The 450,830-nt window shown below is 69.9% G+C and carries 413 protein-coding genes, 19 tRNA genes, 3 rRNA genes, 1 other RNA gene, 10 pseudogenes and 2 riboswitches (2 of these 448 cut by a window edge); of the genes and pseudogenes, 227 read left to right on the top strand and 219 right to left on the bottom strand.

Annotated elements, in window-relative coordinates; genetic code table 11:
• A protein-coding gene (paaN, locus tag MDN94_RS08100) for a phenylacetic acid degradation protein PaaN (RefSeq protein WP_482725210.1) crosses the window boundary here: on the top strand, positions 1 to 1,372 show its 3' portion. The gene continues 305 nt to the left of window position 1, outside the view; 1,372 of the gene's 1,677 nt are visible here — the last part of the coding sequence; its start codon lies beyond the left edge, outside the window; the stop codon is at positions 1,370 to 1,372.
• A gap of 136 nt (positions 1,373 to 1,508) precedes the next feature.
• On the opposite strand, the gene MDN94_RS08095 is transcribed toward paaN, so the two are convergent.
• Genes MDN94_RS08095 through MDN94_RS08085 form a run of 3 tightly spaced genes read right to left on the bottom strand, consistent with a single transcriptional unit; the run spans position 1,509 to position 4,284 of the window.
• The gene (locus tag MDN94_RS08095) at positions 1,509 to 2,168 is read right to left on the bottom strand and encodes a TrmH family RNA methyltransferase (RefSeq protein WP_482725209.1); all 660 of its coding nucleotides are present in this window, start codon (positions 2,166 to 2,168) and stop codon (positions 1,509 to 1,511) included.
• On the bottom strand, positions 2,165 to 3,343 hold the full coding sequence (locus MDN94_RS08090) for an HTTM domain-containing protein (protein ID WP_482725208.1): 1,179 nt from the start codon (positions 3,341 to 3,343) through the stop codon (positions 2,165 to 2,167). The genes MDN94_RS08095 and MDN94_RS08090 overlap by 4 nt, the downstream gene beginning before the upstream one ends.
• Positions 3,340 to 4,284, bottom strand: coding sequence for a DUF5819 family protein (locus MDN94_RS08085; RefSeq protein WP_482725207.1), 945 nt, complete (start codon positions 4,282 to 4,284; stop codon positions 3,340 to 3,342). The genes MDN94_RS08090 and MDN94_RS08085 overlap by 4 nt, the downstream gene beginning before the upstream one ends.
• 367 nt (positions 4,285 to 4,651) lie before the next feature.
• Between MDN94_RS08085 and MDN94_RS08080 the strand changes: the two genes are divergently transcribed.
• Positions 4,652 to 5,794, top strand: coding sequence for an acyl-CoA dehydrogenase family protein (locus tag MDN94_RS08080; RefSeq protein ID WP_482725206.1), 1,143 nt, complete (start codon positions 4,652 to 4,654; stop codon positions 5,792 to 5,794).
• A gap of 46 nt (positions 5,795 to 5,840) precedes the next feature.
• Here the strand turns inward: MDN94_RS08080 and MDN94_RS08075 are convergent, their stop codons facing one another.
• The 4 genes from MDN94_RS08075 to MDN94_RS08060 all read right to left on the bottom strand — a co-directional run bounded on the left by MDN94_RS08075 (position 5,841) and on the right by MDN94_RS08060 (position 9,019).
• Complete coding sequence (locus tag MDN94_RS08075; RefSeq protein WP_482725205.1) at positions 5,841 to 6,185, bottom strand: rhodanese-like domain-containing protein; 345 nt, start codon at positions 6,183 to 6,185, stop codon at positions 5,841 to 5,843.
• A gap of 88 nt (positions 6,186 to 6,273) precedes the next feature.
• The gene (locus MDN94_RS08070; RefSeq protein ID WP_482725204.1) at positions 6,274 to 7,131 is read right to left on the bottom strand and encodes a hypothetical protein; all 858 of its coding nucleotides are present in this window, start codon (positions 7,129 to 7,131) and stop codon (positions 6,274 to 6,276) included.
• Between the two features lie 33 nt (positions 7,132 to 7,164).
• Positions 7,165 to 8,664, bottom strand: a complete 1,500-nt coding sequence (locus tag MDN94_RS08065; protein ID WP_482725203.1) for a DUF2252 domain-containing protein — start codon at positions 8,662 to 8,664, stop codon at positions 7,165 to 7,167.
• Between the two features lie 271 nt (positions 8,665 to 8,935).
• A tRNA-Leu gene (locus tag MDN94_RS08060) sits at positions 8,936 to 9,019 on the bottom strand.
• 337 nt (positions 9,020 to 9,356) lie between these two features.
• Here MDN94_RS08060 and MDN94_RS08055 point away from each other — a divergent pair.
• The 6 genes from MDN94_RS08055 to pknB all read left to right on the top strand — a co-directional run bounded on the left by MDN94_RS08055 (position 9,357) and on the right by pknB (position 17,467).
• A complete protein-coding gene (locus MDN94_RS08055) occupies positions 9,357 to 10,205 on the top strand; it encodes an FhaA domain-containing protein (RefSeq protein ID WP_482725202.1) in 849 nt (282 codons plus the stop codon).
• A gap of 10 nt (positions 10,206 to 10,215) precedes the next feature.
• On the top strand, positions 10,216 to 10,728 hold the full coding sequence (locus MDN94_RS08050; RefSeq protein WP_005314841.1) for an FHA domain-containing protein FhaB/FipA: 513 nt from the start codon (positions 10,216 to 10,218) through the stop codon (positions 10,726 to 10,728).
• 141 nt (positions 10,729 to 10,869) lie between these two features.
• Positions 10,870 to 12,363, top strand: coding sequence for a Stp1/IreP family PP2C-type Ser/Thr phosphatase (locus tag MDN94_RS08045; protein ID WP_482725201.1), 1,494 nt, complete (start codon positions 10,870 to 10,872; stop codon positions 12,361 to 12,363).
• A gap of 25 nt (positions 12,364 to 12,388) precedes the next feature.
• The gene (locus tag MDN94_RS08040) at positions 12,389 to 13,816 is read left to right on the top strand and encodes an FtsW/RodA/SpoVE family cell cycle protein (protein ID WP_159689727.1); all 1,428 of its coding nucleotides are present in this window, start codon (positions 12,389 to 12,391) and stop codon (positions 13,814 to 13,816) included.
• Positions 13,813 to 15,273 (top strand): peptidoglycan D,D-transpeptidase FtsI family protein, encoded by a 1,461-nt coding sequence (locus tag MDN94_RS08035; RefSeq protein ID WP_482725200.1) that lies wholly within the window; start codon positions 13,813 to 13,815, stop codon positions 15,271 to 15,273. Before MDN94_RS08040 ends, MDN94_RS08035 begins: the two co-directional genes overlap by 4 nt.
• Before the next feature lie 169 nt (positions 15,274 to 15,442).
• The gene (gene pknB / locus MDN94_RS08030) at positions 15,443 to 17,467 is read left to right on the top strand and encodes a Stk1 family PASTA domain-containing Ser/Thr kinase (RefSeq protein WP_482725199.1); all 2,025 of its coding nucleotides are present in this window, start codon (positions 15,443 to 15,445) and stop codon (positions 17,465 to 17,467) included.
• A gap of 82 nt (positions 17,468 to 17,549) precedes the next feature.
• Here the strand turns inward: pknB and MDN94_RS08025 are convergent, their stop codons facing one another.
• Genes MDN94_RS08025 through MDN94_RS08000 form a run of 6 tightly spaced genes read right to left on the bottom strand, consistent with a single transcriptional unit; the run spans position 17,550 to position 21,905 of the window.
• Positions 17,550 to 18,227: a class E sortase gene (locus MDN94_RS08025; RefSeq protein ID WP_482725198.1), complete on the bottom strand. Its 678-nt coding sequence runs from the start codon at positions 18,225 to 18,227 to the stop codon at positions 17,550 to 17,552.
• Between the two features lie 27 nt (positions 18,228 to 18,254).
• The gene (locus MDN94_RS08020) at positions 18,255 to 19,544 is read right to left on the bottom strand and encodes a class E sortase (RefSeq protein WP_482725197.1); all 1,290 of its coding nucleotides are present in this window, start codon (positions 19,542 to 19,544) and stop codon (positions 18,255 to 18,257) included.
• Positions 19,541 to 20,179 carry an aminodeoxychorismate/anthranilate synthase component II gene (locus MDN94_RS08015; RefSeq protein ID WP_441263364.1) on the bottom strand — a complete coding sequence of 213 codons (639 nt, stop codon included), beginning with the start codon at positions 20,177 to 20,179 and terminating at the stop codon, positions 19,541 to 19,543. The genes MDN94_RS08020 and MDN94_RS08015 overlap by 4 nt, the downstream gene beginning before the upstream one ends.
• Complete coding sequence (locus MDN94_RS08010) at positions 20,176 to 20,349, bottom strand: hypothetical protein (protein ID WP_159689746.1); 174 nt, start codon at positions 20,347 to 20,349, stop codon at positions 20,176 to 20,178. Before MDN94_RS08010 ends, MDN94_RS08015 begins: the two co-directional genes overlap by 4 nt.
• A 56-nt stretch (positions 20,350 to 20,405) precedes the next feature.
• On the bottom strand, positions 20,406 to 21,104 hold the full coding sequence (locus MDN94_RS08005; RefSeq protein ID WP_482727032.1) for a class E sortase: 699 nt from the start codon (positions 21,102 to 21,104) through the stop codon (positions 20,406 to 20,408).
• Positions 21,105 to 21,137: 33 nt separating this feature from the next.
• Positions 21,138 to 21,905: a DUF881 domain-containing protein gene (locus MDN94_RS08000; RefSeq protein WP_482725196.1), complete on the bottom strand. Its 768-nt coding sequence runs from the start codon at positions 21,903 to 21,905 to the stop codon at positions 21,138 to 21,140.
• Positions 21,906 to 22,045: 140 nt separating this feature from the next.
• On the opposite strand from MDN94_RS08000, the gene crgA reads away from it, so the two are divergent.
• Positions 22,046 to 22,303 (top strand): cell division protein CrgA, encoded by a 258-nt coding sequence (gene crgA / locus MDN94_RS07995; RefSeq protein ID WP_441263362.1) that lies wholly within the window; start codon positions 22,046 to 22,048, stop codon positions 22,301 to 22,303.
• Between the two features lie 272 nt (positions 22,304 to 22,575).
• Here crgA and MDN94_RS07990 read toward each other — a convergent pair whose 3' ends face one another.
• Positions 22,576 to 23,475 carry a rhomboid family intramembrane serine protease gene (locus MDN94_RS07990; protein WP_482725195.1) on the bottom strand — a complete coding sequence of 300 codons (900 nt, stop codon included), beginning with the start codon at positions 23,473 to 23,475 and terminating at the stop codon, positions 22,576 to 22,578.
• 102 nt (positions 23,476 to 23,577) lie between these two features.
• Positions 23,578 to 24,105, bottom strand: coding sequence for a peptidylprolyl isomerase (locus MDN94_RS07985; RefSeq protein ID WP_482725194.1), 528 nt, complete (start codon positions 24,103 to 24,105; stop codon positions 23,578 to 23,580).
• Positions 24,106 to 24,380: 275 nt separating this feature from the next.
• On the opposite strand from MDN94_RS07985, the gene MDN94_RS07980 reads away from it, so the two are divergent.
• A complete protein-coding gene (locus MDN94_RS07980; protein ID WP_482725193.1) occupies positions 24,381 to 25,058 on the top strand; it encodes a DUF5324 family protein in 678 nt (225 codons plus the stop codon).
• Positions 25,059 to 25,110: 52 nt separating this feature from the next.
• Here MDN94_RS07980 and MDN94_RS07975 read toward each other — a convergent pair whose 3' ends face one another.
• On the bottom strand, positions 25,111 to 25,905 hold the full coding sequence (locus MDN94_RS07975; RefSeq protein ID WP_482725192.1) for a DUF6344 domain-containing protein: 795 nt from the start codon (positions 25,903 to 25,905) through the stop codon (positions 25,111 to 25,113).
• A 729-nt stretch (positions 25,906 to 26,634) separates the two neighbouring features.
• Between MDN94_RS07975 and MDN94_RS07970 the strand changes: the two genes are divergently transcribed.
• From MDN94_RS07970 to MDN94_RS07950, 5 genes are read left to right on the top strand one after another with little or no spacing between them, the layout of a single operon-like run.
• Positions 26,635 to 27,450: an ABC transporter ATP-binding protein gene (locus MDN94_RS07970; RefSeq protein ID WP_482727031.1), complete on the top strand. Its 816-nt coding sequence runs from the start codon at positions 26,635 to 26,637 to the stop codon at positions 27,448 to 27,450.
• Complete coding sequence (locus MDN94_RS07965) at positions 27,447 to 28,295, top strand: ABC transporter permease (protein WP_482725191.1); 849 nt, start codon at positions 27,447 to 27,449, stop codon at positions 28,293 to 28,295. Before MDN94_RS07970 ends, MDN94_RS07965 begins: the two co-directional genes overlap by 4 nt.
• A 12-nt stretch (positions 28,296 to 28,307) precedes the next feature.
• Positions 28,308 to 29,288: an LLM class flavin-dependent oxidoreductase gene (locus tag MDN94_RS07960; RefSeq protein ID WP_482725190.1), complete on the top strand. Its 981-nt coding sequence runs from the start codon at positions 28,308 to 28,310 to the stop codon at positions 29,286 to 29,288.
• Positions 29,281 to 29,913 (top strand): flavoprotein, encoded by a 633-nt coding sequence (locus tag MDN94_RS07955; protein WP_482725189.1) that lies wholly within the window; start codon positions 29,281 to 29,283, stop codon positions 29,911 to 29,913. The genes MDN94_RS07960 and MDN94_RS07955 overlap by 8 nt, the downstream gene beginning before the upstream one ends.
• Positions 29,910 to 30,857 carry a hypothetical protein gene (locus tag MDN94_RS07950; RefSeq protein ID WP_482725188.1) on the top strand — a complete coding sequence of 316 codons (948 nt, stop codon included), beginning with the start codon at positions 29,910 to 29,912 and terminating at the stop codon, positions 30,855 to 30,857. The genes MDN94_RS07955 and MDN94_RS07950 overlap by 4 nt, the downstream gene beginning before the upstream one ends.
• A gap of 127 nt (positions 30,858 to 30,984) precedes the next feature.
• On the opposite strand, the gene MDN94_RS07945 is transcribed toward MDN94_RS07950, so the two are convergent.
• The 3 genes from MDN94_RS07945 to MDN94_RS07935 form a co-directional block, all read right to left on the bottom strand.
• Positions 30,985 to 31,368, bottom strand: coding sequence for a transposase (locus tag MDN94_RS07945; protein ID WP_482725187.1), 384 nt, complete (start codon positions 31,366 to 31,368; stop codon positions 30,985 to 30,987).
• 492 nt (positions 31,369 to 31,860) lie between these two features.
• Complete coding sequence (locus MDN94_RS07940; RefSeq protein WP_482725186.1) at positions 31,861 to 33,273, bottom strand: M16 family metallopeptidase; 1,413 nt, start codon at positions 33,271 to 33,273, stop codon at positions 31,861 to 31,863.
• Positions 33,274 to 33,276: 3 nt separating this feature from the next.
• Positions 33,277 to 34,590 (bottom strand): M16 family metallopeptidase, encoded by a 1,314-nt coding sequence (locus MDN94_RS07935; RefSeq protein ID WP_482725185.1) that lies wholly within the window; start codon positions 34,588 to 34,590, stop codon positions 33,277 to 33,279.
• Positions 34,591 to 34,782: 192 nt separating this feature from the next.
• Between MDN94_RS07935 and lxmK the strand changes: the two genes are divergently transcribed.
• The 5 genes from lxmK to MDN94_RS07910 all read left to right on the top strand — a co-directional run bounded on the left by lxmK (position 34,783) and on the right by MDN94_RS07910 (position 38,020).
• A complete protein-coding gene (gene lxmK / locus MDN94_RS07930) occupies positions 34,783 to 35,916 on the top strand; it encodes a class V lanthionine synthetase subunit LxmK (RefSeq protein WP_482725184.1) in 1,134 nt (377 codons plus the stop codon).
• Positions 35,913 to 36,893, top strand: coding sequence for a T3SS effector HopA1 family protein (locus MDN94_RS07925; RefSeq protein WP_482725183.1), 981 nt, complete (start codon positions 35,913 to 35,915; stop codon positions 36,891 to 36,893). The genes lxmK and MDN94_RS07925 overlap by 4 nt, the downstream gene beginning before the upstream one ends.
• A gap of 18 nt (positions 36,894 to 36,911) precedes the next feature.
• Positions 36,912 to 37,247, top strand: a complete 336-nt coding sequence (locus MDN94_RS07920; RefSeq protein ID WP_482725182.1) for a transposase — start codon at positions 36,912 to 36,914, stop codon at positions 37,245 to 37,247.
• A gap of 279 nt (positions 37,248 to 37,526) precedes the next feature.
• Positions 37,527 to 37,718 carry an LxmA leader domain family RiPP gene (locus MDN94_RS07915; RefSeq protein ID WP_189473172.1) on the top strand — a complete coding sequence of 64 codons (192 nt, stop codon included), beginning with the start codon at positions 37,527 to 37,529 and terminating at the stop codon, positions 37,716 to 37,718.
• A gap of 101 nt (positions 37,719 to 37,819) precedes the next feature.
• Positions 37,820 to 38,020, top strand: a complete 201-nt coding sequence (locus tag MDN94_RS07910; RefSeq protein WP_189473171.1) for an LxmA leader domain family RiPP — start codon at positions 37,820 to 37,822, stop codon at positions 38,018 to 38,020.
• A gap of 74 nt (positions 38,021 to 38,094) precedes the next feature.
• Here the strand turns inward: MDN94_RS07910 and MDN94_RS07905 are convergent, their stop codons facing one another.
• The 3 genes from MDN94_RS07905 to MDN94_RS07895 form a co-directional block, all read right to left on the bottom strand.
• Positions 38,095 to 38,448 carry a transcriptional regulator gene (locus tag MDN94_RS07905; protein ID WP_482725181.1) on the bottom strand — a complete coding sequence of 118 codons (354 nt, stop codon included), beginning with the start codon at positions 38,446 to 38,448 and terminating at the stop codon, positions 38,095 to 38,097.
• Positions 38,445 to 38,909: a hypothetical protein gene (locus tag MDN94_RS07900; protein ID WP_482725180.1), complete on the bottom strand. Its 465-nt coding sequence runs from the start codon at positions 38,907 to 38,909 to the stop codon at positions 38,445 to 38,447. Before MDN94_RS07900 ends, MDN94_RS07905 begins: the two co-directional genes overlap by 4 nt.
• A 164-nt stretch (positions 38,910 to 39,073) precedes the next feature.
• Positions 39,074 to 39,394 carry a hypothetical protein gene (locus tag MDN94_RS07895; RefSeq protein ID WP_482725179.1) on the bottom strand — a complete coding sequence of 107 codons (321 nt, stop codon included), beginning with the start codon at positions 39,392 to 39,394 and terminating at the stop codon, positions 39,074 to 39,076.
• Positions 39,395 to 39,594: 200 nt separating this feature from the next.
• Between MDN94_RS07895 and MDN94_RS07890 the strand changes: the two genes are divergently transcribed.
• Positions 39,595 to 41,466, top strand: coding sequence for an ABC transporter ATP-binding protein (locus tag MDN94_RS07890; RefSeq protein WP_482725178.1), 1,872 nt, complete (start codon positions 39,595 to 39,597; stop codon positions 41,464 to 41,466).
• 146 nt (positions 41,467 to 41,612) lie between these two features.
• On the opposite strand, the gene MDN94_RS07885 is transcribed toward MDN94_RS07890, so the two are convergent.
• A tRNA-Ala gene (locus MDN94_RS07885) sits at positions 41,613 to 41,685 on the bottom strand.
• Between the two features lie 189 nt (positions 41,686 to 41,874).
• On the opposite strand from MDN94_RS07885, the gene MDN94_RS07880 reads away from it, so the two are divergent.
• Positions 41,875 to 42,423 (top strand): helix-turn-helix domain-containing protein, encoded by a 549-nt coding sequence (locus MDN94_RS07880; protein ID WP_482725177.1) that lies wholly within the window; start codon positions 41,875 to 41,877, stop codon positions 42,421 to 42,423.
• Positions 42,424 to 42,472: 49 nt separating this feature from the next.
• Positions 42,473 to 43,813 (top strand): serine/threonine-protein kinase, encoded by a 1,341-nt coding sequence (locus MDN94_RS07875; protein WP_482725176.1) that lies wholly within the window; start codon positions 42,473 to 42,475, stop codon positions 43,811 to 43,813.
• 148 nt (positions 43,814 to 43,961) lie between these two features.
• Here MDN94_RS07875 and MDN94_RS07870 read toward each other — a convergent pair whose 3' ends face one another.
• Positions 43,962 to 45,368: a hypothetical protein gene (locus MDN94_RS07870; RefSeq protein ID WP_482725175.1), complete on the bottom strand. Its 1,407-nt coding sequence runs from the start codon at positions 45,366 to 45,368 to the stop codon at positions 43,962 to 43,964.
• A 444-nt stretch (positions 45,369 to 45,812) separates the two neighbouring features.
• Complete coding sequence (locus MDN94_RS07865; protein ID WP_003958712.1) at positions 45,813 to 45,947, bottom strand: DLW-39 family protein; 135 nt, start codon at positions 45,945 to 45,947, stop codon at positions 45,813 to 45,815.
• A gap of 370 nt (positions 45,948 to 46,317) precedes the next feature.
• Between MDN94_RS07865 and MDN94_RS07860 the strand changes: the two genes are divergently transcribed.
• On the top strand, positions 46,318 to 46,812 hold the full coding sequence (locus MDN94_RS07860; protein ID WP_482725174.1) for a DUF1877 family protein: 495 nt from the start codon (positions 46,318 to 46,320) through the stop codon (positions 46,810 to 46,812).
• An 864-nt stretch (positions 46,813 to 47,676) separates the two neighbouring features.
• Here MDN94_RS07860 and MDN94_RS07855 read toward each other — a convergent pair.
• The 9 genes from MDN94_RS07855 to dnaA all read right to left on the bottom strand — a co-directional run bounded on the left by MDN94_RS07855 (position 47,677) and on the right by dnaA (position 59,960).
• Positions 47,677 to 47,753, bottom strand: a tRNA-Ile gene (locus MDN94_RS07855).
• An 82-nt stretch (positions 47,754 to 47,835) separates the two neighbouring features.
• Positions 47,836 to 48,417, bottom strand: a complete 582-nt coding sequence (locus MDN94_RS07850; protein ID WP_441263340.1) for a DUF3566 domain-containing protein — start codon at positions 48,415 to 48,417, stop codon at positions 47,836 to 47,838.
• 87 nt (positions 48,418 to 48,504) lie between these two features.
• A complete protein-coding gene (gene gyrA, locus MDN94_RS07845; RefSeq protein WP_482725173.1) occupies positions 48,505 to 51,129 on the bottom strand; it encodes a DNA gyrase subunit A in 2,625 nt (874 codons plus the stop codon).
• 41 nt (positions 51,130 to 51,170) lie between these two features.
• A complete protein-coding gene (gyrB, locus tag MDN94_RS07840) occupies positions 51,171 to 53,240 on the bottom strand; it encodes a DNA topoisomerase (ATP-hydrolyzing) subunit B (RefSeq protein ID WP_482725172.1) in 2,070 nt (689 codons plus the stop codon).
• A 310-nt stretch (positions 53,241 to 53,550) separates the two neighbouring features.
• Positions 53,551 to 54,111, bottom strand: a complete 561-nt coding sequence (locus MDN94_RS07835; RefSeq protein ID WP_482725171.1) for a DciA family protein — start codon at positions 54,109 to 54,111, stop codon at positions 53,551 to 53,553.
• The gene (gene recF, locus MDN94_RS07830) at positions 54,108 to 55,235 is read right to left on the bottom strand and encodes a DNA replication/repair protein RecF (RefSeq protein WP_482725170.1); all 1,128 of its coding nucleotides are present in this window, start codon (positions 55,233 to 55,235) and stop codon (positions 54,108 to 54,110) included. Before recF ends, MDN94_RS07835 begins: the two co-directional genes overlap by 4 nt.
• 57 nt (positions 55,236 to 55,292) lie before the next feature.
• Positions 55,293 to 56,171: a phosphogluconate dehydrogenase (NAD(+)-dependent, decarboxylating) gene (gene gnd / locus MDN94_RS07825; protein ID WP_159689825.1), complete on the bottom strand. Its 879-nt coding sequence runs from the start codon at positions 56,169 to 56,171 to the stop codon at positions 55,293 to 55,295.
• A gap of 101 nt (positions 56,172 to 56,272) precedes the next feature.
• A complete protein-coding gene (gene dnaN, locus MDN94_RS07820) occupies positions 56,273 to 57,403 on the bottom strand; it encodes a DNA polymerase III subunit beta (RefSeq protein ID WP_005314958.1) in 1,131 nt (376 codons plus the stop codon).
• A gap of 814 nt (positions 57,404 to 58,217) precedes the next feature.
• Positions 58,218 to 59,960 carry a chromosomal replication initiator protein DnaA gene (gene dnaA, locus MDN94_RS07815; RefSeq protein ID WP_482725169.1) on the bottom strand — a complete coding sequence of 581 codons (1,743 nt, stop codon included), beginning with the start codon at positions 59,958 to 59,960 and terminating at the stop codon, positions 58,218 to 58,220.
• 360 nt (positions 59,961 to 60,320) lie between these two features.
• On the opposite strand from dnaA, the gene rpmH reads away from it, so the two are divergent.
• The 9 genes from rpmH to MDN94_RS07770 all read left to right on the top strand — a co-directional run bounded on the left by rpmH (position 60,321) and on the right by MDN94_RS07770 (position 67,202).
• Positions 60,321 to 60,458 carry a 50S ribosomal protein L34 gene (gene rpmH / locus MDN94_RS07810; RefSeq protein WP_014047156.1) on the top strand — a complete coding sequence of 46 codons (138 nt, stop codon included), beginning with the start codon at positions 60,321 to 60,323 and terminating at the stop codon, positions 60,456 to 60,458.
• Between the two features lie 18 nt (positions 60,459 to 60,476).
• Complete coding sequence (gene rnpA, locus MDN94_RS07805; RefSeq protein WP_005314963.1) at positions 60,477 to 60,848, top strand: ribonuclease P protein component; 372 nt, start codon at positions 60,477 to 60,479, stop codon at positions 60,846 to 60,848.
• Positions 60,845 to 61,207 (top strand): membrane protein insertion efficiency factor YidD, encoded by a 363-nt coding sequence (gene yidD, locus MDN94_RS07800; protein ID WP_441263334.1) that lies wholly within the window; start codon positions 60,845 to 60,847, stop codon positions 61,205 to 61,207. Before rnpA ends, yidD begins: the two co-directional genes overlap by 4 nt.
• 3 nt (positions 61,208 to 61,210) lie before the next feature.
• Positions 61,211 to 62,509, top strand: a complete 1,299-nt coding sequence (gene yidC, locus MDN94_RS07795) for a membrane protein insertase YidC (protein ID WP_482725168.1) — start codon at positions 61,211 to 61,213, stop codon at positions 62,507 to 62,509.
• Positions 62,510 to 62,521: 12 nt separating this feature from the next.
• Positions 62,522 to 63,034, top strand: a complete 513-nt coding sequence (locus tag MDN94_RS07790; protein WP_453455766.1) for a Jag family protein — start codon at positions 62,522 to 62,524, stop codon at positions 63,032 to 63,034.
• Positions 63,035 to 63,146: 112 nt separating this feature from the next.
• Positions 63,147 to 63,863, top strand: coding sequence for a 16S rRNA (guanine(527)-N(7))-methyltransferase RsmG (gene rsmG, locus MDN94_RS07785; RefSeq protein ID WP_482725167.1), 717 nt, complete (start codon positions 63,147 to 63,149; stop codon positions 63,861 to 63,863).
• 233 nt (positions 63,864 to 64,096) lie between these two features.
• Positions 64,097 to 65,170 (top strand): ParA family protein, encoded by a 1,074-nt coding sequence (locus MDN94_RS07780; protein WP_482725166.1) that lies wholly within the window; start codon positions 64,097 to 64,099, stop codon positions 65,168 to 65,170.
• On the top strand, positions 65,167 to 66,267 hold the full coding sequence (locus MDN94_RS07775; RefSeq protein ID WP_482725165.1) for a ParB/RepB/Spo0J family partition protein: 1,101 nt from the start codon (positions 65,167 to 65,169) through the stop codon (positions 66,265 to 66,267). The genes MDN94_RS07780 and MDN94_RS07775 overlap by 4 nt, the downstream gene beginning before the upstream one ends.
• Before the next feature lie 317 nt (positions 66,268 to 66,584).
• Positions 66,585 to 67,202 carry a GNAT family N-acetyltransferase gene (locus MDN94_RS07770; protein WP_189473151.1) on the top strand — a complete coding sequence of 206 codons (618 nt, stop codon included), beginning with the start codon at positions 66,585 to 66,587 and terminating at the stop codon, positions 67,200 to 67,202.
• A 75-nt stretch (positions 67,203 to 67,277) separates the two neighbouring features.
• Here the strand turns inward: MDN94_RS07770 and trxA are convergent, their stop codons facing one another.
• From trxA to MDN94_RS07735, 7 genes are all read right to left on the bottom strand, one after another.
• Positions 67,278 to 67,610, bottom strand: a complete 333-nt coding sequence (gene trxA, locus MDN94_RS07765) for a thioredoxin (RefSeq protein WP_100108089.1) — start codon at positions 67,608 to 67,610, stop codon at positions 67,278 to 67,280.
• 58 nt (positions 67,611 to 67,668) lie between these two features.
• On the bottom strand, positions 67,669 to 68,643 hold the full coding sequence (gene trxB, locus MDN94_RS07760; protein WP_159689842.1) for a thioredoxin-disulfide reductase: 975 nt from the start codon (positions 68,641 to 68,643) through the stop codon (positions 67,669 to 67,671).
• 124 nt (positions 68,644 to 68,767) lie between these two features.
• A complete protein-coding gene (locus MDN94_RS07755) occupies positions 68,768 to 69,673 on the bottom strand; it encodes an anti-sigma factor (RefSeq protein WP_482725164.1) in 906 nt (301 codons plus the stop codon).
• A complete protein-coding gene (sigM, locus tag MDN94_RS07750; RefSeq protein ID WP_441263328.1) occupies positions 69,670 to 70,374 on the bottom strand; it encodes an RNA polymerase sigma factor SigM in 705 nt (234 codons plus the stop codon). The genes MDN94_RS07755 and sigM overlap by 4 nt, the downstream gene beginning before the upstream one ends.
• Positions 70,375 to 70,401: 27 nt before the next feature.
• Positions 70,402 to 72,156: a protein kinase family protein gene (locus MDN94_RS07745; protein WP_482725163.1), complete on the bottom strand. Its 1,755-nt coding sequence runs from the start codon at positions 72,154 to 72,156 to the stop codon at positions 70,402 to 70,404.
• A 150-nt stretch (positions 72,157 to 72,306) separates the two neighbouring features.
• Positions 72,307 to 74,451: a murein biosynthesis integral membrane protein MurJ gene (murJ, locus tag MDN94_RS07740; RefSeq protein ID WP_482725162.1), complete on the bottom strand. Its 2,145-nt coding sequence runs from the start codon at positions 74,449 to 74,451 to the stop codon at positions 72,307 to 72,309.
• Between the two features lie 45 nt (positions 74,452 to 74,496).
• Entirely contained in the window at positions 74,497 to 76,824 is a 2,328-nt protein-coding gene (locus MDN94_RS07735) for a DUF6049 family protein (protein ID WP_482725161.1), read from the bottom strand.
• A 179-nt stretch (positions 76,825 to 77,003) separates the two neighbouring features.
• Between MDN94_RS07735 and MDN94_RS07730 the strand changes: the two genes are divergently transcribed.
• Positions 77,004 to 78,470 (top strand): CCA tRNA nucleotidyltransferase, encoded by a 1,467-nt coding sequence (locus MDN94_RS07730; RefSeq protein WP_482725160.1) that lies wholly within the window; start codon positions 77,004 to 77,006, stop codon positions 78,468 to 78,470.
• 92 nt (positions 78,471 to 78,562) lie between these two features.
• On the opposite strand, the gene MDN94_RS07725 is transcribed toward MDN94_RS07730, so the two are convergent.
• The 5 genes from MDN94_RS07725 to MDN94_RS07705 form a co-directional block, all read right to left on the bottom strand.
• Complete coding sequence (locus MDN94_RS07725; protein WP_482725159.1) at positions 78,563 to 79,069, bottom strand: LppU/SCO3897 family protein; 507 nt, start codon at positions 79,067 to 79,069, stop codon at positions 78,563 to 78,565.
• Positions 79,070 to 79,116: 47 nt separating this feature from the next.
• Positions 79,117 to 80,385: an MFS transporter gene (locus tag MDN94_RS07720; RefSeq protein WP_482725158.1), complete on the bottom strand. Its 1,269-nt coding sequence runs from the start codon at positions 80,383 to 80,385 to the stop codon at positions 79,117 to 79,119.
• Between the two features lie 76 nt (positions 80,386 to 80,461).
• On the bottom strand, positions 80,462 to 81,544 hold the full coding sequence (locus tag MDN94_RS07715) for an inositol-3-phosphate synthase (RefSeq protein WP_482725157.1): 1,083 nt from the start codon (positions 81,542 to 81,544) through the stop codon (positions 80,462 to 80,464).
• A 60-nt stretch (positions 81,545 to 81,604) separates the two neighbouring features.
• Positions 81,605 to 82,318 (bottom strand): PadR family transcriptional regulator, encoded by a 714-nt coding sequence (locus tag MDN94_RS07710; RefSeq protein ID WP_482725156.1) that lies wholly within the window; start codon positions 82,316 to 82,318, stop codon positions 81,605 to 81,607.
• A 491-nt stretch (positions 82,319 to 82,809) separates the two neighbouring features.
• Positions 82,810 to 82,992, bottom strand: a complete 183-nt coding sequence (locus MDN94_RS07705) for a hypothetical protein (protein ID WP_482727117.1) — start codon at positions 82,990 to 82,992, stop codon at positions 82,810 to 82,812.
• Between MDN94_RS07705 and MDN94_RS07700 the strand changes: the two genes are divergently transcribed.
• Both MDN94_RS07700 and MDN94_RS07695 read left to right on the top strand, forming a co-directional pair.
• Positions 82,972 to 85,365: a transglycosylase domain-containing protein gene (locus MDN94_RS07700; protein ID WP_482727030.1), complete on the top strand. Its 2,394-nt coding sequence runs from the start codon at positions 82,972 to 82,974 to the stop codon at positions 85,363 to 85,365. The two genes, MDN94_RS07705 and MDN94_RS07700, sit on opposite strands and share 21 nt — an antisense overlap.
• A 122-nt stretch (positions 85,366 to 85,487) precedes the next feature.
• Complete coding sequence (locus MDN94_RS07695; protein WP_482725155.1) at positions 85,488 to 87,026, top strand: glycosyltransferase family 87 protein; 1,539 nt, start codon at positions 85,488 to 85,490, stop codon at positions 87,024 to 87,026.
• Between the two features lie 56 nt (positions 87,027 to 87,082).
• Here MDN94_RS07695 and MDN94_RS07690 read toward each other — a convergent pair whose 3' ends face one another.
• From MDN94_RS07690 to MDN94_RS07680, 3 genes are all read right to left on the bottom strand, one after another.
• Positions 87,083 to 88,114, bottom strand: a complete 1,032-nt coding sequence (locus MDN94_RS07690) for an alanine racemase (RefSeq protein WP_482725154.1) — start codon at positions 88,112 to 88,114, stop codon at positions 87,083 to 87,085.
• 76 nt (positions 88,115 to 88,190) lie between these two features.
• The gene (locus MDN94_RS07685; protein WP_005315017.1) at positions 88,191 to 89,309 is read right to left on the bottom strand and encodes a lipid II:glycine glycyltransferase FemX; all 1,119 of its coding nucleotides are present in this window, start codon (positions 89,307 to 89,309) and stop codon (positions 88,191 to 88,193) included.
• 160 nt (positions 89,310 to 89,469) lie between these two features.
• Entirely contained in the window at positions 89,470 to 89,784 is a 315-nt protein-coding gene (locus MDN94_RS07680; RefSeq protein ID WP_482725153.1) for a hypothetical protein, read from the bottom strand.
• A 270-nt stretch (positions 89,785 to 90,054) separates the two neighbouring features.
• Between MDN94_RS07680 and rpsF the strand changes: the two genes are divergently transcribed.
• From rpsF to rplI, 4 genes are all read left to right on the top strand, one after another.
• The gene (gene rpsF, locus MDN94_RS07675) at positions 90,055 to 90,345 is read left to right on the top strand and encodes a 30S ribosomal protein S6 (protein WP_004950685.1); all 291 of its coding nucleotides are present in this window, start codon (positions 90,055 to 90,057) and stop codon (positions 90,343 to 90,345) included.
• 74 nt (positions 90,346 to 90,419) lie between these two features.
• Entirely contained in the window at positions 90,420 to 91,013 is a 594-nt protein-coding gene (locus MDN94_RS07670) for a single-stranded DNA-binding protein (protein WP_482725152.1), read from the top strand.
• Positions 91,014 to 91,055: 42 nt separating this feature from the next.
• Complete coding sequence (rpsR, locus tag MDN94_RS07665; protein ID WP_005315025.1) at positions 91,056 to 91,292, top strand: 30S ribosomal protein S18; 237 nt, start codon at positions 91,056 to 91,058, stop codon at positions 91,290 to 91,292.
• A gap of 18 nt (positions 91,293 to 91,310) precedes the next feature.
• The gene (gene rplI / locus MDN94_RS07660) at positions 91,311 to 91,757 is read left to right on the top strand and encodes a 50S ribosomal protein L9 (protein ID WP_005315027.1); all 447 of its coding nucleotides are present in this window, start codon (positions 91,311 to 91,313) and stop codon (positions 91,755 to 91,757) included.
• Positions 91,758 to 91,871: 114 nt separating this feature from the next.
• Here the strand turns inward: rplI and MDN94_RS07655 are convergent, their stop codons facing one another.
• Positions 91,872 to 93,209 carry an MATE family efflux transporter gene (locus MDN94_RS07655; RefSeq protein WP_482725151.1) on the bottom strand — a complete coding sequence of 446 codons (1,338 nt, stop codon included), beginning with the start codon at positions 93,207 to 93,209 and terminating at the stop codon, positions 91,872 to 91,874.
• Positions 93,210 to 93,666: 457 nt separating this feature from the next.
• Here MDN94_RS07655 and dnaB point away from each other — a divergent pair, with 457 nt between their 5' ends.
• A complete protein-coding gene (gene dnaB, locus MDN94_RS07650; protein WP_482727029.1) occupies positions 93,667 to 95,127 on the top strand; it encodes a replicative DNA helicase in 1,461 nt (486 codons plus the stop codon).
• A 61-nt stretch (positions 95,128 to 95,188) separates the two neighbouring features.
• Positions 95,189 to 95,674: a hypothetical protein gene (locus MDN94_RS07645; RefSeq protein WP_482725150.1), complete on the top strand. Its 486-nt coding sequence runs from the start codon at positions 95,189 to 95,191 to the stop codon at positions 95,672 to 95,674.
• Positions 95,675 to 95,695: 21 nt separating this feature from the next.
• On the opposite strand, the gene MDN94_RS07640 is transcribed toward MDN94_RS07645, so the two are convergent.
• Entirely contained in the window at positions 95,696 to 96,112 is a 417-nt protein-coding gene (locus MDN94_RS07640) for a VOC family protein (protein WP_453461156.1), read from the bottom strand.
• Between the two features lie 9 nt (positions 96,113 to 96,121).
• Complete coding sequence (locus MDN94_RS07635; protein ID WP_482727028.1) at positions 96,122 to 96,496, bottom strand: helix-turn-helix transcriptional regulator; 375 nt, start codon at positions 96,494 to 96,496, stop codon at positions 96,122 to 96,124.
• 229 nt (positions 96,497 to 96,725) lie between these two features.
• Here MDN94_RS07635 and MDN94_RS07630 point away from each other — a divergent pair, with 229 nt between their 5' ends.
• The 3 genes from MDN94_RS07630 (at position 96,726) to MDN94_RS07620 (ending at position 101,242) form a co-directional block, all read left to right on the top strand.
• Entirely contained in the window at positions 96,726 to 97,136 is a 411-nt protein-coding gene (locus tag MDN94_RS07630) for a VOC family protein (RefSeq protein ID WP_482725149.1), read from the top strand.
• Positions 97,137 to 97,341: 205 nt separating this feature from the next.
• The gene (locus MDN94_RS07625) at positions 97,342 to 99,732 is read left to right on the top strand and encodes an ATP-binding cassette domain-containing protein (RefSeq protein WP_482725148.1); all 2,391 of its coding nucleotides are present in this window, start codon (positions 97,342 to 97,344) and stop codon (positions 99,730 to 99,732) included.
• Positions 99,733 to 99,859: 127 nt separating this feature from the next.
• On the top strand, positions 99,860 to 101,242 hold the full coding sequence (locus tag MDN94_RS07620) for a serine hydrolase domain-containing protein (protein ID WP_482725147.1): 1,383 nt from the start codon (positions 99,860 to 99,862) through the stop codon (positions 101,240 to 101,242).
• Positions 101,243 to 101,366: 124 nt separating this feature from the next.
• Here MDN94_RS07620 and MDN94_RS07615 read toward each other — a convergent pair whose 3' ends face one another.
• The 3 genes from MDN94_RS07615 to MDN94_RS07605 form a co-directional block, all read right to left on the bottom strand.
• Complete coding sequence (locus tag MDN94_RS07615; protein WP_482725146.1) at positions 101,367 to 101,834, bottom strand: MarR family winged helix-turn-helix transcriptional regulator; 468 nt, start codon at positions 101,832 to 101,834, stop codon at positions 101,367 to 101,369.
• A gap of 118 nt (positions 101,835 to 101,952) precedes the next feature.
• Positions 101,953 to 102,804 carry a GNAT family N-acetyltransferase gene (locus MDN94_RS07610; protein WP_482725145.1) on the bottom strand — a complete coding sequence of 284 codons (852 nt, stop codon included), beginning with the start codon at positions 102,802 to 102,804 and terminating at the stop codon, positions 101,953 to 101,955.
• Positions 102,805 to 102,808: 4 nt separating this feature from the next.
• A complete protein-coding gene (locus tag MDN94_RS07605) occupies positions 102,809 to 103,354 on the bottom strand; it encodes a DUF2269 domain-containing protein (RefSeq protein ID WP_482725144.1) in 546 nt (181 codons plus the stop codon).
• A 77-nt stretch (positions 103,355 to 103,431) separates the two neighbouring features.
• Between MDN94_RS07605 and MDN94_RS07600 the strand changes: the two genes are divergently transcribed.
• Positions 103,432 to 104,073, top strand: coding sequence for an HAD family hydrolase (locus MDN94_RS07600; RefSeq protein WP_482725143.1), 642 nt, complete (start codon positions 103,432 to 103,434; stop codon positions 104,071 to 104,073).
• A gap of 14 nt (positions 104,074 to 104,087) precedes the next feature.
• On the opposite strand, the gene MDN94_RS07595 is transcribed toward MDN94_RS07600, so the two are convergent.
• From MDN94_RS07595 to MDN94_RS07575, 5 genes are all read right to left on the bottom strand, one after another.
• Entirely contained in the window at positions 104,088 to 104,567 is a 480-nt protein-coding gene (locus tag MDN94_RS07595; protein ID WP_453461181.1) for an NUDIX domain-containing protein, read from the bottom strand.
• 61 nt (positions 104,568 to 104,628) lie between these two features.
• Complete coding sequence (locus MDN94_RS07590) at positions 104,629 to 105,519, bottom strand: LysR family transcriptional regulator (RefSeq protein ID WP_482725142.1); 891 nt, start codon at positions 105,517 to 105,519, stop codon at positions 104,629 to 104,631.
• A gap of 191 nt (positions 105,520 to 105,710) precedes the next feature.
• Positions 105,711 to 106,877, bottom strand: coding sequence for a cystathionine gamma-lyase (locus MDN94_RS07585; RefSeq protein WP_482725141.1), 1,167 nt, complete (start codon positions 106,875 to 106,877; stop codon positions 105,711 to 105,713).
• Positions 106,874 to 107,371: a low molecular weight protein-tyrosine-phosphatase gene (locus MDN94_RS07580; RefSeq protein ID WP_482725140.1), complete on the bottom strand. Its 498-nt coding sequence runs from the start codon at positions 107,369 to 107,371 to the stop codon at positions 106,874 to 106,876. The genes MDN94_RS07585 and MDN94_RS07580 overlap by 4 nt, the downstream gene beginning before the upstream one ends.
• 7 nt (positions 107,372 to 107,378) lie before the next feature.
• Positions 107,379 to 107,756 carry a phage holin family protein gene (locus MDN94_RS07575; RefSeq protein WP_453454499.1) on the bottom strand — a complete coding sequence of 126 codons (378 nt, stop codon included), beginning with the start codon at positions 107,754 to 107,756 and terminating at the stop codon, positions 107,379 to 107,381.
• 51 nt (positions 107,757 to 107,807) lie between these two features.
• On the opposite strand from MDN94_RS07575, the gene MDN94_RS07570 reads away from it, so the two are divergent.
• From MDN94_RS07570 to MDN94_RS07555, 4 genes are all read left to right on the top strand, one after another.
• Positions 107,808 to 108,125: a cupin domain-containing protein gene (locus tag MDN94_RS07570; protein WP_005315079.1), complete on the top strand. Its 318-nt coding sequence runs from the start codon at positions 107,808 to 107,810 to the stop codon at positions 108,123 to 108,125.
• Positions 108,126 to 108,253: 128 nt separating this feature from the next.
• Positions 108,254 to 108,466 (top strand): DUF5326 family protein, encoded by a 213-nt coding sequence (locus MDN94_RS07565; RefSeq protein ID WP_441263702.1) that lies wholly within the window; start codon positions 108,254 to 108,256, stop codon positions 108,464 to 108,466.
• Positions 108,467 to 108,755: 289 nt separating this feature from the next.
• Positions 108,756 to 109,478 carry an IclR family transcriptional regulator gene (locus MDN94_RS07560; protein WP_482725139.1) on the top strand — a complete coding sequence of 241 codons (723 nt, stop codon included), beginning with the start codon at positions 108,756 to 108,758 and terminating at the stop codon, positions 109,476 to 109,478.
• A gap of 134 nt (positions 109,479 to 109,612) precedes the next feature.
• Positions 109,613 to 110,047, top strand: a complete 435-nt coding sequence (locus MDN94_RS07555; RefSeq protein WP_482725138.1) for an SsgA family sporulation/cell division regulator — start codon at positions 109,613 to 109,615, stop codon at positions 110,045 to 110,047.
• Between the two features lie 28 nt (positions 110,048 to 110,075).
• Here MDN94_RS07555 and MDN94_RS07550 read toward each other — a convergent pair whose 3' ends face one another.
• Positions 110,076 to 111,413: a YibE/F family protein gene (locus MDN94_RS07550; RefSeq protein ID WP_482725137.1), complete on the bottom strand. Its 1,338-nt coding sequence runs from the start codon at positions 111,411 to 111,413 to the stop codon at positions 110,076 to 110,078.
• Positions 111,414 to 111,610: 197 nt separating this feature from the next.
• On the opposite strand from MDN94_RS07550, the gene thiC reads away from it, so the two are divergent.
• Positions 111,611 to 113,386, top strand: a complete 1,776-nt coding sequence (thiC, locus tag MDN94_RS07545) for a phosphomethylpyrimidine synthase ThiC (protein WP_482725136.1) — start codon at positions 111,611 to 111,613, stop codon at positions 113,384 to 113,386.
• Between the two features lie 113 nt (positions 113,387 to 113,499).
• Here the strand turns inward: thiC and MDN94_RS07540 are convergent, their stop codons facing one another.
• From MDN94_RS07540 to MDN94_RS07530, 3 genes are all read right to left on the bottom strand, one after another.
• Positions 113,500 to 114,327, bottom strand: a complete 828-nt coding sequence (locus tag MDN94_RS07540; RefSeq protein WP_482725135.1) for a hypothetical protein — start codon at positions 114,325 to 114,327, stop codon at positions 113,500 to 113,502.
• Between the two features lie 145 nt (positions 114,328 to 114,472).
• The gene (locus MDN94_RS07535) at positions 114,473 to 115,570 is read right to left on the bottom strand and encodes a metallophosphoesterase (protein ID WP_482727027.1); all 1,098 of its coding nucleotides are present in this window, start codon (positions 115,568 to 115,570) and stop codon (positions 114,473 to 114,475) included.
• Positions 115,571 to 115,751: 181 nt separating this feature from the next.
• On the bottom strand, positions 115,752 to 116,864 hold the full coding sequence (locus MDN94_RS07530) for a LacI family DNA-binding transcriptional regulator (protein WP_482725134.1): 1,113 nt from the start codon (positions 116,862 to 116,864) through the stop codon (positions 115,752 to 115,754).
• Between the two features lie 402 nt (positions 116,865 to 117,266).
• On the opposite strand from MDN94_RS07530, the gene hisC reads away from it, so the two are divergent.
• The 5 genes from hisC to MDN94_RS07505 all read left to right on the top strand — a co-directional run bounded on the left by hisC (position 117,267) and on the right by MDN94_RS07505 (position 126,187).
• Positions 117,267 to 118,346, top strand: a complete 1,080-nt coding sequence (hisC, locus tag MDN94_RS07525; protein WP_482725133.1) for a histidinol-phosphate transaminase — start codon at positions 117,267 to 117,269, stop codon at positions 118,344 to 118,346.
• 251 nt (positions 118,347 to 118,597) lie between these two features.
• Positions 118,598 to 120,106, top strand: a complete 1,509-nt coding sequence (locus tag MDN94_RS07520) for a cytochrome ubiquinol oxidase subunit I (protein ID WP_482725132.1) — start codon at positions 118,598 to 118,600, stop codon at positions 120,104 to 120,106.
• Between the two features lie 23 nt (positions 120,107 to 120,129).
• Positions 120,130 to 121,131 carry a cytochrome d ubiquinol oxidase subunit II gene (gene cydB / locus MDN94_RS07515; RefSeq protein WP_482725131.1) on the top strand — a complete coding sequence of 334 codons (1,002 nt, stop codon included), beginning with the start codon at positions 120,130 to 120,132 and terminating at the stop codon, positions 121,129 to 121,131.
• Positions 121,132 to 121,137: 6 nt separating this feature from the next.
• Positions 121,138 to 124,740 (top strand): thiol reductant ABC exporter subunit CydD, encoded by a 3,603-nt coding sequence (cydD, locus tag MDN94_RS07510; RefSeq protein WP_482725130.1) that lies wholly within the window; start codon positions 121,138 to 121,140, stop codon positions 124,738 to 124,740.
• A gap of 400 nt (positions 124,741 to 125,140) precedes the next feature.
• Positions 125,141 to 126,187, top strand: coding sequence for a peptidoglycan DD-metalloendopeptidase family protein (locus MDN94_RS07505; protein ID WP_482725129.1), 1,047 nt, complete (start codon positions 125,141 to 125,143; stop codon positions 126,185 to 126,187).
• Positions 126,188 to 126,251: 64 nt separating this feature from the next.
• Here MDN94_RS07505 and MDN94_RS07500 read toward each other — a convergent pair whose 3' ends face one another.
• Complete coding sequence (locus tag MDN94_RS07500) at positions 126,252 to 127,118, bottom strand: Cof-type HAD-IIB family hydrolase (RefSeq protein WP_482725128.1); 867 nt, start codon at positions 127,116 to 127,118, stop codon at positions 126,252 to 126,254.
• A 95-nt stretch (positions 127,119 to 127,213) separates the two neighbouring features.
• On the opposite strand from MDN94_RS07500, the gene MDN94_RS07495 reads away from it, so the two are divergent.
• Positions 127,214 to 128,113, top strand: a complete 900-nt coding sequence (locus tag MDN94_RS07495; protein WP_482725127.1) for an LLM class flavin-dependent oxidoreductase — start codon at positions 127,214 to 127,216, stop codon at positions 128,111 to 128,113.
• 21 nt (positions 128,114 to 128,134) lie between these two features.
• Here MDN94_RS07495 and MDN94_RS07490 read toward each other — a convergent pair whose 3' ends face one another.
• The 3 genes from MDN94_RS07490 to MDN94_RS07480 form a co-directional block, all read right to left on the bottom strand.
• Positions 128,135 to 128,725: an RNA 2'-phosphotransferase gene (locus MDN94_RS07490; RefSeq protein ID WP_482725126.1), complete on the bottom strand. Its 591-nt coding sequence runs from the start codon at positions 128,723 to 128,725 to the stop codon at positions 128,135 to 128,137.
• Positions 128,726 to 128,853: 128 nt separating this feature from the next.
• Positions 128,854 to 129,792 carry a MerR family transcriptional regulator gene (locus MDN94_RS07485; RefSeq protein ID WP_482725125.1) on the bottom strand — a complete coding sequence of 313 codons (939 nt, stop codon included), beginning with the start codon at positions 129,790 to 129,792 and terminating at the stop codon, positions 128,854 to 128,856.
• 33 nt (positions 129,793 to 129,825) lie between these two features.
• A complete protein-coding gene (locus tag MDN94_RS07480) occupies positions 129,826 to 131,610 on the bottom strand; it encodes an SDR family oxidoreductase (protein ID WP_482725124.1) in 1,785 nt (594 codons plus the stop codon).
• Positions 131,611 to 131,971: 361 nt separating this feature from the next.
• Between MDN94_RS07480 and MDN94_RS07475 the strand changes: the two genes are divergently transcribed.
• The 5 genes from MDN94_RS07475 (at position 131,972) to MDN94_RS07455 (ending at position 136,496) form a co-directional block, all read left to right on the top strand.
• Positions 131,972 to 132,931: an ABC transporter ATP-binding protein gene (locus MDN94_RS07475; RefSeq protein WP_441263700.1), complete on the top strand. Its 960-nt coding sequence runs from the start codon at positions 131,972 to 131,974 to the stop codon at positions 132,929 to 132,931.
• Positions 132,931 to 133,839: an ABC transporter permease gene (locus MDN94_RS07470; protein WP_482725123.1), complete on the top strand. Its 909-nt coding sequence runs from the start codon at positions 132,931 to 132,933 to the stop codon at positions 133,837 to 133,839. Before MDN94_RS07475 ends, MDN94_RS07470 begins: the two co-directional genes overlap by 1 nt.
• 49 nt (positions 133,840 to 133,888) lie before the next feature.
• On the top strand, positions 133,889 to 134,800 hold the full coding sequence (locus tag MDN94_RS07465) for an ABC transporter ATP-binding protein (protein WP_482725122.1): 912 nt from the start codon (positions 133,889 to 133,891) through the stop codon (positions 134,798 to 134,800).
• A gap of 17 nt (positions 134,801 to 134,817) precedes the next feature.
• A complete protein-coding gene (locus MDN94_RS07460) occupies positions 134,818 to 135,537 on the top strand; it encodes an ABC transporter permease (RefSeq protein ID WP_482725121.1) in 720 nt (239 codons plus the stop codon).
• 269 nt (positions 135,538 to 135,806) lie between these two features.
• Positions 135,807 to 136,496: a hypothetical protein gene (locus MDN94_RS07455; RefSeq protein ID WP_482725120.1), complete on the top strand. Its 690-nt coding sequence runs from the start codon at positions 135,807 to 135,809 to the stop codon at positions 136,494 to 136,496.
• Positions 136,497 to 136,751: 255 nt separating this feature from the next.
• Here the strand turns inward: MDN94_RS07455 and MDN94_RS07450 are convergent, their stop codons facing one another.
• The 9 genes from MDN94_RS07450 to MDN94_RS07410 all read right to left on the bottom strand — a co-directional run bounded on the left by MDN94_RS07450 (position 136,752) and on the right by MDN94_RS07410 (position 146,383).
• Positions 136,752 to 137,564: an HAD family hydrolase gene (locus MDN94_RS07450; protein WP_482725119.1), complete on the bottom strand. Its 813-nt coding sequence runs from the start codon at positions 137,562 to 137,564 to the stop codon at positions 136,752 to 136,754.
• Positions 137,561 to 138,838 carry a serine--tRNA ligase gene (serS, locus tag MDN94_RS07445; protein ID WP_189474278.1) on the bottom strand — a complete coding sequence of 426 codons (1,278 nt, stop codon included), beginning with the start codon at positions 138,836 to 138,838 and terminating at the stop codon, positions 137,561 to 137,563. The genes MDN94_RS07450 and serS overlap by 4 nt, the downstream gene beginning before the upstream one ends.
• A gap of 568 nt (positions 138,839 to 139,406) precedes the next feature.
• A complete protein-coding gene (gene pheA, locus MDN94_RS07440; protein ID WP_441263275.1) occupies positions 139,407 to 140,342 on the bottom strand; it encodes a prephenate dehydratase in 936 nt (311 codons plus the stop codon).
• Positions 140,343 to 140,374: 32 nt separating this feature from the next.
• Positions 140,375 to 141,640: an iron uptake transporter deferrochelatase/peroxidase subunit gene (gene efeB, locus MDN94_RS07435; protein WP_482725118.1), complete on the bottom strand. Its 1,266-nt coding sequence runs from the start codon at positions 141,638 to 141,640 to the stop codon at positions 140,375 to 140,377.
• 6 nt (positions 141,641 to 141,646) lie between these two features.
• Complete coding sequence (locus tag MDN94_RS07430) at positions 141,647 to 143,557, bottom strand: copper resistance CopC/CopD family protein (protein WP_482727026.1); 1,911 nt, start codon at positions 143,555 to 143,557, stop codon at positions 141,647 to 141,649.
• 22 nt (positions 143,558 to 143,579) lie between these two features.
• On the bottom strand, positions 143,580 to 144,071 hold the full coding sequence (locus MDN94_RS07425) for a copper chaperone PCu(A)C (protein ID WP_482725117.1): 492 nt from the start codon (positions 144,069 to 144,071) through the stop codon (positions 143,580 to 143,582).
• Positions 144,026 to 144,724, bottom strand: coding sequence for an SCO family protein (locus MDN94_RS07420; RefSeq protein ID WP_482725116.1), 699 nt, complete (start codon positions 144,722 to 144,724; stop codon positions 144,026 to 144,028). Before MDN94_RS07420 ends, MDN94_RS07425 begins: the two co-directional genes overlap by 46 nt.
• 36 nt (positions 144,725 to 144,760) lie before the next feature.
• Entirely contained in the window at positions 144,761 to 145,507 is a 747-nt protein-coding gene (locus MDN94_RS07415; RefSeq protein WP_482725115.1) for a YcnI family copper-binding membrane protein, read from the bottom strand.
• 93 nt (positions 145,508 to 145,600) lie between these two features.
• Positions 145,601 to 146,383 (bottom strand): hypothetical protein, encoded by a 783-nt coding sequence (locus MDN94_RS07410; protein ID WP_482725114.1) that lies wholly within the window; start codon positions 146,381 to 146,383, stop codon positions 145,601 to 145,603.
• Positions 146,384 to 146,575: 192 nt separating this feature from the next.
• On the opposite strand from MDN94_RS07410, the gene MDN94_RS07405 reads away from it, so the two are divergent.
• Positions 146,576 to 147,037 carry an ATP-binding protein gene (locus MDN94_RS07405; protein ID WP_482725113.1) on the top strand — a complete coding sequence of 154 codons (462 nt, stop codon included), beginning with the start codon at positions 146,576 to 146,578 and terminating at the stop codon, positions 147,035 to 147,037.
• A 33-nt stretch (positions 147,038 to 147,070) separates the two neighbouring features.
• Here the strand turns inward: MDN94_RS07405 and MDN94_RS07400 are convergent, their stop codons facing one another.
• Positions 147,071 to 148,558 carry an aminopeptidase P family protein gene (locus tag MDN94_RS07400; protein ID WP_482725112.1) on the bottom strand — a complete coding sequence of 496 codons (1,488 nt, stop codon included), beginning with the start codon at positions 148,556 to 148,558 and terminating at the stop codon, positions 147,071 to 147,073.
• 120 nt (positions 148,559 to 148,678) lie between these two features.
• Positions 148,679 to 150,145, bottom strand: a complete 1,467-nt coding sequence (locus MDN94_RS07395) for a PP2C family protein-serine/threonine phosphatase (protein WP_482725111.1) — start codon at positions 150,143 to 150,145, stop codon at positions 148,679 to 148,681.
• Positions 150,146 to 150,715: 570 nt separating this feature from the next.
• Here MDN94_RS07395 and MDN94_RS07390 point away from each other — a divergent pair.
• Positions 150,716 to 151,480, top strand: a complete 765-nt coding sequence (locus MDN94_RS07390) for a bifunctional DNA primase/polymerase (RefSeq protein WP_482725110.1) — start codon at positions 150,716 to 150,718, stop codon at positions 151,478 to 151,480.
• 230 nt (positions 151,481 to 151,710) lie between these two features.
• Complete coding sequence (locus tag MDN94_RS07385) at positions 151,711 to 152,355, top strand: hypothetical protein (protein ID WP_482725109.1); 645 nt, start codon at positions 151,711 to 151,713, stop codon at positions 152,353 to 152,355.
• A 194-nt stretch (positions 152,356 to 152,549) separates the two neighbouring features.
• Here MDN94_RS07385 and MDN94_RS07380 read toward each other — a convergent pair whose 3' ends face one another.
• From MDN94_RS07380 to MDN94_RS07370, 3 genes are all read right to left on the bottom strand, one after another.
• Positions 152,550 to 153,542 (bottom strand): DUF5926 family protein, encoded by a 993-nt coding sequence (locus MDN94_RS07380; RefSeq protein ID WP_482725108.1) that lies wholly within the window; start codon positions 153,540 to 153,542, stop codon positions 152,550 to 152,552.
• A gap of 262 nt (positions 153,543 to 153,804) precedes the next feature.
• Complete coding sequence (locus MDN94_RS07375; RefSeq protein ID WP_482727025.1) at positions 153,805 to 154,362, bottom strand: ATP-binding protein; 558 nt, start codon at positions 154,360 to 154,362, stop codon at positions 153,805 to 153,807.
• A 130-nt stretch (positions 154,363 to 154,492) separates the two neighbouring features.
• Positions 154,493 to 155,293 (bottom strand): glycerophosphodiester phosphodiesterase, encoded by an 801-nt coding sequence (locus MDN94_RS07370; protein WP_482725107.1) that lies wholly within the window; start codon positions 155,291 to 155,293, stop codon positions 154,493 to 154,495.
• A 344-nt stretch (positions 155,294 to 155,637) separates the two neighbouring features.
• Here MDN94_RS07370 and MDN94_RS07365 point away from each other — a divergent pair, with 344 nt between their 5' ends.
• Together MDN94_RS07365 and MDN94_RS07360 are read left to right on the top strand one after the other, a co-directional pair.
• Positions 155,638 to 157,191, top strand: coding sequence for a S1C family serine protease (locus tag MDN94_RS07365; protein WP_482725106.1), 1,554 nt, complete (start codon positions 155,638 to 155,640; stop codon positions 157,189 to 157,191).
• A 100-nt stretch (positions 157,192 to 157,291) separates the two neighbouring features.
• Positions 157,292 to 157,386, top strand: a tRNA-Ser gene (locus tag MDN94_RS07360).
• A 165-nt stretch (positions 157,387 to 157,551) separates the two neighbouring features.
• Here the strand turns inward: MDN94_RS07360 and MDN94_RS07355 are convergent.
• Positions 157,552 to 157,884 (bottom strand): hypothetical protein, encoded by a 333-nt coding sequence (locus tag MDN94_RS07355; RefSeq protein WP_482725105.1) that lies wholly within the window; start codon positions 157,882 to 157,884, stop codon positions 157,552 to 157,554.
• A 639-nt stretch (positions 157,885 to 158,523) separates the two neighbouring features.
• On the opposite strand from MDN94_RS07355, the gene MDN94_RS07350 reads away from it, so the two are divergent.
• The 5 genes from MDN94_RS07350 to amaP are packed head-to-tail and all read left to right on the top strand — an operon-like array spanning position 158,524 to position 160,954.
• Positions 158,524 to 158,955 carry an Asp23/Gls24 family envelope stress response protein gene (locus tag MDN94_RS07350; RefSeq protein ID WP_482725104.1) on the top strand — a complete coding sequence of 144 codons (432 nt, stop codon included), beginning with the start codon at positions 158,524 to 158,526 and terminating at the stop codon, positions 158,953 to 158,955.
• Between the two features lie 38 nt (positions 158,956 to 158,993).
• On the top strand, positions 158,994 to 159,221 hold the full coding sequence (locus tag MDN94_RS07345; RefSeq protein WP_037669755.1) for a hypothetical protein: 228 nt from the start codon (positions 158,994 to 158,996) through the stop codon (positions 159,219 to 159,221).
• Positions 159,218 to 159,664, top strand: a complete 447-nt coding sequence (locus MDN94_RS07340) for an Asp23/Gls24 family envelope stress response protein (RefSeq protein ID WP_482725103.1) — start codon at positions 159,218 to 159,220, stop codon at positions 159,662 to 159,664. Before MDN94_RS07345 ends, MDN94_RS07340 begins: the two co-directional genes overlap by 4 nt.
• Positions 159,661 to 160,350: a DUF6286 domain-containing protein gene (locus MDN94_RS07335; RefSeq protein ID WP_482725102.1), complete on the top strand. Its 690-nt coding sequence runs from the start codon at positions 159,661 to 159,663 to the stop codon at positions 160,348 to 160,350. The genes MDN94_RS07340 and MDN94_RS07335 overlap by 4 nt, the downstream gene beginning before the upstream one ends.
• Positions 160,351 to 160,360: 10 nt before the next feature.
• Positions 160,361 to 160,954: an alkaline shock response membrane anchor protein AmaP gene (amaP, locus tag MDN94_RS07330; RefSeq protein WP_482725101.1), complete on the top strand. Its 594-nt coding sequence runs from the start codon at positions 160,361 to 160,363 to the stop codon at positions 160,952 to 160,954.
• Between the two features lie 91 nt (positions 160,955 to 161,045).
• Here the strand turns inward: amaP and MDN94_RS07325 are convergent, their stop codons facing one another.
• From MDN94_RS07325 to MDN94_RS07315, 3 genes and pseudogenes are all read right to left on the bottom strand, one after another.
• On the bottom strand, positions 161,046 to 162,152 hold the full coding sequence (locus MDN94_RS07325; RefSeq protein ID WP_482725100.1) for a site-specific integrase: 1,107 nt from the start codon (positions 162,150 to 162,152) through the stop codon (positions 161,046 to 161,048).
• A complete protein-coding gene (locus tag MDN94_RS07320; RefSeq protein WP_482725099.1) occupies positions 162,146 to 162,352 on the bottom strand; it encodes a helix-turn-helix transcriptional regulator in 207 nt (68 codons plus the stop codon). The genes MDN94_RS07325 and MDN94_RS07320 overlap by 7 nt, the downstream gene beginning before the upstream one ends.
• A pseudogene (locus tag MDN94_RS07315) lies at positions 162,349 to 162,664 on the bottom strand (replication initiator); the annotation flags it as partial. The pseudogene MDN94_RS07315 and the gene MDN94_RS07320, both read right to left, overlap by 4 nt.
• Between MDN94_RS07315 and MDN94_RS07310 the strand changes: the two are divergent.
• Positions 162,600 to 163,406: pseudogene (locus tag MDN94_RS07310) on the top strand (NsdA family TPR-like regulatory protein); the annotation flags it as partial. The pseudogenes MDN94_RS07315 and MDN94_RS07310 sit on opposite strands and share 65 nt — an antisense overlap.
• On the opposite strand, the gene MDN94_RS07305 reads toward MDN94_RS07310, so the two are convergent.
• Together MDN94_RS07305 and MDN94_RS07300 are read right to left on the bottom strand one after the other, a co-directional pair.
• The gene (locus MDN94_RS07305; RefSeq protein WP_482725098.1) at positions 163,384 to 163,917 is read right to left on the bottom strand and encodes an NUDIX hydrolase; all 534 of its coding nucleotides are present in this window, start codon (positions 163,915 to 163,917) and stop codon (positions 163,384 to 163,386) included. The pseudogene MDN94_RS07310 and the gene MDN94_RS07305 overlap by 23 nt on opposite strands.
• 394 nt (positions 163,918 to 164,311) lie before the next feature.
• The gene (locus tag MDN94_RS07300) at positions 164,312 to 164,815 is read right to left on the bottom strand and encodes a DUF5994 family protein (protein WP_482727024.1); all 504 of its coding nucleotides are present in this window, start codon (positions 164,813 to 164,815) and stop codon (positions 164,312 to 164,314) included.
• Between the two features lie 291 nt (positions 164,816 to 165,106).
• On the opposite strand from MDN94_RS07300, the gene MDN94_RS07295 reads away from it, so the two are divergent.
• The 4 genes from MDN94_RS07295 to MDN94_RS07280 all read left to right on the top strand — a co-directional run bounded on the left by MDN94_RS07295 (position 165,107) and on the right by MDN94_RS07280 (position 168,112).
• On the top strand, positions 165,107 to 165,673 hold the full coding sequence (locus tag MDN94_RS07295) for a DUF5994 family protein (RefSeq protein WP_482725097.1): 567 nt from the start codon (positions 165,107 to 165,109) through the stop codon (positions 165,671 to 165,673).
• A 4-nt stretch (positions 165,674 to 165,677) separates the two neighbouring features.
• A complete protein-coding gene (locus MDN94_RS07290) occupies positions 165,678 to 165,983 on the top strand; it encodes a hypothetical protein (RefSeq protein ID WP_482725096.1) in 306 nt (101 codons plus the stop codon).
• 11 nt (positions 165,984 to 165,994) lie between these two features.
• Positions 165,995 to 166,258 (top strand): hypothetical protein, encoded by a 264-nt coding sequence (locus MDN94_RS07285; RefSeq protein ID WP_482725095.1) that lies wholly within the window; start codon positions 165,995 to 165,997, stop codon positions 166,256 to 166,258.
• A gap of 612 nt (positions 166,259 to 166,870) precedes the next feature.
• The gene (locus MDN94_RS07280) at positions 166,871 to 168,112 is read left to right on the top strand and encodes a PP2C family protein-serine/threonine phosphatase (protein ID WP_482725094.1); all 1,242 of its coding nucleotides are present in this window, start codon (positions 166,871 to 166,873) and stop codon (positions 168,110 to 168,112) included.
• 342 nt (positions 168,113 to 168,454) lie between these two features.
• On the opposite strand, the pseudogene MDN94_RS07275 reads toward MDN94_RS07280, so the two are convergent.
• Positions 168,455 to 168,742 (bottom strand): annotated as a pseudogene (locus tag MDN94_RS07275) (phosphomethylpyrimidine synthase ThiC); the annotation flags it as partial.
• A gap of 194 nt (positions 168,743 to 168,936) precedes the next feature.
• Between MDN94_RS07275 and MDN94_RS07270 the strand changes: the two are divergent.
• Positions 168,937 to 169,021: transfer RNA gene (locus tag MDN94_RS07270), tRNA-Ser, on the top strand.
• A gap of 160 nt (positions 169,022 to 169,181) precedes the next feature.
• On the opposite strand, the gene MDN94_RS07265 is transcribed toward MDN94_RS07270, so the two are convergent.
• On the bottom strand, positions 169,182 to 170,051 hold the full coding sequence (locus MDN94_RS07265) for a bifunctional DNA primase/polymerase (RefSeq protein ID WP_482725093.1): 870 nt from the start codon (positions 170,049 to 170,051) through the stop codon (positions 169,182 to 169,184).
• Between the two features lie 306 nt (positions 170,052 to 170,357).
• Here MDN94_RS07265 and MDN94_RS07260 point away from each other — a divergent pair, with 306 nt between their 5' ends.
• From MDN94_RS07260 to MDN94_RS07240, 5 genes and pseudogenes are all read left to right on the top strand, one after another.
• Positions 170,358 to 170,663: a hypothetical protein gene (locus tag MDN94_RS07260; protein ID WP_482725092.1), complete on the top strand. Its 306-nt coding sequence runs from the start codon at positions 170,358 to 170,360 to the stop codon at positions 170,661 to 170,663.
• Positions 170,664 to 170,995: 332 nt separating this feature from the next.
• A pseudogene (locus tag MDN94_RS07255) lies at positions 170,996 to 171,883 on the top strand (bifunctional MaoC family dehydratase N-terminal/OB-fold nucleic acid binding domain-containing protein); the annotation flags it as partial.
• Positions 171,884 to 172,509: 626 nt separating this feature from the next.
• Complete coding sequence (locus MDN94_RS07250) at positions 172,510 to 173,679, top strand: lipid-transfer protein (protein WP_482725091.1); 1,170 nt, start codon at positions 172,510 to 172,512, stop codon at positions 173,677 to 173,679.
• Positions 173,680 to 173,802: 123 nt separating this feature from the next.
• Positions 173,803 to 174,357: a SigE family RNA polymerase sigma factor gene (locus MDN94_RS07245; protein WP_482725090.1), complete on the top strand. Its 555-nt coding sequence runs from the start codon at positions 173,803 to 173,805 to the stop codon at positions 174,355 to 174,357.
• A gap of 259 nt (positions 174,358 to 174,616) precedes the next feature.
• Entirely contained in the window at positions 174,617 to 176,263 is a 1,647-nt protein-coding gene (locus MDN94_RS07240; RefSeq protein ID WP_482725089.1) for a long-chain fatty acid--CoA ligase, read from the top strand.
• Between the two features lie 216 nt (positions 176,264 to 176,479).
• Here MDN94_RS07240 and MDN94_RS07235 read toward each other — a convergent pair whose 3' ends face one another.
• Together MDN94_RS07235 and MDN94_RS07230 are read right to left on the bottom strand one after the other, a co-directional pair.
• Positions 176,480 to 180,547: a PAS domain-containing protein gene (locus tag MDN94_RS07235; RefSeq protein ID WP_482725088.1), complete on the bottom strand. Its 4,068-nt coding sequence runs from the start codon at positions 180,545 to 180,547 to the stop codon at positions 176,480 to 176,482.
• A gap of 169 nt (positions 180,548 to 180,716) precedes the next feature.
• Positions 180,717 to 181,181 (bottom strand): SSI family serine proteinase inhibitor, encoded by a 465-nt coding sequence (locus tag MDN94_RS07230; RefSeq protein WP_482725087.1) that lies wholly within the window; start codon positions 181,179 to 181,181, stop codon positions 180,717 to 180,719.
• Positions 181,182 to 181,383: 202 nt separating this feature from the next.
• On the opposite strand from MDN94_RS07230, the gene MDN94_RS07225 reads away from it, so the two are divergent.
• The 5 genes from MDN94_RS07225 (at position 181,384) to MDN94_RS07205 (ending at position 185,115) form a co-directional block, all read left to right on the top strand.
• Positions 181,384 to 181,477, top strand: a tRNA-Ser gene (locus MDN94_RS07225).
• Positions 181,478 to 181,736: 259 nt separating this feature from the next.
• Positions 181,737 to 181,809, top strand: a tRNA-Arg gene (locus MDN94_RS07220).
• A gap of 441 nt (positions 181,810 to 182,250) precedes the next feature.
• Positions 182,251 to 182,907, top strand: coding sequence for a hypothetical protein (locus MDN94_RS07215; protein WP_482725086.1), 657 nt, complete (start codon positions 182,251 to 182,253; stop codon positions 182,905 to 182,907).
• A 306-nt stretch (positions 182,908 to 183,213) separates the two neighbouring features.
• Entirely contained in the window at positions 183,214 to 184,080 is an 867-nt protein-coding gene (locus tag MDN94_RS07210; RefSeq protein WP_482725085.1) for a DUF2797 domain-containing protein, read from the top strand.
• A gap of 144 nt (positions 184,081 to 184,224) precedes the next feature.
• A complete protein-coding gene (locus MDN94_RS07205; protein WP_482725084.1) occupies positions 184,225 to 185,115 on the top strand; it encodes an amidohydrolase family protein in 891 nt (296 codons plus the stop codon).
• 74 nt (positions 185,116 to 185,189) lie between these two features.
• Here MDN94_RS07205 and MDN94_RS07200 read toward each other — a convergent pair whose 3' ends face one another.
• Positions 185,190 to 186,941, bottom strand: coding sequence for a S8 family peptidase (locus MDN94_RS07200; RefSeq protein WP_482727023.1), 1,752 nt, complete (start codon positions 186,939 to 186,941; stop codon positions 185,190 to 185,192).
• A 479-nt stretch (positions 186,942 to 187,420) separates the two neighbouring features.
• Complete coding sequence (locus tag MDN94_RS07195) at positions 187,421 to 190,246, bottom strand: helix-turn-helix transcriptional regulator (RefSeq protein ID WP_482725083.1); 2,826 nt, start codon at positions 190,244 to 190,246, stop codon at positions 187,421 to 187,423.
• A gap of 134 nt (positions 190,247 to 190,380) precedes the next feature.
• Here MDN94_RS07195 and MDN94_RS07190 point away from each other — a divergent pair, with 134 nt between their 5' ends.
• The 6 genes from MDN94_RS07190 (at position 190,381) to MDN94_RS07165 (ending at position 198,662) form a co-directional block, all read left to right on the top strand.
• Complete coding sequence (locus MDN94_RS07190) at positions 190,381 to 191,118, top strand: response regulator transcription factor (protein WP_482725082.1); 738 nt, start codon at positions 190,381 to 190,383, stop codon at positions 191,116 to 191,118.
• Complete coding sequence (locus tag MDN94_RS07185; RefSeq protein WP_482725081.1) at positions 191,111 to 192,760, top strand: sensor histidine kinase; 1,650 nt, start codon at positions 191,111 to 191,113, stop codon at positions 192,758 to 192,760. Before MDN94_RS07190 ends, MDN94_RS07185 begins: the two co-directional genes overlap by 8 nt.
• 40 nt (positions 192,761 to 192,800) lie before the next feature.
• A complete protein-coding gene (locus MDN94_RS07180) occupies positions 192,801 to 194,081 on the top strand; it encodes a glycosyltransferase (protein WP_482725080.1) in 1,281 nt (426 codons plus the stop codon).
• On the top strand, positions 194,078 to 196,168 hold the full coding sequence (locus tag MDN94_RS07175) for a glycosyltransferase family 39 protein (protein WP_482725079.1): 2,091 nt from the start codon (positions 194,078 to 194,080) through the stop codon (positions 196,166 to 196,168). Before MDN94_RS07180 ends, MDN94_RS07175 begins: the two co-directional genes overlap by 4 nt.
• A 71-nt stretch (positions 196,169 to 196,239) precedes the next feature.
• Positions 196,240 to 197,751 carry an MFS transporter gene (locus tag MDN94_RS07170; RefSeq protein ID WP_482725078.1) on the top strand — a complete coding sequence of 504 codons (1,512 nt, stop codon included), beginning with the start codon at positions 196,240 to 196,242 and terminating at the stop codon, positions 197,749 to 197,751.
• A gap of 137 nt (positions 197,752 to 197,888) precedes the next feature.
• A complete protein-coding gene (locus tag MDN94_RS07165) occupies positions 197,889 to 198,662 on the top strand; it encodes a TetR/AcrR family transcriptional regulator (protein WP_482725077.1) in 774 nt (257 codons plus the stop codon).
• Positions 198,663 to 198,708: 46 nt separating this feature from the next.
• Here MDN94_RS07165 and MDN94_RS07160 read toward each other — a convergent pair.
• From MDN94_RS07160 to MDN94_RS07150, 3 genes and pseudogenes are all read right to left on the bottom strand, one after another.
• A pseudogene (locus tag MDN94_RS07160) lies at positions 198,709 to 198,835 on the bottom strand (YceI family protein); the annotation flags it as partial.
• Positions 198,836 to 199,009: 174 nt separating this feature from the next.
• Positions 199,010 to 201,399, bottom strand: a pseudogene (locus tag MDN94_RS07155) (MFS transporter).
• Positions 201,400 to 201,494: 95 nt separating this feature from the next.
• Entirely contained in the window at positions 201,495 to 201,950 is a 456-nt protein-coding gene (locus MDN94_RS07150; RefSeq protein ID WP_482725076.1) for a MarR family winged helix-turn-helix transcriptional regulator, read from the bottom strand.
• Positions 201,951 to 202,151: 201 nt separating this feature from the next.
• Here MDN94_RS07150 and MDN94_RS07145 point away from each other — a divergent pair, with 201 nt between their 5' ends.
• Complete coding sequence (locus MDN94_RS07145; protein WP_482725075.1) at positions 202,152 to 202,373, top strand: hypothetical protein; 222 nt, start codon at positions 202,152 to 202,154, stop codon at positions 202,371 to 202,373.
• A 78-nt stretch (positions 202,374 to 202,451) separates the two neighbouring features.
• Here MDN94_RS07145 and MDN94_RS07140 read toward each other — a convergent pair whose 3' ends face one another.
• The 9 genes from MDN94_RS07140 to MDN94_RS07100 form a co-directional block, all read right to left on the bottom strand.
• Positions 202,452 to 203,216: a hypothetical protein gene (locus tag MDN94_RS07140; protein ID WP_482725074.1), complete on the bottom strand. Its 765-nt coding sequence runs from the start codon at positions 203,214 to 203,216 to the stop codon at positions 202,452 to 202,454.
• 87 nt (positions 203,217 to 203,303) lie between these two features.
• Positions 203,304 to 204,161: an RNA polymerase sigma factor SigF gene (locus MDN94_RS07135; protein ID WP_453465359.1), complete on the bottom strand. Its 858-nt coding sequence runs from the start codon at positions 204,159 to 204,161 to the stop codon at positions 203,304 to 203,306.
• Between the two features lie 234 nt (positions 204,162 to 204,395).
• On the bottom strand, positions 204,396 to 205,238 hold the full coding sequence (locus tag MDN94_RS07130; RefSeq protein WP_037776580.1) for an RNA polymerase sigma factor SigF: 843 nt from the start codon (positions 205,236 to 205,238) through the stop codon (positions 204,396 to 204,398).
• Between the two features lie 176 nt (positions 205,239 to 205,414).
• Positions 205,415 to 205,708 carry a Dabb family protein gene (locus tag MDN94_RS07125; RefSeq protein WP_159690095.1) on the bottom strand — a complete coding sequence of 98 codons (294 nt, stop codon included), beginning with the start codon at positions 205,706 to 205,708 and terminating at the stop codon, positions 205,415 to 205,417.
• A 78-nt stretch (positions 205,709 to 205,786) separates the two neighbouring features.
• The gene (locus tag MDN94_RS07120) at positions 205,787 to 205,951 is read right to left on the bottom strand and encodes a hypothetical protein (RefSeq protein WP_182327695.1); all 165 of its coding nucleotides are present in this window, start codon (positions 205,949 to 205,951) and stop codon (positions 205,787 to 205,789) included.
• Between the two features lie 387 nt (positions 205,952 to 206,338).
• Positions 206,339 to 206,423: transfer RNA gene (locus MDN94_RS07115), tRNA-Ser, on the bottom strand.
• Positions 206,424 to 206,515: 92 nt separating this feature from the next.
• Entirely contained in the window at positions 206,516 to 207,046 is a 531-nt protein-coding gene (tadA, locus tag MDN94_RS07110) for a tRNA adenosine(34) deaminase TadA (protein ID WP_482725073.1), read from the bottom strand.
• Positions 207,046 to 207,582: a tRNA adenosine deaminase-associated protein gene (locus MDN94_RS07105; RefSeq protein ID WP_453465354.1), complete on the bottom strand. Its 537-nt coding sequence runs from the start codon at positions 207,580 to 207,582 to the stop codon at positions 207,046 to 207,048. Before MDN94_RS07105 ends, tadA begins: the two co-directional genes overlap by 1 nt.
• A 152-nt stretch (positions 207,583 to 207,734) precedes the next feature.
• Positions 207,735 to 207,917, bottom strand: coding sequence for a hypothetical protein (locus MDN94_RS07100; protein WP_482725072.1), 183 nt, complete (start codon positions 207,915 to 207,917; stop codon positions 207,735 to 207,737).
• A gap of 142 nt (positions 207,918 to 208,059) precedes the next feature.
• On the opposite strand from MDN94_RS07100, the gene upp reads away from it, so the two are divergent.
• Positions 208,060 to 208,695 (top strand): uracil phosphoribosyltransferase, encoded by a 636-nt coding sequence (upp, locus tag MDN94_RS07095; protein WP_441263227.1) that lies wholly within the window; start codon positions 208,060 to 208,062, stop codon positions 208,693 to 208,695.
• A gap of 72 nt (positions 208,696 to 208,767) precedes the next feature.
• Here the strand turns inward: upp and MDN94_RS07090 are convergent, their stop codons facing one another.
• From MDN94_RS07090 to MDN94_RS07060, 7 genes are all read right to left on the bottom strand, one after another.
• Entirely contained in the window at positions 208,768 to 209,406 is a 639-nt protein-coding gene (locus MDN94_RS07090; RefSeq protein WP_482725071.1) for a LytR C-terminal domain-containing protein, read from the bottom strand.
• A gap of 161 nt (positions 209,407 to 209,567) precedes the next feature.
• On the bottom strand, positions 209,568 to 209,864 hold the full coding sequence (locus MDN94_RS07085) for a type II toxin-antitoxin system VapB family antitoxin (protein ID WP_003955420.1): 297 nt from the start codon (positions 209,862 to 209,864) through the stop codon (positions 209,568 to 209,570).
• Between the two features lie 395 nt (positions 209,865 to 210,259).
• Positions 210,260 to 211,795, bottom strand: coding sequence for a M28 family metallopeptidase (locus MDN94_RS07080; protein ID WP_482727022.1), 1,536 nt, complete (start codon positions 211,793 to 211,795; stop codon positions 210,260 to 210,262).
• A gap of 164 nt (positions 211,796 to 211,959) precedes the next feature.
• Positions 211,960 to 212,628, bottom strand: a complete 669-nt coding sequence (locus tag MDN94_RS07075) for an HhH-GPD-type base excision DNA repair protein (RefSeq protein ID WP_482725070.1) — start codon at positions 212,626 to 212,628, stop codon at positions 211,960 to 211,962.
• Between the two features lie 93 nt (positions 212,629 to 212,721).
• Positions 212,722 to 213,957 carry an RNA polymerase sigma factor gene (locus MDN94_RS07070; RefSeq protein ID WP_482725069.1) on the bottom strand — a complete coding sequence of 412 codons (1,236 nt, stop codon included), beginning with the start codon at positions 213,955 to 213,957 and terminating at the stop codon, positions 212,722 to 212,724.
• A complete protein-coding gene (locus MDN94_RS07065; protein ID WP_482725068.1) occupies positions 213,947 to 214,363 on the bottom strand; it encodes a YciI family protein in 417 nt (138 codons plus the stop codon). Before MDN94_RS07065 ends, MDN94_RS07070 begins: the two co-directional genes overlap by 11 nt.
• Before the next feature lie 213 nt (positions 214,364 to 214,576).
• Positions 214,577 to 216,280: a lysyl oxidase family protein gene (locus MDN94_RS07060; RefSeq protein ID WP_482725067.1), complete on the bottom strand. Its 1,704-nt coding sequence runs from the start codon at positions 216,278 to 216,280 to the stop codon at positions 214,577 to 214,579.
• Between the two features lie 621 nt (positions 216,281 to 216,901).
• Between MDN94_RS07060 and MDN94_RS07055 the strand changes: the two genes are divergently transcribed.
• The gene (locus MDN94_RS07055) at positions 216,902 to 217,126 is read left to right on the top strand and encodes a hypothetical protein (protein ID WP_482725066.1); all 225 of its coding nucleotides are present in this window, start codon (positions 216,902 to 216,904) and stop codon (positions 217,124 to 217,126) included.
• Positions 217,127 to 217,496: 370 nt separating this feature from the next.
• Here the strand turns inward: MDN94_RS07055 and MDN94_RS07050 are convergent, their stop codons facing one another.
• The 3 genes from MDN94_RS07050 to MDN94_RS07040 all read right to left on the bottom strand — a co-directional run bounded on the left by MDN94_RS07050 (position 217,497) and on the right by MDN94_RS07040 (position 220,891).
• On the bottom strand, positions 217,497 to 218,597 hold the full coding sequence (locus MDN94_RS07050; RefSeq protein WP_482725065.1) for an HTTM domain-containing protein: 1,101 nt from the start codon (positions 218,595 to 218,597) through the stop codon (positions 217,497 to 217,499).
• Between the two features lie 71 nt (positions 218,598 to 218,668).
• A complete protein-coding gene (locus MDN94_RS07045) occupies positions 218,669 to 219,427 on the bottom strand; it encodes a DUF5819 family protein (protein WP_482725064.1) in 759 nt (252 codons plus the stop codon).
• A gap of 153 nt (positions 219,428 to 219,580) precedes the next feature.
• Positions 219,581 to 220,891 (bottom strand): ice-binding family protein, encoded by a 1,311-nt coding sequence (locus MDN94_RS07040; protein ID WP_482725063.1) that lies wholly within the window; start codon positions 220,889 to 220,891, stop codon positions 219,581 to 219,583.
• Positions 220,892 to 221,301: 410 nt separating this feature from the next.
• Here MDN94_RS07040 and MDN94_RS07035 point away from each other — a divergent pair, with 410 nt between their 5' ends.
• The 15 genes from MDN94_RS07035 to MDN94_RS06965 all read left to right on the top strand — a co-directional run bounded on the left by MDN94_RS07035 (position 221,302) and on the right by MDN94_RS06965 (position 232,959).
• Complete coding sequence (locus tag MDN94_RS07035) at positions 221,302 to 222,135, top strand: ribonuclease BN (protein WP_482725062.1); 834 nt, start codon at positions 221,302 to 221,304, stop codon at positions 222,133 to 222,135.
• 572 nt (positions 222,136 to 222,707) lie between these two features.
• On the top strand, positions 222,708 to 222,887 hold the full coding sequence (locus tag MDN94_RS07030; RefSeq protein WP_482725061.1) for a hypothetical protein: 180 nt from the start codon (positions 222,708 to 222,710) through the stop codon (positions 222,885 to 222,887).
• Positions 222,888 to 223,420: 533 nt separating this feature from the next.
• Positions 223,421 to 224,272 carry a helix-turn-helix domain-containing protein gene (locus tag MDN94_RS07025; RefSeq protein WP_482727021.1) on the top strand — a complete coding sequence of 284 codons (852 nt, stop codon included), beginning with the start codon at positions 223,421 to 223,423 and terminating at the stop codon, positions 224,270 to 224,272.
• A 96-nt stretch (positions 224,273 to 224,368) separates the two neighbouring features.
• On the top strand, positions 224,369 to 224,758 hold the full coding sequence (locus tag MDN94_RS07020) for an ATP-binding protein (RefSeq protein WP_482725060.1): 390 nt from the start codon (positions 224,369 to 224,371) through the stop codon (positions 224,756 to 224,758).
• A 175-nt stretch (positions 224,759 to 224,933) separates the two neighbouring features.
• Entirely contained in the window at positions 224,934 to 225,785 is an 852-nt protein-coding gene (locus tag MDN94_RS07015; RefSeq protein ID WP_482725059.1) for a sigma factor-like helix-turn-helix DNA-binding protein, read from the top strand.
• Positions 225,782 to 226,603 carry an integrase gene (locus tag MDN94_RS07010; RefSeq protein ID WP_482725058.1) on the top strand — a complete coding sequence of 274 codons (822 nt, stop codon included), beginning with the start codon at positions 225,782 to 225,784 and terminating at the stop codon, positions 226,601 to 226,603. Before MDN94_RS07015 ends, MDN94_RS07010 begins: the two co-directional genes overlap by 4 nt.
• Before the next feature lie 182 nt (positions 226,604 to 226,785).
• Entirely contained in the window at positions 226,786 to 227,133 is a 348-nt protein-coding gene (locus MDN94_RS07005) for an SCO3933 family regulatory protein (RefSeq protein WP_279329951.1), read from the top strand.
• A gap of 5 nt (positions 227,134 to 227,138) precedes the next feature.
• Positions 227,139 to 228,506, top strand: coding sequence for an FtsK/SpoIIIE domain-containing protein (locus MDN94_RS07000; protein ID WP_482725057.1), 1,368 nt, complete (start codon positions 227,139 to 227,141; stop codon positions 228,504 to 228,506).
• 87 nt (positions 228,507 to 228,593) lie between these two features.
• On the top strand, positions 228,594 to 229,304 hold the full coding sequence (locus MDN94_RS06995) for a DUF2637 domain-containing protein (protein WP_482725056.1): 711 nt from the start codon (positions 228,594 to 228,596) through the stop codon (positions 229,302 to 229,304).
• Positions 229,305 to 229,317: 13 nt separating this feature from the next.
• Positions 229,318 to 229,497, top strand: a complete 180-nt coding sequence (locus MDN94_RS06990; protein ID WP_482725055.1) for a mobile element transfer protein — start codon at positions 229,318 to 229,320, stop codon at positions 229,495 to 229,497.
• A gap of 17 nt (positions 229,498 to 229,514) precedes the next feature.
• The gene (locus tag MDN94_RS06985; RefSeq protein ID WP_482725054.1) at positions 229,515 to 229,670 is read left to right on the top strand and encodes a hypothetical protein; all 156 of its coding nucleotides are present in this window, start codon (positions 229,515 to 229,517) and stop codon (positions 229,668 to 229,670) included.
• Positions 229,671 to 229,690: 20 nt separating this feature from the next.
• Positions 229,691 to 229,987, top strand: a complete 297-nt coding sequence (locus MDN94_RS06980) for a SpdD-like protein (RefSeq protein ID WP_482727020.1) — start codon at positions 229,691 to 229,693, stop codon at positions 229,985 to 229,987.
• 106 nt (positions 229,988 to 230,093) lie between these two features.
• Positions 230,094 to 231,476 carry a replication initiator gene (locus MDN94_RS06975; RefSeq protein ID WP_482725053.1) on the top strand — a complete coding sequence of 461 codons (1,383 nt, stop codon included), beginning with the start codon at positions 230,094 to 230,096 and terminating at the stop codon, positions 231,474 to 231,476.
• Positions 231,473 to 231,709: an excisionase family DNA-binding protein gene (locus MDN94_RS06970; protein ID WP_482725052.1), complete on the top strand. Its 237-nt coding sequence runs from the start codon at positions 231,473 to 231,475 to the stop codon at positions 231,707 to 231,709. Before MDN94_RS06975 ends, MDN94_RS06970 begins: the two co-directional genes overlap by 4 nt.
• A gap of 11 nt (positions 231,710 to 231,720) precedes the next feature.
• Positions 231,721 to 232,959: a tyrosine-type recombinase/integrase gene (locus MDN94_RS06965; RefSeq protein ID WP_482725051.1), complete on the top strand. Its 1,239-nt coding sequence runs from the start codon at positions 231,721 to 231,723 to the stop codon at positions 232,957 to 232,959.
• 79 nt (positions 232,960 to 233,038) lie between these two features.
• On the opposite strand, the gene MDN94_RS06960 is transcribed toward MDN94_RS06965, so the two are convergent.
• Positions 233,039 to 233,126: transfer RNA gene (locus MDN94_RS06960), tRNA-Ser, on the bottom strand.
• Positions 233,127 to 233,223: 97 nt separating this feature from the next.
• Between MDN94_RS06960 and ffs the strand changes: the two genes are divergently transcribed.
• The 6 genes from ffs (at position 233,224) to MDN94_RS06930 (ending at position 241,692) form a co-directional block, all read left to right on the top strand.
• An RNA gene (gene ffs, locus MDN94_RS06955) (signal recognition particle sRNA small type) lies at positions 233,224 to 233,322 on the top strand.
• Positions 233,323 to 233,376: 54 nt separating this feature from the next.
• Positions 233,377 to 235,602 carry a DNA polymerase III subunit gamma and tau gene (locus tag MDN94_RS06950; RefSeq protein WP_482725050.1) on the top strand — a complete coding sequence of 742 codons (2,226 nt, stop codon included), beginning with the start codon at positions 233,377 to 233,379 and terminating at the stop codon, positions 235,600 to 235,602.
• A 61-nt stretch (positions 235,603 to 235,663) separates the two neighbouring features.
• Entirely contained in the window at positions 235,664 to 236,926 is a 1,263-nt protein-coding gene (purD, locus tag MDN94_RS06945) for a phosphoribosylamine--glycine ligase (protein ID WP_482725049.1), read from the top strand.
• A gap of 371 nt (positions 236,927 to 237,297) precedes the next feature.
• A complete protein-coding gene (locus MDN94_RS06940) occupies positions 237,298 to 238,956 on the top strand; it encodes a M48 family metalloprotease (protein ID WP_482725048.1) in 1,659 nt (552 codons plus the stop codon).
• Between the two features lie 238 nt (positions 238,957 to 239,194).
• A complete protein-coding gene (locus MDN94_RS06935) occupies positions 239,195 to 240,655 on the top strand; it encodes a N,N-dimethylformamidase beta subunit family domain-containing protein (RefSeq protein WP_482725047.1) in 1,461 nt (486 codons plus the stop codon).
• Between the two features lie 137 nt (positions 240,656 to 240,792).
• The gene (locus MDN94_RS06930; RefSeq protein WP_482725046.1) at positions 240,793 to 241,692 is read left to right on the top strand and encodes a phosphoribosylaminoimidazolesuccinocarboxamide synthase; all 900 of its coding nucleotides are present in this window, start codon (positions 240,793 to 240,795) and stop codon (positions 241,690 to 241,692) included.
• Positions 241,693 to 241,749: 57 nt separating this feature from the next.
• Here MDN94_RS06930 and MDN94_RS06925 read toward each other — a convergent pair.
• The 4 genes from MDN94_RS06925 to MDN94_RS06910 form a co-directional block, all read right to left on the bottom strand.
• Positions 241,750 to 241,822 (bottom strand) — tRNA-Gly (locus MDN94_RS06925).
• Between the two features lie 620 nt (positions 241,823 to 242,442).
• A tRNA-Gly gene (locus tag MDN94_RS06920) sits at positions 242,443 to 242,515 on the bottom strand.
• Positions 242,516 to 242,595: 80 nt separating this feature from the next.
• Positions 242,596 to 242,667, bottom strand: a tRNA-Gly gene (locus MDN94_RS06915).
• Between the two features lie 109 nt (positions 242,668 to 242,776).
• Positions 242,777 to 243,115, bottom strand: coding sequence for a histone-like nucleoid-structuring protein Lsr2 (locus MDN94_RS06910; protein WP_482725045.1), 339 nt, complete (start codon positions 243,113 to 243,115; stop codon positions 242,777 to 242,779).
• A gap of 290 nt (positions 243,116 to 243,405) precedes the next feature.
• Between MDN94_RS06910 and purS the strand changes: the two genes are divergently transcribed.
• From purS to purM, 8 genes and pseudogenes are all read left to right on the top strand, one after another.
• Positions 243,406 to 243,651 (top strand): phosphoribosylformylglycinamidine synthase subunit PurS, encoded by a 246-nt coding sequence (purS, locus tag MDN94_RS06905; protein WP_005315325.1) that lies wholly within the window; start codon positions 243,406 to 243,408, stop codon positions 243,649 to 243,651.
• A complete protein-coding gene (purQ, locus tag MDN94_RS06900; RefSeq protein WP_482725044.1) occupies positions 243,648 to 244,328 on the top strand; it encodes a phosphoribosylformylglycinamidine synthase subunit PurQ in 681 nt (226 codons plus the stop codon). Before purS ends, purQ begins: the two co-directional genes overlap by 4 nt.
• Positions 244,325 to 246,574, top strand: a complete 2,250-nt coding sequence (gene purL / locus MDN94_RS06895) for a phosphoribosylformylglycinamidine synthase subunit PurL (protein WP_482725043.1) — start codon at positions 244,325 to 244,327, stop codon at positions 246,572 to 246,574. Before purQ ends, purL begins: the two co-directional genes overlap by 4 nt.
• A 111-nt stretch (positions 246,575 to 246,685) precedes the next feature.
• Positions 246,686 to 247,441 (top strand): annotated as a pseudogene (locus MDN94_RS06890) (M23 family metallopeptidase).
• Between the two features lie 9 nt (positions 247,442 to 247,450).
• On the top strand, positions 247,451 to 248,242 hold the full coding sequence (locus tag MDN94_RS06885) for a maleylpyruvate isomerase family mycothiol-dependent enzyme (RefSeq protein ID WP_482725042.1): 792 nt from the start codon (positions 247,451 to 247,453) through the stop codon (positions 248,240 to 248,242).
• 97 nt (positions 248,243 to 248,339) lie between these two features.
• Positions 248,340 to 249,182 (top strand): META domain-containing protein, encoded by an 843-nt coding sequence (locus MDN94_RS06880; protein ID WP_482725041.1) that lies wholly within the window; start codon positions 248,340 to 248,342, stop codon positions 249,180 to 249,182.
• Positions 249,183 to 249,488: 306 nt separating this feature from the next.
• Positions 249,489 to 251,006 carry an amidophosphoribosyltransferase gene (gene purF / locus MDN94_RS06875; protein WP_482725040.1) on the top strand — a complete coding sequence of 506 codons (1,518 nt, stop codon included), beginning with the start codon at positions 249,489 to 249,491 and terminating at the stop codon, positions 251,004 to 251,006.
• 33 nt (positions 251,007 to 251,039) lie between these two features.
• Entirely contained in the window at positions 251,040 to 252,140 is a 1,101-nt protein-coding gene (gene purM / locus MDN94_RS06870) for a phosphoribosylformylglycinamidine cyclo-ligase (RefSeq protein WP_482725039.1), read from the top strand.
• Positions 252,141 to 252,226: 86 nt separating this feature from the next.
• Here purM and MDN94_RS06865 read toward each other — a convergent pair whose 3' ends face one another.
• Together MDN94_RS06865 and MDN94_RS06860 are read right to left on the bottom strand one after the other, a co-directional pair.
• Positions 252,227 to 252,481 (bottom strand): DUF3073 domain-containing protein, encoded by a 255-nt coding sequence (locus MDN94_RS06865; RefSeq protein ID WP_159690167.1) that lies wholly within the window; start codon positions 252,479 to 252,481, stop codon positions 252,227 to 252,229.
• A 279-nt stretch (positions 252,482 to 252,760) separates the two neighbouring features.
• Positions 252,761 to 253,852: a Leu/Phe/Val dehydrogenase gene (locus tag MDN94_RS06860; RefSeq protein WP_482725038.1), complete on the bottom strand. Its 1,092-nt coding sequence runs from the start codon at positions 253,850 to 253,852 to the stop codon at positions 252,761 to 252,763.
• A 184-nt stretch (positions 253,853 to 254,036) separates the two neighbouring features.
• Between MDN94_RS06860 and MDN94_RS06855 the strand changes: the two genes are divergently transcribed.
• Together MDN94_RS06855 and bldC are read left to right on the top strand one after the other, a co-directional pair.
• The gene (locus MDN94_RS06855) at positions 254,037 to 254,876 is read left to right on the top strand and encodes a DUF8083 family protein (protein ID WP_482725037.1); all 840 of its coding nucleotides are present in this window, start codon (positions 254,037 to 254,039) and stop codon (positions 254,874 to 254,876) included.
• Between the two features lie 481 nt (positions 254,877 to 255,357).
• Positions 255,358 to 255,564 carry a developmental transcriptional regulator BldC gene (gene bldC, locus MDN94_RS06850; protein ID WP_003949541.1) on the top strand — a complete coding sequence of 69 codons (207 nt, stop codon included), beginning with the start codon at positions 255,358 to 255,360 and terminating at the stop codon, positions 255,562 to 255,564.
• A 344-nt stretch (positions 255,565 to 255,908) separates the two neighbouring features.
• On the opposite strand, the gene MDN94_RS06845 is transcribed toward bldC, so the two are convergent.
• The 3 genes from MDN94_RS06845 to hrpA form a co-directional block, all read right to left on the bottom strand.
• Entirely contained in the window at positions 255,909 to 256,175 is a 267-nt protein-coding gene (locus tag MDN94_RS06845) for a DUF6274 family protein (protein ID WP_482725036.1), read from the bottom strand.
• Positions 256,176 to 256,342: 167 nt separating this feature from the next.
• Positions 256,343 to 256,417 (bottom strand) — tRNA-Asp (locus MDN94_RS06840).
• 94 nt (positions 256,418 to 256,511) lie between these two features.
• Positions 256,512 to 260,474 (bottom strand): ATP-dependent RNA helicase HrpA, encoded by a 3,963-nt coding sequence (hrpA, locus tag MDN94_RS06835; protein ID WP_482725035.1) that lies wholly within the window; start codon positions 260,472 to 260,474, stop codon positions 256,512 to 256,514.
• Positions 260,475 to 260,586: 112 nt separating this feature from the next.
• Between hrpA and MDN94_RS06830 the strand changes: the two genes are divergently transcribed.
• The 3 genes and pseudogenes from MDN94_RS06830 to MDN94_RS06820 form a co-directional block, all read left to right on the top strand.
• On the top strand, positions 260,587 to 261,030 hold the full coding sequence (locus MDN94_RS06830; RefSeq protein ID WP_482725034.1) for a hypothetical protein: 444 nt from the start codon (positions 260,587 to 260,589) through the stop codon (positions 261,028 to 261,030).
• 56 nt (positions 261,031 to 261,086) lie between these two features.
• Complete coding sequence (locus MDN94_RS06825) at positions 261,087 to 261,818, top strand: DsbA family protein (RefSeq protein ID WP_482725033.1); 732 nt, start codon at positions 261,087 to 261,089, stop codon at positions 261,816 to 261,818.
• A pseudogene (locus tag MDN94_RS06820) lies at positions 261,815 to 262,582 on the top strand (cytochrome c biogenesis CcdA family protein); the annotation flags it as partial. The gene MDN94_RS06825 and the pseudogene MDN94_RS06820, both read left to right, overlap by 4 nt.
• A gap of 128 nt (positions 262,583 to 262,710) precedes the next feature.
• Here the strand turns inward: MDN94_RS06820 and MDN94_RS06815 are convergent.
• The 4 genes from MDN94_RS06815 to MDN94_RS06800 all read right to left on the bottom strand — a co-directional run bounded on the left by MDN94_RS06815 (position 262,711) and on the right by MDN94_RS06800 (position 264,690).
• A tRNA-Phe gene (locus MDN94_RS06815) sits at positions 262,711 to 262,784 on the bottom strand.
• A 22-nt stretch (positions 262,785 to 262,806) separates the two neighbouring features.
• Positions 262,807 to 262,881, bottom strand: a tRNA-Asp gene (locus MDN94_RS06810).
• A 39-nt stretch (positions 262,882 to 262,920) separates the two neighbouring features.
• Positions 262,921 to 262,993, bottom strand: a tRNA-Glu gene (locus MDN94_RS06805).
• Positions 262,994 to 263,073: 80 nt separating this feature from the next.
• The gene (locus MDN94_RS06800; RefSeq protein ID WP_482725032.1) at positions 263,074 to 264,690 is read right to left on the bottom strand and encodes a metallophosphoesterase family protein; all 1,617 of its coding nucleotides are present in this window, start codon (positions 264,688 to 264,690) and stop codon (positions 263,074 to 263,076) included.
• Positions 264,691 to 264,764: 74 nt separating this feature from the next.
• Between MDN94_RS06800 and MDN94_RS06795 the strand changes: the two genes are divergently transcribed.
• The 7 genes from MDN94_RS06795 to MDN94_RS06765 all read left to right on the top strand — a co-directional run bounded on the left by MDN94_RS06795 (position 264,765) and on the right by MDN94_RS06765 (position 269,640).
• Entirely contained in the window at positions 264,765 to 265,115 is a 351-nt protein-coding gene (locus tag MDN94_RS06795) for a metallopeptidase family protein (protein WP_482725031.1), read from the top strand.
• On the top strand, positions 265,112 to 265,609 hold the full coding sequence (locus MDN94_RS06790) for a fluoride efflux transporter FluC (RefSeq protein ID WP_482725030.1): 498 nt from the start codon (positions 265,112 to 265,114) through the stop codon (positions 265,607 to 265,609). Before MDN94_RS06795 ends, MDN94_RS06790 begins: the two co-directional genes overlap by 4 nt.
• Positions 265,606 to 265,968, top strand: coding sequence for a fluoride efflux transporter CrcB (gene crcB, locus MDN94_RS06785; RefSeq protein WP_482725029.1), 363 nt, complete (start codon positions 265,606 to 265,608; stop codon positions 265,966 to 265,968). The genes MDN94_RS06790 and crcB overlap by 4 nt, the downstream gene beginning before the upstream one ends.
• Before the next feature lie 104 nt (positions 265,969 to 266,072).
• Positions 266,073 to 266,669, top strand: a complete 597-nt coding sequence (locus tag MDN94_RS06780; protein ID WP_482725028.1) for a hypothetical protein — start codon at positions 266,073 to 266,075, stop codon at positions 266,667 to 266,669.
• 216 nt (positions 266,670 to 266,885) lie between these two features.
• Complete coding sequence (locus MDN94_RS06775) at positions 266,886 to 269,009, top strand: DEAD/DEAH box helicase (RefSeq protein WP_482725027.1); 2,124 nt, start codon at positions 266,886 to 266,888, stop codon at positions 269,007 to 269,009.
• A 243-nt stretch (positions 269,010 to 269,252) separates the two neighbouring features.
• Positions 269,253 to 269,328: transfer RNA gene (locus MDN94_RS06770), tRNA-Lys, on the top strand.
• Positions 269,329 to 269,466: 138 nt separating this feature from the next.
• Positions 269,467 to 269,640, top strand: coding sequence for a hypothetical protein (locus tag MDN94_RS06765; RefSeq protein ID WP_441263196.1), 174 nt, complete (start codon positions 269,467 to 269,469; stop codon positions 269,638 to 269,640).
• On the opposite strand, the gene MDN94_RS06760 is transcribed toward MDN94_RS06765, so the two are convergent.
• The gene (locus MDN94_RS06760; protein WP_482725026.1) at positions 269,625 to 270,338 is read right to left on the bottom strand and encodes a class I SAM-dependent DNA methyltransferase; all 714 of its coding nucleotides are present in this window, start codon (positions 270,336 to 270,338) and stop codon (positions 269,625 to 269,627) included. The two genes, MDN94_RS06765 and MDN94_RS06760, sit on opposite strands and share 16 nt — an antisense overlap.
• 224 nt (positions 270,339 to 270,562) lie before the next feature.
• On the opposite strand from MDN94_RS06760, the gene MDN94_RS06755 reads away from it, so the two are divergent.
• The 6 genes from MDN94_RS06755 to MDN94_RS06730 all read left to right on the top strand — a co-directional run bounded on the left by MDN94_RS06755 (position 270,563) and on the right by MDN94_RS06730 (position 276,336).
• Complete coding sequence (locus MDN94_RS06755; protein ID WP_441263194.1) at positions 270,563 to 271,006, top strand: RrF2 family transcriptional regulator; 444 nt, start codon at positions 270,563 to 270,565, stop codon at positions 271,004 to 271,006.
• A gap of 81 nt (positions 271,007 to 271,087) precedes the next feature.
• Complete coding sequence (locus MDN94_RS06750) at positions 271,088 to 272,278, top strand: globin domain-containing protein (RefSeq protein WP_482725025.1); 1,191 nt, start codon at positions 271,088 to 271,090, stop codon at positions 272,276 to 272,278.
• 86 nt (positions 272,279 to 272,364) lie between these two features.
• Positions 272,365 to 272,438: transfer RNA gene (locus MDN94_RS06745), tRNA-Met, on the top strand.
• A gap of 256 nt (positions 272,439 to 272,694) precedes the next feature.
• Positions 272,695 to 273,798, top strand: a complete 1,104-nt coding sequence (locus MDN94_RS06740; RefSeq protein WP_482725024.1) for a PP2C family protein-serine/threonine phosphatase — start codon at positions 272,695 to 272,697, stop codon at positions 273,796 to 273,798.
• 253 nt (positions 273,799 to 274,051) lie between these two features.
• Positions 274,052 to 274,208, top strand: a riboswitch (cyclic di-AMP (ydaO/yuaA leader).
• 11 nt (positions 274,209 to 274,219) lie between these two features.
• Positions 274,220 to 275,263, top strand: coding sequence for a M23 family metallopeptidase (locus MDN94_RS06735; RefSeq protein ID WP_482725023.1), 1,044 nt, complete (start codon positions 274,220 to 274,222; stop codon positions 275,261 to 275,263).
• Positions 275,264 to 275,391: 128 nt separating this feature from the next.
• Complete coding sequence (locus tag MDN94_RS06730; RefSeq protein WP_482725022.1) at positions 275,392 to 276,336, top strand: aldo/keto reductase; 945 nt, start codon at positions 275,392 to 275,394, stop codon at positions 276,334 to 276,336.
• Between the two features lie 18 nt (positions 276,337 to 276,354).
• On the opposite strand, the gene MDN94_RS06725 is transcribed toward MDN94_RS06730, so the two are convergent.
• The 4 genes from MDN94_RS06725 to MDN94_RS06710 form a co-directional block, all read right to left on the bottom strand.
• Positions 276,355 to 277,728, bottom strand: a complete 1,374-nt coding sequence (locus tag MDN94_RS06725) for a PrsW family intramembrane metalloprotease (protein ID WP_482725021.1) — start codon at positions 277,726 to 277,728, stop codon at positions 276,355 to 276,357.
• 71 nt (positions 277,729 to 277,799) lie between these two features.
• Positions 277,800 to 278,597, bottom strand: a complete 798-nt coding sequence (gene trmB, locus MDN94_RS06720) for a tRNA (guanosine(46)-N7)-methyltransferase TrmB (RefSeq protein WP_482725020.1) — start codon at positions 278,595 to 278,597, stop codon at positions 277,800 to 277,802.
• 144 nt (positions 278,598 to 278,741) lie between these two features.
• Complete coding sequence (gene lhgO / locus MDN94_RS06715) at positions 278,742 to 279,971, bottom strand: L-2-hydroxyglutarate oxidase (protein ID WP_482725019.1); 1,230 nt, start codon at positions 279,969 to 279,971, stop codon at positions 278,742 to 278,744.
• A gap of 129 nt (positions 279,972 to 280,100) precedes the next feature.
• On the bottom strand, positions 280,101 to 281,594 hold the full coding sequence (locus MDN94_RS06710; RefSeq protein ID WP_482725018.1) for an NsdA family TPR-like regulatory protein: 1,494 nt from the start codon (positions 281,592 to 281,594) through the stop codon (positions 280,101 to 280,103).
• A 691-nt stretch (positions 281,595 to 282,285) separates the two neighbouring features.
• Between MDN94_RS06710 and MDN94_RS06705 the strand changes: the two genes are divergently transcribed.
• Positions 282,286 to 284,436, top strand: a complete 2,151-nt coding sequence (locus MDN94_RS06705) for an asparagine synthase-related protein (RefSeq protein WP_482725017.1) — start codon at positions 282,286 to 282,288, stop codon at positions 284,434 to 284,436.
• A 257-nt stretch (positions 284,437 to 284,693) separates the two neighbouring features.
• On the opposite strand, the gene MDN94_RS06700 is transcribed toward MDN94_RS06705, so the two are convergent.
• Both MDN94_RS06700 and MDN94_RS06695 read right to left on the bottom strand, forming a co-directional pair.
• Positions 284,694 to 286,691 (bottom strand): sigma-70 family RNA polymerase sigma factor, encoded by a 1,998-nt coding sequence (locus MDN94_RS06700; RefSeq protein WP_482725016.1) that lies wholly within the window; start codon positions 286,689 to 286,691, stop codon positions 284,694 to 284,696.
• Positions 286,692 to 286,883: 192 nt separating this feature from the next.
• Complete coding sequence (locus MDN94_RS06695) at positions 286,884 to 287,660, bottom strand: TetR/AcrR family transcriptional regulator (RefSeq protein ID WP_482725015.1); 777 nt, start codon at positions 287,658 to 287,660, stop codon at positions 286,884 to 286,886.
• A gap of 324 nt (positions 287,661 to 287,984) precedes the next feature.
• Here MDN94_RS06695 and MDN94_RS06690 point away from each other — a divergent pair, with 324 nt between their 5' ends.
• Together MDN94_RS06690 and MDN94_RS06685 are read left to right on the top strand one after the other, a co-directional pair.
• A complete protein-coding gene (locus MDN94_RS06690; RefSeq protein ID WP_482725014.1) occupies positions 287,985 to 289,460 on the top strand; it encodes an NAD(P)/FAD-dependent oxidoreductase in 1,476 nt (491 codons plus the stop codon).
• A 127-nt stretch (positions 289,461 to 289,587) separates the two neighbouring features.
• A complete protein-coding gene (locus MDN94_RS06685; protein WP_482725013.1) occupies positions 289,588 to 291,267 on the top strand; it encodes an ATP-binding SpoIIE family protein phosphatase in 1,680 nt (559 codons plus the stop codon).
• A 19-nt stretch (positions 291,268 to 291,286) separates the two neighbouring features.
• On the opposite strand, the gene MDN94_RS06680 is transcribed toward MDN94_RS06685, so the two are convergent.
• Positions 291,287 to 292,585, bottom strand: coding sequence for an MFS transporter (locus tag MDN94_RS06680; protein ID WP_482725012.1), 1,299 nt, complete (start codon positions 292,583 to 292,585; stop codon positions 291,287 to 291,289).
• Positions 292,586 to 292,721: 136 nt separating this feature from the next.
• Between MDN94_RS06680 and MDN94_RS06675 the strand changes: the two genes are divergently transcribed.
• The 4 genes from MDN94_RS06675 to rrf all read left to right on the top strand — a co-directional run bounded on the left by MDN94_RS06675 (position 292,722) and on the right by rrf (position 299,041).
• On the top strand, positions 292,722 to 293,291 hold the full coding sequence (locus MDN94_RS06675) for a MarR family winged helix-turn-helix transcriptional regulator (protein ID WP_482725011.1): 570 nt from the start codon (positions 292,722 to 292,724) through the stop codon (positions 293,289 to 293,291).
• A gap of 624 nt (positions 293,292 to 293,915) precedes the next feature.
• Positions 293,916 to 295,443, top strand: a 16S ribosomal RNA gene (locus tag MDN94_RS06670).
• Between the two features lie 281 nt (positions 295,444 to 295,724).
• Positions 295,725 to 298,849: ribosomal RNA gene (locus MDN94_RS06665) — 23S ribosomal RNA — on the top strand.
• A gap of 75 nt (positions 298,850 to 298,924) precedes the next feature.
• Positions 298,925 to 299,041 (top strand): 5S ribosomal RNA (gene rrf, locus MDN94_RS06660).
• Together the 16S, 23S and 5S rRNA genes form the textbook arrangement of a ribosomal RNA operon.
• A gap of 88 nt (positions 299,042 to 299,129) precedes the next feature.
• Here rrf and MDN94_RS06655 read toward each other — a convergent pair.
• Genes MDN94_RS06655 through MDN94_RS06640 form a run of 4 tightly spaced genes read right to left on the bottom strand, consistent with a single transcriptional unit; the run spans position 299,130 to position 302,816 of the window.
• Entirely contained in the window at positions 299,130 to 299,804 is a 675-nt protein-coding gene (locus MDN94_RS06655; protein ID WP_482725010.1) for a response regulator, read from the bottom strand.
• Complete coding sequence (locus MDN94_RS06650) at positions 299,801 to 301,078, bottom strand: sensor histidine kinase (RefSeq protein WP_482725009.1); 1,278 nt, start codon at positions 301,076 to 301,078, stop codon at positions 299,801 to 299,803. Before MDN94_RS06650 ends, MDN94_RS06655 begins: the two co-directional genes overlap by 4 nt.
• A 32-nt stretch (positions 301,079 to 301,110) precedes the next feature.
• On the bottom strand, positions 301,111 to 301,881 hold the full coding sequence (locus MDN94_RS06645) for an ABC transporter permease (protein WP_482725008.1): 771 nt from the start codon (positions 301,879 to 301,881) through the stop codon (positions 301,111 to 301,113).
• Positions 301,878 to 302,816, bottom strand: a complete 939-nt coding sequence (locus MDN94_RS06640) for an ABC transporter ATP-binding protein (protein ID WP_482725007.1) — start codon at positions 302,814 to 302,816, stop codon at positions 301,878 to 301,880. Before MDN94_RS06640 ends, MDN94_RS06645 begins: the two co-directional genes overlap by 4 nt.
• A gap of 132 nt (positions 302,817 to 302,948) precedes the next feature.
• Between MDN94_RS06640 and MDN94_RS06635 the strand changes: the two genes are divergently transcribed.
• On the top strand, positions 302,949 to 303,488 hold the full coding sequence (locus MDN94_RS06635) for a GNAT family N-acetyltransferase (protein ID WP_482725006.1): 540 nt from the start codon (positions 302,949 to 302,951) through the stop codon (positions 303,486 to 303,488).
• An 11-nt stretch (positions 303,489 to 303,499) separates the two neighbouring features.
• Here MDN94_RS06635 and MDN94_RS06630 read toward each other — a convergent pair whose 3' ends face one another.
• The 7 genes from MDN94_RS06630 to MDN94_RS06600 form a co-directional block, all read right to left on the bottom strand.
• Positions 303,500 to 304,984 carry a type IV secretory system conjugative DNA transfer family protein gene (locus MDN94_RS06630; RefSeq protein WP_482725005.1) on the bottom strand — a complete coding sequence of 495 codons (1,485 nt, stop codon included), beginning with the start codon at positions 304,982 to 304,984 and terminating at the stop codon, positions 303,500 to 303,502.
• 1 nt (position 304,985) lies between these two features.
• Positions 304,986 to 306,398: an ATP-binding protein gene (locus tag MDN94_RS06625; protein WP_482725004.1), complete on the bottom strand. Its 1,413-nt coding sequence runs from the start codon at positions 306,396 to 306,398 to the stop codon at positions 304,986 to 304,988.
• An 18-nt stretch (positions 306,399 to 306,416) separates the two neighbouring features.
• Entirely contained in the window at positions 306,417 to 307,973 is a 1,557-nt protein-coding gene (locus tag MDN94_RS06620) for an SCO6880 family protein (protein ID WP_189468459.1), read from the bottom strand.
• Positions 307,970 to 309,256, bottom strand: a complete 1,287-nt coding sequence (locus tag MDN94_RS06615; RefSeq protein ID WP_482725003.1) for a hypothetical protein — start codon at positions 309,254 to 309,256, stop codon at positions 307,970 to 307,972. The genes MDN94_RS06620 and MDN94_RS06615 overlap by 4 nt, the downstream gene beginning before the upstream one ends.
• Positions 309,246 to 310,103, bottom strand: coding sequence for a DUF8175 domain-containg protein (locus MDN94_RS06610; protein WP_482725002.1), 858 nt, complete (start codon positions 310,101 to 310,103; stop codon positions 309,246 to 309,248). The genes MDN94_RS06615 and MDN94_RS06610 overlap by 11 nt, the downstream gene beginning before the upstream one ends.
• A 129-nt stretch (positions 310,104 to 310,232) precedes the next feature.
• Positions 310,233 to 310,541: a hypothetical protein gene (locus MDN94_RS06605; protein ID WP_005315450.1), complete on the bottom strand. Its 309-nt coding sequence runs from the start codon at positions 310,539 to 310,541 to the stop codon at positions 310,233 to 310,235.
• Positions 310,542 to 310,884: 343 nt separating this feature from the next.
• On the bottom strand, positions 310,885 to 311,052 hold the full coding sequence (locus MDN94_RS06600; RefSeq protein ID WP_441266836.1) for a hypothetical protein: 168 nt from the start codon (positions 311,050 to 311,052) through the stop codon (positions 310,885 to 310,887).
• 222 nt (positions 311,053 to 311,274) lie between these two features.
• On the opposite strand from MDN94_RS06600, the pseudogene MDN94_RS06595 reads away from it, so the two are divergent.
• Positions 311,275 to 311,517, top strand: a pseudogene (locus MDN94_RS06595) (SAM-dependent methyltransferase); the annotation flags it as partial.
• Positions 311,518 to 311,603: 86 nt separating this feature from the next.
• Here MDN94_RS06595 and MDN94_RS06590 read toward each other — a convergent pair.
• Both MDN94_RS06590 and MDN94_RS06585 read right to left on the bottom strand, forming a co-directional pair.
• Positions 311,604 to 311,945: a DUF397 domain-containing protein gene (locus tag MDN94_RS06590; protein WP_482725001.1), complete on the bottom strand. Its 342-nt coding sequence runs from the start codon at positions 311,943 to 311,945 to the stop codon at positions 311,604 to 311,606.
• 11 nt (positions 311,946 to 311,956) lie between these two features.
• On the bottom strand, positions 311,957 to 312,808 hold the full coding sequence (locus MDN94_RS06585; protein ID WP_482725000.1) for a helix-turn-helix domain-containing protein: 852 nt from the start codon (positions 312,806 to 312,808) through the stop codon (positions 311,957 to 311,959).
• Positions 312,809 to 313,014: 206 nt separating this feature from the next.
• Here MDN94_RS06585 and MDN94_RS06580 point away from each other — a divergent pair, with 206 nt between their 5' ends.
• The 6 genes from MDN94_RS06580 (at position 313,015) to MDN94_RS06555 (ending at position 318,022) form a co-directional block, all read left to right on the top strand.
• Complete coding sequence (locus MDN94_RS06580) at positions 313,015 to 313,425, top strand: ATP-binding protein (RefSeq protein ID WP_482724999.1); 411 nt, start codon at positions 313,015 to 313,017, stop codon at positions 313,423 to 313,425.
• Positions 313,422 to 314,021, top strand: coding sequence for a Uma2 family endonuclease (locus tag MDN94_RS06575; RefSeq protein ID WP_482724998.1), 600 nt, complete (start codon positions 313,422 to 313,424; stop codon positions 314,019 to 314,021). Before MDN94_RS06580 ends, MDN94_RS06575 begins: the two co-directional genes overlap by 4 nt.
• 138 nt (positions 314,022 to 314,159) lie before the next feature.
• The gene (locus MDN94_RS06570; protein ID WP_482724997.1) at positions 314,160 to 315,179 is read left to right on the top strand and encodes a C40 family peptidase; all 1,020 of its coding nucleotides are present in this window, start codon (positions 314,160 to 314,162) and stop codon (positions 315,177 to 315,179) included.
• A 249-nt stretch (positions 315,180 to 315,428) separates the two neighbouring features.
• Positions 315,429 to 316,145 (top strand): phosphatase PAP2 family protein, encoded by a 717-nt coding sequence (locus tag MDN94_RS06565; protein ID WP_482724996.1) that lies wholly within the window; start codon positions 315,429 to 315,431, stop codon positions 316,143 to 316,145.
• Between the two features lie 119 nt (positions 316,146 to 316,264).
• Positions 316,265 to 317,158 carry an RNA polymerase sigma-70 factor gene (locus MDN94_RS06560; RefSeq protein ID WP_482727019.1) on the top strand — a complete coding sequence of 298 codons (894 nt, stop codon included), beginning with the start codon at positions 316,265 to 316,267 and terminating at the stop codon, positions 317,156 to 317,158.
• A 117-nt stretch (positions 317,159 to 317,275) separates the two neighbouring features.
• Positions 317,276 to 318,022, top strand: coding sequence for an SDR family oxidoreductase (locus MDN94_RS06555; protein ID WP_482724995.1), 747 nt, complete (start codon positions 317,276 to 317,278; stop codon positions 318,020 to 318,022).
• Positions 318,023 to 318,132: 110 nt separating this feature from the next.
• Here MDN94_RS06555 and MDN94_RS06550 read toward each other — a convergent pair whose 3' ends face one another.
• A complete protein-coding gene (locus tag MDN94_RS06550; protein WP_482724994.1) occupies positions 318,133 to 319,689 on the bottom strand; it encodes an FAD-binding oxidoreductase in 1,557 nt (518 codons plus the stop codon).
• Between the two features lie 61 nt (positions 319,690 to 319,750).
• Complete coding sequence (locus tag MDN94_RS06545) at positions 319,751 to 319,924, bottom strand: hypothetical protein (RefSeq protein ID WP_482724993.1); 174 nt, start codon at positions 319,922 to 319,924, stop codon at positions 319,751 to 319,753.
• Between the two features lie 162 nt (positions 319,925 to 320,086).
• Here MDN94_RS06545 and MDN94_RS06540 point away from each other — a divergent pair, with 162 nt between their 5' ends.
• Both MDN94_RS06540 and MDN94_RS06535 read left to right on the top strand, forming a co-directional pair.
• A complete protein-coding gene (locus tag MDN94_RS06540; protein ID WP_482724992.1) occupies positions 320,087 to 320,926 on the top strand; it encodes an SCO4651 family lipoprotein in 840 nt (279 codons plus the stop codon).
• 149 nt (positions 320,927 to 321,075) lie between these two features.
• Positions 321,076 to 321,246: a hypothetical protein gene (locus MDN94_RS06535; RefSeq protein ID WP_482727116.1), complete on the top strand. Its 171-nt coding sequence runs from the start codon at positions 321,076 to 321,078 to the stop codon at positions 321,244 to 321,246.
• Between the two features lie 102 nt (positions 321,247 to 321,348).
• On the opposite strand, the gene MDN94_RS06530 is transcribed toward MDN94_RS06535, so the two are convergent.
• The gene (locus tag MDN94_RS06530) at positions 321,349 to 321,693 is read right to left on the bottom strand and encodes a metal-sensitive transcriptional regulator (RefSeq protein ID WP_005315479.1); all 345 of its coding nucleotides are present in this window, start codon (positions 321,691 to 321,693) and stop codon (positions 321,349 to 321,351) included.
• A gap of 194 nt (positions 321,694 to 321,887) precedes the next feature.
• On the opposite strand from MDN94_RS06530, the gene MDN94_RS06525 reads away from it, so the two are divergent.
• Positions 321,888 to 322,508, top strand: a complete 621-nt coding sequence (locus MDN94_RS06525; RefSeq protein WP_344357841.1) for a DUF47 domain-containing protein — start codon at positions 321,888 to 321,890, stop codon at positions 322,506 to 322,508.
• A gap of 5 nt (positions 322,509 to 322,513) precedes the next feature.
• Positions 322,514 to 323,512: an inorganic phosphate transporter gene (locus MDN94_RS06520; RefSeq protein WP_482724991.1), complete on the top strand. Its 999-nt coding sequence runs from the start codon at positions 322,514 to 322,516 to the stop codon at positions 323,510 to 323,512.
• Between the two features lie 783 nt (positions 323,513 to 324,295).
• On the opposite strand, the gene pstB is transcribed toward MDN94_RS06520, so the two are convergent.
• The 11 genes from pstB to mshD all read right to left on the bottom strand — a co-directional run bounded on the left by pstB (position 324,296) and on the right by mshD (position 335,990).
• Entirely contained in the window at positions 324,296 to 325,072 is a 777-nt protein-coding gene (gene pstB / locus MDN94_RS06515; RefSeq protein ID WP_453467356.1) for a phosphate ABC transporter ATP-binding protein PstB, read from the bottom strand.
• Between the two features lie 7 nt (positions 325,073 to 325,079).
• Positions 325,080 to 326,153, bottom strand: coding sequence for a phosphate ABC transporter permease PstA (gene pstA, locus MDN94_RS06510; RefSeq protein ID WP_482724990.1), 1,074 nt, complete (start codon positions 326,151 to 326,153; stop codon positions 325,080 to 325,082).
• Entirely contained in the window at positions 326,150 to 327,145 is a 996-nt protein-coding gene (gene pstC / locus MDN94_RS06505) for a phosphate ABC transporter permease subunit PstC (RefSeq protein ID WP_482724989.1), read from the bottom strand. Before pstC ends, pstA begins: the two co-directional genes overlap by 4 nt.
• Positions 327,146 to 327,239: 94 nt before the next feature.
• Positions 327,240 to 328,376 (bottom strand): phosphate ABC transporter substrate-binding protein PstS, encoded by a 1,137-nt coding sequence (gene pstS, locus MDN94_RS06500; protein ID WP_482724988.1) that lies wholly within the window; start codon positions 328,374 to 328,376, stop codon positions 327,240 to 327,242.
• 220 nt (positions 328,377 to 328,596) lie between these two features.
• Complete coding sequence (locus tag MDN94_RS06495; RefSeq protein WP_482724987.1) at positions 328,597 to 329,016, bottom strand: NUDIX hydrolase; 420 nt, start codon at positions 329,014 to 329,016, stop codon at positions 328,597 to 328,599.
• Positions 329,013 to 330,293 carry a CHAD domain-containing protein gene (locus MDN94_RS06490; RefSeq protein WP_482724986.1) on the bottom strand — a complete coding sequence of 427 codons (1,281 nt, stop codon included), beginning with the start codon at positions 330,291 to 330,293 and terminating at the stop codon, positions 329,013 to 329,015. The genes MDN94_RS06495 and MDN94_RS06490 overlap by 4 nt, the downstream gene beginning before the upstream one ends.
• On the bottom strand, positions 330,280 to 332,511 hold the full coding sequence (locus MDN94_RS06485; protein WP_482724985.1) for an RNA degradosome polyphosphate kinase: 2,232 nt from the start codon (positions 332,509 to 332,511) through the stop codon (positions 330,280 to 330,282). The genes MDN94_RS06490 and MDN94_RS06485 overlap by 14 nt, the downstream gene beginning before the upstream one ends.
• Before the next feature lie 212 nt (positions 332,512 to 332,723).
• On the bottom strand, positions 332,724 to 333,665 hold the full coding sequence (locus tag MDN94_RS06480; protein ID WP_482724984.1) for an ABC transporter permease: 942 nt from the start codon (positions 333,663 to 333,665) through the stop codon (positions 332,724 to 332,726).
• Positions 333,662 to 334,549, bottom strand: a complete 888-nt coding sequence (locus MDN94_RS06475; protein WP_482724983.1) for an ABC transporter ATP-binding protein — start codon at positions 334,547 to 334,549, stop codon at positions 333,662 to 333,664. Before MDN94_RS06475 ends, MDN94_RS06480 begins: the two co-directional genes overlap by 4 nt.
• On the bottom strand, positions 334,546 to 334,944 hold the full coding sequence (locus MDN94_RS06470; RefSeq protein WP_482724982.1) for a GntR family transcriptional regulator: 399 nt from the start codon (positions 334,942 to 334,944) through the stop codon (positions 334,546 to 334,548). Before MDN94_RS06470 ends, MDN94_RS06475 begins: the two co-directional genes overlap by 4 nt.
• Before the next feature lie 122 nt (positions 334,945 to 335,066).
• Entirely contained in the window at positions 335,067 to 335,990 is a 924-nt protein-coding gene (mshD, locus tag MDN94_RS06465; protein ID WP_482724981.1) for a mycothiol synthase, read from the bottom strand.
• 231 nt (positions 335,991 to 336,221) lie between these two features.
• Between mshD and MDN94_RS06460 the strand changes: the two genes are divergently transcribed.
• Entirely contained in the window at positions 336,222 to 338,042 is a 1,821-nt protein-coding gene (locus MDN94_RS06460) for a bifunctional metallophosphatase/5'-nucleotidase (protein WP_482724980.1), read from the top strand.
• 109 nt (positions 338,043 to 338,151) lie between these two features.
• Positions 338,152 to 339,024 (top strand): phosphatidylinositol-specific phospholipase C, encoded by an 873-nt coding sequence (locus MDN94_RS06455; protein ID WP_482724979.1) that lies wholly within the window; start codon positions 338,152 to 338,154, stop codon positions 339,022 to 339,024.
• 4 nt (positions 339,025 to 339,028) lie between these two features.
• Here MDN94_RS06455 and MDN94_RS06450 read toward each other — a convergent pair whose 3' ends face one another.
• The 6 genes from MDN94_RS06450 to MDN94_RS06425 all read right to left on the bottom strand — a co-directional run bounded on the left by MDN94_RS06450 (position 339,029) and on the right by MDN94_RS06425 (position 345,027).
• Entirely contained in the window at positions 339,029 to 339,490 is a 462-nt protein-coding gene (locus MDN94_RS06450) for a hypothetical protein (RefSeq protein WP_482724978.1), read from the bottom strand.
• Positions 339,491 to 339,802: 312 nt separating this feature from the next.
• On the bottom strand, positions 339,803 to 341,203 hold the full coding sequence (locus MDN94_RS06445; protein ID WP_482724977.1) for a HAMP domain-containing sensor histidine kinase: 1,401 nt from the start codon (positions 341,201 to 341,203) through the stop codon (positions 339,803 to 339,805).
• The gene (locus tag MDN94_RS06440) at positions 341,200 to 341,913 is read right to left on the bottom strand and encodes a response regulator transcription factor (RefSeq protein WP_441266814.1); all 714 of its coding nucleotides are present in this window, start codon (positions 341,911 to 341,913) and stop codon (positions 341,200 to 341,202) included. The genes MDN94_RS06445 and MDN94_RS06440 overlap by 4 nt, the downstream gene beginning before the upstream one ends.
• Positions 341,914 to 341,933: 20 nt before the next feature.
• Positions 341,934 to 343,004, bottom strand: a complete 1,071-nt coding sequence (locus MDN94_RS06435) for a S1C family serine protease (RefSeq protein WP_482724976.1) — start codon at positions 343,002 to 343,004, stop codon at positions 341,934 to 341,936.
• Positions 343,005 to 343,195: 191 nt separating this feature from the next.
• On the bottom strand, positions 343,196 to 344,224 hold the full coding sequence (locus MDN94_RS06430) for a LacI family DNA-binding transcriptional regulator (RefSeq protein WP_482724975.1): 1,029 nt from the start codon (positions 344,222 to 344,224) through the stop codon (positions 343,196 to 343,198).
• A gap of 23 nt (positions 344,225 to 344,247) precedes the next feature.
• Entirely contained in the window at positions 344,248 to 345,027 is a 780-nt protein-coding gene (locus MDN94_RS06425) for a winged helix-turn-helix transcriptional regulator (RefSeq protein ID WP_005315520.1), read from the bottom strand.
• Between the two features lie 239 nt (positions 345,028 to 345,266).
• Here MDN94_RS06425 and MDN94_RS06420 point away from each other — a divergent pair, with 239 nt between their 5' ends.
• From MDN94_RS06420 to MDN94_RS06385, 8 genes are all read left to right on the top strand, one after another.
• On the top strand, positions 345,267 to 346,094 hold the full coding sequence (locus tag MDN94_RS06420) for an alpha/beta hydrolase (protein ID WP_482724974.1): 828 nt from the start codon (positions 345,267 to 345,269) through the stop codon (positions 346,092 to 346,094).
• 45 nt (positions 346,095 to 346,139) lie between these two features.
• Positions 346,140 to 346,394 carry a MoaD/ThiS family protein gene (locus tag MDN94_RS06415; RefSeq protein WP_482724973.1) on the top strand — a complete coding sequence of 85 codons (255 nt, stop codon included), beginning with the start codon at positions 346,140 to 346,142 and terminating at the stop codon, positions 346,392 to 346,394.
• A gap of 10 nt (positions 346,395 to 346,404) precedes the next feature.
• A complete protein-coding gene (locus MDN94_RS06410) occupies positions 346,405 to 347,688 on the top strand; it encodes a hypothetical protein (protein ID WP_482724972.1) in 1,284 nt (427 codons plus the stop codon).
• 129 nt (positions 347,689 to 347,817) lie between these two features.
• Positions 347,818 to 348,510: an LmeA family phospholipid-binding protein gene (locus tag MDN94_RS06405; protein WP_482724971.1), complete on the top strand. Its 693-nt coding sequence runs from the start codon at positions 347,818 to 347,820 to the stop codon at positions 348,508 to 348,510.
• Positions 348,511 to 348,813: 303 nt separating this feature from the next.
• Positions 348,814 to 348,897: a putative leader peptide gene (locus MDN94_RS06400; protein WP_355648638.1), complete on the top strand. Its 84-nt coding sequence runs from the start codon at positions 348,814 to 348,816 to the stop codon at positions 348,895 to 348,897.
• Positions 348,898 to 349,031: 134 nt separating this feature from the next.
• Positions 349,032 to 349,871, top strand: coding sequence for a sulfurtransferase (locus MDN94_RS06395; RefSeq protein WP_441266807.1), 840 nt, complete (start codon positions 349,032 to 349,034; stop codon positions 349,869 to 349,871).
• Between the two features lie 28 nt (positions 349,872 to 349,899).
• A complete protein-coding gene (locus MDN94_RS06390) occupies positions 349,900 to 350,187 on the top strand; it encodes a DUF1416 domain-containing protein (protein ID WP_005315529.1) in 288 nt (95 codons plus the stop codon).
• Positions 350,188 to 350,273: 86 nt separating this feature from the next.
• The gene (locus MDN94_RS06385; RefSeq protein WP_482724970.1) at positions 350,274 to 350,537 is read left to right on the top strand and encodes a DUF3099 domain-containing protein; all 264 of its coding nucleotides are present in this window, start codon (positions 350,274 to 350,276) and stop codon (positions 350,535 to 350,537) included.
• Positions 350,538 to 350,564: 27 nt separating this feature from the next.
• Here the strand turns inward: MDN94_RS06385 and MDN94_RS06380 are convergent, their stop codons facing one another.
• Entirely contained in the window at positions 350,565 to 350,927 is a 363-nt protein-coding gene (locus MDN94_RS06380) for a DsrE family protein (RefSeq protein ID WP_189468536.1), read from the bottom strand.
• A 291-nt stretch (positions 350,928 to 351,218) separates the two neighbouring features.
• Here MDN94_RS06380 and MDN94_RS06375 point away from each other — a divergent pair, with 291 nt between their 5' ends.
• From MDN94_RS06375 to ygfZ, 3 genes are all read left to right on the top strand, one after another.
• Positions 351,219 to 351,791 (top strand): heme-binding beta-barrel domain-containing protein, encoded by a 573-nt coding sequence (locus MDN94_RS06375; protein WP_441266801.1) that lies wholly within the window; start codon positions 351,219 to 351,221, stop codon positions 351,789 to 351,791.
• Positions 351,792 to 351,881: 90 nt separating this feature from the next.
• Positions 351,882 to 352,319, top strand: a complete 438-nt coding sequence (locus MDN94_RS06370) for a Fur family transcriptional regulator (RefSeq protein WP_441266800.1) — start codon at positions 351,882 to 351,884, stop codon at positions 352,317 to 352,319.
• 9 nt (positions 352,320 to 352,328) lie between these two features.
• Positions 352,329 to 353,300 carry a CAF17-like 4Fe-4S cluster assembly/insertion protein YgfZ gene (gene ygfZ / locus MDN94_RS06365; protein ID WP_482724969.1) on the top strand — a complete coding sequence of 324 codons (972 nt, stop codon included), beginning with the start codon at positions 352,329 to 352,331 and terminating at the stop codon, positions 353,298 to 353,300.
• 40 nt (positions 353,301 to 353,340) lie between these two features.
• Here the strand turns inward: ygfZ and dtd are convergent, their stop codons facing one another.
• The gene (gene dtd, locus MDN94_RS06360; protein WP_482724968.1) at positions 353,341 to 353,778 is read right to left on the bottom strand and encodes a D-aminoacyl-tRNA deacylase; all 438 of its coding nucleotides are present in this window, start codon (positions 353,776 to 353,778) and stop codon (positions 353,341 to 353,343) included.
• Between the two features lie 168 nt (positions 353,779 to 353,946).
• On the opposite strand from dtd, the gene MDN94_RS06355 reads away from it, so the two are divergent.
• The 3 genes from MDN94_RS06355 to MDN94_RS06345 are packed head-to-tail and all read left to right on the top strand — an operon-like array spanning position 353,947 to position 356,895.
• Positions 353,947 to 354,570 (top strand): RsiG family protein, encoded by a 624-nt coding sequence (locus MDN94_RS06355; protein ID WP_482724967.1) that lies wholly within the window; start codon positions 353,947 to 353,949, stop codon positions 354,568 to 354,570.
• A gap of 45 nt (positions 354,571 to 354,615) precedes the next feature.
• The gene (locus MDN94_RS06350) at positions 354,616 to 355,590 is read left to right on the top strand and encodes an asparaginase (protein WP_482724966.1); all 975 of its coding nucleotides are present in this window, start codon (positions 354,616 to 354,618) and stop codon (positions 355,588 to 355,590) included.
• A gap of 60 nt (positions 355,591 to 355,650) precedes the next feature.
• Positions 355,651 to 356,895 carry a GNAT family N-acetyltransferase gene (locus tag MDN94_RS06345; protein WP_482724965.1) on the top strand — a complete coding sequence of 415 codons (1,245 nt, stop codon included), beginning with the start codon at positions 355,651 to 355,653 and terminating at the stop codon, positions 356,893 to 356,895.
• A 182-nt stretch (positions 356,896 to 357,077) separates the two neighbouring features.
• Here MDN94_RS06345 and MDN94_RS06340 read toward each other — a convergent pair whose 3' ends face one another.
• Positions 357,078 to 357,245: a hypothetical protein gene (locus tag MDN94_RS06340; RefSeq protein WP_307707172.1), complete on the bottom strand. Its 168-nt coding sequence runs from the start codon at positions 357,243 to 357,245 to the stop codon at positions 357,078 to 357,080.
• A 225-nt stretch (positions 357,246 to 357,470) separates the two neighbouring features.
• On the opposite strand from MDN94_RS06340, the gene MDN94_RS06335 reads away from it, so the two are divergent.
• The 3 genes from MDN94_RS06335 (at position 357,471) to MDN94_RS06325 (ending at position 360,322) form a co-directional block, all read left to right on the top strand.
• Entirely contained in the window at positions 357,471 to 358,397 is a 927-nt protein-coding gene (locus tag MDN94_RS06335; protein ID WP_482724964.1) for a GntR family transcriptional regulator, read from the top strand.
• A gap of 2 nt (positions 358,398 to 358,399) precedes the next feature.
• On the top strand, positions 358,400 to 359,122 hold the full coding sequence (locus tag MDN94_RS06330; protein ID WP_482724963.1) for an HAD family hydrolase: 723 nt from the start codon (positions 358,400 to 358,402) through the stop codon (positions 359,120 to 359,122).
• A gap of 123 nt (positions 359,123 to 359,245) precedes the next feature.
• Entirely contained in the window at positions 359,246 to 360,322 is a 1,077-nt protein-coding gene (locus tag MDN94_RS06325; RefSeq protein ID WP_482724962.1) for a phosphotransferase, read from the top strand.
• Here MDN94_RS06325 and MDN94_RS06320 read toward each other — a convergent pair.
• Entirely contained in the window at positions 360,303 to 361,076 is a 774-nt protein-coding gene (locus tag MDN94_RS06320; RefSeq protein ID WP_482724961.1) for an ABC transporter permease, read from the bottom strand. The genes MDN94_RS06325 and MDN94_RS06320 overlap by 20 nt on opposite strands.
• Complete coding sequence (locus MDN94_RS06315) at positions 361,069 to 362,067, bottom strand: ATP-binding cassette domain-containing protein (protein WP_482724960.1); 999 nt, start codon at positions 362,065 to 362,067, stop codon at positions 361,069 to 361,071. Before MDN94_RS06315 ends, MDN94_RS06320 begins: the two co-directional genes overlap by 8 nt.
• Before the next feature lie 123 nt (positions 362,068 to 362,190).
• On the opposite strand from MDN94_RS06315, the gene MDN94_RS06310 reads away from it, so the two are divergent.
• The 3 genes from MDN94_RS06310 (at position 362,191) to MDN94_RS06300 (ending at position 364,630) form a co-directional block, all read left to right on the top strand.
• A complete protein-coding gene (locus MDN94_RS06310) occupies positions 362,191 to 363,006 on the top strand; it encodes a TetR/AcrR family transcriptional regulator (protein ID WP_482727018.1) in 816 nt (271 codons plus the stop codon).
• Positions 363,003 to 363,632, top strand: a complete 630-nt coding sequence (locus MDN94_RS06305; RefSeq protein ID WP_482724959.1) for a TetR/AcrR family transcriptional regulator — start codon at positions 363,003 to 363,005, stop codon at positions 363,630 to 363,632. Before MDN94_RS06310 ends, MDN94_RS06305 begins: the two co-directional genes overlap by 4 nt.
• Before the next feature lie 95 nt (positions 363,633 to 363,727).
• Positions 363,728 to 364,630 (top strand): aldo/keto reductase, encoded by a 903-nt coding sequence (locus MDN94_RS06300; RefSeq protein ID WP_482724958.1) that lies wholly within the window; start codon positions 363,728 to 363,730, stop codon positions 364,628 to 364,630.
• On the opposite strand, the gene MDN94_RS06295 is transcribed toward MDN94_RS06300, so the two are convergent.
• Entirely contained in the window at positions 364,621 to 365,604 is a 984-nt protein-coding gene (locus MDN94_RS06295; protein ID WP_482724957.1) for a phosphotransferase family protein, read from the bottom strand. The genes MDN94_RS06300 and MDN94_RS06295 overlap by 10 nt on opposite strands.
• A gap of 160 nt (positions 365,605 to 365,764) precedes the next feature.
• A complete protein-coding gene (locus tag MDN94_RS06290) occupies positions 365,765 to 366,673 on the bottom strand; it encodes an aminoglycoside phosphotransferase family protein (protein WP_482724956.1) in 909 nt (302 codons plus the stop codon).
• Between the two features lie 174 nt (positions 366,674 to 366,847).
• Between MDN94_RS06290 and MDN94_RS06285 the strand changes: the two genes are divergently transcribed.
• From MDN94_RS06285 to MDN94_RS06275, 3 genes are all read left to right on the top strand, one after another.
• On the top strand, positions 366,848 to 367,285 hold the full coding sequence (locus MDN94_RS06285; RefSeq protein WP_441266785.1) for a helix-turn-helix domain-containing protein: 438 nt from the start codon (positions 366,848 to 366,850) through the stop codon (positions 367,283 to 367,285).
• A 25-nt stretch (positions 367,286 to 367,310) separates the two neighbouring features.
• On the top strand, positions 367,311 to 367,904 hold the full coding sequence (locus tag MDN94_RS06280; RefSeq protein WP_482724955.1) for a hypothetical protein: 594 nt from the start codon (positions 367,311 to 367,313) through the stop codon (positions 367,902 to 367,904).
• A gap of 118 nt (positions 367,905 to 368,022) precedes the next feature.
• Positions 368,023 to 368,361, top strand: coding sequence for a DUF2516 family protein (locus MDN94_RS06275; RefSeq protein ID WP_441266783.1), 339 nt, complete (start codon positions 368,023 to 368,025; stop codon positions 368,359 to 368,361).
• A gap of 343 nt (positions 368,362 to 368,704) precedes the next feature.
• Here the strand turns inward: MDN94_RS06275 and MDN94_RS06270 are convergent, their stop codons facing one another.
• The 3 genes from MDN94_RS06270 to MDN94_RS06260 form a co-directional block, all read right to left on the bottom strand.
• Positions 368,705 to 369,946, bottom strand: coding sequence for a PP2C family protein-serine/threonine phosphatase (locus MDN94_RS06270; protein ID WP_482724954.1), 1,242 nt, complete (start codon positions 369,944 to 369,946; stop codon positions 368,705 to 368,707).
• A gap of 265 nt (positions 369,947 to 370,211) precedes the next feature.
• Complete coding sequence (locus tag MDN94_RS06265) at positions 370,212 to 371,309, bottom strand: C40 family peptidase (protein ID WP_482724953.1); 1,098 nt, start codon at positions 371,307 to 371,309, stop codon at positions 370,212 to 370,214.
• A 263-nt stretch (positions 371,310 to 371,572) separates the two neighbouring features.
• The gene (locus MDN94_RS06260; RefSeq protein WP_482724952.1) at positions 371,573 to 372,358 is read right to left on the bottom strand and encodes a class I SAM-dependent methyltransferase; all 786 of its coding nucleotides are present in this window, start codon (positions 372,356 to 372,358) and stop codon (positions 371,573 to 371,575) included.
• 203 nt (positions 372,359 to 372,561) lie between these two features.
• On the opposite strand from MDN94_RS06260, the gene mshA reads away from it, so the two are divergent.
• The 3 genes from mshA (at position 372,562) to MDN94_RS06245 (ending at position 376,295) form a co-directional block, all read left to right on the top strand.
• A complete protein-coding gene (gene mshA, locus MDN94_RS06255; protein ID WP_453455617.1) occupies positions 372,562 to 373,902 on the top strand; it encodes a D-inositol-3-phosphate glycosyltransferase in 1,341 nt (446 codons plus the stop codon).
• A 101-nt stretch (positions 373,903 to 374,003) separates the two neighbouring features.
• Positions 374,004 to 374,504: a type III secretion system chaperone family protein gene (locus MDN94_RS06250; RefSeq protein WP_482724951.1), complete on the top strand. Its 501-nt coding sequence runs from the start codon at positions 374,004 to 374,006 to the stop codon at positions 374,502 to 374,504.
• A gap of 99 nt (positions 374,505 to 374,603) precedes the next feature.
• The gene (locus MDN94_RS06245) at positions 374,604 to 376,295 is read left to right on the top strand and encodes a glycosyl hydrolase family 28-related protein (RefSeq protein WP_482724950.1); all 1,692 of its coding nucleotides are present in this window, start codon (positions 374,604 to 374,606) and stop codon (positions 376,293 to 376,295) included.
• Positions 376,296 to 376,431: 136 nt separating this feature from the next.
• Here MDN94_RS06245 and MDN94_RS06240 read toward each other — a convergent pair whose 3' ends face one another.
• Positions 376,432 to 377,760: an MDR family MFS transporter gene (locus tag MDN94_RS06240; protein ID WP_482724949.1), complete on the bottom strand. Its 1,329-nt coding sequence runs from the start codon at positions 377,758 to 377,760 to the stop codon at positions 376,432 to 376,434.
• 155 nt (positions 377,761 to 377,915) lie between these two features.
• Between MDN94_RS06240 and MDN94_RS06235 the strand changes: the two genes are divergently transcribed.
• Both MDN94_RS06235 and MDN94_RS06230 read left to right on the top strand, forming a co-directional pair.
• Positions 377,916 to 378,677, top strand: a complete 762-nt coding sequence (locus MDN94_RS06235) for a phosphoglyceromutase (protein WP_441266775.1) — start codon at positions 377,916 to 377,918, stop codon at positions 378,675 to 378,677.
• Positions 378,678 to 378,760: 83 nt separating this feature from the next.
• Complete coding sequence (locus MDN94_RS06230) at positions 378,761 to 379,330, top strand: lipoprotein (RefSeq protein ID WP_482724948.1); 570 nt, start codon at positions 378,761 to 378,763, stop codon at positions 379,328 to 379,330.
• A gap of 65 nt (positions 379,331 to 379,395) precedes the next feature.
• Here MDN94_RS06230 and MDN94_RS06225 read toward each other — a convergent pair whose 3' ends face one another.
• Positions 379,396 to 379,545, bottom strand: a complete 150-nt coding sequence (locus tag MDN94_RS06225) for a hypothetical protein (protein WP_482724947.1) — start codon at positions 379,543 to 379,545, stop codon at positions 379,396 to 379,398.
• 113 nt (positions 379,546 to 379,658) lie between these two features.
• Positions 379,659 to 380,336 carry a phosphate signaling complex protein PhoU gene (gene phoU / locus MDN94_RS06220; protein WP_005315637.1) on the bottom strand — a complete coding sequence of 226 codons (678 nt, stop codon included), beginning with the start codon at positions 380,334 to 380,336 and terminating at the stop codon, positions 379,659 to 379,661.
• A 196-nt stretch (positions 380,337 to 380,532) separates the two neighbouring features.
• On the opposite strand from phoU, the gene phoR reads away from it, so the two are divergent.
• The gene (gene phoR, locus MDN94_RS06215) at positions 380,533 to 381,789 is read left to right on the top strand and encodes a two-component system sensor histidine kinase PhoR (RefSeq protein WP_159690443.1); all 1,257 of its coding nucleotides are present in this window, start codon (positions 380,533 to 380,535) and stop codon (positions 381,787 to 381,789) included.
• A gap of 5 nt (positions 381,790 to 381,794) precedes the next feature.
• Positions 381,795 to 382,466: a two-component system response regulator PhoP gene (phoP, locus tag MDN94_RS06210; protein ID WP_467104829.1), complete on the top strand. Its 672-nt coding sequence runs from the start codon at positions 381,795 to 381,797 to the stop codon at positions 382,464 to 382,466.
• A 90-nt stretch (positions 382,467 to 382,556) separates the two neighbouring features.
• Here the strand turns inward: phoP and MDN94_RS06205 are convergent, their stop codons facing one another.
• Entirely contained in the window at positions 382,557 to 383,243 is a 687-nt protein-coding gene (locus MDN94_RS06205; protein WP_482724946.1) for a DUF461 domain-containing protein, read from the bottom strand.
• Positions 383,244 to 383,855: 612 nt separating this feature from the next.
• On the opposite strand from MDN94_RS06205, the gene MDN94_RS06200 reads away from it, so the two are divergent.
• The 6 genes from MDN94_RS06200 (at position 383,856) to MDN94_RS06175 (ending at position 390,110) form a co-directional block, all read left to right on the top strand.
• Positions 383,856 to 384,338, top strand: coding sequence for a CarD family transcriptional regulator (locus MDN94_RS06200; RefSeq protein ID WP_003953493.1), 483 nt, complete (start codon positions 383,856 to 383,858; stop codon positions 384,336 to 384,338).
• Between the two features lie 287 nt (positions 384,339 to 384,625).
• Positions 384,626 to 385,363: a 2-C-methyl-D-erythritol 4-phosphate cytidylyltransferase gene (ispD, locus tag MDN94_RS06195; protein WP_482724945.1), complete on the top strand. Its 738-nt coding sequence runs from the start codon at positions 384,626 to 384,628 to the stop codon at positions 385,361 to 385,363.
• Positions 385,353 to 385,856 (top strand): 2-C-methyl-D-erythritol 2,4-cyclodiphosphate synthase, encoded by a 504-nt coding sequence (gene ispF / locus MDN94_RS06190; protein ID WP_453455679.1) that lies wholly within the window; start codon positions 385,353 to 385,355, stop codon positions 385,854 to 385,856. The genes ispD and ispF overlap by 11 nt, the downstream gene beginning before the upstream one ends.
• A gap of 94 nt (positions 385,857 to 385,950) precedes the next feature.
• Positions 385,951 to 387,348: a cysteine--tRNA ligase gene (cysS, locus tag MDN94_RS06185; RefSeq protein ID WP_482724944.1), complete on the top strand. Its 1,398-nt coding sequence runs from the start codon at positions 385,951 to 385,953 to the stop codon at positions 387,346 to 387,348.
• Positions 387,349 to 387,426: 78 nt separating this feature from the next.
• The gene (rlmB, locus tag MDN94_RS06180; protein WP_482724943.1) at positions 387,427 to 388,380 is read left to right on the top strand and encodes a 23S rRNA (guanosine(2251)-2'-O)-methyltransferase RlmB; all 954 of its coding nucleotides are present in this window, start codon (positions 387,427 to 387,429) and stop codon (positions 388,378 to 388,380) included.
• A gap of 179 nt (positions 388,381 to 388,559) precedes the next feature.
• The gene (locus MDN94_RS06175) at positions 388,560 to 390,110 is read left to right on the top strand and encodes a DoxX family protein (RefSeq protein WP_482724942.1); all 1,551 of its coding nucleotides are present in this window, start codon (positions 388,560 to 388,562) and stop codon (positions 390,108 to 390,110) included.
• Between the two features lie 115 nt (positions 390,111 to 390,225).
• Here the strand turns inward: MDN94_RS06175 and MDN94_RS06170 are convergent, their stop codons facing one another.
• From MDN94_RS06170 to MDN94_RS06160, 3 genes are all read right to left on the bottom strand, one after another.
• A complete protein-coding gene (locus MDN94_RS06170; protein WP_441266764.1) occupies positions 390,226 to 390,948 on the bottom strand; it encodes a nucleotidyltransferase family protein in 723 nt (240 codons plus the stop codon).
• 201 nt (positions 390,949 to 391,149) lie between these two features.
• On the bottom strand, positions 391,150 to 391,572 hold the full coding sequence (locus MDN94_RS06165; protein WP_482724941.1) for a hypothetical protein: 423 nt from the start codon (positions 391,570 to 391,572) through the stop codon (positions 391,150 to 391,152).
• Between the two features lie 228 nt (positions 391,573 to 391,800).
• The gene (locus MDN94_RS06160) at positions 391,801 to 392,928 is read right to left on the bottom strand and encodes an ABC transporter ATP-binding protein (RefSeq protein ID WP_482724940.1); all 1,128 of its coding nucleotides are present in this window, start codon (positions 392,926 to 392,928) and stop codon (positions 391,801 to 391,803) included.
• A gap of 175 nt (positions 392,929 to 393,103) precedes the next feature.
• On the opposite strand from MDN94_RS06160, the gene MDN94_RS06155 reads away from it, so the two are divergent.
• A tRNA-Thr gene (locus tag MDN94_RS06155) sits at positions 393,104 to 393,180 on the top strand.
• A 52-nt stretch (positions 393,181 to 393,232) separates the two neighbouring features.
• Here the strand turns inward: MDN94_RS06155 and MDN94_RS06150 are convergent.
• Entirely contained in the window at positions 393,233 to 394,624 is a 1,392-nt protein-coding gene (locus MDN94_RS06150) for an NAD(P)/FAD-dependent oxidoreductase (RefSeq protein WP_482724939.1), read from the bottom strand.
• Between the two features lie 168 nt (positions 394,625 to 394,792).
• On the opposite strand from MDN94_RS06150, the gene MDN94_RS06145 reads away from it, so the two are divergent.
• Positions 394,793 to 395,263 (top strand): GNAT family N-acetyltransferase, encoded by a 471-nt coding sequence (locus MDN94_RS06145; RefSeq protein ID WP_159690476.1) that lies wholly within the window; start codon positions 394,793 to 394,795, stop codon positions 395,261 to 395,263.
• Positions 395,264 to 395,344: 81 nt separating this feature from the next.
• Here MDN94_RS06145 and MDN94_RS06140 read toward each other — a convergent pair whose 3' ends face one another.
• Both MDN94_RS06140 and MDN94_RS06135 read right to left on the bottom strand, forming a co-directional pair.
• Positions 395,345 to 396,340 (bottom strand): zinc-binding dehydrogenase, encoded by a 996-nt coding sequence (locus tag MDN94_RS06140; RefSeq protein WP_482724938.1) that lies wholly within the window; start codon positions 396,338 to 396,340, stop codon positions 395,345 to 395,347.
• Positions 396,341 to 396,386: 46 nt separating this feature from the next.
• Positions 396,387 to 397,577 carry an FAD-dependent oxidoreductase gene (locus MDN94_RS06135; protein ID WP_482724937.1) on the bottom strand — a complete coding sequence of 397 codons (1,191 nt, stop codon included), beginning with the start codon at positions 397,575 to 397,577 and terminating at the stop codon, positions 396,387 to 396,389.
• A 120-nt stretch (positions 397,578 to 397,697) separates the two neighbouring features.
• On the opposite strand from MDN94_RS06135, the gene MDN94_RS06130 reads away from it, so the two are divergent.
• Positions 397,698 to 398,366, top strand: coding sequence for a pentapeptide repeat-containing protein (locus MDN94_RS06130; protein WP_482724936.1), 669 nt, complete (start codon positions 397,698 to 397,700; stop codon positions 398,364 to 398,366).
• Between the two features lie 23 nt (positions 398,367 to 398,389).
• Here the strand turns inward: MDN94_RS06130 and MDN94_RS06125 are convergent, their stop codons facing one another.
• The 4 genes from MDN94_RS06125 to MDN94_RS06110 form a co-directional block, all read right to left on the bottom strand.
• Complete coding sequence (locus MDN94_RS06125) at positions 398,390 to 398,890, bottom strand: hypothetical protein (protein ID WP_441266757.1); 501 nt, start codon at positions 398,888 to 398,890, stop codon at positions 398,390 to 398,392.
• A gap of 13 nt (positions 398,891 to 398,903) precedes the next feature.
• On the bottom strand, positions 398,904 to 399,422 hold the full coding sequence (locus MDN94_RS06120) for a hypothetical protein (RefSeq protein WP_482724935.1): 519 nt from the start codon (positions 399,420 to 399,422) through the stop codon (positions 398,904 to 398,906).
• Positions 399,423 to 399,736: 314 nt separating this feature from the next.
• A complete protein-coding gene (locus MDN94_RS06115; RefSeq protein WP_482724934.1) occupies positions 399,737 to 400,360 on the bottom strand; it encodes a response regulator in 624 nt (207 codons plus the stop codon).
• Complete coding sequence (locus MDN94_RS06110) at positions 400,357 to 401,490, bottom strand: sensor histidine kinase (RefSeq protein WP_482727017.1); 1,134 nt, start codon at positions 401,488 to 401,490, stop codon at positions 400,357 to 400,359. The genes MDN94_RS06115 and MDN94_RS06110 overlap by 4 nt, the downstream gene beginning before the upstream one ends.
• A gap of 369 nt (positions 401,491 to 401,859) precedes the next feature.
• Here MDN94_RS06110 and MDN94_RS06105 point away from each other — a divergent pair, with 369 nt between their 5' ends.
• Both MDN94_RS06105 and MDN94_RS06100 read left to right on the top strand, forming a co-directional pair.
• On the top strand, positions 401,860 to 402,399 hold the full coding sequence (locus MDN94_RS06105; RefSeq protein ID WP_482724933.1) for a GlcG/HbpS family heme-binding protein: 540 nt from the start codon (positions 401,860 to 401,862) through the stop codon (positions 402,397 to 402,399).
• A gap of 66 nt (positions 402,400 to 402,465) precedes the next feature.
• Positions 402,466 to 403,875, top strand: coding sequence for a M1 family metallopeptidase (locus MDN94_RS06100; RefSeq protein WP_482724932.1), 1,410 nt, complete (start codon positions 402,466 to 402,468; stop codon positions 403,873 to 403,875).
• A 115-nt stretch (positions 403,876 to 403,990) separates the two neighbouring features.
• On the opposite strand, the gene MDN94_RS06095 is transcribed toward MDN94_RS06100, so the two are convergent.
• The gene (locus MDN94_RS06095; protein WP_441266752.1) at positions 403,991 to 404,566 is read right to left on the bottom strand and encodes a TerD family protein; all 576 of its coding nucleotides are present in this window, start codon (positions 404,564 to 404,566) and stop codon (positions 403,991 to 403,993) included.
• Between the two features lie 198 nt (positions 404,567 to 404,764).
• On the opposite strand from MDN94_RS06095, the gene arfB reads away from it, so the two are divergent.
• Positions 404,765 to 405,199: an alternative ribosome rescue aminoacyl-tRNA hydrolase ArfB gene (arfB, locus tag MDN94_RS06090; RefSeq protein WP_307707111.1), complete on the top strand. Its 435-nt coding sequence runs from the start codon at positions 404,765 to 404,767 to the stop codon at positions 405,197 to 405,199.
• A 43-nt stretch (positions 405,200 to 405,242) separates the two neighbouring features.
• Here arfB and MDN94_RS06085 read toward each other — a convergent pair whose 3' ends face one another.
• Complete coding sequence (locus MDN94_RS06085) at positions 405,243 to 405,743, bottom strand: flavin reductase family protein (protein WP_482724931.1); 501 nt, start codon at positions 405,741 to 405,743, stop codon at positions 405,243 to 405,245.
• Between the two features lie 383 nt (positions 405,744 to 406,126).
• Here MDN94_RS06085 and cdgB point away from each other — a divergent pair, with 383 nt between their 5' ends.
• Together cdgB and MDN94_RS06075 are read left to right on the top strand one after the other, a co-directional pair.
• Positions 406,127 to 407,764, top strand: a complete 1,638-nt coding sequence (cdgB, locus tag MDN94_RS06080; protein WP_441266750.1) for a diguanylate cyclase CdgB — start codon at positions 406,127 to 406,129, stop codon at positions 407,762 to 407,764.
• 163 nt (positions 407,765 to 407,927) lie between these two features.
• Entirely contained in the window at positions 407,928 to 408,887 is a 960-nt protein-coding gene (locus MDN94_RS06075; protein ID WP_482724930.1) for a carbohydrate-binding protein, read from the top strand.
• Positions 408,888 to 408,981: 94 nt separating this feature from the next.
• Here the strand turns inward: MDN94_RS06075 and MDN94_RS06070 are convergent, their stop codons facing one another.
• The 3 genes from MDN94_RS06070 to MDN94_RS06060 all read right to left on the bottom strand — a co-directional run bounded on the left by MDN94_RS06070 (position 408,982) and on the right by MDN94_RS06060 (position 412,169).
• Positions 408,982 to 409,917: a 1-phosphofructokinase family hexose kinase gene (locus MDN94_RS06070; protein ID WP_482724929.1), complete on the bottom strand. Its 936-nt coding sequence runs from the start codon at positions 409,915 to 409,917 to the stop codon at positions 408,982 to 408,984.
• Positions 409,918 to 410,034: 117 nt separating this feature from the next.
• On the bottom strand, positions 410,035 to 411,237 hold the full coding sequence (nagA, locus tag MDN94_RS06065) for an N-acetylglucosamine-6-phosphate deacetylase (RefSeq protein ID WP_482724928.1): 1,203 nt from the start codon (positions 411,235 to 411,237) through the stop codon (positions 410,035 to 410,037).
• A complete protein-coding gene (locus tag MDN94_RS06060) occupies positions 411,237 to 412,169 on the bottom strand; it encodes an ROK family protein (protein WP_482724927.1) in 933 nt (310 codons plus the stop codon). The genes nagA and MDN94_RS06060 overlap by 1 nt, the downstream gene beginning before the upstream one ends.
• Before the next feature lie 285 nt (positions 412,170 to 412,454).
• On the opposite strand from MDN94_RS06060, the gene MDN94_RS06055 reads away from it, so the two are divergent.
• The 3 genes from MDN94_RS06055 (at position 412,455) to otsB (ending at position 414,938) form a co-directional block, all read left to right on the top strand.
• Complete coding sequence (locus MDN94_RS06055; RefSeq protein ID WP_482724926.1) at positions 412,455 to 413,729, top strand: extracellular solute-binding protein; 1,275 nt, start codon at positions 412,455 to 412,457, stop codon at positions 413,727 to 413,729.
• A 65-nt stretch (positions 413,730 to 413,794) separates the two neighbouring features.
• On the top strand, positions 413,795 to 414,073 hold the full coding sequence (locus MDN94_RS06050; protein ID WP_482724925.1) for a DUF3263 domain-containing protein: 279 nt from the start codon (positions 413,795 to 413,797) through the stop codon (positions 414,071 to 414,073).
• Positions 414,074 to 414,083: 10 nt separating this feature from the next.
• The gene (gene otsB / locus MDN94_RS06045) at positions 414,084 to 414,938 is read left to right on the top strand and encodes a trehalose-phosphatase (protein WP_482724924.1); all 855 of its coding nucleotides are present in this window, start codon (positions 414,084 to 414,086) and stop codon (positions 414,936 to 414,938) included.
• A gap of 23 nt (positions 414,939 to 414,961) precedes the next feature.
• Here the strand turns inward: otsB and MDN94_RS06040 are convergent, their stop codons facing one another.
• Genes MDN94_RS06040 through MDN94_RS06030 form a run of 3 tightly spaced genes read right to left on the bottom strand, consistent with a single transcriptional unit; the run spans position 414,962 to position 417,924 of the window.
• The gene (locus MDN94_RS06040; RefSeq protein WP_482724923.1) at positions 414,962 to 416,419 is read right to left on the bottom strand and encodes an alpha,alpha-trehalose-phosphate synthase (UDP-forming); all 1,458 of its coding nucleotides are present in this window, start codon (positions 416,417 to 416,419) and stop codon (positions 414,962 to 414,964) included.
• Positions 416,420 to 416,476: 57 nt separating this feature from the next.
• The gene (locus MDN94_RS06035) at positions 416,477 to 416,917 is read right to left on the bottom strand and encodes a hypothetical protein (RefSeq protein ID WP_482724922.1); all 441 of its coding nucleotides are present in this window, start codon (positions 416,915 to 416,917) and stop codon (positions 416,477 to 416,479) included.
• A gap of 38 nt (positions 416,918 to 416,955) precedes the next feature.
• Positions 416,956 to 417,924, bottom strand: a complete 969-nt coding sequence (locus tag MDN94_RS06030) for a glucosyl-3-phosphoglycerate synthase (protein ID WP_482724921.1) — start codon at positions 417,922 to 417,924, stop codon at positions 416,956 to 416,958.
• 173 nt (positions 417,925 to 418,097) lie between these two features.
• Positions 418,098 to 418,225, top strand: a riboswitch (SAM riboswitch).
• A gap of 17 nt (positions 418,226 to 418,242) precedes the next feature.
• Here MDN94_RS06030 and thrC point away from each other — a divergent pair.
• The 5 genes from thrC to MDN94_RS06005 all read left to right on the top strand — a co-directional run bounded on the left by thrC (position 418,243) and on the right by MDN94_RS06005 (position 424,258).
• On the top strand, positions 418,243 to 419,550 hold the full coding sequence (thrC, locus tag MDN94_RS06025) for a threonine synthase (RefSeq protein WP_482724920.1): 1,308 nt from the start codon (positions 418,243 to 418,245) through the stop codon (positions 419,548 to 419,550).
• A 49-nt stretch (positions 419,551 to 419,599) separates the two neighbouring features.
• A complete protein-coding gene (locus MDN94_RS06020; protein ID WP_283299638.1) occupies positions 419,600 to 419,875 on the top strand; it encodes a MoaD/ThiS family protein in 276 nt (91 codons plus the stop codon).
• Positions 419,876 to 420,310: 435 nt separating this feature from the next.
• On the top strand, positions 420,311 to 420,514 hold the full coding sequence (locus MDN94_RS06015; protein ID WP_005315736.1) for a cold-shock protein: 204 nt from the start codon (positions 420,311 to 420,313) through the stop codon (positions 420,512 to 420,514).
• A gap of 387 nt (positions 420,515 to 420,901) precedes the next feature.
• The gene (gene groL, locus MDN94_RS06010) at positions 420,902 to 422,524 is read left to right on the top strand and encodes a chaperonin GroEL (RefSeq protein ID WP_005315739.1); all 1,623 of its coding nucleotides are present in this window, start codon (positions 420,902 to 420,904) and stop codon (positions 422,522 to 422,524) included.
• A 222-nt stretch (positions 422,525 to 422,746) separates the two neighbouring features.
• Positions 422,747 to 424,258, top strand: a complete 1,512-nt coding sequence (locus MDN94_RS06005) for an alpha/beta hydrolase (protein ID WP_482724919.1) — start codon at positions 422,747 to 422,749, stop codon at positions 424,256 to 424,258.
• On the opposite strand, the gene MDN94_RS06000 is transcribed toward MDN94_RS06005, so the two are convergent.
• From MDN94_RS06000 to MDN94_RS05985, 4 genes and pseudogenes are all read right to left on the bottom strand, one after another.
• On the bottom strand, positions 424,243 to 425,472 hold the full coding sequence (locus MDN94_RS06000) for an MFS transporter (protein WP_482724918.1): 1,230 nt from the start codon (positions 425,470 to 425,472) through the stop codon (positions 424,243 to 424,245). The two genes, MDN94_RS06005 and MDN94_RS06000, sit on opposite strands and share 16 nt — an antisense overlap.
• A gap of 124 nt (positions 425,473 to 425,596) precedes the next feature.
• Positions 425,597 to 426,088 carry a Uma2 family endonuclease gene (locus MDN94_RS05995; protein ID WP_482724917.1) on the bottom strand — a complete coding sequence of 164 codons (492 nt, stop codon included), beginning with the start codon at positions 426,086 to 426,088 and terminating at the stop codon, positions 425,597 to 425,599.
• Between the two features lie 147 nt (positions 426,089 to 426,235).
• Positions 426,236 to 427,052, bottom strand: a pseudogene (locus tag MDN94_RS05990) (hypothetical protein).
• Positions 427,053 to 427,277: 225 nt separating this feature from the next.
• Entirely contained in the window at positions 427,278 to 427,433 is a 156-nt protein-coding gene (locus MDN94_RS05985) for a DUF397 domain-containing protein (protein ID WP_482727016.1), read from the bottom strand.
• Positions 427,434 to 427,876: 443 nt separating this feature from the next.
• Between MDN94_RS05985 and MDN94_RS05980 the strand changes: the two genes are divergently transcribed.
• The gene (locus MDN94_RS05980) at positions 427,877 to 429,547 is read left to right on the top strand and encodes a SulP family inorganic anion transporter (protein WP_482727015.1); all 1,671 of its coding nucleotides are present in this window, start codon (positions 427,877 to 427,879) and stop codon (positions 429,545 to 429,547) included.
• Positions 429,544 to 430,392, top strand: coding sequence for a hypothetical protein (locus MDN94_RS05975; RefSeq protein WP_482724916.1), 849 nt, complete (start codon positions 429,544 to 429,546; stop codon positions 430,390 to 430,392). Before MDN94_RS05980 ends, MDN94_RS05975 begins: the two co-directional genes overlap by 4 nt.
• Positions 430,393 to 430,396: 4 nt before the next feature.
• On the opposite strand, the gene MDN94_RS05970 is transcribed toward MDN94_RS05975, so the two are convergent.
• Genes MDN94_RS05970 through MDN94_RS05960 form a run of 3 tightly spaced genes read right to left on the bottom strand, consistent with a single transcriptional unit; the run spans position 430,397 to position 431,258 of the window.
• Positions 430,397 to 430,705 carry a hypothetical protein gene (locus MDN94_RS05970; protein WP_482724915.1) on the bottom strand — a complete coding sequence of 103 codons (309 nt, stop codon included), beginning with the start codon at positions 430,703 to 430,705 and terminating at the stop codon, positions 430,397 to 430,399.
• Positions 430,706 to 430,752: 47 nt separating this feature from the next.
• Positions 430,753 to 430,905 (bottom strand): DUF6126 family protein, encoded by a 153-nt coding sequence (locus tag MDN94_RS05965; protein WP_482724914.1) that lies wholly within the window; start codon positions 430,903 to 430,905, stop codon positions 430,753 to 430,755.
• The gene (locus MDN94_RS05960; protein WP_482724913.1) at positions 430,902 to 431,258 is read right to left on the bottom strand and encodes an ArsR/SmtB family transcription factor; all 357 of its coding nucleotides are present in this window, start codon (positions 431,256 to 431,258) and stop codon (positions 430,902 to 430,904) included. The genes MDN94_RS05965 and MDN94_RS05960 overlap by 4 nt, the downstream gene beginning before the upstream one ends.
• A gap of 304 nt (positions 431,259 to 431,562) precedes the next feature.
• Here MDN94_RS05960 and MDN94_RS05955 point away from each other — a divergent pair, with 304 nt between their 5' ends.
• Together MDN94_RS05955 and MDN94_RS05950 are read left to right on the top strand one after the other, a co-directional pair.
• Positions 431,563 to 432,486, top strand: a complete 924-nt coding sequence (locus MDN94_RS05955; RefSeq protein ID WP_482724912.1) for a hypothetical protein — start codon at positions 431,563 to 431,565, stop codon at positions 432,484 to 432,486.
• Positions 432,487 to 432,612: 126 nt separating this feature from the next.
• Positions 432,613 to 434,967 carry a hypothetical protein gene (locus MDN94_RS05950; protein ID WP_482724911.1) on the top strand — a complete coding sequence of 785 codons (2,355 nt, stop codon included), beginning with the start codon at positions 432,613 to 432,615 and terminating at the stop codon, positions 434,965 to 434,967.
• 5 nt (positions 434,968 to 434,972) lie between these two features.
• Here the strand turns inward: MDN94_RS05950 and MDN94_RS05945 are convergent, their stop codons facing one another.
• Entirely contained in the window at positions 434,973 to 436,358 is a 1,386-nt protein-coding gene (locus MDN94_RS05945; RefSeq protein ID WP_482724910.1) for an MFS transporter, read from the bottom strand.
• The gene (locus MDN94_RS05940) at positions 436,355 to 437,029 is read right to left on the bottom strand and encodes a helix-turn-helix domain-containing protein (protein ID WP_482724909.1); all 675 of its coding nucleotides are present in this window, start codon (positions 437,027 to 437,029) and stop codon (positions 436,355 to 436,357) included. Before MDN94_RS05940 ends, MDN94_RS05945 begins: the two co-directional genes overlap by 4 nt.
• Positions 437,030 to 437,265: 236 nt before the next feature.
• On the opposite strand from MDN94_RS05940, the gene MDN94_RS05935 reads away from it, so the two are divergent.
• Together MDN94_RS05935 and MDN94_RS05930 are read left to right on the top strand one after the other, a co-directional pair.
• The gene (locus tag MDN94_RS05935; RefSeq protein WP_482724908.1) at positions 437,266 to 438,717 is read left to right on the top strand and encodes an ABC transporter permease; all 1,452 of its coding nucleotides are present in this window, start codon (positions 437,266 to 437,268) and stop codon (positions 438,715 to 438,717) included.
• Positions 438,718 to 438,764: 47 nt separating this feature from the next.
• On the top strand, positions 438,765 to 439,457 hold the full coding sequence (locus MDN94_RS05930) for an ABC transporter ATP-binding protein (protein WP_482724907.1): 693 nt from the start codon (positions 438,765 to 438,767) through the stop codon (positions 439,455 to 439,457).
• Between the two features lie 382 nt (positions 439,458 to 439,839).
• Here the strand turns inward: MDN94_RS05930 and murQ are convergent, their stop codons facing one another.
• Both murQ and MDN94_RS05920 read right to left on the bottom strand, forming a co-directional pair.
• Positions 439,840 to 440,772 (bottom strand): N-acetylmuramic acid 6-phosphate etherase, encoded by a 933-nt coding sequence (murQ, locus tag MDN94_RS05925; RefSeq protein ID WP_482724906.1) that lies wholly within the window; start codon positions 440,770 to 440,772, stop codon positions 439,840 to 439,842.
• Positions 440,773 to 440,811: 39 nt separating this feature from the next.
• Entirely contained in the window at positions 440,812 to 441,726 is a 915-nt protein-coding gene (locus MDN94_RS05920; RefSeq protein WP_482724905.1) for a MurR/RpiR family transcriptional regulator, read from the bottom strand.
• Between the two features lie 56 nt (positions 441,727 to 441,782).
• Between MDN94_RS05920 and MDN94_RS05915 the strand changes: the two genes are divergently transcribed.
• The gene (locus MDN94_RS05915; protein ID WP_482724904.1) at positions 441,783 to 442,139 is read left to right on the top strand and encodes a hypothetical protein; all 357 of its coding nucleotides are present in this window, start codon (positions 441,783 to 441,785) and stop codon (positions 442,137 to 442,139) included.
• The gene (locus MDN94_RS05910) at positions 442,136 to 442,402 is read left to right on the top strand and encodes a DUF4031 domain-containing protein (protein WP_482724903.1); all 267 of its coding nucleotides are present in this window, start codon (positions 442,136 to 442,138) and stop codon (positions 442,400 to 442,402) included. The genes MDN94_RS05915 and MDN94_RS05910 overlap by 4 nt, the downstream gene beginning before the upstream one ends.
• Before the next feature lie 126 nt (positions 442,403 to 442,528).
• On the opposite strand, the gene MDN94_RS05905 is transcribed toward MDN94_RS05910, so the two are convergent.
• From MDN94_RS05905 to MDN94_RS05895, 3 genes are all read right to left on the bottom strand, one after another.
• Entirely contained in the window at positions 442,529 to 443,731 is a 1,203-nt protein-coding gene (locus MDN94_RS05905; protein WP_482727014.1) for a Cmx/CmrA family chloramphenicol efflux MFS transporter, read from the bottom strand.
• Between the two features lie 89 nt (positions 443,732 to 443,820).
• On the bottom strand, positions 443,821 to 444,471 hold the full coding sequence (locus tag MDN94_RS05900; RefSeq protein WP_482724902.1) for an HD domain-containing protein: 651 nt from the start codon (positions 444,469 to 444,471) through the stop codon (positions 443,821 to 443,823).
• Between the two features lie 66 nt (positions 444,472 to 444,537).
• Positions 444,538 to 446,796 (bottom strand): heavy metal translocating P-type ATPase, encoded by a 2,259-nt coding sequence (locus MDN94_RS05895; RefSeq protein ID WP_482724901.1) that lies wholly within the window; start codon positions 446,794 to 446,796, stop codon positions 444,538 to 444,540.
• A 183-nt stretch (positions 446,797 to 446,979) separates the two neighbouring features.
• Between MDN94_RS05895 and MDN94_RS05890 the strand changes: the two genes are divergently transcribed.
• A complete protein-coding gene (locus MDN94_RS05890; protein WP_482724900.1) occupies positions 446,980 to 447,678 on the top strand; it encodes a copper homeostasis protein CutC in 699 nt (232 codons plus the stop codon).
• Positions 447,679 to 447,899: 221 nt separating this feature from the next.
• Here the strand turns inward: MDN94_RS05890 and MDN94_RS05885 are convergent, their stop codons facing one another.
• Positions 447,900 to 449,972, bottom strand: a complete 2,073-nt coding sequence (locus tag MDN94_RS05885) for a HelD family protein (RefSeq protein WP_482724899.1) — start codon at positions 449,970 to 449,972, stop codon at positions 447,900 to 447,902.
• Positions 449,973 to 450,268: 296 nt separating this feature from the next.
• Here MDN94_RS05885 and MDN94_RS05880 point away from each other — a divergent pair, with 296 nt between their 5' ends.
• Positions 450,269 to 450,451 (top strand): hypothetical protein, encoded by a 183-nt coding sequence (locus MDN94_RS05880; protein WP_482724898.1) that lies wholly within the window; start codon positions 450,269 to 450,271, stop codon positions 450,449 to 450,451.
• Positions 450,452 to 450,719: 268 nt separating this feature from the next.
• On the opposite strand, the gene MDN94_RS05875 is transcribed toward MDN94_RS05880, so the two are convergent.
• Positions 450,720 to 450,830: the final stretch of a DNA repair helicase XPB gene (locus MDN94_RS05875; protein WP_482724897.1), read on the bottom strand. The gene runs 1,545 nt beyond the window's last position; the window shows 111 of its 1,656 coding nt (coding positions 1,546–1,656); its start codon lies off the right edge, out of view; its stop codon occupies positions 450,720 to 450,722.

Here is a 450,830-nt window from a genome sequence, read left to right as displayed (position 1 = left end):
CGGCCCCGAGAAGCGAGCCCTCGTCTGCCTGGAGATCCTCTCCCGGATCAGCGCCCGCACCCATGAGTTCGCGCACGCGGTGATGCACACCAGCGGACAGGCCTTCATGATGGCGTTCCAGGCCGGCGGCCCGCACGCCCAGGACCGCGGCCTCGAGGCCGTGGCCTACGCGTACGCGGAGCAGACCCGCACCCCCGCCGCCGCGGACTGGTCCAAGCCCCAGGGCAAGCGCGACCCGTTGCAGCTTCGGAAGACGTTCACGACCGCCGGACGCGGCATCGCGCTGGTGATCGGCTGCAACACCTTCCCGACGTGGAACGGCTACCCGGGCCTCTTCGCCTCCCTGGCCACGGGCAACCCGGTCTTGGTGAAGCCTCATCCCCGTGCCGTGCTCCCGCTGGCCCTCACCGTGAAGGTGGCCCGCGAGGTGCTCGCGGAGGCCGGCTTCGACCCGAACCTGGTCTGCCTCGCCGTCGATCGTCCGGACGAGGGCATCGCGAAGACCCTCGCGACGCGCCCCGAAATCAAGATCATCGACTACACGGGCTCCACCGCCTTCGGCGACTGGCTGGAGGCCAACGCCCGTCAGGCGCAGGTCTACACGGAGAAGGCCGGCGTCAACACTATCGTCATCGACTCCACCGACGACTACAAGGGAATGCTGTCCAACCTGGCCTTCTCGCTGTCGCTGTACAGCGGCCAGATGTGCACCACCCCGCAGAACGTCCTGATCCCGAGGGACGGCATCGCCACCGAGTCGGGCCCCAAGAGCTACGAAGAGGTCGCCTCCGACCTGGCGGCCGCCGTGGGCGGTCTGCTCGGCGACGACGCCCGGGCGAACGCGCTGCTGGGCGCCCTGGTCAACCCCGATGTGAAGGCGCGGCTCGAGGCGGCGGCCGACCTGGGCGAGGTGGCTCTCGAGTCGCGCGAGGTTCCCAACCCCGACTTCCCGGGCGCGACGGTACGGACCCCGGTGATCGTCAAGCTCGACGGCGCCCGTAAGTACTGGGAGTCCGCGGACAACGAGCCCGCGTATCTCTCCGAGTGCTTCGGCCCGGTCTCCTTCGTGGTGGCCGTGGACTCCACGGCCGACGCCCTGGACCTTCTGCGCCGCACGGTCCGCGAGAAGGGTGCGATGACGGTCGGGGCGTACACGACGTCCGCGGAGACGGAGCGCGCGATCGAGGACGTCTGTTTGGAGGAGTCGGCGCAGCTCTCGTTGAACCTGACCGGCGGGGTGTACGTCAACCAGACCGCCGCTTTCTCCGACTTCCACGGCTCCGGCGGCAACCCCGCCGCGAACGCGGCCCTGTGCGACGCCGCGTTCGTCGCCAACCGCTTCCGTGTGGTGGAGGTCCGCCGCCAGGCCTGACACGCGGGGGACTGCGGGGCACGCGCCTCCGCAGTCCCCCAGGGCGGGGCAGTGCTCCACCACACAGGCCGGTCCGGCGGACAGGTCGCCCTGACGCCCTGAGTCCTCGCTCCGGGTTCTCAGACGGAAGCCGCGCTCATTCTCGCGGAGCCGGCACGTCGGCGTACCGCTGCACCCAGGCATGCATCGCGATGGCCGCCGCCGCGCCCGCGTTGATGGACCGCGTCGAGCCGAACTGCGCGATCGAGCACACCACGGACGCGTGCTTGCGGGCCTCCTCGGTGAGTCCGGGGCCCTCCTGACCGAAGAGAAGCACGCACCGGCGCGGCAGCTCCGTCCGCTCGATCGGCACGGCCCCCGGCAGATTGTCGATCCCGATGATCGGCAGGTCCTCGGCGGTCGCCCACTCGGTCAGCGAGGCCGTGTCCGGATGATGCCGCACATGCTGGTACCGGTCGGTGACCATCGCGCCGCGCCTGTTCCAGCGCCGGCGTCCGACGATGTGGATCTCCCTGGCCAGGAACGCGTTGGCAGTGCGCACCACTGAGCCGATGTTGAAGTCGTGGCCCCAGTTCTCCACGGCCACATGGAACCCGTGCCTGCGGGTGTCCAGGTCGGCGACGATCGCCTCGCGTGTCCAGTAGCGATACCGGTCCACGACGTTGCGCCGGTCGCCCGCGGCCAGCAGCTCGGGGTCGTAGCGCTCGTCCTGCGGCCAGGGCAGCGGGTGGGGGCCGACGCCGATCTCGGGGGCGTAGCCCTCGTCGTACTGCAGCGGTTCTTCGGTGGTGCTCACCCGACGAGCGTACGGGGCTGTTCCTCGCTTCTGCGCCGCAGCTGGGACGGAATGGCGCTGCCGGCCAGCAGCCGGTCCCGTCTGCGCACCACCACGGCACCCAGGCCGACCAGGAAGCCGGTCGGCAGGAAAACGGCATCAGCCGCGATCATCGCCAGTGAGAAGAACGGCAGCCCGAGCAGTACGGCGATGCCGGCGTGCTCGAGCATCATGATCACCAACAGCACGTTCTTGACGCGCCGGTTGAACAGGGTGAAGGGGAAGGCCACCTGCACGATGACGGTGCCGTAGGTGAGCAACATGACCACCACCCCGCCGGACGCGAGGAGCCCGGAGAGCGCCGGCCAGGGAGCGAAGTAGTCCAGCTTGAGCGGGTAGTACAGGGCGGTGCCGTCCTGCCAGCGTGAACCCTGGATCTTGTACCAGCCGGCGGTCGCGTAGATCACGCAGACCTCGGCCATGATCACGGCGAGTGCGGCGTTGTGCACGAGGTTGGCCAGGACGTCCAGCAAAGTGCGGGGCTCGCTGTCCGGCGCGTAGCGGTTCAGGGCCCACCACAGGCCCTGTGCCGTCCACACGCCCCACCACAGAACCATGATCCATGATTCCCCGCCGGCTCTGCCCACGATCGTTTCCACGAAGAGCATGGCGCCCAGCACGGACCACAGGACCGGGCCCGTACGGTCCCTCGCGGAAGGGCGTGCCGCACGCCGCGCGTCCAGGGACCAGACCTGCGCGCAGCGCGTCATCACCAGGTAGACGGCCATGAGGTGAACGACGTTGTCGCCGCCGTCGCCCACGAAGATCGACCGGTTCTGCAGGGACAGCACACCGATCATGAACAGAACGGACACGGCGCGGGTACGCCAGCCGAGCACCATGAGCAGGCTGGACAGCACACCGACGCCGTAGACGAGTTCGAACCACAGGGCGCTGTCGGACCACAGGAGCGCGCTGAACGCGTCGTTGTCCGCGATCAGCTCCTTGCCCATTTCCCAGCTCCACGGACCGTCGGGTCCGTAGAGGTCGTGCCGGTGAGGGAACTCGGTCAGCAGGAACAGCAGCCACGTCGCACCGAACCCGATCCGGACGACGGCGCTCTGGTACGGGCCGAGTGCCGTAGCGGTGACGCGCTGAACGGCGCGGGCGAGCCTGCGCTCCTGGGCCTGCTTCACCGCGCCGCCTCCGTCCCGCCGGTGGCGCGCTCCTTGTTCTCGGCGCCTCCGGGCAGATCCGCCGGGGTGACCGTCCACCACGGGAGCTCCCGGTGGACGGGCCGGGTGTCGATCTTCTCGTCGCTCCACCGAGGGGCTTCGATCAATATCGTCGAGGCGCGGAGCTGGATGCGTTCGACGCGACCCCCGAGGTCGTGCGGCTCGAGGCGCAGCATGACGATGCGGCGGATGTAGCTCTCCGAGAGCCGGCCGCGGAGGCCGTTGGGACTGTCACCGGTGTCGTGGGAGCCCACGTAGAAGTCCCAGGCCCGGCGGAGCTGGTTCTGGTGGACGTGGCTGGGAAGCGGGTTGCCGCGGATCTCCGCACCGTCCTCCGCTGACAGATCGATCCAGTCGCTGGTGCGGCGACTGCCGTCGTCGGCCGTGTACTGGGCACGCACCTGAACGGCGATGTTCTGCTGAAGCGGGTTTGGGGCGAAGAGTTTCCAGTTCTGCTCGAACTCGGGATAGACCCAGAAGTCCACCAGTTCGCCGTGCTGCTTCGTCACGGTGTTGGACGGGGCCACGTGGAGGAAGACCATCGCCAGGTGGGTGCAGGCCACCGCCGCGATCAGCGCGAGCGAGAGGGCTGCCGCCACCTGGTACGGGAGGGACAGCCCGACCATTCCTCGGCCGGAGCCGACCGGCCCGGACGGAGCCGGGTCGGCACCGGAGGAGTCGGCAGGATCCTGCGGACCGGGAGGGTCCACGGGGCCTGCGGGAGGGGGAACATGCACGTGGCCTGCGGTGATGTAGGGAGGAGGCTGGAGCCGGGCTATCGGCCAGCTCTCGTGGCGATCGTCCGGACGGCCGCCTTCCGGCTGTCGGGCGAGGGGAAGCGGAGGCGATTCGGCACCCGGAAAACCGGTGCCTTTGCCTTCCTCGTCCTGGTAGGAGTCCATCCCCGCCCCGATCCCCGCCGGTCACCTCGGTCATCCACAGGGGTGACACCCTACGGGCCATCGCCCGACCATTGAAGCCGATGAATCGAACGACCGGTCGGTCGGGGGTTCGGGCCGGGTCGGCCACGGCCTCCGTCTGTACAACGCCACCAAGACACTGGGCACCGGCCGCAGCGACACCAAGGAAATCTTCGACGTCGACCCCGGTTCCGCGCCGACTCGCGCCGCGATGACCACGCCCGCCACGCCCCCCTCGACCGACAGGGTCCTCAGGGTCCTCCCGGGCCCCGCGCCCATTCCCTTCCCGCCCGGCCTGACCTATCTTGACGATCCGTCAGATACGGCGGGTCGTTGGAAGGAGCGGGCAGTGGACTTCACCTTCACCGAGGAACACCTGGCGGCGGCGGAGGCGGCGAAGGCCGTGTTCTCGGCAGTGGCGCCGGACGCGGTACCGAGCCCCGCGATGACCGCCGGTGCGGTCGCCGAGGACTTCGACCGTGGGCTGTGGGCACAGCTTGCCGATTCCGGTCTGCTGGGGCTGATGCTGTCGCCGGAGCACGACGGCGCCGGTCTCGACCCCATCGCGCTCTGCCTGGTACTGCGCGAGTCGGCCAAGGTACTGGCACGCGTGCCGCTGCTGGAGACGAGCGCCGTCGCCATGGCCGTGGAGCGCCACGGCAGTGCCGAGCTCTGCGAAGAGGTTCTGCCCCGCGTCGGAAGCGGCGGCCTGGTACTCACGGCCGGAGCCAGCGGCCGCACCGGCCACGATGCCGCCGAACTCGCCGTCACCGCACACCGTGAGGCCGGGCCGGCGGGCGGCTGGATCCTCGACGGGGCGCAGACCACGGTGCCCTGGGCACAGTGCGCGGACCTTGTCGCCGTCCCCGCCCACACGAGCGGCGGCAGTACGGTTCTCGCCCTCGTCCCGCGAATCCACGACGGCCTCACCCTGGCCGAGCAGATCTCCACCAACGGCGAGCGCCTGGCGGAGGTCCGCCTCGACGGGGTGCGGATCGACGAACACCGTCTGATCGACGACAAGCAGGCATGGGAGTTTCTCCGCGGCCTTCTCGCCACGGGCACCTGCGCCCTGGCGCTCGGTCTCGGGGAGCACGTGCTTGCCATGACCGGTGAATACACCGGCAGGCGCGAGCAGTTCGGCTTCCCTGTGGCCACTTTCCAGGCCGTGGCCGTTCAGGCCGCCGACCGGTACATCGACCTGCGCGCCATGGAGGCCACCCTCTGGCAGGCCGCCTGGCGGATCGGCACCGACTCCGGCGGAGCGCTGCCACCCGCGGGGGACATCGCGGTGGCCAAGATCTGGGCGTCGGAAGGGGTGAGGCGCGTGGTGCAGACCGCTCAGCATCTGCACGGCGGGTTCGGCGCCGACGTCGACTATCCGCTCCACCGATACCACGCCTGGGCAAAGCAGCTCGAGCTCTCACTCGGTCCCGCCGCCGCCCATGAGGAGGCTCTGGGCGACCTTCTTGCCGCCCACCTGCTCGACTAGGCTGCCCCGGCGCCGACGGACCGCGTGTCCGCCGGGCCGCGGGCGGTCAGAGCACGAAGGCGGGGCTGCCGTTCTCGGTGACCATGGGGCGTCCCGCCCCGTCCCAGGCGAGCATGCCCCCGTCGATGTTCACCGCGTCGAGGCCCTGCTGCACCAGATACTGAGTGACCTGCGCGGAGCGACCACCGACCCGGCACATCACAAAGGCACGGCGCCCGTCGGCCAGCGCTTCCGTCACCTGTCCGAACCGGGCCACGAAGTCGCTCATCGGCACGTGCAGCGCGCCTTCGACATGCCCGGCAGCCCACTCATCGGCCTCCCTGACGTCCAGCACCAGGGCGTCGTCCGGTACCGCCGCGGCTTCCACGGAGGGCAACGGGGCGAAGTTCATGGGTGATGCCTTCTCTCTTATGTGTGGTGCCGGCCCCGTACCGCAGCGGTCCGGTGCGGGATCCCGACTGCCGAGGGCTCCGGAAAACCTACTGCACGAGCGCGGCCAGCTCGGCCTCACGCTCGGCCACCTGCGCCAGAAGCTGCTCGGCGATCTCCTCCAGCAGCCGGTCCGGATCGTCGGGCGCCATCCGCAGCATCGCGCCGATCGCGCTCTCCTCCAGCTCACGGGCGACCACGGTCAGCAGCTCCTTGCGCTGCGCCAGCCACTCGAGCCGGGCGTAGAGCTCCTCGCGCTCACTGGGCCGCGGGGCGGTCGGCGCGGGGCCCGCGGCCCATTCCTCCGCCAGCTCCCTCAGCTTCGCCGCGTCCCCGAGACCGTAGGCGGCGTTCACGCGCGCGATGAACTCGTCGCGCCGCGCCCGCTCCGTCTCGTCCTGCGCCAGGTCCGGGTGCGCCTTGCGGGCCAGCTCGCGGTAGAGCTTGCGTGCCTCCTCGCTCGGCCGGACCCGCTTCGGCGCCTGCACGGGCTGATCGGTGAGCATCGCCGCGGCCTCGGGGGAGAGGCCGTCGGAGTCCATCCAGCCGTGGAACAGCTCGTCGACGCCGGGCATCGGAAGCACCAGGGCGCGTGCCTCCTGCGCCTTCCTCAGATCCTCCGGATCGCCGCTGCGCGCCGCCCGGGCTTCCGCGATCTGCGCGTCGAGCTCGTCCAGCCGCGCGTACATCGGTCCGAGCTTCTGGTGATGCAGCCGCGAGAAGTTCTCCACTTCCACCCGGAACGTCTCCACCGCGATCTCGAACTCGATCAGCGCGTGCTCCGCCGCCCCCACTGCCTTCGCCAGCCGCGCCTCGGGCCGGTCCTGCTCGGCAGTCTGTGCGGCATCCTGCACGGACTGGTCGTCGTCGTTGTGGGTCGTCGGTCCCCCGGCGGCATCCTGAGTCACCGCTCCAGCCTACGGGCGTGGCCGACCGCGTTGTCACACACCCAGCTCAGCGGCTGTCCGGCCACTCTTGATGGCCGTCAGCAGGTCCGCGTGGTCCGCTTCCGTACGGTCCGCGTACGTCACGGCGAACGCGGCGACCGCCTCGTCGAGCTCCTCGCTCTTGCCGCAGTAACCGGCAAGCAGCCGCGGATCCGCACTGTGGGCGTGGGCACGGGCGAGCAGCGCCCCCGTCATCCGGCCGTAGTCGTCGAGCTGGTCGGGGGTGAGAGCCGCGGGGTCGACACTGCCCTTGCGGTTCCTGAACTGCCGCACCTGGAAGGGGCGACCCTCCACCGTCGTCCAGCCCAGCAAGCTGTCACTGACGACCTGCATCCGCTTCTGTCCCTGCACCACCCGGCGTCCCTCGTGCTCCGGGTCCGGCGCCGGGAGGCCGACGGACGCCAGGTGCGGGAGGAGCGCGGAGGCACGGGCCTCCTTCACCTGGAGCACCAGCGGATCGCCGCGGTGGTCGAGGAGGAGCACCACATACGAGCGCGTCCCTACGCTCCCGGTCCCCACGACACGGAAGGCCACGTCGTGGATCGCGTAGCGAGCGAGCAGCGGACGACGGTCTTCCGCGACGGTGGTCAGATACTCCCCGAGCGAGCCCGCGACCGCTGCCGCCTCCTCGTCCGACACGCGGCGCAGGACCGGCGGAGCGTCCACGAAGCGCCGCCCACCGGCCTCGTCGCCCTCTCCTACGACCTCGGTCGACCTGGCCGCGAAGCGCGCACTCGTGTTGTTGCGGGCCTTTGCCGCGACCCGCTCCAGCGTGCCCAGAAGATCCCGCGCGTCCGTGTGCGAGACGAGTTCCTCGTCGGCGATGGCGTTCCACGCGTCCATGGCCGGCAGCTTGGCCAGCAACCGCATGGTTCGGCGATAGGCACCCACGGCGTCGAAGGCCGCCGCGCGGCAGGAGTCCTCGCTTCCGCCCGCGACCCGCCCGGCCAGCACCAGGGACACCGCCAGTCGCTTGAGGTCCCACTCCCACGGGCCGACGACGGTCTCGTCGAAGTCGTTGAGGTCCATCACGAGCCTGCCGCGGGCGTCTGCGTAGAGGCCGAAGTTCGCGGCGTGCGCATCACCACATATCTGTGCGCCGATACCCGTGACGGGAGTTCCCACCAGATCGTGGGCCATCAGGCCCGCCGCGCCCCGCAGGAAGGCGAACGGGGTGGCCGCCATCCGTCCCACCCGTATCGGAGTGAGCTCCGGCACACGTCCGCGGCTCGACTCCTCCACCGCCTGCAAGGCGTCGGGACGCCCCGACGGAGACCGAAGCCCGTCGTGCGAGGACCGTGGCACTTTCTTACGAAGCGCCTTGCCGGCGTCCTTCGGAGATGTCACGTCGGCCGACGCCTTGCGCGGCGCGAAGCCCGGCACCACGGGGATACGCGGACGCGCCACCCCGCCGGAGCCGCCGGTGGCTCGGCCACGACTCTCCCCACCGGACCCGGTCCGCCCCTCCGACACCGTCGCCATGGTTTCGCTCATGCCCGCGGCCTCCCCCGGCGACGTGCGCCATCAACATCAAGTGCCCTGACGGTACCGCCGGGTCCCGACGGCCGTCTGCCCCTGTGGAAAACCCCCGTACAGGCCGAGCCATCAGGGAGAGTCGACATCCGAATCAGTTGCCGGGCCGCGGACGTTCCACGTGAAACATCAATGGAGCCCGGCGTATCGACGCACGCGTCACAGCCCGCACCGAGGCATGAGAAAAGGGCCCCCACCGGTACTTTCGTCCGGTGGAGACCCTTCTCCGCTGTGCGCGAGGGGGGAGTTGAACCCCCACGCCCTTTCGGGCACTGGAACCTGAATCCAGCGCGTCTGCCTATTCCGCCACCCGCGCATTGGGTGTTGTGCTCGAGTGCCTCACCTGTTCGGTGCGACCCCCTGGCGACATGCAGAAGATTAGCACGCTGCACAGGGTGGATTCACATCCGTTTGTTTGGGTGGCCCAGGGAACGAACAGGGAACGAAGCGAGCGGTCGGGGAACGAACGGCGGCGCCCCCCACTCCTCCTGTATGCATCCCGGGTGCGGGACACTGTCAGGAGGCCGCCTCTACGATCCGGTGTGAGAGGTGACACTCATCGACGGGGTAGACAAGGGGAACCAGCCGATTTCCCGACGCGTGGATACGATCAGTAAGCAGTACGAGGACGACAGCAACGGAGGAGGTGCCCCATGGGAGTCCTGAAGCGTTTCGAGCAGCGACTCGAAGGTCTGGTCAACGGCACCTTCGCCAAGGTGTTCAAGTCCGAGGTCCAGCCTGTCGAGATCGCGGGCGCCCTCCAGCGGGAGTGCGACAACAACGCGACGATCTGGAACCGCGAGCGGACCGTCGTCCCCAACGACTTCATCGTCGAGCTCAGCGCGCCCGACTTCGAGCGCCTGAGCCCGTACTCGGGCCAGCTCGGCGACGAGCTCTCCGGCCTGGTCCGTGACTACGCCAAGCAGCAGCGCTACACCTTCATGGGCCCGATCAAGGTCCACCTGGAGAAGGCGGACGACCTCGACACGGGTCTGTACCGGGTACGCAGCCGCACTTTGGCTTCGAGTACGTCACAGGCGCCCGGAGGACGGCCCGCCGGAGGCCCCCAGGCAGTGGCCGGCCCCGCCGGCGGCTACGGTTACCCTCCGGCCAGTGCTCCTCCGATGCCGGCCGCACCACCTCCCGGCATGTCCGCGGGTCCGCGTCCCGGCCCCGCTGCGGGCCAGCGCGCAGCCGGCCCGGGCGCCATGCCGAACACACAAGTACGACGCTGGATCGAGATCAATGGCACACGCCATCAGATCTCCCGCCCGACGCTGGTGCTGGGTCGCAGCACCGACGCCGATGTGCGGATCGACGACCCCGGCGTATCGCGCCGGCACTGTGAGATCCGGACCGGAACGCCCTCGACGATCCAGGATCTCGGGTCCACCAACGGCATCGTGGTGGACGGGCAGCACACCACCCGCGCTACGCTCCGCGACGGCTCGCGGATCGTCGTGGGCAGCACCACCATCGTTTACCGGCAAGCCGAAGGGTGAAGCGGGGGCAATGTCAGAGCTGACCCTGACGGTCATGCGGCTAGGTTTCCTGGCCGTTCTGTGGCTGTTCGTCATCGTGGCCGTCCAGGTCATTCGCAGCGATCTGTTCGGTACGCGGGTGACGCAGCGCGGTTCGCGCCGCGGCGCCGACGCGCGTCCGCAGCAGCCGCGCCAGAACGCGGCGCCGCCGCAGCAGCGCCAACAGGCCGGCGGCCGCCAGCGGCGCGGAGCGCCGACGAAGCTGGTCGTGTCCGAAGGCACACTCACCGGCACCACCGTCGCCCTCCAGGGCCAGACCATCACCCTGGGCCGGGCGCACGACTCCACGATCGTGCTGGACGACGACTACGCGTCCAGCAGGCATGCCAGGATCTACCCGGACCGTGACGGCCAGTGGATCGTCGAGGATCTCGGGTCCACCAACGGCACATATCTCGACCGGACCCGACTCACCACCCCGACACCGATTCCGCTGGGCGCGCCGATCCGCATCGGCAAGACCGTCATCGAGCTGCGGAAGTAGTACGACAATGAGCGAGCGGAGCGAGCGAGCCGCAGCGGTCCCCACCGGCGACCGGCACGGGCTCCCGACCGGAGGGTGGGCAGTGTGGCTCGAGACCGGCTGGCGCGACAGTCGACCGGCGAGCCGACGGGTGAGGTGCGCATGAGTCTTTCTCTGCGTTTCGCCGCCGGATCGCACAAAGGCATGATCCGCGAGGGCAACGAGGACTCCGGTTACGCCGGCCCCCGTCTGCTGGCCATCGCCGACGGCATGGGTGGCCAGGCGGCCGGCGAGGTCGCCTCCTCCGAGGTCATCTCCACGCTCGTCACCCTCGACGACGACGTGCCCGGCTCCGACATCCTCACCTCGCTGGGCACCGCCGTTCAGCGTGCCAACGACCAGCTCCGGATGATGGTCGAGGAGGACCCGCAGCTCGAGGGCATGGGCACCACGCTCACCGCCCTGCTGTGGACCGGCCAGCGTCTCGGCCTCGTCCACGTCGGCGACTCCCGCGCGTACCTTCTGCGCGACGGCGTGCTCACTCAGATCACACAGGACCACACCTGGGTGCAGCGGCTCGTGGACGAGGGCCGGATCACCGAAGAGGAAGCCACCACCCACCCGCAGCGCTCTCTGCTGATGCGGGCGCTCGGCAGCGGCGACCACGTGGAGCCCGATCTCTCCATCCGCGAGGTCCGCGCCGGTGACCGCTATCTGATCTGCTCCGACGGGCTGTCCGGCGTCGTCTCCCACCAGACCATGGAGGAGACGCTCGCCAGCTACCAGGGCCCGCAGGAGACGGTCCAAGACCTGATTCAGCTCGCTCTGCGCGGCGGCGGTCCCGACAACATCACCTGCATCGTCGCCGACGTCCTCGACACCGACTCGGGCGACACCCTGGCCGGGCAGCTGAGCGACACCCCCGTCGTCGTCGGCGCGGTCGCCGAGAACCAGCACCAGCTGAACGACGGCGGCGCCATGCAGACGCCGGCCGGCCGTGCCGCCGGCCTGGGACGTCCCTCGGCACCGGAGGCCCCGGGCGGGAGTTTCGGCCCGCCCGGATCGGGCGACGGCGGCTACGGCGGCATGCCCCCGGAGGGCAGCTTCGGCGCCTACACGGACGACGACTTCGTCAAGCGCGGCGGACGCAAGTGGCTGAAGCGCTCGCTGTACACCGTTCTCGCCCTGGCGGTCGTCGGCGGCGGTCTGTACGGCGGCTACCGCTGGACCCAGACCCAGTACTACGTCGGCACCAAGGGCGAGCACGTGGCCCTGTACCGCGGTATCAGCCAGGATCTCGCCTGGCTGTCGCTCTCGGAGGTCGAGAAGGACCATCCCGAGATCGAACTCAAGTACCTACCGCCCTACCAGCGCAAGCAGGTCGAAGCGACGATCACCGAGGACAGCCTCGTCACGGCCCGCGCGAAGATCGACGAGCTCGCCAAGCAGGCAGGCGCCTGCAAGAAGAACGAGGAGCGCCGCGAGGCGGCCGATCGCGCGAGCACCCCGCCTCCGGGCGAGGGCGAGGCCGGCGGCACCGCCGGGACGCCCACCACCCAGGGCGCACAGACCAAGCCGACCGCAGCCTCTCCCTCCCCGGGTCCCACCCTCTCGGAGGAGGAGCAGAAGCTGGCCTCGAACTGCGGCAAGCAGTAATCGTCCGTAGGGGGCCTTCTCCACCATGAGCGTTGTCACCAACACGACCACGATCGGCGCGATCGACGCACCGAGCCGGCGGAACACCGAGCTGATGCTGCTCGGTTTCGCCGTGGCCATCCCGGTGTTCGCCTACATCAACGTCGGCCTCGCCCTCGACGGCGAGCTGCCGGCGGGCGTCCTCGGTTACGGCCTCGGCCTCGGCCTGCTCGCGGGCGTGGCCCACCTCGTGGTGCGCCGGTTCGCCAGGTACGCCGATCCGCTGATGCTGCCGCTGGCGACACTGCTGAACGGTCTCGGCCTGGTCCTCATCTGGCGGCTGGACCAGTCTCCCCGGCTGCTCGCGCGCAGCGACTTCGCCCCACAGGCGACGAACCAGCTGATGTACTCGGCACTCGGCATCGCGCTGTTCGTCGGCGTGCTGCTGGTCATGAAGGACCACCGCGTCCTGCAGCGCTTCACGTACATCTCGATGGCGGTCTCCATCGTCCTGCTGCTGCTGCCGCTCGTCCCGGGGCTCGGCGCGGACGTCTTCGGTGCCAAGATCTGGATCCGGGTGGGCGGCTTCTCCATCCAGCCCGGTGAGTTCGCGAAGATCGTGATCGCGGTGTTCTTCTCCGGCTACCTGATGGTGAAGCGTGACGCGCTCGCCCTCGCCAGCCGCCGGTTCATGGGGCTCTACCTTCCTCGCGGTCGTGACCTCGGCCCGATCCTCACCATCTGGGCGATGAGCCTGCTGATCCTGGTCTTCGAGAACGACCTCGGCACCTCGCTGCTGTTCTTCGGCATGTTCGTGATCATGCTGTACGTCGCCACCGAGCGGACCAGCTGGATCGTCATGGGTCTGCTGATGTCCGCGGGCGGAGCCGTCGTCGTCTCCTCGTTCGCCAGCCATGTCCAGTCCCGTGTGGCGGCGTGGCTCGACCCGTTCGGATGCCTGGAGACGGCTCCCGAAGGCTCGAACATGCTGAACGCCTGCGACCAGATGACCCAGGTGCTGATGTCGTTCGGCGCCGGCGGAACGCTGGGTACCGGCTGGGGACAGGGCAACTCCGACCTGATCGCATTCGCCGCCAACTCCGACTTCATCTTCGCCACCGTCGGTGAAGAGCTCGGCCTGGCGGGCGTGATGGCGTTCCTGCTGCTGTACGGACTCATCATCGAGCGCGGTGTCCGCACCGCCCTCGCCGCGCGCGACCCGTTCGGAAAGCTCTTCGCGATCGGCCTTTCCGGCGCGTTCGCACTCCAGGTCTTCGTGGTCGCGGGTGGTGTGATGGGCCTCATCCCGCTGACCGGTATGACGATGCCGTTCCTCGCGGCCGGTGGTTCGTCCGTCATCGCCAACTGGGCGCTGATCGGCATCCTGATCCGTATCAGCGACACCGCGCGGCGCCCCGCGCCTTCCCCCGCCCCGTCCCCTGACGCCGAGATGACCCAGGTGGTCCGACCGTGAACAAGCCTCTGCGCCGGATCGCGATCTTCTGCGGAATCCTGGTCCTCGCCCTGATGATCCGGGACAACTGGCTCCAGTACGTCCGGGCCGACGAGCTCAACGCGAACAAGTACAACAAGCGCGTCGAGATCGAGCGCTACGCGCACGAACGCGGCAACATCATCGTCGACGGCAAGTCGATCACCGGCTCCGTCGAGACGGACGACAACTACTACAAGTACAAGCGGACCTACACCAACGGGCCCATGTGGGCTCCCGTGACCGGTTACGCCTCACAGGTCTTCGGCGCCAACCAGCTCGAGAAGCTCGAGGACGGCATCCTCAGCGGCAATTCGGACCAGCTCTTCTTCGACCGCACGATGGCGATGTTCACCGGCGACAAGAAGAAGGGCGGCAACGCCGTCACCACCCTCAGCGGGAAGGCTCAGGAAGCGGCCTACAAGGGACTCGGCGACAAGAAGGGGGCCGTCGCGGCGATCGACCCGAAGACCGGCAAGATCCTCGCCCTCGCCTCCACCCCGTCGTACGACCCCTCCTCCTTCGCCGGCCGTCTGGAGAAGGACGGGAAGGCGTGGACGGCGCTGACCAACGATCCTGACAAGCCGATGCTCAACCGCGCGCTGCGCGAGACGTACCCTCCGGGCTCCACGTTCAAGGTGCTCACGGCCGCCGCCGCACTCGAACACGGTGCGGTCAAGGACATCAACGCGCCCACGGACACCCCCGAGCCGTACATCCTCCCCGGCACCCGCACCCCCATGGTCAACCACGCCAGCGGCTGCGAGAACGCCACTTTGAACAGGGCCATGGAGGTCTCCTGCAACTCCGTCTTCGCCAAGCTGGGCGATGACGTGAGCCGCGACAAGATGGTCGAGATGGCGGAGAAGTTCGGCTTCAACAACACGGAGATCGACACCCCGATCCGTGCCGCCGCCTCCGTCTACGACAAGAAGATGAGCCGGGACGGCAACGCGCAGTCCTCCATCGGCCAGTTCAACACCGCCGCCACCCCGCTCCAGATGGCGATGGTCACCGCGGCGATCGCCAACGACGGCAGGCTGATGAAGCCGTACATGGTCGACAAGCTGGTCTCCCCCGACCTGGACGTCATCCAGCAGAACGACCCTGAGGAGATGAGCCGGCCGATCTCCGCGGAGAACGCCCAGCTGCTCCAGCAGATGATGGAGAACGTCGTCGAGAACGGCACCGGCGGCAACGCGGCCATCGACGGCGTGAAGGTCGGCGGAAAGACCGGTACGGCGCAGCACGGTGAGAACAACAGCAAGAACCCGTACGCCTGGTTCATCTCGTACGCCAAGACGGACAACGGCTCGCCGGTCGCCGTCGCGGTGGTCGTCGAGGACAGCAACGCCCGCCGTGACGACATCTCGGGCGGCGGCCTCGCCGCCCCGATCGCCAAGGCCGTGATGCAGGCGGTGCTGGGCGACAGGCAGTGACGAGGATCACTCCCGACCTCCATACCTGCACATTGCGATACCGGTCGGGTATCAGCTGCCGATTGCGGGCGGATCAAGTAGGGCGTGCCCGGTAGCCTTTGCGCGAAACAGCACACCGGAGGACCACACACGGGTGCGGTCGGGACTGACGGAGAGGGCTGGAACAGTTATGGAAGAGCCGCGTCGCCTCGGCGGCCGGTATGAACTGGGCTCGGTGCTCGGCCGTGGTGGCATGGCCGAGGTCTACCTCGCTCACGACACCCGGCTCGGCCGCACTGTCGCCGTGAAGACGCTGCGGGCCGACCTCGCCCGCGACCCGTCCTTCCAGGCCCGGTTCCGCCGTGAGGCCCAGTCTGCCGCCTCGCTCAACCACCCCGCGATCGTCGCTGTCTACGACACCGGCGAGGACATGGTGTACGACGGCGCCGCCGGCGGGTCCGGGGTCTCGATCCCGTACATCGTCATGGAGTACGTCGACGGCTCCACGCTGCGTGAGCTGCTTCACTCCGGCCGCAAGCTGCTGCCGGAACGCACGCTCGAGATGACCGTGGGTATCCTCCAGGCGCTGGAGTACTCGCACCGCGCCGGGATCGTCCACCGCGACATCAAGCCCGCGAACGTCATGCTGACGCGCACCGGGCAGGTCAAGGTCATGGACTTCGGCATCGCCCGGGCCATGGGCGACTCCGGTATGACCATGACGCAGACGGCCGCCGTCATCGGCACCGCCCAGTACCTCTCCCCGGAGCAGGCCAAGGGCGAGCAGGTCGACGCCCGCTCGGACCTCTACTCCACCGGCTGCCTGCTCTACGAGCTCCTCACCGTGCGTCCCCCCTTCGTGGGTGACTCCCCGGTGGCCGTGGCCTATCAGCACGTTCGGGAGGAGCCGCAGCCGCCGAGCAACTTCGACCCCGAGATCACGCCCGAGATGGACGCGATCGTGTTGAAGGCGCTCGTCAAGGACCCGGACTACCGCTACCAGTCCGCGGACGAGATGCGCGCGGACATCGAGGCGTGCCTCGACGGCCAGCCGGTCGCGGCCACGGCCGCGATGGGTGCGGTCGGCTACGGCGGCGGTTACGGGGACGACCAGCAGACCACGGCCCTGCGTCAGGCGGACCCGGCCGGCCAGACGTCGATGCTGCCGCCCATGAACCCGGACGACGGCGGCTTCGGCGCCTACGACGACCGTCCGGACCGCCGGCGCCAGAAGAAGTCCAACACCTCGACGATCCTGCTGGTGCTCGCGGGCATCCTGGTGCTGGTCGGCGCGGTGCTGATCGGCAAGTCCATCTTCGGCAGCACGGGTGGCGGCGGCGAGGTGGACGTGCCGCGGCTGGTGGGTCTTTCGATGGCCGACGCCCAAAGAGCGGCCGAGAACTCCAAGGTGGAGGTCTCGCAGGCCGGCACCGCACGGTGCGAGCAGCCGAAGGGCAGCATCTGCTCCCAGGACCCTGCGCCCCCCGGGAAGATGAACGAGGGCGAGACGATCCAGGTGGTCGTCTCCGAGGGCGCCCCCAAGGTCAAGGTCCCGGACGTCGTGGACAAGGACGTCGAGTCCGCGACCGAGATCCTCGAGGCCGAGAAGTTCAAGGTCGAGACCAAGGAGGTCGAGTCCGCGGACGAGGACCCCGGCACGGTCCTCGAGCAGACTCCCGAAGGCCGCTCCATGGCCGAGACCGGCGCGACGGTGACGCTGACCGTCGCCAAGCAGGCCAAGCGGGACCTGCCCAACGTCGTCGACCAGCAGTTCGAACCGGCGAAGAACCAGCTCGAGTTGCTCGGGTTCGAGGTCGTGAGGGTCGACGTCGACTCGGACAAGCCGGCCAACCAGGTCGTCGCCCAGGACCCGCAGCCCGGCAAGGTCGCCAAGGGCAGCAAGGTCACGCTCCAGGTCTCCAAGGGCCCGCAGCAGACGCAGGTTCCGGTCCCTGAGTTCCGGACGAGGACGGTGGCCGAGGCGAAGCAGATCCTCGCCCAGGCCGGATTCACCAACGTCCAGATCGCGCCCGGCAACCCGGGGGACGACAACGCGATCGTCACCGGCTCCAACCCGCCCCCGGGCACTCCCGCCGACCCGGCCACCACCACGATCGTCCTCGCGACGATCGGCGGTGACGGCGGCAACGGCGGCAACGGTAACGGCGGCAACGACGGCGGCGGCTTCTTCGGCGGCATCGGCGGCGAGGACTGATCCCCTCCTCCGCGAACGGCAAGCAGTGAGCCCCGGCACCTTCGAGGTGCCGGGGCTCACCCGTGTCCGGGGCGGTGGACAGTCAGCGCAGCTCCGCCGGCGGTGTGCGCTTCCCGTCCACCTTCTCCGTACGCTCCAGTTCGCCCCACACGATGTACCGGTAGTCCGAGGTGTAGATCGGCGTGCACGTCGTCAGCGTGATGTACCTGCCCGGCTTGGTCTTCCCGGACTCCTTCGGGACCGGCTGCAGCACTTCCACGTTGTACTTCGACGTCTGCGGCAGCGTCTTGTACACCTTGTAGACGTACCAGGTGTCCTTGGTCTCGAAGACGACCGGATCACCGTTCTTGATCTTGTGGATGTTGTGGAACTTGGCTCCGTGCCCGTCCCTGTGCGCGGCCAGTGTGAAGTTGCCCTTGTCGTCCCAAGGGAGGGCCGACTTGATCGGCTCGGTGTAGTAGCCGGCGATGCCGTTGTTGAGTTCCTTGGTGTTCGTGCCTTTCTTCACCAGGACCTCGTCGTCGCCCATCGCGGGTACGTGGAGGAAGCCGATGCCGTCCTTGGTGTCCAGCGCGCCGGGGCCGCTGTTCGCCCAGTCGTCCCGGATCCGGTCGCCCTGCCTGGACGACTCACGGTCGGCCAGAAGGTTGGTCCACCACAGCGAGTAGACGACGAAGAGCCCCAGCACCACACCCGCGGTGATCAGCAGCTCGCCGAAGACGCTGATGGTGCCGGCGATCCGGCCTCGTGCACGTGCCACTGCACCTGTTCCCTGTCTTGAGGTGTCTCAGCCGACGAGCGCGTCGGGTTTGCCCTTGCTGCGCGGCCGTTCCTCGACCATCTTGCCCCACACGATCATTCGGTATGTACTCGTGAATTCGGGGGTGCAGGTCGTCAATGTGATGTAGCGGCCGGGCTCCTTGAATCCGGACTGCTCCGGTACAGGGCTGATCACGCTCACGTTCGACGGCGAGGTCTGCGGAAGGATGCTCGCCATCTCGTACGTGTAGTACGTGTCCTGCGTCTCGACGACGATCGGATCTCCGCGCTCGAGGCGGTTGATGTACCGGAACGGTTCGCCGTGGGTGTTGCGGTGGCCCGCGACGGCGAAGTTGCCCTGCTTGTCCTCGGGCATCGCCGTCTTGAGCTTTCCCTCGCCGTAGTGGCCGACCATGCCCCGGTCGAGCACGCTCTGCTTGTCGATGCCCTCCGCGATCGGCACGACGACGTCCAGCTTGGGGATGTACATGATGGCGAATCCCTGACCCGGCTCGAACGCGTCGGGCTTGCGGCCGTTCGCCCAGTCGTCCTGGATCTTGTTCGCCGCCTTGTCGGCCTGTTGTCCGGCGAGCACGTTCGTCCACCACAGCTGGTAGGTGACGAACAGCAGCATCAACACGCCGAAGGTGATGAACAGTTCACCGATGGCACGGCTGGCGATGACCGCCGGACTGTCCTTCGCGGCACGCGCCGCGCGCCGGGCCTCGACACGGGACAGCGGCTTTCCCGGCTCCCCGGCCGCCGGTGCCGCGGCCGGCGCGGCGGTGGCCCGTCTGCGACCGCGGTTCCTGGCGGCGCGGCGCCGCTCGGCCCGCCCCGGACCCGGTGGTGTCTCCGCCGCGCGGCGGGTGTCGGACGTGCGCAGGGCCACCGTCTCGTCGTCGGGCACAGGAATCGGGTCCGACACGGGAGTTCGCCGTTGCTCCTGGCCCGGCGCCGGCCCCTGTGCCGGCAAGGAGACCGTGACAGGGTCCGCCGCGTCCCCGGCCGCGTACCAGTCGTGCAGGGGCTCCTGCGTGGCGCTCAGGGGCTGCTGGAGCGCCGACCACTCCTGCGGCTCCGGCTCCTGCCGCTGCGGCCCGGCCGGTGCCGCCATGTCGGAGGCGCCGAAGTCCTGCGCCGCGTTGTCCGCTGTCGGTGGGATGTTCGCCGCACGGAACCACGGCGAGCCCTGCCGGTCGGGAGGGACGGGATCCGTCAACGGGTCGTACGCGGGACCGCTCTGCCCCTCGGGGCCGTACCCGTACCGGCCCTCGTACTCGTATTCGTGCTCGTGCCCGGGGCGCACGGCGCTCACGCCAGAGCCTTGCCCACCACCGGTGCGAGTCCCGCCGAACGCCCGACCGCCCCGGCGTCGCCGCACTGCTCCAGCCAGTTGGCGAGCATCCGATGGCCGTGCTCGGTGAGAACCGACTCCGGGTGGAACTGCACGCCCTCGACCGGCAGTTCACGGTGGCGCAGCCCCATGATGATGCCGTCCGCCGTACGGGCCGTCACTTCGAGTTCGGCCGGGAACCGCGCCGGCTCCGCGGCCAGCGAGTGATAGCGGGTCGCGATGAAGGGCGACGGCAGGCCCGTGAAGACGCCCGTGCCCTCGTGCGTGACCGGCGAGGTCTTGCCGTGCAGCAGCTCCGGGGCACGGTCCACCACCCCGCCGTACGCGACGGCCATCGACTGCATGCCAAGGCACACGCCGAACACGGGCACACCCGTGGCCGCGCAGTGCCGCACCATGTCGATGCACACGCCGGCCTCTTCGGGAGCGCCGGGACCGGGTGACAGCAGCACCCCGTCGAAGCCGTCCTGCGCGTGCTCGAGGGCGACCTCGTCGTTGCGCACGACCTCGCACTCCGCGCCGAGCTGGTACAGGTACTGGACGAGGTTGAAGACGAAGCTGTCGTAGTTGTCGACGACGAGAATGCGCGCGCTCACCGGGCTGCTCCCTCTCCGTCGACCGTCACGTCGCCGAACGGGAGCAACGGTTCGGCCCACGGGAAGACGTACTGGAACAGCACGTAGACGACCGCCAGGACGAGCACGAGCGAGAGAGCCGCCCGCACCCACGCGTTGCCCGGCAGATGCCGCCAGATCCAGCCGTACATGCCGTCCCTTTCCGTTCGGTACGGCACCAGACTAAAGGGCCGGGGAGGCGTGTGGGTCAGCTGCGCAAAGCCGGTGGTTTGCCTTCGGTCACAGGGTGGGTCGCATCGAGGTCCGCCCAGACGACGAGACGGTGGCTGCTGCCCCACTCCGGCTCGCACGTGGTGAGTGTCAGATAGCGCCCCGGCTCGTCGAAGGGGGCCGCTTCCCGCCTCAATGGACGGGGCACCGGTTCGATCACGCCGATGTCCCCGGGAACGGTCCTGTGGGGCCGGTTCGCGATGCGGTAGGTGAACCAGGTCGTACCGTCGGTGAGCACCACCTCGTCACCGGGACGAAGCTGCGGAAAATCCTTGAACGGGTCTCCGTGCGTTCGGCGGTGGCCCGCGACCGCGAAGTTGCCCGTGGCTCCGAGCGTGCCCGTGGAGGCGTAGTGCCCGAGCCCCTTCTTGAGCACTCCCGGCCCCGTGCCCTCAAGGACCGGCCGGTCCCAGTTCTTGCCGAACCGGGGGATGTACATGACCGCGAAGGACTCACCCGGCTCGTACGCCGCGGTCGTGGGGCGGGGTGCTGGTGCGCCACCGGGCTCGGGCGCCTTCGCCGCCCAGTGGGCCCGCAGTCTGCCGATCTCGCCGGCCGTGGCCCTGTCGGCCTCGAGCCCGGTCCAGAACAGCAGATGGACGACGAACAGCACGATCAAGGCGCCGATGGTGATGCACAGCTCACTGAAGGTCCTCACGAGCGCACGCACCGATATCGACACCGGCTCCCCCAAGCGCCGAAGGAAGGCCTACCCGACGGGTTTCGCGTAGTGCAGATCCACTGTGCCGGAGTAGCCGGGGAGAGTCACGGCCTCGTTCTCGTCGACCTTCCAGCCGAGGCCGTAGGCCTCCACGTACAGCTGGTAGTTCTTGATCGCGGGAGAGTCGGCGAGCGCCTTCTTGAGAAGGTCCTGGTCGCCGACGGCGGTGATCTTGTAGGGCGGTGAGTAGACCCGGCCCTGGAGGATCAGCGTGTTGCCCACGCAGCGCACGGCGCTGGTGGAGATGAGCCGCTGGTCCATGACGCGGATGCCCTTGGCGCCGCCTTGCCAAAGGGCGTTGACGACGGCCTGGAGGTCCTGCTGGTGGATGACCAGATCGTTGGCCTGCGGCTCGGGGTAGCCGGGCGCGGCACGGGCGTCCGGCGGTGCGTCGTCGAGGGTGACGGTCAGGGCGCTGCCCTTGAGGGGCTCGGTACCCGCCGATTTCTCCAGCGCCGCCAGCTTCGCGTCCTCGGCCTCCGTGGAGCCGTCGTCGCGCTTCGCGAGGGCGTCCACGTCGCCGCGCACGGCCGAGGTGGACTCCTCGAGGTCGCCGTTCTTCTCGCTGCGCTGCTTGATCAGGTCGGAGAGCCTCAGCAGGGAATCGTCCGTGCGCAGGTCCGTACCCTTGGCGGTGTTGAAGCTGGTCACGAAGATCAGTCCCGCGAGGGCGAAAACGGCAGCCGTCAGCAGCCGGACCGGTCGCCACTGCGAGCGGCGAACGGGGCCTTGCGGAGAGTCGGCGGAATTGCTCAACGTACCCTTATCTCCTTCGACGCCGCGGAAGCACTACGCTAACGGACGCCCGGGGGCGGCAGTGGCCCCCCTGGCTCCGGCCCCGGCGCCAGCCACAGTTCCCTGCGCGGTAACGCAGCGCATCGACAGGAGAGTCCCTCGTGCCGAAGTCACGTATCCGCAAGAAGGCCGACTTCACGCCGCCTCCGGCCGCGAAGCAGGCGGCGACGATAAAGCTCACCAACCGCAGCTGGGTCGCGCCGGTGATGCTCGCCCTGTTCCTGATCGGGCTCGCCTGGATCGTCCTGTTCTACGTGACCGAGGGCAGCCTGCCGATCAAGAGCTTCGGCAACTGGAACATCGTTGCCGGCTTCGGGTTCATCGCTGCGGGGTTCGGCGTCTCGACCCAGTGGAAGTAGCTGTCCCGCAGCCGGGCGCACGGACCGCGTCCCCAGTTGTCCACACCGTTTTCCACAGGCCGGGGAAAAGGTCAGAAGATCTGTGGATAACTCTCGGCCCGTTGACGCCGATGTGACTGCGCCCGCCAGGCCGGTGAAGCGATCAGCCCCTTGCTCCTCCTGGAAAAAACCAGGTCAGGGACAAGGGGCACGCTAGTTCCACACACGATGCACAAGATCCGCCACACGCTGTGGACAACTCTGGGGAAAGCTCCGCTCCCGTTGCTGTCAGGTCATGTGATGGCGGCGGTCCTGGCCACGACCGCGACGGCACTGAGGAGCACGACCGCCGCGCAGACAGCGAACTGTACGGCGCTGCGGCGCTTTCCCTGCGGTGCGTGCACCAGGCCGTACGCGATCACGACTCCGGCGATCAGGCCGCCGATGTGCGCCTGCCAGGCGATGCCCGCCCAGAAGAACGTGATGACCAGGTTGATCGCGATGAGCACCATGATCGGACGCAGGTCCTGCCGCAGCCTGCGCATCAGCACCACGGTGGCGCCGAGCAGGCCGTAGATCGCGCCGGAGGCGCCCAGCGACCCCTGCGCCGGCATCTCGATCAGATACGTGAAGGCGCTGCCGGCCAGGCCCGAGATCAGATAGAGCGCGAGGTAGCGCACCCGCCCGAGCGCCTCCTCCAGCGGACCGCCCAGCCACCACAGCAGCAGCATGTTGAAGAAGATGTGCCAGGTTTCCTCGTGCAGGAACATCGCCGTGGCCAGGCGGTACCACTCACCGTCCGCGACGCCCACGACCTCCCCGAGGCTCCGGTCGTACCAGTAGCCGATCATCGTGAACCGGTTGACGAACTGGTCCTCGAGCCCGAGCGCCAGACCGAACATGGCGATGTTGAGGGCGAGGATGATCTTCGTGATCAGCCGTGGGTCGGCGGCAATCGCACCACCGGCGATGGTCCGCGGCCGGGTCGCGTTCGGGTGGTGCCCGGTACCGGAACCGGTGCGGACGCACTCCGGGCAGTGGAAGCCGACGGATGCGTCGACCATGCAGTCCGTGCAGATGGGCCGCTCGCAGCGGGTGCACGTGATGCCCGTCTCGCGGCCGGGGTGGCGGTAGCAGTTGCGCAGGCCGTGGACGTCCCCCGGCTCCTGCGGACCGCCTGGCGCCTGGTCCATGGGATCACCTCACCAATCTGGGGCTCACGACGTCGCCCCGCCCATCCTTACGGATGGACGGGGCGCAAAGGTTCCCCTGCGGAAAAGCGCCTGCGGCGGGCGTCAGCGCGTCTCGACGACGACGGACTCGATCACGACGTCGTTGACGGGCCGGTCGGTGCGCGGGTTCGTCTGAGTGTTCACGATCGCGTCGACGACCTTCTTGCCGGCATCGGTGCTGACCTCACCGAAAATGGTGTGCTTGCGCGTCAGCCAGGCGGTCGGGGCGACGGTGATGAAGAACTGGGAACCGTTGGTCCCCGGGCCGGCGTTGGCCATGGCCAGCAGGTACGGCTTGTCGAAGGCCAGGTCCGGGTGGAACTCGTCCGCGAACTCGTAGCCCGGACCGCCGGTGCCGTTGCCCAGCGGGTCGCCGCCCTGGATCATGAAGCCGCTGATCACGCGGTGGAAGACCGTGCCGTCGTACAACCTGTCCGTCGACTTCTTGCCGGTCGCCGGATTGATCCACTCCCTCTTGCCCTGCGCGAGCTCGACGAAGTTCTTGACCGTCTTGGGCGCGTGGTTCGGCAGAAGCCGGATCTCGATGTCGCCTTGGTTGGTCTTCAGGGTGGCGTAAAGCTGCTCGGCCACGATCTGCCTTCCGTAAGTCTTCTCTGACGTCTCCCGATCCTTGCACGGAAGAGCCACTCACGGAGAAAGGCCGCCGGGTCGTCGCCCGAGCGGCACGCTTTGGGTGGAACCGTGGCATCGTCGTCCACAAGCTCCCGGCATGACCCGGATGCCCGCCCCGCATGCCGGGGCGGCGTTCAACGGGCATGATTTTCAATCGGGTGGAAAGGCGGGACTGTACCCCAACTGGGGACAACCCCGGTCACCCTCAGAACGCCACCGAGGAGGAGGATCCCGTGACCCGCATGGACAGCGTGCGCGCCGCGACCGGTACGGCGAAGGACAGCGTGCTGCACGCCGCGGACGTGGTGGCGCCTTACGCCGGCACGGCCAAGGACCAGGCCGCGCACTATGCGCACGAGGCCCGCGTACGGCTCGCGCCGAAGGTTTCGCAGGCCGCTACCGCGGCCCGAGTTCAGTACGGCAGTCGTGTCGCGCCACACGTACCGCCGAAAGTCGATGTGGCCGCGCGCCGCGCCGCGGTACAGGCCAGGAGGGCCGCTCGTCAGGCGGCCGACTACACCGTCCCGCGTGTCGAGCACGTGATTGCCGTGGCTCAGCCCGTTCGTGAGGAGGCTACGGCCCGTTCGGCTGCCGCTCTGGCCGCGCTGCGCGGTCAGGTGACGGCCAAGGAGATTCAGAAGCTGGTGAGGAAGCACAAGCGGCGGTCGAAGGCCGGTCGTCTCGCCAAGGGTCTCGTGGCCCTCGGTGTACTCGCCGGCGGAGCTTTCGCCGCATGGAAGTGGTGGGACAAGCAGGCCAATCCCGACTGGCTGGTGGAACCGCCCGCTGCGACGGAGGTCTCCGACCGCGCCCCGCTGACGTCGGTCGACGGCAGCACCCAGGCCGGGCTGGACCCTGACGTCCAGGTGAAGCAGGACGAGGCCGAGACGGGCGACGAGGACCGCCGCTGACGGCTTGTCCGTCTTGCGTAGGGCGCCGGGAGTGGAGAACGCTCCCGGCGCCTCATGCTGCGAGGAGAGCGGGGCCGTCACCCTGGTCACCGCGCGCGGCAGCGAAGTCGGCCGTGAGGACGACCGCGGAGCCTTCGGGGGCGTCCGCAGGATGCACGGCGGGGACGGCCGAGAGAGCTCGCCGGGACGCGGTGGCGGACACGGCGGAGGCGGCGGACGCACCGGTCGGAGCGGCGACAAAGGCGCCGACCGGAGCTGCGGCCGAAGAACCGTCGGAGACGCCGGCCGGGGAGTCCGCGGACGGGGCGGCCGAGGGAGCGGTCCGGCTGTCGGCCTGAGCGTCGGCGCCGGTCGAAGTGCTCATCGAGGGGACTTCCCCGACGCGGGCGGCGGACCCTGTCGCGGCAGCGGGGGCGGAGGCTGCGCGGGACGGCGCCGCGGGGACAGGGGCGGATGCCGAGGAGTCGCCGGTCGATGCGGCGGCGCGGAACGGGCCTGCGTAGGGCGCCGGCGGATACGCGCCGTTCGTGTCGGGCCGCCCTGACAGATGCCGCACAGCGGGAGACGATCCATGCGCCTCGGCGCTGATGCGCTGCTTCATCGTGGGCGGCAGCGACCGGTCGCGCACCGTCGGCGCCGGCCATGTGACCTGTCGCCTGGTCTGAGCCGGCACCGTGGCGCGCAGCGCCTTCGGACGGGCGGCGTCGGCCGGCTCCTCGGGGGACTGCGCCGCCGGCTGTGCCGTGGCGGCGGTCGCGGCGGCGGTGGTGAACCCCACCGAGGCAAGCAGAGCAAAGAACGCGGTGAGGAACGCGTTCCACAGATTCCTGACCTTGAAGGTGGCCATGACCCCTCGCTTTCGGGTTGAGCGCTTTACATACCTTCCTCATGATGTGTACGCATTCCGAGAAGTGGGGGAGCGACGCCGCCACTGCGCAGTTCTTCTGATGAACAACACTCGGATGGCCCAGCCCGCCGGGCCGGCGCCCCGACTTGCGAGCCCGCCGCGACCCGTCCAAGGCTTCGCCGTTCTCCCCGCAGAACGGCGAAAGTACAGGTCAGCGTAGGGAAACGGTTCCCGCCGGACTGCTTTCGCGAGCGACGTCCGGTCGGTTCACCGACTCGACGGGACCCCGAAACCCCTCCTTGGCACAACGCTGAAGGGCAGTGGAGGCGTAGGCGGCCGATTCGACAGACGCACCGCCCGCCGCTAGTGACTGCGAGAGGCCACAGCCAACGGTCGTGATCGGGTACGACATCGTGCCCGGCGACGGCCGGCTCATCGGCCGGCCGGTGCCGGCCGGCGTCGACCCGATCCCCGGCGCGTCACCAAGAAAGCAACCACCTCGGTTAGTTGGGCGCCCAGCTACCCGAAGACGTGTTTGACCAGGTCAGAAGCCATGAATCGCGTGGTGGCGAACGCATCCGGAACCTGGGCCAACCTCCTCCGCGAGCGTGTGCGGAGATCATCTGCTGATTAGGGTCCAGCGATATGGTCATCCCCGCAGCAGCGCCGCCGGTAGCGGTGCCGTCCTCCGACCCAGGCCCTCCCGCGATCAGCATCCGCAATCTGCGGATGCGTTACGGGGCACGCGACGTGCTCCACGGCGTGGACCTCGATGTGCGACGCGGCGAGGTGCTCGCGTTGCTGGGCCCGAACGGAGCGGGCAAGAGCACCACCATCGAGATCCTCGAAGGATTCCGCCGTCGCTCCGGCGGCGACGTCAGCGTGCTGGGGACCGACCCCGAGGACGCCGGAGACGCGTGGCGGGCCCGGGTGGGCATCGTCATGCAGTCCTGGCGCGACCACGCCCGGTGGCGGGTCCAGGAGCTGGTCGAACACTTTGCACGGTATTACCCCGACCCCCGCGACCCACAGGAACTGCTGGACGCCGTCGGGCTGAGTGAGCAGGCCGGACAGGAGTGCCAGCAACTGTCGGGCGGTCAGCGGAGGCGCCTGGATGTCGCATTGGGCATCATCGGTGGGCCCGAGTTGCTCTTCCTCGACGAACCGACCACCGGATTCGACCCGGAGGCGCGGCGCGACTTCCACACGCTGGTCGAACGTCTCAGCACGGTGGAAGGCATGACCGTCCTGCTCACCACCCACGATCTCGCCGAGGCGGAACGACTGGCAGACCGGATCGCGGTGCTCGTCGGGGGCCGTCTCATCGCCTTGGGGTCCCCTGCCCGGCTGGCAGCCGAGATCCAGGCCGATGCGGAGGTCCGCTGGTCGGAGGCCGATGAGCGGCGCCATCAGCGCACCAAAGACCCTTCCCGTCTGGTGTGGGAGCTCCACACCCGGCTCGGTGGTCCCATCCCCGACCTGGAGGTGCGCCGGCCCACGCTGGAAGACACCTACCTGGGCATGCTCCGTCAGGAGGAGGCGTGATCAGCCGACAGGCCCTCGTGGTGGGGCTGCACCGGGGAAGAATCGAACTGCGGCAGACCATGCGTACTCCGCGCGAGTATCTCGGGCACCTGGGCAATCCGGCCATGTTCCTCTTCGCCGCGTCCTTGCAGACGGGAAACATTTCGGGCAGCTCGGTGGCCTCCTCCCGGATGGTGATCGCCGGGGGCGTCGCGTCGCTGCTCCTCCTGGTCGCCATGGTCTGGCTCCCGCAGCAGTTGGCCACGGAGCGCGAGGACGGAACGCTGCTGCGTCTGCGCGGCACGCCGGGCGGCATGTTCGCCTACCTCGTGGCCAAGACCCTGATGGTCATCACGATCGCCGTTCTCAGCACCGTGCTCCTCCTTGTCGGCGGCGCGGGCCTCACCGATTCCGGGTTCCCCCAGAGTCCGGGCCAATGGTGCACCCTGCTCTGGGTCATCACCTTGGGCCTCGTCGCCCTCGCCCTGACCGGCGCTGCGATCGGCGCCGTTCTGCCCAATCCGCGCCAGGCGCTGGCCTGGGTCATGATCCCCATGTTCGGGCTGCTCTTCGTCTCGGGAATCTTCTTCCCCGTCACGAGCATGCCCCAGTGGCTGCAGATCGTCGGCCAGGTCTTCCCGCTCAAATGGATCGCACAGGGCATTCGTTCGGCGCTGCTCCCCGACAGTGCGCTCGTCGCCGAGACCGCGCAGAGCTGGCAGCACTGGGAGACCTTCGGTGTTCTCGGCGCCTGGACCCTGCTCGGTCTCCTGCTCGCTCCGCGGCTCCTGCTCAACTCCGCACGCCGGGAGTCCGGGAGCCGGCTGATGGCTCGTCGTGAAGTCGTCGGCCAACGCTCCTACTGAGGGATGGACCCCATGGCCTCCAAGCACAAGACCAGCATCATGTACCCGATCCAGCCCACGACCACGGGGCAGATCCTTCCTGTCGCTCGGCTGCTGCAACGCCGCGGCTCGGGAAGACTGTGGCTCGGGCAGTCCCTGCGCCTGGACACGCACCAGCTCTTCGCGACTCTGGCGGGCATGGGCCTACGCATCCCCATGGGCAGCGGAGTGACCCTCGCGCCCCTGCGGCATCCTTACGACGCCGCCGTGCAGGCGCGCTCCGTCGCCGCGCTCACCGGAGCCCCGTACGTGGCCGGTATCGGCCCGGCCGCACCGGAGTTCCAGGAGTCCCTGCTGCCGGCCCGCTACGCCAAGCCGCTCACCGCGATGCGCGAGTACATGACCTCCATGCGGGAACTGCTCGACGGGAAGGTGGTGCGCCATGAGAGCGAGTACCACTCCATCGATGCGCAGCTCATCCCCTTGGACGCCCCGCCGGTCGAACTCGGCCTCGGCGTACTGCGCCCGAGGATGGCCCGGATGGCGGGCGCGGTCGCCGACGTGGCTGTCACCTGGATGACGCCCGCCGACTATGTCGCCGACACGCTCGTGCCCTCGCTGGCCGAGGGCGCGGCGGAGGCGGGCCGCAAGGCACCGCGTGTGGCGACCGTGGTCCATGTTGCGGTCGCCCGGCCCGGCCGTGACATCCGCCTGGCGGCCCGCCGCGGTGCGGGCGCGCATCTCAGCGCCGCCCACTACACCGACATGCTGCGCCGGGCGGGAGTGCAGGCGTACGCCGATGACCCCGACGCGGGGGCGGACGCCCTCGTGGAGGCGGGGGTGTTCGTGTCCGGTACACCCGACGAGATCGCGGCTGAACTCCACCGCTACCGGCTCAAGGGCGTGGATGAGGTCGTGCTGAATCCGGCCGGTGTGATCCATACGGAAGGGCTGGGCGCCACCATGACCGACCTTCAGGAGATCCTCGCGGCCGAGGACCGGCTCCATGGCTGAGGCGACAAAGATGGCCGCAGGGCCGGCCCCGGCCTTCGGCGCCCGCAAGGTGCTCTTCGTGGGAACCGGCGCCATCGGGGTGATGTTCATGCCGATGTGGGTCAACTGGCTGCGGACTGCTTATCCCGATGTCGAGTTGCGGACGATGGTCACCAGGTCCGCCGAACGTTTCGTCACGCGGTCAGCGTTGACGGCATTCGCCGGCGACGAGGTGCTGCGGGACGCGTGGCCGGAGTCGCCCGAAGTCGGCGCGCGTCACGTCGAACTCGCGCAGTGGCCGGACGCGATCGTGGTTCACCCGGCGACGTTCCACTTCGTCAGCCGCCTGGCGCTCGGTGTCGCGGACACGCCCCTCATGCTCGCCCTGCAGTGCACCCGGGCGCCCATCGCCGTCGCCCCCGCGCTGCCGCCCGGCGGAGTGGAATCGTTCGCCTACCAGCAGCACGTAGCGGCGCTGGAGCGGCGTCCCAATGTGGCCCTGGTGGCCCCGCAACCGGGCTTCAGCGTGACGACCGGGCAGATGGACGCCTCCGTCGCCACACCGCTGCCCGAGGTGATATCCACCCTCGAACACCTCAGGGCGCGGCTGGTGGCCGGCGCCGCCGAGCGTGGGGTCCGGTCATGACGGGCACCACCGCGCCTCCTGTGGAGGAATTCACCACGGGCTTCCTCCGGACGGCCATCCACGAGGGCGATCACGGCTATGTGTGGATCCGCCGCTCGGGCGCCGACCGCCCGTCACCCCTGACTCCTCCCGGTCGGCCGGTCCGCGACGCGATCCGCGCTCTGCGACTCCCGGACCTGCGCCTGGCGCTCCCGGAAGTGGTCGCGGACGCCCTGCACTACCGGGTGCCGGGGCCCGTCGCGGTGGCGAAGCTCTGTGTCGGCAGCGATCCCCGCCTCACGCCCCAGCTCGTCACCTCGGCCCTGTCCGGCACCGGAGCGGCCCTGCGCCTTCTCCACTGCGCGGTTCCCGGTTCCCGGGCCACGTCCGGGCCGGCGGGTCCGGCCCGGCTGGCTGCCTGGATGCTCCAAGGCAGGGGACCACGGGCCGCGACGGCCTTCCACACCGTGGTCCGCCGACAGCTCGGCTCCGGCCGGTGGAGCCAGGTGCAGGACTGGTGCGCGTCACTGGCCACCGATCTCACCGACGGCGTCTTCCTGCACGGGGCCCCGAGCCTGGGATCGGTCATCGCGGGGAGCCGGCCGGGAGAGGGCTGCCTGCTCATCGGTGAGGATGTCGCCCGCGGCCCGGCGGACTTCGACTTCGGCTGGCTGCTGGGAGAGTTCGCGGAGTGGCGGATGACCCTCTTGCGCCGAACACCAGGCCTGGTCATGGACCCGCGCGACTACCACGCCGCTCTCACCGGGCTCTGCCGGGCGTACGGTGCGCCGGACGACCCGGCGACGGTGGGGCGCGCCGCGGTGCTGCGGATCTTCACTCACGCGCACGACTTCGCCGCGTACATGGGATGGCATCCCGAACTCATCGAGTACGCCTCGGCGATCGCCGAACTGATCGACGAGGACGGTGCCCAGGCCCTGCCTGGACCGCTGTCGATTCTCTGATGACCTGGAACTGCCGGTGCCCCCGGCGGCGACTGCCGCCGGGGGCACCGCGGTTCATCCGCGGATCAGTTCATCCGTGGCCCAGCGCGGCCTCAGTCCCGCTGGGCCCTCTGCAAGGGAACGTGCTTCATCTTCCAGCGCGTGTAGGTCCGCCGAGGGATTCCCAAGATCTCGCAGAACCTCGAGACATTGATCCTGGCGTCCTGTCTGATTGCCTCGAGGTCTGAAAAGGGACCGTGCGGTACTCGCCCGACTTCCTCCGCACCCTTAGTTGCACATACGCCTCGCCCAGGGCTGTTTTCAGTTCCGTGATTTCGGAAAGGAGATCACGCTCGCGCTGGGCATTGCGTGAATTCCCTCCCTCGAGGCCGGTACGTCCGCCATCGAGGAACTGCCGCTTCCAGTTCCCCACGGACTGTTCAGATACACCGGCTCGACGCGCGGCTTCTGCGATTGTGTGATCGCCCGACAACACCCCGAGGACGATCTTCAGTTTTTCAGCAGCTGGCATTACCGGAGGGCGTGACATCGCCTCTCGTCTCCATTTCATAACCCGCGAGAGCTTGCTGCCGGCAAGCCTCCCCGCGGTGGATCCGACGGGGTGCCCAGGTGGACGGGAGGTCAGTCCGTTCACATACGCACCCCGCGCGACCTGCAGTGACTGTGAGTCCAGGTCCAGACCTGACGGCCTGAAGACCCGCTCAAACGGTCCTGGGGCCGTTCACGAACATGGGCGGGCGCTGGAACGCCCATGACGGATGACGTCCGTATGGAACGGCGGCAGTGTGTGAATATTGAACATCTCGGATGGTGTCACTGTTTCCCCGTTGGAAAGACTTGGTCAGATCTCTCAAGTGAACACATTTGGTCGCGCACGGAATGCCCGCCAACACCAAGATCATATAACTGGCGCATTCCGCGGGGCAACAAAATTGCGCCTTACTTGAGATTTCCCAATACGAACTTTCCGGACGCTTCTGCCCCGATGCGGCGTGCCGAAGGATCAGCCGGCGGCGGACGCGGAGACATCGACTCCGCCCACGGCGTGCAGCCCGTCCGCCAGCTCGACCGCATCGCCGACCACGACCCCACTGAACGCACCAGGATCAAAGAACTCCCTTACGCTGTGGGCCACTTGAACACGAGTGACGCTCCGCAGCAGCTCCGGAAACGTGGTGACCCGATCCGGTTCGTGCCCCAGACTCACAGCCGTCACCACACTGGTGGCGAACCCCGCCTGGGACGACAGCGCGAGCATCGCCATACCGATGGTGTACTCGCGGGCAGCGCCGATCTCCGCCTCCGAAGGCGGATCGTCGACCAGGCGCTCCATCTCTGCACGGATTTCTCCGTAGGCCTGGGCCGTGGCCTCCGTGGCGGTGTCCGCCTCGATACTCACAACCAATTTGTCCAGATGATCCTGGAAGCCGACATCCGCGCGATATGCCAGTCCCTTGCGCTCACGGATATTCTTGACCAGCCGTGAGGAGAAGTAGCCGCCGAATACCAGACTGGCAAGGCTCAGGGCCGGAAAACGGTCGTCGGTCCGCGCCACCACCGGGCGGACGAGCCTGATCTGCGACTGAACCGCGCCGGCCCGGGGCACGAGCGCGACACGCCCACCGCGCACCGGCGGGAGCGCCGGCGGTGCCGTGCCCACCCCGATGCCGCCCCAGTTCCGCGTCGCAGTGGCCACCAGGTCGACAGCTCGCTCCGGATCCAGGTCTCCCACCAGCACCAGGACGGTTCCCCTGGGACGCACCAGGGCCTTGTGCAACTCCCGTACGGACTCGCCTGTGACCGCTTCCACGGGCGCCGGGAAGGGAACCTCCTGAAGTCCGGGGACCTCTCCGTAGCAGTGCGCGAACAGAGCCTCCTGCGCGATCACCTGCGGCTGCGCCCGGATCATGGAAATCTGCCGCACCATCCGGTGCCGTATCTGGCGGATCTCCTCCTCTTCCGGGGACCCGTGCGTGAGCGCGTCGGCCAGGACGTCCACCAACGTGTCCAGCGCGTGCCCGGGCGCGGACCCGGAGATGTGCAGCCACCGGGACGAACGGTCAGCGGCCAGGGTGACGCCGTGACGGGACATCGCGGCCTCCATGCCCTCCCGTGAAGGTCGCCCTTCACGGAACAGGGTGGCGGCCAGGACCTCGGCCGTGGCCGCGTGCTCGAACGTGGCGCCGGCGAAGGGCACCGACATCCGCATCTCGACCATCGGGATGGACGGCCTCCGGGCGGCGATCACCCGCAGCCCATTGGGCAGAACGACGTCTGTCATCGGTGGCAGGGCCTGGCGTCCGCCGACATCGAGGGCCGGCAGCGCCCGGGGCCCGGTGGCGGTGCGGCCGATCTCCTCAGCGCTGCGACGGACAGGCTCTCCCAGGGGAGCGCGGACCAAAGGCGTGTCGATCATGGATCAGCTTCCTGACAGGCTCGGACGAGGTACCGGTGACGGAGCGGGACGAAGACTGAGCACGGCACGTGAGTACGGCCGCAGGGACTTGGCCGCCAGGGCGATGTCTTCCGCTGTCACGGCGGCGAGGCGGCCGGGCAGCTCGTCCACGAGCTCGGCTTTACCGAAGAGCACCTCCTGCGCCCCGAGGGCGCGCGTCCGCGCCAGCAGCATGTCGTGCTTGCGGTGCATGCCCACGCTGCTCAAAGCCGTGGCCCGGACCAGTTCCTCCTCAAGAGGGCCCCGTGCCGCCAAGTCCTCGAGCTCGCTGTCCAGCACATCCAGCAGCCGGTCGGTCGAGGTCTCCTGCGGATGCGTCGCGACGCACAGGAAGGTCTCGGGATCCCGGGCGTCCAGAGCGCCGAACAGGCCGCAGCCGGTGCTCACATCGGTGACCAGCGGGGAGGCACCGTGGATCAACCGCCGCTTGAGCCTGGACGACTCGCCCGAACCGGTGAGAACGACGCAGAGCACCATGTGCGCCAGATAGGCGTCAAGGTCGGCGAGGGGGTCCGGCATGCGATAGCCGACCGCGGTGGCCGGCATCGGCGCGTGGGGGTCGAAGTGCTCTTTCCTGAGCTCCTGATCCGGCGCCGCCTCGCTCAGGTCCACGGCCGGGGGAAGCTGTCGCGACGGAACATCCTGGAAGTGCCGGAAAGCCAGATCGACCGCTCGACCGGGGTCGATGTCGCCCGCGATCGTCAATACCGCGTTTCCCGGCGCGTAGTGGGCATCGAAGAACGCGGCGCACTCGTCCACCGTTGCCCGCCCGAGGTCGGTGAAATCACCGTATCCGTTGTGCGCATTGGGATAGGTCTGGAACAACAAACCCGGCAGAACGGTCCACGGGAAGCCGCCATAGGGCTTGTTCAGCACATTGAGCCGGATCTCCTCCTTGACCACGTTCACCTGTGTCCGCAGGTTTTCCGCCGTCAGCTTCGGCGCGCGCATCCGATCGGCTTCCAGGAACAGAACTCGCTCCAGCGCAGCTGACGGAACCACTTGATAGAAGTCCGTGTAGTCCTGATGTGTCGATCCGTTGGCGGTTCCACCGGCTGCCTGCACATGGCCGAAATGTTCCATCCGGTCCACGCTCTCGCTGCCCTGGAACATCAAATGCTCGAATAGGTGAGCGAATCCGGTCCGCTGCTGGGGTTCGGATCGAAAGCCGACGTCGTAGTGAACACTGACGCCGACGGCCGGAACACCTGATATCGGATAGAGAACTACCCGAAGACCATTGGGCAGCGTGAAGCGCTGCAGGATCGGAGTGGGCATACCCGTACCTTATGGGACCCGGACGCCCGCAAGAAGACCACACAAAACCCGTTACTTTGGACCCACAGAGCCGCGCCGTACCGGTACTGACACCCATCGCCCCCGAAACGGCAGTCCCTCCCCAACACAACAACGGGGAATAGTGAGCCATCCGTTGTCGGGCTGCCGGGGCAATCCATACGCTCCGTGATCGTGATTACAGATCAAGTATCGAAGCCGCCGTTGACCCAGGCCCGCTTCGACCCGGTCCAGTTGGAAAAGGCGCCCGAAGTCGAGCAGTTCCTCGGCCGGCTGGGTCTGGGCAGTTTCGACGCGGACACCGTCGTGGCCCACATCGGTCGCAACGACAACTGGGCCGGTACGACGAGTACCGGCGCCAAGGTCTTCGTCAAGCGCGTCGGCGGCGAACCCAACGACGTACTGCGGCGGTTCCACCGCATCATGGCCTTCGAGAAGATCGCGTCACGCTTCAACGGAACAGACCTCCAGGGCCCCGAACTGCTCGGATCCGACGAGGAACACCGCCTGGTCGCCTTCACCCGGATCGAGGATGCGCGTTCGGGGTCGGAACTGTCCGCCGATGACGCGTTCGACGACGACCTGTGCTGCCGGGCCGGCCGCATCCTGGGAATCCTGCACACGCTGCCGCTCGAGCCCGGAACGCTGGACTGCACGCCCCACCAGACACCGTCGATGGACGACTTCGACGCCCTGTCGCTGCCGGTCTTCATCCACTCGGCCTTCGCCGAAGTCGAGTCCTGGGCTCTCCTCCAGCCGGACCGGGAGTTGATCGCCTCCCTGCACGAGCTGCGTCGCCGCGAAGCGGACGCGCCCCTGGTGCCCGCACACTGCGACATCCGGCTCGACCAGTACCTTGTCGCGGGTGACGACCTCTACCTGACCGACTGGGAGGAATTCCGCTTCGGCGACGCCGCCCGCGACGTCGGCGGATTCGTCGGCGAATGGCTGTACCGGGCCATCCAGGGCATCCCCAAGTCCATCAGCGAGGATCCCGGACACAGCTTCGGCCGCGACGCGTCACACGAGGACATCCTCGCCCACGGGGCCCGCGAGATCGACCGTCTTCGCCCGCGGATCAAAGCGTTCTGGGACGGCTACCGCGAGGCGCGGCCCACAGCCGAGGACGGCTTCACCACCCGGGTCGCGGCTTTCGCCGGATGGCACATGATCGACCGCATGCTCGCCGGCGCCAAGTTCGGAACCCGGCTGACAGCCGGTGACCGCGCGGCTGCGGGCATCGGACGCACCGTACTGCTGGCACCGCACAACTTCACCTCCGTACTCGGTCTGGAAGGCACCTCATGACGACCGCCGTTGGGCTCATTGCTCCCGAGATCTCGGAGGCACTGGAAGAGATCGAGGTCGCCGAAGGGGGCCTGACCGCCGTCGTCGGGCACGAAGAACTGGACGCCAAGACCCCCGGCGACCTCGCCAAGAAACTCGGCGGCCTCTTCTACCAGAATCTGCACGCCGGGATGAAGGACCAGGGCGACAGCACCCGGCAACGGAGCCTTCGCGACGACGACTTCGACCAGCGGCTGTTCGCCGCGATGCCCCATCGGACCACGCGGGTCCAGGCGACCGTGCTCAGCGACGTCCCTGAGGCGGACAGCGTGATCGTCCGGCTCGACGGCCTGCGGGTACGCATACCCCGCGACCGCCTCGGTGACCGTCTGCCGGGCCCGGATTCCGATCTCGTCACCCTCCGGATCCCGGCGCCGCGCCCCGCCCTTTCGACCGGCTTCTTCCTGACCGACGCCTCCCGGGGACGTGTCACGGGATCCCAGATGCTGCGCCTCTACATCCACCTGACCGACGCGGAGTCGGCCCCGAACGTCTGGGGGACGGTGCTGTCACAGATGGAGGAGTTGGAGCTCCGCTACCGGGCCAAGGTCACCTCGTCCCTGAAGCACTTCCCACGCCGCGACGCCCTGGTGGTCTATCTCGGGCCGGATGCCTGGCATGCGGCGGGCGACATCGCCGCGTCCGTCCAAGGCCTGTCCGGTCTTGGCACCACCACCTCCCCCTTCGTCCGACGGTTGGCCGACGGTGTCGGTACCGCCTGGGAGCCGGACGACCCACGACCGGGCAAGGGGGCGCTGAGCTTCGGCGAGCACCGTTGCCAGGTACTCGCCGAGGCCCTGGTCGGACACGCGGTGCGGGCCGACGGCGTCTCGCGCGAGGCCGTCGTCGCCGAGGCGTTCCTCAACGCCGGGACGGACCCGCTGATGCCGGCCAGGAATCTGGACTCTCCGGTGCTGCCGGGAATCGGCCTGGCATGACCATCGGTCCGTGAACGGATGGAAGAGAGCACGTACGACCCGTCCCGGGCGATCTCGGTCGACGACAGGATGAACATCGTCCTGGGCGTCATCTCGGGCCGGGAATCGGTTGCCGAGGCAGCCGGACGGCACATGAACATCTCGGAGCGGTCCGTCGAGGACTGGCGTGAAGCGTTCATGGAAGGCGGCCTGCGCGGACTTCAGGGAGCCGGCGCACACCGTCCGCCCCCGCGTGAGATCCGGCTCGTGGCTGAGGTGACAGAGCTCAAGTCGGCCCTGGGAGAGGTCTGCCTCGAACTGCATGTGTGGCAGGCGATACGAAAATACTGGCGCCGGGTCCCTGATACGGGATGATCGACCTCCGAGCACCACTGGCAAGCAGCCCTCACCTTTCTCGGTGAGGGCTGCTCTGCTTTCTCACCCGATTGTATTTGCCTATACCGGGTTCCCAGCTTTGGCGTATCCGATCAGTGAGCCAATTCCTGTGGCCTGAGGGAAGAGATTGCAGGTCGCGAGGGGGGTCGCCCCCAATCGCCGATAACTTTTGCGTAGCGCTCAGGGCGATACCTGCGATCGAATAGAGACAGAGCAGGAAAGACCACCGCTCTGAAGATCACTCGACGAAGGATCAGCATGAACACCGCAGAGCAGCTTCTCGCCGGCTACACCGCCTACACCAACGCCGAGGACTTCGGCGCGAGCGCGGACAACCAGTCCCCGGCCGCGACGCCCACCATCACCACCGTTTCTTCCCCCGAGTGCATCTACTTCTCTCTCGGCGCCTCTGCGGGCAGCATCGCCAGCACCAAGGCCTGGGGCTGCTGATCAGCAACCGCTGATCGATCGGTGGACGTCCGCCTGAAAAGGCGGAAACAGGGGGCGGGAAATATTCGCCCTTACACATAGCATTCAGCAAAGGATTCTCAATGAACACCGCAGAGCAGCTCCTCACCGGCTACACCGCCTACACCAACGCCGAGGAGTTCGGCGCCGGCGTCTCGGCCGATGCCCCGGCCATCACCCCGACGGTCCTCAGCTTCATCGGTGGCTCCAGCGGCGGCTGCGGCGCGGCTGTCAGCGCCATCAGCGGTGCCGGCGTCTCCGCCACGGCGAACTGGGGCTGCTGAACCAGTTGCGTCCGTAGGTCGCAAACCACCGCTGGGCGCCTGCACCCCGGGCACCCAGCGGTGTTTTCCGTTCCCTAGCTCTTCTCCTGCTGTCCTTCGCCCGGGGCCGGTCCGTCGGCCCCTGCCCTGCGGGATGCTTCCGCGAGGGTCTCGAGCGCGGCGAGATGCGCGGAGAGCGCCTCCCTGCCGTTCAAGGTGAGTGCCACCCATGTCCGCGGCCGCTTACCGATGTAACCCTTCCGCACCGTCACGTACCCGGCTTTTTCCAGCGCCGCGACCGTCTTGCTCATCACCGAGTCCGTGACCCCGCAGTAATCCCGTACCGCCCCGAACTCGGCCTCCGCGCAGCCGGAGAGAAACGCGGCCACGATGAGCCGAGTGGGATGGTGGATCTCCTTGTCCAGGCCGGGAAGGTCCGCTCGGTTCACGACGACTCCAGAGCGCGTGCGCGCCGGCGGCCGGCCCCCACCCAGGACGCCGCGCCGGCGGCCACACCGAATCCGATGAACCAGCCGGCCGTGCCGTAGGGAATCGCCGCCAGGAGGCCGACGGCGAACGGAACGGCGGGCGAGCCCCAGGAGCGCCATGAGGCCCCCCGCTGCCGGTCGAACCAAGGAGCGACACCGGAGCTTCGCATCGTGATCCAGGTCACCGCGAGGAAGCCGGCCAGGCAGAGCGTGGCGGCCGCGAGGAACCAGTCCTGCCACTGCGACCACATACGGGCCGCACCGAAACCGCTGAATCCTGCGGCGAGCAGCAGACCGTGCGTGGCGGGGTACCAGCCAGGCACCGGTCGGGGACGCCGAGCCGCGGTCTCGGCGGCACGCGCACTCCGCAGTGCAGCTGCGGCGGACTCGGCGCTCGGCTGCATCGCTCCTGAGGTGTTCATTGATTCTCCGGCTTCCCGTGACGGTGAGGGGCTTGCTGATTCCAGACTGGCATGGACTTTCCAAACTGGCAAGTACTTTCCATGGGCGGTCCGGGACGCATGAGAGCCCCTCGGGGACGAGTTCCGTCCCCGAGGGGCTCTCTGAGGCGACTACCAGCAGGCACTCACATGCCCTGAGCCAGCTTCGCTTCCCGTGCCAACTCGGTCGCCGCCGTCAGGCTCAGGCCCGGGAGCTCCTGCCGCAGGGCCCGTATGGCGGACACCTCGTGATCGACGGGGTCGATGCCTTCACGCTCAAGAATCTTCCGGGCCCAGCGCAGCCGCGGTTCACCGCTCCGCCCCGCCAGGTCGTCCAGGATCCGCGCGGCACGCCGCAGTCCGGGGACCTCGTCACTCGGAGCGTCGGACAGCGCCTGGCGCACCGCATCACGGGCGTCACCGAGGTCGCTGAGCGCAATCAGGTGCACTTCCCTTTTGTTGAACATACCCGGTCCTTCTCTCTCGCCGGCCTGCTGGAACAGCCATCCTGAAAAACGCCGGACGGATGACGTCCCCGTCACGCTACAGGCAGCTTCCGGAGCCGATCACTCCAGCCGGAACAATCCGCCGCCGACGCCAACTTTGAGACACCCGGGCCTGAGCCAATTGTTGTACGTCGGGCCGCCTTTCCACAGATCGGCGCCGGATGCCCAAGAATTGTCGTTACTTTTTCGCGCGCGCGTGTGATGGACTCGCGAAGAAATCCGTGAATCCCAGAAATTCGCACACAAGGTGGAGTACACGAATGCCAGTCGCCCGTAACGAATCCGCCCCGGGCTTGCGGTTGCGGGCTGTCCTCGCCGGCGGAGACCGCTTGCAACTTGGGATCGCGGCCCTGTTGGCACTGATTTCGACCGCCGCGACGTTGGCCGTGCCACTGATGGTCAGAGACCTGGTGGAAGCCCTTTCAGACAGCGGTGGACTGTTGTGGCCGGTTGTTCTGATGACCGCGCTCGCGGTCGTCGGCGCGCTCTCCGCGACCATGTCCGGCTATCTGCTCGCCCGCACAGGCGAAAAGATGATCCTTGGACTGCGTTCACGGGTCATGGAACACACCGTGCGGCTTCCGCTCCGCGAAGTCCGCACACAGGGACCGGGCAACCTCGTCGCGCGGGTCACCTCCGACGCGATGATGCTGCGATCCGTGATCGATGTCGGAGCGATACAGCTTCCGCTGTCGACCATCACAGTCGTGGCCACCTTGGTCGTCATGAGTCTGCTCGACTGGGTGCTGGTGCTGATCACCATAGGGTCCTTCGCGCTGGCCGGGGCTGTCATCGGCCTGGTGATCATCCGCGTGCGACGCAGCATCGTCGCCCAGCAAACAGCCCTTGGCGAACTGGCTCAACGCTTCACCGCCACACTCGCCGCGCTGCCGACCATCAAGGCCTACCGCGCCGAGGACCGCGCGACCCGCTCCCTGACCCAGGACGCGTCCGACCTGACGGAATCGACGCTGTTCAGCGCCCGGCTGCAATCACTCATCGGCCCCGTGATGGGACTCGGGCAGCAGATCGCCCTGGTCAGCATCATCCTCGGTGGCGGCGCCCGGATGGCCTCCGGCGACCTGTCCATGCCGGACTTCACGGCGTTCCTTCTCTACCTGCTCCAACTCGTCGCTCCGGTTGCGGTCGTGGCTTCCAGCATCAGCCAGCTGCAGGCGGGACTCGCCGCACGCACACGCTTCGACGAACTGCTGTCACTTCCCCAGGAGGCCGAGGACACGGCCACCCCCTGCCCGCTCCCGGTCAAGGGCGCACCCGGCGTCGAATTCCGCGACGTCGCCTTCGCCTACGACGACGAACCCGTCCTGGGAAACCTGACCTTCTCCGCACCCCGGCGCGGGCTCACCGCGCTCGTCGGACACTCAGGCGCGGGCAAGTCCACGGTTCTGGCGCTGATCGAACGATTCGTGCACCCCGACGCGGGCACGATCCGGGTCCTCGGACACGACGTGCACGACTGGCCGCTGTACGACCTCAGGCGGCGCGTGGCCTATGTCGACCAGAGTTTCACCCTGCTCGAGGGGACCGTGCGCGAAAACCTTCTGCTGGGAAGCGACGCCGATCCCGGCAACGACGTACTCCTCGAAGTGCTCCACTCGGTGGCGCTGCGCGACGAGGTGCTGCGACTCCCCGATGGGCTCGACACCGTCCTTGGCCGCGCCACCGACCTTTCGGGCGGGCAACGCCAGCGCCTTGCCCTGGCCCGCGTGCTGCTCACAGACGCTGACGTGGTCCTGCTGGACGAACCCACGTCACAGCTCGACAGCATCAATGAGCAGCGCCTGCGCGACCTGGTCACGCGGCTCGCCCTGGACCGCTCAGTGGTCGTCGTGGCGCACCGTCTGTCCACAGTCCAGCATGCCGATCATGTACTGGTCATGGAGTCCGGCCACGCCCTGGATGCCGGTACACACCAGGAGCTGCTTCTCCGCTGCCCGGAGTACCAGGCGCTTGTCCGCAATCAGCAGTGGTCGGCGGACGAGAGCGATGTCCCGCAGGACGTGCCCGTCTAGACGGTCTCCCCAAGGGAGACCAGGAGCGCGCAAACCCCTTGGGGACCGACGGCTCCCCGTACCGCGTGGACATGGACACGCCCACCGATGCCATCGAAATTGCCCCCTGCCCCGCGTCTCCGCGGGGCAGGGGGCAATTCTCGGTGTGGAGCCTAGGGGAGTCGAACCCCTGACATCTGCCATGCAAAGACAGCGCTCTACCAACTGAGCTAAGGCCCCGGAACGACGGAAGGACCGTGGACAACCGTGCCCCGGCAACCGCCGTGCACAAGAGTACCGGGTCATCCCCGTGATCCTGCAAAAATATCGGGGTTCCTGCCGGGACTCCCCGTCGCCGACCACGCTCCGTAAGATGCAGCACAAGGTTCGCAGCAGCGAAGCCGCTTGGGGAAGCGATGGGGAGACGCAATGGACGCAGCGCAGCAGGAAACAACCGCAAGAGCCAGGGAACTGCAGCGCAGCTGGTACGGGGAGCCCCTCGGGGCTCTCTTTCGTCGCCTGATCGATGACCTGGGGCTCAACCAGGCGCGACTCGCCGGCGTCCTCGGGCTCTCGGCTCCGATGCTGTCGCAGCTGATGAGCGGCCAGCGGGCGAAGATCGGAAACCCCGCAGTCGTCCAACGCGTCCAGGCGCTCCAGGAGTTGGCGGGTCAGGTGGCCGACGGCAGTGTGAGTGCCGTGGAGGCGACCGCGCGGATGGACGAGATCAGGAAGTCGCAAGGCGGCTCGGTCCTCACGAGCACCAACCCGTCGACCAGCGGCTCGGGGGCGCCGACGGTCCGTCGTGTGGTGCGCGAGATCCAGTCACTGCTGCGCTCCGTGGCAGCTGCGGGGGACATCATCGATGCGGCGGACTCCCTCGCCCCGACCCACCCGGAGCTGGCAGAGTTCCTCCGGGTGTACGGCGCCGGGCGCACCGCCGACGCGGTCTCGCACTTCGAATCGCACCAGAGCTGAACGAGGCGGACAGTCGCCTTCATGAGGGACGGGGAGCGGGCGCAGCACAATGGGTGAGGTCTTCGCTGGTCGGTACGAACTGATCGATCCGATCGGGCGCGGTGGTGTCGGCGCCGTCTGGCGCGCCTGGGACCACCGTCGTCGTCGCTATGTGGCGGCGAAGGTTCTCCAGCAGAGCGATGCGCACACGCTGCTCCGCTTCGTGCGGGAGCAGGCGATGCGCATCGACCATCCCCATGTGCTCGCCCCCGCCAGTTGGGCCGCGGACGACGACAAGGTGCTGTTCACCATGGACCTGGTGAGCGGCGGTTCGCTTGCCCATGTCATCGGTGACTACGGTGCGCTGCCGCCGCGGTTCGTCTGCACCCTGCTCGACCAGTTGCTGTCCGGTCTTGCCGCGGTCCACGCGGAGGGTGTCGTGCACCGCGACATCAAGCCGGCCAACATCCTGATGGAGGCGACAGGAAAGGGACGGCCTCATCTGCGGGTCTCCGACTTCGGGATCTCGATGCGCAAGGGCGAGCCCCGGCTGACCGAGACCAACTATGTGGTGGGCACGCCGGGTTACTTCGCACCGGAGCAGATGCTCGGCGCGGAGCCGGACTTCACGGCCGACCTGTTCGCGGTGGGCCTGGTCGGCCTCTATCTGTTGCAGGGCCGCAAACCGGACTCCCAGGCCTTGGTGGAGCACTACGCCGCCCACGGCACTCCGAGCGCTCCCCAGGGAATTCCCGAGCCGCTCTGGCAGGTGCTGGCAGGGTTGCTCCAGCCGGATCCGCAGGCGCGGTTCCGTACCGCTACGGGAGCGCGCAAGGCCCTCACGGCAGCCGCGGACCTGCTTCCCGAGCCCCCGCCGGGCGAGGAGCCCGTCGAGATCTTCGACCAACTCGGGCCACTGCCCGCGGGTTTCGGCTCGAACGGGCCCCAGACACTGCAGCAGGCCGCCGACCGGAGCACGGCTGTGCAGCCGACTCCTCCCCCTTCGGAGACGGGCAGTTTCCATCTCGCGCCGCCACCACAGCAGCAGCCCTCCCCGCTGCCGCACACCGGTGGGCCGCACCCGCCGCCTGCCTTTCCCGCCGGGACCCAGCCCACACCCGGTCCCATGCCCGTCCCGCCGCCGGTCCCGCGTCCGGCCGGTGCCACGTCGGACACCCCCGCGCATGTCCAGACTGCCGATGCTGTCACCGCGCATGCCGCCTCCCCCCATCAGCCGCCGCCGACGCCGTACGGCGGGCCCTCTAGCCGTACTTACACCGCTCACGGCCCGCAGGTTCCACCCGCACGCACTGGAAAGCGGCCGGGACCGCCCCCGAAGGTCGCGGTCCCGGTGCTGCTGGTCGCTGTGCTGTGCTTCGCGGTGGGGATCTGGGCACTGACCCAGGTCTGAGTCCCGCCGGTGGAACGTACCCGACGCCCGCCGGGCAGGAGCCGTACTCCCCGGCCGGCGGTCGTCGGGAAGGGACCGGCCGTGGCCGCAGTCGCCCTGCGGCGGTAGGGCCGTGCCGCCCCGCCGACGCCGGCAGGGGCCCAGTGCCCTACTGCCCCGGCGGGGGCCCGTACTGCCCGTACCCGTAGCCCTGGGCGGGGCCGTTCCCCACCCCCTGAGCGGCTTGCGGGCCGCCCTGGCCCGGAACGGAGAAGGGGGTGGGCGCCGCTTCCTCGGGCATCCGGCGCCGTGCCAGCAGCGTCCAGGCGCCGAGCCCGAGCACCAGCACGGTCCCCGCTCCGATCCCCGCGATCGCGACGATCACCATCGTGTCGCTCTTGGCCGCTTCCTGCGCGCTCGCACCGCTCTCCGCGGCCGCACGGTCCTCTTCCGTGACCCGGAAGTCCCCGGCCGGCCCGTCGTACGCGGGTGCCTCAGCGGCGTCCCCCTTGACGTTCACGCGCAGGGTCAGCGGGACGGCGTTGCCGTCGTACGCCTCCTCGATCTCCGGGTTCAGCGTGACAGCGAGGTAGTACCAGCCGGCGAACCGCATAGCGCTGGTGGCGGTGTCCGAGGCGTAGCGGTTCTCGTAGGCCACGGGAGGCAGCGGATCCAGCGAGATCGACTTCTGCTTGCCGTCGTAGTACATGCTCGACTCGTCGTCGACGAAGCCCCTCGCCGGGTTGTGCAGGGCGAGCACCAGGGCGTTGCTGACGCTCTTCGTCGCGTCGCCGCTCGGGCTGTTGGCCAGGTCGGCGCCGACGAAGATCTGCTGGCCCCAGTCGACAGGCACCCGGTAGAAGAGCGTCTCCCCGGGCTTGATGCTGTCCTGCCATTCACCTTGCTCGAGGCTCGTGGAGTCATGGAAGCTCGTGCCCCCGTGACGCTTCTGCGGCCCGCCGGCCGGCGCCGCGGGCGAGGCGGAGGGCCAGACCTCGGGAGGCGCGGTGGGGCCGGCGGACTTCAGCGCCGGTTCGGAGGCGAAGCGGAGTTCCACGTCCCACGGTTCTGACGAGGACGCGTCGTCCGAGTCCCGCTCCAGCAGCACGTAGTACGCGCCTGCCTGCTGACAACTGCTGTTGTCCTTCTCGATCCGGCGGCTCGCGTAGTCGGCCACCGGCCGGGCGAAGGCCGCCGACCCGAACCGTGCCTCGCCGTCGCTGCACTCGGTGCCCGAGCCGTCCTCGATGGACACCTTGAGCTGGTCCGCATAGGTGACCTTGGTGCCCGGCCCGGGAACCGCGACCGCCGACACATAGGCATTGGACCGGGCGTCCAGGTTGAGGCGGTAGTAGCGCCTCTCACCCGGCTTGATCGAGTCCTTGTACGCCGAACCGGCCGTAAGCTCCGGGCCGTTGATGTTGAGGGGGGTGCCCTTCACCGGCTTGGCCTCAACGTCGAAGACGTAGGGGCTCGGCCGGCCCGCCGCCCCTGCCTGTCCCGGCAACGCCGCCACCGCACACAACGCCGCCGCCCCGGCCAGCGCCACCCGGGCCCTGCCGCGCTGCCTCTTCACGCGCTTCTCCTTGTGGTCGATGAGTCCGCCGAGAGCCGCACCTGCCCGTGGCCGCCGTGCTCTTCGCCGCACCAGGAACGACGCCCCGGCCGGGGCCTGGACGCACCGCGCCCGGCACCACGCGACCGTGGCCCGGACCATCCTGCCCCGGACTCCGCTCCGCTGTCTTCGCGCACGGGCGAATCATCCCCCGTTGTCCGCCACCGGGTCGGGCCGGCGCCCCCGTCCAGCCTCTGATCCACGGCGCTGGGGGCGTGTCCACGCGGTCGGCAAAGATCAGATTCGCTATCGCAAGCAACTGATTCGCGGAAGCGAAAGCCCCAGGACCCGGTCACGATCGATGACGTTCAGTGATCCACCCCGGGGGCAACGGCCCTCGGGGCGGACAGCACAGAGCCCCGGCCGCTACGGCGACCGGGGCTCATGTCCAAGAAACGCTGCGTCTCACACACCCGAACCTGCGGGCACGGAGTCAGTCGCCTCCGTCCACAGATCCTGCTCGGCGCGATCCGCCTGGATCTGGCGGTACACGAGGAGCCCGCCGATGGCGGCCAGTGCGACCAGGAGAAGCTTCTTCACCGCGCGACCTCGTCTTTCCTTGACGTATGAGGACTTCTGGCGCCCGACTATACACACCGACCGATACCGATCGGTGACCTACGCCCGCTGGCACCCTCGGCACATCAACGCACGCCGTACACAAAGCGACAGGCACGGCGGAGAATCTCCGGCCGGGCCTGTCGTCACTGTGGGGCTGACAGGATTTGGACCTGTGGCCTCATCCTCATCAGGTCGATCACAGGGGGTCGGCAACGTTGGCCGACCGGCCGGTCTCCTTGGCTGACTGTCCGCTGCCAAACGGCATTGGTCGGCGCTGTCAGCACCTGTTGGCCGTTGCGGTCATCTGACCGACTCGGTGTTGTCGGTTGCCTCGGCCAGAATGCGCGGCATGAGCATCGAGATGCAGTTGCGCGCCATGCCGGAGTCCGAGATCCGAGAGGACTGGGCCTGGCTGGAGGAGTTCATGAGGGACGCCGGGGACTTCGACCGCTTCCAGGCCGAACGCCGGGACGGCATCGCCGAAGTCGTGGAGTACCACTTCCCCGCCCTGCATGAGGTCTACAGGGCGGCGTGCACCCCACAGGGCTCTCATGACCGGGAGCTCGCGGTCTTCGGGGGCAGCCCCGTGTACCACGCCACTCACAACCAGCCGCCGTTTCTGATACTCCGCCCCGTCCAGGTGCGCGAGGTGGCCGCCTTCCTGGCGGCGGTCTCCTTCGACGATCTTTGGGAGGCGGCCCGGCCGCAGGTGTTGCCTCCCTTCTCCGCCTTCGACGAGGCCGAGGTCAAGGGCTGGTTCCTCACCCACCACACCGACCTGCGGGCCTTCTACGACCGGACCGTCCCCACGGGGCACGCTGTCGTCAAGGCCTTCTGGTACTGAGCCGCACTCTTCCCCGCGGATCGCGGCTACCGCGGCCCACCACTTACCAAGCTCCCATCCCGCACGCCACCAGCCGGCCGGCACTCGCGAACGGCGCCCCCACCCTCCTGAAGCCTGAGCGCCCCCGGAGGCATGTCCTTGAGCTGCTGGTGACTTCCTCACTCCTGCCCGCGGCACGCAGCGCGCCGCCGGGCGCGGGGTCGAGTGATCGCGGCCCCTGCCACCAACTCGGCCGGGAGATACGACGTCGCGACCAGCACCGACCTGCCTTCCAGTACGAAGCGTCGACTGCGGACACAGACCCGGCGCCGTCCTCAAGGTCGAGCACTCGTGCCACCAGATCGGGGGCCTCCTGGTCGGACACCTCCACCTGGTGGTCCACGACCGGGTCCCGCCCGACCAGGGCCGCCGACCGGATCGAGCGGCCCTCTCCCAGTTCTCGCGCAAGTCGCTGGATCCCGCGTCGGCGCAGCGACTGGAAGTCTCGGACGAAAGTCCTTGCCCTGCGCTGGCAGGACATCGACTTCGACCGCCAGCAGTTCACCCCGGTGATCGAGCCGCGCGACTTCTCCCGCACCTTCGACGCGTTGATCAAGGAGCCGGTCTGCGCCGGATCACGGTCCGGCCGGCCCGGCACACCTGCGGAACGCTGCTCGCCTTCCTCAAGGTGCGTCCCAAGGTGGCTCAGGCGATCCTGCGGCACAGCCGGATCAGCATGACCATGGACGGCCACCCACGTTGTGGACGACGATGGGCGGGAGGCGGCCGCCATGCTCGCCGACCTTCTGAAAGATCCGCTCCTCGGCTGATGCCGGCCGTAGATGTCAAAGAACCCCAGTCGGATTCGACTGGGGTTCTTTGCACTGGTGGGGCTAACAGGATTTGAACCTGTGGCCTCATCCTTATCAGGGATGCGCTCTAACCAACTGAGCTATAGCCCCTCCGCGCTGCGCGCTGACCTCTGAAGATTAGCGCACACGCGGTGCAGCGCCAAAATCGGAATCCGAGGACCCCTGCGCGGCGCTACTCGTCCTCGGCGAGCGTGAGCTCGACACCGCCCACAAAACCGGCGGAGAGGTTGTAGATGAAGGCTCCGAGCGTCGCCAGCGCTGTGGCGAGCACCACATCGATCACCGCGATCACCGAGGTGAAGATGAGCACCCGAGGCAGCGACAGGAACGACTGGAGGTCGAAGCCGTTGCTCTCGTTCGAGCCGGTCGCCTCGCTGATCGTCCCGCCGACGGTCGAGAAGACGCCCATCGCGTCCATGACCATCCACAGCACCGCGGCCGCGACCACGGTGCACACGCCGAGCGCGATGGAGAGCAGGAAGCTGACCTTCATCACCGACCACGGGTCGGCCTTCGCCACCCGCAGGCGTGCCTTGCGCGTACGCGGCGTCGTACGGGCCCCTGTGCGCGGTCTGCGCACCGCGGCACCCGAAGCCGCACCCGCACCCTGGGCCGGCCGCTGCTGGCCGCCCTGGGTCCCGCCGGGCGAGGGATACGCCTGCGGCGGGTGGTACGGCTGGCCCGCCTGCTGCGGGGCAGGCTGCTCGCCGGAAAACATCTGGTACGGGGGCTGCTGCCCTCGGTTGTCCGTCACTGTGGCCCCCTGGGAGTCCGCGGCAGGGCCACGGGCACCGTTCGCTCCGGATGCTGCCGGTCCGGCGCCCGTGGCTCCACTCACGCTTTACTCCTCGTGCTCCCCGGCCGAGGACTGTGTGCCCTCGGCTGCCGCCTCGGCCGTCGCCTCGACGGCGGCCTCGTCGGTCCCTTCGGCCTCGACGGCCGCCTCGACCTCTTCGGCCTCACGACCGGCCTCGGCGTTGCGAGCGATGCCGACGACGGCATCGCGCTTGCCCAGGTTGATCAGTTGGACGCCCATGGTGTCACGGCCCGTCTCCCTGACTTCATTGACTCGCGTTCGAATCACACCGCCACCGAGCGTGATGGCGAGGATCTCGTCGGACTCCTCGACCACCAGCGCGCCCACGAGAGATCCGCGGTCCTCCACGATCTTGGCGGCCTTGATACCGAGGCCGCCGCGCCCCTGGACGCGGTACTCGTCGACGGCGGTCCGCTTCGCGTACCCGCCATCCGTGGCTGTGAACACGAACGTACCGGGCCGGACGACATTCATCGAGAGCAGTTCGTCGCCCTCGCGGAAACTCATTCCCTTGACGCCGGAGGTCGCGCGGCCCATCGGGCGCAGCGCCTCGTCGGTCGCGGTGAACCGGATCGACTGCGCCTTCTTACTGATGAGCAGCAGATCGTCCTCCGCCGACACCAGCTCCGCGCCGATCAGTTCGTCGTCCTCACCGCTCTCCGTCTCCCGGAGGTTGATCGCGATGACACCACCGGAACGGGGTGAGTCGTAGTCCTTCAGAGACGTCTTCTTCACCAGACCGGCCTTGGTGGCGAGCACCAGGTACGGAGCGGCGTCGTAGTCTCGGATCGCCAGGATCTCGGCGATCTGCTCGTCCGGCTGGAAGGCCAGCAGGTTGGCGACGTGCTGGCCGCGCGCGTCACGGCCGGCGTCCGGCAGCTCGTACGCCTTGGCCCGGTACACCCGGCCCTTGTTGGTGAAGAACAGCAGCCAGTGGTGCGTCGTGGAGACGAAGAAGTGGTCGACGATGTCGTCTTCCTTGAGCTTCGTCCCGCGCACGCCCTTGCCACCGCGCTTCTGGGAGCGGTAGTCGTCGGTCTTGGTGCGCTTCACATAGCCGCCACGCGTGATCGTGACGACGATGTCCTCCTCGGCGATCAGGTCCTCGATGGACATGTCACCGTCGAAGGGCACCAGCTTGGAGCGCCGGTCGTCGCCGAACTTCTCCACGAGCGCGGCGAGTTCGTCGCTGACGATGCCGCGCTGCCTCTCCGGCGAGGCGAGGATCGCGTTGTACTCGTTGATCTTCGCCTGCAGTTCGTCGTGCTCCTGCACGATCTTCTGGCGCTCCAGGGCGGCCAGTCGGCGCAGCTGCATCTCGAGGATGGCGTTGGCCTGGATCTCGTCGATCTCGAGCAGGCCCATCAGGCCCTCTCGCGCGACGTCGACCGTGTCGCTGCGCCGGATCAGCGCGATGACCTCGTCGATCGCGTCCAGTGCCTTGAGCAGACCGCGCAGGATGTGGGCGCGCTCCTCCGCCTTGCGCAGCCGGAACTTGGTGCGCCGGACGATGACCTCGATCTGGTGCGTCACCCAGTGGCGGATGAACGCGTCCAGCGACAGGGTGCGCGGCACGCCGTCGACGAGCGCCAGCATGTTGGCGCCGAAGTTCGTCTGCAGGTCGGTGTGCTTGTACAGGTTGTTCAGGACGACCTTGGCGACGGCGTCGCGCTTCAGCACGATGACCAGGCGCTGGCCGGTGCGCGAGGACGTCTCGTCACGGACGTCGGCGATGCCGCCGATCTTGCCGTCCTTGACCAGGTCGGCAATCTTCTGAGCGAGGTTGTCCGGGTTGGTCTGGTACGGCAGTTCCGTGACCACCAGGCACTGGCGGTTCTGGATCTCCTCGACCTCGACGACCGCGCGCATCGTGATGGAGCCACGACCGGTGCGGTACGCCTCCTCGATGCCCTTGCGGCCCACGACCAGGGCACCGGTCGGGAAGTCCGGCCCCTTGATCCGCTCGATCAGCGCCTCGAGCAGCTCCTCATGAGTGGCCTCGGGGTGCTCCAGCGCCCACTGCGCGCCCGACGCGACCTCGCGGAGGTTGTGCGGCGGGATGTTGGTGGCCATACCGACGGCGATACCGGCACTGCCGTTGATCAGCAGGTTCGGGAACCGCGCCGGCAGGACCGTCGGCTCCTGGTTACGGCCGTCGTAGTTGTCCTGGAAGTCGACGGTCTCCTCGTCGATGTCCCGGAGCATCTCCATGGACAGCGGCATCATCTTGCACTCGGTGTACCGCATGGCGGCAGCCGGGTCGTTTCCGGGAGAGCCGAAGTTTCCGTTGGAGTCCACCAGCGGCAAACGCATCGACCACGGCTGGGCCAGGCGGACCAGGGCGTCGTAGATCGAGGAGTCGCCGTGCGGGTGGTAGGTGCCCATGACGTCGCCGACGACGCGGGCGCACTTGTAGAAGCCCTTCTCGGGCCGGTAGCCACCGTCGTACATCGCGTACAGCACACGGCGGTGGACGGGCTTGAGCCCGTCCCGCACGTCCGGCAGCGCACGCGAGACGATGACGGACATCGCGTAGTCGAGATACGAGCGCTGCATCTCGGTCTCGAGCCCCACGGGCTCCACGCGCATGCCCACGCCCGGGATAATGGGCTCCTCTTCGGGCGTCACTGTCGTGTTCTCGTCGGCCATTGCTGGTCTTCAGTCCTTTCGTGCGGTCAGCTGAGACCGACTCAGATGTCGAGGAAGCGGACGTCCTTGGCGTTGCGCTGGATGAACGAGCGCCGCGCCTCCACGTCCTCACCCATGAGCACCGAGAACAGGTCGTCGGCCTGGGCCGCGTCGTCCAGCGTGACCTGGCCGAGCACTCGGTGGTCCTGGTCCATGGTGGTGATGCGCAGTTCCTCGGCGTTCATCTCGCCGAGACCCTTGAAGCGCTGGATGGAGTCTTCCTTGATCCGCTTGCCGCTCCGCTTGCCCAGCTCGACCAGGGCGTCGCGCTCGCGGTCGGAGTAGGCGTACTCGAAGTCGTCCCGGCCCCACTTGATCTTGTACAGCGGCGGGCGCGAGAGGAAGACGTGGCCCGCTTCGACGAGCGGCCGCATGAAGCGGAACAGGAACGTCAGGAGCAGGGTGTTGATGTGCTGGCCGTCGACGTCGGCGTCCGCCATCAGAATGATCTTGTGATAGCGGAGCTTCTCGATGTCGAAGTCCTCGTGGACACCGGTGCCGAAGGCCGAGATCAGCGCCTGCACCTCGGTGTTCTGGAGGATCTTGTCGATCCGCGCCTTCTCGACGTTCAGGATCTTGCCTCGGATGGGCAGGATGGCCTGGTACATCGGGTTACGGCCGGACTTGGCCGAGCCGCCGGCGGAGTCACCCTCGACGATGAAGATCTCGCACTTCGTCGGGTCGTTGGACTGGCAGTCGCTCAGCTTGCCCGGCAGCGACGCCGACTCCAGCAGACCCTTGCGGCGCGTCAGGTCACGCGCCTTACGGGCCGCGACGCGGGCCGTCTGCGCCTGGATGCCCTTGCGGATGATGTCCGCGGCCTCGTTCGGATTGCGGTCGAACCAGTCGGTCAGGGTCTCGTGGACGACCTTCTGCACGAAGGTCTTTGCCTCCGTGTTGCCCAGCTTGGTCTTCGTCTGACCCTCGAACTGCGGCTCGCCCAGCTTGACCGAGATGATCGCGGTCAGACCCTCGCGGATGTCCTCGCCGGAGAGGTTGTCGTCCTTCTCGCGCAGCAGCTTCTTCTCGCGTGCGTACCGGTTGACCAGGCCCGTGAGTGCGGAGCGGAAGCCCTCTTCATGGGTGCCGCCCTCGTGCGTGTGGATCGTGTTCGCGAAGGAGTAGACCCCCTCCGTGTACTGCGAGTTCCACTGCATCGCGATCTCGACGGAGAGCAGCCGCTCCCTGTCCTCGGCCTCGATGTCGATGACCGTGGGGTGGATGAGCTCGCCCTTGCGGGAGTTCAGGTACTTCACGAAGTCGACGATGCCGCCCTCGTAGTGGTACTTGACCGTGCGGGCCGGCTGCTCGAGGTCCTCCGGCTCCTGACCCGTCTCCGCGCCCGCGGTGGCCTTGGCCGACTCACGCTCGTCGGTCAGCGTCAGGGTCAGGCCCTTGTTGAGGAAGGCCATCTCCTGGAAACGGCGCGAGAGCGTCTCGAAGGAGTACTCCGTCGTCTCGAAGATGTCGCCGTCGGCCCAGAACGTGACCGAGGTGCCGGTCTCGGTGGTGGCCTCGTGCCGCTCCAGCGGCGCGGTGGGGACGCCCGACTTGTACTCCTGCGTCCAGCGGTAGCCGTCCGTCCAGATCTCGACGGCGAGCTTGTAGGACAGCGCGTTCACCACGGAGACACCGACACCGTGCAGACCGCCGGAGACGGCGTAGCCGCCGCCGCCGAACTTGCCGCCCGCGTGCAGCACTGTGAGCACGACCTCGACGGCCGGCTTCTTCTCGACGGGGTGGATGCCCACCGGGATGCCACGGCCGTTGTCGATGACGCGTACGCCGCCGTCGGCGAGGATCGTGACGTCGATGGTGTCGGCGTGGCCGGCCATCGCCTCGTCGACGGAGTTGTCGACGACCTCTTGGACGAGGTGGTGGAGTCCACGCTCACCGGTCGAGCCGATGTACATGCCGGGGCGCTTGCGGACCGCGTCCAGACCCTCGAGGACGGTGATCGCGCTGGCGTCGTACGAGGCTGTGACCTCGCCGTTCCCACCGGCAGGGGTGGACGGAGTGTTCTCGTTGGGGTTGCCGGAATCGGCCACGAAGCGCCCTTTCTGGCACAGCACGAGCCGTTCACCGGCAAGGCGGGAGCGGCTGCGTCGTTCGGCATCTAATCGACGTGTCCCGCGACAGAAGCGGGACTGTCGACCAGTCTACCGGTATCGCTGACACTAATGGCGGTTTGCCGGTAGCTGAGTCCGCCTGTGGCGCCCTGAACCATCACGGTCCGACTCCCCATATCCGGGAAGGGGCTCCAAGAGGCTCACGCGGGCTTTGAGCGCTTCGGGCTGTCAACCTCTCGCTACCGTGAGGGACACCTCATCCGTGCCACCCGGTTCCTTGTACCGCAAGGGCCTCCGCGGTGACGGCCTGACATCAGCCGTAGGTGTCCCCGGGGCCCGTGCTGCCCGGGGCCCGCAAGGGTCCGAACCGGCGCGCGGGGCCTCCCGGACCGAGCACCTTGATCGCGCGGACGGTCCCGTGCCCGAGGTCCTCGTTGAGCCGGGCCACCAGGCGCGGAGCCAGCAGCCGCAGCTGGGTGGCCCACGCCGTCGAGTCGCACTGAACGGTCAGCAGGCGCTCGTCCGGCGCCTCGTCGTACCGCAGCGGGACACAGTGATTGGCCAGATCGTCGCCCACGATCTGCGGCCAGCGGCCCATCACCCCGCCCACGGCGGCCGGCGTCTCCCAGCCCCGCTCGGTGATCAGCCGGTTGATCGCCGCACCCAGCGGCAGCGGATCACGCCCGTCGGCCCGGGCGCCGGACCGCAGCCCACCGCCCCGTCTGGCCTGCTTCTTCTGCTGCGCCGCCGCGCCACGGGCCTTGGCCTGCTCCTTCGCGGCCCGCAACGCCACGCGTGCCAGATCCACACCGGAGGACTCTCCGGCGCCCGAAGCCCCTGCCTCTGCCGGCCTTTCCCCGCTCTCGCCGGTCATACGCGCTGCACCGTCCCGCCCGAGACCTCGTAGCGGGCACCCGCCAGCACTGCGGGTACGTCGTCGTCCACGGCCGCGGTCACCAGCACCTGCTCGCCGGGGACCACCAGCTCGGCCAGCCGCTCCCTGCGCCGGGCGTCGAGCTCAGCGAAGACGTCGTCGAGGACCAGCACGGGTTCGTTGCCCTCGGCCCGCAGCAGGTCGTACGAAGCCAGCCGCAGCGCCAGCGCGTACGACCAGGACTCTCCGTGGCTCGCGTACCCCTTGGCGGGCATTTGCCCCAATTTCAGGACCAGTTCGTCACGGTGAGGACCGACCAGGGTCACGCCCCGCTCGATCTCCTGCTTGCGCACCTCGGCCAGTGCCGCCGTCAGCTGCTCGTACAGCGCTTCGCGGCCGTGCGCCTCGTCCATGGGGCCGGCCGAGGACCGGTACTCGAGCGCGACGGGACCGCCTCCTGGCGCGAGCGCCTCGTACGCCTTGTCCGCAAGCGGCTGCAGGGCGGCGATCAGGTCGAGCCGCTGAGCGCTCACCTCGGCGCCCGCGCGAGCCAGGTGCTGGTCCCAGACGTCGAGGGTGGACAGGTCCATGCCACGGCCGCCGTGTCGCCGCGCCATGGCCGCCGACTTCAGCAGGGTGTTGCGCTGCTTCAGCACACGCTCGTAGTCGGAGCGCACAGCCGCCATCCGCGGAGAGCGTGCCGTGACCAGCTCGTCGAGGAACCGCCGGCGCTCGCCGGGATCGCCCTTCACCAGCGACAGGTCCTCCGGGGCGAAGAGCACCGTCCGTACTATCCCCAGCACGTCACGAGGCCTGACCTGCGACGACCTGTTGATCCGGGCCCGGTTCGCCCGGCCGGGATTGAGTTCGAGCTCGACGAGCTGCGAGCGCTCCCCCTGGGTCACGGCGGCCCGGATGACGGCCCGCTCGGCCCCCATCCGTACCAGCGGCGCATCCGAGGAGACGCGGTGGCTGGCCAGCGTGGCGAGATAGCCGACGGCCTCGACGAGATTCGTCTTGCCCTGCCCGTTCGCCCCCACGAAAGCGGTGACGCCCGGATCGAGAGGGACCTCGACCCGGGCGTACGAGCGGAAGTCGGCCAGCGACAGATGCGTGACGTGCATGGTGTGCGCCGACCTTCCCCCGGCATGGCTGTGCACCACTGGTGCACAGCCTGTGGACTACTTCTTGCTCTCCACCGCGTGGCCGCCGAACTGGTTGCGCAGCGCGGCGATCATCTTCATCTGCGGCGAGTCGTCCTGACGGGACGCGAAACGGGCGAACAGCGACGCGGTGATCGCAGGCAGCGGAACGGCGTTGTCGATGGCGGCTTCCACCGTCCACCGGCCCTCGCCGGAATCCTGTGCATAACCGCGCAGTTGCTCGAGGTGCTCGTCCTCGTCCAACGCGTTGACCGCGAGGTCGAGCAGCCAGGAACGGATGACCGTGCCCTCCTGCCAGGAACGGAAGACCTCGCGCACATCGGTGACCGAGTCGACCTTCTCCAGGAGCTCCCAGCCCTCGGCGTAGGCCTGCATCATCGCGTACTCGATGCCGTTGTGGACCATCTTGGCGAAGTGGCCCGCGCCGACCCTGCCCGCGTGGACCGAACCGAACTCGCCCTCCGGCTTGAGGGCGTCGAAGATCGGCTGCACCTTCGCGACGTTCTCGGCGTCTCCGCCGTACATCAGCGCATAGCCGTTCTCCAGGCCCCACACACCGCCGGACACACCGCAGTCGACGAAGCCGATGCCCTTCAGGCCCAGCTCGACGGCGTGCTTCTCGTCGTCGGTCCAGCGGGAGTTGCCGCCGTCGACGACCACATCACCCGGGGAGAGCAGCTCGGCCAGCTCGTCGATCGTGGACTGCGTGGCGGCGCCTGCCGGGACCATGACCCAGACGACCCGCGGGCCCTTGAGCTTGCCCACAAGCTCCTCGAGGCTGTGGACATCAGCGACGTCAGGGTTGCGGTCGTACCCGATGACGGTGTGGCCGGCGCGGCGAATGCGCTCGCGCATGTTGCCGCCCATCTTGCCGAGACCGACGAGACCGAGCTCCATCAGATGATTCCTCAATCGTTGTGTGCAGTACCTACCCGTGTCCGAGCCTACGCCCGGACACGGGTGCACACCTGTGGGGTCAAGCGCTCAAAAGCCGCTGATCAGCCGCTCAGCCGCACGGGCATGATCAGGTACTTGTAGGCCTCGTCCGCCTCGGCGTCCACGGCCGGCCGGCCGCTCAGCAGCGCCGGCTTGGTGGAGGTGGTGAACGAGAGCTGGGCGACGGGCGAGTCGATCGCGCTCAGGCCGTCCAGCAGGAAGGTCGGGTTGAAGGCGATCGAGATGTCGTCGCCCTCGAGCTGCGCGTCGACCCGCTCCACAGCCTGTGCGTCGTCGCTGGAGCCCGCCTCCAGGATCAGCACGCCCTGCTCGAAGCTGAGCCGCACCGGGGTGTTGCGCTCGGCCACCAGGGCCACGCGCTTGACGGCCTCGACGAACGGCGCGGTCTCGATGACGGCCACCGAGTTGAACTCGGTCGGGAAGAGCGTCCGGTACTTCGGCAGGTCGCCCTCGAGCAGGCGCGTCGTGGTCCGGCGCCCCGCTCCCTCGAAACCGATCAGACCCTCACCGGCGCCGGAGCCCGACAGCGCCAGGGTGACGGTGTCACCGCTGGTGAGCGCCTTGGCGGTGTCCAGCAGTGTCTTGGCGGGCACCAGGGCGACCGCGGAGGCGTCCGGGTTCTCGGGCTTCCAGAGGAACTCGCGGACGGCGAAGCGGTAGCGGTCGGTCGACGCCAGCGTGACGGTGTCGCCCTCGATCTCGATGCGCACACCGGTCAGGACGGGCAGGGTGTCGTCGCGACCGGCGGCGATGGCGACCTGGGCAGCGGCCGAGGCGAAGACCTCACCGGGCACGGTGCCGGTCGCGGTCGGCATCTGCGGCAGTGCCGGGTACTCCTCCACAGGCAGGGTGTGGAGTGTGAATCGGGACGAGCCGCAGACCACGGTTGCTCGTACACCGTCTGTGGAAATCTCCACCGGACGGTTGGGGAGGGCGCGGCAGATGTCGGCGAGAAGACGGCCGGAGACCAGGACGGTGCCGTCCTCGTCCACCTCGGCCTCGACCGACACACGGGCCGAGACCTCGTAGTCGAAGCTCGAGAAGCTGACGGCCCCGTCCTCCGCCTTCAGGAGAAGGCCCGCAAGAACGGGCGCCGGCGGCCGGGCCGGGAGGCTACGGGCCACCCACGCCACCGCCTCCGCGAGTACATCGCGCTCCACCCGGATCTTCACCGGAACCGCCTCCTGCTGTTGCTGGCTCGCCCTGCTGGCCTTCTCGTCGGCTTGATGCCGGGGACCAGTCTGACGCACGACGCCGACAGTCGGTGCGGGTCGGGGTCAAGTCGTGGCAAGAGCTGCCCGGCGGTCCGGGCTCGAGTTGTGCACAGGGCCTTCTTCGAAGCGAATTCCCCGGTAACTCTAGGTGGGAGTAGTAGTAGGGGCTGTGGAAACGGTGGATAACGTCGTTTGCCCAGGTCAAGCCCGCTTTTTTGTCCACTGCGCCTGTGGGCGGTGACCGTGGACAACCGGGCGCTTCTGTGGACACGCGAAAGTTCTGCACACCCGATGCACAGGCCCCAGGGACTTCTCCCCAGTCCCGTCCCCAGCTTTACCCCGGTTCCCCACAGGCCAACCGACCTCGTTGGTGTGACGGCTTTCACTCAACGCGGTGAGCGGGTGTGTTTCGTTGCCGAACAGTGGACAGGGGTGTGGAGAAGCTGTGGGCAACGGGCCGTTGCCTGTGGGGCGGCGGTGGACAACGACGATCACAGCCTGTGGATGTTTTCCGTGTCCACAGTCTGTGGAACTTGGTTTGCCACAAATCCCCAAGGTGCTGACCTGGGTGGACGGCCCGGTGATCGGTATGCCTGTGGACCGGTCGTGGACAACTTCCTGGTCCCCAGGCTGTGGACGGAAGAATCCCGGCTCCACTGTGGAGAACGGCTCGACGCCGGCTCGAAATCGAACAGAGCGGTGGGGGTGAAACGGCTGAGGGCGCCCCGGGAACCGTCCCGGAGCGCCCTCAGGAGCCGTCGTGGCCGGCTTGTCAGCCGTTCTTGATGCGGTTGGTGAGCTCGGTCACCTGGTTGTAGATGGACCGCCGCTCCGCCATGAGGGCCCGGATCTTCCGGTCCGCGTGCATCACCGTCGTATGGTCCCGGCCACCGAACTGTGCGCCGATCTTCGGAAGCGACAGATCCGTCAGCTCCCTGCACAGGTACATGGCGATCTGCCTCGCCGTCACGAGCACCCGGCTGCGGGAGGAACCGCAGAGGTCCTCGACCGTGAGCCCGAAGTAGTCCGCGGTGGCCGCCATGATGGCGCTCGCGGTGATCTCGGGAGCCGCGTCCTCTCCGCCGGGGATCAGATCCTTCAGCACGATCTCGGTCAGCCCCAGGTCCACCGGCTGCCGGTTGAGGGACGCGAACGCCGTCACGCGGATCAGCGCGCCCTCGAGCTCACGGATGTTGCGTGAGATGCGGGAGGCGATGAACTCCAATACCTCCGGAGGGGCGTTCAGCTGCTCCTGGACGGCTTTCTTCCGGAGGATCGCGATGCGCGTCTCGAGCTCCGGGGGCTGCACGTCCGTGGTCAGGCCCCACTCGAACCGGTTGCGCAGCCGGTCCTCCAGCGTCATCAGCTGCTTGGGCGGCCGGTCGGAGGACAGCACGATCTGCTTGTTGGCGTTGTGGAGGGTATTGAAGGTGTGGAAGAACTCCTCCTGTGTCGACTCCTTGCTCGCGAGGAACTGGATGTCGTCGACGAGGAGGATGTCCACGTCCCGGTAGCGCTTGCGGAAGGTGTCGCCCTTGCCGTCCCGGATCGAGTTGATGAACTCGTTGGTGAACTCCTCCGAACTCACGTACCGGACGCGGGTGCCCGGGTAGAGGCTGCGCGCGTAGTGCCCGATCGCGTGCAGCAGGTGCGTCTTGCCGAGTCCCGACTCCCCATAGATGAAGAGGGGGTTGTACGCCTTGGCCGGAGCCTCGGCGACAGCGACGGCCGCGGCGTGTGCGAATCGGTTGGAGGCGCCGATGACGAAGGTGTCGAACAGGTACTTGGGATTGAGGCGGGCTTGCGGCTCGCCGGGACCAGGAGCCGGTGCCGGCTGTGCGCCGAGCGGTCCGGGAGCTCCCGAAGGGCCGCGGTGCGGAGCCTGCGGCTCCTGCATCGAGTGCCGCTCCGGACGTGAGTCGTACTGCCGACGCTCCGGCGGCTGCGGCGACCGGTAGTCGTGGTCGGGCTGCCGCTGCGGCGGGGAGGCGTAGGGGTCGCGTTCCTGGAACCCCCCGAGCCGCGGCTGCTGCCACGACAGGTCCTCCTGGGTACGCGGCCAGGAGCCCGGCTCGGGCCGCTGCTGGTACTCGGGGTAGGCGGGTCTGGCCGTCGGGAGACCGTCGTCGGAGGAGCGGTGGCCGTAGGTGTCGTACGGATCTCCGGGCCGGGGCTCGTCGTGCTGCGGACCTTGGTACCGGGGCTGCTGCTGCGGAGGGCCTTGGGGCATCGGCCCCTCGCCGACCGAATCGTCGACGGTGATCGCGATCCGGATGGGGCGGCCGCACTCACGGCTCAGCGTCTCGCTGATGAGGGGAGCGAGTCGGCCTTCGAGTACGCGCTTGCCCCATTCATTGGGGACGGCGAGCAGTGCGGTGTCGGCGACCAGGGCGAGCGGCTGGCAGCGCTCGATCCACTGTTTGTCCTTCGGCTCGACGCCCTGCTGGCCCTCATCGAGGAGCTGCTCGAGCACTCGTGGCCACACTGCGGCAAGATCGGCAGGTACGTCAGCCACAAGGCACGCTCTCTCACAGGTCCCACGAATGTGTGGTTCTCGGGACGGGATGGGAAGACAGGCAGGAAACGAATCCAAGTTCAGCCACGGTAGTCAGGGCGACCCGCGTGGTTCAAGTTGTTGTCCACAGCCTGTGCACAGTGGACCACGCCATAGGGTCGGTTTGACCGGATGGCGTAGCCGCGCGTACCGTGACCAGGTCGAGTTGTCGATGGCTGCTGCCGCCTGCCTCCGATGGGCAAAGATCACGATCTGTGATTGTGAAGCGGTGCACACGGGCGTAATCGCGAGCTTCTCGTGGGCGCACGGTGACAGCCAGGCGATGTCCCGCCGTCTACGAATCATTTCTGGAGCCCCCGAGTGAGCAAGCGCACCTTCCAGCCGAACAACCGTCGTCGCGCGAAGACCCACGGTTTCCGCCTGCGCATGCGTACCCGTGCCGGCCGCGCCATCCTGGCGAACCGCCGTGGCAAGGGTCGCGCCAACCTGTCCGCCTGATCGCGTACAGGTCATGACGTGCTGCCTACCGAGAATCGGCTGAGGCGGCGCGAGGACTTCGCGACTGCGGTACGGCGGGGACGCAGGGCAGGCCGCCCGCTTCTCGTCGTCCACCTTCGCAGCGGCACAACGGACCCGCACGCGCCTGGGGAGAGCGCCTCCCCGACGTGTGCGGGTTTCGTCGTGAGCAAGGCTGTGGGCGGTGCTGTGGTCCGCAACAAGGTCAAGCGGAGACTGCGCCATCTCATACGCGATCGGCTCTCCGAGCTGCCCCCCGGTAGCCTGGTGGTCGTACGGGCGCTGCCCGGCGCGGGTGACGCCGAACATGCACAGCTGGCCCGAGACCTGGACGCCGCTCTTCAGCGGCTGCTGGGAGGGGGCGCGCGATGAAGTACCCGCTGCTGGCTCTGATCAAGATCTATCAGTGGACGATCAGCCCGCTGCTGGGGCCCGTCTGCAGGTACTACCCGTCGTGTTCCCACTACGGATACACGGCCATCGACCGGCACGGCGCGGTCAAGGGCACGGTACTGACCGCCTGGCGCATCCTGCGGTGCAATCCGTGGTCGCCGGGCGGGGTGGACCACGTGCCTCAGCGCAAGCGCCCGCGGTGGCACGAAATGCTGCGTGATGCCTTGCGCGGCGACAGCAAGGGCGGGGACGCCGCCGTTGATCTGCCTGCCCCGGGATCGGCCTCCGCATCCCAGGGCCCGGCCGCAGAGACCTCGCCCAATGCTCAAGGAGCCTGATTAGTGGACACGATTGCCAGTCTCTTCAGTTTTATCACCACGCCTGTCTCGTGGATCATCGTCCAGTTCCACAGTCTCTACGGGGCGATCTTCGGCCCTGACACGGGATGGGCCTGGGGACTGTCCATCGTGTCGCTCGTGATCCTGATCCGGATCTGTCTGATCCCGCTCTTCGTGAAGCAGATCAAGTCGACCCGGAACATGCAGGCGCTCCAGCCGAAGATGAAGGCGATCCAGGAGCGCTACAAGAACGACCGACAGCGTCAGTCCGAAGAGATGATGAAGCTGTACAAGGAGACGGGCACCAACCCGCTCTCCTCGTGCCTTCCCATCCTGGCCCAGTCGCCGTTCTTCTTCGCGCTGTACCACGTGCTCAGCAAGATCGCCTCGGGTGACGAGATCGGGGTGCTCAACAAGGACCTCGTGAACAGCGCGCGTGAGGCGCACATTTTCGGTGCTCCCATCGCTGCGAAGTTCATGGACGACCCGGCGAAGGTCGAGGCGCTCAACGCCTCCCTGACCGACGTCCGCATCGTCACCGCCATCATGATCATCCTGATGTCGGCGTCGCAGTTCTACACCCAGCGTCAGCTGATGCAGAAGAACGTCGACCTCACGGTCAAGACGCCGTACATGCAGCAGCAGAAGATGCTGATGTACATCTTCCCGCTGATTTTCGCCGTCATGGGCATCAACTTCCCCGTCGGTGTCCTCGTCTACTGGCTGACCACCAACGTGTGGACCATGGGCCAGCAGATGTACGTGATCAACCAGAACCCCACCCCGGGCAGCAAGGCCCAGGACCACTATCTGCAGCGGCTTCTCAAGAGCGTCACCGCCCACGGCGAGGTCCGCTCGCGGCGCAAGCGCAGTGTCGTCCAGGCGATCGTGGCCAAGGGGACGGACCGCAACGACAACGAGCGCCGGTTCATCTCCGGTCTCGCCAAGGCCGGCCTGGCCGCGCAGGCGGACGGCACGGTGACCAAGAGCGAGGCGGCCGTGGCCGAGGCCGAGGGCGGCCCCGCACAGAGGCGTCAGCAGCCCAAGCGCCAGAGCAAGTCCAAACGCCAGACCACGACGGCCCAGCCGGGTGCCGCCAAGGGTTCCGACGCCGCCGGCGCCACTGCCAAGACCTCCCTGGAAAAGGACAAGCCGGCGGAGGGCCGCTCCAGAGCCGGTTCCTCCCAGGGCGACGCCAAGCAGGGCGCCGGCGGCGGCAAGGCCACCGGTTCCGCACGCCAGCCCAAGTCCGGACAGCGCAAGGGCCCGCAGCGGCCCAAGCACCCGTCGTCCAAGAAGTAAGAAGGAGCATCCGTGACGGAAGGCACCATCTCCGCCGCCGCCGAGGGTGGCGACACCCTGACCCGCCTCGAGCAGGAAGGGGAGATCGCGGCCGACTACCTCGAGGGCCTGCTCGACATCGCAGACCTCGACGGTGACATCGACATGGATGTCGAGGCGGACCGTGCTGCGGTTTCGATCATCAGCGACACTGCCAGCCGCGACCTCCAGAAGCTCGTCGGCAAGGACGGTGAGGTTCTGGAGGCCCTTCAGGAGCTGACGCGTCTGGCCGTGCACCGGGAGACGGGCGACCGCAGCCGACTGATGCTCGACATCGCCGGCTTCCGGGCGAACAAGCGCACCGAGCTGGCCGAGCTGGGCGCGAAGGCCGCCGCAGAGGTCAAGAGCAGCGGTGAGCCGGTGAAGCTCGACCCGATGACGCCGTTCGAGCGCAAGGTCGTCCATGACGCCGTCGCGGCGGCGGGGCTGCGCAGCGAGTCCGAGGGCGAGGAGCCTCAGCGCTTCGTCGTCGTGCTCCCTGCCTGACCGCTTTGTTCTGTCGGCCCCGTCTGTTCGCAGGCGGGGCCGATCTTTGTCAGCCTGTTAATCAGCCACCACAGTCCGCATTGCGGCAGTGCGGTACGGAAGGACGGTCCCCGTGACGGAGGCAGCACAGCTTCCCCAGGCGCCCGAGGCGGCACGGAAGGTGTTCAAAGAGCACTTTCCCGAAGCCGTGCGGTACGCGGAGCTGCTCGCGGACGCCGGGGTAAAGCGCGGTCTGATCGGGCCGCGTGAAGTGCCGCGGCTGTGGGAACGGCATCTGCTGAACTGTGCCGTCCTCTCGGAAGTGGTGCCGGAGGGCGTGACGGTGTGTGACGTCGGCTCCGGTGCGGGACTTCCCGGGATCCCGCTGGCGCTGGTGCGACCGGATCTGAAGATCACTCTTCTGGAACCGTTGCTCCGCAGGACGAACTTCCTGCAGGAAGTCGTGGAGCTGCTCGGTCTGGACCACGTGACCGTGGTGCGTGGACGGGCCGAGGAGGTCCTCGGGAAGGTTCCTCCGGTGCACGTGGTCACGGCGCGGGCAGTGGCCCCGCTGGACCGGCTCGCCGGTTGGGGCGTCCCTCTGCTGCGGCCCTACGGCGAGATGCTGGCTCTCAAGGGCGACACTGCCGAGGAAGAGATCCAGGGCGCGCGTGCGGCTCTCAGCAAGCTGGGTGTCGTGGGGACCTCGGTCCTTCATGTCGGTGAAGGCCTCGTCGATCCGCTGTCCACAGTTGTGCGGGTGGAGGTCGGGGAGAGTCCGGGTGGTGTGAGGTTCGCCGCAAAGCGGGCGAAAGCTGCCCGCACCAGTCGTACGCGCCGTCGTCGCTGAGCCATACACGTTGCCATACGTACTGATTTCGGAGTGTCGCCCCGGTCTGGTCATGTGGCTTGGGCATCGTGTTTCACGTGAAACGTCGCTCACTGCTGCAGGGAATCATCAGCCGCGGCCGTGCGGCCGCCCCGACCAAGGGTCGTAGGCCCCTCTTGAGGGCTACAGAGTTGTCCACAGAGGTGGATTCCTCCACAGATCCACGGGGCTCGCTGGTTCGCGACCCCGAAAGCATGGCAGGCTCTGCTCATTGCGAGCCTGATGTCGAGGAGAGTGAATCCTTGCGGTCCGACGCCAACATCGCGGGACCGATGACCGATCCGGTCCCCGGTCCCCGTACCGAGTCCGCGGGGGACGATGTTTCACGTGAAACACCGCCCCCCATGGATGACACCCCCATCGGCCGTGCTGCTCAGCTGGCCGTGGAGGCGCTGGGGCGTGCCGGTGAGGGTCTGCCCCGACCTGAGCAGACACGCATCATGGTCGTTGCCAACCAGAAGGGCGGCGTAGGCAAGACGACCACCACGGTCAATCTCGCTGCTTCGCTCGCCTTGCACGGCGCGCGCGTTCTGGTGATCGACCTGGATCCGCAGGGAAACGCCTCGACGGCTCTGGGGATCGATCATCATGCGGAAGTTCCCTCGATCTATGACGTCCTGGTGGAGAGCAGGCCGCTCGCCGAAGTGGTCCAGCCTGTCCCGGACGTCGAAGGACTCTTCTGCGCCCCCGCCACCATCGATCTCGCCGGTGCGGAGATCGAGCTGGTGTCGCTGGTGGCGCGGGAGAGCAGGCTGCAGCGGGCGATCCAGGCCTATGAGCAACCGCTGGACTACATCCTCATCGACTGTCCGCCCTCGCTGGGCCTGCTGACGGTCAACGCGCTGGTCGCCGGCGCAGAGGTGCTGATCCCCATCCAGTGCGAGTACTACGCGCTGGAGGGGCTGGGCCAGTTGTTGCGCAACGTGGACCTGGTGCGCGGCCATCTCAACCCGGCCCTGCATGTCTCGACCATCCTGCTCACGATGTACGACGGCAGGACCCGGCTTGCCTCGCAGGTCGCGGACGAGGTGCGCAGTCACTTCGGCGAAGAGGTACTGCGTACGAGCATCCCGCGTTCGGTGCGTATTTCGGAGGCCCCGAGCTATGGGCAGACAGTGCTGACCTACGATCCAGGGTCCAGCGGTTCCCTGTCGTATCTCGAAGCCGCGCGTGAGATCGCGCTGCGTGGGGTCGGCGTGCAGTACGACCCGCACCATGCCCAGGTGGGCCAGAACAGCCAGCAGAATTTGTCGGAGGGGATCCAGTGAGCGAGCGACGTAGAGGATTGGGGCGTGGGCTCGGTGCGCTGATTCCTGCCGCTCCGCAGGAGAAGCAGCCGACTGCGTCGGGACCGGAGTCGTCTCAGGGGTCGTCCCCAGTGCTGACTGCGGAACGAGGGGTGGCGGCGGCAAAGGTCGCCACGTTGCCCGCAGCGGTGGTCACACCGCAGGCGGGTGCTCCCGCCCACGAGGGGGAGGCCGCAGGCACTTCGGCGAGTGCTCCGGCTGGTGCGCACTTCGCCGAGGTGCCGCTCGGTGCGATCACGCCCAACCCGCGTCAGCCGCGGGAAGTCTTCGATGAGGACGCCCTCGCAGAGCTGGTCACGTCAATCAAGGAAGTGGGGCTCCTTCAGCCCGTTGTCGTGCGGCAGTTGGGCCCGGACCGCTATGAGCTCATCATGGGTGAGCGTCGCTGGCGGGCCTGCAGGGAAGCCGGTCTCGAACGGATCCCGGCGATCGTCCGGGACACCGATGACGAGAAGCTGCTGCTGGATGCCCTTCTGGAGAACCTGCACCGGGCCCAGTTGAATCCGCTGGAAGAGGCGGCGGCCTACGACCAGCTGTTGAAGGACTTCAACTGCACCCACGATCAGCTCGCGGACCGCATCGGGCGTTCTCGCCCGCAGGTGTCCAACACGCTTCGCCTGCTCCGGCTTTCCCCGCCCGTCCAGCGCCGGGTCGCGGCTGGAGTGCTTTCTGCCGGGCACGCCCGAGCTCTGCTCTCCGTGGACGACTCTGAGGAGCAGGACCGGCTGGCGCACCGGATCGTCGCCGAGGGTCTGTCGGTCAGGGCCGTCGAAGAGATCGTGACGCTGCTGAACTCGAACCCCAAGACCGCGCCCAAGCCGAAGGGTCCCCGTGCCGGCACGCGGCTGTCCCCGGCGCTCACGGACCTTGCCTCTCGGCTCTCGGACCGCTTCGAGACGCGAGTGAAGGTCGACCTCGGTCAGAAGAAGGGGAAGATCGTTGTCGAGTTCGCCTCGATGGACGACCTTGAGCGAATCCTCGGGACACTGGCCCCCGGTGAAGGACGCGTGCTGGAGAAGGGACTCGGCGAGGGACCTGCCGAGGACAACGAGGCCTGAGCCTTCAGCTCGGAAGTGTCGAAGCTGTCTGAAGGGGCGGGTGGGGTTCCGGAGCACGGAACACCACCCGCCCCTTCGGCTTGGCGCGGTATCCGTGCCGGGGTCGGGTGGATACGATGCGTTCTGGTATGACGCATCCTCCTTGAGCCACTTCGGAAAGAGGGCAAGGCCATGCGATCGGTGAGCTGCGGCCAACTGGTGACGGCAGGCCTGGGCCTCGGGGCGGTGAGCGGCTTTGTCAGCAGCTTCCTCCTCGAGCGGAGCAGGCTGGCAGATGCTCGCAGCGCGGCACACGAGGGAAGTGAGGAACAGCCTCCATGGGTCGTCGGCTCGTACCGCTCACGCTGGACAACCTTTCGGACCTTCCCAAGCGTTGCCGTGCGTGCGTCTTCTGGGAACTTGACCCGGTCAGCGGTGAAGCCGCAGTAAAGGCCGGTACCCCTGAGCTCGAGAAAGAGGCCTGGATCTCGGCCGTACTCCTCGAGTGGGGGTCCTGTGGTCGCGTGGTCTACGTGGACGAGGTTCCGGTGGGCTTTGTTGTCTATGCCCCGCCTGCCTACGTACCGCGCTCCACTGCCTTCCCGACGAGTCCTGTGGCGGCTGACGCGGTCCAGTTGATGACCGCGTGGGTCATGCCCGGCTATCAGGGGCAGGGTCTCGGGCGGGTCATTGTCCAGACGGTCGCCAAGGACCTGCTCCGCCGGGGCTTCCGTGCGATCGAGGCATTCGGCAATGCCCGGTGGCAGGAGCCGGCCTGTGTCCTGCCGGCCGACCATCTCCTCGCAGTCGGCTTCAAGACGGTCCGACCACACCCCACATATCCCCGCCTGCGATTGGAGCTGCGCACGACACTCTCCTGGAAGGAAGATGTTGAGCTGGCTCTGGACCGTCTGCTGGGAGCCGTACAGAAAGAGCCGGCGCTGCGGCCTCTCTGACTGCGCACGCGAAAACGGGCCCACCCCGAGAGGGATGGGCCCATTCGTGTTTCACGTGAAACAGCGGAGGCGTTTCTACTCTCCGATGAAGCTCTCAAGGTCGCGGACGATCGCGGCCTTCGGCTTGGCGCCGACGATGGTCTTGGCAACCTCGCCGTTCTGGTAGACGTTCAGCGTCGGGATCGACATGACGCCGTACTTGGCTGCGGTGGCCGGGTTCTCGTCGATGTTGAGCTTCACGACCTGGATCTTGTCGCCGTGCTCGGCCGCGATGGCTTCGAGGGACGGCGCGATCTGGCGGCAAGGACCGCACCACGCGGCCCAGAAGTCCACGAGCACAGGCTTGTCGCTCTTGAGGACGTCCTCCTCGAAGGAGTCATCAGTCACGTTCTTCAGGGCGCCGGCCACGGCGGCCTCCTTACTTCTCTGCGAGGTGTGGGGTGGAGTTGGGTGGTCCAAAGGTGGGTCAGACCACGGGGGTCTTCTCCGGCTCGGCCGCCTTCTCGCTGTCCGAAAGAGCGGCGAGGAAGCGCTCGGCGTCCAGGGCGGCGGCGCAGCCGGTCCCGGCGGCCGTGATGGCCTGACGGTAGGTGTGGTCGACCACGTCACCGGCGGCGAACACTCCGGTGACATTGGTGCGGGTCGACGGGGCGTCGACCTTCAGGTAGCCCTCGCCGTCCAGCTCGAGCTGTCCCTTGAACAGCTCGGTCCGGGGGTCGTGCCCCACCGCGATGAACAGACCCGTCACCGCGAGCGGGGACTTCTCGCCCGTCTTGGTGTTGTTCAGGGTCAGACCCGAGAGCTTCTGGTCACCGTGGATCTCGGCCACCTCGCTGTCCCAGGCGAAAGAGATCTTCGGGTCGGCGAAGGCCCGCTCCTGCATGGCCTTGGAGGCCCGCAGGGTGTCACGTCGGTGGATGATCGTGACCGACTTGGCGAAGCGGGAGAGGAAGGTGGCTTCCTCCATCGCTGTGTCGCCACCGCCGACGACAGCGATGTCCTGGTCCTTGAAGAAGAAGCCGTCACAGGTCGCGCACCAGGAGACACCACGGCCGGAGAGCACGTCCTCGTTGGGAAGGCCGAGCTTGCGGTGCTGGGAGCCGGTGGTGACGATCACGGCCTTCGCGCGGTGAACGGTGCCGGCCGTGTCGGTCACGGTCTTGATGTCGCCGGTGAGGTCGACGGACACGATGTCGTCGGGCACGAGCTCGGCCCCGAAGCGCTCGGCCTGGGCACGCATGTTGTCCATGAGGTCGGGCCCCATGATGCCGTCGCGGAAGCCCGGGAAGTTCTCCACCTCGGTCGTGTTCATCAGCGCACCGCCGGCGGTGACAGCTCCCTCGAACACCAGCGGCTGAAGCGATGCCCGCGCGGTGTAGAGCGCGGCTGTATAGCCCGCGGGCCCGGAGCCGATGATGATCACGTTACGGACGTCGCTCACGGGTTTGTTCCTCGTCTCTGCAGACTGCCTACTGCCTACGGGGCGGCTTCATGGACTCTCACCCCACCCAACGGATCCTACGGGGCGTGCATTCCCTTGAAGCCGGAGCGGCACAGACGATGTCTCAAGGGCGGGGATAGGACTCCGTGAGGAGCAGCTCTCCGGGCGAGTTCGCCGCGCCATCCACGCATGCCGCATCGACGACGTACGCCTGGACCTGAGTGCTGTCCTTGGCGTGTGTCATCAGGACGAGGTAGGCGTTGACACCTTCGTATGTGCCCCGCTCAGCGGCGATGGGGCCGTCTGTACGGCCGGTCCCCTGCTGAATGCAGGCAGGCACCGCGGCGTCCGGAGCGTCCTTGGGCGACATCGTGTTGGGATCGCTCTGGAGGGAGGGCGCCTTCTCGATCCTGGGCTCTGCCTCATGTGTCGGTGCGGCCGCCAGCAGGGACTGGACCCGACTCCCGAGGGTGCTGCCGGAGAACTCCGCGTTGCCCCGCGCCGCGGAGCTCACGCTCGTCTCCTTCTTGGCAGCGGAGGCGTCGTTGGCGGTATTCGTCTGGGCCGACTGGAGAAACATCACCCCGACACCTACTGCGGCGGCGCCGAACACGGCGCCCAGGACGGCAGCGCGTCGACTACGTGCCCGGCCGTTCCGCCCCGGACCGGTCGCCGCGCGGGAGTGCCCTGCCGGCCGGGCGGATGTCGAAGAATTTTCTGCTGCGGGCGAGCGCAGCACTGTTTCACGTGAAACGTGCTCGCGATCTTCAGGTGCCGTGGCTTGGAGCAGAGCCTCTGCGGCCAGCGCCGCATCGATTCGGCCGGCGATATCGGCGGGCATGCGGGGAGGACCCGGCAGGGTGCCCAGCAGGCCACGGATCTCTTCCAAAGACGTCTGCACGTCGGCGCACAGCGGACAGTCGTCGAGGTGGAGGCGCACCTCTGCCGTGCGTGCGGGCGGGAGAAGTCCCTCGGTGAGGTCGGAGATTTCCGAGACGTGCGGGTGCCCAGTCGTGTCGGTCGATGTCACGCGCGCCCACCTCCGCCCTTCACTGCCGCAGGGTCACTCGGCCCTGTCTCTCTTGGTCCCGACGCCGGTGGGACGGATGTCCCCGGCGTCCGGTTCCTTCCCATGGTGAGGTCGGTGTTATCCCCGGCCTGACCACGCAGATGCGTGAGCATGGGCAGGAGACGTGCGCGGCCCCGGGCACAACGGCTCTTCACCGTTCCTGTGGGGACATCCAGGAGACGGGCGGCTTCGGCGACCGGATACCCCTGCATGTCCACGAGCACCAGCGCCGCACGCTGATCGACCGGGAGTTTCGCCAGGGCGGCCAGGAGCTCCCGGTGGAGGTCGTGACGCTCGGCGGGAGCCTCTGCCGACTCGTGGGGCTCCAGGAGCTGCTCCAGACGCTCCGTGTCGTCCACGGGCGAGGTCTTACGGGAGGCGGCCTTCCGCGCCCGGTCGAGGCAGGCGTTGACCGTGATGCGGTGCAGCCATGTCGTGACGGCCGACTGACCGCGGAAGGTGTGTGCCGCGCGGAAGGCCGAAACGAGTGCGTCCTGCACCGCGTCGGCGGCCTCCTCACGGTCTCCCAATGTGCGCAGCGCCACGGCCCACAGCCTGTCGCGATGGCGACGCACGAGCTCGCCGAAGGCGTCGGGGTCCCCGTCGACGTGGCGTGCCAGCAGATCCTGGTCGCTTACGTCTCCGAGTGTCGCGTCGTCCAACGGTGAGCCCCCTCCCATGCCTCCGTGTCAGCCGGTGAAGGCGACGTCCGTGATGCCCTGCTTGTAGCCGGGATCGCTGTACTCGTCCTGCGGTGAGTACGGCATCGCCGTCATCCAGATCAGCACGTACCGGCTCTTCACCGGCTCCTTGGCGGTCACCTTCAGAGTGGAATCGCTGGTACGACCGGTTGCGATCTGCTTCATCGAGCCGACCGGACCGGACGGATTCAGCGAATCAACGGCATAGACGCTGATGGTGGTGTGGTCTCCGCCGTAGCGCAACGCTATGGACGCGCCGGCGACGTCTTTGTCGGAACCGAGGTCGTAGACGATGCCGACGCCCTGCTTCACGGACGGCACCAGGTCCGGTCCGTCGAAGTAGCTCCGGCTCCGCCAATAGGTGGTGCTGTCCGAGTCATGAGTGGCCCCGACGTTGTTCGGGTTCTGCGGCGACCCGTCCGGTGCGTACTCCTGGGCGCCCTGGATGGCGAGAGGCACGGGCGCGTCGGGCTTGTCGCCGCCCTGGTTCGTGGTCTCGGTCTCCGAGGTCTTCGGCTCCTCGGAGCCGTTGCGGTTGTCCAGCAGCTTGTCGGCGACCTGCCAGCTACCGAGTCCGAGAGCGGCAATGAGGAGTGCCGATACGGCCCACTTGAGGGCCTTGCCCGTCCGGGTCTGCAGGGGCGGCGGCGGTGTCGGCGTCGGCTGGGTGGTGCCGACTCCCGGCATGGCAGCGGGCCGGGCGTAGCTGCCCTGCTGATAGGTGGTCCGCTGGTACTCGGGCGGTGCCGTGAAGGCCGGCTCCGGCGGGCGGATGCGCGGCATTGCAGCGACGGCCTTGGCCAGTTCGTCCGGTGTCGTGCACGGCGGTTCCTGGCGGGACGCGGTGGCGCCGTCGTTGACCAGAGCCCGCATGGCCAGCTCGGACAGACCGCGGTGGACGCCGGCCCGCACCTGGTCGGGAGCGACCAGGCCGACTCCCTTGGGGAGGCCGGTGAGGCCGTACGCGTCGTTCTCGTAGGGCCAGCGCTGCGTCAGCGCCGCGTACAGGAGGGCACCGATGGCCTCGGTGTCGGTGCGCTGGGGGCCGTCGACGGAGATACCGCGCAGGGCGGCGTTCACCGCCAGCCCGCGGATCCGGTACTGCCCCGTCGAAGTGCGCAGGACAGCCCCGGGAGTGAGCCTCAGGTGAGCGAGTCCCTCCCGGTGGGCCGCGGCCATCGCCTGGGAGACCTGGTCGACGAGCTGGTACGCGTCGTGCGGCTCGAACGGGCCGGCGGCCAAGAGGGCCGTCAGCTCGACGGCGTCGGGCAGCCATTCGTGCACGACGTAGACGAGGTCGTTCTCCTCGACCGCGTCGAGGACCTGGACGAACCGCGGGTCGCCGAGGAGGGCCGAGGACCTGGCGGCCGCCAGCACCGAGCGTGCTCGGGGGTGGTCGGCCGGCAGGATGTGCACGCCGACCGCGCGCCGGAGCTTCTCGTCGACGGCGCGCCAACTGCTGAAACCGTCCAGACGGGTGACGCACTCCTCGAGCCGATAGCGTCTGGCGAGCTTGTGGCCGCTGTGCAGTTCCGGCGTCGAGTAGGACGGTTCGCCGCCCTGCCGTTCGTCGTCCCTGTCGAGCACGGCCTTTTCCGCCGCGCCTTGAGAGCCCGCTGCCGGAGACTCTGCCGTCTGGGTGTCTGCCGCCCCGTCGGTCGTGGCCTTGCCCGCCTTCGCGGTCAGCGGTTCGTCCCCGCCGTTGTCGGCCACGTCGACGGCAGCCGTGCTACGTTCCGCCACCGTCGTTCCTGCCTCCCCATCCGTTGCGCCATGTCCAACAGCCATGCCAATTGTGCCCACAGTCCGACGCTATGCACGACACACGGCGTCCGACGATGGTTGTGCGGGACCGGCCCGCAGCCCGACCGTCGGGGTACTTGTGACGACCGTCTAGCGGCCGAGCCGGCCACGGACCATGCCGACCATGGCGTTGAGTTCCTCGATCCGCATCCGCTTCGCAGCCACGAAGAAGACACCCAGCAGTGCGATGCCGCCGGCCACGAGCGCGACCATGGAGCCCCCGGCGCCGCTGCCGAGTCCCTTCAGGATGCCGTAGGCCACGGCGCCGCCGACCACCGCCGCGGGAACGGACGCCATGGACAGCCGGGCATAGGTGCGCATGACGTGAGCGCCGTCCAGGTCGCCGCCGAGACGGTTCTTGAGCCTCCGCCAGGCGACGCCGACACCGACGGCGTAGGCGAGGCCATAGGAGGCGGCCATGCCGACCACGGCCCACTGGGCGGGCAGCAGCACGTAACAGAGGGCAGAGGCACCGGCGTTGACGACGGCGACGATGACGGTGTTGTAGAAGGGCGTCCGGGTGTCCTCGTAGGCGTAGAAGCCACGCAGCACCACGTACTGCACGGAGTACGGGATGAGGCCGAGTCCGAAGGCCATGAGGATGAAGCCCATGCCCCGGGCCGCCTCGGTACCGGTGGAGGCGAAGAGCAGCGTCGACATGGGCAGGCCGAGCGCGAGGAACGCGAACGATACGGGAACGATGGCGACGGCCGAGTTGCGGAGACCTTGGGAGATGTCGTCGCGTACGGCACCGGGATCGTTGTCGTGGGCCGCACGGGAGATGCGCGGCAGCAGGGCGGCCATGACGGAGACGGTGATGATGGCCTGCGGCATGCCCCAGATCAGCTGGGCGTTGGTGTAGGCGATGAAGCCCGCGCCCTGCTTTCCGGACGCCTCACCCGCAGCCGTGGCGAGCTGGGTGACGACCAGAACGCCGGCCTGGTTCGCCAGGACGAACAGGACGGTCCACTTGGCCAGCTTTACGGTCTTGCCGAGCCCGTGCCCCTTCCAGTCGAACCGGGGACGGAAGCGGAATCCTGTCTCCCGCAGGTACGGGATCATCGCCAGAGCCTGGACGACGAGACCGAGAAGCGTCCCGATGCCCAGCAGCCGGACCCCCTCAGCGGGAATCGTCTGCACACCCATCTGGGATTCGGCGGAGGTGCCGTACACCCAGATGAACAGCCCGAAGGTGGTGATCATGACGATGTTGTTCAGGACCGGGGTCCACATCATCGCCCCGAACCTGCCGCGGGCGTTGAGGATCTGCCCCATGACCACATGGACGCCCATGAAGAAGATCGTGGGCAAGCAGTAACGGGCGAACGTGACCGCGACGCTGTTGGCCGCCTGATCGCTCGCGATCGTGTCCGACATCAGCCGGATCAGCAGCGGTGCCGCGAAGATGGCGAGCGCGACGATCGCGCCGAGCGCCACCATCACCAGCGTGAGCAGACGGTTGGCGTAGGCCTCGCCGCCGTCATCGTCGTTCTTCATCGCACGGACCAGCTGCGGAACGAAGACGGAGTTGAGCCCGCCGCCGACCGTGAGGATGTAGATCATCGTCGGCAGCGTGTAGGCGACGGTGAACGTGTCGCCGAGGAGCGCGGCGCCGAGAGCTGCGGTGATCACGAGACTGCGTACGAAGCCCGTGAGGCGGGAGACCAGGGTTCCGGCCGCCATCACGGCACTCGACCTCAGAAGTCCCGCAGCCCGGCCCGTGGGCTTCTTCGGGGCAGGCGGCGCCGGCACCGGTTCGGAGGCGGGCGGCGGCACCGAGGACTGCTGGTCCTTGTAGAGGTGAGCGAAAGCGTCAGGCTCCGGCTTCTCCTCGCCGGCCCGCGTGACCAGGTCGTCGACCCCGGTGAACTGTGTGGTCCGCGCGTCGTCGCCGTATGGGAGGTGCCGGGAAGGGCCCTCGGGCTCCGGTGGCGGTGCCTGCGCCCAGATGCGGGGGTCCGGGGCGTACTGGGGCGTCGCCGGCTGCTGGTAGAGCGGCTGCGGCTCCTGGTAGGTGCCCGGGGGCGGCGGCGGGTGCGCGGAGCGGTCGTAGAACGCCTCGTTCACCGGGTCCTGGGCGGAGAGGTCCTGAGCCTGGAAGGGATCCGGGGCGTAGGCGTCCTGGACATAGGGGTCCTGCGTATACGGGTCCGACGAGGGCTGCTGGGGCGGGAAGGAGCCTGCAGGGTCACCGCCCGCGCCCTGACCACGGTCACCGTCGTACGGCGCGTTCATGACTACCCCACCTCATCGTCCCCGGCCGACCGGCCACGACATCGCTCAACGGTCCACTTTCTCACCAGCGCCGGACGGGTTGCCGCTTTCCGGTCCGGTGTCAGGGGCGAGGTCACTCGGCTGCCCTGGATCCGAGCCGCTGCCGCCACCCTCCGTGTCCGGAGCATCCGACGTCACGGGGTCTCCGGCCTCGGCGGTTTCCGCGGCGGCAGCGCGCTTGCGCTGGGTGTACATCCTGATGCCTGCGAGGACGAGCAGGAGAACACCGCCTGCGAGGACGAGCATGACGGTCGGAGTGATCTCGGAGACCCTCACCGTGAACGACATCTCGGGGCCGTACGGTGTGCCGTCCTTCGTGAAGAGCTGGGCGGTCATCTGGACCTGACCGTTGGCATTGGCGGCGGCCGGGAACTTCACCGACTGGCTGTGGCCTCCCTCGACCTTGATCGGCTGCTCCGCCATGCCCTCGTCCCCATCGAAGTGGAGACGGTTCGGGTTGTTGGACTTCAGCCGCAGCACAAGGTCGTCGATGCCCTGGACCAGCTGGTTCTGCACCGTGACCGGGATGGTCGCACTGCGACCGGAGAGGGTCACATCCGACTTCTCGATCAGCCGGACCTCTTCGGTGAGGTTCCGCAGATACGACTGGACCTCGTCGCGGTAGCGCTGAGCAGCTTCAGGCTTGCCCCGCCACGCCGTCGACAGCTCACGGTCGATCGCCCTGCCGAAGGGGGCTTCGACCCGGTCGGCGAAGGTGAGGACGACCTTGAACTTGTCCAGTGTGCTCTGCGTCTCGCTGATGTCCTCGAATGCCTCGACCGGCAGCTCCTGCCGGCGCAGCGCGGCGGGGTACTGGGAGGCACCGGGCACCTTGGTGTTCGCCTCGGCGTCCGGTTCGGCGGAAGCAGCCGCCACCAGGTCCAGCGGCTGTGTCCAGCGCTTGGGCTCGAGAGCACGCAGTGCGCGGGCCATGGACTGGGCCTGGGCCACTGTGGGCACGCGCTGCGGAGCGACCACGATGCTCCGCTGTTTCTCGGGGTCCTGTAGGGCGAGGGCCAGCGACTGTGCGAGGAATTTCTGTACCGCGAGCGTGGAGTCGCCGGCGTCCGTCATGTCGCCCTGGAAGGCGGTCGACAGGCGGGTGTCGGCGACCACGGCCGTGGTGCCGCCACCGATGGGACGGGCCGCCGTGGGGGTGTACGACAGATTGTCCTGGAGGCTGTCGCTCCGTGCGATCACCTTGTGTGCGCCGGCCGAGGTGGCCACGTCCACGATCGACGAGTCGATCGCACCGTCCACCGGCCAGGCGAAATCGACGGACGGCTTCACATGGAGGATTGTCTCCACTGTGATCTCCGCAACTTGTGTGGCCGGCTGCAGATGGCTGAGCGAACCGGAGACCGACTTGCCGGTGTGCGCCAGCGAGGCGAGATCCGGGTCCGCGAACGGGAGAGCAACGACCTTCTTGCCCTGCACTGCGGCTTCGACAGAACTCAGCCATCGCTTGGCGACGGCCTGGTTCCTGCCGGCCACCGTGGAGTCCCCGCTCTTGACCCGGTAGCTACGTGTCATGGCGTCGACGGTGGCCAGAAGGTCCGGGTCGATGACCCAGGTGACCGGCAGCTCCTTGCCGAGTGACACCAGCTGGTCGAGCCGCCCGCCGGGAGCGAGCTCGGCAGCCAGCGCCTCGTCCTCGAAGACGGGGGTCTGCTGTTCGTCCGAGCCGGTTTCCGACGTGAGGTGGGTCGAGGAGATCAGCGGCCAGAGATAGGTGAGTCGTGTCTTCTTCTCCATGGCCCTTGGCTGCCAGGGAAGGAAGGTCCGCTCGATGCCGAGGACGCGCTCGAAGGACTGGCTCGAGGTCTGACCCGTCAGGGACACACCGAGCTCGTATACGCCGCCGTTGTCGTCGAGATCGAGCTTGTCGGCGGGCACCGAGAGCTTGAAGTCGTAACTGATACCCGAGGCGAGCTTCGGAAGGTCGACGCTGTACTTGTCGTCGACCGTCGGGCCGTCCACACCGTAGGTGTAGCCGGTCCTCTCAGCGGCCCGGTCGATGCTTGTTCTGCCGGCCAGCTTGGGGCCCACCCGGAGATCGACATGTGCGCCTGTAATCGTCCGCGGGCCCTCGTTGACCACGGTCCCCGAGACCGTGATCGTGTCGTCCTTGCCGGGCGCTTCGGGCGTCACCGTGTCCAGCGACACATCCACGGTGCGGGATCCCGTGGGTTCCGCGGCCTGAGCCGCGGGTGCGGCCTGGCCGCACAGCAGTCCGGTCAGGAGTGGCACGCCGGTGATCAGAAAGGCTGTGCGACGCAGCCACCGGCGCGCAGGAGAACTACGCATCCCCTGGAAGTCTGCCGCCTCGGCCACGCGCTCGCCCGTCCCTCGTCGTCTGCTGTCCTTGGTGGTTCTCTGCTCTTGCGTCCACGCATGGTAACGAGGCCCGCTGTGTTCAAGTGCCGCGGAGTGCCCCACAAGATCGGAACGGACCGGCGAGGCACCGGAAACGGGGACGACCCGGTCGGCCCGGGCACGTACCCTTTTCTGTTGTGCCGAACGCCAATGAAGACAACCCCACTGCCCTGAGCCAGGCGCAACACCGCGCGGTAAGCGAACTGCTGCGGGTGTCACCCGTCGCCGACGACCTGGCGCGCCGTTTCCAGGATGCCGGATTCAGTCTTGCCCTGGTCGGCGGGTCGGTCCGCGACGCGTTGCTCGGTCGGCTCGGCAATGACCTCGACTTTACGACGGACGCCCGTCCCGAGGATGTGCTGAAGATCGTCCGGCCATGGGCGGATTCGGTGTGGGACGTCGGTATCGCCTTCGGCACGGTCGGTGCTCAGAAGGCCGGACGCGTCGGCGACGCGGTTCAGCCCTTCCAGATCGAGGTGACGACGTACCGCTCGGAGGCATACGACCGGACGTCACGTAAGCCGGAGGTTTCCTACGGCGACTCCATCGAGGAGGACCTGGTCCGGCGTGATTTCACGGTCAATGCGATGGCCGTGGCGCTGCCGGCCAAGGAATTCATCGATCCCCACGGTGGCCTCAAGGACCTTGCCGCGAAGTTCCTGCGCACGCCCGGTACACCCGAGGAGTCCTTCTCCGACGACCCGCTGCGGATGATGAGGGCCGCCCGATTCGCCGCGCAGCTCGACTTCGAGGTGGCGCCGGACGTCGTCGCTGCCATGAAGGCGATGTCGGAGCGTGTCGAGATCGTTTCCGCCGAACGGGTGCGTGACGAGTTCAACAAGCTGCTCCTTTCCGGACAGCCCCGCAAGGGACTGTCGCTCCTCGTCGATACCGGCCTTGCCGCCCACGTGCTGCCCGAGCTGCCGGCGCTCCGTCTGGAGAGTGACGAGCACCATCGGCACAAGGACGTTTACGAGCACTCGCTCACCGTGCTGGACCAGGCCATCGCCCTCGAGGAGGACGGGCCCGATCTGGTGCTCCGGCTGGCCGCGCTGCTGCACGACATCGGGAAGCCGAGGACTCGCCGCTTCGAGCAGGACGGCCGGGTCTCCTTCCATCACCACGAGGTGGTGGGCGCGAAGATGACCAAGAAGCGCATGATGGCGCTGAAGTACTCGAACGAGATGGTCAAGGACGTCTCGCGGCTCGTGGAACTGCACCTGCGTTTCCACGGCTATGGAACCGGTGAGTGGACCGACTCCGCGGTGCGACGGTATGTGCGCGACGCCGGACCGCTTCTGGACCGCCTTCACAAGCTGACCCGCTCCGACTGCACCACGCGGAACAAGCGGAAGGCAGCAGCCCTCTCACGGGCCTACGACGGCCTCGAGGACCGTATTGCCCAGCTTCAGGAGCAGGAGGAGCTGGATGCCATCAGGCCTGACCTGAACGGTAACGAGATTCAGGAGATCCTGGGTATCGGCCCTGGCCCGGTGATCGGCAAGGCGTACGCGTTTCTCCTCGAGTTGCGGCTGGAGAACGGACCGATGGAGCGCGACGCTGCCGTTTCGGCACTCAAGGGGTGGTGGGCCAAGCAAGGCTGAGCGTGAAACGGCGCGATGTTTCACGTGAAACATCGCGCCGTCGACACGAGCCGAGCGGGCTTGTTTCACGTGAAACAAGCCCGCGGGAGCGGCTACTTCTTGATCTCGTTCAGGCAGAGCACGAACGACTTGCCAGAGCTGCGCCGTCCACTGGTCTGCTCGTAGTAGCCGATGTCGGCCTTGCCTTCGCAGATCGTCTGGTCCGTCGTGTCGCTGTGCACGGAGACCACCTTGTAGGCCGCCTCGGTGCCGCCGCAGTCGACGACCTCCAGATCCGGGTTGATGTCGTTACCGCTGTTCTTGAGGCAGTCGCCCGCCTTCGCTGTGTCGGCATCGTCGCGGCCCATGAACCAGAACACCGCGAAAGCGATGACGGCCAGAACGCCCACGACTATCTGGAACTTCTTCTTGAGGCTGAGGCCACCGCGAGAGGGAGCAGGGGGTGGCGTCGGCGCTGTTCCCCACTGCTGCGGCTGAGTCTGTCCGTAACCCGGCTGGGGCTGCTGCATGTGCGGCTGCTGCGGGTAGCCGTATCCCGGCTGCGGCTGCTGGGGCGGCTGTCCGTAGGGGCCCTGCCCCTGCTGCGGCGGATAGGTCATGCGGGATTCCCCCTGAGGAAGTGCTCTCTGTGTTTGACGCGGGCACGCTATAGCACTCGGCCGGCACGGCCCCAACGCACCAGGCCTGCGGCCGCCGTTGCATAGATCCCCGCCACCATCAGGACCAGCGGAACCGACCGGCCGTCAGGGGGAAGTATCAACGCGGCGACGCCCGCCGCGCCGACGAAGGCGACGTTGAACAGCACGTCGTACAGCGAGAAGACCCGGCCGCGGAAGGCGTCTTCCACGGAGGTCTGCACCACCGTGTCCGTCGCGATCTTCGCCCCCTGCGTCACGAGCCCGAGCAGGAAGGCTGCGACAAGCATCGGGCCGGGCCTGAACGGCAGTGCCAGAGAAGGCACGAGGACTGCGGCGGCCGCCGCGCAGGCGGTCATCCATCCGTACCGGCCGAGCTTCCCGATCCCCCAAGGGGTCAGCACGGCCGCCGCGAAAAAGCCGGCGCCCGAAGCGGCCAGGGCCAGGCCCAGCAGCGCGAGTCCGTCCGACTCGTCGGTGGACCAGTAGTAGCGGCAGAGCATGAGCACCATCACAGTGAGCGCTCCGTAGCAGAAACGGAGCAGTGTCATAGCGGTGAGCGCGTAGGTCGCCGCAGGGCGCCGGCTCAGGTACCGAAGCCCTTCGAGCAGTCCCCGCGCCGTGGAGGCGATGGCGGCACCCAGGCGGGGCTGAACCACGTCGGGGTCCGGGCCGAGCAGGTCCCTCGCCATCCGCAGGGAAGCCAGGGCAGAGCCGAGGTAGAGCGCCGCTCCGAAAAGGACGACAGCGGCGTCCGATTCCGAGGCGACCAGTCGCACGACGAAGGCGAGACCACCGCCGGCTGTCGCGGCAAGCGTTCCCGCGGTGGGCGAGAGGGAGTTGGCCATGACGAGGTGCTCGGAATCCACGACGCGTGGGAGTGCCGCGGAGAGCCCGGCCAGAACGAAGCGGTTGACGGCCGTGACCGACAGGGCCGAGGCGTAGAAGAGCCATTCGGGGACGGAAGCGAGGATCAGCAGTGCGGTGCAGCAGGCGAGGAGTGCACGCAGCAGGTTCCCGTACAGGAACACCTGGCGGCGTTGCCACCGGTCGAGCAGCACTCCGGCAAAGGGGCCGACCAGGGAGTAGGGGAGGAGCAGGACGGCCATGGCGGACGCGATCGCTGCCGGAGAGGTCTGCTGTTCCGGGGAGAAGACCACATATGTGGCAAGAGCGACCTGGTACACGCCGTCGGCCGCCTGAGAGAGCAGGCGCACGGTCAGCAGCCGGCGGAAGTCGGCGAGGCGCAGGAGTACGCGCAGATCACGTACGACGGGCATGCGAGTAAGGGTCACACACGCGGAGGGTCCCCGGGTGTACGACCCGGGGACCCTCCGCGACAGCAGGTGGAAGCGCTTAGCGCTCGACCTCGCCCTGGATGAACTTCTCGACGTTCTCGCGGGCCTCGTCGTCGAAGTACTGCACCGGCGGGGACTTCATGAAGTACGAGGACGCGGAGAGGATCGGACCGCCGATGCCGCGGTCCTTGGCGATCTTCGCGGCACGCACGGCGTCGATGATGACACCGGCCGAGTTCGGGGAGTCCCAGACCTCGAGCTTGTACTCGAGGTTCAGCGGGACGTCACCGAAGGCACGGCCCTCGAGGCGCACGTAGGCCCACTTGCGGTCGTCCAGCCAGGCCACGTAGTCCGACGGCCCGATGTGGACGTTCTTCTCGCCCATGTCACGGTCGGGGATCTGCGAGGTGACGGCCTGCGTCTTCGAGATCTTCTTGGACTCCAGGCGCTCACGCTCGAGCATGTTCTTGAAGTCCATGTTGCCGCCGACGTTCAGCTGCATCGTGCGGTCCAGGATGACGCCCCGGTCCTCGAAGAGCTTGGCCATCACGCGGTGCGTGATGGTGGCGCCGACCTGCGACTTGATGTCGTCGCCGACGATCGGAACACCGGCCTCGGTGAACTTGTCCGCCCACTCCTTGGTGCCGGCGATGAAGACCGGGAGAGCGTTGACGAACGCGACCTTGGCGTCGATGGCGCACTGCGCGTAGTACTTCGCAGCGTCCTCGGAACCGACCGGCAGGTAGCAGACCAGGACGTCGACCTGCTTGTCCTTGAGGGTCTGGACGATGTCGACCGGCGCCTCGGCGGACTCCTCGATGGTCTCGCGGTAGTACTTGCCGAGACCGTCGAGCGTGTGGCCACGCTGGACGGTGATGCCGGTGTTCGGCACGTCGCAGATCTTGATGGTGTTGTTCTCGCTGGCGCCGATGGCGTCCGAGAGGTCGAGGCCGACCTTCTTGGCGTCCACGTCGAAGGCGGCCACGAACTCGATGTCACGGACGTGGTACTCGCCGAACTGGACGTGCATCAGACCCGGCACCTTGCCGGCCGGGTCGGCGTCCTTGTAGTACTCGACGCCCTGCACCAGCGAGGCGGCGCAGTTGCCCACGCCGACGATGGCTACGCGAACCGAACCCATTGGCGGTTGCTCCCTGTGTGTTATCGGTGTTCCGGATGAAACCCTGCGGTGCGCGGGGTTTCACTTGGCGGGGTCGTCGGACGGATCCGGCGGGGTGGAGTCATCGGGAGGCGCCCCTCCGGAAGACTCGGCACCCCTGTGCCGGGGCAGGCCGCCCGTCGCTCCAGGTGTGTTGTCCTGCTGCGCGGTGCTCTCGGGAGAGGATCTCTGATCCCGCCCTGCCCGCTCGCTCTCGATGAGCTCGTTCAGCCAGCGCACTTCACGCTCCACGGACTCCATGCCGTGCCGCTGCAGCTCGAGGGTGTAGTCGTCGAGACGCTCGCGAGTGCGGGCCAAGGAGGCACGCATCTTCTCCAGACGCTCTTCGAGCCGGCTGCGGCGGCCTTCCAGCACCCGCATCCGCACTTCGCGCTCCGTCTGCCCGAAGAAGGCAAAACGTGCCGCGAAGTGCTCGTCCTCCCAGCTGTCCGGGCCGGTGTGGGAGAGCAGCTCCTCGAAGTGCTCCTTACCTTCCGCCGTCAACCGGTAGACGATCTTTGCGCGCCGTCCGGCGAGCGAGGCTGCGAGGGCGTCCTCCGGAGCGTTTCCCGGTTCCTCGATCAACCAGCCGTTGGCGACCAGCGTCTTGAGGCAGGGGTAGAGGGTTCCGTAACTGAAGGCGCGGAAGATTCCCAGTGACGTGTTGAGCCGCTTGCGCAGCTCGTAACCGTGCATCGGGGCTTCGCGGAGCAGACCGAGGACGGCGAACTCGAGGATGCCGGAGCGCTTGCTCACAGTCGCCTCCTTCGCCGGTCCCGGTCCTGTATGTCGTGCTGATGTATCGACTCGATACATCAGCACGATAGAACGGCTCGACTGTCCCGACAAGGGCGGCCATGGTGAGCGGCGTCACATCGTCAATTCATAGGGAGAGAGTTGCCTGAAATGGGGTGAACTTCAGGCCTAGGTGGGTTTTGGCCGTGCGTAGTCTGTGCGGATGCAGACCACCGGGAACCATGTGACGCCTCCATGCGTCATCGCCGTGGATGCACAGCGGATGAGCCCTGCCCAGAGCTCGTCCGTATCCATTTCGGGGGGACCGGAACTCAACTGCCGCTTCCAGGCGTCTCGCCTGCCCGAGGAGTAGTCGTTCGATGAGCGAGCACCGTCGCAAACCGCCGCAGCCACAGGGTGGCGGGCGCGCCGCGGCCAGACGCGCCGCCCAGCAGTCTTCAGGCCGCCGGGGCGTCCCACCCCGGGGCGCCACGTCGGCCTCACCTGCCGCTTCACATGGTGAGGAACGGCCCTACAGCAGTCGCGCCGAGGCGCGCCGCGCCGCGCAGCGCGGTGGCGGCCACGGAGGTCGCGGTGGCCGTCGCGGCGGAGGCGGCGGTGACGGCGGATACGACGGTGCCGGCCGCCGTGGTGGACGGCCGGGGAAGAAACGGCTGATCGATTACCCGCGTCACGACAAGTACGGGTGGCGGCGCTGGGTGCCCTCCTGGAAGCTCGTGACCGGGCTGTTCCTCGGGTTCCTCGCCAGTGTGATGACGGCGGGCACCATCGCCTACGCCATGGTGGGCGTGCCCGAGCAGGCTTTGATCGCCGGGGCGCAGAACAACGTCTACTACTGGGACGACGGCACCCAGATGGTGGCGACCGGTGGTGAGGTCAACCGGCAAATCATCCCCATCTCGAAGATCCCCATCGAGATGCAGAACGCCGTCATCTCCGCGGAGAACAAGACCTTCCGCGAGGACTCGGGCATCGACCCGATGGGCATCGGCCGGGCCGTCTTCAACATGGCGCGGGGCGAGCAGACGCAGGGTGGTTCGACGATCACCCAGCAGTATGTGAAGAACGCGCGGCTGGACAACCAGGACCAGACCCTCAGCCGTAAGTTCCAAGAGCTTTTCATCTCCATGAAGATCGATTCGGAGATGGAGAAGGAAGACATCATGGAGGGGTACCTCAACACCTCCTACTACGGTCGGGGCGCGTACGGCATCCAAGCTGCGGCCCGCACGTACTTCAACAAGGACGCCGAGAAGCTCGACGTGAGCCAGTGCGCGTTCCTGGCGTCGCTCCTCAAGGGCGCGACCTACTACGACCCGGCCGGCGCCATGGCGATCGATCCAGCGGCGACGGAGGAAGCCAACACCAAGCGGATGACGATCCGCTGGAGCTGGATCCTCGACGAGATGGTCAAGGACAAGTACCTCGACGCGGCGGAGCGCCAGAAGTACACGGACCTTCCGGCATCGGAGTCGCCCCGTAAGAACGCCCAGCTCGGCGGCCAGATCGGTTATCTGGTGGACCTGGCCAAGGCCAACTTCCTCAACAACTACGACGAGGAAGTCGACCTGTCCAAGGGCGGTTACGAGATCTACACGACCTTCAACAAGAAGCGGGTCGCCGCCCTCGAGAAGGCGGTCAAGAACGTCCGTGACAAGAACATCGACCCGAAGAAGCGCCCGAAGACGGACACGCACGTCCAGTTCGGCGGCGCCTCGGTCGAGCCCGGCACGGGCAAGATCGTCGCGATCTACGGCGGTGAGGACGCCACCAAGCACTTCACCAACAACGCCGATGCCACCGGCGCCCAGGTCGGATCGACGTTCAAGCCCTTCGTTCTTGCCGCCGCCATGCGCGACGGCGTCCGCAACCCCGAGCTCCAGGAGGAGCAGGGACCCGACGATCGCCGGATCGTCGACCCCGACAAGAGCCGTTACAGCGGCAAGAACAAGCTGAAGATCAAGAACTTCGACGGTTCCATCTGGCGCAACGAGGAAGGAAAGGAGTGGAATCAGACCAACGACGGTCAGAAGAGCTACGGCAACATCAGCCTGCGTGAGGCGATGATCCACTCCGCCAACTCCCCCTACGTGCAGCTCGGCATGGACATCGGCATCCCGCAGGTGAGGGACGCCGCCGTCGACGCCGGTCTGCTGGAGTCCAGCCTGAGCAAGTCGAACGTTCCTTCCTTCTCGCTCGGCATCTCCGAACCCAGTGCCATCCGTATGGCGGGTGCCTACGGGACCTTCGCCGCCGAGGGTGAGCAGCGTGACCCTTACTCGGTGACGGAGGTCAAGCGCGAGGGCCTGACCATCTACAAGCACGAGGACAAGGCCGAGAAGGCCTTCGACGAGGACATCGCCAACAACGTGACCGACGTTCTCAGGGACGTCGTCGAGCATCCAGAGGGCACCGGCAACAACGCCCAGGTCGCGGGACGGCAGGTCGCCGGCAAGACCGGTACGACGGACGGCAACAAGTCGGCCTGGTTCGTGGGCTACACGCCCCAACTGTCGACGGCCATCGACATGTACCGCCTGGACGACAACGAGAAGAACAAGAAGCGCGAGTTCCTCGAGATGTACGACACCGGTGGTCAGAAGAAGATCCACGGTTCGTCGTTCCCGTCCGAGATCTTCCAGAACTACATGACGGAAGCACTCAAGGGCACCAAGGTCCTCAAGTTCCCGAAGCCGGAGCCGATCGACGGTGAGGCGGTCTGGGGCGGCGGCGCGGTCAGCCCGTCCCCGACGCCCAGCAGCAGCCCGTCCTCGTCCCCGTCCCCGTCTCCGTCCACGTCCCCCAGCCCGTCCCCGTCGAGCAGCCCCGGTCCCTCGAAGTCCTGCAACCCGTGGGAGGACTGGACCTGCGGCGTCGACGGCGGCAGCGGAAATGGCGGCGGTGACGGTGGCGGCGGCAACGGCGGCGTGACGTCGAGCCCGTCGACGTCGACCGGCACCGACGGCGGCGCCGACAGCGGTGGAGGCAACGGGAACGGTGGCGGCAACGGCGGCGCCCTCTTCGGAGGCACCGACGGCGAAGGCTGACGCTCACCGGCGCCGGCGCCGTGACGGGGCCGCCGCACCGGGAAAGGCCCGGCATTCGTGCCGAGCCCCCCGGGGCGGCGGCCCTCGTCGTATCCCCCTCCCTGTACGGCAGGATGTGAACCATGCCCAGCGCAGAAGAGACGAGCGTGTACGAGGAAAAGCCCGACCTACGCCCCGAGGCTCCCGACGTACGTCCCACACGGCGGGACCGGATCGCCGCGGCAGGCAGCGAGGTGATCGGCGGCCCGGCCGGGCGCTGGGCGTCGCGCAGCGGGAGCGGCCCGCTCACACCCGTGCGAGTGGTGGCGCTGGTCACCATCGGCATGTTCGCGCTGGGCATGGTGCAGAAGCTGCCCTGTTACAACTGGGCATGGTTCAGGGGCACCAGCTCGCAGTACACCCACGCGTGCTACTCGGACATCCCGCATCTCTTCGTGGGCCGCGGCTTCTCCGAGGGCCTGATCCCGTACTTCGACCGGCTGCCCGGCGACATGGAGTACCTCGAGTACCCCGTGCTGACGGGCCTCTTCATGCAGGTCGCCTCCTGGATCGGCCGCCTCGGCGGTGGCTCCGGCCAGGCGCCGCAGCAGATGTACTGGATGATCAACGCGGGGCTGCTGATGATCTGCGCAGCTATCATCGCGGTCTGCGTCGCCCGCACGCACCGCCGGCGCCCCTGGGACGCGCTGCTCGTCGCTCTCGCCCCTGCCTTCGCGCTGACCGCCACCATCAACTGGGACCTGTTCGCGGTGGCTCTCACCGCCGCGGCGATGCTGATGTGGTCACGCGGCAGGGTTGTCGCTTTCGGCGTCCTGATCGGACTCGCGACCGCCGCCAAGCTGTATCCGGTGCTGCTGCTCGGCCCTCTGCTCGTCCTGTGCTGGCGGGCGGGCAAGTGGCGGGAATTCATCACGGCGACGCTCGGCGCGGCGGCAGCCTGGCTCCTGGTCAATCTGCCCGTGATGCTGTTCGCGCCTGAGGGCTGGAAGAAGTTCTACACGTTCAGCCAGGAGCGCCAGGTCGACTTCGGATCGTTCTGGCTGATCATCACGCAGCGCACCGGTGAGTCCATCGACGTGGAGAACGTCAACACCTACGCCACCCTGCTGATGATCCTGGCCTGCGCGGGCATCGGCCTGCTCACCCTGCGGGCCCCGAGCCGCCCCCGTTTCGCCCAGGTCGCCTTCCTGGTCGTGGCCGCGTTCATCCTCACCAACAAGGTCTACTCGCCGCAGTACGTGCTGTGGCTGATCCCGCTCGCCGCCCTCGCCCGTCCCCGCTGGCGCGACTTCCTCATCTGGCAGGCGTGCGAGGTCATGTACTACCTGGGCATCTGGATGTACCTCGCCTACACGACCAGCCCCAAGCACCAAGGGCTACCGCAGGAGGGCTACCAGTTGGCCATTGCGCTGCATCTGCTCGGGACGCTGTACCTGTGCGCCGTGATCGTGCGTGACATCCTCATGCCGGAACGGGACGGGGTTCGTCAGGACGGCTCCGACGATCCCGGCGGGGGTGTGCTCGACGGTGCTCCGGACGCGTTCGTGCTGGGGCCGGCGACGCATCCGCCGCGGCACGCCGCTCACGCTGAGGAAGGTCCGCGCGTGGAATGGGGCGTTCAGGCCGGGAGCGGCCCGAAGACCGGGCCGCATCCTTCCTGAGCCTTCTGCGGGCCGGGGGGCAGGGCGGCGTGTCCGTCCCCCGGGCAGGGGCTTTGTCAGCGGTCCACCAGCCGGTCGAACTGGGTCGTCGTGTGCCTGAGGTGCGCCACCAGCTCGTCACCGACCTTCGGCTCCTGCGCGTCGGCGGGCACGAACAGGATCGAGACCTGCATGTGGGGCGGCTCGGCGAACCAGCGCTGCTTGCCCGCCCACACGAACGGCGACAGGTTGCGGTTGACCGTCGCCAGTCCCGCCCGTGCCACACCCTTCGCACGCGGCATCACACCGTGCAGCGCCTTGGGCGCCTCCAGGCCGACACCGTGCGAGGTGCCGCCCGCCACCACGACGAGCCAGCCGTCCGAGGCGGCCTTCTGCTGGCGGTAGCCGAAACGATCCCCCTTGGCCACGCGGGTCACGTCGAGCACGGCACCTCGGTACTCGGTGGCCTCGTGGTCTCCGAGCCACAGCCGCGTCCCGATCCGCGCGCGAAAGCGGGTCTGCGGGAACTGCTGCTGCAGCCGGGCCTGCTCCTGGGCGCGCAGATGACTCACGAACATCGTGTGCAGCGGCAGCCTGGCCGCACGCAGCCGGTCCATCCAGCCGATGACTTCCTCGACCGCGTCGGAACCGTCGGTCCGGTCCAGCGGCAGGTGCAGGGCGAAGCCCTCCAGCCGTACGTCCTCGATGGCGGCGTGCAGCTGGCCGAGGTCCTGCTCGGAGATGCCGTGGCGCTTCATCGAGCTCATGCACTCGATGACGACCCGGGCTCCCACCAGCGCGTGTACGCCGTCGACCGAGGAGACGGAGCGGACCACCCTGTCAGGCAGCGGCACCGGTTCCTCACCGCGCCGGAAGGGCGTGAGCACCAGCAGATCGCCGCTGAACCAGTCCTTGATCCGTGCGGCCTCGTACGTCGTGCCCACGGCGAGCATGTCGGCGCCGAAGCGTGACGCCTCCTCCGACAGCCGCTCGTGGCCGAAGCCGTAGCCGTTGCCCTTGCAGACAGGGACGAGACCGGGGAACTGGTCGATCACCGACTTCTGGTGCGCCCGCCAGCGAGCGGTGTCGACGTAGAGGGAGAGCGCCATGGCCGGCCCGGAACCTTTCTGGTGGCTGCGGTGTATCAGAGGTATGTACGAGACTACGGAGTCGGCCGCGGCGTCGTCAGCGACGCGACATGTAGATGTCCAGCGCCTTGTGGAGGAGCTTGTTCAGCGGGAAGTCCCACTCACCGACGTACTCGACGGCCTCGCCGCCGGTCCCGACCTTGAACTGGATCAGGCCGAAGAGGTGGTCCGTCTCGTCGAGCGAGTCGCTGATGCCCCGCAGGTCGTAGACCGTCGCGCCCATGGCGTACGCGTCGCGGAGCATCCGCCACTGCATCGCGTTCGAGGGCCGGACCTCGCGCCCGATGTTGTCCGAGGCGCCGTACGAGTACCAGACATGACCACCGACGACCAGCATCGTCGCCGCGGACAGGTTGACCCCGTTGTGCCGCGCGAAGTACAGGCGCATGCGGTTGGGGTCCTCGTTGTTCAGCACCGTCCACATGCGCTGGAAGTAGGAGAGGGGGCGCGGCCGGAAACGGTCCCGCTCAGCAGTGATCTCGTACAGCCGCTGCCATTCGGCGAGGTCCTCGTAGCGGCCCTGCACGACCTCCACGCCGGCCTTCTCGGCCTTCTTGATGTTGCGCCGCCACAGCTGGTTGAAGCCCTTGAGGACATCGTCCAGCGAGCGGTTGGCCAGCGGCACCTGATAGACGTACCGGGGCTGGACGTCGCCGAAGCCGGCGCCTCCGTCCTCGCCCTGCTGCCAGCCCATCTTCCGCAGCCTGTCGGCCACTTCGAACGCGCGCGGCTCGATGTGCGTCGCTTCCACGTCGCGCAGCCGCTTCACGTCCGGGTCCTGGATACCGGCCTTGATCGCCGGGGCGTCCCAGCGGCGGATCACGACCGGCGGCCCCATCTTCACCGAGAACGCGCCCTGGTTCTTCAGGTGCGCCAGCATCGGCTGGAGCCAGTCGTCCAGGTTGGGGGCGTACCAGTTGATCACCGGGCCCTCGGGGAGGTACGCCAGGTATCGCTTGATCTTGGGGAGCTGGCGGTAGAGCACCAGGCCCGCGCCGACGAGCTCACCGTTCTTGTCGAACCAACCAAGGTTCTCCGAGCGCCACTCCGTCTTCACGTCCGCCCACGCCGGGACCTGGCAGTGACTCGCCGAGGGCAGGGTCTGGATGTATGCCAGATGCTGCTCACGGCTGATGGTCCTCAGGGTCAGGCTCATGCGGGGCGCTCCTCGGCAGGTGTGTCCCCATGGGTCAGGGGCTCCGGCTCTCGCGCCGAAGCCTACTGGTCCGTGGCTGGGGCCCGAATGGCTGTGCGCGGGAGCGGGCCGCCGGCCGGCCCGCTCCCATCCCCGCCCCTGGGTTCGACGCCCCCCGGCCTCAGCCGAGGACGCCACCGAAAAGTCCGCCGTGGGCCATCCCGAGGAAGAACCCCACCGCGGATGCGCCCAGCCCGATGATCAGCAGGAACCGCTCACGGGTCGTCGCGGAGATGAACTGTCCGTACGCGCCCGTCCCGATTCCGATGAGCCCGGCCCATGAGCTGAGCAGATGCAGATTGTGGAACATCGCCGAGATGAACGCGAGAGCGCCCAGTACCAGCGTCACCGCCATCAGGGTGTCTTGAAGGGGATGAGGCTTGCCGTCCGTGGCGAGCAGCGAGACAGAGGAGTGACGTCGCATTGCCTGTGCCATGAGGCACCTCCTGGCTTTGCCGGAAGGCGGCGCATCGTAGCGCCGCGTCCACCCGATGTGTACAGATTGAGGCCATGGGCCACCGGATTTCAACCGGAAGCCGGAGTGCGGGTACTCTGTACGGTCTGCACCGGTGTCTGCCCAGGCCACGACGCGATCGCCACTCGACGAGGGGGATTGTCAGTGGCGGCCGATACCGTTGCTCACGCATCACGACCCTCCTGCCACGGAACGACCGTGGCCGCTGAGTCCAAAGGAGGTGGGTTCCACATGCGTCACTACGAGGTGATGGTCATCCTCGACCCCGATCTCGAGGAGCGCGCTGTCTCCCCGCTGATCGAGAACTTCCTCTCCGTCGTCCGTGAGGGCAACGGAAAGGTCGAGAAGGTCGACACCTGGGGCCGTCGTCGTCTCGCTTACGAGATCAAGAAGAAGCCCGAGGGCATCTACTCGGTCATCGACCTGCAGGCCGAGCCTGCGGTCGTCAAGGAGCTCGACCGCCAGATGAACCTGAACGAGTCGGTCCTCCGGACCAAGGTCCTCCGCCCCGAGACCCACTGAGCATCTAGCTCAGAGGTCATCGGGTTTCGAGTAGCAGCAAGCAGCCAGCAGCAATCCCGCCGAGAGGTTCACCCATGGCAGGCGAGACCGTCATCACGGTCGTCGGCAATCTCGTCGACGACCCCGAGCTGCGCTTCACCCCGTCCGGTGCGGCGGTCGCGAAGTTCCGTGTCGCGTCCACTCCCCGCACCTTCGACCGCCAGACCAATGAGTGGAAGGACGGCGAGAGCCTCTTCCTCACCTGCTCGGTCTGGCGTCAGGCGGCGGAGAACGTCGCCGAGTCGCTCCAGCGCGGCATGCGTGTCGTCGTGCAGGGCCGGCTCAAGCAGCGGTCCTACGAGGACCGCGAGGGCGTCAAGCGCACGGTCTATGAGCTGGACGTCGAGGAAGTCGGCCCCAGCCTGAAGAACGCCACGGCCAAGGTCACCAAGACCACCGGTCGCGGCGGCCAGGGCGGCTACGGCGGCGGTGCCGGCGGCCAGCAGGGCGGCGGCTGGGGCGGCGGCCCCGGCGGTGGCCAGCAGCAGGGCGGCGGTGCTCCCGCCGACGATCCCTGGGCCACCAGCGCGCCGTCCGGCGGCGGCCAGCAGGGCGGGGGCGGCTGGGGCGGAAGCTCCGGCGGCTCCGGGGGCTCTGGCGGCGGCTACTCGGACGAGCCGCCCTTCTAGGGCAGCTCGTACCCCACTTCTTGATCACACAGGAGATACACCATGGCGAAGCCGCCTGTGCGCAAGCCTAAGAAGAAGGTCTGCGCTTTCTGCAAGGACAAGACCGCGTACGTGGACTACAAGGACACGAACATGCTGCGGAAGTTCATTTCCGACCGCGGCAAGATCCGTGCCCGCCGCGTGACCGGCAACTGCACGCAGCACCAGCGTGACGTCGCCACGGCCGTCAAGAACAGCCGTGAGATGGCGCTGCTGCCCTACACGTCCACCGCGCGATAAGGGAAGGGTGACCGAAACATGAAGATCATCCTCACCCACGAGGTTTCTGGCCTCGGTGCCGCCGGCGACGTCGTCGACGTCAAGGACGGATACGCTCGCAACTACCTGGTCCCGCGCGGTTTCGCGATCCGCTGGACCAAGGGTGGCGAGAAGGACGTGGCGCAGATCCGCCGCGCCCGCAAGATCCACGAGATCGCGACCATCGAGCAGGCCAACTCCATCAAGGGTCAGCTCGAGGCCGTCAAGGTGCGCCTCGCTGTTCGCTCCGGCGACGCCGGCCGCCTCTTCGGCTCCGTCACCCCGGCCGACATCGCCTCGGCGATCAAGGCCGCCGGTGGTCCGGAGGTCGACAAGCGTCGAGTCGAGCTCGGTTCGCCGATCAAGACCCTGGGCTCGCACCAGGTGTCTGTGCGTCTGCACCCCGAGGTTGCCGCGCAGCTCGGCGTCGAGGTCGTCGCCGCCTAAGCGCTGACGCTCGCCAGAGCAAGAGAAAGGGCCGCACCCCGTCGGGTGCGGCCCTTTCGCCGTCTGTGTGGTGGCGGGTTCTTCATGGTGGCGCCGTTTCACGTGAAACGGCGTTCAGCGCGCAGCCCCCGTCACGATCCACCGGCCGGAACGTGCCCTCCACCACAGGGTCATCAATCGGACGGACATCATCAAGGTCATCGCCCACCACAGAGTGGTCAGTCCACCCCCGAGAGCGGGCACCAGCAGGGCGACCGGGGCGAACACCGCCAGCGTGAGCAGCATGGCCGCTGCCAGGTAGGGGCCGTCACCGGCGCCCATCAGGACACCGTCCAGCACGAACACCACACCGGCGATCGGCTGGGACACCGCGACGACCAGCAGCGCGGGGAGCAGCGTGTCACGGACAGCCTGATCACCAGTGAACAGGGGGACGAAGAGGGGCCGGGCGGCCACGATCAGGATCCCGAGCACCACGCCCGAGACCACTCCCCACTGCACCATCCGCCGGCAGGCCTGTTTGGCCCCCTCTGCGTCACCAGCTCCCAGATAGCGCCCGATGATGGCCTGTCCGGCAATAGCGATCGCGTCCAGCGCGAAGGCCGTCAGGCTCCAGAGGGACAGCACGATCTGGTGCGCGGCGATGTCCGTGTCACCCAGCCTGGCCGCCACGGCAGTGGCGATCACGAGGACCGCTCGCAGGGAGAGCGTACGCACGAGCAGCGGTACCCCCGCCTGGGCGCTCGCCAGGATCCCCGCCGCGTCGGGCCGGAGCGAGGAACCGTGCTTACGTGCTCCTCGGACGACGACGACCAGGTATGCGGCCGCCATTCCGCACTGTGCGATCACGGTGCCCCAGGCCGATCCGGCGATACCGAAGCCGGCTCCGTAGACCAGTCCGGCGTTGAGCCCCGCGTTGGCGGCGAAGCCGCCGACCGCGACATAAAGAGGGGTGCGGGTGTCCTGAAGACCTCGGAGCACTCCGGTGGCCGCGAGGACGATCAGCATGGCGGGGATGCCGAGACTGGAGATGCGCAGATATGTGATCGCGTGAGGCGCGGCGGTATCGGAAGCTCCGAAAACCTCCACCAGCCATGGGGCCGCGGGAAGGGTGACCGCGATCACGGCGACGCCGAGAGCCAGTGCCAGCCAGATGCCGTCCATTCCCTGCCGGATTGCCGACTGCAGGTCACCCGCTCCGACGCGGCGGGCAACGGCGGCCGTGGTCGCATAGGCCAGAAAGACGAAGACACTCACTGCCGTCATCAACAGGGCAGCCGCGACGCCGAGGCCCGCCAGCTGCGGGGTACCGAGATGGCCGACGATGGCGCTGTCGACCATGACGAACAGCGGCTCGGCGACAAGGGCGCCGAAGGCGGGAACGGCGAGAGCGATGATCTCCCGATCGTGCCGCCGCAGACGTTCCTTCGGCCCTGCCGTCAGCTGTGTCATGGGCGCCAATCTAATCTTCCACAGGTAAGTGATGCAAGCGACTAGCAGTCCTTACCTCGGAGGGTGTTGCTCCTCGGTTCGTGCGCCGTTTGTTCTGATCTTGATCCGGCGAGAGAAGTTTTTCTCCCCCACAGGCGGTGGATGCGATAACCCCAGGTGAGAGGCGCTATGAGGGGGAGGACGTGAACTTTTCCACAGTGCTGTCCCCCGGTCCGTGCACAGGTTGCGGAGGGTTCTCCACAGCATCTGATCCTTCGTCCACAGTGCCTGTGGATAACCAGATTGGCTGAGGCTCCCGCCGGGCCTACCGTGGACCGTCGCCCGACGTGCGGAAGCCCCTGCTTCAAACGGAGTCCGGCGACTCGATCTGTCAGTGCCGTGGCATAGAAAAGACTGCCATGGCGTAGGTCCGTGGAGCGGACGGGAGGAGGTGGCCCGGGTGAGCATTTCCGAGCCCTTGGACGACCCGTGGGCGGCCGACAGTCCGGGGGACCGACTCCCCGTCTCCCGTCAGCGACGCCACGAAGGGCGCGGTCGTGAGGACCAGCACGACCGCGGCAGGGAGAGCGGTGGCTGGGACGGGGGCTCCCCCGGATTCGAGCGCGTCCCGCCGCAGGACCTGGACGCCGAGCAGTCGGTTCTCGGCGGCATGCTGCTGTCCAAGGACGCGATCGCCGACGTCGTCGAGATCATCAAGGGCCACGACTTCTATCGGCCGGCCCACGAGACGGTCTACCAGGCCATCCTCGATCTGTACGCCAGGGGCGAGCCGGCCGACCCCATCACCGTGGCGGCCGAGCTGGTCAAGCGGGGCGAGATCACCCGGGTCGGCGGTGCCCCGTACCTCCACACGCTGGTCCAGTCGGTTCCGACGGCGGCCAACGCCTCGTACTACGCGGAAATCGTCCACGAGCGGGCCGTGCTGCGCAGGCTGGTCGAAGCCGGCACCAAGATCACACAGATGGGTTACGCCGCCGACGGTGACGTCGACGAGATCGTGAACTCCGCCCAGGCCGAGATCTATGCCGTCACCGAGCAGCGCACGAGCGAGGACTACCTTCCGCTCGGCGACATCATGGAGGGCGCGCTCGACGAGATCGAGGCGATCGGTTCGCGCAGCGGCGAGATGACCGGTGTGCCGACGGGCTTCACCGACTTCGACTCCCTGACCAACGGCCTGCACCCCGGCCAGATGATCGTGATTGCCGCGCGTCCCGCGATGGGTAAGTCGACCCTGGCGCTCGACTTCGCGCGAGCCGCCTCGATCAAGAACAACCTTCCGAGCGTGATCTTCTCGCTCGAAATGGGCCGCAACGAGATCGCGATGCGACTGCTGTCCGCGGAGGCCAGAGTGGCCCTGCACCACATGCGGTCGGGCACGATGACGGACGAGGACTGGACGCGGCTGGCCCGGAGGATGCCGGACGTGTCGCAGGCGCCGCTCTACATCGATGACTCACCGAACCTCTCGATGATGGAGATCCGCGCGAAGTGCCGTCGGTTGAAGCAGCGGAACGACCTCAAACTCGTCGTCATCGACTACCTGCAGCTGATGCAGTCGGGCGGCTCGAAGCGGGCGGAGAGCCGCCAGCAGGAAGTCTCCGACATGTCCCGTAACCTCAAGCTCCTCGCGAAGGAGCTCGAGGTTCCCGTGATCGCGCTCTCGCAGCTGAACCGTGGCCCCGAGCAGCGCACGGACAAGAAGCCGATGGTGTCCGACCTCCGTGAATCCGGCTCGATCGAGCAGGACGCGGACATGGTCATCCTTCTGCACCGTGAGGACGCCTACGAGAAGGAGTCCCCCCGTGCGGGCGAGGCCGACCTGATCGTGGCCAAGCACCGTAACGGCCCCACTGCGACTATCACCGTGGCCTTCCAGGGCCACTACTCGCGCTTCGTGGACATGGCGCAGACCTGATCGGCTGACGGGCAGCGGAGAATGCGGCGGTTGGTGCCGGCGCGCTGAAGCGTCCCGGCACATGACGGCCGACGGCGACGACAAGCGCGAGGCGGACGAAAAGGCCGTCGGCCGTGTGCGGCTCGTGGAGGACCTGGTCGCTCAGGTGCCCGGCTTCGAGGACGCGTACGAGTGCCACGTCTTCAACGAGCACGGGGTGCTCTCCCACATGTTCTTCTGGGACGTCGTGCAGGACACCGTGCGCTCGTACCTGGGGGAAGGGGACCCGGACCGCCCCGACTGGCGTCAGGTCCTCGCCTTCCTGGAGGAGGAGACGCGGCGCTGCACGCCCGGGGCGATCGAGGTCATCGTGACGTCGTTCCTCCACGACCTTCCCTACCCGGGGGAACCCGGATACGGGATCGAGGCGCATCTCGGGCCGGCCATGAGGAAGCGGTACCTGCAACTACGTCCCTGGTACGGGGCGGAGGCCGCGGGCGCACCGGGGAGGCCGGATGCCCGGCAGGGGGCGCCGGCGGTCGACTTCAGGGAAGTCGGAGGGCCGTGAAGCCGACCGGCCGTCAGGGGCTCACTTCCCCAGGGGCTGGGTGAAGCGCAACAGGTTGCCGGCAGGGTCGCGGAATCCGCAGTCGCGAACGCCGTAGGGCTGGTCCATCGGCTCCTGCAACACCTCGCCTCCCGCGGCGCTGATGCGCTCGAAGGTGGCGTCGCAGTCGTCCGTCGCGAAGATGACGCCGCGCAGCAGGCCCTTGGCCATCAACTCCGCCATGGCCTCCTTGTCGGCCGGTGAGGCGTTCGGATCGGCGACGGGCGGCTCCAGGACGATGTTCACATCCGGTTGAGAGGGCGCGCCGACGGTCACCCAGCGCATCCCCTCGAACCCCACGTCGTTGCGTACCTCAAGGCCGAGCACGTCGCGGTAGAAGGCGATCGCCTTGTCGTGGTCGTCGACGGCGATGAAGCATTGGGAAAGCCTGATGTCCATGCCGTCACGCTACGGCCGGGCGGTGGGGTTCGCTTCTCCGTTCCTGACCGGCCGAGTGTGGATCTTGGCCATGCATGCCGGGATGGCGGCGCCCTGTTCGTGGTTGCGGGCCCGGTAGGCGCTCGGGCTCTCGCCGACCAGCTCGGTGAAGCGCGAGCTGAACGACCCGAGCGACGAACAGCCGACCGCGAAGCAGACCTCGGTCACCGTGAGGTCGCCGCGGCGCAGCAGCGCCTTGGCGCGCTCGATGCGGCGTGTCATCAGGTAGCTGTACGGGGTCTCGCCGTAAGCGGCGCGGAAGCTGCGGGAGAAATGCCCCGGCGACATCAGGGCGTCACGTGCGAGCGCGGGGACGTCGAGCGGCTCGGCGTAGTCGCGGTCCATCCGGTCGCGGGCCCGCCGCAGGCGTACGAGGTCGTCGAGATCCTGCCGTCTCACCTGAGTATTTTCCCACAGCACGGCGGACGGTGATGGGGGAACGGGGACGATGCGCGGAGCCGGATCAGGAGGAACAGCGGGGCCGGAGCCGGCGAACAGGTGCTGCCGGAGCGGCGACCGGATCGATCAGGAATCGAGAAGCGCGGGCCATGGCCCCGTCACTAGCGTCATCGCCATGGACATCAGCATTCACTGGGCCTTCCTCCCGCACAATGACCCGGACGCCTCCCTGGCGTTCTACCGCGACACCCTCGGTTTCGAGGTCCGCAACGACGTCGGGTACGGCGACATGCGCTGGATCACGGTCGGCCCTGCCGACCAGCCGGGGACGTCCATCGTCCTGGAGCCTCCGGCCGCCGACCCGAACACCACCGACGACGAGCGCCGCGCCATCGCCCGGATGATGGACAAGGGCAGCTACGCCCGCATCACCCTGGCCTCCGCCGACCTCGACGGCACCTGCGAGAAGGTGCGGGCCGGTGGTGCCGAGGTTGTTCAGGAGCCGACCGAGCAGCCGTACGGCATCCGCGACTGCGCCTTCCGCGACCCCGCCGGCAACCTGATCCGTATCAACGAGCTCCGCTGAGCCGACCGGCGATCGCAGTCATGGCCTTGCACGGACGGGGCCGTGCGAGAGGCCGCGCACGACGCCGGTGGCATCCCTGGAGGCCCGCGGCACCGAGATCGTCGACTCGGCCGCGCCGGCGAAGGAGAAACAGACATACTGCTCGAGCCGAGCAGGCGACGCCGACGGGGACCGCGAGGGCGGCCCGCCAACAGATGGAGACACGATGAGCAAGGCCACGAGGACGGACACGCGATCGCCTGCGCTGCACGTCGCCGACAGCCACGATCTGATCCGGGTGCACGGCGCGCGGGAGAACAACCTCAAGGACGTCAGCATCGAGATCCCCAAGCGCCGTCTGACGGTGTTCACCGGTGTCTCCGGCTCGGGCAAGAGCTCGCTCGTGTTCAACACGATCGCCGCCGAATCGCAGCGGATGATCAACGAGACCTACAGTGCCTTCGTCCAGGGCTTCATGCCGACGCTGGCCCGCCCCGAGGTCGACGTACTCGACGGGCTGACGACCGTGATCACCGTCGACCAGCAGCGGCTGGGGGCCGACCCCCGCTCCACGGTGGGCACCGCCACGGACGCCAACGCGATGCTGCGCATCCTTTTCAGCCGGCTCGGGCAGCCGCACATCGGCCCGCCCAGCGCCTACGCGTTCAACGTCCCATCGGTCCGGGCGAGCGGTGCCATCACCGTCGAGCGCGGTGCCAAGAAGACGGTGAAGGCGACCTTCACGCGCACCGGCGGCATGTGCGAGCGCTGCGAAGGCAGGGGCTCGGTCTCCGACATCGACCTCACCCAGCTCTACGACGACTCCAAGTCGATCGCCGAGGGTGCGTTCACTATCCCCGGGTGGAAGTCGGACAGCTTCTGGACCGTGCGGCTGTACGCCGAGTCGGGCTTCCTCGACCCGGACAAGCCGATTCGGAAGTTCACCAAGAAGGAGATGCAGGACTTCCTCTACCGGGAACCGACCAAGGTGAAGGTCGAGGGAGTGAACCTCACCTACGAGGGGCTGATCCCCAAGATCCAGAAGTCCTTTCTGTCCAAGGACAAGGAGGCCATGCAGCCGCACATCCGGGCGTTCGTGGAGCGTGCGGTCACCTTCACCACCTGCCCCGAGTGCGACGGGACCCGGCTCAGTGAGGGGGCCCGGTCGTCGAAGATCAAGGGCATCAGCATCGCCGACGCCTGCGTGATGCAGATCAGCGACCTGGCCGAATGGATCCGCGGCCTCGACGAGCCTTCAGTGGCGCCGTTGCTGACGACGTTGGGCGGAACCCTCGACTCGTTCGTGGAGATCGGGTTGGGCTACCTCTCGCTGGACCGGCCGTCGGGCACGCTGTCGGGCGGCGAGGCGCAGCGCGTCAAGATGATCCGCCACCTCGGTTCCTCGCTCACCGACGTCACCTACGTCTTCGACGAGCCGACCATCGGCCTGCACCCCCATGACATCCAGCGGATGAACGACCTGCTGCTGCGGCTCCGGGACAAGGGCAACACGGTGCTCGTCGTGGAGCACAAGCCGGAGACGATCGCGATCGCCGACCACGTGGTCGACCTCGGTCCCGGCGCCGGTACGGCGGGCGGCACCGTCTGCTTCGAGGGCACCGTCGAGGGGCTGCGGGCCGGTGACACCATCACCGGCCGCCATCTCGACGACCGGGCGGCTCTCAAGGAGACGGTGCGTAAGCCCACCGGGAAGCTGGAGATCCGCGGCGCGACGGCGAACAATCTGCGTAACGTCGACGTCGACATCCCGCTCGGCGTGCTGGCCGTCGTCACGGGCGTCGCGGGTTCCGGCAAGAGTTCGCTCCTGCACGGATCGATCCCGGCCGGCGAGGATGTGGTGTCGGTGGATCAGGGCGCGATCCGTGGCTCGCGGCGGAGCAACCCGGCCACGTACACCGGGCTGCTCGAACCGATTCGCAAGGCCTTCGCGAAAACCAACGGCGTGAAGCCGGCGCTGTTCAGCGCCAACTCCGAGGGCGCCTGCCCGAACTGCAACGGCGCCGGCGTCACCTACATCGATCTGGCGATGATGGCGGGCGTCGCCACACCCTGCGAGGAGTGCGAGGGCAAGCGGTTCCAGGCATCGGTGCTGGAGTACCACCTCGGCGGCCGCGACATCAGCGAGGTCCTGGCGATGTCGGTGACCGAGGCGAAGGACTTCTTCGGCGCCGGCGAGGCGCACACGCCTCCCGCGCACAAGATCCTCGAGCGGCTCGGCGACGTCGGCCTCGGCTACCTGACCTTGGGGCAGCCGCTCACCACGCTGTCCGGGGGCGAGCGGCAGCGGCTCAAGCTGGCCACGCACATGGCAGAGAAGGGCGGCGTCTACGTCCTCGACGAACCGACCACCGGCCTTCACCTCGCCGACGTCGAGCAACTGCTCGGCCTGCTCGACCGGCTCGTCGACTCCGGCAAGTCGGTCATCGTCATCGAGCATCACCAGGCCGTGATGGCGCACGCCGACTGGATCATCGATCTCGGTCCCGGCGCCGGTCACGACGGCGGCCGGGTCGTCTTCGAGGGCGCACCGGCCGACCTCGTCGCCGCGCGTTCCACCCTCACTGGTGAGCACCTCGCGGCCTACGTCGGCTGCTGACTGCGGCTTCGCGGACACGGTGGGACGAGGCAGACGGCTCGACGGCCTCGTCCCCGTGTCGCCGATCAGTCCCCGTCTCACCGGATATGCGGTCGACGCGGGTTGACGGCACCGATAGACCTGATCCATGACTTCAGCCATGGAAGAACTGCTGCCGAGTACCCGGCGCTCCCTGCTGCACCGCATCGCCGTAGCTCAGAGCGAAGGGCGCGCACCGTCGCTCGCCGCCGCCGTGCAACGCCACGGGCACCTGGTGTGGACAGGATCCCGTACGTCCGTCGACGGGCATGCGCCGGACGCGGACACCCAGTACCGCATCGGTTCCATCACCAAGACGTTCACCGCGGTCCTTGTGATGCGGCTGCGGGACGAGGGGCTGCTCGATCTCGACGACCCGCTGGAGAAGCATCTGCCCGGCACGGGGGTGGGTGAGGTGACCATTGCCCAATTGCTGGGGCACACTGCCGGCCTCGGCGCCGAGACGCCGCCTCCGTGGTGGGAGCGGACGCCTGGTTCCATGCGCCCTCAGCTCTCCGACGTGCTCGGTGAGGGCACGGGGATGCACCCAGCCGGCCGGCGGCACCACTATTCCAACCCTGGCTACACCTTGTTGGGATCGCTGGTCGAAGCTGTCCGAGGGATGTCATGGGAGGAGGCGCTGAGGCGGGAGATTCTCGAGCCTCTGGGACTGGAGCGGACGAGTGCACAGCCGCAGGCTCCGCATGCCGGCGGATGGGCCGTTCACCCATGGGCGGACGTGATGCTTTCCGAGCCTGTCGAGGACCTTGGGCTCATGGCCCCTGCCGGGCAGCTCTGGTCCACCCCTGCTGACCTGTGCCGGTTCGCCGCATTCCTTGCCGAAGGGGACAAGCGGGTGCTTGCTGCTGGGTCCGTGCGGGAGATGCGGGTGCCGTCCGTGCCGCTGGAGGCGGAGGAGTGGAACGGCAGCTATGGGCTGGGACTCCAGATCGTGCGGCAGGAGGGGCGGACTCTCGTCGGTCATTCCGGCTCGTTGCCCGGGTTCGTCGCGGGACTGTGGGCGAGCGTCGACGACGGTGTAGCTGCCGTGGCGCTGGCCAATGCCACCTCCGGGCTGCCGGCGGCGACGGTCGCCGCAGACCTTGTGCGCATCGTCGCCGACGCCGAGCCGAAGATTCCTGAGCCGTGGCGCCCGCTGCCCGATGTCGACCCAGAGCTGCTGGGGCTGACCGGCCCCTGGTACTGGGGGACCTCTGCCTATGTCCTGCGCCTTGTCGCCGATCAGGGCGTGGAGCTGGAGCCGCTGCGCGGAGGGGGGCGCCGCTCGCGCTTTCTGGCCGGCGCCGACGGGACGTGGGTCGGGCTGGACGGTTACTACGCAGGAGAGACGCTACAGGTGGTGCGTCGAGGCGACGGTTCGGTGAGCCACCTGGATCTGGGCTCATTCGCCTTCACGAGGGAACCTTATGAGCCCGGCGACGCTGTTCCCGGGGGTGTGGACCCCGAGGGTTGGCGAGGATTCCGGTTCTGAACCGCGTACGGTTCTCAACCGCATACGACGTTTCACGTGAAACGTGTATCGACAGGGTTTCACGTGAAACGTCGACCCGGGCCGTACGAGGCGCGGACACTCGCCGAGCTTTCGCGCGCCGGGTTTATGCCGCGACGGTCGGCGCCTTGAGCCCCTCGACGGCTCTGACCAGCGGGGCGAGCTCCGGGTCCTTCGCTGCCTCGTCGAGTGCCTCGCGAAGTGCCGCATCGTTGGTGGGCCGGGCTTCCGCCAGAAGTTGCAGGCCCGCTTCACTGACGTCGGTGTAGATGCCCCGGCGGTCGGTAGGGCAGAGGTAGCGAGCCAGAAGTCCGCGGTCCTCGAGTCGGGTGACCAGCCGGGTGGTGGCGCTCTGGCTGAGGACGACGGCGTCGGCGACCTGCTTCATCTGGAGATGACCGCCTTCGCCGTTGTGTTGGCGGCTGAGAACGTCGAGGAGGGAGTACTCGCGGACGCTGAGGTTGTGCTTCGCCTCGAGGGCCCGCCCGATCTGGGCCTCGATGCGGCCGTGGAGCAGCGAGAGAGCGCACCATCCCTGCGCGAGGGCGGTAAGAGCGGGGTCGGTCGCTGTCATCTGTCTCCTCCTCGGTACCGGAGCGGCTTACCACCAGGGTAGGCCATGACCGCAATAGACCGCGTGTGCAATCTAAAGGCGTGTGCAACTATGCGGCGTCGGGCTCCGTCATGTCCGATCAGCCTGCCGCGACCGTCAGTGGAGCGAAACGGCGGGTCCAGTCCCCCGGGAGGTCCGCCGTGCCGAGGGTCATCACGGCGTTGAAGGCGATCGGCTCCAGGCCCCGCTCCTTCACCCAGTCGAGAAGGTCCTTGTGGCGCACGTCGATGTCGGTGCGCAGCGGCCGGTCCGTTCCGTCGGCCAGGGAGGAGATCAGAGCCTTCGCGGTTTCCGTGTCCCGGGCAATCAGAGGGCCGATGACATGAGTGTCCATGTTCGGCCAGGCCGCCGCGTAGCCCGTCAGTCTGCCGTCCTCCTCCGCGACGCGGAGCTGGTCGGCGAACGAGGGAAGCCGCGTGATCATGTGGGTGCGGTCGAGGCCGAAGACCTCGGTGTCCAGACGGACCACCTCGGCCAGGTCCTCGGCGGTCGCAGGGCGGGTCGAAACCTGCGGTCGGCCCGAGGCGGTGAAGCGGCCGCGGACCATCTCGGCGCGGCTGGTCATGGTGAAACCCAGGTCTTCGTAGAGGGGCTGTCCGAAGGGCGTGGCATGGAGGGTGAGCGGGGTGCTGCCCATGTCCTGAAGCACGTGCTGCATCAGGCGGCGCCCGATGCCCAGGCGGGAGTACCGCTCAGCGACCAGCACCATGCCGACGGCGGCGAGGTCCGTGCCGTAGTGCGTGACGACGCAGGAGGTCACCAGGCCCTTGCCGTCAGGATCATCGATCCCGTATCCCGTGCCTGCTGTGAGGAGCAGACCCCACTTGTGCTCCTCCCGCGGCCATCCACGGTCCTCGGAGAGATCGGCACACGCGGCCAAGTCGTCCTTGGTGAGACGCCTGATGGGAAGTTCGGACAGCGGTGTCTGCATGACGTCAGGCTGTCTGACGCGTTGATCTTTCGTCCACCACTTTTCGCGAACCGGTCGAGACGCGGAGCCGGCGGCCGCGCCGAGTGGGACCCCACGGCTTGAGGACCGAGACGACGGTCATGAACACATAGGTGGTCAGCGAGACCACGGGCCCCATCACAAGGTCGCGAGGTTCCGCGACGACACCGCCCGAGGTCACGGTTTCGGCCGCCCTGTCGACCCCGGGGCGGAGCACGAGGACGGACGCGGTGGTGGTCGCGAGGGTGAGCCAGAACTTGATGAACACCCATCGATGGCGCGCCAGTCCCCACGGTGTGCCCAGTGACAGTACGAGACCACTGGTCAGGGTGAGCAGCGCCAAGGGCAGTACCAGCCAGTCGGTGAAGATCTCCATGGATCGATACGACGCTTCCGCGATGGAAGCGGATTGCGAGGTGTACGCCGCGAGCGCAAGGGCCAGCAGACCGAGAGTGAGACCGAGCCAGCCGGCCGACGCGGCGACATGGACTACGAGTGTGGTCCGGCGAACGGGACGCTTGAGTGGTTTCACGTGAAACACGGTGCCTGCCACCACGGTCTGGTTGCGTCTGACAGCGGGAGTAATCACGGGTACTAACCTCGGCGTACATGAGCAGACGACCAAGGCTTCACATCTTCGATCTGGACGGCACGCTGATCCGCGGCTCTGCGGCCCCGGTCGAGATTTCACGCCAGCTCGGGCTGCTGGAGGAGATCGGTGAGGTGGAGCGGGACCTGATCGCAGGCAGGATCGGCCCGCCGGAGTACGCGGTCCGCGTTCACGCCCTGTGGTCGGATCTCACCGAGGCCCATGTGGCGGCTGCCTTCGAATCCGCTCCCTGGCTCACGGGTATCCGGGAGGTGTGGAGCGAGATCCGGTCGCGTGGTGACTATTGCGCTGTGATCTCGCTGTCGCCGTCGTTCTTCGTGGAGCGGCTGCTGGACTGGGGCGCCCACGCAGCTCATGGATCACGATTCCCGGACGTTCCCTTCACCCAGCCCGTGGATCCGGCAGGCATCCTCAGCGCGGCTGCGAAGGTGGAGATCGCCGGCCGGCTCTGCACAGGATTCGGACTGGGGATGGAGGACTGCGTCGCCTACGGGGATTCCCTGTCGGATGCCGCGATCTTTGCGGCGGTGCCCACGGCGGTGGCCGTGAACGCCGACCACCATGTCGCCGGACTGGCCAGCCACAGCTATGTGGGAACCGATCTACGTGAGGCGTATGAACTGGTGTGGTCCGCCGAATAGTTCGATCCTGAGGATCAACCGAGATCGGGTGCGTGCATGGCCCTGACGCCTTCGATGTTGCCGTCCAGATAGTGCCGCAGTGACAGCGGCACCAGATGGACGGCAGCGATTCCGACGCGGCTGAACGGCACGCGCACGATCTCGTATCCTCCGCAGGGTTCATCGACCTCTGGGCCGTGCCGCAAGGAGGGGTCCATGGATTCCAGGCGGCATACGAAGAAGTGCTGCACCTTCACCCCCGTCACGCCGCCGTCGGCGATGTGCTCGACCGTGTCGACGAAACAGGGGACGACATCGGTGATCTTGGCGCCGAGCTCTTCGTCGACCTCTCGGTGGAGGGCGTCGACGACGGTGGCGTCTTCGGGCTCGACCCCGCCGCCCGGCGTGAGCCAGTAGGGATCCACGCCGGGCTTGGTCCGCTTGATCAGGATGAGGTCGTTCCCGTCGAGCAGGATGGCGCGTGCGGTGCGCTTGACCACTGGTCGTTCGGTCATGGCAAGAGAGTGGCCCATGTCTTCGCTCTTGAAACTCCTGTGGGCGTTCTGTGCCGTGTCCTCACCACTCCGCCGCGGCGCGCAACAAGGCTTCGTGCGCCCGGGCGATATGGGGATGGGCGAGGGTGCCGGTGCGTATGACCAGGAAGTACGTGCGCAGAGGGGGCACGGGTGGTTCGAGGAGAGCGACGATGCGACCGCGTTCGAGGGCGTCCTCGCACAGGTAGCGCGGAAGTACGGCGAGCCCGGCTCCCGATGCGGTCGCTTCCAGGGCGGCCCTGAGATCGGGCGCGATGACGGTGCCTGTTGCGGCCGGCCGTGAATCGAAGACGGAGTGCCAGTACCTCGAGACGAACGGCAGGGACTCATGGACCTCGACCACAGGGAGCTGTTCGAGGACGACATGGCCCTTTCGTAACACCGAGGGCCCCAGGTGGACCGCCCAGCGGGGCGCCGCGACGAGGACGTGCTCCTCGTCGCACAGCGGCGTGGCTGTGAGGAGCCGGCCACGGGGCCGGGCGGTGGCGATGGCGAGGTCGTGGTGGCCCGCGGCGAGACCTTCGAGGGTTTCCTCCGCGTTCCCGAAGGAGGCGCGCAGGGTGAATCCCTGGCCGATCAGGGGCGTGAGCGCGGGGAGTGCGCGCGCGGAGGTGAACTCGGGCGGCCCGGCGAGATGGACCGTGCGGATGCCGGTCTCGGTGTCGAGACCTACCTCGGCTATCTCGAGCAGGGCGTCCAGATGCGGTGCAGCGCGGTGTGCGAGTTCGTCCCCGATGGTGGTCGGGGTGACGCCGCGCGCCTGCCGGAGGAAGAGCGGCCGGCCGAGTTGCCGCTCCAGTGTGCGGATCTGTCCGGTGACCGCGGGCTGGGAGAGTCCGAGCAGTGCGGCGGCGCGTGTGAACGACCCGGCCCGGTGCACTGTGACGAATGTGCGCAGTAGGGCCAGATCCATGCCATGCCCTTCCCGATCCGACGTCGCCCCCGAACCCGGCCAACTATAAATAAGTCGATAGGTCTCTGTCGCTAGCGTGATTGGACACTGACGGTGAGTCAACTAGCCTTGTCGGCACGGTTCTTAGCGCGCAGGAGCCGAGGGCGGTCCGAGCCATGAGGGGGGAGGCTCGGACCGCCCGTTCACCAGGGTCAGTCGGTGTGCGTGGACGGGGGTTCGTCCCATGCCGCGGTGGCGGCCTCGTCCAGTGCCCGCAGCACGTCCGCCACCAGGTCGTCTCCGTCCTCGGCGCCGGCGGAGAAGCGGATGAAGCCCTCGGGTACGGCGTCACCGCCCCACCGGCCTCGGCGTTCGGCGGTCGAGCGCACCCCGCCGAAGCTGGTGGCGTCGTCGACCAGGCGCAGCCTGTCGAGGAAACACTCCGCGTGGGCGCGGTCGGGCAGGTTGAAGGAGACGACGCATCCGAAGCGCCGCATCTGCTGCGCGGCGATCTTGTGCGAGGGGTCGTCCGGCAGTCCGGGATGACGCAGACCGCTGACCTCGGCGCGGCCGCTCAACGCCCGTGCGACGGCAAGCGCGTTCGCGCTCTGCCGGTCCGCACGCAGTTGCAGCGTGGCGAGCGACCGGTGCGCGAGCCAGGCCTCCATCGGCCCCGGGATCGCACCGACGATCTTGCGCCAACGCCGAACTCCGGCCGCGAGCTGGGGATCGCGGCAGGTCACGTGTCCGAGCAGGATGTCTCCGTGGCCGGTCATGCCCTTGGTGTCGCTGGCCACTGAGAAGTCGGCGCCCAGCTCGAGCGGACGCTGTCCGAGGGGGGTGGCCAGTGTGTTGTCCACGGCGACGAGCGCGCCTGCCGCATGGGCGAGATCGGCGAGCCGCCGCACGTCGCACACGTCTAGTCCCGGGTTGGAGGGCGTCTCGATCCACAGCAGACGTGCCCCGTCCAGCAGCACGGCCTGTGCGTCGCCGACGGTCGGCGCCGTGCGTACCTCGATGCCGAACGCGCGCAGCTGCTCGTGCACCAGGGGCAGGGCCTGATAGCCGTCGTCGGGCATGACGACGACGTCCCCCGCCTTCAGCTGCGACATGAGCACGGCGGAGATCGCCGCCATGCCGGAGGCGAAGGTGACGGTCTCGACGACCTCTCCGGGCGCCTCCAGCTCACCGATGGCCCGCTCCAGATGGGTCCAGGTGGGGTTCTCGTCGCGGCCGTAGGTATAGGGGCCCGTCGGCTCACCGGGCAGATGGAAGTGAGCCGCGAAGACGGGACCGGGCAGGGTCGGTTCGTACTTCAGCGGTTCGGGCAGCCCCGCCCGTACCGCCGTGGTGCCGTCCCCCTGGGTCGTGCCTGTCATGCCGCTCGCTCCTCAAGTGCAGTTCTCACGGCGTCGAGCAGTCCTTTGCCCGCCGCCTCCACCATCTCCAGGCAGTCGTCGAAACCGTCCATGCCGCCGTAATAAGGGTCGGGGACGTCGAGGTCCTCCGGCTGCGCGGGGTCGTACGCGCGCAGCATGCGTACCTTCGCGGCGTCCGCCGGCGTCGGCGCCAGCCTCCGCAGCGCCCGCAGATGTCCTTCGTCCAGCGCGATGACCAGGTCCAGGCCGTCGAACCACTCCGCCCGGAACTGCCGGGCGGAGTGGTTCGAGGGGTAGCCGTTCGCCTCGAGTACCGAGACGGTACGCGGGTCGGCGCCGTCCCCCTCGTGCCACCCGCCGGTACCGGCGCTGTCTACGCGCACGACGCGGCCGAGCCCGGCGTCCTCGACGCAGGCGCGGAAGACCGCCTCGGCCATCGGCGACCGGCAGATGTTGCCCGTGCAGACGAAGCAGACGCGATACGGGGAGCTCATGCGCCGCTCAGTCCTTGTCGGGCAGGGCGAGGTTCAGCGCCCACGAGACGACGGAGATGATCAGGCCGCCGAGCACCGCCGTCCAGAAGCCGTCGACATGGAACCCAAGGTCCAGCTTGTCGGCGAGCCACGAGGTGAGGAGCAGCATCAGAGCATTGATCACCAGGGTGATCAGGCCGAGGGTGAGGATGAACAAAGGCAGGGTCAGCAGCTTCACCACGGGCTTGACGACGAAGTTCACCAGGCCGAAGAGAAGGGCGACCAGGACCAGGGTCCAGGCCTTCTTGCCGGTGCTGTCACCGGTCAGTGTGATGTCCTGCAGCAACCACACGGCCACCCAGAGGGCACCGGCGTTCGCGATCGTCTTGACTAGGAAATTCATCATGTGTCTGATCGTGGCAGACGTGATCGGACCGATGGCAGGGGCGGGACAGGCATGAAGGCATTCCGGCTGGACGAACTCGAGGCGGAGCGCGCCGCGAACGACGGGGCGTACCTGCAGTTCCTGCGGGAACGGAACATGTCGGTCGGCCTGTACGCGCTCGACGCCGGTGAGATCGACCCCCAGCTGCCCCATAAACAGGACGAGGTCTACTTCGTGGTGAGCGGCCGCGCGGCGATCACCGTGGGGATGGAGACCACGCAGGTCGGGCGCGGAAGCGTGGTCTACGTGCCGGCGGGGGTCCCGCACAAGTTCCACCACATCAGCGAGGACCTCCGGGTCATGGTGGTCTTCTCTCCGCCTGAGAGCTGACGGCCCACCCCGCCGGTCCCTAGGGGTTCGGTCAGGGGAGTTCAAGGGCTCGCGGGCCCCCTTCCACGCTTCCGCCCGCCTAGCATCGAGGGCAGGCAAACCGGAGAAACGAGGTAGGGACGATGGCTGTGCGGGAGATGCTCACGGGGATGCCGTGGTGGGTCAAGTGGGTGGCGATCCCTGTGATCGCGTTGGTCGTATTCGGTGGACTCATCGCGAGCGTCGTCGGGTTCGTGATCGGGCTGCTCTTCAAGCTGCTGGTCTTCGTCGCCCTGGTCGGCGGACTCGTCTTCGTCGTAAGGAAGTTCATGTCGTCTGCCGGCTCACGCGGTGACTGGTAGCCGCACGGCCCACCGGGGGCGCCGCCGTTAGCCCGGCCGGGGGAACGGCCGGCCGACCGGCGTACGCGGTCAGGCCCTCCCGTCTAATCTGGCTGGCCTCTGCCGCCTCTCGGGAACACCGGCGTTCCCAACAGCACCTGTAGGTGTCCCGGGGCCGTTGCCTGTCGAGGGCACGGGGCTGCGGCGGCCGCGCGGGGGCGGCCCCCTCGCGGGTGGGCGTGCTGCCCGCCACCATGCCTGGGGGTGACGTGTGGCCGGGACGACGAAAGCCGCTACCCTGATCAGCTCCGTGCAGCGTGCCTTGAGGCTGCTCGAAGCGGCCGGCGCACATCCGGACGGGGCTCCCGCGAAGCAGCTCGCACGCGAGGCCGGGATCCCTCTGCCGACCGCCTACCACCTGCTGCGGACCCTGACCCACGACGACTACCTGCGGCGGCGGAGCGGTGTGTACACGCTCGGGGACGCCGTCGAACGTCTGGTCGGCGGTACGCCTGAGGCTCGACGCACCACCCTCGAGGACTCCCTCGCGCACTGGCGGGACGCGATCGGCGTCCCCGTCTATTTCGCCGTCTACCGCGAGGGCGAGATCGACATCGTCGCGGTCTCCGAAACGCCGTACGCCCCCGCCGTGCCCGAGTGGGCCGACTTCCGGGAGACCGGACACGCACATGCACTGGGCCAGTGCCTGCTCGGACAACTCGACGAACCGTCTCGCCGCGACCACCTGAGCCGCCATCCCGTGCAGCCCGTGACGCCGTACACGGTGGGTGACGGGCGCACCATGCTCGAGCGACTTGCCGCACGAGGGTCCATGGAGCCCGTCGTGGAACGGCAGGAATATGCACTCGGCACGGTCTGTGCCGCCATTCCGATCACTGTCGGCAGCCATGCCGCAACGATGGCCATTTCACTCCCGTTGGACCAGGAGGCCAGGCTGCTTCCGGCAGTTGAGCAGTTGCGCAGCCGAATCGGTGGGCTGTTGGGGTCACTTGCCTTCTCTATCAGTATCTGAAATATCACTCCTTGTGATCTGCTGGGCCTTCGACCACGATGGCGTCAGAGGGTCTAGGGGGATCGTTCCTGGTCGTTCCTTCTGCTTTGTTCAGTGCGGGTTCATTCATTGCTTCATCTGCTGCGGGGTATGTGATGTGCGAGTCGGTCCAGGCCGAGGTTCTGATGAGGTTCCTCGTGTCCGAGGAACTCTCCTTCCGGATTCCGGTGGGACTGGATTACGAGACAGGAGATCCGTACGCGGTGCGGATGACCTTTCACCTGCCCGGTGACGCGCCTGTGACCTGGGCATTCGGGCGGGAGCTGCTGCTCGACGGGATCAACGGGCCGAGCGGTGACGGTGATGTCCACATCGCTCCCGTGGGACCGGAAAGCCTGTCGGACGTCATGATCAGGCTTCGCGTCGGCGCGGATTCCGCACGGTTCAGGGCGGGAGCGGCGCCGCTGGTCGCCTTCCTCGACCGCACGGACAAGCTGTTGCCGATGGGGCAGGAGCTCACTCTCGGTGACTTCGAGCCCAGCCTGGAGGAAGCACTCGGCCGCATCCTCGCCGAGGAGAACGCCGGCTGACGCGTCGCCCCGCTGCTTCGCCGTCCGCTCATGCCTTGCGTCGCCGCCGCCCCCTGCCCGTCCGCACCGGCGCCCCGTTCTCCTTGCCCGGTCCCGCCGGACCGGAGCGGTCCGCGGAGACCACCAGGGCGGCGAGGGCGGTGGTCACCGGCACCGACGCGACCAGGCCGATCGACCCGATCAGCGTCCGTACGATCTCCTCGGCCACCAACTCGCTGTTGGCGACGGTGCCCACGCTGGACTGCGCGATGGAGAAGAGCAGCAGCAGCGGCAGAGCGGCACCCGCGTAGGCGAGCACCAGCGTGTTGACGACGGACGCGATGTGGTCGCGGCCGATACGGATGGCCGAGCGGTAGAGCGCCCGGGACCCCATGTCGGGGTCTGCCTGATGCAGCTCCCACACGGCCGAGGTCTGCGTCACCGTCACGTCGTCCAGGACGCCGAGCGAGCCGATGATGACGCCGGCCAGCAGCAGACCGCTCATGTCGATCTCGGGATACAGGCCGTGGATCAGGCCGGTGTTGTCGTCGGTGTTCCCACTGAGACTGGCCCAGCCGATGAACAGTGAGCCGAGCAGCCCGATCAGCAGCAAGGAGATCAGGGTGCCGATCACCGCGACCGAAGTCCGCGCGGTCACCCCGTGGCACAGGTAGAGCGCGATCAGCATGATGGCGCTCGCCCCGACCACGGCCACGACCAGGGGATTGGACCCCTGCAGAATCGCGGGCAGGATGAAGAGCGTCAACACGGCGAACGAGGCGGCGAGCGAGATCAGGGCCATCACGCCGCGCAACCGGCCGACGAGCACCACGACGAGCGCGAAGATCCCGGCCAGCAGCGCCATCGGGAATCCCCGGTCGATGTCCGTCACCGAGTACTGGAGATCGCGGGGCGCGTCCGGGGCGTACGCGACGACCACACCTTGACCTTCCTGCAACTGCCGCGGCGCGTCCGGCTGGACGATCTCGACGAAGGTGCGGCCCTTGTCCTTGCCCGTGGTCACTTCGACGGTCGCTCTGGCGCACTGGCCCTGCTGCGAGTTGACCGCCTCGCGGCCCTCCGGCGTGGAGGTGTCGCCGGTCGGCGGTACCTGGGCGGCGTTGACGTCCTTGCAGTCGACCCTCTCGAGAGAAACCACCTTGCCCTGCTCCGTCTGGCGGTCGAAGCCGACACCGGTGCGCTCGTGGCCGGGTGCGCCCCCCGGCCACAGCACGGCGAGCCCGACGAGGACAGCCGTCGCGAAAGGGATCAGAACAGCGGCGATGACCTTGCGAAGGTGTTTGGAGACTGGCGCGGCGGGCCCATGACTGTGCGCATGACTGTGGGCTTGGCCGTGCGGTTCTGGGGGCTGCGGCGATGAGGTCACGGACCGATCATCGCAAGAGCAGGAGGGGGCCCTCTGTTCAGCGCGCCAGATATGACGCTAGCGTGGTGGCACCTTTGCACACGCGGGAGCTCGGAGCACCGGGCTGAGAGGGCGCTGACCTTCGTACATCCGTACGGGACAGCTGCGCCGACCGCCGAACCTGTTACCGGGTAATGCCGGCGTAGGGAGTAGGTCTCATGACCGTATCGGACGCACGCACGCCTGCCTCGAACCAGAACGACGAGGCCGGGAAGTCCATTGGCTGGCACAAGGGATACGTCGAGGGTTCGCGCCCCGACCTTCGGGTGCCGGTCCGCAAGGTGCACCTCACCAACGGCAAGGATGTGACGCTGTACGACACGTCCGGCCCGTACACCGACCCGAACGTCGAGACCGATGTACGCCGCGGGCTGGCGCCTCTGCGGGAGAGCTGGATCATCGGCCGCGGCGACACGGAGGAGTACGCGGGGCGGCCGGTCAGGCCCGAGGACGACGGAATCAAGCACACGTCGCCGCGCGGCGGACTGCGCAACCTCGACGCGGTGTTCCCCGGCCGCCCGCGCCAGCCCCGCCGCGGACGTGATGGCCAGGCGGTCACCCAACTCGCGTACGCCCGTCGGGGCGAGATCACGCCGGAGATGGAGTACGTCGCCATCCGCGAGAACGTCTCCCCCGAGGTTGTGCGGGAGGAGATCGCTGCCGGCCGGGCCGTTCTGCCGGCGAACGTGAACCACCCGGAGATCGAGCCGATGATCATCGGCAAGCGGTTCCTGGTGAAGGTCAACGCCAACATCGGCAACTCCGCGGTCACCTCCTCCATCGAGGAGGAGGTGGAGAAGATGACCTGGGCGACCCGCTGGGGCGCCGACACGGTCATGGACCTGTCCACGGGGCGCAACATCCACACCACCCGCGAGTGGGTGCTGCGCAACTCCCCCGTGCCGATCGGCACCGTGCCGCTGTACCAGGCACTGGAGAAGGTCGACGGCAAGGCCGAGGAGCTGACCTGGGACGTCTACAAGGACACCGTCATCGAACAGGCCGAGCAGGGCGTGGACTACATGACGGTCCACGCGGGGGTACTGCTGCGCTACGTGCCGCTGACGGCGCGCCGCAAGACCGGCATCGTCTCGCGCGGCGGCTCGATCATGGCGGCGTGGTGCCTCGCGCACCACAAGGAGTCCTTCCTGTACGAGCACTTCGAGGAGCTCTGCGAGATCCTCGCCGCGTACGACGTGACGTACTCCCTCGGTGACGGCCTGCGGCCCGGCTCGATCGCGGACGCCAACGACGAGGCGCAGTTCGCCGAGTTGAAGACGCTCGGGGAGCTCAACTCGATCGCGAAGCGTTTCAATGTGCAGACGATGATCGAAGGCCCCGGTCACGTCCCGATGCACAAGATCAAGGAGAACATCGACCTCCAGCAGGAGATCTGTGAGGAGGCGCCGTTCTACACCCTCGGTCCGCTCACCACCGATGTTGCCCCCGCCTACGACCACATCACCTCCGGCATCGGAGCGGCCATGATCGCCTGGTGGGGCACGGCCATGCTCTGCTACGTGACACCCAAGGAGCACCTGGGCCTTCCGGACCGTGACGACGTGAAGACCGGTGTCATCACTTACAAGATCGCCGCGCATGCGGCGGACCTCGCCAAGGGGCACCCGGGCGCCCAGGAGTGGGACGACGCGCTGTCCGACGCGCGCTTCGAGTTCCGGTGGGAGGACCAGTTCAATCTGGCCCTTGACCCGGACACGGCCAGGGAGTTCCACGACGAGACGCTGCCGGCCGAACCGGCGAAGACCGCGCACTTCTGCTCGATGTGCGGTCCCAAGTTCTGCTCGATGAAGATCTCGCAGGACATCAGGCGCAAGCACGGCGGCGACCTCGCGGAGGCGGAAGCCGGCATGGCGGAGAAGTCACGGGAGTTCGCTGCCGCGGGCAACCGGGTCTATCTGCCGATCGCGGACTGACCCGCGCGAGCAGCGACGGGTGGGTGGGCCGGCACCGCGGTGTCGGCCATGCTCTCCACCCCGCCCTCGCCGTGCCTCAGCGGGTATCTGTCGCTGATCAGTCGGGTCGGTGATCAGTCCGGTCGGTGTTCCGGGCCGCCGAAGTCGGGGCTCGTGAAGTCCGGGCTGGTGAAGGTCGGCCGCTGCCCGGCGGTCGACCCCTCCGCCGGGCTGGAGAACTCCGGTCCGCTGAAACCGATCTTGGGGATCCGGCTGACCGGTCGCGGTGGTGCGGTGGACGCCGGATCGGCGCTCGGGTCGGCAAGGGCTGCCCGCAGGAACGGCAGGATGCCGCGCTCCAGGAGGGCGTGGCGCCAGGCGTCCTTCGCTCTGGACACCTCGTCCGGCAGTTCTCCGGCTGGCACCTCTTCCGCCACCTGGGCGGCACCGTTGCGCAGGGCGGTCAGGAGCAGCCCCACCGCGGCGACCAGGATGGCGGCGGCCGTGAGGGCGCCGAAGAACCACCCGGCCGTCAGCAGGGCGTCGGCGAACGAAGGCGTAGGGCTGAGCATCTTCAGGATGTAGCCGACGAGCAGGAAGATCGCCGCGGCGGTACCGGCGAGGACGGGGGCGAGCACCGCGATGACGGCGGCGAAGCCGGCGCCGCCGCTGTCGGCGCTCTGCCCGACGGCCGGGGACAGCACGGAGCCGCTTGCCGAGGCGGTCGCCGACGTGCGCATCTCCCGGCGCACTTTCACATAGTGCTCGTACTCGGCGGCGGCGGAGGCAGCTATCAGTGCCATCGCGTTGAGCGCCATGGTGCGCAACTGCTCGGCGTTGAGGCGTAGTCCCACGGCGGCGAGGTCAGGGCGTTCATGGGCGTTGCGCAGTGCTTCGTCGAGGACCCGTTGGTACTCGGCGCGGTCCTCGTTCAGCAGGTGCGGAGCGCTTTTCATGTGCATCCCCCGATGCTCCGTAGGGCCGGACGGCCCGTATGGCGGGCGGTCGAGCGGAAACGGAGGAGAGTCTGCTACGGATAGGCCGATGGTAGAGCGGTTACGGCACAGGGTGACAGGGGGTTTCCGTAAATCGCCTGCCGCAGTCGGCTCAGTCCGTCAGGGGGAGCTGCTGGACAAGAAGCTTTCCGGCCATGGTCACGCCGCCGTCCATGGCGATGGCGAGCCCGTCAGCGTAGACGTGCGGACCCTCGACCACCGGGCGGTCGCCGTCCTCGCCGTCCTCGGTGCCCACCTCGCCCAGAAGATAGGGGATGGGGCTGTGACCATGGACGATGCGCCGGCCGCCATAGGCGGAGAGCAGCTCGCGCACCGCCTGCGGCCCGCCCTCGTCGCGGAAGGCGAAGCGCTTGGTGAACTTGCGGAACAGGTCCCAGCATTCGTCCGCGTCGCCCCGGGTGAGGACCGCGTGCACGGTGTCGTTGACGTCCGCGATGGTGGATCCGTAATCGAGGTACGCGGTCGTGTCGGAGTGCAGCAGGAGGTGGCTGTCCTCCTCGACGATCGCGTCGAGCCTGGCCATCCACTGGAGATGGACCTCCTGCAGCCGGTCCATGTCCGCCTTCTGGCCGCCGTTGAGCAGCCACGCGGCTTGGAAGGTGGCGGTGCCGGCGCCGGAGTTGACAGGCGTGTCCCCGAATCGTTTGGCGCCGATCAGCAGCAGTTCGTGGTTGCCCATCAGGGCCTTGCAGTAGCCGCCGGCAGCGGCGGCCTCCGCGGAAAGGCGCATGACCAGGTCGATGACGCCGATCCCGTCGGGACCGCGATCGGTGAAGTCGCCGAGGAACCAGAGCCGGGCGTTGCCCGCGGCCCAGTGACCTTCGGTGTCGATGAGGCCCTTGGCGGCCAGGGCGGCTACGAGCTCGTCGAGGTAGCCGTGGACGTCTCCGACGACGTACAGCGGGCCCCGACCGTCGGGAGTGGGCGCCTCGTCCGGATCGACATGGATCTGCACGGTGTCGCCCGGGCCGCCGCGGCCGATGACGGGAAGGTCGCGCGCGGTGGGGGTGTAGCCCTCCGGCGGCTCGCCCTTGGGGAAGGCGTTGCCAGGATGGCCCGAATGGATCGGGTCCGCTGTGTGTGACTGCACGGGAACCTGCGCGTACGGCGGTACGCGGAAATCGCGCAACGTCGCCGTCCGGACCACGGGTCCTTGACCGGCCCCCTGAGTCATCGACCCCTCCACCACCGTCGCGCCGCCGTTCACCTCTCGGCCCAGCCTGGTCGGGGTGGTCCGCGGTGTCGTTCGCCCATCATAGGAATGAGCCAGGCGGTGTGTGACGCACCAGGGGTGGTGAAATCCTTGCGCACCGCTGTTTCGCAGGTTGTTTCGTCCCAATTGGGAAGGTCCAGTCCTTTGTGGGGACGGTTCAGTTCTTCGAGGGAGACCGTGGTGCGCTCACGGTTGTCCGGGGAGGACGGCGCTGCGACGAGGTCCTGACGATCAGTTCGGTCGGTATCACCTGCTCGACCGGCCGGTCCTCGTCGATTCCCTCGATCGCGTCGATCAGCAACTGGACGACCGCCGTGCCGATTCTGCGGGGCTTGAGCGAGAGCGTGGTGATCGGGGGCTCCGTGGTGGCGTACACGGTGGACTCGCTGCAGCACACGAGGAGCAGATCGTCAGGGACGCGCAGGCCGTACCTGCGGGCAGCGGCCAGCAGATCGGTGCCGTTGGGGTCGAAGAGCCCGTACACGGCGTCGGGCCGGTCCGGCCGGGCGAGCAGCCGGTCGGCGGCGACGGCGCCGGCGCACGGATCGTGGGCGGGGTAGGACTCGTAGACGGGGGCCTGGCCGACGCGTTCGCACCAGTTGAGGTAGGCGGTCGTGGACAGCCGGGTGTACGTGTCGGTCGTGGTGCCGGTGAGCAGGCCGATGCGGCGGGCCCCGGCGGCGGCGAGATGGTCGAGCAGATCGAGTACGGCGGCTTCGTGGTCGTTGTCCACCCAGGCGGTGACCGGGAGGGTGCCTGCGGGGCGGCCGTCGGAGACGACGGGCAGTCCTTGGCGTACCAGCTCGGTGACGACCGGGTCGTGGTCGGAGGGGTCGATGACGACCGTGCCGTCGAGGGCGACGTTCGACCAGACGTCGTGTCGTGAGGTTGCGGGCAGAATGACGAGTGCGTAGCCGCGGGCGAGCGCGGCCGAGGTCGCGGCTCTGGCCATCTCGGCGAAGTACGCGAACTCCGTGAAGGTGAAAGGTTCATCCCCGTACGTCGTCACGGTCAGGCCGATTAAGCCCGACTTTCCGGTACGGAGGGTGCGGGCCGCGGCGGAAGGGCGGTAGCCCAGCCGGTCTGCGACCTCGCGGACGTGTCGGCGGGTGGCGTCCGGGAGCCGGCCCTTGCCGTTGAGGGCGTCGGAGACAGTTGTGATGGAGACCCCGGCCGCGGCGGCCACGTCCCTGATGCCTGCCCGGCCTTGCCTACCGCTCCGGCGGGATGTTTCCGTCCGGCTCACCTGATGCTTCCCTGCTGCTGTCATGGCGTGCCGATAGTAGGGCTCGCGCAGGTGGGACGGCCGGTCGCATATGCCCACGTCGGCAGGCACGTTTCTGCATGATCATTTAGCACCGACTCCCTTGGAAAGCGCGGTAGTTGGAGGTAAGCGCAGTGGAGTGTCGGGTGCCAGGTTGCTGGGGCCTGGCGAAGACTCCATGTCTCGAAGAGGTCTCAACTCATCACTACGGGGGATGCGCGCCACGGCGCGAGCCACCGGCGCGCGCCACGGTCGCGAGCGCTCCCCCTGGATCGGTCCTCGGAAAGCCCGCCCCGAACGGTTCGTGAGGTTCCGTGCCTCCGGCCATTCGCAGCGGAGGGGAATCCTCATAAGGTGAGCAGTATTGGTTGAGTACCGATGTGCACGGACGGTCGAGGAGGACCTGCGGTGAGCGAGACGAGCCCCAAGCTGCGCGCCGAGCTGGACGGCATCCCCACATACAAGCCGGGCAGGCCCGCAGCGGCCGGCGGCCCGGTCGCCTACAAGCTGTCCTCCAACGAGAACCCGTATCCGCCGTTGCCCGGCGTCATGGAGAGCGCGATCGCCGCGGCGCAGAACTTCAACCGCTACCCCGACATGGCCTGCACCGGGCTGATGAACGAGCTGGCGGACCGGTTCGGCGTGCCGGTGACCCACCTGGCGACGGGCACCGGCTCCGTGGGTGTGGCACAGTCGCTGCTGCAGTCCACCTCCGGACCCGGCGACGAAGTGATCTACGCCTGGCGCTCCTTCGAGGCGTACCCGATCATCACGCAGATCAGCGGAGCGACGTCCGTGCAGGTCCCGCTGACCGAGGGGGAGGTCCACGACCTCGACGCCATGGCGGAGGCGATCACCGAACGGACCCGCCTCATCTTCGTCTGCAACCCGAACAACCCGACCGGCACCGTCGTGCGGCGGGCCGAGCTGGAGCGCTTCCTGGACCGGGTGCCCTCGGACGTACTGGTGGTGCTCGACGAGGCGTACCGGGAGTTCATCCGCGACGCCGACGTCCCTGACGGACTCGAGATCTACCGCGACCGGCCGAATGTCGCGGTGCTGCGCACCTTCTCCAAGGCGTACGGGCTGGCGGGGCTGCGGGTCGGCTTCGCGGTCGCCCATGAGCCGGTGGCCGCGGCGCTGCGCAAGACGGCGGTCCCCTTCGGTGTCAGCCAGCTCGCGCAGGACGCGGCGGTGGCCTCGCTCCGCGCCGAGGACGAGCTGCTGGGGCGGGTGGGCAGCCTGGTCACGGAGCGGGCCCGGGTGCACCATGCCCTGGTCGAGCAGGGCTGGACGGTCCCCGAGACGCAGGCGAACTTCGTCTGGATGCGCCTCGGCGACCGCACGCTCGATTTCGCCGCCGCGTGCGAGAAGGCCGGCGTGGTCGTCCGGCCGTTCGCGGGCGAGGGTGTGCGCGTGACGATCGGTGAGTGCGAGGCGAACGATGTGTTTCTGCACACGGCGGATATGTTCCGCAAGGACGCCTGACGCCGGGCCGCCCGGCGCCGCTGGAGGGTGGCAGGCGGTCTGACCAGGCAAAATCTTCGGGCCCCCGCGAGCGTTCTGCTCGCGGGGGCTTTCTGCGCAAGGGGCACCCCCGGTCAAAGTGTCCGAATGGCTGTGCGCAATAATGCTTGTGAATGTGAACGCGTTCACAAGCGCGTCCCGGTTGCTCCCGTAATCAGTCGAAGGGAGGGGACGGCTCCCGCTGTGACCACGGCGACGTAAGGAGAGACGACGTGGACCTCGCTCTGGCGCCAGAGACCCTGGCGCGATGGCAGTTCGGCATCACCACCGTCTACCACTTCCTGTTCGTCCCCCTCACGATCTCGCTCGCGGCACTCACCGCCGGCCTGCAGACCGCATGGGTGCGCACGGGTAAGGAGAAGTACCTCAGGGCCACCAAGTTCTGGGGAAAGCTCTTCCTGATCAACATCGCCATGGGCGTCGTCACGGGCATCGTCCAGGAGTTCCAGTTCGGGATGAACTGGTCCGACTACTCGCGCTTCGTCGGGGACGTCTTCGGTGCCCCACTCGCCTTCGAAGCGCTGATCGCCTTCTTCTTCGAGTCCACGTTCATCGGGTTGTGGATCTTCGGCTGGGACAAGCTGCCGCAGAAGATCCACCTGGCCTGCATCTGGATGGTCTCGATCGGTACGGTCCTCTCCGCGTACTTCATCCTGGCGGCCAACTCCTGGATGCAGCACCCGGTCGGCTACCGGATCAACGAGGAGCGCGGACGGGCCGAACTCACCGACTTCTGGCTGGTCCTGACCCAGAACACCGCGCTCACCCAGTTCTTCCACACCATGACGGCGGCCTTCCTCGTCGGAGGCGCCTTCATGGCGGGCATATCGGCCTTCCATCTGGCGCGCCGGAAGCACATCCCCGTCATGAGGTCGTCCCTGCGGGTGGGCCTGGTCACGGTCGCGGTCGCCGGTCTGATGACCGCTGTCAGCGGTGACCTGCTGGGCAAGGTGATGTACGAGCAACAGCCCATGAAGATGGCGGCCGCCGAAGCCCTCTGGGACGGCGAGGCGCCCGCGCCGTTCTCGATCTTCGCCTACGGCGACGTCGACGAGGGCCACAACAAGGTGGCCGTCGAGATCCCGGGCCTGTTGTCCTTCCTCGCGCACAGCGACTTCGACTCCCACGTCCCGGGCATCAACGACGTCAACGAGCAGCTCCAGGAGACGTACGGGCCCGGCGACTACCGGCCCAACATCCCGGTGGCCTACTGGGGCTTCCGCTGGATGATCGGTTTCGGCATGGCCTCGCTCACCATCGGGATGATCGGGCTCTGGCTGACCCGCAGAAAGTTCCTGCTGCCCGCCGCGTTGCGCACGGGCGAGGACGAGGTCCCGAATCTGGTGCTCTTCAGGAACAAGGCGCTCAGCCCTCGTCTGGGCCGGTGGTACTGGCTCATCGCGCTGTGGACGATGGCCTTCCCCCTGATCGCCAACTCCTGGGGCTGGATCTTCACCGAGATGGGCAGGCAGCCGTGGGTCGTCTACGGCGTGCTGCGTACGCGTGACGCGGTCTCCCCCGGTGTCTCCCAGGGTGAGGTTCTCATCTCGATGACCGTCTTCACCCTGCTCTACGCCGTGCTCGCGGTGATCGAGGTCAGGCTGCTCGTGAAGTACGTCAAGGCCGGGCCGCCCGAACTCACCGAGGCCGACCTGACCCCACCCACCAAGATCGGCGGCGACAACCGTGACGCCGACCGGCCGATGGCCTTCTCGTACTGAGTCCGCTGAGGAGCTGCTGAGGCATGGAACTCCACAACGTCTGGTTCATACTCATCGCCGTCCTGTGGATCGGCTACTTCTTCCTGGAGGGCTTCGACTTCGGGATCGGTGTCCTCACCAAGCTGCTGGCGAGGGACCGCACCGAGCGCCGTGTGCTGATCAACACCATCGGCCCGGTCTGGGACGGCAACGAGGTCTGGCTGCTCACAGCGGGCGGTGCCACGTTCGCCGCGTTCCCCGAGTGGTACGCCACCCTCTTCTCGGGCTTCTATCTGCCACTGCTGCTGATCCTCGTCTGCCTGATCGTGCGGGGCGTCGCGTTCGAGTACCGGCACAAGCGGGCGGAGGAGCGCTGGCAGACCAACTGGGAGCACGCGATCTTCTGGACCTCGTTGCTGCCGGCCTTCCTGTGGGGCGTCGCCTTCGGGAACATCACGCGCGGCGTGAAGATCGACGAGAACAAGGAGTACGTCGGCGGTCTCCTCGACCTCCTCAACCCCTATGCGCTGCTCGGCGGGTTGATGACGCTCACGCTGTTCACCTTCCACGGCGCGGTCTTCGCGGCGTTGAAGACGGTGGGGGACATCAGGACCCGAGCCAGGGCACTGGCCGTGAAGCTGGGGCTGCTCACCATGGTCCCGGCGCTCGGCTTCCTGCTGTGGACCCAGGCGTCGCGCGGGGACGGCAAGAGCCTGGTGGCACTGATCGTGGCGGTGCTGGCCCTGGCCGTAGCGGTTCTCGCGGTGAAGGAGGGCCGGGAGGGCTGGTCGTTCGCCCTCTCGGGCGTGACCATCGCCACCTCGGTGGCGATGCTGTTTCTGGCGCTCTTCCCTGACGTGATGCCTTCCTCCCTCGACGAGGCGTGGAGCCTGACCGTCACCAATGCCTCGTCCAGCCCGTACACCCTCAAGATCATGACTTGGTGCGCGGCCGTCGCTACCCCGCTGGTGATGCTCTACCAGGGTTGGACCTACTGGGTGTTCCGCAAGCGGATCGGCACCCAGCACATCGCCGATGCGCACTAGCGGGGGATGTTTCACGTGAAACCGATCGACCCGCGGCTGCTCCGGTACGCGCACGCGACCCGCCGCTTCCTGGCCGCAGTAGTGGTGCTCGGGATCGCCGGAGCGGTCCTGGTCATCGCCCAGGCGATGCTCGTCGCCGAGGTGGTGGTGGGAGCGTTCCAGCGGGGGCTGTCCCTCTCAGAGCTGGGCACACCGCTGGTGCTGCTGGCGGCGGTGGCGGTCGGACGTGCGGCCGTTTCCTGGCTGACCGAACTGGCCGCACACCGCGCGAGCGCCGCCGTGAAGTCGGAGCTCCGGCGGCGGCTCCTGGAGCGGTCCGCCGAACTGGGGCCCGGCCGGCTGAGCGGGCAGAACACGGGCTCGCTCGTCGCGCTGGCCACGCGAGGCGTCGATGCGCTGGACGACTACTTCTCGCGCTACCTGCCCCAACTGGGGCTCGCGGTCGTGGTGCCGGTCGCGGTCCTCGCCCGGATCGTGACGGAGGACTGGGTCTCGGCCGCGATCATCTTGGTGACGCTGCCGCTCATCCCGGCCTTCATGGTGCTGATCGGCTGGGCGACCCAGTCGAGCATGGACCGCCAGTGGCGGCTGCTGTCCCAGCTCTCCGGCCACTTCCTGGACGTGGTCGCGGGGCTGCCGACACTGAAGGTGTTCGGACGGGCAAAGGCGCAGGCCGAGTCCATCCGTGCCATCACCACCCAGTACCGCCGGGCGACCATGCGGACCCTGCGGATCGCCTTCCTGTCGTCCTTCGCACTGGAGCTGCTGTCGACTCTGTCGGTGGCCCTGGTGGCCGTCGGGATCGGTATGCGGCTGGTCCACGGCGATCTGGATCTGTACACGGGACTGGTGATCCTCATCCTCGCGCCGGAGGCGTATCTGCCGATCCGGCAAGTGGGGGCCCAGTTCCACGCCGCCGCAGAGGGACTCTCCGCGGCGGAGGAGATCTTCGACGTGCTCGAGACCGCACCGCGGCTCTCCGGTGGAGCTCCCGTCCCGCCCGCGCTCCGGCTGGAGGTCGACGGGGTGACGGTCCGCCACCAGGGCCGTGGCGAAGCATCGTTGTGCCGTACGTCGCTCGTGGTCGAGCCGGGTGAGACGGTCGCCCTTGTCGGGGAGAGCGGCGTCGGAAAGTCCACCCTGCTCGACGTGCTGCTGGGCTTCGTGGACCCGGCAGAAGGGCGCGTACGCGTCGGTGGCACGGATCTGGCCGATATGGACATGGAGGGGTGGAGGCGGCAGATCGCGTGGGTTCCCCAGCTGCCGTACCTCTTCGCCGGAACGGTCGCGGAGAACGTGCGGCTCGCGAGGCCGGACTCGGACGACGCGGCCGTCATGGGGGCGTTGCGGGAGGCGGGGGCGTACGAATTCGTCGCGGCCCTTCCCCAAGGGCCGGACACACTGATCGGCGAGGACGGCGCCGGTCTTTCCGCCGGCCAGCGGCAACGGCTGGCGCTGGCAAGGGCGTTCCTCGCGGACAGGCCGCTGCTGCTGCTCGACGAGCCGACGGCCGCGCTGGACGGGGCCACGGAGGAAGGCATCGTGGAGGCGGTGGGACGGCTGGCCGAGGGGCGGACCGTACTGCTAGTCGTACACCGTCCGGCGCTCCTGGCGGTGGCGGACCGGGTCGTCACACTCTCCCGGCCGACAGCCCAGCGGGACGCGGAACCCGACGCACCGGCGGTGCTGGCCGGCAAGGGGGCGACGGGAGCGAGTCCGGCCGATCCGACGGCATCAGAAGGTCCGTCCCCGGCCCGGGCTCCGGGCACGCAGGCACGTCAGCCGCTGGTGCGCGTCCGGGAGGCCGCGCGCCACCTGCGCGGACGGCTCGTACTTGCCCTGCTGCTGGGCTGTCTCGCTCTCGGCTCGGCGGTCGGGCTCATGGCCGTGTCCGGATGGCTCATCTCCCGTGCGTCCGAACAGCCTCCGGTGCTGCACCTGATGGTCGCCGTCACGGCCACCCGGGCCTTCGGCATCGGTCGGGCCGTCTTCCGCTACGCGGAGCGGCTCGTGTCCCACGACGCCGTACTGCGGATGCTGGCAGAGATGCGCGTCGCGGTGTATCGCAGGCTCGAGCGGATCGCGCCCGCCGGACTCGCCCGGACCAGGCGCGGTGACCTGCTGTCCCGGCTCGTGGCCGACGTGGACGCCCTGCAGGACTACTGGCTGCGATGGCTGCTGCCTGCCGGAACGGCCGTAGTGGTCGGCGCGGGAGCGGTAGGTTTCACCGCCTGGCTGCTGCCCGAGGCCGGCCTGGTCCTCGCCGTCGGGCTGCTCGTGGCCGGAGTGGGCGTCCCGCTGATCAGCGGAACGATCGCCCGGCGTGCCGAACGGCAACTCGCCCCGGCGCGCGGCCTCCTGGCGACCAGGGTCGTCGATCTGCTGCGGGGAACGGCCGAACTGACCGTCGCCGGCGCGTTGCCGCGGCGTCTCTCGGCGGCGCGCGACGCCGACCGGGCACTGACCCGCATCGCGGCACGCCAGTCCGCCGCCACCGCGCTCGGAGCTGGACTCTCCGCCCTCGTCTGCTCCCTGACCGTGGTGGGTGCCGCACTCGTCGGCGTGCAGGCGGTGGCGGCGGGGCGTCTCGACGGGACCAGCCTGGCGGTCGTCGTGCTCACGCCGCTCGCCGCCTTCGAAGCGGTCTCCGTCCTGCCTCTCGCGGTGCAGTACCGGCGGCGGGTCGCACGCAGCGCGGAACGGGTGTACGAGGTCATCGACACGCGCGTTCCCGTACGGGAGCCCTCCGAGCCGGCCGCCCCGCCCGCCACGGCCTTCCCGCTGGAGCTCCGCGGGATCGGCGCCCGGTACGCGGGCCGGCGGCGGGACGCGCTGAGCGGGTTCGACCTGACGCTGACCCCCGGGAAGCGGGTCGCCGTCGTCGGTGCCTCCGGTTCGGGGAAGACGACGCTCGCGCAGGTGCTGCTCCGTTTCCTGGACACCGGATCGGGGACCTACACCATCGGCGGTGTGCCCGCCGGTGAGATGGAAGGCGACGCCGTCCGGCGGTTCGTGGGGCTGTGCGCCCAGGACGCCCACCTCTTCGACAGTTCCGTACGCGAGAACCTCAGGCTCGCTCGCCCTGACGCTACGGAGCAGGAGCTGAGGAGAGCGCTCGAGGACGCCCGCCTGCTGGAGTGGGTCGATGCCCTCCCCGACGGACTCGACACCCTCGTGGGGGAGCACGGCGCCCGGCTCTCCGGAGGTCAGCGTCAGAGGCTGGCCCTGGCACGGGCACTTCTCGCCGCCTTCCCCGTACTCGTGCTTGACGAGCCGGCCGAGCACCTCGACCTGGCGACGGCCGACGCGCTCACCGCCGACCTGCTGGCAGCGACGGAAGGGCACGCGACGTGTCCGGGAGGCATCCAAGGAGCGACAGCCGCCCCGGCCGAGGACGGGACGAGGCCCGCGGCCGTGCTCGTCACGCATCGGCTGCGCGGCCTGGAGGCAGTCGACGAGATCGTGGTGCTGGAGTCCGGACGTGTGGTGCAGCGAGGGACGTACGAGGACCTTGCCGCGATCGAAGGACCGCTGCGGACGATGCTCGAACGCGAACAGGCCACGGACCGGATCGGCGTCCGCCTTTCCCTGTCGAACAGTGCTGATTAGTCGCGGGGCGTGACCGCCTTTGAACGCAGGGCCCATCCGGCGCCGCGGCCCGGGGAGGCCCTTGTCCGTCCGGTGCTGTCCGCGGAGGTCACCGCCCGGGTGCCGCAGCTCCTGGAAGCCATGCGGTCGGTCGGGCACCGGACTGGAACTGCACGGGCGCTCGACCGGCCCATGTGGGCCGACCTGACGAGGGCGGCCTGGTCATGAGCCGGGCCTGAACCGACGTGGGACGCCGGTCCGGGGCTTCGCCGTCCGGGTCGGACCGTCCCCGACCGGCCTTACCCCACGGGAGCGGCCGCGCCCCGGTTTTCGCCCGTGTTGCGGCTATGACTGGGCCAGCCGGCCGTACGACACCGCTCCCGTCCCCGGTATCCCGCCCTTTCCGGGTGACGATCCGTCAATGAGCTCGAGACACCGCGACCGGTTTCTGATCCTCCCGGTGATGCTGTGCACGCTCCTCGGCACGCCGTCATCCGCAGCCGCGGCGTCCGACGGCCCAGCGCCACCTGTAGGCGCCGAAGTGGCACGGCTGTTCACGGAGGCGGCCAAGGCGACGGAGCAGTACGAGAAGGGCAGGCGCGCCGCAGAGCGGCAGCGCGCCACGGCGAACCGGCTCGAGGAAAGGGTCGCCCGACAACGGGAACGGCTCGGCGTCATCCACGACGCCATCGGCGGCGTCGCCCGGGAGCAGTACCGCACCGGCGGTTCCCTCGCCCACGCCGGTCGCCTCCTGCTCGCCGACGACCCGGATGCGCTGCTGCGCGGCTATGGGATCGCCGCCCGGGCCGAGAAGGCCGTCAGCCGGCTCTTGGACCGTGAGCGGACGGCGGAGCGCGATCTCGTCGCCGCGGAGACGAGCGCCCGTGCCGCGTGGCAGAACCTCGACGCGCGCACCGCGCGGCTGGCAGCCGTCAAGCGCGGCATCGAGACGAAGCTGGAGTCCGCGCAGTGGCAGCTCCAGGCAGAGGCGGACCGCAGCGTGGCGGCGGGCAGGTGTGCCGGGGCCGTGCGCATCGAGCAGCCGGGCAGGGCAGCGCGGGGCTCCGACTGGGTGGCACCCGTGGAGAACTACGCGCTGTCCGCCGGCTTCGGCGGCGCCGGTGAGCGATGGGCAAGCCGGCACACGGGCCAGGACTTCGCCGTCGACATCGGCGCTCCGGTGCGGTCGGTCGGGTCCGGACGGGTGGTCTCGGTGTCGTGCGGCGGGGCCTTCGGAATCGAGGTGCTGGTGCAGCATCCCGACGGCTACTACTCGCAGTACGCGCACCTGGCGGGGGTCACCGTCGACCAGGGCGAGCGGGTGGACACCGGCCAGTGGATCGGTCAGGCGGGTACGACGGGAAATTCGACGGGGCCGCACCTGCACTTCGAGGCGCGGCTCACGCCGTATCTGGGGTCCGGCGTGGACCCGGTCGTCTGGCTCCGCGAGCGCGGTGTGATCCTCTGACGGGGAGCCGCGCGCGACTCCTCGTCCGCTCCCCACACTGCCGGGCGGCGCGGCAGGGTCCGTGTCAGAGCGGCTGCTCCGAGCGCCGGGCAAGGATCTTCTCGATGACCACTGCGACACCGTCGTCGTTGTTGGCGACCGTGCGCCCGGAGGCAGCCGCGATCACGTCGGGATGCGCGTTGCCCATGGCGTAGGAGGTCCCGGCCCAGGTCAGCATCTCCACGTCGTTCGGCATGTCACCGAACGCCACCACCTCGTCGGAGGAGATGCCCCGCTGTGCGCAGCACAGCGCCAGGGTGCTGGCCTTGCTCACGCCCGGTCCGCTGACCTCCAGGAGCGCGGTGGGGCTGGAGCGGGTGAACGACGCGACGCCGCCCGCTGCCGTACGTGCCAGGGTGAGGAAGCCGTCCGGGAGGAGCTCCGAATGGTGGGCGAGCAGCTTGAGCACGGGGGCGCCCTCGCCCGGCTCCTCCTCGTGGAGCAGCTTCTCCGCGGGGGCGATGGTCGCACCGGGGTCGAGATGGAAGGGCGGATAGTCGGGCTCGTAGTGGATGCCCGTGGTCAGCTCGACCGCGAAGGAGGTGCCGGGGGCGGTCGTGCGCAGCGTCCGCACGACTTCCATGGCCGCGGCCCGGGGCAGGTCGCGGACCTCCAGCATCTTGCCGCCGGCATGCAGGTCGACCACCGCGGCGCCGTTCGCGCAGATGGCGAGACCGTGGCCGTGGACGTGGGCGCTGACGACGTCCATCCAGCGGGCGGGCCTGCCGGTGACGAAGAAGACCTCGATCCCTGCCTCCTCGGCGGCCGCGAGTGCGGCGATCGTACGGTCGGAGACCGACTTGTCGTCACGCAGCAGCGTGCCGTCGAGGTCGGTGGCGATCAGCCGGGGCGTGGTGGCGGGCAGGCGGCGGAGATCGGTAGCTGAGGTCACCGATCCATTCTCCCGTACGGGGTGCACGGGCGTGCGAGAGGGCGCACATTTGAGTGGACATCGGCAAACCGGTCCGGCCGCGTAGGCTCGGGGCCATGCGTCTGAGCACTGTGATACTCCCCGTCCGCCCCTGGCGGAGCGGTGGCCGTGACGAGTGGCTGCGCGCCGAGCAGCTCGGCTTCCACACCGCGTACACCTACGACCACCTTTCGTGGCGGACCTTCCGTGACGGTCCCTGGTACGGAGCCGTCCCGACGCTGACCGCCGCTGCCGCGGCGACCGAGCGGCTGCGCCTCGGAACGCTGGTCACCTCGCCGAACTTCCGGCATCCGGTGACCCTGGCGAAGGACCTGATCTCGCTGGACGACGTCTCGGGCGGGCGGATCACCCTGGGGATCGGTGCGGGCGGAACGGGCTTCGACGCCACTGCCCTGGGGCAGGAGGCGTGGACGCCGCGGGAGCGGGCGGACCGCTTCGCCGAGTTCGTGCCGCTCCTCGACCGGCTGCTGACCGAGGGCTCCGTGACGCACGGGGGCGCCTTCTACTCGGCGGTGGAGGCCAGGAACATCCCCGGGTGCGTGCAGCGGCCCCGGCTGCCCTTCGCGGTCGCCGCGACCGGTCCGCGCGGGCTGAAGCTCGCAGCGCGGTACGGGCAGGCATGGGTGACCACGGGAGACCCGAAGCTGTTCGAGACGGGCACCCCCGAGCAGTCCCTGGAAGCCATCGGCGGCCAGATCGACAAGCTCGCCAAGGCATGTGCCGACACCGGCCGGAACGTGTCGGAGCTGGACAAGATCCTGCTCACCGGCTTCACCCCCGACCGCGGGCGTCCGCTGGAGTCGCTGGACGCGTTCGTGGACTTCGCGGGCAAGCACCTCGAGCTCGGGTTCACCGAGATCGTCGTCCACGCCCCGATCCCCGACTCGGACTTCGCCGCCGACCAGGCGGTCTTCGAGCGGATCGCGACGGAGGCGCCGGCCCAGCTGGGCGGCTGACGCAGGCTTGGGCCGCTGCCCTCAGGGGCGCCGGGCGTCGGGGAAGCGGATGTACCGGGGCGGTACGGAAGCGGTGAGCCAGACGCCGTTGGCGCTCACCCGGAAGACATGGCCGGCCCGGTGCAGCTCTCCCGCGTGGACGGAGAGGACGACGGGGCGGCCGCGCCGGGCGCCCACCCGGGTCGCCGTTTCCCGGTCGGGCGAGAGGTGCACGTCGTGGCGGGCCATGGGCAGCAGGCCGTCCGCGCGGATCGCGTCCAGGTTGCGGGAGACGGTCCCGTGGTACAGGTACTCCGGCGGCTCCGCGGCGGGCAGGTCGAGATCGACGGCGACGGTGTGGCCCTGATTGGCGCGGATCATCGGGCCGTCGATGGTGAAGCGGCGTTTGTCGTTGACGGCGACGACATGTTCGAGCTCGGCACGGGTGAAACGGAAGCCGTGCTCCGACGCGGCCCGCATCAGCTCGTCGATCTCAACCCAGCCGTTGGCGTCGAGGGTGATGCCGATCCGGTCCGGTTGGTGACGCAGATGCTTCGAGAGGTACTTCGACACCTTGACGGTGCGTCTCTCGTCGGGCGGCGCCGACCCGCTTGTCTCAGATGTGGGGTTCATGTCGCCAGCGTGCCCGTTGAGGTGTCGCCGACGCCACTGAGAAAATTTTGACGCTGAGGTTTGATCCACAGCCAACTCCACTTATCCACAAGCTAATTGACAATTCTGTGGACAACTGGCGTGACGCTTCAGCTGATTTGATCAACTTGTCCCTTTCTTGAGTGGTTTGACACCAATGTATCCAATGTTCTGTTGTGCAGCTCCCGTTCGGTGGCCGCGTGCACGAAGGCCGGAGCGTCGGCCGCGCCAACCAGCCGCCGAACGGCATGCATCGTGCCGGCCGGGAGGGGGACTGCCGTGTGCTCCTCCACTTTCGGCGCCGCGTCGGCCATGAGGTGCTGCCGGAGGTGGCGAGTCGCGAACATCCGCATGGCACGGGCCAGTTCGGCGTCGATCGTCTGCTGGGCGAGGGGGCGCAGCCGCCGCACCAGTGCCGCTGCCTCCGTCGCATCGGCGTCGGTCGGCGGCCCGTGCTCCAGGAACCGCGCGAAGACATGCTCCGTCGTGAACTCCAGGAACCTGGAGGCGATGTGCTCGACCTGCTGACGAACCTCCTTGAGCTGCTCGGATATTGCAATCAGCGGAACACCCGCCGCATGCAACTCGACAGCGACAGCGAGTTCTTGGGGACTGGGCACGAGGAATTCATCCTCGTTGCCGGGAACCGGTTCCAGTACGCCGAGCGCCACCGCTTCCGCCACAGCGTTCTCGTCGGGAGCCCCGCCGAACCGTCGCTCCAGCTCCGCGCGGGAGATCCGCGCGACTTCCTCGTCGGTCCATGGACCCTGAACCTCGGCCACGAGACCGAGCACTCCGCCGAGACCGCGACCGGTGTCCCAGGCGTCGAGAAGCTCCTTGATGGAGGCCAGTGTGTAGCCCCGGTCGAGGAGGTCCGAGATCTGGCGCAGGCGGCCGAGGTGCGCGGGGCCGTACACATTGGAACGGCCGCGGCGCTCCGGCCTGGGCAGCAGCCCGCGGTCCTGGTAGGCGCGGATGGTCCGGACCGTGGCCCCGCTCTGGTGCGCCAGGTCCTCGATCCGGTATTCGGCTGCGGACTGTTCCGGCAAACCCACTCCCTCAACTACGGCCGACGGCAAGTGTCAAAGCCGCGGCCTGATCCTGGCGAACGCGCGCAGCAGCCCTGGCGAGACGCGTGACAGCAGACGAGCGCCACGGGCCTCCGGGGTGACCGGCACGACGGCCTGATTCCGCACCACCGCACGCAGGATGGCCTCCGCGACCTTCTCCGGAGGGTAGTTGCGCAGCTTGTACAACCGAGCGGTCTTCTGCTGCCGCCGCTTCTCCTCCCTCTCGTCCACCCCCGCGAAGCGGGCGGTGGCGGTGATGTTGGTGTTGACGATCCCGGGACAGACCGCGGTGACTCCGATGTCCCGGTCGGCCAGTTCGGCGCGCAGGCACTCACTGAGCATCAGCACCGCGGCCTTCGAGGCGCTGTACGCGGGCAGGGCCCTGGACGGCAGATAGGCGGCGGCGGAGGCGATGTTGACTATGTGGCCGCCCTGGCCGCGCTCGGCCATCTGACCGCCGAAGATCCGGCAACCGTGGATCACTCCCCACAAGTTGACGTCCAGGATCTTCTTCCAGTCGTCGGAGCTCGTCTCCAGGAAGGGGCCGGAGAGCCCGATACCGGCGTTGTTGACCAGCACATCGACGACGCCGTACTCGGCGGCCACCTTCTCGGCCAACTCCTCCATGGCCTGTTCGTCACTGACGTCCACCACCTCGGCCCAGGCGTCCGGGGCGCCTCTGAGCAGGCATGTCTCCGCCGTTCCTGCTGCTCCTGCGGCGTCCCGGTCCGCGGCCACGACGCGTGCCCCGGCCGCCGCGAAGGCGAGGGCCGTGGCCCGGCCGATGCCGCTGGCGGCCCCGGTCACGAGGACCAGCCGACCGGCGAAGTGTTCCGCGTACGGGCCCGTTACCGGCGCCTTCCTCTGCAGGCTGCCGGGCCCACCGGCACCGTCCTCGTGCGCTTCGACGAAGTCGGCGATCCATGAGGCGAGTTGATCAGGTCGCGTCCGGGGCACCCAGTGCTTGGCCACCAGCGAGCGGCGGGTCAACTGCGGTACCCATTCGTCGAGATCGTCGTACAGCCGCTCGGAGAGGAACGCGTCGCCGGTCGGATTGATGAGCTGGACCGGGGCGTGGGCGTGGGCGTCGGCGCGTGGACGGCGCAGCCGCGCGCGGACGTTGTCGCGGTAGAGCCATGCGCCGCGTGCGGCGTCCTGCGGCAGTGACGCCGTCGGGTAGTCGCCCGCGGGGACCTTCTCGACCCGCTGAAGAATCCCCGGCCAGTACTTGCCCAGCGGGCCGCGCCAGGCGAGCTCGGGCAGTACCGGTGTGTGCAGCAGGTAGACGTACCAGGACTTGGCGCCCTGGCCGAGCAGCTGTCCGACCCTCCTGGGGGTCGGACGGACCGTCCGCCGTTTGATCCAGTGGCCGAAGTGGTCCAGGGAGGGGCCCGACATGGAGGTGAAGGAAGCGACGCGGCCCTCGGTGCGCCCGACCGTGACGAACTCCCACGCCTGGACGGATCCCCAGTCGTGTCCCACCAGGTGCACGGGCCGGTCCGGGCTCACGGCGTCGGCGACCGCCAGGAAGTCGTCCGTCAGCTTCTCCAGGGTGAATCCGCCGCGCAACGGGACCGGGGCCGTGGAGCGGCCGTGTCCACGGACGTCGTACAGCACCACATGGAAGCGCTCCGCGAGGCGGGTCGCGACCTCCGACCAGACCTCCTTGCTGTCGGGATAGCCGTGGACGAGCACCACGGTCGGCCGTGACGTGTCGCCGAGCTCGACGACGCACAGCTCGATCCCTCCCGTGCTGATCCGGCGCTCACGCGCCGTGGGCAGTCCTCGCACGCTCAACGTTCCTCTCGTCGGCACATTCTCCGCACCCGGGCATCGTCCGGCCGGAAAGGCGAGCGCCAGGGTTGTCGGAGCCATGACCGCCTCGCGGTCGCCGAACCCACGGATCCCGCCTGCCACCGTCCGTCCTCCCGGTGGCACGCGCCGTTACCTGCCACTGATGAATGTGACAATGCCTCACGGCTGCGTCAAGGGGCGTGCGGCTCCTGTGGAAAACCCCGAGCAGCGGCTCCCGGCCCCGAGGAGCGCGTCCACCAAGGTCGGACAGCCCTTACGGGCCTGTACCTCTTGAGTCGGAGGCGGATAGAGCCGCGAGGCTGACGTCAGACGTGCCGTACGCCACTACCTTCGAAACGTGACTGTGATCGCGACCGAAAGCCTGAGCAAGCGGTTCCCCAGGGTGACCGCGCTTGACCGGCTCTCCTTGGACATCGGCCCCGGTGTGACCGGCCTGGTGGGCGCCAACGGAGCCGGCAAGTCCACGTTGATCAAGATCCTGCTGGGTCTGTCCCCCGCCACGGAGGGCCGTGCCGCCGTGCTCGGCCTGGACGTCGCCACCGACGGCGCCCGTATCCGCGAGCAGGTGGGCTACATGCCCGAGCACGACTGCCTGCCGCCGGACGTCTCCGCCACGGAGTTCGTCGTCCACATGGCGCGCATGTCCGGCCTCCCCCCGACCGCCGCACGAGAACGCACCGCGGACACGCTGCGCCACGTCGGCCTGTACGAGGAGCGGTACCGCCCCATCGGCGGTTACTCGACCGGCATGAAGCAGCGGGTGAAGCTCGCGCAGGCCCTCGTCCACGACCCGAAGCTGGTCCTGCTCGACGAGCCGACCAACGGTCTCGACCCGGTCGGCCGCGACGAGATGCTCGGCCTGATCCGGCGCGTCCACACCGACTTCGGCATCTCGGTCCTGGTCACCTCCCATCTCCTCGGAGAGCTCGAGCGCACCTGCGACCATGTCGTCGTCGTCGACGGCGGCACCCTGCTGCGCTCCAGTTCCACCAAGGAGTTCACGCAGACGACGACCACCCTCGCGGTCGAGGTCACCGACTCCGACGCACACCCCGACGGCACGGCCGCGCTCCGTGCGGCCCTCACCACAGCCGGGCTCAAGCTGCACGACCGCACGGAGGACGGGCTGCCCGGCGCCGGCCACATCCTCCTGCTCGAGGCGGCCGGCGAGGAGACGTACGACACCGTGCGCGACGCCGTCGCCGAGCTCGGTCTCGGCCTCGTGCGCATGGAACAGCGACGCCACCACATCGCGGAGGTCTTCCGCCCTGAGGCCGCCAAGGCCATGGAGGTGCAGGCCTGATGAGCACCCAGACCCACGGCGGCCAGGTCCCCGGCACGACGCGGATCCACAACATCGGATACCGCAACTACGACGGCCCCCGCCTCGGCCGCGCCTACGCGCGCCGCTCCCTCTACTCGCAGTCGCTGCGCGGCGCCTTCGGTCTCGGCCGCTCGGCCAAGTCCAAGGTGCTGCCGATGATCCTGCTCGGCATCATGTGCATGGTCGCGGCGATCATCGTGGCCGTGGCCGTCGCCACCCCCAACATGTCCGACCTGCCGCTGAAGTACACGCGGTACGCGATCATCATGCAGGCGCTGATCGCGCTGTTCCTCGCCTCGCAGGCACCGCAGTCCGTCTCCCGCGACCTGCGTTTCAAGTCCGTGCCGCTGTACTTCTCACGGCCGATCGAGCGCGTCGACTACGTCCTCGCCAAGTACGCGGCCATGGCCTCCGCCGTCTTCGTGCTCACCGCCGCACCGCTGGTGATCCTCTATGCGGGCGCGCTGCTGGCGGAGTTCGACTTCGCCGACCAGACGAAGGGCTTCGCCCAGGGACTGGTCTCCGTGGCTGTGCTCTCCGTCCTCTTCGGCGGGATCGGGCTCGTGCTCGCCGCGTTCACCCCCCGCCGCGGCTTCGGCGTCGCCGCCGTGATCGCGACGCTCACGATCACCTACGGGGCGGTCTCCACCGTTCAGGCCATCGCCTGGGAGACGGGCTCCGCCGGTGTGATCCAGTGGCTGGGCCTGTTCTCACCGGTCACGCTCATCGACGGGCTGCAGACCGCCTTCCTCGGCGCGACCTCCGCATTCCCCGGCGGCGAGGGTCCCGGCGCCGGCGTCGGAGTCGTCTACCTGCTCGTCGTCCTCGCGCTCGTCGCCGGTTCGTACGGCGTCCTCATGCGCCGCTACCGAAAGGTCGGGCTGTGAGCTCGAAACCGTCGCCCGCCACCACCCTTCCTAGGAATGCGCTGCGCCCATGAGCACTCTTCGCATCGACAACACCTCGCGGTGGTTCGGCAACGTCGTCGCCGTCAACGACGTGACGATGACCATCGGCCCCGGCGTCACCGGCCTCCTCGGCCCCAACGGCGCGGGAAAGTCCACCCTCATCAACATGATGGGCGGCTTCCTCGCCCCCTCGAACGGCACCGTCACCCTCGACGGGACGCAGATCTGGCGGAACGAGTCCGTGTACCGGCAGATCGGGGTCGTCCCGGAGCGGGAGGCGATGTACGACTTCCTCACCGGCCGTGAGTTCGTGGTCGCCAACGCCGAACTGCACGGCCTGGGCGCGAAGGAGGCCCAAAGGGCGCTGGCCACGGTCGAGATGGAGTACGCGCAGGACCGCAAGGTCTCCACGTACAGCAAGGGCATGCGCCAGCGGGTGAAGATGGCTTCCGCCCTGGTGCACGATCCGGCGGTACTGCTGCTCGACGAACCGTTCAACGGCATGGACCCGCGCCAGCGGATGCAGCTGATGGATCTGTTGCGGCGGATGGGCGCCGAGGGCCGCACCGTTCTGTTCTCCTCGCACATCCTGGAGGAGGTGGAGCAACTCGCCTCGCACATCGAGGTGATCGTCGCCGGACGCCACGCGGCCAGCGGTGACTTCCGCCGTATCCGCCGGCTGATGACGGACCGGCCGCACCGCTACCTCGTGCGCTCCAGCGACGACCGGGCGCTCGCGGCCGCCCTGATCGCCGACCCGTCGACCGCCGGGATCGAGGTCGACCTGGCAGAGGGCGCGCTGCGCATCCAGGCGGTCGACTTCGGCCGGTTCACGGAGCTCCTTCCGAAGGTCGCCCGCGAGCACTCCATCCGGCTCCTGACGGTCTCGCCCTCGGACGAGTCCCTCGAGTCGGTCTTCTCCTACCTCGTAGCGGCCTGAAAGGAGCTGTGACGGACATGTACAACCCCACAGTCGCCCGGCTCACCTATCGGGCCGTCCTCGGCAGGCGCCGAGCCGCGATCCTGTTCGTGCTCCCCGGACTGCTGCTGCTGATCGCGGCCGCCGTACGGGGCTTCAACGGGGCGGACGACCAGGTCGCCGCAGATGTCCTCGGCGGGTTCGCCATCGCCACGATGGTGCCGCTGATCGGTGTCATCGCCGGTACGGGGTCGATCGGCCCCGAGATCGACGACGGCTCGATCGTCTACCTGCTCGCCAAGCCTGTGAAGCGGCCGACGATCATCTTCACCAAGCTCATTGTCGCGATCGCCGTGACGATGGCCTTCTCTGCGGTGCCCACGTTCATCGCGGGCTTCATCCTGAACGGCAACGGCCAGCAGGTGGCCATCGCCTACACCCTGGCGGCCCTGGTGGCATCGATCGCGTACAGCGCGCTCTTCCTGCTGCTGGGAACGGTGAGCCGGCACGCGGTGGTCATCGGCCTCGTCTACGCCCTGGTGTGGGAGACCCTCTTCGGCAGCCTGGTGCCCGGCGCCCGGACGCTGAGCGTCCAGCAGTGGTCGCTGGCGCTCGCCGAGAAGATCGGCGGCGAAGGACTGATCGGCTCCGACGTGGGCCTGCCCGCGGCGGTGGCGCTGCTGGCGGGCGTCACGGTGGCCGCGACTTGGTACGCGGGCCAGAAGCTTCGAGTGCTCAAGCTCGCCGGCGAGGAGTGAGCCGCGATCGTTCCCGGCCCCGGCCCCTGCCTTCCCGGCGGGGGCCGAGGCATATCGCGTAACTGTACGGTTATCGGCTCGTTGTCCACCGTGCGTGGAGGCAACTGGAGTTCGTGACGTCGAGAGTTCGTGAAGTCGGGGATTGCCGGTGCCGAGGCGACGTTCTCGCCCGGGCCGGTCATTGAGTGGGATGCACCGTGAGCCGACCTCCGCTCCTGGGCCCGGGGAGAGGGCCGTCCCTGACGGTTTCACGAACGGAAGGCATACCCATGCCGACGGAAGTTGCCCTGCTCGAGTCGCGCGCGATGCGCGTCGAGCACGCGGGGCGGGTCGAGGCGCTGGACAAGGTGAAGGCTCTCGGCCTACTGCCCGACAGCATTCATGTATCCACAGAGGGCGTCGCGCGCTACTTCGAAGTATCCACAGAGGTCATCAAGAAGGTGACGCAGCGGCACCGGGAGGAGCTCACCGAGAACGGGATGCGCGTGCTGAAGGGTTCTGACCTGGGCGAATATCAGAGGGACAGCTTGTCCCTCTCATACGAGGGCGAGGTGAGTTATCCACAGCGCCGCTCCAGCCTCACCCTCTTCACCCGCCGGGCGGTGCTCAACGTCGCGATGCTGCTGCGCGACAGTGACATCGCGCGCCGCGTCCGCACCCACCTCCTCGACGCCGAGGAGTCCCTGCGTGAGGGCTACGCGTCGCTCGACCGGCGGGTCACCGCCGTCGAGCACTGCCTGGCCGGAGTCGGCACGGCCCTGCAGGAACTGGGTCCGGTGCTCCACCGGATGTCGGAGCGGCTCGACCGGCTCGACCACCGGCTCGACGCCACCAACCGGGTCGTCGCCGCGATGAGCAACCGGCTGTGCGAGCTGTCCGACGACATGGCCCGGATGGACGCCAGGATGTACGACTTCCCTTGCCGGCTGCGGGATCTTCGTCGTCGTAGGAACCGCTGATTAATCGGTGGCGCCGGACCGGCCGGCCCGGCACAGTTGTGGGGCCGGGACAGCACATCTGTGCGACCGGCGCCACCGACCGGGAGAGGAGCGCGGCGATGACCGAAGGTTCGAGCCCGAGTCCGTCGTGCTCCCGTCGAGGCGGCACCCGGCAGGCGGCGGAGTAGTCATCACACTCCGCACGGCCGCCGGGCGGCCGCCCAGGGGGCGGCCGCTTCGAGCGCGCATCCGCGCGGGCCGCCCCCTCCCGGACACTCAGCCGGACAGCAGATGCTCCAGCACCACCGCGATGCCGTCGTTGTCGTTCGACGCGGTGATCTCGTGGGCCACTGCCTTCAGTTCGTCGTGCGCGTTCGCCATCGCCACACCGTGCGCCGCCCAGCCGAACATCGGGATGTCGTTCGGCATGTCACCGAAGGCGATGGTGTCCGCCGCCCGCAGTCCCAGCCGCCGGGCGGCCAGCGACAGGCCGGTTGCCTTGCTCAGCCCCAGCGGCAGGATCTCCACGACACCCGCGCCGGCCATGACCACATCCACCAGATTCCCGACCGTCGCCCTGGCCGCCTTCGCCAGTTCGTCGTCGCCGAGCGTCGGGTGCTGTATGTAGACCTTGTTCAGCGGTGCTGCCCACAGGTCGGCGGGGTCGTGCATGGGAACGTAGGGCAGGGGGCCCTCCAGCACCCGGTAACCGGAGCCGACCAGCACGTCGCCCTCGAGGCCGTCGCGGCTCGCGGCGAGCAGCAGCGGCCCCACCTCGGCCTCGATCTTGGACAGGGCGAGTCCGGCCAGCTGCCGGTCGAGCGTCACGGAGGTCAGTAGCCGGTGTTCGCCGGCGTGGTAGACCTGCGCCCCCTGCCCGCAGACCGCCAGACCGTCGTACCCCAGGTCATCGAGGATGTGCCTGGTCCACGGCACCGCCCGACCGGTGACGATGATGTGGGCGGAGCCCGCCTCTGTCACCGCGGCGAGCGCGTCGCGCGTGCGTTGCGAGACCGTGTCGTCGCCGCGCAGCAGCGTTCCGTCGAGATCGGTGGCGACGAGCTTGTACGGGAAGAGGGCCGGGCTCACTTGGAGATCGGCTCCAGCAGTTCGCGTCCACCGAGATACGGGCGCAGCACCTCGGGAACGCGCACGGAACCGTCGGCCAGCTGGTGGTTCTCGAGGATCGCCACGATGGTGCGCGGCACGGCGCACAGCGTTCCGTTCAGCGTCGCCAGCGGCTGCACCTTCTTGCCTTCGCGCATACGCACGGAGAGGCGGCGCGCCTGGAAACCGTCGCAGTTCGAGGCTGAGGTCAGCTCGCGGTACTTGCCCTGGGTCGGGATCCACGCCTCGCAGTCGAACTTGCGCGACGCGGACGCGCCCAGGTCACCGGTCGCCACGTCGATCACCTGGAACGGCAGCTCCAGGGCGGTCAGCCACTGCTTCTCCCAGTCCAGCAGGCGCTTGTGCTCCGCCTCGGCGTCCTCCGGCGCGACGTACGAGAACATCTCGACCTTGTCGAACTGGTGGACGCGGAAGATGCCGCGGGTGTCCTTGCCGTAGGTGCCGGCCTCGCGGCGGAAGCAGGGTGAGAAGCCCGCGTACCGCAGCGGCAGCTTGTCGGCGTCGAGGATCTCGTCCATGTGGTACGCGGCGAGCGGTACTTCGGACGTGCCGACCAGGTAGTAGTCGTCCTTCTCCAGGTGGTACACGTTCTCCGAGGCCTGGCCGAGAAACCCGGTGCCCTCCATGGCGCGCGGTCGGACCAGCGCGGGCGTGAGCATCGGGATGAAGCCGGCCTCCGTGGCCTGCGCGATCGCCGCGTTGACGAGGGCGAGCTCGAGAAGCGCGCCGACACCGGTGAGGTAGTAGAAGCGCGAGCCGGACACCTTGGCACCGCGTTCGACGTCGATGGCGCCGAGCGCCTCGCCGAGCTCCAGGTGGTCCTTGGGAGTGAAGCCCTCCGCGCCGAAGTCGCGGATCGTGCCGTGCGTCTCGAGGACGACGAAGTCCTCCTCGCCGCCGACCGGGACGTCCTCGTGGACGAGGTTGCCGAGCTGGAGCAGCAGGCGGCGGGTCTCTTCCTCGGCGTCGTTCTGCTCGGCCTCTGCGGCCTTGACGTCGCTCTTGAGCTGCTCGGCCTTCTTGAGCAGTTCGGCACGCTCGTCCGGGGTGGCCTTGGGGATCAGCTTGCCGAGCGACTTCTGCTCGGAGCGCAGCTCGTCGAAGCGGAGGCCCGAGGACCTTCGCCGCTCGTCGGCGGAGAGCAGGGCGTCGACGAGGCCGACGTCCTCTCCACGGGCGCGCTGAGAGGCGCGGACACGGTCAGGGTCCTCACGGAGCAGGCGAAGGTCAATCACCCCACCAGGCTACCGGTGTCGACTCGCCCCACCCCACCCGATATCTAAGTGCGTGTCGCTTTGCCCGGATTGTGAGTAGTTGCCAGAATTAATAAACGTGCGGTGAAAGTAAATCCGGCAGTGTCAAACAATCGAGGCTCTTTCGCCGAAAGGGTGCACGGGCGGTGGTTCCCGCTCCGGCCCCGCGCCCCCGGCCGCCGCTCCTGGAGGGGCTTGTCCACAGGGATGCACCGGCCCGTAAAGTTATCCACAGCCTGTGTGCACGATCTGTGGATTGCGGAAGTGATCATTCCGGCAGTCGCCTGCGGGCCCGGGAATTCCCATCTCAAACCGGCCTCACGCACTCATTCGGGTGGGAATTCCTCGCCCCAAAGAGTTGATCAATGGAATTTGGGTGACAGGGGCCGACCTGGTGCTCTGTGGACGGAAGTGGGCGGGTCGGCCGATTTGTCGACCCTGTGACGTTCTGTTGTCGACTTGTCCCCAGGTCGAGAAGCGTGCCTGTGGACAAGTTCTGTGGACAACTAAAATCTGCAGGTAGGACCAGCCGCTTCAGGGGCAGGACGCCTCAGGCGCGGCCGTCCTGGCAGCGTGCCAGCCAGTCCGACGCTGCCGTGAATTCCACGTCCGATGTGCCGGCACGCAGCGGTCGTACGTCGTCCGCCGTCACACCGGCCCTCGGGTAGGAACCGAGGAAGCGCACCTTGGGACAGATCCGCTTCAGCCCCATCAAGGCCTCGCCCACCCGCCGGTCCGCGATATGGCCTTCCGCGTCTACCGCGAAGCAGTAGTTGCCGATGCCGGCGCCCGTCGGCCGGGACTGGATCAGCATCAGGTTGACCCCGCGTACCGCGAACTCCTGGAGCAGTTCCAGCAGCGCACCGGGGTGGTCGTCGCCCAGCCAGATGACGACGGACGTCTTGTCGGCACCGGTCGGCGCCGAGGGCCGCGCGGGCCGCCCCACGAGGACGAAGCGCGTCTCCGCGTTCTCAGCGTCGTGGATCTCGCTGACCAAGGGCTCCAGCCCGTACGTGGCCGCCGCGAACTCGCCGGCGAAGGCGGCGTCGTAGCGGCCCTCCTGCACCAGCCGGGCGCCGTCGGCGTTCGAGGCGGCCGACTCCCACAGCGCGTCGGGGAGGTTGTTGCGCAGCCAGTTCCGCACCTGAGGCTGCGCGACCGGGTGGCCGGTCACCGTCTTCACCTCGGAGAGCTTCGTCCCCGGGCGCACCAGCAGCGCGAAGGCGATGGGCAGCAGCACCTCGCGGTAGATCATCAGCGGCTCGCCAGAGGCGAGCTCGTCGAGCGTGGCGGTGACGCCGCCCTCCACGGAGTTCTCGATCGGTACGAGAGCGGCCGCCGCCTCCCCGGCCCGTACGGCGTCCAGCGCGGCGGGGACGGAGACCATCGGGACGAGTTCCCTGGTCGCGGCTTCCGGGAGAGTACGCAGGGCGGCTTCGGTGAAGGTGCCCTCGGGACCGAGATATGTGAAGCGCGTGGCCGACATACCGTCACCCTAATGGGCCGCGGAACCGCCCCTCACGTCTCCAGCAACCGCTGCCCCACGTACTCGCCCCCCTTCGGCGCCGCCGGCACGGCGAACAGTCCGCTCGCCTCGTGCCGGACGAACGCCGAGAGGGCGTCGCCCCGGTCCAGCTTGCGCTGCACCGGCACGAAGCCGCGCAGCGGGTCGGCCTGCCAGCAGATGAAGAGCAGCCCGGCGTCGGGGGTCCCGTCCGGGCCGATCCCGTCGTGGAACGAGAAGGGCCGGCGCAGCATCGCGGCGCCGCCGTTCTGCTCCGGCGCGGAGATACGGGCGTGCGCGTTCTCGGGTACGACCAGCTTTCCGTCGGGCCCGGTCTCGTCGAGGGCGAGTTCCGTGGTCTCCGTACCGCCGGTCAGCGGGGCGCCGTCCGACTTCCGCCGTCCGATGACCCGCTCCTGCTGGTGGAGCGAGAGCTTCTCCCAGTCGTCGAGGAGCATCCGGATGCGGCGCACCACGGCGTACGACCCGCCGTCCAGCCACGGATGGTCGCTGCCGGACGGTACGAAGAGCCGCTGCTCGAAGTCGGGTTCCGACGGCTTGGGGTTTCCGGTGCCGTCGACCTGTCCCATCAGATTGCGGGCGGTCATCGGCTGCGCGGTCGCGCCGGGCGAACGGTTGAAGCCGTTCATCTGCCAGCGCACCCGGGCCGCGGCACCCGCCGCCTTCTGGACCGCGCGCAGCGCGTGGAAGGCGACGAGAGCGTCGTTGGCCCCGATCTGCACCCAGAGGTCGCCGTTGGAACGTCCCGCGTCCAACTGGTCCGAGGAGAACGCCGGCAGCGGGTCGAGCCCCGGCGGCCGCTGCGCCACCAGGGACGTTCGGTCGAAGAAGGAGCGGCCGAACCCGAAGGTGACGGTCAGCGAGGACGGTCCCGCGTCCAGTGCGATGCCCGTGTCACCGTCGCCGGCGGGCCGGCCGGCCATCAGGTCGGCGGCCAGGGCGGACCAGCGCCGCATCAGCGCCGCCGCCTCCTTACGCCCGGCTCCGGGGGCAAGGTCGAAGGCGACCAGATGACCGTGCGCCTGCTGTGGTTCGGTGATGCCCGCCTGGTGCGGGCGGTCGTGGAAGGCGATGCCCGTGGACCCGACCGTGGCGAGCGCGGTGGGGCTCTCCTCGGCCACGGCGTACGCCGCGGCGCCGCCTGCCGCGCCCAGCACGAGACCGGTCGCACCGGCGGCGCCCGCCGTGCCGAGCAGTCGTCGTCTGGAGATGCCGTCGTGGCCGGAGGAGGCGCCGCTCGCAGGAGTCAGGGATGTCACGGTGGTTCAGCCGATCTTGATGTTCTTGTCGATGGTCGTCTGGTCGATGTCCGAGGTCCGCACGGTCACCTTGACCTGCCAGTCGCCCGGCATCGGGATCTGGACGGCGCTCGCGGTCCAGTGTCCCGCGGCGATGCGGTCCGGGGTGATGGGCAGCGGGCCGATCTCCTTGGCCTTCAGGGTGAAGGAGACCTTCACCTCCGGGGCGTCCAGGGCCTTGCCGTCCGGCGACTCGATCCATACGTGCATGTCGTTGGCGCCGGAGAGCGCCGGGTCCAGGCTGAGGCGCACCGTTCCCTTGCCGCTGGGGCCGCCCGTGTCGAACGGCATCCTGACCTCCGTCGGCCCCGCCGGAGCGGCGGGCGCGGCCTGCGCGGCGCCGGCCCTGGCGGTCTCCTCCGTACGGCCCGGCTCGGTGGAGGTGAGCACGGTCGTCACGGCGAGCAGGACCACCGCGACGCCTGTTTCCGCCAGCACGGAACGGCGCAGTCCGGAACGCTCGCGGTCGGCGTCCCGGTTCCGCTTGCGCTCGGCCGTCGCCACTGCGGCCCTCTGCCGGGCGAGCTGCGCCTCGCGTGCGGGGTCGGCGGACGCGCCCGCGTCCTCGTCCTTCTCCGCTGTCCCCTCGGCATCCGCGATCCCGGACACCTGCTCGGCCTCCGCGACGTCGGCGAGCTGCGCCGTCCAGCGCCGGGAGATCCACGCGACGCCGACCATGACGGCGACGAGCCCCACCTTGAGCAGCAGCAGTTGCCCGTACCTCGTCCCGGTCAGCGCCGACCACGAGCCGACCTGCCGCCACGACTGGTACAACCCGGTAGCGGCCAGCACCACGACGCTGGTGAAGGCGACGGTGGAGAACCGCCGGACCGCGCGGCGTTCCACCGCCGACGACCGGTAGAGAGCGGTCAGCAGCGTGGCGAGGCCGCCGAGCCAGACAGCGACGGCCAGCAGGTGCAGCACGTCGACGGGCATCGCGACGACCGACTGGATACCGGTCGACGCGTGCTCGGACAGTGCCCATGTCGCGGCGATGCCGGCCGCGACGACCGTGCCTCCGATGGCGAGCCCGAAACTCAGGTCCTTCTTCTCGGCCCCGTCCTCGCGCTTCGCGAACGCGCCGAAGAGGACGGCCACGAACAGTGCGGCCGCCCCGAGGAGCAGCAGCCGTGAGACGAGAGCCGCCCCGGTCTTGGTCTCGAGAACAGCAGGCAGTGCCCCGAGATCGAGGATGTCGCCGAGGCTGCCGGAGCCGGTGTAAGGCCCTCGTAGCACCAGCATGGCGAGAGTGGACGCCGTCATGGCCACCCAGCCGTGCACGACCAGGCGCTGCACCGGCCGTACCGCCGCACCGCGCTGCCAGCACAGCAGCACGAAGGCCGCCCCGCCGGCGAGCAGTACGAAACCGGCGTACGCGACGTAGCGTGCGACGCCGTACAGGAAGCCGACGATCCCGCCGCCGGCCTGCTCCTCGGGCAGCGCGACCGTGGTGCTGGAAGGAGCGCCGATGGAGAAGGTGAAGGCTCCGGAGACCGGATGGCTGTCGGCGGAGACGGCCTTCCAGGCGACGGTGTACGTACCGTCGGGCAGGCCGGCATGGAGATCGACACCGTAGGCGACGGTGCCCCCGGTGCCGAGATCGCGGACCTTGGCGGTGTCGGCGCGCTTGCCGCTCGGTTCCAGGACCCGGATCGAGTCGTCGCCCATGGCGATCTGTTCGGAGAAGGTCAGGGTGACCTCCTTCGGCGCGGTGGCCACCACCGCCCCGTCCTTCGGGTTGCTCCCGGTCAGCGCGGCGTGGGCCGCAGCTGGGCTCGCGCCGGCCAGCAGCGCGCCGAGAACCGTGCCCAACAGCACGGTCACGGCGAGCAGCACCCGGACCGGGAACCGTCCGAAGCGCGGGGCGGTGGCTGTCATCATCTGATCCGTCCCTGGATGCTCAGTGCTTCTGCGGGTTGTGGGTGGTCTCCTTCACGGGGAGCTCGACCTTGATCGGGTCCGACTTCTCGAAGTGCAGCTCGACGGAGACCTTCTCGCCCTGCTTCGGCTGCTGCTTGAGAGCCATGAACATGATGTGGTTGCCACCACGTTCGAGGTCGAGCTCGCCGCCGGCCGGGATGTCGAAGGACTTCACCTCCCGCATCTTCTGGTTCTTCGTCTCGTGGATCGTGACGTCGTCGGAGATGGTGCTGGTGACCGAGGTGAGCCTGTCCGCGCTGCCGCCGTCGTTCTCGACGGTCAGGAATCCGGCGGCCATGTCGCCGACGGGCTGCGGCACGAAGCCGCCGCTGACCTTCAACTCGGGCCCGCTGCCGGACGAGCAGCCAGCGAGGGCCAGGCCCACACCCAGCCCGACGGCGGCGACGGCGGTACGGACGCGTGGAGTCACGGCTTCTCGCCCTTGATCAGCTCCGGGAGGTCCGCCGCCCATTCGTCCGCCGTGGTGTTCTCGCCGTACAGCACGTAGCCCTGGTCCGTCTTCGGGGAGAAGGCGACGACCTGGGCGCCGTGCATGGACACGACGGTGCCGTTCTTCTCCTTCTTCGGGGCGTCGATGCCGATGCCGATCTGACGCGCTCCCGCCTGGATGGTCGGGAAGTCGCCGGTGAGTCCGATGAAGGACGGGTCACCGGCGCTCGGCAGCCACTTGGCGAGCTCGGCCGCGGTGTCCCGCTCGGGGTCGGTGGTGACGAAGACGACCTGGAGCTTGTCCTGGTCGGCCTTGGGCAGCTGCTTCTTGGCGATGGAGAGGTTGCTCATCGTCAGGGGGCAGACGTCGGGGCAGTGCGTGTAGCCGAAGTAGATCAGCGTCGGCCTGCCCTTGGTCCGCTCGCGCAGGTCGAACTTCTTGCCGCTGGTGTCGGTCAGCACGAGATCGGGCTTTGTGTACGGCTGCGTGAGCACCGTCGCGGCCTGCGTCCTCGTCTCCGCGGAGACCTGACTGACGGGGCTGTCGTCACCGGAGTCGTTCTGGGTGACGGCGACGCCGGCCGCCACGGCGAACGCGGCCGTGACGGCGAGCGCCGCGACCAGCGGCGCTCGCCGGCTGCGGCGGGGCTCCCCGTCGCTCTTGGGGTTGTGCATGGGGTTCTCTTTCAAAGCGGTTCGGTACGGGGACGGTCAGGCCGAGCGGCGGCGTCCGGCGAGCACGCCGAAGGTCACGCCCGCGGCGCCGACGAGAATGCCGACGACACCCAGGATGCGGGCGGTGGAGTCACTGCTGTCGGCGGAGGTGGAAGCGGAGGACGTGGCGTCCTTCTTCCCGTGGTCCGAGGCCTTGGCGTCGTCCCCGGCGGCGGCACCGGTCGCGCCCGCGCCGTGGTGGTCGTCGCCGGCGGCCGACAACTTGAGGACGGGAGCGGGGGCCTCGGGCTCCTCGCCACCCTCCACCGGCTCCTCGATCCAGCGCACGACCTCCTTGTTGTCGTACGTCTGGATGGCCTTGAACACCATCTGGTCGGCGTCCTCGGGCAACCGGCCGAGGGAGAGCGGGAACTGCTGGAACTGGCCCGGTCCGATCTTGCCGCCGTCGGCGGTCCAGGTGACCTTGGTGACGGCTTCGGTGATCTGCTTGCCGTGCACCTCGAGGGGCTTGTCCAGCTTCGACTTGTCGACGGTGACCTTCCACCCCTGCACGGGCTGCGGCATCACGGACGACAGGGGGTGCTCGGCGGGCAGGTTGATCTCGACCTTCACGGTCGAGGCGTTGTCGCGCTCGTTCGGCACCTTGACGTTGACGACCGCGTAACCGCCCTTGGCGGCCTCGCCCTGCGGCTGTACGCCGACGTGCGCGAAGGCGGCGCCGGAGAACATCAGCACCGATGTGGCGGCGACGGCGGACGCGGCGGCGATACGGGAAACGTTCATGACAGGAAGCTCCACGGTGGAGAGAAGTGAGGTGTGCCGGCAACGCGCGGGTGTGCGCGGGCACCGCGGCACCACTCCCGTCGAGGGGCCGCGTCAGGCGCTGAGGACGAATACGGGCGGCGGCCCGCGCCTGATCACCGTGTGCTGTAGTTCCTGACCCGCAACGGGCAGGGGAGGTCCGGCCACCGGCGGCACGAGGACCGGCCCGGCGCCCGGCGTCTGCTGGAGTCCCGCCCGCAGGGCGTGCACCAGGACCATCGCGGCCCGCAACGGGCGCAACCACGCGATCTGCACGACCTCGTGGGCCGAGTCTGCCGAGAGCCGGATCAGCCGTGACAGCGCAGCGTCGCCGCGGCGCATCAGCAGTCCGGTCGCGACGGCCGCCAGCAGGTGCCCGAGCAGCATGGGCAGCGAGGGCAGCAGTTCCGGCGTGGCCACCGCCTGGGCGGTGTGCGTGTGCGCCGTGTGGGCGGCCGGATCGATGCCTGCCATGGTGACGATGCGGCGGGCTTCCGCGGGGCTCATCGCGGAGGCCCCCGCTCCGCACACCAGCTTCGCCGCCAGTCTGATCAGGGCGTCGTCGGCCGTCGGCGCCAGCCGCAGATGACCCTGGCCGGTGGCGAAGAGCGTGTGCAGGGCGAGCTGCCCGGCGGTGAGCACTCCGGCGATCGCGGGCAGCGAACGCTCCCTGCCGGTGAACGGCAGGACGACGACGAAGACCCCGATGAGGCCGAGGGCCAAAGTCCACAGGGGGACCGCCCGGCAGGCGGCGAGCACATGTCCCGTCCCGGACAGCACGACGCAGACCGCGGTGAACACCGCGGCCCTCAGCAGCCGCAGACCGGCTCCGGCGCGTGCTTGGCGTATGGACGACATGGCCGGCTCATCATCGCACTGCGGTGCCGACGCCCGTACGGCAGGTCCGGAAGATCCCCTTTGCCGGCATACACCGGTGGGCGCGGAACGCGCATCCGCCGAACGAGGGCGGTCAGTCCGACGATGCGCTTACGCAGCGTGCCTTGGGGCAATACGTATCGGTATGTCGAGCCGCGGCCAGGAGGCTGGAGCATGAGCATCTGGTGGTCCCTCCACTTGCGGCGCGAGGCTGCGAGCGTGCCGCTCGCACGGCGCCTGTTGCTGGGCACCATGGAGACCGCCGGCGTCGATCCGGACATCTCCTACGACTTGTCGGTCGCGCTGACCGAGGCATGCGCCAACGCCGTCGAGCACGGCGGCGACCGGGACACCGACGAAGCGTCCAGGGACTACCGCGTGACGGCCTACCTGGACGGCGAGAAGTGCCGCATCGAGGTGGCCGATTCGGGCCCGGGCTTTCCCGTCGGCGGCGCCACCCTGCGTGGCCACAGCGCCGCCCCTGCCCCCGGCCATGCCGAGAGCGGCCGCGGTCTGTGCCTGATCGAGCAGCTCGCCGATCATGTCCACGTCCGCAACAGGCCCGGGCGCGGTGCCGTGGTCAGCTTCGACAAGATCCTCAAATGGCGTGAGGGCGCGCTGCTCGGCGTGTCATGAGCAGCGCGCCCTCACCGGGCGTTTCCTGCCGGATCAGCTCTGCTGGAGCGAGGCCATCCAGGCCTCCACCTCGTCGGCCTGACGCGGCAGCGCGGCGGAGAGGTTCCTGTTGCCGTCCTCGGTCACGAGGATGTCGTCCTCGATGCGGACGCCGATGCCGCGGTACTCCTCGGGCACGGTCAGGTCGTCGGCCTGGAAGTACAGGCCGGGCTCGACGGTGAGGCACATGCCCGGCTCGAGGGTGCCGTCGACGTACGCCTCCGTGCGCGCGGCGGCGCAGTCGTGCACGTCCATGCCGAGCATGTGGCCGGTGCCGTGGAGCGTCCAGCGCCGCTGCAGGCCCAGTTCGATCACCCGCTCGACGGGGCCCTCGACCAGACCCCACTCGACGAGCTTCTCGGCGAGCACCCGCTGCGAGGCGTCGTGGAAGTCGCGGTACTTGGCGCCGGGCCTGACGGCCGCGATACCGGCCTCCTGGGCCTCGTACACGGCGTCGTAGATCTTGCGCTGGATCTCGGTGTACCGGCCGCTGATGGGCAGTGTGCGGGTGACGTCCGCGGTGTAGAGCGTGTGGGTCTCCACGCCGGCGTCGAGCAGCAGCAGGTCGCCGGAGCGGACGGGGCCGTCGTTGCGCACCCAGTGCAGGGTGGTCGCGTGCGGGCCGGCGGCGCAGATCGAGCCGTAGCCGACGTCGTTGCCCTCGACCCGGGCGCGCAGGAAGAAGGTGCCCTCGATGTAGCGCTCGCTGGTGGCCTGAGCCTTGTCGAGGACCTTGACGACGTCCTCGAAGCCGCGGGCGGTGGAGTCGCACGCCTTCTGGAGCTCGCCGATCTCGAAGTCGTCCTTCACGGCGCGGGCTTCCGAGAGGAAGACACGCAGCTCCTCGTCGCGCTCCTTGGTGACCTTGTCGGTCAGAGCGGCCTCGATGGAGGCGTCGTGGCCACGGACGACCCGTACCGGACCGGTGGCCTCGCTCAGCTTGGCGGCCAGCTCCCGGACGTCCTCGGCGGGAATGCCCAGCAGCTGCTCGGCCTCCGCGAGGGAGTGGCGGCGGCCGACCCACAGCTCGCCCTGGCCCGACAGCCAGAACTCGCCGTTCTCACGGTTGGAGCGCGGCAGGAGGTAGATCGTGGCGACGTGGCCCTCGCCCCTGGGCTCCAGCACCAGGACGCCGTCCTCGGTCTGGTCGCCGGTCAGGTACGCGTACTCGGTCGAGGCGCGGAAGCTGTACTCGGTGTCGTTCGAGCGGGTCTTCAGGTTGCCCGCAGGGACGACCAGTCGCTCGCCCGGGAACCGTGCCGAGAGTGCGGCACGGCGGGCCGCGGTGTGCGTGGCCTGCGCGATGGGCTCGAGACCGTGCAGTTCGGTGTCGGCCCAGCCGGTGGTCATGTTCTCGGCCAGCTCGTCGGACACGCCCGGGTACAGGCCGTTCTTGCGCTGCTTGATCGGCTGCTCCTCGCCCTCCGCGCCTGCTGCGTCCGCAGCAAGATCGGTTTCCGCCGGGGTGAGCTCCTCAGCCACGTCTGCCTCCTGGGCTTGTCGGCCTTGACCGTTTACGACACCTTGCCCCCTCCTCCGGGTCGGCGAGGGGACGCTTCCATCGTATGTGTGACCGGAAGAGGCCGGAAAGCGTGTGAGAAATCAGTCAAATCGGGCAGCAAGCAGGACGACGTCCTCTCCGCCGCCGGTGCTGTCCGGTCCGTCGGGGAGCACCGCCCCGACGATGTGGTCGGCGATCGCCGCGGGGTCGCCGCGCAGCGCTCGCGGAACGCCCGCCGCGGCGGAGTGGAGCCGGGTGAAGGCGCGGTCCATGGGGTCGCCGGCGCGCCGCAGCAGTCCGTCCGTGTACAGCAGCACCGTTTCTCCCGGCTGGAGGCGGAGTTCGACGCTCGGCGCCTCCCAGCAGGCGAGCATCCCCAGCGGAGCCGACAGCGACGTCTCGACGAACTCCGTGCGCCCGTCGCCGATCACCAGCGGCGGTGTGTGACCGGCGCCGGCCAGCACGATCTTTCGCTCGGCGGGTTCGGCGTAGGCGAAGAGAGCGGTCGCCGTGCGCGCGGGCTCGGTGAGACGCAGCAGCAGTTCGAGGTCTGACAGGACCGCGACCGGATCCTCGCCCTCCATCACCGCGTACGCCCGCAGAGAGGCCCGCAGCCTGCCCATCGCGGCGAGCGTGCTGGGGCCGCAGCCGCTGACCGAGCCGACCGCGAGTGCGAGCGCTCCCTCCGGCAGCGGCAGCGCGTCGTACCAGTGGCCGCCGCCGCGAGGGCCGCTGTGATGCCGGGCGGCGAGCTGGACGCCGGGCACCCGGGGCAGTCTGCGGGGCAGCAACTCCTCGGCGACGGTCGCGACGGTCGCGCGCGCCTGCTCCAGTTCGAGCAGTCGGGCCAGGTGTTCGGTGGCGGAGCGCATGTAGAGCCCGACCAGGTGGCACTGGCGCTCGACGGGTGCGGCAGGTTCGTCGTAGAGCCAGACGGCCGCGCCGAGTGTGCCGGAGTCCTCTGTCGCCAGTGGGACCGTGTAACTGGCCGAATAGCCGAGGCGGATCGCTACCTCGCGGTGCAGGGGGTGGAGCGCGTCGTCGCCGAGCAGGTCGGGATGGGCGACGGGTCCGGGGACACCGGAGCGGCCGCTTTCGAGGATGCGGCCGTACGCCGTCGCGCCGCGCGGGACCGTCTCGATGTGGCCGAGGTCGGAGCGGCTGAGTCCGAGGCCCCTGGCGAGGCCGGGCCCGCGGTCGTCCTCGAGCGGGCTGTCGCGGGCGGCGTCCCGGCGCGGCTCGAGGACGACCAGTCCGCGGCGGGCGCCGACGAGTGCGGCGCCCGCACCGAGCAGTTCCTCGAGGGCGTCGTCGAGGGTGCCGGTTCTGATCAGCCGCTCGGTGAGTTCGTGGAGTGTGGTGAGGTCCGAGACCCAGCCGGCCAGGCGGTCCTGAAGCACCGCTCCGGCCGCGGGGGGCGCGGTGGGTACGGGGGGCAGGGTTGAGGGAGTGTGCGCGGGGGCAGGAACAGTTGAGTCGATTCCAGCCACTTTCGGCAGGTGAGGGGCGCTCATGGCAGCCGGCTTTCCGGCAGGTGCGTTTCGCTCAATAGCATCGCAAACCCCCATGTCATTCTGCGCCGCTATCAGTGCATCCACATCTACACGCACACGTAAGGTGTGTCCAGCACTGTCCCTGTGGGATTGGTGGTGTCCAGGCGATATGGGCGTACCCGTTAACTTGGCTGAAAAATGCACCCGATGGCGGCCGATTGAGGTCGACTGAGGGCGTTCGGCAGGGGGTCCCCCAGGGCGAAGGCCCGGGGGGAAAGCGTCATTGCAAGCGTGCTGGGTACGTAAACGGTGATGACCAGGGGCAGTTGAAAGCGCCCCGGAACCTGGCCGCGGGCCCCGGCGTCCTAACAGCCGGAGGCCGCGCCTCATCCCCGAGTGGCGGGGAAGAAGTACAGCGGGACAGCAAGCGCCAGGCGCGCGCCACCCCTCGCCACACGTTTAATGGACTACAGCCCACGTTCGGCCCTCGGGCGACGATCCTGTCGCCGGCGAAACCGAGGGCCCGCCCATGCCGGCGGCAAGGGGCGATGACGCCGATCAGTACGCGCACTTGTACGCACAGTAATGAGCTGCACACGAGATGTGATGTGGACCCCGGCGTTCAACGGAAAGGAACGAGCGCTCATGCGCGAGATCCTCGGAAGGCGACGCAGGCTCCGGTACCGGCGCGGGAAGGGACCTGATCAGCTTGAAGCGGCACTGACCTTCGCCGCCGAGTGGCAATGGCCCGTGCTCCCCGGTGCAGGACTGAAATCGGCCGGTGGCGACCGGTCCGAGGGCCGTGGCAGAAACCGCGGCGACCGCGGGTGCGCCTGCCCCGATCCGGAGTGCGTCGTCCCCGGCGCCCACCCCTTCGATCCCGGCCTCCTCGCCGCGACCACCGACGAGCGGATGATCCGCTGGTGGTGGACCAACCGGCCGACCGCCCCGATCATGCTGGCCACCGGTGGCCCGTCCCGGGTCGGGGGCTCCGGCGAAGGCCGCGCGCCCTGTGCCGTGAGCCTTCCCGCGGTGGCCGCATCGTGTGCGCTGTCGGTGCTGGACCGGATGGACATGCGACTGGGACCGGTGGTCGCCACCCCGACCCGCTGGTCGTTGCTCGTTGCCCCCTACACCCTGGAGCAGCTCGGCGAGCTGCTCTTCGTCAAGGACTGCGTGCCCAGTTCACTGCGCTTCCACGGCAGTGGCGGCTATCTGGTGCTTCCCCCCTCTCGGACCGGAACCGGTCAGGTGCGGTGGGAGCGGGCGCCGCTGCCCGGTTCAGCGGCACCGTGGCTGCCCGACGTCGAGGCGGTCGTGGACGCTCTTGTCGAGGCGAGCGCGAGCAGTACGCCCGGCAGCGGGCTCTATCCGCCGGAGGCGGGAGAGGGCAGCCGGCTCACGTACTGAACACCGGCAGCCGGCTCCAGCACACCTACTGGGAACCCTGGCCCAGGCAGCGCCGCACGAACGGGCCGCAGGCGGCCGCCACGGCTGCCACGTCGGGCCCGGCTCGTCACTCGTACGGGTAAGAGGTGGGCCGAACCGGCAGGGACATGGGCGCGCGGCGGCCGGGTGGTCACGGTCCGCCGATATCTTCGGGCAGTCGTTTCCGAACCTCCGCAGTCGGCTGGTGGCCCATGAATCTCCGCATGCTCGGGCTCGCCGCCGTGGTGGTGACGGTCACACTGGTACCCATCGTCGCGTCGGCCGGACCGGCGGCGGGGCCGCGACCGGCGAACGGAACGGGAACCGGCCCTGCCGACGACGCGAAGGGCCGGCGAGCGACCGCACCCGGTGCGCTGCCGGGGCTCGAGGCGTCCGAAGGCGCCGACATGGGAGCGGCCGGCGCCGCCGGCGCCCGGGACGAGCCTTCCGAGGCCGCGGCGGCGGGGCGCGAGGAGAGCGGCAGCGACGGTGACGCCGTCCCGCGGACGGACTCCCGATGTGGGCCGGAACTCGCCTCTGCCGGCGGCATCGAGGCGCAGACATGTGTGCTCACCCAGGGCGGCCGGACCTGGGGACGCACCTATTACCGCAATGCGACCGGTGAGGAATTGACGTCCGTACTCGCTCTGATGGCACCGGACGGACGCACTGTGCAGACCAACTGCAAGGTCGAGGCCGACGATGAGCCACGTGCGTGTGAAACTCCTCGTGAGCCTTCGGTCGGCAGCTCTTCCGACTACCGGGCGATCGCCGAGTTCGCCGTTCACGACAGAACGGGAGATGGGCCGCTGCTGCTCCGCTCCGGGAGCAACACCCAAGAGTTCACGGGCCGTTGAGACGCCAGAGGCGTTCGGGAAATGGAAACGCCCGATCGCTGGCGACGGGGGATGCACCAGCGACCGGGCTTCTAGAACGGTAACAAGAGATCTGCGGTTCGCAAATTCGATCTCTCGTATTCGGACAGGGATTTACCTTCCGAATGAGTGACTTGTGACAGGTGTCACCCAGTGCGCACCGGTAATCGTCACTCTCAGCTGAGCGTCACCTGGCGGTTGGTGAGACCCCCGCGCGCCCGGCGTTCCTCGGCGGTGAGCGGGGCGTCGCTCTCCAGCGCGGCGGCCAGCCGCTCGGCGAACTCGGCGGCGGGCTTCTCGCAGTCCTCGGCGCCCATCGTGGTCGGCAGGTCCCACACCGGAACCATCAGCCCGTGCGCACGGAAGGAGCCCACCAGACGGGTCCCTTCACCCAGCGACGACGTGCCGGCCGCGTGCAGCCTGGCCAGCGCGTCGAGCAGCTGCTCCTCGGGGTGCGGCATGACCCAGCGGAGGTGGTTCTTCTCCGGCGTTTCGCACCAGTAGGCGGCGTCGACGCCCGAGAGCTTCACCGTCGGGATCGCCGCGGCGTTGGCGCGTTCGAGGGAGGCGGCCACCTCGGGGGAGGCCTGCTCGGCCGAGGCCGGGACCCAGAACTCGAAACCGGAGTGGACGGTCGGCTCGAAAGAGGCGTCCGGGTCGAGCAGGTCCTGCAGCCGCACGCCCTCGGCCGGTGCGGTGGCGGCGGTGACCGGGGTGCCTGGCTGGGCGGTGAGTGCCCGCTGGAGCGTTGCGGCGAGGTCGCGGCTGAGATCGCCGGAGGGGGTGTCGTTCTGCAGGCCGAGGAGGACGGAGCCGTCGTCGCGCCGCAGGGCCGGCCATGCCATGGGCAGTACCGTCGCGAGCGTCACGGAGGGCACGCCCTCGGGAAGGCCGCCCTTCAGGGTGAGTTCGACGGTCGCGGCGGGCACCAGCTCACGCAGGGCCACCCAGTCGCACTCTCCCGGCAGTCCCTCGAAGGGGCGCTGGACCAGCTCCGTCACGGCGTGGGACGCCGCCCGGCCGTGACATGCCTTGTAGCGGCGGCCGGAGCCGCAGGGGCAGGGCTCGCGGGCTCCCACCACCGGAACCGGCTCGTCGACGCCTGCGGTGCGGGCCCCGTTCCTGAGCTGAGGCTTCGTCGCCTTCGTCTGGGGGCGCTTCTTGGCCATGGTGTGGCTTTCTCCCGATTGCGGCGGTGCTGTGTCGGGCGCGAGCCTAGCCGTCCACCGCCTCCGTGGGGGAGCAGCGGGGCGAGGCGCCCCGGAAGTCCACGCCGCGGAGGTCGTCGAAGTCGCCGTGCCTCAACAGCCGGCGTTGCCGGAACCGCTGAAGCCGAACCGGGCGGCGTGTTCGCTCCGGCACCGGCTGCGGGCCTCCCCCGGTCCGGCTCGCTCGGACGCGCTGACCGGTCGAAAGCCCTGCGGGAGAACGTCAGTCGAGATCGTCGAAAGCGTCCGCGAAGTCGAACGCGGGACCGCCGACGCGCGTAGCGAAATCCTCGCGGCGGTGCCCTTCCGTGACGATCACCCAGACAGTGACCTCACCGGCCGTGCTGTCACGCACTCCCCACTCCTGCGCCAGCGCCGTGATGATGTTGAGCCCGCGGCCCCCTCGTGCGGTGACCGAGGGTGTGGCCGGAACAGGGCGGGTCGGACCGCCTCCGTCCGTCACCTCGACCGTGAGCCGCCCCGCCTTGTCGACCCGCCACGCGGCCCGTACGTCACCGTCTCCCGCGTCCCCGTTCCCCAACGGCCTGCCGTGCCGGCAGGCGTTGCTCAGCAGCTCGGAAAGGATCAGTACTGCGTCGTCGACGACCGTTTCCGGGACACCACTGCGGTTCAGCTGTTCGCGCATCCTGTGTCGCGCCTCACCCACGCCCGCAGGGCCATGGGGTACGGCCATGCTCGACGACGTGGGCACCTCCTGTGCCACCACAAACGCCACCCCCGAGACCTCCTTTGCCCCACGCCACGGTGTGAATGCCCCAATGGACTGGACCGGAAACCGGCCAAGGGCGGAGCAGTGACGTACTCGACACCATCGCTTACGCGCCGAACGCGCCGGTGCACTCCTCGTGAGGCGCCCCGAAGACCGAGGTCCCGAGGCCGGGCGAGCCGGATCAGAGGCGGCCCAGCTGTTCGAGTACCTGCTTGGGACGGTTGGTGATGATGGCCTCCACGCCGAGTCGCGCACAGAGCTCGACGTCCTCCGGCTCGTTGACGGTCCAGACATGGACGGAGTGGCCCGCGCGGTGCAGCCTGGCGACGTAGTCCGGATGATTGCGTACGACGCGAATGCCCGGACCGGCGATCCGCGCACCGGCGGGCAGTCGTCCGTCGCGCATCCGCGGGGACATGAACTGCATCAGGTACACGGTGGGGAGCGTCGGCGCGGCCGCGGAGATCCGGCTCAGGGAGCGGGCCGAGAAACTCATGACCCGGACCGCGGAGTCGGGGGGCGACGCCGGCGCGGCCAGCCCGAACCGTCCCAGCAGCTGCAACAGCCGCTCCTCCACCTGTCCCGCCCAGCGGGTGGGGTGCTTGGTCTCGATGGCCAGCTCGACACGGCGTCCCGCGTCCGCCACCAGCTCCAGCAGCCGCTCCAGCGTGAGCACGGAGGTGAGGGACGGGTCCTTCCAGTCGGGGCTCTCCGCCGCGTCCTTCCACGAACCGAAGTCGAGCGCCGCGAGATCCGCGAGCTCCAGGGCCGAGACCGCACCCCGCCCGTTGGACGTGCGGTTCACCCGGCGGTCGTGGACGCACACCAGATGGCCGTCGGCGGTGAGCCGTACATCGCACTCGAGGGCGTTCGCGCCGTCCTCGATCGCCTTCCGGTAGGCGGCCAGGGTGTGCTCGGGGGCGTCTTCGGAGGCACCGCGGTGCGCGACGACCTGAATGCTGTGCTGCCGTGCTTGGGTCACCGCGTCATGGTGTCATCGCCGCGGGGTAGGCGGCGTGCAGGGTGTCGGACAACGTCCGGTACCGGTGTGGACGCGGTCGGTGAGGAGAGGCGGTCCGTCGGGGAAGACCCGCAGGGCATGACCCGACGGAACGACCCCGGAGGGCGCCGTGGAAGTGCGCCCTTATTGTCGGAAGTAAAGGATTGCCGGAATACACACAGGTCCTGCTTACAGTGGCCTGACGTGCAGTGGGAAAAGCTGGCCGCGGACACCTGCGCAGCGGAAGTCATGACGTGACGTACTTCCGGCCCGTGCGGACCCCGCCGCTCGCCGGAGACCGACGTGGAACCTGAGGAGAAAGAGCTGTGAGCACCGAGAACGAGGGCAACGCGGTCCCTGCCGCCCCGTCCGTACCTCCTGTGCCGGGCGCCGCTCCCCAGGGATCGACGTCTCCAGGGCCCGGAGAGGGGCCGCAGGACGCGGCACACGGGTCCGCCGGTTCCCCCTCTGCTTCTGTCCCCTCCCACTCCGCGCCCCCCGCCCATGAGCCGGCGACCTCCGCGGAGCAGCCCGGGCACGCCCCGCGGCCCGAGCCCGCCGCGGCACCGGCCCACGGTCACGGCCGTAAGCCACCGGCTCCTCCGGCCGCCGCTCCCGAGGGCGCGCAGCAGGCCGGCGCGGACTGGCCCCCGCCGCCGCCCACGTTGCCCCCTTACGGAGGCGGCAGCGGCGGCGGACCCGCCTGGGGCGCACCGGCCCCGGCGCACGGGCCCAGGCGCCGGCGTGCGGGCGGGCTGGCGGCCGGCGTGCTCGCCGCGGCGCTCGTCGCCGGCGGTGTCGGCGGTGGCATCGGCTACTGGGCGGCCGAGCGCGCCGACGACAGCTCCAGTTCCACCACGGTCTCCGCAGCCAGCCCGCAGGACCTCAAGCGCGACCCGGGGACGGTCGCCGCGGTCGCCGCGAGCGCGCTGCCCAGCGTCGTCACCATCGAAGCCAAGTCGGGCGGCGGCGGCATCGAAGGCTCCGAGGGCGAGGGCGAAGGCGGAACGGGAACCGGCTTCGTCTACGACAAGGAGGGCCACATCCTCACCAACAACCATGTGGTCGCCTCCGCAGCCGAGGGCGGCACCCTGGCAGCGATCTTCTCCAACGGCAAGAAGTACGACGCCGAGGTCGTCGGCCGGGCGCAGGGCTACGACGTGGCAGTCCTCAAGTTGAAGAACGCCCCCTCCGGCGTCGACCCGCTGGCCCTCGGCGACTCGGAGAAGGTCGCGGTCGGCGACTCGACCATCGCCATCGGCGCCCCCTTCGGGCTGTCGAACACCGTCACCACCGGAATCATCAGCGCGAAGAACAGGCCGGTCGCGTCCGGCGACGGGTCGAGTGGCAACAACTCCTACATGAGCGCACTGCAGACCGACGCGTCCATCAACCCGGGCAACTCCGGCGGACCCCTGCTGGACTCGCGCGGCGCGGTCATCGGCATCAACTCGGCCATCCAATCCGCGGGCAACGGCGGCCTCGGCCAGACACAGGCCGGCTCCATCGGCCTCGGTTTCGCCATCCCGATCAACCAGGCCAAGACGGTCGCCGAGCAGTTGATCAAGACGGGCCAGCCGGTCTACCCGGTCATCGGCGCGACGGTCGACATGTCGGTCCAGGGCTCCGGCGCCCGGATCACCGAGGAGGGCTCCGGCGGCACCCCGGCGGTGACCCCGGACGGACCGGCGGCGAAGGCCGGGCTCAAGCCGGGCGACGTCATCACCACGTTCAACGGCAAGCCGATCGACAGCGGCCCCACCCTGATCAGCGAGATCTGGACCAAGAAGCCGGGTGACAAGGTCACGATGACCTACGAGCGTGACGGAGAGTCCCGCAAGGTTGAGCTCGTTCTGGGCGAACGCAAGGGCGACAGCTGACCCCGCTCGGCCGGAACTCCCACCGTCCCCGGAACGCTGCTGCGCCCGGCGACGCGGGCCCGGTAGTCTGTAGCCCGCTCCGCAGCAGGTGAGGCGGGGCGTGGGTGGGTTGCCCGAGCGGCCTAAGGGAACGGTCTTGAAAACCGTAGTGACGTGGTGAGAACGTCACCGTGGGTTCGAATCCCACCGCCTCCGCAGGTCAGAGACGTGCTGGTCAGAAGGGGTGCCTCTCGCTGAGGCGCACCCCTTCTGCGTCGGGGTTGTCTCACCTTGATCCGGCTCTGCCGCGTTGTGGATCAGTGCGTGTGGACCAGGCGTGGACCAGCTTGGGCCTGAGCAACCAGGTTGACGCCTGGCTCGCTAGGTCGCGGTTTCCGTGATGAGGACGGTGGCGGTGACCGGGCCGGAATTGTCGGTGGTGGCTGCGTCGGCTACGGCGGCCCGGACGGCGCGGGCGACTTCCAGCGGATGGTGGCCGCGGGCGACCGCGAGCTGGACCTCGATGTGGCGGCCGGGTGGATCGTCATGGTCCTCCACCTTGACCGGGCGGCTTCCCAGCACGGCGGTGAGACGGGCGACGCCTGGAACGGCCGCCGCGATGTCGGCCAGCTCCCTGGTGAGCCCCGGGTTGGGCCCTATTTTGGTCGCCGGCTGCGAGCTTCGCGCGGCTGCACCTTCCGGCGGGGACTTCATGGCCCTCGTTGAGGTTCGCGATCTGTCGACTGTCTCAGGGCCGTCATGGAGATTCGTGACGCGCAAGTCAGCTGTCACGGTAGCCAGGCCGAGCCGTTCGGCGGCCACGTTGAGCAGTGTGCTCCTCAACTGGTCCGCGGTCTCGGGCAGCGGCTGTCCGAGAGATGCTGTGCATGCGGCTTCGATCCTGAGCGGGCCAGGCGGTAGCGCGCTGGCCGGCGGACGGACAGTCGGCTCGGACACGGGCTCGAGCGGTGCCGCCCCGATGCGCAGAGACTCCAGCCGGACACCGGGGATCTCAGCGGCCGCGAGCTCAAGGACCGAGACGGCTGCTTGTTCGGTGATCCATGTCCCGTCGCCGGGCCCACCGAGCGGGAGCAGCCGGCCCAGGTCGAGCCGGTGCCGTACTGCCTGCGTCCACGCCTCGGTTTTCACCGGCCTCTCACCCTCTTTCTTCCATGGCCGCGGTCCTCTTCCTGCCGCAAGTGCGCCCGAGTGTCCGCGAGGGCTCTGGGGCAGGGGCGCTCGTGCCACTCGTTGGAGCATCCCGCCTCATACGCCGGATATCAGGCAAACCTACCAATGGAAATATAGTATGAATAAAGGTGCGAGAGGCCCCCTCTAGAGGGAGGAATGTCGATGACTGAGAACACCGGCGCAAGGTATGGCGGTGCGCCCGGTTCTCGAGGCCGGACGACCATCGCCGATGTGGTGGTGGAGAAGATCGCCGGAATGGCGGCTCGCGACGTGCGCGGCGTCTATGCCCTGGGGAGCGGATTCGCGCGCTCAATGGGATCCATGCGGGAGCGGATGCCCGGTGCCGGCAGTGGCAAGTCCGCCACGCGCGGGGTCAGTGTCGAGGTCGGAGAGAAGCAGGCGGCCATCGATCTGGAGATCGTCGTCGACTACGGCTTCTCCATCACGGACGTGGCCGGTGAGGTACGGGAGAACGTGATTTCCGCGGTGGAGCGGATGGCGGGGCGGGAAGTCGTGGAAGTCAACATCATGGTCAGCGATGTGAAGCTCCCCGACGAGGAGGACGAAGGGGAAGAGCGGCAGCGGATCCAGTAGCCGGGGCGATGCAGTCCGCTTGAGTGAAGGAGCGCGTGATGAGCAGGGCTGTGGTGGGCTTGATTGCCGGGATGGCGCTGGGTTTCGCCGCGTATTTCGGTGACTTCTGGGCTTTCCTGCTGGTGCTGGGGCTGGGCGTCGTCGGACTCGTTGTCGGGCGGCTCATGGAAGGCGATCTCGAACCGGGCGACTTCGTCCGCCGCCGGGACCGGCAGGAGCGGATCCGCGATGACCGGCGACGGGCACGGGGAGACTGGCGGCAGTGACCGGTGAAGCCAAACTGCGGCCGGGCATTCCCCGTGGGGAGCGCGGTGCGATCACCATCGCGGACCGGGTCGTTGCGAAGATCGCTTCCCACGTGGCGCGCGAGGCGCTGAGCCGATTCACCGAGTCGGTCGGCAACGTACCCCCCGGCCGTCGGACGCCACGCGTAACCACTTCCGTGCGGCGGGCACCGGAGCGGGATACCGCAGGACGAGACGCCGAGTCCGCCGCCGGACGGCAGGCGCCGCTCGGCGAGGCAGGGCTGCACATCACCGTCGAGCTCGGCTATCCGTCCGACATCGGGGCGCAGTGCGCCGCGGTGCGCCGGGAGGTTACCGAACGGCTCAGGACATGGGCCGCCATGGAGGTGTCCGACCTTGCGGTATCGGTCGAGAGGCTGCACTCGGTGCATACGCGTCACACGGATCAGGAGAGGGTGAGATGAGCGCGAACACCTGGCGGCAGCCGACCGGTGACAGCGACCTTCCCTCCGAACCCGGACAGGCAGCTCCGTCCGCCGATGGCGCCCCGGGGGCGGGCTCGGGCGCGACGGCGGCGATCGATGAGTCAGGCGGGTCGGCGCGCCGTTTCTGGTCAACGCGGCGGATTCCTGCGGCCGTGGTGGCCCTGCTGTCCGCCGCGGCCATCGGATTGCTCCTGTACGACGTGGTCTCGGTCCGGGCAGGTCGGTCTGCGATGCGCTGGCGGCGGCGGCTCGCCGAGGAACTGGCCACACGGCCACTGGACGACGTCTGGATGATCGTCGGGGCCGCAGTGACGATGGCGCTCGGCCTGTGGCTGTTCCTGCTGGCGGTGACGCCGGGACTGCGCAGGCTGCTGCCCATGCGGCAGTCCAGCGGCATCACCGGGACAGGGGAGGTCCGCGCCGGGCTCGACCGCCGCGCGGCCGCCCTGGTTCTGCGTGACCGGGCCGTGCAGGTGCCCGGTGTCCAGTCGGCACGGGTCGCTGTCGGCCGCCGGAAGGTCAAAGCCCGGGCGCGCGCTCATTTCCGCGATCTCGAGGAGGTCCGCGCGGACCTGGACGCCACGCTGGGCGAAGCCGTGACGTTCTTGGGTCTTGCCCGGCAACCCACGCTGACCGTGCGCGTCCGGCGTCCGAAGAAGGGCTGAGGTGATCCCGATGCTCGGGACGGTGAACCGGGTGCTGCTGGGGCTTCTCGGCCTTGGACTGTTCGCCCTGGGCGGCGGTGTGCTGCTGGGCGGGCTGGATCTGCAGCGCCGCTGGGACTTCGGCATGGCGGGCTGGTGGCCCTTCCGCGGGCCGGACGACGTGGTGCTGGGCACCGAGGGCCGCACCCGGTGGCGGGAGGAAGGCTGGTGGTGGCCGACCGTCATCGCGGTGCTCGCGGTGCTGCTGGCCCTGCTGCTGTGGTGGCTCCTCGCCCAGCGCAGACGCCGCCTGGGCGGGGTCCGCGTCGACAGCGGGGACGGCGCGGCGGCCAGACTCGACGGCCGCACGCTGGAGGACGTGATCGAGGCAGAGGCGCAGGCCTTGGACGGGGTCTCGCGGGCTCATGTACGGCTGACGGGGCGAAGTACCGCTCCCACCGCCCGCGTGCTGCTGTTGCTGGAGCCTCATGCGGATCCAGCGCGGACTCTGGGGCAACTGAGCCGGGAAACACTCACGCACGCGCGGGACTCGGCCGGCCTGGACCACCTCCCCTCGAAGGTCCGACTCAAGGAAGTCCGCCACCACGCCCAACACGTCGCCTAGATACGCCAAGGGCCGACCCGAAGTGGGAATGAGCGACGAAGGCGCCGTCCCACTCGCACAGCTGGGGGGAGGCGCCTTGTCGGGCAAAGAGCTACTCGTCCGCGGATTCTAGGGCGCGTTGGATCTGCTCATTCGCACGCTGCTGGCTTCGGTGGATTGCCTTCGCGTAGAAGCGGAATCGGCACAGGCCGGGTCGCCTTGCGGCCCGCTTCTTCAGGCCGCGCGTATCGAACGACTCGCCCGTATCGGTCCACCCGGAGCCGACGCGGGGCGTGCTCGTGGACAGCAGCACTTCTCCCCAGCCCTCTTCGGGCAAGGTGAAGTCTTCTTCCCGGAGGTTGGCCGCCTCTCCAGGGCGGTTGGCGGCGTAGTACAGGCAGCCGAAGAAGGCCATCAGGTGCCGTCCGCGTGCTCCCTGCTCGCCTCCAGCGCCGATCAGCGCCTTTGCCCGCTGTGGGCCGGGTACGAACCGGAAGTCGATCTCGTCATCAGTTTCGGGCGGTGTCCAATCGACCTTGTCGAGAGGCAGAGCCGTCAGCAACTCCCGTTCCACCGCGTACCGAAGGCAGTTACTGAAGACCGTTCGCTTGCGATTCACCGTGTTCTCGGCAGCGGCCGTGCCGTCCTGCTTCAGCCTCAGAGCGTCGAGCGCCGTGCGCACCACCGAGGGCGTATTGAGCGCGGCGACATCGACGGACTTTCGCCTGATCCAGTCCAGCGCCGCCACGATATCGGTGGGCGGCTCTTCGATGTCGATACGAGGCTTCAGCGTCCCGTCGTCACCGAGGACGAAGCGGTAGACCCAGGAATAAAGGGCGATGCGCAGCACCTTGGAAGCCGGAGCCCCACGGTCGTCCTTGACCAGCTTCGGCGTGATGGTGGCCAGCGTGTCAGCGATGCTCGCGCGGTGCTTGGCAGAGGCGCCGGGCCACTTCATCGCCGCGTACGCGCGCGTATGGGCGTACCAGGTAGTGGACTTGAGCGCTTGCATCTCCGAGGCAGGCAGGCCGGTTTCAGCGTCGAACTGTTCGCGGCTGCGTAGGGCGCCCAGCAGTTCCGAGCGCCGACCGTCAGCCTGGGCCTTGATCTTGTAGCTCTTGGAGAAGGGACGAGGGCCGACCCGCCAGCGGAGCTGATAGGCCGCCACGCGGTCAGGCCGCTTACGGATGCCCCAGATCTGCACGTCGTAGGTCAGCATGCTTCCTGCACCTCACAGGACTCGAACCAGGCGTCGAGGTCGGCGCGGCGTATGCGGATCTGTCCGTTGGGAAGCTTCAGGTGCCTGGGGGCCTGGCCCCGAGCGCGCATGCGGTAGAAGGCGGCGCGGGATACCCCGATCTCAACCAGGGCTTCCCCCAGCTTCAGCGTCTGCCTAACGGCCGCGGTCGAAGTAGTCACAGCCAGGGGTCTCCTTCTGACTTGATGTGTTCGGCTTGGGCGATGTCGTGGCGGGTCTGTGCGGCGAGCAGTTCTTCGCCGGGGCGGTAGCCGCTGCTGAGGTAGGTCCACGAGCAGTCGGTGACGAGGGTGGTGTTCTCGTCGTGGGTGGGGAGGCCGGCCAGGGCGCGGGCGTGGTCGGCTTGAGCGGTGCGCCAGGCCGCGGCGTACGTCGCGGAGTGCGCCGAGGGTGGTGGAGTAGGCGCGGCTATTGCTGGAGAAGTGGCCGCGGAAGCCGAGCATGTGGGCCCACTTCCAGAGCGCCGAGCTTGCACGCCTCACCGGCTGGACACACTTCGACGCACTCCAGTACAGCCAGGCCCGCGCCTACTTCAAGGAGGCGTTGCACTTCGCCAAGGAGATTGGCGACCGGGAGTTCATGGCCAACGTGCTTGCCTGCATGAGCTTGCAAGCCACCTATGAGGACAAGCCGGGGGACGCGTTGGCGTTCGTTGCGGCGGCGCAGGACGAGGCGCGAGCTGCCGCCGGCACTACGCCGCGCGTTCTGTCGATGCTGTCTCTGCGGGAAGCGTTCGCCCATGCCTCACTTGGTAGTCGGACCGCCACCCACGACGCCATCGGTGAGGCGCACCGACAGTTCGAGCAGATCCAGGAGAACGACCCCGATCCGGCGTGGGTGACCTACTTCGACGAGCCGAAGCTCATCGTCGACACAGGCATTGCTCACGGCCGCCTCGGGGAAGCCGCGACCGCAGAACCTCTGATCGCCGACGCATTGCGCAGAGAGAACAGCTCAAACCACCGCGGGCGGGCGTTCCATGCCTTCTGGCTCGCCCGCACACAGCTGAAACTCGGCAAACTCGATCAGGCATGCCAGACCGCGACGGAGGCGCTGGAACCCGCATCATCGGTGGTGTCCGAGCGGGTGTCAGGCCACCTACGCGAGTTCTACGACGAACTGGCGCCTCACCGGCGAGAGCCCGTAGCTGTCGTCTTCGAGTCCCGTCTCCGGGACATTCTCCCCGCGCAGGTCAGCGGATCGCCTCGTCCATGAGCACGTACAGCAGGCCGACGAGAGATCCACTGCTGACGATCTCACGGCGGTCGATCATGCCTCGGATATCCGCGAGCGGGATCCACTCGATGCGGTCGGACTCATTCTTCTCCGTCGGCGGACCCTCGTACGTGGCGCCGTCCGCCCGGAAGACGTGGTGCTGTGAGTCCGTGATGCCGTTGGCGGGTTCAGCGTAGATCAGCGGCTTCATGGACCCTGGCTGCCAGCCCGTCTCTTCGAGTACCTCGCGAGCAGCTGCCTCGGAGGGGGTCTCTCCGACCTCGACAAGGCCCATGGGGAGTTCCCAGGCCCATGCGTCCGTGATGAAGCGATGACGCCACATCATCAGAACCTCGCGACGGTCGTTGACGACAGCGGCGACGGCCAGGTGCCGAAGCTTGACGACGTGGTACTCCCACCGACGCCCATCAGGCTGCTCGACATCGGTCAACCACAGGTTCACCCAAGGGTTCTCGTAGATCGGACGTTCCCCGTGGATCTTCCACTGCATCGCTGCGGCCCCTCTCGAAGTCCCCCTAGCATCGCAGAGCAACGACATACCATGACCGACTTCCAACAAATTCACGTCACACTGACGAATACCCCGCCGGGTGAAACGCCAGCGTCCCCCGGCAAGTGTGCTGGGGGACGCTGAGACGTCAGAAGATCAGTCTGCAATTGGCAGGTACACCCGGTTCCCCTGGGAAGCAAACTCAGCAGACTTGGCCATCATCCCGGCAATAACCTCATCTTCGCTGGTCAGGGGCTCATCGGAGCCGAACCTCTCTGTGATGCTTCTACTGATCTTCATCGAGCAGCAGCTCATCGTGGATTGCAGCCTTACTCATGGAAAGCGGCCTGGAAAGAGGGCCATGGCATGTGCGTCACCTCGTATCGCAGCGTTCCTAGCCCGTCTGCGGGTCTTCTGTGGCGATCGGGCGTGTCCGGCCGATGCCGGTGTCGATGAGGATCTGCTCGGCCGTGGCGTTGTCGGCGCGGACGGCCCGGGCCATCGCTGAGCGTGCCGCGTCAGGCGGCGTGTCCGGTGGGATCACCAGCAGGGAGAAGTAGTCTCGCTCGCCGCGGGTGATGAGGACGGTGTCGTCACCGACAGGGAAGGAGTCGATGTGCACGACGCGGTCGTCGATGACCAGTCGTGTCGGTAGTTCTTCCCAGGCACTGGAGTCCAGGCCGACGCGCGTGACGGGTCCGAGGTGCTCGGTCAGCGCGGTGACGAGGCTCGGCAGCTCGGCGCCGATTTCGCGGGAATGCGGCCACCACGCACCGTCGAGAACCCCTTGACGGGCATGTGTCGTCTCCAGCCGCAGGAGGGCTGTTCCAGGTTTCACGGCATGGTGAATAGCGTCCGGCAGAAGCTTCGCTTCACGCGGGGTGTCGGCGTCGGACATGGTGTGCCACCCGTCTTCGGGGTTCGGCATGCGCTCGCTGATCGCCTGGGACGAGGTCTGGGCGGCTGCCGGTTTCACCGTACTCCGTGTGCCCGGGTACAGCCCACCCGCTCGCCGCAGATCCCCGAGTTCCCATCGAAGGTCGCTGGTCACGCGCGAGTTCAGCAGACCATACCCGGAGTACAGTGGAACCACCGGGAGTACTTCGCACACCGGCTCTCATGCCGGTGTCGTTCTCGGCGAGCAACAACACCGGGACGCCGACACGAGCCCCGGGGACAGGTCCGCGCCATGACCGCGACCATCGACCGTGTGACTATCAGTGAACTTGCGACCTCACCATCGGCCCGTCTGTCCGTGACGGCGGGGTCCGCCCATGGTCTCCTGGACGGCGCCTGGTGGCCTCGCTCCCGCGATCTTTCCCGTGAACTCCCTGCCCTCGTCGCCATACTGGACGCCCGTTGGGGCCGGATCACGCGTGTGACGGTGAACCCGACGCACTGGCCCATGATCCCCCGCAAGGTGCCCGCCGCGGGACACACGGTGCACGTCGGCTGGTTCGCCGATGAGCAGGACCCGCACAAGCTGATTCTCCTCTCCTACACTGCGGGCCGCTGGGACCTGCTGGTGATCCCGCCGGAGACCGACGCGGCTGCCGCCGCCCGGCTGATGGCCGCCGCTACAACCCCCGGCGGGCTCGCCACCGCCAGCGCTCTGATGACGAACGAGGACACCTGCCGCGAGGCGGAGGAGGCGCTGGACCGGGAAGAGGAGTGGGAGACCGACGGTGGGCGAGCCTCATCTGCGGCTGAGGACCCGCATCCGACCGGGCCCATGAGCTCCGCCCGAGGGATGTGAGGTCATGGAGATCGCCATCACCGTGTCTGTGATCATGGCCCTGATCATCATGGGAGTGCTGCTGATTCATCTGCTCAACGGCCAGCACGACCAGCGGATAGCAGCATTCCACTACGGCGACGCCCTGCCGGGAATCGGACGGCGGAGGCGGAAGAACCGACGGCCGGCAGAGCCTGCCGGAGCCCCGACGTCATCACCCGCCACTCACGATGAACACCGCGACGTGGCCGCGGAAGACACTCGACCTTCCCCTGACCGTGCCGGTGGGCGTGGCGCCAAGCGTCCGCCCACCGGCACATCGGCCCGATGAAAGAGGCCACCGTGAAGCCAACGCAACAGCCCCCCTCGGACGGGCGGGCCGAGGTGCGCATCGTCGCCGCGTCTCCCGAGGCCGCCCGTCGGGTCGCAGAGGCACTCCGTCAGTTCTTCGCCGCCACCGAACAGCGCAGCTACCCCGCCGGTAGCGACGGCGGAACCCGCCTCCACCTCACGGTGGACACCATGCACGCGGCAGAGCCGGCACAGCCTTGGCTGGTAGCCAGTCGTTCCTCCGCGCAGGACCGCACACAGACGGACGAAGTCTGAGGTAAGGACCCTCGTCGGCGCCCGGCAGGAGTGGGCAGCAATCATGGCAACACTCCATGAGCGGAAGAACTACCGCGAAGCGATCTGGAGGAACCTGTAGGAGGCCACAGAGGGCACACGCCTCCTTGGCACAGCTGCGCACCGACCTTCAGCTGCGCATCGACCCCACATGCCTGAGCAGGACCTGGCCGCAGCCTGTGCGTATCTCGCGGGCGACGGGCTCATCACGGTCGGCTGGACACAGAAACAGACCCGCACTGGGCACGCTGACGCACCACGGAATCCGCGAGGAACGCGGCTGACACGGCGCCGAGCCTTTCCGATCAAGGAACGTATTATCTGCAAAGTTCCTTATGTCAGATAAGCGGCATAGGCATATTATTGTGCATGGGTCGGCGCACTTCTCACGTGCGACCGGCCTGGATGAGCGGCCCCGGTGTGTAAACGCCGGGGCCGTTGCGCACGGTCGACACGACGGTATTGATCGAACGGATCCTGGCAGCAAGGCATCGAAGCCCAGCACACGGCTGCCCCGGGCGACCACTCGTTTGGAGACAGCCGGCGCGGCAGGCGAACGTGAAAGCAGGGCTGGTGACGTGAAAGGGCGCGGCTATGGTGGAGGGCGATCGGCAGCCCGGCAAGGACAGGGTGGACCGGTCGGAGGGGTTCGGTGAGCGGCTGTTGGGGGTGCTACTGGACCGGGCACACGAGATGCCGCCGCAGCTGATCGCCCCGCTGATCGCGGAAGAGGTGGCCCGGGTCGGTGGCCGGGACATCTCGATCCTCCTGCAGGACTATGCACAGCTCCTGCTCATGCCGCTGCCGGGCAAGGGGCTGAGCGTCGGTGAGCCTGAGCCGATCGGTGGTTCCCATGCCGGCACGGCATTCCTGAACGCGGCCCCTGTCGAGGTACCGCAGGCCGATGGCGTTCGGATGTATCTGCCATTGCTGGACGGTAGCGACCAGGTGGGAGTGTTGGTTCTCACCCTGGAGACCGTCGATGACGACGACCGGCGTCTGCTGCGCAGGCTCGCCGGGCTGATCGCCGACATGCTGGTCACCAAGCACAGCTACACCGACCAGTTCTTCCTCACCCGGCGCCGTGAACCCATGAGCGTGGCCGCGGAGATCCAGTGGTCTCTGCTCCCGCCGCTGGTGATGTCCGTCCCCCAAGTCGCGGTGGCCGGAATCCTGGAGCCCGCCTACAACGTCGCCGGCGACAGCTTCGACTACGCACTCAACGACGACATCCTGCACATGGCCGTACTCGATGCGATGGGCCACGGCCTCAACGCCGCCACGATGGCCACCGTAGCCATCGGCGCCTACCGCCACTCCAGACGGGCCGGTATCGGCCTGCCCGAGATCTATGCGTTCATGGACCGGGCCATCGCCGAGCAGTTCGGCCCCGAACACTTCGTCACCGCGCAGATGATGCGTCTGAACATCGCAACGGGCCACCTGCAGTGGGTCAACGCGGGTCACCCCGCACCACTGCTGATCCGCAACCACCAGGTCCTGCGCCGGCTGGACGCCCCCACCACCTTCCCGGTCGGCTTCGGCGGTGAGAAGCCCCAGGTCAGCGAGCAGATGCTTCTGCGCGGCGACCGGGTGCTGTGCTTCACCGACGGCCTGATCGAAGAGCACGAAGCCGGCGAAGAGGAGTTCGGCGAGGAACAGCTCATCCACTGGGTCAACCGCATCCAGCAGACCGGGGAGGGAGTGCGGGCGGTGGTGCGCTCGCTCTCCCACGCCCTGAAGGAGGAACGGGGCGGGAGCACCAGTGACGACGCGACCCTGTTCCTCGTCGAGTGGCGCGGGGGCGCCGCCGACCACCTCACCATCCTGGAGTGAGCCGATAGCCGCCCCATCGTCGAAGGAGCCGACGCGCGCAGGCCCGCGGTCCGAACGGTCAGAGCTCCGGAACCTGCGAGGCACACAGGCCGAACTCGCTGAACGATCGGGGCGAGGCAACACGTTCGTCGTGCCTGGTTTGTTCAGCGGTTCATGGACGGTGACCTGGAGCTCGGCGACTTGCCCGGTCCCGCGAACGCGTCGGCCGGCCCCCGGTGACAGTAGCCCCAGTCAGAGGTCGCCGCCCGGCCGCGCCACCAGACCTTTCCTGCCGCAGCTCGTTCGTGAGAGACGACAGCGTCCCCCGGGTCGCATGCCAAGGGACGCTGAGACGTAAGAAGATCAGTCCGCGATAGGGAGGTAGACGCGGTGGCCGGCCTCCGCGAACTCCTTCGACTTGGCGAGCATGCCCGCTTCAACGTCATCGTCACTGGTCATGGCGAGATCCGGGGCGAACCGCTCTGTGATGCTTCTGCTGATCTTCATCGAGCAGAACTTGAGACCGCACATCGAGCAGAAGTGCGCGGTCTTCGCCGACTCGGCCGGCAGCGTCTCGTCGTGGAACTCCCTGGCCGTGTCCGGGTCGAGGGCCAGATTGAAGTGGTCCTCCCGCCGGAACTCGAAGAGGGCGGCGAGGCATCGGTGCTCCATCCGTGTGGGCTACTACCCTTGACGGTACAGAGACCGCATGCGCCGTGTGGAGTGCTACAGGTGAGGAAGTACCCGGGAACGGAGCCAGTGGACCCCGTGTGGACCACGGACCCCGCGCAACGCCCCGGCCCGGTAGTCTGTAGCCCGCTCCGCAGCAGGTGAGGCGGGGCGTGGGTGGGTTGCCCGAGCGGCCTAAGGGAACGGTCTTGAAAACCGTCGTGGCGCGAGTCACCGTGGGTTCAAATCCCACACCCACCGCTTGCAGGTCAGAGGGCGCGGCTCCGGTTTCGGAGCCGCGCCCTCTGCGTTCACCTTGTCTCGTCCTGCGCCGACGGGACCGGCTGGTGGTGGTGGCTGAAGCGGTAGGGCAATCGCCGGCACGCCACGAGATGCCGGGACGGTTCCTGGCAGGCTGCGGTCAGCGGATGCCGCGGTTCGACGTGAGGCGGTCGGCGGAGGCGATCGTGGCGCGTGCCTCACGTTCAGTGAGGCCGGCCCGGACCGCCGCGTCGGTGAGGGCTTCCGTCAGGGAGTCGCCGAGGCCGTTCTCGTAAGCGCGGCATGCCGCCCAGAACAGTCGGGTGTTGCGCTGCCCCTCCTGCGCCGCGAGTACGAACTGGACGAGGCCGTGCCCTTGACCGTGGGGTGAACCGGCGACGGAACGCGTGCGCGCCGGGGGCGTGATCAGGCGCAGGAGCGCACGCGGGCACGGCGCCGGCGCGAGGTGGGCCGTACCAGGGGCGATGCGATACGCGCCACTTGCGGTGACCGAGCCGGGGCCGACGAGATATCCGCCCGTGCCGCGGACGTCTATGCCGGGGGCGAGCCGGCTCGCCGAGTTGGGGACGACGGTGTCGGGCGGCCCGGTCAGCCAGAGGTGACGACCGCCGCTCGGTGTGAGGACGGTGACCGTCTCCGGGATGGTGAACAGGTGGCGCAGCGCCAGGTGCTGCAGTTCCGCCATCGAGTCCGTCGAGGACTTGACGTCGAGATCGATGCCGATCAGGTGGTGCGGCGGACGACCGCAGGCGATGCCGTAGCCGGTGGCCCAGGGCGCGGCCGCGAAGAGGGCGCGTACAGCAGCGAGGTCGGCGGTGGCGTCGTGGACCCCATGGCCGGGGAGACCGCATTCGCCCCGGCACAGCACCGGTTGCGGGTCGCCGCGGTGGGGGGAGCGCAGGGCGGGGAGCTTCGTCGCGGACAGCGGGATGACGGGGAGCCCGCGCTCGGCGGCGGAGAGGGCGTGGGCGAGGGCCAGGGTGGCGGTCTGCCGGTCGGTGATGGCCATGGATCCATTTTCGTACAGACGTTCGAAGAAGGGAAGGTGGGAATATGGCGCAAAAGTTGCCGAATCGTATCGCCTCTTGCGGCACCCGCCTCTGAAGCGGCGGCGCCAATCGGTCGATCTTCGGGCATGGAGATGGTTTATCGACAAGTCATCACGCTTGCGAGCGAACCGCACCTACCGGGGCGATTGGTGGTGGATCGCGTGGGCAATTCTGATCTTGCGACGTCGTGATCGAGTCGGGAGCGGCAGGCCAACCGCCCCGGAATCCGAAGCACTTGTGCAGTTCCGGTACATGGAGGAAATGACATGGCAAGCATCCGTTCCGCCCGCGTTCTCGCCGTAGCGGCCGCCCTGCCTCTCACCGTCGCGCTCCTCGGCGGGGTGGCCCACGCCCACGGCGGCGGCTTCGGGGACGACGGGTCGAACGTGTCGGTGGCGACCATTGCAGGCAGCGGCGTCGAGGGCGCCAACTTCGGCGACTCGTCCACCACTCAACAGGTGGCGACCGGATGGGGGGCGAGCAATCGAAGCAATACCGCCGGCGCCGGCGGGCTGGGCTTCACGGTCATCGACCAGGACAACGTCACCGTGAATTTCTGGCCTCTTTGGTGACGGCCGGCCCGAGGGGAGCGTGAGCTGGGGGACGACGACCGTCTGGGCGGCGGCGCTTGGGGGCGCCGTCGTGCAGATGGGCTCGAGGTGGGGCGTGACGGCCCGAGGGCGTGGGGGCGTAGCCGGGCCGTCCGGCACATGACCTTGACAGAAGTAGAGAGCTGACGGACAGTCAGATCCAGTGGTTCACATGTATGCGGGAGACCGGCGGAGCGCAGGGAGGAGGCAGCGGGCCATCACGGGCCGCGCAGCTCAGCACCTCGGGGCGGGGGTAAGTGAGGTGCAGCCGGGGATCGTGGCGACGATGCGACTCGCGCGGAGGAGGGGGAGAGGTGACCGACGTTCTGTACGCACGGTTGAAGACGTACGAAGGGCGGGGCGCCACCCTCCCCGGCGTGGGCAAGGACCTGGTCAACGAGCCGATGATCAGGCATTGGTGCGAGGCGATGGGGGACAGGCACCCTGCCTACGCCGGGGCGGACGCCGTCGCTCCACCGGCGATGCTCCAGGCATGGACGATGGGCGGCCTGTCGGGACACACGGGCCGTAACGCGGCGCATGACGAGCTGTTCGAGCTGCTCGACGAGGCCGGTTGCACCTCGGTGGTGGCCACGGACTGCGAGCAGGAGTATCTGCGGCCGTTACGTCCGGGCGACCGAATCACCTTCGACTCGGTGATCGAGTCCGTTTCCGAGCGCAAGACGACAAAGCTGGGGACCGGCTACTTCATCACCACGCGGATGGACGTGCGGGCAGGAGGGGAGCCGGCAGGGAAACACCGCTTCCGGATCCTGAAGTACGCACCCAGGAACCGGAAACCGAAGGAAGGCCGGCCGCGTCCGGTGATCAATAGGGACAATGCCGGCTTCTGGGAGGGCGTGGCAGACCGCCGGCTGCTGATTCAGCGCTGCGGCGGATGCGGAAAGCCGCGGTTTCCCTGGTTGCCGGGATGCGGTGCCTGTGGCTCTCCGCACTGGGACACGCTGGATGCTTGCGGCTCGGGAAGCGTTTTCTCCTATGTGGTCATGCACCATCCGCCGTTTCCGGCGTTCGACCCGCCGTACGCAGTGGGGCTGATCGAGCTGGCCGAGGGTGTGCGGATGGTCAGCAACATCGTGGGTGTGCCGCCCGACAAGGTGCGCATCGGTATGCCGGTGGAGCTTGAGTTCCTCGGTGTGGGCGGGGAGTACGAGCTTCCGGTCTTCCGCGGCGTGCCGGGTGCGTCGGCCGAGACGGACTCCGCGAAGCAAGACGTATTTCCGGACATGGCCCCTGACCCGGCGGCCGGCCCCGGTCCGGCCCTCGCCCAAGACCACCGCCCGGCCCTCGCCCAAGACCACCGCCCCGTCGCCGACACAACCCCAGGCCCGGCTCCGCACCCCGCTCCCGCCTTGGCCACCCGCCCGGATCCGCCCGCCGCTCCGGCCTCCGCCACCCGCCCGGATACGCCCCCTGCCCTGCGGGTCGGCGTGGCCCTGCCTTCGCTGGTCGTTCCCGTCACCCGCACGTTGATCGTTGCCGGGGCCATCGCCTCACGCGACTTCCAGGATGTGCACCACGACGCGGAGATCGCCAAGGAGAAGGGGTCGCCGGACATCTTCATGAACATCCTGACGACCAACGGCCTGGTCGGCCGGTACATCACCGATTCCCTCGGGTGCCGCGCCGTCCTGCGGAAGGTGTCCATACGGCTCGGCGCCCCCAACCATCCCGGAGACACGATGGTGCTGAGCGGCACGATCGGCGCGTTCGACGGAGCGACCGCCGAAGTGCGGGTCGTCGGCGCCAACAGTCTCGGCAACCACGTCACCGGCACGGTGACGGTGACGATTCCGGAGGCCGCCGTATGAGCATTCGGGAGAAGGACGCGCTCGGCGGACGGGCGGCCGTCGTCGGTATCGGGGCGACGGAATTCTCGAAGAACTCCGGCCGCAGTGAGCTGAGGCTCGCCGCCGAGGCCGTGCGCGCCGCGCTGGACGACGCCGGCCTCTCGCCCGCTGATGTCGACGGCATGGTGACCTTCACGATGGACACCAACCCGGAGGTCACGGTCGCGCAGGCCGCCGGCATCGGTGAGCTCTCGTTCTTCTCGCGGGTCCATTACGGCGGCGGCGCGGCCTGCGCGACCGTGCAGCAGGCTGCACTGGCGGTTGCCGCGGGCATCGCGGAGGTCGTCGTCTGCTACCGGGCGTTCAACGAGCGTTCCGGACGGCGCTTCGGCTCCGGCGTGCAGCACAGGGAGCCGACCGCGGAAGGTGCCGCGCTCGGATGGAATCTCCCGTTCGGGCTGCTCACGCCCGCATCCTGGGTGGCGATGGCCGCTCAGCGCTATCTGTACGCCTACGGGCTGACGCCGGAGGCGTTCGGCCATGTCGCTGTCACCGGCCGCCGTCACGCGGCCACCAACCCGGCCGCGTACTTCTACGGCCGCCCCATCACCCTGGAGGATCACGCCGCGTCCCGCTGGACGGTCGAGCCGCTGCGGCTGCTGGACTGCTGCCAGGAGACCGACGGCGGCCAAGCGATCGTCGTCACCGGCCTCGAGCGCGCACGCGACCTGCGGCGGCCGCCGGCCGTGATTCTCGCCGCCGCCCAGGGCGCGGGCAGAGCCCAGGAGCAGATGACCAGCTTCTACCGCGACGACCTCACCGGCCTCCCCGAGATGGGCGTCGTCGCCCGGCAGTTGTGGCGGACCTCGGGGCTCGCCCCGAGGGACATCGACGTGGGGATCGTCTACGACCACTTCACGCCGTTCGTGCTCATGCAGCTCGAGGAGTTCGGCTTCTGCAAGCCCGGCGAGGGGGCCGCGTTCGTGGCCTCGGACGTCCTGCCGCTCAACACGCATGGAGGGCAACTGGGAGAGGCGTATCTGCACGGGATGAACGGCATCGCCGAGGCAGTCAGACAGCTTCGCGGCACGGCGGTGAACCAGATACCCGGTGCGGCCAGGGCTCTGGTCACCGCGGGCACTGGCGTGCCCACCTCAGGACTGGTTCTCGGGGCCGACGGTGAGTAGCCCCTGAGGGTGTCCTCCACCTTCAGGAGGTGCAGCCCGAGGCGCCCCTACAACCTGAGGGGGACAACGCTTCGGGACCTGGGGCCGATCCGCGACGGCGGGGTGCGCTCCTAGCGTTGAGCCATGACCACGCCAGTCTGTACGAGCGCTTCCAAGGCCGCCGCGCCGGTGCCGTCGTACACGCCCTACGCCTCGTTCTCTTCGTACGTGCAGGCGAGGGGACCCGTGCTGCTGCGCACCGCCCGCTCGCTGACGTCGAACGTGAGCGATGCGGAGGATCTGCTGCAGACGGCGCTGACCAAGACGTATGTCGCCTGGGAGCGGATCGAGGACCACCGGGCGCTCGACGGCTACGTCCGCCGGGCTCTGGTGAACACGCGGACGTCGCAGTGGCGCAAGCGCAAGGTGGACGAATTCGTCTGCGAAGAGCTGCCCGAGCCGGCGACGGTTCCACTCACCGACCCGGCCGAGCAGCAGGTGCTGCATGACGCGATGTGGCGCGCGGTGATGAAGCTGCCGGACCGCCAGCGAGCAATGGTCGTGCTCCGCTACTACGAGGACCTGAGCGAAGCGCAGACGGCGGAGGTGCTCGGGGTGTCGATCGGTACGGTCAAGAGTGCCGTGTCCCGGGCGCTGGGGAAGCTCCGCGAGGATCCGGAGCTGTCACCGGTCCGCTGACGACCGGTCCCTGACGACTCCCGTACGGCGGCACCCCCTCCGGCAGGCTCCCTCCCGCCTCCCCCGCCTCCCCCGCATCCGCCGCCTCCCGCGCCCCTGGCCGCCCGGCTCTGGCCGGTTCGTGTGCGCTGTTGTGCGGTGCTGCGCGGGGATGTACGACGATTCATTACCTCCGGGTAGTGACATACCGCGTGGTATGTGCGCAGAATCTTCCCACCTTTTCTGCCACGTAGCGCAACGCGCCCACCGGGAGGACGCCGTGCTGAGCACCATGCAGGACGTACCGCTGACTGTGACCCGCATCCTCCAGCATGGGATGACGATCCACGGGAAATCGCAGATCACCACTTGGACCGGGGAGCCCGAGCCGCAGCGGCGCAGTTTCGCGGAGGCAGGCCGACGGGCCACCCAGCTGGCCAACGCCCTGCGCGACGAACTCGGCATCGACGGTGACCAGAGAGTCGCCACCCTCATGTGGAACAACGCCGAGCATGTGGAGGCGTACTTCGCGATCCCCTCCATGGGCGCCGTCCTCCACACGCTCAACCTGCGGCTGCCCGCCGAGCAGCTGGTCTGGATCGTCAACCACGCCGCCGACCGCGCCGTGATCGTCAACGGCTCACTCCTGCCGCTGCTGGCGCCGCTGCTGCCGCATCTGCCGACGATCGAGCACATCGTCGTCTCCGGCCCGGGTGACCGTTCCCTCCTCGCCGACACGGAGGCACAGGTCCACGAGTACGAGGAGCTGATCGCCGGCCGCCCGACCACGTACGACTGGCCCGAGCTGGACGAGCGGGCCGCCGCGGCCATGTGCTACACCTCCGGCACGACGGGCGACCCCAAGGGCGTCGTCTACTCCCACCGCTCGATCTACCTGCACTCCATGCAGGTCAACATGGCCGAGTCGATGGGTCTGACCGACAAGGACACGACCCTGGTGGTCGTCCCGCAGTTCCATGTGAACGCCTGGGGACTCCCGCACGCGACGTTCATGACCGGCATCAACATGCTGATGCCGGACCGTTTCCTCCAGCCCGCCCCGCTCGCCGAGATGATCGAGCGGGAGAAGCCCCAGCACGCCGCTGCGGTCCCGACGATCTGGCAGGGCCTGCTCGCGGAGGTGACCGCCAACCCCCGCGACCTGAGCTCAATGACGCAGGTCACCATCGGCGGCGCCGCCTGTCCGCCGTCCCTCATGGAGGCGTACGACAAGCTCGGCGTCCGGCTCTGTCAGGCCTGGGGCATGACGGAGACCTCCCCGCTCGGCACCATGGCCCACCCGCCGGCCGGTCTGACCGCCGAGGAGGAGTGGCCGTACCGCGTTACGCAGGGCCGCTTCCCGGCCGGCGTCGAGGGGCGGCTGGTCGGCCCCGGCGGCGACATCCTGCCGTGGGACGGTGAGTCGGCCGGTGAGCTGGAGGTGCGCGGCGCCTGGATAGCGGGTGCGTACTACGGCGGTGCGGGCGGCGAGGACTTCCGGCCCGAGGACAAGTTCAGTGAGGACGGCTGGCTGAAGACCGGCGACGTCGGTGTGATCAGCCCTGACGGCTTCCTGACCCTGACCGACCGGGCCAAGGACGTCATCAAGTCGGGCGGCGAGTGGATCTCCAGCGTCGAGCTCGAGAACGCCCTCATGGCACACCCCGAGGTGGCGGAGGCGGCGGTCGTCGCCGTACCCGACGACAAGTGGGGCGAGCGGCCGCTGGCGACCGTGGTGCTGAAGGAAGGTTCGACCGCGGACTACGAGACGCTCAAGACGTTCCTCGCCGGCAAGATCGCCAAGTGGCAGCTTCCGGAGCGCTGGGCGGTGGTCCCGGCGGTGCCGAAGACCAGCGTCGGCAAGTTCGACAAGAAGGTCATCCGCCGGCAGTACGCGGACGGTGAGCTCGACGTCTCCGAGCTGTAGGAGATGGCGCTGCGGGCCACGGCGCTGTAGAAACGCGGCTCTGAAGAACTGTGCCGCGGGACGCGGGGCCGCAGGCCACGGAGCGGTAGGACACACGGCTGCGGAACACAGAGGTCCAGGCTCGGAGCCGTAGTCGCTCCGGCAGTGCGCGTACCAGCGGGAACAGAGGGGCCGGCGGTCGAGACCGCCGGCCCTTTCGCGTCGGTCGGCCCCGATTCAGTTGGTGCCGATCTTCGCCAGAAGGTCCACGATGCGCGCCTGGACCTCGTTGCTCGTCGAGCGTTCCGCGAGGAAGAGCACCGTCTCCCCCGAGGACAGCCGCGGCAGCTCCGCCGGATCGAGGCCTGCGGAGGTGTAGACGACCAGCGGGGTGCGGTTCAACTGGCCGCTCGCGCGCAGCCAGTCGATGATCCCGGCACGCCGGCGACGCACCTGCATCAGGTCCATCACCACCAGGTTCGGGCGCATCTGGGTGGCGAGGGTGACGGCGTCCGCGTCGGCGCCGGCCCGTGCCACCTGCATGCCGCGCCGCTCCAGCGTCGACGTCAGCGCGAGCGCGATCTCCTCGTGCTCCTCGATCAGCAGCACCCGCGACGGGTGCTGCTCACTGTCCCTGGGCGCCAGCGCCTTGAGCAGTACGGCGGGATCGGCGCCGTAGGCGGCCTCCCGCGTCGCCTGCCCCAGACCCGCCGTCACCAGCACCGGAACCTCGGCGGCCACGGCGGCCTGGCGCAGCGACTGCAGCGCGGTCCGGGTGATCGGCCCGGTGAGGGGGTCCACGAACAGGGCGGCCGGGAACGCCGCGATCTGCGCGTCGACCTCCTCACGCGAGTGCACTACGACGGGCCGGTAGCCGCGGTCGCTCAGCGCCTGCTGCGTGGAGACGTCGGGTGCCGGCCACACCAGCAGCCGACGGGGGTTGTCCAGCGGCTCCGGGGGCAGTTCGTCGTCGACGGGCTGCGGCTGCGGCTGGTTGGCGACCTCGACCGCGCCTCCGGGCCCGTCAAGCGGTTCCGGGCCCTCCGCGCCTTCGTCGGGTGCCCCTATCGCGTAGGACCGCCCCTCGGAGCGGTTGTCCGCGCGGTCGGCGGGGAGCCGGGGACCGTTCTGCGGTACGCCGGGAGGAACGGGGGCGGGCACCGGCGCCGCGGTGGGCTGCGGATGCGGCCGGGCGGCGAGTTCGGGCTGCTCGCTGTCGGGACGAGTGCCGAGCTTCCTGCGGCGGCCCGATCCGAGTGTCTGGTTCTGCTGCTGGGTGAGGTGCTGGGCGAACGGCACACCCTGGCCCAGGGTGCGCACGCTGAACGCGCGTCCCTGCGTGGAGTCGGCGGGTACCGGCTGCTCCTCGGGGAGGGGCTGGGCGACGCGCGCGACCGCAGGCCGAGGGGCCTGGGCCGACGGCAGCGCTCCGGCCTGCGGGGCGTTCCCCTCCTGGTCCCGCTGCCCCGCTTCGTCCTGCGGCTGAGCCGGTGCGACGGGCGGCAGGGGCAGCGATACGGAAGCGGTGTCGGACGCCTGCACGGGTGCGGCGAAGCCCTGGCCGGCCGACGGGTGCCCGACTGCGGCGGGCGGTTCGGCGGCGGAGACCCCGCCCGTGACGCCGGCCGAAGGACCGCCGACCGAAGGACCACCGACCGAAGGACCACCGACCGAAGGACCACCGGATGCAGCGCCTGAAGCGCCGTCGCCGGAAGGACCGTCGGCAGAGCCGCCGGGGAGTGCGGCTTCCTGCCCCCACCCGGCCTGACCGGCCGCCGTGGGCCCGGCCGGAATCTCACCGGGAACCGGGGCCTGCGGCGGTGGGGTCGGCTGCTCCTCGTTACGGGCACGCCTGCGCCCGGTCGGCGCCGGGTGCTGCTGCGGAGGCGTGTGGTGCGCGGTGTCCGGGGCCGCAGCCACGGCGTCGTGCCGCTCAGCTGCGGGGCCCTCGGGCCTGACCTCTTCGGCGGGGATCCGGTCCGCTTCCGCCGGCGGCAGGGCGAACGCGCTGCGCGGTGCCGCGCTCTCGGGCTCGGCCGGTGCCGCGGCCAGCGCGCGCCGGGCGCGCCGGCCGCTGGGCTGCGGCGCCTGGCGGGTCTGTTCGGCGCCCGCCGGGGAGGGCAGGCCGCTCTCGACGGCCCTCCGCGCGCGCCGCCCCGAGGGCGCCGTCTGCATGCCGTGGGGATCGACCGGTACACCTTGCGGCGGGACGGTCTGCCCGAGCGCCGCACGTCCGCCCGCGCCTTCGGCGGCGGTCACCACGGAGCCCTCCGCGGGCCGCACGGCCACGGCCGCGTTCTCGGCGGGGCTGGGGCGACCACGCCGCCGCCCGGTCCCCCCGCTGCCGCCCTGGCCCTCGGCCGGTCCCTCGACGCTGTTCCGGGCGGCTCCCTCACCCGTGTCCTGGGCAGGGATGAGCTCGGCGTCCGACTGCGCCGCCCGGCGCCTCCCGGTCGGCTGCGTCGCGGCCACCGGGTCCTCCATGGCCACCGGGCTCTCCAGGAAGGCGTCCGTGGAGGCCCGCCGAGCCCGTCGGCGTCCGCCGCCACCGGTGGTCGTGTTCGCCGAAGCCATGACCGGCCCGGACGGCTCGGACGACTGCTGCGCCGGCAGCGCGGGCAACTGGGCCGCGGCAGGGGCGGGCGGGGCGACGGTCCCCGCGCCCTCGCCCAGCGGCACCTCGAGCACGTATGCGCTGCCGCTCATCCCCGGCACCTCGTGCGTCTGCAGCACACCGCCGTGCGCCCGTACGATCCCGCGCACGATCGGCTCGTGCACCGGGTCGCCCCCGGCGAACGGCCCTCGCACCTCGATCCGGACGACGTCACCGCGCTGGGCGGCCGCGACGACGACGGTCGAGTCCACGTAGCCGCCACCGGGAGGGAGCTTGGCCTTGCCGGTCGAGTCGACACCCGCGACGTCCGCCACCAGATGCGCGAGCGCCGTGGCCAGCCGTGTCCCGTCGACCTCTGCCTCGATCGGCGGCGCGTGCACCGCGAACTGGGCGCGCCCGGGACCGATGAGCTCGATCGCGCCCTCGACACCCGCCGCGACGACCGCGTCGAGCAGGACGTTGGTCTTCGTCAGCTGCTCCGTGCCGGTGTCGAGGCGCTGGTAGCCGAGGACGTTGTCGACGAGCGTGGTCATCCGCGCGTAGCCGGCGGCCAGGTGGTGCAGGATCTGATTCGCTTCCGGCCACAGCTGTCCGGCAGGGTCGGCAGCCAGCGTGCCCAGTTCGGTGCGCAGTTCCTCCAGGGGGCCGCGCAGCGACTCCCCGAGCACCGCGGTCAGCTGTGCGTGCCGGGCGGCCAGCTCCGAGTACCGCTCGGAGCCCGCTTCCAGCTCGGCCGTGTAGCGGTCGGCCTTGTCAGCGAGCTCGGCCTCGTACCGCTCGACCTTGTCCGCCAGCTCGGCCTCGTAGCGCTCGGTGGTGGCGGCCAGTTCCGCCGTGAGCCGCTCCGTCGTCTCCGCCAGCTCGGCGGCGTGCTTCTCGGCCTGCTCCTCGTAAGGCCGCCGGTCGGTGAACGTCATCACCGCGCCCACCAGCTGGTCCCCGTCGCGCACCGGTGCCGTCGTCAGGTCGACAGCGACCTTGGAGCCGTTCTTGGCCCACAGAACCTGGCCGCGCACCCGGTGCTTGCGCCCGGACTTGAGGGTGTCGGCGAGCGGCGACTCCTCGTACGGGAACGGCTCGCCGTCCGCGCGTGAGTGCACGATCAGCGGGTGCAGCTCCTGGCCGCCGAGGTCGCTGGCGCGGAACCCGAGGATCTGGGCGGCGGCCGGGTTGACCAGCACGACCCGTCCGTCGGTGTCGGTGCCCACGACGCCCTCGGAGGCCGCCCGGAGGATCATCTCCGTCTGCCGCTGCGAACGCGCCAGCTCCGCCTCGGTGTCGACGGTGCCCGACAGATCGCGGACGACGAGCATCAGCAGCTCGTCGCCGGTGTACGCGTTGAAGGAGTCGTACGCCTCGCGCCCGTCCTCCAGGCTCGCGCTGGTCACCTCGACGGGGAACTCGCCGCCGTCCGTACGCCGCGCGATCATGCGGGTGGGCTTGGTACGTCCCCGCCGGTCCGCGGCGTCGGGCCGGCGCATCGACCCGGGGATCAGCCGCGAGTCGAACTGGGGCAGCAGATCGAGGAGACCCCGTCCGACCAGAGCGGTCCCCGGGGTCTCGAAAAGCTCCAGGGCGATGGTGTTGGCGTTGACGACCGTGCCGTTGGCATTGACGAGCACGAGCCCGTCCGGAAGGGCGTCGAGTATGGCTGCGAGGCGAGCAGCGCCTCGGGATGGCCTGCTGCTCACGACGACGGTTCCTCCCTGACCTACTGCGTATTGCGGACGGCCGCTCCCATAGTGCCCCTCGGGCCTCGGCCTGTCACTGAAGGGAGTCTAAGGGCACCGGCCGGGGCCCGGACGGCGGATGAGGGGGAGCTCTCACCAAGGTTGTGTGCACATGACGTACGCCGTCGGCCTATGACCTGGTGTTCGGCAGCACCGGCTCGAGTGTCTGCCACCGCGAGATCTCGCAGCCGTTGCTCCGGTCGAAGGTGGCGTCCACCTGTCGCCCCTGCCAGGTACCGGTGACCCGCGCCGTGGCCGGCCCGCCGAACTGCTGGGTGCACATCTGGTCCGCGGCCACCGGGGCGAACGGGTCCTGCTGCTCCCGCGCGAACTCCTCGAGGCGGCTGCAGGCCGACTCGGCGGAGGGGTGGGTCCCGCCGGCCGGTCGGCACTCGAGCTCGTACCTGCCGTCCGTCCGGGTGTTCCCGGTCGCGGAGACGATCACTGTCAGCCGATCGGGCTGCTCGGGGGCGGGTCTCTTCAGCAGCGGCAGGGGCAGCGGTGGCGGCGAGAGTACGACCGCCCCGGCGGCGGGCACGGCCGCGGCCAGGGCGGCGACGGACGCGGTTGCGGTGAGGACAAGGCGGCGCAGCATGGGGCCTCCTGAAGATTCACGGGTACGGCCGGGGGCCAGGACAGGCCCCGGCATGTCTAACGCTGCTCACGCCCCGGCGTTGCGCAACCGCAAGCACTTTGCCCTTCGGGCCCAGGGGCTAGTACCGTGGACGGCGATTGGTGACACGCCCCTGGGCTGTGTCATCATCTGCACGCACCACTCGCGCCCGCGTGAGTGTGCTGGAGGCGTCGCCTAGTCCGGTCTATGGCGCCGCACTGCTAATGCGGTTTGGGTCTTAAAGCCCATCGAGGGTTCAAATCCCTCCGCCTCCGCCAGTTGATCATCGAAGCCCCGGCCACACGGCCGGGGCTTCGGTCGTTCCTTGGGTCGGCTCGCACGGACAGGGCGCCGGTCGTCCCGGTGGTCGGCCGGCACGGCACGGGGCCTGGCTCGCCCCGTGGGCCGTGTGCGTACACCCGTTCAGGTGTTTTAGCAGGTCAGGCGTGGTGCGGTTAATGGATTTCGCGTCGCGGCGCAGGTCATGTAATGTTGTTCCCGCAACGCCGACCAGGCAGAAAAGCCCGGGAAGCACAAGCACTCGTAGCTTAACGGATAGAGCATCTGACTACGGATCAGAAGGTTGCAGGTTCGAATCCTGCCGAGTGCACAGCAGGCGAGAGGCCCCGGACGACAAGTCCGGGGCCTCTCGCGTTGGGGCGTGCAGCAGCGAACTGCAGCGACCGCGCCGACTGCTGTCGGCCGGTCCGGCTCATCGAGTCGCCGGCCTGCCGATCGCGGCCCGTACGGCTTCCCCGCTCGTTTCGGCCCAGACCTCCGTCGTCATGCGATCTGCGAGTGCCGAGGGATGCGCTGTGCCACCTCCGGGTGGAACTTGACGGCGACCGGAAGCGAACCGTGCCGGGTGTTCCGGAGCGGGGTGCGATCAGCATCGGCCCCGCATCCGGATCGGGCGCCGATGCCGGCGACAGGTCTCTGCCGCGGATGAACGGGGTGCGACCGCGGACGACGGGGGAGACGCATTTGGCGTGGTCAGCCCTGATGCGCTTGAGTATCCACTTAAATGGGTAATGGTCGCGGGGAGTTGACGTTGAATAAGGCAGCACGGGGGATCACGGCCGGAGTGGTGCTGATGGCCGTACTGACGGCATGTGGTGGTTCGGACGACGGTCTGGATGCCTTCCGTGGGGACGGGGACAAGCCCCCGGTCACGCTGACGCCGGACATGGTCCGCACCGCCCTCCCCAGCAAGGCGAGCGCCCCCAAGGGCTTCGAGGGCGACGACATCGAGGTCGAGGTCGGCGACGAGGCGGTCGAGGCGTGCACCGACTCGACCGAGTCCAACTGCGGCGGGCTGATCAGCATGGGCGCCACCGACTTCGACACGGACGACAGAGACCGGGGCGACAGCTCCGACTACGACGGTGAGGTCGACTTCGGCATCCTGGCCTTCCAGAGCCCGGACGACGCCAGTGCCACGTACAAGGCCCTGGTCACCGAGGAGCGCGGCAAGGCGGAGGAGGACGGAAAGAAGGTGAAGCCGTTGGAGATCGACGCGGGCGCCGAGGAGACCGAGGCCTTCGAGGATGCCGACGGCGAGACCTTGGTCATGATGCGGATCGGCAGCGTCGTCGCCGTGGTGAGCGGCGACGGCACCTTCGTGGAGAAGCCGAACTACAACGACCTCGCGAAGCTCCAGATCGACCGGCTGAAGAAGACCGCCCAGGGCATGAACCCCGACGCGTGATCCGCTGAGCCCGCGGGCCCCGGCCCGGCCGGGTATGCGGCCACAGGCCCCGTGTCGGTAGCACTCGCGGGCTGTTGCGTCGCACGGTCACGTGTCACCGGCTGTCGATAGGGTCGTCACCGGGCCCTGAATCGGACGGCGCGCACGCCTGTGGTTTCGAGAAGATCGCAGGTTCACATCCTGCCGGGTGCGCAGCAGGCGAGAGGCCTCCGGAGAGATCCGGGGGCCTTTCGCGTGGGTGGTGCGAGCGGTGGCCGTCGTACAGGGGAGGCGGGAGCCACCGGCGTTCGCCCTATGGAGGTGGGTATGGGCTGGCGGTGTGCCGGGCTCGGCTGGCCGAGTGGTGCCCGGGTGTGCGTGCTGAGATGGGAGGGCGGCCGGGTCAGTCCGCTCGTCATCGGCAAGGGCCTCGGCTTCCGGGCGGAGGGCGTCCGCCGCTGTGTCGGTGCGCGGGGGAACGCGTGCCCCATGGCCGCCGTGGTGTCCGGCAGGGCGACCCAGGCGCGGTGCCCGGACTGCGCGCGGCTGGACCGGGCGCATTCGGTCGCCGCCGACGCCGTGCCCGACGACCCCCGCACGTACCGGGTGTACCTGGCCTGGTTCGGGCCGGGCATGGTGAAGGTCGGGATCACGGCGGAGGAACGCGGCCCGGCGCGGTTGCTCGAGCAGGGGGCCGTGGTGTTCGCCTGGCTGGGGCGGGGCCCGCTGATGGCGGCGCGGCGCACGGAGGAACTGCTGCGGGCGGCGCTGGGTGTGCCGGACCGGATCGCGTACGCGCGCAAGCGTGCCGTGCGGGCGGCGTTGCCGGGGCCGGACGAGCGGGTCGCGGAAGTGGCCGCACTGCACCGGCGGGCGCTGGCACTACCGGGGTGGGCGGAGTCCCTGGAGCCGATCGCGTTCGAGGCGGTGGACCACGTCGGTGTGTTCGGGCTCGAAGGTCTGCCCGCCGCCGACGCGGTGGTGCGCGAACTGGTGGGCGGCGGGGCGGTCGCGGGACGGTTGATCGCCGTGGCCGGGCCGGATCTGCATCTGCGGACGGCGAGGGACGGGATCGTCGTGGTCGACACCCGGCTGATGACCGGCTGGGACCTGGTCGGTGCCGGGGAGGGCGAGGCGCTGAGTGTGCCCACCGTCGGCGTGCGGGGGGACGGCGTGCAGGACGGCCTCTTCTGACGGAGCGGGACGGGACTGCCACGACGTCCGCGGATCCGGGCCGGCGGAAGCTGGTCGGATCCCGTCGGATCCCGTCGGATCTCTTCGAGTCTCTGCGGTGATCGATCTGGACGCCGGCCCGACCGGGGACGGAAGGTGGCTGCCATGAGCATCGAATCCGCAAAGGACGCGGCGGCTGAGGTACGGCGGTTCTGGTATGGGCTGGGGCTGCCGGGACTCGTGGACGTGCACACGCATTTCATGCCGGAGCCCGTACTGCGGAAAGTGTGGGCCTACTTCGACGCCGTCGGCCCGATGACCGGCATGGAGTGGCCGATCACCTATCGGCACGAGGAGGAGGAACGGGTCGCGCTGCTGCGGGAGTTCGGCGTGCGGGCCTTCACCTCGATGCTCTATCCGCACAAGCCTGGGATGGCGGCCTGGCTCAATGGCTGGGCGGCCGACTTCGCCGCGAGGACGCCGGACTGCGTGCACACCGCGACGTTCTTTCCCGAGGAGGGCGTGGACCGTTATGTGCGGGAGGCGGTCGACGGCGGGGCGCGGATCTTCAAGTCCCATCTGCAGGTGGGGGCGTACGACCCGGGTGACCCGCTGCTGGATCCGGTCTGGGGGCTGCTCGTGGAGGCGCGGGTGCCCGTCGTGATGCACTGCGGCTCCGGTCCCGCCCCCGGTAAGCACACCGGGCCTGAGCCGGTAGGGCGGCTGCTGGCGCGCCATCCCCGGCTGCGGCTGGTGGTGGCGCACATGGGTATGCCCGAGTACGGCGACTTCCTGGACCTGGCCGAGCGCTACGGGGAGGTCCGGCTGGACACGACGATGGCGTTCACGGATTTCAGCGAGGCCTTCGCGCCCTTCCCGGAGGGGGAACGGGCGCGGCTGGCGGACCTGGGGGACCGGATCGTGCTGGGTACGGACTTCCCGAACATCCCGTATCCGTATGCGCACCAGCTGCTGGCGCTGGAGCGGCTCGGGCTCGGCGACGACTGGCTGCGTGCCGTCTGCCACGACAACGGTGCCCGGCTGCTGGGTGCCTAGAGCATGTGCAGGGGCCTGCCGATGCCCTCCTCGACATCGGCAGGCCCCTGAGTCGGCCTGGAGGCGTGGACCTGTCAGAAGGTCAGGCTCCAGGAGTCGATGTAACCGGTGTCACCGCTGTACATGTCGGTGACGCGCAGCTTCCAGGTGCCGCTCGCAGCGACGCCGGAGGCGTCGACCGTGTAGGTGGTGAGGACGTTGTCCGCGCTGTCGTTGGAGGTGTTCTGCAGCACTGCGGAGGCGCCGCTCGGGGCGACGATCTCGATCTTGAGGTCACCGCGGTAGGTGTGCTTGATGTCCACGGCGATCTTGAGGGCGGCCGGCGCGTTGCCGCTGATGCCGGTCACCGCGAGGGAGGAGGTGACCGGGGTGTTGGTGTCCGGGATGCTCACGTTGGCGGCGTTGGTGAACACGCTGCCGGTGGGCGGCTGCGGGGCGGTGCCGCCGGACGCGCCGAGGGTGCGGGCGGCGTCGGCGAGACCCGCGCCGCAGCCGCCGGAGCAGGTGCCGGGCAGCGTGCGGGCGTTGCTCCTGATCGAGCTCTCGACCTGGGCCGGCGTGACGGACGGGTTGGCCTGGTACATCAGCGCGGCGAGGCCGGCGATGTGCGGGGCGGCCATGCTGGTGCCCTGGTACGCCTTGTAGTTCTCGGTGCTCGGGCTGCGGGTGCCGCTGTTCAGCGTGGACCAGATGCCGTTGGCGGAGCTCACCGCGGTCTCGCCGCCGGGGGCGGTGATGTCGACGATGGTGCCGTAGTTCGAGTAGGAGGCGCGGTTGCCCTCACGGTCGGACGCGGCGACGGTGATGACGTTGCCGCAGTTCGCCGGGTTGAAGTTGGCCGCGTTGGCGTTGCTGTTGCCGGCCGCCACCACGACGGTGGTGCCGCGGTTCACGGCGGCGTTGATGGCGCTCTGGGTGCCGGAGTCGCAGGCCCCGCTGCCGCCGAGGCTCATGTTGATGACATCGGCGGGGTTCGGGTTGTTCGGTACGCCCGAGACGGTGCCGCCGGAGGCCCAGGTGATGGAGTCCATGATGTCGGCCGTCGTGCCGCCGCACTTGCCGAGCACGCGGACCGGCTGGATGGTCGCGTTGTACGCGATGCCGGCGATGCCCTTGCTGTTGTTCGTGGTGGCGGCGATGGTGCCCGCGACGTGGGTGCCGTGCCAGGAGCTGGTGGTGTCGCGCTCGGGGTAGTTGTTGCCGCACTCGCCCTGCAGCATCCAGTCGCCCGGGTCGGCGGCGTTGCTGTCGCGGCCGCCGCCGTCGTTCGCCATGAACGGGTCGGAGATGAAGTCGTAGCCCGCGATCACGTTGCCGGCGAGATCGGAGTGGGCGACGTAGCCGGTGTCGATGACGGCGACCTTGACGCCCTCGCCCGTGGCCTTGTCCCAGGCGCCCGGGACGTTCATGCCGGCGGCCGACTCGAACAGGTCCCACTGACGCTGGTACTCGGTGTCGTTCGGGTTCACGGCCGCGGCGTACACCCGGCGGTCGGGGACTACGTAGGCGACGTCCGGGTCGGCGCGGAAGGCGGCCATCACATCGTCGGCGTCCTTCTTGTCGAGCTCTCCGCCGAGGTCGACCAGGGCGGCTCCGGTGCCCAGACGGCGGTCGAAGTCGAGGGACTCGCCGGCCTTCTTGCCCTTGGCCTCGGCGTCTTTGGCGGCCGCGGAGTCGGAGTTGGCCTCTGTGGTCATCGACTTGTAGCCGACGATGAGGCGTTCGACGGGGGCCTGGCCGGCCGGGGCCGGGGCCGAGGGTGCGGGGGCGGCGTCCGGGGCAGCGGTGGGCGCGGCGACCGAGGTGGCCGTGCCGACGCAGAGCATCGCGGTGGCGGTTGCCGCGAGAAGGGACGTGCGTATGAGTCTTGGACCGTTCAAGGCGTTGCCTTTCGAGGGTTCGACCCGGCAGCACGAACCAAGGCATACCTGGTTCAGTGCATGACAAGCCGGGGGTTCCTGTCGCCGCTGACAGGGTGCAGGGGGTTGTGAGAGGGCGGCCGTCCGAGCGGGCAGCGAAGGGAGCCCCGTCGAGCGCCAGTGGATTGGGGTGCGCTCGTGTCCGGATGCCGGGGACGCACGGTGCGGGCGACGTCGGCTGGGTGGGCCGAGAACACCCGTACACGGCCCCCTTCAGCCGCTCGTGTCACCGGACGGTCGGACGCGCTGACAGCTCCCCCGCTGTGGATGCGCGTTCGACCGGCCGATGGGCATGGAACCTACGGCTGAGAATGCACACTCGCCTATCCGGGGGGGTGCCGCTACGGATACCTGATTAACCCCTGGTCTTCAGCTGAACGGTCCGATTAGTCACTGTTTACGGTGGCGTTCGGGGTCTCCGGCAGAACGGCCGTGTCGATGATTTTGGCGAGATGTTGCCGCGATGTGGTGCCGAGTTTGCGCATCGCCCGTGCGACGTGCTGCTCCACCGTGCGCGGAGAGAGATGCAGCGTCGTCGCGATCTCCCGGTTCGTCAGCCCGGTCCCCGCCAGCTCGGCGACCTCGCGCTCACGTGGCGAGAGGCGGTCGCCGTACGAGGGCCTGCCCGGCGGGCGCGTCTCCTTGGCGGGCTGGTACGAACGGAGCAGGGCACGGGCACGAGCGGCGTCCCACACGGCACCGAGGTCGGTGAACTGCCGTGTGCAGGAGGTCAGGTCCGCGACGGCCTGTTCGTGGCGCGCCTTTCGTGCGGCGCACCCGGCGTCCGTCTCGCTCACGGGCCATCCGTCCACCGCGTCGTCGGCTTCCGCTGGGCCGTCGGCCTCCCGCACAGCCGTCCGGGTCGGTTCGGCGCCCGCCGCCAGGGCACAGCGGCCCGCAGCTTCCGTGGTCAGCGCCTGGGCGTACGGGCTGGGCAGCGACACGTACGCGGCGGCCGCCGCCCGGTAGAGCGGGACGGCATCGGAAAACCGGCCCTCGGCCTCGGCCAGCGCGGCGAGGCTCCAGCTGCCCGCGGCCTCGGCCCCGGGGGCGTCACGGCCTTCGAGCCCTGCGGTGTATTCGGCGATCACCTCCCGTGCCGCTTCCGGGTCGCCCGATCGGGCGAGTGCCTCGACGGCCCAGGGCGCCAGGTCCGCCGCCCACACCCAGATCCCTTTCCGGCGTGCCCTCGCCCACGCCTCACGCGCCTCCTGTGCCGCGGAGGGCAGTTCCTGGCGGGCCAGGGCGAGCCGGATCAGGGCTCCCGAGGTGGCGGCGGCGAGCGGCGGCGCGGCCTCGTCCCGTGGCGCGGCGTTCGCGCCGGACAGCCACGACAGTGCCGCATCCCACTCGCCCTGGGCCAGCGCGAGGAGCCCACGCACCAGGCGGGCGTCCGCGCTGATCACCGGCATCGCGGCTGTGGAGGCGACGAAGCTCTCGCACCTGTCGGCCAGGCCGGCCCAGCGTCCGGTGACCCACTCGAGCCGCAGCCGGGTCCCGAGCGCCGTGTGCTCGGTGTAGGGCGCGCCGCTCTTGCCGGCCAGTTCGAAGCCCTCGGTGAGCAGGTCCTGTGCCCGCCCCGGGTGGCCGAGCCACAGAGCGGCGTCGGCGGCGTTGCACAGACCGCGGGCCGCGTGCAGCCGCGACCGGGGGTCGGGGCTGTCCGTGGGCAGCTCCGTGACGAGATCCCAGGCCTGCGGGTCGCCGCAACTCATGGCCAGGCCGACGCGGTTGGCGGCGACGGCCGAGCGGGCGGCTTCGTCGCCACTGTCCTCCGCGGTCCTGGCCGCGTCCTCCAGCCACCCCTGGTGGACCTCGAGCGAGGAACTGGGCCAGTGGGGCATGACCAGCGCGGACATCGCCCGCGCCGACAGGTCGGGCCGGGCCTCGCGCAGTTCGGCGGCGGCCCGCTCCAATTCGTGCCAGCCCTTGTCGCTCATACCGACCTGGTTGCACAGCAGCAGCCCCAGGTCGAGCCGGAGTTCGCCCCGCACGGCTGCGGGGAGGGCGGCGTCCTCGACGATCTGGGTCAGCACCTGGACGGTCTGGTCGGAGCGCAGTCCGACGACCGCGCTGCGGGCCAGGATCGGGGCCAGCCGGGCGCGGGTCTGCGGCGGTACGGCCGGGTCGGCGAGGGTCTGCTCCAGCAGGCCGATGGCCTCCTGGTGCCGCTCCGACTCCGCCGCCTCCCGCGCGGCCTGTTCGACGGCGCGCAGCCAGCCGCGTATCCGGCCGCCGGCTCTGTGGTGCCTTGCCAGTGCCGCCCAGGGCACGGGCTGCCGGTGCGCCAGTACGGAGGCCGCCCGCCCGTGCAGTTCCTGCCGTACGGGCCCCGGCAAGGACCCGTGCACGGCGACGGCCGCGAGCGGGACGGGCAGCCCGTAGCGGCCCTCCCCCGATTCCGTCAGTGCGGCGCCGGCGAGCGCGCTGAGCAGCGCCTCCCTGCCGAGGGCCGGTCCCAGCCCCGACACGGCGACGAGTTCGTCGCGGTTCACCGGCTCGCCCAGTACGGCGGCGGCCCACACGACGGGCCGGTGTTCCGGCGGCAGGGCGGCCGTCCGGCCGATACTCAGGTCGGCCAGCCGTACGGGCACGCCCGCGGCGTCCACGTCGGTGGCCGTGCACCGCTGACGGGTGCTGTCGCGCAGCACCGCGAGCAGGTCGACGACGACCTGAGCGACTCCGCCGGAACGTTCGTGCAGCCGCGTCACCGCCTCCGCCGTGCAGCGTTCACCGAGGGCCGCCGTCGCGGCCTGCCGGACCTCCGCCTCCGTCCACGGCCGTATTCGGTGCCGCAGGACGGCCAGAGCGGACGGGTAGCGGGGCGGCGGGGCCCCAAGGGGCAGGCCGGGTGCGGCCAGTTCCTCGGGACGGTAGGCGATCACCGCGGCCAGTCCCGGCCGCGGCTGCTCCAGGAGCCGGTGGAGCCTGCGCAGTTCCTCCCGGTCCGCGCGGTGCACGTCGTCCACGATCAGCAGGAGGGGCAGGTCTCCGGCCAGCTCGGTGGGCTGCGGCACGGTCCCGGCCTCGCCGGGCGTCCACCGCAGGCAGGCCGCTCCTGTGCCCTCGGCGAGTCCGGCCAGCTCTTCTGCGAGGCGGCTCTTGCCCGTACCGGCGGGGCCCTCCAGCAGCAGGAGGACGGGCGCGGCGCTGTTCCCGGCGAGTGTCCGCCGCAGCCGTAGCCGCCAGAAGGATTCGTGTGCCGTGCCCACGCCGACCGCCTTCAGACTTCCGGTTCCGCTCCCTGGGCGACCCCGGATGTTTCCGTTGACTCAGCCGCACCTTCTCAGGGAATTCACAGGTTCGGGAAAGAAGCCTCTCAGGGCAATGTCACAGCCTGATGAACATGACGACGACCTCGCCCCAGGGGCGCACCGAAATGCTCAGGCCGGACGGCAGCCCCGTGCGGGTGCTCGTCGTGGACGACGAGGCGCCGCTCAGCGAACTGCTGTCGATGGCCCTGCGCTACGAGGGCTGGGAGGTGCGCAGCGCCGGCGACGGCGCGGGTGCGGTGCGCACGGTGCGGGAGTTCCGTCCGGACGCCGTGGTGCTCGACATCATGCTGCCGGACGTGGACGGGCTCGCCGTCCTCGGTCGGCTGCGGCGTGAGGTGCCGGACGTGCCCGTCCTGTTCCTGACGGCACGGGACGCCGTCGAGGACCGGATCGCGGGCCTCACGGCGGGCGGGGACGACTACGTGACCAAGCCGTTCTCGCTGGAGGAGGTCGTGGCACGGCTGCGCGGCCTGATCCGGCGGTCCGGCACGGCGGCGGTGCGCAGCGAGTCGCTGCTCGCGGTGGGGGACCTGACGCTCGACGAGGACAGCCACGAGGTGACCCGCGGCGGGCAGTCGATCCACCTGACAGCGACGGAGTTCGAGCTGCTGCGCTATCTGATGCGCAATCCTCGCCGTGTGCTGAGCAAGGCGCAGATCCTGGACCGGGTGTGGAGCTACGACTTCGGGGGACAGGCCAACGTCGTCGAGCTCTACATCTCCTATCTGCGGCGGAAGATCGACGCGGGCCGCCCGCCGATGATCCACACACGGCGCGGCGCGGGATATCTGATCAAGCCCGGTGCGTGAGGTGACACCGCGGCGGCCGTGGTCGCTGCGGGCACGGCTGGTGGTCTCGGCGGTGCTGCTGATCGCCGTGGTGGGGACGGTGATCGGCACGGTCACCACCATCGCGTTCCGCACCTATCTGTACGGTCAGCTGGACGCCCGGCTGGCGGCTGTGGCGATGCGGGCGTCGGGGCCGTCGGCTGCGGAGGCGAAGCGGCCGCCGGACATGCCGCGCATGGGGCCGCTGGACTTCGTGACCGGCGGCGGCACACCCGTCGGGACGGTGGGCGCGGTCGTCGAGGACGACGGCGCCGTGATCCGGGCCGTGGCGAGCACCCAGGTGGAGCCTTCGGGGCCGGAACCTACCGAGAGCGTGCTCGACGCGGCGCAGACCGAGGCGCTGGCCGCCGTGGTGCGCGACGGGAAGCCGCACACCGTGGACCTGCCGGGAATTGGCGGGTACCGGGTGACCTGTGCCGACGGTGTGCGCGGCACCTACCTCGTCGGCATCCCGACCGAGGACGTGCAGGACGCTCTCGGGACGCTGGTGCTGGTCGAGGTGTGCGTCACAGGGGCCGGGCTGGCCGCCGCCGGGATCGCGGGCGCCGGCATGGTCGGGATGGCCCTGCGTCCGCTGCGGCGGGTCGCCGCGACCGCGAGGCGGGTGTCGGAACTGCCGTTGCACAGCGGCGAGGTGGCCCTGCACGAGCGGGTGCCCGAAGCGGAGGCGGATCCGCGGACCGAGGTCGGACAGGTGGGGGCGGCGCTGAACCGCTTGCTCGGTCACGTCGGTGCGGCGCTGGTGGCACGGCAGCAGAGCGAGACACGGGTACGGCAGTTCGTCGCGGACGCCAGTCATGAGCTGCGCACGCCGCTGGCGTCGATCCGCGGGTACGCCGAACTGACGCGACGGGGCGGGGAGGGGCCCGCGGCAGGCCCTGACACGCGGCACGCGCTGGGCCGTATCGAGGCCGAGGCGACGCGTATGACGGGACTGGTGGAGGATCTGCTGCTGCTGGCCCGGTTGGATGCCGGACGGCCGCTCTGCGTGGAGAGCACCGATCTCTCACCGCTGGTCGTGGACGCGGTCGCGGACGCGAGGGCAGCGGGACCCGGCCATGTGTGGCGCCTGGAACTGCCGTCGCGGCCGGCGGCGGTACGGGGCGACGCGCCCCGGCTCCAGCAGGTCCTGGTCAACCTCCTCGCCAACGCCCGCACCCACACGCCGCCGGGCACCACCGTCACGGCGCGCGTGCGCCTCATTGGGCCGTGCGTCGCACCGGCGCGCGGCCGGGCATCGGCGTCCGCCGCTCCTCCGGCGTCCGGCCAGGCTCCGGCCGTCGTGCTCGAGGTCGAGGACGATGGGCCCGGCATCCCAGAAGGCCTGCTGCCGCGCATTTTCGAGCGCTTCGCCCGAGGCGACGCCTCCCGGTCGCGCCAGGCCGGCAGCACCGGACTCGGACTCGCCATCGTGCATGCCGTCGTCGCCGCCCACGACGGTGCCGTGACCGTGCGGTCGGCGCCGGGCCGCACCGTGTTCGCGGTCACGCTGCCCGCCGCGCCGGACGCGCCCGAACCGCCCCCGGTCCGGACGCGCCCGAGCCTGCCCTCCGCCCTGCCGTCCGGCCCGCCGCCGCCGGCTCACAGACGGACCACAGGCTGATCACACGGCCGTGACAGCGGGCCCTTCGAGGGTCGTCGGTATGCGAACCGACACCCCATGGGAAACCCTGCCGGCCCGCGAGCATCTGCTCGCCGGCGCGGCCGATCCACCCGTACTCGACGTGGTGATCCCCGTCTTCAACGAGGAGGCCGATCTCGAACGGTGCGTGGTGCGGCTGCACAAGCACCTCACGGAGACGTTCCCGTACGGCTTCCGGATCACCGTCGCCGACAACGCGAGCACCGACCGGACGCCCGAGATCGCCGCCCGCCTGGAGGCCGGTATCGCCGAGGTGCGGGCGTGCCGGCTGGAGGAGAAGGGACGGGGCCGGGCGCTGCGCACGGTGTGGACGCACTCGGACGCGCCCGTGCTCGCCTACATGGACGTCGACCTGTCCACCGACCTGAACGCCCTCCTTCCGCTCGTCGCGCCGTTGATCTCCGGCCATTCGGACCTGGCGATCGGCTCCCGCCTGGCGCGGAGCTCCCGCGTGGTGCGCGGCCCCGAGCGGGAGTTCGTCTCGCGCGCCTACAACCTGATCCTCAAGTCGTCGCTGGCGGCGCGCTTCTCCGACGCGCAGTGCGGGTTCAAGGCCGTCCGGCGGGACGTGGCGCAGCGGCTGCTGCCGATGGTCGAGGACACCGGATGGTTCTTCGACACCGAGCTGCTGGTGCTGGCGGAACGGGCCGGTCTGCGGATCCACGAGGTGCCGGTGGACTGGGTCGACGACCCCGATTCCAGCGTCCACATCGTCAGGACGGCCGCCGAGGACCTCAAAGGCGTCTGGCGGGTCGGGCGCGCGCTCGCGGTCGGGGCGCTCCCGCTGGAGCGTCTCGCCCGCCCCTTCGGTGACGACCCGCGTGACCGGGAGCTCAGCGGCGTGCCCAGGGGACTGGCCCGTCAGCTCGTCGGCTTCTGTGCGGTCGGCGTGTTCTCGACACTGCTGTTCCTGCTGCTGTACTCGCTGTTCCGTGCCGGGACGGGGCCGCAGCCGGCCAACGCCGCCGCTCTGCTGCTCTCCGCCGTCGCCAACACCGCGGCCAACCGCCGGCTCACGTTCGGTGTGCGCGGCCGGGTCCGCGCCGTACGCCATCAGGCGCAGGGCCTGGTCGTCTTCGGCATCGGACTCGCTCTGACCAGCGGTTCCCTCGCCGCCCTGGACGTGGCCGCCGGCGGTCCCTCACATGGCACCGAGCTTGCCGTGCTCGTCGCGGCGAACCTTGCCGCGACCGCGCTGCGGTTCCTGCTCCTCCGGGCCTGGGTCTTCCCCGAACAGCACGGTGCCCGCGCCGACATGACCGACAAGAGGTACACCGCATGACCACGACCGTCCCGCACGGCGGGATCACCATGCCCGACGGCCCCGGGCACGCACACCCGCGGGCACGCCGACTCGCGGCGCTGTGGCGTGGCAGGGAGACGGACGCCCGCTGGGTGCGTCCCGCGTTCCTCGCCCTGCTGGCCGCGACCGCACTGCTCCACCTCTGGAACCTGAGCGCCTCCGGCTACGCCAACTCCTTCTACTCCGCGGCGGCGCAGGCCGGCAGCGAGAGCTGGAAGGCCTTCTTCTTCGGCTCCTTGGACGCGGGCAACTCCATCACCGTCGACAAGCCCCCGGCATCGCTCTGGCCGATGGGCCTGTCCGTGCGGATCTTCGGCCTCGGCTCGTGGCAGATCCTCGTGCCCCAGGTGCTGATGGGCGTGGCGACCGTCGCGGTGCTGTACGCGGCGGTACGCCGGCGCTTCACGCCGGCGGCGGGGCTCGCCGCGGGCGCGGTCCTGGCGCTCACACCGGTCGCCGTGCTGATGTTCCGCTTCAACAACCCGGACGCCCTGCTCGCGCTGCTGATGACGGTCACCGTGTACTGCGTGCTGCGGGCACTCGAGGACGCGCGGACCGCGTGGCTGATGTGGGCCGGCGTCGCGGTGGGCCTCGCGTTCCTGACCAAGACGCTCCAGGCGTTCCTGATCCTGCCTGCCCTGGCAGCGGTGTACGCGGTGTGCGCGCCGACGACGCTGCGCCGCAGGCTCGGCCAACTCGCCCTGGCGGGTCTCGCGATCGTGGTCTGCGGCGGCTGGTGGCCGGCCGTCGTGGAGCTGTGGCCGAAGTCATCGCGTCCTTACATCGGCGGCTCCCAGAACGACAGCTTCCTGGAACTGACCTTCGGCTACAACGGACTGGGACGGATCAACGGCGAGGAGACCGGCAGCGTCGGCGGCGGAGGCGGCTGGGGCGAGACCGGTGTCGGCCGGCTGTTCGCCGGGAACGTCGGCGGGCAGATCTCCTGGCTGCTCCCCGCCGCACTGCTGCTGCTCGTCGCGGCCCTCTTCCTCACCCGGCGGGCGGCGCGTACGGACACGGCCAGGGCCGCTTTCCTTGTCTGGGGCGGCTCGTTGCTGAGTACGGCCGTGATCTTCAGTTTCATGGCCGGGATCTTCCACGAGTACTACACGGTGGCGCTGGCGCCGTACATCGCAGCGCTGGTCGGCATGGGTGGCACGCTGCTGTGGGAGGAGCGCGCGAAGCCGTTCTGGTCGACGCTGCTCGCGATGACGGTGGCACTGTCCGCGTGGTGGTCGTACGTGCTGCTGGGCCGGTCCGCCGACTACCTTCCGTGGCTGCCGACGGCGGTGCTGATCGGTGGTCTCGTCTCCGCGGCGGTCCTGATGTTCGTGGTGCGGGCCGGCCGGCGGACGGCCTTGGCGGCAGCCGCACTCGGCGTCGTGACGATGCTGGCGGGCCCTGCCGCGTACTCGCTGACGACCGTGGGCGAGGGGCACGCGGGCTCGATCGTGACGGCGGGCCCCGCCGTGGCGGGCGGCCGGGGCGGCCCCGGGGGCGGCCCCGGAGGCGGCCCCGGAGGCGACGACGGCCGTGCGGGAATGCGGCCTCCCGCCGGAGCCGGGCAGGGCGCGGGCCCCGGCGCGGCGGCGCCCCCGGCCGGCGCGGGCCAGGCCCGACCCGGGGGCCAGGGCCAAGGCGGCTTCCCCGCCCGGGGCGAGACCGGTGCCCCCGGCGGGGGTGGCGGCATGGGTGGTCTCCTCGACGGGGCGGACGTCGGCGCCGAGGCCCGGTCCCTGCTGGAGCGGGACGCCGACGGCTACACCTGGGCGGCCGCCGCCGTCGGCTCGCAGAACGCCGCGAGCTACCAACTCGCGACGGGCGAACCGGTGATGGCGATCGGCGGCTTCAACGGCAGTGACCCGTCCCCGACCCTCGCCCGGTTCAAGCAGTACGTGGCGGACGGGCGGATCCACTGGTTCATCGGCGGCGGTGCCGGGCCGGGCGGCGGGGCCGGCGGACCCGGCGGCGGCTCGAGTTCGGAGATCACCGCCTGGGTCGAGGAGACGTTCACCGAGGTCACGGTGGACGGCGTCAGCTTCTACGACCTGACCTCGGGGGAATAGCGCTGTACAGCGTATGGGAGATCCTTGTACGGTGTACGGGCACTTTCCCTTACGCCGTACAAGGAGCCTGAATGACGGCAACGACGACCGAGACCCGTAAGGCGGCCCCGTCCGGAGGCCACCCGCGTCGCTGGCTGATCCTCGGCGTCATCTGTCTCGCCCAGCTCACCGTGTTGCTCGACAACACCATCCTGTCCGTGGCGATCCCGTCCCTCACGAGGGAGCTCCACGCCTCGACGGCCGACATCCAGTGGATGATCAACGCCTATTCGCTGGTCCAGTCGGGCCTGCTCCTCACCGCGGGCAACGCGGCGGACCGGTACGGCCGCAGGAAGATGCTCGCCTCGGGCCTGGCCCTGTTCGGCATCGGCTCGCTCGCTGCCGGACTCGCCCAGACCTCCGGCCAGTTGATCGCGGCGCGCGCCGGCATGGGCGTGGGCGGGGCGCTGCTGATGACCACGACCCTCGCCGTCGTCGTGCAGGTCTTCGACGACAAGGAGCGGGTGAAAGCCATCGCTCTGTGGTCGACCGTCAGCTCTCTGGGCTTCGCGGCCGGACCGCTGATCGGCGGCGTGGTGCTCGAGCACTTCTGGTGGGGCGCGATCTTCCTGATCAACATCCCCGTAGCCGTGATCGGGCTGGCGTCGGTGCTCGCGATGGTCCCGGAGTCCAAGAACCCGCAGGGTGACCGGCCCGATCTGCTCGGCGCCGTGCTGTCCACGATCGGTATGACGGCCGTCGTGTACGCGATCATCTCGGGCCCGGACCACGGCTGGACCTCCACCCAGGTCCTGGCGTCGGCCGCCCTCGGCGCGTTCTTCCTCGGTGCCTTCGTGGTCTGGGAGCTGCGCATTCCGTACCCGATGCTCGACATGCACTTCTTCCGCAACCAGCGCTTCATCGGCGCGGTCGCCGGCGCGATCCTGGTGGCGTTCGGCATGACCGGCTCGCTCTTCCTGCTGACCCAGCACCTCCAGTTCGTGCTCGGGTACGGAGCCCTGGACGCCGGTCTTCGTACGGCCCCGCTGGCGCTCACGGTCGTCGCGCTCAACCTGACGGGCATCGGGGCCCGGCTGCTGCGGATCTTCGGGACTCCGGTCACCATCGCCGTCGGCATGGCCCTGGTCTCCGGCGGCCTCGCCGCCATCGCGGTCCTCGGTGCCGACGGATACGGCGGGATGCTGCTCGGCCTGGTCGTCATGGGCGCCGGGGTGGCCCTGTCCATGCCCGCGATGGCCAACGCGATCATGAGCGCCATCCCGCCGGAGAAGGCGGGCGTGGGCGCGGGCATCAACGGCACTCTCGCCGAGTTCGGCAACGGCCTCGGCGTCGCCGTCCTGGGCGCCGTACTCAACTCCCGCTTCGTCGCTCTGGTGCCCGCGGCCGTCGGGGCGACCTCGCTGCCCGCCGCCCTGGCGGCGGCGGACGGCGCCGGCGAGCGCGCTTCGGTCTCGGAGGCGTTCGCCTCGGGGCTGGAGACGAGCCAGCTGGTGGGTGCGGTGGCGGTGCTGGCCGGCGGTCTGCTCGCCGCGTTGCTGCTGCGACGGGCGGAGCGGGCGGACCCTCCCGCGGCTGCGGCCTGACACCGCCGGGCGCCCACGGTGCTGTGCCGCACAGGGCACAGCACCGTGGCACAGTTCAGCGGCATAGCATCGGAGGCGGGCGGACCGGAGGCTTCCGGCACCGCCCGTCCGGCCGGGAAGAACCGAGAGGGTGTGCGATGGCGAGTACCACCGACCGCACGAAGAGCCCCATGCGGACCAGTGTCTGGCTGGAGGGCAAGGCCGACCGCGGGCGCAGGTCGGCACAGCCGGCCGGACTGGACCGCGACAAGATCATCGACGCCACGGTCCGGCTCCTGGACGCCGAGGGCGCGGCCCGCTTCTCCATGCGCAAGCTGGCCGCCGAACTGAACGTCACCGCGATGTCGGTCTACTGGTACGTCGACACCAAGGACGACCTGCTGGAGCTGGCCCTCGACGCGGTCTTCGGAACCGTGTCGCTGCCGGACACGGACGCGGCCCCGAACGGCTGGCGCGAGCAGCTCCGTGCCCTCGCCGCCGGGTACCGGGCACTGCTGGTCCGGCATCCGTGGGTGTCGCCGCTGATCGGCACGTACCTGAACATCGGTCCGCACTCGATGGCCTTCTCGCGGGCGGCCCAGCAGATCGTCCGCAACACCGGCCTGCCGCCCCACGGACAGATGGGGGGCATCTCCGCGGTCTTCCAGTTCGTCTACGGATTCGGCACCATCGAGGGTCACTTCACCGAACGCTGCGCGGCGGCAGGGCTCAGCCAGGACGAGTACTTCCGCCAAGCCATGGGGACGATCCGAGAACGGCCGGAGTACCGCGAGAAGTTCGCGCATGCCGACGAGCTGATGGAGGCGCGCGGCGGCGACACCGTGGAGGAGATGCGGGAGCGGGACTTCGGGTTCGCGCTCGATCTCCTCATCGCGGGTATCGAGGCGATGGTGGAGCGGTCGAAGGCGTAGCCCGCCCTTCCCGGACCGTAAGGGCCGGCGGACTCTCGTCGCCCCGGCCTCACCGTGCCGTCCGCGCCGGCCTGTGCCCGCAGCACCTGGACGCCGGTCATGTCCGTCACGGTGACGACCGCGTGCTGGACGGCCCAGCCGTCGCGGGTCCGTACCTGTGCGCGAAGTCCCATACCCGTTGATCCCGTTTTTTTCTGTGTCCGGCCCTCACGGCTGAGGAGGAGCGTTCGGGCCCCGGGCGGGGCGACCGGCCGTCCCCTGCCTGCCGCCCCCGTCTCCGGGGCCTGTCTCCGCCGGGCGGGCGGCTCGTCTCCGCCGAGAACGAGGCGCCCGGCCCAGAGGGTCCTTTACTCGCCCGGGTGGGCGAGTTCGATGTCGTGACCGTCGACGCCGCGACCGGTCACGGTCAACTGGTTCGCCACCGGCGGGTATCCGGTCGCGATGACCGAGTACTCGCCCGCGTCCAGGTCCGCGAAGGCGTAGGCCCCGTCGTCGCCGGTGGTCGCTGTGGCGACCACGTTCCCGGCTGCGGCCACAAGGGTCACCCGGGCGTCGGTCAGCGGCAGGCCCGCGGCCCCGCGTACCACGCCCCGCACGACGGCGCCGTACTGGAGCGCCGCCTCTATCCGGGTCGCACTCTGGCCGCCGATCTCCACGGGCAGCGCGAGCGGCCGGTAGCCGGGCGCGTTCACCGCGACGGTCACCGCGCCGGGCACGAGCTCGCCGAAGGCGAACTCGCCCTGCTCCGTACTCGTCCCGGTGGCGAGCACATCGCCGCGCGCATCCGTGATGACGACCATCGCTCCTTCGACGGGGGCGCCGCCGTCGGCCGCGCGCACCACTCCGCCGACGCCGCTGGTCCCGGCGAGCAGGATGTCGTGCACCAGCGGCTCACCTGTGACGTTCACCGTGGAGGCCTGCGGCTGGAAGCCGTCGGCCGAGGCGATCAGCACATACGATCCGGCGCCCGGCGCGTCCAGCGTGTAGCTGCCGTCCCCCTGGGCGACGGAGCGGCCGAGCTGCCGGCCGGACGGCGAGATCAGTGTGACTGCTGCCCGGGGCACCGTGGCGCCTCGGAACCGCGCACCACTCCGCCGACCGCGACACCGGAGGGGACGGAGGTGACCGGCTCGGTCGCGACGGCCTGCCCCGGGGCGGGGGCCGTGGCGACGGCGAGCGCCTCCGGTGCCTCGGAGGTGGCGAGGGCGTCCTTCGCCTGCTTCGTCTCGGCGTCCGACGAGCTGCTCTTCAGTGCGACCTCCTTGATGAAGAAGGTCACCAGGAACGCGACGAGCGCGAAGGGGGCGGAGTACAGGAAGATGTCGGCGACCCCGTGCCCGTACGCCGTCTCCATCACGGTGCGGACGGGGAGCGGCAGCTTGTCGAGGTCGGGAATGCCGCCGCCGCCCGTACCGCCGTGTCCCAGCGCCTCGCCCTGCGGGCCGAGTTCGGCGAGCCCGTCCTTGACGTAGTGAGTGACCCGGGTCGCCATCACCGCGCCGAGCGCGGAGACGCCGATCGCGCCGCCGAGGGACCGGAAGAAGGTGACGACCGAGCTGGCCGCGCCGAGGTCCGACGGGTCGACCTGGTTCTGGGTGCAGAGCACCAGGTTCTGCATCATCATGCCGAGTCCGAGGCCCATCAGGACCATGAAGACCGCGATGTGCGAGTACTCGGTGTCGTACCGGATGGTGCCCAGCAGACCGAGGCCCGCCGTCACCAGGGCGCCGCCCGAGACCAGCCAGGCCTTCCAGCGGCCGGTCCTGGTGATGATCTGGCCCGACACGGTCGACGAGACGAAGAGTCCGCCGATCATCGGGATCGTCAGCACACCGGACATGGTCGGCGACTCGTCGCGCGCCAGCTGGAAGTACTGGCTGAAGAACACCGTGCCGGCGAACATGGCGACGCCGACGAAGAGCGAGGCCAGCGAGGCCAGCGTGATCGTGCGGTTGCGGAACAGCCGCAGCGGGATGATCGGTTCGCTCGCTTTCGACTCCACCAGGAGGAAGAGCGCGCCGAGCACCACGGAACCGCCGACCATCGCGCCGGTCTGCCACGAAACCCAGTCGTACTTGTCACCGGCGAAGGTCACCCACACCAACAGCAGCGAGACGGCGGCGCTGATGAAGAACGCGCCCGCCCAGTCGACCTTCACCTGCCGCTGGACCACGGGGAGCTTGAGGGTCTTCTGCAGGACGAACAGGGCGATCAGGGCGAACGGCACGCCGACGTAGAAGCACCAGCGCCAGCCCAGCCACTCGGTGTCGGTGATGACGCCGCCGAGCAGCGGGCCGCCGACGGTCGCGACCGCGAAGACGGCACCGATGTATCCGCTGTAGCGGCCCCGCTCCCGGGGGGCGATCATCGCGGCCATGACGATCTGCGCGAGGGCGGACAGACCGCCGACGCCGATGCCCTGGACCACACGGCAGGCGATCAGCATGCCGGAGTTCTGCGAGAGTCCGGCGACGACCGAACCCAGGACGTAGATGAGCAGCGATATCTGGACAAGCAGCTTCTTGGAGAAGAGGTCCGAGAGCTTGCCCCACAGCGGGGTGGTCGCGGTCATCGCCAGCAGCGAGGCGGTGACGACCCAGGTGTAGGCGCTCTGGCCTCCACCGAGGTCGGTGATGATCTCCGGCAGGGCGTTGGAGACGATCGTCGACGAGAGGATGGCGACGAACATGCCGAGCATCAGCCCGGACAGCGCCTCCATGATCTGCCGGTGCGTCATCGGCGCCCCGCCGTCGGAGGCGGATCCACCGCCGTGCTCGGCGTGCCCGCCCCGCACACCGTTCGGTGTGGTCGTAGCCATGAACTTCCTTCTCTTCATACGGGTGTACGGGTGGCGGGGGCCCGGCAGTCCCCGACGGATTCGCGGAGGCGGGCCAGCATCGCGTTCAGCTGTCCGACTTCTTCGTCGGACCAGTCCTCGAGGTAGTGGGCGAACATGTCCGCGGTCCGCCGGCCGAGATCGGCGAGCAGGTCCCTGCCCGCCGGCGTGAGCCGCAGGATGCGGGACCGCCGGTCCTCGGGATCTGGCGACCGCTCCAGCCAGCCGCGCTCCACCACATGGGCCACGTGCCGGCTGGTGACGGACATGTCGACGGCCATCAGCTCGGCGAGGCGGCCCATCCGCATCTCTCCGTGCCGGCCGAGCAGTGACAGCACCGCGGCGGACCCGGAAGGGCACTCGGCGGGCAGGATCCGCGAGAGGACCCGTTTCACGGCCCCGACTGCGCCTATCTGCCGGGCCAGCTCCTCGTACTGACTCCGCTCGGCCAAGGCCCCTCCCACTTTTCGTTGCTTAGGGCAACAATAGAATCCGTTGGTTGCTACAGGCAAATGAAAACGGGCCTGGCCGGGTAAAGGAACCCAAAAGCCTTTGCGTATGCGGAGCCATGGGCGGGCCATCTCCTTCTCGGAGCGCACCGGCCGCCCGCCCGGGGTTGGGGCCGCGGACGCCGTTCGCTAGGGTCCTGCCCCATGGCACACAACCCCCATGCTCCCCAAGGCCAGGGCCCCGAGGGCAACTACGACCCCGCCGGCAGCACCCAGATGTTCCGCGCCTTCGTGGACGAAGGCGCCCCGCAGGGCCGCGCGGCCGGGACGCCCGCGGCGACGTCCTCCTCGCGCGTCGGCCTCATCGTCGGCGTCATCGCGGCGGTCGTCATCCTCGGCGCGGTCGCCTGGCTCGCACTCGGGTAGAACCTGTCGGCCGGAACCCGGCCGGGCCGGAACCAGAACCCGTCCGGGCCGGAACTTCTCCGGGCCGGGCGGGACCGGTCACTTCCATGTCGCGGTGACGTCCTGGGTCTCGATGTGCATGCCCAGGGGCACCCGCCAGGCGTCCACGCAGACCGTGTACGCCTGCTTCCGCACGGCTCCGGCCGGAATCGGCGCGGGCAGCGGCCCGCTGGACTCGCGCGTGCCCCAGTCGACTCCGAGCGGGCCGATGATGTGGGTGGCGAAGGTGACGGTCCCGGACACGGCGGCGGTGCCGCCGGTGTTGCGGAACTCCACGGTGACCTTCTCGCACCAGCGCCGGTCGAGGGCCTCGCGGACGGGCTCGCCGAGCTGAAGCACGGCCGGGCCTGTGGGGTCCGGTGCCGGATCGGACGGACCAGGCGCCGGCGCTGACGGTGTCGGGGTGGGGGAGGCGTCGGGCGTGCCGTCGGAGCCCGGGCTCTGCTGCGGTCCGCCGCTCCCGGAAGGGCCGGTGCCGCTCGTACCGCTCGCCGGTGTGCCGCCAGGACCGCTCGGCGCGTGACCACTGCCGCCCTCCGGGCCGGGGACAGGCCCGCCGGCGCCCTGTCGGGGCGCCTTCCCGGCCGCGCCCGCGGTCGCATCGCCGGCGGGCTCTTCGCTCCCGTCCAGCGGGGCGAGCGAGACCTTGCCCTTCGGCGGCACGGCAGCGGTGGGCGCACGGTCCGGTCCCGGGCCGGCGGCGCCGAGGGCAACCTCCCCCTCGCCGCTGCTGCCGCACGCGGTCAGCGCTCCGCCGAGGCAGAGCGCCAACGCCACGATCCCTGAACCGGTTCGCCGTCGCATCGCGTCAGTGTGACTGACGACCCGTCAGGAAGGAAGCTTCCGGAAACCTCTTCGAGACGGGGCCACGAGCGGACGGACCCCGGCTCGTCAGTCGGCGATCAGCCCTTCCCTCAGCTGTGCCAGCGTGCGGGTCAGCAGACGGGAGACGTGCATCTGTGAGATGCCGACCTCCTCGCCGATCTGCGACTGGGTCATGTTGGCGAAGAATCGCAGCATGATGATCTGCCGCTCCCGGGGCGGCAGTTTGGCCAGCAGCGGCTTGAGGGACTCGCGGTACTCGACACCTTCCAGAGCCGAGTCCTCGTAGCCGAGGCGGTCCGCGAGCGAGCCTTCGCCACCGTCGTCCTCGGGCGAGGGCGAGTCGAGCGAAGACGCTGTGTAGGCGTTGCCCACGGCGAGGCCGTCGACGACGTCCTCCTCCGACACGCCCAGTACCGCGGCCAGTTCGGGAACGGTCGGGGAGCGGTCCAGCTTCTGGGCGAGCTCGTCGCTCGCCTTGGTGAGTGCGAGGCGCAGCTCCTGGAGCCGGCGAGGGACCCGCACGGACCACGAGGTGTCACGGAAGAAGCGCTTGATCTCGCCCACGACCGTCGGCATCGCGAAGGTGGGGAACTCCACGCCCCGTTCGCAGTCGAAGCGGTCGATCGCCTTGATCAGGCCGATCGTGCCGACCTGGACGATGTCCTCCATCGGCTCGTTGCGGCTGCGGAACCGCGCCGCGGCGTACCGGACGAGCGGGAGGTTGAGCTCGATGAGGGTGTCGCGCACGTAGGTGCGCTCCGGGCTGTCGTCGGCCGCGCCCTCGCTGTCCAGGGTGCGAAGCCGCAGGAACAGGGAACGGGAGAGAGTGCGGGTGTCGATGGCTTCCGAGCTGCCGGGCACGACGGGTGCGGGCGCGCTTGGAGCGCGAGTGAGCACCTTCGAGCTGCCCTGTTCTACGGACATGCCACCCCCTTGAGGTCGCGGACGGTCGCGGTGGCCGCGACCGTCTGAGGAACGCAGCCTCCACCTGAATACCGGCGGCGAGGCTGCGGCAAACGCGGTTCCAGCAGAATGTCACATGTCGGCAACACGCTGTAGTGACATGTCGACAAGTATCGCGCAAAAATGCCCAGTAAACAGGGGGTGTACGGCTTTTGAGCCCCCGTCAGCGGCTCAAGGGTGCTCTACCCGTTCGAGCTACGCTTCGATCCTGTTTGCGGAACGAAGTCGAGCGAAACTTCTCGCCAGCAGTCGCGACACGTGCATCTGGGAGACGCCCAGTTCCTGACTGATCTGCGACTGTGTCAGGTTGCTGTAGTAGCGGAGCATCAGGATCCGCTGTTCGCGCTCGGGCAGCTGGACGAGGAGATGCCGCACCAGATCGCGGTGTTCGACGCCGGCCAGCGCCGGGTCCTCGTAGCCGAGCCGGTCCAGCAGCCCCGGCATACCGTCGCCCTCCTGGGCCGCCTCCAGTGACGTCGCGTGGTACGAGCGGCCGGCCTCGATGCAGGCCAGCACCTCGTCCTCGCCGATCTTCAGCCGCTCGGCGATCTCCGCGGTCGTGGGGGAACGCCCGTGGGCGGTCGTCAGGTCCTCGGTGGCCCCGTTCACCTGCACCCACAGCTCGTGGAGGCGCCGCGGTACGTGCACGGTCCGCACGTTGTCGCGGAAGTACCGCTTGATCTCTCCCACCACCGTGGGCATCGCGAACGTCGGGAACTGCACGCCGCGGTCCGGGTCGAACCGGTCGATGGCGTTGATCAGTCCGATCGTGCCGACCTGGACCACGTCCTCCATCGGCTCGTTGCGGCTGCGGAACCTGGCCGCGGCGTACCGCACGAGCGGGAGGTTGGCCTCGATGAGCGCGGCGCGCACCCTGGAGTGCTCCGCGGTCCCCGCCTGGAGTCCCTTGAGGCGGCCGAACAGCACCTGGGTCAGAGCCCGGGTGTCCGCACCGCGCCTCTGCGGCCTCGCGGCAGGGGCGGTGTCGTCCGGCCTCTCGTTCTGAGGTGGCACCTGAGGCGCAGTACTGGCCGACACGGTCAAGCCACCCCTTTGCGGTCATTTTCAGTCAACTCATCCGTCAAAAGCGGTCATAGCATCACAAGACATGTCCACTGTGTGCAAGCACCCGATAACGCCGTGTTGACGTCCTGCTGGGACGGAAAACCGACGAGCCCCCCGCCCTGGAGGGCGAGGGGCTCGTGGAGGGGCCTTCAGAACTCGTAGTCGGCGATCACCCACGTGGCGAACTCACGCCACTGTCCGGCGGCCGCCTGGTGGGCCGGATGCTCGATGTACCGCTTCAGCGCGTCCTTGTCGGCCACGGCCGAGTTGATGGCGAAGTCGTAGGCGATCGGCCGGTCCGTGATGTTCCAGGCGCACTCCCAGAACTCCAGCTCCGGTACGACGCCGTCCAGCTCCTGGAAGGCCTTCACTCCGGCAGCGACGCGGGGCTCGTCGCGCTCGACACCCTCGTTGAGCTTGAAGAGGACCAGATGGCGGATCACGGGGCACTCCCTGGTTGGCCGGCAGGCGGGGGCCTGTCCGGCGGATCTTGGCCGGGGGCCGCGATGCCTGGCGCGGCCCTAGTTGACGAGCTCGGTCATGAACTCTCCGACGCCCTGCGCGGCGCTCGAAATGCCCTCGAACCCTACCCCCACCAGGTCGGCCGCTCTGTCGGGGGAGTTGATGATCGTGTAGAGGATGAAGACGACCACGATGTACACGGCTATCTTCTTGGCTTGCACCATCGGCCCCTGTCTCCCCTGCTGTCCTGCCCCGGCGACGCGTCGCGTGAGTCTAGCCGAGCGCATTCGGACAGATTTTCCACGGCCAAGAGGCTGTTCGCCGCGCCCTTTCGGGCGCGCGGCCGGGTGAGTGCGAGCCGCGGAGCCGCTCACCGGCCCCTGGCCGTGGTGCTCTCGATCGTGGTCACCGGGCCGGCCCGGACCGGCGTCCTGCCGCCGGAGCCGCGCCTTGGCGCGCCCCGCCCGCAGGCGTCGAATCCTCAGCGGCTTCAGCGGTGCCTGGAGATCCCTCTGCGGGCCCTGGCGTCCGGTGGGAGGGTCGGGGACTTATCGAGGGGTCCGCGGCCACGACGAAGGCCCCGGTGCATGCACCGGGGCCTTCGACAAGAGCGGTAGCGGAGGGATTTGAACCCTCGGTGACTTGCGCCACACTCGCTTTCGAGGCGAGCTCCTTCGGCCGCTCGGACACGCTACCGGGAGAGAGCTTAGCCCAAGGTGGGCCGTGCTCTGAAATCGGTTATGGGCAAGCGTCCGCCGAGCCCGTTCCCGACTGCCGGCGGGCAGGGTTCAGCGGTCGCCCGGCCGGTCCCTGAAGAACGCCGTTAGCTGCTTCGAGCACTCCTCGCCCAGCACTCCGCTCACGACCTCGGGCCGGTGGTTGAGCCGGCGGTCCCGTACGACGTCCCACAGGGAGCCCGCCGCGCCGGCCTTGTCGTCGCGCGCCCCGTAGACCACGCGCGTCACCCGCGACTGCACGATCGCGCCGGCGCACATCGTGCACGGCTCCAACGTCACGACGAGCGTGCAGCCGGTCAGCCGCCACTCGCCGAGGACGACGGCGGCCCTGCGGATCGCCAGCACCTCGGCGTGCGCGGTCGGATCGCCCGTCGCCTCGCGCTCGTTGTGTCCGACGGCGAGGATCGTGCCGTCCCCGGAGAGGAGCACGGCGCCGACCGGCACGTCGCCGCCCTGCGCCGCGCGGTCCGCCTCGCCGAGGGCGAGGCGCATCGACGCCTCCCACGGACCGCGCACAGGGTCGTTCCACGGCACCGGTTCCGGCGTACGGTCCGGTGCCCGTTCATCTGCCTGGCGGGGCACTAGCGCACGGTCTCCAGTACCTCGCCGGCGCCGAGCGCGTCCGCGATCTCCGACAGCGCGTCCGTCTCCAGCGCCAGCAGTTCCTTTTCGGACAGCCCGAGATCGGCGAGGATCTCGCGGTCGCCGGCAGGACCCGTCGGGACGGACTCGCCGGCCTGGGCGGGCAGGTCCACCGTGTCGGCCCCGTCCTCCTCCGGTTCTCCGTCCTCCGTACCGTCGAGGTCCAGCGCGTCGAGGTCGGCGGCAGGGTCGTCGTCGTCCCCGCCGAGCAGTTCGTTGGTGAGGATCTCCCCATAGGAGGAGCGTGCGGCAGCTGCCGCGTCCGAGACGAAGATCCGAGGGTCCTCCTCGCCCTCGACCCGGAGGATGCCGAACCAGGCGTCCTCCTGCTCGATGAAGACGAGGACCGTGTCCTCGTCCACCGAGGCTTCGCGGGCCAGGTCGGTCAGATCCGACAGGGTCTCCACATCGTCGAGCTCTGTGTCGCTCGCTTCCCACCCGTCATGAGTGCGCGCGAGCAGTGCGGCGAAGTACACCGTGACTCTCCCACTGATCAGAGGTGTGACGACCGGCGGCGCGTTCTGCGTTCGTGCCCCGCCCACTCGGAATCGTGGCAGAAAGAGGCGCGTTGCGAGAGGTCTTCCGTCGTTGCGTCGGCCATCAGTTCTTAAGGGGCTCGTGGGACGGTCTACCAGCGGAAGGTCCGCATGCGCATCTGCCGGCGCATCCGGGCCGCTCGGGCGCGTCGCGGCTGGACACGGTCGCGCAGCGCTTTGGCCTCGTTCAGTTCGCGCAGGAATTGGGCGCGTCGTCTGCGGCGCTCCCCGTCGGTCGCGATCTCCGGCTCCGGCTCCGGCTCGGTCTCCGGCATCGGCCACACCACCCCACGGCTGTATCCGTACTCCCCCCGGGACCTGTCCGCGGGCACTCACTCGCCCCGCGGCCTGGGGAGACACCTCTCCACCTTCCCTCCGGAACCGTCCTTGATGCGAGTGCGGGCTACTGTTGACGCCATGCGGATCCACGTCGTCGACCACCCGCTGGTGGCGCACAAACTCACAACGCTGCGCGACAGGCGCACCGACTCCCCTACCTTCCGGCGGCTCGCCGACGAGCTGGTCACCCTGCTCGCCTACGAGGCCACCCGGGACGTGCGGACGGAGCAGGTCGACATCGAGACCCCGGTGACCCGGACGACCGGTGTGAAGCTGTCCAGCCCGAAGCCGCTCGTCGTGCCGATCCTGCGGGCCGGCCTGGGCATGCTCGACGGTATGGTCCGGCTGCTGCCGACCGCCGAGGTGGGCTTCCTGGGGATGATCCGCAACGAGGAGACGCTCGAGGCCTCCACGTACGCGACGCGCATGCCTGAGGACCTCTCCGGGCGCCAGGTGTACGTGCTGGACCCGATGCTGGCGACGGGCGGGACGCTGGTCGCCGCGATCCGTGAACTGATCAAGCGTGGCGCGGACGATGTGACCGCGGTCGTGCTTCTCGCGGCGCCGGAGGGCGTCGAGGTGATGGAGCGCGAGCTGGCGGGCACGCCGGTGACCGTCGTGACCGCCTCCGTCGACGAGCGTCTGAACGAGAACGGGTACATCGTGCCGGGCCTCGGTGACGCGGGTGACCGCATGTACGGGACGGCCGAGTAGCGGTCCGTCAGGGGTGCGGCCGACCGCGCCGCGGGGCACAGGAAGGGCCGGAGAGTTCCGGCCCTTCCGTCGTTACCGGGGCGCTACCTGGCACTTGCCGGAAGGAGCCGGCTTCGGCTGCGACAGGGCTGCGAGGGCGACGTCCGCGCTCGCCTTCGCGTCGAGGGTCTTGAACGCGGTGCCGATGATGAAGTCGACATCCGCGGTCGTGCGGGTGTCGGTCTGCGCCTGGAAGCCCCGCACCTGGGTGCCGAGCACCCGGAAGGCGCCGCTCTGCGAGGTGGACGCCCCGAGCAGTACGGCGGTGCCGGGGACCTTCTTGTCGTAGGCAGCCGGCGCGTTCGCGACCTTGCCGATCTTGAAGCCACGTTTCTTCAGTTCGTCGGCCGTCGACTTGGCGAGACCGGCGCGCGGCGTCGCGTTGTAGACGTTCACCGTGATCTGGCGCGGCAGCGGCGGCGGGGGCGCCGCGGAGGGGGACGGGGCGGGCTTGCACCGCGTGCCGCCCCCGCTCGCGGAGGTCTTGGCGCCGCCGCCCGTGAACGCGTCGATGAGCTGCAGCGTCCCCCAGCCGGCGAGGCCCAGCGCGACCACTGCGGCGACAGCCGCGAGGACGATCCTGCGGCGGTTCCGGGGGCGTCGCATTCGTGGGTACTTGTCGCCCGTGATGCGGTACTTTCCGCCCATGCCCGGGGGAGTCAGCATGCTCATGGGCGCAGCGTAATGCGGTGTGGTGGCCGTGCCTACTAAACGATCAGCTGATTGCGTCCGTACGGTGTCGAAAGGGCCCCGAAAGGATCAGCCGCAGACCGTGTCGGCCACCCTCGGGGCGCGGCCGGCCGCCGCCGCGGCCCCGGGAAGCGCCGGTCCGCTCAACCCAGCTCGAGCACGCGGGCGTGCAGGACCTGACGCTGCTGAAGGGCCGCGCGCACGGCGCGGTGCAGGCCGTCCTCCAGATAGAGGTCGCCCTGCCACTTCACGACGTGGGCGAAGAGGTCCCCGTAGAACGTCGAGTCCTCTGCGAGCAGCGTCTCGAGATCCAGCTGTCCCTTGGTGGTCACGAGCTGATCGAGGCGGACCGGGCGCGGCGCGACATCCGCCCACTGCCGGGTGCTTTCCCGGCCGTGGTCGGGATACGGCCGCCCGTTACCGATGCGCTTGAAGATCACACGGAAAGCCTACCGGTCAAGAGGCTCATGGCGCAGCAACGGAACCGCGGTGCGATCCGATCAATACTTTGCAAACCGGGCGAATGGGGTCTCCCGCTGCACTTTCCCGTCGCTCGAGGGCGGCGTCCGCGGTGTCCTCGCGACCGCCATGGGGTTCCGAGGCCGGTCACCGCCTTTGGCGCAGGGGCGTGGCGGGGCCCGGTCGATCCCGCGGACCGTGGGGCTGGATCGCTCGAACGGGGGCGGTTTCACGCAGACCTCAGAGCGCCCAAGGACGCGCCGGAAGATCTCGCGGCCCCTCTATGAGGACGGCGCGCCGCGGGCGATGAGCCCGCGGCGCGCCGCGACCGTCCCGGCGCCCGTCGGGGGCGGAGCGGCCGGTGTGACGTTCGGTGTTACTCGGTCACTTCGTGGTCGTGACCGTCGTGGAGGCCGCCGCCGCTGCCGGCGTCACCGTCCGTCGGGACGGTCGTGACCGGCTTGCGCAGCGAGCTGATGTCGTGGGCGTAGGTGCCCACGGCGTTGGCGATGATGCCGATGTTGACGGCGAACGCCTTCATGTTGATGTTGTTGATGTCGTCGCCCGCGGCGTGGTAGTTCACGTCGTACGCGATGCCCGCGGAACCGCCGAACTTCTTCGCCTGCGCCTCGGTCTTGATCCCCTCCGCGCCGGTGAAGGTGCCACCGGACGGGATGCCCACCTCGATGAACGGCCCGTAGTCGGAGCGGCCGGTGAAGTCGGTGCCCTCGTGCGGGGTGCCCCGCTTGTCGAGGAACTCGTTGATGTCGCGCTCGAGCTGCGCGGAGCCCGCCGGGCCCGCGCCGGAGCCGACGCCGTCGGAGTTGTCGCCGTCGTAGACGAAGAGTCCGTAGTTCGGCGACGCGATCATGTCGAAGTTGAGGTAGAGCTTGACCTCCTTCTTCCCCAGGTTGCTGAGGTTCGCGACGTAGTGCTCGGAGCCGAGCAGTCCGTTCTCCTCGGCCGACCACCAGGCGAAGCGCACCTTGTTGGTGGGCCGCTTCTCCCGCTTGGCCAGCTCCTCCGCGACCTCGAGCAGACCGGCGGAGCCGGAGCCGTTGTCGTTGATGCCGGGGCCGGCGGTCACCGAGTCGAGGTGGGCGCCGAGCATCACCGTGTTGGCGGCGTTGCCCCGGCGGGTCTCCGCGATCACGTTGTTGGTGCTGCGCTTCTCCTGGAGCTCGCGGACCTCGAAGGAGACCTCCAGCGGGCCCTTGGCGAGGTCGGCGGCGAGCTTCTCGCCGTCGGCCTGCGTGATGCCTCCGGTCGGGATCTTCGCGGAGGCCTGGTCGCCCAGGGTTCCGGAGAGGCTGCCCTCGGTGTTGTTGTAGACGATGGCGCCGACCGCGCCGGCGGCAGCCGCGGTGGCCTGCTTGGCGGCGAAGCTGCATCCGCCGCGCTTGATCAGCGCGATCTTGCCGGTGAAGGTGTCCGACGCGTAGTCGGCCGCCTCGCAGCCCGTCGTGCTGTCCACGGGCACCGCCGCCACAGCGGCCTTGATGCCGCCCACAGGAGTGGACTTGGTGTATGTCATGGCCGCGATGTCGACGTCACGCGGCGTCGGTGAGACGACGGAGAGCTTCTCGGCGAGCGTCTCCGTGTAAATGAAGTCGAAGCGCTGGTACGAGACGTCGTACCCGTACTTCTTCATCTGCTGGTACACGTACGCGGCGGAGGCGTCGTGACCGAGCGAACCGGCGGCGCGGTGGCCGCCCGTGCTGTCCGCTATCTGCTGGAACTTCTCAAGGTGCTCGAAGGCGTCGTCAGCGGACGCCTTCTGGACCAGCTTCCGTGCCAGCTTCGACGCGTCCATGGCCGCCCGGTCGCCCGGGTCCTGACGGTGCGCAGCGGACGGGGAGGCGGACGCCAGCAGGAGCGGGGTTGCGAGTGCGGCAGCGGCCACGGTGGCCACGGCTCTGCGATGGGTTGCCTTCACAGAGGTCCTTCCCGATGTGTACGAGGGTTGAGGGGAAGTTAGCGATCTCTGTCGCCCCTGTGAACACTTGTGCCGTAACTCATGGCGTATTTCCCCCATCAGCACACGGAAGCGCTTCATCCACTTCAACTCCCGGTTCTTCAGGGCTTCCTGGGCGACTTCGTCGAGTTGGTTGACTTGGCCGTCTTGGCCGTCTTCGTCGCCTTCAGGGTCCTGGCGGTCTGTGTGGCCTTGGCTGCCTTGGCGGCGGCCTTCTTCTCCTGCTTGTACGCCCGCACCCTGGCGAGCGACTCGGGCCCGGTGATGTCGGCGGCCGACCGGTAGGAGTCCTTCTCGCCGTACGCCCCGGCGGCCTCCCGCCAGCCCTCGGGACGTACGCCGTACTGCTTGCCGAGGAGGGCCAGGAAGATCTGCGCCTTCTGTTCGCCGAAGCCGGGCAGCGCCTTCAGCCTCGCCAGCAGGTCCGCACCGTCGGCCGCGTCCGTCCACACGGCGCTCGCGTCGCCGCCGTACTCGTCGACGAGGAACCGGCACAGCTCCTGAACCCGTTTGGCCATGGACGCCGGGTAGCGGTGGACCGCCGGCTTCTCCCGCAGCAGTTCGGTGAAGGCGTCCGGGTCGTAGGCGGCGATCTCGGCGGCATCGAGATCGTCGGTGCCCAGGCGCTGCGCCACGGTGTACGGGCCGGTGAACGCCCACTCCATGGGGATCTGCTGGTCGAGGAGCATCCCGATCAGGGCGGCGAGCGGGCTGCGGCCGAGGAGTTCGTCGGCCTCCGGTTGCTGGGCGAGGTGAATCGTGGCGTCCATGGCCTGATGATCACCCGGCGGCCGGTACGCCGCCAGCGAAGCGCCGGGCGGCGCCCGGGCTGCGCCGGCGGGGCCGGCGGGGCCGCGAGGGTGTCACGGGCTCAGCCGGGCGGCCCTGGCCCGGAGATAGCGGGCCTCCGGGATGCTCAGCGTCAGGGCGGCGGCAGAGCGGTAGGCGGCACGCGCCGCGTCGAGGTCGCCCGCCTTCTCCAGCAGGTGCGCCCTTACGGACTCGAGCCGGTGGTTGCCGCTCAGCCTGTCCTCCAGACGGGCCACTTCGGCCAGACCGGCCCGCGGTCCGTGCACCATCGCCGTCGCCACCGCCCGGCCGAGCTCGGCCATCGGTTCGGCAGTACGGGCGACGAGAAGGTCGTACAGGGCGAGGATCTGCGGCCAGTCGGTCTCGTCGGCGCTCGGAGCCTCGTCGTGCAACGCAGCGATCGCCGCCTGCAGTTGGTACGGGCCCGCAGGGCCCTGCGCCAGCGCCTCCTCCACCAGTCGGGTGCCCTCGGCGATCGCCGCGCGGTCCCAGCGGGTGCGGTCCTGCTCGTCGAGCGGGATCAGCTCTCCGCGCGGGCCGGTGCGGGCGGCGCTGCGGGCGTCGGTGAGCAGCATCAGCGCCAGCAGCCCGGTCACCGCACCGTCCGCCGGCAGCAGGCGTCGTACGGCGCGGACCAGGCGGATCGCCTCCGCCGCCAGGTCGCCGCGGTGCAGATCACGGCCGGAGGTCGCCGTGTACCCCTCGTTGAAGATCAGGTAGAGCACCTGAAGGACGGCGGCGAGCCGGGCGTCCCGGTCCCCCGGGCCCGGCTGCCGGAACGGCAGGCCTCGTATCCGCTGCTTCGCCCGGCTGATCCGCTGCGCCATGGTGGCCTCCGGCACCAGGTGCGCCCGGGCGATCTCGGCGGTCGTCAGACCGCCGACGGCCCGCAGGGTCAGGGCGATCTGCGCGGGCGGGCCGAGCTCGGGATGGCAGCACAGGAAGAGCAGGGTGAGCGTGTCGTCCTCGGACGGTGCGCGTGCCTCACCGGGCGGTGGCCCGGTGAAGGCGTCCCGCGGGGCGAGCCGGCCGGCCGTCTCCTCACGACGGCGCCTGGCCTCCTCGCTGCGCAGCAGGTCCGTCAGTCGGCGGGCTGCGACCCTGATCAGCCAGCCGCGCGGATTGTCCGGTACGCCGCCGTCCGGCCACTGCTGCGCCGCCGCCAGCAGCGCTTCCTGAACGGCGTCCTCGGCCAGGTCGAAGTGGCCGTACCGACGCACCAGCGCGCCGAGGACCTGCGGCGCGTGCAGGCGCAGCAGGTCCTCGACCCGGCGGGGATCAGCAGACATCGCCTCCGCCGTCCATGATCTGCCGGATCACCACGGGGTATTCGGTGGTGCCGTCGGGGACCGGGCACTGGGTGATGCGGGACGCGATCTCCGTCACGCGGTCCAGGCTCTCGCACTCCAGGACCCAGTACCCGGCGAGCACCTCCTTCGTCTCGCCGTACGGCCCGTCCGTCACCACCGGCCGGCCGTCCTTGCCGGAAAGGACGTGCCGGGCCTGCGCCGGCGCGGCCAGGCCCTGCCCGTCGACGAACTCGCCGGACTCGGCGAGGTCGTCGTTGACGCTCTGCATGAACGAGAACATCGCCTGCACGTCCTTCTCGTTCCAGGCCGGGGCGTGCTCGGAGCCGTTGCCGCTCATCGCCTCGTAGTCCGCCTGCGTGCCCTGAATCATCACGAGGTACTTCATGACTCGCTCCTTGTGGCCGGTCGGTCGCCCCTCCGGGCAACTCTCACAGGAGACGTCGGAGACGTCGGGGCGTTCTCGACACGACGCGGCAGGTTTTTTCGCGGGCGGGGCAGAGCGGCCCGTGAGCGCGGACGAACGTGCGACGCCGGCCCCGGGAACGTGTCCCGGGACCGGCGTCGGCCGGACCTTTCCGGCCCTGCTGTCGAACGGAGGTCAGTTGGCGTCGACCAGGTCGTGCGCAGGCACCTTCACCGTGCGGGCGCCCGGCTTGCCGCCCAGCACGACCTTGCGGAGCGCGCTGTTGTTGTTGAGGTCGGTCTCCTGGAGCCGCTTCTCGGGGTTGGCGAGCACCTGGATGTAGTAGGTGCCGTTGGGAAGGTCGGTGATGTCGAAGGACTGGCCGGGCAGATCCTGGGTGTACGTGTCGCCGGAGCCGACGTCCAGCACCTCACGGACGGAGATCGAGTTCTCCTGGCCGCACGCGGTGGACAGGTCGGTGTTCTCCGGGTGCCAGTTGGCGTTCTTCACCGTGTAGTCGACTGCGTCGGTGTTGGCCAGGCAGAAGGCCTCCTTGCCGCTGCGCACCGCTTCCTTCTGGTCGGCCTTGAGCAGCCGGTAGCTGGCGAAGTCGGTGAAGTGCCAGTGCTCGTGTCCGGGCCGCGGGTCCCATTCCATGGTGCCGGTCGGGGTGTAGCCGACCTGCTTGCCGGCCGCGTCGTAGAAGTACTGATAGGCGTCCATCAGCTTCTTGCCGGGGGAGCGGAAGCCGTCCACCACCAGTTGCGCGGGGCCCGCGTTCCACACGTTGGCGCTGAACGCCAGATAGTCCTTGCCGGGGACGTCGTCCCCGCCGTCGCTGATCTGGATGCCGTAGGCCGGCAGCGACCGCAGGTCGGGCTTCGGCACGTTGGGCACGGACGCCTTGCCGGTCGGCCGCTTGGCGTTCGGCGTCAGCGCGGGTGCCTTCCTGGAGCCGTCGGTCCGCCCTGTCCCGTCACCGGCCTGCGCGGCCTTCAGGGTGGCCTTCTTGAGGGCCCACGGCACGGCCGGAGGAGCGGGCGGGTAGGGCCCGTGGCCCACGTTGTACGACGGCCCCGCGCCGCTCGTGGGGGCCGCGGGCGCCTCAGGGCGCATGGCGCTGTGGCCCGAGTGGCCGGAGTGACCGGTCGTGTGGCCCGCGTGCTCCTTGGCCGCGGAGGCGCGCGCGCCCTCCTCCCAGCTCCGTTCCCGCACGGTCACGCTGATCGTCTGCGGCTTGTCCTCGATGCCGAACAGGTCCCGGTAGCGCTTCGCCACGGACACCTTCGCGGTGTACTTGCCGGCCGGAAGGGCGACCGGGGCCGAGTAGAAGCCCGAGTACGTGTTGGACGCCCAGCCGTTCTCCACCCCCCACACCGAGCCGAGGGTGAAGGGATTCGTGGGACAGCTCTGCGGATACTTCGACTTCGCCGGGGCGTCGGGACGGACGCGGCCGGAGGCGTTGTTCGGGCAGAACGCCTCGTCCTTGGTCGCCACGGTCTTGCCGGCCGCGTCGGTGACCGTGATCCGGACGAAGCCGGGAAGCCCGGAGAAGTCCTTCACGAGTCCCGCGGGCAGGGTCTTGGTCCTGGGCGCCTTGTTCCCCTGCCGGATGATCTGCGTGGCGACGACCGGGTCCTTGTAGGACTTACGGGTCACCTTGAGCTCAAGGGGGCCGTTCTCGGCCGTGAGGTAGGTCCCGAGGTCGAGGTAGACGCCGGGATCTTCCTTCCAGGAGTCGAGGGTCACCGACGTGGAGGCGGCGATCAGACTGAACTTCGGCTTGCTCTGTGCCTTCCGGGCGTCGGGTGCTGCCGCGACGACGCCGGCGGTGACGGCGATCGCCGCGCCCGCGGCGATCGCGGGGCGCCACAGGCGGGCATGGTGGGATCTGGTCATCAATCCTCATATCCGAGTGCCTGACGGGACATGGATCAACAGCCCGCTCGCACAACCGGCCGCGCTCGTCGGAACGACGCGGCCCCCCGTCGCGAAGCTGTGTCCCGCCTGTGAGAGTCCAAGGACGGCCCTGTCGGTTGTCTGCGGTCCCCCAGCTCGCGGAGTGTTGGCCGGAACCATGCCCTTTTCGCCGGATCCGGTCGACCTGACCCTGTTCCCGCCCGCCGGACTCCCGGCCCGTGCTAAGCCGTCGAGCCGGTCGCCGGGTGGAGGCCGCCCTTCGGCGCGGGAAGTACGGCGCGTTCAGTCGCTCCGGGACAAAAACGTCGAAGGGCCCCACCGCGAACGGTGGGGCCCTTCGACATCGTGCCCGGTGAGGCACTGGCGGAGGATACGAGATTCGAACTCGTGAGGGGTTGCCCCCAACACGCTTTCCAACTGTGGTGGTGGGGCGGTGCGTGTCGTTTGGGGGCGTTCACCTGGCTTCATGGGCGGTCGGCCGCCGGTGTAGGGACGGCTCCGGGTCTCGTCTGAACGGCCGTGAACGGCGCTGAATGAGACGGAAACTGAGACGGACGGTGGGGCCGGGCACGCTAGCATCCTCGGCGTCCAGGAGGTGTCATGGCACTGGTCCGCAAGGGATCACGACGGATCGTTGTCGACGGCACGGTCTACCGCTGGCGGCTGCGAGGCAGACCGACGTACTGCCAGGGCTTGGCCTGGTCGCCGTGCACGTTCGCGGTCGAGCACGCGGATACCTCAGGGGCAGCGCTCGTGGTCACCACCGACCAGCCGCATCCAGAGCACCGCTTTAGGAGTCCGATCGGTGACGTGTCGCGGCACTAGCAATTGGGGGCGGCGAAGTCGTCTTGGGCCGCTCGGGGCTGCTGCTGTCCACCGTCGTTGATGTCAGGTGTGGATGTCAGAACGGGAGCATGTCCGGGTCCTCAGAAACAGCAACGATGTCTTGCCCCACCAGTCCACATCGACTGCATTCGCTGTCGTCGTGAACCGGTGAGTCAAGCCAGTACGCACCTAGCAGCCACGGAACGGGAGCCAAGGGCGAATCGCGGTCGGAGAATGGGGTCCACACCATCTCAACGAGGTACTTGGGCCCCTGGTAGCGGTACCCATTCCGTTCGTGAGCGGACCGTCGTCCCGTCGCCTACCCCTCGGCGAAAGACCGAGGTGCGGGAGACCTCTCCAAGGCCCCCGCTCATCGCGGGCCGTGAGGGGCAGGGGATCGGCCTGACGGGTGGGCATCACCTGCCGGTCCGGGTTGCAGCGGCACCGCGGCAGATGTCGTTTCAGGATGGGCTTCCGCTCCCGTGACGCCTGCTCGTCGGACAGTACGCCGCCATAGCCGTCCCACGGCGCGGTAGAAGCGGTCCGGCAGGAACACGGCATCGGCGACGATCATCGCGCCGGAGAACAGCGGCAGTCCCATGAGCACCGCGATATTCACGTGCATGCCCAGCAAAAGGATCAAGACAGGGTATTTAAGTCTGCTGAAGAGAACGAACGGAAAAGCGACCTGTACCAGCACCGTCATGTAGCCGACGACGGTGAGCAGTACGTGGTGGCCGTCGATCACCTGGGACAACTCAGGCCAGGGCCGGAACAGGTCGATGTTCAGGACGTAGTGGAGGGCGGTGCCATCGGCCCACTTGGGACCTTGCACCTTGTACAGGCCGGCGCATCCGTAGAGGAAGCAGACCTGGGCTGCGATGACGAACATGCCGCAGTTGTGCAGCACGGTGGTCAAGATGGCGCGCGAATCGTGGAGTTGGTGCCGGAGACCGTTCCCCCGGGGATCTGCAGCCCTGCCGGCCGCGGCTTTGAGCCGGATCTTGCGCGCGTCGAGGGACCAGTGTCGACCACACGCGGTGAAGGCCAGGTAGACGGCCATGAGGACCATGAGGTTGTCTCCGCCGTCCGCCATGTAGATCGCCCTGGCATGGAAGGACACCATCACGACCGCGAACAGCACGGACACAGCGCGCGTGCGCCAGCCCAGCACGAACAGCGCGCACGTGACGACGGCAACGGCGTAGCAGACCTCGAAGTACGCCCGGCTGTCGGAGAGCATGAGGACGCTGGCCCATCCGCTCTGCTCGTACATAAGTCGGGCCAGTTCCGGCGTCCATGGCGAACCGGGGCCCCACATTTCGTCGCGGTGTGGAAACTCGCGGAGCAGGAAGACGAGATAGAGCAACCCGTACCCGATGCGCAACATCGCCGCCGCGTACAGGGAGACCGGCCGCTCGGTGAGGAGGACGAGGAGAGCTTGGATCCGATCGAGCACGCGCTGGAGCATGCGTACGGCGCCCTGTTCTGTGGGCGCTGTGGGCGCTGTGGTCGCCGTGGTCGGTGCCTGCTCACTCCGCTTCATTGCGAGTCCACCTTCCACCAGGGCAGGTGTCGGGTCACGGCTGGCGCAGATGCCGCGGCGGCCGGACGGGAGCCGTTCGCCGCGTGGGGAGGGACGATGGGCAGCGTGGTCACCCGTAGCTGGATGGAGTCGAAGGTGCCGCCCCGTTGAGCGCTGACGCGGTCCGCGGCAATGTTGCGGAGATACTGCTGGATTAGAAGAGCCCGCGCCGAGTGCGGCTGGTCGTCGCTGCTGTGCGTTTTGAGGTAGGAATTCCAGGCTTGGCGCAGCATATTCTGTGACGTATGGCTCGGAAAGACGTTGTGCTTTACGGCGGAATCGTCCATGGAGCTTACGTCGATCCAGTCACTCACGTGCGTGGTGCCGCTCGGAGCCGTGTATCCGACCCTCGCCGAAATCTGCCGATTGACGGATTGCGGATCCGGGGCGAAGAGTCGCCAGTTCTGCGAAAACACAGGCCGGACCCACGCGTTGACCTGCTGACTGTACGCCTTGGAAATGGCGTTCGAGGGTGCCACATACAGAAACACCAGGACCACATGGACCAGAGTCACTGCGAGGCACAGAGCCACCGCGACTCCCGTGCCGGCGATCAGCAGTCGGGGGGGCTTTGCATTTCCACGAGACCTGCGCTGGCCTTCGCCGCCGCCTGGCGCTGCCGACTCAGCGCCGGCCTGCCGTGAATCCTTCGCATTCGTCGACTCAACGCCGCCCAGCACGGCCCACCCGGCCCTTCTCATTGCGACTGTTCGCACCTGCTTCTCCTACTTCCGCGGATGGCGCGCGACGGAATCGACGATCCGCCGCGCGCCACCCCTTACTCGCGTGTGGGCAACGAGCCGTGCATGCGCTCCGCAGAGGATCCACGCGCGACTCGCCAGTCCCGCCGAACTGCGGAACGAACTCACTCAGTGGGGGATGTGCACCTTGTGCAACGGGGGCTTCACGTCGTAGGGGCCAGGCTTCCCCGGCTTGCCGGGCTTGCCGGGCTTGCCGGGGTGGTCGCCGTCGTCGTCGTGACCACCCGAGTCGTGACCACCCGAGTCGTGACCACCCGAGTCGTGACCACCCGAGTCGTGACCACCCGAGTGGTCACCGGTCGCGGCTGCGGCGTCGTCACCGGTCGCAGCGGCATCATCACCCGTGGCAGCTGCGGCGTCATCGCCGGTCGCGGCTGCGGCGTCGTCACCGGTCGCAGCGGCATCATCACCCGTGGCAGCTGCGGCGTCATCGCCGGTCGCGGCTGCGGCGTCGTCACCGGTCGCAGCGGCATCATCACCCGTGGCAGCTGCGGCGTCATCGCCGGTCGCGGCTGCGGCGTCGTCACCGGTCGCAGCGGCATCATCACCCGTGGCAGCTGCGGCGTCATCGCCGGTCGCGGCAGCGGCGTCATCACCGGTCGCGGCAGCGGCATCATCACCCGTGGTGGTGGTGTCGTCCTCACACAGCGGTCGGGTGATCGTGTTGGTGTCAAGCGTCACGGCGCCGTTGCGGGCCAGCGCGCGGCCCTCGATGTTCGCCCCCGTGGTGGCACTGATAGAGGTCAGGGCCATGATGGTGCCCACGAAGGTGGAGCCGGTTCCGAGAGTGGCCGAACTTCCGATCTGCCAGAACACGTTGCACGGTGATGCGCCGTTGATGAGGGACACATCGCTGGCGGTTGCCGTCGTCAGCGTCGAACCGACCTGGAACACCCAGACGGCGTCGGGGTCGTTCTCGGCGTTCAGGGTGAGTGTGCCGGTGATGGCGGCACTGACGGGGGCGTTGTAGACGCCTGGAGTCAGAGTCCTACCGCCGAGCTCCACCGGAGGATCGTCGGGGAACACTACGTCCGGTGCCTGCCCGGCCGCATCGTTATAAGCCGTCGTCAGGTCGCTCTGGGCTTGAGCGGCCACAGCATCCGTTACGTGAACGGCCCCGTTCACGATTCCGGGAGGGAATCCGGTGACGGACGACCCCGGACTCACTCCGAGGTCTCCGTTGATCACCGAGGGGCCGGTGTTGGTGACTGCCGAGCCGCCCAGCACCGCAAAGCTATCCGCGGTTCCCAGATCTACTTCCGTTGCGACGGCACTTGCCCGAGTAGGTGTCACTGCCACTGCGGCCAATGCGACCAGCAGGGTGAGCACCCCCGCGATCCAGGCCGTCATTGTGCGCCGATGCGACACATCGGCAATATTCAGTCTCATAGAGGAGTCAACTCCTGTGGGTGGTGACATCCGGCGTTCCTCGTCGAACGGGAATCGCCTCTTCTGTCGGTCGCATATTACGCAGGGGCCATCTCGGGCGAGGAATCACCGAGTGTTGTCGTCGGAATCAATCAATATGCACCACAGAATGTATGACTAAATATTGAGCCGAATAGCTGCCGTCTCCGTGGGGCAAGCCATCGCGAATGCCTCATCACCCGTCGCGCCGATCGATGGCGCCTGCCATTCATGGGGCGGAAGAAGAGCCCGGGATTCACCCGGATCAGTGGTTTCCCGGACTGGGAGGTACTTGCTGCGGGATCGAAACAGGTGGGATTAAATTTCCCCTGGGTGGCTGAGTAGCTCCTTGTCCTGCCAGGCTGTCGGAGAACTCTGCGCGCCCTCGTGCGGCATGGGTTCTGGCGTGGTAATCGACAGGGATGCCGATGAAGCCTTCTGACGCCGAACGTTCATCCTGGCTCGGACGGCTGCGCCACATGATCAGCCGTTCACCAGTCGGGCGCGCATGGCGGCGGAGCAGGGATGTTGAGCTGTGGTCGCGTGTGCTGGGCTTCGCGGCGCTGGGGTTCCTCACGCTGGTGCCGCTGCTGATCATTGTCTCCTCTGCCGATCCCGAGCACGGGCGGGGGTTCGCGCAGTGGCTCGGCGAAGGGCTCGGCGTGTCGACCGCCTCTAGACCAGAAGTCGAGCAGTTGTTCACCCGGCCCCGCCAGGCGCTGCGCACTACAACCGCCTTCGGCATCGCCGCCCTCGCCGTCTTCGGCCTGAGTTTCGGGGCTGCGGTGCAGACCGGCTACGAGAAGGTCTGGGACCTGCCGCCAGCCCGCTGGTGGGCCAGGTGGCGGCATGTGGTTTGGCTCGGCGTCCTCACCGGATACCTCTTCGTCTCCGCAACCACCGCGCTGCGGCGCGAGCCGCTGGCGGGTGGAGCGGTCGCGTTGCTGAGCGCCCTCCTGTTCCTCTGGTGGTCTCAGCGATTGCTGCTCGGCGGGCGGCTCGGCTGGCGTGCCCTGCTTCCCGGTGCGGTCGCCACTGTGATCGGGCTGCTCGGCCTGAGGATCTTCTCCCGGCTCGTCTTCTCGCCGCTGATCGCATCCAACACCGTCAGCTTCGGCCCCATTGGAACCGTCCTGGTCATCCAGTCCTGGCTGGTCGGCGTGGGGGTCGTTGTCTTCGGCGGTGCGCTGGTCGGCCGACTGCTGTACGAGGAACTTCCACACATGGCCTACGCGCTGAAACGGCGAAGGTGGTGATCAAGGGAGCAGAAACAGCTTCCCACCGGTCGCATCAAGTGCCAGCGCATTGCGTCTGGAGCCCCAGTTTGGAAGACGCCGTATGCAGACCGCGGCTGACCAGCCAAGCTCCTGACCTGGTCCGGAGCGCGACTGTCGCCGCTGTTCCCCGTGAGTCTCCGGAAGATCCCGCCGGACCGGGCATGGAACGGGCACGCCAGCCACAACCCCCTCCGCGGGTCTCAGTAGCCGAAGGAAGAAGTGACACGCCGGTTCTCTGACCTGCGGTCGTCTGACCGATCAACGCTGTGACCTGCGGCTGAGCCGTCAACGGTTGTCAGCGTTGGTCGCCGTCGAGCACCCTTTCACGGCCCCGTGACGGCCCGGGAAGGCGCTCGACGGCCACTGACTTCCCCGGCCGTGGTAGCCGGTGCCATGACCTGGGACGTCCCCACCGGTGCTACGACCTGGCCCGAATAGGCCGGACCTCAGCGGACGGGCATCGCCGGGCGGTACACCGCGCGGTTTCATCCGGAAGTGGTTGCATGGGATACGGGACGGAGCCAGAGTCGGGAGGGGGACAGGAGGCAACCGTGATCGTCCTCGCGATCTTCCTTCTCATCATCGGGACGATCTTGATCCTTGTCGGGACGATCCTGATCGTCATCGGGGCAATCTTGATCCTCATGGGGATGACCCTGATCGCCATTGCGACCTACTTGCTAATCCGGAGAGCGTTGAAGCGCCGGGAGTGCAAGAAAAATGTCGATTAGGGTTGGGCGCCCTGAGCGTCATGAGGCTGATTCCATGACACCTCAACCCACCACCTTCCCCAGCTTCCATCCCGTCTGCCGTCGACCCACACGCACGTGAAGCGGGCCTGTGCCCCGGCGTCCAGGTGGAGCGCGCCACTGTACGAACGACCTGGACGCCGGGGTGCGGGTCTGCTTGGCTCCGCCTGGGCCGATGGCAGGCGGGATGGAAGCTCCCCGCGCTCGCCACGATGAACGCGCAGACGCATGCCAGCCGATTGCCATCCCGGAGCCTGAGCGCCCCCGCCGGAGGCAATCGGTTCTGACCTCATGCCCCGGGCCTACCTTGCGGGCGCGCGACGGCCGGCGGCCGTGCCGAGCGGGGCGGAGACATGAGCGCGGGCGCGGCCGCCGGCCGTCGCGCGCCCGGCGGAGCGGGAGCGACGCCGGGTGTCTTGAACCAGTAGGGAGACTTTGAATCACGCACGCTCTGCTGCACGTTGATGCTGCTCTTGTGCCCGGTGACTGCTGGTTCGTGGTGTAGAACCCTGGGCATGGGGAGTGAACGGCGAGAGCGGATGCGGGCGCTCGGGGTGCGTCTCCGTGCGCTTCGTGCAGAGGCCGGTCTGACGGGTGCTGTGTTGGCGCAGCGGGCTCATGTGGGGCAGCCGACTGTGTCCAAGGTAGAGAACGGGCGCATGGTTCCGAGCCCCGACGTGCTGGGTCGGCTCTCTCGTGCGCTCGGCCTCGATGAGGTGACTGCCCTGGAGGTGCGTGACCTCCTGGCCGCGGTAGAGGCGGCTGCGGACACCGGCGGACCGGAAGGCGCCGCGACCTCAACAGGTACCGCCGTTGATGATGAGGTTCGTTCCGCTCAACTGGTGCGCTCCTTCCAGTGCGTCGTTCTGCCGGCCATGCTCCAGAGCGCGGAGTACGCCCGCCACGTTTTCGAGAGTGCGCCCGGCGCGGCGCCTGAGTCCGTGGGCCAGGCTGTTGCTGCCCGTGTTGAGCGGCAGAGCGTTCTGTACGAACCGGGGCGCGAGTCGGTGTTCGTGCTGACTGAAGCCGTGCTGCGGACGTGGCCCGGGACGCCGGCGCTGATGCTGGCTCAGCTGGATCGGTTGCTGGCTGTCGAGAGTCTGAGCACGGTGCGGCTCGGAGTCGTTCCTTGGCGTCGCCCAGTTCCGGTCCTGCCTCGCCATGGGTTTACGTTGTGCGACCGGCGAGCGGTGGTGGTCGAGACGTTCGGCGCCGAGCGGGTGTCGGCCGCCTCGGTCGAGGTGGCCTCGTACGAGGAGACGTTCGGTCGCTTTGAGCGGGCTGCGGTTTTCGGCGACGATGTGCGGGAGCTGCTGTTGCAGGTGATGCAGGAGTTCCGCGACTTGGGAGACACCTTCACCCCTTAGAGGAATAATTCCTCAGTATGCCTGGCTTGTTGGGTCTGCTTGGGAATACGCTGCCGCTGGCTGTCTAGCCCCCTAGACGATGGTGAGGAGTCTCCTATGCGGTCCAAGTGGTGCCGTGCCTTTCCCGGTGTGGCCGAGGAGGTGGCGCATGCCCGTCACTTTGTCGCTGCCCTGCTCGACGGGCACGGCCCCGTCGACGAAGCGGTCCTGGTCGTGAGTGAGCTTGCGACCAATGCCGTACGGCACTCTCGGAGCGGTTCGCCCGGCGGCTGGTTCCTCGTGGTCGTCTGCTTCGGCGATGACCACGTGCGGATCGAGGTGGTCGACGAGGGCGGCGAGCGGGTGCCCCACCTGTGCGACGTGACCAGCCAGGAAGAGAGCGGGCGCGGGTTGCTGTTGATCGCCTCCTGCGCCAAGGACTGGGGTGTGAAGAACTGGCCCCAGGGGCGTGCTGTGTGGGCAGAGCTGGCGCGGGAGGGGGTGTGATCATGCCCGGCCCTTGGGCGGTCGGCGGCCATCTCCCGGGCGGTGGCGGGTGAGTCCTCGGGGTGTGCCGCGGCGGCGGTCCCGGTTCTTCATGGTCAGCGTGCGCACAGGGCGGCGCCTCCCGCCCGTTCCGTCTAGGGCCCTAGACTCCTGGTTACTTCTAGGAGGTGCGGTCATGTCGGACGAGCTGCAGCGGATCACGGCCATCGATGATCCGTATCTGCTCCTGCGCGAGGTCACCAAGCGGCTGGCCGACGCGCAGCAGGAGGTGACCGAGCTTGCCCGGCTCCGCCGCCGTGTGGTCCAGGACCTCCACGCGCAAGGGCTGTCCTACGCGCAGATCGCCGAGAAGGCCGGTCTGAGCCGTGGGCGGATTCACCAGATCCGGCACACCGGCCCAGCGCCTGAGGGAGCCTTCCTGGGGGTGGGTGCCGTCACTGTCGTGACTCCGCTGCGGTGGGACGGCGAGAAGAAGCGTCCGGTCGTCGCCATGGCCGACATGAACTCCGGGAAGCGGCTGGAGGAGCTGGCCAAGTCCTACGGGCTTGCCGTCAGCTCCGGTCACGTGCGGGTGAGCGGTGAGATCGACCTGAACCGTGACGGCCTGATCGTCGTCTGCGGGCCGGGTATGTCCGAGGCCATGAAGGATCTGTACGCCCAGGACCCGGTACTCGGCTGGGAACATCCGGAGGGCGAACCGTGGGCGCTGGTCGACCGGCGCACCGGGGCGACGTATCACGCGGGGGCGGACATCGAACCGCGCCGCCCGCACGACGTCGGATACCTCGGCAGGCTGCCCCGACCGGACGGCAACGGCTCGGTACTCGCCATCGCCGGAATCCACACGGCAGGCTCCCTCGGCGTGGTCCACCTGCTCGCGTCGGACCTCAACTCGCTCTGGGGACAGGTGGGCGAGCGGCACTTCTCCACGCTGGTGAGCGTCGATTACGACCCCGAGACCGACGAGCCGCAATCCGTCGAACTGCTCTGCCCCCTCTACCTGCACGACGAGGAGGCAACGGCATGAACGTCGCCCTCGGCTCGCAGCCGGCCGACCCGGGACGGGAGAACGAGGACTTCGCCGCAGCTGGTCCCGGTGCGGCCGTTCTCCTCGACGGCGCCGGCGTGGCCGGGGCGGAGACCGGATGCGTACACGGCATCGCCTGGTTCTCCTCGACGCTGGGCGGGCTGCTGCTGGCCGGTATCGCGGCGCATCCTGCCCGGCCGCTCGTTGCGTGTCTCGCCGACTCGATCCGCACTGTCCGCTCCCTGCACGAGGGCACATGCGACCTCGCTTACCGGGCCAGTCCGACCAGCACCGTCGTCGCTGTCCGGGCGATGGAAGGAGCCCTGGAGTACCTCGTCCTCGGTGACTCGACCCTCCTGCTCGCCGAGAGGGACGGGACTACGGCCGCCATCACCGACCAGCGCTTGGACGAGGTCGGCGAACGGCTGCGCGGACCGCTCGACGCACTGTCTACCGGTTCACCCGAACACGCCACCGCCCTCGCGGAATACCGGGACGCTCTGACCGGCCTCCGTAACCGGCCGGGCGGCTTCTGGATCGCCGGCCCCGACCCGCAAGCGGCCGACCATGCCCTGACGGGGACGGTGCCGCTGGATTCACTGGCCTCCGTGACGCTGCTGAGCGATGGGGCTACGCGACTCGTCGACAGCTTCGAACTCGCCGACTGGAAAGAGGCGTTGTGTCTCCTCAACTCGTCGGGACCGGATGAACTGATCCGGCGCGTACGTGCGGCCGAGGCTGGCGACCCCAACGGCCGGCGCTGGCCGCGAGGCAAGGCCCGCGACGACGCGACCGCGCTGCACTGGGTCATGTCGTAGCGCATCCCAACGGTCTTCGAGACCCGCTCGTATACCCCCCTAGACAGTTTGACGGGGCGTCGGTTACGGTTTCCGTCAACCCCCCTAGACAGTTATGGCGGGCCGCCCCCTTGCTGTCTAGGGGGGTATCCAGCTCGATGCGGCGTCCGCGATGGGCGCCCGACGCAAGTGAGGTTCACAGAATGCGTTTCATCCCCGTGGACACCTCGTCCGCAACTCTGCTGGTCACCAAGCTGCCCGAGGTCAAGGTGAGGGACCGGCAGACCGGTGAAGTGGCCGTAGACCCGGTGACCAACGACCGGCTCATGGTCCTGGAGCTGGTGTTCATCGCGCAGGGCGGCTCCGACATGATCAAGGTCACCGTGCCCGAGAAGGGCGTTGGTGAAGGGCTGGCCATGGGTGCGCCGGTCTTCCTGTCCGGACTGGTGGCCCGGCCCTGGGAGAGCGAGTTCGGCGGTCGTGCCCGGCACGGCATCGCCTACCGGGCCGACGCCGTCATGGTCGGCACCCCGGCGACGGCGCAGGGCTGAGTGTCATGACCGATGCCCTGTGGGTCCTGATGCTGGGATTGCTGGCGGTGGCCGCCCTGGTCGCTGTGCGTCGTCGGCTGCCGGTCCTGTTCTGGTGGCTGGTCGGGTATCCGGCCGTCACCCTGCGGGTGCTCACCTCCTACCGGGCCACCATGGATGCCTGCGGCCTCACGGTGCCCGCTTCGGCCATGCGTCGGGCCACTGCCCGGATGGTGGGGCGGCAGGCTGCTCCTGTGCCGCCTCGCCGGTCGTTCCCGTTGCCGACCGGGTCCGGGCTCGTGATGCGCCTGCGCATGGCGGCAGGGCAGTCACCCGAGGACTTCACCGCCTCGGCCGACCGGCTGCGGCACGCCTGGGGCGCGCACGCCGTGCACGTCCGGCCCACCAAGCCGGGGCGGTTGGAGCTGCGGTTGGTCGGCTGGGATGTCATCGCCGACGTCCGGCCTCCTCGGCGGTGGCTGCGGACCGAACCGCTGACCCTGCCTCTGGCCTTGCGTGAAGACGGGCACTGGCACGTCCGTGACTTCCGCACCGTGCCGCACGAACTGATCCTCGGCGCCACGCAGTCCGGCAAGTCCGTGTACCTGCGCAACCTGCTGTGCGGGCTGGCCCGGCAACCCGTCGCGCTCGTCGGCATCGACTGTAAGTGGGGTGTGGAACTGGCCCCGTTTGCGCCCCGGTTGTCGGCGTTGGCCGATACGCCGGACCGTGCGAACGAACTGCTGGATTCCTTGGTGGACGAGATGGAAGCGCGGTTCCGCCTCATCGGCGTGAGGGGCGGGGCCGGTTCGGACGCCGGGCTGACTTCGGACGTCTGGGGCCTGCCGGAGAAGGTACGGCCGGTGCCGGTCGTGGTCGTCGTCGACGAGGTCGCCGAACTCTTCCTCGCCGCGAGCAAGGACGACGAGAAGCGACGGGACGCCATGGTCACCAAGCTCATCCGGCTCGCCCAGCTCGGCCGCGCGGCCGGCATCTACCTGGAGGTCTGCGGGCAGCGCTTCGGCGCCGAACTCGGCAAGGGAGCCACCATGCTCCGCGCCCAGCTCACCGGCCGCGTCTGCCATCGCGTCAACGACGAGACCTCCGCCACCATGGCGCTCGGCGACATCGCGCAGGAAGCGGCACTGGCCGCCACCTCCATCCCGGCCGAACGGCCTGGCGTCGCGGTCGTCGGCGACTCCTCCGGCGGCTGGTCCCGCGTCCGCTCGCCCCACCTCACCCTCGACGACGCTGCGGCCGTCTGCTGCGATACCGCGGGCCTGGTCCCGGACCTGCCTCGCCTCGACGCCTTCCGGCCCCTCGTCGCCGCCACGCCCGCCGGGCCTTCGTCCGCCGCTCGTACCGTGCCCACCGCCCGCCCGGTGGCCGAGTAACCGCACTCCCACTCCCACGGCCGGCGTGACCGCCTCGCGCCATGTCCCTACCCCTCCCATGCCCGAAACCGGAAGGAGACCGAGCCGATGCGCGCCCAACTGGCCCGCGTGGACGCCGTGATCGTTCAGGCCGTCATCGCCGGCGCCCTGTCCTTCTCCCACCTGCACGACCTCGCTGCGGCGGCCGGACAGGACGGCTGGAAGGCGTGGGCCTACCCGGTGAGTGTCGACCTGCTCTTGGTCGCGGCCTGGCGCCGGATGCGTCAGCAGCAGCGAGCGGGAGTGGCGGCCGGTGGCCCGCGGCTGTGGTTCCTGGTCGCCCTGGCCGCATCCCTCGGCGCCAACGTCGCCACGGCCGGGCTCCTCGACCTGGAGCAGGTTCCGGCCTGGCTCGGCGTGACGGTCGCGGGTTGGCCCGCCGTCGCCTTCTTCGGCGGCACGCTGCTGGCTCACGCGCCTGCCGTCCCGGAAGCACCGGTGATCCCGGCGTCCCCGGCGACAGACGCCGACCCGACACCGAGTCCGGCTGCGGGTGCCGTCGACCGGGCCGACCGAGACGCGCAGCCGGCGCCCTCCAACGACCTCGAACCGGCCTCAGAGCCCACCACCGAACCGGCCGCAGCTCCGGCCCCGGTGACCGCTTCCACCGTCACCCTGCCGCCCGCCCTCGTCGACCGGGCGCGGGCGCTGGCCGAGGAACACCGCTCGACCACCGGCCACCCGGCCGACCCCGACGCCGTACGCGTCCGGCTCGGCCTGCCCCCGTCCATGACCCCGTCCGTCGCTGCACACCTCTGAGAGGAGCAACGCCATGAACCGCCGCTTCCGAAACGTCCGCCGCATCGGCCCGGTCAACGTCGCCTCGTTCGCTGACCGCGGCCGCAATCGCCACCTGGCCGCCTGCACCGCGCCCCGCTGCGACTTCTCTGCTGAGTACGACAGCCGCGCCGCCGCCGAACTCGCCGCCCGCCTCCACCGCTGCCCGGCCTGAACAGGAGACCTACCGAAATGGACGTTCCGCTCTGGCTCGCCCTGCTCGTAGTCGGGGTCCTCGGCGTCAAGCTCATCCGCCCGCCCGTGTGGCTCATCGCCGTTCTGCTCGTCGGCGGCTACCTGCTCGCCGACAGCCTGCTTGCTCCCGTCATCGACAGCTTCGTCAAGTGACCCGCGAAAGGGGATCGTTCATGTTCCGGCCGAAAGTCCCGACCATGCCGCAGCCCACCGGCCTGGCCGCCCCGCCCGCCGTCGTCGTCGAGCCGACCACCATCACGCCGGGCGCCCCGGCTCCGATCGCTCCAGCTTCGCCCGGCCCTGCCGCTCGTTTCAGGCCCGGCACTGCTTGCGCCCTCGTCGGCGGCGGCACCGCCATGGTCCTGGTCGTCGGCGCCGTCCTGGTTTTAATGCTCCTCGCCGTCGCCCTCACCGCCACGTCCGTGGCCGTGTGCGCCGTCGTCGTCCGCTCCCTCCTCACCCGCCGCTGACCTCATCTCTCCACCCGCCTGGCCTGCTCTCCCTGTCTAGCCCCCTCGACAGGGCAGGCCGGGCGCTCACACCGCACATCCGTCTCTTCCAAGGAGGAACCCGCACATGCGCCCTGCGGCTCCGACCGCAGCAATCCGCCAGTTGGCCGCCCTCGCCCGGCACGGCGATCTCAGCGCCTACGCACACCAGATCCAGCGTCTCGGCGGCTGCGAGCAGCCCGTACGCATGGAAGGGCACCGGCTCGACGTCCACGCCGCAAGTGGGGAGATCGTCCGCGAGCTCACCGACCGCGACCTTCCGGCCGGACAACTCCTCATCCGCTGCAACAACCGCCGTGCCACCCGGTGCGCCGCCTGCGCCGAGATCTACCGCAAAGACACCTTCCACCTGGTCACCGCCGGCCTGAGCGGCGGCAAGGGCATCGGCCCGTCCGTCGCCCAACACCCTCGGGTCTTCGCCACGTTCACTGCCCCGTCCTTCGGTCCCGTCCACAACCGCCCCGGCGGCGGCCGGTGCCGCTGCGGACGCCGCCACTCCGACGACGACCCCGCCCTCGGCACACCTCTCGACCCGGTCCGCTACGACTACCGCGCCGCCGTCCTGTGGAACGCGCACGCCGGGGCACTGTGGGGACGGTTCACCACCTACCTGCGTCAGCACCTCGCCTCTCACGCGGGTATCAGCCGCTCGGCGCTGCGGCACTGCCTCAAGGTCTCCTATGCCAAGGTCGCCGAGTACCAGCGGCGCGGCGCCGTCCACTTCCACGCCGTCATCCGCCTCGACGGCCCGGACGGCGCCGAGGACTCCCCACCGGCCTGGGCCACCACCGAACTGCTCACCGACGCGATCCGCTCGGCGGCCCAGCTCGCCGAGACACCCGGCCCCATCCTCGACGGCCACGCATACGCCTTCCGCTTCGGCGGCCAGCTCGACATCCGCCCCATCCGCTCGGCCGACTTCGCGGGCACCTCAGAACTGTCGAGCCGCGCCGTGGCCGCCTACATCGCCAAGTACGCCACCAAGGGCGCCGAAACCGCGGGCACCCTCGATCGGCCCATCCGCAACCCGATCACCGACCTAATCGGCTCCGGCGTCACCGACCACGCCCGGCGCATGATCCTTACCTGCTGGCACCTCGGAGCCCTGCCCGAACTCGAAGGCCTACGCCTGCGCAAGTGGGCTCACATGCTCGGCTTCCGCGGCCACTTCTCCACCAAGTCCCGCGCCTACTCCGTCACGCTCGGCGCCCTCCGCCAGGCACGCGCCGACCACAACGAAGCCCTGGCCCGCGAGCGCGCAACCGAGGCCGGCCGTCCACTGCCCGATCCGGACACCGTCCTTGTCCTGTCTCACTGGCGCTTCGCCGGCACCGGCTGGACGGACGCAGAACGCCTCGTTGCCACCGGCGCTCCACCCCCCGACGCCGTATGCCCGCCCGTGCCCTTGGACGTTCCTGCCTTCGACCCGATGGGAGACGCCACCCGATGACCACGCTGACAGCGGTTCGCCCGGCAGTCCTCGAAGAAACCGACGACTCCGCCCTGGTGCTGCTGACCGTAGAAGAGGCCGCGCGGCGGCTCCGGATCGGCCGTACGACGTGCTTCCGGCTCGTCATGTCCGGCGAGATCGAGTCCGTGACCGTGGGGCGGCTGCGGCGGGTCCCGGTCGACGCCCTCGCGGCGTACGTGGCGAGGCTGCGGCGTCCGGCCGCCGCTGCGTAGGGGAGCGGGACATGGCAGAGCAGAAGCGCACCCGCCAGCCCAACGGGGCCTCGTCGATCTACTTCGGCAAGGACGGGAAGTGGCACGGTCGAGTGACGGTCGGTGTCCGCGATGACGGCAAGCCCGACCGCCGCCACATCGAACGGAAGACCAAGACCGAGGTGACCAAGGCCGTCCGTGAAATGGAGCGGGCGCGCGACGAGAAGAAGCTCAGGAAGCCGGGGCAGAGCTGGACGCTCCAGGCGTGGCTTGAGCACTGGGTCGAGAACATCGCCAAGCCGTACGTCTCCGAGAACACGTACGACGGGTACGAGGTCGACGTGCGCGTGCACCTGGTGCCCGGACTCGGTGCTCACAAGCTCGACCGCCTGGAGCCCGAGCACCTGGAGCGCTTCTACCGGAAGATGCAGGATGCCGGGAGCTCGGCAGGCACCGCTCACCACGTCCACCGGACGATCCGGGTCGCCCTTGGTGAGGCGGTGCGGCGCGGGCACGTCCCCACCAACGCGGGCGAGATCGCGAAGGCGCCGCGGCTCGAGGAAGAGGACATCGAGCCGTACACGATCGAGGAGGTTCAGAGCCTGCTCGTCGAGGCGGCCAAGCTCCGCAACAGCGCGCGCTGGGTCGTCGCCCTGGCGCTCGGTCTCCGGCAAGGAGAGGCGCTCGGGCTGCACTGGGAAGACGTCGACCTGGACGCGGGATACGTCCGCATCCGCAAGAACCGACTGCGCCCGAAGTACGCCCACGGCTGCGGGGGTGATCCGTGCGGGCGGAAGGCCGGCTACTGCCCGCAGCGACAGCAGACCCGCCGCGAGCACAAGTCCACCAAGTCCCGTGCCGGTCGGCGCACCATCGGCCTGCCCGATCCGCTGATCAAGATTTTCCGTCAGCATCAGGAGGCGCAGGAGCAGGAGCGGGTCACGGCCGGCGCCGACTGGGAGGGGAAGGGCTACGTGTTCGCCTCGCCGACCGGCGGGCCGCTGAGCCCCAACACCGACTTCCACGTCTGGAAGCGGCTCCTGCGGGACGCGGGCGTACGGGACGGGCGGCTGCATGACGCTCGCCACACCGCGGCGACGGTGCTTCTCCTCCTCGGCGTCCCAGACGTCGTGGTCGACTCGATCATGGGCTGGGAGCCCGGGGGAGCGGCCAGGATGCGCGCCCGGTACATGCACATCACCGGGCCGATGCTGCGGAAGGTCGCCCAGCAAGTCGGCGACATGCTCTGGGAGTCGCCGAAGGACAACTGAGACGGAAACTGAGACGGACAACGACGAAGGGCCCCACCGCAAGCGGTGGGGCCCTTCGACATCGTGCCCGGTGAGGCACTGGCGGAGGATACGAGATTCGAACTCGTGAGGGGTTGCCCCCAACACGCTTTCCAAGCGTGCGCCCTAGGCCACTAGGCGAATCCTCCGCCGCAAACAATACAAGACGTTGAGGAGTGCTCGCGAACACCTTCCCGATCTTCCTCGCGGGGGTCATGACCACTCCCCGGCATCGGGTAGCCTGGGTATAGCCCCTCACGTGGCGCTATCTGACTGAACTCCCCCAGGGCCGGAAGGCAGCAAGGGTAGGTCGGCTCTGGCGGGTGCGTGGGGGGCGCTTGCGTTCCGGCGGATCCGGGGCGGCTCCGGTTGTCGGTGGGCCCCGATAACCTCGTAGGTGTGTCGTCCCTTGCGCTGTACCGCCGCTACCGCCCCGAGTCGTTCGCAGAGGTCATCGGTCAGGAGCATGTCACTGACCCGCTCCAGCAGGCCCTGCGCAACAACCGGGTCAATCACGCGTACCTGTTCAGCGGGCCGCGCGGCTGCGGAAAGACGACCAGCGCCCGCATCCTCGCCCGCTGCCTGAACTGCGAGCAGGGACCGACGCCGACCCCCTGCGGGGAGTGCCAATCCTGCCAGGACCTGGCGCGCACCGGGCCCGGATCCATCGACGTCATCGAGATCGACGCCGCTTCGCACGGTGGTGTGGACGACGCGCGTGAGCTGCGCGAGAAGGCCTTCTTCGGCCCCGCGAGCAGCCGGTACAAGATCTACATCATCGATGAGGCCCACATGGTCACCCCCGCGGGGTTCAACGCCCTGCTGAAGGTGGTCGAGGAGCCCCCGGAGCATCTGAAGTTCATCTTCGCGACCACCGAGCCCGAGAAGGTCATCGGCACGATCCGGTCGCGTACGCACCACTACCCGTTCCGGCTGGTCCCGCCCGGGACGCTCCGGGCGTATCTGGCGGAGGTGTGCGGCCAGGAGGGCATCCCGGTGGAGGACGGCGTCCTCCCCCTGGTTGTGCGTGCGGGCGCCGGCTCGGTGCGTGACTCCATGTCCGTCATGGACCAGCTGCTCGCCGGCGCCGCGGACGACGGTGTGACATATGCCATGGCGACGGCGCTGCTCGGCTACACGGACGGTTCGCTGCTCGACTCCGTCGTCGACGCGTTCGCGGCGGGCGACGGAGCCGCCGCCTTCGAGGTCGTGGACCGCGTCGTCGAAGGCGGGAACGATCCGCGCCGGTTCGTCGCGGACCTGCTGGAGCGGCTGCGTGACCTGGTGATCCTCGCCGCGGTGCCGGACGCCGGCACCAAGGGGCTGATCGACGCCCCGGCGGACGTCGTGGAGCGGATGCAGGCGCAGGCCGCCGTGTTCGGCGCCGCCGAGCTCAGCAGGGCCGCGGACCTGGTCAACACCGGCCTGACCGAGATGCGGGGAGCCACGTCGCCGCGGCTGCAACTGGAGCTGATCTGCGCCCGGGTGCTGCTGCCTGCGGCGTTCGACGACGAGCGGTCGGTGCGGGCCCGGCTGGACCGCCTGGAGCGCGGGGCGTCGTTCTCGCCCGGCGGCCAGGGCCCCGCCATGGGATACGTGCCCGGGCCGGACGCCCAGGCGCACGCGCCCGTGCCGCCGGGTGCCGGCCCCGCCGCCGCCCGTGCCGCGGCGCGCGGTGACGCGGCTCCCACGGTTCCCGCGCCGGCCCCGAGCCCGGCGCCCGAGCCGGTCGCGCCGCCCATCGGACAGCAGCAGCCCCAACAGCCCCCGCGGCAGGAGCCGTCCCAGCAGCCGCAGCCCGCCGCGCCCCGCCCGGGCGCGTGGCCGGGGACCGCAGGCCCGGGCGGTAACGCCGGCGGGGCCGGGACCGCGGAGCCGGCCCGCCGACCCGGCGGCTGGCCCACCGCCTCCGCCCCCGGCCAGGGCGCGCCGCAGCCCGCGGCTTCCGCTCCCGCCCCGGCCCCCGCTCCCGCGCAGGCGGCCCCGGCGGCGCCCGGTCCTGGCCTCGCGCAGGGTGCCGGCCAGGTGCGGAACATGTGGCCGGAGATCCTGGAGGCCGTCAAGAACCGCCGTCGCTTCACCTGGATCCTCCTCAGCCAGAACGCACAGGTCACCGGCTTCGACGGCACGACCCTCCAGCTGGGCTTCATCAACGCCGGTGCCAGGGACAACTTCGCGAGCAGCGGCAGCGAGGAGGTCCTGAAGCAGGCCTTGGCCGAGCAGTTCAACGTGCAGTGGAAGGTCGAGGCGATCGTCGACCCGTCCGGCGGTTCCGGCGGCCCGGGCGGATCCGCTCCTACGTCTGGCGGCCCCGGCGGCTACGGCCAGGGCAGGCCGCAGGCCGCCGCCCCTGCCTCCCCGCCCGCGCCGGCCCCCGCCGCGCCTGCGCCGCAGTACGACCGGGCCCCGTCGCAGCCGTCGCACCAGGCCTCAGCGGCTCCCGCGCCGCAGTCCTCGCCGGAGCCGCCCCGTCCCGCGGAGCAGTACGCACCGCCCCCGGTGTCCATCGAGGACGACGTTCCGGAGGCGGACGATCCGGACCTGGTGGACTCCGCGCTGTCGGGCCACGACCTCATCGTGCGCGAGCTCGGTGCCACGGTCGTGGAGGAATATACGAACGAGTAGCGGCCTCGCCCTCGGAGGCCCGTACGACAGGCAGGGGCGTCCGGCGGTTAGGCTGACTGCCGTGAAGGTCCTCGTCATCGGCGGCGGCGCCCGCGAACATGCCCTGTGCCGCTCTCTGTCCCTCGATCCCGACGTCACCGCTCTGCACTGCGCGCCCGGAAACGCCGGTATCGCGGAGGTCGCCGAGCTCCACCCGGTCGACCAGATGGACGGCGCGGCCGTCGCGGAGCTCGCCACCGGGCTCGGAGCCGGGCTCGTCGTCGTCGGCCCCGAGGCTCCCCTCGTCGCCGGTGTCGCCGACGCCGTGCGCCGGGCGGGTATCCCCTGCTTCGGCCCCTCCAAGGAGGCGGCGGAGCTGGAGGGCTCCAAGGCGTTCGCCAAGGACGTGATGGCCGCCGCGGGAGTGCCGACGGCGCGCAGCTACGTCTGCACGACCCCGGAGGAGATCGACGAGGCGCTCGACGCCTTCGGAGCCCCGTACGTCGTCAAGGACGACGGCCTGGCGGCCGGCAAGGGTGTCGTCGTCACCGACGACGTCGCCGCGGCCCGCGAGCACGCGCTGGCCTGCGGCCGGGTCGTGATCGAGGAGTTCCTCGACGGTCCCGAGGTGTCCCTGTTCGCGATCACCGACGGCGTGACGGTCCTCCCCCTCCAGCCCGCGCAGGACTTCAAGCGCGCCCTCGACGACGACGAGGGGCCCAACACGGGCGGCATGGGAGCCTACTCGCCGCTGCCCTGGGCCGACCCGAAGCTGGTCGACGAGGTCATGGCGAGCGTGCTCCAGCCGACCGTGGACGAGCTGCGCCGCCGTGGCACGCCGTTCTCCGGCCTGCTGTACGCGGGGCTGGCGATCACCTCACGCGGTGTGCGGGTGATCGAGTTCAACGCCCGCTTCGGCGACCCGGAGACGCAGGTCGTCCTGGCGCGTCTCAAGACGCCGCTGGCGCGTGTCCTGCTCCATGCGGCCAAGGGCACGCTGGACACCGAGCCCCCGCTCACCTGGCACGACGACGCGGCCGTGACCGTCGTTGTCGCCTCGCACAACTACCCGGGCACCCCGCGCACCGGCGACCCGATCGAGGGCCTCGATGCCGTCGCGGCCGAGGACGCGCCCCACGCGTACGTGCTGCACGCCGGTACGAAGCGGGACGGCGACGCGGTCGTGAGCGCGGGCGGCCGGGTGCTGTCGGTCACGGCGACCGGCAAGGACCTCACCGAGGCCCGTGAGCGGGCCTACCGGGCCGTGGGCAGGATCCGCCTCGACGGGTCCCAGCACCGCACGGACATCGCCCGCAAGGCCGCTCAGGCCCGTCCCGGCGCCTGAGCTGCCCGTCCGCGCCCTGTCGCTCGGCCGTCCGCCCTGGCGCGGATCCGGCCGCCTTGCGCACGCGGCCCGACGAACCGCCCTCCCCTGCGGCCAGGGCCGACCGCGTACGGCCCGGCAAGGCCGCCGGTGACACTTCGCACCGCCGTACGACGCCCGCCCGGACATTCCGTCCGGGCGGGCGATCCTTTGCCCAAAGCCATTCCATCGGGTGACGGCTTCCCCATCCGGATGACGGCCGCCAAAGCCCCAACTATGGTGCGGCGCAAGCATTCCGGCACTTGGCCCACCGGCATTGCGATGTCAGTGGGCGATGCCACAGTGGGGGAGTGACCAACACCGTCGCAGGGCAGAGGGGGTGAGGTCCGGCCGTGTCCGGTACCGGTATCGGTGAGTCGATGGGCGCCAGGGGCGCGCGTGCCAAGGCGCTGGCCGTGCTGCGTATCCGCAGTAGGGCGGTCTCGGTGGCACTCCTCCCGGCGGCCGCCGCCGTCGTCCTGTTCGCAGGCGGGGCGACGGGCCACATGGCAGGCGGCGGCTGGGACATCGCCCGCTGGGTCGTCACGGGCTGCGCGATGGTCGTGCTGGTGACCGCGGCTATCGTGACCGCGGCGATCGTGCGTGCCTCCCCCGCGCTGAGCCCGACCGTGGAGCTGCCGGAGCGTTCCGCCCCGGATCTCTACCGACTGGTGAGGGACCTGGCGGAGCGCCTCGAGGTGCCCGCGCCGTCGGCGCTGGCGCTGACGCCTGACTGCGACAGCTGGCTCGAGGACCGGTCGCACCCGGCGCACTCGATATCGGGTGGCCGGCGTCGCACGGGCGAGGCTCCGGTGCTGGTCATCGGTTCGCCGTTCCTGTGGTGGATGCGGGTGGCCGAGCTGCGCGCGGTGCTCGCTCCGGTCGTCGCGGGCACCGGGTCCGCGGCCGATCCCGACATAGCCGCCGCCCGCCGTTTCGTACGGGGGCTGGACGCGGTGGTCGCCGATGCGGCCCGCCCGGGCCAGGGCAGGACGCGCCAGCTGCTGTCCCGCTTCGTCGGCAGGACCGCGAGGCTGTTGCTCCGAAGTTGTCAGGACCAGGCCGCGGGCATGGAGCGCTGGGTCGCCGCGGCCGCGTCGGAGCGCGCACAGGCTGTGGACTACGGGCTGCGCATCGTGGCGCAGGAGCAGGTCGGCCTGGCGTACGCGGGCTGGGACCGGTTGCTGACGAGGGTCGCGCTCCCCGCCTGGCGGATGGGCCGCTGGCCCTCCCGGCTGGACGCCGGTGTGGTGTCCGCCCTGACCGAGCTGTCGCGCCGCGACCGCCTTGCCGAGGGCTTCGCCTCCCGGCTGGGCGAGCGCCCGGCGTGCGACCTGCTGGAGGAGCCGGGCGCGGTCGACGAGGCGGCGTCACTGCTGGCCGCGCGTCTCTTCCACGGCGGTCCCGCCGGCCAGGGCCCCGACTGGGCACCGGTCGACTGGCAGCAGTATCCGGAGGAGGTCGTGGACCGGAAGTGGCGTACGGAAGCGGCCCGCATCCATCAGGTTCTCGACGAGCTCGGCGTCGCGCCGTCGAGGGGGCCGCAGGGCCCGACGCTGGTCCGGGTCATGGACCACCTGTCCGCACGGCCCGGCGGAGAGGCGAGCGAGGCCCTGGCCGCCGTGCTGACCGCCCGTGTGGCGCGTGAGGAGGCGCTCGCGGAGCCCGTGGCCGGAATCGGGGACCACCCGGTGGACGCGTCCGAGGACGCCCTGGCGCTCTGGGGCGGCGGCGATCCGCTGCCGCTCATGCCGCTTCAGCCGCCGCGCACCGGCCGCGAGCTGCTCGCCGACCATGTCGTCGCGATGGTGTGCTGCACGGCTGTCGACACCGTCGGCGCGGTGCCGGGCCTGGACTGGCTCGACGGTCCCGCGCTCCTGGTCGACGGCGAGCGGCGGGCGGATCTGGCGGCGCCCGTGCTGAGCCTGGTCGAGGACGGGGACGCTCAACCGCTGCGGGTCTGGCTGGGTTCCCTCGGGGTCCGCCCGGAGAAGCCGGTCCGCCTTGTCTGAAGGGCGCCCACCGGGCGAAGCCGCGGCGGACCGGCCGCTCCCGCGCCGGGTCCGGATGCCGGGTGCCGGACGGCACGGGCAGCGCGAATCGGAGTGATCTGTTCCGGTTCCGGTCTCCTTGCCGTCAATTCGCGACGAACGGTGACGGACTGCATGCGTAATGTGATGTGCTGGAGACCGGCGCTGAACAGGTCGGCGCGGCGCGGTTGTCACAGGGGCACCGAGGGAGGGGGCAGGCATGGGGGCGGATCAGATCCGGCGATGGGAATCGGGCGCTCTCGCGCACGCCGTCTCCGATCCCTTCGGCCAGGGGCCGCTGCCCTGGCTGCGCGGCAGTGAGAACTACTTCGACGACACCGGCCAGGTGGTCCCCTGGTACGCCGATCCGAGCCTGGCCCGCGGCGGCTCCGGGGGTCCGCGGACCGCGGACGACGTGCGCCGTCAGATCAAGGGGTTCGTGAGTCCCGGAGCCGCCGCCCCCGGTGAGGCCGTCGACTTCCACATCACGGTGGATCCCCCGCAGCAGTTCTCCGTAGACGTATACCGGATCGGCCACTACGACGGCGACGGCGCCGCCAAGATCACCACGAGCCCCCGGCTCTCGGGGATCGTCCAGCCTCCGCCGCTCACCGCCGACCGCACGGTCTCCTGCCACCACTGGTGGCTCTCCTGGCGGCTCCAGATCCCCTCATACTGGTCCGTCGGCGCCTACGTCGCCGTGCTGACCACCCTGGACGGGTACCGCTCGCACATCCCCTTCACGGTCCGCGACGACCATCCCGCGGACCTGCTCCTGCTGCTGCCCGACGTCACCTGGCAGGCGTACAACCTCTATCCGGAGGACGGCCGCACCGGCGCCAGCCTCTATCACGCCTGGGACGAGGACGGCAGGCTGCTGGGCGAGGAGGACGCCGCGACCACGGTCTCCTTCGACCGTCCGTACGCGGGCGCCGGCCTCCCGCTCCATGTCGGCCACGCCTACGACTTCATCCGCTGGGCCGAGCGGTACGGCTACGACCTCGCCTACGCCGACACCCGCGATCTGCACGCCGGACGCATCGATCCGGCCCGCTACCGCGGCCTGGTCTTCCCCGGCCACGACGAGTACTGGTCGGCCCCCATGCGCCGGGCGGTGGAGCAGGCCCGCGACCGGGGCACGTCGCTCGTCTTCCTCTCCGCCAACACCATGTACTGGCAGGTCGAGCTCTCACCGTCACCGTCAGGCGTCCCGGACCGGCTGTTGACCTGCCGCAAACGCCGTGGCCCCGGAAAGCCCGCGCTGTGGCGCGAGGTGGACCGGGCCGAGCAGCAGCTGATGGGCATCCAGTACGCGGGCCGGGTGCCCGAGCCGTCCCCGCTGGTCGTACGGAACGCGGACCACTGGCTGTGGGAGACCACCGGCGCGACGGAGGGCGACGAACTGCCCGGCCTGGTCGCCGGAGAGGCCGACCGGTACTTCCCGCGCACGGCACTGCCCGAGCACGAGAGCCGGATCCTGCTCGCGCACTCCCCGTACCTGGACGGCGACGGCACGGTCCGCCACCAGGAGACCTCCCTCTACCGCGCACCCTCCGGCGCCCTGGTCTTCGCCTCGGGGACCTTCGCGTGGTCCCCGGCCCTGGACCGGCCCGGCCACGTCGACCCCCGGATCCAGCGGGCGACCGCCAATCTCCTGGACCGCATCTCCAAGCGTGACTAGTCCCCGTCCGCACCGCCCGGGGCACGATGTGCCCCGGGCGGTCGGTCGACCGGCGGGGCCTGCCGCACCCTGACCGGGTGGGTCCGGCCCGCGTACGGGACAATCGGAGCTGTTGTTCACAGCCACGGGGAGGAACCGTGTCCGGATTCGTCGAAAAGCCCGAGCCGCTGCAGGTGCCCGGCCTGGTGCATCTGCACACCGGCAAGGTGCGCGACCTGTACCAGAACGAGGCGGGCGACCTCGTGATGGTCGCCAGCGATCGCATGTCGGCGTACGACTGGGTACTGCCCACCGAGATCCCCGACAAGGGCCGGGTCCTGACCCAGCTCTCGCTGTGGTGGTTCGAACGCCTCGAGGACCTGATCGGCAACCACGTCATCTCCACCGAGCTGCCTCCCGGCGCGCCCGCGGACTGGGCCGGCCGCACCACGGTGTGCAAGTCACTGCGCATGGTCCCGGTCGAGTGCGTGGCCCGCGGCTATCTCACCGGATCCGGGCTCGCCGAATACCGGCAGAGCCGCACGGTGTGCGGCCTGGCGCTCCCCGAGGGTCTGAGTGACGGCTCCGAGCTCCCCGCCCCGATCTTCACGCCCGCGACCAAGGCCGCCGTCGGGGACCACGACGAGAACGTGAGCTACGAGGAGGTCGCCCGCCAGGTCGGCGCCGAGACCGCCGCCCACCTGCGCCAGTCGACCCTCGCCGTCTACTCCCGGGCCCGTGACATCGCACGCGGGCGGGGCATCATCCTGGCGGACACGAAGTTCGAGTTCGGCTTCGACGGTGACAGGTTGCTCATCGCCGACGAGGTGCTCACCCCGGACTCGTCCCGATTCTGGCCGGCGGCGAGCTGGCAGCCGGGCCGCGCCCAGCCGTCCTACGACAAGCAGTACGTCCGGGACTGGTTGACCTCGCCGGAGTCCGGCTGGGACCGGAACAGCGAGCAGCCGCCGCCCGCACTGCCGCAGGAGGTCGTGGACGCGACCCGCGCCAAGTACGTGGAGGCCTACGAACTGCTGACCGGCGCGACCTGGTCCTAGCAGGACGCCCGGACACGAAGAAGCCCCCGGCCGAAAGGCCGGGGGCTTCTTCTCTTGAGCGGACGACGAGATTCGAACTCGCGACCCTCACCTTGGCAAGGTGATGCTCTACCAACTGAGCCACGTCCGCATGCGCCGTAGCGCGGAGACCACTATACCCAAAGTCGGCGGTGCGCGAGACGCACCGCCGACCGGAGTTCCCCTCGCGGCCCGGCAGGGCGGGACGCCAGAGCATTCCGCATTGCCGGCCCGCGCCGGTGCGACTTCTTCGCGACAGGGAGCCCGCTCGGTGGGACGGCGATCACCTCGCCCTTTCCAGGGCTTGGGTGAGCGCATGGCTTCGGAAGTCAACTCGGCTCTGTCCGGAGGGATTTCCGGCGCACCGGACGGATGTTCGCCGGTCGCCGACGTTCTCGGGCCGGGCCCTGGCGCGGTCGTCACAAGCACTCCGGGTGAGGGCCTCGGCCGGCCTGCGCGGCCGGTAATGATCACGGTTCGCCGACGCGTGGGCTGTGGGCACTGTCACAACATGTGCCCGGGATGCCCGGGTGCGGCTGCGCGGTTTCCTGCTCACATCGCCTTTGCCGGTCATGCGCCGGCTGGATCAATGCCGCCGGCGCCACCCGTTCGCTGATGAGCTGCCCGTCCGCACATGAAGAGAAGCCCGATCAGGAGGAGGCCCGGAGTATGACGAAGGCTCGGAGCACGACGAAGGCCCCGGTCGCAATGACCGGGGCCTTCGTTCTCTTGAGCGGACGACGAGATTCGAACTCGCGACCCTCACCTTGGCAAGGTGATGCTCTACCAACTGAGCCACGTCCGCATTGTTGCCGCTCGGCTCTCACCGGGCGGTACGTCCACCACTGTACCTGATCCACATCCGTGGACGGTAAAGCGATGCAGAGCGGGTGACAGGAATTGCACACTGCGCCTTCCCCCTGGAAGGGGGATGTTCTACTACTGAACTACACCCGCACGCTGCTCGAGGCGGGCCTTTCGGCTTGCCCCTCGGCGTGCTCCAGACTCTAGCGGATCACCTGGGGTGCAGTGCAACTCCGTTGGGCGCGGCCGCGGCCGGCGTCGCTCAACTGGCCTCGCGGAACGCCTCGTAGACGCGCTTCGGGATACGGCCGCGGGCCGGCACGTCCATCTTGTTGGACTGTGCCCACGCCCGGACCGCTGCCGGTGCGGCCTCGACGGCGGTGTGCCGGTAGGCAACGGCGCGCGGCTTGTCGCGCTTGCCGCCGTTCGTCTGCTTTCGTCCGGCAGCCATGTAGGGCGCCAGCGCCTTGCGCAGTTTCTTTGCATTGGAGAGATTGAGGTCGATCTCGTACGACTTCCCGTCGAGGCCGAACGTGACCGTTTCCGTCGCTTCTCCGCCATCGATGTCGTCGGAGAGCGTGACCACCACTCGCTGAGCCACGGATATCGGTCCTTTCCCTGCGGTATCGCCGGAACGGCGTGGGTTGTGACGTGCGGCGATACCGGTTATTCGGCCGTCGAGGGGCAATGCTGCTTTCCTCTGTATTCCTTTGTACAGCGGACGGGCGTGCATTGTGAAGCCCCGGCAATTACTTGCGCGTGTCCTTCACAATGGGGCCCGGCAATCTTTCCTTGGATTTCGCGGTGGGTGGGTTTGATATCTACCCGCGTAGATTTTCCGGGCGGGTACGCTGAGGGAACCGCCCTCGCAACACACCACCGGGAGTGCCCGTGGCTCGCGTCGTAGTCGACGTCATGCTCAAGCCCGAGATCCTCGACCCCCAGGGACAGGCGGTGCAGCGTGCACTGCCGCGACTGGGATTCGCCGGGATCGCGGACGTCCGTCAGGGAAAGCGCTTCGAACTGGAGGTGGAGGGGCCGGTCGACGACGCCGCCCTCTCCCGCATCCATGAGATGGCTGAAACGTTCCTCGCCAACACCGTCATCGAGGACTTCGTCGTGAAGGTGGAGTCGTGACCGCTCGTATCGGAGTCGTCACCTTCCCCGGAACGCTCGATGACCAGGACGCGCTGCGTGCCGCACGGCTCGCCGGCGCAGAGGCGGTACCGCTCTGGCACCGCGACAAGGACCTCAAGCAGGTCGACGCGGTCGTCCTCGCCGGAGGTTTCTCGTACGGCGACTATCTCCGTGCCGGTGCCATCTCCCGGTTCTCGCCGGTGATGGAGACGATCATCGAGCAGGCGAAGGCCGGTATGCCGGTCCTGGGTATCTGCAACGGTTTCCAGATCCTCACGGAGGCCCACCTCCTGCCGGGCGCGATGCTGCGGAACAACCATCTGCACTTCATCTGCCGTGACCAGAAGCTGCGGGTGGAGAACGCGGACACCGCCTGGACCGCGGACTACGAGTCCGGCCAGGAGATCTCCGTACCGCTGAAGAACATGGACGGCCGGTACGTCGCCGACGAGCGGGTGCTCGACGAGCTCGAGGCCGAGGGCCGTGTCGCCTTCCGCTACCTGGACCTGAACCCCAACGGCTCGCTGCGCGACATCGCCGGCATCACCAACGCCGCGGGCAACGTGGTCGGTCTGATGCCGCACCCCGAGCACGCCGTGGAGCCACTGATCGGTACCGGCGGTACCGACGGACTCGGATTCTTCACCTCCATTCTCAAGAAGCTGGTCGCAGCATGACTCTGGACACCGTCAAGCACGCCACCGAGACCCCGGACGCCGGCCAGCCGTGGAAGGAGCTCGGCCTCAAGGAGGACGAGTACGCCCGGATCCGCGAGATCCTGGGCCGCCGTCCCACCGGTGCCGAGCTCGCGATGTACAGCGTCATGTGGTCGGAGCACTGCTCGTACAAGAGCAGCAAGGTCCACCTGAAGCAGTTCGGCGAGAAGGCGCCCGAGAACGACGCCATGCTCGTCGGCATCGGTGAGAACGCGGGCGTCGTCGACGTCGGCCAGGGTTACGCCGTCACCTTCAAGGTGGAGTCGCACAACCACCCGTCGTACATCGAGCCCTACCAGGGCGCGGCCACCGGTGTCGGCGGCATCGTCCGCGACATCCTCGCGATGGGCGCCCGCCCGGTCGCCGTCGTGGACCCGCTGCGCTTCGGCGCCGCCGACCACCCCGACACCAAGCGCGTCCTGCCGGGCGTGGTCGCGGGCATCGGCGGCTACGGCAACTGCCTGGGCCTGCCGAACATCGGCGGCGAGGTCGTCTTCGACGAGTGCTACCAGGGCAACCCGCTGGTCAACGCCGGCTGCATCGGTGTGATGAAGCACGAGGACATCCACCTCGCGAAGGCGTCGGGCCCCGGCAACAAGGTGATCCTCTACGGCGCCCGCACCGGCGGCGACGGCATCGGCGGTGTCTCGGTGCTCGCCTCGGAGACCTTCGAGTCGACGGGTCCCGCCAAGCGGCCCGCCGTCCAGGTCGGCGACCCCTTCCAGGAGAAGCTCCTCATCGAGTGCACCCTTGAGATCTTCAAGGAGAAGCTCGTCGCCGGCATCCAGGACCTCGGCGGCGCCGGTCTGTCCTGCGCCACCTCCGAGCTCGCGAGCGCCGGCTCCGGCGGTATGCGGGTCGAGCTGGACAGCGTGCCGCTGCGCGACGCGACGCTCTCGCCGGAGGAGATCCTCATGAGCGAGTCGCAGGAGCGCATGTGCGCGATCGTCGAGCCGGACAAGGTGGACCGGTTCCTGGAGATCTGCGAGAAGTGGGACGTCATCGCCACGGTCATCGGTGAGGTGACCGACGGCGAGCGCCTGGAGATCTTCTGGCACGGCGAGCAGATCGTCGACGTGCCGCCGCGGACCGTCGCCCACGAGGGCCCGGTCTACCACCGCCCGTACGCCCGCCCCTCCTGGCAGGACGCGCTCCAGGCGGACGACGCGAACAAGCTGGCCCGCCCGGCGAACGCGGAGGAGCTGCGCGAGCAGGTCCTGAAGCTGGTCGCCTCTCCGAACCAGGCCTCCAAGGCGTGGATCACCGACCAGTACGACCGCTTCGTGCAGGGCAACACGGTGCTGGCGCAGCCGGAGGACGCGGGCATGGTCCGGATCGACGAGGAGTCGAACCTGGGCGTGGCCATGGCGACCGACGGCAACGGCCGGTACGCGAAGCTCGACCCGTACACGGGTGCGCAGCTCGCGCTGGCGGAGGCGTACCGCAACGTGGCCGCGTCCGGTGCGAAGCCGCTCGCGATCTCCGACTGCCTGAACTTCGGCTCGCCCGAGGACCCGGACGTCATGTGGCAGTTCGCCGAGGCCACGCGTGGTCTCGCGGACGGCTGTCTGCAGCTGGGCACGCCGGTGACCGGCGGCAACGTCTCGCTCTACAACCAGACGGGCGAGACGGCGATCCACCCGACGCCGGTCGTCGCGGTGCTCGGTGTGATCGACGACGTCAACCGCAGGACGCCGATCGCGTTCGCCGAGGAGGGGCAACTGCTCTACCTGCTCGGCGACACCCGAGAGGAGTTCGGCGGCTCGGCCTGGTCCCAGGTCGTCCACGACCACCTCGGCGGTCTGCCGCCGAAGGTCGACCTCGACCGGGAGAAGCTGCTGGGCGAGATCCTGATCTCGGCCTCCCGCGACGGCATGATCGACGCGGCGCACGACCTGTCCGACGGCGGCCTGATCCAGGCGGTCACGGAGTCGTGCCTGCGTGGCGGCAAGGGTGCGCGGCTCGTCGTCCCGGACGGTCTGGACGCGTTCACCTTCCTGCTGAGCGAGTCGGCCGGCCGGGCGGTCGTCGCCGTCCCGCGCAGCGAGGAGCTCCGCTTCAACGACATGTGCGGCGCCCGCGGTCTGCCCGTGACCCGTATCGGTGTGGTGGACGGAGACGCCGTCGAGGTGCAGGGCGAGTTCAGCATCCCGCTGAGCGAGCTGCGCACGGCGCACGAGGCGACCATCCCGGGTCTGCTCGTCTGACCTTCCGCTCTGTGGCCCCCCGTCCGGTTCCGACCGGGCGGGGGCTTCTGCGTGCGGGTGTTGCACGTAAGTGATCGTCTACCGGTCGGATGGAGGGCGCTCCTCGCGCTCATGCTCCTCGACCTGCTCGCCGGCCTTCCGTTCGACCGGCTGCGGATCTGGTCGCCCGCGCTGCTCTCCCTCGCGGTACTCGTGGGCGCTTGCGTCCGCACCCGCCGGGCCCGGCGTCAGCACCCGCGCGAGGCGGCCGAGGTCGGCGTCCCGGTGCGCAGCCACTGGTCGGCGCTGAACAGCCCGACGGACCGCACGCCGAGCCCATGGCTACGGGCAGACGTACGCCATCGACCTCGTTGCCGAGCCTTCCGAGGGCGCCCGGCCGCGGTTCATGGCCCTTTGGCCGGTCGTCCGCCGGAACAGGGACGTTCCTGCCTTCGGGGAGCCGCTGTCCGCCGTCGCCGATGCCATCGTCGTCCACGCGAGGACCCGTCTGAGCCGCAATTCGCTGCTCGTGGTGCCCCACCTGGTGATCGTCGAGCCGTCGCTCCGGGACATCGGCGGAGTCCGCGAGGTCTTCGGCAACCATGTCGTCCTGGACCTCGGCGACGGAGGGTTGCCGCGTACGTGCATCTCCAGCGCGGCTCCCTCGCGGTCCGGGCAGGCGACCGGCTCCGGGCAGGGCAGCCGATCGCACGGTGCGGGAACTCCGGCAACTCCTCGGAACCGCACCTTCACTTCCAGCTCATGGACGGCCCGGACGCGGACACCGCGGTCGGCTCGCGGTCCGACGGCGCGGGCTCGAAGTCCCCGGGAACGGGGGAGACGTTCACTGCCGGGGACACGGTGTCCGGTGGCCTGCCCACCCCGTAGGGTCGGTTCATGCCACCGGCCAGGAAGCGTCTTCGCAGCTACGATCCCGCCCTCACCCGCGCCGCCGTGCTCGCCCAGTTCGGGCACGTCAGGCAGGCTGTGGACGGCCTCACCGACGGCCAGTTGGCGCTGCCGACGCGGCTCGGGGACTGGACCGTGCGGGAGCTCGCCGCGCACGTGGCCATGGTCGCCGGACTCGTCACGCGCTATCTGCGCCTGCCGGAGCCCGACAAGCAGGACCTGGCGCTGCTGGACTGGCCCTTCGCGACGGTGACGGCGGCGGGGCAGGTCGACGAGGACACCAGGGCCTTCGCGAAGGGCGGTACGGTCGCCGAACTGTTCGACCGCACGGCCGCGGGCCTCGAGGAGCTGTTGCCGACCGCCGACGCGGAGCGGCTCGTGCCCATGCGGTTCGGCGGGATGCGGCTCGGGGACTTCCTGGTCACCCGCACCGTCGAGCTGATCGTCCACACCGACGACCTGAACGACGCGACCGGGCTGGACATCCCGTACGACCGCCGGGCGCTCGCCGCCTGCACACGGCTGCTCGCGGACGCCCTCGCGGTGAAGGCGCCGGGTGCGTCGACGGAGGTGCGCGTCCCGCCGTTCGCCGTGGTGCAGTGCGTCGAAGGCCCGCGGCACACCCGCGGCACGCCGCCCAATGTCGTCGAGACCGACCCGCTGACGTGGGTCCGCCTCGCCACCGGCCGTACCGGATGGCGTGAGGCGCTCGACTCGGCGAAGGTCGCCGCGAGCGGCGAGCGCGCCGATCTCGGCGCACTGCTGCCGATCCTGGGCTGACCGGCGGGGCGGGCGGAAGGGCCACGTCGGGCCCGTGCCCTGCGGCCGGACGGGGGAACGGGCGGAACCGACCTCAGGGCCGCTCCGTCACACGGGTATGCGCAATCAGCTGAGCATTTCTGTGACCGCACTGGCCGTCCTCGCACTCGCCGCCTGCGGCACGGAGTCGGGCGCCGGCTCCGGTGACCGCGGCGACGGAGGAGGAGGCGACGGAGGAGGAACCGTGCAGCCCGATGTTCCTGTGACCGGTGTCCACTGGTCCGTCGACAGCGTCACGGTCGACGGGCGCAGGACCAAGGCCCCTGCCGACGCCCACGTCGAGATCACGGACAAGGGGCGGGCCCAGGGCAACTACGGCTGCAACCGCTTCGGCGCCGACGTGAAGATCGAGGGCGACACCATCACGGTGGGGCCCGGAGAGATGACCGAGATGGCGTGCGAGGAGAAGATCCAGGGCTTCGAGGACACCCTGCGCGCCGCCTTCTCCGGGAAGCTCAAGGCGAAGCTCAGCGACGGCAGGCTGACCCTGACGACGGAGAAGGGCGACTCCATCGCCCTCACCTCCGAGCCGTCCTCCCCGCTGGTGGGCACCAAGTGGTCCGTGAACAGCCTGGTGTCCGGGCAGACGGCGGCGTCCCTGCCGGCCGGCACGGAGAACAAGGCGCATCTGACCTTCGCCAAGGACGGTTCCGTGAGGGGCAGCCTGGGCTGCAACCGCTTCACCAGCACGGCGAAGATCTCGGACGACTCGATCACCTTCGGTCGCCTCTCCTCGACCCGGAAGCTGTGCGAAGGCCCGGTGATGGACGTGGAGCGTCAGCTGGCCAAGGTCCTCGACGGGACGGTGAAGTACCGGCTGGGGCACCGGTCGCTCACGCTCACCGCCCCGGACGGCGAGGGCTTCGCGGCGGTCGCTTCCGACACGTCCCGCGAGAAGTGACCGTGTGAACTAGCACACGCCGCCTCCACCGGACGCGACGGACCGCACCGGGCGCTCGTTGACGGAGGGTGATCAAGTCGATGGCGGCGGGCCGGAGGCCGAATCCCTGGCCGGGACGGGGTGCGGGCACGTCCGTCCCGGATCCTGGACGCCTCGCTGGACGATCTGCGAGTGTCCGGCGAGGTCGGGCGCACGCCGGCGGGCCCAAGGGACGGGGCCCTTCATGCGCCGTTTGCACCCTTGGAAACCCGGTTGCGCGGTGTCCCCAATTCGGACCAGTGGTCGATCTCGCCTACACTCGGTGGCGTGCCACGTGGTGACGGACGACTCAACCACGACCTGCTCCCCGGTGAGAAGGGCCCCCAGGACGCTTGCGGCGTCTTCGGTGTCTGGGCTCCGGGAGAAGAGGTCGCGAAGCTCACTTACTTCGGGCTCTACGCCCTCCAACATCGAGGCCAGGAATCCGCGGGAATCGCGGTGAGCAACGGCTCCCAGATCCTCGTCTTCAAGGACATGGGCCTGGTTTCCCAGGTCTTCGACGAAACCTCCCTCGGCTCCCTCACAGGTCATATCGCGGTCGGTCACGCCCGCTACTCGACCACGGGCGCCTCGGTGTGGGAGAACGCGCAGCCGACCTTCCGGGCCACCGCCCACGGCTCGATCGCGCTCGGCCACAACGGAAACCTGGTCAACACCGCCCAGCTCGCGGAGATGGTCGCCGAACTCCCCAAGGAGAACGGGCGCGCCACCCAGGTCGCCGCGACCAACGACACCGATCTGATCACCGCGCTGCTCGCCGGCCAGGTCGACGACGACGGCAAGCCGCTGACCATCGAGGAGGCGGCCGCCAAGGTCCTCCCCGAGGTCCGGGGCGCCTTCTCGCTCGTCTTCATGGACGAGGGCACCCTCTACGCGGCCCGCGACCCGCAGGGCATCCGCCCGCTGGTCCTCGGCCGCCTCGAGCGCGGCTGGGTCGTGGCGTCCGAGACCGCCGCCCTCGACATCTGCGGCGCCAGCTTCGTCCGGGAGATCGAGCTCGGTGAGCTCATCGCCATCGACGAGAACGGCCTCCGCACTTCGCGCTTCGCGGAAGCGAAGCCCAAGGGCTGTGTCTTCGAGTACGTCTACCTGGCCCGCCCGGACACGGACATCGCCGGCCGGAACGTCTACCTCTCCCGTGTGGAGATGGGTAGGAAACTGGCCAAGGAAGCGCCGGTCGAGGCCGACCTGGTCATAGCGACGCCGGAGTCCGGCACGCCCGCGGCCATCGGCTACGCGGAGGCCAGCGGTATCCCGTACGGCTCCGGCCTGGTGAAGAACGCCTATGTCGGCCGCACCTTCATCCAGCCCTCGCAGACCATCCGCCAGCTGGGTATCCGCCTCAAGCTGAACCCGCTCAAGGAAGTCATCCGGGGCAAGCGGCTGGTCGTCGTGGACGACTCGATCGTCCGAGGCAACACCCAGCGGGCCCTGGTCAAGATGCTCCGCGAGGCAGGAGCGGCCGAGGTCCACATCCGGATCTCGTCCCCGCCGGTGAAGTGGCCCTGCTTCTTCGGGATCGACTTCGCGACCCGCGCGGAGCTCATCGCCAACGGCATGACGATCGACGAGATCGGCACCTCGCTCGGGGCCGACTCCCTGTCGTACATCTCCATCGACGGCATGATCGAGGCGACCACGATCGCCAAGCCGAACCTCTGCCGTGCCTGCTTCGACGGTGAGTACCCGATGGAGCTTCCCGACCCCGAGCTGCTCGGCAAGCAGCTTCTGGAGACCGAGCTGGCGGGCGGCTCCGACGCCGCCGACGCGCTCCGTCGTCCGTGATCCCCCTGCAGTACGACACGAAAGTCCTCCAGCATGTCTGCTGAATCTTCCGAGCGTGCTCCGCACGCGGGCACCGGTGCCAGTTACGCGGCGGCGGGCGTCGACATCGAGGCGGGCGACCGCGCGGTGGAGCTGATGAAGGAGTGGGTGAAGAAGACGCAGCGCCCCGAGGTCGCGGGCCTCGGCGGCCTCGGCGGCTTCGCCGGCCTCTTCGACGCCTCCGCCCTCAAGCGCTACGAGCGTCCGCTGCTGGCCTCGGCCACCGACGGCGTCGGCACCAAGGTCGACATCGCACGCCAGATGGGTGTCTACGACACGATCGGCCACGACCTGGTGGCCATGGTCATGGACGACATCGTGGTCTGCGGCGCGGAGCCGCTGTTCATGACCGACTACATCTGCGTCGGCAAGGTCCACCCTGAGCGGGTGGCGGGGATCGTCAAGGGCATCGCCGAGGGCTGTGTGCTCGCCGGCACCGCGCTGGTCGGCGGCGAGACCGCTGAGCACCCCGGCCTGCTCGGCCCCGACGACTTCGACGTCGCGGGAGCAGGTACCGGTGTGGTCGAGGCGGACCGGCTGCTCGGCCCGGAACGCATCCGTAAGGGTGACGCGGTCATCGCGATGGCGTCGTCCGGGCTTCACTCCAACGGATACTCGCTGGTCCGGCATGTGCTGTTCGACCGGGCGAAGATGTCGCTGGACCAGCAGGTCGAGGAGCTCGGCCGGACGCTGGGCGAGGAGCTGCTGGAGCCCACCAAGATCTACTCGCTGGACTGTCTGGCGCTCACCCGGACCACCGAGGTGCACGCGTTCAGCCACATCACCGGCGGCGGTCTCGCGAACAACCTGGCGCGGGTCTTCCCCGACTCGCTGCACGCGGTCGTCGATCGTTCGACCTGGACCCCGGGAGCGATTTTCGATCTTGTCGGCAAGGCCGGCCAGGTCGAGCAGCTCGAGCTGGAGAAGACGCTGAACATGGGCGTCGGCATGATGGCCGTCGTGCCGCAGGAATCCGTCGATGTGGCGCTGACCACACTCGCCGACCGCGGGGTCGAGGCATGGGTGGCCGGGACCGTAGTCGACCGGCAAGGCGACCGGCACACGGGTGCGGAGCTGACCGGGACGTACGCGTAGCGATCGCAGTCCGGCCGGCGGCGTGAGCCGACAGCACAGAACCCGGTCCGGGGTCGCCCCTGGACCGGGTCAGTGTCGGTGCAGCGTCAAGCGCCGCGGCGCTGTTGCGACGACGGACCGGACTCCTCGTCCTCGTCCTCGTCGTCGTTGTACAGATCCGCGTACTGTGCGTACGGGTCGTCTTCCTCGTCGTCGTCCTCGAACGGCTCGCCGTTCGGAGGCTGACTCGAAGTCGAAGCGCCCAGCTCGTTGGCCAGACGCGACAGGTCAGTCCCGCCGCTGTTGTACTTCAGCTGGCGGGCGACCTTTGTCTGCTTGGCCTTGGCCCGGCCGCGCCCCATGGCTCGACCCCCTCGGTGACGGGGCTCGACGGCCCCAGAGTCTTGACACGCGTTCATGAGTCGGAACGGGCTCTCCGTGGAGAGACCGGTCCGTAGGGCTTCAACGGTACCTGCTTCCGCGGCCATACGGTACGCCGCCCGCATCACGTGCCACTTGGCAGGACCAGCAAGGTGCCCGATCCTCGCTGGTCAACTGCGATTTTAACCTCTTCCCGGCGGTCGACCCGCCGACCGGGGTGAGTCTTGTCTCCCCGAGGCCGGCGGGCCGGGCGAACACGGTCAGCGACCGCGCGCCTCCGCCATGCGGTGCTCGGCGATCCGGTCGGCCGCCGCAGCCGGCGGAATACCGTCTTCCTTCGCACGTGCGAATATTGCCAGCGTGGTGTCGAAGATCTTGGACGCCTTCGCCTTGCAGCGGTCGAACTCGAAGCCGTGCAGCTCGTCGGCGACCTGGATGACGCCGCCGGCGTTCACGACGTAGTCGGGCGCGTAGAGGATGCCGCGATCCGCGAGGTCCTTCTCCACGCCCGGGTGCGCGAGCTGGTTGTTGGCCGCGCCGCAGACGATCCTGGCGGTCAGCACCGGGACGGTCGCGTCGTTCAGGGCGCCGCCCAGCGCGCAGGGGGCGTAGACGTCCAGGCCCTCGGTGCGGATCAGGGTGGCCGTGTCGGCGACGGCGGTCGCCCGGGGGTGCCGATCGAGGATCCGGCGCACCGAGTCCTCGCGGACGTCCGTGATCACGACCTCGGCCCCGTCGGAGACCAGGTGGTCGACCAGGTGGTGGCCCACCTTGCCGACGCCCGCCACGCCGACCTTGCGGCCGCGCAGCGTCGGTTCGCCCCACAGGTGCTCGGCCGAGGCGCGCATGCCCTGGAAGACGCCGTACGCGGTCAGCACGGAAGAATCGCCCGCGCCGCCGTTCTCGGGGGAGCGGCCGGTCACCCAGCGGCTCTCACGTGCGACGACATCCATGTCGGCGACGTAGGTGCCCACGTCGCAGGCGGTCACGTAGCGGCCGCCGAGGGAGTCGACGAACCGGCCGTAGGCCAGCAGCAGTTCCTCCGACTTGATCTGCTCGGGGTCACCGATGATCACGGCCTTGCCGCCGCCGTGCTCGAGACCGGCCATGGCGTTCTTGTACGACATGCCCCGGGAGAGGTTCAGCGCGTCGGCGACGGCCGCTTCCTCGGACGCGTACGGGTAGAAGCGGGTGCCGCCGAGGGCCGGGCCCAGAGCGGTGGAGTGGATGGCGATGACAGCCTTCAGGCCACTGGCGCGGTCCTGGCACAGCACGACTTGCTCGTGGCCCCCCTGATCCGATCGGAAGAGGGTGTGCAGTACGTCGGCATTGGCGCCGGTCACATCGGTCACGGTGGTGACTCCCAAGTACGAAGCGGCGGAGACGGTCCGTCCTCGGGGCCTGACCGTCGCTTTTGGCTGGGCAGACGCGGGGAAGGACCGGTTTGGCAAGAGGGTAAGTCCTACGCGTGCGTAGATCCGACGCAGTGCCGAGGATCACCCTCTCGCGGGGTACCGGCGTGGAAGGATTTGCGGCATGCCAGCGCTGTCCTCGGTTCTTGTCCCTTATGCGTCCTATCTTCGGATCTACGAGCCGCTGGCGGCCTTCCCCGAGCCGGAACGCGGCCACTGGGCCCGCTACGCCTGCCGGGAGGCCACACCGACGGCCCAGGACGAACTGCGCCGTTCGCTCGCCGACTTGCTGCCGACGCCGCCCGTCCCCGTACCGGTCCACGAGAGCGCCGACGCGTTCGTGGCGGACGTCGACGGGGTGGTCTGCATCTGCCCCTGGCGGACCCGGCTCCGTGGCTGGCTGGCCCTGGAGGAGCTTCCGGAGCAGCTGCCGGCGCAGTTGCTGGACGCGGCGCTGCCGCGCGTGGTGCGGGACCAGGCGGCGGCGGACTTCGAAGAGTGGCGTGCCCGCAACCCCGACGCCCGGCCCTGGATCAGGACGGCGGTCTGGCATGTACCGGTCGGTTGGTTCACGCTCTTCGCCGACGAGGAGCGTGAGTACGAGGCGGCCGGTCCGGCGGCGCCCGTGCTGCGATACCGGACGCCGATGGTCCAGGCGCGCAGGCGGGTCGCACGGGCGCTGCGGACGCTGCGGGAGACGATCGACGAGGGCCCGCTGACCGAGGGGCTGCTGGACGTCGGCCGCTGGCTCGAGGAGTTCCATCCGCGGTCGCTGGTGGAGCTGGATTACGGCGGCCTGGTGCACGCCCTGCCGGACGGACAGCTGGCTCAGGACCGTTCCGCGGCCGATGTGGCGGAGGGGATCGCGGCGCTGCGGGCCGGCGACGGTGAGGGCGCGGCGCTGGCGTACGGGCGGCTGACCGAGCGCTGGCGGGCCGTCAGGGACCGTCAGTTCGCCAACTGAAGGCCGACTTCGTTGTCGGGGGTGCGCTGCGTACAGGACGTAGGTCCCGATCCGGGCACTTGCCCCCCAAGCGTGACGGACGGCACTAACCGCGCCCTTGCGCCCATCACCTACCCTCGTGTCAAAATAGGACAAGGAGTCCGGGGAGGGTTCCTTCCGTCCAAGTAAGGGCGGAATGCTCAGCATTGCACGCTATGGGGGGTCTGGCGACTCCTGATCGCTCTGTGACTGATCGTTACTGTGACGTGACTGTCCGTTATGGCATGGTCCATCGGGCTTCGGCCGCTGATGGACACCTGAGAGGGCAATTCCATCGGTTTGGCCGACGTCGCTGGACAGATGGTGTAGTTGTAGTGCCGAGGACAAGCCGTTCGTCCTATAACCGACTCGGCCCGCGTCTGCCATTTCGGGCAACGCGGGTCAAGGTGCAGAATTTAGAGGAAAGAACCGAGAAGGTTCGGTTCTCCCGAGGAGGCCGCTCATGACCGCTCGCACCCCTGATGCCGAGCCGCTGCTGACCCCGGCTGAGGTCGCCACCATGTTCCGCGTGGACCCGAAGACGGTTACCCGCTGGGCCAAGGCAGGCAAGCTCACGTCCATCCGCACGCTCGGAGGACATCGCCGGTACCGCGAGGCAGAGGTCCGCGCACTGCTTGCGGGTATCCCGCAGCAGCGCAGCGAGGCCTGAACACCCCTGCAAGACCGGGCATTTCCGGGGCCCCCACCTCGGAAAACCCGCCCTTAGCTCCATGTGACGGTGCTCTGCCCCAACAGACCCTCGTCATCGATCGCGCTGGACTCCGCCGGGTCCAGCGCGATTTTTTTGTGCCCGGGCGGGGCTTCGGAGGCCTTGCGCCGGCCTGTGCCGGACAGCCTTGAGGAGAGTGCAATGGCACATATTAAATCGGACGGTTGTAGGGAGGGGTTAAAAGGAGGGGTTCTGAAAACCCGTTCGGTGACTCCCGTCACACCGCACGGCTCTTGCCAAAGTCCAGCCTGTCACGGAACCAGGCGTGCCAGAGCGGCTGTTGGTCACTCCTTGGTCGGGCTCTTGTCCTCGGCCGACGGGCCGTCCACCGCCTCTGCCGACGGCCGGGTTGCCTCTGTCGGCGGCCGGGCGGCGGGCGGCTGTGCCCGTCCGGTGCCGGCAGGCTCCCCGTCGGGGCGCTCCATGGCGAGCCGCAGGAGGCGATGGCAGATGGGGCAGGACCTCGTGAGGTGCCGATAGCCGGAGGCGGCGGACAGATGGGCGCGCAGCAGCGCCCGGGTCTCGTACCGCCTTGCTGTGGACGCCGCCATGCACGTCACCTCCGGGTGTGTGCCGCCCTCTTGGGCCGCTCGTCCGGCTCCCGCCGGATCCGAACGAATGACCCTAGTGACTGGGTACCCGTGGCAGATGACGCCGTCAAGATGCCCGGGCACGACGAAGGCCCGCATCGAATGATGCGGGCCTTCGTCATCCAGCGCGGTCCTGACGGGATTTGAACCCGCGGCCTCCACCTTGACAGGGTGGCGAGCACTCCAAACTGCTCCACAGGACCAGGTTTCGCAGCCGGTATTTGCTCTCTTGGCTGCGAGAGAGACTGTACAGCAGGTGCGACCATCAGGTCGAACTCACTCCTGGCGACCGGCCCGTCACGGCGCGGCCGCGTCGATGGCCTTCACGATCCGCTTGTCGGACACCGGGTACGCCGTGCCCAGCGCGTGCGCGAAGTAGCTCACCCGCAGCTCCTCGATCATCCAGCGGATGTCCAGGACCTCCTGCGGCACCGGGCGGCCCTGCGGCAGCTGCTCCAGCAGCCAGGCGTACTCGTCCTGCATCTCGTGGACCTTCTCCATGCGCGTGGTGTCGCGCTGGACGGCCGTGGGCATCTGCTGGAGGCGGCGGTCCACTGCCACCAGGTAGCGCATCAGGTCGGGCAGCCTGCGCAGCCCTGTGCGGGTCACGAAGCCGGCCGGCACGAGGGCTGCCAGCTGCTCGCGTACGTCCTGGACGTTGTTGATGAGCACCAGGCTGTTCGTGGCCTTCAGACGGCGCTCACAGGCCTGCCAGGCCGCCAGGATCTGCTGCACCTGGTCGATCGTGCGGACGGTCAGGTCGACGAGGTCGGCCCGCACCTTGTCGAACAGCTTCCGGAACGATTCCTCGTCCCACGCGGGTCCGCCGTGCTCCGCGATCAGACGGTCGGCCGCGGCCAGTGCGCAGTCCTCGAACAGCGCCTGGACCGAGCCGTGCGGATTGCGGGAGAGCGCCAGCTTCTGCTGGTTCGTCAGCTTGTCCGAGGCGAACTTGGCCGGATTCACCGGGATGTTGAGCATGATCAGACGACGGGTCCCGCGCCACATCGCCTGCGCCTGCTCCGCCTCGGTGTCGAAGAGCCGCACGGCGACGGAACCGCCCTCGTCGACCAGGGCGGGGAACGCCTTGACCGGCTGGCCCGCGCGCCGCGTCTCGAAGACCTTCGAGAGCGTGCCGATCGTCCAGTCCGTCAGTCCGCTGCGCTCCAGGGACTCGCCGGAAGGGCTGGAGGAGGCGGCGGCCTTGGACAGCGCCTGCCGGGCCTTCGGCCTCAGCTGGACCCGGAGGGCCTCCAGGTCCTTGTCCTCAGCGAGCTTCTTACGACGCTCGTCGACGATCCGGAACGTGATCTTCAAGTGGTCGGGCACACGGGACAGATCGAAGTCCTCCGCCGTGACCGGCACGCCGACCATCCGCTTCAGTTCCCGCGCGAGCGTGACCGGCAGCGGCTCCTGGAGCGGCACGGCCCTGGCAAGGAACGCCTTCGCGTAGTTCGGCGCGGGCACGTAGTGGCGGCGGACCGGTTTCGGCAGCGAACGGATCAGCTCGGTGACCACGTCCTCGCGCAGCCCCGGGATCTGCCAGTCGAAGCCCTCGTCGGTCACCTGGTTCAGCACCTGCAGCGGGATGTGCACGGTGACACCGTCCGCGTCCGCCCCCGGTTCGAACTGGTACGTCACCCGGAACTTCAGCCGGCCCTGCCGCCACGAGTCCGGGTAGTCGTCCTTGGTGACCGCACCCGCCTTCTCGTTGATGAGCATCTCGCGCTCGAAGTCGAGCAGGTCAGGCTGCTCGCGGCGCTTGTGCTTCCACCAGGAGTCGAAGTGCGCGCCGGACACGACGTGTTCGGGCACCCGCTGGTCGTAGAAGTCGAAGAGGGTCTCGTCGTCCACCAGGATGTCTCGACGGCGGGCGCGGTGCTCCAGCTCCTCGACCTCGGTCAGCAGTCTGCGGTTGTCCGCGAAGAACTTGTGGTGCGTGCGCCAGTCGCCCTCGACCAGCGCGTTGCGAATGAAGAGGTCACGCGAGACCTCCGGGTCGATCCGCCCGTAGTTCACCTTCCGCTGGGCGACGATCGGCACGCCGTAGAGCGTCACCTTCTCGTACGCCATCACCGCGGCCGCGTCCTTCTCCCAGTGCGGTTCGCTGTACGTACGCTTCAGCAAATGCTCGGCGAGTGGTTCGATCCACTCCGGCTCGATCCTCGCGTTGACCCGTGCCCACAGGCGGGACGTCTCCACCAGCTCGGCCGACATCACGAACCGCGGCGGCTTCTTGAAGAGGGCCGAGCCTGGGAAGATCGCGAACTTGGCGCCGCGGGCGCCCAGGTACTCGTTCTTCCCTGTGCTCCTTCCGCTCTCGCCTGCGGTCTCCTTCACGTCCTTCATGCCGACGTGCGACAGCAGACCCGCGAGCAGCGAGACGTGGACGGACTGCTCGGGCGCGGCAGCGTCCGCCGAGGGCTCCTCCAGCCGCATGCCCATCTGCTTGGCGACCGTGCGGAGCTGGGAGTAGATGTCCTGCCACTCCCGGATGCGCAGGAAGTTCAGATACTCCTGCTTGCACATCCGGCGGAAGCTCGAGGAGCCGCGCTCCTTCTGCTGTTCACGGACATAGCGCCACAGGTTGAGGAAGGCGAGGAAGTCGCTGGTCTCGTCCTTGAAGCGGGCGTGCTGCTGGTCGGCCTGCGTCTGCTTCTCCGCCGGGCGCTCGCGCGGGTCCTGGATCGACAGCGCGGCCGCGATCACCATGACCTCGCGCACACAGCCGTTCTTGTCGGCCTCGACGACCATACGGGCGAGCCGGGGGTCGACCGGCAGCTGGGAGAGCTTGCGGCCCATCTCCGTCAGCTTCTTGCGGGGATCCTTCTGCGCCGGGTCGAACGCGCCCAGTTCCTGGAGGAGCTGGACACCGTCGCGGATGTTGCGGTGGTCCGGCGGGTCGATGAACGGAAACTTCTCGATGTCGCCGAGTCCGGCCGCCGTCATCTGGAGGATGACCGACGCCAGGTTCGTACGGAGGATCTCCGCGTCCGTGAACTCGGGCCGGGCGTTGAAGTCGTCCTCCGAGTACAGCCGGATGCAGATGCCGTCCGACGTGCGGCCGCAGCGGCCCTTGCGCTGGTTGGCGCTGGCCTGGCTGATCGCCTCGATGGGCAGCCGCTGCACCTTCGTGCGATGGCTGTAGCGGGAGATACGGGCGGTCCCCGGATCGATCACGTACTTGATGCCGGGGACGGTCAGTGAGGTCTCCGCGACATTGGTGGCGAGGACGATCCGGCGGCCGGTGTGCTGCTGGAAGACGCGGTGCTGCTCGGCGTGCGAGAGACGGGCGTAGAGGGGGAGCACCTCGGTGAAGCGGTACTGCTTCTTGTTGAGCGCCTCCGCGGTGTCGCGGATCTCGCGCTCGCCGGAGAGGAAGACGAGGATGTCGCCCTTCCCCTCGCCCATCAGCTCCTCCACCGCGTCCGTGATCGCGGTGATCTGGTCGCGGTCGCTCTCCTCGCCGTCCTCTTCGAGCAGTGGGCGGTAGCGGACCTCGACGGGATACGTGCGGCCGCTGACCTCGACGATCGGGGCGTCGCCGAAGTGCCGGGAGAAGCGCTCGGGGTCGATCGTCGCGGACGTGATCACGACCTTGAGATCGGGACGCCTGGGCAGCAACTGCGCCAGGTAGCCGAGCAGGAAGTCGATGTTGAGCGACCGCTCGTGGGCCTCGTCGATGATGATCGTGTCGTAGGCGCGCAGCTCGCGGTCGGTCTGGATCTCGGCGAGCAGGATGCCGTCGGTCATGAGCTTCACGAAGGTGGCGTCCTGGTTCACCTGGTCGGTGAAGCGGACCTTCCAGCCGACGGCCTCGCCGAGCGGGGTGTCCAGCTCTTCCGCGACCCGCTCCGCGACGGTGCGGGCGGCGATACGGCGGGGCTGCGTGTGGCCGATCATGCCGCGCACGCCACGGCCAAGTTCCAGACAGATCTTCGGGATCTGGGTGGTCTTGCCGGAGCCGGTCTCGCCCGCGACGATCACGACCTGGTGGTCCCGTATCGCCTCGAGGATCGCGTCCTTCTTCTGGCTGACCGGAAGCTGCTCCGGGTACGAGACCGCGGGCACGCGGCCGGTCCGGAGCGCGGTGCGGGCCGCGGACTTCTCCGCCTCCGCGGCGATCTCGTCCAGCACGGCCTGCCGAGCCTCGGGCTTACGGATGCGGCGGGCGCCTTCGAGACGGCGGCCGAGCCGGTGGGCGTCGCGCAGCGACGCCCCGGCCAGCAGGGTCTGAAGGTCGGCGAAGGAAGTAGACATACGAACTCCAGGATCGCACCCCCGGGAAACCACTGGCGAACTCATTTCACGCGCAGCCTGGTGCAGTATTGAGCGACTCCGCCCCCGCCGACCCCGAAAGGACAGCGCGTCCATGCTGATCGGCCGCGACCGCAGGCACCGTCTCGTGGTGTCCGCGAGCCTGCTGCTCGGCCTGCTGGGAGCGCTGCTCGGGTGCATGGGCGCGGCGACGGCGGCGGACCCCGGACCGGTCTCCGTCACCGGGCCGGTCACGGCGCCCGGGTCCATGGCGGGGCCGGACACCGCACTCGCGGCCATGGCCGGGCCGGCGGCCGCTCCCGCGCAGCGCCCGGGCTGCGGGCAGGGCGCCAACGACGACGACAGGGACGCCCACCCCGGGACGCCCCCGCGCGGCAGTTCCCCGTACGAGCTGCTGCCCGCGCTCCACCAGGCCGGCGGTCCCGCCGGCCACGGGGCGCTGCTGCCCGACCGTGCCTTCCTCGACGAGTCGCCGCTGCCCGCGCCACCGCCGGTGGCGCCCCCCACCCCGGTCGCTCTCTCCGTCCTGCGCGTCTAGGCCCGGCGGCACCTCTTCCTCGTCAGTCCGCCGGACCTTCGCCCTGGAGCACCACCATGCCTTCTTCCCCTTCCCGTAAGCCCATCGCCATCGGCGCGGGTGTCCTCGTAGCCGCCCTGCTGCTCGGCTTCGCGTCGTACACCGCCACCAAGCCGGACGCGCCGGCCGGCGGTTCCTCCGCCGTGGCCGATGTCTCCGCCGACCCGCGGGACGGCGTCCATCCCGAGTTGGAGAAGCTCGCCCGCCGCGAAGCGGCGGACCCGCTGGCGGTGGGCCGCGCCGACGCGCCCGTCGTCATGGTCGAGTACGCGGACTTCCAGTGCGGCTACTGCGGACAGTTCGCCCGCGACACCGAGCCCGAGCTGATCAAGAAGTACATCGAGGACGGGACCCTGCGTATCGAGTGGCGCAACTTCCCGATCTTCGGCGAGGAGTCGGAGGCCGCCGCACGCGCCTCTTGGGCGGCGGGCCGGCAGGGCCGTTTCTGGGAGTTCCACGCGGCCGCGTACGCGGAGGGGGCCAAGGAGAAAGGCTTCGGCAAGGACAGGCTCGACGCGCTGGCGCGTGAGGCGGGAGTCGCCGATCTCGGGCGCTTCGCACGGGACCTCGACAGCGAGGCGGCTCGGCAGGCCGTGAAGAAGGACCAGGAGGAGGCGTACGGGCTGGGCGCGACGTCCACCCCGTCCTTCCTGATCAACGGGCGGCCCGTCGCGGGCGCCCAGCCGTTGGCGACGTTCACCGAGGCGATCGAGGCGGCGAAGCAGGCCGCGGACGGGAACGGCCGGTGAGCGACATCGGCTACCTGGCCGCCTTCCTCGGCGGTCTGCTGGCGCTGGTCAGCCCCTGCAGCGCACTGCTGCTGCCCGCCTTCTTCGCCTACTCCGTCGACTCGGCCGGCCGGCTTCTGGCCCGCACGGGAATCTTCTACGCGGGCCTGGCCACCACCCTCGTCCCGCTGGGCGCGGCGGGGTCTTTCGCGGGACGGCTGTTCTACGGCCACCGTGATCTGCTCGTCCTGGCCGGCGGATGGCTGATCGTCGCGCTGGGTGTCGCGCAGATCCTCGGCATGGGTTTCGCCTCCCGCCATATCGCTTCGGTGTCCGGCCGTATCCGCCCGACGACAGCGGCGTCCGTGTACGCGCTCGGTCTGGTCTACGGCCTGGCGGGGTTCTGCGCGGGGCCGATCCTGGGCAGCGTGCTGACGGTGGCGGCGGTCAGCGGCAGCCCGGTCTACGGCGGTCTGCTCCTGGCGGTCTACGCCCTCGGCATGGCGGTCCCGCTCTTCGTCCTCGCCCTGCTGTGGGAACGGTTCGACCTGGGCCGCCGCCGGTGGCTGCGCGGCCGGACGCTGCGGGCGGGCCGCTTCGAGCTGCACACGACGTCGCTGCTCTCGGGACTGTTCTTCGTCGTGCTCGGGACGCTGTTCCTGGTCTTCGACGGCACCACGGCGCTGCCGGGACTGCTCTCGGTCGACGACTCGTTCGCTGTAGAGGAGTGGGCGTCGCGCCTCGGCGGGGCGATCCCCGACTGGGCGCTGCTGGCCCTGGTGGTGACCGCGAGCGCGCCTGACGTGCGGGGGCCCGCCCGGCCGGGGCGGGCCCTGCGGCGCATGCGACGTCTCCGGGCATTCCCTGAGCACGACGACGGCCCCGACTCGAAGAGCCGGGGCCGTCTGGATTGTGGCTGGGGCCGGGGTCGAACCGGCGACCTATCGCTTTTCAGGCGATCGCTCGTACCAACTGAGCTACCCAGCCACGAAGCTCTTTCGAGCTTCAGCGGTCCTGACGGGATTTGAACCCGCGGCCTCCACCTTGACAGGGTGGCGAGCACTCCAAACTGCTCCACAGGACCAAGCTATGTGCGAGACCAAGTCTCGCACACGGTAAAGCGTGCCCCCAACGGGATTCGAACCCGTGCTACCGCCTTGAAAGGGCGGCGTCCTGGGCCACTAGACGATGAGGGCTAAGGGCCCGCCTGGGCGCTTCTCAGCGCGTCGGGGACGTGAGAAGCATATGGGATGCGGGGAGCTATCGCCAAAACGGTTTACGGGGAGGGGCTCGGCGTGGCGGTGGAGGGCGTGCCGGAGGGGGTCCCGGACGGTGATCCCGAAGGCGAGGGCTTCGCCGTCGGGTCCTCGGCGAGGTGGCGGGTGACCTCGGCCGTCGTCAGTCCGAGACCGCCCAGGGTGATCTCGTCCCACGCCTGCATCCGGCGGGTCGTCCGGTCCAGATAGAGGACCGAGGCGCGCACCTTCTCCGGTTTCACGTTCTGGACCGCGCGCAGACCGCCCCCGCCCGTGGAGCCCTCGACCTTCAGCCGGGTGCCGTGCTTGAGGAGCTCGGTCTGCCGCTTGTGGATGTGGCCGGCCAGCGCCAGCGGGACCGTTCCGTCGGTCTCACGGGCGGCGACCGGGTTGTGGGCGACTGCGATGTCGACCGGCGTGCCCGCGGCCTCCTGGTCCCGCAGCGCGGAGGCGAGGCGGATGCCTGTCATCCGTTCGGCGGGGTCGCCCTGCGCGACCACCGACCGGTCGGGGGTGAACTGGGGGTCGCCGCTGCCGGCGATGCGCAGCCCGGCCACGGTCACGGCCCTGCCGTCGTCGAGCACATGCACGTTCTTGAGGCGGGAGAGGTACTCCTGGGTGGTGCGCGAGTCATGGTTGCCGCGCACCCATACGTACGGCGCGCCCAGGTCGGAGATCGGGTCGAGGAAGCCGTTCTCGGCGGCGGAGCCGTGGTCCATCGTGTCGCCGGAGTCGATGATCACGTCGATCTCGTACTGCTCGACGAGCGACGCGATGATGTGCCAGGCCGCCGGGTTGAGGTGGATGTCGGAGACGTGCAGCACCCGCATCGTGCCCGGGTCGGGCTGGTAGGCCGGGAGCGTGGAGGTCGCCTCGTACAGCTTGGTGACGTTGGTGACGAGCCGGGCCAACTCCTCCTGGTAGATGCCGAATTCGGTGACGATCGAGCGGGCGTTGCCGACGACGGACGGCGCGGACGTCAGCAGGCCGGAGAACTTGGGCTCGAGAACGGACTTCGGGTTCCAGGTGGCGTACGCGCTGACGCCGGACGCCGCCAGCAGGGCCAGCGCCAGGCCACCCGCCGCCAGCGCCCGGCGCGGGCGGCGGTAGACGGCGAGGCCGAGCGCGGTGGCTCCGGAGACGACGGCGACGCAGGACCGGAACGCCAGCTCCGCCGTGCCGTCCTGGACGTCGCGGGTGATCTCGTCCTGGAGGCCGGAGATCAGTTCCGGGTGTTCCACCAGGGCCTGGGAGCGGGCCGGGTCCAGCCGGTCCACGTCGACGTCGAGACGCACCGGTGCGGTGTGCGAGTCGAGCTCCAGCGCGCCCAGCGGAGAAACGTTGATCTTCGTTCCGCCGTTCAGGGAAGGCCGCAGCGTCATCGTCGTGTCCATGGGGCCGACCGGCGTACGGACGTTCCCGACGATCAGCAGCCCCAGCCAGGCGCCGATCAGGACGACGCCGGTGACTCCCAGCGCCCTGAGCCATGGCCGGGGGGCCGGGTCGAGCGCGGGGGCGGGGGCCGGTCCGGCGGGCGCGCCGCGTTTGTGCAGGCGGTGCAGGAGCCGGCTCAGTGCGGCCGGGATCGGCGGGAACGACGTGGGCGAGCGGTGCGGTTCCTGGGCTTGGCGGGCCATTGGTCCCGTATGCCCACACCGGCGGGCGGCCATGCCGGGGCGACCACTCGCACGGCGTACGTGACAATGGCCGGGTGCTGGAGATGACGCGCGAGGAGTTCGAGGAACTGGTCTCCGAGGCCCTGGACAGGATCCCGCCCGAACTGACGCGGCTGATGGACAACGTCGCCGTGTTCGTGGAGGACGAGCCCGCCCCGGACGACCCCGACCTGCTCGGCCTCTACGAGGGGACTCCGCTGACCGATCGCGGGGAGTGGTACGCGGGCGTGCTGCCCGACCGCATCACCATCTACCGGGGGCCGACGCTGCGGATGTGCGAGTCCCGCGAGGACGTCGTCGCGGAGACGGAGATCACCGTGGTGCACGAGATCGCGCACCACTTCGGGATCGACGACGAGCGCCTGCACGAGCTGGGGTACGGGTGATCTCCGGCGCCGACGCAGCCGGCGACGCGGAGGCCATCGACCCGGACGTCGACCTCCACGTTCCCGCCCACCGGGCCGAGACCGCCGGTGGGCGCAAGTGGTCGGTGCTCGCCGCGATTTCGGCGGGCGGCGTGGTCGGTGCCTGCGCGCGCCACGGCACGACCTTGCTGTGGCCGACGCCCGAAGGCACGTTCCCGTGGGCCGTCTTCTGGGTCAACGTGACCGGCTGCGCCCTGATCGGGGTGCTCATGGCGCTCGTCGGCGAGGGAGGCAGAACGGCGCCCGCGCTGGTGCGGCCCTTCCTCGGGGTCGGTGTGCTCGGCGGGTTCACCACGTTCTCCACGTACGCCCTGGACCTCTCGGGCCTGTTGGAGCGCGAAGAGACCGGCGTCGCGCTCGCGTACGCGGTCGGCACGCTCGCCGGGGCGATGGGTGCGGTGTGGCTCGGGGCCTCGGCGACGCGGGCGGCGCTGAACCGGACGGCGGCGCCGTGAACTGGCTGCTGGTGGTCGTGGGTGCCGCGGTCGGCGCGCCGCTGCGGTACCTGACGGACCGTGCGGTGCAGGCCCGCCACGACTCGGTGTTCCCGTGGGGGACGTTCGCGGTGAACGCCGCGGGAAGTCTGATGCTCGGCGCCGTGGCGGGGGCGTCGGTGTCCTCGCCGGCGTACGCGCTGCTCGGTACGGGCCTGTGCGGGGCGTTGACGACCTATTCCACGTTCTCGTACGAGACGCTGCGGCTGGCCGAGCGGGGACAGCGGTTCCTGGCCGTGGCGAACGTGGCCGCCTCGGTGCTGGTCGGGCTCGGATCGGTGTTCCTGGGGCTGGAGTTGGGGCGCGCCCTCACGGCGTGACCCGCCGCGCCGGCCCGCGCCGTGGCGGGATCCCGGGCGTGTCCCTTGCGGGGTGACGGGAGTTGGTCAGGGAAACCCGTGTCCCCTGCCCCGGAGGTGCCCTCGTGCGCCAGTTGTCAGCCCCCGGCCGTACGGCCGTCTGGATCGCCGCCTCCATGGCGGTCCTGGCCTCGGCAGGCTGTATGAGCGTGAGCGACGACGGCGGGACGAAGCCCGCCCCCGGCTCGTCCGCGGAGCGGCGCGGGACGGGGGCGGAACCGGACGGCGGACGTGTGCTCCCGGGCGGACACGGGCGGCAGGCGGGAGGCGGCGGGGACGCCTCCCGGGATCCCGACGGGAACGACGGGAGCCCTTCGCCCGCCCCGAGCGGTCCGGCGTCCGCCGGTGCCAGGCCCTCCGAGGCCGCCCCGCCGCCCTCGGGGCCGAAGCCGCCGGCGCCCCCCGGGGGTGCCGGGCCGACCGCCTCCGCGCCGCAGCCGTCGATGCCGCCGGCGGAGGAGTCGCCGGAGCCGCCGGTGGAGAGCCCTCCCCCGTCACCACCGCAGCCGTCCGACCCCCCGAGTGCCTCCTCCGCGCCCGAGGTGCACGCGGGCGCGATGCGGGTGGTGCGGGCCGACGCGGACGTGGAGCCCTCGGCGTCACCGCAGTCGCGCCCGGACGGCCCGGGCCGAAGCGACGGGGCCGGCCCGTCCGCCGCCTAGGGCGGTGTGCCGGGCGTCACTCGGCAGCGGTTTGCCTTCGGTGGGGGAGGGTGCGTATGGTGGTAGATCGTTTGATCCCATTGCCCGGCGCCGAAACAGAAGAGCGCCGCGTGGCGCGTACTCTCCCTAGCCGTGGCTGACCGCATCGAGGCGGTCGAATTGCGAATTCACGGAGTTTGGGCGCGTGCCGAGACTCCGGAAGGTTTCGCATTTCGCATGTCCAATTTCAGCACTGATCACGCCGTCATGCCCGAGAACGACGAGATTGTCGAGACGGTTGTCGCGGAGGCCGTGGAGGCTTCCGAGGAGCCGCAGACCACGTTCGCGGAGCTCGGCCTGCCCGAGGGCGTCGTACGCAAGCTCGCCCAGAACGGCGTGACCACGCCCTTCCCGATCCAGGCCGCGACCATCCCGGACGCCCTGGCCGGCAAGGACATCCTCGGCCGTGGCCGCACCGGCTCCGGCAAGACCCTCTCCTTCGGTCTGCCGACCCTGGCCACGCTGGCCGGCGGCCACACCGAGAAGAAGAAGCCCCGCGCGATCATCCTCACCCCGACCCGTGAGCTCGCGATGCAGGTCGCGGACGCGCTGCAGCCCTACGGCGACGTGCTGGGCCTCAAGATGAAGGTCGTCTGCGGCGGTACCTCCATGGGCAACCAGATCTACGCCCTCGAGCGCGGTGTCGACGTCCTCGTCGCCACCCCGGGCCGCCTGCGCGACATCATCAACCGCGGCGCCTGCTCCCTGGAGAACGTCCAGGTCGCCGTCCTCGACGAGGCCGACCAGATGTCCGACCTGGGCTTCCTGCCCGAGGTCACCGAGCTGCTCGACCAGATCCCGGCCGGCGGTCAGCGCATGCTCTTCTCCGCCACCATGGAGAACGAGATCAGCACGCTGGTCAAGCGCTACCTGACCGACCCGGTCACGCACGAGGTCGACAGCGCCCAGGGCAACGTCACGACCATGAGCCACCACGTGCTCGTCGTGAAGCCCAAGGACAAGGCGCCGGTCACGGCCGCCATCGCCGCCCGCAAGGGCCGCACGATCATCTTCGTCCGCACCCAGCTCGGCGCCGACCGCATCGCGGAGCAGCTGCGCGAGTCGGGCGTGAAGGCGGACGCGCTGCACGGCGGCATGACCCAGGGCGCCCGTACCCGCACGCTGGCCGACTTCAAGGAGGGCTACGTCAACGCGCTCGTCGCGACCGACGTCGCCGCCCGCGGCATCCACGTCGACGGCATCGACCTGGTCCTGAACGTGGACCCGGCCGGTGACCACAAGGACTACCTGCACCGCTCCGGCCGTACGGCCCGGGCCGGCAAGTCCGGTGTCGTGGTCTCGCTGTCGCTGCCGCACCAGCGCCGCCAGATCTTCCGGCTGATGGAGGACGCGGGCGTCGACGCCTCGCGTCACATCGTCGGCGGAGCGGGCGCATTCGACCCGGAGGTCGCCGAGATCACCGGCGCCCGCTCGCTGACCGAGGTCCAGGCCGACTCGGCGAACAACGCCGCCAAGCAGGCCGAGCGCGAGGTCGTCGAGCTGACCCGCCAGCTCGAGCGCGTCCAGCGTCGCGCGACCGAGCTGCGCGAGGAGGCCGACCGTCTGGTCGCCCGCGCCGCCCGTGAGCGCGGTGAGGACCCGGAGGCCGCCGTCGCCGAGGTGACCGAGGCCGCGGTGGCCGAGATCGCCGCGGTGCCGGAGCAGGCCGAGCCGGTGCGCGACCGTGACGAGCGTCCCTCGTCCGACCGTCGTGACGAGCGTGGCAACTTCCGCCGTGACGACCGCGGTGGTTTCCGCCGTGACGACCGCGGTGGTGACCGTGGCGGCTTCCGTCGCGACGACCGCGGTGGCGACCGTGGCGGCCGTTCCTTCGAGCGTCGTGACGACCGCGGTGGTGACCGTGGTGGTTTCCGCCGTGACGACCGCGGTGGTGACCGTGGCGGCTTCCGTCGCGACGACCGCGGTGGCGACCGTGGCGGCCGTTCCTTCGAGCGTCGTGACGACCGCGGTGGCGACCGTGGTGGCTTCCGTCGCGACGACGACCGTGGCGGCCGTTCCTTCGAGCGCCGTGACGGTGACCGTGGTGGCTTCCGTCGTGACGACCGCAGTGGCGACCGTGGCGGCTTCCGCCGTGACGACCGCCCCGCCGGTCACCGTGGCAGCGACCGTCCGTTCAACCGTGACCGCCGCGACGACCGCCCCTCGAGCGGCTTCCGTCCCGGCGCCGGCGACCGCCCGTACGGCCGCCGTGACGACCACCGCGGTGGCGCCGGTTCGAGCTCCGGCTCCTTCGGTGGCGGCCGCCGCGACGACAAGCCGCGCTGGAAGCGCAACGGCTGACCTCGTGTGAGGACCGATTGAGCAGGGCCCGTACGGCACTTCGGTGCGGTACGGGCCCTGCTTCTTCGTGTACGGCGCCGCTTTCCGTGCGGGTGCGTTCCTGTACCGGCGCCCGGAATGCGCCTGCGAGCGGGTCGTGCCCGAGCGGGTTCACGCTCCTTCGCCGGCGACTCGTGCGGGGGAGCGGAGATACCCGATCGGCTCCGGGGATCTCTCCCGCTATGCTCAGGGGTGTTGCGTCGAGGGCCGTTAGCTCAATTGGCAGAGCAGCGGACTTTTAATCCGTTGGTTGTGGGTTCGAGTCCCACACGGCCTACCACTCAGCCCCAGGTCAGGAAGGTTCTGGCCTGGGGCTGATCTTGTCTCCGGCCGGCTTCGGCGGTTGTCCGGCCCCACTGGCCGGCCAGGACGCCGGTACCCCGGGAACCCGCGCACACTGGAGACAGGAGGTGTACCCATGGCACTCGAAGACGACTGCGACCACACGACCGGGATCCAGCACGACATCACCAGGACGGGAGACGAGGAGCTCGGGGCGAAGCGGTACCTCTGCGGCAAGTGCGGGCACGAGTACACGGTTCCGCGGCAGGACACCGCGAATGAGGACCCCGGCGGTCAGTCGCTGAAGTAGCGGCGCACACCTGAGGACGCTCGGTCGCGTCGCCGGCAGCAGAGGAAGACCTGTTCCTCGGGCGGCACGTCGCTGATCGCCGGTGCGTAGGTGTACGAGGACTCCTCGAGGATCTCGAAGTCCTGCTCGACGACCTTGTGCAGTTCCTCGCGGAGGTAGCCGGACACCCGGATGCTCTTTCCGAGGAACGGGATCGCGCGGTTGTCCATGTCCGCCTCCACCATCGAGAGCACGAACAGGCCGCCGGGGGCCAGCAGGTGGTGGACGGTGCGCAGGGCCTCGGGGATCTCCTCGCGGGGCAGCATGAGCAGGGAGAAGAAGGCCGTGACCGCGTCGAAGCGGCCCAGATCCGCGGGGCCGCCCGGCCGGAGGTCCGCGACGTCGAGTCTGTGGAACACCCCTTTCGGCACGTTCGCCCGGGCGAGGCGCACCATCTCCTTCGACAGGTCGACGCCCACCACCCCGAATCCGGCGTCCGTCAGCCGCCGCGCGGTCGGCACTCCGGTGCCGCAGCCCAGATCCAGCACCCGTGCCCCGGGGGCCAGCGCCTCGACCAGCCATTCGCCGGCGGAGATCTGGCCCTCCTTGTGCGGGAAGGCGTCGTCGTAGCTGTCGCCGATGGCGTCGAAGGCCTCAGCCTGATCCCTGCGGGCGGGGCGTATGCCCTCGTAGTCGGCGTCGCTGTTCCCGTTCGTCACGAAAGTACCTTTCAGAGGCCGCCTTGGGTTCCCATAATCGCGCCGTCGCCCCCTGGTGTCAGGCGGATGGCATCGGCGTGCCCGGCTCGGTGCTGCGCTTCGGCGCCACGGCTTCGGCCCTCCTTCCGCCGCGCGGCGGCAGGTAGGGGCATGCGGATCCGGGGCGGCGCGGTGAGGCGGACCCCAAATGCGACTCTCAGATGCGTGTTTGCTAGCGTCGCCTCGTGCGACTGACCAAGTTCACCGATCTGGCGCTCCGCGCCGTCATGCGTCTCGCGGTCTCCGAGCAGGGCGGGCCTCTGACCACCCGCGCGGTGGCGGAGGAGATGAACGTTCCTTACGCGCACATGGCCAAGGCGATCGCCCGGCTCCAGCGTCTCGGCGTCCTGGAGGCCCGGCGCGGACGGGGTGGAGGGCTCGAGCTGACCGCGCTCGGTCGGCGGGCCTCTGTCGGATGGCTGGTGCGGGAGCTGGAGGGGGAGGGTGAAGTGGTCGCCTGCGAGGGCGATGCGCCGTGCCCCCTGCGCGGGGCCTGCCGGCTGCGGCGGGCGCTGCGCGACGCGCAGGAGGCGTTCCATGCAGCCCTGGATCCGCTGACGGTGGCCGATCTGGTGGCTTCCCCGGCCGGGCCGGTCCTGGTCGGGCTCTCAGGTCGCCGCACCGGATGACACCAAGCTGAAGCCGTGCCCTCAGGGGTTTCACAACGACGGCTTTGAATGCGTAAATGACATGCCAATTAAGGAGTAGTCGTGCTCTCCGAGCAGTCCGTCCCGGTCGTCCGGGCCACCCTTCCCGTCGTCGGAGCCGCTATCGGCGACATCACCGAGCTCTTCTACCGCAAGCTGTTCGACGACCGGCCCGAGCTGCTGCGGGACTTCTTCAACCGGGGCAACCAGGCCAACGGGGAGCAGCGGCAGGCGCTGGCCGGCTCGATAGCCGCCTTCGCGGGCATGCTGCTCGAGCGGCCCGACGAGCGGCCGGACGCGATGCTGGCGCGGATCGCCAACAAGCACGCCTCCTTGGGTGTCACCTCCGGCCAGTACAAGCTCGTGCACGAGCACCTGTTCGCGGCGATCGCGGAGGTGCTGGGCGACGCTGTCACCGCCGAGGTCGCCGCCGCCTGGGACGAGGTCTACTGGCTGATGGCGAACGCCTTGATCGCCGCGGAATCACGTCTCTACAAGGAGGCCGGCGCCGCCGACGGTGAGGTGTGGCGCAGCATGGAGATCGTCGAGCGGCGCGAACAGACGCCTGACGTGGTCTCGTTCCTCCTTCGGCCGGCCGACGGATCTCCCGCCGGCGCCTTCAGGCCCGGGCAGTACGTCAGTGTCCAGGCCGAACTACCTGACGGCGCACGGCAGATACGCCAGTACAGCCTCTCCGCGGCCCCCGGTGGCTCGCAGTGGCGCATCACCGTCAAGCGGGTGCGGGGCGCTGCCGGTCCACAGGGTGAGGTCTCCTCGTGGCTCCACGAGACCGCGCGGGCCGGGGATCTGCTGACCGTCTCCTTGCCCTTCGGCGATCTGGTGCTGGGCGAGGACGAGGGCCCGCTGCTGCTGGCGTCCGCCGGCATCGGCAGCACGCCGATGCTCGCCATGCTCGATCACCTCGCCGCCACCGGTTCCGACCGCCGGGTCATCGTCGTGCACGCCGACCGCAGCGCGGCGGACCACGCCCACCGCGAGGAGTTGCGCCGTCTCGTCGACGCCCACCCTTCGGCGTCCCTCCACCTCTGGTACGAGGCCGGCGGCGACGCCGGTGCGGCGGCCGGGCCGGCCGACATCGGCGCACTGGACCTCCCCGAGGGGCTCACGGCCTATCTGTGCGGCCCGTTGCCGTTCATGCGCTCCGTACGGGGTGAGCTGCTGCGCCGGGGCGTTCCCGCCGCGGCCGTGCACTACGAGGTGTTCGGGCCCGATCTCTGGCTCGGTCAGGAGTAGCCGGCGACGATTTTCCGGCCTTCTCCCGGCGCTGCTCGTAATTGGTACGGATCTTGCTCTGCATGGCGTAAGGTTGTGTTCACCGACGCGGGGTGGAGCAGCTCGGTAGCTCGCTGGGCTCATAACCCAGAGGTCGCAGGTTCAAATCCTGTCCCCGCTACTGATGACACCGGCCCGGTGGTCGATCGAGAAGATCGACCACCGGGCCGGTGGCTTTTTCCGAGCGTCCCGATCGTCGCCCGGTCGGGCGACCGGAAGTCGCCCCGCGGCGCGTCGGCCTTCAGCCTGATGGGGGCGCGGTACTGTCCGCAGCCGTCAGCGGACCCGGTAGGACCGGCAGGAGACCACCTTTGGGCCAGGAGTGGCGAGATCAGGGCGGCGCCAGAAGAACCCCGTGGTTCGTCCGCGTGTTGCCCATGGCGATGATCGTCGGCGGGGTGGTCTTCGACATGCTGACCCCGCCCCGGTTCACCGCCGTACCTCTTTATGCAGCCGCCCCGCTCGTCGCGGCGCCTGTCCTGTCATGGATGGCGACCCTGCTGACCGGGATCGCCGCGGTTCTGGCGCTGAGCGTCCTCCACGCCGTCAACAGAAGCTTCTGGCAGATCACGGTCCTCACCGAGACGACCACGGTGGTCACCGTCGTCGCACTCGCGCTGTTCATCAACATCCTCGTGCGGCGCAGCGGTGAGCGGCTCGCCTCGGCCCGGGTGATCGCCGAGACCGCGCAGCGGGCCGTCCTGCCCGCGCCGGCCGACCGGATCGGCGGTCTGCACATCGCCGCCCGCTATGAGGCGGCGCAGGCGGGCGCGTTCATCGGCGGCGACCTCTTCGCGGTGCAGGACACCCCTCACGGCGTGCGCCTCCTCGTCGGCGATGTACGGGGCAAAGGGCTGGGGGCGGTGGGGACCGTGGCCGTGCTCATCGGCGCCTTCCGCGAGGCTGCGGAGCAGGAGCGCTCGCTGGAGGGCGTGGCCCAGCGGTTGGAGCGGGCGCTCAAGCGCGAGGGCACCAGGCGTGAGGGGCTGGACGCCATGGAGGGGTTCACCACCGCCGTACTGGGCGAGATCCCGCGCGGCCGGCCCCTGGTGCGACTCGTGAACCGGGGGCATCCCGAGCCCTTGGTGCTGCACGCCGACGGGGCTCTGGACGTCCTGGTGCCGGCGCAGGCCGCGCTGCCGCTGGGTATGGGTGATCTGGCGGCGTGGCCGGACCGGGCGGACGAGTACCCGCTGCCCGACGGGGCGACGCTGCTGCTCTACACGGACGGGGTGACGGAGGCGCGGGACGCTCGCGGCGTCTTCTACGACCCGGTGGAACGGCTCGCGGGGCGTCTCTTCCCGGGGCCTGCGGAGCTGCTGGACGCGCTCGTCGACGACGTACGGCGGTACACCGGCGGCGGATCGAGCGACGACATGGCACTGCTGGCGGTCGGCAGGCCGGCGGAAGGGCAGCCGGAACGGCGCAGGACGGTGCCGGTGGTTCCGCCGGAGCCCGACGGTCGCGGCAGGCCTGCGTGACATAACGCCCCTGATACGGGTGGTGCGCACGCTCCGTAGTCGAAGGGGAGCCGTCCGCATAACATTTGATATGCCATCAGAACCGGGACCGCCTCTGATGTTTGATCAACTCGCCCGGTTCCGGCAGGTTCTGTCCGAGTAAGTCCCGGGTGAAGTCGTTAATGATCACCCGGAACAGCTTGGAATCCGGCCCCGGCGTCTATTAACGTTCGATAACGCAGTGCGGTCGTCCCAGCCGTCGCAGAGGCGGCGCCGTGCGCACGTGCCGAATCCCGCAAGGGAACCGGGGAACCACTAATTGGGGTGAATCGGTCACCCTTTGCCGCTCAGTCCGCGGTCGAGGGCGCCCGTAGGAGACCTTCCTGCTCCGAACCCGTCAGCTAACCCGGTAGGCGAGAAGGAAGGAAAGGAGTACGCCTTCGTGGCGTCCAACATGCCTGCCCCCGAGGCCCGCTTCGCGTCCGAACGTTTCAGTACCGACGCCCCCGAGCGGACCTGGGAGGAGTGGAATCCCACAGAGGACTCCGTCCGCCCCGTGCGCGGCCGGCACCGTGTCATCAAGCAGCGCGGCGGAATCGCCCGCAGCTCCACGGTGCTCGGAGTCGGCGTCATCGCCGCGGTCGGCGCGGGTGGCATAGCCACCGCGCAGGACAAGCCGGCGGTCTCCATCTCCCTTCCCGATTCCATCGCGGACAAGCTTCCCGACGCGAAGTCGCTTCCCGGCGTGGGATCCCTGATCTCCGACTCGGACGACTCCGACGGCGATGTCCACGCCGCGCCGCTCACCGCCGCGACCACGGTCGCCGACACCGGCGCCGGCCAGGCTCAGGCCGCCGGCTCCGGCGAGGCCCTGCGCGCCCGGATCCTCCAGCAGGCCGAGCAGCAGCAGGCAGAGGCCGACGCCGAGGCGAAGGCGGCCGCGGAGGCGCTCGCCGCCGAGCAGGCGGCGGCCGCAGCCGAGAAGCAGCAGAGCGCGGCCGAGGCCAAGGCCGCCGAGGAGAAGCGCAAGGCGGAGGAGGCCGCGCGTGCGGCGGCAGAGGCCGCGCGTCTCGCCGAGCTCGCCCGCAGCTTCTCCCTTCCGACCTCCTCCTACACGATCACCTCCACCTACGGTGAGTCCGGCGCGATGTGGTCCTCCGGCCAGCACACCGGCCTGGACTTCGCGGCACCGACCGGGACCCCGGTCAAGGCGGTGCACGGCGGCACGGTCAAGTCCGCCGGCTGGTCCGGCTCCTACGGCTACCGCATCGTCCTCGAACTCGAGGACGGCACCGAGGTCCTGTATGCCCACCTCTCCTCCATGACGGCGAGCGCGGGCCAGCAGGTGTCCACCGGCGAGACGATCGGGCGCGTCGGCGCGACCGGCAATGTCACCGGTCCGCACCTGCACCTCGAGGTGCACACCGCCGGCGGCGCGGGCATCGACCCGATGGCGTGGCTGCGCGACAAGGGCCTCACGATCTGATCCCTGCCCGGTACGGGTCGCGGTAAGTCCCGTGCCGGGCACATCCATGTCTCCGGCAGTCCTGGCGCACCCCCCCCGACGCCAGGGCTGCCGGAATAGCCGCTACGGGCACGGCCGTTGATCAGCGCATGACCTCTCTGCGCCCCCTCGGTTCCTCCGGCCTGACCGTCTCCCCGCTTGCTCTCGGCGGCAACGTCTTCGGCTGGACGGCCGACGAGGCGAGGACCTTCGCGGTCCTCGACGCGTACACCGCCGCAGGCGGCAACTTCGTCGACACCGCCGACAGCTACTCCTCGTGGGCCCCGGGGAACGAGGGCGGCGAGTCGGAGACCCTCATCGGCAAGTGGCTCGCGGCCCGCGGCAACCGCTCCGAAGTCGTCATCGCCACCAAGGTCGGCGCCCACCCCCGCCACAAGGGCCTCTCCGCGGCCACGATCAAGGCGGCCGCGGAGGAGTCGCTCACCCGGCTGGGCACCGACCACATCGACCTCTACTACACCCACTTCGACGACCCGTCCGTGCCCGTCGAGGAGATCATCACCGCCCTCGACCAGCTGGTGAAGGACGGCAAGGTGCGCGCGATCGCCGCCTCCAACATCAGCGCCGAACGGCTCCGGGCGTCCCTGGACTTCTCCGAGCGGGAGGGCCTAGCCCGCTATGCGGTGCTGCAGCCCCACTACAACCTGGTCTCACGCCGCACCTACGAGGGGGAACTGCAGGACGCCGCCGCCCGCGCCGGCCTCGCCGCCGTCCCCTATTACGCGCTCGCGTCGGGCTTCCTCACCGGCAAGTACCGGCCCGGCACCACGGTGGACAGCGCCAGGGCCCAGGGCGCCTCCAAGCACCTCGAGTCGGAGCGGGGGCTGAGGGTCCTCGACGTGCTCGACAGGATCGCGCAGGCCCGTGGCGTGGAGATCGCGACCGTTGCACTGGCGTGGCTGGCCGCGCAGCCGACCGTGGCCGCGCCGATCGCGTCGGCCCGCACGGTCGAGCAGGTGCCGGCCCTGGTGGCGGCGACGGACCTGGCCCTGACGGACGGCGAGCTGGCCGAGCTGACCGACGCGTCCGCCTGAGACCGCACCGGCGCAAGCTCAATAGCGGTAGGGGTTGTAGCCGCTGTAGTCGCGGTGCGGCGGCGGCAGCGGCGTCCGGGCCGTCGCCTGGGCGGCGTACGCCAGCGAAGGGCCCGCCACCTCCCTGCGCTGCCACAGGTGGTGCAGCAACTCCTGCTCGCGCTCCACGAAATCCGGGCCGGCCGCGCCCCGGTGGGCCCGGTGACGCAGGAAGGCGAGCGTCGTCGCGAACGCCTCGTACTCCGACACGGCGTGCCCGGCCGCCGGGCCGTACGCGCGCCGGGCGAAGTCCCTGGCCACGGTGCGGGCCCGCATCGACGACAGGGCGCGGGGCTCGGCCGCGGACATCCAGCCGGCCGCGGCGTACGCCGGAAGCTCCTCCGAGATCGTGCGCAGCTCACGCTGGCGGGTCCATATCGCCAGCCAGGTGAGCAGCGCGAACACCGGCACCATGAACGCCCCGTACACGGCGTAGAAGCCCCACGGTCCGAGCATCGACGCCGAGCCGTTCCACAGGGCGTGCATCCCCATCGCGAGCGCCAGGCCCAGCAGCGGCAGCGCGATGCGCCGCAACCGCGGCCGCCGGCGCGCGCCGAGCGCGGCGAGACCGAAGCCGAGGCCGGTGAGCACGGTGAAGAGCGGATGCGCGAAGGGCGACATCACGATGCGTACGAAGAACGTCGCGGCGGTCACGGAGGCGAAGCCGGAGGCGCCTATCGCCTGGTCCTCGTCGAAGGCGCTGCCCAGATAGAGGATGTTCTCCGTGAAGGCGAAGCCGGTGGCGGTGAAGCCGGCGACCACCACGCCGTCCACGATCCCGGTGAAGTCCCGTCTGCGGAAGACGAAGAGCAGCAGGATCGCGGCGGCCTTCGCGCTCTCCTCGACGACCGGCGCTATCACCGTCGCGCCGAGGGTGTCGGCCGACGCCGGGTCGGCGGTCGCCGTCGCTATCCAGCGGGTCGCGAAGGTGTTCGCGACGATCGCGACCAGCGCGGCGGCGAACGCGCCCCAGGCGAAGGCGAAGAGAAGATTCCGCCACGGGCCGGGCTCCACCCGGTCGAGCCAGCGGAACGCCGCCAGCAGCAGCGGGACCGGCAGGGTCGCGAGACCGAGACCGACCAGGAAGCCGTGGGTGCCGGTCTGCTCGCGCACGAGCACCAGGATCACCAGAGCGCACAGGGCGAGCAGGGTGATCACCGCACCGGCGCGGAACGCCCGGCTGCGCCAGATCCGCGACGCCGCCCGCGGCCGGTAGCGCAGGCGCGCGGGCACGGGCACCTCGGTCAGCAGCGCGTCGACATGCTCCTGCTCACGCGCGGGCAACACGGGGTGCGGGGGCACCGCCGGGCGCTGCGGACGGTGCTCCGGTGGTTGCTGCGCGGAGTCGGACACCCGTCGACCCTAACCAGGAGCACCGACAAGCGGCGACGGCGCGTCACCCGGCGCGGGCACCGCCGAACAGTTCAGGCCTCTGGCGTGACCCGGCGGAACAGCAGATCGCGGACCTTGTGGCCCTTGTCCAGGCCCTGGCCCTCGAAGCGGGTCAGGGGACGGAACGCGGGTCGCGGCGCGAAGCCGCCGTCCTCCTGTGTGTTCTCGAAATCCGGATGCGCCGACAGCACCTCGAGCATCTGCTCGGCGTACGGCTCCCAGTCGGTCGCGCAGTGCAGGATCGCGCCCGGAGCGAGCGGCCCGGCGGCGAGGGTGAGGAAGTCCGGCTGGATCAGCCGGCGCTTGTGGTGCCGCTTCTTCGGCCACGGGTCGGGGAAGTAGACCCGCATGCCGTGGAGCGAGCGGGGCGGCAGCATCTCCCGCAGCAGGATGATCGCGTCGCCGTTGGCCACCCGGATGTTGGAGAGGCCGTTCCGTTCCGCGAGAGCGAGCAGGTTGCCCTGGCCGGGGGTGTGGACGTCGACGGCGAGGATCCCGGTCCCCAGGTCGTCGGCGGCCATCTGGGCGGTCGCCTCCCCCATGCCGAAGCCGATCTCCAGGACGACGGGAAGCCCGCCGAACATCTTCTCGAGGTCCAGCACCCGGTGTCCGTCGATGTCCAGGCCCCACAGCGGCCACAGCCGCTGCAACGCCTCCTCCTGCCCGGCGGTGACCCGGCTGCGCCGCGGCTGGAAGCTGCGAATACGACGCTCGTGGTGCGAACCGGCCGGATCGGCGGCGGGTCCGCCCGGGAAGCGCGGCTCGCTCTTGGCGCGGATGAAGTGGCGCGGGGCCTCGGAGCTGGGGTCGGGATCTCGGAACTCAGACACAGTGACGCCGATTCTACGAGGGCGCGATCGGGCGGTGCGCCGGCGTGGGCCGCCCCGCGTTGAGCGGGAGCGGTCAGGTCACGAAGTGGCGCGGGCCGGTCCGTGACGCTCCGGGCGAGGCGGGGGCCCAGCGGTCCGGTCGCGTCACCGGGCGGTGCGGGGAAGCGAGGGCGACAGCGCGGTGAGCGCGCGGCGGGCGACCTCGCGGCCGATCGGGAGCGACGCCGTCGCCGCCGGAGAGGGGGCGTTCAGGACGTGTACCGTCCGCGGGGCCTCCCGGATCAGGAAGTCGTCGGCGAGCGTCCCGTCGCGCAGCACCGCCTGCGCGCGCACGCCCGCCGGTGCCGGGTGCAGGTCGTCCTCCGTAACCGCCGGCAGCAGTCGCCGTACCGCCGACGTGAACGCCCGCTTGGACATCGAGCGGCGCAGCTCCCCGGCCCCGTACCGCCAGTGCCGGCGGGCGATGTGCCAGGAGCCGGGCCAGCCGAGCGTGCCCGCCAGGTCCAGGGGCCGGACGGCCGACCAGCTGTAGCCCTCGCGTGCCAGCGCGGGCACGGCGTTCGGGCCGACGTGGACGCCGCCGTCGATGCCCCGGGTGAGGTGGACGCCGAGGAACGGGAACGCCGGGTCGGGCACCGGGTAGACCAGCCCGCGGACGAGACCGGGGCGGGCCAGGTCGTAGTACTCCCCGCGGAACGGGACGATCCGCATCCCCGGGTCGTCGCCCGCGAGCCGGGCCACCCGGTCGCAGTGCAGCCCGGCGCAGTTGACCAGTACCCGGGCCCGTACGACCGTGCCCGAGCGTGTCCGCACCGCGACGCCCCAAGGGCGGCGGTCGACGGCGGTGACCTCCTCGCCGTACCGCACGTCCGCACCGGATGCCGTCGCGAGCTGTGCGGCCACCGCCCCGTAGTCGCAGATGCCGGTCGTCGCCACATGGATCGCGGCGAGGCCGCGGACCTCCGGCTCGTACTCACTGATCTGCGCCGGACCCAGCTCGCGCACCGGAATGCCGTTCTCCCGGCCGCGCTGGACCAGGGCGTGGAGCCGTGGGAGCTCCTCCCTGTCCGTCGCCACGATCAGCTTGCCGGTGACCTCGTGACCGATGCCGTACTCCGCGCAGAACTTGACCATCTCGGCGGCGCCGTGCACGGCGAACCGGGCCTTCAGGGACCCGGGCCGGTAGTAGATCCCGCTGTGGATCACACCGCTGTTGCGGCCCGTCTGGTGCCGGGCGGGGCCCTGTTCCTTCTCCAGGACCGTCACTCCCGTGCCCGGGGCCGAGCGCGAGAGGGCGTACGCCGTCGACAGGCCGACGATGCCGCCGCCGACCACCAGCACATCGCAGTCGAAGTCATGCCCGGACGCCCTCACCGCGTCACCTCCCACCCCGATAGTGCACTGGCCCGCTGACAACGCGCTCAAACCAGTCGACACGCGGGAGACACGCCCGACTTCCACGCGGGAACCGCCGCCGGCGTCGCCGGGGGTGCCGTGAGGGCGTCAGGCAGGTGTCATGAGGAGCGGGCGGGCCCTCTCCCGCAGCTCCATGACCCGCGGCTCGTCGCCGTACGGCTCGAGCCGGTGCAGCAGGTCCCGTACGTACTCCGTGGTCCGAGCTGACGAGATCCGGCCCGCGACCTCCACCGCGCGGGTGCCCGCCGCACAGGCAGCGTCCAGATTGCCCGATTCCAGCTCGGCCACCGCGGACACCACGAGCCGCAGTCCGTGCGAGCGCACGTACTCCTCCGTGGGGCGGGACAGTGCCTGCTCCGTGAAGCGCCGCACCTGCCGCGGCGCCTTCAGGTCGCGGTAGCACTCGGCCGCGTCCGCCGCGAATCTGTCGTACGAGTAGAAGCCCAGCCAGGACGGGTCGCCGTCGCCCTCCCTCGACCTCTCCAGCCAGCCCTCCGCGGCCTTGAGGGCCGCGCCCGCGGCCGCCGCGTCGTTCGCCTTGGCGTGGGCGCGGGCCTCCACCAGCCGGAAGAAGCTCATGGTGCGGGCGGTGGCGAGTCCCCGGTTGCGTTCCAGTGCCGCCTGGGCCAGGTCGACGCCCTCGTCGGCGAAGCCGCGGTACGTCGCCTGGAGCGACATGGAGGCGAGCACGTATCCGCCCAGCGGCACGTCGGCGGCGGCGCGGGCCAGGCGCAGCGCCTGGATGTAGTAGCGCTGTGCGGCCTCCTGCTGCCCGGTGTCGAAGGCCATCCACCCGGCGAGCCGGGTCAGTTCGGCGGTCGCGCCGAAGAGGGCCCGGCCCACTTCGTCCGAGTACGAGCCGAGGAGCAGGGGTGCGGCGTCGACGCGCAGGCACTCGGGGACCATCGACGAACGCCAGTCCCCGCCCCCGTACTTGGAGTCCCAGCGGCGGGCGTCCTCCGCCGCCTCCCGGAGTTTCGCGACGTCGCTGTGGCCCACGCGGGCGGGCGTGTCGACAGCGTCCGCGATCTCCGTGCCGTCGGGAACTTCCGGGGAACGGGAAGAGGGGTCGGAGGAGAGGGACGAGCCGCCGGTGGCGTCGAACAGCCGCTCGACCGACGCGTCGGCCGGGGTTATCAGCCAACGGGAGGCGGGCGTCGCGTAAGCGCTCACTGCGAACGATCCGGCCAGGGACTGCCAGATGCCCCCGCCGCCGGCACGGCGGCCCGCAAGATCCAGCCGGTACAGTTCGGTGGCCGATTTCACCGCTTCGCCGACATCGCGCGGGAACGCCAGTCCCACCTCGGGCGCCGGGTCGGCGTCGGCCAGTCCGATCTCGTGGAGCGGCACCGGACGGCCCAGCTTGGCGCCGATGGCGGCCGCGATCAGATGAGGTGCGGCGCCCTGCGGCACCATGCCCTTGGACACCCACCGCGCCACCGAAGTCTTGTCGTAGCGGAGGGTCAGACCACGCTGCGCGCCGAGGTCGTTGACCCGCCGCGCGAGGCCCGCGTTGCTGATTCCCGCGAGGGCGAGAACCGTGCCGAGCTTTTCGTTCGGCCCGCGTTGCTCCCTGGACATGCGCCACCCCTCGACACGCAGACGGCTGCCGCGCACGGCCCGCGCACGGCATTCGTGCTGGGTTCTCCCGGTTCGCAGCACCCCCTCCCGACCGGTCCCGGCTGCAAAATCATGTGGCCGTGCCCTGCGGAATATGCGCGCCTGTGGAGAACAGCAGCAAACACAGCGTAGTTCGCCGCATCCCGACCGTTAAGGGGCCAACTTCCCTATGGCGGGATTGTTGTCCGTACGGGTGATCGCCCGTACGCCCTCGTGCTCCCGCCGTGTGGCCGTGCGCCCGTCCGTGCGCTCTGGCCGGTCGGAGACGGGAGCGCTTCCATGAGTGCTGCGTGGGTCGGCCCGCTGCGTACTGGAACCAGCGGGCTGGGGGACACCGCCGCCTCAATCCCCGCGGGCGGCGGACAGGGCCCGGGAGGCGAACTACGCCTCCCGGTCCATGTGTTGCGGTCAAACTGTCACGCTGACGCCGCCCGGAAAATGGCTGAATGACGCCTGTCCGCGGGCCTCTCCCGAGGCTCGCCCGGCCCTCCGACCGCCTCGGAACCGGCTCCCGCACCGTCGGCAAATCGCCACCGCCGCCGCGGTGTTCCGTTTTTGCACGCGCTACCGGGAGCCCTTCGCGTGTGCCTCCTTCGTGGCAGCATGTTCCCGAACGGCTTCGGCGATGTCCGGCAATGTTGGGGAGGCGGCGATGCGGTGGCTGGTGGGGTGGAGCAGTATCGCCGCGAACTTCGGCACGGCGGGCGCCGTCGGAGCCTCCGAAGAGGGCCGCACACTGCATCCCGTCGGGGCCCAACTCCTGTGGGGTGACCCGGACCCGCTGTGGGCCGTCGGGGACTGGCGACCCGACGAGGTGCGCATCATCACCGCCGAACCGCACCAACGGCCTTACGCCACCCCGGGCAACGGCCAGGCGCCCACCGTGACCCGGCTCGCCGTCCTCGGCTGCTGCGTCGCCAGCGACGAACAGCTGCGGGTCGGACTGTTCGCGGCGCGCGGCGGCGCACTGAGGCATCTGACCGCATGGGCGGGCAGCTACACCGTCGTCGTCCAGGTCGGCCGCCGCATCACCGTCGTCGGCGACCTCGCCGGCGCCCGCCCCGTCTTCTACACCCCATGGGCGAACGGCACGGCGTACGCGACCGCCGCCCTGCCGCTGGCCGACCTCATCGAGGCCCAGCTCGACATCGGACACCTGGCCGCCCTGCTGGCCTGCCCCGAGTCGCCGGAGGCGCTGCGCGACTCCACTCCGTACGCCGGAGTGAAACGCATCCCGCCCGGGCACGCGCTGATCCTGCGGGAGGGCTCACGGGAGATCACCGGATACGAGCCGGTCGCCTCGCTCGCCGTCGCCGCCCCGCAGGTCGAGGCCGCCCGCGCCATCGACGGTGTACGCGACGCACTCGTCGAGGCCGTGCGCGCCAGGCTGACCGCGCCCCGGCACGCGCCCGAGACCATGCCGCCCGACCCGGGGCCCGTCCCCGGGATGGGCCCCGCCGAACGCCGCGCGGCCCGCGGCGCACCGACGCCCGGGATCGGCGCCGACCTCTCCGGGGGCAGCGCCTCCAGCACCCTCGCCCTGCTCGCGGCCGGACTGCCCGGCGTACCGGGCACGGTCCTCGGACACGGCACCGGCGCCGGTGAACGGCTGCTCGCCGTCACCTTCAACGACCTGGCCACCGGCGGACACGAATTGCGCGAGCCCGAGCTGGAACGGGCCCGCCTCATCGCTGCCAACCCACGCCTGCACCATGTCGTGGTCGCCGCCGGAGAAGAAGGACTGCCGTACGCGAATCTCGACTCCGGCCCCCTGACCGACGAGCCCGCACCGTCCCTGGTGACCGCGGAGCGCCATCGGAGCCGGCTGGCCGCCGGCAGCGCCGACCACTTCACCGGAGCGGGCGCGCGGCAGGTGCTGGACGCACATCCGGCGCGGCTGGCCGACCTGCTGCTGGACCGGCGCAGACGCCACCTGTTGCGGCCGGTCACCGCCCTGGCCCGCTCCGAACGGCCTTCCTCCCAGTCCCTCTTCGTCCCGCTCACCGTGTACCGGGCGGCCCGCAGACTGGCCCGAACGCCCTACCGCACCGGTCTCGAGGCGGCCGCCGGCGACCTGCTCCTCGCCAACCGGCCGGGTCCCGCCCTGCGCAACGGCGCGGTGGGCGCGTCACTTGCGGCGCTGGCGTGGTCCCGTCCCGGGCCCGCGGCGCGCTGGCTCACCGGGGAGGCGCTCGCTGAAGTATCGGTTCGGCTGACGGAGGCGGCGACCCGGCCCACTTCGGTCCAACGGCCCGGCGAGACACGGGCGCGGGCCGCGCTCGCCCGCCACGCCTTCGACCACCGGATCCTGGAACAGGCCGCGGAGGTACGCAGCCAGCGTCTGCACGCGCCCTACCTGGACAACCAGGTCGTACGGGCCTGCCGGGACCTGCCGGAATCGCTCCGAGTCCAGCCGGGCGCTCGGGCCGCCGTACTGCGCACGGTCCTCGCGGGCGCCGGCATCCACGATCTGCCGCCCGGCTGGGGCTCCCCGACGCACGCCTCGTCCGCCGCGGCGGCCCGCACGGGACTACGGTCGGCGCTGCCACACCTGATCGCCCTCTTCGACGCCCCGCTGCTCGCGGACGCGGGCCTCATCGAGGCACGCGTCGTCCGCGGTGCGCTCCGGGCGGCGTCCGAGGGCGAGCCCGTGCCACTGGACGGGCTGGCGGACCTGGTCTCTACAGAACTGTGGCTGCGGAGGCTGCTGTCGCGCCGGGGCACGTGTTGGACGGGTACGGCGGCGCCGCGGCAGCGAGCGGTGGCGGGCGGGGTGCCGCGGCGGCCGACGCTGCAGTCGTAGGGGGCGGCTGCGCGCCGCCAGCGGTGGGCTGTTCCCCTGCACCGCCCCTTCCCGAAACCGGGCTCTGCCCGGACCCGATACCGCGCCTCGATCGCCGGGCGGGCTGGATTCGCTCTGTGAAATCCCAGCCCACCCGGCGATCGAGGGCCCGGCCGAAGGCCCTACGGGGCCCGGGGCTCGCCCAGATTCCGGGAAGGGGCGGGGTGAAGAAACGGCCCCGCGCAGCGGTCGAGCCACGCAGCGGCCACGCCCGCCCCCTACTCGCAGGTGATGCGTGACTCCGCCCAGTCCGCCAGCGCGACCTGGTCCCGTAGGGTCTCCGGTTCCGCCACCAGGCGGATGGTGCTGCGGCCGGTGATGGGCACGTGGACCGGGACCGCCGGTTCGCCGCTGCGGACGACGGGGGAGCTCCACAGCCGCGTCCCGTCCCCGTACACCGAGAAGCGCACCGCGCCCATGCCCAGGCCGCGCGTCAGGTCGTCGATGCCGACGAATGATTCGTACGTGGTGCACCGGCGGTTGAGGTCGATGGTGATGGACGACTTGGCGTGCGCGGTCGCCCCGTGCGCGTACTGCATGCCGCCGATGGACATGGACGAGCGCTGCCACAGCCAGCTGCTCCCGCCGAGCCGGACCTCCGGGCCCGTGTGGTCGCCGAAGGTCCCGTACTCCAGGCGGTTCACCTGGTAGACCTTCGGCGCGGGGGGCGGAGGCGTGGGTGTGGGCGACGGCGTGGGAGGCGTGGGTGTGGGCGACGGCGTGGGAGCGGGTGTGGGCGTCGGGGAAGGCGGCGGCTCCGGCGTGGGGCTCGGCTTCGACGGCGTGGTCTTCGGAAGTGCCGGCTCGTGCTCCGGCGCGGCCACAGGTTCGACGACCGCCGGCGGATTCGGCGCGGGCGGTGCCGGCGGCTCCTGCTCGGGCACGGGCGTCGGTACGACGGGCTGGGCGACCGGCGGCTTCGCCACAGGATCCGGGACCGGTCGCGGGTCACCGAAAAGCGCCCAGATCAGTCCGGCGGCCGCGACCGCGGCGACGGCCGCCGCGATGCCCGCCTTCGCCGGGGCCCCGAGTCCTTCGGCGGCGGCACCGCCCGAGGCACCACCGGCGGCGCTCCCGGTGGCGGCCGCCGCTCCGGCTCCTGCGGCGCCCGCGGCGCCGGCCGCCACGATGCCTGCGGCCTTGACGGAGTACCCCGCGGCGAACCAGCCGATCATCGCGACCGGCAGCAGCGCCGGAATGCCTGCGTTGACATGCGCCAGTTCACCCGCGGCGAGCCGGCACTTGACGCACTCGTCCAGGTGCTTGCGAAGCCCGCGTTCCGCCCGCATGCGCAGACCGCCGCGGGCGTACGCGCCCAGCCGGTCCGCGTAGCGCGCGCAGTCGCCGCCCGTGGTGAGCGCCGTGCTCACATGGGCCTGGAGGTAGGCCTGCTTGAGGCCTTCGCGGGCCCGGCTCGCGAGCACCGCGGTCGCGTTGGCGGTCAGCCCGAAGAGCAATGCGACGTCCCTCGGCGACTCCTCCTCGACGGTGGTGTGCCACAGCACCGCCTGCCAGCGCTCCGGCAGTGACCGGAACGCCTGCATGGCGAGTGACCGTTCCGCCTCGTGCATCGCCCGTACGTCCGCGCCGAGGTCGAGGGTGTCCTCGTTCGACGCGTCGGCTCTGCGGGCCGCCTCCGCGGCGAAAGCCGCGAAGTCCTCGACCAGTTGCTCCCGCTTCGCGGTCTTCATCCAGATCGCGGCGACGCGCCGGACCGTGGTGAGCAGGTAGGCGCGTACGGCTTGCTCGGGCCCGGCGCCGCCGCGCACCGCCTGCAGTGTCCGGGCGAAGACCTCCGCGGTCAGGTCGTCGGCGGTGTCGGCGTCCCGGCAACAGGTGCGGGCATAGCGCCGTATGGCGGTCGCGTGGCGGCGGAACAACTCCTCGTACGCGCTGTCGTCGCCGTCCCGCATGCGCAGAATCAATTCTGCGTCTGCCGGTGGCAGTTCGGGGGGCGGGGGTAGCACCGACCCGTGACCGCCGGCCGCCCGCTGCTGCGGCACAGCGTAGTGGCCCTGCGACTCCGCAGGTTCGGCGGACAGCGTCCTGGACACGTCCGGCGCACTGGCCGTCGCCTGCCCCGCCGCGCCGGCCGGTCCCGCCCCGCCCCGGGAATCACCTCGGCCGCCCTGGCTGGGCACCTGGGAGGCGGACAGCTCGTCCGCCTCCGGCCCGGCCGCACGGCTGAGCGACTTGTCCCGCCCGTCACCGCTCATCGCGGAAGCCCCCGTAAGCACCTACAGACCCGAACACCGGGCAAGCGTGTCACACAGCGGCCCTACGCCGAACCCCTCCGTACGGCAACCACCCGTCCGGGGAAACTTCCACGGATCCGGTCCTCTGCCTCACCCGTAAGAGGCACACTGCGGCAGGCGTACGGGTACGGCGTGTTGACGTGCGGGCAGCAATCACACCGCCCTGGGGCGCAGGCCCTCGAGCAGAATGTCCAGCAGCCGGGCCGAGGCCGCCTCCTGCTGTGCGGCGTCGGGCAGCGAAGGTGCGGGGGTGGCTATCACCAGCAGCACGTCCGCCACGGTCACATCACCCCGAAGCTCGCCCGCCGCACGGGCCCGCTCCACGAGCCGGCCCACCACCTCCAGCAGATCCGCCGCACCGCTGTCGTCCAGCTCCTCCGTAGGCATCGGTCGTGGCGCCACCACACGCAGCCCGGGCTGGGCCGCCGCCCGCTGCTGCGGCACCCGTGCGTCGTCCAGCGGCTCGGTGTCGGTGACGACGGCCGGTTCGTCACCGTCGACGCCCACCCGCAGTACCTGCGGCGGCAGCAGACGACCGGCACCGGACGCCACCGACGTGCGCAGAAAACGCGCGAGTGCCGACCACGGCTCCTCCTCCTGCCCGAGCGCGGTGCGCGCCTGCTCGGTCAGCCGGGACGTCTCCTCCTCGGCTATCCGGCGCACCAGGACGTCCTTGCTGGGAAAGCGGCGGTACACCGTCCCCACGCCGACCCGCGCACGCCGGGCGACGTCCTCCATCGGCGCGCCGTAACCAAGCTCGCCGAACACTTCGCGCGCCGCTCGCAACACGTGCTCGAGATTGCGCTGCGCGTCCACCCGCAGCGGTGCGGAGCGGCTGGTCCCGCCCGATCCCTCGCGCCCGCTCCCATTGCCGTCGGCCGCCGATGCCGGCGCGACGGCAGTCTGCCAATGCGAATCCTGAATATGCATGAGCGTTCCCCCGGTCATGTCGTCTCCCCCCGGAGACCTCCCCGCTGTCCGCCGGGCATGTCGTGACCAGACACCCCGACCGAGTACGAACATAGTTGAGCCCGAGTCAATTCAGAAGGGGGTACTTCCGCACGGAGCGCCCCCCGATCGGAGCAAGGGCCGGAAGGTTCCCTATTACGCCCCGGGACCCCGACCCGACCACCATGTCTGACCTGCGTGGCTTCCTTTTTGCCCCGAGCTGGGCGCGGAGCCGCCGGAAGCCGTCTTCCGGTCACACAATTTGCCGGGCCTGTGGACAAAGTCCCGAGGCCGTTGCCTCATGGGATGGTGAAGGCTGCAAACACCCGGGGCACGACCCCCGGCACCCCGCCGCGCAAACGCATTCTCGTCGTCGGCGGCGGTTACGTCGGGATGTACACCGCGCTGCGCCTCCAGCGGAAGCTGAAGCCCGAGCTGGCGCGTGGCGAGATGGAAATCGTCGTGGTCACGCCCGACCCCTATATGACGTATCAGCCGTTCCTCCCGGAGGCCGCGGCCGGTTCCATCTCCCCACGCCATGTCGTGGTCCCCCTCCGCCGTGTTCTCGACAGATGCACCATCGTGATCGGCGAGGCCAAGGCCGTCGACCACGCGAAGCGCACGGCCACCGTCAGCACTCTCGCGACCGAGGAGGAGGGTGCCGGCGCCGTCGAGATCACCTATGACGAGCTGGTCATCGCGCCCGGGTCGATCTCCCGCACCCTTCCCGTCCCCGGCCTCGCCGACTTCGGCATCGGTTTCAAGACGGTCGAGGAGGCGATCGGCCTGCGCAACCACGTCATCGAACAGATGGACATCGCCTCGTCGACCCGGGACCCGGCCATCCGCGACGCCGCCCTGACCTTCGTCTTCGTCGGCGGCGGCTACGCGGGTGTCGAAGCCCTCGCCGAGCTCGAGGACATGGCCCGTTACACCTCCCGCTACTACCACAACATCAAGCCGGAGGACCTGAAGTGGATCCTCGTCGAGGCACAGGGGCGCATCCTCCCCGAGGTCGGCGAGCAGATGGGCCGGTACGCCGTACGTGAGCTGCGCGCCCGGAACATCGACGTACGCCTGGAGACGCGCCTCGACTCCTGCGAGGACCGTGTCGCCGTCCTGAGCGACGGCTCCCGCTTCCCCACCCGGACGCTCGTGTGGACGGCAGGCGTCAAGCCCGCCCCGGTCCTCGCCGCCACCGACCTGCCCCTGAACGGGCGGGGCCGGCTCAAGTGCACGGCCCGTCTCTCCGTCGAAGGTGTCGACCACGCCTGGGCCGCCGGTGACGCCGCGGCCGTCCCGGACCTGACGTCCGACAAGCCCGGGGCCGAGTGCGCGCCCAACGCCCAGCACGCCGTACGCCAGACCAAGGTGCTCGCGGAGAACCTCGTGGCCTCGCTGCGCGGCGCGCCCATGCAGGACTACGCGCACGAATACGCGGGATCCGTCGCGTCCCTCGGCCTGCACAAGGGCGTCGCGCACGTCTACGGGCGCAAGCTGAAGGGCTATCCGGCCTGGCTGATGCACCGGGCCTACCACCTCAGCCGGGTGCCGACCTTCAACCGCAAGGCACGAGTGTTGGCCGAATGGACCCTCTCCGGGCTCTTCAAGCGTGAGATCGTCTCTCTCGGCTCGCTGGAACACCCGCGCGCCGAGTTCGAACTCGCGGCGGGAGGCGGACGACCGGCGAACGGCTCGAAGGAGCAGCCGTCCGCAGGCCAGAAGGAAGGGCCCAAGGAGCAGTCGGCCGACGGATCACCCGACGGTCCCACGGGGACCTGACGGCGGTTCGGCAACTCGGGAAAGACGACTGTCAGTCCGGTCGGCCACACTTGACGTGTGACCATAGGTGGGCTCACACCTGCACAGAGTGACCCTTGGCGACGATCCCATTGAGGCTAGAAAGTCAGTGAACTTCACGCGTTGGAGCGCCAGGCTCCCCGGTACGCAGCGCCGCGCCGCGGCGCGGGGAACCGACCGAGGGCTCTCCCCGGCGCAGCGGTCCGAGGGCTCCGTGCCCGCGGCCCGCGGCGAGTACGGTCACTCCGAGCCCCCGCCCGACGTCCCGGCGCTGGAAGACTTCTCCGTACCGGAGATGCTCGGGCGCCTGCCCGCGCTCGTCGCGCTCGTCTACGGCTCCGAGCACCGCATCGCCTACGTGAACGACGCCTACGCCGCCGCCTTCGGGCCGCGTCCGGCAGGATCGCCTGCCGCCGACGTGTGCCCCGAGCTCACGGAGCTGGGCCTGCTGCCGCTGATGGACCAGGTGCTGCGCAGCGGCAAGCCGCGCACGGTCAAGTCCCGCAGGATCCAGGGCGGTGGGGAGTCGGCCCGGCGGGGCGAGGGGTCGTACACGATCACCTGTCTGCCCGCGGAGCGCGCGGACGGCAGCAAGGAGACCGAGGGCGTGTTCGTCTTCGCGGCCGACGTCACCGACCACGCGGAGGCGGCGGAGCGTCTGCGGGCCAGCGAGCGCCGGCATCGGGAGACGGCCGTGACGCTTCAGCGTTCGCTGCTCCCGCAGGAACTGGAACAGCCCGACGACCTCCGCTTCGCCGCCACCTACCAGCCCGGCGGCATCGACGCCGCGGTAGGCGGCGACTGGTACGACGTGATCACGCTCGGCGCGGGACGCACGGCGCTCGTCATCGGAGACGTGATGGGCCGCGGCGTGCGCGCCGCCGCCGTCATGGGTCAACTGCGGACCGCGGTCCGTGCCTACGCCCGTCTCGACCTTCCGCCGCACGAGGTCCTCCAGCTGCTGGACGGCCTGGCCTCCGAGATCGACGCCAGCCAGATCGCCACCTGCGTGTACGCCGTTCACGACCCGAACGAGGGCCGGCTCGTGTACGCCTCCGCAGGCCATCTGCCGATCCTCGTACGCGACGAGGACGGTACGGTCCACAAGGCGGCGGAACCGACCGGACCGCCGCTCGGCACCGGCGGCTGGCTGCACACCTCGGGCGCCATCGACCTGCCGCCCGGTTCCACCGCCGTCCTCTATACGGACGGCCTCGTGGAACGCCGTGGCGAGGACATCGACGAAGGCGTGGCCGCGCTGGAGCGCGCGCTGTCCGGGGCGACCGGCAGCCCGCAGGTGGTCTGCGACCGGCTGATCCGTTCCCTCGGCGTCACCGCGGAGCACGACGACGACGTCGCCGTGCTCGTGCTTCAGCACCCGACGAGGAAGGGGGCGGACGCCGAGCTGTTCCACAACGCCGCCCTGGACCTGCTCGGCGGTATCGAGGCGGCGCCGCGTGCCCGGGCCTTCGCGTCAGGGGTCCTCGCCTCGTGGCGGTTCTCGCCGGAGCTGCACGACCTCGGTGTGCTGGCCGTCAGTGAACTGGTGGCCAACTCTCTCCAGCACGGCACCCCGCCCATGCGGCTCAGACTCCGCCGTACCGACCGCCGTCTGATCGTCGAGGTGACGGACGGGGACGACCATCTTCCGCGCCGCCGCCGCGCCGAGACGGAGGACGAGGCGGGCCGCGGGATCTCAATCATCGCGACGATCGCCTCGTCCTGGGGGAGCCGGCGCACCCCTGGCGGCGGCAAAGCGGTCTGGTGCGAGTTCGCCCTTCCGCGCTGAAGACCGCGGGCCCGGGGCCTCAGTGGGCGGGGGCGACTGCTTCCTCGGGCTTGTGCACGGCGACCACGCGGGTCCTTGCCGCCAGCGACGGTCGGTCCTGCACCGGGGTGAGCCGCTTGCCCAGGCGCAGCGCCAGCACCGTGACCGACAGCGAGAACAGCACGAACGTCACGATGTACGGGCCGTGCAGCGCGGCGCCCATCGGCCCGCCGACGGCCGGGCCGACCGCCAAGGCGAGCTGCTTGACCAGCGCGAACGCCGAGTTGTACTGCCCGACCATCGCCTCCGGCGCCAGGTCCACGACCAGCGGCGCCACGGTCGGCGAGAGCATCGCCTCCCCGAGGCCGAACAGCGCGTACGTCGAGATGAACGCGGCCGTCGCCATGGCCTGGCTGCCGTGGCCGAGGCCCGCGTAGCCGGCCGTCAGCCAGGCCACGGCCCAGATGAGCCCGACCGAGGCGATGACCCTGCTGCGCCTGCGCCGCTCCACGAACCGCAGCACCAGGAACTGCGCGAGCACGATGACCGCGGTGTTGGCCGCAAGGGCCGTGCCGAGGGTGGCGGGCTCGATACCGGCGGCCTCCGTGCCGTATGCGGCCAGACCCGACTCGAACTGGCCGTAGCAGGCGAAGAAGAGGACGAAGCCCAGGACGAGCAGCTGCACCATGGCCCGGTGGCCGAGCAGGGCCCGCAGGCCGCCCTTGGCACCGGCCTCCGCGCCGGAGGGACGCGAGTCGTGGAGCGTGGGGGAGTGGGGGAGCCGCACGGTCAGGGCGATCGCCGCGAGCACGAGGAACATGGCTGCCTCGATACCGAACAGCAGGGTGAAGCTCGCCGGCCTGCTCTCGTCGACGAGGTGTCCGCCGATCAGGCCGCCGAGGCCGAGTCCCAGGTTCTGCAGGAAGAACTGTGTGGCGAAGGCGCGGGTGCGGGTCGCCGTCTCCGAGCACCAGACGATCATCGTGGCGAGCGCCGGCTGCATCACGGCCGTACCGGCGCCGAGCAGCGCGGCTGACAGGACGACTGCCGGGATGCTGCTGGAGAGACCCATGCCGACGGCTCCCGCGGAGGCGAGCACGGCGGCGGCCACGAGCACGGGCAGAGGCCCCCGGCGGTCGATGATCCGCCCGGTGAAGGGCAGAGCGACGAGCGCGGCCATCGCGAAGACCGCGAGTACGGCACCCGCCGTGCTCGCGCCCAGCTCGCGCACCTGCGCCACATAGACGTAGAGGTACGGAACGGTGAAGCCGAGCCCGAACGCGCTCAGCGCGTTCCCCGCCTGGATCCGGCGCATCGCTGCACCCTTCGCCTTGGTCACACTCACCTGCTTCTGGTCGAGAAGCTCCTCGAGTCCGTAAAACTGAACCCTGAAGACTTCAACACTAAAGTTCAATGCTGAAGAGTACACATTGAAGGACTTCAATGCCAACGAGTGCCGTGCCATACTTCGGCGCATGCCTACCGAGACCCCCGAGGCCTCTCTGCCGTCCGGCCCGCACGAGCCGAGCCTCGACGAGCAGATCGCCGCCTACCAGCGCGAATTCGGCGATCTCGACCCGCAGGTCGAGAAGGTGGTCTCCGCCCTCGGCCGGCTCAACCGCCGGATGAACGTCGCGTACGGCCGCCAGGTCGCCGACCTCGGCATCAGCAACACCGAGTGGGAAGTCCTGAAGACCCTGGTGCTCTCGGGCTCCCCCTATCGCATGGGGCCCGGTGAACTCGCCAAGCGTCTGGGACTCACCCCCGCCGCGATGACGCACCGCATCGACCGCATGGCCGGCGAAGGCCTGGTCACCCGTGATCGCGACGAGAACAACCGGGTACGTGTGATCGTCGAGCTGACGGATGAGGGCCGGGCCAAGTGGCTCGAGGCGATGCGCATGGCGACGAACTTCGAGGAGGACCTGCTCCAGGACCTCTCGGGCGACGAGCGGGCGGTCCTCGGCGAGCTGCTCATCCGCGTGCTGCGCCGCGTGGAACACGACCAGCCGGACGCCGGCGGGCGGCTCACCGACCTGGATTAGCCGGGTCGCGGGGCAGAGTTGACATGGACCTCTGCGATCCGTAAGGTTCTTCGAGTTGTCACGGGGCCGGAACGGTTCTGCGACAGCCATCCCGCCGCGAACGCGGCAACCAAACTCAGCACCATCTCCCAGCCGGGATGAATTTCGGCATGCCGAAATTTATTTCGAAAGCTCGATTATGAGCCGCCCGGGAAATCCGCTAGAGTTTGAGCGTCGGAACGGCCCAACAGCCGGGAAGACAACTCCCGCTGACCGGGAATCAGGCCCGAAAGAGTCTGATAGAGTCGGAACCGCCGGAAGGCCGAAAGGCCGGAAAGCACACCGAGGAAATCGGATCGGAAAGATCTGATAGAGTCGGAAACGCAAGACCGAAGGGAAGCGCCCGGAGGAAAGCCCGAAGAGGGTGAGTACAAAGGAAGCGTCCGTTCCTTGAGAACTCAACAGTGTGCCAAAAATCAACGCCAGATATGTTGATACCCCGTCCATCTTCGGATGGTCGAGGTTCCTTTGAAAAAGTCCATCCCGTTTGCGGGGTGGCAATCACAGCGAGGACGCTGTGAACGACCGGTCTTATTCCGACCGGTTGTTCCGCTCTTCGGATGTGCACCCGATCACGGGTAAACATTCATGGAGAGTTTGATCCTGGCTCAGGACGAACGCTGGCGGCGTGCTTAACACATGCAAGTCGAACGATGAACCTCCTTCGGGAGGGGATTAGTGGCGAACGGGTGAGTAACACGTGGGCAATCTGCCCTTCACTCTGGGACAAGCCCTGGAAACGGGGTCTAATACCGGATAACACTGCGGATCGCATGGTCTGCGGTTGAAAGCTCCGGCGGTGAAGGATGAGCCCGCGGCCTATCAGCTTGTTGGTGGGGTGATGGCCTACCAAGGCGACGACGGGTAGCCGGCCTGAGAGGGCGACCGGCCACACTGGGACTGAGACACGGCCCAGACTCCTACGGGAGGCAGCAGTGGGGAATATTGCACAATGGGCGAAAGCCTGATGCAGCGACGCCGCGTGAGGGATGACGGCCTTCGGGTTGTAAACCTCTTTCAGCAGGGAAGAAGCGAAAGTGACGGTACCTGCAGAAGAAGCGCCGGCTAACTACGTGCCAGCAGCCGCGGTAATACGTAGGGCGCAAGCGTTGTCCGGAATTATTGGGCGTAAAGAGCTCGTAGGCGGCTTGTCGCGTCGGATGTGAAAGCCCGGGGCTTAACCCCGGGTCTGCATTCGATACGGGCAGGCTAGAGTGTGGTAGGGGAGATCGGAATTCCTGGTGTAGCGGTGAAATGCGCAGATATCAGGAGGAACACCGGTGGCGAAGGCGGATCTCTGGGCCATTACTGACGCTGAGGAGCGAAAGCGTGGGGAGCGAACAGGATTAGATACCCTGGTAGTCCACGCCGTAAACGTTGGGAACTAGGTGTTGGCGACATTCCACGTCGTCGGTGCCGCAGCTAACGCATTAAGTTCCCCGCCTGGGGAGTACGGCCGCAAGGCTAAAACTCAAAGGAATTGACGGGGGCCCGCACAAGCAGCGGAGCATGTGGCTTAATTCGACGCAACGCGAAGAACCTTACCAAGGCTTGACATATACCGGAAAGCATCAGAGATGGTGCCCCCCTTGTGGTCGGTATACAGGTGGTGCATGGCTGTCGTCAGCTCGTGTCGTGAGATGTTGGGTTAAGTCCCGCAACGAGCGCAACCCTTGTTCTGTGTTGCCAGCATGCCCTTCGGGGTGATGGGGACTCACAGGAGACTGCCGGGGTCAACTCGGAGGAAGGTGGGGACGACGTCAAGTCATCATGCCCCTTATGTCTTGGGCTGCACACGTGCTACAATGGCCGGTACAAAGAGCTGCGAAGCCGTGAGGCGGAGCGAATCTCAAAAAGCCGGTCTCAGTTCGGATTGGGGTCTGCAACTCGACCCCATGAAGTCGGAGTTGCTAGTAATCGCAGATCAGCATTGCTGCGGTGAATACGTTCCCGGGCCTTGTACACACCGCCCGTCACGTCACGAAAGTCGGTAACACCCGAAGCCGGTGGCCCAACCCCTTGTGGGAGGGAGCTGTCGAAGGTGGGACTGGCGATTGGGACGAAGTCGTAACAAGGTAGCCGTACCGGAAGGTGCGGCTGGATCACCTCCTTTCTAAGGAGCACATGGCCGACTGCGAGCGAATGACTCGCACGGTTGCTCATGGGTGGAACGTTGATTATTCGGCACTCTTGACCATCTCTGGTCTGTCAGTACTGCTTCGGCGTGGAACACGGACTCGGGGACGGCGAGAGGGCCGGGCACACTGTTGGGTGTCTGAGGGTGCGAGCGTTGCTCGTCCTTCGGGATGCCGGCCCCAGTGAACTCACCTTGCAGGTGGGGTGATGGGTGGCTGGTCGTTGCTTGAGAACTACACAGTGGACGCGAGCATCTGTGGCCAAGTTTTTAAGGGCGCACGGTGGATGCCTTGGCACCAGGAACCGATGAAGGACGTGGGAGGCCACGATAGTCCCCGGGGAGCCGTCAACCAGGCTTTGATCCGGGGGTTTCCGAATGGGGAAACCCGGCAGTCGTCATGGGCTGTCACCCGCTGCTGAACACATAGGCAGTGTGGAGGGAACGAGGGGAAGTGAAACATCTCAGTACCCTCAGGAAGAGAAAACAACCGTGATTCCGGGAGTAGTGGCGAGCGAAACCGGATGAGGCCAAACCGTATGCGTGTGATACCCGGCAGGGGTTGCGCATACGGGGTTGTGGGATCTCTCTTTCATTGTCTGCCGGCAATGAGACGAGTCAGAAACCGTATGAATAGGCGAAGGACATGCGAAAGGTCCGGCGTAGAGGGTAAGACCCCCGTAGCTGAAATTCATGCGGCTCGTTTGAGAGACACCCAAGTAGCACGGGGCCCGAGAAATCCCGTGTGAATCTGGCGGGACCACCCGCTAAGCCTAAATATTCCCTGGTGACCGATAGCGGATAGTACCGTGAGGGAATGGTGAAAAGTACCGCGGGAGCGGAGTGAAATAGTACCTGAAACCGTGTGCCTACAAGCCGTGGGAGCGTCGCTGTATGTGCTTGCACATGCAGTCGTGACTGCGTGCCTTTTGAAGAATGAGCCTGCGAGTTAGCGGTGTGTAGCGAGGTTAACCCGTGTGGGGAAGCCGTAGCGAAAGCGAGTCCGAACAGGGCGATCGAGTTGCACGCTCTAGACCCGAAGCGGAGTGATCTAGCCATGGGCAGGTTGAAGCGGAGGTAAGACTTCGTGGAGGACCGAACCCACCAGGGTTGAAAACCTGGGGGATGACCTGTGGTTAGGGGTGAAAGGCCAATCAAACTCCGTGATAGCTGGTTCTCCCCGAAATGCATTTAGGTGCAGCGTCGTGTGTTTCTTGCCGGAGGTAGAGCACTGGATAGGCGATGGGCCCTACCGGGTTACTGACCTTAGCCAAACTCCGAATGCCGGTAAGTGAGAGCGCGGCAGTGAGACTGTGGGGGATAAGCTCCATGGTCGAGAGGGAAACAGCCCAGAGCATCGACTAAGGCCCCTAAGCGTACGCTAAGTGGGAAAGGATGTGGAGTCGCAGAGACAACCAGGAGGTTGGCTTAGAAGCAGCCACCCTTGAAAGAGTGCGTAATAGCTCACTGGTCAAGTGATTCCGCGCCGACAATGTAGCGGGGCTCAAGCGTACCGCCGAAGTCGTGTCATTCCAGCATGAGGGCCAACGCCCGCTGGGATGGGTAGGGGAGCGTCGTGTGCCGGGTGAAGCAGCCGCGGAAGCGAGTTGTGGACGGTTCACGAGTGAGAATGCAGGCATGAGTAGCGATACACACGTGAGAAACGTGTGCGCCGATTGACTAAGGGTTCCTGGGTCAAGCTGATCTGCCCAGGGTAAGTCGGGACCTAAGGCGAGGCCGACAGGCGTAGTCGATGGACAACCGGTTGATATTCCGGTACCCGCTTTGAAACGCCCAATATCGAATCAGGCGATGCTAAGTCCGTGAAGCCGCCGGCTGAGTCTTCGGACGAGGTCGGAGTGGTGGAGCCGACGAACCAGACTTGTAGTAGGTAAGCGATGGGGTGACGCAGGAAGGTAGTCCAGCCCGGGCGGTGGTTGTCCCGGGGTAAGGGTGTAGGACGTGGGGTAGGCAAATCCGCCTCACACATAGTCTGAGACCTGATGCCGAGCCGATTGTGGTGAAGTGGATGATCCTATGCTGTCGAGAAAAGCCTCTAGCGAGTTTCATGGCGGCCCGTACCCTAAACCGACTCAGGTGGTCAGGTAGAGAATACCGAGGCGTTCGGGTGAACTATGGTTAAGGAACTCGGCAAAATGCCCCCGTAACTTCGGGAGAAGGGGGGCCATCACTGGTGATCCGATTTACTCGGTGAGCTGGGGGTGGCCGCAGAGACCAGCGAGAAGCGACTGTTTACTAAAAACACAGGTCCGTGCGAAGCCGTAAGGCGATGTATACGGACTGACGCCTGCCCGGTGCTGGAACGTTAAGGGGACCGGTTAGTCACTCTTCGGGGTGGCGAAGCTGAGAACTTAAGCGCCAGTAAACGGCGGTGGTAACTATAACCATCCTAAGGTAGCGAAATTCCTTGTCGGGTAAGTTCCGACCTGCACGAATGGCGTAACGACTTCTCGACTGTCTCAACCATAGGCCCGGTGAAATTGCACTACGAGTAAAGATGCTCGTTTCGCGCAGCAGGACGGAAAGACCCCGGGACCTTTACTACAGTTTGATATTGGTGTTCGGTTCGGCTTGTGTAGGATAGGTGGGAGACTGTGAAGCTTGGACGCCAGTTCAGGTGGAGTCGTCGTTGAAATACCACTCTGGTCGTGCTGGATGTCTAACCTGGGTCCGTGATCCGGATCAGGGACAGTGTCTGATGGGTAGTTTAACTGGGGCGGTTGCCTCCCAAAGGGTAACGGAGGCGCCCAAAGGTTCCCTCAGCCTGGTTGGCAATCAGGTGTTGAGTGTAAGTGCACAAGGGAGCTTGACTGTGAGACCGACGGGTCGAGCAGGGACGAAAGTCGGGACTAGTGATCCGGCGGTGGCTTGTGGAAGCGCCGTCGCTCAACGGATAAAAGGTACCCCGGGGATAACAGGCTGATCTTCCCCAAGAGTCCATATCGACGGGATGGTTTGGCACCTCGATGTCGGCTCGTCGCATCCTGGGGCTGGAGTCGGTCCCAAGGGTTGGGCTGTTCGCCCATTAAAGCGGTACGCGAGCTGGGTTTAGAACGTCGTGAGACAGTTCGGTCCCTATCCGCTGTGCGCGTAGGAGTCTTGAGAAGGGCTGTCCCTAGTACGAGAGGACCGGGACGGACGAACCTCTGGTGTGCCAGTTGTCCTGCCAAGGGCATGGCTGGTTGGCTACGTTCGGAAAGGATAACCGCTGAAAGCATCTAAGCGGGAAGCCTGCTTCGAGATGAGGACTCCCACCTCCTTGAGAGGGTAAGGCTCCCAGTAGACGACTGGGTTGATAGGCCGGATATGGAAGCCCTGTAAGGGGTGGAGTTGACCGGTACTAATAGGCCGAGGGCTTGTCCTCAGTTGCTCGCGTCCACTGTGTTAGTTCTGAAGTAACGAACTCGCCTTGCCGGCTTGAGTTCCAACTTCATAGTGTTTCGGTGGTCATTGCGTTAGGGAAACGCCCGGTTACATTCCGAACCCGGAAGCTAAGCCTTTCAGCGCCGATGGTACTGCAGGGGGGACCCTGTGGGAGAGTAGGACGCCGCCGAACAATCATTGTGGGAAAGCCCCGCACCTCTGGTGCGGGGCTTTCCTGCGTTCAGGGTCGATTCCCGTACGACAGGGGCGCCGCCCGGACTTCAGGACGGGTTCACCAGCCTGGTGTCGTACGCCAGGATGACCGCCTGGACGCGGTCCCTCGCGCCGGTCTTGGCCAGGATGCGGCTCACATGGGTCTTCACCGTGGACTCGGCCAGGTGGAACCGGCTCGCGATCTCCGTGTTCGTCCAGCCCTGGCCGATCACCGTCAGAATCTCGCGCTCCCGTTCCGTCAGCCGTGCCAGACGCGTGTCCGGCACCGGCTCGCCGGTCCCGACGGCCGTGGTCTCCGGCAGGTGCTGCACGTACGTGTCCAGGAGCCGGCGTGTGAGGCTGGGAGCGACGACCGCCTCTCCGGCGGCCACGGCACGGATGCCGGAGAGGAGCTCCTCCGGCATCGCGTCCTTGATGAGGAAGCCGCTCGCGCCCGCGCGCAGGCCCTTGTAGGCGTACTCGTCCAGGTCGAACGTCGTGACGATGAGGACACGAGTGCGGGCGCCCGAGGCGACGATGCGCCGCGTCGCCTCGATCCCGTCGAGACCCGGCATGCGGATGTCCATCAGGACGACGTCGGGGTGGAGTTCCGCGGCCTGACGTACTGAATCGGCGCCGTTTCCGGCCTCGCCCACCACCGTCATGTCGTCCTGGCTCTCCAGCAGCATCCGGAAGCCGAAACGCTGCATGGGCTGGTCGTCGACGATGAGCACTGTCGTCACTGGTCGGGTTCCTTCGGAAGGTGGAGACGTACGCGCCAGCCCCCCGGGGGCCGGTGCAGCGGACCGGCCTCAAGTGTGCCGTCGTACAAGGCTGTTCGCTCTCGCATACCGGCCAGTCCGCGGCCCGTGCTCCCGGGCGCGCCGCCGGTTCCGGTGTCCGTGACCGTGACGGTGACCGCGTCCGCCGCGTACCGCACGGCGACTGTGGCCGTCGCCCTGGGGCCGCCGTGCTTCAGGGAGTTGGTGAGGGCCTCCTGTACGACCCGGTAGACCGTCAGCTGGCGCCCCGCGGGCAGTGGGCCCGGGTCGCCGTCGACGGTGAGATCCACCGGCAGGCCCGCTGCCCGTACGCCGTCGACCAGCCGTTCCAGGTCGGCCAGGGCCGGCTGCGGGGCGAGGTCCGCAGGGGGTGGGGCATCCGGGTCCTCGCGCAGGACGTCCAGAAGCCGCCGCAGCTCCGTCAGGGCCTGTCGGCTGGTGGTGCCGATGGCCTGGAGGGCCTGGGCCGCGCGCTCAGGGGATCCCACGGCGGCGTAGGCGCCGCCGTCCGCGAGACCGGTGATGACCGACAGGTTGTGGCCGATGATGTCGTGCATCTCCCGGGCGATACGGGTGCGTTCGGCGGCTGCCGCGAGCTGCGCCTGCTGGTCGCGCTCCACCTCGAGCTGTCTGGCGCGCTCCACCAGGGAGGCGGTGTACTCCTGCCGTGAACGGACCGCGAGTCCCAACAGGGCGACGAGCGCGAAGCTGTACAACATCGGCACGAACTGCTGGTCCCAACTGCCTACCGGGTAGGCCGTGGCACCGACCGCCAGCGGGACGAGCACGGTGCCGAACGACCACACCAGGGTGCGCAACGGCAGTCGCAGGGCGATGTTGTAGACGGCGATCATCTGGAGGAACGACGCCTGAAGATGCGCGCCGCTCGCCGCGTTGGCCAGAGAGAACGGCAGCATCACCAGGAGCACGGCGAGCGGATGGCCGCGCCGCCACAGCAGCGGCACGGAGAAGCCCAGGCTCATGGCGAGCACCAGCCACGACGGCACGTCGTCGTTGAAGGCGACGTTGCGCCAGCCGCCCGCCGCGTCCACCAGCGCGGCGAACACGAACACCGCGGTGAGGTGGAGGTCCCAGACCAGCGGGCGCCGGCGGTCGAAGGCGCGCAGCCGTTCGGTGAGGCGCTGGAGCCGGCGGGTGAGCGGTTGGGCGCCGGTCGACCAGCCCTGGGGAGCGGGGGCGGTCTGCGGGAGGCGCTTCTGCTGGGCCATGCGCATGCTCACATCCTCGTACACCGGCCGGCCCGGCCTCAGACGTCCCGGCGCTTGATCAGGACGGCGGCCCCCGCGAGGGTCGCGGCCGCCCACAGGGTCAGGGCCAGCAGTGCGCCGCCCGGTGAGGCCGCTCCGGGGATCGCCTCCGCCGACAGGAGGGACTCGAAGGCCTTCGTGGGGAAGTACTCCACGGCATCGGCCACCACGTCGTACGGGAGCACGGAGATCACCTCGGGCAGCACCATCATGCCGCCGATGAACGCGCCGATCGCTCCCGGCACCGACCGCACGAGCGCACCCAGTCCGAGGGCGATCAGCCCCAGCAGGGTGAGTCCGGCCGAGCTGCCCACGAGGGCGCGCACGACTCCCGGGTCGCCGACGGAGGCCTCCTGGTCGGTGCCGGCGAAGAAGAGCTGCGCCGTCGGGAAGGTGACGAACGCCGTGGTGAGCGTGACGGTGAAGGTGACGGCGGCGAAGACGGCAGCCTTGGACCAGAGCACCGGGAGCCTGCGGGGCACCGTGGTCATCGAGGCCCGGATCATGCCGGTCGAGTACTCGCCCGCGGTGACGAGGATGCCGAGGACGGCGAACGCGATCTGCGCGAACTGGACGCCGATGAGGGTGAGTACGACCACGTCCACGTCACCGTCGCCACCGCCCGTCTCGTAGGTGGCGCCCATGAGGAGGCCGATGCCGAACGTCAGCAGCCCGGCCGTCATCAGGGTGATCCAGGTCGAGCGCAGCGTCCACAGCTTGTGCCACTCGGAGCGCAGCACACGGGCGGGGGTCAGCTCGTACGTGCTCATGCTGCTGCTCCTTCGAGCGGGACGGCCTGGTACTCGACCGCCTCGTGCGTGAGTTCCATGAAGGCCTGTTCCAGCGATGCGGTGACAGGGGTCAGTTCGAACAGGGGGATTCCGTGGGCGGCGGCGGTGCGGCCGATGCTCCTGCTGTCCGTGCCGCGTACGAGCAGCTCGTCGGGGCCTGCCCGTTCCACGTCCACGCCCGGTCCGCCGAGGACGCCGGCGAGGGAGGACGCTTCCGGTGAGACGACCTTCACGGCGGACGCGCCGGCGTCCCGCACGAACGCTTCCACCGTCGTGTCGGCGAGCAGCCTGCCGCGGCCGATGATGACGAGATGGTCGGCGGTGACGGCCATTTCGCTCATCAGGTGCGAGGAGACGAGGACCGTACGGCCCTCCGCGGCGAGGGACTTCAGGAGTGTTCTGATCCAGAGGACGCCGTCGGGGTCGAGTCCGTTGACGGGTTCGTCGAGGACCAGGGTGGCCGGGTCGCCGAGGAGGGCTGCGGCGATTCCCAGGCGCTGGCCCATGCCGAGGCTGAAGCCCTTGATCCTCCGCCCCGCGACATCGGTCAGGCCGGTCATGCCGATGACCTCATCGACGCGGGAGGGCGGGATGCCGTGGGTGTGGGCGAGCGCGAGAAGGTGGTTCCTGGCGGTGCGTCCGGGGTGGATGGAGCGGGCCTCCAACAGGGCTCCGACCTGGGTGAGGGGCGCCGGGTGGGTCGCGTAGGGGCGGCCGCCGACGGTTGAGTGCCCGCGGGTGGGGGCGTCGAGGCCGAGCAGGAGGCGCATGGTGGTGGACTTGCCGGCGCCGTTGGGTCCGAGGAAGCCGGTGACGGAGCCTGGCCCGACACTGAAGGTGAGGTCCTGGACGACGGTCTTGTCGCCGTAGCGTTTGGTGAGTCCGACGGCTTCGATGCCGTGTGATCCGGTCATGCCACCGACGCTATGGAGCGTGAGACGGACGGTCGTCCGACCGCGGGCGGGATCCCGGGGAGCGGCGTAGTACCTGGGTACGACCGGGAAACGCCGTTGCTCGGGGGCGCTGGTCAAAGTCAGTATCGGGGGATGGAACATGTGATCCGGCGCGTGCGCGCCGACGAGTGGGTGCAGGTCCGCGACCTGCGGCTGGCCGCCCTGCAGGACCCTCTTGCCCCGATAGCGTTCTACGAGTCGTACGAGCAGGCCTTCGGGCAGCCCGACTCCTTCTGGCAGGAGCGCACCTCGTCGGTCGCCGCCGGGGTGGACGTCGTCCAGTTCGTGGCCGAGGCACCGGACGGCCGGTGGGACGGCACGGTGTCCGTGCTGGTGGAACCCAAGGGCAGCGCGCGTATCGGCAAGCCGGCGCCGGTGGACCAGACCCACGTGGTGGGGGTGTTCGTACGGGCGGAGGCGCGCGGCAGCGGGCTCGCGGCCAAGTTGTTCCGTGCGGCGCTCAACTGGTCGTGGGCGCTGGACTCGCCGCGGGTGGACCGGGTGAGGCTGCTGTTCCACGAGGACAACGAGCGGGCCGCGGCCCTGTACCGCAAGGTCGGGTTCGTGCCGAGCGACGAGCTGGCGCCGGTGCCCGAGGACCCGCCGGCCCGGGAGTACGAGATCCGGCGATAGCGGGGGCGACGTCAGAGCGCGGGGAGCGCGTCCTGCCAGCGTGCGCGGGCCTGTTCGGGGGAGCGGAGCAGGGCGAGGGTCGCGAGGCCCTGGTCCTGGCCGGTGGCCAGCAGCTCGGGGAGGTGGGGGAGCGGGGCGACGGCCGCGACGTCGTCGAGCACGAGCGTCATTGGTGGGTCGAGCCGACCGTCGGATGACCGTGCGGCCATGCGGCGGCCGTGCTCGACCACGTCTGCGGCGAGCGCCGTCAACAGAGGCATCGCGCCGGGGTGGGTGCGAGGATCCTCGATCGGTTCACCCACCACATAGAGCGTGCCCGCTTCGTTCACGAATGATTCCAGGGCGAGCGAATCCGTTCGATTCGGTGTGCACGCCTCACGGATGTGGACCGAGGACAGCGCGGACAGTGCACGAATGGCCAACTGCTGTGCCACTTCGCGCCGTTCCGGGTGGGCGGTGAGCGCCGACTCGAGGAGCCCGGCGAGTCCCGGCGTGGCTTTGGGGTGGGTGCGGAGGATGCGTACCGGCTCGTGGGCGCCGGTGCCCTGGGCCCAGCGGTGGACCTGACGGAACGGGCGGCCGTCCACGGCGGCGGCGTGCAGCCAGCAGCGCAGGAGCGTCTCTGCCGTGTCCGCCATGGTGGCGTCGATGAGCGCCCGGGGGCGTACGGGCGCCAGCACGGCGGTCGCGCGGGCCGCCGCTGTCCTGTCGTCCTCGCAGTGGGTCGTGGGGGACCAGTGCAGCCGGGCGGGGGTGTCGCACAGGTGCCCGGGGTCGTAGACCAGGACGGGGCCGAGCTTGGCCCGCGCGTCCTTGGTGTCGGCCCACACCATGGGGTCGGAGGTGACGACGAGCGCGGGGCCCTCCGCGTCGAGGAGGGCCTGCACGGCGGCGGGGTGGCGGACGGTGCGGTCGCCGTACAGCACGCGTGGTGTACGGGTGCGCGGGGCCGGGACGGTGGGGATCGGGACCGCCGCGGGCGCTTCCACGGGCGCGACGGGAGCGGCCTCGGCAGCGGGCGCCGCTTCAGCCATGACCTGTGCGTGTATGGGGGCCTCCCGGTGCGGCCGCTGTTCTCGCGCGGGCTGCTCCCGGAGCCGGGCGCGCTCCTCGCGTGCCGCCGCCCGGACGGCACGCCAGCGGGCGACCGTACCGAGCGTGAACACCGTGAGCACGATCAGCACCATCAACTGGCCGATGAGCAGGCCCCAGAACAGTCCGTAGCCCGAGAGCTGCGCCGGTGGCGTGGCGGGCCAGGCGCCGGACAGGTCGTGCGGCGAGGCGGCGAGTTCCCGCATGGCTGTGGGCGTGTTGCCGAACGTGACGCCCGCCGGCCAGGCGCCGTGGGCGAAAGCGCCGGCGAGTCCCGTGGCCGACCAGACGAGCAGCGTCAGGCCGAGAAGGAAGGCCAGCAGCCCGACCAACAGGCCGTCGGGGACGCCCCCTTGGCGCTCTCCTGGCCGACCGCCGCCCTGTCCCTGTCGCCCCTCGTGCATCTCATGCCACCGTCGACTCGGACGACTCGTCCAACTGTTGCTGTTCGATGAGCCGCGCGCGCTGCTCCGCCTCCCATTCCGCTGCCTGGACATGCTCCGGCACGGAAGGGGCCGAGGACTCCGTCATGGCCCGGTCGGTGAAGACGAGCGGTCTCTCCGCCTCCGTCACGAGGTGTTTGACCACTTGGACGTTGCCGTTGACGTCCCACACGGCGATACCCGGAGTCAGTGTCGGGATGATCTCGACGGCCCATCGTGGCAGGCCGAGCACCCGCCCGGTGGCCCGTGCCTCGTCGGCCTTCTGGGCGTAGATCGTCCTGGTGGACGCCATCTTGAGGATCGCGGCGGCCTCCTTGGCCGCCGCGCCGTCCACGACGTCGCTCAGATGGTGGACCACTGCGACGAAGGACAGACCGAGCCTGCGCCCGAACTTCAGCAGCCGCTGGAAGAGCTGCGCGACGAAGGGGCTGTTGATGATGTGCCACGCCTCCTCCACCAGGAAGATGCGCTTCTTGCGGTCGGGCCGGATCCAGGTGTGCTCCAGCCACACACCGACGATCGCCATCAGGATGGGCATGGCGATGGAGTTGCGGTCGATGTGCGACAGGTCGAAGACGATCAGCGGGGCGTCGAGGTCGATGCCGACGGTGGTCGGCCCGTCGAACATGCCGCGCAGGTCGCCGTCGACGAGCCGGTCCAGGACCAGCGCCACGTCGAGGCCCCAGGCGCGTACGTCGTCTATGTCGACGTTCATCGCCTCCGCGGACTCCGGCTCCGGATGCCGCAGCTGCTCCACGATGTCGGTGAGGACCGGCTGCCGGTCGGTGATGCTGGCGTTGACGTACGCGTGGGCGACCTTGAGCGCGAAGCCTGCGCGCTCGTCGAGGCCGTGCCCCATCGCGACCTCGATGATGGTGCGCAGCAGCGCCAGCTGGCCGGTCGTGGTGATCGACGGGTCGAGCGGGTTGAGGCGGATACCGCCGTCGCGCGCCGTCATCGGGTCGAGCCGGATGGGGGTTATCCCCAACTCCTGCGCGATGAGGTTCCACTCGCCGACGCCGTCCTCGCCCTGTGCGTCGAGCACGACGACCTGCCGGTCGCGGAAACGCAACTGCCGCAGTACGTACGTCTTCTCGAGCGCCGACTTGCCGTTGCCGGACTCGCCGAGCACCAGCCAGTGCGGGGCGGGCAGCTGCTGCCCGTACAGCTGGAACGGGTCGTAGATGTAGCCCTTGCCGCTGTAGACCTCGCGGCCGATGATCACACCCGAGTCGCCGAGGCCCGGCGCGGCGGTGGGCAGGTAGACGGCCTGTGCCTGGCCTGTCGACGTACGGACGGGCAGACGGGTGGTCTCCACCTTCCCGAAGAGGAAGGAGGTGAACGAATCCGTGAGGACGGACAGCGGATCTCGCATGGCGGACTGCCCTCTCGGTCAGCGTCGGATGCCGGTCGCGAACGGCAGGGTGTTCACAAAGGCCCTGTGATGCTCGCGGTCGCACCACTCCAGCTTCAGGTACGACTTGCCGGCGGAGGCCCGGATCGTGCGCTTGTCCCTGGCCAGGGCCTCGGGCGAACGCGACGACACAGTGATGTACCCGACGAGGTTGACCCCCGCCGCACCGCTCGCGAGATCTTCACCCCGCTGGTCGAGCCGGCCGTGCGCGGCGATGTCGCGCGGGTCGACGGTCCGGTTCATCTTGGCGGCCCGGCTGGCGTCCGCCTCGTCGTTGGTCTTCTCGGTGAGCATCCGCTCGATGGCGACCTCGGTGGGCTCCAGGTCCATGGTGACCGCGACCGTACGGATCACGTCGGGGGTGTGGACGAGCAGCGGGGCAAGGAAGTTGACGCCGACAGGGGTCATCGGCCACTCCTTCACCCACGCGGTGGAGTGGCACCAAGGGGCGCGGGTCGACGACTCGCGTGTCTTCGCCTGGAGGTAGGTGGGCTCGACGGCGTCCAGCTCGGCCGGCCAGGCGTTCCGCTTCGTCATCGCCTGGATGTGGTCGATGGGGTGGTCCGGGTCGTACATGGAGTGCACGAGCGACGCGAGGCGGGACTGTCCCAGGGGCTGCCGTACGCGGATGTCGGCCTCGGCGAGCCGGGCGCAGATGTCGGTGAGTTCACGCGCCATGACGACGGCCAGACCGGCGTCCTTGTCGAGCCGCTTGGCGCCCGAGGCATGGCGCACGGCACGGGCCATGGCGTGCGCCTCCGCGGCAAGGTCGCGGGAGTAGTGCATGCACGCCACAAGATAGGCGCGGTGCTGCTCACTGGACGTCGACACCATCGACTGGAGCTGCTCGTACGACTGCTGGAGCCAGCCGGGCGCCGCCGCGTTGCCGCGCTGGGCGACATCCTTGGCGTGCGCGTCCGGGTCGGCGGGGAGGGTGCGGGCGAGCATCTGAAGCCGGGTCACGAAGCCGTCGCCGTTGGCGACGTGCTTCAGCAGCGTCCCGAAGCGGTCGACGAGGGCCTCCTGGTCCTCGCTGTCGCGCAGGCCGACGCCCGGGCCCTCGATCTCGATCGCGGCCGTGACGGTGCGGCGGTCGGCGTGCAGCAGTACGGCGATCTCGTCGGGTCCGAAGGGTGCGGCAAGCCAGTTGATCCGGCCGATGCCGGGCGGCGGGCCCACCTCGACCTCCCGCCCGTCGAGCCGGGTGCCGGCCTCGACGGCACCGGACCGGTAGAGGGTGCCGCCGCTGCGCAGTGAACGCTTGTAGCTGCGGTTGATCTCGAACCATTTGTAGAAGGTGCGCTGCTTGTAGGGCACGTAGACGGCGGCGAGCGCCAGCATCGGGAAGCCCATCAGCAGCACGATGCGCAGGGACAGGACCGGGACCAGCAGCCCGCTCATCATGCCGAGGAACGCGCCGGCGATGATCAGCGCGATCTCGCCGGTCTCGCGGTTCTTGCCGATGACCGCGTTCGGCCGGGCACGGCCGATGAGGTACGTGCGGCGGGGCGTGATCGGTTGGGACTGGGTCGTCAACGCCGGCCACCTCCTGTGCTGTTGCGATTGCTGTGCGGGGTACCGCCGGTCGGGCTGTTACGGGGCGCGGGCGCGGCGCTGCCGCCGGCCGCTGGTGTACGGCTGCCGTGGGCCGCCATGCCGCCGGAAGCGGGATTGGCGGGGCGGGGGGTGCTGCCCCCGCTGTCGCCACCGGTGTTGCCACGGGAACTGTGGGTCTTGATGCCCTGGGAGACGAGGGCGGCAGGCGAGCTGATGACGGCCGCCGCCTTGCCCTCGGCGCCGTTCTGGATGCGGTTGTTGCGGGAGGCGGCGATCTCGTCCCCGAACCCCGGGACGAAACGGTAGATCATCGCGGAGGCGAAGATGGCGAGCAGGATGATCGCCAGCCCGGACACGACGGCGGAGAACGAGTCCGGCCCGTCGTCGGCGGAGAGCGCGCCCGCGAGGCCCAGCACGATCACGATCACCGGCTTGACCAGGATGATCGCGATCATGATCCCGGCCCAGCGGCGGACGTGGCCCCACATGTTCTTGTCGACGAGGCCCGCGTAGACGACGACGCCGAGGAGCGCGCCGACGTAGAGCAGCACGGCCCGGATGAACAGCTCCAGGTAGAGAACCCCGGCGGCGAGGATCGTGACGAGCGAGACGACGATCAGCATGATCGGTCCGCCGCCGATGTCGTCGCCCTTGGCGAGGGCCTTGGAGAAGTTCCCGAAGAACATCTCCGTCTGCCCGGACGTACTGCCTGAGACGACCTCGGTCACGCTGTCGGTGACCGAGACGAGTGTGTAGAGGATCAGCGGCGTGAACGCGGAAGCGAGGACCGTCAGCCACAGGAACCCGATCGCCTCCGAGACGGCCGTCATGAACGGCACGCCCCTGATGGCCCGCTTGGCGACGGCCAGCAGCCACAGGAGGAGCGTGAGGATCGAGGCGGCGGCGAAGACGATGGCGTAGTGGGCGAGGAAGGTCACGTTCGTGAAGTCGACGGTGGCCGTCGACTCGACGGCCTGCGACAGCTTCCCGATCGTCCACGACGCGGCGTCGGCGCAGCCGCGGGCGAGCGAGGACAACGGGTCCAGCGCGGCGGTGGGGTCGTCGACGGACGACCGACCGGGGGTGGCGGGGGCTTCGCCGTTCTCGCAGTAGTCGCGGGCGGGGCCGCGAATGAGGTCGCAGGGGTCGTTGCTCGGCGTGGGGGTCGGGTCGGCGGATGCTCGTGTCGGGAGCATCACGGCACCTGACTGAACGGTGGCGAACGCAGCGGCGAACGAGATGGCACGGCGCTTAGCGGGCATAAGTGAACCCTCCGAACTGCTGCACGGCGTCCGCCATCTCTTGCGCACCCGAGGCGGTTTGATCCCGGCCCACTGGCACGGGACCTTCCTTCTGCGTGAAGTCGGCGACCTTCCAGTCACCGTCAACCCATCTCAAGTCGAAGGTGTTCGTGTACCAGCTCTCGGTGACCGGGTTCTGCGAGCCTTCGCCCGCAAGCCCGAAGAGGGCCGAATACCAGACCGAGACGCTTGCCCGGGCGGAGGTGAAGCTCTCGACCTTGGCTCCAACCGGATTGAAGCGGGTGATGAAGGTCATCCCGGCGGGCGCCGTGCCGTCCGGCTCAAGACCGATGCCGGTAAGGAACTCTTTGCTCGAGTAGACGCTGTCTAGATCACCACGCCGGGCTGCCGCGACATCCGGTGCGTACACCGTGTTCACGATCTCGTCGCGACGAGCCTTGTCGAACATGCCGTCGGACCCCAACGCCACCGCGTAGTTCGCCGCCGCGCTCTGCGCCCCCTGCTCGTCCTGCGCGTACCCCGTCGGGATGCCGCCAGCGTTGCCCTTCACCGGGCGGACGCCCGACGGGGCCGTCGGCTGGGCCTTGGGAGCCTTGCCGGCGGCCTCCGGCGGGGAGTCCGCGCTGCCGCCCTGGTTGGCGAAGGCGATCGCCGCGATCAGCAGCACCACTACACCCACCACCGTGATGAGCGACCGTGAGCTGCTGCGCCCCGTGCGCCGTGCCCCGCCGTAGACGTCCGTGTCGGTGCTGCCCGGGAGGCGGGTACGGGTCTGTCCCGAGCCGCCGAAGCCGTCGCTCGTACGGCCCGGCTCGCCGCCGTAGCCGTGATCGTCGCCGAGGCTCATCTGGCCCAGGCCCCCTCAACCAGTGGTGGACGAACTGCTTGCCGCGTCGGCGCGGTGTGGTGACTCGACATCAGGGTGACGCAACCTCGAACGGTGGGCCCGGGCGTGCCCGGAAAGGACTGACGGGTGCTAGACAGCCATCCCGTAGACAATGGTGAACAAGGTCCCCAGTGACCCGATGATGAAGACGCCGGTCAGACCGGCGACGATCAGGCCCTTGCCCTGTTCGGCGCTGAACGTGTCGCGCAGTGCCGTCGCGCCGATGCGTTGTTTGGCCGCTCCCCAGATCGCGATGCCGAGGCAGAGCAGGATGGCAATGGCCATCACGACCTCGATCATCACTCGAGCCTCGTTGCCCAGGCTCCCGAACGGCCCCCAGTTCGGGGCGATTCCGCCGATGATGGTGGTGATATCGCCCTTTTCGGCTGCCAGGATCATGTAACTCACCGCCCCAGTTGGGTTGTTGGCCGCCCACGCCGGCTCGGCACAGGCTCAGGTTCTATCTTCGCTGATGAAACCGCCCGCGTATGCCGACTTGGAGGGTCTCTTTACCCGATCTCCGCACGTATGACCGAGCCGGCCTCCCTGACCTGCGGTGGCGCTGTTCGTATCGGTGCGAGTGGGTGCATGGTTACTCTGTGTATCACGGAGGGTGACTTCGAGCAATGACTGTCGTTGTTCCACCTTTGGGGTGGTTCGTGCGGGCTGCGACGACGGCGGCGCGGATCCCCGTCGGGATCCGCGCCGCCGCAGTGCTCACCGGACCTCGGCCCGGCCCGGTTCAGCGAATGGCCACCATGTAGCCGAGCACTCCCAAGGCGATGGCGAGGAGTGCGATGAAGGTCACCGTCGCCACCGTGCCGCCGGCGTCACTGCTTCGGCGTTCTGTTCTTCCCCCGCGGGCGTCCTGTGTGGCGGGTGCGTCCGTCACGCTCGCAGCGTTCTTCACGTGTTGCTCCTGGTGCTGTGTTACCGGTCCCCGCCGTGGTCACCGGAGGGGGGTCTGACCTCAGCCTTCTGGGCTGCGTCACACAGAGTAGCCGCAACTGGTCCAGACCAGTTGCGCGGGGTCCTGGGTGCCCCCGCGACGGCATCCGTGCCGGTTTCTACTCAACCCTGTTGCTCACAGGTCGAGTTGCCCACGCTTCGCGGGGTGACCGAAAACGTGCCCATGGCTGCTCGTACGGACACCTCGCGCCCGCACACGGCGCGGATATGGAACTACTGGACCGGTGGCAAGGGCAATTATCCGGTCGACAGGGAGGTCGGCGACCAGATCCGGACACTGCATCCGGGCATCGGGGACTACGCCCTGGCCGATCGAAAGTTCCTCGGTCGCGCCGTGCGGCATCTCGTAGGAAAGGCTGGAATCCGTCAGTTCCTCGACATCGGGACGGGTCTGCCGAGTGCCGACACACCCACCACTTTGTCGGCGTTGCTGTTGTGCGACACGGATTGAAGCTTGGTCCGCAGGTCGGGGCAGCCGTACGGATTTGGTGATCACCTCTGCCGAACGAGTGAACGCCCGTCCTGAACGAAGTGGTCGAACTCGCCCGCCTGTACGCCGAGCACGAAGGCATCCCACTTCTCGGCCGTGGTGGTGACGGTCGCGCCGATGCGGACGAGACCGTCGGAGGTGCGGGTGACGGCTATCTCCGGGCTCGGTGTTTCGGTCTTGAGCGCGCGGATCAGTGACGCGAAGGCGTTGGGGGTGGCGTGGAGTATGTGTCCGTCCGGATCGCTGCTTTCGGTGAGTCTGACGCCGGTGGCGTCCGCAGCAACGTTCAGGCAGGCGTCGCCCTCGCCGCAGTACGAAGACTTCTGCCAAGCGGATTCGAGCACGGCCGGTCCTTTCACAGTTCGCGGGCAATCTTCTGGATGAAGTCCCGGGACGCCTCGGGTGTGAGAGCGACGGCCTCCATCCGGTCGAGCAGAGTCCGATAGCGGGCGAGCTGCGCTTCCGCGTCGAGCAGGACGGGCCCGTGGGACTGGTCGAGGTGGACGGTGTCGAGCTGAGGAACAGGGCCGTGTCCGTAGGCCAAGGACTGACCTGAGCCAGGGAACGCGCCTCTGGCGAAAGGAATCACGCGCAGGGTGATGTCGGGCCGCTCGCTCATGCCGAGCAGGTGGTCCAGTTGCCTGTGTGCGACCGCCGGTCCGCCGAACTGCATGCGGAGCGCGGCCTCGTGCACCACGCACCTGTATGGGATCGGGCTCGACCGATAGATGACGTCCTGACGCTTGATGCGGTGCGACACCCGGTGCTCGATCTCTGGTGGCGTCAGCTCGGGCACGACTTGGCGGAAGACCTCCCGGGCGTGGTCAGCGATCTGGAGGAGACCAGGGATGTGCGAGGTGTATGCCGTGCGCAGCTCTGTCGCGTGGTGCTCGAACTCGGCAAGGTCCAGAAGGCCGGTGGGAAGGATGTCCCTGTACTGCTCCCACCACCCCCGGCTTCTTTCGGTGGCCATGGTCACCAGCGCATCGACGAACGCCTGGTCCGAGCAGGAGTAGGCACGCGCCATGGCCCGGACCCGGTCCGCGCTCACGCCGAATCTGGCCGTCTCGACGTTGCTCAACTGTCCTGAACTGGTGCCGAGTTCCTTGGCCGCCTCGGTGGCTGTCATTCCGGCTCGCTCGCGTAGTCGCCGCAGCTCGGTGGCGAGGCGGACGCGCCGCGCTGTCGGGACCGGCCTCGCAGCCATCTGACTCCTCCGGTGTCAGGGGTGGTTGAGTCACCCACACGAGGGATTCCAGCATGGAATCCCTCCAATCGACGCAAAGCTTCTTTGCGTGGCCCCTAATCTCTGACTCAGGCCACCCGCCTGGAAGCACCCCGCTCGACGGAGCGACCTGGTCACCAGGCACGCGTCACGCCCACCTCAAGCCGCCCTCCGTCGAGGAGACTTCCATGCTCACCGTATCCCCGCCCTGGACCTACTCCCTCCAACTCCCGCAAGACCCCCGCGCCCCGCGCATCGCCCGCCACATCCTGCGCGCGGTGCTCCACGCCCACCAACTGGCCACCCTCGTCGAGACCGCCGAACTGCTGGCCTCCGAGCTCGTCACCAACGCCTTCCGGCATACCGACGGCCCGTACGGGCTGCGGCTCAGGGCGCCCGAGCGGGGGCGGCTGAGGCTCGGGGTGTGGGACAGCAACCCCAACGTGCCGCCGCCCTTCCACGGGCTGCCTCGGCGCGCCGCTCCGGACGCCGAGGGCGGCAGGGGCCTTGGTCTCGTCGCTCAGTGCGCGGTCGCCTGGGGCGCGACCGTGCTTGAGCCGGGCAAGCTTCTCTGGGTCGAGATCGGCGGCGGGCGGTGAGCGGTTCCCGCACGCTCCTGGGCGGCCTGGCGGCTCGTACGCTCCGCACGCCTCGCGCCGTCGCCCGGCTGATCACGCGCGCCACGGATCTCCGGGTGGAGATCGTCGGCGGCGCTCTCGTGCTGTCCCCGCCGCCCTGTGAAGCCCGCGCGGAGTCCGTCCGGCTTCTCGCGGCCGGTCTCCGGGCGCACACGGCGGTGGCCGTCCTGGAGGGGGCGACCGTCGAGATGCCCATGGATCTGGACGACTTCGTACGGCCGGACCTCGTCGTCCTCGCCCCGGGCACCCTGGGAAGCCCGGTGGTGGGTACGCAAGCGCTGCTGTTGGCCGTTGAGGTGATATCCCGTCAGGAGAAGGGCCGAGGGGTGGCGCACAAGGAGGACTGGTACGCCGTCGCGTGTGTCCGTGGCCTGCTGATCGTCGATCCCCGCGACGGCACCTGGCGCCTGTGCCGCCGACCGCGCGACGGCCGATACCGGGACGTGCGCTCCGGCGCCTACGGCGACGAGGTCGCGCTGCCCATCCCGCTGTCCTTCCCACTCACCACTCGCCGACTGCCCCGCTACGCCTCCGGCGGGCCTCCCGCAGCGCAGTGACGGCGGTCCCCGTTGCAGTGCTCGTCGAGGACGGCGGGCATCGCGAACCGGTGCGCCGGTCGAGCGCCTCCACGAGAGAGGGGCGTCCGCCTAGACTGGCGCCGATGCGGACTACCGGGCGCTGAGGGGTGTTTGACGGTGCGTAAGGCGTGGCTGGTCGCGGGGCTCTCGATCGGGTTCTGCCTGTGCTTCGTCGCGCTGCTCGTCGTCGGCACGTACTCGGCGGCCTCCGGGCTCCTCGGTGGCTCCAAGAACGGGGCGGTGGGGCTGGCGAAGGGGGCCGTGCCGGCCAAGTACCAGTCGCTGGTGCAGAAGTGGGGGAACCTCTGCCCGGCCATCAACCCCGCGCTGCTCGCCGCCCAGCTCTACCAGGAGAGCGGCTGGAACCCGAGGGCGCAGAGCCACGCCGCCGCGCAGGGCATCGCCCAGTTCATCCCGGGCACGTGGGCGACGCACGGGATCGACGGGGACAAGGACGGGGACCGTGACGTGTGGGACCCGGAGGACGCGATCCCGTCGGCGGCCTCGTACGACTGCGAACTGGCCGGATATGTTCGCAAGGCGCCGGGTGATCCGACCGACAACATGCTCGCCGCGTACAACGCGGGCGCCTACGCGGTGATCAAGTACGGGGGTGTTCCTCCGTACCGCGAGACGCAGAACTACGTGAAGGTCATCCGGACGCTCGAGCAGAGCTTCGCCAAGCCCGTCGGCCGGGTGGAGCCATCCAAGCAGGCGGCCGGGGCCATCTACTTCGCGCAGCAGAAACTGGGCACCAAGTACCTGTGGGGCGGCAACGGAACGCCGGAGCAGGGCGGGCGTTTCGACTGCTCGGGTCTGACGCAGGCGGCCTACCGCACCGTGGGGATCGAGCTGCCGCGGGTGGCGAACGACCAGTACAACGCCGGGCCGCACCCCTCGCGGGACGAGTTGCTGCCGGGCGACCTGGTCTTCTTCTCGGACGACCTGACCAACTCGAGGGCGATCCGGCACGTGGGGCTGTATGTCGGCGGCGGGTACATGATCAACGCCCCGTACACCGGTGCGGTGATCCGGTTCGACAAGATCGACACCCCGGACTACTTCGGCGCGACACGCGTCACCGAGGACGGCGCACGCGCCCTGCCCACGGATCTGCCGAAGGCTCCTGAGGCATGAGCAGGAGGCATCCGAGTGGCTGGAACACGACGGTGGTGCCCGGGCTCTGAGCTGCGACGACGTGTCACTCTTCGATAACGTCATGGTGATCGTTCGGTGGAGAGTGGAACGCGACCGCCGATCACGTCGTTCCCTGGGCAGGGAAGGCCGCACTGACCATGCAGCAGACACCGCACTGACCACGGGGGTTGATTCAGGACGGCGCACAGGCAGGTGCGCCGGCAGGCACAAGGCAAGGGGCCGCAGCAGATGGCTGGACTCGCAGCAGACGGTGTGAACCCGGATGTCGGCCTGCTCTACGACATCAACGGCCTCGCCAAGGACGCGCCCACCTGGCTCGACCGCACCATGGAGTTCGTCGGCGAGTACGGGATCATGCTCGCCCTCGTGCTGGTCGGCCTCTGGTGCTGGTGGAGCGTGCGTCGGCGCGGCAGCGCGGAGGACTCGGTCTCGGCGGTCGCCGGGGTGATCTGGGCACCGCTCGCCGCCGGTATCGCCCTGCTCGTCAACATCCCCATCCGGGGCTTCGTGGAACGGCCCCGGCCGTTCCTCTCGCACGAGGGTCTCGAGGTCCTCGTCGCGGGGAAGACCGACTACTCGTTCGTGAGCGACCACGCCACGATGGCCATGGCGATCGCCGCCGGGTTGTTCGTGGCGAACCGCCGGTTCGGTGTCGCCGCGCTGGGGCTCGCCTTCGCCGAGGGCTTCTGCCGTGTCTACATGGGCGTGCACTACCCGACCGACGTCATCGGCGGATTCGCCCTCGGTACGGCGGTGGCGCTGCTGCTCGCCCCGCCGGCGCTCGCGCTGCTCACGCCGCTGGTGTCGGCCATCGCGGGCTCACGCCACTTCGGGTGGCTCGTGCGGTCCAAGAGGTCCTCGGCGGGCGGTTCACTGCGGCCCGAGTCCCTGGACATCCCGGAGCCGAGGGCCGAGGGCAAGGGCGAGAACGGCCTCGCGGCCTGACCCGCCGGGCCGGAGGCCGCGGAGCCGGATGACCGCATGATGGTGCGTGCGGGCCGTTGCCCATCGGGCCGGACGCCGGTTGCCGGACGCTTTCGCGCCTCTGGCAGGCTGGGCGGGTGATGTCAGGGACCGCCGAGGAGTTCACCGCGCACCGCCCCAGGATGTTCGGTCTGGCCTACCGGTTGCTCGGCTCCGCCGAGGAGGCGGAGGACGCGGTGCAGGACGCTTATCTGCGCTGGAGCGGCGCCGATCGCGCGGCGATCGAGCACCCGGGGGCCTGGCTCGCCAGGGTCGTCACCAACCTCTGCCTCAACCGGCTCACCTCGGCCCGTGCGCAGCGCGAGCAGTACGTGGGGCCGTGGCTGCCCGAGCCGGTGTTCACTCAGGACGGTTCGCTCGGACCCATGGAGTCCGCCGAGCAGCGTGACGCCGTGTCGACGGCGCTGCTGGTGCTGCTGGAGCGGCTCACGCCGACGGAGCGTGCGGTCTACGTTCTGCGCGAGGCGTTCGGCTACCGCCATCAGGACATCGCCGGGGTGCTCGACCTGAGCGAGGCCAACTGCCGCCAGCTGTACCGCAGGGCGGTCCAGCGGGTGGCGACGCCCGAGGCCCGCTTCGTGCCGCCGGCCGAGCGGCAGCACGAGCTCGTCGAGTCGTTCGTCCTGGCGGCACGTGAGGGCGATCTGGCAGAGCTGGAGAGGCTGCTCGCCGAGGACGTCACCTGGTGGAGCGACGGGGGCGGCAAGGTCACCGCGGCGCGGCGCCCGCTCGTCGGCCGCGAGACGGTGGCGCACTTCCTGGTGGGCCTGCGGCGGACCGGGGGTGAGCTCGACCTCATGGTCGCCGAGGTCAACGGGATGCCGGCCCTGGTGGCGCACGCGGCGGAGCAGCTCGTCGCCGTCGCCTCGTGTGAGCTGCGCGACGGCGTCATCACCCACGTGCGGGTCGTCGCGAACCCGGACAAACTCGTTTTCGCGGGCCGGCAGTTCGCCGCCGTGGCCGCCGATGCGTGACCCGCTGGTGAGTGCGGGTCACGAAGGGCTGTCACATCTTCGGGTCCTCGTCGGTTCTCAGTGGATGACGTGCGCTCCACCAGGGAGCGCACTCCCGGCGAAGGGATGAGAACTGCGATGACGACGATCCTGGTGACCGGCGGCACCGGAACGCTCGGCCGGCTCGTCACCGAGCGGCTGCGTGCGGACGGTGCCGAGGTGCGGGTGCTGAGCAGGCACTCCCGGCCGTACGCCGTGGACCTCCGCGAGGGCACAGGGCTGGCCGCGGCCGTGGCGGGAGTGGACACCGTCGTGCACTGCGCGAGCTCGCCGCGCGGCGGCGACGAGCAGGCGGCACGCCATCTGATCGAGGCGGCCGGCAGGGCCGGGGTGCGGCATCTGGTGTACATCTCGATCGTCGGCGTCGACCGCGTGCCGCTCGGCTACTACCGGACCAAGCTCGCCGTGGAGAGGCAGGTCGAGGAGTCGGGGCTCGGCTGGACCGTGCTGCGCACGACACAGTTCCACGACTTGGTGCTGCGGTTCCTGCACGGCTCGGCGAAGCTGCCGGTCATGGTGCTCCCGGCAGGGGTCGCCGACCAGCCGATCGAGGTGGCGGAGGTCGCCGCCCGGCTGGCCGAGCTCGCGGACGGGGCGCCTGCGGGTCGCGTCCCGGACATGGGCGGCCCCGAGGTCCGTCCGTTTCCGGAGCTGGCGCGGGCCTACCTGCGCGCGAGCGGACGGCGCCGTCCACTGCTGAACGTGCGCCTGGCCGGCAAGGCGTACCGAGGGTTCCGGGCGGGCGGGCATCTGACGCCGGAGCAGGCCGTGGGCAAGGTGACGTTCGAGGAGTTCCTGGCGAGGCGTTCTCCTGAGCGCCGCTGACGTCCGGGTGGGGCGCGTATACCCGGGCGGTCCGGGAGCGTGCCCCCGCGCGTCCGGGAGCCTCCGCCGCGGGCCTCGGGCCGGTGGAACCGCCGGCACGCAGGTCCGGGTCAGAGCGCCTGCGGGTAGTCGAACAGGCGGTCCGGGTCGTACCGCTTCTTCAGCCGGGTGAGCCGGTCGAGGGCGGGTCCGTAGTAGGCCCGGCGCCAGTCGGACAGGGCCGGATCGGCGTAGTTCTGGTACGCCGCTCCCGACGCGTAGCGCCGCATCGACGCATGGGTGTCCCGCAGCCAGGACTGCTGCGTGGCACCGCCGGTGCCTGGCCGCCAGGCGGCGATGTACTGGGCCAGCATCCGTGACCGGCGGTGCACGAACGACGTCGCGAGCGGATCCACCCGGTTCACCGATCCGCCGAGCGCGGTGAGGGCGATCGAACCGCCGCCGCCCGCGTCGGCCGGGAGACGGGTGAAGGCCTCCGCCGCACCGATCAGCGCGCGCAGACCGCCGGCCGCGATGTCCCGGTCGTAGAAGTCGGAGGCCGAGGCGTACGTCTCGCGGGTCAGCGTGCCCCGCCGGTCACGGCCCGGGGTGCTGCCCGGCAGCCGGCACTGTTCCTCGCTGAGGGAGAGGCAGTTCGCATAGCCGAGCATGGCGTCCCGGTAGCTGCGGGGGCGCAGGGCGACGGAGGAGGGGGCCGAGCCGGCCGCGCCGGCGAGCCGGTCGACCGCGTTCTGCAGATCGCCCTCCGCGCCGAGTGTGAAGGCGACGACGGACAGGGTGGGCCTGGAGCCGCCGGGGCCGGCGGACAGATGGAGCGAGGACCAGATCTCGTCGGGCTGGTCGGGGCCCCAGCGCTGCCAGGCGGCGAGCACCCGTTCCGCTTTCTGCCATGGCCAGTTGAGGTACGCGGTGACGGTGTCAGGGGTGGGGCTGGTGCGGAAACGCAGCCGTGTCACCACCCCGAAGTTGCCGTTCCCGGCGCCGCGCAGCGCCCAGAAGAGGTCCTTGTTCTCGTCGGCGTCAGTGGTCAGCGCTCTGCCGTCGGCGGTGACGACCGTCGCCTCGGTGAGGCTGTCGCAGGTCAGCCCGTAGGCGCGGGAGGTGACACCGTGGCCGCCGCCGAGTGCGAGACCGGAGATGCCGACCGTGGGGCAGGAACCGGCGGGGACCGTGCGGCCGTGCCGGGCCAGTGTGTTGTAGACGTCGACGAGTTTGGCGCCGGCGCCCATCGAGCCGTCGGCCTCGACCCGGTCCAGCGACGACACGTCGATGACGAGGCGTCCGGTGCCCGAGGACCAGCCGCCGTAGGAATGGCCGCCGTTGCGGATGGACACCGGTGTGCCGTGTGCCCGTGCGTAGGCGAGGCACTCCTTGACGTCCTCCTCGCCCGCCACATAGGCGACGGCCGCCGGCTTCAGCGAGTCGAAGCGCGTGTTGTACAGCTGCCGGGCGCTCGCGTACGCCGCGTCCCCGGGACGGATCAGCTGCCCGTCGAGGCCGCGGGCGAGGGCGGCCCAGTTCGCGGCGGCGGTCCTGGCGGCCGACGGCGAGGGGGCGGGTGGGGAGGCGGTGGTGCCGGGCGCGGTGCGTACCTCCTTTTCCGTGCAGCCCGTAGCGGCGGCCGCGGTGAGGGCGACAGCGGTGGTCAGCAGTGCACGCCGGTCCATGGAACCTCCTGGGGAACGAGACGGCTCCCGGCGCCGGCAGGTTCCCGGGCCGACGGCCCGGTCAGGACGTGGGGGTCAGTACGTGGGACCGGGCGTCGGTACGGGCCCGGTCCCGGGACCGTCTGGCCGGTCCCGTCCAGCCGCAGGTGCAGCGCGCCACGGCGAAGGAGCCGCGTTCGACGGTGGTGGTCGTATGCGTCGCCGGGTCACCGGCCGAGGGGTCCTGCTGGGGCACGGGTCAACGGTACTGCGGCCCCGGGCGCCGCAAAGCCTCCGGGACCGGCGTGACGACGTGCCGGGGCGGTCGTTATGCGAATGGGTCGTTCCCCGGCCCCTCGGGCGGAGGGCAAGGGGGCACCCGTACAAGCAGCGGTCCGGTGTTGGGGGTTGGCAGGCAATGGTGGTGCAGCACAAGCGCAGGGGCGGAGCGGTCGCCGTCCTGGCAGCCATGGCCGTGGCGGCGGCCGGGGGGTGCTCGAACCCGGGCGCTGCCGCGCAGGACGGCAACGGAGCTGCCCCGGGCAGGTCCGGCGGTCCGGCGGACGAGGTGCGCAGAGCCGCTGACGCGCTGGCGGGGGCCAGGAGCTCCAAGGCGCGTACGTCGATGGAGATGGCTTCGGGCGGTACCCGGGTCACCATCCGTGGCGAGGGCGGATACGACTTCGTCCGGGGCATGGGCAGGCTGACGGTCGTACTGCCGCCGGACGCCGCCGGCGAGGACGAGCACGAGCCCATCACCGAACTGCTGACGTCCGGCGCCCTGTACATGAAGAACCGGGGCGCGGGTGTGCCCGCGGACAAGTGGGTCAGGGTGGACACGACCACCCTGGACGACGGGAACCTGGTCACGGGTGGAGCGACCGACCCGCTCACCGCAGCCGAACTGCTGCGTGGCGCGGACCGGGTGACATACGTCGGCGATGTGGAGATCGCCGGCCAGAAGGTACGGCACTTCAAGGGCGTCACCGACATCGGGCGGGCGGCGCGGGTCGCGGAACCTCATGCGAAGGGGGCACTGACCGCGGCGGCGAAAGGGTTCGCCAGGGACGTGGTGCCGTTCGATGCCTACCTCGACGAGGCGGGCAGGCTCCGGAAGGTGCGGCACCGCTTCGCGTTCGTCAATGAGGGCCGTACGGTCGACGTCACATCGACCACGGTCCTCTTCGACTTCGGGGCACGGGTGGTCGTCCAGCTCCCGGACGAGAAGGACATCTACTCCGGAAAGGTGGAGGCCTGAGCGTGCCGGACGGGCCCGTCCGCGCGGAGGAGGCCAGGGGTGCCTGGGCCGGGAGAGTCAGAACCTAAATGGTCCGGACGTGCCATGCGCAGCGCGTGCACCGCTCCCTACGCTAGGAAACCGACATCGGCCGGAAGAGGTGATTGCACGTGGCCCCGCCCAGTACGGCCACCGTCCAGGACGACCACGTGGCCCTCGCCGAGATCGAGCTGTGCGGCGAGCTGATGATCGCCGCGTCGGCCGCCGCGGAGGAGCGACTCAGCGCGGACCGTATCGACGAGGTTCTGATGGTGGCGGCCGAGCGTGCCGCCTGCCGGTGAGAGAGCGCCGAGGCGCTGATCCGGCCGCACCGGCACCGGCCGGTCCGAGCGGTGCCGCACGCGGCGGGGACCGCAAAGATCAAGCCACGCAAGGCCGCCCGGTCAGGTGCGCAGCAGACGGGCGATGGCCTTCGTCGCTTCCTCCACCTTGGCGTCCACCTCGGCGCCGCCCTTCACCGCCGCGTCCGCGACGCAGTGCCGCAGGTGCTCCTCGAGCAACTGCAGCGCGAAGGACTGCAGTGCCTTGGTCGAAGCCGAGACCTGGGTGAGTATGTCGATGCAGTACACGTCCTCGTCGACCATCCGCTGCAGCCCGCGGATCTGGCCTTCGATACGGCGCAGCCGCTTCAGGTGTTCGTCCTTCTGCTTGTGGTACCCGTGCACGCCGCGGTCGTGGTCGGTCTCTTGCTCCGTGACCGGAAGGCCGGCCGCCTCGGTGGTCGTCATCGTGTCCTCCCGTTGTCCCGAAAGGGGGCGTATACCCCTCGTGGGTATATGGTAACGAATCGTGCGGAATCCGGTGAGGGTCCGTGCAGATCGCCTTGTTCTGATGGGCGACACTGGGATACTGCCGGTTAGCCGTGGCCGGATGATGCGCCTAGCATCAGCCTGACCGAATCCAAGCACCCCGAGGACCCCACGTGCGATTTCGTCTGACCCCCAGGGAGACGAGCTTCTACGACATGTTCTCCGCATCCGCGGACAACATCGTCACGGGCTCGAAGCTCCTGATGGAACTGCTCGGGGCGGAATCCTCCGCCAGGGCCGAGATCGCGGAACGGATGCGGGCCGCCGAGCATGCCGGGGACGACGCCACCCACGCGATTTTCCACCAGCTGAACTCCTCGTTCATCACGCCCTTCGACCGTGAGGACATCTACAACCTCGCGTCGTCCCTCGACGACATCATGGACTTCATGGAGGAGGCCGTCGACCTGGTCGTCCTCTACAACGTCGAAGAGCTGCCCAAGGGTGTCGAGCAGCAGATCGAGGTCCTGGCGCGGGCGGCGGAGCTGACGGCCGAGGCCATGCCGCACCTGCGCACGATGGAGAACCTCACCGAGTACTGGATCGAGGTCAACCGGCTGGAGAACCAGGCGGACCAGATCCACCGCAAGCTGCTCGCGCACCTCTTCAACGGCAAGTACGACGCCATCGAGGTCCTCAAGCTCAAGCAGATCGTCGACGTGCTCGAAGAGGCCGCGGACGCGTTCGAGCACGTGGCGAACACGGTGGAGACCATCGCGGTCAAGGAGTCCTGAACCACGTGGACACCTTTGCCCTGGTCGTGACCATCGGGGTCGCGCTCTTCTTCACGTACACCAACGGCTTCCACGACTCCGCGAACGCGATCGCGACATCGGTCTCCACGAGGGCACTGACGCCGCGCGTGGCACTGGCGATGGCCGCGGTGATGAACCTCGCGGGTGCCTTCCTCGGACAGGGCGTCGCCAAGACCGTCAGCGAAGGACTCATCGAGACGCCCGTCGGCTCACGCGGTATGGGCATCCTGTTCGCGGCGCTGGTCGGTGCGATCGTCTGGAACCTGATCACCTGGTACTTCGGCCTGCCCTCCTCCTCGTCGCACGCGCTGTTCGGCGGCATGGTCGGCGCGGCGCTCGCCGGCGGGACCGAGGTGATCTGGACCGGGGTGCTCGAGAAGATCGTCATCCCGATGTTCGTCTCGCCGATCGTCGGTATGGCCATCGGCTACCTGGTGATGGTCGGCATCCTGTGGATGTTCCGCAACGCCAACCCCCACAAGGCCAAGCGCGGCTTCCGGATCGCGCAGACGGTGTCCGCGGCGGGCATGGCGCTCGGCCACGGCCTTCAGGACGCGCAGAAGACGATGGGCATCGTCGTGATGGCCCTCGTCATCGCCGACGTCGAGAACCAGGGCGACCCGATCCCCGCCTGGGTCAAGATCGCCTGTGCGGTGATGCTGTCGCTCGGTACGTACGCCGGTGGGTGGCGCATCATGCGGACGCTCGGCCGCAAGATCATCGAGCTTGACCCGCCGCAGGGCTTCGCGGCGGAGACCACGGGCGCGTCGATCATGTTCGGCTCGGCGTTCCTGTTCCACGCGCCGATCTCGACGACGCATGTGATCACCTCGGCGATCATGGGCGTCGGCGCGACGAAGCGGGTGAACGCGGTGCGGTGGGGTGTCGCGAAGAACATCATCCTGGGGTGGTTCATCACGATGCCGGCGGCGGCGATGGTGGCGGCGGTCAGCTATGGCGTGGTGTACCTGATCTTCGGCTGACGGCGCGTGGGTGCGGGCGTGAGCCTGTCCCCTACCCGCCCCTGCCCGAACCGGGTCTCCGCCCCGGACCCCGCGCCTTCCCCGAACCGGGCTCCGCCCGGGACCGGCACCGCGCTTCGCGCGGTGTTTTCGGGGCTCAGCCCCCGCACCCCCGCGCCTCAATCGCCAGCGGGCCGGAGTTGTCCGGGGCCGGCATTCCCAGGAGGGCCGGAGCGCCTTCGCCGACGGGCTGAGGTGCCGCGAAGCGGCGTTTTCGGCCCGTCCGGCGTTTGACGACACCGCGCGGAGCGCGGTACGGGTCAGGGCGGAGCCCGGTTTCGGAAAGGGGCGGGTAGGGGGAAAGCTCGCCGCAGGCGTCACCGCACCACGCGCCCGCGACCCGGCGGTCCGGTCAGGATCGGGTCCGGACCGGTTCGGGTCGGGACCCGAGCCCGAACCCCCGCCCGCGGCGTCACGCGCCCGGCCCCGGCCCCCGCCCCGTCCCGCCCCCCCCACGTTCCGCTCCCGCACCCGGTCCGGAGCCTGCCCCCGCGCTGTCAGGGTCCGGACCTGCACCCGGACCGCCCGCGCATCGGGGCTCGGTGTGGCCCGGACGGCCGGTCGCGTCGGGCCCCGCCCGGTCCGGCCCCGCCCGCGCGCTGCGGAGAGGCGAGGGCTGCGGCACGGTGGTGGTGGAGGACGTGGTGGGCCCGCCCCCTGGGAGAGGGGCGGGCCCTTCGTCTTGGGGTGGCACCGCCATGCAGCACCCCAGGACGTCTGCTCCCCGGCGGTCCGGGGCGTCTGTCAGCCGAAGCGGCCGGAGATGTAGTCCTCGGTCGCCTGCACGGACGGGTTGGCGAAGATCCGCTCGGTGTCGTCGATCTCGATCAGCTTGCCGGGCTGCCCGACCGCCGAGAGGTTGAAGAACGCCGTGCGGTCCGAGACGCGAGCCGCCTGCTGCATGTTGTGCGTCACGATGACGATCGTGAAGCGCTCCTTCAGCTCGCCGATCAGGTCCTCGATCGCGAGCGTCGAGATCGGGTCGAGCGCCGAGCAGGGCTCGTCCATCAGCAGCACGTCCGGCTCGACCGCGATCGCGCGGGCGATGCACAGGCGCTGCTGCTGGCCGCCGGAGAGGCCGGAGCCGGGCTTGTTGAGCCGGTCCTTGACCTCGTTCCAGAGGTTCGCGCCCCGCAGGGAGCGCTCGACGATGTCCGCCAGCTGGTTCTTCTTGTAGTTGCCGTTCAGCCGCAGGCCCGCCGCGACGTTGTCGAAGATCGACATCGTGGGGAACGGGTTGGGCCGCTGGAAGACCATGCCGACCGTGCGGCGCACGGCGACCGGGTCGACGTCCTTGGCGTAGAGGTTCTCGTCGTCCAGCAGCACCTTGCCCTCGACGCGGCCGCCGGGGGTGACCTCGTGCATGCGGTTCAGGGTGCGCAGGAAGGTGGACTTTCCGCAGCCGGACGGGCCGATGAAGGCGGTCACGGAGCGGGGCTCCACGGTCATGGAGATGTCGTCGATCGCCTTGTGGGAGCCGTAGTAGGCGGTCAGGCCCGATACGTCGATTCGCTTGGCCATGGTCTTTCTACTTTCCGGTCTTCGGGGCCTTCCAGCGGGCGATGCCGCGGGCCACCAGGTTGAGGATCATGACGAAGGCGATCAGAACCAGGGCGGCGCCCCAGGCGCGCGCGATCGAGGCGTCGGTGCCGACGGCGTACTGCTCGTACACGTACAGCGGCAGGGAGGACTGGGCGCCTTCGAAGGGGTTCGGGTTGATCAGCTTCGTGCCGAACACGAGCAGCAGTACCGGAGCGGTCTCACCGGTGACACGCGCGACGGCGAGCATCACGCCGGTGGTGATGCCACCGATCGCGGTGGGCAGGACCACCTTCAGGATGGTCCGCCACTTCGGTACGCCCAGGGCGAGTGAGGCTTCGCGCAGCTCGTTCGGGACCAGCTTCAGCATTTCCTCGGTGGAGCGGACGACCACCGGCATCATCAGGATGGCGAGGGCGAGACCGCCGGCGAAACCGGAGGGGCCGAAGCCGAGCATCAGGTTCCAGGTGGCGAGGACGAACAGGCCCGCGACGATGGAGGGGATGCCGGTCATGACGTCGACGAAGAAGGTGACGGCCTTGGCCAGCTTCCCGCGCCCGTACTCGACGAGGTAGATCGCGGTGAGCAGGCCGATCGGGGCGGCGATGACCGCGGCGATGAGGACCTGCTCGATGGTGCCGAGCAGGGCGTGGTAGATGCCGCCGCCGGGCTCGGCGTCGAGGACGCCGTTCATGGAGTGGCCGAGGAAGTAGCCGTCGACCACCTCCAGGCCCTTGGTGATCGTGACCCAGGCCAGCGAGAACAGCGGCACGACGGCGAGCACGAAGCACACCCAGACGAGGCTGGTGGCGACGCGGTCCTTGGCCTGGCGGGAGTTCTCGACCTTCGTGGTGATCACGTAGGTGGCGAGGACGAAGACGAGGGCGGCGATGATGCCCCACTGGACGCGGCTGTGCCAGCCGGCCGCCAGGCCGATGCCGCAGCCCGCGGCGATCGAACCGGCCGCGATGGCCGCCGGGGCCCAGCGCGGGAGGCGGGCGTGGGAGAGCGGACCGGTGCGCACGGTGGTCACCGGACGCTTGTCCTGGACGAGCTGGCTCATGCGTTGGCCCCCGAGTACTCCTTGCGGCGGGCGATGATCGCGCGGGCCGCTCCGTTGACCAGCAGGGTGATCACGAACAGGACGAGGCCGGAGGCGATGAGGGCGTCACGGCCGAATTCGTCCGCCTCGTTGAACTTGGCGGCGATGTTCTGGGCGAAGGTGCCGCCGCCCGGGTCGAGCAGGTGCCCGGAGATGATGAAGCTCGGCGACAGGACGACGGCGACGGCCATCGTCTCGCCGAGGGCACGGCCGAGGCCCAGCATGGAGGCGCTGATGATGCCGGAGCGGCCGAAGGGCAGCACCGACATCCGGATGACCTCCCAGCGGGTGGCGCCGAGCGCCAGGGCGGCCTCTTCGTGCATCTTCGGCACCTGGAGGAAGACCTCGCGGGTGACGTTGGTGATGATCGGCAGGATCATGATCGCGAGCAGGATGCCCACGGTGAACAGGTTACGGGCGACGCCTTCGCCGGTCTTCTCGAAGATGTACGTCCAGCCGAAGTACTCGTTGAGCCAGCTGTTCAGGCCGTCGAGGTAGGGGACCAGGAAGATGGCGCCCCAGAGGCCGTAGATGATGCTGGGCACGGCGGCGAGCAGGTCGACGACGTACGCGAGGGGCGTGGCGAGCTTCCGCGGCGCGTAGTGCGAGATGAACAGCGCGATGCCGATGGCGACCGGCACGGCGATGACCATCGCGATGACCGAGCTGACGACGGTGCCGAAGGCCAGTACGGCGATGCCGAAGACCGGCGGGTCACCGGCCGGGTTCCACTCGGACGTGGTCAGGAAGTTGGCGTCGTCCTTCGAGATGGCGATGCCCGCGCGGTACGCGAGGAATCCCGCGATCGCGGCCATGATGACCAGGAGGGAGATGCCTGCTCCCCGGGACAGGCCCAGGAATATTCGGTCACCGGGACGGGGCTTGCCGCGGGTGGTGCCCGTTTGCTGCGGGGCACGGGGCGGTGGGGCTGATGTGGTGGTTGCTGTATCCATCGGGGTCTCCGGTCTGCGGAGCTGTGAGGCTCCAGGCGGCGGTGCACCGGAAGCCGGGGCCGGTCCGTCCAGGCGGACCGGCCCCGGCCGGACATCAGGACAGGGTGGGGACGATCTCGCGGACCTTGGTCGCGATCTCGGCGGGCAGCGGCGCGTAGCCGGCGTCCGTGAGGACCTTCTGGCCCTCGTCGCTCGCGGTGTAGTTGAGGAACGCCTTCAGGGTCGGCAGGGTCTCCGCCTTGTTGCCCTTGTCGCAGGCGATCTCGTACGTCACGAGGATGATCGGGTAGGCGCCCTCGGCCTTGGTCTTGTAGTCGAGGGAGAGGGCCAGGTCCTTGCCGGTGCCCTTGATCTTGGCGGCGGCGATGGCCTTCGAGGCGTTCTCGCTCGTGGCCTCGACCGGGGCGGCGGCACCGGTGTCCAGCTTGACGGTGGAGATCGACTGCGAGGTCGCGTACGACAGCTCGAAGTAGCCGATCGAGCCCTGCGTCTGCTTCACCTGTGCGGCGACACCGGAGGAGCCGTTGGCGGCCTGGCCACCGGGGGCCAGCCACGACTTCGACTTGGGGTCGTGCTTCCAGTCGGCCGGGGCGGCCTCGCTGAGGTACTTGTGCAGGTTCTGCGTGGTGCCCGACTCGTCGGAGCGGTGGAAGGCCTGGATGGAGGAGCTCGGCAGCTTCGCGTCGGGGTTGAGCTTGGCGATGGCCGGGTCGTTCCACTTGGTGATCTTCGAGTCGAAGATCTTCGCGATGGTCGTGGAGTCGAGGACGAGGTTGTCCACGCCCTCCAGGTTGTAGCCGATCGCGACGGGGCCGCCGACCATCGGGAGGTTGATCCCCTGGCCGCCCTTGCAGATCTTCTTCGACTCCTCGACCTCTTCCGGCTTCAGCGCGGAGTCGGAGCCGGCGAAGGCGACCTGGCCCTGGGTGAACTTGGTGATACCGCCACCGGAGCCGATGGGCTGGTAGTTGACCTCGACACCGGAACAGGCGGCCTGGAAGTTCTTCACCCACAGGTCCATGGCGTTCTTCTGCGCGCTCGAGCCGGCCGCGAGGATCTGGCCCTTGGCGTCTTCGCACTTGATGTTCGACGCGGCGTTGGTCTTGTCGCCGCCGTCGGGGCCGGTGGCCGTGTTGTTGTCCGAGCCACACGCCGTGAGGACCAGGGCGCCGGAGATCGCGAGGGCGCCGAGCGCGGTGGCGCGAAGCCCGTTCTTGCGCTGAAGCTTCACTTTCTGGTGTTCCTTCCAGTTGCCGCCGTCCGTGGCGGCGTGCGTCGGGGTGGGGGGACCGGCGCCGTGCCGGTCACCGTCTGAGGCCGAAATTAGGCAGATGAGATGAAGCGGCCGACTGGCGAGAGTGAACGCAAGGTGAACCGTGCCCGGCGACCCGGTGCCCGTTCGAATGTTCACTCGTTTGCGTGTCCGGTGCATACGTGACGCTCCCGAGTGCTCACGCTGTGTGCAATGTCTGGAGGAGCGCGTCGACCAGTGAGCGGTCGCGGGGCTGGGTGACCCGGGTCCGCGCGGCGGCGGGGGGCAGCCACACGATGGCGTCGACCTCGTCGCCGGCGGCGAAGGAACCGCTGGTCGCCTCGGCGGCCCAGTAGGAGACCTGCTTGGGCCGGCCGTTCGCGACGTAGCGCACGGTGGGGAGGCGGGCACCGGGGACGCAGCGGTGGCCGGTCTCCTCCAGCACCTCGCGCAGGGCCGCGGCGAGGGTGTCCTCGCCGTGCTTGAGCTTGCCCTTCGGGTGGGACCAGTCGTCGTACTTGGGCCGGTGGACCAGGCAGATCTCGATGCCGCCGTCCCGGTGCGGGGAGCGGCGCCAGAGCACGCACCCCGCGGCGAGCACGGTGGCCCCGCCGTTCATGGCGCCGTGACCGCCGTGGTGGTGTGCCGCCACTCCTGCTGGAAGGCGAACCTGGCCGCCTCGACCTCGTGACGCTGGTCGGCGTGGAGCACGCCGAGGGCGTACGCGGTGGCCGGGGCGATGCGCGGGGTGCGGGCCGCGGTGGCCGCCGCCGAGGCCGCTTCCGCCGCGTCGCGGTGCCGGTCGAGGAGGATGCCCGCGTGGCGCAGGGCGGGGTCGGTGCCGGGGTGCAGCACCTCCTGCGCGTAGCGGTGCAGCCGCAGCAGTCTGCGGACCTCGTGCCAGGGGGCGTCCTGTGCCTCACCGGCGGAGGCCGCGGCGAGGCCGCTGAACAGTGCTTCCGCGTTGTACGGGTGGGCCGCCCTGCGCAGCGGCAGTTCGGCGACGGCAGCCAGCAGCCGTCGCTCGGCGGACTCCGCGGGCAGCACCAGGGTCTCGACGGCCGGACCGGCGGCCGCGGGGCCGAGCGGGAGCTCGGAGGCCAGTAAAGCGACGGCGTCGGCGACCGCGTGGAAGCGTGCAGAGCCGAGCGCCTGGAGTGCGCCGGAGTGGGCGCGGGTCCGGGCGAGGGTGAGCTGCCGCTCCAGCAGCGCCGCGGCCCGGGCGGCCCCCACGGCGAGCGCGCCGTTGCCGGAGGGGGAGCCGGCAGTACGCCCGGCACGGTCGGTTGCCGGTGTGGTCACTGTGGCCCGGACGCCTCGGGAGGCCGGACCTTCACCCGCTGTCGGCGGCGTGGCGTGGCCGTCCGCGAGAGGGACCGGTGCCCCGTCACCCGCGTCGTCGGTGTGCGAGGTGCCCGTCGGGACCTCCGCGGCAGCAGGGCCGGAGCCGGTAGGTCCGTGGGGACGGGACTCGGCCCCTCCCGAACCGTTGTGTGCCGCGGAGCCGTGCAGCGGCAGGCTCTCGCCTCGGGCCGGCGGCAGCGGGGCCGTGCCCGAAAGGCGGGAAAGGGCGTCCAGCAGGCGGGACAGGCGTGAGGTGCACGCGTGCTCCAGGGCCAGGGTCGTGGACAGCCACCCCAGCTCCGTGCGCAGGCCGTCCGCCCAGGCCGGGTCGAGCAGCGGACGGAAGGTGTGGAGCGTCCCGCTGATGCGGCGGGACGCGGCCCGCAGCGAGCGGGCCGCGTCCGCGACGGCCGCCGTCTCCGCGCCGCTCTCACCGTGCCGGCGCAGACTGCGCAGGAAGTCGGCGGCCTGGGCGTGGAGATAGTGGGCCACCGCCTCGCCCGCCGTGCCCGCGACGACGGTGTCCGGCCGGGAAAGTTCAGGGCTGTGCACGCCGGCGCCTCCGGGCGTCTATGAGCATCTCCTGTACGTGCCGCAGCGGCTGGCCGTCGGAGTCCGTCGCATGCCGGGTCCACGCGCCGTCCGGGCCGAGGTGCCAGGAGGCGGTGGTGTCGGACATGCCGGTCTCGAAGAGCCTGGTGAGGGCCGCGCGGTGGGCCGGGTCGGTGACCCGTACCAGCGCCTCGATCCGGCGATCGAGGTTCCTGTGCATCATGTCGGCGCTTCCGAACCACACTTCCGGCTCGCCGCCGTTGCCGAAGGCGAAGACCCGGGAGTGCTCCAGGAAGCGGCCGAGGATCGAGCGGACCCGGATGTTCTCCGAGAGGCCGGTCACGCCGGGGCGTATCGCGCAGATGCCGCGCACCCAGATGTCCACCGGCACGCCCGCCATCGCCGCCCGGTAGCAGGCGTCGATGATCGCCTCGTCCACCATCGAGTTGACCTTGATGCGGACGTAGGCTGGGCGTCCCGCGCGGTGGTGGACGATCTCCTTGTTGATTCGTGAGATCAGGCCGTCTCGCAGCGACTTCGGCGCGACCAGCAGCCTGCGGTACGTCTCGCGGCGCGAGTAGCCGGACAGCCGGTTGAACAGGTCGGAGAGGTCCGCGCCGACCTGCGGGTCGGCGGTCAGCAGCCCCAGGTCCTCGTAGAGCCGGGCGGTCTTCGGGTGGTAGTTGCCGGTGCCGACGTGCGAGTAGCGCCGCAGCGTCTCGCCCTCCTGGCGGACCACGAGCGACAGCTTGCAGTGGGTCTTCAGGCCGACGAGCCCGTAGACGACGTGGCAGCCGGACTCCTCGAGCTTGCGCGCCCACTTGATGTTGGCCTGCTCGTCGAAGCGGGCCTTGATCTCGACGAGGACGAGGACCTGCTTGCCGGACTCGGCGGCGTCGATCAGCGCGTCGACTATCGGGGAGTCGCCGGACGTGCGGTACAGCGTCTGCTTGATCGCGAGGACGTCGGGGTCGCCCGCGGCCTGCTCCAGGAAGGCCTGGACGGACGTGGAGAAGGAGTCGTACGGATGGTGCAGCAGCACGTCCCGTTCGCGCAGCGCCATGAAGATGTCGGGCGCGGACGCCGACTCGACCTCCGCCAGGTCCCGGTGGGTGCCCGCGATGAACTTGGGGAACTTCAGTTCCGGCCGGTCCAGCGCCGAGATGCCGAAGAGTCCCGTGAGGTCCAGCGGTCCGGGCAGCGGGTACACCTCGGCGTCGGACACCTTCAGCTCGCGCACCAGCAGGTCGAGCACGTACGGGTCGATCGACTCCTCGACCTCGAGGCGCACCGGCGGACCGAAGCGGCGCCGCATGAGCTCCTTCTCCAGCGCCTGGAGGAGGTTCTCCGCGTCGTCCTCCTCGACCTCCAGGTCCTCGTTCCGGGTGACCCGGAACATGTGGTGGGCGAGGACCTCCATCCCCGGGAAGAGTTCCTCGAGGTGCGCCGCGATGACGTCCTCCAGGGGCACGTACCGCTGGGGCGAGGCCTCCAGGAAGCGGGACAGCAGCGGCGGGACCTTGACCCGGGCGAAGTGGCGGTGCCCGCTGACGGGGTTGCGCACCACGACCGCGAGGTTGAGGGAGAGGCCCGAGATGTACGGGAAGGGGTGCGCGGGATCCACGGCCAGCGGGGTCAGGACGGGGAAGATCTGCTGCCTGAAGAGCGTGAAGAGGCGGGCCTGCTCCTTCTCCGTCAGGTCGGGCCAGCGGATCAGGTGGATGCCTTCGTCGGCCAGGGCGGGGGCGACGTCCTGCTGGTAGCAGGCGGCGTGCCGGGCCATGAGTTCGCGCGAGCGGGTCCAGATCAGGTCGAGGACCTCGCGGGGCTGGAGGCCCGAGGCCGAACGCGTGGCGACGCCCGTCGCGATCCGGCGCTTCAGGCCGGCGACGCGGACCATGAAGAACTCGTCCAGGTTGGACGCGAAGATCGCGAGGAAGTTGGCGCGTTCGAGCAGCGGCGTGGCGGGGTCCTCCGCGAGCTCGAGGACCCGCTCGTTGAACGCGAGCCAGCTGCGCTCGCGGTCGAGGAACCGCCCCTGGGGCAGCTCCGTGCCGAGCGTCGACTCCGGGTCCTCCTGGTACGAATCGAGGTCGGCGTCGAGGTCGGGCTCGAGATCGGAGACCGTGGCGGCGACGGTATGCGGCCGGTGCGCGGCTATGGACGCTACGGACGGCTGGGGGTGCTGGACCGGGACCTCGGCGGGCTGCTGGCTCATGGGCCCATTGTTCCGCGCGAGAGGCGTCGACGGCGCGTCGGAGAGGGCCGGGGCGAGACGTTTTCTCCCGTTGGGGGAGGCGGGCACAGCGGGCTGCATTGGGTGAGGGTCGCAAGGGCGTCTGAATGCCCGGTAACAAGGACATGACGTGAGGGAAAGCGCAGTACGGCCCCCGGGGGTCGTTCCCGGGGCCGTACTGCCTGTCGGGCGGGTCAGGCGTGGCGGCTGCGGAAGACCCGGAAGGCCGCGCAGGCCGCCGCGGCGGCGAGGGCGAGGACGATGCCGGTCTCGACGAGCTGGAGCGGCCACAGGTGCGACGCCGGATGATAGTCCCACCAGCGGCCGACGACGTCGTGCTCGGCGAAGCAGCGTGCGGGGTCGGGGACGTAGCAGATGTCGTCGTGGAGGCGTTCGCCGGACGCGGTCAGCGGTCCGGTGTCGGTCACGAGCCACCCCTCCCGCGAGGGGAACATCCCGGGACCGGTTCTCAGGGCACTGCTGGTCGGCCACAGTGCGCCCCACTGGGACGACAGGGCGAGCATGACCGTTCCGGTCGTGATGCCCGCGACGGACATCGCGATCAGGGTGCGGCGCACCAGCAGGCCGGCGAGGGCGCCGACGGCGACCGCGAGGAGACCGTAGGCGAGCAGGGTCGGCCCGAGGACGAGGAAGACCTGCCGGTCGTGCCAGGCGAGCCGGTAATCCCAGGCGACGGGGCCGGACAGGATCCGGAAGAGGACGGTCAGGCCCACGGTGGTGACGGCGACGGCCGCCGCGGGCACCGCGACCTTGGCGGCGAGCCAGCGGACGGGGGACACCGACTGCGCCCAGACCAGCTTGTGGGTCCCGCTCTCCAGCTCCCGGCCGATCATCGGTCCTGCCACGAGGGCGGCGACGAGCAGCGGCAGCAGCAGGGCGGCGTTCGTGAGGAAGTCGGCGACGGCGGAGAGCCCGCCCTGGTAGGCGAAGCGTGTGAAGAGGCCGCCGCCGGTGTCGTCGTACGAGCTCGTCCCGTACGCGATCCGCAGCCCGGCCGTGACGGCCGCCGCGGCGGCCAGCAGGGCGGCCGCGGTGCTCAGGATGCGGCGGTGCTGGTGGACGACGACCCAGGTGATGCCCCGCAGCCGTGGGCGGGACGTGGTGAGCGCGCTCATGCGGCCGCCACCTCCGCGCTGGGGGTGAGCAGCACCGGGGCGTCGGGGCTGCGCAGATGCGCCATGAGCAGTTCCTCCAGGGACGGCCTCGCGGCCCGCCATCGACCGCCGACCGCGCGGGACCCCCGTACCAGCGCGGTCAACTGACGACCCGTCGTGCGGGATTCGACGACGGTGTGGTCGGGCAGGTCGGCGACCGGCCCGGTGAGCAGGGTGTGGGCGGCGATCAGGTCCTCCGTCTCGCCGGCGAGGCGCACCCGGCCGCCGTCGACGAGGAGGACGTAGTCGCAGGTGGTCTCCAGCTCGGACAGGATGTGCGAGGAGATCACGATGGTGGTGCCGTGGTCGGCCGCCTCCGTCATCAGGGCCGCCATCAGCCGGTGGCGTGCCAGCGGGTCGAGGTCGGCCATCGGCTCGTCCAGCAGCATCAGTTCGGGGCGCTTGCCGAGCGCGAGGGCGAGGGCGACGCGGGTGCGCTGTCCGCCGGAGAGGCTGCGGATCCGGGCGCTGGGGTCGAGACCGCCGCCCTCCTCGACGATCCGTTCCGCGACGGTCGCGTCCCACCGGCCGGGGTTGAGCTCCTGACCCAGCCGCAGTGTCTCGCGGACCGTCAACTGGGGGTACAGCGGCTTGTCCTGGGCGACGTACGCCAGGCGTGAGCGTACGTCGGAGGGTGTGCCGCCGAGGACCCGCAGCGCCCCGTCGCCCGGCCGGAGCAGACCCGCCGCGAGGGCGAGCAGCGTGGACTTGCCGGCTCCGTTGGGTCCGGCGAGGGCGCATACGCGGCCGACCGGTATGCGGAACGAGCAGTCGTGCAGGGCCCGGCGGCCCCGCTTCCCGTAGGCCAGGCCGAGGCCCGTCGCCTCGATCGCGGTCGCCGTCATGCGCCGTCCCCCTTGTCGTCGTCCTGTGTGCGCTCCTCCAGCACGGAGGTGATCAGCGCCGTGATGTCGTCCGGCTCGAGCCCGGCGCCGCGCGCCCGGTCGACCCAGTCGGCGAGTTCGGCCCGCAGCGGGGTGTCGGCGGCCTGGCCGCCGAGGGTGCGGGTGATGAACGTGCCGAGGCCCCGGCGGGCCTCGACGAGCCCTTCGCGCTCCAGTTCGCGGTAGGCCTTGAGCACGGTGTTCGGGTTGATCGCGGTGGCCTCGACGACCTCGCGGGCCGTCGGCAGCCGGTCGCCCGGCTCCAGCAGGCCGAGCCGCAGGGCCTGTTTGGTCTGCTGGACGATCTGGAGGTAGGTGGCGACCCCGCTGTGCCGGTCGATCCGGAACTCGACCATGTCGCTGCACCACCCTTTCACTAGTTGAGTAGTGGAATGGTGATGCAGAAAAGGGGCGGTGTCAACGGACACCGCCCCTTGTCCGCCCGAGCGCTGCCCGGAAGGGCGCCCCCGAGCCGCTGTCAGGATTCCGTGCGGTACATCAGGTCGACCTCGTGGGTGGCGAAGCCGAGCTGCTCGTACACGCGCAGCGCGGCGGGGTTGTCGGCGTCGACGTAGAGCATCGCGGTCGGCATGCCCTGCGCGGCGAGGTGCCGCAGGCCGGTGGCGGTGAGGGCCTTGCCCAGGCCGCCGCCCTGGGCGTCGGGGCGGATGCCGACCACGTACACCTCGCCGAGCTGCTCCTCGGCGTGGACCTTCGTCCAGTGGAAGCCGACGATCTCGCCGTCCCGCTCGGCCAGGAAGAAGCCCTTCGGGTCGAACCACGGCTCGGCCTTGCGGTCGTCGAGGTCCCGCTGCGTCAGGGAGCCCTGCTCGGGGTGGTGGGCGAAGGCGGCGGCGTTCACGGTGAGCCACGCGGCGTCGTCCTCGCCGGGCCGGAAGGTCCGCACGGTGACGCCGGCCGGGTAGACCGGTTCGGGGATGTCCCGCAGGTCCAACGGGCGCCGGAGCTGGCGCAGTTCGCGGAAGAGCGTGAGGCCGAGCACCTGGGCGAGGTGTCGTGCGGCCGACTTGCCGCCGTGCGCCCACACCCGCAGCCGCCGGCCGGAGGCGTTCAGGAGCGTCGTGCCGAGCGCCCGTCCGTGCCCGCGGCCCCGGTGGCCGGGGTGGACGACGAGTTCGGCCGCCGGAGCCTCGACGGGGTCGGTGTCCTCCAGCTGGGCGTAGCCGACGAGCTGATCGCCGACGGTGAGCAGGAAGTGGCGTACGCCTTCCCGTCGCCCGCCGCGCAGCTGCAGCCGGCCCTGCTCGGAGACGGCCTGCATCCCGTCGTTCCGCGCGGCCTCCGCGAGCAGGCCCAGCACGGCCTCCGCCTGCTCGGAGGTGAGCTCGTCGAGGGACTGGATCTGCCGGCCGGGCTCCGGAATCACTGCGTCGATCGTCATGCTTCGAGGGTACGGCGGAGGGGGTGCCGGTCGGCGGCTCGAGAGGCCGAGGGGCCGAAGTGGCCGCCACATGTGCGGAGATATGTCCGTCATGCGGGTGATGGTGCGGTAATCACCAGTTGACGAAAGACGGCAACCAGGTCGTAACCCACATCCCCCTGTCGCGCTACGCGCGTTGACTCTAGGCTGCCGCTCGCACCCTCACACCACGCTGGACTGACAAGGGGACAGATGTCAGCGACACCTCCCAACCATCGCGCGGCCAAGCGGAACCGCCGCGTGCTCGCGGCCGCCGCCGGTCTCGCGACCGTCGGCGCGCTCATCGCCGCCATGCCGGCCGGCGCCGCCCCCGGCGAGCAGGCCGACCATCGGCCGCACCATGGCCGCACCGTCGATGTGCAGCTGCTCTCCTTCAACGACCTGCACGGCAACCTGGAGCCGCCGGCCGGCTCCGCCGGCAACGTCTCCGAGATCCAGCACGACGGCACGGTCAAGTCCATCCCGGCCGGCGGCGTCGAGTACCTGGCGACGTCGCTGCGCACGGCGCGCCAGGGCAACCCGTACTCCGTCACCGCCGCCGCCGGTGACCTGGTGGGCGCGAGCCCGCTGCTGTCCGGTCTCTTCCACGACGAGCCGACGGTCGAGGCGCTGAACAAGCTCGACCTCGACGTGGCGGGCGTGGGCAACCACGAATTCGACGAGGGCGCCGTCGAGCTGGCCCGCCTGCAGAACGGCGGCTGCCACCCGACGGACGGCTGCTTCGAGGAGGGCAAGGAGTTCGAGGGCGCGGACTTCCCCTACCTGGCTGCCAACGTCACCAAGGAGTCCACGGGCAAGCCGATCCTCAAGCCGTACACGGTCTGGGAGAGGAACGGCGTCAAGATCGGCTTCATCGGGGTGACGCTGGAAGGCACGCCGGACATCGTCAGCGCCAACGGCATCAAGGGCCTGGCGTTCCATGACGAGGTCGAGACGATCAACAAGTACGCCCGTGAGCTCGACCGCAAGGGCGTGAAGTCGATCGTCGCGCTCATCCACGAGGGCGGCTCCCCGGCGTCGACGTCGTACAACTACGACTGCGACTCGCCGGGTGCGGGCGACGGCATCTCCGGCCCGATCGCGGACATCGCCAAGAACATCACGCCGCGGGTCGACGCGCTGGTCACCGGCCACACCCACCAGGCGTACGTGTGCACGATCCCGGACCCGTCCGGCAAGCCGCGCATGGTCACGTCGGCGTCCTCGTACGGCAAGCTCTACACGGACACGACGCTCACCTACGACCGCCGCACCAAGGACATCGTGCGGACGTCCGTGCAGTCGGCGAACCACGTGGTCAGCCGTGACCAGGCCAAGGCCCAGGACATGACCGACCTGATCACCCGCTGGAACAAGCTGGCCGCGCCGATCGCGAACCGGCCGCAGGGCTTCATCTCCGCCGACATCAACGGCCGTGGCGCCACCACCCCGGAGAAGCCTCTCGGCGACCTCATCGCGGACGCGCAGCTCGCGGGCCTCGCCCCGGCGGACAAGGGCGGGGCGCAGCTGGCCCTGATGAACCCGGGCGGTATCCGCTCGGACCTGGTGTACAAGGCGTCGGGCAGCGAGGGCGACGGTGTGGTGACGTACGGCGAGGCCTTCACGGTCCAGCCTTTCACCAACATGATGAACGTCGTCGACCTGACGGGCGCCCAGCTGATCACCGCGCTCCAGCAGCAGGTCAGCGGCCCGAACGAGGCCTCCCCGAAGATCCTCCAGGTATCGCGGGGCTTCACGTACACCCTGGACCTGACGAAGACCGGCGCCGACCGGATCGTCGTGGACTCGGTGAAGCTGAACGGCGAGGCGATCGTCCCGTCGAAGACCTACCGCGTCGCGATGAACGAGTTCCTCGCGGGCGGCGGTGACGGCTTCTCCGCCCTGAAGGCGCACACCAACAAGCTGGTGGGCGCCTCCGACCTGGAAGTCTTCAACGCCTACCTGGCGGCGAACTCCTCGGCCTCCGCGCCGATCGTGCCGCCGAAGGCCGACCGGATCACGGTCGTTCAGTAGCACGGCCCGGCGATGGGGGCGGCAGGCGCGAAGCCTGCCGCCCCCTTGTCGTTACCGGGCGGTACGGGAGTCTGGCGCCTCTGACGTGAACGCGTCATACTCCCTCGCCATGGACCGACGGAGATTCCTCGCAGGCGCTGCCGCACTGTCGACAGCCGCCCTCATCGGCGCCCCCCACGCCACCGCCGCGCCCCGCCGCACCCTGTCCGCACAGGACTGGATGGCCGGCCAGGCCGACTCGACCCCGCTGCAGAGACTCACGATCCCGGGCACCCACGACTCCGGTGCACGCTTCGGCGGGCTGTGGAGCGAATGCCAGAACACCACCATCGCCGAGCAGTTGGGCAGCGGCATCCGTTTCCTCGACATCCGGTGCCGGGTCACCGGGGGCTCGTTCGCCATCCACCACGGCCCGTCCTACCAGAACATGATGTTCGGTGATGTCCTCCTCGCCTGCCGCGACTTCCTTGCCGCGCACCCGTCGGAGACCGTGCTGATGCGCGTCAAGCAGGAGTACTCCTCGGACGGCGACGCCACCTTCCGCGCGATCTTCGACGACTACCTCGACCGTCGCGGCTGGCGGCCGCTCTTCCGTATCGGCGACGGCATCCCGGTGCTGGGCGAGGCGCGCGGGCGCGTCGTGCTCCTCGGCGACAACGGCGGTCTGCCCGGCGTGCGGTACGCGGACGGCACGTGGTTCGACATCCAGGACGACTGGAACGCCCTGCCCGACCCCAAGTTCACGAAGATCGAGGCGCACTTCCGCAGGGCGGTTCAGCAACCGGGCAAACTGTTCGTCAACTACGTGAGCACGTCGGCGTATCTGCCGCCCCGATGGAACTCCGACAACCTCAACCCGCGAGTCCACCGCTTCATCGACGGCGCGGAGGCGAGCGGCTGGCGGGGCCTCGGCGTCGTTCCGCTCGATTTCCCCAACACGCGGGCAGGACTGGTGGATTCGCTCATCCGTCACAACGGCTGAGGCATCAGCGATCCGCGGCGCAGATCTCCCGTGCCGTGGCCAGCTCCTTCATCACCTGGGCGTCGAACTCGAAGACCTGCCTCTGGCGGTTCGCCGCCCGGCGCAGGGCGTCAGCGAGCGGCTCGTGGGCCGGGTCGCCCGCGGCAGCGGCCTCGGCCAGCGCCACGGCCCCGTTCCAGCGGTGGAGCGCCACCTCGCCCTCGTTCCCCTCGGCCGCGTACGTGGACTCGTCGAAGCCGGCGAGGGCCGCGCACGCGCCTCGCGCGTCGGACGCGGGCCCGGAACCGACCGCGTCCTCTCCCGAGCCCGCGCCCGTCAGCGCCCAGGCCGCACCGACGCCTCCGCCGCCCACCAGAAGCCCGACCAGCAGGGCGGTCATCAGCGGACCCCTGCCGCGGGCGGGCCGGGTGGGCGGCATGGGCGGGGGTGGCGGGACGGGGGCCCGGTACGGCTGTTGAGGCTGCATGTACACGACCGTAGTGGGTCGTCAAGAACGCCTTCACTGGCGGGTCGTCGGCAGGGGGTGAGCGGGAACTCCGGCCCGTCGAACGCCGCCCGGTGACCAGCACCAGCGACCCCGCGTACTGCGCCGGCGCTGCCTCGATCGTCGTAGCGCTTGGTGACGTCGGTGACGACGAACTGGGCGGCGGGGGCGGTGGCTGGGAACAAGGGCGCTTCCTTCGGCGGACGGCAAGAGATGGAGACGAGACGGTTCGTTTCGATGAGGGAGTAGTGCGTGGGCCCCACCCTGGCAAGACGTTGCGTCTCGCGAGATGTTTCAGGGGGTGGGCGGAGGCGGGCCCGCCGCCCCCGGCAGGCGGATCACCGCGCGGGTGCCGCCGCCGGCGGCCGGTCCCAGGGCGACGTCGCCCCCCGCCTGCCGGACCGTACGCGCCACGATCGACAGCCCCAGCCCCGAACCGGGCAGCGCCCGCGCCGAGGGCGAGCGCCAGAACCGTTCGAAGACGTGCGGCAGTTCCTCCGGCGGGATGCCCGGCCCGTGGTCGCGGACCGTCAGCTCACCGCCGCTCAGGCCCACCTCGACCTCGGCCCCCGGGGGCGAGAACTTCACGGCGTTGTCCAGCACGTTGACCAGCGCCCGCTCCAGCGCGGCCTGGTCGGCCCGTACGTACCAGGGCTCCAGCCGGGCCGTGAACGTCAGCTCCGGGCCGCGCAGCCGTGCGCGGTCGAGGGCCGCCTGCGTGATCTCGTGCAGGGCCACCACCTGCACCTTGCCGCTCGCGCCCACGTCGGGCCGGGACAGCTCCTGGAGGTCGCCGATGAGCGCGGCCAGTTCGGTCATCTGCGCCTTGACAGAGGCGAGCAGCGCCCTGCGGTCGTCGGGCGGGATGGCACGGCCGGTCTCCTCGCTCCTGGCGAGCAGCTCGATGTTGGTGCGCAGCGATGTCAGAGGCGTGCGCAGCTCGTGGCCGGCGTCCGCGATCAGTTGCTGCTGGAGGTCGCGGGAGGACGCCAGCGCCGCGGTCATCGAGTTGAACGACCTGGACAGCCGGGCGATCTCGTCGTCCCCCTCGACCGGGATGCGGACGCTCAGGTCCTCGGTGCGGGCCACATGCTCGACCGCGCCCGTCAGTTCGTCCACCGGACGCAGACCGGTCCTGGCGACCCAGGCACCTGCCGCGCCGGCGCCCAGCACACCGGCGCCGGCGACCAGTGCCAGCACCAGCGTCAGATTGCCGAGCGTGTCGTCGACCTCGCTGAGGGGACGAGCGACGATCACCGCGCCCGCGTAGCCCTCGATGGGATAGGTGAAGACGCGGTACTCGGAGCCGTCGGACGCCGTGGCGTTGTGGAACGAGGAGTCGGACCGGCCGCCGGCGACGTCGATATCGGCGTCGGTCACGTCGACCGACTCGTCACCGAGGACCACGCAGCTGTTCCCCTCGCGGTCCAGCAACTGGATCGTCGACTTGAAGAGGTCGGTGTCGGGACGGGCGGGGGCCGCCTTGCGGCACTGACCCGCGGGGTCGATGAAGGCGAGCACCTGGCGCGGCGCCATCCGGTTGGTGCTGAGCGCGTTGTCGAGCGAGTCGACCAGCGCGCTGCGCACCACCAGCCAGCACACGCTGGCCGCGGCGGCGACGGCCACCGCCACCGCTGTCGCCACCAGCAGCGCCAGACGGGAGCGCAGGGGAAGCGCGCGGAACCTGTTCGTCATTCCGGGCCGCCGGTGCGCAGCGCGTACCCCACGCCGCGCACCGTGTGGACGAGGCGCGGCTCGCCGGCCGCCTCCGTCTTGCGCCGCAGGTACATGACATACACGTCCAGGGAGTTGGAGCTCGGCTCGAAGTCGAAGCCCCATACGGATTTGAGGATCTGCTCACGGGTGAGCACCTGGCGCGGATGTGCCAGGAACAGCTCCAGCAGCGTGAACTCGGTACGGGTCAGCTCGACCCGGCGGGTGCCGCGGGTGACCTCCCGGGTCGCGAGGTCCATCCGCAGGTCGGCGAAGGACAGCACGTCCTCCTCAGCGCCCCCCGGTCCGGCCGTGGCGTACGAACTGCGCCGGAGCAGCGCGCGGATACGGGCGAACAGCTCGTCCAGCTCGAACGGCTTGACCAGGTAGTCGTCCGCGCCGGCGTCGAGGCCGGTGACCCGGTCGCCGACGGTGTCGCGGGCCGTGAGCATCAGGATGGGCACCGTCGATCCGGCGGCCCGCAGCCGGCGGGCCGCGGTCAGACCGTCCATCCGGGGCATCTGGATGTCGAGGACGATCAGGTCGGGTGCGTACGCCTCCGCGCGGGCGAGGGCGTCGATGCCGTCGGCGGCGACTTCGGTGACGTACCCCTCGAACGCGAGCGAGCGCTGGAGCGCCTCACGCACTGCGGGCTCGTCGTCGACGATCAGGATGCGCTCACCTTCAGTCATGGACCAAGCCTCGCACGCGATCAGTTGCCGTCGCCGGAGCGGAGCGCGTCCAGGTCGGCCTTGACGGTGTCGATCGGGATCGCGAAGCCGAGCCCGACGCTGCCCGCGGTGGACCCCGTGGCGGAACTGGGGGAGTACATGGCCGAGTTGATGCCGATGATCTCGCCGTTCATATTGATCAGCGCGCCGCCGGAGTTGCCGGGGTTGAGGGAGGCGTCGGTCTGGATCGCCTTGTAGGTGGTCGTCGAGTCGCCGGTGTCGCCGTTGAACTGCCGCCCGCCGAACTCGAAGGGCCAGCCCTGCCGCGGGTCCTGCTGCTGCGGCTGCTCCTCGTCCTTGGCCACGGTCACGTCCCTGTCGAGCGCGGAGACGATGCCGCTCGTCACCGTGCCGGTCAGGCCCTCCGGCGAGCCGATCGCCACGACCTCGTCGCCGACCTTGACCTTGCCGGAGTCGCCGAGCGAGGCGGCCTTCAGACCGGACGCGCCCCGGAGCTTGATGAGGGCGAGGTCCTTGCCGGGATCGGTGCCGAGGACGTCCGCCTCGTACGTCCTGCCGCTGCTGAGCTGCACCTTGATCGTCGAAGCGCCGGAGATGACGTGGTTGTTGGTGACGATCTCGCCGTCCTCGGTGATGATCACACCGGAGCCGGTGGACTGCCCGGTGTTCGAGTTCGCGCTGATCTCCACGATGCTCGGGGAGACCGCCTGTGCGACGCCGGCGACCGTGCCCTTGCTGCTCTGCGAGACATTCGTGCCGGTCACCGCGCCGGAGCCGACGCTTCCCGTGCCTCCGGTGAGCTCCCCGACGAGGACGGAGGCCCCGCCGCCGAAGGCCGCCGCGACGACGGCCACGGCGGCGAGCAGCGCGACGGGACGCTTCGCCCGGGCACGCGGGGCCGGCACGGGCGCGTAAGTGGCAGCCTGTGCGGGAGGGGGTGTGTGCGGGCCCGGTGTGTGCCCGGCCGTGGCGTCGCCGGGGTGGTAGGGCGGGACCGGCGGGTATCCGCCGCCCGCCTCCTGCGCGAGGGGAGAACCGTACGGCTGCTGGGGGTGGGCATCGTCGCCGCTACGGCGGTAGTGGTCGCTCATGGCATCGACTCTCGTCGGGCCGGATGAGAGCTGTCTGAGACAGCGCTGAGAAGCCCGACAGAACCGTGTATGCCCGATATAAGGTCGCAGGCCGAGCGGTGGGCGGCCGTACCGGTCGACGGCACCGGCACGGCACCTGATGAAGCGGCACCCGGACAGGGGGAGCGTGCCCGGCCTGTGCCGTTCGGCCGCTACGGCTTGCCGCACCCGCAGGAGCGGCGGATCACCAGACCCGAGGGGAACTGCTTGACCCGTTCGCGCCGTGAGCCCGCCAGCCTCAGGCCGTCGTCGAGGACCAGGTCGATCGCCGCGCGGGCCATCGCCGGACGGTCGGAGGAGATCGTCGTGAGGGGCGGGTCCGTCAGGGCCGCCTCCTTGACGTCGTCGAAGCCGGCCACCGCGAGCTCGGACGGCACGTCGATCCGCAGCTCACGGGCGGCCCGCAGGACGCCGAAGGCCTGGTCGTCGGTCGAGCAGAAGATCGCCGGCGGGCGGTCCGGACCGGCGAGCAGCTTCAGCGCGACCTGGTAGGCGTCGTAACGGTTGTACGGGGCCTGGAAGAGCCGCCCCTCCGTCGTGCGGCCGGACTCCTGCATGGCCCGGCGCCAGCCCTCGACGTGGTCGGCGACAGGGTCGCCGACCGACGGGGTCGACTCGACGCCGCCGAGACAGGCGACGTACTCGTGCCCGTGCTCGAGCAGGTGCCGGGTCGCGAGCTGTGCGCCGCCGATGTCGTCCGTGACGACGGCGACGTCGTCGATCGCCTCCGGCCGCTCGTGGAGCAGGACGACCCGTGCGTCCCACGCCTCGATCTCGGCGGCCGCGCGTTCGCTCATGCCCTGGCTGACCAGGATCAGACCGGAGACGCGCATGCCGAGGAAGGCCCGCAGATAGTGGACCTCACGTTCGTCGCGGTAGTCGGAATTGCCGACGAGCACCATTTTCCCGCGCTCGGCGGCGGCCTGTTCGACCGCGTGTGCCATCTCGGCGAAGAAAGGCTGCCGGGCGTCGGGCACGATCATGCCTATGAGGTCGGTGCGCCGGGAGGCCATCGCCTGCGCGACCCGGTCGGGCCGGTACCCCAGCTCCTTGATCGCTGCGAGTACCCGCTCGCGCGTGGCCGGGGCGACCGGCCGGGGTCCGTTGTTGATGACGTAGCTGACGACCGCGGTCGAAGTCCCCGCCAGTCGTGCCACATCGTCCCGCGTCACCTTGGCCACGCGCGAAGTCTACGCGTGGTGACCTACCTCTGGGCAGGGCGTACGGCCGGTTCCTCCACCTCGGCGCCGTCATCCGTCCGGGCTACTGCCTTGGCGGCCTTCGCCTTGGCCTCCTCGGCCGCCCGTTCGACCTTCTCCGGGGCGACGAACCGGTAGCCCACGTTCCGGACGGTGCCGATGAGCGACTCGTGCTCCGGCCCGAGCTTGGCGCGCAGCCGCCGCACATGGACGTCGACCGTGCGCGTACCGCCGAAGTAGTCGTAGCCCCAGACCTCCTGGAGCAGCTGCGCCCGGGTGAAGACCCGGCCGGGGTGCTGCGCGAGGTATTTGAGCAGTTCGAATTCCTTGAAAGTCAGGTCGAGGACCCGGCCCTTCAGCTTTGCGCTGTACGTCGCCTCGTCCACCGACAGATCACCGTTGCGGATCTCCATCGGGGAGTCGTCGGAGGTGATCTGCTGCCGGCCGGTGGCGAGCCGCAGGCGTGCCTCGACCTCGGCCGGTCCGGCCGTGTCCAGCAGCACGTCGTCGATGCCCCAGTCGGCGGTGACGGCCGCGAGGCCGCCCTCCGTCACGACGAGGACGAGCGGACAGCCGGGCCCGGTGGACCGCAGCAGCTGGCACAGCGACCGCACCTGCGGCAGGTCGCGGCGGCCGTCGACGAGGATCACGTCGGCACCGGGTGTGTCGACGAGGGCCGGCCCCTCCGCCGGTGCCACCCTTACGTTGTGCAGGAGCAGTCCGAGGGCGGGGAGCACCTCCGTCGACGGCTGGAGGGCATTGGTCAGGAGCAGCAGGGAGCTCATCGCGTCCCACCTGCCCTGATCGTCGTGCTTTCGGCGTGCTGGGGTCGCTCGTCGGTTCGCTCGTCCATGACGTCGGTTCCTCCTCGGTCCCTGCGAGGACGTGCACTGCTTCGTACGCGGCTCTCTCGCGCCTGAGCGCCTTTGTGAGGCTTTGTTCACCAGCCTGTAACAATGGCCGGAAAACACAAAAGGATCCGGGGGCTGCATTGCCCGGATCCTCTCGCAGCAGAATAGCCCACATGAGTTCTGGGCGAGAGGGCCGATTTCACACTGTGGACGTGTCAAGGATCTCTCAGCGCCCTCGGGGCGCCACCCTCCTGACATCCGACGGTGTCCGGATCGAAGCCCGCTACAAGCCCTGTGCGAGCGGACCGACCGACACCGTCGTCGTCGTCGCGCACGGTTTCACCGGCTCGGTCGACCGGCCCGCAGTGCGCCGCGCGGCACGGACCTTCTCCCTTTACGCAGGGGTGGTGACCTTCTCCTTCCGCGGCCACGGCCGCTCCGGCGGGCGTTCCACCGTCGGCGACCGCGAGGTGCTGGATCTGGCCGCCGCCGTGGAGTGGGCCCGGTCGCTCGGGCACACCCGGGTGGTGACCGTCGGCTTCTCCATGGGCGGTTCGGTGGTGCTGCGGCACGCGGCGCTGTACGGCACCCGGATGCACGAGGGGCGCACGGAAGCACGCACGGACGCGGTGGTCTCGGTGAGCGCCCCCGCCCGCTGGTACTACCGCGGTACGGCGCCGATGCGGCGGCTGCACTGGGTGGTCACGCGTCCTGCCGGCCGGATCGTCGGGCGGTACGGGTTCCGCACCCGTATCCACCACCGGGAGTGGGACCCGGTGCCGCTCTCCCCGGCCGAGTCCGTGCCGCTGATCGCGCCGACGCCGCTGCTCGTCGTGCACGGCGACCGCGACCCGTACTTCCCGCTCGACCACCCCCGGATGCTGGCCGCAGCGGCGGAGGGGACGGCCGAGCTGTGGATAGAGCCGGGCATGGGGCACGCGGAGAACGCGGCGGACGAGGCGCTGCTGCGCCGCCTGGGGGAATGGCTCACCGGCCGATAGCCCATCATGGTGAGCGGCGCGCACGGAGACGAAAGGAGTGCCGCTATGGCAGCGGGAACGATCCGCTACTGGGCCGCGGCCAAGGCGGCGGCCGGCATCGCCGAGGAGCCATACGCGGCGGATACGCTCGCGGAGGCCTTGGAGGCGGTACGGGTCAGGCACCCCGGGGAGCTGACGCGCGTCCTGCTGCGCTGCTCGTTCCTCGTCGACGGTGACCCCGTCGGGACCCGCAGTCATGAGACCGTACGGCTTGCCGAGGGCGGCACGGTCGAGGTGCTCCCGCCGTTCGCAGGAGGGTGAACCGCACAGCATGAGCAGCGACCAGCAGCATCCGCACGGACAGCAGCCGGCGGGGTACGACGACGCGTACGGGCAGCAGCAGCCGGCGGGGTACGACGACGCGTACGGGCAGCAGCAGCCGGCGGGGTACGACGACGCGTACGGGCAGCAGCAGCCGGCGGGTCATGGCGACCCGTACGGGCAGCAGCAGCCGTACCGGGACCCGGGCGAGACGCAGACCTGGCAGGGCGAGACCTGGGACACCCAGTACCAGCCGGTCGTCCAGCCCGGCGCGTACCCACCCGCCGGGGCCGACGGTGCCTGGGCCGGGCCCCGGCCCGAGCCGCAGCAGCAGGCGTCCGCTCCGGGGGCGGCCGACACGGCGTACCTGCCGCCGGTGCCCGCCGCCGCGGGTCTGCCGCTGCCGCCGGAGGTGCCCGTCCCGCACGCCACCGCCCACGCTTCGGCCGCGTACCCGAGCGCGCCCGCCCCCCTGGCGGAGCCGGTGTCCGAGGCCCCGGGTGGATACAGTCCGCCCACGGTCGGCGGCAATGCCAGGATCACGGACGCCCAGCGCGCCCGCGCCGAGGGGCGTTCGCCGATCATCGCGCCGGGCATGCAGCCCGCCGGCCTCACCGCCGTGCTCGCGCTGCTGCTCGCCGGCGGCGCGGCCGTCGGCCCGTACGCCCTGCTCGTGCCGCTGGTGCTGCTCCAGGCCGTCACCGCGGCCGGATGGTTCCGCCTGAACGGCATGTGGCCGGCCAGGCAGGGCATCGCACTCGCGTTCCTCGGCGGTCTCGCGGCCGACGCCGCGCTCCTCGCCTCCGGCGACGGGAACGCGCCCGCCGCGATCATCGGCACCCTCGGTGTGTGGGTACTGCTGACGCTCGTGCTGCAACTGCGCAGTCACGCGGGGGCCGACGAGAGGATGTACGGCCTCATGGCGACGGTCGCCTCGGCGGCGTTCGCCGTCCTGGCCGCCGGGCATCTCGCCGCCGACGGCGACGCGGTGGTGGTCGGCGCGATCGCCGTCGCCGCCGCCACGACCGTCCGTGCGCTGCCGTTGGGCGCAGTGGTCTCCGTCGTGCTGTCCCTCGCGGCGGCCGCGGGCGCCGGCATCGCGGCCGGCGGCCTCATCGGCATGGGTTCCGGGAGTGCGCTGCTCGGTCTGGCCGCGGGCGGATGCGCCCTGATCGGTCTGCGGGTGGCGAGCTACGACTACCCCTCCCGTTTCGTCCACATGACCGCCGGTGTGGCGCTTCCGCTGACCGCGGCGGCCCCCGCCGTCTACCTGATCGGGCGCGCGCTCGCATAGCCGCCCGCACAGAGGGCAGGTTCGGAACCATCGGCGGCCGCCGGACGTCGATCACTGCGCAGGCGTCGTCCCGACCGGCTCGGGCTCAACCGGCGTCCGTGGCCGGACAGGGTGGGGGACACCGAACACATGCGTGCACTGCGAATACTGATCGTCATCGCCGTCGTCCTCGGCGGCCTGTTCGTCGCCGCGGACCGGATCGCGCTCAACATGGCCGAGTCGGAGGCGGCGGAGAGGATCAGGCTCCAGGAGGGGACGGCCGACTCGACTGCCGTGTCCATCAAGGGCTTTCCCTTCCTGACGCAGGCGATGGACAGCGAGTTCGACGAGGTCGAGATCAAGCTCGACGGGATCCGGACCAGTGCGGCGGGCCGTCCGGTGCGGATCGAGGAGATGACCGCCGACCTGTTCGACGTCCGGGTCGCCGAGGGGTATTCGAGCGCCACGGCCGCCCGCGCCGAGGGCACCGCCCGCGTCAGCTACGAGGACCTCACGGAGGCCGCCGACGACGGTGTCACCGTCGCGTACGGCGAGAACGGCAAGGTGAAGGTCACCGGCTCGGTGACGCTGCCGCTGTTCGGGAAGATCACGCGCAGCGTCGTTTCCACGGTGAGCATCGTCGACGGGGACACGATCAGGGTGCGCGCCGACAAGGTCCCGGGTGAGGGCATTCCCGGGCTCGAGGGCCAGATCCGCAAGAAGACGGACTTCGACCGGAAGCTGGGCGGGCTGCCGGCGGGGCTGAAGCTCCAGAAGGTCGAGACCGGGCCGGACGGTGTCGTGATCACGGTCACCGGCAGGGACGTCCGGCTCGCGGGCTGAGCCGGAAGGCCTGAGCCGAGCCGGAAGGCCTGAGCCGAGCCGGAAGCGCCGGTCCCGGCCGCGTCCGGCCGGGGCGCGGCGGAGCGGGCGTCGTCGCGCCGGACCGGGGACGTGACCGGACAAGGGTCGCGCCGAATGGTGAGACGGCTGTGTCCGCTGTGCAGATACCGGTGGGACCCTGCTCGCCTCCCGGACGCTCCCGACTGCTCGGGGCGCGACACTCGTACCAGATAGTGGACGATCGCGTCTCAACATACGACACGCCGGTGACATGGCCACCGACTCGTCCCTACGATCGGTCCCATGAAGCAGCGACAGGCGGATCTCACGAAGCGGCGGGCAGTAGACCTGTGCCGCGTCGCCGCCATGCTCTGTCGCACCGTCTGAGCGGGAGCACTGCCCCGTATCCCCAGGCCCTTCGACCTCCATGTCAGGGCCGCCCCGTGCTGATCGACGCTCTTTCGCGTACCCGCACACCTCTCGCGCACCACCGCCGCACACTGCCCCGGAGGAGAACAACCATGAGCCGCAGCGACGTCCTTGTAGACGCCGACTGGGTCGAGGCCCACCTCGACGACCCGAAGGTCGTCATCGTCGAGGTCGACGAGGACACCTCGGCCTACGACAAGAACCACATCAGGAACGCGATCCGGATCGACTGGACCAAGGACCTTCAGGACCCGGTCCGCCGTGACTTCATCGACCAGGAGGGCTTCGAGAAGCTCCTGTCGGCGAAGGGCATCGCGAACGACTCCACCGTCGTGCTCTACGGCGGCAACAACAACTGGTTCGCCTCCTACGCCTTCTGGTACTTCAAGCTCTACGGCCACGGCGACGTCCGTCTGCTCGACGGCGGCCGCAAGAAGTGGGAGCTCGACTCCCGTGACCTGGTCGCCGAGGTCCCAGCGCGTCCGGCGACCGAGTACAAGGCCAAGGCCCAGGACACCTCCATCCGCGCCTTCCGCGACGACGTCGTGGCCGCGATCGGCAACCAGAACCTGGTCGACGTGCGTTCGCCCGACGAGTTCAGCGGCAAGCTGCTCGCCCCGGCGCACCTCCCGCAGGAGCAGTCGCAGCGTCCCGGCCACGTGCCCAGCGCCCGCAACATCCCGTGGTCGAAGAACGCCAACGACGACGGCACCTTCAAGTCCGACGAGGAGCTCAAGGCCCTCTACGAGGACGAGCAGGTCGACCTGTCGAAGGACACCATCGCGTACTGCCGCATCGGCGAGCGCTCCGCGCTGACCTGGTTCGTGCTGCACGAGCTGCTCGGCCAGGAGAACGTCAAGAACTACGACGGCTCGTGGACCGAGTACGGCTCCCTCGTCGGCGTGCCGATCGAGCTCGGCGCCAACAAGTAATCCGCCCCGACCTTTTCTGGAGAACAGCATGTGTGGAGCGCAGGCCGGCGGCCCCGACGCCTCGACGATCAAGCCCGGTGAGACCACGATCCAGGGTCAGGTGACCCGCGACGGCGAGCCGGTGACGGGCTACGTCCGTCTTCTGGACTCGACCGGCGAGTTCACCGCCGAGGTCCCGACCTCGGCGACCGGACAGTTCCGCTTCTACGCGGCCGAGGGCACGTGGACCGTGCGCGCGCTCGTGCCCGGCGGCACGGCGGACCGTACGGTCGTCGCCCAGACGGGGGGCCTCTCCGAGGTCGCCATCGCCGTCTGAGCCACTGACAGGCCGAAGGGCCGCACCTCCTGGGGGTTGGACGCTACCGGGACCGAGGTGCGGCCCTTCGGTCGTACGCTGGAGGTATGTACGCCAGGCGTCGGCACGTCTACTTCCTGCTGATGGGCGGCTGCCTGTTCCTCTTCGTCGCCGCCTGGGCCGTGGTGCGGCTGTGGTCCGTGCCCGCGGCGGTGGGCATGTGCGTCGTCGCCATGGTCATCCCGCCGGTCGCCGCCGTGATCGCCAACCGGCGCGGCCCGGAAGACCGCTGGTGGGACGACCCTTCGGGCGACCCGAAGTCCGACGAGTGGTGGGACGAGCTCGACGGCAGGCGCCGGCCGCACCCATAGGCGGGGCCGGCGTGAAGCGGCGTGCGGTCAGTAGACCAGGGCCTGCACACCCTCCGGCATGATCTCGCTGACGAACACCTGCGCGCCCGCGATCCGCACGCCCTCGAGCGTGTCCTTCTCAGTGATGTCCCGCCGTGCCGCGCACTGGGTGCACAGCGTGATCTTCCCGTTCGCCTGGATGGACTCGATCAGCTCGGGCAGCGGCGCGGCATGCGGCAGCTCGAACTCGGCCGCCCGCCCCGGCAGCGCGAACCAGGAGGACTCCCCGGTCAGCCAGAGCGAGACCTCCACCCCGCTGGCTGCGGCCACGGCCGCGACCGTGAAGGCCTGGGAGCAGCGCTCGGGTGCGTCGGCACCTGCGGTCACCTTGATCACGAGCTTGTTCGCCATATGCCGAACTGTAATGCGCGGCCCTGCGACGCAGCTGCCCGGCTGACGCGGACCTCACAGAACGGGCAGGGCCCCCGCCCACTAAGCTGGGGCCCGGCCCGCTTTCGCCTCCACGCTCATTCGAGGAGCACCCCGTGATCGTTTTCTTCGAAGCTCTGCTGGTTCTGGTCTGTGTCGGCGTCCTCGCCTTCGCCGGTCTGACCGTGAAGAAGCTGTACCAGGGCCAGCGGTAGTCACCCGTACCCTCGGGACCCGTACCACTCGACACCCTAGAGATCGACAGAGCTGCTCATGATCGAGATCCCGTCCGACCTGAACCCGGACCTCGTCCCCCTCGCGTTCCTGCTGGGCACGTGGGAGGGCGCGGGCGTCGCCGACTTCCCCGGCGCCGAGAAGTGCAACTTCGGCCAGTCAGTGACCTTCAGCCACGACGGCCGGGACTTCATCGAGTACGTCTCGCACTCCTGGGTCCTCGACACCGAGGGCAACAAGGTCAAGCCGCTGGAGAGCGAGTCCGGGTACTGGCGCATCGACAAGGAGCGCAAGGTCGAGGTCGTCATGGTCCGTGACCAGGGCATCGTGGAGATCTGGTACGGCGAGCTCGCCCACCAGAAGCCGCAGATCGACCTGGCGACGGACGCCGTCGCACGCACCGCGGCCTCCGGCCCGTACAGCGGCGGCAAGCGGCTGTACGGCTACGTGAAGAGCGACCTGATGTGGGTGGGTGAGAAGGCCACCCCCGAGGTGTCGCTGCGCCCGTACATGTCGGCGCACCTGAAGAAGGTCGTCACCCCCGAGCAGGTCGAGTCGTGGGCAAAGGACCTCGGTGACCTGCCCGACGACGGCATCGCCTTCTTCAAGTAGGGCTCTTTCTCGGACGCGGCACCGCGCCGGCAGGACATCCTCTTCGCACCGGACGGCCGCCGGACGCTGCGCGCTGCCTACACTGGGGGCGTGGTGAGCACCGACTGGAAGAGCGATCTGCGGCAGCGCGGCTACCGGCTGACTCCGCAGCGCCAGCTTGTCCTCGAGGCCGTCGACTCCCTCGAGCACGCCACGCCGGACGAGATCCTCGGCGAGGTGCGCAAGACCGCGTCCGGAGTGAACATCTCCACGGTGTACCGGACGCTGGAGCTGCTCGAGGAGCTGGGCCTCGTCTCGCACGCCCACCTCGGGCACGGCGCGCCCACCTACCACCTCGCCGACCGGCACCACCACCTCCATCTGGTGTGCCGGGACTGCACGGAGGTGATCGAGGCGGATGTCTCGGTCGCCGCGGAGTTCACCGCCAAGCTGCGTGAGACGTTCGGCTTCGAGACGGACATGAAGCACTTCGCCATCTTCGGGCGCTGTAAGGACTGCACGGCGAAGGCCGCGGGAGCCGAGTCGTAGGCTGGGGCCATGTCATCGACCAGCCCACTGTTGTCCCTGCCCGGTGCGGTCCCCGCCGAGGGGCGCGACGAAGGGGTCGCCGCGCACTACGGCGACCTGTTCCGTGAGCAGCGTTCCCTCGCCGACGGCAAGGGCTTCGTCGACCTGTCGCACCGAGGGGTCGTCACCGTCACCGGCGAGGAACGGCTGAGCTGGCTGCATCTGCTGCTCACCCAGCACGTGAGCGAGCTGTCCCCCGGGCAGGCCACGGAGGCGCTGATCCTCTCCGCGCACGGTCACATCGAGCACGCCCTGTATCTGGTGGACGACGGCGAGACGGTCTGGGCGCACGTCGAACCGGGCACGCGTGAGGCGCTCATCGCCTACCTGGAGTCGATGAAGTTCTTCTACAAGGCCGAAGTCGCCGACCGTACCGACGCATTCGCGGTCGTCCACCTGCCGGCGGGGTCCATCGCCGAGGTGCCCGAAGGCGTCGTCGTGCGGGAGACGGCGCACGGCCGCGACCTGTTCCTGCCGCGCGCCGACCTCGAGGCGTTCGCCGGGGAGGCCGGGCCGGCCGTGGGAATCCTCGCGTACGAGGCACTGCGGGTGGAGAGCCGTCGTCCGCGTCTCGGGTTCGAGACCGACCACCGTACGATCCCGCACGAACTGGGCTGGATCGGCAGCGCCGTGCACCTCCAGAAGGGCTGCTACCGCGGGCAGGAAACGGTCGCGCGTGTCCACAATTTGGGGAAGCCGCCGCGCCGCCTGGTCTTCCTCCACCTGGACGGCAGCGAGGTGCACCTGCCCCCGCCCGGTACCCCGGTCCGCCTCGCCTCAGACGGGGCCGAGGGCCGCCAGCTCGGCTTTGTGACGACGTCCGCCCGCCACTACGAGCTGGGGCCGATCGCGCTGGCGCTGGTGAAGCGGAACGTGCCGGTGGACGCCGAGCTGCTGGCCGGCGACACGGCGGCCGCGCAGGAGACGGTCGTCGAGCCGTAGCGCCGACGACCGCCGCCAGGGCCGGTCCGAACGAGAGGACCTAGACCTCGATCAGCACGGTGAACGGGCCGTCGTTGGTGAGCGAGACCCGCATCTTCGCTCCGAACCGGCCCGTTTCCACGTGCGCGCCGAGCGCCCGCAGCTGAGCCACCACCTCGTCGACGAGCGGCTCGGCCACCGGGCCCGGGGCCGCCGCGTTCCATGTGGGGCGGCGTCCCTTGCGGGCGTCCCCGTAGAGGGTGAACTGCGAGACCACCAGCAGGGGGGCGCCCACGTCCGAGCAGGACTTCTCGTCCTCGAGAATACGAACGGACCATAGTTTTCTGGCCAGTTGTGCCGCCTTCTCCGCGGTGTCCGTGTGCGTGACCCCCACCAGCACACACAGCCCTTCGCCGGTGATCTCACCGACGGTCTCCGGTCCCGACTCGCCGGGCACCACGACGCTCGCGCCGTCGACCCTCTGTACCACTGCTCGCATACGGAGCAACCTATCGGGGCCGTCCAAGCCGCCATTCAGGGCCGAACGGGTGCGATGCGCCTGCAAGGGGACGTATCGGAGTGGCACCATGCACGAAGGCGGTGCAACCCCTCGGCCCTCCGGGCCCGGGAAGGACCATGCACCGGTCGAGGGGACGGACACACGCACATGAGCACTTCTGGCGCCGGGCAGTCGCTCGGTCCCGTACCGATCCGGCCGTACTCCGCTTCCGCGGTCCGCCCGCCGCGGCAGCGCAGTGGCGCCGAACTGCCCGCGCACCCGGTGCACGACCTCACCGCGCTGCGCCTGACCGAGCTGCGTACCCTGCGCCGGGACTCGCAGCGCGACGAGGCCGATCTCAGCTATGTGCGGCGGCTGGTCCAGGGCCGTATCGACATCCTCCGGGCCGAGCTGGCCCGCCGTAAGGACCCGGGCACGGCAGGCGCACCGGGGGCACCGGTGGTGGACCGGCTGGTCGTGGACCGGCTGTCGGAGATCCTCGCCGACCCGCCGTCGACACGCGGGTCCTCCGCCCGCCACGTGACGCTCTCCACACCGCGCGGCGAGGAGTACCGGCGGCTCGCCTCCGAGATGCTCGACGAGGTCCAGCTCTCCGACCTCGACGCCCGCACCGACGAGGAGTTGCACACGGCGATGGGCCGGCTGCTGGGCTACGAGCAGCAGGTCTCGCACCGCCGCCGGCTGTTCCAGCGGACGGCCGACGATTGCAGCGCCGAGATCGCCCGCAGGTACCGTGAAGGCGAAGCACAAGTAGACGACCTGCTCACGTGAAGCGATCCTTCCGGTGGGCGGATCCCCTGCTCCGGAAGGCCGCCGATGTCCTCCTCGCCCTCCTCCGGCCACGCCGCCGCCATGGCCCCGGTCCTCGCCGAGGTGGTGCGTTCCGGCTTCGTGGAGGGCCGGCACAGGGGATCGCTCGTCGTCCTGGCCGCGGACGGCAGCGTGGAACTGGCGCTCGGTGACCCGTCGCTGCCCGTCTTCCCGCGCTCGTCCAACAAGCCGATGCAGGCCGCGGCCGTGCTGCGGGCCGGGCTGGACATCGACGGGGAGCGCCTGGCGCTCGCCGCGGCCAGCCACTCGGGCGAGCCCTTCCACCTGGAGCTCGTACGCAAGATGCTCGCCGGCCACGGGCTGACCGCCGACGAGCTGCTGGCCCCGGCGGACCTGCCGCTCGACCCGGTGGAGGCCGAGGCGTACCTCGCGTCGGGGCAGGTGCGCGACAAGGTCGCCATGAACTGCTCCGGCAAGCACGCCGCCATGCTCGCGGTCTGCGCCGTGAACGGCTGGGACCGCAAGGGCTACCTGGACGCCGCTCACCCCCTTCAGCAGCTGGTCCGCACGGTGGTCGAGGACGCGGCGGGCGAACCGGTCGGCGCCGTCGGCACGGACGGTTGCGGCGCACCGCTGATGGCCGTCTCCCTGACCGGCCTGGCCCGCGCCTTCCGGCACTTCGTGCTCGCCGCGCCCGGTACTGCAGAGCGCCGTGTCGCTGACGCGATGCGCGCCCACCCGGAGTACGTCGCCGGTACCCGCCGGGCCGACACCTGGCTGATGCGCGAGGTGCCCGGCACGCTCTCCAAGATGGGTGCGGAGGCGGTGCAGGCGGTGGCGCTGGCGGACGGCCGGGCACTGGCGTTCAAGATCGACGACGGCTCCACCCGGGCGCTGGGGCCGGTGCTGGCGCGGACGCTCACTCTCATGGGTGTGGACTCGCCGGTGGTGGCCCGGATCGGGCACCTGCCGCTGCTCGGCGGGGGCGTCGAGGTCGGGTCGGTGCGGGCGGCGTTCTGATGCCCGGTGCGGTGGAAATCCGGATGCGGTGGCTTCATCCGCCCGCCTAGCGTGACGTGCATGACTGTCGAGACGCGCCTGATCGCCGAGTCCGAGTACCCCGACTGGCTCAGGGCGCTGGCCACGGGCTTCCTCCGGCCGCCGGTGGTCACCGACGAGGAAGTGGCCGACCGCCGGGCGGTCACGGATCTCGGCCGGGTCAGGGGTGCGTTCGACGGCGGCCGGTGCGTGGCGACGTACCGTTCCTTCGCCCAGCGGCTCACCACGGTCGGCGGCGCGCGGCTCGCGGCGAGCGCCGTGTCCAACGTCACGGTCTCCCCGACGCACCGCCGCCGGGGCCTGCTCAGCCGGATGATCGACGCCGATCTCGCCGAGGCCAAGGAGCGTGGCGACAGCGTCTCGACGCTGATCGCCGCCGAGTACCCGATCTACGGCCGGTACGGCTACGGCCCGGCCACCACCACTGCCGAGTGGTCCGTGGACGTGCCCCGCGCCGGCCTCGACCCGCGGTCCGCGGGACCGGACGACGGCGGCCGAATCGACCTGGTCGACGGTGACGACGTACGCAAGCTCGGGCCGGAGCTCCATCAGCGGCTGGCGGCCACGCAGCACGGCGTCGTCGACCGCGACGAGCGCTGGTGGCAGGTGAACACCGGCCGGGCGCAGCTTCCCGCGCATCCGTGGACGGAGCCGTTCTACGCCGTGTACCGCTCGCCGGACGGCACGGTCGAGGGGCTGCTGACATACTCGGCGGACGACAAGTGGGGCGACGGCAAGCAGCCGCTCAACACGGCCGCCGTGCGCGACATGATCGCGTTGACCCCGTCCGCGGAGCGCGCCCTGTGGCGCTTCGTCTGCTCGGTCGACTGGATCACCACGGTCCGCTCCGGCCGACGTGCCCCGGACGACCTGCTGCCCCACCTGCTGCCCGACCCGCGTGCGGCGCGGATCGTCACGCAGGCGGACTTCCTGTGGCTGCGGCTCCTGGACGTCCCGGCCGTGCTGACGGCGCGGACGTATCAGGGCTCAAAGGCCTTGGTGCTCGACGTGCGGGACGACTCGGCGCTGGCGTCCGGCCGCTTCCGGCTGGACGCGTCGCCGTCGGGCGCGTCCTGCACGCCCTCTTCGCAGTCGCCGGACCTGACCCTGGACGTACGGGAGCTGGCCGTGCTCTGCCTGGGTGACGAGTCCGCGACCCGTCTTACGGCCCTCGGCCGCATCGACGAGCACACCGCGGGTGCGGTCGCGCGGGCGGACCTGCTGTTCCGTACGGGTCGCCGGCCCTGGTGCCCCGACGTGTTCTGAGGCCGGGCGGGCGGTGGCCTGCGCCCTCGCGGTCATGCCCCGGCGGTCGGCGCGGGGCCGGGACGAGGAAGCCGCCGATGGTGGCGCAGGTCGTGCTCTCCGACCCGGGGCCGGCCCTTCACAGGCCGGACCGGCCGCGGACGCCGTCCGACGGCTGATCAGCCCTCGGACACGAGCGCCCGTCAGGGCCCTGTGCCGACTGCCGGAGCGATCAGCAGGAAGCCGCCGATACCGGCGCAGGCCGCGTTCTCCGCCTTGATGCCGACCGCGAGCAGGGCGAGCCCCAGGGCGGCGACGAAGCCGTACCGCAGTTGCACGTACTGCTCGGCGAGGAGGGTGATGAGAGGCATGGGGATCACTCCTTCGAGGGAGAGGCACCGGGCTCGCACTCCGTTGTGCTGCGGGGCTTACAACTGGACCGAGCATTGGGTCAACTGCCGTACAAATTGGTCTGGTTGACCTGTCTGAGTGATGCCCCCTGGGGGCATGGTCGCAAACTTGTCTGGTTGCTTGCTTCTTGCCGGGTCGGTGCGAGGCATCTCTCCTTGGCTGTACGTCAGTTGTAAGGTTGCGGCGTGACGAGTCATGGATCTGTCCCGCGAGACCACACGCACAGGTATCTGTCGGTCGCCGATGCACTGCGCAGGGAGATCAACGACGGGACGCGCCGGCCGGGCGACCGTCTGCCCACCCAGAACGAGCTGGTCTCCCGGTTCGGTGTGTCCCGGGCGACGGTGAACCGCGCCATCGAAGTCCTCAGGGAGCAGAGGCTCATCGAGTCACGGCAGGGCAGTGGGACGTTCGTGAGCCGGAGCGAGCGCAGCATTCCGGCGCAGACCGGCGCGGGCGACGGCGAGGACGTGTGGGCGGTCGTGTCCGAGCGTGTCCCGCCGGTGGTGCTCGCGCCCTACTTGGAAGAGGCGTTCGAGGCCACGGAGGTCACCCTCGATGTCTTCTCGATGACCACGGAGACCCTCGCGGCCAGGGTGTCCGCCCAGAAGACCCGCATCATGGACGGCGAGATCCGCCCGCCACGCAGCATCAGCGCCCGGCTGATGCTCCCGGACACCGACTCTCCCGTCCTGGCGATCCCACGGCTGAAGGACGGGCGGGACGATCCCCGCGTGCGGCGCCGGCTGCGAGGCATTCTCCAGGCGCACGCGTCCATGCTCAGCCAGTCTCTGTACGAGCTGCGCGACCGCGGACTGGTCTCCGAGGTCTCGGTCGAGGTCCGGCTGGTCCCGTTCGCGCCGCAGCTCAAGCTGTACATCCTCAACCGCCGGCTGGCGCTCCAGGGTTTCTACCCGCCGGAGCTGGGGACGATCACCGTCCCTCCGGACGGTGAGGAGGTGACGATCCTGGACGCGTACGGCACCGGGGCGACCCTGTTCCCCTTCCGTGCCGCCGCCGACTCCACACCCGAGCAGGTCGGCATCGTGCGGGCGTTCCAGTACCTCTTCGATTCGATGTGGAAGCACCAGGCCAAAGAGGCGGATTTCTGACCGTGCCATCTGTCACCACATCCGTGGCGGTCCCGGACGCGATGCGGGAGATGCTCTCCCGGGCCCGGTGCATCGTGTTCGACCTGGACGGCCCGATCGCGCGGGTCTTCGCCGGAGAGCCCGCGGCCGTCATCGCCCGCGAGCTGTGGGAGATCGCCGAACGCGACGGCTGCCTGGTCGAGGAACTGCGCGGCTGCTCCGACCCGATCGCCCTCCTGTACGGGCACACCGAGCGGATGCGCAGGAACAACGGCGACGGCGGCTGGGCGGAGGCCGTCGCGAAGATGCACGACCAACTCGACGCCTATGAGCGCAAGGCCGCCGAGTCGGCGACGCCCACGCCCGGCGCCGCCGCCTTCATCGAGGCGTGCCACGCATCCGGAAGGACCCTCTCCATCGCGACGAACAACCACGTGGACGCCGCGACACGGATCCTGGCGCGCATGTCCGTGCGCCACTGCTTCGAGGGCCCGGTGGTCGGCCGGGGCCGGAACGCGCTGCTGATGAAACCCCACCCGGCGCCGCTCAGGGAGGCCATGCTGCGCGGAGTCGCCGTGGACCGGCACCTGATGATCGGCGACACCGGTACGGACTTCCGGGCCGCCAGGGAAGTGGGGATGCCGTTCTACGGGTACCACCGGTCCGAGAGGGGAAGGCGACGGCTGCGGGAGGCCGGTGTGCCGCTGATCGCTTCCGGGATGGCGGAGTTCCTTCCGTTCGTCTGAGGCGGTCGCGGCCGAAGACCCACGGCGGCGCGGCGGTTGTACCGTGCCTGTGGAGGAGGACCGCACCACCCAGGGGAGGTCCGTGAACGAGGAGGCGGCCGCATTCACACGGGGGCAGCGAGCATGACGGCCGAGCCTTCGGCGAGGGTGTGGCAGCAGGCCGTGCGGCTCAGCGCCGGCGAGGCGTTGATCGAAGGGCCGCTCAAGGGGTACCACCACGAGACCTACGCCTTCCCGCTGCCCCACCCGGCGGGCGGCGCCGGGACGGTCCGGTGGAAGTGCCGGGAGCCCCGCGAGGGGATCCTCCGCTTCGACCGGCGCTCCTTCCCCTCGGAAGGGGCGCTGGTCCGCGCTCTGGCCGGTCATGTCTCCAGCGTCCCGGAAATCATCGTGGTCGACGACATCGGACTCCAGCGGTTCATCGAGGGCTCGACGCTCGCCCTGCACGGGCGTCCGGGCACCGCTGTCGAGGAGGCTCATGTCGCCCAGATCGAGCGGCTGTTCCGCGAGCTCGCGGCCTTTCCCACGGCCGCGCTGCCGCCGGAGGAACCGGCCGACGCGCCGGGAGGCGCCACTGACGGGGACTGCGGCGCGTTCGCCGAAGGGCTGATCCGCTTCACTGAGGAGCGCGTCCACCAGGCGCACCGGCCCGTGTACGGGCGGCTGTTCCAGGAGCTCGGCGTGCCCGAGGAAGGGCTGCTGCGACTCGTGGAGCGGACGCGCTCCTTCAGCAGACGTCCCTTCTGCCTCCTGCACGGGGACCTGCACCGGGAGAACTTCATCGTCGACGGCGACGGCCGGCTGTGGACGATCGACTGGGAACTGGCCATGTTCGGCGACCCGCTGTACGACCTCGCCACCCATCTGCACCTGATGGGATATCCGGCGGAGCAGGAGGCGGCGGTGGCGCGCCGCTGGCGGGACGCGGTCGAGGAGGCGCGGCCGGGCAGCTCGCGCGGATGGCGCAAGGACTTGCCGCATCTGCTGCGCTACAAGCGGGCCCAGTCGGTCTACACCGACGTCATCCGCGCGGCCCTCGGCCTGGCCCGGGGGGACATCGACTGGCGTGCCCTCCAGGCGACTTCGCACAAGCTGCGGACGGTCCTCGCCCGGGGGCGTTCCGCGCTGGGCTCGGGGCCGCCGCCGGACGTGCCCCGCATCATGACCGCCCTGGTGTCGTTCAGCGTGTCCGCGCCTTGAACAGCACCCCCGACAGTGCGACCGCCACCGCCAGGATCACCCCGCACCAGGCCAGCGCCGTCCACGGTGCCGTGCCGACCGGCTCGTCGTGCAGGAGGCCGCGGAGGGACTCGATCAGCGGCGTGACCGGCTGGTGGTCGGCGAAGCCGTGGAGCCAGGACGGCATGGTCTCCACGGGGACGAACGCGCTGCTCGGATAGGGCAGGAACATCATGAAGAAGGTGAAGCCGGACGCCGCTTCCGGTGTCCTCGCCATGAGGCCGACCGCCGCGGACAGCCAGGAGAGCGCCACCAGGAAGGCCAGCAGGATGCCGGCCGCGGCCGGCCAGCCGGCGGCGGAGGCCGACGGGCGGAAACCGATGGCGAGGCCGACGGCGAGGACGAGCGCGGTCGAGAAGACGTTGCGCACGGTGCTCGCCACGACATGACCGGCCAGGATCGACGTGCCGCCGACGTCCAGGGACCGGAAGCGGTCGATGATGCCGCCCTTCATGTCCTCGCTCACCCGGACCGCCGTGCCGGACGAGCCGAAGGCGGAGCAGAGCACGAGGATGCCCGGGACGACGTAGTTGACGTACTCCGTACCGGTGTTGATCGCTCCGCCGAAGAAGTAGACGAAGACGAGCATCAGCATGACCGGCAGCACCATCGAGGTGATGACGGCGTCGACGTCGCGGCGGCTGAGGCGCACGCAGCGGCCGGTCATGGTCAGGGCGGGGGTGAGCAGGCGCCCGGCGGCCGACGTCTCAGGCATGGGTGGCCTCCTGCCGGGAAGCGGCGCCGGTCCGGGTGAGGGACAGGAACACGTCGTCGAGCGTCGTCGTGTGCAGCGAGAAGCGGGAGACGTCCCGCCGCTCCGGGTCGATGTCGTCGAGCAGCGCCCGCACCTCGACGGCGGTGCCGTCGGTGGGCAGGCCGAGCGTGAGCGACTCGGGGGAGCGGTGCACGGCCCGTTGCTCGTGCCGTGCGTAGGCGGCCCGGTCGGTGAACACGACGTCAAGGCGGTGGCCGCCGACCTCCGCCTTGAGCTGCGCGGCGGTGCCTTCCGCCACCATGCGGCCCGTGTCCATGACGGCGACGCGGTCGGCGAGCCGGTCGGCCTCCTCCAGGTACTGGGTGGTCAGGAAGACCGTGGTGCCGCGGCCGGAGAGGTCGCGGACCACCTGCCAGAGCTCCTGGCGGCTGCGCGGGTCGAGGCCGGTCGTCGGCTCGTCCAGGAACACGATCTCCGGGTCGCCGACGAGCCCGGCGGCGAGATCGAGGCGGCGGCGCATGCCGCCGGAGTACGTCGTGGCGAGGCGGCGCCCGGCGGCGGCGAGGTCGAAGCGTTCCAGCAGCTCGGCCGCACGGCGGCGTGACGCCGCGCGGGACAGGCCGCTGAGGCGGGCCATCATGCGCAGGTTCTCCTCGCCGGTCTGCTTCTCGTCGACCGCCGCGAACTGGCCGGTGAGGCTGATGGCCCGGCGTACCCGGCGTCGGTCGGCCGTCACGTCGTGTCCCGCCACCCGGGCACGTCCCGCGTCGGCGGCGGTGAGTGTGGCGAGGATTCGCACGGTCGTCGTCTTGCCCGCCCCGTTCGGCCCGAGCAGCGAGAAGACGCTGCCCCTTTCGACCCGGAGGTCGACGCCGTCGAGCACCGTCACTTTCCCGTAGGCCTTGCGCAGGCCGTGCGCCTCGATCGCCGGTCCTGAGACGGGCGTGACGTGCGGCGGCCGTGGGGTGGCCGTCGGTCTTCCGGTGCTCATCATGACGAGCCCCTTTCTGCGTATGGCATACGCGTTACTGTGTAAGGGTTACGCATTACTAGGATGGGCGTCAAGCGTGAGAGGGCTGCGGGCAGCGGGCGACAGCAGAAGGCGGCGGAGTCGATGGCGGGCAGTGGACGCGGGCGCGCGCCGGACGGTGCGAAGACCGGAACCGGGCTGCCCGCGAGCATCGAGGCGGCGTGGGGCCTGCGGAAACGTCCTGGGAAGGGCCCCAAGCCGGGGATCGGCATCGAGCGGATCGTCGCGGCCGCCGTGGCCGTCGCGTCCTCTGAAGGGCTGCCGGCGGTCTCCATGGGGAGGGTCGCAAAGGAGCTCGGCGTCTCCACGATGTCGCTGTACCGGTACGTCGCCGCGAAGGACGAGCTCTACATCCTGATGCTGGAGGAGGCCGTCGGCCTGCCGCCCGAACCCCCGGCACCCGGGACCGGCTGGCGTGAGGCTTTGGAAGCCTGGGCGTGGGCACAGCGCGAGGTCTTTCACCGCAGTCCGTGGATGCTGCGCATCCCCGTCTCCGGCCCGCCCGCCACTCCCAACTCGGTCGCCTGGTGGGACCGCGGCCTCGCCGCCCTGGCGGACACCGGTCTCGACGAGGGCGAGAAGATCTCGGTGGTCCTGCTGGTCGGCGGTTTCGTGCGCAACGAGGCACTGCTCATGGCCGACCTCGGAGCGGCGATCGCGGCGAGCGGCGAGTCCCCCGACGTGGTCATGCGCCGTTACGCCGACACCCTGGAGCGGTTCGCCGACGCCGAGCGTTACCCGGCGCTCGCCCGCCTGCTGGAGTCGCGGGTGATGTACGAACCGGACAGCCAGGACTTCGAGTTCGTCTTCGGTCTGGAGCGACTGCTGGACGGGGTGGGCGTCCTCGTCGAGAAGCGCCTCGCGGGCGGGGCGCCGTGCGAGGGGGGACCGCGGACATGAGCGGCGCGAGCGGCGGAACGGGCCTGCGCGAGCGCAAGAAGCGCCTCACCTACCGGGCGATCTCCGACGCGGCCGTCGCGCTCTTCCTCGAGCGGGACTTCGACGCGGTCTCCGTCGCCGAGGTGGCGGCCGCGGCGGATGTCTCGAAGCCGACGCTGTTCCGGTACTTCCCCACGAAGGAGGACCTGGCGCTGCACCGGTTCGCCGAGCACGAGGACGAGGCCGCGCGTGTGGTCGCCGGCCGGCCGGCCGGTGTGCCGCCGCTCGAGGCGCTGCACCGCCACGTCCTCGACGGCCTGGCGCGTCGCGACCCGCTCACCGGGCTGAACGACGAGGAGGGCGTGCTCGCCTTCCACCGGCTGCTGTACGGGACGCCGAGCCTGGTGGTGCGGCTCCACGCCTACCGGGTCAGGTCGGAACGGGCGCTGGCGGAGGCGCTGTGCGCCGCGGGTTCGCAGGGCATCGGCGCCCGGCTGGCGGCAGGCCAGATCGTCGCCGTGCTGCGCATCCTCGCGGAGGAGAACTGGCGACGCATCGAGGCGGGGGAACGGGCCGACGACGTCGCACCGGACGCCGTGGCGGCGGCCGATCACGCCTTCGCGCAGCTCAGGGCCGGCCTGGGGTGAATCCCGGGGCGAGAGGCTTCCGCCGCGCCGCCGCGCCGCCGCGTCCGCCGTCCCTTCCCGCCCCGGGCCGCAGGCGGGCGTGTCAGACTTCCGGGATGACCACAGAGACGATCACCGCCTCCGCCGCGGGGAGTTGGCAGCTGGGCGACCTGACGGTCAACCGGATCGGGTTCGGTGCGATGAGGCTGACGGCGGACGCCGCCGGCGCTCCCCTGGACAGGGACAGGGCGGTCACGGTGCTGCGGCGGGCCGTGGAGCTCGGCGTGAACCACATCGACACCGCCGCGTTCTACTTCTCGGCCACCCGGTCCGCCAACGAGCTGATCAACCGGGCCCTGTACCCGTACCCGTCCGACCTCGTGATCACCACCAAGGTGTGGCCGGGCCGTGACCCGTCCGGGAACTGGTGGTGGGCTTCGCCGGAGCAGTTGAGGGGACAGGTCGAGGAGAACCTGCGGCAGCTCGGTCGGGAACACCTGGACGTGGTGAACCTCCGTGTCCCGCCGAGCGGTGAAACCGGCTCGCTGGCGGCCCACTTCGAGGTCCTCGCCGGACTGCGGGACGCCGGCCTGATCCGCCATCTCGGCATCTCCAACGTCAGGCCGCACCATCTCGAGGAGGCCCGCGCCATCGCGCCGGTCGTGTGTGTGCAGAACCCGTACGGGGTGGGCGCGTCGCCGGAGCACAGCGCGTTCCTGGACTCCTGCGGTGAACAGGGCGTGGCGTTCGTGCCGTTCTTCGCGATCGCGGGCGACGGCCGGGAGGCCGGCGCGAGCGGCGCCGACAGCGAGGAGGTCCGTGCCGTCGCCCGGGCGCACGGCGCGACGCCGGCGCAGGTCCGGATCGCCTGGACGCTGCGGCGCGGCCCCCACGTGCTCGCGATCCCGGGCACGGGCAACCCGGACCATCTGGCCGACAACGTGGCCGCCGGCTCCCTGCGGCTCTCGGACGACGAGATGGCACTGCTGGACGGGGCCGGGCGGGAGCCTCAGCCGTAGCGGCGCAGCAGCGCTTCGAGGTAGTCCTCGAGCCGTCGCGCGACCCGCCGCGCCGTCAGGTCGGTGCGGCCGAGCTCCCGCCAAGGGACGGCGACCTTCTCGGCGTCCGGCGCGAAGGCCAGTGCGTCGAGCATCCGCCAGTAGAGGTGGTCGGCCGGATTCTCGGCGAGCCGCCCGCCGGCGGCGGCGTAGTGGTCCGCGAAGCGCAGGCCCTCGTCGGGTCCGTGCAGCAGGGCGAGCGCCGTGGAGCAGTGGGCGACGTCCAGGTCGGCGGGGCCCCAGGAGGTCTCCACCCAGTCGACGACTCCGCTGACGCTGAGGTCCTCCGCCTCCCCGGTGAAGAGCACGTTCCCGGGATGGAAGTCGCGGTGGAGGAAACAGGCCCGGTGGGCGGGCGGGTCCCGGCGTATGACGTCGACCGCGCGCCGCCACACCTCGGGCCGGTCCGTCGCCCCGGGCAGCCGGACGTGTTCGGGAGCGGTCCACGCCTGGTAGGCGCGTGGACGGTCCCTTTCGGGCACGTCCAGCCGGTGGATGCCCACCAACTGCTCCGCGAGCAGGGCGGCCCGGCGGCCGGCGCGGTCCTCTTCCAGTCGGACGCGCCCGGGGAGCAGGCTCATCAGGAGCGAGGGATGGTCGCAGTGTTCGGCGTCCGGGTCGACGGCCAGGAGCTCGGCCACCGGCACCGCGTCGACCGGGGCGAGCAGGCGGAGCATGCGGGCCTCGCGGGTGAGGAGTCCCGCCGCATGCCGGAGGTAGAACGGTGCGACGAACGACCGCAGCACCAGCGTGCGTTCCGCCCCCGCCCGCCCCGTGACCCGCAGGCGTCGCATCGTTGACGTCCATCCGCCGAGAAGCCGTTCCGCGCCCTCGATCCGTTCCCCGTCCGCGAGTTGCCCGCGCACCCAGGCGCGCGTCGCCGCCCAGTCCTCGCCGTGCTCCCGGCCGTGCCCGTGATCCGTGTCCCCGCCCATGGACGGAACCCTACGGCCGGACGGCACCGGCGGGCTCGATGTCGACCTGCTCGACGGCAGTTGCGGGGACGGCCTGCTCAGCGGCGCACCTTCCTCGGCGTCTCCTCGGCCGCGTGGGCCACTCGACGCGCCGCCGTGAGCTTCTGGCCGGCGAATCCGCTCAGCGCGTTCCGGAGTCGGCGAGGATCGCCTGAAGCCGTGCCCGGCATTCGGCGACGAAGGCGGGATAGGTGTGCCAGTAGTAGGAGATCCCGCTGACGCCCACAGCGATCGCCCAGGCGCGGGCGCGGGACCAGGTCACGTCATCGATGCTCAAGGCGTCCCAGTAGGCCTGCCGTGCCTGGGGCGGCAGGTCCCAGACGGTGGAGTGCTCGGCGTCGGGAAAGCCGACCGACAGTGCCCCGAAATCTATGACCGCGTGGAGCTTTCCTTCCCGGACCAGGAGGTTGGTCGGCTTGAGGTCGCCGTGGAGCCACACATGAGGTGCGGACGGCTCGGGCAGCGCGAGCGCGGCCCGCCACAGCTGTTCCAGAGTGTCCACGTCGAGTTCCAGGCCCACGGTGGTCCGGCAGTCGTCGAGACTTCTGCCGATCCACTCGTCGCACGGCCCCAGGCTGCCCCCGCGGTACCAGCTGAGGCCGTCAGCGCGCGTCGCGCCCATGAGGTCGATGCCGTGGAGTTCGCCGACGACCGCCGCCAGATCGGCTCCGAAGGCGGACCAGTCCCCGACGGTGTCCGGGCCGGCCTGGTCCCCGTCGATCCAGCGGTAGACCGACCAGACCGGACGGAAGGCGTCGGTGGGCGTTCCGGCGTGGACGGGCTCGGGCACCGGACAGGACAGGAGGGGCGCCAGGCGGGGGAGCCACTCCTGCTCCTTCCGCAAGGACGCTCCCTTGTCGGCGGTCCGGGGAAGGCGCACGAGCAGGTCGTCGCCCAGCCGGTACATGGTGTTCTCCGTGCCCGCGCCCGCCGGCGACAGCGGCAGGCCGGCCCACTCCGGTCGCTGCGCCTTCAGCAGTGACCGGACCAGGGTCTCGTCGACGGGGATCTCGTTCTCGTGAATCGTCACGCCGGAAGTCTCGCCGCGGACGGAGCGGCAAGCCAGTGACTTTCCGTCAGCCTCGGTGCCGCACCGGAGAAGCGGACACGGCGGGACCGGCGCCTGGTCCGTCCGGGTGTTGTTTGCGACACTATTGCAAGCAGTTGCTTGCAATAGTTAGCACCGGTGCGGCACCATCGGTACATGGCATCGCTCAACGTCGGCAACCTCGGTGAGTACCTCCGCGAACAGCGGCGCAACGCGCAGCTGTCCCTGCGGCAGCTCGCCGACGCCGCCGGCGTGTCCAATCCGTATCTGAGCCAGATCGAGCGCGGGCTGCGCAAGCCGAGCGCCGAGGTCCTTCAGCAGGTCGCCAAGGCCCTGCGGATCTCGGCCGAGACGCTGTACGTGCGGGCCGGGATCCTGGACGAGCAGGAGCGGGACGAGTTGGAGACGCGCGCCGTCATCCTGGCCGACCCGTCCATCAACGAGCGGCAGAAGCAGGTGCTTCTCCAGATCTACGAGTCCTTCCGCAAGGAGAACGGGCTCGAGACCGCCGCTGCCTCGGAAGCCCACGAGGACACTGCCGCTGACGGCCCCCGCACGGCCGGCACGGGCGATGCCGAACCGAAGACGAACTGATCTGCGTTCCGGGAGGACCACAGTCATGGCCATCACCGATGACCTGCGCAAGACCCTCACCGACCCGACCCCCCTCTACTTCGCCGCCGGCACCGCCGACCTCGCCGTCCAGCAGGCCAGGAAGGTGCCCGCACTGATCGAGCAGCTGGCCGCCGAGGCGCCGGGCCGTATCGACGCCGTGCGCAACACCGACCCCAAGGCCGTGCAGGAGAAGGTGACCGCGCAGGCCAAGGAGGCGCAGGCCACCGTGCAGGCGAAGGTCGCCGAGGTGATCGGGAACTTCGACACCGACCTGAAGAAGCTGGGCGAGAGCGCCCAGGACATCGCACTGCGCAGTGTCGGCGTCGCCGCCGAGTACGCGGTCAAGGCCCGTGAGACATACGAGAAGGTTGCCGAGCACGGCGAGCAGGCCGTGCGGGCGTGGCGTGGCGAAGCGGCGGAGGAGATCACCGAGATCGCCGTCGCCGTGGAGCCCGAGCCGGCGAAGGGCAAGCAGAGCGACGCCGGGCCGAAGCCCGCCGCCGTGGAGCCGCAGAGCGCCGAGGCCAAGCCGGCCTCGCGCAAGACCGCCGTGCGCAAGCCGGCCGCCAAGAAGAGCATGCCGCCGGCCGCGAAGTGAGCGATGCGCGGGCGCCGCTGGAAGCGGCGCCCGGCACGTTCATCGCGCTGCGGGCATCCTCGGAGGTACCTTGGCGGCGAGGCAGGCGACACCAACCACTGAGTAGGCGGTGCTGAGGATGCTGGCTGACAGTTTCGACTTCGGGCTCTGGATGATCGTCAACCTGGTCTTCCTGGTGACGTCCGTGGCCGCTCTCGTCATGGCCGCCATGGCCCGTGAGGACGCCTATCGGGCCGCCGACAAGAAGACCAAGCCGTTCTGGCTGGTCATCCTCGGTGTCGCGGTCGCCGTGAACCTCTTCGTCCCGATGCTGTTCCTGTCCATCGCCGGCCTGATCGCATCGATCGTCTTCTTCGTCGACGTGCGCCCCGCCCTCCAGCAGGTCTCCGGAGGCGGCAGGCGGCGTGGCGGCTCCAGCAGCGACGGCCCCTACGGCCCCTACAACGGCGGCCGGTGACCGTCCAGGACGACCGAACGCCCGGCTTACGGACTCGCCGGTGTGCCTGTTCTCGACGTCCGGCCTCATTGCCGATCACGAGTCTCGGCCGGCACCTGCGGTGCCCTGCCCACGATCGCCGCACATGACCGCGGTACGCGACCACTGACGCCGTGCGCGACCGGTGACGCGAGGGGACCATCGGCGACCGCGATCCCGGACCGGTGCCGCAATGCGCGACAGCCGGCGTGATGCCGGACCGGTGACCCCGATGTTCGGACCGGTGACGCAAGGGACCACCGGTGACGCGATCCCGGACCAGTGACGCGAGGGACAACCGGTGACCCCGACGGGCGACCGTCGCTCAGCGGCGGGTCCCGTCGCGGCTCAGCAGCAGTACCGCCACGTCGTCGGTGAGGTCGCCGCCGTTGAGTTCGCGCACCTCGCCGACGGCGGCCTCGAGGAGCGTCTCGCCGTCCAGCCCGGCCGACAGTTGGCGGTTGATCATCGCGAGCATGCCGTCCTGGCCCAGTCGCTGCTTGGTGTCCGGGCCCTTGCGGCCCTCTATGAGCCCGTCCGTGTACATCATCAGGCTCCAGGAGCCGCCCAGCTCGACCTGGCGGCGCGGCCAGCGGGCACGTGGCAGCAGTCCGAGCGCCGGTCCGCCGTCGTCGTAGGGGAGCAACTGCGCCGCCCGGCCGTACCGGGCGATCAGCGGGGAGGGGTGGCCCGCCAGGCAGAGTCCCGCCCGTCGGCCGTCGGCGGAGATGTCGACGGTGCAGAGCGTCGCGAAGATCTCGTCGCTCTCCCGCTCGTGCTCCAGCACCTGCTGGAGCGTGGAGAGCAGGTCGTCGCCGCACAGCCCGGCGAACGTGAGGGCCCGCCAGGCGATGCGCAGTTCCACACCGAGTGCCGCCTCGTCCGGGCCGTGGCCGCAGACGTCGCCGATCATCGCGTGGACCGTGCCGTCCGGGGTGCGGACGGTGTCGTAGAAGTCGCCGCCGAGCAGGGCCCGGGAGCGCCCCGGGCGGTAGCGCGCCGCGAAGCGCAGGTCGGAGCCCTCGAGCAGGGGGGTGGGCAGCAGTCCGCGTTCGAGCCGGGCGTTCTCCTGGGCGCGCAGCCGGGACTCGGCGAGCTTCACCTGGGCGGTGTCGGCCCGCTTGCGCTCCACCGCGTACCGCACGGCGCGGGTCAGCAGGCGTCCGTCGAGCTCCTCGCGGACGAGGTGGTCCTGTGCGCCCAGCCGTACCGCCTCCGCGGCCAGCTCCGTGTCGCCGGACGCGGTCAGCGCCAGCACCGCGTGCCGGGGCGCGAGGCGCAGGACGTGCTTGAGCGCGCCGAGGGCGTCGTCCTGCGGGCGTCCGGGGAGGGCGAGGTCGACGAGGACGCAGTGGACGTCGTCCGTGAGCAGCCGCTCGGCCTCGGTGAGGTTCCGGGCGGTACGGATGCGCACACGCGCACCTGCGGCGTCCAGCAGACCGGGAACGCTGAAGGTGCCCGCAGGGTCGTCCTCGATCACGAGGAGTGTGAGGTCGCCGCCGCCGGCTCCGCCGGGGGCGGTCTCCGCGACGGGGACGTTCCTCTGTCGCGGTACGGGTACGGGCATCGGTGTTGTTCCTTCCCTCCCCCCGAGGGCGCGGCAGGACGACGATCGACGACCCGCCAGACGGGGACCATAGCGGTATGCGGTGGCCGAACGGAATGGCGATCAGCGAAGAGCCGGTGGCATATGCCGTGCATAGGGGCGTAGTTGCCGGGCGGCCCATGACGAACATCACCCCTGGCGCCCGTTTCGCCCCTTCCTCCGCGTGGCGTGCGTCACTTGCGAGGTGGCGTCCGCGTCCTGCCGCAGTGGTTCCGGGTGTCCGGCGTCACTTGTCGGGGCGGACGACGCCGAGGATGGACATCGAGCCGGCGCCGGCCACGGTCACGTTCCTGCCGGGCCGCGGCGCGTGGATGATCGCGCCGTCCCCGATGTACATGCCGACATGGCTGGCGTCCGAGTGGTAGATGATCAGGTCGCCGGGACGCATGTCGTGGATGCGGATCCGGGGCAGCAGCCGCCACTGTTCCTGCGACGTGCGGGGGATGGTGCGGCCGGCGGCGGCCCACGCCTTCGAGGTGAGCCCCGAGCAGTCGTACGAGTCCGGTCCCTCGGCGCCCCATACGTACGGCTTGCCGAGCTGCTGCGACGCGAACCGGAGTGCTTCGCGGCCCTGTTCGCTCGCCGTGCCGCCCACGCCCTTCAGGGCGCCGGAGTCGAGCCAGGCGGCCTGTGCGTCGTACTGCGCCCGCTGCTCCAGTTGCAGGAGGGTCGCCAGCTCCTCCTTCTCGAGTTCGTCCTCGAGCTTCTTGGCGGCGGCGATCCGCTCCTTTATCTCCTTCTGTGCCTTCTCCTTCTTGACCCGGTTGGCCTCGAGCCTCTCCCACTGGGCGCTGGCGTCCTTGGTGTATGCGGCCAAGTCCGCCTGTGTGCGGGTCAGTTCCGTGATCAGGTCCTTGGTGGCCTTCTGGCCCTGCTGGATGCGGCCGACGCCGTCGAGGAAGAGCTGGGGGTCGTCGACGAGCGCCAGCTGTGCCTCCGGCGGGAGCCCGCCCGCGCGGTACTGGGCGCGGGCCGCCGCGCCCGCGCGGTTCTTCAGCTCTTCGATCCTGGCCTGACCCTTGGCCATCTCCTGCGCGAGCTTCACGATCTCGGCCGACTGCTTCTGGGTCTGCTCCTCCGCGAGGTTGTACGCGTCCGTCGCGGACGCGGCCTTGCGGTAGAGGGCGTCTATCTCGAGGCGCACCGCCTCGAGCGACCGGTCCGGCGCGGCGGGCGGGGGCGGCGGGAGCGCGCCGGGCCGCGTGACGGACGCCGGTGTCGTCGGGGCCGGCTCGGGGGCCGCGAAGGCCGTGCCGGGGGACGCCAGCAGCGTCAGAGCGCAGACCAGTGTGATCGCGGCAGTGGCACAGTGGCGTCGGTTCACGACTCCCCCTTCGGACGAACGCCTGGCATCCGGGCTGCTTGCGGCGCAGCCGAATGTGATTAACCGTCAGTAACTTGGGCTGGACGTCGTGATGGTGTCATGACGTACACGAAAGTGACAGTGTCGAACGGCACTTCGGCGCGCAGATCACCCCCGCAGATCATCCACCCCTGATCGCGCCCGCCGGTTCTTCCCACTCCACTGACGAGCAAGGCCCCCGGTGCGTTCCCGTGTTCGGTCCGTTCACTCGATCGTGGTGCCCTTCATCCCGAATTCGGATCGAGTGCCGCCCACTTCACGGTCACTTCTCCCTGCCGCCACCGTCTCCGGTCGTCCGCCAGCGGCCAGGTGCCCGAGAGGTCCGTCACGGCCTTGATCCAGCGCTGCCGCGCGCCCAGGGGCGCGTACGGGGCCGCCGCCGCCCACGCCCGGTCGAAGTCCCGGAGGAAGGCGTGCACCGGTTCGCCCGGCACGTTGCGGTGGATGAGCGCCTTGGGCAGTCGCTCCGCGAGGTCGGAGGGGCGTTCGAGCGAGCCGAGCCGGGTCGCGAACGTCACCGTCCGGGGCCCCTCCGGACCGAGCGCCACCCACACGTGCCTCCGCCCGATCTCGTCGCAGGTGCCCTCCACCAGCAGGCCGCCGGGCGCGAGGCGGCCGCAAAGCCGCGCCCACACGGCGGCCACCTCCGCCTCGCCGTACTGGCGCAGCACATTGGCGGCCCTGATGAGCGCGGGCCGGTCCGTCGTCGGGACCTCGAAGCCGCCGTGGCGGAAGGCGAGCCCCGCCCGTTCGTACGGCTTCGCGGCGCTGACCCGCGCGGGGTCGATCTCTATGCCGACGACCTCGCACCGGGGATCGGCGGTGCGCAGCCGCTGAAGCAGCTCCACCGCTGTCCACGGGGCCGCCCCGTACCCGAGGTCGACGGCCACGGGTGCCGTGCCGGCGCGGCGCAGGGCGGGGCCGTGCGCATGCGCGATCCAGCGGTCCATGCGGCGCAGCCGATTGGGGTTGGTCGTCCCGCGGGTCGCGGTGCCGACGGGGCGGTTCATGCAGAAGAGGGTATGCGGTCGGACCGGCGCACAACGGACGTGGTCGGCGGCCTCCGGCGCAAGGGGTGCGGTGGCCACGGAGGGTAATGATTCGGCAAAGTCGCCCCTGAAGGAAATGGAAGGAGATGCTCCGCTGTTGTGGGCCTGTGCGGGGACCCGCTTGCCCCGTGCCTTGCCGTGCCCGCAGCGAGAGGACCGCCGACGTGAGCCAGTACGTGTCCCGCCTCGGCAGCAGCCGGATGGCACCGCGTATCCGGTTCCCCGGCGGCAACCGCAAGCCCCGCCGGGTCGCCATGCTCAGCGTCCACACGTCCCCGCTGCACCAGCCGGGGACGGGCGACGCCGGCGGCATGAACGTCTACATCGTCGAGCTGGCCAAGCGTCTCGCCGCCATCAACGTCGAGGTCGAGATATTCACCCGGGCGTCCGCCGGCGGCCTGCCGCCGGCTGTGGAGCTCGCCCCCGGCGTCCTCGTGCGGCACGTCGACGCCGGCCCCTACGAGGGCCTGGCCAAGGAGGACCTGCCTCCTCAGTTGTGCGCCTTCACCCATGGGGTGATGCAGGCGTGGGCGGCCCGCCGCCCCGGCCACTACGACCTCGTCCACTCGCACTACTGGCTCTCCGGCCACGTCGGCTGGCTGGCGGCGGAGCGGTGGGGCGTTCCGCTCGTGCACGCCATGCACACCATGGCCAAGGTGAAGAACGCCGCACTGGCCGAGGGCGACACCCCGGAGCCGGCCACCCGCGTGATCGGCGAGACGCAGATCGTGAACGCCGCCGACCGGCTGATCGCCAACACGGCGGGGGAGGCCGACGAGCTGGCCCGCTTCTACGACGCCGACCCCGCGAAGATCGCCGTCGTCCATCCGGGCGTGAACCTGGACCTCTTCCGCCCCGCGGACGGGCGGGCCGCCGCCCGGGCACGCCTCGGGTTGCCCCAGGAGGCGTTCATCCCGCTGTTCGCGGGCCGGATACAGCCCCTCAAGGCCCCCGACATCCTGCTGCGCGCCGTCGCGACCCTGCTGGAACGCGACCCGTCCTTGCGGCGCCGTATCCACGTCCCCGTCGTCGGCGGCCCCAGCGGCAGCGGGCTCGCCAAGCCGGAAGGGCTCCAGAAGCTGGCCGCCAGGCTGGGCATCGCTGACGTCGTGCACTTCCGCCCGCCGGTCGGCCAGGAGCAGCTCGCGGACTGGTTCCGTGCCGCCTCCGTGCTGGTCATGCCTTCCTACAGCGAATCCTTCGGGCTCGTCGCCATAGAGGCGCAGGCCGCCGGCACGCCGGTGGTCGCCGCTTCCGTCGGCGGTCTCCCGGTCGCCGTCCGCGACGAGCGCACCGGCTTCCTGGTGCCGGGGCACGATCCCGCGCACTACGCGGACGTCCTGGCGGGCTTCGTCCGCGACCCTTCCCGGACCGAGCGGATGGGGGAGGCGGCGGCCCGGCACGCGCAGTCGTTCGGCTGGGACGCGGCGGCGTCGGCGACAGCGGACGTCTATCAGGCGGCCATGTACGAACACCGCCGCCGTACGCGCGCCGCGCACCACTGACGGGCGCCCCGCTCGAGCCCCGCCTACGGGGTGCGGAGCGTTCCGCACAGCTGTGACGGCCGTCGCACGCGTGCCGTGTACCACTGACGTACGCTCGCCCCATGGCTGACGTACAGCAGGCGACGCAGGTCATCGAGCAGGCCTTCAAGGACGCCGAACTCGAATGGGAGAGCCCCGACACGGGCTCCTACGTCGTCAAACTCCCGGGCACCCGCAAGCTTTCCACGACGTGCTCGTTCCTCGTCGGCAAGCACTCGCTCTCGGTCAACGCCTTCGTCATCCGCCACCCCGACGAGAACGACGCGGCCGTCCATCGCTGGCTGCTGGAGCGCAACCTCAAGCTGTACGGGGTGAGTTACGCGATCGACCGGCTCGGCGACATCTACCTCGTGGGCAGACTCCCGCTTTCCGTGGTCACGCCCGAGGAGATCGACCGGCTGCTGGGCTCGATCCTGGAGGCGGCGGACGGTCCGTTCAACACGCTGCTGGAGCTGGGTTTCGCGAGCGCCATCCGCCGCGAGTACGAGTGGCGCGTGTCGCGCGGCGAATCGACGCGCAACCTCGACGCGTTCACTCACCTGACTCAGCGGCCCGCCGACTGACGCCCTGACTCCCGTGTTGCCCGGTGCGCGACCCTTTCGGTGCGCCGGGTCCCCGTGGCATGCTCACCGCCGACGTAGGCATGAACGTCGTTCACATCCATGGAAGGTGGCGGCATGGGGACCGACCAACGAGCCATCAGCAGACGCGCACTGCTCGGTAGTGCGACCGGCGTTGCGGCGATCGCCGCGACCGGCGGCCTCGCGGCGGCTCCCGCGACGGCGCTGACCCGTACCACCCCTGAACTGTGGCGGGAGTTCCGCCGCGCCCCCTACACACATGCGCAGATCCCGTACATCGGCAGTGCCGGCCGGGCCGCCGGGGCGCGGCACCTCCCGCGGCGTCCCGTCAGGGCCGACGTGCGCGAATACGGGGCCGAAGGCGACGGCGCCGTCGACTGCGCACCCGCGATCAACCGTGCCGTCGCCGCTGTCGGCGAACGCGGCGGCGGCACGGTCGTCGTCCCGCCGGGCACGTACCGCGTCGACGACGTCATCCGCATCGGGCACAGCGACGTCGTCCTGCGCGGCGCCGGGAGCGGCCGCACCACCCTCCTCGCCACCAGGAACCTCACCGAGCTCATCGGTCCCTACGGCTCCCGCTACGGCGGTGACAAATCCTCCTGGTCCTGGGCCGGCGGCCTCATCTGGCTCTGCCCGAAGGACCGTTACGCCTCCCTCACCGACGCCATCAGGGCCAGGACATGGCCCTTCGAGGGCTGGACCGGCAACCGACGCGACGAATGGACCACCCTCGCCACCGTCGCCCCCGCCCGCCGCGGCGACCGGTCCGTCACCGTCTCTGACACCTCCGGGCTGCGCCGCGGACAACTCGTCATGCTCCGCCTCGCCGACGACGCCGGCCACACCCTGCTGCGGCACATGGCCGGCGACGGGGAGGGCGCGAAGACGTACGTCTGGGACGACAAGACCAAGTTGACGTCCTATGTCCCCTACGAGTGGCCCGTTCGCATCACTTCGGTCGGCCGCGGCCGGGTCGTCCTCGAGCGCCCGCTTCCCCTCGACGTGCGCCCCGAATGGGACCCCCGCCTCACCACCCTCGTCACACCGCTCACCGGATCCGGCGTGGAGGGCCTGACCCTCGCGGCCGTCGAGACGCCGCAGTCCCCGCACCTGCTCGACAAGGGCTACAACGGCGTCACCTTCCAGTGCGCGTACGACTGCTGGGCCGACGACGTCACCGTGCGCCACGTCGACAACGGGTTCGGCCTCGTCGCGGCCTCGGCCTGCACCCTGCGGCGCACCCGGGTCGAGGGCCGCGGCTCGCACCACCCCTACTTCTGCCGCGAGGGCTCGCACGACAACCTCGTCGAGGACTTCACCGTCGCGCGCCGGACCGTCCCGGCGCCCGCCGGGACCCAGTTGCACGGCATCAACGTCGAGGGCCTGTCCAGCTACAACGTCTGGTCGCGCGGTGTGATGGAGATGGGCACCTTCGACACCCACCGAGGCATGCCGTTCGCCAATGTCCGCACCGAGATCACGGTGGAGAACAACGGCAGACACGGCGGCGACGCGAGCGCCGGCCCCCTCTACGGCGCCCGCTTCACCCACTGGAACGTCACGGTCACCAACGGCCGCGCGGGCCTCGTCCGGATCGACGGGATCGCCCCGTACAGCGCCACCGTCGCCATCAGCGAGGTCCGTGAGTTCGACCAGACCGACGTGCCGGACTTCACCGGCGCACTCGACTCCCGCCTGGAGGCGTACGGAGCCCCGGGGGCCGTCCACCCCGCCAATCTGTACGAGGCGCAACGCCGACTGGGTCGCTGAACAGTGGCATGTCCGTACGCCCCAGGTCGCGCTGTCCTTGCCTTCCTGTGCGCGCTCCGCCACCCGGGACCCGCGTCACGGAGGAGCCGGCGCCGGAGGTCCGGGCCGGCGCCTGGACGCCCGTGCCCCTGTCCCGTCAGCCCCCGACCGGGGCCGCGCCCTGCTCGGTCTGCTTGTCGTCCATGTCCGTCGCCTCGGTCGCCTTCGCGACCGCCGGGGCCTTGGTCACCGCGGGCTCCACCGGACCGGCCGTCTCCGCCAGTGCCCGTCGCAGCAGCAGTGAGTAACCCACCGCCGCGACCGCGCCGACCACCGCGCAGCCCATCCACAGAACGTCGGGGCCGGGGCCGTCCACGACCCAGCCCGCCAGGATCGGCGCGACGAAGCCGGCGACGGCCCAGGACATGCCCATCACGCCCTGGTAGCGGCCCCGGGCGTGCTCGGGGGACAGCCGGGCAGTGGCGGCGGCGTTCGTCGGGACGTGCACCATCTCGCCGAGCGTCCACACCACCACGGTCGCCGCGAACACCAGCGGGGTGCCGGCCAGGGCCGTCGCCCCGGTGCCGACGGCGAAGAGCAGCGACGAGACGGTGAGCAGCGCGGCAGGCGAGCGCTTGTCCGTGATCCTGTTGACGAGCAACTGCAGGGCGACGATCACCACACCGTTGACTGCGATGACCATGCCGTACGAATCGGCCGACAGCCCTTCACCGGCCATGGTCAGCGGCAGGCCCACCCACGGGGCGGTGAAGATCAGGCAGACCAGCAGGTTCAGCAGGACAAGGGTGCGGAACGGAGCGTCCTTCAGTACGTCGAGGACAGTCACCCGCTCCTCCTCGACCCGCTCACCGGCGCTGTCGACCGGGGCCGCGGGCCGGGTCTCGCCCAGCCGCATGAAGACGATCACCGCGCACAGGGCCGTCGCCACGGCGTCGGCCACGAACAGCGTCCGGTAGCCGAGGAAGATCGCGGCACCGCCGCCGAGCGCGGCGACGGCGAAGCCCAGGTTGAGGGCCCAGTAGTTGAGCGCGTACGCCCGGCGCAGCTCGGACTCCGGGACCATGTCCGCGATCATCGCGCTGATCGCCGGCCGCACGGCCTGCATCGCCACGCCCATGAAGAGCACCACGACCGCGATGCCCCAGGCACTGCTGACCACCGCGAGGGCGGCGGCGCACGCCGCGCCCGCAAGGTGCATCGAGATCATCGTGGGGCGCCGGCCCCACCGGTCGGTGAGCATTCCGCCGAGCGGGGACCCGGCCACGCCGCCGAGCCCGTGCAGGGCGATGACGAGACCGGCGTACCAGGCGGAGTAGCCCAGTTCCTGGGTGAGGTAGAGCGACAGGAAGGTGAGCACGAACGCGCCGGTCCGGTTCACCAGCGTCGACGTCCACAGCCACCAGAAGCCGGGAGGCAGGCCCGATACGGTCGTGCGCGCTGCGCGTCCGAGCGAAGCGATGGACATACGGGAGCCCCCCACACGGCTGTAATGGTCTTCTGATGCATCCGCAACTTACTTAGCGGGAGGTGCGGGCCGCCACTCAATTGACGGCGATCGTCAACGGTCCGCTCCTCGGGCAGCCGCGCGGCGCCGACGGCGCGTCGATTAGGCTCGGACGCATGGCCGACGCACCGTACAAGCTGATCCTCCTCCGCCACGGCGAGAGCGAATGGAACGCGAAGAACCTGTTCACCGGTTGGGTGGACGTCAACCTCACGGAGAAGGGCGAGAAGGAGGCAGTCCGCGGCGGTGAGCTGCTCAAGGACGCCGGTCTGCTCCCCGACGTACTCCACACCTCGCTCCAGAAGCGCGCCATTCGCACGGCGCAGCTCGCCCTGGAGTCCGCCGACCGCCACTGGATCCCGGTCCACCGGACCTGGCGGCTGAACGAGCGCCACTACGGCGCTCTTCAGGGCAAGGACAAGGCCCAGACGCTGGCCGAGTTCGGCGAGGAGCAGTTCATGCTCTGGCGCCGCTCTTACGACACGCCTCCGCCGGTCCTCGCCGACGACAACGAGTTCTCGCAGGCGAACGACGCCCGCTACCAGACCATCCCGAGCGAGCTGCGTCCCCGCACCGAGTGCCTCAAGGACGTCGTCGAGCGCATGCTGCCGTACTGGTACGACGGCATCGTCCCCGACCTGCTCGCCGGCCGCACGGTCCTGATCGCCGCCCACGGCAACAGCCTGCGCGCGCTGGTCAAGCACCTGGACGGCATCTCCGACGCGGACATCGCCGGCCTGAACATCCCCACCGGCATCCCCCTCGTCTACGAGCTCGACGCCGACTTCAACCCGGTCAAGCCGGGCGGCACCTACCTCGACCCGGACGCGGCGGCGGCGGCGATCGAGGCGGTCAAGAACCAGGGCAAGAAGAAGTAGCACGACGCGAACAAGCCCCCTGCCCGCGGGCCCTCCGCGGACAGGGGGCTGGTGCGTGACGGCCGGCGGAGTTGGGGGACCGGGTGCGAAGGCGGATCCGAGAGGTACTGGGGGCCGCTCTGCTGACGAGCGGGATGCTGGGTTGCGAGGCCGGGGGCGGCTCTGCCGTCACGTCGATCGGTGGTACCGGCTCGGCTTGTGCGCTGCCGGTCACGTTCGACGTGGCGAAGCCGCGGACGGTGAAGCAGGGCCGCGGCCACGAGGAGCATGCCTGGTTCAGCTTCTCGCACGAGTGTGAGATCGAGACGGGGGCAGCGGGGGCGAAGGTGGCTCTCTCCGTCTACGTGCCCGTCGGCCTAGGCGGGGTTACCCCCCAGGGCGTGATGGATGCCTTCGAAGGCGCGAGCCTCGCCAACGCCGGTGAGTACGAGAGCGACCATCACCAGCACGAGCAAAAGGTCGCCTCGAGCCCGGCCCTGAGCTGGGACTACCTGCTCAGCCCGCCCGACAGCACCATCAAGCCGTTTCGGGTGCGCCGTCTCGCGGTGATGACGCCGGGGCAAACCGTCGTCGTGTCCGTGGAGGGCGGCGACGCGCCGACACTGGAGGCGATGAATCTCGTGCGGTCCTCCATGAGGAACAGACCCGGCTGACACGCACCCGCACGACGAGGGCCCCGTCCCGGTCGCGGACGGGGCCCTCGTCGTGCGGGTGCGTGTCAGCCGCAGCAGCCGCCGCACTGGCAAGGAGCGCCGGACTGGCAACCGCAGCCGCAGCCGGAGCCGCAGCCGCAGGCGCCGAGGACGGGCAGGTGGACCGCTTCGCGCGGGGCTTCCTGCCGGGGGTCGTTGGTGGGGGATTCGGCCATGGGTCCCTCCTCAGGGCGTACGGGAATGCCGCCATGCCCATTGCAGTCCCGCCGGGCCGGGCGCATCAACGGCGCATGTGCGCAAGCGCTCCCCGTACGCCCCCTCAGCGCCGCTACGCGCCCTCCACCGTCGTCTGCTGCTGGATCTCGTCGGCGTGCTCACCCGTCACCAGGTAAACCACGCGCTTCGCCACCGACACCGCGTGATCGGCGAACCGCTCGTAGTAGCGGCCGAGCAGCGTCACGTCGACCGCCGTCTCGATGCCGTGCTTCCAGCGGTCGTCCATCAGGTGCTGGAAGAGCGTGCGGTGCAGCAGGTCCATCTCGTCGTCGTCCTGCTCGAGCTGGAGCGCCAGGTCGACGTCCTTGGTGATGATGACCTCCGCCGCCTTCGCCATCAGGCGCTGGGCCAGCTGTCCCATCTGGAGGATCGTGGCGTGCAGGTCGTTCGGCACGGCACGGTCCGGGAAGCGCAGCCGGGCCAGCTTGGCCACGTGCTGGGCCAGGTCGCCGGAGCGCTCCAGGTCGGCGCTCATCCGCAGCGAGGTGACCACGATCCGCAGATCCGTGGCGACCGGCTGCTGCCGCGCCAGCAGGGCGATCGCCCGTGCCTCCAGGTCGTGCTGCAGATCGTCGACCTTCTGGTCGCCGGCGATCACGTTCTCTGCGAGCTTGAGGTCGGCGTCGAGCATGGCCGTGGTGGCGCGCCCGATCGCCGACCCGACCAGCCGGGCCATTTCGACCAGGCCCTCGCCGATCGAGTCCAGTTCCTCGTGGTACGCGTCCCGCATGGTGTCCCTCTCTTGATACGGCCGGGGTCCGGGTGGGGCTCGAACCCCCACGCTCCCACGTTCCGGTGGGCAGAAGTCCGCCGGCTCCATCCCAAATGAACCAGCACTATCCCCTTGGTGAACTCTGAGCGACGACTGTTCGAGGTGCCACCCGTATGGCTGGGAGAGTCCCCCGCGACCCGCATAACCTGAATGCATGGACGTGAACGCGGCGGTTGCCGCAGCAGCAGCGATCGCCGGTCTTTGTACCGGTGTCATCGCCGTGCTGGCGTTCCGCTGGAGCGAGCGCGAACAGAAGCGGCCCACCCGGACGTCGCTCCACACCGATGCCGTGCTCCCGCCCGGCGTCGACACGGTCCTGTCGGTGCTCCGCAGTTCCGCGGTCGTCCTGGACGAGTCCGACTCCGTCGTCAAGGCCAGCTCCGCGGCGTACGCCCTCGGCCTGGTCCGGGGCGGCAAGCTCGCCGTGGAACCGATGCTGCACATGGCCCGCGACACCCGGCGTGACGGGGAGATACGGCAGGTCGAGCTGGACCTGCCCCGCCGCGGCACCGGTCGCGGCGAGGCGCTGGCCGTCTCCGCCCGCGTCGCGCCGCTGGGCTCACGACTCGTCCTGCTGCTGGTGGAGGACCTGACGGAGGCCCGCCGCATAGAGGCCGTACGGCGCGACTTCGTCGCCAATGTCAGCCATGAGCTCAAGACCCCTGTCGGGGCGCTCTCCCTGCTCTCCGAGGCTGTCATGGACGCCTCCGACGACCCCGAGGCGGTCACCCGCTTCGCCGGCCGGATGCAGATCGAGGCGACCCGGCTCACCAACCTCGTGCAGGAGCTCATCGACCTCTCCCGTGTGCAGAACGACGACCCGCTGGAGGATTCCGAGCCCGTACGGGTCGAGGAACTGGTCGCCGAGGCCATCGACCGCTCCCGGCAGACCGCGTCCGCCAAGCAGATCACCATGGCCGCGGGAGCCGCCGCCGACCTGCGGATCTGGGGCAACCGTGGCAAGCTCGCAGCCGCGCTCGGCAATCTCGTCGAGAACGCCGTCAACTACTCTCCGGCCCGTACCCGCGTCGGCATCTCCGCCCGCCGTGTCTCGGCGCCCGGCGGGGACCTGATCGAGATCGCCGTGACCGACCAGGGCATCGGCATCTCCGAGAAGGACCGCGAGCGGATCTTCGAGCGGTTCTACCGGGTCGACCCCGCACGTTCCCGCGCCACCGGGGGCACCGGCCTGGGGCTGGCCATCGTCAAGCACGTGGCCGCCTCGCACGGCGGGGAGGTCACGGTCTGGAGCTCCGAGGGACAGGGCTCCACCTTCACGCTGCGACTGCCAGAAGCAGGCGCGGCGAAAGAACGCGCAACCAGCGGCCAGGACCGCGTCGAAGAGGACGACGACCGGCCTTACGACACCGATCCCAACACCGAAATTCCTGCCCCGGAGGTCCTTCCGTGACCCGAGTGCTCGTCGTCGAGGATGAGGAATCCTTCAGCGACGCCCTGTCCTACATGCTCCGCAAGGAGGGCTTCGAGGTCGCTGTGGCGACCACAGGCCCCGACGGACTCGACGAGTTCGAACGCAACGGAGCCGACCTGGTGCTTCTCGACCTGATGCTGCCCGGACTGCCCGGCACCGAGGTGTGCCGCCAGCTGCGGGGCCGCTCGAACGTGCCCGTGATCATGGTGACGGCCAAGGACAGCGAGATCGACAAGGTCGTCGGGCTGGAGATAGGGGCCGACGACTACGTCACCAAGCCCTTCTCCTCCCGGGAGCTGGTCGCCCGTATCCGCGCGGTGCTCCGCCGCCGCGGCGAGCCGGAGGAGGTCACGCCGGCGGCCCTGGAGGCCGGGCCGGTGCGCATGGACGTGGACCGTCACGTGGTGACCGTCTCCGGCGGCAAGGTGGACCTGCCGCTCAAGGAGTTCGACCTGCTCGAGATGCTGCTGCGCAACGCGGGCCGCGTGCTGACCCGTATGCAGCTGATCGACCGGGTGTGGGGCGCGGACTACGTGGGTGACACCAAGACCCTCGACGTCCATGTGAAGCGGCTGCGCGCCAAGATCGAGCCGGACCCGGGCGCGCCGCGCTATCTGGTGACGGTCCGCGGCCTCGGCTACAAGTTCGAGCCGTAGGAACCCGGCGGACCGACTGTCCGCCGTGACCACAGCGAAGGGGCGCCCGCCGGATTCCGGCGGGCGCCCCTTCGGCGTTCGTGCGTGGGGTCAGTGGCCCGCGCCGTGCGACGCGGACGCCGAGTCGGTCGGCTGCTCGGGCTCGCTGCCGGCAGCCTCCGTGTCGCCGGCCGGCGCGTCGGGGGACGCCGGGGTGCCGGTGGGAGTGCCCGTCGGGCTGCCCGAGGGGGACTTCGTCGGCTTGGCCGGCGACGGCTTCGGCACCTCGGTCGGGCCGAAGTCCTTGAAGTAGTTCGTCGCCGGGACGACCAGCGCCTGCAGCTTGACGTCGCCCGTCTCGCTGAACCGGAAGACGACCTCGCGGTTGGAGCCGTCGTTCATCTCCTGGTTGCCGTTCTCGATCACGGCGGACGCGTTGTCCTTGCCGCCGATGATGAGGCGGCCCTGCGCGGGGACGGTGAGCGTCTTCGAGCCCTTGGCGGGGGTCAGCTTCACCTTGGCGTCGGAGCCGGGCAGCGTGATCGACTCGAGGGTCTGAGGCTTCACGCCGTCGTTGAAGATCGTCAGGGCCACGACCGCGGGGCCCTTCACGTCCGGCTTCGGCTGCGTGATGACGTTCACGTTCTGCAGCTTCAGGTTGTCGACGGCGGTGGCCGCGTTGTCCGGCCTGACACCGAGGGTCTGCGCGTCGTTGCCCGCACCGCAGGCGGAGAGCGAGGCGATCGAGAAGACGATGGCAGCGCCGGCGAGGGCACCGCGTCGAAGGCTGCTGCTCACGGCGGCGCTTCTCCTTCTACGTACGGACGGGGTGGTGGCGGCTGTCACCGGCTACGGGCGTGTCAGCTCGCGCTCAGGTTACCGAGCCGTCGATCACGTCCCGCACCCGACCCGCCCTTTACCGACGGAGGACGAGAAGGACCGGCTGACCGGCGGATGCCGCCGCGCCCCTGCCGAGGTGTCCGGAAGAAGCGCTCCGATCATGTGTTCCGATCACCGGCCGACCCGCCCGTTCACATAACCGTGGTGATCGATTTCCCCGGGCGTCGCACATTCCTTGCGAATAGCCGTGGTGATCAATTTCGGATTCTGCCGAGCGTCGGTCCGTACGGGTGAGCGGCGGCCGAACGGAGTACGGGAAGTTCACCGCCGAGAATCCGACAAATCGGGATGTTCGGCCTCTTTGGAGGGGGGTGGGCGCGCTGTGACGCGTGTGTTTCCGTCCGCCCGCACAGCCGCTCCGACCTGCGAATACCGCACTCCGGAAGCCGTCCGCAGCACGTTCCTGTCTCGGTTGTCAAGCCCCGAGATATGCCCTGACCTGCGAAAACGCCATTCAGAAGAAGCCGTATCCGTGTTACCCTGGATAGCCACGGAAGGGGTACCTGTCACATGACGTTCAAGGTTGGCGACACCGTGGTCTATCCCCATCACGGGGCCGCGCTGATCGAGGCCATCGAAACTCGCCAGATCAAAGGCGTGGACAAGACCTACTTGGTGCTCAAGGTCGCCCAGGGTGACCTGACGGTTCGCGTGCCAGCGGACAATGCGGAGTTCGTCGGCGTTCGCGATGTGGTCGGCCAGGACGGACTGGACCGGGTCTTCGAGGTGCTTCGTGCACCGTACGCCGAAGAGCCGACGAACTGGTCCCGTCGCTACAAGGCAAATCTCGAGAAGCTCGCCTCCGGCGATGTCATCAAGGTCGCCGAAGTGGTGCGCGACCTGTGGCGTCGCGAGCGCGAGCGCGGGCTTTCCGCGGGTGAGAAGCGGATGCTCGCAAAGGCGCGCCAGATTCTGGTGAGCGAGCTCGCCCTCGCGGAGAACACCAATGAGGACAAGGCCGAGGCTCTGCTCGACGAGGTCCTCGCGTCCTGACGCACGATAATGCCGCGGTGCCCGCTGGCACGCTGTGAAATCACCCTCCGTGAAATCCAGCCTGCCGCCGGGCGCTGCGGCATGTGTATGAAAGGTCGCAGCTGAAGGGGCGCAAGGGTCGCAACTTTCTGACGGTCGCGACCGTCGTCGTCCGGCACCGTGGCGTGCCGGGCCTCGGCGGCTGGCGCAGACCAGTGGTCACGGAAGGGCCCGTCAAGGCGTCGCGCCCGGCACGCTGTGGCCATACCCATGTCGGCTGAGGAAACAAACCTGCCGGAGTGCAACCGATGTCAGACGTATCGCGCCACCACCGCACCGCGGCCGTGATCCCGGCCGCCGGCCGGGGTGTGCGGCTCGGCCCCGGCGCCCCGAAGGCGCTCCGCACGCTGAACGGCACGCCCATTCTCGTCCACGCCGTGCGCGCCATGGCCGCGTCCCGGGCCGTCTCACTGGTGGTTGTGGTCGCGCCGCCCGACGGGGCGCCCGAGGTGAAGCGGCTCCTCGACACGCATTCCCTGCCGGAGAGGACGGACTACCTCGTCGTCCCGGGCGGTGACACCCGGCAGGAGTCCGTACGCCTCGGTCTCGAGGCGCTCCCCGACGACATCGGAACCGTCCTCGTGCACGACGCGGCCCGCCCGCTGGTGCCCGTGGAGACCGTCGACTCGGTCATCGAGGCCGTACGCGACGGTGCTCCCGCCGTCGTGCCCGCGCTGCCCCTCGCCGACACCGTCAAGCTGGTCGAGCCGGCCGGCAAGGATGAGCCGGAGCCTGTCGTCGCCACTCCCGACCGGGCCGCTCTGCGCGCCGTGCAGACTCCACAGGGCTTCGACCGCGAGACACTCGTGCGCGCGCACGCCACGGTCACCGACAACGTCACCGACGACGCGAGCATGGTCGAGCAGCTGGGCCTGCCGGTCGTTGTCGTCCCCGGGCACGAGGAAGCGTTCAAGGTGACCCGGCCGCTCGATCTCGTGCTGGCCGAGGCCGTACTCGCCAGGAGGAGGGCCACCGATGGCTTCTGAGGAGCTCCGGTTGCCGCAGGTCGGCATCGGCACCGATGTGCACGCCTTCGAGAAGGGGCGCGAGTTGTGGTGCGCCGGCCTGCTCTGGGAAGGCCCGGAGAGTGACGGCTACGGCCTCGCGGGGCACTCCGACGGTGACGTGGCCGCGCACGCCGCCTGCGACGCCCTGTTCTCCGCCGCCGGCGTCGGTGACCTCGGCGCGCATTTCGGCACGTCGCGGCCCGAGTGGTCCGGCGCCTCCGGTGTCGCCCTGCTCTCGGAGGCGGCGCGGATCGTGCGCGCCGCCGGGTTCGAGATCGGCAATGTCTCCGTTCAGGTGATCGGCGTGCGGCCCAAGATCGGCAAGCGCCGCGAGGAGGCGCAGAAGGCGCTGTCCGCAGCGGCGGGCGCGCCGGTCGCCGTCTCGGGGACCACCACCGACGGTCTCGGCCTGACCGGACGGGCGGAGGGGCTCGCCGCCATAGCGACCGCGTTGGTGTTCCGCACGGGGTGACGTGACGGCGCGGGTGTGGCGCGTGTCACCTTTATGACACGTCCTGGCAGGAAACGGTCGCGAGGCACTACCACGCGCCCACTACCCTTGTTGCGTGACCATTCGCCTGTACGACACCAGCGCCCGGCAGATCCGTGACTTCGCCCCTCTCGTGCCGGGTTGTGTCTCGATCTACCTGTGCGGTGCCACTGTGCAGGCCGCCCCGCACATCGGGCACATCCGGTCGGGACTGAACTTCGACATCATGCGCCGTTGGTTCGAGTACCGCGGCTTCGACGTCACGTTCATCCGGAACGTGACCGACATCGACGACAAGATCATCGCCAAGTCGACGGACCACGGCCGCCCCTGGTGGTCCATCGGCTACGAGAACGAGCGGGCCTTCAACGACGGCTACGAGTCCCTCGGCTGCCTCCCGCCCACCTACGAACCGCGCGCCACCGGCCACATCACCGAGATGGTCGAGATGATGCGCGGCCTGATCGAGCGCGGGCACGCCTACGAGGCCGACGGCAGCGTCTACTTCGACGTGCGGTCCTTCCCCGACTATCTGGCGCTGTCCAACCAGGACATCGACGACCTGCGCCAGCCCACGGAAGAGGGCATCACCGGTAAGCGCGACCCGCGCGACTTCGCCATGTGGAAGGCGACCAAGCCGGGCGAGCCCTCCTGGGAGACCCCGTGGGGCCGCGGCCGGCCGGGCTGGCACCTCGAGTGCTCGGCGATGGCGCACAAGTACCTCGGCGAGGCCTTCGACATCCACGGCGGCGGTCTCGACCTGATCTTCCCCCACCACGAGAACGAGATCGCCCAGGCCAAGGCCTACGGCGACGCCTTCGCCTCGTACTGGGTGCACAACGCCTGGGTCACCATGAGCGGCGAGAAGATGTCGAAGTCCCTCGGCAACTCGGTGCTCGTCTCGGAGATGGTGAAGAACTGGCGCCCGATCGTCCTGCGCTACTACCTCGGCACCCCGCACTACCGCTCGATGATCGAGTACAGCGAGGAGGCCCTGCGCGAGGCCGAGTCGGCATTCGCGCGGATCGAGGGCTTCGTCCAGCGGGTCGTCGAGAAGGCGGGACCGGTCGCGCCGGCCGCCGAGGTGCCGCCGGCGTTCGCCGAGGCCATGGACGACGACCTGGGCGTGCCGCAGGCCCTCGCGATCATCCACACCACGGTCCGGCAGGGGAACAGCGCGCTGGCCGCCGACGACAAGGAAGCCGCCGTGGCACGCCTCGCCGAGGTCCGTGCCATGCTGGGAGTCCTCGGCCTGGACCCGCTCGACCCGCACTGGGCGGGCGAGGCCGACCGCGGCGAAGACCTGCACGGGGTCGTCGACACGCTCGTCAGGCTCGTGCTCCAGCAGCGCGAGTCGGCCAGGTCCCGCAAGGACTGGGCGACGGCGGACGCCATCCGCGACCAGCTGAACCAGTCCGGACTCGTCATCGAGGACGGTCCCGACGGACCGCGCTGGACACTCGGACCGCGCTGAGCACCGGGCGCATGTGCCGCCCGGTGCTCCGGGCGGCACACATTCACTTAACGACGCGATCCAGAGGAACGAAAAGTCATGGCCGGGAACAGCCAGCGCAGGAACCGCCGCACGTCCAACAAGAAGGGCGCGCAGGTCGGCAGCGGTGGCCAGCGTCGCCGCGGTCTCGAGGGCAAGGGCCCGACGCCGCCCGCCTCCGCCCGTAAGGGACACAAGAAGAACCGGGTCGCCAACGCACAGGCGAGGAAGGCCGCCACCCGCCGGCCCGTCGCCCGCCGCGGCGGCAAGGGCACGTCCGAGATGGTCGTCGGCCGCAACCCGGTCTTCGAGGCGCTGCGCGACGGCGTGCCGGCCTCCACCCTCTACGTCCAGCAGTTCATCGACAACGACGAGCGGGTGCGCGAGGCGCTCCAGCTCGCCACCGGACGCGGCAACATCAACATCATGGAGGCGCCGCGCCCGGAGCTCGACCGGCTGACCAACGGGCTCAACCACCAGGGCCTGGTGCTTCAGGTCCCGCCGTACGAGTACGCGCACCCGGAGGACCTGGCCGCCGCCGCGTTCGACGACGGTGAGGACCCGCTGATCGTCGCCCTCGACGGTGTCACCGACCCTCGAAACCTGGGCGCCGTCGTCCGCTCCGTGTCGGCCTTCGGCGGCCACGGCGTGGTCGTCCCCGAGCGCCGCGCCGCGGGTATGACCGCGGGCGCCTGGAAGACGTCCGCCGGCACCGCCGCCCGCACGCCGGTGGCGCGGGCGACCAACCTGACGCGTGCCCTGGAGTCGTACCAGAAGGCCGGTCTGACCGTCGTCGGCCTGGCCGCCGACGGCGAGAGCGAGGTCGGCGACCTCGAGGCTCTCGGCGGGCCGCTGGTCATCGTGGTGGGCAGCGAGGGCAAGGGTCTGTCCCGTCTCGTCGGGGAGACCTGCGACTACCTGGTCCGCATCCCGATGCCGGGCGGCGCGGAGTCCCTCAACGCGGGTGTCGCGGCCGGTGTCGTCCTGTACGAGGCGGCCAAGCGGCGCGCCTGAGGACCGTATTGGGCCGTTTTCGGACGGCCGTGGGTGTAAACCGGTCGATAAGGAACGCTTGACGGGTCTCGGACAGATCGGGCCCGTCACGGCCGTGCCCTAAACACTCATCACTCGGTTAGATGAGTGTGGACACCAGAACGCCCCGGTCCGGGTTCGATGATCAGCCTGCGTTGAGCATGGTGAAGGTGGACTGCGATCCCGCGCAGGTCATCGTCAGCCACGCCAGTTTCCGCGTGCAGCTCGCCCGGAGCCCGCGCCCCGCACGTTCCCTGGCGGACACCGCGCGCCTCGCCCCGCTCGCCGGAGCCGGCGCGGCGGCACGGCCGCGCAGGGCGCCCGTCGTATGGAGCGGCAGGTCGGCCCCCGGGGACTCCGGGGCCACCGGGCTGCTCCAGGCCGTACGCAACTCCACCCTCGAGCACGATCCCTACAGCGCGGGCGCCACCCGGGTCATGCCCCGCGTCGACCTCGAAGAGACCGTGGCGGCCCCCACGGTCCCCGCCCCGGGCGGCCCGGGCCGGGACAGGCCGCTGCTGCCTCCGATGCGGCAGGCGGTCGGCGCCTACGACTCGTACGACACCGGCCCGTCCCACGAGCAGCAGCCGTACGACGCGGGAGCCTACGAGGTCGAGGCGTACGACCACGAGGGCTTCGAGCGGGAACAGGCCCGGCGGCGCTCTCCGCAGCGCCACGGCGCGGACTCCGTGCGGCACGCCTACTACCCCGGCCGCCGGATGAACCTCGGAGTGGTGCTGCTGCCCCTGCGGGTGCTCCTCGGCCTCATCTCCGTCTACGCCGGCATGGGCAAGCTCTGCGACCCCGTCTACTTCGACGGCGGCGACCGCGGCTCCATGGTCAAGTGGCTCAACGCCCTGAACCCGTGGGCCCTCGGCGAGCCGATGCGCGACTTCGCGGTCGCCCACCCGGTCGGCGCCGGGCTCACCGTCGCCTTCCTCCAGGTCATCGTCGGCGTTCTCACCGTCCTCGGCCTGTGGCAGCGCATCGCGGCGGTCGTCGGCGCGCTGCTCTCAGCGGCGCTGATCATGACTGTGAGCTGGCGGTCGGTCCCCGTCTACGAGACGCCGGACCTCATCTACCTGGCGGCCTGGTCGCCGCTGATCATCGCCGGCGCCCCCGTCTACTCGATCGACGGCCGTCTCGCCGGCGAGGCCTGGCGCACCCTCGGGCCCCGCTCCGAACTGTGGGACCTGCGCCGGCGCGTCCTGCGCCGGGGTGGCCTCGTCGCCGCGGTCGTCGTCGGGCTCACGATGCTCGTGGGCTCGATCCTCGGCGGCGCCGTCCGCTCGAACGACATGGTCACCGTGCCCGGCCCGCGCCAGAACCCGACCAACTACCTGCCCGGCGCCCCGCTGCCCAAGGAGTCGGGAACCGACGCGGGCTCACCCCGCCCGCGCAAGGAGAAGCCCTCCCCGTCCGCCAGCCGGCCCACCGAGAAGCCCAGGGAAGCGGCGTCCACGCCCACGCGGGAGACCGTCCAGGAGAGCGGGCAGGTCGCCGGTACGCCCAGCGAGACGCAGGGCAGCCGCACTCAGTCGCCCAGCGGCTCCCGGCCCGCCCCTCCGCCGTCCTCCGGCACCACGGGGCCGACCTCGACCGGCGGCAGCAGCTCCGGCGGCACGACCGGCGGCGGCTCGGGCGACGGCTCCGGCGGCAGCACCGGCGGATCCGACGAGGGCGGCGGCGTGATCGGCGGCCTGCTCGGCTGAACGCCCGCCCGTCCGCGGCGGAGCGAAGGGGCGGCCACCGGAATCTTCCGGTGGCCGCCCCTTCGCCCGTTCGGCCGGAAGCGCGGGACGGAACGTCAACGCACTTGCCGGAACGTCAACGCACCTGCGTGGAAAGCTCCTTGGCCGCCTCTGTCAGATCCTTCGCCGTGTCGATCGCCCGCCAGTAGGCGCCGTTGGGCAACGGGAAGCCGGCCAGCCGGCGTTCGCGCGCCAGCCGCGGGAACGTCGTCCGCTCGTGGTCGCCCACATCGGGCAGCAGCCCCGTGAACTCCGCGGAGAAGACGTACACGCCCGCGTTGATCAGATACGGCGACGGCGGCGACTCGATGAAGTCCGTGATGTGCCCGAAGGCGTCCGTCTCCACGGCACCCCAGGGGATGCGCGGACGCGCGAGCGCGAGGGTCGCCGCGGCGTCGCGTTCGGCGTGGAAGGCGGCCATCTCGCGCAGCGAGAAGCGGGTCCAGATGTCGCCGTTGGTCGCGTACCAGGGCTGATCGGGATGCGGCAGGGCGGCCGCGGCGTACTTGAGGCCGCCGCCGCGGCCCAAGGGCTCCGTCTCGACGACGGTCTTGACGCGCAGGGGAAGCACCGCGCTGTCCAGCCACTCCTGGAGGACCTCCGCGAGATGGCCGCAGGACACCACGGCGTCGGTCACGCCCTCCTCGGCCAGCCAGGCAAGCTGGTGGCCGATGATCGGGGTGCCGGTCCCCGGGATCTCGACCATGGGCTTGGGGCGGTCGTCGGTGTACGGGCGCAGCCGAGAGCCCTGGCCGCCCGCCAGGACAACGGCCTGCGTCGGAAACGTAGGCGTTTGCATGGCCTGAACGATATGCGGCGGGCCGGCCCGCCCTGGGCCCGGGACGGCGTCACTGGCCGTGGCCGACGGCGTCAGTGGGTTTGCAGGGCGGCGTCAGTGGCTGAGCGCGGCGTGGAGGCGGCCCATGGGGGCGCAGGAGCGCCCCGGGGGCGGTCAGGGCCCGGCGGGGCTGCCCCCGGGCCCTCATTGTCCGTGACGGCGTCAGGAGCCCTGCGCCTGCTGCGCGACGCCCGTGGCGAACGACGTGTCGCAGACGGGCCGGGAGAACGACTGGGCGCGGATCGGACCGTAGAGGTCCACCGCGGCCCGGCCGAGGGCGCGCGCGAGGGACATGCAGTGCTCGGCGAGCGACGGGCGCGCCTCGATCTCCCGCTGGAGGTGGGTGAGCGCGACACCCGGGTCCTCGGTCTGCAGCTGCGTGAGCAGCCGGTCGCGCAGAACATCCTGCGGGGCACGGGACTTGGCGCGTACGGAAACGTTCTCCGAGGAGGCGGTGAGCATCTGCGACTGGGTGGCCTGCCCTGCCCACGGGACGGCGGTGACCGCGAGGGTTCCGGAGAGCACCAGGACGACAGGCAGAACGAGGGCGAGAGTGCGGCCGATTCGGCGGGCTGTGTGGGTCACGCTCGCGAGCGTAGCGGCCAGTGATGATTTGGCGACCTTCAGTCACTCACGCGAGGGATGGTTCGACCGCGCCTTTCGATTACCGTGTTGACGCCCGGCGGAGAAATGCGTCGAACATCCGCTTCTGGCGGCTTATTTGCCCAATTATCCGAAAAGCCGGGCCTCGCACCGAAGTGCGGGGCCCGGCCTTTCGTCGTTGCTTGATTCGCGGCCCGGCCGCTCGGCGGGTCAGCCGCTGAGGCGCTCGCCGGTCGACGTCGAGAAGACGTGGATCTCGCCGGAGCGCGGCACGACGTGGAGCTCGCTGCCCTTGGCCGGGACGTCGCGGCCGCCGACGCGGACGACGAGGTCCTTGTGCTCGCCGCCGACCTGGGCGGAGCCGTACACGTAGCCGTCGGCGCCGAGCTCCTCAACGACGTTCACGGACACGGCGAGGCCGGCCGGGGCGTCCTGGGAGAGGGTCTTGGTGTCACCGGCGCCGTGCTCGACGACGTCGAAGTGCTCGGGGCGGACGCCGACCGTGACGGTCGTGTCGCCCTTGTCGGCGGCGGCGGACAGGGCCTCACGGGAGACCGGGACGACGCTGTTGCCGAACTTCACGCCACCGTCGGTGATCGGGACCTCGACGAGGTTCATGGCCGGGGAGCCGATGAAGCCGGCGACGAAGAGGTTGGCGGGGCGGTCGTACATGTTGCGCGGCGAGTCGACCTGCTGGAGCAGGCCGTCCTTCAGCACGGCCACCCGGTCGCCCATGGTCATGGCCTCGACCTGGTCGTGGGTGACGTACACAGTGGTGATGCCGAGGCGGCGCTGCAGGCTCGCGATCTGCGTACGGGTGGAGACACGGAGCTTGGCGTCCAGGTTCGACAGCGGCTCGTCCATGAGGAAGACCTGCGGCTCACGCACGATGGCGCGGCCCATCGCGACACGCTGGCGCTGACCACCGGAGAGGGCCTTCGGCTTGCGGTCCAGGTAGTCGCTGAGGTCGAGGATCTTCGCGGCCTCTTCGACCTTCTTGCGGATCTCGCTCTTGTTGACGCCGGCGATCTTGAGCGCGAAGCCCATGTTGTCGGCGACGGTCATGTGCGGGTAGAGCGCGTAGTTCTGGAACACCATGGCGATGTCCCGGTCCTTCGGCGGCAGGTGCGTGACGTCGCGGTTGCCGATCCGGATGGATCCGCCGTTGACGTCCTCGAGACCCGCGAGCATCCGCAGGGAGGTCGACTTGCCGCAGCCGGACGGCCCGACGAGGACGAGGAACTCGCCGTCCTCGGTCTCGATCTCGAGCTGGTCGACGGCGGGCTTCTCGGAGCCCGGGTAGATCCGGGTCGCCTTGTCGAACGTGACAGTAGCCATGCTGATGTGTCTCCTTCACCGGCAGGAACGTGCCGGACGATCCGAGTAAGGGAGTGGTCTGGTCCAACGGTGTGAACCTGCCGTGACGCTACCTGGCGATCGGGGATCTGTCAGTAGCCGGTGGCGGGAGAAATCCCACCGGGGCGGCGCGGGCGTTGGTTACACTTCTCTCGCTGCCTCCTTAGCTCAGTTGGCTAGAGCGCTTGACTTGTAATCTTGAGGTCGTCGGTTCGACTCCGACAGGAGGCTCCAGCACGCGAAGGGCCCCCGGACAGACCGTCCGGGGGCCCTTCGCCGTGTCCGCTCAGTGCCGGCCGGAGATCTTGTCCGCCAGGGTCGCGAGGCGGGCCGTCGTCGGGGTGTGGGTGGTGGCCTCGTACCGGTCGGCCCTGCGGTACGCGGAGTAGAGGGTGTGGACGCCCAGCCAGCGCAGGGGTTCCGGTTCCCACTTGCGGACCTTGTGGTTGACCCAGGGGAGCGCGGTCAGGTCGGTGGGGCCCGACTGGCCGGAGTCCTGCTGGATCAGGTCGCGCAGGGTGCGGGCGGCCAGGTTGGAGGTGGCCACGCCGGAGCCGACGTAGCCGCCGGCCCAGCCGAGGCCGGTGGAGCGGTCGAGGGTGGCGGTCGCGCACCAGTCGCGGGGGACGCCGAGGACGCCCGACCAGGCATGGGCGATCCGGGTGCCGGCGAGCCGGGGGAAGAAGCGGATCAGGATTTCGCGCAGCGCCTCGACGGTGGCGGGGCCGGTGCGTCCGTCGTTGTCGGTCCGCGAGCCGTAGCGGTAGGGGGCGCCGCGCCCGCCGATCGCGATGCGGTTGTCGGCGGTGCGCTGGGCGTACATGTAGGCGTGGGCCATGTCGCCGAGGGCCTCGCGGCCGGACCAGCCGATCTCGTCCCACGCGTCGTCCGGGAGCGGCTCCGTGACGATCATGGAGGAGTTCATGGGGAGCCAGGTGCGGTGCTGGCCCTTGAGGGACGCGGTGAACCCTTCGGTGCAGCGCAGGATGTAGGGAGCGCGGACGGTGCCGTACGGGGTGACGGCGTGCTTGGGCCTGATCTCCGTGACAGGCGTCGACTCGTGGACGGTGACGCCGAGCGCCTCCACGGCGGCGGCCAGGCCCTTGACCAGTTTCACCGGGTGCAGGCGGGCGCCGTGCGGGGTCCAGCTGCCGGCCACGGCGCCGCTGACGTGGACGCGTTCCGCCGTCTCACGGGCGCCGAGCAGGACACGGTCCTTCTCGCCGAAGGCGATCTCGACGGAGTGGAAGTCCCTCAGGCGCTGGAGCTGGGCGGGCGTGCGGGCGACCTCGAGCACGCCGCCCTTGTGGATGTCGGCGTCGATCTTCTCCTCGCCGGCGACGCGGACGACTTCGTCGACGGTGTCGTTCATGGCCTGCTGGAGGCGTACGGCGGCGTCGTGGCCGTGGAGCCGGGCGTAGCGGTCGCGTCCGGCGACGCCGTTGTAGAGCCAGCCGCCGTTGCGTCCCGAGGCGCCGTATCCGCAGAACGTGGCTTCAAGGACGGTGATGTTGAGGAACGGGACGGCCTTCTTGAGGTAGTACGCGGTCCACAGGCCGGTGTATCCGCCGCCGACGATGCAGACGTCGGCGGAGCTGTCGCCGGGGAGGGGTTCGCGGGGGACGGGGGCGCCGTCCTGCGCGTACCAGAACGATATGCCGCCGTTGACGGTGTTCATGTGGGTCGCTGCTTTCCCTGCCGTTGGGTGGGCCGTGTGGCGGGAATGTACTGCTCCGGGCCGCCTTCCGCGACGTAGGGGCGCGGCATGGGCAGTGGCCGGGCGGGCGGTGGTCCGCTCCGTGGAATCGTCTGGCGCGACGAGCGGTCGTAAGGGCAGGCTGGGCGCATGATTCGTACTGCCGCACCCGCCGATGTGCCCGTGATCCACGAGATGGTCCGGGAGCTCGCCGAATACGAGAAGGCCTTGCACGAGGCGAACGCCACCGAGGAGCAACTGCGCGAGGCGCTGTTCGGTGAGCGGCCGGCGGCGTTCGCGCACATCGCGGAGACGGAGGACGGCGAGGTGGCCGGTTTCGCGCTGTGGTTCCTGAACTTCTCCACGTGGCGCGGTGTGCACGGGATCTACCTGGAGGACCTGTACGTGCGGCCGGGGCTGCGGGGCGGCGGCCACGGGAAGGCGCTGCTCACGGAGTTGGCGCGGATCTGCGTGGAGCGCGGCTACGAGCGTCTGGAGTGGTCGGTGCTGAACTGGAACACCCCGTCGATCGACTTCTACAGGTCGCTGGGGGCACGGCCGCAGGACGAGTGGACGGTCTACCGGCTGACCGACGGGGCGCTCAAGAGCCTCGGAGCCTGATCCCCCTTTGCTGCGTGCGGGACCACGGGTCCTGGACACCGGGACGTGACCACGTGACCAGGACCTGACGAGGGCGGGGCCTTACGGGACGAGGACCACCTTGCCGACGGTGCCGCGTGTCTCGAGGGCGCGGTGTGCGTCGGCGGCGTCCGACAGGGCGTAGCGCTGGACGGCGGGGCGGAGCCGGCCGGCGGCGGCCTCGGCGAGGGCGCGGCTCTCGAGGGCGCGCAGACCGCCGGCCTTCTCGAGCATGGCGGGGCCGAGGACGCCCTGTGAGGTGATGCCGCGTTCGGCGAGTTCCTCCGGGGTGAGGGTCAGCGGGCTGTCGGAGAGGATGCCCTGGCTGGACCAGCCGAAGACGATGTGCTTGCCGCCCTTGCCGAGGAGGTCCACGGCGGCGCGGCCGGCCTCGCCGCCGACGGAGTCGTAGACGACGCCGGCACGCCGGTCGCCGAGGTGGCCGCGTACGATGTCGGGCCAGTCCGGGCGGGTGTAGTCGACGGCCAGGTCGGCGCCGTTGTCGCGTACGCGGGCGGTCTTGGCGGGGCCGCCCGCCAGGCCGACGACGGTGGCGCCGGCGTTCTTGGCGTACTGGACGATCAGCGTGCCGATGCCGCCCGCTGCGGCGGGGACGATCACGATGTCGTCGGGCCCGAGGTCGGTGTACTGGAGGATGCCGAGCGCGGTCCTTCCGGTGCCGATCATGGCGACGGCCGCCGCCTCGTCGAGTTCTCCGGGGATCTCGTGGAGTCGGTCCGCGCCGGTGACGGCGAGTTCGGCGTAGCCCCCGGGCGCCATGCCGAGGTGGGCGACGACGCGCTTGCCGAGCCAGGCGGGGTCGGTGCCCTCGCCGAGGGACTCGACGACGCCGGCGACTTCGCGGCCGGGGATCGTCGGCAGTTCCACGGCCACCGGGTACGGGCCTTGCGCGCCCTCGCGCAGCGCGGTGTCGAGGAGATGGACACCGGCGGCGGCGACGGCGATCCGTACCTGGCCGGGGCCGGGTACAGGGTCGTCGGCCGTCTCGTAGGTCAGGTTCTCCGCGGGGCCGAAGGCGTGCAGGCGGACGGCGTGCATGGTGTGGCCTCCCTTGTCGTGGGGTCGTCGGGCCCACTCTTCAACCTCAAGCGCGCTTGACGTCAAGGCGGTTGCGGGTCGCCCGGTGGGCGCTGCCGCTGCCGCGCAGCGCGAGCGAGACCGCCTCCAGCGCGCTGTTGAAGGACACCTCCGAGAGCAGCCCCGGCGCTGCGACCTGGTCCCCGGCGAGGTAGACCCCGTCACCGCGGTCGATGGCGGGACGGTCGCGCCAGGTGGTGCCGGGCAGGTCGACGGCGCCGGTACGGCCGTTGGCGAGCGCTTCGCGCCGCCACATGGTCCGCTCCCGCCAGCCGGGGAACCCGAGGTCGAGGAGGGCCTCCGCGTGGGCGGTTCCGTCGGCCTTGGACGCGTCGGGGGCGATGGGGAGCTGTCCCTGCAGGAGCTGCTGCCCGGCAGGGGCGAGGGTCGGGTCCTGGGCGGTGAAGCGTTCCAGCCAGCCGGGGGCGTCGAGGTCGCAGACCACGAACGCGTCGCCGCGCCGGGTCCGCAGCGCCAGGTCGACCAGGGTGGTGCGGCCGCTGGTCCAGCGCAGGGTGTCGTCGCCGAGGATGCGGCGGGCCGCGTCGAGGGTGGTGGCGACGATGACGGGACCGTGACCTTCGGGCAGGGAGTCGACGCGTGACGTGGTCTCGATGCGTACGCCCAGGTCCCAGGCGCGGGCGGCCATCCGCTCGACGACCTGCCCCCATCCGCCGCGTGGGTAGTGGGCCTCCGGCGGCAGGGCCGTGGCCCGTCGGAGGCGTTCGTGGACGAACGCGGCGGAGAGCGAGCCGGGGTCGTGGTGGAAGAGGGCGACGCCCATGTAGTGGGCGGCCGCCCGGGCGGCTTGCTCGCCCGCGACGGTCGTCGCCCAGGTCAGGAAGTCGGTGTCGACGGGGGCCGAGCCGGCGGGACGGCGGGCGAGCCTGAGCATTCCGAGGGGCGGGGTCCTGCGCAGCGCGCCGTCGCGGCGGAAACGGAAGCGTGCTCCTTCGAGGGGAGGCAGGGGCGCGAGGGGGCCGAGGAGGTTGCGCTGCTTCAGCCAGGTCCAGTGGGGACCGCGGTTGTAGAGGGCGTGGGGGCCGTCATTGGTCCGGTAGGGGCCGTCGCTGGTGCGGGCGCGTCCCCCGAGGGTGTGGTGGGCCTCGTACAGGGCCACACGGGCGCCGGACTCGGCGGCGGTGATGGCCGCTGTGAGGCCGGCGAATCCGCCGCCGATGACGGTGATCTCATGCATGTCTGTCTCTCCCGGATCGTTCGGCTCGTCGCTCTCACGGCTGCGACGGATCGGGGGCCGGGGGATGTGACATCACACGGGCGCGAAGCCGTTGTCAGTGGCGCACGTCACCATGGGGAAATGGCGAAGGCGCGGAGAGCGGCAGTGGCGGCGGCGAGGGTGACCGAGGTGCGGCTGCCGCGGCTCGAGGAGTTCGGCGGCGGCGCACTGGAGCCGGACGGGGATTACGACGGGGTGCGGTTCGAGGGGCTGGACCTGGGCGGTCAGCAGGGGGCAGGGGCCCGCTTCATCGACTGCGCGCTGACGGACTGCGTCCTGGACGGGACGCGGTTGACGCAGGCCCGTTTCGTGGACTGCGTGCTCGAGGGGGTCCGCGGGGTAGGGGCGGATCTCGCCGGGGCCTCGCTGCGTGACGTGGAGATGCGTGAGGCGCGGTTGGGCGGGGCGCAGTTGCACGGGGCGTCGCTGACGGGGGTGGTGCTGCGCGGCGGCAAGATCGACTATCTGAATCTTCGGGAGGCGGGACTGACGGACGTCGTGTTCCACGGCTGCGTGCTGTCGGAGGCGGACTTCGGGGGCGCGCGGCTGGAGCGGGTGGAGTTCCGGGACTGTGTGCTGCGGCGGGTCGATCTGACGGGGGTGCGGATGAAGGACGTCGACCTGCGCGGGGCGGCGGAGCTGGACATCGCGCGCGGGGTGGAGCGGTTGGCGGGGGCGGTGATCAGCCCGGGGCAACTGCTGGAGCTGGCACCCGCGTTCGCGGCGCAGATCGGCGTGCGGGTGGAGTAGCGCGCCGAGTGGGGCCGGCCCGGTCAGGCCGTGCGGGGGAAGCGGGCCTGGAGGTCCCAGATCACCGGGTTGTCGCCGAGGCCCTCGTGCATGTCGGTGAGGTCGGCGATCAGGTCGTGCAGGAAGTCGCGGGCCTCACGGCGGAGTTCGGCGTGGCTGAAGGTGATCGGCGGCTCGTCGCCGGGCATCCAGTCGGCCTCGACGTCGACCCATCCGAAGCGGCGCTCGAAGAGCATCCGGTCGCTGGACTCCGTGAAGTCCAGCTCGGCGTACCGGGGCTTCGACGCGCGGCTGCCGAGCGGGTCGCGGTCGAGCTGCTCGACGATGTCGCACAGGGCCCAGGCGAAGTCGAGTACCGGGACCCATCCCCAGGCTGTGGATACCTCCCGGTCCTTCTCCGTGTCGGCGAGATAGACGTCGCCGCAAAAGAGGTCGTGGCGCAGCGCCTGTACGTCCGCGCGCCGGTAGTCGGTCTGCGGCGGGTCGGGGAAGCGGCGCGAGAGGGAGTAGCCGATGTCGAGCACGTGGTCGATGGTGTCATGCCCGGCGGCGCCTGCTGTACGACCAGGTGACGGCGGTCAGTAGGAAGGGGACGGCGGCGAGCGGTCCGAAGAAGAAGGCCCAGACGGTCTCGGCGGTGCCCGACATGTAGGTCCGGCTCTCCACGGTGAACAGGACCACCACCTGCCACAGTGCGAAGAGGACCGTCAGGGCGGACGCGGTCCAGGCGAGGGCGGCGAGCGTGCGGGGGCGCAGCGGCTGCCACCGGTCGCTGACCAGGAGCACGGGGAACAGGGCGGCGAGCTCGGAGACGACGGCGAGGCCGACGACGTAGGCGATGCCCCAGCCGGGGATGCCGAAGGCGTCGCGCAGGACCTGGTCGCTGTAGCCGACGTAGACACCGCTCGCCATGGCGATGCGCCACAGACCGGAGGGCAGGGCGCACAGGGCGATGGCGTGGGCGGCACGGCGCGCCCAGCGAGGTGCGGGGGCGAGCGCCGGCGCGGTGGCGGTGGGCGGGTGCGACGGGCGGCAGGATGTGGTCGAGGCGGTCATGACAACCACGATGTCCGCGTGGGGTGGGGTGACGCTTCCTCCTGCGCGGCGGACCGTCTCCGCCGCGCGGCGGAGACGACGGGGACGCGGGTCGCAGCCGCGGTCGGAGCCGGCCGGGTCCGGTCCGGTGTCGCCGCGTCGGTCGCAGCCGCAGTCGTTCCGGGGTCGGTCCAGGGGCCGCCATGCAGCCGGAGGCGGACCGGGGCCGCAGCCGCCACGCCCCCGCCGCAGGCAGCCGAAGTCCTGGCCGGTCCCGGCGGCCGCAGCCGGTCCCGTGGCCGCCGCGGCAGCGCGGCCGTCGCCGGCGCCCGGTGTCACGGCAGCAGGCGTTGCTCCTTCGCCACCGCCACCGCGCCGGCCCGGGTGTCGACACCGAGCTTGGCGTAGATGCGGCCCAGGTGGGTCTTCACGGTCGCCTCGCTGATGAACAGGGCGCGGGCGATCTCGCGGTTGCCGAGGCCCTGTGCCAGCTGGCCGAGGATGTCGCGTTCACGGTCGGTCAGCGACGGGGCGGCGGCTCCGCGCATACGGTCCATGACCCGGCTCGCCACGGGCGCCGACAGCGCGGTGCGGCCCTGCGCGGCCGCGCGGATCGCCGCGAACAGCTCCTCGGGGCGTTCCGCCTTGAGGAGGTAGCCGGTCGCGCCGGCCTCGATGGCCCGGGTGATGTCCGCGTCCGTGTCGTACGTGGTCAGGACCAGCACGTGGGTGCCGGGCGAGGCGATACGGCGGGTGGCCTCGACGCCGTCGATGCCCGCGCCCAGCTGGAGGTCCATCAGGACGACGTCCGGCTTCAGTTTGGCGGCCGTCGCGACGGCCTCCTCGCCGCTGCCGGCCTCGCCGACGACCTCGATGTCGGGCTCGCTGCCGAGGAGCGCGAGCAGTCCGGCGCGGACGACGGCGTGGTCGTCGCAGAGCAGGATCCGTACGGCTGTCATGAGCGGGCCTCCAACGGGATCGCGGCGGACAGCACGGTGCCCTCGCCGGGTGCCGACTCGACGGTGAGGGTGCCGCCGTGCTGTTCGACACGGGCCCTGATCGCGGGCAGACCGTGTCCGCGCACGCCGGGGGAGGAGCGGCCGGCGGCGGGGTCGAAGCCGCGCCCGTCGTCCGCGACGTCGAGGACGACCTGGTCGCCCATCAGCGTGAGGGTCAGCGTGGCGGCGGTGGCACCGGCGTGCTCCCGTACGTTCGCCAGCGCGCCCTGGGCGATACGCAGCAGCGCGGACTGGACCCGGTCGGGCAGGGGCGCGGGCGGGCCGTCGAGGTGGAAGCGGACGGGGAGGGCGTCGGTGGACTCCCGGTCGGCGAGCGCCCGGAGTGCCTCTGGGAGGCTCCCGCCCTCGGTGAGGTCGGCCGGGGCCAGGTCGTGGACGAAGCGGCGGGCCTCGGCGAGGCTGCGCTCCGCGATGGACTCGGCGGTGCGGACATGGCCGCGGGCGGCGGACGGGTCGCTGTCCCAGGTGCGGTCGGCGGCCTGGAGCAGCATCTGCTGACTGGACAGGCTCTGCGCGAGGGTGTCGTGGATCTCCATGGACAGCCGCTGCCGTTCGGCGAGAGTGCCTTCACGGCGCTCGGTGGCGGCGAGTTCGCGGCGGGTGCGGACCAGGTCGTCGATGAGTGCCCGCCGGCGGTCGGCGAGCCGTTCCGCGTGGACGAAGACGGCCGTGGCGACGGCTGCGACCGCGGGCGGCGCGATGACCAGGTTCGGGTCGAAGCCGCCCTGTGCGAGTTGCAGCTGCGCGGCGACGACGAACACCGTGAGCAGAGCGACCAGGGCGATCGCCGCGCGGGTCGGCAGCGCGCGCAGTCCCGTGTAGAGGAGGGGCACGGCGCACCAGGCGAAGCTCGGGGCGAGGAGGACGAGGACCACCCAGACGGCCACGACGGTGACCAGCCACATCAGCCGACGGGGGGTGGCGCGCGGGCCGAACACCGGGCCCACCGTGTAGAGGACGGCGAGGGTCACCGAGAGCCCGATGATCCACGGGGACCGGAACTCCCAGGGGTGGCGCAGGAGATAGCGGACGAGCGAGGCACCGAGCAGCAGGAAGAACGCCGCGTGCATCACACCGGCCAGCCATCGGGCGTCGGGGTCCTGCTCGCCGTGCTGTCCGCCCGCGGGCCCGCCGTGCCGGTCCGGCACCCGCGGGCGGGTCCGCTCCCGGGGCCGTTCCCGCGCCGGGGCTCCGCCCCTGCCCTGTTCCTTGTCCACCGACGTCTCCTCGACCGACCAGGCCCCTGACCTGGGCCTGCTTCTTCATGGTGGCCCGGCGGACCCATGGGGGCATCAACCGATCGGCTGACACGCCCGTCGTCCATCATGCGCGCCAAGGGCAGCCGGAGCGTGGACCGTACCGGGCACTCCGCGACCGGAGGATCGATGGCAGAGCGAGAGCCACGGCGGAACAGCCGCCCTCATGAAGGAGCCACCCGGATGAAGAAGACCCTGATCGGTGCCGCCACCGCAGCCGTTGTCGCCGTCGGCACGTTCGGCGCCGTAGCGGCGAACGCCTCCGCCCCGGCCGCGGAGACCAGGGCCGCCGTCACCGCCGACGTCTCGTCCCGCAGCCTTCAGCAGTCCACGCATCTGACGATCGACGCGGCCACCAGGGCCGCGCAGGCCGCGCTCGACGCCGCGGAGCAGGAGAACCAGCGCGTCACGGTCGCCGTCGTCGACCGGAACGGCAACACGATCGTCACCCTGCGCGGCGACGGCGCGGGCCCGCAGTCGTACGAGTCGGCGGAGAAGAAGGCGTACACCGCGGTGTCCTGGAACGCCGCGACGTCCGAGCTGGTCAAGCGGCTGGAGCAGGCCCCGAACCTGAAGGACATCCCGGGGACGCTGTTCCTCGGCGGCGGGGTGCCGGTGCAGGCCGAGGGCGCTCCGGTCGCCGGCATCGGTGTGGCGGGCGCGCCGAGCGGCGAGCTCGACGAGAAGTTCGCCCGGGCAGGCGCCGCCGCGCTCGGCCGCTGACCGGGCCGCCCCGGGGCCGGCCTGTTCAGGACCCACCCCGGGGTGTCGCATGCCTAGGATCTCGGGGTGGACCCGCACCTCTCGCGCCGCGCCGCCCTTCTGCGTACCGCCCTCGCCCTGCTGCTCGTCGCGACCGCCGCCATGGGCTGCTCCGGTGACGGTGCGGGCGTGCGGGGAACGCCGGGCGCCGCGGGGCTCCGTGATCCGTACTTCCCCCGGCTCGGCAACGGCGGTTACGACGTCCGGCACTACGGACTCGCCCTCGGCTACGACCCCCGCGACGGTCGCCTCCGGGGCACGGCGGAGCTCACGGCGCTCGCCACCCAGGATCTGAGCGCCTTCCACCTCGACCTGCGCGGGATGACGGTGGAGCGTGTGACGGTCGACGGCGCGGAGGCCGCCGTCAACCGGGCCGGTACGGAACTGACGGTGCGTCCGCGCCAGGACATCCACAAGGGCGCCGAGTTCCGTACGGTCGTCCGGTACACCGGGGTCCCGCAGACGGTCACGGACGCCGACGGCTCCAAGGAGGGCTGGCTGCGTGCGGCTGACGGTGACGCCCTCGCGGTCGGCCAGCCGGTCGGTTCCATGGCGTGGTTCCCCGGCAACCACCACCCGGCGGACAAGGCCGCGTACGACATCACCGTCACCGTTCCCGACGGCTACGAGGCGGTGTCCAACGGCGAGCCGGCGGGTGGGCTCACCAAGGGCGGGCGGACCGTTTTCACTTGGCGTTCCGAGCAGCCGATGGCGAGCTTCCTGGTCCTGCTCGCGGTCGGCGACTTCCGCACGGCGACCACCCGCACGGCTGCCGGGCTGCCTGTCGTGACGGCCGTCGATCCGTCGGCGGCGGAGCAGAGTGCGGCGCTGCTGCGCAAGCTCCCGCGGATCGTCGAGTGGGGGACGGAGAAGTTCGGGCCGTACCCGTTCTCGTCGGCGGGCGCGGTCGTCGTGCCCGCCGGGGAGGTCGGATACGCGCTGGAGACGCAGAGCCGGCCGGTCTTCCCGCTGGACCGTTTCGACGAGGAGACCCTCGTCCATGAGCTGGCACACCAGTGGTTCGGCAACTCGGTGACGCCGGCGTCCTGGCGGGACATCTGGCTGAGCGAGAGCTTCGCCACCTACGCCGAGTGGATGTGGCTGGCGGAGGCCGGGGACACGCCGGTGCGGGAGAGCTTCGAGGACGCCTTCGCGGACCAGGAGAACTGGGCCTTCGCCCCGGCCGTGCCACCGCGCGCCGAGGACATCTTCGCGGCGCCGGTCTACGGGCGGGGGGCGATGGTGCTGCACAAGCTCCGCGAGGCCGTCGGCGACGACGTCTTCTTCGAGATCGTGCGCGGCTGGGCGCAGAAGAACCGTCACGCCAACGCCTCGACAGGCGACTTCACCGCCTACGCGGAGGCGAGGTCGGGCAAGGATCTGACGGAGCTGTGGAAGGTGTGGTTGTACGGGGACGACAGGCCCCGGAGCCCGTGAGCGCGACAGGCCCCGGAGCCCGTAAGCGCGACAGGGCCCCGGCTCGCGGCCGGGGCCCTGTCGAACGACCGTGTCAGGACGTCAGGCGGTAGGCCGACGCCGAAGTGGCGTCAGGTCAGAGGTTGACGCCGAAGTCGCGGGCGATGCCCTCGAGGCCGGAGGCGTAACCCTGGCCGACCGCGCGGAACTTCCACTCGGCTCCGTTGCGGTAGAGCTCGCCGAAGACCATGGCGGTCTCGACGGCGGCGTCCTCGCTGAGGTCGTAGCGGGCGATCTCGGTGCCACCGGCCTGGTTGATGATGCGGATGTAGGCGTTGCGCACCTGGCCGAAGTTCTGGCTGCGGGAGACGGCGTCGTAGATCGAGACGGGGAAGACGATCTTGTCGACGTCGGCCGGCAGGCCCGCGAGGTTGACGTTGATCTGCTCGTCGTCGCCGCCGCCCTCGCCGGTGCGGTTGTCGCCGGTGTGGACGATGGTCTGGTCCGGCGTCGCCTTGTTGTTGAAGAAGACGAAGTGGGCGTCGGAGGCGACCTTGCCCGCGCTGTTCACACCGATCGCGGACGCGTCGAGGTCGAAGTCCGTGCCGGTGGTGGTGCGGACGTCCCAGCCGAGGCCGACCGTGACGGCGGTGAGGCCCGGGGCCTCCTTGGTGAGCGAGACGTTGCCGCCCTTGGACAGGCTTACTGCCATTGGGAAGTCCCCTTCAATTCGGATCTGCGGGCTACGGGTCCTCCCGAAGCTACCGTCACAGGTCATAACGCGGGCAGGGGACTGTCAGGTTCCATCCACCGGGGTCCGGTTCCACGCACCGGGAGCGGGGCCGGACCCGGACGCGGACGAACGGTCGGGGAGAAAAGAGGGTGACGGGCGCGTCCGGGGCGCGGGACCATGGATGACATGTCCGGGCCCTACATCATCCGCGGCTCCGTCTCCCTGCCGGAGGCCGAGCTCATGTGGCGTTTCTCGAGGTCCTCGGGGCCCGGTGGCCAGCACGTCAACACCAGCGACTCGCAGGTGGAGCTCCGCTTCGATCTCGCGAGGACGGAGGCGCTGCCGCCGGTCTGGAAGGACCGTGCGCTGGAGCGGCTCGCGAGCCGGATGGTGGGCGGTGTGATCGCCGTACGCGCCTCGGAGCACCGCTCTCAGTGGCGGAACCGTGAAACCGCGGCGGTACGGCTGGCGTCCCTGCTCGCCGAGGCGACCGCTCCGCCGCCGAGGCCCCGCCGGGCGACGAAGATCCCGCGCGGCATCAACGAGCGCAGGCTGCGGGAGAAGAAGCAGCGCGCGGAGACCAAGCGGGGCCGCTCCGGCCGCGACTGGTAGCGCGCCGCTCACCACCTCGACCGGCGCGCGCACCTCGGCGCGTTCAGCCCAGGTGCCGGTACCGCCCCCGGAAGTACGTCAGGGGCCCGGCGACCACGTCGGAGAGTCCCACCTTCAGGACATGGCCGATGACCAGTGTGTGGTCGCCGGCCTCCACCCGCTGCTCCGTGCGGCATTCGAGGGTCGCCAGCGCGCCCTTCACCAGAGGCGCCCCGCAGATCTCGCCGCGTTCATGGGCCAGGTCGTCGAAGAGCAGGCGGTCGCTGAGCCGGCCCTTCATGGCGAACCGGCCGGCGATCTGCCGCTGGCCCTCGGTGAGGACGGAGACGCCCCACAGCGGCTGTTCCGCGAGCAGGTCGTCCATGCGTGAGTCGTTGCGCAGGCTGACGAGCACCAGTGGCGGGTCGAGGGAGACGGACATGAAGGACGTCGCCGTCATGCCGACGTCCTCGCCGCGCGGCCCGTGGTCGGCGTCGTGCGCGGTGACCAGCACCACGCCGGCGGCCAGACGGGACATGGCGGCACGGAATTCCTCATTGCTCACCCCCTCAGGATGGGGGATGGCGGAAGTGGCGGGAGCGGGGGTCGTCTGCAACACACAGGGGACGCTAGTGTCGGCCGTTCCGCCGCCGCATCGGGCTCCGGGACCAGCCGGGTCCTAGGACCGCGGGCCGACCACCATGAGTAACCATGGGTACGCCTCTATGGTTTTGCATTCAATAATTGATTTCAAGAAAGCTAGGTGTGTCCGGCCGGTCAGCATCTGACCCTTCATCACCTGATGTGACTTGAGTCACAGAGCCCAGTATTTGTTGACCCTGTGTACCGGCTGAGCTGCTCGCTGTGATTCAGTGGCCGGGATACCGCTACAAGTACGCCAATCAGACGCCCTGGAGTTTGCTGTCGAGGTCTCGGGGAGAGCGAGCGATGGAGACCGAGTCGGAGCCCTATGTCCGTCTTGCGACCCTGCGGCAGCTGCACCGGGTCGTCGCGGACCTCAACACGGCCCGCAGCCTGGCCGACACCCTGCAGACCGTCGCCGACGGAATCGTCGCCGGACTGGGCTACGAACTGGCCTGCGTCAACCTGGTGCGCCCCGACGGTGACCTCGTCGTCGCCGCCTTCGCCGGCAGCGCCGCCGCCGAGGCCCTGATCACCGGCCGGGTCGGCTCGCGCACTTCCTGGGACCGCCGCCTGTCCATGGGCGAAGCCTGGGGCGACCTGCGCTTCATCCCGCACACCGAGGGCTGGGTCCTCATAGAGGACGACGTTCCCCAGTGGCACACCGACGGCCCCGAGCCCCGCTTCGACGACGAATGGCACCCGCAGGACCGCCTCTACGCCCCGATGTACGCGTCGGGCGGCGGGCGCGAACTGCTCGGCGTGATCTCCGTGGACCGGCCGCGCAACGGCCGCCGTCCCGGGCCCTGGGGTCAGGAGGCGTTGCAGATGTACGCCTCCCAGGCCGCGATCGCCATCAGCAACGCACGACTTCGAGCCAATATGCAGCGCGCCCTGGTCCGCCTCGAGCGCGAGCAGCAGGCACTGCGCGCGAGCGAGGAATCCTTCCGTCAGGCGTTCGAGTACGCCCCGAGCGGCATGGCCATCGCCGAGATGGGCGGCGACCAGCACGGCCGCCTGCTGCGCACCAACGATGCCCTGTGCCGGCTGCTGGGCCGCCCCGCCTCCGCGATGCGCCGCTACTCCTTCGCCGACCTCGTCCACCCCGAGGACGTCGGCACCCTGCTGCGGACCTCCGCCGAGGGCGGACGCGCGGAGATCAGGCTGGGCCGCAGGGACGGCAGTTATGTATGGGTGTCGCTGCGGAACTCGGTCGTCGCCGACACCGCGGACGGGCCCCGCTTCCTCCTCACGCACGTCGAGGACATCGAGGACCGCAAGCGCCACGAGCTCCAGCTCGCCCACCGCGCCTCGCACGACGCGCTCACCGGCCTGCCCAACAGCGCGGAGCTGCGCGCCCGGCTCAGTTCGCGTCTGTGCGAGCGGCCGCACGCGACGTACGCGACGGACATCGAGGCGCTCGACGCCGCGTACGAGACCGACCGCGGGTTCCGGAGCGACGGCTTCGACTTCGACACGGTCGGCGGGCGGCCCTACGACCACCACATACACACCGTCGCGCCGGACAGCGAGATCGACGACGGCGCCAAGGGGCTCGCGGTCCTCTTCTGCGACCTGGACGGCTTCAAGTCGATCAACGACCGCTTCGGGCACCAGACCGGTGACGCCGTTCTCGTCGAGGTCGCGCGCCGGCTCACCACCGGGGTACGGGACGGGGACACGGTCGCCAGGCTCGGCGGTGACGAGTTCGTCGTCCTCGCCGACGGCCTCGGCGCGGCGGACGCCGCCGATCTCGCCGTACGCCTGCGGAACGCGATCATCCTGCCCATCCGGGTGGGCGGCCGCGGGGTGCGGGTGGGCGCCAGTTTCGGCATCGGCTGGGCGAGCTGCGGGATGTCCGTCGAAGAGGTCCTGCAATCCGCGGACCAGCGGATGTACATCGAGAAGCGGTCCCGTTCGAAGGTCCACCGCAGGGCCGGCTGAGCACCCGTGGGGCCGGGTGACCTATCACACCCGGCCGCGACCGGCCTGGTGACCGGCTGCGGTCCCACCGGATGAGGCCCACGACACCCGATGGGTGGAGTGGAACCGGGTAGGCTCGCCTCGCGTCAGCGTTGTGCTGACGAGATGGTGAGGAGTGACTGGGATGACGGCCGGGAACAACGGCGCGAGCAAGCCCGAGGACGACGACCCGTTCGGCTACCTGTACGCCGACGGGCAGCAGGCAGGCGCCACGCCGCCGCGCCAGGGCGGCTACGGCTACCCCGGTCCGGCCGCGCAGCCCGGGGTCCCCCGCACCTCGTACAACCAGGTCCGGACGGTCGGCGAACGGCAGTACGGCCAGCAGGTCCCGCACCAGCAGGCGTACGGGCAGCAGCCGACGGCCGCGTACGCCGCACCGGAGACGTACCCCGGGGCTTCCGCCCAGACGCGTCAGGTGCCGGCCCAGCCCGGCGGCCACGGCCAGGGCGGCCATGGCGGCGGCCCCAACACCAAGGGTCTGCTGATCGGCGCGATCGCGGTCGTCGCGGTCGTGGTGATCGGCATTGCCGCCGCGCTGATGAGCAGCAACGGCGACAAGGACGACTCGGCCGGCCAGGGCGGCGGGGGCACCACCCCGTCCGCGGGCGAGACCGTCCAGGAGAAGCCGTCGCCGACCGACAACGAGTCGCAGCCGCCCGCCGAACTGCCCAAGCAGGACGCGGCGACGCTGACGCTGGGCCCGCCGGCGGCGCTCGCCAAGGACGTGCCCGGTGCGAAGGGCGCGGACGGCGCGTACGTGATGTTCAACGGTGTCGGCGGTTCCGCCGGCTGGTCGGTGGACGTCCCGGAGGCCGGCGCCTACACGATGTACATCACGTACAGCGTGCCCGGCAAGGACGCCAAGACCTCCCTGACGATCAACGGCGGGCAGCCCCGCGAGCTCAACATGTCGAACTTCGCGAAGGCCGCGGAGGGCGACTGGCAGAAGGGCTGGACCAACACCTACGCCTTCGTGAACCTGGAGAAGGGCAAGAACGACCTCAAGATCTCCTGCGAGCAGGGGAACCAGTGCGAGGCCTATCTCGACCAGGTCTGGCTGGAGGCCGGCCAGACCAAGAGCTGACCGTGGGCCCCGGGCTCGGCCCGTACGCCCGTCACCGTCCCGGCCGCGTCCCGCGCGAGCCGGGACGAGTCGTTTCCGGTGCGCTCCCGCGCGGTCACTTCCCGGGTGCGGACGGCGTGAGCTCGACGACGGTGACCTTCGGCAGCAGCCGCTCGTACGCGGCCGCGTCGAACTCGCCCGCCGCGCGGGCCAGCACGGTCGCCGTGGAGAGGGCCACCGCCCGGGACAGCCGCTCCGGCCAGGAGAGTCCCGCGACCAGTCCGGAGAGCAGACCGGCGACCGCCGAGTCGCCCGCGCCCGTCGGGTTGCCCTTCACCGGCTCCGGCGGGGCCGCCTGCCAAATGCCGTCCGGGGTTGCGGCGAGCAGACCGTCCGGGCCGAGCGAGGCGACCACGGTGTGCGCGCCGCGGCGACGGGCGTCGCGGGTGGCGCGGAGCGGTTCCCGTGAGCCGGTGAGCTGCGCGAGCTCGTCGGCGTTGGGCTTGACGAGATCAGGCCGGGCGGCGATGCCGCGGCGCAGCGGTTCGCCGCTGGTGTCGAGGAGTACGGGCACCTGGGCGGCGCGCGCCCGGCGCACCAGCTCGGCGTACGCGCCGACATGGATGCCCGGAGGCAGGCTGCCGCACAGCGCGACCGCGTCGGCGTCGCGCAGGAGGGAGTCGTACGAGGAGAGGAAAGCGGCCCACTCCTCGGGCAGGACGGTGGGTCCCGGCTCGTTCAGCTGCGTGGTGTCGCCGTCGGCGCTGTCGGTGACGGCGATGGTGCGGCGGGTGGTGCCGGAGATCTCGACGAGCGCGTCGTGCGGTGCGAGCGGGGCGAGCATCCCGCGCAGCACCGCCCCGGTGGCTCCGCCCGCGAAGCCGGTGACGACGCTCTCGTGGCCCAGGGCCGCGAGCACGCGGGCGACGTTGAGGCCCTTGCCGCCGGGGCGCTCCACGACCTCGCCGACCCGGTGCGTGGTGTGCGGGGTGAGGGCGGCCACCTGGTAGGTGATGTCGAGGGCGGCGTTGAGCGTGACCGTAAGGATCACCCGTGGACACCCCCGAAGAACGCGTTTGCCGTGCTCGTACGGGTCCTGATCATGCCAAACGGAAGGCGGTTGGCCCAAGACCCGGTGTCCAACCGCCTGCCGCGAGGTGCCGCGCCGTCAGCCCACTTGGGGGCGGACGACCCATTCGCCGCGACGCATCACGCCCTTGAGGGCGAAGTCGGCGTCGAGGACCACCAGGTCCGCGTCCTTCCCGGGGTCGAGCGAACCGACCCTGTCGTACGCGCCGAGGAGCTTCGCCGGGTTGGCGGAGATCGCCGTGACGACGTCCTCCACCGGGATGCGGTCGACGGTGACGGCCCGTTTGAAGGCGGTGTCCAGCGTGAGTGTGGAGCCCGCGATCGAATGGCCCTCCACGAGCCGCGCGACACCGTCCTTGACCTCGACCTCGAGGGGGCCCAACTGGTAGCGGCCGTCACCGAAGCCCGCGGCGTCCATGGCGTCCGTGATGAACGCGACCCGGCCGGCGCCGGCGCTGCGGAAGGCCAGTTCGAGGGCGGCAGGATGGAGATGGGTGCCGTCGTTGATCAGCTCGACGGTGATCCGGTCGTCCTCGAGCAGCGCCGCGATCGGGCCGGGGGCCCGGTGGCCGAGCGCCGGCATCGCGTTGAAAAGGTGCGTGGCGACGGTGGCGCCGGCGTCGATGGCCTCGCGGGTCTGCTCGTAGGTCGCGTCTGTGTGGCCGATCGCGGCGATCACGCCGTGCTCGGCGAGCAGCCGTACGGAGTCGATTCCGCCGGGCAGTTCGGTGGCGAGGGTGACCATCTTCGCGGTGCCGCGGGCGGCGTCGATCAGCTTGCGGACCTCGGCCGGGTCGGGGTCGCGGAGCAGTTCCTCGCTGTGGGCGCCCTTGCGGCACGGGGAGATGAACGGCCCCTCGAAGTGAATGCCCGCGAGGTCGCCCTGTTCGACCAGCTCGGACAGGAAGCCGGCCCGGTGGGCGAGGAAGTCCATGTCGCCGGTGACGGTGGAGGCGACCAGTGTGGTGGTGCCGTGCCGCCGGTGCGTCATGACGCCGCGCAGGACGTCCTCCGCGGTGCCGGAGGTGAAGGAGGCTCCGCCGCCGCCGTGGTTGTGGATGTCGACGAAGCCGGGGACCACCCAGTGGCCGGAAAGGTCGTGGACGTGAGCCTCCGCGGCGGAGGCCTCCGTGACGATCTTCGAGCCCTCGACGACGACGCGTCCGTTGTCGACGGTCCCTGTCGGCAGCACTACCCGGGCACCGGCCAGAACGGTGCTCGGCGGATGGTGCGGGCTCCTGGCGTGGACCGTGCTCGTGGCGCGAGCGGCGCTGGCGGCCATCAGGCGGTTACCTCCGTGGCGAGTAGATCCCAGGCGAGCAGCCCTGCGCCCAGGCATCCGGCGGTGTCCCCGAGGGCCGCCGGGACGATCGTGGGCAGCTTCTGGAACGTCACGCGTTCCTCTACGGCCGCCCGAAGGGGTGAGAACAAGGTTTCCCCGGCCTCGGCGAGCCCGCCACCGATGATCAGCGTGCGGGGGTCCAGCAGGGTGAGCGCCGTGACGAGGCCGTCGGCGAGTGCGTCGACCGCCTCCTGCCACACCCTGGTCGCCGCCTTGTCGCCCGCCTCGACCGCCCTGGCGCAGTCGGCGGCGTCAGCGGTGGGGTCGCTGGCGGCGGCGGCCCAGGCCCGGGTGACCGCGGCGGCGGAGGCCAGCGTCTCGAGACAGCCGCGCTGCCCGCATCCGCAGGCGGGGCCGCCGGGCCGTACGACGATGTGGCCGATCTCGCCGGCGCAGCCGTGGGCGCCCGCCTCGATGGTGCCGTCGATGCCGATGGCGCCCGCGATGCCGGTGCCGAGCGGTACGAACAGGAACCGGTCGGTGCCCCGGCCGGCGCCGATGCGGCCCTCCGCGAGGCCGCCGGTGCGGACGTCGTGGCCGAGCGCCACCGGAACGTCGTCGAGCCTGTGGCTGAGCAGTTCCCGCAGGGGGACGTCCCGCCACCCGAGGTTGGCGGCGTAGACGGCGATGCCGTGCTCGCCGTCGACGATGCCGGGCACGGCGACGCCTGCGGCCTCCGCGGCCTGCCCCAGATGTTTCTGGCCGTGGCCGCGGAGATCGGCGGCGAAGCCGAGGATCGACTCCACGACGGCGTCGGGCCCGCGCTCGCGCCCGGTGGGCCGCCGTGCCTCGTGCAGGAGCGTGCCGTCCGCCGCGACCAGGGCAGCCTTCATACCGGTGCCGCCCACATCGAGGGCGATGACGTGTCTCACGGGAACAGTCTGGCGCGTACAACGGGTAAAGGTCTAGTCCACTCGCCGAGATTGTTGCCACGCCATACAAACCGGTGGCCCGGGCGCGCGGCCGGTCGCGGACGCCCCCCGTGCGCCGCGTACCCCGCGCGGGGCTGTGCGGGCGTTGTGAAAGTGAGACCGCAGTGGTGTAGACCTTGTACGCCGGATGGGGAAAGATCGCTCCCTATCTCACAGGACGTCGCGGGGGACCGACTGGGACAAACGGACAACGCGTAACTAGGTAGCAGAGGGTGGGGAAGAGCTGTGCAGCGGCGCTTCTTGGGTCTGACAGCGGCTGTCGCCGCACTCGGAATGACGGTTTCGCTCGCGGGCTGCGGCAGCTCCAGCGGATCCGGGGACGGTGTCACCCTCAAGCTGGTGGCCGCCGACTACGACGTCGCCGGCGGTGAGAGCAGCAAGAAGTACTGGGCCGATCTGACGGCCGTCTTCGAGGCGGAGAACCCCGGCATCGAGGTCGACGTCCAGATCGAGTCCTGGAACGACGTGGACCGCAAGGTCGCCGAGATGGTCAAGGCGGGCAAGGCTCCCGACATCGCGCAGATAGGCGCCTACGCCGACTACGCCGCGGCGGACAAGCTGTACTCCGCCGACCAGATGCTCTCCATCCCTGTCCAGTCCAACTTCCTTCCCCCGCTCACCGACGCGGGCGAGATGAAGCGCACCCAGTACGGACTGCCGTTCGTCGCCTCCACCCGGCTGCTCTTCTACAACAAGGACCTCTTCGAGGACGCCGGGATCAGCGGCGCCCCCGGGACGTGGGAGGAGCTGAAGGAGAACGCGGAGCTGCTCGAGCAGAACACCGACGTCGACTACCCCTTCGCGCTGCCGCTCGGCCCCGAGGAGGCCCAGGCGGAGACGATGATGTGGCTGCTCAGCGGCGGTGGCGGCTACACCGACGAGCTCGGCAGGTATGCGATCGACTCCCAGCAGAACATCGCCACCTTCGAGTGGCTGAAGGAGAACCTGGTCGACGAGAAGCTCACGGGACCGGTCGCCCCCGGCAAGCTCAACCGCAAGGACGCCTTCGCCGCGTTCACCCGGGGAGAGGTCGGCATGCTCAACGGCCACCCCTCGCTGCTCCAGGCCGCGGAGAAGGCGGGCATCGACGTGGGCAAGGTCGCGCTCCCCGGCAGGAACGGCGCCGCCGACACGGCGATGGGCGTCGCCGACTGGATCATGGGCTTCAAGCAGAACGGCCACCGCGCGGAGATCGGCAAGTTCCTGGACTTCCTCTTCACGGACGAGAACGTCCTGGAGTTCGCCGGGCAGAACGATCTGCTGCCGGTGACGGTCTCCGCCCAGGAGGAGATGAAGAAGGACCCGGACCACGAGGACCTCAAGGAGTTCCTGGAGGTGCTGCCGGGTTCCGTGCTGCCGCCGGTGGGCAAGACGTCGTGGGCCTCGCTCAGCGAGAACATCAAGAAGAACATCGGCGACGCCGTTGGTCCGGGCGGCAGCCCCGCCCGCACGCTGGACCGGATCTCACAGGACGCCAAGGCGGCCGAGAGCGCGGAGTGACTCCGCGCGCCGGCGTCGTCCACAGGGCGGTCCGGGCGTCGGTGGACACCGATATGTTGGATCGTATGACCGACGACCAGGCGCCTGACGAGCAGGAGACCGGCGACCGGCCCGGCGCCCAGGAGCTCTCCGAGCGGGACCGGGCCGTCCTGGCCATGGAACGCCGTTCCTGGCCGGGCCCCGGTGTCAAGGAGCGGGCCGTCAGGGAGCAGCTCGGCATCTCCCCGGTCCGCTACTACCAACTGCTCAACGCCCTGCTCGACGACGCCCGTGCCCTCGCGCACGACCCGGTCACCGTCAACCGGCTTCGCCGTGTGAGGGACGCGAGGAGAAGTCGCCGCTAGGGTCGAAGGCATGGGCAGCTCCCCGTTTGCAGAAGCCGAAGACTCCATGCCGACGCCGTCCACGCCCGCAGGCCGTGACGGCCTCGCGGCACTCCTCGAACGGCCCGGGCAGGCCGTGATCGCACTCGACTTCGACGGCACGCTCGCCGAGATCGTGCCGGACCCCGAACAGGCACGCGCCCATGAGCGCGCCGTCCCCGCGCTGGCCGCGCTCGCGCCGAAGGTGGCGTCGGTCGCGGTGATCACCGGCCGCCCGGCCGGGGTCGCCGTCCGCTACGGCGGCTTCTCCGGTGTCCCCGGTCTCGACCGTCTTGTCGTGCTCGGCCACTACGGCGCCGAGCGCTGGGACGCGGTCACCGGGACCGTACGCGCCCCGGCCCCCGACCCGGGGGTCGCGGCCGTGCGGGCCGAGCTCCCCGGTTTCCTCGACCGGATCGGCGCCTGGCAGGGCACCTGGATCGAGGAGAAGGGCCGCGCCGTCGCGGTGCACACCCGCCGCGCCGAGGACCCCCAGGCCGCCTTCGACGCCCTGCGTGAGCCCCTGGCCGCGCTCGCCTCCCGGCACGGCCTGATCGTGGAGCCGGGACGCATGGTCCTCGAACTGCGCCCGCCGGGCGTCGACAAGGGCGTCGCGCTGTCCGAGTACGTGCGGGAGGTGGGCGCCGGGTCCGTGCTGTACGCGGGCGACGACCTGGGCGACCTCGCCGCCTACGGCGCCGTCGAGAAGCTGCGCTCGGACGGTGTGCCCGGCCTGCTGCTGTGCAGCGGCAACGAGGTCCCCGAACTGGCCGACCGCGCCGACCTGGTGCTCCCGGGACCGGCGCAGCTGGCGGACTTCCTGGCCGCGCTGGCCCGGCGCGTCTAGTTCCTGTCCGCCCGGGTCAGGGCCTAGACCTCCTCGCGCAAGGCCTGGAGCTGGTCGAGGAACCACTGCCGCGGCGGCAGCGCGGTCGCTGCCGCCGCCAGGCGCTTGGAGCGTTCGGCCCGCTCGTCGGCGGACATGGTCAGCGCCTCGTGAAGCGCCGCCGCCGTCCCGCTGACGTCGTACGGGTTGACGGTGATCGCGTCTTCGCCGAGCTCCTCGTGGGCGCCGGCCTCCCGTGACAGGACCAGGGCGCAGCCGAGGTCGGTGACGACGGGTACCTCCTTGGCGACCAGGTTCATGCCGTCCCTGATCGGGTTGACCAGGGCCACGTCGGCCATCCGGTACGCGGCCAGCGAGCGGGCGAAGTCGTCCTTGACGTGCACGACGACCGGCGTCCAGCCGGCCGTGCCGTACCGGGTGTTGATCTCGTCGGCGAGACGGAAGACCTCCGCCGTGTAGTGACGGTAGACCTCCAGGTCCTGGCGTGAGGGATAGGCGAGCGCGATGTGCACGACGCGTTCGCGCCACTCCGGGTGCTCCTCCAGCAGCTCCTGGTAGGCTTGGAGGCCGCGCAGGATGTTCTTGGACAGTTCCGTGCGGTCGACGCGCACGATCGTCCGGCGGCCTTCGCCGGCCTGTTGCCGCAGGGCGGCCATCCGCTCGTCGACGTCGGGGCGTGCGGCCCGCTCACGCAGGAAGTCGGCGTCGGCGCCCAGCCCGTGGACCCCGAGCCTGGTCCGGTGACGGCCGCGGCCGGGCATGCGGAACTCGAAGCTCGGTTCCTGGTCCTTCGGCCAGAGCGACGTCCCGTCGTACGGCGCGAGGACGGCGGCTGCACAGCTCTGGAACGCCCGCATCCACCGCTTGGTCAGGAACCCGAGCCGGTCGGCGCCGAGCATGCCGAGCAGCAGTTCCTCCGCGATGTCGCCGGGCAGCATCGCGAAATACTCCGGGGGCGCCCACGGAGTGTGCGAGAAGTGGCCGATCCGCAGGTCGGGACGGAGTTCGCGGAGCATTCCCGGGACCAGGGCCAGGTGGTAGTCCTGCACGAGAACAACGGCGTCGTCGGCCGCCTCCGCGGCGAGCGCCTCGGCGAAGGCCCGGTTGTAGAGCCGGTAGGCGCCCCACTGGCGCCGGAACTCCCGGCCGAAGGCGGGCTCGAAGGGCGTCTGGTACAGCATGTGGTGGACGAACCACAGCACGGAGTTCGCGATGCCGTTGTACGCGTCGGCGTGGACGCCGGCGTCGATGTCGAGCATGCGCACACCGGGTTCGCCGACCCCGCGCCGGACCGCTTCGCGGTCGCCGTCGCCGAGGGCCGCGCACACCCACAGCGACTGCGCGTCCGAGCCGATGGCCGACAGGCCGGAGACGAGTCCTCCACCGCCGCGGCGGGCGTCGAGCTCTCCGTCCTCGTTCAGCTCGTAGGAGACAGGGCCGCGGTTGGACGCGACGAGGATCTGGGCTGCGTCGGAGACCATGTGCCGAAATCTAGCCCGTACCGCAACAGCTCAAACGTGCGTACGGCGCCGCGCAGGTCAGTGGTCGCGGCGGCGGCCGCGGGTGGCGGCCACGGCGATGACGCCGGCCGCCGTCAGGCTCAGCGCGACGCCGCCCAGCAGCCACAGCTGCTCCGCCGTGCCGCCGGTGCGGGCCATCTCCACGTGACGGACCGGTTCCCGGCCCTGGAGGCCGTCGGCCCCGCCCACGGACCCCTCCGGGCCGCCGGCGTCCGAGGCCGCGCCGGGAGCGGTCCGGTGCGCCGGCTGCTCACCGGGGAACGTTCCCGGCGCTGCCGGCCCGGCCGGCACCGCCACCGCGGGGACGGCCGGTCCGAAGACGGCGGCCGCGGTGACCGCCAGGGTGCCGAGGAGCCGGGTCAGCCGTTCCGTGCCGCCGGAGGGCGTCTCCTTGCGGTGCCTGCCGCGGCTGCCCGGAGATCCGGGGAACGACAGAACAAGAAATCCCATAAGTCCCATACATTGGAAATGTAGGCAAAATGACCGGTTGGTCCTGCTTATGCGGCGCGACGCGCCGCGTACTCACTGATCTCGAGCATCGGTGGGCGCTCCTCCGTGTCCACCGGGTGGGTCACCGGCACGAAGCCGTTGCCCACACGCTCGAACTGCGTGATCGACGGGCGCACCAAGTGCGGGCGGGCGAGCCTCAGTTGGGCGGTGCGGTAGATCGTCGCGGCCATTCTGCCGAGCGCGTGCCCGTCCTGATGGCGGTGCTTGCGGGTGCCGACGTCGACCTGGGCCAGCGCGTCCAGGCCCACCAGGTTCAGTGAGTCGACGAGGAGGCCGAGCTCGACGCCGTATCCGACGGGGAAGGGCAGCCGCTCCAGCAGTGAGCGCCGTGCCGCGTACTCGCCGCCCAGCGGCTGCACGAACCCGGCGAGCTGCGGCCAGTGCAGATTCAGCAGCGGCCTGGCCATCAGCTCGGTCACCCGGCCGCCCTGGGCCGGGGTGCCGTCCGGCCCGGGAGCGGCGCCCCCGCCCAGCGGACGGTCGTACATGGCCTTGACGAACTGGACGTCGGGGTCGGTCAGCAACGGGCCGACGATGCCGGAGACGAAGTCCGCGGAGAAGTCCCGCAGGTCCGCGTCGCAGAAGCAGACGATGTCACCGCCCGTCGCCATCAGCGACCTCCACAGCACCTCGCCCTTGCCGGCCACCGCGGGCAGACCGGGCAGTATCGCGTCCCGGTGCACCACCCGGGCGCCGGCGGCCGCGGCCACCTCCGACGTGCGGTCGGTCGAGGCCGAGTCGATGACGACCAGCTCGTCGACGAGCGGGGTGTTCTCCATCAGCTCCCGGCGGATGATCGTGACGATCTCTCCGACGGTCGCCTCCTCGTTCAGCGCGGGGAGCACGACGCTGACGGTCGTGCCCTGCCTGGCCTTGGCGGACATCAGCCTCTCGAGGGAGCGGTCGGACGCGGACCAGGAGCGCCGGCTCAGCCAGCGGGCCACCTCATCGAGCACTTCGCGTCTCCCTTGACAGTCGATCGACAGTCGGTCGTGTGATCCATCTCGCGGGTCGGACGACTATCTCAAGCGTCCGGGGCTTCGGTTACAGTCTTGAGCAACGCGAAGGACCCGCGCATCTCGGGGGGTCCCAGCACACAAACGCCCGGACCGCACGTCCGGAGCCATACCGCTCATCCAGAGGGGCAGAGGGAACGGCCCGTTGAAGCCCCGGCAACCCTCCCGCCGACCGCGAGGTCACGGTGGGGAAGGTGCCAATTCCGTCTCGTGGCGAAGTGCGTCACGAGGAAGATGAGGAGAAAGGGCCTCGCCATCATGGCTGCGCAGACCGTCGCAAGCACCAGCACCTCCGCCACCTCGTCCACCTCCGTGGATCTCGGCCCCGCCGCCGCACTTTCGTGCCGCGAGTGCGGACAGCGTTTCGAACTCGGTCCCATCTTCGCCTGCGCCGAGTGTTTCGGGCCGCTCGAAGTCGCCTACGACCTGCCGAGCGGCAGCCCCGAGGAGCTCCGGAAGCAGATCGAGGCGGGCCCGGCCAACATCTGGCGCTACGCCCCGCTGCTGCCCGTCCCGGCCGACGTGGCCGACAAGCCGAACCTGAACCCGGGCTGGACCAAGCTGGTCAGGGCCGACAACCTGGCCCGCGAACTGGGCGTCACCGGCGGTCTGTTCGTCAAGGACGACTCCGGCAACCCGACGCACTCCTTCAAGGACCGGGTCGTCGCCCAGGCCCTCGAGGCCGCCCGTGCCTTCGGCTTCACCACCCTGTCCTGCTCCTCCACGGGCAACCTCGCCGGCGCGGTCGGCGCCGCCGCCGCGCGGGCCGGCTTCCGCTCCTGCGTGTTCATCCCGCACGACCTCGAGCAGGGCAAGGTCGTCATGGCCGCGGTGTACGGCGGCGAGCTCGTCGGCATCGAGGGCAACTACGACGACGTGAACCGCTTCTGCTCCGAGCTCATCGGCGACCCGCTGGGCGAGGGCTGGGGCTTCGTCAACGTCAACCTCCGCCCGTACTACGCGGAGGGGTCCAAGACCCTGGCGTACGAGATCTGCGAGCAGCTGGGCTGGCGGCTGCCGGACCAGCTGGTCGTCCCGATCGCCTCCGGCTCCCAGCTCACGAAGATCGACAAGGGTCTTCAGGAGCTGATCAAGCTCGGGCTCGTCGAGGACAGGCCGTACAAGATCTTCGGGGCCCAGGCCGAGGGCTGCTCGCCGGTGTCGACCGCCTTCAAGGCCGGCCACGACGTCGTGCGGCCCCAGAAGCCGAACACCATCGCCAAGTCCCTCGCCATCGGCAACCCGGCCGACGGCCCGTACGTGCTGGACATCGCGCGCCGCACGGGCGGGGCCGTCGAGGACGTCAATGACGAGCAGGTCGTCGACGCGATCAAGCTGCTGGCCCGCACCGAGGGCATCTTCGCCGAGACGGCCGGTGGCGTGACGGTGGGTGTGACGAAGAAGCTGATCGAGGCGGGCCTGCTCGACCCGGCGCTCACCACCGTCGTGCTCAACACCGGCGACGGTCTCAAGACCCTCGACGCCGTCGCGGAGACCTCGCAGGCGACCGCCGTCATCCGCCCGAGCCTGGACGCGTTCCGCGACGCGGGCCTGGCCGCCCACTGAGAACCTTGCTCCGCACTGCCACGCCGTACTCCGCCGAGAGGTGACGAACATGAGCGTCAACGTCCGCATCCCCACCATCCTCCGTACGTACACGGGCGGCCGGGCCGAGGTCCCGGCGGAGGGCGCGACCCTCGCCGAGGTCATCGCGGACCTGGAGAAGAACCACACGGGTATCGCGGCCCGCGTCCTGGACGACCAGGGCAAGCTGCGCCGGTTCGTCAACGTGTACGTGAACGACGACGACGTCCGCTTCGAGCAGGGCCTGGAGACGGCCACGCCGGACGGTGCGGGCGTGTCGATCATCCCCGCCGTCGCCGGCGGTTGACGGAATAGGGGGAGCGGCCGCTGAGCTCTCCCCAGAGATTTACCCGCAGTTACTGAAATTGCCCCCTCCGCGAGAGAAGCGGAGGGGGCAATTCTGCAGGGTTGAGCGCGGTAGAGTTTGGGAAGCCCCCTTCGCCGGCCGCTCGAGAATGCCTTCAACTTCCGCAAGAATGCGGCCGAACCATGCGATCGAATTGCCACTTAGGCGTTATTTGCCGGGCCCGACTTGCCCCGGAATTCCATGAATTGACACGGATCGGTCGTTCGGTCCTGCCCAGATTTCTCGTCCGATTGACCTGTTGCAGAGGGCAGTTGGGCAGATACATTCAGCCGCGGTCGACGCGTTCCGGCGCACACCCCTCCTGCTGGGGTGGAGGTCTGACCCGGGTCCGCGAAGTGCGGTCCTGCGCAAGGGCCAGTAATAGGGGAGTTAGGCATGGCTCAGGGCACCGTCAAGTGGTTCAACGCGGAGAAGGGGTACGGCTTCATCGCGGTCGACGGTGGTGCGGATGTTTTCGTCCACTACAGTGCGATCCAGATGGACGGTTACCGCACCCTTGAAGAAGGTCAGCGAGTCGAATTCGAGATCTCGCAGGGCCAGAAGGGTCCGCAGGCGGACATGGTCAAGCTCGCCGTCTGATCCAACTGATCGAGGCGCGATCGGCCACCGACGCACTCACGCATGAGGGGCTCGCCTCCCGGCCACCGGGAAGCGGGCCCCTCACGCGTGTCCTGACACCGCCGCGGGCGCCGGCGCCGGCCGCGGCGTCCCTCGGGAAAGCCTGCGCCCACCCCACGCCCGACCGCCTTCCGCCGGGCGGCCTTGCTCGAAGGCGCTTGCACTCTCATGGGTCGAGTGCTAATCATTGGCGTTAGCACTCTCCCAGTGAGAGTGACAGAACTTGGATCGGGTCGGTGAGGCCCGCGAGCCGGGTGGGGCAAGGAACCACAAGGCGCGCAGGCCGTCCGTCGCGGGCGCCGGATGCGATCCGAAGCAATCCACCCCAGTCCGGGAGGACCACTTCACATGGCCAAGATCATCGCGTTCGACGAGGAGGCACGGCGCGGTCTCGAGCGCGGGATGAACCAGCTCGCCGACGCCGTCAAGGTCACCCTTGGCCCCAAGGGTCGCAACGTCGTCCTCGAGAAGAAGTGGGGCGCCCCCACGATCACCAACGATGGTGTTTCCATCGCCAAGGAGATCGAGCTCGAGGACCCGTACGAGAAGATCGGCGCCGAGCTGGTCAAGGAAGTCGCCAAGAAGACGGACGACGTCGCCGGTGACGGTACGACCACCGCGACCGTTCTCGCCCAGGCGCTCGTCCGTGAGGGCCTGCGCAACGTGGCCGCCGGCGCCAACCCGATGGCCCTGAAGCGCGGCATCGAGAAGGCCGTCGAGGCCGTCTCCGGCGCCCTGCTCGAGCAGGCCAAGGACGTGGAGACCAAGGAGCAGATCGCCTCCACCGCCTCCATCTCCGCCGCTGACGTCCAGATCGGTGAGCTCATCGCCGAGGCCATGGACAAGGTCGGCAAGGAAGGCGTCATCACCGTCGAGGAGTCCCAGACCTTCGGTCTGGAGCTCGAGCTCACCGAGGGTATGCGCTTCGACAAGGGCTACATCTCGGCGTACTTCGCCACCGACATGGAGCGTATGGAGGCGTCCCTGGACGACCCGTACATCCTGATCGTCAACTCCAAGGTCGGCAACGTGAAGGACCTCCTTCCGCTGCTGGAGAAGGTCATGCAGTCCGGCAAGCCGCTGCTGATCATCGCCGAGGACGTCGAGGGTGAGGCCCTGTCGACCCTGGTCGTCAACAAGATCCGCGGCACCTTCAAGTCCGTCGCCGTCAAGGCCCCGGGCTTCGGCGACCGCCGCAAGGCCATGCTGAACGACATCGCCATCCTCACGGGCGGCACGGTCATCTCCGAGGAGGTCGGCCTCAAGCTCGAGAACGCCGGCCTGGACCTGCTGGGCCGCGCCCGCAAGGTCGTCATCACCAAGGACGAGACCACGATCGTCGACGGTGCCGGTGACAGCGACCAGGTCCAGGGCCGCGTCAACCAGATCCGTGCGGAGATCGAGAACAGCGACTCGGACTACGACCGCGAGAAGCTCCAGGAGCGCCTCGCGAAGCTGGCCGGCGGCGTGGCCGTCATCAAGGCCGGCGCCGCGACCGAGGTCGAGCTCAAGGAGCGCAAGCACCGCATCGAGGACGCCGTTCGCAACGCGAAGGCGGCCGTCGAGGAGGGCATCGTCGCCGGTGGTGGCGTGGCCCTGCTCCAGGCCTCCTCGGTCTTCGAGAAGCTCGAGCTCCAGGGCGACGAGGCGACCGGCGCCAACGCCGTGAAGCTCGCGCTGGAGGCCCCGCTCAAGCAGATCGCCGTCAACGGTGGTCTCGAGGGCGGCGTCATCGTCGAGAAGGTGCGCAACCTGCCCGTCGGTCACGGCCTGAACGCCGCGACCGGTGAGTACGTCGACATGATCGCCGAGGGCATCATCGACCCCGCGAAGGTGACCCGCTCTGCTCTGCAGAACGCGGCCTCCATCGCGGCGCTGTTCCTGACCACCGAGGCCGTCATCGCCGACAAGCCGGAGAAGGCCGCCGCGGCCGCTCCGGGCGGCATGCCGGGCGGTGACATGGACTTCTGATCCGCCCGCGGATCGGCAGACCGGTTTCACACCGAGGGCGGCACCCCTGCACGGGGTGCCGCCCTCGGGCGTTCCCCGGCGGCGCGCGGGCAGGACGTACGCCCACGACCGCCGCCGGAGCCGTCCTGGGGGTGACCGGCCCGAGCGGGTGGGACAAACCCCCTGCCGGATACGGGAGTTGGTCCCGTGGGGCCGGGCGCGCGGATCCGGGAGGGTCGTGCCATGGCAATCACTCGAACGTTCCGTCTCCGGCCCGCCGTCACCGTCGCGCTGACCCTGCCCGCCCTCGCGACCACGCTGGTCGCCCTCCCCGCGCCGTCCGCAGAGGCGACCGCCCGGCCCGCATCGGCCGTCCGGTGGGGCCCGTGCCCCGGGACCGGGCTCGACCCGCGCCAGGAGTGCGGGACGGTGTCCGTGCCGCTGGACCACGCGGAGCCGCGCGGGCCGCACATCACGCTCGCCGTGTCCCGGCTGCGCAGCGAGAAGCCCGAGGCCCGGCGCGGCACGCTGCTGATCATCCCAGGCGGACCGGGCAACCCCGGTCTGCACGAGCCCTCCCGCCGGGGGAAGGCCCTGCCGCAGTCGGTGCGCGACGCGTACGACGTCGTCAGCTTCGATCCGCGCGGCGTCGGCCGGTCCGCACCCGTCAGCTGCGAACTCCCGCACGACGACCTCGCCATGGAGCGCCTGCGCCCCTGGCCGGCGCCCGACGGCTCCGTCGACGACAACGTCGCCGCCGGCCGCCGCCTCGCCGACGCCTGTGCCGAGAACGGCGGCGAGGTCCTGCGCACCATCAGCACCCGCAACGAGGCGCGCGACATCGACCGCGTCCGGGAGGCGCTCGGGGAGCGGAAACTGTCCGCGTGGGGCGTCTCGTACGGCACCTACGCCGGCGCCGCCTACGCGCAGATGTTCCCCCACCGCACCGACCGCTGGGTCCTCGACAGCAACGACGACCCGGACCCGGAGCGGGTCGCGCGGGGCTGGCTGGCGAACTACGCGGTCGGCGTCGAGGACGTCTTCCCCGACTTCGCCGCCTGGGCCGCCGATCCCGCCAACCCGGATCGGCTGGCGGCGACACCGGAGGAGGTGCGGCCCCTCTTCCTCGCCCTCGCCGCCCGCCTGGACCGCGCGCCGATCCCCTGGCCGGGCGCCAACCCCGAGGAGCTGAACGGCAACGTGCTGCGCCAGACGCTGCTCGACAGCCTCTACTCGCCCAGGCGTTTCCCGGTCGTAGCCCGCCTGATCGCCGCCGCCCGCACCGGGGCCGCGCTGCCGGCCCCGAACACGCCGCCGGACGAGGCCATGCAGAACACGGTGGCGGCGTCGGCCGCGACCATCTGCAACGACGTGGACGCCTGGGGGGACGACCAGGCCTCCTACGAGAAGGCCGTGGCCGACAGCCGTGAGCGCCACCCGTTGACGGCCGGGATGCCCGTCAACGTCATGCCGTGCGCCTTCTGGGACCTCGGCCCCACCGAGCGGCCCGTCCGCGTCACGCCGCACGGCCCGTCCAACGTCCTCCTCGTCCAGAACGACCGTGACGTGGCCACCCCGCTCGCGGGCGCGAAGGAGATGCGGGCGGCCTTCGGGGACCGTGCGCGGATGGTCGTCGTCGACGCGGCCGGCCACGGGTCCTACGTCGACAACGGCAACGAGTGCGGCGACGCGACCGTGACCCGCTTCCTGCTCACCGGGGAGCGCCCGGCGCGGGACCGCTACTGCGCCTCCTGACCGGCCGGGGCCGGCGCCGGACGCGGCCGGCCCATCACGGCGGCCACCAGCAGGTACGGCACGGCCAGCAGCGCGAAGACCGCGCCGTGGGAGGCGTACGGCGACAGTGCCGCGTACGTGCCGTACGCCAGCAGCGAGGCGATGTTGGTGCCGAGGCCCGTCAGCGAGGTGATGGTCGCCCGGCTCCTGCCGGTGATCGCGGCCTGGAGGCGTACGTCGGCCAGCACGTCCGCGAGTTGGAAGACGAGGAACGCGACGGCGAGCAGGGCGAATCCGGCGGGCGTGCCCGACAGCGCGCCCGCCGCGAGCGCCACGGCCGCGGCCGCGACCAGCGCCCCGGTCGCGCGGACCGACAGCCGTTCGCCGGCCGTCACCAGCAGCGAGCCGAGCGTCACACCCACCCACACCACCAGCACCAGCAGGGGGACGGTCTCGGTCGCGACACCCGTGGCGGCGGCGAGCAGCGGCACGTACTCGTCCAGCACACCCCAGATCGAGGTGATCACCACGGCGAGGACCATCGCCCGCCGGACGGGACGGCTGCCGCGTACTTCGGCCAGTCCGGAACGCAACGTGGCGAGGTAACCCGGCCGTTCGGCGCTGTCGTGGTGGGCGGTGGCGCGGTGCTCGGGGAGCGTCGCGCCGGCAGCCGCGCACAGCAGGCAGGCGCCGATGCTCCCGGCCCACACCAGCGCGTCGCCGCCGAAGGCGAGCGCCGGCGCGGCAGCGGCCGTGGCCGCGGCCGTCGCGGCCATGCCGAAGGCGGCGGCCCGGCCCATGATCCGGCCGTAGCGGTCGACCGCGCCGAGCCGTTCGAGTTCGTCGTGCACGAGCGCTTCCATGGAGCCGGAGCGCAGGGAGCCGCCGACCGCCCAGAGCGTGAAGCCGGCGGCGTAGGCCGCGTAGGAGGGGGTCAGCGCCCACAGCGCGAATCCGACGGCGGTCAGCAGCGGGCCGGCGACGAGCGTGACGCGGCGGGACACCGCGTCGGACCATACGCCCGACGGCACCTCGACCAGCAGGCCGACGACGCACCAGATGGCGAAGAGGGAGGAGATCTCGGCGGTGGTCAGGCCGTGTTCGGCGAAGAGCAGGGCGTAGAGGGGGTAGAGGAGGACGAAGTCCTCAAGACCCGCGTAGGCGTAGAGCCTTCGCTCGAGCCGGCGGACGCCGCGGACGCGGGGGTCGGGCGGGCATGACGAAACGGTGAGCATGCGTGTGGTCCTTCTGCGGAACGGACGGGGGACGCCGGGTGCTCACCCGCGCGGCGGCCCGCGACAGCCCGTTCCAGGACCCGCTGCGGTGGATCAATGTCGTCGTCGGCTCATGCGGCCGAGTCTACGCCTGGGAGTAGTCCTTGAGCTTCTCCGTTTCGAGGGTGATGCCGACGGGGGAGGGGAACTCGACGGTCTCGCCGTAGGCGTAGAGCCGGGCCAGGTGGTACAGGCCGTCCTTGGGTTCACTGTGGACAACGACGGTGTCGGAGTCACGATCGACGAGGAGGCAGACGGGGATGCCTGCCGCCGCATAGCCGTCGCGTTTCTCGATCCGGTCACGGCGGTGGGTGTCGTTGTCGTGGGAAGTGACTTCGACAACCATGAGGACGCCATGGGGACTCGACCATTCGCCGTGCCCGGCGAAGTGTCCCCGCGGGGCGAGTGTGCCGTCGGGGCGGCTGCGGCGCTTGCGGTCCCCGTCGATCAGGAGCCCGCGCTCCGGGTAGAGGCGCAGATCCGGGCGGTGTTGCATGCACTGCTCCAGCAGCCACGTGCAGATCTCACCGTGGTCACCGTCGGGCACGGGCTTGACCCTCAGCTTGCCGTTGATCAATTCGAGCGTGACGCCCTCAGGGGCGTTGCGTGCCAGTTCCTCGAAGTCCTCGACAGAGATCTCGGGGTTCTCGGCGCTGATGCGGGTGCATGGCGTCGCCTCCTCCCCTCCATCGTGCCCCGTGGCATGGCCGGGTGAGCGGCACGGTCATGTCTGTGTCCTTGTCGTTTCGAGCGGGCGGGCCGCCGCCGCGCGGGCCTCGGCGGCGTGGGCGCGGACGCGGGCGGCGGGGAGCGTCGGCGGTGCGAGCGGGGCCGCGCCACGGCAGCGGGCGCAGGCCCCGTCCACCAGCGCGTCGGACCGGCCCGGTGCCCCGCACTTGCCGCATTCGAGGACACGGATCGGCGGCGGCACTCGGACGGGCTCCGGGGGGAGCTTGTCGACCAGACGGCGGCGGGCGCTGCGGGCCGGTTGTCAGGGCGTGGGTGATCCGGCGGGCGTCGGAGCCGCGCGCGAACCACTCCTCCACCAGCGGCGCCAATGCCTCGCACTCGGCGTGCGAGAGGGACATCACCGGCTGCTCCCGGCCGAGGGCAGCCAGCAGGATGTACGCCCGCGAGCGGGTCGGCCGGCGCTGCTCCACCGGCACGTCGCCTCGCTGGAACGCCGCCCACCACGCGTCGTCACGCGCCGTACGGGACCACCAGGTCCGGGTCACCCACAGGAGCGATCCCGCCTCGCTCTCCACCAGTTCGAGCCCGCGGCGCAGGTGCCCGGCCTCGATGAGGCGGTTGAGCACGCGGGCGGTGGCGTACTGGCCGTAGGTCGTGTGCTTGGCCAGCGTCTTCACGGAGATGTCGCTGTTCTCGGCGAGTTTGTCGATGTACGCCGCGAGGGGCCGGTCCCGCTTCGGGAGGTGGTCGAAGTCGCGGTCCGTCCGGGGGCGTTGCCCGGGCGCGGGGCGCTTGCCGTAGCCGGGGTTGGCGAGGGGATGCGGGGCAGCACTAAGCTGGCAGTCAGCCATGGATCGAGTCCGTTTCGATCTTGTGGTCAGACCCCCGCAGGTGTTGGTAGCACCTGGCGGGGGTTGTTCGTTTATCGGAACGCTAGAGCGTGATGACGCTGCGTGGCAAGTCGGTCGCGTGATGTCAACTCGACAGGGCGGGTGGGTGGGTCGAGACAGGACCCACCACCCACATCACTGTGAAGAGCGCTCGAATCTCGGGACTTGAGCTCCGGGAAAGCTGCCTCAGCCCTGCTTGAGGTCGGCGACGAAGGCCGACCAGGCGGTGGCGGGGAAGGCCAGGTGCGGGCCGTCGGGGTCCTTGGAGTCGCGGACGGGGACGACTGGCCCGTGGCGAGGACTTCGAGGACAGGCGAGCGGGGGCGTGTCCGGGAAGGACATCAGTCTGAGAGCGCCGTTCATCGACACGGCGGGTACGTCGTCGACGTCCGGGACGGGTGGGTCGGGACCGTCATGGGGCGGGTCGGCACGTATGTGCAGCTGCGGCCGCCGGGCGGGGGGGGGGCAGGAGTGGGACTGCCCGCCCGGGGATGTGCGGCCGGCGACGCCGGGGGAGCTGTCGCGGGCGCGGGTGCGGGAGGTGAACGCGCGGGTGCGGCGGCCCTGAGGTGAGCTCTCCCTTTACGACCTGACGAGTACACGAATTGCAAAATTCTGCAATTCAATACAAGCTGTGTTCGCTGTGTCCGTCGGTAGCCGCGGGCACAGCACCAGGCTGCGGGAAGGCGAGGTTCGGTGGAGTGAGTACCGTGCTCGCCCAAGTGCAGGCGCAAGTGATCGGCCGGGTGCGTCCGTTGCTTCCGACCCGCGACGACTACGCCGCCATGGCCCACCGGCCGCGCCGCAACCTGCTGGCCGGTCTGACCGTCGCCGTCGTGGCGCTGCCCCTCGCCCTCGGCTTCGGGGTGTCCTCGGGGCTGGGCGCGGATGCCGGACTCGCGACGGCCGTCGTCGCCGGGGCGCTCGCCGCTCTCTTCGGCGGCTCGAACCTCCAGGTCTCCGGCCCCACCGGGGCGATGACGGTGGTCCTCGTGCCGATCGTCGCGCAGTACGGCCCCGGCGGTGTGCTGACCGTCGGGCTGCTGGCCGGGCTGATGCTGATCGGGCTCGCGCTGCTGCGGGCCGGGAAGTACATGCGCTACCTGCCCGCCCCTGTCGTCGAGGGCTTCACCCTCGGCATCGCCGGTGTGATCGCCCTTCAGCAGATCCCGAACGCGCTCGGCGTCCCAGTGCCCGAGGGTGAACGGGTTCTGGTGGTCGCGTGGCGGGCGGTCGAGGAGTTCGCGAAGTCGCCGGGGTGGACCGCCGTGGTGACAGCCGTCGCCGTTGCCGCAGCGATGCTCGGCGGGTCCCGGTGGCGGCCCGCGGTTCCCTTCTCCCTCGTCGCCGTGATCGCCGCGACGCTCGTCGCACAGCTCCTCCACCTGGACCTGGCCCCGATCGGCGACCTGCCGTCCGGACTGCCCGCGCCCTCCCTCGCCTTCCTCGACCTGTCCGCGCTCGGGTCGCTGCTCGCGCCCGCCGTGGCGGTCGCCGCGCTTGCGGCACTGGAGTCCCTGCTGTCGGCCACCGTGGCGGACGGCATGACGGTCGGCCAGCGGCACGACCCGGACAAGGAACTGTTCGGGCAGGGCATCGCGAACCTGGCCGCGCCGCTGTTCGGCGGCGTCCCGGCGACGGCGGCCATCGCGCGTACCGCGGTCAACGTCCGTACCGGTGCGTCGTCTCGGTTGGCGTCCCTCACCCACGCCGCCGTGCTCGCCGTCATCGTGTTCGCCGCCGCACCGCTGGTGTCCAGGATTCCGCTGGCGGCGCTCGCCGGAGTGCTGCTGGCCACCGCGATCCGGATGGTCGAGGTCGCCTCGCTGCGCGCGATGGCGAGAGCCACCCGCTCCGACCGGCTCGTGCTGGTGCTCACCGCCGTCGCCACGCTGGCGCTGGACCTCGTCTACGCGGTCGTCATCGGGCTGCTGGTGGCCGGTGCGCTGGCCCTGCGGGCGGTGGCCGGGCAGGCCCGTATGGACCAGGTCGACCTGCGTCCCGACCTGCCGGGCGAGCACAGCGACGAGGAGCAGGCTCTGCTGGCAGAGCACATCGTGGCCTACCGCATCGACGGTCCGCTGTTCTTCGCCGCCGCCCACCGCTTCCTGCTGGAGCTGTCGGAGGTGGTGGACGTACGCGTCGTGATCCTGCGCATGTCGCGCATCTCGACCATCGACGCGACCGGCGCGCTCGTCCTCAAGGACGCGGTGCGGGGGCTGGAGCGGCGCGGGATCGCGGTGATGATGTCCGGGGTGCGGCCGGGGCAGCGGCAGGTGCTCGACTCGGTCGGCGTGCTCGACCTGGTGCGGTCCACCGGCGGGGAGCACTCCACCACGCCCGAGGCGATCGCCGCGGCCAAGGCCCGGCTGCGGGGCGCCGGGGTCATTCCAGCCGTGCCGGGCCAGAAAGGCGCGACCTCCGTGCCCGTACAGGGAAGGCCGGGCGGAGCGTGACGACTCTCAGCGACCTGCCGCACCGCCACGCACTGACCGCGCCCACGGTGCCGGCCCCGGTGCGGCTCGCGCGCCGAACCGCCGAGATGACGTTCGCCTCGTGGGGGATCGGCGCCTCGCACCCGGTCGTGGGGCCGGCTCTGCTGATCCTCGCCGAGTTGGTGACCAACAGCGTGCGGCACGCCGCGGATCAGTCCCCGAGCCTCACCGTCACGCTCGCCGCCGGCGCGGACACCGTCGCCTTCGCCGTTCACGACCGCCACCCCCGCCACCCCGGCATCCTCGCCCGGGCGGGCTGCGGCGGGGGTCTCGCGGTGGTGGCCGAGGTGCTGGCCGCTTACGGCGGTACCTGCGTTTGCGCCGGGACGCGGACGGCGGCGGCAAGAGCGTGTGGATCACCCTGCCCCTGTGACGGAATCAGTGCGAAGAACGAGAGAACGACGATGACCATCGAGTGGCGCTACACCACCCACCAGAACCTCGGGGTCCTCTCCCTGGCCGGTTTCCTCGGCGCCGAAGCGGTGCACCGCTTCACCGGGGCCGTCGGCTGGGTACTGGCGCGGGGCGCCGGGCCGGTCGTTCTCGACCTCACGGAACTCCGGGGCTGGTCCGTGGGCGGCCAGCTCGCCGTCGCGCAGGCCGGTCGTCAACTCGCCGCGGAGGGCAGGCTCCTGGAGCTCGCGGCGATCCCCGCGGACGGTTCCCTCGTCCCCGACGGCAGCCATCCGCCGCTGACGGTTCACAGCGACCTGGCCGCGGCACTCGCGGCGCACGGCCGTCCTGACGGTCCGGTGCGGGAATGGTGCAGCGACGACTGGTCCGAGGAGGGCCGGACGGGCCTCTGACCGCCTACCAGCAGTGCACGTGCACGAACCAGCTCCAGTCCGAGCACTCCGCCGGCCGTGCCGGCATCACCGGCATCACCGGCATCGGGGCGCCCTCGGCCTCGCGCATCCGCTCCGGCGACCAGAACTCGCGGATCTCCTCGGGGGACCGTGTCTCGTGGTGCACGACCACGCCGCCGGAGTGCTTCGCCTCGGCGACGGCCGCGGACACGGCAGCGCCGCCGAGTCCGACCGATACGACGGATGCCGCGAGCACGACCCCGGCGCGGGGCGTCATCGCGGTGGTGCGCCGGGCACGGCGGGCGGGATTCATCGGGTACTTCTCGTGCTCGGGGCAGCGTCGGCCTCCGCCGCCGCCGGTCACCTCTGTGCGTGCTCTCCCACGTAGAACAGCAGCCAGACGAAGCCCGCGAATAGGTGGGTGGCGAAGACGTACACGAAGACGCGCAGCATCACGCCGCGCTCCTTCCACTTCTCCAGGTCCTGTTCCTGGCGCTCCGACCCGGGCCTCATGCCGTCACGTCCCTGTCGGCCTCGCGCAGTTCGGCCAGCAACTCCTGCTGTCCGGCGAGAAGATGGGACAGGATGCGGCGTGCGGAGGCGAGCAGTTCGGCGACGTCACCGCCCGCCAGCTCGTACACCACTGTCGAGCTCTCCCGGGTGGCCCGTACGATGCCCGAGCGGCGCAGCACGGCCAGCTGCTGGGAGAGGCTCGAGGGCTCGATCTCGATCGCGGCGAGCAGGTCCCGCACCGGCATCGGGCCGTCCTGGAGCAGTTCGAGGACGCGGATGCGCACCGGATGGCCCAGCATCCGGAAGAACTCGGCCTTCGCCTGGTACAGCGGGACCGGGCTGCTGGGAGTCACCCTTCGCTCACCTCGTCTGGACAGTTTCGGAATTGAAGAACTCTTCAAGTCTACTCGCCAGCTGCGGCGGCGCATCCCCCGGCCACGCACTCGCCAAGTGACGGGCGACGCACGGCGGTTCGGGTTCCTGGAATGATCGGCGGACCACTTCAGGAGGGACGCGGGCGTGACGTTCGGGGGACAGAATCCGTACCAGGGGTACAGGCACGGGCATGGGCAGCCGAGGCCGGGGGTGCCGCCGCAGCCCGGTGCGGGGCCGTATCCGGGGGTGCCGCCGCAGCCCGGTCCGGGGCCGTATCCGGGGGTGCCGCCGCAGCCCGGTCCGGGGCCGTACCCGGGGCCGCAGCCGTATCGTCCGTACGGGCCGCCGCCGACGTTCTGGCAGCGGTTCCGTGAGGACGAATGGCCCCCGCTGCGCGAGGTGCTCACCGGGCTGCGGCGGGCGCCCGGCTGCCTCCTGGCGCTCGGCATGTGCTTCGTGTGGCCGGCGCTGCTCTTTCTGGTGGGCTATCCGCTGGCCCGATCGGCCCGTCGGCAGGCGAGGCGGCGGTTTCCCGCTCACGCCATCCGCCGGTACCACGATCCCGAGGTGTGGCGCGTGCAGAAGACCCGGGCATGGGTCGCTCTGGGCGCGTCCTTCCTGATCCTGCTCGCCTACGGCACGGAAGCGGACTGGAGCGAGGTGCAGGAGCAGTACTTCTTCCGGCTGGTGATCACCCCGTGGCTGCTGCTGCTCACCGCCCCCGTCGTGCTGCTGGTCCTGTTCCGGCTCGCGCCGCCGTCGGCGAGGCCGGGGATGCGGGCGCGTCTGCGGCCCGCTGTCCGCTCCGTGCTCTGGTACTTCGGCGCCTTCACAGCGGTGCCGCTGCTGTTCGCGGGCGTGATGCTTCTCAGTCAGGGCTACGCGAACAGCAGCCTCGGCCCGCTGATCACGCTCGCGTTCCTGCTTCCGGTGCTGTGGGTGCTGTTCTTCGTCGTGTTCGCGTCCACGACCGCCGTGCGGACCGCCTTCAACACGGCCGACGTGCACGCGGCGCTCCCGGCGCTGCTCACCGGCGTCCTGGTGTGGGAACTCGCGGTCCTCAACCTGGCCACGGCGGGACTCCCGCCGGGCCCGCCGCTCGTCCAGATCTGCGCGGTCGTCGGCGGGCCGGCGTCGGTCACCGCCATCGCCTGGTGGGAACTCACCCGCCTGCGCACGCGGTACGGGGTGACGCTGCGCGGCTGAGTCTTTGGCCCTTCAGCGGCGACTTCCGGCCAACTGCCCAGGGACCGGCGGCATGGGCGTGACTGCCGGGGAAGGGCCCTCCTGGACAGTCGCGTATTTCACGCGCACGGAAACCGGGGGAGCGGCATGTCATTGACCAGAGGACGCACGGGGCCGCGGGCGCTGGCCTCGTCCGTGCTGATGCTCGGGTTGTTACTGGGCACGGGCGGCGGCCTCGCGGAGGCGTCCGCCGAGGCGCGGACGCTGTCGTCCGGCCAGACCCGGGACCTCACGGCCGACGGTGGGAAGAAGGAGCGCAAGCCCGCTCCGTCCGGGAGATCGCTGACCCGGATCGAAGGCGACTGGTACAGCGACCCCCTGGGACACCGGTCGTACGTGTACCGGCAGGCCGTGTGGGGGCAACGGTCGCGGATCGACGGCGGCAGGAACCAGCAACGGATCGACGGGGGGCGGAACGTCGCGATCGGGTTCGTGGACATCACCGGGCTCGAGGACGTGGACATCCGGGGCCTGGAGGTGGTGGAGACCGCCGCGCTGAAGCACGACGACCCCGCGCTGTACGAGCGGTTACGCATGGACGAACGCCCCGGGATCGAGAGGTTCGCCATCGTCCCGCGCGCCAACGAGGCCTCGGCGGAAGCGGACGGCAACCACTCCGAACTGAACATCCTCGTCTGGGACCTGGCTTTCCTGAGCCAGGATGTGCGGAAACCGGTGCCCCGGGACCGGCTCTTCGTGATCTACAGCGACCGTTCGCCGTGCAAGGCGCAGTGCGCCGGCCGGATCCCGGCCAACACCGATGTCATCTACGCCGTCGTGAACGGTCGGGGCTCTTCCCACGAGATGAACGCGCTGATCGACGGCGCCAAAGCGAGAGCCGAAGCCGAGAAGACCACCGTCGCCCGGGAGGTGGCGGCACAGAAGCAGCTGGGCAAGGAGCGCAAGGCGGCGGAGCAGCAGCGGAGGGCGCAGGCCAGGAAGGAGAACCAGTTCTTCCGTAACCCCCGCGCCGCCAAACCGTGCGGCGATGGCCAGGCCCTCGGCTTCAGCCCCCAGCTGACGACTGTCGTGGCGCCGGCCGGTCCGCACAACGCACGACCGGCGGCCGACCCGTGTTCGGAAGGCGGCGCCGCGGACGGCACCGCGGGGGGTCTGACCCGGGCGCTGACGCAGCCCGTGCCCCAAGCGCCCGGCGGGATCGACTTCTCCTCGTTGGAACTGCGCCATCTCTCGGACCCCGGCGACGGCAGCGGTCTGCGGTACGCCTTCCGGGCGCCCCTCTCCGCCGATGGCGGCGGTTCTCCGGCGGCGGGCCTCGACGCCGCGGAGAGCAGCTCCGACGCGTTCTTCGTCTGGCTGTCCCTCGAACCGTCTGCGTTTTGGGTCAACCTCAACCCGGGCGAGCCGGACCGCATCGTCGACGAACGGCTCGGCCGTACGGACGCCGGACGTGTCCTCCTCGAGGCCGATCTGCTGATGAAGAAGACGATCGGCAAACTCATCCACCCCCACACGGAGCGGGGCCGGAAATTCTGGGACGGCATCCGGGGGGACTGCATGTCGTACCGGACGTGGATCCTGCCCGCACCCGCGTCGGTCCACCAGGACGGCGACAAGCTCTACATCCTCGACGCGCCCCTCGACGTCAGGATGGAGTCCCAGTACCTGGAGCAGCGGGGCGGATCCGCCACCGGTTCGTGCCCGAAGCAGGACAAGGCCACCGAGGACCACAACGAGCAGCACTTCCGCGGCCTGATCCTCACCGAGCTCAAGAAGGCGATCAACACCGCGCCCGAGTACGCCGAGCTGCGCCGCGTCTACCTTTCCCGGGTCGCCGCCGAGTGGTACCGCGACCTGAGCCGCGGCAAGGACACCACCTACGGCGACCTCATCGACACGGGTGACGTCGACGCCTGGCCGCTCACCGGCGACTGGAAACCCATCGACACCTTCGACCGGTTCGTCGAGTCGTACACCAAGGGCGAGTTCAAGGTCACCGACAGGACAACTGAAGGCGGGACCACCTATGTACGCAGCTATGTCTACGGTGGTGTCGACTTTTCCCGGATCCCCATGGCGAAGGTCTCCGGCAATCGTTTCGCGGCGGACTTCGCGAACCTCCCGGGAGAGGTCGACCGCTCGCTGAGCGTGCCGTCCGCCGACGGGCGCGGAGCGATCTGGCTCGGCGCGGCCACCCCGCGTCAGGCGGCCGACGTCGAACCGCGGGGGTCGGCCGACGGCGAACCGTCGGCGCCCGCGCGGCGCGGGGCAGCCGACTCCGGTCCGCAGGAAGACCCCCTGAATGTCGGGGCGGTGGCCCTGCGTTTGTTGCCCGTGGCTCCGGTCGCAGCGGTTCTGCTGCTCTGGTGGAGGCGACGCGCTGCGCATTCCGCCGCCACGGCAAGGCTGCGGCAGCGGCCCGCGGCTCCCGCCGCACGGGACGGGGCCCGGGGCGGAGGCCGCCAGGACGACTTCTTCTGAGGGGATCAGGAGCGGGGCCGTGCGATCAAGCCCCGGTCGGTGCCGTTGGGTTCCGGCGGGTTGCCTGCGACGGACTGGACGTCGAGGCCCCAGTCCGCCGGATGCGCGGCGGTGGCGGGCTTCGCCCGGCGGGTCCACAGCAGTGCGCCGAGCAGCAGTGCGGTCGCGCCCACCAGCCACGGCAGCGGGCCGACCGGCAGGGAGCCGGCCACGAGGCCGGTCAGCGCGGCGACCGACTGGAGCGCCAACGACTTCACGGACAGGGCGGTGGCGCGGACCGTGCTGTCGACGCGACGGTGCAGCAGGTCGTTCTCGTTCGGACCCGCCGCGCCGAGACCCAGGTAGACGAGGGCGTATCCGAGGGCGGCCAGGGCGAGCGGTGCCCCGCCGCCGTCCCAGGCGGCCGTCACGCCGAGCAGCGCGAGTCCGGTCGTGCTCACACCTAGGGCGGCGAGCACCGCGTGCTCGCTGCTCCCCGTCAGCCGCGCGGTCAAAGGTGCGCAGTGGCTGCCTACCGCGGTGCACAGGAAGCCGGCGCAGGCGAGTGCGGCGTAAAGGACAGCGCCGGACTCGGGGGCGCCCGTGAGCCGGGCGGCCCGGCCGGGGGTGAGGAGCTCGACGGCGGCGAGCGCCGCGCCGGCGGCGGCCGCGGTCAGCAGGACCCGGCGGACGAGCGACTCCGTGACGCCGAGCCGAAGTCCGCCCAGCATCGTCGCCGGGACGCCGCGGAGCACGCCGCGCAGGGTGGCCGGCGGGCGGGGCGGCTCCGGCAGGGCGGTGAGCACATAGGCGACGAAACCGACGCCGACGGACGCGCCGAGCAGGCCGGGTACCGACAGCGGGAGTACGAGGCCGCCGGTGGCGCCGGCCAGTCGGGCGCCCGGGTCGGGGCCGAGGCCCAGCAGGAGCGGCAGCGCCCCGCCGAGGAGGGTTCCGGCGGCGAGCGCGGCGGCCGAGGCGGTGTTGCCGCGCGCCAGGCCGGTGCGCAGTTCGGCGCCCGCGCCGGAGTGGGCCTGGACGGTGTCCACGTACCAGGCCTCCGCGGGGCCGCTGGACAGGGCGCGGCCGGAGCCCATCAGGAACATGGCGACGGCGAGCGCCCACACGGTGGTTCCGAGCGCCATCAAGGTCAGGGCGCACAGATTGAGCAGGCCCGCCGCGGCGAGGACGGACCGGCGGCCGAGGACGTCTGACAGTCCGCCGGTGGGCAGTTCCATGAAGGAGACGGTGAGGGAGTGGACGGCGAAGAGTCCGGCGACCACGGCGAGGCTCATGCCGCGTTCGGTAAGGAGCAGGACCTGGGACGGTATGTAGAGGCCGACGGGGAGCCAGAAGAGGAATGTGACGGTGACGAAGCGGCGGCGGGCGGCGCGGGGGTCCAGCAGCTTCATGAGCGGTCCTCCGCGGCTGACTCATTCTCCGTGACGGCCTTGGCGCTGCTTGTTCCCGCGTTCGGCTCTGTGCCGCGCGCCCCGGTTTCGGGGGCGAGTGCCAGCCCGGCCGTGAAGAGTACGACCTGTTCTGCTCGGGCGTCGCCCTCGTCGCGGGCGGCGAGCTCGTTCACGGTGCGCTCGAACGCCGCCCACAGTTCCGTGAGCGACTCCGGCGTGAGGCGCGCCACCAGGTCGCTGAAGCCTGACGGCTCCAGCCACTCCCCGTCGAGCCTGCCGGTGTCGAGGTCCTCCTGGTGCCGGGCCAGGGAGCGTTCCAGGTGTTCGAGTTGGGCCCGGCGGGCCACGTCGACGAATGCCCGCGCCTCTTGTGAGCCGGCCATCGCGGCGTTGCTCCAGCTGGTGACCTCGTGGACGGACCTCCAGCGCCGCTCGCGGCCGTCGCGGTGCTCGGCCTCCGCGATGAACGCGTACTTGGCCAGCACCCGCAGGTGGTAGCTGGTCGACGCGGACGACTCGCCCGTCCTGACGGCGAGTTCGCTCGCGGTGGCCGGTCCCTCCATGCGCAGCAGGCCCAGCAGCCGGATCCGCAGAGGGTGTGTGAGCGCCTTGAGGGCGGCGGCGTCCTGGCGGGGATCGAGTACGCGACGGCGTTCGTGGTCATCGGTCACCGGGCGAGCGTAGAGCGGGCGCGGGGTTTTGCAAAATTAGTTTTGCAGAATTTCTTTGGTGAACCTGCCCGGTGCGGCACTCGGCACTGAGGGCGCCCGGTGCCCCCGAGCCGGCGTCGGGCAGCGGCACGTGCCCAAGTGCCTTCGCCCTCGGCGGTCAGGTCTCGATCGGAACACTCATGGGGCTCTCATCGTCGCCTCAACTCCTCATCACGTCGCGTCCATACCGTCACGCCATGTTCTTCACCTACCTCCGGCGTGAACTTTGCCGCCGCAGAAAGGCGGCGCTCGTCGTCGCCTCGGGGCTCGCCCTCGGGATCGCGCTGGTCATCGTCGTCAACTCGGTGTCGTCCGGGATGAACCGCGCCCAGGACAGGGTCCTGGAATCGCTGTACGGGCTCGGCACCGACATGACCGTCACCAAGGCCGCGGAGCCGCCCGGTGAGGGCGAGACGGTGCGGCGCCCCCGCTTCCGGTTCGACGCCAAGGACGAGGGCGACGAAGCAGAGCAGAGCAGCGACATCGTGATGGTCCAGGGCTTCGAGACCCTCGCCTCCTCGACCGTCGCCGAGGTCGCGAAACAGGACGGCGTCGCCGGCGCGGTCGGCGGGCTGAGCGTCAACGTCATGAAGGTCAACGGGGAGTTCAAGCGCGGGGCGGTGCAGCAGAAGCCCGGTCAGGGCGGGCCGGGCGCAGGCGGCGGCGCCGTGCGCGGCGGCGGGGCCGACTTCGACGTCGACTCGTACACGGCTTACGGAACGGACGTCACCCGCCAGGAGCTCGGACCCCTGACGTCTTCGACGATCACCTCCGGGCGGACCTTCAAGGAGAGCGAGACCGACGCACGGGTCGCCGTCCTCGACAGCGCCTACGCCAAGGAGAAGAACCTCGGGCCGGGCAAGAAACTCACCGTCTCCGGCACCGACTTCGAGATCATCGGCATCGCGACCGCGGACAGCGGCGACGCCGCGGCCAACGTCTACCTCCCGCTCGCCCAGGCGCAGGAACTCGCCGACGCCGAGGGCAAGGTGACCACGGTCTACGTCCAGGTCACCGACTCGCAGCAGATCGACGGCGTCAAGGAGACCATCCAGAAGAACATCTCCGGTACGACCGTGACCACATCCGCCGACCTCGCGGAGACGGTCTCCGGATCGCTGTCCACGGCGTCCGACCTGGCTTCGGGCGTCGGCAAGTGGCTCTCCGTCCTCGTGCTGGCCGCCGCGTTCCTCGTCGCCGGACTGCTGACGTCCTCGGCGGTCAGCCGGCGTGTACGGGAGTTCGGCACGCTCAAGGCGCTCGGCTGGCGCAGCGGCCGGGTGACACGGCAGGTCGCCGGTGAGGCCCTCGTCAACGGGGTCGTCGGCGGCGCGCTCGGCATCGCCCTCGGGCTCACCGGCGCGTGGCTGATCACCACCTTCAGCCCGACGCTCACCGCTCAGCTCGGCGGCGGCGCCGGGGCGGGCGGAGGGGGCGGCCTGCGGGTCGCAGGCCCCGGCGGCGTTGGCGGGCCCCTGCGGGACTCGGCCGAACGCGCCCTCGACATCGCGCTCACCGCGCCCGTCTCGCTCCCCACGATCGGCCTCGCGGTGACCCTGGCCGTCGCCGGCGGACTCGTCGCGGGCGGCTTCGGCGGCTGGCGGGCGTCCCGGCTGCGACCCGCCGACGCGCTGCGCCGCGTCGAATGACCCGGCCGGCACCGGGCCCCTTCTCTTCCATACAACAGGAGTTGATGATGTACCAGCTCAGTGGCGTCACCAAGCGCTACCGGCGGGGCAAGGACAGCGTGAACGCCCTCGACGGCGTCGACCTGACCATCGAGGACGGCGGCCGGCTCGTCATCCAGGGCCCCACGGGAGGCGGCAAGTCCACGCTGCTGCAGATGCTCGGCGGCCTCGACCGGCCGAGCGAGGGCAGTGTGGTCCTCGACGGGACGGATCTGGCGACCCTGCCGGAGGCGAGGCTGACGCGGGTGCGGGCGGAGAAGATCGGCTTCGTCTTCCAGAGTTTCAACCTGATTCCCACGCTGACCGCGCAGGAGAACGTCGAGACTGCGCTCGTGCCGCTGCCGGGTCTGAAGGCACGCGAACGCCGGGAACGCGCCGCGGAGGCGCTGGCCTCCGTCGGTCTCGGTGAGCGGCTGCGGCACCTGCCCGGCGAGCTGTCCGGCGGGCAGCAGCAGCGGGTCGCGATCGCGCGTGCGCTGGTGAAACGGCCGGCGGTACTGCTCGCGGACGAGCCGACGGGAAACCTGGACGAGTCGATGCGCGACGAGATCATGGAGGTCCTGGAGGCCGTGTGGGAGGAGCACGCCTTCACGTTCGTGATGGTCACCCACGACTCGGCGCTGGCGCGCCGGACGAAGCGGATCGCGACGATCCGCAAGGGGCGGGTGACGGTGAAGGAGCGAGCGGCGGACGCGGCGTAGCACGTCCCGGCCGTCGGGGCTCTGCCCTTGGCCCCGAGCCTCGATCGCCGGCGGGGCCGGGTGGGAGCCCGGGGGCAGGCGGAGTCGGTCTCGCGCGCCGGGCACTTGAGCCCGTCCGGCGATCGAGGACCCGCCCGGAGGGCGGGCCGTGAGTTTCGGCGGGCGGCCGGATTCGTGGCGCGGCCCGGTCGTCGGGGCTCTGCACCGAGCCCCGCGCCTCGATCGCCGGCGAGACGCGAAGTGGCCGGGCGCCGGCGGGGCCGTGAGCTGTGCCCGGGCGCCGGCGACGCTTGAAGTGGCCGGGCGCGGGCGGGGCCGTGAGGTGCCCGGCGCCGGCGGGGCGCGTCGGGCCGGTCGGCGGGGCCGCCGCGGGCCGGGTGGGTCAGGTGGCGGACGAGGCCGTGAGGGCCGCGCGCAGGTGGCCCGAGGTGCGGGCGAGGAGGGTGGCTGCCGTCGGGGCGTCGACATTGCCCAGGATCACCAGGATCGCGTTCTTCACCTCGCCGTCCGTCGCCTCCAGGGCCGACTCGATCTCCTCGTCGGACGCCCCCGTGGCCAGCGCCACGATGCGGCGGGAGCGGGCGCGGAGTTTGTCGTTGGACGCGCGGACGTCGACCATCAGGTTCCCGTAGGTCTTGCCGAGGCGGATCATGGTGATCGTCGAGATCATGTTGAGCACCAGCTTCTGCGCCGTGCCCGCCTTCAACCGGGTCGAGCCGGTGAGGAGTTCGGGCCCGGTGACGACCTCGATGCCGTGTTCCGCGGCCGCGGCCAGCGCGCTGTCCGCGTTGCAGGAGAGCCCGATGGTGAGCGCGCCCAGCGCACGGGCGTGTTCCACCGCGCCGATGGCGTACGGGGTACGGCCGGACGCCGAGATGCCGACCACCGTGTCGTCGGCCGTGAGCTTCAGGCCGTCGAGGTCCGCCGCGGCCAGTTCCTTGCTGTCCTCCGCCCCTTCGACGGCCTTGACCATCGCGGTAGGGCCGCCCGCGATCAGGCCGAGGACCTCCGACGGGTCGGTGTTGAAGGTGGGCGGGCACTCGCTGGCGTCGAGCACGCCCAGCCGGCCGGCCGTGCCGGCCCCCGCGTAGATCAGCCTGCCGCCGTGGGACATCCGCTCCGCGGTGCCGTCGATCGCGGCGGCGATGGCGGGCAGTTGCGCGGCGACGGCGGCGGGGACGGTCGCGTCCTCGCCGTTCATGATCCGGGCGATCTCGAGCGTCGGCAGCCGGTCGATGTCGGCGAGCTCGGGTCGGAACGCCTCGGTGGTGAGAGTGGCCAGCTGGGCGCGGAGTTCACCGTAGGTGGAGGTCATGAAGAGCGGCTCGGCTTTCTTGGTACGCGGGGGGTTCGGTCAGCGGGTGCGCGGGCTGTGGCGGTGCGCGAGGGCTTCGTACGAGGCGGCGAGGGCAGGGGCCGCCGACTCGTACGTACGCTGGGCCACGCCTATGAACAGGCAGTCCACGACAAGCAGTTGGCTCGTGCGGGACGACATCGCGGCCGGCCGCAGCTCGCTCTCGCGGGCGGTCGACGTCGTGAGCACATGGTCGGCGTACTGCGAGACCGGGCCGTCGGGGCGGCCGGTGATGGCGATCGTCGTCGCGCCGCGGCCGAAGGCGACCCGCAGCGGCTCGATCACGTCGCCGGTGGAGCCGGAGTGGGTGATCGCGATGGCCACGTCACCGGAGCGCAGCTGAACGGCGTTGGTGACGGCGAGGTGCGGGTCGGCGTGGGCGTGGGCGATCAGGCCGATGCGCAGGAGTTTCTGCGCGAGGTCCATGCCGACGAGCGAGGACGCGCCGACGCCGTAGATGTCGATGCGGCGGGCGGTCGACGCGGCGGCCACCGCGGCGCCGAGCTGGACGGTGTCGAGACCGGCGGCGGTGTCGGCGAGGGTCTGCTGCTCGTCGTAGGCGAGCTTGGCGACGACGTCCGCGATGGGATCGTCGACGGCGATGTCGGTGGTGATGGCAGGCGCCCGGCCGGATTCCTGGTGGGCGGCGAGACCGGCGAGCGCCAGGCGAAGGTCGCGGTAGCCGGGGTAGCCGAGCAGGCGCGCGGTGCGGACCACGGTGGCCTCACTGGTGCCGGTGAGCTCGGCGAGGCCGGTGACCGTGAGGGCCGCGCAGCCGGCCGGGTCGTCGGCGACGGCTTCGGCGACCCGCTGCATGGAACGGGTCATGGACGGCGAGAGCGTGCGCACCTTGGCCGCGAGGGCGGCGGGGGCGGGAGCGTCACCTCTGAAAATTTCCTTCACTGGATTGGTCACACTTGAAAGGTATTTTCGCGTTTCGGGTGGCGTCAAGACCTGGAGACAATGGGGGCATGGACGACTCGAACCCACTGGAACAGGCTCTGCACCGGGCCCGGGCCCTGGTCCTCGCCGATCTGGCCGCCCGCCACGTAGCCGACGCAGGAGTCGTCTCCATGGTCGAGGACGCGGTCACCCACCGCCGCTGGTGGGTCGAGCAGTGGCCGGAGGGCGTCGAGTACGTCGCCGGTCTGGTCGCCCAGGACGTCCAGGACTCCCTGCTGGAGCGGCACGGCCGCTGGCCGCTGTGCCCGGTGTGCGACGTCGGCGACCCGCACGCCCTGGAGATCCAGCCGGAGCTCGGGCCGGACCCGCACTGGGTGTGCGGGAAGGCGGGCGTGGTGGTGGCCCCCATAGGCGGCCTGACGTGACTGTCTACATCGACCCGCCGACCTGGCCGGGTCACGGCCGGATGTGGTCCCACCTGGTCAGTGACGTGTCGTTCGAGGAGCTCCATGCCTTCGCCGCTGCCATCGGATGCCCGCCGCGCGCCTTCGAACGCGACCACTACGACGTCCCCTCGCACCGTTACGCGGACGCTGTCGCGGCAGGCGCGGTGGAGGTGGGCTCGAAGGAGCTCGTACGCCGCCTCACGGGCTCGGGGCTGCGCCGGCCCAAGGGGCGTTCAGTCTGAGGCGTCCGAGCCGGACGGGATCCGCCCGGCTCGGACGCGGTGTCCGCTCGACGCGTTCTTCCGCTCGGCCCGGTCCGCCAAGACGTGTCCCGCTCCTCGGGCGCGGTCCGAGAAGACGTGTCCCGGTCAGACGCGTTCCGCCGAGAGGGATCGCTCGCCAGGGACCGACCGGGACACCACCCGTGAGCTGCCGTGGAGCCGCGTCGCCACCGCCACGAGGACGATGGCGACGACCGTCATGGCCGCGCCCGCCCAGGCCGTCGAAGGGAAGCCGAGGTCCGCGTCGATCACCACACCGCCGAGCCAGGGCCCGCCGGTGTTGCCGAGGTTGAACGCCGCGGTCGTCGTCGCACCGGCGAGCGTCGGTGCCGCGCCCGCGACGTTGAACATCCGGGCGTTGAGCGCCGGGGCGGTGAAGAACGAGGAGAAGCCGAGCAGGAACGACAGTGCCACCGCGGCCGCCGCGTACGAGGCGAACAGCGCGATCGCCGCCAGCAGCACCGTCGACGCGGCTGTGCCGCTGAGCATCACGCCGAACAGGTGCGCGTCGGCCACCCGGCCGCCGATCGTCGAGCCCGCCAGCGCGCCGATGCCGAAGAGCGCGAGCACGGTCGGCACCCAGCCGGCGTCCAGCCCCGCCACATCGGTGAGCAGCGGGCTGAGGTAGGTGAACAGGCAGAACACGCCGCCCGCCGCCAGCGCGGTGATCGCCACGGCCAGCCAGACCTGGCGGTCCCGATAGATCGTCAGCTCCTTCCGCAGCTGCGGCTTCTGCTGCGGCAGCGGGATGTGCGGGATCCGCATCAACACGCCGACGAGCGCCACGGCGGACGCCGCGCCGACCGCCCAGAACGCCGAACGCCAGCCCAGGTGCTCGCCGAGGAACGCGCCCGCGGGGACGCCGAGGACGTTGGCGATCGACAGTCCGCCGATCATGACGGCCATGGCCCGGGCCCGAGAGGTCACGGGCACCATCGCGATGGCGACGGCCGCGCCCACCGCCCAGAAGCCGGCGCAGGCGAGCGCGCTGATGACCCGGGAAGCGAAAAGGATCTCGTAGGTGGGGGCGAGCGCGCCGGCGACCTGGCCGACGCCGAAGACGGAGATCAGCGTGATCAGAGTGGTCCTGCGGGGCAGTCGCAGCGTCGCGACGGCGAGCAGCGGTGCGCCGACCACCATGCCGACCGCGAACGCCGACGTCAGCAGCCCGGCCCGGGGGATCGAAACGTCCATGTCCGCCGCGATGGGCGGCAGCAGCCCCGAGAGCATGAACTCGCTCGTGCCGAGGGCGAAGACGGAGAGGCCGAGGATGTGGACGGCGAGCGGCATACGGGCGCGGGCGCAACGTTCGGAAGGGTCGGGCATGACAGTTGCCAACAGGTGGTTGAAGCCTGGGATTCCCCGGTCGGGCCACGGGATCAGGACGCGGCGAGCAGCTCCAGCTCCACGGTGAGGTTGTGGCGGGCCTTTTGCTCCCACTCCCGCCGGCCGTGCGGTGTACGGAACAGCCGCGGCAGGGACAGGAGTTGGCGGAGCACCGCGGCACGACCGTCGCGGAAGGCCTCGTCCGGGACGAAGGCGTACTCCTCGCGCACCGCCGCCGCGTACGCGGCGTACGCGTCGGGGGCGGCGGCCAGGATCGCCAGGTCCGCGTCGCACAGCACCTGGCCGTTGCGGTCGTCACCGTCGGGGGCGTGGGTGGTGGTCAGGCGCACCAGCCGGGCCACCTCCGCGGTCGCCCGCTCGCTCAGCCCGGCCTCCGGGAGGGCGCGCTCGGCGAGGCGGGCGGAGCGCTCCTCGTTCTCCGAGCGGTCGGGGAGGTACACGGCGTCGTGGAACCAGGCGGCCAGCCGTACGAGGTCTGGATCGTCCGAGTGCACGGCGAGGGTGTCGATGTGGTCGAGGACCGCGATCAGATGGCCGGTCGTGTGGTAGCGCCGCTGTGGCTCGGCCCAGCGCGCGAGCAGGTTCTCCCCGTACGGCAGCGGGTCGGGGCCGCTCGCTTCCCCGCGGGCGCCGAGGAGCGCGTCGGCCCAGCGGGCGCGGAGGTCGGCGGATCGGTCGGTCATGGCTCATATTGTGCCCGCACGCGCGGAGGGCCCCGGGGCGGGTGCCCCGGGGCCCTCCGCGCCTCTTCACGCGGCCTTGAAGCTGCGCAGGCGCAGTGAGTTGGCGACGACGAAGACGGAGGAGAAGGCCATGGCCGCTCCGGCGATCATGGGGTTGAGGAGGCCGGCGGCGGCGAGGGGGAGGGCGGCGACGTTGTAGGCGAAGGCCCAGAACAGGTTGGACTTTATGGTGCCGAGGGTCTTGCGGGAGAGGCGGATGGCGTCGGGGGCGGCGTTGAGGTCGCCGCGGACGAGGGTGAGGTCGCCGGCCTCGATGGCGGCGTCGGTGCCGGTGCCCATGGCGAGGCCGAGGTCGGCCCGGGCGAGGGCGGCGGCGTCGTTGACGCCGTCGCCGACCATGGCGACGCTGCGGCCTTCGGCCTGGAGGCGCTTGACGACGTTCACCTTGTCCTCGGGCATGACCTCCGCGATCACGTCCTCGGGGGAGATGCCGACCTCGGCGGCCACGCTCCTGGCGACGGCCTCGTTGTCGCCGGTCAGGAGGATGGGGGTGAGTCCGAGGGCGCGCAGGCGGCCGATGGCTTCCGCGCTGGTGTCCTTGACGGCGTCAGCGACCTCGAGGACCGCGCGGGCCTCGCCGTCCCAGGCGACGGCGATCGCGGTGCGGCCGGCGGCCTCGGCCTCCTGCCGGGCCCGGGCGAGGCCGGCCGGCAGCTCCATCGCCCACTCCTCGAGCAGCCTCCGGCGGCCGACCAGGACGGCGTGCCCCTCGACGATGCCCTGGACCCCCAGGCCGGGGAGGTTCGCGAAGTCCTCGGGTGTGGGCAGGCCGCCGAGCTTCTCGACGGCCCCGGCGGCGACGGCGCGGGCGATGGGGTGCTCGGAGGCGTTCTCCAGCGCACCGGCCAGGCGAAGCACCTCGGCCTCGTCCGTGCCGTCCGCGGTGTGCACGGCGAGCAGGGTCATCCGGCCGGTGGTGACGGTGCCGGTCTTGTCGAGGACGATCGTGTCGACCTTGCGGGTGGTCTCAAGGACTTCGGGACCCTTGATCAGGATGCCGAGCTGCGCGCCGCGGCCGGTGCCGACCATCAGCGCGGTCGGGGTGGCCAGGCCGAGGGCGCAGGGGCAGGCGATGATCAGGACGGCGACGGCCGCGGTGAACGCGGCGGTCAGTCCTGAGCCGTTGCCGAGCCAGAAGCCGAGGGTGCCGAGGGCGAGTGCGATGACGACCGGGACGAACACGGCGGAGATCCTGTCGGCGAGGCGCTGGGCGGCGGCCTTGCCGTTCTGCGCGTCCTCGACCAGCTTCGCCATCCGGGCGAGCCGGGTGTCGGCGCCGACGCGGGTTGCTTCGACGACGAGGCGGCCGCCGGCGTTCAGGGTGGCGCCGGTGACGGTGTCGCCGACCGAGACCTCGACCGGGACCGACTCGCCGGTGAGCATGGAGGCGTCGACGGCCGAGGCGCCCTCCACGACCGTGCCGTCGGTGGCGATCTTCTCACCCGGCCGGACCAGGAACCGGTCCCCGACCCTCAGGGCGGACGTCGGGATCGTCTCCTGTCGGCCGTCACGCAGTACGGTCACGTCCTTGGCGCCCAGCTCCAGCAGGGCCTTCAGCGCCGCGCCCGCCCGGCGCTTCGAGCGGGCCTCGAAGTACCGCCCGGCGAGGATGAACGCCGTGACACCGGCCGCCGCCTCCAGGTAGATGTTCCCCGCCCCGTCACTGCGGGCGATCGTGAACTCGAAGGGATGCGTCATGCCGGGGGTGCCGGCGGTGCCGAAGAACAGCGCCCACGACGACCACAGGAACGCCGCCGACGTACCGACCGAGATCAGCGTGTCCATCGTCGCCGCGCCGTGCTTCGCGTTCGTCCACGCCGCCCGGTGGAAGGGCCAGGCCGCGTAGGTGACGACCGGCGCGGCCAGGGTCAGACTCAGCCACTGCCAGTACTCGATCTGCAGGGCCGGGATCATCGCCATCGCGACCACGGGCGCCGCGAGCACCACCGCGGTCACCAGACGCTGCCGCAGGGGGGTCAGCCCGTCGTCCGCCGGGGCCTCTTCCCGTGCCGCGGGTCCGCCTTCGACAGGAGGTGGCGCCGGCTCGGCGGCGGTGTAGCCCGTCGCCTCCACGGTGGCGATGAGATCGGCGACGGCGGTGCCCTCGGTGAAGGTGACCTTCGCCTTCTCGGTGGCGTAGTTGACGGTCGCCTCGACACCGTCCATGCGGTTGAGCTTCTTCTCGATCCGAGCCGCGCAGGAGGCGCACGTCATGCCACCGATTGCGAGCTCTACGGAGCGGGATTCGGTCGCGGTCTGCGGCATGGTGTCTCCTCGGCCTCTTCTTCATACCCCCAGGGGGTATCTACTCTTCCATGTATACCCCTGCCCCGTACCGGACGCAAGTCCGCTTCACGGGAAGGATCGGGGGTGTGGCTGCCGCCCGGCTCTTCGAGCATTAGGCTGGCCAGTGGACTAGACCTGTCGGAGCCTGGAGGAATGGGTCCCATGAGCAACCGTGTACTCCTGGAGGTGATCGCCCTCGACGCGCGGGACGCGGTCGCCGCCCAGTCCGGAGGGGCCGACCGGCTGGAGCTGGTCACCGACATGGCGGCCGACGGGCTGACGCCACCGGTGGCCACCTTCACGGCGATCCGCGCGGCGGTCGACATCCCGCTGCGCGTGATGCTCCGCCTCTCCGACGGCTTCGCGGCCGGCGGCCCGGCGGACGTCGACGCCCTGGTCAGGGCCGCGGAAGCCTTGCGTGAAGCGGGGGCGGACGAGTTCGTACTCGGCTTCCTCGACGATCACGGGCAGCCGGACCTCGTCACGATCGAACGGCTGCTGGCCGTCGTCGACGACTGCCGCTGGACCTTCCACCGCGCGATCGACCACGCGGCGGACCGGGACGCCCTGCGCAAGCAGCTGGCGGACCTGCCCGGGCTCGACACGTACCTGACGGCCGGCTCGGCCGCGGACGTCGACGACGGCATGCGCACGCTCCTCACCGAGGCCGCGCGACACGGCGAACCGGGATACGAGCCGCGGCTCCTGGTCGGCGGTGGCCTGCGCCTGGACCACGTCCCGCCTCTGCGCCGGGCGGGCCTGACGGGCTTCCACATCGGCGGCGCGGCACGGCCCGGCGGCTGGTCGGCCCCCGTGGACCCGGCAGCGGTTCGCGACTGGCGCGCCGCGCTCGACGCGTAGCGCGCAGCGCCCGGGGCAGGCGGGGCCGGCCCGGTCCGGTCCGGCCGCCCGGCTGCCCCGGCGCGGGCGGGGCACGCACCCGGGCGAGGTCCGGTTCCGCGGGCCCGTCCCGGCGCGTCCGCGGGCCCGTCCCGGCGCGGCCCCGCCTGACGCGGCGGGGCCGCGGACCCGGTCGCATCCGCGGGAGGCCCCGCCTGACGCGGCGGGGCCGACCGCGGTGGTCAGGTCAGTTGGGGCGGAAGCGGGGACGCGTGGAGGACCGTGAGGCCGGAGACCGCGCGGGTCAGGGAGACGTACAGGCGGCGCAGGCCCGTGCGGAGGTCCGGTTCGTCGCCGATGACCGACGCCGGTTCGTCGAGGACCACGTAGTCGTACTCCAGGCCCTTCGCCAGCGATGCCGGGACGAGCGTGAGACGCGCCTGCGCGGTGGTCTCCTCACCGGGGGAGAGGTACGGGAGGCCCGCCGCTGCCAGCGCGGCCGAGACCGCCGGGACGCGGGAGTCCGCCGCGATCAGCCCGATCGAGCCCTCGTGGCGGAGCGACTCCACGCACGCCGCGACGACCGCCGCGTCGAGGTCCTCGACGTCCGTGACAGCGCGGACGTCGAGGGAACCGGGGGACTCGCGGACCGAAGAGACCGGCGCGAGGCCGGGGGACATGTGCGGGAGCAGGCGCGATGCGTAGGCGATCACTTCGCGGGGAACGCGGAAGCCCGCGGTCAGCTCCTCGACGACCGCCTCCGGCTTGCCGAGGTGGGACAGCGCCTCGGCCCACGACGCGGTCGCCCAGGGCGTCGTGCCCTGGGCCAGGTCGCCGAGTACCGTCGCCGATCCGGTGGAGCAGCGGCGGCCCACCGCGCGGTACTGCATCGGGGACAGGTCCTGCGCCTCGTCGAGGACGACATGACCCAGCGACTGGGTGCGCTGCACCAGGTCCGTCGCCTCGTCGATCAGCACCGCGTCCGCCGACGACCACTTCGCGGACCGCACGCTGCGCGCGGGCTTCGGCAGCAGGATCGTCGCCTGTTCCTCGGCGGTGAGGACACCTTCCGCGTGCGCGGCGAGGAACTGCGCGTCGGAGAGCAGCCGCAGCACGAGCTTCGCCGGATCGACCGGCGGCCAGATCGCCTTGACCGCCGCCTTGACGGCGGGGTTGCGGGCGACCGCGTCCTGGACCCGGTCGTCGGGCGCCTCCCCCGCCTCTTCCATACGGACCAGCACGGTGTGCGCGATCCGCTGGGGGAGGGCGTCGCGGGCGGCGCCGTAGCGGATGTCGCGGTCGAGCAACTCGCGGACGATCTCCTCGAGTTCGTACGCCGGGATCCGCCAGCGCCGTGATCCGCGCACGACGACCACCGGCTCGGTCGGCATCGTGACGTGCGAGCGGACCGCGCGCCGCAGGACCTGCGCCATCCGGGCGTCGCCCTTGACGACGGCCGCCGCCGCGGTGTCCCGGCCGCTGACCTCCACGTGCCCGACCAGGTCGTCGACGGTGGCCTGCTTGACCTCGAGCTCGCCGAGGGCGGGCAGGACCTGCTCGATGTAGTGGAGGAAGGAACGGTTCGGCCCGATGACCAGGGTGCCGGTGCGCGCCAGGCGTTCCCGGTGCGCGTAGAGGAGGTAGGCGACACGGTGCAGGCCGACGGCAGTCTTCCCGGTGCCCGGCCCGCCCTGCACGCACACCGTGCCCGACAGGCCGCTGCGCACGATCTCGTCCTGCTCGGGCTGGATCGTCGCGACGATGTCCCGCATGGGGCCGACGCGCGGCCGCTCGATCTCCGCCTGGAGGAGCCTGGAGGTCTGCTCGGTCTCCGACGGGTCGGTGAGGTGCTCGTCCTCGTACGCCGTCAGGTCCCCGCCGGTGTAGCCGAAGCGCCGGCGCAGACCGACGTCCTGCGGGTCCTTGCGGGAGGCCCGGTAGAAGGGCTGCGAGACCGGCGCCCGCCAGTCGATGACCATCGGGTCGCCCGCGGCGTCGTGGACGTGGCGGCGGCCGATGTAGAAGCGGCGGCCCTCCTGCGTGGTGGGCAGGTAGTCGAGGCGGCCGAAGAAGAGCGGGGTGTGGGACAGATCGGCGAGCGCCTTGATGCGGTCCTCTATCTGCGACTGGAGTACGGCTGCGTTGACCCAGTTCGCCGTGACGTCCTTGATGTCGAGTGACTGGACGTCCTCGCGCATCGCGCGCAGGGCGGACCGCGACGCGGCGAGGTGGGCCCGCTCGCGTGAGAGCGGATCTTCCCCGTCGGTGGCCACGGTGGAGGTGGATGTGTCGGGTACGGGGGCGTGCGCGGGCACGGGTTGCCTCCGGCTGGGCTGCGTGATCACGACATGGCGGACCGGCCGGTTTCCGTCCGGGCGGCGGCTCTCCTGTGGGGAGGCGGGGAAGGCCCCGGGCCGCGGACAGGCGACCTGGGGCAAGCCCGCGATTGTAGTTGGGGCGTCGAAGGGACGCGAACGGTTTTCCCGGCCGTCAGGGGCGGCGGCGTCATTCCCGTAGGGGACGCCCTCTGTCTGGAGTAGTACGTGGAGCGCCCGCCGGTTCACCCCGCAGCCCGATGCTCCGACCGGGTGACGCGCAGCACCATGGACGCATGACCACAGCCATCCTCACCCCGGGAACCACTCGCCACGGAGCCGCCGCGAGCGGTGCCGGTGACAGCCGGCACCACCGCGTGGGCAGTGCCCTGCGCGCGGTCAGGGTCTTCGCGGGCGCCGTCTTCAGCGTCGCCGTCCTCGGTGAGTACGCGGAGGAGGCCGGCGTCCGCCGTCGCTGACCGCGGCGGCGCCGAGGGCACTGTGCCCGGTGTCCGCTGCGCCGGGCCGTTCCCCTGTCCGCGCCCTCCCCGGGGGGCCGGGCGGGCTCCGGACCCGTACCGCGGCGCTGCGCGCGGTGCCCCCGATCTCCCCTTGCGGGCCGGCGGCCGTGGGAGGTGCCCCCGGGCAGGGTCACGTCGCCCGGCAGCTCGACCCCGGCCGGAGTCCGCGCACAGCGCGGAGGCGGGTCCGGTGGTGGGGATACCCGCGGCAGGCGGGACCACGGCGTCAGCGCACGGGGTCCTCGCCCGCCAGCAGATCGTCCGCGTCCATGATCCGGTACGCGTAACCCTGCTCGGCCAGGAACCGCTGGCGGTGCGCCGCGAAGTCCTGGTCGAT

Source organism: Streptomyces sp. WAC00040 (assembly GCF_056835925.1).
Note: the sequence above shows the minus strand (reverse complement) of the source record. Positions and strands in the feature narration are given on the sequence as shown.

What these genes read in the sequence shown, in the direction of transcription:
- MDN94_RS07230 (WP_482725087.1), bottom strand. Translation starts at nt 181,181, where the DNA reads ATGCTGCGCCGCCTTGTCCTCACCGCAACCGCGTCCGTCGCCGCCCTG.
- MDN94_RS07635 (WP_482727028.1), bottom strand. Translation starts at nt 96,496, where the DNA reads ATGGACCGCGACTACGCCGAGCCGCTCGACGTCCCCGCGCTCGCACGT.
- MDN94_RS05945 (WP_482724910.1), bottom strand. Translation starts at nt 436,358, where the DNA reads ATGAAGCTGCTGGACCCCCGCGCCGCCCGCCGCCGCTTCGTCACCGTC.
- MDN94_RS06300 (WP_482724958.1), top strand. Translation starts at nt 363,728, where the DNA reads ATGACCACAGAGACGATCACCGCCTCCGCCGCGGGGAGTTGGCAGCTG.
- MDN94_RS07425 (WP_482725117.1), bottom strand. Translation starts at nt 144,071, where the DNA reads ATGGGCGGCGGACCTCCCGGAGCTGATCAAGGGCGAGAAGCCGTGACT.
- MDN94_RS06355 (WP_482724967.1), top strand. Translation starts at nt 353,947, where the DNA reads ATGAGCACTTCTGGCGCCGGGCAGTCGCTCGGTCCCGTACCGATCCGG.
- MDN94_RS06455 (WP_482724979.1), top strand. Translation starts at nt 338,152, where the DNA reads ATGGACCGACGGAGATTCCTCGCAGGCGCTGCCGCACTGTCGACAGCC.
- MDN94_RS07050 (WP_482725065.1), bottom strand. Translation starts at nt 218,597, where the DNA reads ATGCTCCAGCGCGTGCTCGATCGGATCCAAGCTCTCCTCGTCCTCCTC.
- murJ (WP_482725162.1), bottom strand. Translation starts at nt 74,451, where the DNA reads ATGAACGCGCCGTACGACGGTGACCGTGGTCAGGGCGCGGGCGGTGAC.
- MDN94_RS06385 (WP_482724970.1), top strand. Translation starts at nt 350,274, where the DNA reads ATGTACGCCAGGCGTCGGCACGTCTACTTCCTGCTGATGGGCGGCTGC.
- MDN94_RS06700 (WP_482725016.1), bottom strand. Translation starts at nt 286,691, where the DNA reads ATGAGCGGTGACGGGCGGGACAAGTCGCTCAGCCGTGCGGCCGGGCCG.
- MDN94_RS07770 (WP_189473151.1), top strand. Translation starts at nt 66,585, where the DNA reads ATGGGTCGTCGGCTCGTACCGCTCACGCTGGACAACCTTTCGGACCTT.
- MDN94_RS07060 (WP_482725067.1), bottom strand. Translation starts at nt 216,280, where the DNA reads ATGACCAGATCCCACCATGCCCGCCTGTGGCGCCCCGCGATCGCCGCG.
- MDN94_RS06130 (WP_482724936.1), top strand. Translation starts at nt 397,698, where the DNA reads ATGGCGAAGGCGCGGAGAGCGGCAGTGGCGGCGGCGAGGGTGACCGAG.
- MDN94_RS06315 (WP_482724960.1), bottom strand. Translation starts at nt 362,067, where the DNA reads ATGAGCACCGGAAGACCGACGGCCACCCCACGGCCGCCGCACGTCACG.
- MDN94_RS06980 (WP_482727020.1), top strand. Translation starts at nt 229,691, where the DNA reads ATGTTCCGGCCGAAAGTCCCGACCATGCCGCAGCCCACCGGCCTGGCC.
- MDN94_RS08085 (WP_482725207.1), bottom strand. Translation starts at nt 4,284, where the DNA reads ATGGACTCCTACCAGGACGAGGAAGGCAAAGGCACCGGTTTTCCGGGT.
- MDN94_RS06580 (WP_482724999.1), top strand. Translation starts at nt 313,015, where the DNA reads ATGCTCACCGTATCCCCGCCCTGGACCTACTCCCTCCAACTCCCGCAA.
- amaP (WP_482725101.1), top strand. Translation starts at nt 160,361, where the DNA reads ATGCTCGGGACGGTGAACCGGGTGCTGCTGGGGCTTCTCGGCCTTGGA.
- MDN94_RS07465 (WP_482725122.1), top strand. Translation starts at nt 133,889, where the DNA reads ATGAGCACTCTTCGCATCGACAACACCTCGCGGTGGTTCGGCAACGTC.
- MDN94_RS06740 (WP_482725024.1), top strand. Translation starts at nt 272,695, where the DNA reads ATGGCGATGATCGTCGGCGGGGTGGTCTTCGACATGCTGACCCCGCCC.
- MDN94_RS07470 (WP_482725123.1), top strand. Translation starts at nt 132,931, where the DNA reads ATGAGCACCCAGACCCACGGCGGCCAGGTCCCCGGCACGACGCGGATC.
- MDN94_RS06565 (WP_482724996.1), top strand. Translation starts at nt 315,429, where the DNA reads ATGGCTGGACTCGCAGCAGACGGTGTGAACCCGGATGTCGGCCTGCTC.
- phoU (WP_005315637.1), bottom strand. Translation starts at nt 380,336, where the DNA reads ATGCGGGACGCGTACCACGAGGAACTGGACTCGATCGGCGAGGGCCTG.
- MDN94_RS07000 (WP_482725057.1), top strand. Translation starts at nt 227,139, where the DNA reads ATGACCGATGCCCTGTGGGTCCTGATGCTGGGATTGCTGGCGGTGGCC.
- MDN94_RS06395 (WP_441266807.1), top strand. Translation starts at nt 349,032, where the DNA reads ATGAGCCGCAGCGACGTCCTTGTAGACGCCGACTGGGTCGAGGCCCAC.
- MDN94_RS07355 (WP_482725105.1), bottom strand. Translation starts at nt 157,884, where the DNA reads ATGAAGTCCCCGCCGGAAGGTGCAGCCGCGCGAAGCTCGCAGCCGGCG.
- pstA (WP_482724990.1), bottom strand. Translation starts at nt 326,153, where the DNA reads ATGAGCCAGCTCGTCCAGGACAAGCGTCCGGTGACCACCGTGCGCACC.
- pheA (WP_441263275.1), bottom strand. Translation starts at nt 140,342, where the DNA reads ATGTCGGCCACGCGCTTCACATATCTCGGTCCCGAGGGCACCTTCACC.
- MDN94_RS05890 (WP_482724900.1), top strand. Translation starts at nt 446,980, where the DNA reads ATGAGCAACCGTGTACTCCTGGAGGTGATCGCCCTCGACGCGCGGGAC.
- MDN94_RS08040 (WP_159689727.1), top strand. Translation starts at nt 12,389, where the DNA reads ATGAGCGTTGTCACCAACACGACCACGATCGGCGCGATCGACGCACCG.
- MDN94_RS06295 (WP_482724957.1), bottom strand. Translation starts at nt 365,604, where the DNA reads ATGGGCGGGGACACGGATCACGGGCACGGCCGGGAGCACGGCGAGGAC.
- MDN94_RS07695 (WP_482725155.1), top strand. Translation starts at nt 85,488, where the DNA reads ATGCCCAGCGCAGAAGAGACGAGCGTGTACGAGGAAAAGCCCGACCTA.
- MDN94_RS07925 (WP_482725183.1), top strand. Translation starts at nt 35,913, where the DNA reads ATGACGACCGCCGTTGGGCTCATTGCTCCCGAGATCTCGGAGGCACTG.
- MDN94_RS06120 (WP_482724935.1), bottom strand. Translation starts at nt 399,422, where the DNA reads ATGACCGCCTCGACCACATCCTGCCGCCCGTCGCACCCGCCCACCGCC.
- MDN94_RS07020 (WP_482725060.1), top strand. Translation starts at nt 224,369, where the DNA reads ATGCGGTCCAAGTGGTGCCGTGCCTTTCCCGGTGTGGCCGAGGAGGTG.
- MDN94_RS06175 (WP_482724942.1), top strand. Translation starts at nt 388,560, where the DNA reads ATGGTGAAGGTGGACTGCGATCCCGCGCAGGTCATCGTCAGCCACGCC.
- MDN94_RS07970 (WP_482727031.1), top strand. Translation starts at nt 26,635, where the DNA reads ATGCGTTACGGGGCACGCGACGTGCTCCACGGCGTGGACCTCGATGTG.
- MDN94_RS07010 (WP_482725058.1), top strand. Translation starts at nt 225,782, where the DNA reads ATGAACGTCGCCCTCGGCTCGCAGCCGGCCGACCCGGGACGGGAGAAC.
- MDN94_RS06965 (WP_482725051.1), top strand. Translation starts at nt 231,721, where the DNA reads ATGGCAGAGCAGAAGCGCACCCGCCAGCCCAACGGGGCCTCGTCGATC.
- MDN94_RS06450 (WP_482724978.1), bottom strand. Translation starts at nt 339,490, where the DNA reads ATGCAGCCTCAACAGCCGTACCGGGCCCCCGTCCCGCCACCCCCGCCC.
- murQ (WP_482724906.1), bottom strand. Translation starts at nt 440,772, where the DNA reads ATGACCTCCACCTACGGTGAACTCCGCGCCCAGCTGGCCACTCTCACC.
- MDN94_RS07210 (WP_482725085.1), top strand. Translation starts at nt 183,214, where the DNA reads ATGGGCTGGCGGTGTGCCGGGCTCGGCTGGCCGAGTGGTGCCCGGGTG.
- MDN94_RS06530 (WP_005315479.1), bottom strand. Translation starts at nt 321,693, where the DNA reads ATGACGACCACCGAGGCGGCCGGCCTTCCGGTCACGGAGCAAGAGACC.
- MDN94_RS07505 (WP_482725129.1), top strand. Translation starts at nt 125,141, where the DNA reads ATGAGCTCGAGACACCGCGACCGGTTTCTGATCCTCCCGGTGATGCTG.
- MDN94_RS07200 (WP_482727023.1), bottom strand. Translation starts at nt 186,941, where the DNA reads ATGCTCTGCGTCGGCACGGCCACCTCGGTCGCCGCGCCCACCGCTGCC.
- MDN94_RS06825 (WP_482725033.1), top strand. Translation starts at nt 261,087, where the DNA reads ATGCCTTCTTCCCCTTCCCGTAAGCCCATCGCCATCGGCGCGGGTGTC.
- MDN94_RS07910 (WP_189473171.1), top strand. Translation starts at nt 37,820, where the DNA reads ATGAACACCGCAGAGCAGCTCCTCACCGGCTACACCGCCTACACCAAC.
- ygfZ (WP_482724969.1), top strand. Translation starts at nt 352,329, where the DNA reads ATGTCATCGACCAGCCCACTGTTGTCCCTGCCCGGTGCGGTCCCCGCC.
- MDN94_RS06160 (WP_482724940.1), bottom strand. Translation starts at nt 392,928, where the DNA reads ATGGCTACTGTCACGTTCGACAAGGCGACCCGGATCTACCCGGGCTCC.
- MDN94_RS07350 (WP_482725104.1), top strand. Translation starts at nt 158,524, where the DNA reads ATGACTGAGAACACCGGCGCAAGGTATGGCGGTGCGCCCGGTTCTCGA.
- MDN94_RS06630 (WP_482725005.1), bottom strand. Translation starts at nt 304,984, where the DNA reads ATGCACGAGGGGCGACAGGGACAGGGCGGCGGTCGGCCAGGAGAGCGC.
- MDN94_RS06340 (WP_307707172.1), bottom strand. Translation starts at nt 357,245, where the DNA reads ATGCCTCTCATCACCCTCCTCGCCGAGCAGTACGTGCAACTGCGGTAC.
- MDN94_RS07955 (WP_482725189.1), top strand. Translation starts at nt 29,281, where the DNA reads ATGGCTGAGGCGACAAAGATGGCCGCAGGGCCGGCCCCGGCCTTCGGC.
- MDN94_RS07585 (WP_482725141.1), bottom strand. Translation starts at nt 106,877, where the DNA reads ATGACAGGCACGACCCAGGGGGACGGCACCACGGCGGTACGGGCGGGG.
- MDN94_RS06375 (WP_441266801.1), top strand. Translation starts at nt 351,219, where the DNA reads ATGATCGAGATCCCGTCCGACCTGAACCCGGACCTCGTCCCCCTCGCG.
- MDN94_RS07615 (WP_482725146.1), bottom strand. Translation starts at nt 101,834, where the DNA reads ATGACAGCGACCGACCCCGCTCTTACCGCCCTCGCGCAGGGATGGTGC.
- MDN94_RS06170 (WP_441266764.1), bottom strand. Translation starts at nt 390,948, where the DNA reads ATGCAAACGCCTACGTTTCCGACGCAGGCCGTTGTCCTGGCGGGCGGC.
- gyrA (WP_482725173.1), bottom strand. Translation starts at nt 51,129, where the DNA reads ATGGCCGACGAGAACACGACAGTGACGCCCGAAGAGGAGCCCATTATC.
- MDN94_RS07880 (WP_482725177.1), top strand. Translation starts at nt 41,875, where the DNA reads ATGGACGCAGCGCAGCAGGAAACAACCGCAAGAGCCAGGGAACTGCAG.
- MDN94_RS06935 (WP_482725047.1), top strand. Translation starts at nt 239,195, where the DNA reads ATGGGGGCGGATCAGATCCGGCGATGGGAATCGGGCGCTCTCGCGCAC.
- MDN94_RS06320 (WP_482724961.1), bottom strand. Translation starts at nt 361,076, where the DNA reads ATGCCTGAGACGTCGGCCGCCGGGCGCCTGCTCACCCCCGCCCTGACC.
- MDN94_RS07090 (WP_482725071.1), bottom strand. Translation starts at nt 209,406, where the DNA reads ATGAGCATGCTGACTCCCCCGGGCATGGGCGGAAAGTACCGCATCACG.
- MDN94_RS07935 (WP_482725185.1), bottom strand. Translation starts at nt 34,590, where the DNA reads ATGCCCACTCCGATCCTGCAGCGCTTCACGCTGCCCAATGGTCTTCGG.
- MDN94_RS07620 (WP_482725147.1), top strand. Translation starts at nt 99,860, where the DNA reads ATGACTTCAGCCATGGAAGAACTGCTGCCGAGTACCCGGCGCTCCCTG.
- MDN94_RS07390 (WP_482725110.1), top strand. Translation starts at nt 150,716, where the DNA reads ATGCGCGAGATCCTCGGAAGGCGACGCAGGCTCCGGTACCGGCGCGGG.
- MDN94_RS07245 (WP_482725090.1), top strand. Translation starts at nt 173,803, where the DNA reads ATGACCACGCCAGTCTGTACGAGCGCTTCCAAGGCCGCCGCGCCGGTG.
- MDN94_RS07900 (WP_482725180.1), bottom strand. Translation starts at nt 38,909, where the DNA reads ATGAACACCTCAGGAGCGATGCAGCCGAGCGCCGAGTCCGCCGCAGCT.
- MDN94_RS07180 (WP_482725080.1), top strand. Translation starts at nt 192,801, where the DNA reads ATGCGAACCGACACCCCATGGGAAACCCTGCCGGCCCGCGAGCATCTG.
- dtd (WP_482724968.1), bottom strand. Translation starts at nt 353,778, where the DNA reads ATGCGAGCAGTGGTACAGAGGGTCGACGGCGCGAGCGTCGTGGTGCCC.
- MDN94_RS06345 (WP_482724965.1), top strand. Translation starts at nt 355,651, where the DNA reads ATGACTGTCGAGACGCGCCTGATCGCCGAGTCCGAGTACCCCGACTGG.
- MDN94_RS05895 (WP_482724901.1), bottom strand. Translation starts at nt 446,796, where the DNA reads ATGCCGCAGACCGCGACCGAATCCCGCTCCGTAGAGCTCGCAATCGGT.
- pstB (WP_453467356.1), bottom strand. Translation starts at nt 325,072, where the DNA reads ATGGCCAAGCGAATCGACGTATCGGGCCTGACCGCCTACTACGGCTCC.
- MDN94_RS08050 (WP_005314841.1), top strand. Translation starts at nt 10,216, where the DNA reads ATGTCAGAGCTGACCCTGACGGTCATGCGGCTAGGTTTCCTGGCCGTT.
- rplI (WP_005315027.1), top strand. Translation starts at nt 91,311, where the DNA reads ATGAAGATCATCCTCACCCACGAGGTTTCTGGCCTCGGTGCCGCCGGC.
- MDN94_RS07380 (WP_482725108.1), bottom strand. Translation starts at nt 153,542, where the DNA reads ATGGCCAAGAAGCGCCCCCAGACGAAGGCGACGAAGCCTCAGCTCAGG.
- MDN94_RS07720 (WP_482725158.1), bottom strand. Translation starts at nt 80,385, where the DNA reads ATGCCCGTCGTACGTGATCTGCGCGTACTCCTGCGCCTCGCCGACTTC.
- MDN94_RS06380 (WP_189468536.1), bottom strand. Translation starts at nt 350,927, where the DNA reads ATGGCGAACAAGCTCGTGATCAAGGTGACCGCAGGTGCCGACGCACCC.
- MDN94_RS06865 (WP_159690167.1), bottom strand. Translation starts at nt 252,481, where the DNA reads ATGGGGCGCGGCCGGGCCAAGGCCAAGCAGACAAAGGTCGCCCGCCAG.
- MDN94_RS06625 (WP_482725004.1), bottom strand. Translation starts at nt 306,398, where the DNA reads ATGCGAGATCCGCTGTCCGTCCTCACGGATTCGTTCACCTCCTTCCTC.
- purL (WP_482725043.1), top strand. Translation starts at nt 244,325, where the DNA reads ATGACTCTGGACACCGTCAAGCACGCCACCGAGACCCCGGACGCCGGC.
- MDN94_RS06110 (WP_482727017.1), bottom strand. Translation starts at nt 401,490, where the DNA reads ATGCACGCGGCGTTCTTCCTGCTGCTCGGTGCCTCGCTCGTCCGCTAT.
- upp (WP_441263227.1), top strand. Translation starts at nt 208,060, where the DNA reads ATGCGGATCCACGTCGTCGACCACCCGCTGGTGGCGCACAAACTCACA.
- MDN94_RS06105 (WP_482724933.1), top strand. Translation starts at nt 401,860, where the DNA reads ATGAAGAAGACCCTGATCGGTGCCGCCACCGCAGCCGTTGTCGCCGTC.
- MDN94_RS07025 (WP_482727021.1), top strand. Translation starts at nt 223,421, where the DNA reads ATGGGGAGTGAACGGCGAGAGCGGATGCGGGCGCTCGGGGTGCGTCTC.
- MDN94_RS07100 (WP_482725072.1), bottom strand. Translation starts at nt 207,917, where the DNA reads ATGCCGGAGACCGAGCCGGAGCCGGAGCCGGAGATCGCGACCGACGGG.
- MDN94_RS07860 (WP_482725174.1), top strand. Translation starts at nt 46,318, where the DNA reads ATGAGCATCGAGATGCAGTTGCGCGCCATGCCGGAGTCCGAGATCCGA.
- purM (WP_482725039.1), top strand. Translation starts at nt 251,040, where the DNA reads ATGTCTGCTGAATCTTCCGAGCGTGCTCCGCACGCGGGCACCGGTGCC.
- MDN94_RS06280 (WP_482724955.1), top strand. Translation starts at nt 367,311, where the DNA reads ATGGCCATCACCGATGACCTGCGCAAGACCCTCACCGACCCGACCCCC.
- MDN94_RS06645 (WP_482725008.1), bottom strand. Translation starts at nt 301,881, where the DNA reads ATGAGCACGTACGAGCTGACCCCCGCCCGTGTGCTGCGCTCCGAGTGG.
- MDN94_RS06460 (WP_482724980.1), top strand. Translation starts at nt 336,222, where the DNA reads ATGTCAGCGACACCTCCCAACCATCGCGCGGCCAAGCGGAACCGCCGC.
- MDN94_RS06270 (WP_482724954.1), bottom strand. Translation starts at nt 369,946, where the DNA reads ATGCCCGTACCCGTACCGCGACAGAGGAACGTCCCCGTCGCGGAGACC.
- cydB (WP_482725131.1), top strand. Translation starts at nt 120,130, where the DNA reads ATGGAACTCCACAACGTCTGGTTCATACTCATCGCCGTCCTGTGGATC.
- MDN94_RS07040 (WP_482725063.1), bottom strand. Translation starts at nt 220,891, where the DNA reads ATGTCACCACCCACAGGAGTTGACTCCTCTATGAGACTGAATATTGCC.
- MDN94_RS06495 (WP_482724987.1), bottom strand. Translation starts at nt 329,016, where the DNA reads ATGAACGGCGGGGCCACCGTGCTCGCCGCGGGGTGCGTGCTCTGGCGC.
- MDN94_RS07670 (WP_482725152.1), top strand. Translation starts at nt 90,420, where the DNA reads ATGGCAGGCGAGACCGTCATCACGGTCGTCGGCAATCTCGTCGACGAC.
- MDN94_RS06035 (WP_482724922.1), bottom strand. Translation starts at nt 416,917, where the DNA reads ATGGGACTTATGGGATTTCTTGTTCTGTCGTTCCCCGGATCTCCGGGC.
- thiC (WP_482725136.1), top strand. Translation starts at nt 111,611, where the DNA reads ATGACCGTATCGGACGCACGCACGCCTGCCTCGAACCAGAACGACGAG.
- MDN94_RS06020 (WP_283299638.1), top strand. Translation starts at nt 419,600, where the DNA reads ATGAGCGTCAACGTCCGCATCCCCACCATCCTCCGTACGTACACGGGC.
- otsB (WP_482724924.1), top strand. Translation starts at nt 414,084, where the DNA reads ATGGGCAGCTCCCCGTTTGCAGAAGCCGAAGACTCCATGCCGACGCCG.
- MDN94_RS07835 (WP_482725171.1), bottom strand. Translation starts at nt 54,111, where the DNA reads ATGACCGGCGAGAGCGGGGAAAGGCCGGCAGAGGCAGGGGCTTCGGGC.
- arfB (WP_307707111.1), top strand. Translation starts at nt 404,765, where the DNA reads ATGGATGACATGTCCGGGCCCTACATCATCCGCGGCTCCGTCTCCCTG.
- MDN94_RS07410 (WP_482725114.1), bottom strand. Translation starts at nt 146,383, where the DNA reads ATGTCGTCCATACGCCAAGCACGCGCCGGAGCCGGTCTGCGGCTGCTG.
- pstC (WP_482724989.1), bottom strand. Translation starts at nt 327,145, where the DNA reads ATGGATACAGCAACCACCACATCAGCCCCACCGCCCCGTGCCCCGCAG.
- MDN94_RS06425 (WP_005315520.1), bottom strand. Translation starts at nt 345,027, where the DNA reads ATGAGCTCCCTGCTGCTCCTGACCAATGCCCTCCAGCCGTCGACGGAG.
- MDN94_RS06150 (WP_482724939.1), bottom strand. Translation starts at nt 394,624, where the DNA reads ATGAACACCGTCAACGGCGGCATATCGTTCTGGTACGCGCAGGACGGC.
- MDN94_RS07945 (WP_482725187.1), bottom strand. Translation starts at nt 31,368, where the DNA reads ATGCCAGCTGCTGAAAAACTGAAGATCGTCCTCGGGGTGTTGTCGGGC.
- MDN94_RS07685 (WP_005315017.1), bottom strand. Translation starts at nt 89,309, where the DNA reads ATGAGCCTGACCCTGAGGACCATCAGCCGTGAGCAGCATCTGGCATAC.
- MDN94_RS05980 (WP_482727015.1), top strand. Translation starts at nt 427,877, where the DNA reads ATGGCCCACCGGCCGCGCCGCAACCTGCTGGCCGGTCTGACCGTCGCC.
- MDN94_RS05970 (WP_482724915.1), bottom strand. Translation starts at nt 430,705, where the DNA reads ATGAATCCCGCCCGCCGTGCCCGGCGCACCACCGCGATGACGCCCCGC.
- MDN94_RS07055 (WP_482725066.1), top strand. Translation starts at nt 216,902, where the DNA reads ATGGCACTGGTCCGCAAGGGATCACGACGGATCGTTGTCGACGGCACG.
- MDN94_RS07600 (WP_482725143.1), top strand. Translation starts at nt 103,432, where the DNA reads ATGAGCAGACGACCAAGGCTTCACATCTTCGATCTGGACGGCACGCTG.
- MDN94_RS06115 (WP_482724934.1), bottom strand. Translation starts at nt 400,360, where the DNA reads ATGACAGCCGTACGGATCCTGCTCTGCGACGACCACGCCGTCGTCCGC.
- MDN94_RS06000 (WP_482724918.1), bottom strand. Translation starts at nt 425,472, where the DNA reads ATGCTCACCGTTTCGTCATGCCCGCCCGACCCCCGCGTCCGCGGCGTC.
- MDN94_RS05905 (WP_482727014.1), bottom strand. Translation starts at nt 443,731, where the DNA reads ATGCCGCTCGCCGTCCACATCCTCGGCCTCTCCGTCTTCGCCCTCGGC.
- MDN94_RS07655 (WP_482725151.1), bottom strand. Translation starts at nt 93,209, where the DNA reads ATGACACAGCTGACGGCAGGGCCGAAGGAACGTCTGCGGCGGCACGAT.
- MDN94_RS06845 (WP_482725036.1), bottom strand. Translation starts at nt 256,175, where the DNA reads ATGGCGGCGTCCACAGCAAGGCGGTACGAGACCCGGGCGCTGCTGCGC.
- MDN94_RS07065 (WP_482725068.1), bottom strand. Translation starts at nt 214,363, where the DNA reads ATGAAGTACCTCGTGATGATTCAGGGCACGCAGGCGGACTACGAGGCG.
- MDN94_RS08075 (WP_482725205.1), bottom strand. Translation starts at nt 6,185, where the DNA reads ATGAACTTCGCCCCGTTGCCCTCCGTGGAAGCCGCGGCGGTACCGGAC.
- MDN94_RS06675 (WP_482725011.1), top strand. Translation starts at nt 292,722, where the DNA reads ATGCCTACCGAGACCCCCGAGGCCTCTCTGCCGTCCGGCCCGCACGAG.
- MDN94_RS07570 (WP_005315079.1), top strand. Translation starts at nt 107,808, where the DNA reads ATGAAGGCATTCCGGCTGGACGAACTCGAGGCGGAGCGCGCCGCGAAC.
- MDN94_RS06480 (WP_482724984.1), bottom strand. Translation starts at nt 333,665, where the DNA reads ATGAGCGCGCTCACCACGTCCCGCCCACGGCTGCGGGGCATCACCTGG.
- hrpA (WP_482725035.1), bottom strand. Translation starts at nt 260,474, where the DNA reads ATGTCTACTTCCTTCGCCGACCTTCAGACCCTGCTGGCCGGGGCGTCG.
- MDN94_RS06260 (WP_482724952.1), bottom strand. Translation starts at nt 372,358, where the DNA reads ATGAACCGCCCCGTCGGCACCGCGACCCGCGGGACGACCAACCCCAAT.
- MDN94_RS06560 (WP_482727019.1), top strand. Translation starts at nt 316,265, where the DNA reads ATGTCAGGGACCGCCGAGGAGTTCACCGCGCACCGCCCCAGGATGTTC.
- MDN94_RS07070 (WP_482725069.1), bottom strand. Translation starts at nt 213,957, where the DNA reads ATGTCTGCTGATCCCCGCCGGGTCGAGGACCTGCTGCGCCTGCACGCG.
- MDN94_RS07075 (WP_482725070.1), bottom strand. Translation starts at nt 212,628, where the DNA reads ATGGACGCCACGATTCACCTCGCCCAGCAACCGGAGGCCGACGAACTC.
- MDN94_RS06145 (WP_159690476.1), top strand. Translation starts at nt 394,793, where the DNA reads ATGATTCGTACTGCCGCACCCGCCGATGTGCCCGTGATCCACGAGATG.
- MDN94_RS06325 (WP_482724962.1), top strand. Translation starts at nt 359,246, where the DNA reads ATGACGGCCGAGCCTTCGGCGAGGGTGTGGCAGCAGGCCGTGCGGCTC.
- pknB (WP_482725199.1), top strand. Translation starts at nt 15,443, where the DNA reads ATGGAAGAGCCGCGTCGCCTCGGCGGCCGGTATGAACTGGGCTCGGTG.
- MDN94_RS07690 (WP_482725154.1), bottom strand. Translation starts at nt 88,114, where the DNA reads ATGGCGCTCTCCCTCTACGTCGACACCGCTCGCTGGCGGGCGCACCAG.
- MDN94_RS06610 (WP_482725002.1), bottom strand. Translation starts at nt 310,103, where the DNA reads ATGAGCCTCGGCGACGATCACGGCTACGGCGGCGAGCCGGGCCGTACG.
- MDN94_RS08045 (WP_482725201.1), top strand. Translation starts at nt 10,870, where the DNA reads ATGAGTCTTTCTCTGCGTTTCGCCGCCGGATCGCACAAAGGCATGATC.
- MDN94_RS07140 (WP_482725074.1), bottom strand. Translation starts at nt 203,216, where the DNA reads ATGCGACGGCGAACCGGTTCAGGGATCGTGGCGTTGGCGCTCTGCCTC.
- MDN94_RS05950 (WP_482724911.1), top strand. Translation starts at nt 432,613, where the DNA reads ATGTCATTGACCAGAGGACGCACGGGGCCGCGGGCGCTGGCCTCGTCC.
- MDN94_RS06415 (WP_482724973.1), top strand. Translation starts at nt 346,140, where the DNA reads ATGGCAGCGGGAACGATCCGCTACTGGGCCGCGGCCAAGGCGGCGGCC.
- MDN94_RS07610 (WP_482725145.1), bottom strand. Translation starts at nt 102,804, where the DNA reads ATGCAGACACCGCTGTCCGAACTTCCCATCAGGCGTCTCACCAAGGAC.
- MDN94_RS07175 (WP_482725079.1), top strand. Translation starts at nt 194,078, where the DNA reads ATGACCACGACCGTCCCGCACGGCGGGATCACCATGCCCGACGGCCCC.
- MDN94_RS06550 (WP_482724994.1), bottom strand. Translation starts at nt 319,689, where the DNA reads ATGGACCGGCGTGCACTGCTGACCACCGCTGTCGCCCTCACCGCGGCC.
- rlmB (WP_482724943.1), top strand. Translation starts at nt 387,427, where the DNA reads ATGGCCGGGAACAGCCAGCGCAGGAACCGCCGCACGTCCAACAAGAAG.
- MDN94_RS08065 (WP_482725203.1), bottom strand. Translation starts at nt 8,664, where the DNA reads ATGAGCGAAACCATGGCGACGGTGTCGGAGGGGCGGACCGGGTCCGGT.
- MDN94_RS06650 (WP_482725009.1), bottom strand. Translation starts at nt 301,078, where the DNA reads ATGCGCATGGCCCAGCAGAAGCGCCTCCCGCAGACCGCCCCCGCTCCC.
- MDN94_RS06015 (WP_005315736.1), top strand. Translation starts at nt 420,311, where the DNA reads ATGGCTCAGGGCACCGTCAAGTGGTTCAACGCGGAGAAGGGGTACGGC.
- MDN94_RS06435 (WP_482724976.1), bottom strand. Translation starts at nt 343,004, where the DNA reads ATGAGCGACCACTACCGCCGTAGCGGCGACGATGCCCACCCCCAGCAG.
- MDN94_RS07580 (WP_482725140.1), bottom strand. Translation starts at nt 107,371, where the DNA reads ATGAGCTCCCCGTATCGCGTCTGCTTCGTCTGCACGGGCAACATCTGC.
- MDN94_RS07015 (WP_482725059.1), top strand. Translation starts at nt 224,934, where the DNA reads ATGTCGGACGAGCTGCAGCGGATCACGGCCATCGATGATCCGTATCTG.
- MDN94_RS07940 (WP_482725186.1), bottom strand. Translation starts at nt 33,273, where the DNA reads ATGATCGACACGCCTTTGGTCCGCGCTCCCCTGGGAGAGCCTGTCCGT.
- MDN94_RS07680 (WP_482725153.1), bottom strand. Translation starts at nt 89,784, where the DNA reads ATGGCACAGGCAATGCGACGTCACTCCTCTGTCTCGCTGCTCGCCACG.
- MDN94_RS06285 (WP_441266785.1), top strand. Translation starts at nt 366,848, where the DNA reads ATGGCATCGCTCAACGTCGGCAACCTCGGTGAGTACCTCCGCGAACAG.
- MDN94_RS06635 (WP_482725006.1), top strand. Translation starts at nt 302,949, where the DNA reads ATGGAACATGTGATCCGGCGCGTGCGCGCCGACGAGTGGGTGCAGGTC.
- MDN94_RS07295 (WP_482725097.1), top strand. Translation starts at nt 165,107, where the DNA reads ATGACCGCGACCATCGACCGTGTGACTATCAGTGAACTTGCGACCTCA.
- MDN94_RS06040 (WP_482724923.1), bottom strand. Translation starts at nt 416,419, where the DNA reads ATGGTCTCCGACGCAGCCCAGATCCTCGTCGCGTCCAACCGCGGCCCT.
- MDN94_RS06705 (WP_482725017.1), top strand. Translation starts at nt 282,286, where the DNA reads ATGCGGTGGCTGGTGGGGTGGAGCAGTATCGCCGCGAACTTCGGCACG.
- MDN94_RS07575 (WP_453454499.1), bottom strand. Translation starts at nt 107,756, where the DNA reads ATGATGAATTTCCTAGTCAAGACGATCGCGAACGCCGGTGCCCTCTGG.
- cdgB (WP_441266750.1), top strand. Translation starts at nt 406,127, where the DNA reads ATGGAGACCGAGTCGGAGCCCTATGTCCGTCTTGCGACCCTGCGGCAG.
- MDN94_RS07725 (WP_482725159.1), bottom strand. Translation starts at nt 79,069, where the DNA reads ATGACCTATCCGCCGCAGCAGGGGCAGGGCCCCTACGGACAGCCGCCC.
- MDN94_RS06540 (WP_482724992.1), top strand. Translation starts at nt 320,087, where the DNA reads ATGGTGGTGCAGCACAAGCGCAGGGGCGGAGCGGTCGCCGTCCTGGCA.
- gnd (WP_159689825.1), bottom strand. Translation starts at nt 56,171, where the DNA reads ATGGAGCTCGGTCTCGTCGGTCTCGGCAAGATGGGCGGCAACATGCGC.
- yidD (WP_441263334.1), top strand. Translation starts at nt 60,845, where the DNA reads ATGAAGTACCCGCTGCTGGCTCTGATCAAGATCTATCAGTGGACGATC.
- MDN94_RS06310 (WP_482727018.1), top strand. Translation starts at nt 362,191, where the DNA reads ATGGCGGGCAGTGGACGCGGGCGCGCGCCGGACGGTGCGAAGACCGGA.
- bldC (WP_003949541.1), top strand. Translation starts at nt 255,358, where the DNA reads ATGACCGCTCGCACCCCTGATGCCGAGCCGCTGCTGACCCCGGCTGAG.
- MDN94_RS05930 (WP_482724907.1), top strand. Translation starts at nt 438,765, where the DNA reads ATGTACCAGCTCAGTGGCGTCACCAAGCGCTACCGGCGGGGCAAGGAC.
- MDN94_RS06690 (WP_482725014.1), top strand. Translation starts at nt 287,985, where the DNA reads ATGGTGAAGGCTGCAAACACCCGGGGCACGACCCCCGGCACCCCGCCG.
- MDN94_RS07875 (WP_482725176.1), top strand. Translation starts at nt 42,473, where the DNA reads ATGGGTGAGGTCTTCGCTGGTCGGTACGAACTGATCGATCCGATCGGG.
- MDN94_RS06420 (WP_482724974.1), top strand. Translation starts at nt 345,267, where the DNA reads ATGAGTTCTGGGCGAGAGGGCCGATTTCACACTGTGGACGTGTCAAGG.
- MDN94_RS07345 (WP_037669755.1), top strand. Translation starts at nt 158,994, where the DNA reads ATGAGCAGGGCTGTGGTGGGCTTGATTGCCGGGATGGCGCTGGGTTTC.
- MDN94_RS06410 (WP_482724972.1), top strand. Translation starts at nt 346,405, where the DNA reads ATGAGCAGCGACCAGCAGCATCCGCACGGACAGCAGCCGGCGGGGTAC.
- ispF (WP_453455679.1), top strand. Translation starts at nt 385,353, where the DNA reads ATGGCTTCTGAGGAGCTCCGGTTGCCGCAGGTCGGCATCGGCACCGAT.
- MDN94_RS07975 (WP_482725192.1), bottom strand. Translation starts at nt 25,905, where the DNA reads ATGGCCACCTTCAAGGTCAGGAATCTGTGGAACGCGTTCCTCACCGCG.
- MDN94_RS05900 (WP_482724902.1), bottom strand. Translation starts at nt 444,471, where the DNA reads ATGACCGACCGATCCGCCGACCTCCGCGCCCGCTGGGCCGACGCGCTC.
- MDN94_RS05880 (WP_482724898.1), top strand. Translation starts at nt 450,269, where the DNA reads ATGACCACAGCCATCCTCACCCCGGGAACCACTCGCCACGGAGCCGCC.
- MDN94_RS06485 (WP_482724985.1), bottom strand. Translation starts at nt 332,511, where the DNA reads ATGAGCCAGCAGCCCGCCGAGGTCCCGGTCCAGCACCCCCAGCCGTCC.
- MDN94_RS06445 (WP_482724977.1), bottom strand. Translation starts at nt 341,203, where the DNA reads ATGACGAACAGGTTCCGCGCGCTTCCCCTGCGCTCCCGTCTGGCGCTG.
- MDN94_RS06695 (WP_482725015.1), bottom strand. Translation starts at nt 287,660, where the DNA reads ATGCATATTCAGGATTCGCATTGGCAGACTGCCGTCGCGCCGGCATCG.
- MDN94_RS06855 (WP_482725037.1), top strand. Translation starts at nt 254,037, where the DNA reads ATGCCAGCGCTGTCCTCGGTTCTTGTCCCTTATGCGTCCTATCTTCGG.
- MDN94_RS07420 (WP_482725116.1), bottom strand. Translation starts at nt 144,724, where the DNA reads ATGCACAACCCCAAGAGCGACGGGGAGCCCCGCCGCAGCCGGCGAGCG.
- MDN94_RS06730 (WP_482725022.1), top strand. Translation starts at nt 275,392, where the DNA reads ATGACCTCTCTGCGCCCCCTCGGTTCCTCCGGCCTGACCGTCTCCCCG.
- MDN94_RS07250 (WP_482725091.1), top strand. Translation starts at nt 172,510, where the DNA reads ATGAGCATTCGGGAGAAGGACGCGCTCGGCGGACGGGCGGCCGTCGTC.
- MDN94_RS06405 (WP_482724971.1), top strand. Translation starts at nt 347,818, where the DNA reads ATGCGTGCACTGCGAATACTGATCGTCATCGCCGTCGTCCTCGGCGGC.
- MDN94_RS07590 (WP_482725142.1), bottom strand. Translation starts at nt 105,519, where the DNA reads ATGGATCTGGCCCTACTGCGCACATTCGTCACAGTGCACCGGGCCGGG.
- MDN94_RS06200 (WP_003953493.1), top strand. Translation starts at nt 383,856, where the DNA reads ATGACGTTCAAGGTTGGCGACACCGTGGTCTATCCCCATCACGGGGCC.
- MDN94_RS07430 (WP_482727026.1), bottom strand. Translation starts at nt 143,557, where the DNA reads ATGACAGCCACCGCCCCGCGCTTCGGACGGTTCCCGGTCCGGGTGCTG.
- MDN94_RS06880 (WP_482725041.1), top strand. Translation starts at nt 248,340, where the DNA reads ATGCGCAATCAGCTGAGCATTTCTGTGACCGCACTGGCCGTCCTCGCA.
- MDN94_RS06440 (WP_441266814.1), bottom strand. Translation starts at nt 341,913, where the DNA reads ATGACTGAAGGTGAGCGCATCCTGATCGTCGACGACGAGCCCGCAGTG.
- MDN94_RS06225 (WP_482724947.1), bottom strand. Translation starts at nt 379,545, where the DNA reads ATGGCCGAATCCCCCACCAACGACCCCCGGCAGGAAGCCCCGCGCGAA.
- phoR (WP_159690443.1), top strand. Translation starts at nt 380,533, where the DNA reads ATGGACGTGAACGCGGCGGTTGCCGCAGCAGCAGCGATCGCCGGTCTT.
- MDN94_RS06605 (WP_005315450.1), bottom strand. Translation starts at nt 310,541, where the DNA reads ATGATCCTGGCAGCCGAAAAGGGCGATATCACCACCATCATCGGCGGA.
- MDN94_RS07960 (WP_482725190.1), top strand. Translation starts at nt 28,308, where the DNA reads ATGGCCTCCAAGCACAAGACCAGCATCATGTACCCGATCCAGCCCACG.
- MDN94_RS07005 (WP_279329951.1), top strand. Translation starts at nt 226,786, where the DNA reads ATGCGTTTCATCCCCGTGGACACCTCGTCCGCAACTCTGCTGGTCACC.
- MDN94_RS07170 (WP_482725078.1), top strand. Translation starts at nt 196,240, where the DNA reads ATGACGGCAACGACGACCGAGACCCGTAAGGCGGCCCCGTCCGGAGGC.
- MDN94_RS05935 (WP_482724908.1), top strand. Translation starts at nt 437,266, where the DNA reads ATGTTCTTCACCTACCTCCGGCGTGAACTTTGCCGCCGCAGAAAGGCG.
- mshD (WP_482724981.1), bottom strand. Translation starts at nt 335,990, where the DNA reads ATGACGATCGACGCAGTGATTCCGGAGCCCGGCCGGCAGATCCAGTCC.
- MDN94_RS06475 (WP_482724983.1), bottom strand. Translation starts at nt 334,549, where the DNA reads ATGACGGCGACCGCGATCGAGGCGACGGGCCTCGGCCTGGCCTACGGG.
- MDN94_RS06585 (WP_482725000.1), bottom strand. Translation starts at nt 312,808, where the DNA reads ATGGCTGCGAGGCCGGTCCCGACAGCGCGGCGCGTCCGCCTCGCCACC.
- MDN94_RS06275 (WP_441266783.1), top strand. Translation starts at nt 368,023, where the DNA reads ATGCTGGCTGACAGTTTCGACTTCGGGCTCTGGATGATCGTCAACCTG.
- MDN94_RS06135 (WP_482724937.1), bottom strand. Translation starts at nt 397,577, where the DNA reads ATGCATGAGATCACCGTCATCGGCGGCGGATTCGCCGGCCTCACAGCG.
- MDN94_RS07915 (WP_189473172.1), top strand. Translation starts at nt 37,527, where the DNA reads ATGAACACCGCAGAGCAGCTTCTCGCCGGCTACACCGCCTACACCAAC.
- MDN94_RS06985 (WP_482725054.1), top strand. Translation starts at nt 229,515, where the DNA reads ATGGACGTTCCGCTCTGGCTCGCCCTGCTCGTAGTCGGGGTCCTCGGC.
- MDN94_RS06050 (WP_482724925.1), top strand. Translation starts at nt 413,795, where the DNA reads ATGACCGACGACCAGGCGCCTGACGAGCAGGAGACCGGCGACCGGCCC.
- MDN94_RS06775 (WP_482725027.1), top strand. Translation starts at nt 266,886, where the DNA reads ATGTCCAATTTCAGCACTGATCACGCCGTCATGCCCGAGAACGACGAG.
- MDN94_RS07280 (WP_482725094.1), top strand. Translation starts at nt 166,871, where the DNA reads ATGGTGGAGGGCGATCGGCAGCCCGGCAAGGACAGGGTGGACCGGTCG.
- MDN94_RS06390 (WP_005315529.1), top strand. Translation starts at nt 349,900, where the DNA reads ATGTGTGGAGCGCAGGCCGGCGGCCCCGACGCCTCGACGATCAAGCCC.
- MDN94_RS07290 (WP_482725096.1), top strand. Translation starts at nt 165,678, where the DNA reads ATGGAGATCGCCATCACCGTGTCTGTGATCATGGCCCTGATCATCATG.
- MDN94_RS06400 (WP_355648638.1), top strand. Translation starts at nt 348,814, where the DNA reads ATGAAGCAGCGACAGGCGGATCTCACGAAGCGGCGGGCAGTAGACCTG.
- MDN94_RS06005 (WP_482724919.1), top strand. Translation starts at nt 422,747, where the DNA reads ATGGCAATCACTCGAACGTTCCGTCTCCGGCCCGCCGTCACCGTCGCG.
- MDN94_RS05985 (WP_482727016.1), bottom strand. Translation starts at nt 427,433, where the DNA reads ATGTCCTTCCCGGACACGCCCCCGCTCGCCTGTCCTCGAAGTCCTCGC.
- MDN94_RS07205 (WP_482725084.1), top strand. Translation starts at nt 184,225, where the DNA reads ATGAGCATCGAATCCGCAAAGGACGCGGCGGCTGAGGTACGGCGGTTC.
- MDN94_RS07455 (WP_482725120.1), top strand. Translation starts at nt 135,807, where the DNA reads ATGCCGACGGAAGTTGCCCTGCTCGAGTCGCGCGCGATGCGCGTCGAG.
- MDN94_RS08010 (WP_159689746.1), bottom strand. Translation starts at nt 20,349, where the DNA reads ATGTACGGCTGGATCTGGCGGCATCTGCCGGGCAACGCGTGGGTGCGG.
- MDN94_RS07595 (WP_453461181.1), bottom strand. Translation starts at nt 104,567, where the DNA reads ATGACCGAACGACCAGTGGTCAAGCGCACCGCACGCGCCATCCTGCTC.
- groL (WP_005315739.1), top strand. Translation starts at nt 420,902, where the DNA reads ATGGCCAAGATCATCGCGTTCGACGAGGAGGCACGGCGCGGTCTCGAG.
- MDN94_RS07415 (WP_482725115.1), bottom strand. Translation starts at nt 145,507, where the DNA reads ATGAACGTTTCCCGTATCGCCGCCGCGTCCGCCGTCGCCGCCACATCG.
- MDN94_RS07640 (WP_453461156.1), bottom strand. Translation starts at nt 96,112, where the DNA reads ATGGACATCAGGCTTTCCCAATGCTTCATCGCCGTCGACGACCACGAC.
- MDN94_RS06990 (WP_482725055.1), top strand. Translation starts at nt 229,318, where the DNA reads ATGAACCGCCGCTTCCGAAACGTCCGCCGCATCGGCCCGGTCAACGTC.
- MDN94_RS06140 (WP_482724938.1), bottom strand. Translation starts at nt 396,340, where the DNA reads ATGCACGCCGTCCGCCTGCACGCCTTCGGCCCCGCGGAGAACCTGACC.
- MDN94_RS07265 (WP_482725093.1), bottom strand. Translation starts at nt 170,051, where the DNA reads ATGGCCATCACCGACCGGCAGACCGCCACCCTGGCCCTCGCCCACGCC.
- MDN94_RS06885 (WP_482725042.1), top strand. Translation starts at nt 247,451, where the DNA reads ATGCCACCGGCCAGGAAGCGTCTTCGCAGCTACGATCCCGCCCTCACC.
- MDN94_RS05965 (WP_482724914.1), bottom strand. Translation starts at nt 430,905, where the DNA reads ATGAGGCCCGGGTCGGAGCGCCAGGAACAGGACCTGGAGAAGTGGAAG.
- MDN94_RS07120 (WP_182327695.1), bottom strand. Translation starts at nt 205,951, where the DNA reads ATGGTGCAAGCCAAGAAGATAGCCGTGTACATCGTGGTCGTCTTCATC.
- MDN94_RS07630 (WP_482725149.1), top strand. Translation starts at nt 96,726, where the DNA reads ATGGACATCAGCATTCACTGGGCCTTCCTCCCGCACAATGACCCGGAC.
- MDN94_RS06240 (WP_482724949.1), bottom strand. Translation starts at nt 377,760, where the DNA reads ATGTCCATCGCTTCGCTCGGACGCGCAGCGCGCACGACCGTATCGGGC.
- rpsR (WP_005315025.1), top strand. Translation starts at nt 91,056, where the DNA reads ATGGCGAAGCCGCCTGTGCGCAAGCCTAAGAAGAAGGTCTGCGCTTTC.
- MDN94_RS06350 (WP_482724966.1), top strand. Translation starts at nt 354,616, where the DNA reads ATGTCCTCCTCGCCCTCCTCCGGCCACGCCGCCGCCATGGCCCCGGTC.
- MDN94_RS06640 (WP_482725007.1), bottom strand. Translation starts at nt 302,816, where the DNA reads ATGACCGGATCACACGGCATCGAAGCCGTCGGACTCACCAAACGCTAC.
- MDN94_RS07530 (WP_482725134.1), bottom strand. Translation starts at nt 116,864, where the DNA reads ATGACAGCAGCAGGGAAGCATCAGGTGAGCCGGACGGAAACATCCCGC.
- MDN94_RS06555 (WP_482724995.1), top strand. Translation starts at nt 317,276, where the DNA reads ATGACGACGATCCTGGTGACCGGCGGCACCGGAACGCTCGGCCGGCTC.
- MDN94_RS07890 (WP_482725178.1), top strand. Translation starts at nt 39,595, where the DNA reads ATGCCCAAGAATTGTCGTTACTTTTTCGCGCGCGCGTGTGATGGACTC.
- MDN94_RS06830 (WP_482725034.1), top strand. Translation starts at nt 260,587, where the DNA reads ATGCTGATCGGCCGCGACCGCAGGCACCGTCTCGTGGTGTCCGCGAGC.
- MDN94_RS07385 (WP_482725109.1), top strand. Translation starts at nt 151,711, where the DNA reads ATGAATCTCCGCATGCTCGGGCTCGCCGCCGTGGTGGTGACGGTCACA.
- MDN94_RS06615 (WP_482725003.1), bottom strand. Translation starts at nt 309,256, where the DNA reads ATGCCCGCTAAGCGCCGTGCCATCTCGTTCGCCGCTGCGTTCGCCACC.
- MDN94_RS07335 (WP_482725102.1), top strand. Translation starts at nt 159,661, where the DNA reads ATGAGCGCGAACACCTGGCGGCAGCCGACCGGTGACAGCGACCTTCCC.
- MDN94_RS07990 (WP_482725195.1), bottom strand. Translation starts at nt 23,475, where the DNA reads ATGGACCAGGCGCCAGGCGGTCCGCAGGAGCCGGGGGACGTCCACGGC.
- MDN94_RS07405 (WP_482725113.1), top strand. Translation starts at nt 146,576, where the DNA reads ATGAGCATCTGGTGGTCCCTCCACTTGCGGCGCGAGGCTGCGAGCGTG.
- MDN94_RS06710 (WP_482725018.1), bottom strand. Translation starts at nt 281,594, where the DNA reads ATGTCCAGGGAGCAACGCGGGCCGAACGAAAAGCTCGGCACGGTTCTC.
- MDN94_RS07540 (WP_482725135.1), bottom strand. Translation starts at nt 114,327, where the DNA reads ATGCACATGAAAAGCGCTCCGCACCTGCTGAACGAGGACCGCGCCGAG.
- MDN94_RS06995 (WP_482725056.1), top strand. Translation starts at nt 228,594, where the DNA reads ATGCGCGCCCAACTGGCCCGCGTGGACGCCGTGATCGTTCAGGCCGTC.
- MDN94_RS07325 (WP_482725100.1), bottom strand. Translation starts at nt 162,152, where the DNA reads ATGCTGACCTACGACGTGCAGATCTGGGGCATCCGTAAGCGGCCTGAC.
- MDN94_RS06075 (WP_482724930.1), top strand. Translation starts at nt 407,928, where the DNA reads ATGACGGCCGGGAACAACGGCGCGAGCAAGCCCGAGGACGACGACCCG.
- recF (WP_482725170.1), bottom strand. Translation starts at nt 55,235, where the DNA reads ATGCACGTCACGCATCTGTCGCTGGCCGACTTCCGCTCGTACGCCCGG.
- MDN94_RS07495 (WP_482725127.1), top strand. Translation starts at nt 127,214, where the DNA reads ATGCGTCTGAGCACTGTGATACTCCCCGTCCGCCCCTGGCGGAGCGGT.
- MDN94_RS07920 (WP_482725182.1), top strand. Translation starts at nt 36,912, where the DNA reads ATGGAAGAGAGCACGTACGACCCGTCCCGGGCGATCTCGGTCGACGAC.
- MDN94_RS07135 (WP_453465359.1), bottom strand. Translation starts at nt 204,161, where the DNA reads ATGTCCGTAGAACAGGGCAGCTCGAAGGTGCTCACTCGCGCTCCAAGC.
- MDN94_RS06970 (WP_482725052.1), top strand. Translation starts at nt 231,473, where the DNA reads ATGACCACGCTGACAGCGGTTCGCCCGGCAGTCCTCGAAGAAACCGAC.
- MDN94_RS06095 (WP_441266752.1), bottom strand. Translation starts at nt 404,566, where the DNA reads ATGGCAGTAAGCCTGTCCAAGGGCGGCAACGTCTCGCTCACCAAGGAG.
- cydD (WP_482725130.1), top strand. Translation starts at nt 121,138, where the DNA reads ATGTTTCACGTGAAACCGATCGACCCGCGGCTGCTCCGGTACGCGCAC.
- MDN94_RS06245 (WP_482724950.1), top strand. Translation starts at nt 374,604, where the DNA reads ATGGAAGGTGGCGGCATGGGGACCGACCAACGAGCCATCAGCAGACGC.
- MDN94_RS06800 (WP_482725032.1), bottom strand. Translation starts at nt 264,690, where the DNA reads ATGGCCCGCCAAGCCCAGGAACCGCACCGCTCGCCCACGTCGTTCCCG.
- MDN94_RS07305 (WP_482725098.1), bottom strand. Translation starts at nt 163,917, where the DNA reads ATGCAGTGGAAGATCCACGGGGAACGTCCGATCTACGAGAACCCTTGG.
- MDN94_RS07460 (WP_482725121.1), top strand. Translation starts at nt 134,818, where the DNA reads ATGTACAACCCCACAGTCGCCCGGCTCACCTATCGGGCCGTCCTCGGC.
- MDN94_RS07555 (WP_482725138.1), top strand. Translation starts at nt 109,613, where the DNA reads ATGTGCGAGTCGGTCCAGGCCGAGGTTCTGATGAGGTTCCTCGTGTCC.
- MDN94_RS07895 (WP_482725179.1), bottom strand. Translation starts at nt 39,394, where the DNA reads ATGTTCAACAAAAGGGAAGTGCACCTGATTGCGCTCAGCGACCTCGGT.
- MDN94_RS08055 (WP_482725202.1), top strand. Translation starts at nt 9,357, where the DNA reads ATGGGAGTCCTGAAGCGTTTCGAGCAGCGACTCGAAGGTCTGGTCAAC.
- MDN94_RS07715 (WP_482725157.1), bottom strand. Translation starts at nt 81,544, where the DNA reads ATGGGTTCGGTTCGCGTAGCCATCGTCGGCGTGGGCAACTGCGCCGCC.
- MDN94_RS07165 (WP_482725077.1), top strand. Translation starts at nt 197,889, where the DNA reads ATGGCGAGTACCACCGACCGCACGAAGAGCCCCATGCGGACCAGTGTC.
- MDN94_RS06765 (WP_441263196.1), top strand. Translation starts at nt 269,467, where the DNA reads ATGGCACTCGAAGACGACTGCGACCACACGACCGGGATCCAGCACGAC.
- MDN94_RS07645 (WP_482725150.1), top strand. Translation starts at nt 95,189, where the DNA reads ATGACGGCCGACGGCGACGACAAGCGCGAGGCGGACGAAAAGGCCGTC.
- MDN94_RS07780 (WP_482725166.1), top strand. Translation starts at nt 64,097, where the DNA reads ATGGCAGGCTCTGCTCATTGCGAGCCTGATGTCGAGGAGAGTGAATCC.
- MDN94_RS07490 (WP_482725126.1), bottom strand. Translation starts at nt 128,725, where the DNA reads ATGAACCCCACATCTGAGACAAGCGGGTCGGCGCCGCCCGACGAGAGA.
- MDN94_RS05915 (WP_482724904.1), top strand. Translation starts at nt 441,783, where the DNA reads ATGGACGACTCGAACCCACTGGAACAGGCTCTGCACCGGGCCCGGGCC.
- MDN94_RS07625 (WP_482725148.1), top strand. Translation starts at nt 97,342, where the DNA reads ATGAGCAAGGCCACGAGGACGGACACGCGATCGCCTGCGCTGCACGTC.
- MDN94_RS07395 (WP_482725111.1), bottom strand. Translation starts at nt 150,145, where the DNA reads ATGGGGGTTTGCGATGCTATTGAGCGAAACGCACCTGCCGGAAAGCCG.
- nagA (WP_482724928.1), bottom strand. Translation starts at nt 411,237, where the DNA reads ATGGCCGCCAGCGCCGCTCGCGCCACGAGCACGGTCCACGCCAGGAGC.
- MDN94_RS07260 (WP_482725092.1), top strand. Translation starts at nt 170,358, where the DNA reads ATGGCAAGCATCCGTTCCGCCCGCGTTCTCGCCGTAGCGGCCGCCCTG.
- MDN94_RS06305 (WP_482724959.1), top strand. Translation starts at nt 363,003, where the DNA reads ATGAGCGGCGCGAGCGGCGGAACGGGCCTGCGCGAGCGCAAGAAGCGC.
- MDN94_RS07145 (WP_482725075.1), top strand. Translation starts at nt 202,152, where the DNA reads ATGGCACACAACCCCCATGCTCCCCAAGGCCAGGGCCCCGAGGGCAAC.
- MDN94_RS07950 (WP_482725188.1), top strand. Translation starts at nt 29,910, where the DNA reads ATGACGGGCACCACCGCGCCTCCTGTGGAGGAATTCACCACGGGCTTC.
- rpsF (WP_004950685.1), top strand. Translation starts at nt 90,055, where the DNA reads ATGCGTCACTACGAGGTGATGGTCATCCTCGACCCCGATCTCGAGGAG.
- MDN94_RS07035 (WP_482725062.1), top strand. Translation starts at nt 221,302, where the DNA reads ATGCCGATGAAGCCTTCTGACGCCGAACGTTCATCCTGGCTCGGACGG.
- MDN94_RS07300 (WP_482727024.1), bottom strand. Translation starts at nt 164,815, where the DNA reads ATGTCCGACGCCGACACCCCGCGTGAAGCGAAGCTTCTGCCGGACGCT.
- MDN94_RS06975 (WP_482725053.1), top strand. Translation starts at nt 230,094, where the DNA reads ATGCGCCCTGCGGCTCCGACCGCAGCAATCCGCCAGTTGGCCGCCCTC.
- MDN94_RS07190 (WP_482725082.1), top strand. Translation starts at nt 190,381, where the DNA reads ATGACGACGACCTCGCCCCAGGGGCGCACCGAAATGCTCAGGCCGGAC.
- MDN94_RS06250 (WP_482724951.1), top strand. Translation starts at nt 374,004, where the DNA reads ATGGCTGACGTACAGCAGGCGACGCAGGTCATCGAGCAGGCCTTCAAG.
- ispD (WP_482724945.1), top strand. Translation starts at nt 384,626, where the DNA reads ATGTCAGACGTATCGCGCCACCACCGCACCGCGGCCGTGATCCCGGCC.
- thrC (WP_482724920.1), top strand. Translation starts at nt 418,243, where the DNA reads ATGGCTGCGCAGACCGTCGCAAGCACCAGCACCTCCGCCACCTCGTCC.
- MDN94_RS06235 (WP_441266775.1), top strand. Translation starts at nt 377,916, where the DNA reads ATGGCCGACGCACCGTACAAGCTGATCCTCCTCCGCCACGGCGAGAGC.
- MDN94_RS06470 (WP_482724982.1), bottom strand. Translation starts at nt 334,944, where the DNA reads ATGGTCGAGTTCCGGATCGACCGGCACAGCGGGGTCGCCACCTACCTC.